Annotated in this window: 409 protein-coding genes, 8 tRNA genes, 1 other RNA gene, 3 pseudogenes and 1 riboswitch (2 of these 422 cut by a window edge); of the genes and pseudogenes, 149 read left to right on the top strand and 272 right to left on the bottom strand. The window is 54.6% G+C overall.

Translation table 11 applies throughout. The features are described from left to right. From fbaB to C0557_RS16420, 6 genes are all read right to left on the bottom strand, one after another. A protein-coding gene (fbaB, locus tag C0557_RS16395; protein WP_007371229.1) for a class I fructose-bisphosphate aldolase crosses the window boundary here: on the bottom strand, positions 1-71 show its beginning. 982 nt of this gene lie to the left of the window's left edge; only the first 71 of its 1,053 coding nucleotides appear in the window; the start codon lies at positions 69-71; its stop codon lies off the left edge, out of view. Positions 72-221: 150 nt separating this feature from the next. Then, on the bottom strand, positions 222-1,022 hold the full coding sequence (thiD, locus tag C0557_RS16400) for a bifunctional hydroxymethylpyrimidine kinase/phosphomethylpyrimidine kinase (protein WP_208659546.1): 801 nt from the start codon (positions 1,020-1,022) through the stop codon (positions 222-224). Next, positions 1,019-1,807, bottom strand: coding sequence for a hydroxyethylthiazole kinase (gene thiM / locus C0557_RS16405; RefSeq protein ID WP_208659548.1), 789 nt, complete (start codon positions 1,805-1,807; stop codon positions 1,019-1,021). Before thiM ends, thiD begins: the two co-directional genes overlap by 4 nt. A 37-nt stretch (positions 1,808-1,844) precedes the next feature. Beyond that, a riboswitch (TPP riboswitch) is annotated at positions 1,845-1,941 on the bottom strand. A gap of 632 nt (positions 1,942-2,573) precedes the next feature. Beyond that, the gene (locus C0557_RS16410) at positions 2,574-3,245 is read right to left on the bottom strand and encodes a hypothetical protein (RefSeq protein WP_208659550.1); all 672 of its coding nucleotides are present in this window, start codon (positions 3,243-3,245) and stop codon (positions 2,574-2,576) included. Positions 3,246-3,578: 333 nt separating this feature from the next. Next, positions 3,579-5,117 (bottom strand): methyl-accepting chemotaxis protein, encoded by a 1,539-nt coding sequence (locus tag C0557_RS16415; RefSeq protein WP_208659552.1) that lies wholly within the window; start codon positions 5,115-5,117, stop codon positions 3,579-3,581. A gap of 277 nt (positions 5,118-5,394) precedes the next feature. Further along, complete coding sequence (locus tag C0557_RS16420; protein ID WP_208659554.1) at positions 5,395-6,468, bottom strand: LacI family DNA-binding transcriptional regulator; 1,074 nt, start codon at positions 6,466-6,468, stop codon at positions 5,395-5,397. A gap of 268 nt (positions 6,469-6,736) precedes the next feature. Here C0557_RS16420 and C0557_RS16425 point away from each other — a divergent pair, with 268 nt between their 5' ends. Continuing rightward, complete coding sequence (locus C0557_RS16425) at positions 6,737-8,002, top strand: maltoporin (RefSeq protein ID WP_035888884.1); 1,266 nt, start codon at positions 6,737-6,739, stop codon at positions 8,000-8,002. Between the two features lie 234 nt (positions 8,003-8,236). On the opposite strand, the gene C0557_RS16430 is transcribed toward C0557_RS16425, so the two are convergent. The 6 genes from C0557_RS16430 to C0557_RS16455 all read right to left on the bottom strand — a co-directional run bounded on the left by C0557_RS16430 (position 8,237) and on the right by C0557_RS16455 (position 15,375). After that, positions 8,237-8,557: a glucose PTS transporter subunit EIIB gene (locus tag C0557_RS16430; RefSeq protein ID WP_208663000.1), complete on the bottom strand. Its 321-nt coding sequence runs from the start codon at positions 8,555-8,557 to the stop codon at positions 8,237-8,239. 66 nt (positions 8,558-8,623) lie between these two features. Further along, a complete protein-coding gene (locus C0557_RS16435) occupies positions 8,624-10,681 on the bottom strand; it encodes a beta-galactosidase (RefSeq protein WP_208659557.1) in 2,058 nt (685 codons plus the stop codon). Positions 10,682-10,712: 31 nt separating this feature from the next. Then, on the bottom strand, positions 10,713-11,912 hold the full coding sequence (locus C0557_RS16440) for an arabinogalactan endo-beta-1,4-galactanase (protein WP_208659559.1): 1,200 nt from the start codon (positions 11,910-11,912) through the stop codon (positions 10,713-10,715). A gap of 4 nt (positions 11,913-11,916) precedes the next feature. Continuing rightward, positions 11,917-12,768: a sugar ABC transporter permease gene (locus C0557_RS16445; protein WP_007371217.1), complete on the bottom strand. Its 852-nt coding sequence runs from the start codon at positions 12,766-12,768 to the stop codon at positions 11,917-11,919. Between the two features lie 10 nt (positions 12,769-12,778). After that, positions 12,779-14,083: a carbohydrate ABC transporter permease gene (locus tag C0557_RS16450; protein WP_007371216.1), complete on the bottom strand. Its 1,305-nt coding sequence runs from the start codon at positions 14,081-14,083 to the stop codon at positions 12,779-12,781. Between the two features lie 56 nt (positions 14,084-14,139). After that, positions 14,140-15,375, bottom strand: coding sequence for an extracellular solute-binding protein (locus tag C0557_RS16455; RefSeq protein WP_208659561.1), 1,236 nt, complete (start codon positions 15,373-15,375; stop codon positions 14,140-14,142). A gap of 353 nt (positions 15,376-15,728) precedes the next feature. On the opposite strand from C0557_RS16455, the gene C0557_RS16460 reads away from it, so the two are divergent. From C0557_RS16460 to C0557_RS16475, 4 genes are all read left to right on the top strand, one after another. Further along, positions 15,729-16,838 carry an ABC transporter ATP-binding protein gene (locus tag C0557_RS16460; protein ID WP_208659563.1) on the top strand — a complete coding sequence of 370 codons (1,110 nt, stop codon included), beginning with the start codon at positions 15,729-15,731 and terminating at the stop codon, positions 16,836-16,838. A 256-nt stretch (positions 16,839-17,094) separates the two neighbouring features. Further along, positions 17,095-18,108, top strand: a complete 1,014-nt coding sequence (locus C0557_RS16465; protein ID WP_208659565.1) for a zinc-binding alcohol dehydrogenase family protein — start codon at positions 17,095-17,097, stop codon at positions 18,106-18,108. A gap of 200 nt (positions 18,109-18,308) precedes the next feature. Further along, positions 18,309-18,644, top strand: coding sequence for an RcnB family protein (locus C0557_RS16470; RefSeq protein ID WP_074778309.1), 336 nt, complete (start codon positions 18,309-18,311; stop codon positions 18,642-18,644). A gap of 10 nt (positions 18,645-18,654) precedes the next feature. Then, positions 18,655-19,080, top strand: coding sequence for a GNAT family N-acetyltransferase (locus tag C0557_RS16475; RefSeq protein ID WP_074778311.1), 426 nt, complete (start codon positions 18,655-18,657; stop codon positions 19,078-19,080). A gap of 226 nt (positions 19,081-19,306) precedes the next feature. Here C0557_RS16475 and apbC read toward each other — a convergent pair whose 3' ends face one another. After that, a complete protein-coding gene (gene apbC, locus C0557_RS16480; protein WP_074778313.1) occupies positions 19,307-20,416 on the bottom strand; it encodes an iron-sulfur cluster carrier protein ApbC in 1,110 nt (369 codons plus the stop codon). Positions 20,417-20,691: 275 nt separating this feature from the next. Between apbC and metG the strand changes: the two genes are divergently transcribed. Then, complete coding sequence (gene metG / locus C0557_RS16485; protein ID WP_208663001.1) at positions 20,692-22,725, top strand: methionine--tRNA ligase; 2,034 nt, start codon at positions 20,692-20,694, stop codon at positions 22,723-22,725. Between the two features lie 69 nt (positions 22,726-22,794). Continuing rightward, entirely contained in the window at positions 22,795-23,250 is a 456-nt protein-coding gene (locus tag C0557_RS16490) for a YehR family lipoprotein (RefSeq protein ID WP_208659569.1), read from the top strand. Positions 23,251-23,534: 284 nt separating this feature from the next. Here C0557_RS16490 and C0557_RS16495 read toward each other — a convergent pair whose 3' ends face one another. The 3 genes from C0557_RS16495 to C0557_RS16505 are packed head-to-tail and all read right to left on the bottom strand — an operon-like array spanning position 23,535 to position 26,465. Further along, on the bottom strand, positions 23,535-24,011 hold the full coding sequence (locus tag C0557_RS16495) for a DUF1456 family protein (protein ID WP_074778320.1): 477 nt from the start codon (positions 24,009-24,011) through the stop codon (positions 23,535-23,537). Between the two features lie 52 nt (positions 24,012-24,063). Next, positions 24,064-24,783 (bottom strand): two-component system response regulator BtsR, encoded by a 720-nt coding sequence (gene btsR / locus C0557_RS16500; RefSeq protein ID WP_007371205.1) that lies wholly within the window; start codon positions 24,781-24,783, stop codon positions 24,064-24,066. Then, complete coding sequence (locus C0557_RS16505) at positions 24,777-26,465, bottom strand: sensor histidine kinase (protein WP_074778428.1); 1,689 nt, start codon at positions 26,463-26,465, stop codon at positions 24,777-24,779. Before C0557_RS16505 ends, btsR begins: the two co-directional genes overlap by 7 nt. A gap of 220 nt (positions 26,466-26,685) precedes the next feature. On the opposite strand from C0557_RS16505, the gene mlrA reads away from it, so the two are divergent. Together mlrA and C0557_RS16515 are read left to right on the top strand one after the other, a co-directional pair. Beyond that, positions 26,686-27,417, top strand: coding sequence for an HTH-type transcriptional regulator MlrA (gene mlrA / locus C0557_RS16510; RefSeq protein ID WP_208659571.1), 732 nt, complete (start codon positions 26,686-26,688; stop codon positions 27,415-27,417). Positions 27,418-27,475: 58 nt separating this feature from the next. Next, positions 27,476-27,589 carry a protein YohO gene (locus tag C0557_RS16515; RefSeq protein WP_007371202.1) on the top strand — a complete coding sequence of 38 codons (114 nt, stop codon included), beginning with the start codon at positions 27,476-27,478 and terminating at the stop codon, positions 27,587-27,589. Here C0557_RS16515 and C0557_RS16520 read toward each other — a convergent pair. The 5 genes from C0557_RS16520 to bglX form a co-directional block, all read right to left on the bottom strand. Beyond that, complete coding sequence (locus tag C0557_RS16520) at positions 27,564-28,301, bottom strand: ABC transporter permease (protein ID WP_208659573.1); 738 nt, start codon at positions 28,299-28,301, stop codon at positions 27,564-27,566. The two genes, C0557_RS16515 and C0557_RS16520, sit on opposite strands and share 26 nt — an antisense overlap. Then, a complete protein-coding gene (locus C0557_RS16525) occupies positions 28,285-29,232 on the bottom strand; it encodes an ABC transporter ATP-binding protein (protein ID WP_208659575.1) in 948 nt (315 codons plus the stop codon). Before C0557_RS16525 ends, C0557_RS16520 begins: the two co-directional genes overlap by 17 nt. Next, entirely contained in the window at positions 29,225-30,379 is a 1,155-nt protein-coding gene (locus C0557_RS16530) for an ABC transporter permease (protein ID WP_208659579.1), read from the bottom strand. The genes C0557_RS16525 and C0557_RS16530 overlap by 8 nt, the downstream gene beginning before the upstream one ends. A gap of 8 nt (positions 30,380-30,387) precedes the next feature. Further along, on the bottom strand, positions 30,388-31,305 hold the full coding sequence (locus C0557_RS16535; RefSeq protein WP_208659581.1) for an ABC transporter substrate-binding protein: 918 nt from the start codon (positions 31,303-31,305) through the stop codon (positions 30,388-30,390). Positions 31,306-31,454: 149 nt separating this feature from the next. After that, entirely contained in the window at positions 31,455-33,752 is a 2,298-nt protein-coding gene (bglX, locus tag C0557_RS16540) for a beta-glucosidase BglX (protein WP_208659583.1), read from the bottom strand. Positions 33,753-33,938: 186 nt separating this feature from the next. On the opposite strand from bglX, the gene dld reads away from it, so the two are divergent. Both dld and C0557_RS16550 read left to right on the top strand, forming a co-directional pair. Next, a complete protein-coding gene (gene dld / locus C0557_RS16545) occupies positions 33,939-35,687 on the top strand; it encodes a D-lactate dehydrogenase (RefSeq protein WP_208659585.1) in 1,749 nt (582 codons plus the stop codon). 98 nt (positions 35,688-35,785) lie between these two features. Further along, on the top strand, positions 35,786-36,340 hold the full coding sequence (locus C0557_RS16550) for a GNAT family N-acetyltransferase (RefSeq protein ID WP_064565003.1): 555 nt from the start codon (positions 35,786-35,788) through the stop codon (positions 36,338-36,340). Here C0557_RS16550 and pbpG read toward each other — a convergent pair whose 3' ends face one another. Together pbpG and C0557_RS16560 are read right to left on the bottom strand one after the other, a co-directional pair. Beyond that, a complete protein-coding gene (gene pbpG / locus C0557_RS16555) occupies positions 36,341-37,288 on the bottom strand; it encodes a D-alanyl-D-alanine endopeptidase (RefSeq protein ID WP_208659587.1) in 948 nt (315 codons plus the stop codon). A gap of 169 nt (positions 37,289-37,457) precedes the next feature. Beyond that, entirely contained in the window at positions 37,458-38,045 is a 588-nt protein-coding gene (locus C0557_RS16560) for a Yip1 family protein (protein ID WP_208659590.1), read from the bottom strand. 169 nt (positions 38,046-38,214) lie between these two features. On the opposite strand from C0557_RS16560, the gene C0557_RS16565 reads away from it, so the two are divergent. Next, the gene (locus C0557_RS16565; protein WP_208659592.1) at positions 38,215-38,799 is read left to right on the top strand and encodes a DedA family protein; all 585 of its coding nucleotides are present in this window, start codon (positions 38,215-38,217) and stop codon (positions 38,797-38,799) included. Here C0557_RS16565 and C0557_RS16570 read toward each other — a convergent pair. Next, on the bottom strand, positions 38,796-39,566 hold the full coding sequence (locus C0557_RS16570) for an SDR family oxidoreductase (protein WP_208659594.1): 771 nt from the start codon (positions 39,564-39,566) through the stop codon (positions 38,796-38,798). The genes C0557_RS16565 and C0557_RS16570 overlap by 4 nt on opposite strands. Before the next feature lie 251 nt (positions 39,567-39,817). After that, complete coding sequence (locus tag C0557_RS16575; protein WP_208659596.1) at positions 39,818-40,774, bottom strand: MBL fold metallo-hydrolase; 957 nt, start codon at positions 40,772-40,774, stop codon at positions 39,818-39,820. A 74-nt stretch (positions 40,775-40,848) separates the two neighbouring features. Between C0557_RS16575 and C0557_RS16580 the strand changes: the two genes are divergently transcribed. After that, positions 40,849-41,763 (top strand): LysR substrate-binding domain-containing protein, encoded by a 915-nt coding sequence (locus C0557_RS16580; protein ID WP_208659598.1) that lies wholly within the window; start codon positions 40,849-40,851, stop codon positions 41,761-41,763. 29 nt (positions 41,764-41,792) lie between these two features. On the opposite strand, the gene C0557_RS16585 is transcribed toward C0557_RS16580, so the two are convergent. From C0557_RS16585 to dusC, 6 genes are all read right to left on the bottom strand, one after another. Next, complete coding sequence (locus tag C0557_RS16585; protein ID WP_208659601.1) at positions 41,793-43,184, bottom strand: glycoside hydrolase family 1 protein; 1,392 nt, start codon at positions 43,182-43,184, stop codon at positions 41,793-41,795. Between the two features lie 15 nt (positions 43,185-43,199). Then, complete coding sequence (gene bglF / locus C0557_RS16590; protein WP_208659603.1) at positions 43,200-45,053, bottom strand: PTS beta-glucoside transporter subunit IIABC; 1,854 nt, start codon at positions 45,051-45,053, stop codon at positions 43,200-43,202. A gap of 127 nt (positions 45,054-45,180) precedes the next feature. Beyond that, entirely contained in the window at positions 45,181-46,014 is an 834-nt protein-coding gene (gene bglG / locus C0557_RS16595) for a transcriptional antiterminator BglG (protein WP_208659605.1), read from the bottom strand. Positions 46,015-46,172: 158 nt separating this feature from the next. Then, a complete protein-coding gene (gene surE / locus C0557_RS16600) occupies positions 46,173-47,045 on the bottom strand; it encodes a 5'/3'-nucleotidase SurE (RefSeq protein ID WP_208659607.1) in 873 nt (290 codons plus the stop codon). Positions 47,046-47,059: 14 nt separating this feature from the next. Next, positions 47,060-48,361: an OprD family outer membrane porin gene (locus tag C0557_RS16605; RefSeq protein WP_208659609.1), complete on the bottom strand. Its 1,302-nt coding sequence runs from the start codon at positions 48,359-48,361 to the stop codon at positions 47,060-47,062. 321 nt (positions 48,362-48,682) lie between these two features. After that, positions 48,683-49,630 (bottom strand): tRNA dihydrouridine(16) synthase DusC, encoded by a 948-nt coding sequence (gene dusC / locus C0557_RS16610; protein WP_208659611.1) that lies wholly within the window; start codon positions 49,628-49,630, stop codon positions 48,683-48,685. Positions 49,631-49,860: 230 nt separating this feature from the next. On the opposite strand from dusC, the gene C0557_RS16615 reads away from it, so the two are divergent. From C0557_RS16615 to sanA, 4 genes are all read left to right on the top strand, one after another. Then, on the top strand, positions 49,861-50,259 hold the full coding sequence (locus C0557_RS16615) for a CidA/LrgA family protein (RefSeq protein ID WP_043952974.1): 399 nt from the start codon (positions 49,861-49,863) through the stop codon (positions 50,257-50,259). Continuing rightward, entirely contained in the window at positions 50,256-50,951 is a 696-nt protein-coding gene (locus C0557_RS16620) for a CidB/LrgB family autolysis modulator (RefSeq protein ID WP_208659613.1), read from the top strand. Before C0557_RS16615 ends, C0557_RS16620 begins: the two co-directional genes overlap by 4 nt. A 130-nt stretch (positions 50,952-51,081) precedes the next feature. Beyond that, a complete protein-coding gene (gene cdd, locus C0557_RS16625) occupies positions 51,082-51,966 on the top strand; it encodes a cytidine deaminase (protein ID WP_208659615.1) in 885 nt (294 codons plus the stop codon). 125 nt (positions 51,967-52,091) lie between these two features. After that, positions 52,092-52,811 carry an outer membrane permeability protein SanA gene (gene sanA, locus C0557_RS16630; RefSeq protein ID WP_043952971.1) on the top strand — a complete coding sequence of 240 codons (720 nt, stop codon included), beginning with the start codon at positions 52,092-52,094 and terminating at the stop codon, positions 52,809-52,811. A gap of 6 nt (positions 52,812-52,817) precedes the next feature. Here the strand turns inward: sanA and C0557_RS16635 are convergent, their stop codons facing one another. The 9 genes from C0557_RS16635 to C0557_RS16675 all read right to left on the bottom strand — a co-directional run bounded on the left by C0557_RS16635 (position 52,818) and on the right by C0557_RS16675 (position 62,064). Then, positions 52,818-53,243, bottom strand: a complete 426-nt coding sequence (locus tag C0557_RS16635; protein WP_208659617.1) for a hypothetical protein — start codon at positions 53,241-53,243, stop codon at positions 52,818-52,820. Between the two features lie 199 nt (positions 53,244-53,442). Then, positions 53,443-53,670 (bottom strand): hypothetical protein, encoded by a 228-nt coding sequence (locus C0557_RS16640; RefSeq protein WP_074778365.1) that lies wholly within the window; start codon positions 53,668-53,670, stop codon positions 53,443-53,445. Positions 53,671-53,858: 188 nt separating this feature from the next. Continuing rightward, the gene (gene mglC, locus C0557_RS16645; RefSeq protein WP_074778367.1) at positions 53,859-54,869 is read right to left on the bottom strand and encodes a galactose/methyl galactoside ABC transporter permease MglC; all 1,011 of its coding nucleotides are present in this window, start codon (positions 54,867-54,869) and stop codon (positions 53,859-53,861) included. A 15-nt stretch (positions 54,870-54,884) separates the two neighbouring features. Then, positions 54,885-56,405 carry a galactose/methyl galactoside ABC transporter ATP-binding protein MglA gene (gene mglA / locus C0557_RS16650; protein WP_074778369.1) on the bottom strand — a complete coding sequence of 507 codons (1,521 nt, stop codon included), beginning with the start codon at positions 56,403-56,405 and terminating at the stop codon, positions 54,885-54,887. An 84-nt stretch (positions 56,406-56,489) separates the two neighbouring features. Next, the gene (mglB, locus tag C0557_RS16655; RefSeq protein WP_074778371.1) at positions 56,490-57,488 is read right to left on the bottom strand and encodes a galactose/glucose ABC transporter substrate-binding protein MglB; all 999 of its coding nucleotides are present in this window, start codon (positions 57,486-57,488) and stop codon (positions 56,490-56,492) included. A 295-nt stretch (positions 57,489-57,783) separates the two neighbouring features. Continuing rightward, positions 57,784-58,809 (bottom strand): HTH-type transcriptional regulator GalS, encoded by a 1,026-nt coding sequence (galS, locus tag C0557_RS16660; RefSeq protein ID WP_074778373.1) that lies wholly within the window; start codon positions 58,807-58,809, stop codon positions 57,784-57,786. Positions 58,810-58,964: 155 nt separating this feature from the next. Beyond that, a complete protein-coding gene (gene yeiB / locus C0557_RS16665; protein ID WP_208659619.1) occupies positions 58,965-60,125 on the bottom strand; it encodes a DUF418 domain-containing protein YeiB in 1,161 nt (386 codons plus the stop codon). A 17-nt stretch (positions 60,126-60,142) separates the two neighbouring features. Further along, the gene (gene folE, locus C0557_RS16670; protein WP_007371170.1) at positions 60,143-60,811 is read right to left on the bottom strand and encodes a GTP cyclohydrolase I FolE; all 669 of its coding nucleotides are present in this window, start codon (positions 60,809-60,811) and stop codon (positions 60,143-60,145) included. A 125-nt stretch (positions 60,812-60,936) separates the two neighbouring features. Then, positions 60,937-62,064: a YbfB/YjiJ family MFS transporter gene (locus C0557_RS16675; protein WP_208659622.1), complete on the bottom strand. Its 1,128-nt coding sequence runs from the start codon at positions 62,062-62,064 to the stop codon at positions 60,937-60,939. Between the two features lie 146 nt (positions 62,065-62,210). On the opposite strand from C0557_RS16675, the gene fghA reads away from it, so the two are divergent. Continuing rightward, entirely contained in the window at positions 62,211-63,047 is an 837-nt protein-coding gene (fghA, locus tag C0557_RS16680; RefSeq protein ID WP_208659624.1) for an S-formylglutathione hydrolase, read from the top strand. 85 nt (positions 63,048-63,132) lie between these two features. On the opposite strand, the gene C0557_RS16685 is transcribed toward fghA, so the two are convergent. Both C0557_RS16685 and yieE read right to left on the bottom strand, forming a co-directional pair. Further along, entirely contained in the window at positions 63,133-64,602 is a 1,470-nt protein-coding gene (locus tag C0557_RS16685) for an amino acid permease (RefSeq protein ID WP_007371167.1), read from the bottom strand. Between the two features lie 164 nt (positions 64,603-64,766). After that, complete coding sequence (gene yieE, locus C0557_RS16690) at positions 64,767-65,633, bottom strand: DNA-binding transcriptional regulator YeiE (protein ID WP_074778381.1); 867 nt, start codon at positions 65,631-65,633, stop codon at positions 64,767-64,769. Positions 65,634-65,734: 101 nt separating this feature from the next. Between yieE and C0557_RS16695 the strand changes: the two genes are divergently transcribed. Both C0557_RS16695 and nfo read left to right on the top strand, forming a co-directional pair. Beyond that, complete coding sequence (locus C0557_RS16695) at positions 65,735-66,784, top strand: YeiH family putative sulfate export transporter (protein ID WP_208659626.1); 1,050 nt, start codon at positions 65,735-65,737, stop codon at positions 66,782-66,784. Between the two features lie 72 nt (positions 66,785-66,856). Continuing rightward, positions 66,857-67,711 carry a deoxyribonuclease IV gene (nfo, locus tag C0557_RS16700; protein ID WP_208659628.1) on the top strand — a complete coding sequence of 285 codons (855 nt, stop codon included), beginning with the start codon at positions 66,857-66,859 and terminating at the stop codon, positions 67,709-67,711. 77 nt (positions 67,712-67,788) lie between these two features. Here the strand turns inward: nfo and fruA are convergent, their stop codons facing one another. From fruA to fruB, 3 genes are read right to left on the bottom strand one after another with little or no spacing between them, the layout of a single operon-like run. Then, the gene (gene fruA / locus C0557_RS16705; RefSeq protein WP_208659630.1) at positions 67,789-69,483 is read right to left on the bottom strand and encodes a PTS fructose transporter subunit IIBC; all 1,695 of its coding nucleotides are present in this window, start codon (positions 69,481-69,483) and stop codon (positions 67,789-67,791) included. A 16-nt stretch (positions 69,484-69,499) separates the two neighbouring features. Continuing rightward, positions 69,500-70,438, bottom strand: coding sequence for a 1-phosphofructokinase (gene fruK, locus C0557_RS16710; RefSeq protein ID WP_043952956.1), 939 nt, complete (start codon positions 70,436-70,438; stop codon positions 69,500-69,502). Beyond that, positions 70,439-71,569 carry a fused PTS fructose transporter subunit IIA/HPr protein gene (gene fruB, locus C0557_RS16715; RefSeq protein WP_208659631.1) on the bottom strand — a complete coding sequence of 377 codons (1,131 nt, stop codon included), beginning with the start codon at positions 71,567-71,569 and terminating at the stop codon, positions 70,439-70,441. A 368-nt stretch (positions 71,570-71,937) separates the two neighbouring features. On the opposite strand from fruB, the gene setB reads away from it, so the two are divergent. Then, positions 71,938-73,119, top strand: a complete 1,182-nt coding sequence (gene setB / locus C0557_RS16720; RefSeq protein ID WP_208659633.1) for a sugar efflux transporter SetB — start codon at positions 71,938-71,940, stop codon at positions 73,117-73,119. On the opposite strand, the gene C0557_RS16725 is transcribed toward setB, so the two are convergent. Continuing rightward, a complete protein-coding gene (locus C0557_RS16725; protein ID WP_043952953.1) occupies positions 73,116-73,370 on the bottom strand; it encodes a YkgJ family cysteine cluster protein in 255 nt (84 codons plus the stop codon). The two genes, setB and C0557_RS16725, sit on opposite strands and share 4 nt — an antisense overlap. 163 nt (positions 73,371-73,533) lie before the next feature. Between C0557_RS16725 and yeiP the strand changes: the two genes are divergently transcribed. Next, positions 73,534-74,106, top strand: coding sequence for an elongation factor P-like protein YeiP (gene yeiP / locus C0557_RS16730; RefSeq protein ID WP_007371156.1), 573 nt, complete (start codon positions 73,534-73,536; stop codon positions 74,104-74,106). A gap of 82 nt (positions 74,107-74,188) precedes the next feature. Here yeiP and uxuA read toward each other — a convergent pair whose 3' ends face one another. Next, positions 74,189-75,379: a mannonate dehydratase gene (gene uxuA, locus C0557_RS16735; protein WP_208659636.1), complete on the bottom strand. Its 1,191-nt coding sequence runs from the start codon at positions 75,377-75,379 to the stop codon at positions 74,189-74,191. Positions 75,380-75,583: 204 nt separating this feature from the next. On the opposite strand from uxuA, the gene C0557_RS16740 reads away from it, so the two are divergent. The 9 genes from C0557_RS16740 to yejF all read left to right on the top strand — a co-directional run bounded on the left by C0557_RS16740 (position 75,584) and on the right by yejF (position 87,225). Next, positions 75,584-77,050, top strand: a complete 1,467-nt coding sequence (locus C0557_RS16740) for a mannitol dehydrogenase family protein (protein WP_208659638.1) — start codon at positions 75,584-75,586, stop codon at positions 77,048-77,050. A gap of 117 nt (positions 77,051-77,167) precedes the next feature. Beyond that, positions 77,168-78,154, top strand: coding sequence for a GTP-binding protein (locus C0557_RS16745; RefSeq protein WP_208659640.1), 987 nt, complete (start codon positions 77,168-77,170; stop codon positions 78,152-78,154). A 34-nt stretch (positions 78,155-78,188) separates the two neighbouring features. Next, positions 78,189-78,890, top strand: a complete 702-nt coding sequence (locus C0557_RS16750) for a phosphatase PAP2 family protein (protein ID WP_208659642.1) — start codon at positions 78,189-78,191, stop codon at positions 78,888-78,890. A gap of 422 nt (positions 78,891-79,312) precedes the next feature. Further along, entirely contained in the window at positions 79,313-79,876 is a 564-nt protein-coding gene (gene mepS / locus C0557_RS16755; protein ID WP_007371151.1) for a bifunctional murein DD-endopeptidase/murein LD-carboxypeptidase, read from the top strand. A 161-nt stretch (positions 79,877-80,037) separates the two neighbouring features. Beyond that, entirely contained in the window at positions 80,038-81,594 is a 1,557-nt protein-coding gene (locus C0557_RS16760) for a cyclic di-GMP phosphodiesterase (protein WP_208659644.1), read from the top strand. A 95-nt stretch (positions 81,595-81,689) separates the two neighbouring features. Beyond that, a complete protein-coding gene (locus C0557_RS16765; protein WP_208659646.1) occupies positions 81,690-83,498 on the top strand; it encodes an extracellular solute-binding protein in 1,809 nt (602 codons plus the stop codon). Positions 83,499-83,507: 9 nt separating this feature from the next. Further along, positions 83,508-84,608 (top strand): microcin C ABC transporter permease YejB, encoded by a 1,101-nt coding sequence (locus C0557_RS16770; RefSeq protein ID WP_043952946.1) that lies wholly within the window; start codon positions 83,508-83,510, stop codon positions 84,606-84,608. Next, positions 84,608-85,633, top strand: a complete 1,026-nt coding sequence (locus C0557_RS16775; RefSeq protein WP_208659657.1) for a microcin C ABC transporter permease — start codon at positions 84,608-84,610, stop codon at positions 85,631-85,633. The genes C0557_RS16770 and C0557_RS16775 overlap by 1 nt, the downstream gene beginning before the upstream one ends. A gap of 2 nt (positions 85,634-85,635) precedes the next feature. Next, positions 85,636-87,225 (top strand): microcin C ABC transporter ATP-binding protein YejF, encoded by a 1,590-nt coding sequence (gene yejF / locus C0557_RS16780; RefSeq protein ID WP_208659659.1) that lies wholly within the window; start codon positions 85,636-85,638, stop codon positions 87,223-87,225. A gap of 3 nt (positions 87,226-87,228) precedes the next feature. On the opposite strand, the gene C0557_RS16785 is transcribed toward yejF, so the two are convergent. The 3 genes from C0557_RS16785 to rsuA all read right to left on the bottom strand — a co-directional run bounded on the left by C0557_RS16785 (position 87,229) and on the right by rsuA (position 89,828). Beyond that, positions 87,229-87,573 (bottom strand): YejG family protein, encoded by a 345-nt coding sequence (locus tag C0557_RS16785; protein WP_007371145.1) that lies wholly within the window; start codon positions 87,571-87,573, stop codon positions 87,229-87,231. Between the two features lie 338 nt (positions 87,574-87,911). After that, on the bottom strand, positions 87,912-89,105 hold the full coding sequence (locus C0557_RS16790) for a Bcr/CflA family multidrug efflux MFS transporter (RefSeq protein WP_074778412.1): 1,194 nt from the start codon (positions 89,103-89,105) through the stop codon (positions 87,912-87,914). A gap of 15 nt (positions 89,106-89,120) precedes the next feature. Then, positions 89,121-89,828 (bottom strand): 16S rRNA pseudouridine(516) synthase RsuA, encoded by a 708-nt coding sequence (gene rsuA, locus C0557_RS16795; protein ID WP_074778414.1) that lies wholly within the window; start codon positions 89,826-89,828, stop codon positions 89,121-89,123. A 148-nt stretch (positions 89,829-89,976) separates the two neighbouring features. On the opposite strand from rsuA, the gene C0557_RS16800 reads away from it, so the two are divergent. Both C0557_RS16800 and rplY read left to right on the top strand, forming a co-directional pair. Further along, positions 89,977-91,737 (top strand): DEAD/DEAH box helicase, encoded by a 1,761-nt coding sequence (locus tag C0557_RS16800; RefSeq protein WP_208659661.1) that lies wholly within the window; start codon positions 89,977-89,979, stop codon positions 91,735-91,737. 124 nt (positions 91,738-91,861) lie between these two features. Continuing rightward, a complete protein-coding gene (rplY, locus tag C0557_RS16805; protein ID WP_007371141.1) occupies positions 91,862-92,146 on the top strand; it encodes a 50S ribosomal protein L25 in 285 nt (94 codons plus the stop codon). Between the two features lie 131 nt (positions 92,147-92,277). On the opposite strand, the gene yejK is transcribed toward rplY, so the two are convergent. Continuing rightward, positions 92,278-93,285 (bottom strand): nucleoid-associated protein YejK, encoded by a 1,008-nt coding sequence (gene yejK / locus C0557_RS16810; RefSeq protein WP_208659664.1) that lies wholly within the window; start codon positions 93,283-93,285, stop codon positions 92,278-92,280. Positions 93,286-93,415: 130 nt separating this feature from the next. On the opposite strand from yejK, the gene C0557_RS16815 reads away from it, so the two are divergent. From C0557_RS16815 to C0557_RS16825, 3 genes are all read left to right on the top strand, one after another. After that, positions 93,416-93,643, top strand: coding sequence for a YejL family protein (locus tag C0557_RS16815; RefSeq protein ID WP_007371139.1), 228 nt, complete (start codon positions 93,416-93,418; stop codon positions 93,641-93,643). 18 nt (positions 93,644-93,661) lie between these two features. Then, on the top strand, positions 93,662-95,422 hold the full coding sequence (gene yejM, locus C0557_RS16820) for an LPS biosynthesis-modulating metalloenzyme YejM (RefSeq protein WP_208659666.1): 1,761 nt from the start codon (positions 93,662-93,664) through the stop codon (positions 95,420-95,422). Between the two features lie 76 nt (positions 95,423-95,498). After that, positions 95,499-95,575: transfer RNA gene (locus C0557_RS16825), tRNA-Pro, on the top strand. Between the two features lie 39 nt (positions 95,576-95,614). Here C0557_RS16825 and C0557_RS16830 read toward each other — a convergent pair. Together C0557_RS16830 and mqo are read right to left on the bottom strand one after the other, a co-directional pair. Further along, positions 95,615-95,815, bottom strand: a complete 201-nt coding sequence (locus tag C0557_RS16830; RefSeq protein WP_208659668.1) for a hypothetical protein — start codon at positions 95,813-95,815, stop codon at positions 95,615-95,617. Between the two features lie 373 nt (positions 95,816-96,188). Further along, positions 96,189-97,844: a malate dehydrogenase (quinone) gene (gene mqo / locus C0557_RS16835; RefSeq protein ID WP_208659670.1), complete on the bottom strand. Its 1,656-nt coding sequence runs from the start codon at positions 97,842-97,844 to the stop codon at positions 96,189-96,191. 282 nt (positions 97,845-98,126) lie between these two features. On the opposite strand from mqo, the pseudogene C0557_RS16840 reads away from it, so the two are divergent. Further along, positions 98,127-98,375 (top strand): annotated as a pseudogene (locus tag C0557_RS16840) (SulP family inorganic anion transporter); the annotation flags it as partial. An 82-nt stretch (positions 98,376-98,457) separates the two neighbouring features. Here the strand turns inward: C0557_RS16840 and mgtE are convergent. From mgtE to C0557_RS16870, 6 genes are all read right to left on the bottom strand, one after another. Further along, positions 98,458-99,894, bottom strand: coding sequence for a magnesium transporter (mgtE, locus tag C0557_RS16845; protein ID WP_208659672.1), 1,437 nt, complete (start codon positions 99,892-99,894; stop codon positions 98,458-98,460). A 146-nt stretch (positions 99,895-100,040) separates the two neighbouring features. Beyond that, the gene (locus tag C0557_RS16850; protein ID WP_208659674.1) at positions 100,041-101,684 is read right to left on the bottom strand and encodes a multidrug ABC transporter permease/ATP-binding protein; all 1,644 of its coding nucleotides are present in this window, start codon (positions 101,682-101,684) and stop codon (positions 100,041-100,043) included. 74 nt (positions 101,685-101,758) lie between these two features. Beyond that, the gene (gene alkB, locus C0557_RS16855) at positions 101,759-102,409 is read right to left on the bottom strand and encodes a DNA oxidative demethylase AlkB (protein ID WP_208659676.1); all 651 of its coding nucleotides are present in this window, start codon (positions 102,407-102,409) and stop codon (positions 101,759-101,761) included. Next, positions 102,409-103,470, bottom strand: coding sequence for a bifunctional DNA-binding transcriptional regulator/O6-methylguanine-DNA methyltransferase Ada (gene ada / locus C0557_RS16860; RefSeq protein ID WP_208659678.1), 1,062 nt, complete (start codon positions 103,468-103,470; stop codon positions 102,409-102,411). The genes alkB and ada overlap by 1 nt, the downstream gene beginning before the upstream one ends. Before the next feature lie 72 nt (positions 103,471-103,542). Further along, positions 103,543-104,580 (bottom strand): FAD:protein FMN transferase ApbE, encoded by a 1,038-nt coding sequence (gene apbE, locus C0557_RS16865; RefSeq protein ID WP_208659680.1) that lies wholly within the window; start codon positions 104,578-104,580, stop codon positions 103,543-103,545. Between the two features lie 93 nt (positions 104,581-104,673). After that, positions 104,674-105,798 carry a porin OmpC gene (locus C0557_RS16870; protein ID WP_208659682.1) on the bottom strand — a complete coding sequence of 375 codons (1,125 nt, stop codon included), beginning with the start codon at positions 105,796-105,798 and terminating at the stop codon, positions 104,674-104,676. A gap of 835 nt (positions 105,799-106,633) precedes the next feature. On the opposite strand from C0557_RS16870, the gene rcsD reads away from it, so the two are divergent. Together rcsD and rcsB are read left to right on the top strand one after the other, a co-directional pair. Continuing rightward, complete coding sequence (gene rcsD / locus C0557_RS16875) at positions 106,634-109,303, top strand: phosphotransferase RcsD (protein WP_208659684.1); 2,670 nt, start codon at positions 106,634-106,636, stop codon at positions 109,301-109,303. A 16-nt stretch (positions 109,304-109,319) separates the two neighbouring features. Beyond that, a complete protein-coding gene (gene rcsB, locus C0557_RS16880; protein ID WP_007371125.1) occupies positions 109,320-109,970 on the top strand; it encodes a response regulator transcription factor RcsB in 651 nt (216 codons plus the stop codon). Between the two features lie 34 nt (positions 109,971-110,004). Here rcsB and rcsC read toward each other — a convergent pair whose 3' ends face one another. Beyond that, positions 110,005-112,851 carry a two-component system sensor histidine kinase RcsC gene (gene rcsC / locus C0557_RS16885; RefSeq protein WP_208659686.1) on the bottom strand — a complete coding sequence of 949 codons (2,847 nt, stop codon included), beginning with the start codon at positions 112,849-112,851 and terminating at the stop codon, positions 110,005-110,007. A gap of 115 nt (positions 112,852-112,966) precedes the next feature. Further along, entirely contained in the window at positions 112,967-115,603 is a 2,637-nt protein-coding gene (gyrA, locus tag C0557_RS16890) for a DNA topoisomerase (ATP-hydrolyzing) subunit A (protein ID WP_208659688.1), read from the bottom strand. Positions 115,604-115,761: 158 nt separating this feature from the next. On the opposite strand from gyrA, the gene ubiG reads away from it, so the two are divergent. The 4 genes from ubiG (at position 115,762) to yfaE (ending at position 120,552) form a co-directional block, all read left to right on the top strand. Beyond that, entirely contained in the window at positions 115,762-116,490 is a 729-nt protein-coding gene (ubiG, locus tag C0557_RS16895; RefSeq protein WP_208659690.1) for a bifunctional 2-polyprenyl-6-hydroxyphenol methylase/3-demethylubiquinol 3-O-methyltransferase UbiG, read from the top strand. Positions 116,491-116,831: 341 nt separating this feature from the next. Next, complete coding sequence (nrdA, locus tag C0557_RS16900) at positions 116,832-119,117, top strand: class 1a ribonucleoside-diphosphate reductase subunit alpha (RefSeq protein ID WP_208659693.1); 2,286 nt, start codon at positions 116,832-116,834, stop codon at positions 119,115-119,117. Between the two features lie 50 nt (positions 119,118-119,167). After that, positions 119,168-120,298: a class Ia ribonucleoside-diphosphate reductase subunit beta gene (gene nrdB / locus C0557_RS16905; protein ID WP_043952922.1), complete on the top strand. Its 1,131-nt coding sequence runs from the start codon at positions 119,168-119,170 to the stop codon at positions 120,296-120,298. Then, positions 120,298-120,552: a class I ribonucleotide reductase maintenance protein YfaE gene (yfaE, locus tag C0557_RS16910; protein WP_208659695.1), complete on the top strand. Its 255-nt coding sequence runs from the start codon at positions 120,298-120,300 to the stop codon at positions 120,550-120,552. The genes nrdB and yfaE overlap by 1 nt, the downstream gene beginning before the upstream one ends. Before the next feature lie 112 nt (positions 120,553-120,664). Here the strand turns inward: yfaE and glpQ are convergent, their stop codons facing one another. Both glpQ and glpT read right to left on the bottom strand, forming a co-directional pair. Then, a complete protein-coding gene (gene glpQ, locus C0557_RS16915; RefSeq protein ID WP_208659697.1) occupies positions 120,665-121,729 on the bottom strand; it encodes a glycerophosphodiester phosphodiesterase in 1,065 nt (354 codons plus the stop codon). Between the two features lie 12 nt (positions 121,730-121,741). Then, on the bottom strand, positions 121,742-123,094 hold the full coding sequence (gene glpT, locus C0557_RS16920) for a glycerol-3-phosphate transporter (RefSeq protein ID WP_208659699.1): 1,353 nt from the start codon (positions 123,092-123,094) through the stop codon (positions 121,742-121,744). A gap of 273 nt (positions 123,095-123,367) precedes the next feature. Here glpT and glpA point away from each other — a divergent pair, with 273 nt between their 5' ends. The 3 genes from glpA to glpC are packed head-to-tail and all read left to right on the top strand — an operon-like array spanning position 123,368 to position 127,423. Further along, positions 123,368-124,990 carry an anaerobic glycerol-3-phosphate dehydrogenase subunit A gene (gene glpA / locus C0557_RS16925; RefSeq protein ID WP_208659701.1) on the top strand — a complete coding sequence of 541 codons (1,623 nt, stop codon included), beginning with the start codon at positions 123,368-123,370 and terminating at the stop codon, positions 124,988-124,990. Next, entirely contained in the window at positions 124,980-126,236 is a 1,257-nt protein-coding gene (glpB, locus tag C0557_RS16930; RefSeq protein WP_208659703.1) for a glycerol-3-phosphate dehydrogenase subunit GlpB, read from the top strand. Before glpA ends, glpB begins: the two co-directional genes overlap by 11 nt. Next, positions 126,233-127,423, top strand: coding sequence for an anaerobic glycerol-3-phosphate dehydrogenase subunit GlpC (gene glpC / locus C0557_RS16935; RefSeq protein ID WP_208659706.1), 1,191 nt, complete (start codon positions 126,233-126,235; stop codon positions 127,421-127,423). The genes glpB and glpC overlap by 4 nt, the downstream gene beginning before the upstream one ends. Before the next feature lie 28 nt (positions 127,424-127,451). Here glpC and C0557_RS16940 read toward each other — a convergent pair whose 3' ends face one another. Both C0557_RS16940 and C0557_RS16945 read right to left on the bottom strand, forming a co-directional pair. Continuing rightward, positions 127,452-128,648, bottom strand: a complete 1,197-nt coding sequence (locus C0557_RS16940) for a nicotinamide mononucleotide deamidase-related protein YfaY (protein WP_074780069.1) — start codon at positions 128,646-128,648, stop codon at positions 127,452-127,454. Positions 128,649-128,741: 93 nt separating this feature from the next. Next, complete coding sequence (locus tag C0557_RS16945; RefSeq protein WP_007371111.1) at positions 128,742-129,284, bottom strand: YfaZ family outer membrane protein; 543 nt, start codon at positions 129,282-129,284, stop codon at positions 128,742-128,744. A 171-nt stretch (positions 129,285-129,455) separates the two neighbouring features. Here C0557_RS16945 and nudI point away from each other — a divergent pair, with 171 nt between their 5' ends. Then, the gene (gene nudI / locus C0557_RS16950; protein WP_208659708.1) at positions 129,456-129,881 is read left to right on the top strand and encodes a nucleoside triphosphatase NudI; all 426 of its coding nucleotides are present in this window, start codon (positions 129,456-129,458) and stop codon (positions 129,879-129,881) included. Positions 129,882-129,884: 3 nt separating this feature from the next. On the opposite strand, the gene C0557_RS16955 is transcribed toward nudI, so the two are convergent. The 9 genes from C0557_RS16955 to C0557_RS16995 all read right to left on the bottom strand — a co-directional run bounded on the left by C0557_RS16955 (position 129,885) and on the right by C0557_RS16995 (position 138,824). Further along, entirely contained in the window at positions 129,885-130,805 is a 921-nt protein-coding gene (locus tag C0557_RS16955) for an Rpn family recombination-promoting nuclease/putative transposase (protein WP_208659710.1), read from the bottom strand. Between the two features lie 108 nt (positions 130,806-130,913). Then, the gene (gene menE, locus C0557_RS16960) at positions 130,914-132,287 is read right to left on the bottom strand and encodes an o-succinylbenzoate--CoA ligase (RefSeq protein ID WP_208659712.1); all 1,374 of its coding nucleotides are present in this window, start codon (positions 132,285-132,287) and stop codon (positions 130,914-130,916) included. Continuing rightward, complete coding sequence (menC, locus tag C0557_RS16965; protein WP_208659715.1) at positions 132,284-133,249, bottom strand: o-succinylbenzoate synthase; 966 nt, start codon at positions 133,247-133,249, stop codon at positions 132,284-132,286. The genes menE and menC overlap by 4 nt, the downstream gene beginning before the upstream one ends. Continuing rightward, on the bottom strand, positions 133,249-134,106 hold the full coding sequence (gene menB, locus C0557_RS16970; protein WP_208659717.1) for a 1,4-dihydroxy-2-naphthoyl-CoA synthase: 858 nt from the start codon (positions 134,104-134,106) through the stop codon (positions 133,249-133,251). The genes menC and menB overlap by 1 nt, the downstream gene beginning before the upstream one ends. Further along, on the bottom strand, positions 134,103-134,879 hold the full coding sequence (menH, locus tag C0557_RS16975; protein ID WP_208659719.1) for a 2-succinyl-6-hydroxy-2,4-cyclohexadiene-1-carboxylate synthase: 777 nt from the start codon (positions 134,877-134,879) through the stop codon (positions 134,103-134,105). The genes menB and menH overlap by 4 nt, the downstream gene beginning before the upstream one ends. After that, the gene (gene menD / locus C0557_RS16980) at positions 134,876-136,546 is read right to left on the bottom strand and encodes a 2-succinyl-5-enolpyruvyl-6-hydroxy-3-cyclohexene-1-carboxylic-acid synthase (RefSeq protein WP_208659721.1); all 1,671 of its coding nucleotides are present in this window, start codon (positions 136,544-136,546) and stop codon (positions 134,876-134,878) included. Before menD ends, menH begins: the two co-directional genes overlap by 4 nt. A 71-nt stretch (positions 136,547-136,617) precedes the next feature. Further along, positions 136,618-137,916 carry an isochorismate synthase MenF gene (menF, locus tag C0557_RS16985; protein WP_208659723.1) on the bottom strand — a complete coding sequence of 433 codons (1,299 nt, stop codon included), beginning with the start codon at positions 137,914-137,916 and terminating at the stop codon, positions 136,618-136,620. An 87-nt stretch (positions 137,917-138,003) separates the two neighbouring features. Beyond that, a complete protein-coding gene (gene elaB, locus C0557_RS16990; protein ID WP_208659726.1) occupies positions 138,004-138,309 on the bottom strand; it encodes a stress response protein ElaB in 306 nt (101 codons plus the stop codon). A 53-nt stretch (positions 138,310-138,362) separates the two neighbouring features. After that, positions 138,363-138,824, bottom strand: a complete 462-nt coding sequence (locus C0557_RS16995) for a GNAT family N-acetyltransferase (RefSeq protein WP_208659728.1) — start codon at positions 138,822-138,824, stop codon at positions 138,363-138,365. Positions 138,825-138,890: 66 nt separating this feature from the next. On the opposite strand from C0557_RS16995, the gene rbn reads away from it, so the two are divergent. After that, a complete protein-coding gene (rbn, locus tag C0557_RS17000; RefSeq protein WP_208659730.1) occupies positions 138,891-139,808 on the top strand; it encodes a ribonuclease BN in 918 nt (305 codons plus the stop codon). A 76-nt stretch (positions 139,809-139,884) separates the two neighbouring features. Further along, positions 139,885-140,910, top strand: a complete 1,026-nt coding sequence (locus tag C0557_RS17005; RefSeq protein WP_074780133.1) for a chemotaxis protein — start codon at positions 139,885-139,887, stop codon at positions 140,908-140,910. Positions 140,911-140,976: 66 nt separating this feature from the next. On the opposite strand, the gene nuoN is transcribed toward C0557_RS17005, so the two are convergent. From nuoN to lrhA, 14 genes are all read right to left on the bottom strand, one after another. Continuing rightward, complete coding sequence (gene nuoN, locus C0557_RS17010) at positions 140,977-142,434, bottom strand: NADH-quinone oxidoreductase subunit NuoN (protein WP_074780039.1); 1,458 nt, start codon at positions 142,432-142,434, stop codon at positions 140,977-140,979. 6 nt (positions 142,435-142,440) lie between these two features. Then, entirely contained in the window at positions 142,441-143,970 is a 1,530-nt protein-coding gene (gene nuoM, locus C0557_RS17015; RefSeq protein WP_007371098.1) for an NADH-quinone oxidoreductase subunit M, read from the bottom strand. Positions 143,971-144,259: 289 nt separating this feature from the next. After that, positions 144,260-146,101, bottom strand: coding sequence for an NADH-quinone oxidoreductase subunit L (gene nuoL, locus C0557_RS17020; protein ID WP_043952903.1), 1,842 nt, complete (start codon positions 146,099-146,101; stop codon positions 144,260-144,262). After that, on the bottom strand, positions 146,098-146,400 hold the full coding sequence (nuoK, locus tag C0557_RS17025) for an NADH-quinone oxidoreductase subunit NuoK (RefSeq protein WP_002463445.1): 303 nt from the start codon (positions 146,398-146,400) through the stop codon (positions 146,098-146,100). The genes nuoL and nuoK overlap by 4 nt, the downstream gene beginning before the upstream one ends. Further along, positions 146,397-146,951 carry an NADH-quinone oxidoreductase subunit J gene (nuoJ, locus tag C0557_RS17030; protein ID WP_208659732.1) on the bottom strand — a complete coding sequence of 185 codons (555 nt, stop codon included), beginning with the start codon at positions 146,949-146,951 and terminating at the stop codon, positions 146,397-146,399. The genes nuoK and nuoJ overlap by 4 nt, the downstream gene beginning before the upstream one ends. Positions 146,952-146,962: 11 nt before the next feature. After that, positions 146,963-147,505 carry an NADH-quinone oxidoreductase subunit NuoI gene (gene nuoI / locus C0557_RS17035; RefSeq protein ID WP_017458593.1) on the bottom strand — a complete coding sequence of 181 codons (543 nt, stop codon included), beginning with the start codon at positions 147,503-147,505 and terminating at the stop codon, positions 146,963-146,965. Between the two features lie 14 nt (positions 147,506-147,519). Next, positions 147,520-148,497 carry an NADH-quinone oxidoreductase subunit NuoH gene (nuoH, locus tag C0557_RS17040; protein ID WP_074780032.1) on the bottom strand — a complete coding sequence of 326 codons (978 nt, stop codon included), beginning with the start codon at positions 148,495-148,497 and terminating at the stop codon, positions 147,520-147,522. Then, positions 148,494-151,220 carry an NADH-quinone oxidoreductase subunit NuoG gene (gene nuoG / locus C0557_RS17045; protein ID WP_208659734.1) on the bottom strand — a complete coding sequence of 909 codons (2,727 nt, stop codon included), beginning with the start codon at positions 151,218-151,220 and terminating at the stop codon, positions 148,494-148,496. Before nuoG ends, nuoH begins: the two co-directional genes overlap by 4 nt. A 135-nt stretch (positions 151,221-151,355) precedes the next feature. Beyond that, entirely contained in the window at positions 151,356-152,693 is a 1,338-nt protein-coding gene (nuoF, locus tag C0557_RS17050) for an NADH-quinone oxidoreductase subunit NuoF (RefSeq protein ID WP_074780027.1), read from the bottom strand. Continuing rightward, entirely contained in the window at positions 152,690-153,190 is a 501-nt protein-coding gene (gene nuoE, locus C0557_RS17055; RefSeq protein ID WP_007371090.1) for an NADH-quinone oxidoreductase subunit NuoE, read from the bottom strand. Before nuoE ends, nuoF begins: the two co-directional genes overlap by 4 nt. 2 nt (positions 153,191-153,192) lie before the next feature. After that, entirely contained in the window at positions 153,193-154,995 is a 1,803-nt protein-coding gene (gene nuoC, locus C0557_RS17060) for an NADH-quinone oxidoreductase subunit C/D (RefSeq protein ID WP_090136381.1), read from the bottom strand. 90 nt (positions 154,996-155,085) lie between these two features. Continuing rightward, positions 155,086-155,760, bottom strand: a complete 675-nt coding sequence (nuoB, locus tag C0557_RS17065; protein ID WP_007371088.1) for an NADH-quinone oxidoreductase subunit NuoB — start codon at positions 155,758-155,760, stop codon at positions 155,086-155,088. Positions 155,761-155,775: 15 nt separating this feature from the next. Further along, positions 155,776-156,219: an NADH-quinone oxidoreductase subunit A gene (gene nuoA / locus C0557_RS17070; RefSeq protein ID WP_208659736.1), complete on the bottom strand. Its 444-nt coding sequence runs from the start codon at positions 156,217-156,219 to the stop codon at positions 155,776-155,778. Positions 156,220-156,842: 623 nt separating this feature from the next. Continuing rightward, positions 156,843-157,781, bottom strand: a complete 939-nt coding sequence (gene lrhA / locus C0557_RS17075) for a transcriptional regulator LrhA (RefSeq protein WP_208659738.1) — start codon at positions 157,779-157,781, stop codon at positions 156,843-156,845. Between the two features lie 953 nt (positions 157,782-158,734). Between lrhA and C0557_RS17080 the strand changes: the two genes are divergently transcribed. Together C0557_RS17080 and yfbR are read left to right on the top strand one after the other, a co-directional pair. Continuing rightward, positions 158,735-159,949 carry a pyridoxal phosphate-dependent aminotransferase gene (locus C0557_RS17080; RefSeq protein WP_074780015.1) on the top strand — a complete coding sequence of 405 codons (1,215 nt, stop codon included), beginning with the start codon at positions 158,735-158,737 and terminating at the stop codon, positions 159,947-159,949. Between the two features lie 80 nt (positions 159,950-160,029). Then, entirely contained in the window at positions 160,030-160,629 is a 600-nt protein-coding gene (yfbR, locus tag C0557_RS17085) for a 5'-deoxynucleotidase (protein WP_074780013.1), read from the top strand. A 37-nt stretch (positions 160,630-160,666) separates the two neighbouring features. On the opposite strand, the gene C0557_RS17090 is transcribed toward yfbR, so the two are convergent. The 4 genes from C0557_RS17090 to yfbV form a co-directional block, all read right to left on the bottom strand. Then, positions 160,667-162,499: an SLC13 family permease gene (locus C0557_RS17090; protein WP_208659740.1), complete on the bottom strand. Its 1,833-nt coding sequence runs from the start codon at positions 162,497-162,499 to the stop codon at positions 160,667-160,669. Positions 162,500-162,575: 76 nt separating this feature from the next. Next, the gene (locus tag C0557_RS17095; RefSeq protein ID WP_208659742.1) at positions 162,576-163,235 is read right to left on the bottom strand and encodes a sugar phosphatase; all 660 of its coding nucleotides are present in this window, start codon (positions 163,233-163,235) and stop codon (positions 162,576-162,578) included. Between the two features lie 10 nt (positions 163,236-163,245). Beyond that, positions 163,246-163,740: a YfbU family protein gene (locus C0557_RS17100; RefSeq protein WP_043952895.1), complete on the bottom strand. Its 495-nt coding sequence runs from the start codon at positions 163,738-163,740 to the stop codon at positions 163,246-163,248. Positions 163,741-163,910: 170 nt separating this feature from the next. Beyond that, positions 163,911-164,366, bottom strand: a complete 456-nt coding sequence (gene yfbV / locus C0557_RS17105) for a terminus macrodomain insulation protein YfbV (RefSeq protein WP_043952894.1) — start codon at positions 164,364-164,366, stop codon at positions 163,911-163,913. Between the two features lie 337 nt (positions 164,367-164,703). Here yfbV and ackA point away from each other — a divergent pair, with 337 nt between their 5' ends. Together ackA and pta are read left to right on the top strand one after the other, a co-directional pair. Beyond that, positions 164,704-165,906, top strand: a complete 1,203-nt coding sequence (ackA, locus tag C0557_RS17110; RefSeq protein WP_007371077.1) for an acetate kinase — start codon at positions 164,704-164,706, stop codon at positions 165,904-165,906. A 78-nt stretch (positions 165,907-165,984) separates the two neighbouring features. Then, positions 165,985-168,126 (top strand): phosphate acetyltransferase, encoded by a 2,142-nt coding sequence (gene pta / locus C0557_RS17115; protein WP_208659744.1) that lies wholly within the window; start codon positions 165,985-165,987, stop codon positions 168,124-168,126. A gap of 112 nt (positions 168,127-168,238) precedes the next feature. On the opposite strand, the gene C0557_RS17120 is transcribed toward pta, so the two are convergent. From C0557_RS17120 to C0557_RS17140, 5 genes are all read right to left on the bottom strand, one after another. Next, on the bottom strand, positions 168,239-169,192 hold the full coding sequence (locus tag C0557_RS17120; RefSeq protein WP_208659746.1) for a transketolase family protein: 954 nt from the start codon (positions 169,190-169,192) through the stop codon (positions 168,239-168,241). Then, positions 169,185-170,018, bottom strand: a complete 834-nt coding sequence (locus C0557_RS17125) for a transketolase (RefSeq protein ID WP_208659748.1) — start codon at positions 170,016-170,018, stop codon at positions 169,185-169,187. The genes C0557_RS17120 and C0557_RS17125 overlap by 8 nt, the downstream gene beginning before the upstream one ends. Further along, complete coding sequence (locus C0557_RS17130) at positions 170,015-171,406, bottom strand: PTS ascorbate transporter subunit IIC (RefSeq protein ID WP_074777076.1); 1,392 nt, start codon at positions 171,404-171,406, stop codon at positions 170,015-170,017. Before C0557_RS17130 ends, C0557_RS17125 begins: the two co-directional genes overlap by 4 nt. Positions 171,407-171,458: 52 nt before the next feature. Next, the gene (locus tag C0557_RS17135; protein WP_007371072.1) at positions 171,459-171,731 is read right to left on the bottom strand and encodes a PTS sugar transporter subunit IIB; all 273 of its coding nucleotides are present in this window, start codon (positions 171,729-171,731) and stop codon (positions 171,459-171,461) included. Positions 171,732-171,811: 80 nt separating this feature from the next. Beyond that, positions 171,812-172,255 (bottom strand): PTS sugar transporter subunit IIA, encoded by a 444-nt coding sequence (locus C0557_RS17140; protein ID WP_007371071.1) that lies wholly within the window; start codon positions 172,253-172,255, stop codon positions 171,812-171,814. A gap of 234 nt (positions 172,256-172,489) precedes the next feature. On the opposite strand from C0557_RS17140, the gene C0557_RS17145 reads away from it, so the two are divergent. Beyond that, positions 172,490-173,509, top strand: coding sequence for a LacI family DNA-binding transcriptional regulator (locus C0557_RS17145; protein ID WP_208659750.1), 1,020 nt, complete (start codon positions 172,490-172,492; stop codon positions 173,507-173,509). Here the strand turns inward: C0557_RS17145 and yfcD are convergent. From yfcD to yfcF, 3 genes are read right to left on the bottom strand one after another with little or no spacing between them, the layout of a single operon-like run. Continuing rightward, on the bottom strand, positions 173,506-174,051 hold the full coding sequence (gene yfcD, locus C0557_RS17150) for an NUDIX hydrolase YfcD (RefSeq protein ID WP_007371069.1): 546 nt from the start codon (positions 174,049-174,051) through the stop codon (positions 173,506-173,508). The genes C0557_RS17145 and yfcD overlap by 4 nt on opposite strands. Before the next feature lie 54 nt (positions 174,052-174,105). Continuing rightward, positions 174,106-174,657 (bottom strand): phosphodiesterase, encoded by a 552-nt coding sequence (yfcE, locus tag C0557_RS17155; RefSeq protein ID WP_208659752.1) that lies wholly within the window; start codon positions 174,655-174,657, stop codon positions 174,106-174,108. A 55-nt stretch (positions 174,658-174,712) separates the two neighbouring features. Next, a complete protein-coding gene (gene yfcF / locus C0557_RS17160) occupies positions 174,713-175,357 on the bottom strand; it encodes a glutathione transferase (RefSeq protein ID WP_074777082.1) in 645 nt (214 codons plus the stop codon). A gap of 135 nt (positions 175,358-175,492) precedes the next feature. Here yfcF and yfcG point away from each other — a divergent pair, with 135 nt between their 5' ends. From yfcG to C0557_RS17175, 3 genes are all read left to right on the top strand, one after another. Then, on the top strand, positions 175,493-176,122 hold the full coding sequence (yfcG, locus tag C0557_RS17165) for a GSH-dependent disulfide bond oxidoreductase (RefSeq protein WP_208659754.1): 630 nt from the start codon (positions 175,493-175,495) through the stop codon (positions 176,120-176,122). Positions 176,123-176,235: 113 nt separating this feature from the next. Beyond that, on the top strand, positions 176,236-177,132 hold the full coding sequence (locus C0557_RS17170; RefSeq protein ID WP_208659756.1) for a TIGR01777 family oxidoreductase: 897 nt from the start codon (positions 176,236-176,238) through the stop codon (positions 177,130-177,132). 68 nt (positions 177,133-177,200) lie between these two features. Further along, entirely contained in the window at positions 177,201-177,701 is a 501-nt protein-coding gene (locus tag C0557_RS17175; RefSeq protein WP_208659758.1) for a GNAT family N-acetyltransferase, read from the top strand. 24 nt (positions 177,702-177,725) lie between these two features. On the opposite strand, the gene hisP is transcribed toward C0557_RS17175, so the two are convergent. From hisP to pdxB, 15 genes are all read right to left on the bottom strand, one after another. Beyond that, positions 177,726-178,499, bottom strand: a complete 774-nt coding sequence (gene hisP / locus C0557_RS17180) for a histidine ABC transporter ATP-binding protein HisP (RefSeq protein WP_074777090.1) — start codon at positions 178,497-178,499, stop codon at positions 177,726-177,728. A gap of 7 nt (positions 178,500-178,506) precedes the next feature. Next, on the bottom strand, positions 178,507-179,223 hold the full coding sequence (locus C0557_RS17185; protein ID WP_043952881.1) for an ABC transporter permease: 717 nt from the start codon (positions 179,221-179,223) through the stop codon (positions 178,507-178,509). Next, positions 179,220-179,906, bottom strand: a complete 687-nt coding sequence (locus C0557_RS17190) for a histidine ABC transporter permease HisQ (RefSeq protein ID WP_074777091.1) — start codon at positions 179,904-179,906, stop codon at positions 179,220-179,222. The genes C0557_RS17185 and C0557_RS17190 overlap by 4 nt, the downstream gene beginning before the upstream one ends. 85 nt (positions 179,907-179,991) lie before the next feature. After that, a complete protein-coding gene (gene hisJ / locus C0557_RS17195) occupies positions 179,992-180,774 on the bottom strand; it encodes a histidine ABC transporter substrate-binding protein HisJ (RefSeq protein ID WP_208663003.1) in 783 nt (260 codons plus the stop codon). 264 nt (positions 180,775-181,038) lie between these two features. Next, positions 181,039-181,821 (bottom strand): lysine/arginine/ornithine ABC transporter substrate-binding protein ArgT, encoded by a 783-nt coding sequence (argT, locus tag C0557_RS17200; RefSeq protein ID WP_208659760.1) that lies wholly within the window; start codon positions 181,819-181,821, stop codon positions 181,039-181,041. A 272-nt stretch (positions 181,822-182,093) separates the two neighbouring features. Continuing rightward, positions 182,094-182,675: a UbiX family flavin prenyltransferase gene (locus tag C0557_RS17205; protein ID WP_208659761.1), complete on the bottom strand. Its 582-nt coding sequence runs from the start codon at positions 182,673-182,675 to the stop codon at positions 182,094-182,096. Positions 182,676-182,768: 93 nt separating this feature from the next. After that, positions 182,769-184,286 carry an amidophosphoribosyltransferase gene (purF, locus tag C0557_RS17210; protein WP_074777095.1) on the bottom strand — a complete coding sequence of 506 codons (1,518 nt, stop codon included), beginning with the start codon at positions 184,284-184,286 and terminating at the stop codon, positions 182,769-182,771. Positions 184,287-184,319: 33 nt separating this feature from the next. Continuing rightward, positions 184,320-184,808 carry a colicin V production protein gene (gene cvpA, locus C0557_RS17215; protein ID WP_007371056.1) on the bottom strand — a complete coding sequence of 163 codons (489 nt, stop codon included), beginning with the start codon at positions 184,806-184,808 and terminating at the stop codon, positions 184,320-184,322. 231 nt (positions 184,809-185,039) lie between these two features. Then, entirely contained in the window at positions 185,040-185,750 is a 711-nt protein-coding gene (gene dedD / locus C0557_RS17220) for a cell division protein DedD (RefSeq protein ID WP_208659763.1), read from the bottom strand. Next, positions 185,740-187,008: a bifunctional tetrahydrofolate synthase/dihydrofolate synthase gene (folC, locus tag C0557_RS17225; RefSeq protein WP_208659765.1), complete on the bottom strand. Its 1,269-nt coding sequence runs from the start codon at positions 187,006-187,008 to the stop codon at positions 185,740-185,742. Before folC ends, dedD begins: the two co-directional genes overlap by 11 nt. 70 nt (positions 187,009-187,078) lie before the next feature. Continuing rightward, a complete protein-coding gene (accD, locus tag C0557_RS17230) occupies positions 187,079-187,993 on the bottom strand; it encodes an acetyl-CoA carboxylase, carboxyltransferase subunit beta (RefSeq protein WP_074777098.1) in 915 nt (304 codons plus the stop codon). A gap of 103 nt (positions 187,994-188,096) precedes the next feature. Further along, the gene (locus C0557_RS17235) at positions 188,097-188,756 is read right to left on the bottom strand and encodes a DedA family protein (protein ID WP_208659767.1); all 660 of its coding nucleotides are present in this window, start codon (positions 188,754-188,756) and stop codon (positions 188,097-188,099) included. A 28-nt stretch (positions 188,757-188,784) separates the two neighbouring features. After that, positions 188,785-189,597, bottom strand: a complete 813-nt coding sequence (truA, locus tag C0557_RS17240) for a tRNA pseudouridine(38-40) synthase TruA (RefSeq protein WP_208659769.1) — start codon at positions 189,595-189,597, stop codon at positions 188,785-188,787. Further along, entirely contained in the window at positions 189,597-190,610 is a 1,014-nt protein-coding gene (locus tag C0557_RS17245) for an aspartate-semialdehyde dehydrogenase (RefSeq protein WP_208659771.1), read from the bottom strand. The genes truA and C0557_RS17245 overlap by 1 nt, the downstream gene beginning before the upstream one ends. 65 nt (positions 190,611-190,675) lie before the next feature. Beyond that, the gene (pdxB, locus tag C0557_RS17250) at positions 190,676-191,812 is read right to left on the bottom strand and encodes a 4-phosphoerythronate dehydrogenase PdxB (protein ID WP_208659773.1); all 1,137 of its coding nucleotides are present in this window, start codon (positions 191,810-191,812) and stop codon (positions 190,676-190,678) included. A 113-nt stretch (positions 191,813-191,925) separates the two neighbouring features. On the opposite strand from pdxB, the gene flk reads away from it, so the two are divergent. Continuing rightward, a complete protein-coding gene (flk, locus tag C0557_RS17255; RefSeq protein ID WP_208663005.1) occupies positions 191,926-192,933 on the top strand; it encodes a flagella biosynthesis regulator Flk in 1,008 nt (335 codons plus the stop codon). 33 nt (positions 192,934-192,966) lie between these two features. On the opposite strand, the gene C0557_RS17260 is transcribed toward flk, so the two are convergent. From C0557_RS17260 to fabB, 3 genes are all read right to left on the bottom strand, one after another. Further along, positions 192,967-194,397, bottom strand: coding sequence for a 6-phospho-beta-glucosidase (locus C0557_RS17260; protein WP_208659775.1), 1,431 nt, complete (start codon positions 194,395-194,397; stop codon positions 192,967-192,969). A 110-nt stretch (positions 194,398-194,507) separates the two neighbouring features. Beyond that, complete coding sequence (locus C0557_RS17265) at positions 194,508-195,689, bottom strand: MFS transporter (protein ID WP_208659777.1); 1,182 nt, start codon at positions 195,687-195,689, stop codon at positions 194,508-194,510. Positions 195,690-195,901: 212 nt separating this feature from the next. Beyond that, positions 195,902-197,116 carry a beta-ketoacyl-ACP synthase I gene (gene fabB / locus C0557_RS17270; protein ID WP_074777108.1) on the bottom strand — a complete coding sequence of 405 codons (1,215 nt, stop codon included), beginning with the start codon at positions 197,114-197,116 and terminating at the stop codon, positions 195,902-195,904. A 155-nt stretch (positions 197,117-197,271) separates the two neighbouring features. On the opposite strand from fabB, the gene mnmC reads away from it, so the two are divergent. After that, on the top strand, positions 197,272-199,272 hold the full coding sequence (gene mnmC, locus C0557_RS17275) for a bifunctional tRNA (5-methylaminomethyl-2-thiouridine)(34)-methyltransferase MnmD/FAD-dependent 5-carboxymethylaminomethyl-2-thiouridine(34) oxidoreductase MnmC (protein ID WP_208659779.1): 2,001 nt from the start codon (positions 197,272-197,274) through the stop codon (positions 199,270-199,272). A 105-nt stretch (positions 199,273-199,377) separates the two neighbouring features. Here mnmC and C0557_RS17280 read toward each other — a convergent pair whose 3' ends face one another. The 6 genes from C0557_RS17280 to prmB are packed head-to-tail and all read right to left on the bottom strand — an operon-like array spanning position 199,378 to position 203,915. Next, on the bottom strand, positions 199,378-199,656 hold the full coding sequence (locus tag C0557_RS17280) for a YfcL family protein (protein WP_208659781.1): 279 nt from the start codon (positions 199,654-199,656) through the stop codon (positions 199,378-199,380). Positions 199,657-199,683: 27 nt separating this feature from the next. Next, on the bottom strand, positions 199,684-200,223 hold the full coding sequence (locus tag C0557_RS17285; protein ID WP_074777112.1) for an elongation factor P hydroxylase: 540 nt from the start codon (positions 200,221-200,223) through the stop codon (positions 199,684-199,686). Beyond that, positions 200,220-201,032: a sulfite exporter TauE/SafE family protein gene (locus C0557_RS17290; protein WP_074777113.1), complete on the bottom strand. Its 813-nt coding sequence runs from the start codon at positions 201,030-201,032 to the stop codon at positions 200,220-200,222. Before C0557_RS17290 ends, C0557_RS17285 begins: the two co-directional genes overlap by 4 nt. Then, positions 201,032-201,856 carry a penicillin-insensitive murein endopeptidase gene (gene mepA, locus C0557_RS17295; protein WP_208659783.1) on the bottom strand — a complete coding sequence of 275 codons (825 nt, stop codon included), beginning with the start codon at positions 201,854-201,856 and terminating at the stop codon, positions 201,032-201,034. The genes C0557_RS17290 and mepA overlap by 1 nt, the downstream gene beginning before the upstream one ends. 3 nt (positions 201,857-201,859) lie before the next feature. Continuing rightward, positions 201,860-202,945, bottom strand: a complete 1,086-nt coding sequence (gene aroC / locus C0557_RS17300; protein WP_208659785.1) for a chorismate synthase — start codon at positions 202,943-202,945, stop codon at positions 201,860-201,862. A gap of 37 nt (positions 202,946-202,982) precedes the next feature. Beyond that, positions 202,983-203,915, bottom strand: a complete 933-nt coding sequence (gene prmB / locus C0557_RS17305; protein ID WP_007371038.1) for a 50S ribosomal protein L3 N(5)-glutamine methyltransferase — start codon at positions 203,913-203,915, stop codon at positions 202,983-202,985. 165 nt (positions 203,916-204,080) lie between these two features. Between prmB and smrB the strand changes: the two genes are divergently transcribed. Next, complete coding sequence (gene smrB / locus C0557_RS17310; protein WP_043952862.1) at positions 204,081-204,632, top strand: endonuclease SmrB; 552 nt, start codon at positions 204,081-204,083, stop codon at positions 204,630-204,632. A gap of 59 nt (positions 204,633-204,691) precedes the next feature. Here smrB and sixA read toward each other — a convergent pair whose 3' ends face one another. The 4 genes and pseudogenes from sixA to C0557_RS17330 form a co-directional block, all read right to left on the bottom strand. Continuing rightward, on the bottom strand, positions 204,692-205,177 hold the full coding sequence (gene sixA, locus C0557_RS17315; RefSeq protein ID WP_064564811.1) for a phosphohistidine phosphatase SixA: 486 nt from the start codon (positions 205,175-205,177) through the stop codon (positions 204,692-204,694). 210 nt (positions 205,178-205,387) lie between these two features. Beyond that, positions 205,388-207,535, bottom strand: a complete 2,148-nt coding sequence (gene fadJ / locus C0557_RS17320; RefSeq protein WP_208659788.1) for a fatty acid oxidation complex subunit alpha FadJ — start codon at positions 207,533-207,535, stop codon at positions 205,388-205,390. Then, positions 207,535-208,842, bottom strand: a pseudogene (gene fadI / locus C0557_RS17325) (acetyl-CoA C-acyltransferase FadI). The gene fadJ and the pseudogene fadI overlap by 1 nt, the downstream one beginning before the upstream one ends. Before the next feature lie 160 nt (positions 208,843-209,002). Further along, positions 209,003-209,287, bottom strand: coding sequence for a YfcZ/YiiS family protein (locus C0557_RS17330; protein ID WP_007371032.1), 285 nt, complete (start codon positions 209,285-209,287; stop codon positions 209,003-209,005). Between the two features lie 377 nt (positions 209,288-209,664). On the opposite strand from C0557_RS17330, the gene fadL reads away from it, so the two are divergent. Next, a complete protein-coding gene (gene fadL / locus C0557_RS17335) occupies positions 209,665-211,026 on the top strand; it encodes a long-chain fatty acid transporter FadL (protein ID WP_208659790.1) in 1,362 nt (453 codons plus the stop codon). Between the two features lie 61 nt (positions 211,027-211,087). Here fadL and mlaA read toward each other — a convergent pair whose 3' ends face one another. Further along, positions 211,088-211,840 carry a phospholipid-binding lipoprotein MlaA gene (mlaA, locus tag C0557_RS17340; RefSeq protein ID WP_208659792.1) on the bottom strand — a complete coding sequence of 251 codons (753 nt, stop codon included), beginning with the start codon at positions 211,838-211,840 and terminating at the stop codon, positions 211,088-211,090. Between the two features lie 305 nt (positions 211,841-212,145). Between mlaA and C0557_RS17345 the strand changes: the two genes are divergently transcribed. Both C0557_RS17345 and C0557_RS17350 read left to right on the top strand, forming a co-directional pair. After that, positions 212,146-213,072, top strand: a complete 927-nt coding sequence (locus C0557_RS17345; RefSeq protein ID WP_208659794.1) for a formate/nitrite transporter family protein — start codon at positions 212,146-212,148, stop codon at positions 213,070-213,072. Positions 213,073-213,147: 75 nt separating this feature from the next. After that, positions 213,148-213,222: transfer RNA gene (locus C0557_RS17350), tRNA-Arg, on the top strand. Between the two features lie 178 nt (positions 213,223-213,400). On the opposite strand, the gene codA is transcribed toward C0557_RS17350, so the two are convergent. The 36 genes and pseudogenes from codA to hutH form a co-directional block, all read right to left on the bottom strand. Next, positions 213,401-214,639, bottom strand: a complete 1,239-nt coding sequence (codA, locus tag C0557_RS17355; RefSeq protein WP_208659796.1) for a cytosine deaminase — start codon at positions 214,637-214,639, stop codon at positions 213,401-213,403. Beyond that, a complete protein-coding gene (locus C0557_RS17360; RefSeq protein WP_208659798.1) occupies positions 214,636-215,871 on the bottom strand; it encodes a PucR family transcriptional regulator ligand-binding domain-containing protein in 1,236 nt (411 codons plus the stop codon). Before C0557_RS17360 ends, codA begins: the two co-directional genes overlap by 4 nt. Positions 215,872-215,873: 2 nt before the next feature. After that, positions 215,874-217,142: a cytosine permease gene (gene codB / locus C0557_RS17365; protein WP_208659799.1), complete on the bottom strand. Its 1,269-nt coding sequence runs from the start codon at positions 217,140-217,142 to the stop codon at positions 215,874-215,876. A 501-nt stretch (positions 217,143-217,643) separates the two neighbouring features. Continuing rightward, a complete protein-coding gene (locus C0557_RS17370; RefSeq protein WP_208659801.1) occupies positions 217,644-218,135 on the bottom strand; it encodes a DUF1003 domain-containing protein in 492 nt (163 codons plus the stop codon). A gap of 35 nt (positions 218,136-218,170) precedes the next feature. After that, on the bottom strand, positions 218,171-218,473 hold the full coding sequence (locus tag C0557_RS17375) for a MarR family transcriptional regulator (protein ID WP_208663007.1): 303 nt from the start codon (positions 218,471-218,473) through the stop codon (positions 218,171-218,173). Positions 218,474-218,621: 148 nt separating this feature from the next. Continuing rightward, positions 218,622-219,053, bottom strand: a complete 432-nt coding sequence (locus C0557_RS17380) for a polyketide cyclase (protein WP_208659803.1) — start codon at positions 219,051-219,053, stop codon at positions 218,622-218,624. A gap of 82 nt (positions 219,054-219,135) precedes the next feature. Further along, positions 219,136-220,506 carry a VasL domain-containing protein gene (locus C0557_RS17385; protein WP_208659805.1) on the bottom strand — a complete coding sequence of 457 codons (1,371 nt, stop codon included), beginning with the start codon at positions 220,504-220,506 and terminating at the stop codon, positions 219,136-219,138. A 215-nt stretch (positions 220,507-220,721) separates the two neighbouring features. Then, a complete protein-coding gene (gene tssE / locus C0557_RS17390) occupies positions 220,722-221,171 on the bottom strand; it encodes a type VI secretion system baseplate subunit TssE (RefSeq protein ID WP_208659807.1) in 450 nt (149 codons plus the stop codon). Between the two features lie 119 nt (positions 221,172-221,290). Beyond that, positions 221,291-221,686, bottom strand: a complete 396-nt coding sequence (locus tag C0557_RS17395) for a hypothetical protein (RefSeq protein ID WP_208659809.1) — start codon at positions 221,684-221,686, stop codon at positions 221,291-221,293. Positions 221,687-221,819: 133 nt separating this feature from the next. Beyond that, positions 221,820-222,248: a DUF6201 family protein gene (locus tag C0557_RS17400; RefSeq protein ID WP_208659811.1), complete on the bottom strand. Its 429-nt coding sequence runs from the start codon at positions 222,246-222,248 to the stop codon at positions 221,820-221,822. Beyond that, positions 222,245-223,126 carry a DUF6402 family protein gene (locus C0557_RS17405; RefSeq protein WP_208659813.1) on the bottom strand — a complete coding sequence of 294 codons (882 nt, stop codon included), beginning with the start codon at positions 223,124-223,126 and terminating at the stop codon, positions 222,245-222,247. The genes C0557_RS17400 and C0557_RS17405 overlap by 4 nt, the downstream gene beginning before the upstream one ends. Next, a pseudogene (locus tag C0557_RS17410) lies at positions 223,126-225,595 on the bottom strand (type VI secretion system Vgr family protein). The gene C0557_RS17405 and the pseudogene C0557_RS17410 overlap by 1 nt, the downstream one beginning before the upstream one ends. Before the next feature lie 11 nt (positions 225,596-225,606). Then, a complete protein-coding gene (gene tssJ / locus C0557_RS17415) occupies positions 225,607-226,131 on the bottom strand; it encodes a type VI secretion system lipoprotein TssJ (protein ID WP_208659815.1) in 525 nt (174 codons plus the stop codon). Between the two features lie 29 nt (positions 226,132-226,160). Then, complete coding sequence (tssG, locus tag C0557_RS17420; RefSeq protein ID WP_208659817.1) at positions 226,161-227,240, bottom strand: type VI secretion system baseplate subunit TssG; 1,080 nt, start codon at positions 227,238-227,240, stop codon at positions 226,161-226,163. Then, positions 227,204-228,973: a type VI secretion system baseplate subunit TssF gene (tssF, locus tag C0557_RS17425; protein WP_208659819.1), complete on the bottom strand. Its 1,770-nt coding sequence runs from the start codon at positions 228,971-228,973 to the stop codon at positions 227,204-227,206. The genes tssG and tssF overlap by 37 nt, the downstream gene beginning before the upstream one ends. Before the next feature lie 56 nt (positions 228,974-229,029). After that, the gene (gene tssA / locus C0557_RS17430; protein WP_208659822.1) at positions 229,030-230,640 is read right to left on the bottom strand and encodes a type VI secretion system protein TssA; all 1,611 of its coding nucleotides are present in this window, start codon (positions 230,638-230,640) and stop codon (positions 229,030-229,032) included. Position 230,641: 1 nt separating this feature from the next. Further along, positions 230,642-234,022 (bottom strand): ImcF-related family protein, encoded by a 3,381-nt coding sequence (locus C0557_RS17435; protein WP_208659824.1) that lies wholly within the window; start codon positions 234,020-234,022, stop codon positions 230,642-230,644. Continuing rightward, the gene (locus tag C0557_RS17440; RefSeq protein WP_208659826.1) at positions 234,019-235,218 is read right to left on the bottom strand and encodes a hypothetical protein; all 1,200 of its coding nucleotides are present in this window, start codon (positions 235,216-235,218) and stop codon (positions 234,019-234,021) included. Before C0557_RS17440 ends, C0557_RS17435 begins: the two co-directional genes overlap by 4 nt. A gap of 2 nt (positions 235,219-235,220) precedes the next feature. Continuing rightward, positions 235,221-235,484 carry a PAAR domain-containing protein gene (locus tag C0557_RS17445; protein WP_074777151.1) on the bottom strand — a complete coding sequence of 88 codons (264 nt, stop codon included), beginning with the start codon at positions 235,482-235,484 and terminating at the stop codon, positions 235,221-235,223. 166 nt (positions 235,485-235,650) lie between these two features. Continuing rightward, positions 235,651-236,382, bottom strand: a complete 732-nt coding sequence (locus tag C0557_RS17450) for a hypothetical protein (protein ID WP_253073734.1) — start codon at positions 236,380-236,382, stop codon at positions 235,651-235,653. A gap of 249 nt (positions 236,383-236,631) precedes the next feature. Beyond that, positions 236,632-237,483 carry a hypothetical protein gene (locus C0557_RS17455; RefSeq protein ID WP_208659828.1) on the bottom strand — a complete coding sequence of 284 codons (852 nt, stop codon included), beginning with the start codon at positions 237,481-237,483 and terminating at the stop codon, positions 236,632-236,634. Positions 237,484-238,094: 611 nt separating this feature from the next. Continuing rightward, positions 238,095-238,499 (bottom strand): hypothetical protein, encoded by a 405-nt coding sequence (locus C0557_RS17460; protein ID WP_208659830.1) that lies wholly within the window; start codon positions 238,497-238,499, stop codon positions 238,095-238,097. Between the two features lie 61 nt (positions 238,500-238,560). Then, a complete protein-coding gene (locus C0557_RS17465) occupies positions 238,561-238,968 on the bottom strand; it encodes a hypothetical protein (protein WP_208659832.1) in 408 nt (135 codons plus the stop codon). Between the two features lie 149 nt (positions 238,969-239,117). Continuing rightward, complete coding sequence (locus C0557_RS17470; protein WP_208659834.1) at positions 239,118-239,795, bottom strand: hypothetical protein; 678 nt, start codon at positions 239,793-239,795, stop codon at positions 239,118-239,120. A 3-nt stretch (positions 239,796-239,798) separates the two neighbouring features. Then, positions 239,799-242,429, bottom strand: coding sequence for an N-acetylmuramidase domain-containing protein (locus C0557_RS17475; RefSeq protein ID WP_208659836.1), 2,631 nt, complete (start codon positions 242,427-242,429; stop codon positions 239,799-239,801). 14 nt (positions 242,430-242,443) lie between these two features. After that, positions 242,444-244,801 carry a type VI secretion system Vgr family protein gene (locus C0557_RS17480; protein ID WP_208659838.1) on the bottom strand — a complete coding sequence of 786 codons (2,358 nt, stop codon included), beginning with the start codon at positions 244,799-244,801 and terminating at the stop codon, positions 242,444-242,446. 53 nt (positions 244,802-244,854) lie between these two features. Continuing rightward, entirely contained in the window at positions 244,855-245,670 is an 816-nt protein-coding gene (locus C0557_RS17485) for a lysozyme inhibitor LprI family protein (protein WP_208659840.1), read from the bottom strand. Positions 245,671-245,722: 52 nt separating this feature from the next. Continuing rightward, complete coding sequence (gene tssH / locus C0557_RS17490; RefSeq protein ID WP_208659843.1) at positions 245,723-248,362, bottom strand: type VI secretion system ATPase TssH; 2,640 nt, start codon at positions 248,360-248,362, stop codon at positions 245,723-245,725. A 169-nt stretch (positions 248,363-248,531) separates the two neighbouring features. Further along, positions 248,532-249,023: a type VI secretion system effector Hcp gene (gene hcp, locus C0557_RS17495; RefSeq protein ID WP_043952827.1), complete on the bottom strand. Its 492-nt coding sequence runs from the start codon at positions 249,021-249,023 to the stop codon at positions 248,532-248,534. Positions 249,024-249,037: 14 nt separating this feature from the next. Beyond that, positions 249,038-250,714: an OmpA family protein gene (locus tag C0557_RS17500; protein WP_208659845.1), complete on the bottom strand. Its 1,677-nt coding sequence runs from the start codon at positions 250,712-250,714 to the stop codon at positions 249,038-249,040. Then, positions 250,714-251,439, bottom strand: coding sequence for a type VI secretion system protein TssL, short form (gene tssL, locus C0557_RS17505; RefSeq protein ID WP_208659847.1), 726 nt, complete (start codon positions 251,437-251,439; stop codon positions 250,714-250,716). The genes C0557_RS17500 and tssL overlap by 1 nt, the downstream gene beginning before the upstream one ends. Next, a complete protein-coding gene (tssK, locus tag C0557_RS17510; protein WP_208659849.1) occupies positions 251,436-252,785 on the bottom strand; it encodes a type VI secretion system baseplate subunit TssK in 1,350 nt (449 codons plus the stop codon). Before tssK ends, tssL begins: the two co-directional genes overlap by 4 nt. A gap of 18 nt (positions 252,786-252,803) precedes the next feature. Further along, a complete protein-coding gene (gene tssC, locus C0557_RS17515) occupies positions 252,804-254,351 on the bottom strand; it encodes a type VI secretion system contractile sheath large subunit (protein WP_208659851.1) in 1,548 nt (515 codons plus the stop codon). A 33-nt stretch (positions 254,352-254,384) separates the two neighbouring features. Beyond that, entirely contained in the window at positions 254,385-254,882 is a 498-nt protein-coding gene (gene tssB, locus C0557_RS17520; protein WP_074777446.1) for a type VI secretion system contractile sheath small subunit, read from the bottom strand. 578 nt (positions 254,883-255,460) lie between these two features. Then, positions 255,461-256,102, bottom strand: coding sequence for a DNA-binding protein (locus tag C0557_RS17525; protein ID WP_208659853.1), 642 nt, complete (start codon positions 256,100-256,102; stop codon positions 255,461-255,463). Between the two features lie 96 nt (positions 256,103-256,198). Next, complete coding sequence (gene hutH, locus C0557_RS17530) at positions 256,199-257,722, bottom strand: histidine ammonia-lyase (protein WP_208659855.1); 1,524 nt, start codon at positions 257,720-257,722, stop codon at positions 256,199-256,201. A 570-nt stretch (positions 257,723-258,292) separates the two neighbouring features. On the opposite strand from hutH, the gene ypdK reads away from it, so the two are divergent. Then, complete coding sequence (gene ypdK, locus C0557_RS17535; protein WP_099458783.1) at positions 258,293-258,364, top strand: membrane protein YpdK; 72 nt, start codon at positions 258,293-258,295, stop codon at positions 258,362-258,364. A 50-nt stretch (positions 258,365-258,414) separates the two neighbouring features. On the opposite strand, the gene alaC is transcribed toward ypdK, so the two are convergent. Further along, a complete protein-coding gene (gene alaC, locus C0557_RS17540; protein WP_043952819.1) occupies positions 258,415-259,656 on the bottom strand; it encodes an alanine transaminase in 1,242 nt (413 codons plus the stop codon). A 388-nt stretch (positions 259,657-260,044) separates the two neighbouring features. Here alaC and C0557_RS17545 point away from each other — a divergent pair, with 388 nt between their 5' ends. Both C0557_RS17545 and C0557_RS17550 read left to right on the top strand, forming a co-directional pair. Continuing rightward, positions 260,045-261,727 carry a sensor histidine kinase gene (locus C0557_RS17545; RefSeq protein WP_208659857.1) on the top strand — a complete coding sequence of 561 codons (1,683 nt, stop codon included), beginning with the start codon at positions 260,045-260,047 and terminating at the stop codon, positions 261,725-261,727. Positions 261,728-261,739: 12 nt separating this feature from the next. Continuing rightward, positions 261,740-262,468, top strand: coding sequence for a LytTR family DNA-binding domain-containing protein (locus tag C0557_RS17550; protein WP_074777289.1), 729 nt, complete (start codon positions 261,740-261,742; stop codon positions 262,466-262,468). Here C0557_RS17550 and glk read toward each other — a convergent pair. Then, the gene (gene glk, locus C0557_RS17555; RefSeq protein WP_208659859.1) at positions 262,465-263,430 is read right to left on the bottom strand and encodes a glucokinase; all 966 of its coding nucleotides are present in this window, start codon (positions 263,428-263,430) and stop codon (positions 262,465-262,467) included. The genes C0557_RS17550 and glk overlap by 4 nt on opposite strands. Before the next feature lie 178 nt (positions 263,431-263,608). Here glk and C0557_RS17560 point away from each other — a divergent pair, with 178 nt between their 5' ends. Beyond that, complete coding sequence (locus C0557_RS17560) at positions 263,609-264,844, top strand: ion channel protein (protein ID WP_208659861.1); 1,236 nt, start codon at positions 263,609-263,611, stop codon at positions 264,842-264,844. Positions 264,845-264,847: 3 nt separating this feature from the next. Here C0557_RS17560 and C0557_RS17565 read toward each other — a convergent pair whose 3' ends face one another. Then, a complete protein-coding gene (locus C0557_RS17565) occupies positions 264,848-266,500 on the bottom strand; it encodes an alpha-keto acid decarboxylase family protein (RefSeq protein WP_208659863.1) in 1,653 nt (550 codons plus the stop codon). Between the two features lie 181 nt (positions 266,501-266,681). On the opposite strand from C0557_RS17565, the gene mgrA reads away from it, so the two are divergent. Further along, positions 266,682-267,680 (top strand): L-glyceraldehyde 3-phosphate reductase, encoded by a 999-nt coding sequence (gene mgrA, locus C0557_RS17570; protein WP_208659866.1) that lies wholly within the window; start codon positions 266,682-266,684, stop codon positions 267,678-267,680. Positions 267,681-267,802: 122 nt separating this feature from the next. Next, positions 267,803-268,123 carry a DUF2502 domain-containing protein YpeC gene (gene ypeC / locus C0557_RS17575; protein WP_074777299.1) on the top strand — a complete coding sequence of 107 codons (321 nt, stop codon included), beginning with the start codon at positions 267,803-267,805 and terminating at the stop codon, positions 268,121-268,123. A gap of 77 nt (positions 268,124-268,200) precedes the next feature. Here the strand turns inward: ypeC and C0557_RS17580 are convergent, their stop codons facing one another. Then, complete coding sequence (locus C0557_RS17580; RefSeq protein ID WP_208659868.1) at positions 268,201-269,439, bottom strand: Nramp family divalent metal transporter; 1,239 nt, start codon at positions 269,437-269,439, stop codon at positions 268,201-268,203. A gap of 354 nt (positions 269,440-269,793) precedes the next feature. Here C0557_RS17580 and C0557_RS17585 point away from each other — a divergent pair, with 354 nt between their 5' ends. Continuing rightward, entirely contained in the window at positions 269,794-270,981 is a 1,188-nt protein-coding gene (locus C0557_RS17585) for a NupC/NupG family nucleoside CNT transporter (RefSeq protein ID WP_074777305.1), read from the top strand. Positions 270,982-271,024: 43 nt separating this feature from the next. Here C0557_RS17585 and C0557_RS17590 read toward each other — a convergent pair whose 3' ends face one another. The 3 genes from C0557_RS17590 to C0557_RS17600 all read right to left on the bottom strand — a co-directional run bounded on the left by C0557_RS17590 (position 271,025) and on the right by C0557_RS17600 (position 273,616). Continuing rightward, complete coding sequence (locus C0557_RS17590) at positions 271,025-273,214, bottom strand: EAL domain-containing protein (RefSeq protein ID WP_208663009.1); 2,190 nt, start codon at positions 273,212-273,214, stop codon at positions 271,025-271,027. A 209-nt stretch (positions 273,215-273,423) separates the two neighbouring features. Next, a tRNA-Ala gene (locus C0557_RS17595) sits at positions 273,424-273,499 on the bottom strand. Between the two features lie 41 nt (positions 273,500-273,540). Next, positions 273,541-273,616, bottom strand: a tRNA-Ala gene (locus C0557_RS17600). A 220-nt stretch (positions 273,617-273,836) separates the two neighbouring features. Here C0557_RS17600 and C0557_RS17605 point away from each other — a divergent pair. Next, positions 273,837-274,196: a YfeC-like transcriptional regulator gene (locus tag C0557_RS17605; protein WP_208659870.1), complete on the top strand. Its 360-nt coding sequence runs from the start codon at positions 273,837-273,839 to the stop codon at positions 274,194-274,196. A gap of 1 nt (position 274,197) precedes the next feature. After that, positions 274,198-274,590, top strand: coding sequence for a YfeC-like transcriptional regulator (locus C0557_RS17610; RefSeq protein WP_208659872.1), 393 nt, complete (start codon positions 274,198-274,200; stop codon positions 274,588-274,590). Positions 274,591-274,627: 37 nt separating this feature from the next. Here the strand turns inward: C0557_RS17610 and C0557_RS17615 are convergent, their stop codons facing one another. Together C0557_RS17615 and C0557_RS17620 are read right to left on the bottom strand one after the other, a co-directional pair. Beyond that, positions 274,628-274,969, bottom strand: a complete 342-nt coding sequence (locus tag C0557_RS17615) for a RamA family antibiotic efflux transcriptional regulator (protein WP_043952807.1) — start codon at positions 274,967-274,969, stop codon at positions 274,628-274,630. Positions 274,970-275,007: 38 nt separating this feature from the next. Beyond that, on the bottom strand, positions 275,008-276,108 hold the full coding sequence (locus C0557_RS17620; protein WP_208659874.1) for an MBL fold metallo-hydrolase: 1,101 nt from the start codon (positions 276,106-276,108) through the stop codon (positions 275,008-275,010). A gap of 192 nt (positions 276,109-276,300) precedes the next feature. Between C0557_RS17620 and C0557_RS17625 the strand changes: the two genes are divergently transcribed. Continuing rightward, positions 276,301-276,891: a TetR/AcrR family transcriptional regulator gene (locus C0557_RS17625; RefSeq protein ID WP_208659876.1), complete on the top strand. Its 591-nt coding sequence runs from the start codon at positions 276,301-276,303 to the stop codon at positions 276,889-276,891. After that, positions 276,881-277,267: an MmcQ/YjbR family DNA-binding protein gene (locus C0557_RS17630; protein ID WP_074777322.1), complete on the top strand. Its 387-nt coding sequence runs from the start codon at positions 276,881-276,883 to the stop codon at positions 277,265-277,267. Before C0557_RS17625 ends, C0557_RS17630 begins: the two co-directional genes overlap by 11 nt. On the opposite strand, the gene C0557_RS17635 is transcribed toward C0557_RS17630, so the two are convergent. Next, positions 277,242-278,114 carry a helix-turn-helix transcriptional regulator gene (locus C0557_RS17635; protein WP_208659878.1) on the bottom strand — a complete coding sequence of 291 codons (873 nt, stop codon included), beginning with the start codon at positions 278,112-278,114 and terminating at the stop codon, positions 277,242-277,244. The two genes, C0557_RS17630 and C0557_RS17635, sit on opposite strands and share 26 nt — an antisense overlap. A gap of 108 nt (positions 278,115-278,222) precedes the next feature. Between C0557_RS17635 and C0557_RS17640 the strand changes: the two genes are divergently transcribed. Together C0557_RS17640 and C0557_RS17645 are read left to right on the top strand one after the other, a co-directional pair. Next, complete coding sequence (locus C0557_RS17640) at positions 278,223-279,641, top strand: MFS transporter (RefSeq protein WP_208659881.1); 1,419 nt, start codon at positions 278,223-278,225, stop codon at positions 279,639-279,641. Positions 279,642-279,706: 65 nt separating this feature from the next. Continuing rightward, a complete protein-coding gene (locus C0557_RS17645) occupies positions 279,707-280,504 on the top strand; it encodes a PhzF family phenazine biosynthesis protein (RefSeq protein WP_208659883.1) in 798 nt (265 codons plus the stop codon). On the opposite strand, the gene C0557_RS17650 is transcribed toward C0557_RS17645, so the two are convergent. Beyond that, positions 280,493-281,362, bottom strand: coding sequence for a DMT family transporter (locus C0557_RS17650; protein ID WP_208659885.1), 870 nt, complete (start codon positions 281,360-281,362; stop codon positions 280,493-280,495). The two genes, C0557_RS17645 and C0557_RS17650, sit on opposite strands and share 12 nt — an antisense overlap. Positions 281,363-281,569: 207 nt before the next feature. Then, complete coding sequence (pheP, locus tag C0557_RS17655; protein WP_208659887.1) at positions 281,570-282,967, bottom strand: phenylalanine transporter; 1,398 nt, start codon at positions 282,965-282,967, stop codon at positions 281,570-281,572. A gap of 146 nt (positions 282,968-283,113) precedes the next feature. Between pheP and C0557_RS17660 the strand changes: the two genes are divergently transcribed. Then, complete coding sequence (locus C0557_RS17660; RefSeq protein WP_074777340.1) at positions 283,114-283,500, top strand: VOC family protein; 387 nt, start codon at positions 283,114-283,116, stop codon at positions 283,498-283,500. Positions 283,501-283,514: 14 nt separating this feature from the next. On the opposite strand, the gene C0557_RS17665 is transcribed toward C0557_RS17660, so the two are convergent. Together C0557_RS17665 and C0557_RS17670 are read right to left on the bottom strand one after the other, a co-directional pair. Next, a complete protein-coding gene (locus C0557_RS17665) occupies positions 283,515-285,455 on the bottom strand; it encodes a methyl-accepting chemotaxis protein (RefSeq protein ID WP_208659889.1) in 1,941 nt (646 codons plus the stop codon). A 289-nt stretch (positions 285,456-285,744) separates the two neighbouring features. Then, positions 285,745-286,005 carry a DUF2534 family protein gene (locus tag C0557_RS17670; RefSeq protein WP_208659891.1) on the bottom strand — a complete coding sequence of 87 codons (261 nt, stop codon included), beginning with the start codon at positions 286,003-286,005 and terminating at the stop codon, positions 285,745-285,747. 267 nt (positions 286,006-286,272) lie between these two features. On the opposite strand from C0557_RS17670, the gene C0557_RS17675 reads away from it, so the two are divergent. Then, on the top strand, positions 286,273-287,676 hold the full coding sequence (locus C0557_RS17675; protein WP_208659894.1) for a glutamine synthetase family protein: 1,404 nt from the start codon (positions 286,273-286,275) through the stop codon (positions 287,674-287,676). 15 nt (positions 287,677-287,691) lie between these two features. On the opposite strand, the gene C0557_RS17680 is transcribed toward C0557_RS17675, so the two are convergent. Further along, entirely contained in the window at positions 287,692-288,216 is a 525-nt protein-coding gene (locus C0557_RS17680; protein ID WP_208663011.1) for a GNAT family N-acetyltransferase, read from the bottom strand. 96 nt (positions 288,217-288,312) lie between these two features. Here C0557_RS17680 and C0557_RS17685 point away from each other — a divergent pair, with 96 nt between their 5' ends. Continuing rightward, positions 288,313-289,197 carry a LysR family transcriptional regulator gene (locus C0557_RS17685; RefSeq protein ID WP_208659896.1) on the top strand — a complete coding sequence of 295 codons (885 nt, stop codon included), beginning with the start codon at positions 288,313-288,315 and terminating at the stop codon, positions 289,195-289,197. 8 nt (positions 289,198-289,205) lie between these two features. On the opposite strand, the gene C0557_RS17690 is transcribed toward C0557_RS17685, so the two are convergent. The 4 genes from C0557_RS17690 to betC all read right to left on the bottom strand — a co-directional run bounded on the left by C0557_RS17690 (position 289,206) and on the right by betC (position 295,347). Next, positions 289,206-291,419 (bottom strand): TonB-dependent siderophore receptor, encoded by a 2,214-nt coding sequence (locus tag C0557_RS17690; protein WP_208659898.1) that lies wholly within the window; start codon positions 291,417-291,419, stop codon positions 289,206-289,208. Positions 291,420-291,470: 51 nt separating this feature from the next. After that, entirely contained in the window at positions 291,471-292,559 is a 1,089-nt protein-coding gene (locus tag C0557_RS17695; RefSeq protein ID WP_208659900.1) for a YncE family protein, read from the bottom strand. A 299-nt stretch (positions 292,560-292,858) separates the two neighbouring features. Then, positions 292,859-293,803 carry a choline ABC transporter substrate-binding protein gene (gene choX, locus C0557_RS17700; RefSeq protein ID WP_208659902.1) on the bottom strand — a complete coding sequence of 315 codons (945 nt, stop codon included), beginning with the start codon at positions 293,801-293,803 and terminating at the stop codon, positions 292,859-292,861. 2 nt (positions 293,804-293,805) lie between these two features. Next, positions 293,806-295,347 carry a choline-sulfatase gene (betC, locus tag C0557_RS17705; RefSeq protein ID WP_208659904.1) on the bottom strand — a complete coding sequence of 514 codons (1,542 nt, stop codon included), beginning with the start codon at positions 295,345-295,347 and terminating at the stop codon, positions 293,806-293,808. 105 nt (positions 295,348-295,452) lie between these two features. On the opposite strand from betC, the gene C0557_RS17710 reads away from it, so the two are divergent. From C0557_RS17710 to C0557_RS17720, 3 genes are all read left to right on the top strand, one after another. Then, positions 295,453-296,382, top strand: coding sequence for a LysR substrate-binding domain-containing protein (locus C0557_RS17710; protein ID WP_208659906.1), 930 nt, complete (start codon positions 295,453-295,455; stop codon positions 296,380-296,382). A gap of 104 nt (positions 296,383-296,486) precedes the next feature. Next, positions 296,487-297,323 carry an ATP-binding cassette domain-containing protein gene (locus C0557_RS17715; protein WP_253073735.1) on the top strand — a complete coding sequence of 279 codons (837 nt, stop codon included), beginning with the start codon at positions 296,487-296,489 and terminating at the stop codon, positions 297,321-297,323. Between the two features lie 8 nt (positions 297,324-297,331). Beyond that, positions 297,332-298,165, top strand: a complete 834-nt coding sequence (locus tag C0557_RS17720) for a proline/glycine betaine ABC transporter permease (protein WP_208659908.1) — start codon at positions 297,332-297,334, stop codon at positions 298,163-298,165. Here C0557_RS17720 and C0557_RS17725 read toward each other — a convergent pair. The 4 genes from C0557_RS17725 to C0557_RS17740 all read right to left on the bottom strand — a co-directional run bounded on the left by C0557_RS17725 (position 298,159) and on the right by C0557_RS17740 (position 301,395). Beyond that, positions 298,159-298,542: a hypothetical protein gene (locus C0557_RS17725; RefSeq protein ID WP_208659910.1), complete on the bottom strand. Its 384-nt coding sequence runs from the start codon at positions 298,540-298,542 to the stop codon at positions 298,159-298,161. The genes C0557_RS17720 and C0557_RS17725 overlap by 7 nt on opposite strands. Positions 298,543-298,687: 145 nt before the next feature. Further along, positions 298,688-299,554, bottom strand: a complete 867-nt coding sequence (locus C0557_RS17730; RefSeq protein ID WP_043952789.1) for an ABC transporter permease — start codon at positions 299,552-299,554, stop codon at positions 298,688-298,690. After that, positions 299,526-300,368 carry an ABC transporter ATP-binding protein gene (locus tag C0557_RS17735; RefSeq protein WP_208659912.1) on the bottom strand — a complete coding sequence of 281 codons (843 nt, stop codon included), beginning with the start codon at positions 300,366-300,368 and terminating at the stop codon, positions 299,526-299,528. The genes C0557_RS17730 and C0557_RS17735 overlap by 29 nt, the downstream gene beginning before the upstream one ends. A gap of 19 nt (positions 300,369-300,387) precedes the next feature. After that, a complete protein-coding gene (locus tag C0557_RS17740) occupies positions 300,388-301,395 on the bottom strand; it encodes an ABC transporter substrate-binding protein (protein ID WP_064564680.1) in 1,008 nt (335 codons plus the stop codon). Positions 301,396-301,624: 229 nt separating this feature from the next. Between C0557_RS17740 and C0557_RS17745 the strand changes: the two genes are divergently transcribed. Beyond that, positions 301,625-302,647, top strand: a complete 1,023-nt coding sequence (locus C0557_RS17745; RefSeq protein ID WP_208659914.1) for a malate/lactate/ureidoglycolate dehydrogenase — start codon at positions 301,625-301,627, stop codon at positions 302,645-302,647. A 175-nt stretch (positions 302,648-302,822) separates the two neighbouring features. On the opposite strand, the gene C0557_RS17750 is transcribed toward C0557_RS17745, so the two are convergent. Further along, the gene (locus C0557_RS17750; protein WP_208659917.1) at positions 302,823-303,110 is read right to left on the bottom strand and encodes a helix-turn-helix transcriptional regulator; all 288 of its coding nucleotides are present in this window, start codon (positions 303,108-303,110) and stop codon (positions 302,823-302,825) included. Then, on the bottom strand, positions 303,097-303,420 hold the full coding sequence (locus C0557_RS17755) for a type II toxin-antitoxin system RelE/ParE family toxin (protein ID WP_208659918.1): 324 nt from the start codon (positions 303,418-303,420) through the stop codon (positions 303,097-303,099). The genes C0557_RS17750 and C0557_RS17755 overlap by 14 nt, the downstream gene beginning before the upstream one ends. 298 nt (positions 303,421-303,718) lie before the next feature. Here C0557_RS17755 and C0557_RS17760 point away from each other — a divergent pair, with 298 nt between their 5' ends. From C0557_RS17760 to C0557_RS17775, 4 genes are read left to right on the top strand one after another with little or no spacing between them, the layout of a single operon-like run. Further along, on the top strand, positions 303,719-304,927 hold the full coding sequence (locus C0557_RS17760; RefSeq protein WP_208663016.1) for a SpoIIE family protein phosphatase: 1,209 nt from the start codon (positions 303,719-303,721) through the stop codon (positions 304,925-304,927). Between the two features lie 8 nt (positions 304,928-304,935). Then, entirely contained in the window at positions 304,936-305,517 is a 582-nt protein-coding gene (locus C0557_RS17765) for a SiaB family protein kinase (RefSeq protein WP_371813186.1), read from the top strand. Further along, positions 305,510-305,926 (top strand): DUF1987 domain-containing protein, encoded by a 417-nt coding sequence (locus C0557_RS17770; RefSeq protein ID WP_208659922.1) that lies wholly within the window; start codon positions 305,510-305,512, stop codon positions 305,924-305,926. The genes C0557_RS17765 and C0557_RS17770 overlap by 8 nt, the downstream gene beginning before the upstream one ends. Continuing rightward, positions 305,920-306,693, top strand: coding sequence for a GGDEF domain-containing protein (locus C0557_RS17775; protein ID WP_208659924.1), 774 nt, complete (start codon positions 305,920-305,922; stop codon positions 306,691-306,693). Before C0557_RS17770 ends, C0557_RS17775 begins: the two co-directional genes overlap by 7 nt. Positions 306,694-306,834: 141 nt before the next feature. Here the strand turns inward: C0557_RS17775 and C0557_RS17780 are convergent, their stop codons facing one another. The 6 genes from C0557_RS17780 to C0557_RS17805 all read right to left on the bottom strand — a co-directional run bounded on the left by C0557_RS17780 (position 306,835) and on the right by C0557_RS17805 (position 312,731). After that, positions 306,835-307,326 carry a DUF943 family protein gene (locus tag C0557_RS17780; RefSeq protein ID WP_208659927.1) on the bottom strand — a complete coding sequence of 164 codons (492 nt, stop codon included), beginning with the start codon at positions 307,324-307,326 and terminating at the stop codon, positions 306,835-306,837. 53 nt (positions 307,327-307,379) lie between these two features. Then, positions 307,380-309,362, bottom strand: coding sequence for a DUF3289 family protein (locus C0557_RS17785; RefSeq protein WP_208659929.1), 1,983 nt, complete (start codon positions 309,360-309,362; stop codon positions 307,380-307,382). A 399-nt stretch (positions 309,363-309,761) separates the two neighbouring features. Then, complete coding sequence (locus C0557_RS17790) at positions 309,762-310,523, bottom strand: amino acid ABC transporter ATP-binding protein (RefSeq protein WP_208659931.1); 762 nt, start codon at positions 310,521-310,523, stop codon at positions 309,762-309,764. Further along, positions 310,516-311,181 (bottom strand): amino acid ABC transporter permease, encoded by a 666-nt coding sequence (locus C0557_RS17795; RefSeq protein ID WP_074777394.1) that lies wholly within the window; start codon positions 311,179-311,181, stop codon positions 310,516-310,518. Before C0557_RS17795 ends, C0557_RS17790 begins: the two co-directional genes overlap by 8 nt. A gap of 14 nt (positions 311,182-311,195) precedes the next feature. Beyond that, positions 311,196-311,837, bottom strand: a complete 642-nt coding sequence (locus tag C0557_RS17800) for an amino acid ABC transporter permease (protein WP_043952778.1) — start codon at positions 311,835-311,837, stop codon at positions 311,196-311,198. Positions 311,838-311,882: 45 nt separating this feature from the next. Further along, positions 311,883-312,731, bottom strand: a complete 849-nt coding sequence (locus tag C0557_RS17805) for a transporter substrate-binding domain-containing protein (protein WP_007370939.1) — start codon at positions 312,729-312,731, stop codon at positions 311,883-311,885. 233 nt (positions 312,732-312,964) lie between these two features. Here C0557_RS17805 and C0557_RS17810 point away from each other — a divergent pair, with 233 nt between their 5' ends. Beyond that, entirely contained in the window at positions 312,965-314,437 is a 1,473-nt protein-coding gene (locus tag C0557_RS17810; RefSeq protein WP_208659933.1) for a PLP-dependent aminotransferase family protein, read from the top strand. 24 nt (positions 314,438-314,461) lie between these two features. Here C0557_RS17810 and C0557_RS17815 read toward each other — a convergent pair whose 3' ends face one another. The 7 genes from C0557_RS17815 to C0557_RS17845 are packed head-to-tail and all read right to left on the bottom strand — an operon-like array spanning position 314,462 to position 322,486. Next, entirely contained in the window at positions 314,462-315,730 is a 1,269-nt protein-coding gene (locus C0557_RS17815) for a Zn-dependent hydrolase (RefSeq protein ID WP_208659935.1), read from the bottom strand. Between the two features lies 1 nt (position 315,731). Then, positions 315,732-316,901 carry an amidase gene (locus tag C0557_RS17820; protein ID WP_208659937.1) on the bottom strand — a complete coding sequence of 390 codons (1,170 nt, stop codon included), beginning with the start codon at positions 316,899-316,901 and terminating at the stop codon, positions 315,732-315,734. A 15-nt stretch (positions 316,902-316,916) separates the two neighbouring features. Further along, positions 316,917-317,927 carry an ABC transporter ATP-binding protein gene (locus C0557_RS17825; RefSeq protein WP_208659940.1) on the bottom strand — a complete coding sequence of 337 codons (1,011 nt, stop codon included), beginning with the start codon at positions 317,925-317,927 and terminating at the stop codon, positions 316,917-316,919. Continuing rightward, a complete protein-coding gene (locus tag C0557_RS17830) occupies positions 317,917-318,960 on the bottom strand; it encodes an ABC transporter ATP-binding protein (RefSeq protein WP_208659942.1) in 1,044 nt (347 codons plus the stop codon). Before C0557_RS17830 ends, C0557_RS17825 begins: the two co-directional genes overlap by 11 nt. Before the next feature lie 4 nt (positions 318,961-318,964). Then, complete coding sequence (locus tag C0557_RS17835; RefSeq protein WP_208659944.1) at positions 318,965-319,858, bottom strand: ABC transporter permease; 894 nt, start codon at positions 319,856-319,858, stop codon at positions 318,965-318,967. Between the two features lie 2 nt (positions 319,859-319,860). Further along, positions 319,861-320,814 (bottom strand): ABC transporter permease, encoded by a 954-nt coding sequence (locus C0557_RS17840; protein WP_007370932.1) that lies wholly within the window; start codon positions 320,812-320,814, stop codon positions 319,861-319,863. Positions 320,815-320,827: 13 nt separating this feature from the next. Beyond that, positions 320,828-322,486 (bottom strand): ABC transporter substrate-binding protein, encoded by a 1,659-nt coding sequence (locus C0557_RS17845; RefSeq protein ID WP_208659946.1) that lies wholly within the window; start codon positions 322,484-322,486, stop codon positions 320,828-320,830. Between the two features lie 391 nt (positions 322,487-322,877). Between C0557_RS17845 and C0557_RS17850 the strand changes: the two genes are divergently transcribed. The 5 genes from C0557_RS17850 to C0557_RS17870 all read left to right on the top strand — a co-directional run bounded on the left by C0557_RS17850 (position 322,878) and on the right by C0557_RS17870 (position 327,567). Beyond that, the gene (locus C0557_RS17850; RefSeq protein WP_208659949.1) at positions 322,878-323,996 is read left to right on the top strand and encodes a YbdK family carboxylate-amine ligase; all 1,119 of its coding nucleotides are present in this window, start codon (positions 322,878-322,880) and stop codon (positions 323,994-323,996) included. Between the two features lie 209 nt (positions 323,997-324,205). After that, on the top strand, positions 324,206-326,113 hold the full coding sequence (locus C0557_RS17855; protein ID WP_208659951.1) for a methyl-accepting chemotaxis protein: 1,908 nt from the start codon (positions 324,206-324,208) through the stop codon (positions 326,111-326,113). Positions 326,114-326,187: 74 nt separating this feature from the next. Next, the gene (locus C0557_RS17860) at positions 326,188-326,430 is read left to right on the top strand and encodes a DUF1158 family protein (protein WP_072439994.1); all 243 of its coding nucleotides are present in this window, start codon (positions 326,188-326,190) and stop codon (positions 326,428-326,430) included. Positions 326,431-326,629: 199 nt separating this feature from the next. Next, positions 326,630-326,839, top strand: a complete 210-nt coding sequence (locus tag C0557_RS17865) for a YdgH/BhsA/McbA-like domain containing protein (protein WP_007370927.1) — start codon at positions 326,630-326,632, stop codon at positions 326,837-326,839. 128 nt (positions 326,840-326,967) lie between these two features. Next, a complete protein-coding gene (locus C0557_RS17870) occupies positions 326,968-327,567 on the top strand; it encodes a nitroreductase family protein (RefSeq protein ID WP_208659953.1) in 600 nt (199 codons plus the stop codon). Between the two features lie 80 nt (positions 327,568-327,647). Here the strand turns inward: C0557_RS17870 and C0557_RS17875 are convergent, their stop codons facing one another. From C0557_RS17875 to gltX, 6 genes are all read right to left on the bottom strand, one after another. Continuing rightward, positions 327,648-329,084, bottom strand: a complete 1,437-nt coding sequence (locus C0557_RS17875) for a hypothetical protein (RefSeq protein WP_208659955.1) — start codon at positions 329,082-329,084, stop codon at positions 327,648-327,650. A 109-nt stretch (positions 329,085-329,193) separates the two neighbouring features. Next, positions 329,194-330,519 (bottom strand): hypothetical protein, encoded by a 1,326-nt coding sequence (locus C0557_RS17880; protein ID WP_208659957.1) that lies wholly within the window; start codon positions 330,517-330,519, stop codon positions 329,194-329,196. Then, positions 330,516-332,927 (bottom strand): TcfC E-set like domain-containing protein, encoded by a 2,412-nt coding sequence (locus tag C0557_RS17885; RefSeq protein WP_253073736.1) that lies wholly within the window; start codon positions 332,925-332,927, stop codon positions 330,516-330,518. The genes C0557_RS17880 and C0557_RS17885 overlap by 4 nt, the downstream gene beginning before the upstream one ends. A gap of 173 nt (positions 332,928-333,100) precedes the next feature. Next, on the bottom strand, positions 333,101-333,601 hold the full coding sequence (locus tag C0557_RS17890) for a CS1 type fimbrial major subunit (RefSeq protein ID WP_208659959.1): 501 nt from the start codon (positions 333,599-333,601) through the stop codon (positions 333,101-333,103). 36 nt (positions 333,602-333,637) lie between these two features. Continuing rightward, the gene (locus tag C0557_RS17895) at positions 333,638-334,408 is read right to left on the bottom strand and encodes a hypothetical protein (protein ID WP_208659961.1); all 771 of its coding nucleotides are present in this window, start codon (positions 334,406-334,408) and stop codon (positions 333,638-333,640) included. A gap of 565 nt (positions 334,409-334,973) precedes the next feature. Further along, positions 334,974-336,389: a glutamate--tRNA ligase gene (gene gltX / locus C0557_RS17900; RefSeq protein WP_208659963.1), complete on the bottom strand. Its 1,416-nt coding sequence runs from the start codon at positions 336,387-336,389 to the stop codon at positions 334,974-334,976. Positions 336,390-336,646: 257 nt separating this feature from the next. On the opposite strand from gltX, the gene C0557_RS17905 reads away from it, so the two are divergent. From C0557_RS17905 to C0557_RS17930, 6 genes are all read left to right on the top strand, one after another. Continuing rightward, positions 336,647-336,722: transfer RNA gene (locus C0557_RS17905), tRNA-Val, on the top strand. 40 nt (positions 336,723-336,762) lie between these two features. Continuing rightward, positions 336,763-336,838, top strand: a tRNA-Val gene (locus C0557_RS17910). 40 nt (positions 336,839-336,878) lie between these two features. Then, positions 336,879-336,954 (top strand) — tRNA-Val (locus C0557_RS17915). Between the two features lie 4 nt (positions 336,955-336,958). Further along, positions 336,959-337,034 (top strand) — tRNA-Lys (locus C0557_RS17920). A gap of 31 nt (positions 337,035-337,065) precedes the next feature. Further along, positions 337,066-337,190, top strand: a non-coding RNA gene (locus C0557_RS17925) — RtT sRNA. A 409-nt stretch (positions 337,191-337,599) separates the two neighbouring features. After that, on the top strand, positions 337,600-337,953 hold the full coding sequence (locus C0557_RS17930; protein ID WP_208659965.1) for a FlxA-like family protein: 354 nt from the start codon (positions 337,600-337,602) through the stop codon (positions 337,951-337,953). Here the strand turns inward: C0557_RS17930 and C0557_RS17935 are convergent. Next, on the bottom strand, positions 337,944-338,873 hold the full coding sequence (locus C0557_RS17935) for a LysR family transcriptional regulator (RefSeq protein WP_208659967.1): 930 nt from the start codon (positions 338,871-338,873) through the stop codon (positions 337,944-337,946). The genes C0557_RS17930 and C0557_RS17935 overlap by 10 nt on opposite strands. Positions 338,874-338,962: 89 nt before the next feature. On the opposite strand from C0557_RS17935, the gene C0557_RS17940 reads away from it, so the two are divergent. Beyond that, positions 338,963-339,949 carry a bile acid:sodium symporter family protein gene (locus C0557_RS17940; RefSeq protein WP_208659970.1) on the top strand — a complete coding sequence of 329 codons (987 nt, stop codon included), beginning with the start codon at positions 338,963-338,965 and terminating at the stop codon, positions 339,947-339,949. Here C0557_RS17940 and C0557_RS17945 read toward each other — a convergent pair. From C0557_RS17945 to zipA, 3 genes are all read right to left on the bottom strand, one after another. Next, positions 339,946-340,161 carry a DUF3820 family protein gene (locus C0557_RS17945; RefSeq protein ID WP_007370913.1) on the bottom strand — a complete coding sequence of 72 codons (216 nt, stop codon included), beginning with the start codon at positions 340,159-340,161 and terminating at the stop codon, positions 339,946-339,948. The two genes, C0557_RS17940 and C0557_RS17945, sit on opposite strands and share 4 nt — an antisense overlap. After that, positions 340,162-342,180 (bottom strand): NAD-dependent DNA ligase LigA, encoded by a 2,019-nt coding sequence (gene ligA, locus C0557_RS17950; protein WP_208659972.1) that lies wholly within the window; start codon positions 342,178-342,180, stop codon positions 340,162-340,164. 70 nt (positions 342,181-342,250) lie between these two features. After that, a complete protein-coding gene (gene zipA / locus C0557_RS17955) occupies positions 342,251-343,255 on the bottom strand; it encodes a cell division protein ZipA (RefSeq protein ID WP_217273266.1) in 1,005 nt (334 codons plus the stop codon). Positions 343,256-343,482: 227 nt separating this feature from the next. On the opposite strand from zipA, the gene cysZ reads away from it, so the two are divergent. The 5 genes from cysZ to crr all read left to right on the top strand — a co-directional run bounded on the left by cysZ (position 343,483) and on the right by crr (position 348,328). Next, positions 343,483-344,244 (top strand): sulfate transporter CysZ, encoded by a 762-nt coding sequence (cysZ, locus tag C0557_RS17960; RefSeq protein WP_208659976.1) that lies wholly within the window; start codon positions 343,483-343,485, stop codon positions 344,242-344,244. Between the two features lie 145 nt (positions 344,245-344,389). After that, positions 344,390-345,361, top strand: a complete 972-nt coding sequence (gene cysK, locus C0557_RS17965) for a cysteine synthase A (protein WP_074777434.1) — start codon at positions 344,390-344,392, stop codon at positions 345,359-345,361. A gap of 381 nt (positions 345,362-345,742) precedes the next feature. After that, positions 345,743-346,000 (top strand): phosphocarrier protein Hpr, encoded by a 258-nt coding sequence (gene ptsH / locus C0557_RS17970; RefSeq protein ID WP_007370907.1) that lies wholly within the window; start codon positions 345,743-345,745, stop codon positions 345,998-346,000. Positions 346,001-346,050: 50 nt separating this feature from the next. Then, positions 346,051-347,778 carry a phosphoenolpyruvate-protein phosphotransferase PtsI gene (gene ptsI / locus C0557_RS17975; RefSeq protein WP_074777436.1) on the top strand — a complete coding sequence of 576 codons (1,728 nt, stop codon included), beginning with the start codon at positions 346,051-346,053 and terminating at the stop codon, positions 347,776-347,778. A gap of 40 nt (positions 347,779-347,818) precedes the next feature. Then, positions 347,819-348,328 (top strand): PTS glucose transporter subunit IIA, encoded by a 510-nt coding sequence (gene crr / locus C0557_RS17980; protein ID WP_000522253.1) that lies wholly within the window; start codon positions 347,819-347,821, stop codon positions 348,326-348,328. Positions 348,329-348,374: 46 nt separating this feature from the next. Here the strand turns inward: crr and pdxK are convergent, their stop codons facing one another. The 10 genes from pdxK to C0557_RS18030 all read right to left on the bottom strand — a co-directional run bounded on the left by pdxK (position 348,375) and on the right by C0557_RS18030 (position 356,729). Continuing rightward, on the bottom strand, positions 348,375-349,214 hold the full coding sequence (pdxK, locus tag C0557_RS17985) for a pyridoxine/pyridoxal/pyridoxamine kinase (protein WP_208659979.1): 840 nt from the start codon (positions 349,212-349,214) through the stop codon (positions 348,375-348,377). 18 nt (positions 349,215-349,232) lie between these two features. Then, entirely contained in the window at positions 349,233-350,144 is a 912-nt protein-coding gene (cysM, locus tag C0557_RS17990; protein ID WP_208659981.1) for a cysteine synthase CysM, read from the bottom strand. A gap of 125 nt (positions 350,145-350,269) precedes the next feature. Further along, positions 350,270-351,364 (bottom strand): sulfate/thiosulfate ABC transporter ATP-binding protein CysA, encoded by a 1,095-nt coding sequence (gene cysA / locus C0557_RS17995; RefSeq protein WP_208659983.1) that lies wholly within the window; start codon positions 351,362-351,364, stop codon positions 350,270-350,272. Beyond that, the gene (gene cysW / locus C0557_RS18000) at positions 351,354-352,229 is read right to left on the bottom strand and encodes a sulfate/thiosulfate ABC transporter permease CysW (RefSeq protein WP_208659985.1); all 876 of its coding nucleotides are present in this window, start codon (positions 352,227-352,229) and stop codon (positions 351,354-351,356) included. The genes cysA and cysW overlap by 11 nt, the downstream gene beginning before the upstream one ends. Then, entirely contained in the window at positions 352,229-353,062 is an 834-nt protein-coding gene (gene cysT / locus C0557_RS18005; protein ID WP_074778850.1) for a sulfate/thiosulfate ABC transporter permease CysT, read from the bottom strand. The genes cysW and cysT overlap by 1 nt, the downstream gene beginning before the upstream one ends. Continuing rightward, a complete protein-coding gene (locus tag C0557_RS18010) occupies positions 353,062-354,078 on the bottom strand; it encodes a sulfate ABC transporter substrate-binding protein (protein ID WP_208659988.1) in 1,017 nt (338 codons plus the stop codon). The genes cysT and C0557_RS18010 overlap by 1 nt, the downstream gene beginning before the upstream one ends. Positions 354,079-354,239: 161 nt before the next feature. Then, positions 354,240-355,139 (bottom strand): Dyp-type peroxidase, encoded by a 900-nt coding sequence (locus tag C0557_RS18015; RefSeq protein WP_208659990.1) that lies wholly within the window; start codon positions 355,137-355,139, stop codon positions 354,240-354,242. 92 nt (positions 355,140-355,231) lie between these two features. Further along, positions 355,232-355,807, bottom strand: a complete 576-nt coding sequence (locus C0557_RS18020) for an RpoE-regulated lipoprotein (protein WP_208659992.1) — start codon at positions 355,805-355,807, stop codon at positions 355,232-355,234. Positions 355,808-355,867: 60 nt separating this feature from the next. Next, on the bottom strand, positions 355,868-356,317 hold the full coding sequence (locus C0557_RS18025; RefSeq protein ID WP_208659994.1) for a DUF2919 domain-containing protein: 450 nt from the start codon (positions 356,315-356,317) through the stop codon (positions 355,868-355,870). Further along, complete coding sequence (locus tag C0557_RS18030; RefSeq protein WP_043952743.1) at positions 356,304-356,729, bottom strand: GNAT family acetyltransferase; 426 nt, start codon at positions 356,727-356,729, stop codon at positions 356,304-356,306. Before C0557_RS18030 ends, C0557_RS18025 begins: the two co-directional genes overlap by 14 nt. A gap of 212 nt (positions 356,730-356,941) precedes the next feature. Between C0557_RS18030 and amiA the strand changes: the two genes are divergently transcribed. After that, complete coding sequence (gene amiA / locus C0557_RS18035; protein ID WP_208659996.1) at positions 356,942-357,817, top strand: N-acetylmuramoyl-L-alanine amidase AmiA; 876 nt, start codon at positions 356,942-356,944, stop codon at positions 357,815-357,817. Beyond that, positions 357,817-358,716, top strand: coding sequence for an oxygen-dependent coproporphyrinogen oxidase (hemF, locus tag C0557_RS18040; protein WP_208663020.1), 900 nt, complete (start codon positions 357,817-357,819; stop codon positions 358,714-358,716). The genes amiA and hemF overlap by 1 nt, the downstream gene beginning before the upstream one ends. An 87-nt stretch (positions 358,717-358,803) precedes the next feature. On the opposite strand, the gene maeB is transcribed toward hemF, so the two are convergent. Continuing rightward, positions 358,804-361,083 carry an NADP-dependent oxaloacetate-decarboxylating malate dehydrogenase gene (maeB, locus tag C0557_RS18045; RefSeq protein ID WP_074778836.1) on the bottom strand — a complete coding sequence of 760 codons (2,280 nt, stop codon included), beginning with the start codon at positions 361,081-361,083 and terminating at the stop codon, positions 358,804-358,806. A gap of 281 nt (positions 361,084-361,364) precedes the next feature. Between maeB and tal the strand changes: the two genes are divergently transcribed. Both tal and tkt read left to right on the top strand, forming a co-directional pair. Beyond that, positions 361,365-362,315: a transaldolase gene (tal, locus tag C0557_RS18050; RefSeq protein ID WP_208659998.1), complete on the top strand. Its 951-nt coding sequence runs from the start codon at positions 361,365-361,367 to the stop codon at positions 362,313-362,315. Between the two features lie 20 nt (positions 362,316-362,335). After that, on the top strand, positions 362,336-364,330 hold the full coding sequence (gene tkt, locus C0557_RS18055) for a transketolase (protein WP_208660000.1): 1,995 nt from the start codon (positions 362,336-362,338) through the stop codon (positions 364,328-364,330). A gap of 65 nt (positions 364,331-364,395) precedes the next feature. Here the strand turns inward: tkt and C0557_RS18060 are convergent, their stop codons facing one another. The 3 genes from C0557_RS18060 to aegA form a co-directional block, all read right to left on the bottom strand. After that, positions 364,396-365,439, bottom strand: coding sequence for a DUF1176 domain-containing protein (locus C0557_RS18060; protein WP_208660002.1), 1,044 nt, complete (start codon positions 365,437-365,439; stop codon positions 364,396-364,398). A gap of 122 nt (positions 365,440-365,561) precedes the next feature. Beyond that, positions 365,562-366,137, bottom strand: coding sequence for a GDP-mannose pyrophosphatase NudK (gene nudK, locus C0557_RS18065; protein WP_208660004.1), 576 nt, complete (start codon positions 366,135-366,137; stop codon positions 365,562-365,564). Between the two features lie 67 nt (positions 366,138-366,204). Continuing rightward, entirely contained in the window at positions 366,205-368,184 is a 1,980-nt protein-coding gene (gene aegA / locus C0557_RS18070) for a formate-dependent uric acid utilization protein AegA (RefSeq protein WP_208660006.1), read from the bottom strand. A 448-nt stretch (positions 368,185-368,632) separates the two neighbouring features. Between aegA and acrD the strand changes: the two genes are divergently transcribed. Beyond that, the gene (gene acrD / locus C0557_RS18075) at positions 368,633-371,746 is read left to right on the top strand and encodes a multidrug efflux RND transporter permease AcrD (RefSeq protein WP_208660008.1); all 3,114 of its coding nucleotides are present in this window, start codon (positions 368,633-368,635) and stop codon (positions 371,744-371,746) included. 96 nt (positions 371,747-371,842) lie between these two features. Here acrD and ypfM read toward each other — a convergent pair whose 3' ends face one another. Further along, positions 371,843-371,902: a protein YpfM gene (ypfM, locus tag C0557_RS18080; protein ID WP_100181659.1), complete on the bottom strand. Its 60-nt coding sequence runs from the start codon at positions 371,900-371,902 to the stop codon at positions 371,843-371,845. A 186-nt stretch (positions 371,903-372,088) separates the two neighbouring features. On the opposite strand from ypfM, the gene C0557_RS18085 reads away from it, so the two are divergent. The 4 genes from C0557_RS18085 (at position 372,089) to C0557_RS18100 (ending at position 374,323) form a co-directional block, all read left to right on the top strand. Then, positions 372,089-372,526: a GNAT family N-acetyltransferase gene (locus tag C0557_RS18085; protein ID WP_208660010.1), complete on the top strand. Its 438-nt coding sequence runs from the start codon at positions 372,089-372,091 to the stop codon at positions 372,524-372,526. Positions 372,527-372,617: 91 nt separating this feature from the next. Next, positions 372,618-372,974, top strand: coding sequence for an ArsC family reductase (locus C0557_RS18090; protein WP_074778822.1), 357 nt, complete (start codon positions 372,618-372,620; stop codon positions 372,972-372,974). Positions 372,975-372,977: 3 nt separating this feature from the next. Next, the gene (dapE, locus tag C0557_RS18095) at positions 372,978-374,105 is read left to right on the top strand and encodes a succinyl-diaminopimelate desuccinylase (protein WP_208660012.1); all 1,128 of its coding nucleotides are present in this window, start codon (positions 372,978-372,980) and stop codon (positions 374,103-374,105) included. Between the two features lie 17 nt (positions 374,106-374,122). Further along, complete coding sequence (locus C0557_RS18100) at positions 374,123-374,323, top strand: YpfN family protein (protein WP_074778820.1); 201 nt, start codon at positions 374,123-374,125, stop codon at positions 374,321-374,323. Positions 374,324-374,368: 45 nt separating this feature from the next. On the opposite strand, the gene ypfH is transcribed toward C0557_RS18100, so the two are convergent. From ypfH to dapA, 6 genes are all read right to left on the bottom strand, one after another. Then, entirely contained in the window at positions 374,369-375,061 is a 693-nt protein-coding gene (gene ypfH, locus C0557_RS18105) for an esterase (protein ID WP_208660015.1), read from the bottom strand. Between the two features lie 76 nt (positions 375,062-375,137). Then, complete coding sequence (locus C0557_RS18110; protein WP_208660017.1) at positions 375,138-377,153, bottom strand: tRNA(Met) cytidine acetyltransferase TmcA; 2,016 nt, start codon at positions 377,151-377,153, stop codon at positions 375,138-375,140. A 9-nt stretch (positions 377,154-377,162) separates the two neighbouring features. After that, on the bottom strand, positions 377,163-378,029 hold the full coding sequence (locus tag C0557_RS18115; protein ID WP_208660019.1) for a neutral zinc metallopeptidase: 867 nt from the start codon (positions 378,027-378,029) through the stop codon (positions 377,163-377,165). A 132-nt stretch (positions 378,030-378,161) separates the two neighbouring features. Further along, positions 378,162-378,875 (bottom strand): phosphoribosylaminoimidazolesuccinocarboxamide synthase, encoded by a 714-nt coding sequence (gene purC / locus C0557_RS18120; RefSeq protein ID WP_007370878.1) that lies wholly within the window; start codon positions 378,873-378,875, stop codon positions 378,162-378,164. 109 nt (positions 378,876-378,984) lie between these two features. Further along, positions 378,985-380,019: an outer membrane protein assembly factor BamC gene (gene bamC, locus C0557_RS18125; RefSeq protein WP_074778813.1), complete on the bottom strand. Its 1,035-nt coding sequence runs from the start codon at positions 380,017-380,019 to the stop codon at positions 378,985-378,987. Positions 380,020-380,035: 16 nt separating this feature from the next. Continuing rightward, positions 380,036-380,914: a 4-hydroxy-tetrahydrodipicolinate synthase gene (dapA, locus tag C0557_RS18130; RefSeq protein WP_074778812.1), complete on the bottom strand. Its 879-nt coding sequence runs from the start codon at positions 380,912-380,914 to the stop codon at positions 380,036-380,038. A 145-nt stretch (positions 380,915-381,059) separates the two neighbouring features. On the opposite strand from dapA, the gene C0557_RS18135 reads away from it, so the two are divergent. From C0557_RS18135 to focA, 14 genes are all read left to right on the top strand, one after another. Beyond that, positions 381,060-381,632 carry a glycine cleavage system transcriptional repressor gene (locus tag C0557_RS18135; RefSeq protein WP_217273297.1) on the top strand — a complete coding sequence of 191 codons (573 nt, stop codon included), beginning with the start codon at positions 381,060-381,062 and terminating at the stop codon, positions 381,630-381,632. Continuing rightward, entirely contained in the window at positions 381,632-382,102 is a 471-nt protein-coding gene (gene bcp, locus C0557_RS18140; RefSeq protein WP_074778810.1) for a thioredoxin-dependent thiol peroxidase, read from the top strand. The genes C0557_RS18135 and bcp overlap by 1 nt, the downstream gene beginning before the upstream one ends. Before the next feature lie 267 nt (positions 382,103-382,369). Next, a complete protein-coding gene (locus C0557_RS18145; protein ID WP_074778808.1) occupies positions 382,370-382,990 on the top strand; it encodes a 4Fe-4S dicluster domain-containing protein in 621 nt (206 codons plus the stop codon). Beyond that, positions 382,990-385,011, top strand: coding sequence for a hydrogenase 4 subunit B (gene hyfB / locus C0557_RS18150; protein WP_208660022.1), 2,022 nt, complete (start codon positions 382,990-382,992; stop codon positions 385,009-385,011). The genes C0557_RS18145 and hyfB overlap by 1 nt, the downstream gene beginning before the upstream one ends. 13 nt (positions 385,012-385,024) lie before the next feature. Further along, positions 385,025-385,972 (top strand): respiratory chain complex I subunit 1 family protein, encoded by a 948-nt coding sequence (locus C0557_RS18155; RefSeq protein WP_152630288.1) that lies wholly within the window; start codon positions 385,025-385,027, stop codon positions 385,970-385,972. Positions 385,973-385,988: 16 nt separating this feature from the next. Next, entirely contained in the window at positions 385,989-387,428 is a 1,440-nt protein-coding gene (locus C0557_RS18160) for a hydrogenase 4 subunit D (protein WP_208660024.1), read from the top strand. An 11-nt stretch (positions 387,429-387,439) separates the two neighbouring features. Next, positions 387,440-388,090 carry a hydrogenase 4 membrane subunit gene (gene hyfE / locus C0557_RS18165; protein ID WP_043952721.1) on the top strand — a complete coding sequence of 217 codons (651 nt, stop codon included), beginning with the start codon at positions 387,440-387,442 and terminating at the stop codon, positions 388,088-388,090. 4 nt (positions 388,091-388,094) lie between these two features. Continuing rightward, positions 388,095-389,678, top strand: a complete 1,584-nt coding sequence (gene hyfF / locus C0557_RS18170; RefSeq protein ID WP_208660026.1) for a hydrogenase 4 subunit F — start codon at positions 388,095-388,097, stop codon at positions 389,676-389,678. 68 nt (positions 389,679-389,746) lie between these two features. Continuing rightward, entirely contained in the window at positions 389,747-391,408 is a 1,662-nt protein-coding gene (locus C0557_RS18175) for an NADH-quinone oxidoreductase subunit C (RefSeq protein WP_208663022.1), read from the top strand. Between the two features lie 11 nt (positions 391,409-391,419). Next, the gene (hyfH, locus tag C0557_RS18180; RefSeq protein WP_043952718.1) at positions 391,420-391,968 is read left to right on the top strand and encodes a hydrogenase 4 subunit H; all 549 of its coding nucleotides are present in this window, start codon (positions 391,420-391,422) and stop codon (positions 391,966-391,968) included. After that, entirely contained in the window at positions 391,965-392,741 is a 777-nt protein-coding gene (locus C0557_RS18185; protein WP_208660028.1) for an NADH-quinone oxidoreductase subunit B family protein, read from the top strand. Before hyfH ends, C0557_RS18185 begins: the two co-directional genes overlap by 4 nt. After that, positions 392,734-393,147, top strand: coding sequence for a formate hydrogenlyase maturation HycH family protein (locus tag C0557_RS18190; protein WP_208660030.1), 414 nt, complete (start codon positions 392,734-392,736; stop codon positions 393,145-393,147). The genes C0557_RS18185 and C0557_RS18190 overlap by 8 nt, the downstream gene beginning before the upstream one ends. A gap of 279 nt (positions 393,148-393,426) precedes the next feature. Further along, on the top strand, positions 393,427-395,376 hold the full coding sequence (locus tag C0557_RS18195; protein WP_208660032.1) for a sigma 54-interacting transcriptional regulator: 1,950 nt from the start codon (positions 393,427-393,429) through the stop codon (positions 395,374-395,376). A gap of 123 nt (positions 395,377-395,499) precedes the next feature. Continuing rightward, the gene (gene focA / locus C0557_RS18200) at positions 395,500-396,357 is read left to right on the top strand and encodes a formate transporter FocA (protein ID WP_208660034.1); all 858 of its coding nucleotides are present in this window, start codon (positions 395,500-395,502) and stop codon (positions 396,355-396,357) included. A 40-nt stretch (positions 396,358-396,397) separates the two neighbouring features. On the opposite strand, the gene C0557_RS18205 is transcribed toward focA, so the two are convergent. Then, positions 396,398-397,459 carry an AI-2E family transporter gene (locus C0557_RS18205; RefSeq protein ID WP_208660036.1) on the bottom strand — a complete coding sequence of 354 codons (1,062 nt, stop codon included), beginning with the start codon at positions 397,457-397,459 and terminating at the stop codon, positions 396,398-396,400. Between the two features lie 220 nt (positions 397,460-397,679). On the opposite strand from C0557_RS18205, the gene bepA reads away from it, so the two are divergent. Next, positions 397,680-399,143, top strand: a complete 1,464-nt coding sequence (gene bepA, locus C0557_RS18210; RefSeq protein WP_208660039.1) for a M48 family metallopeptidase — start codon at positions 397,680-397,682, stop codon at positions 399,141-399,143. 12 nt (positions 399,144-399,155) lie between these two features. Further along, entirely contained in the window at positions 399,156-399,515 is a 360-nt protein-coding gene (gene arsC / locus C0557_RS18215; RefSeq protein ID WP_208660042.1) for an arsenate reductase (glutaredoxin), read from the top strand. A gap of 75 nt (positions 399,516-399,590) precedes the next feature. Here the strand turns inward: arsC and C0557_RS18220 are convergent, their stop codons facing one another. From C0557_RS18220 to upp, 3 genes are all read right to left on the bottom strand, one after another. Then, positions 399,591-400,292 carry a DnaA inactivator Hda gene (locus C0557_RS18220; RefSeq protein WP_216637211.1) on the bottom strand — a complete coding sequence of 234 codons (702 nt, stop codon included), beginning with the start codon at positions 400,290-400,292 and terminating at the stop codon, positions 399,591-399,593. 96 nt (positions 400,293-400,388) lie between these two features. After that, on the bottom strand, positions 400,389-401,678 hold the full coding sequence (gene uraA / locus C0557_RS18225; RefSeq protein ID WP_074778786.1) for a uracil permease: 1,290 nt from the start codon (positions 401,676-401,678) through the stop codon (positions 400,389-400,391). Between the two features lie 109 nt (positions 401,679-401,787). Then, positions 401,788-402,414, bottom strand: coding sequence for a uracil phosphoribosyltransferase (upp, locus tag C0557_RS18230; protein WP_208660044.1), 627 nt, complete (start codon positions 402,412-402,414; stop codon positions 401,788-401,790). 235 nt (positions 402,415-402,649) lie between these two features. Between upp and purM the strand changes: the two genes are divergently transcribed. The 4 genes from purM to ppx all read left to right on the top strand — a co-directional run bounded on the left by purM (position 402,650) and on the right by ppx (position 408,266). Further along, positions 402,650-403,687, top strand: coding sequence for a phosphoribosylformylglycinamidine cyclo-ligase (purM, locus tag C0557_RS18235; protein WP_007370854.1), 1,038 nt, complete (start codon positions 402,650-402,652; stop codon positions 403,685-403,687). Continuing rightward, entirely contained in the window at positions 403,684-404,325 is a 642-nt protein-coding gene (purN, locus tag C0557_RS18240; protein WP_208660046.1) for a phosphoribosylglycinamide formyltransferase, read from the top strand. The genes purM and purN overlap by 4 nt, the downstream gene beginning before the upstream one ends. 335 nt (positions 404,326-404,660) lie before the next feature. Further along, entirely contained in the window at positions 404,661-406,721 is a 2,061-nt protein-coding gene (ppk1, locus tag C0557_RS18245) for a polyphosphate kinase 1 (RefSeq protein ID WP_208660048.1), read from the top strand. A 3-nt stretch (positions 406,722-406,724) separates the two neighbouring features. Further along, entirely contained in the window at positions 406,725-408,266 is a 1,542-nt protein-coding gene (gene ppx / locus C0557_RS18250) for an exopolyphosphatase (RefSeq protein ID WP_074778780.1), read from the top strand. A 12-nt stretch (positions 408,267-408,278) separates the two neighbouring features. On the opposite strand, the gene C0557_RS18255 is transcribed toward ppx, so the two are convergent. Continuing rightward, positions 408,279-410,495, bottom strand: coding sequence for an EAL domain-containing protein (locus tag C0557_RS18255; RefSeq protein WP_208660050.1), 2,217 nt, complete (start codon positions 410,493-410,495; stop codon positions 408,279-408,281). Positions 410,496-410,838: 343 nt separating this feature from the next. Here C0557_RS18255 and C0557_RS18260 point away from each other — a divergent pair, with 343 nt between their 5' ends. Beyond that, positions 410,839-411,030, top strand: coding sequence for a YfgG family protein (locus C0557_RS18260; RefSeq protein WP_071531982.1), 192 nt, complete (start codon positions 410,839-410,841; stop codon positions 411,028-411,030). A 130-nt stretch (positions 411,031-411,160) separates the two neighbouring features. Here the strand turns inward: C0557_RS18260 and C0557_RS18265 are convergent, their stop codons facing one another. From C0557_RS18265 to C0557_RS18285, 5 genes are all read right to left on the bottom strand, one after another. Beyond that, positions 411,161-412,438, bottom strand: coding sequence for a DUF4062 domain-containing protein (locus tag C0557_RS18265; protein WP_208660052.1), 1,278 nt, complete (start codon positions 412,436-412,438; stop codon positions 411,161-411,163). 46 nt (positions 412,439-412,484) lie between these two features. Further along, entirely contained in the window at positions 412,485-414,446 is a 1,962-nt protein-coding gene (locus tag C0557_RS18270) for a lipopolysaccharide assembly protein LapB (RefSeq protein WP_208660054.1), read from the bottom strand. 115 nt (positions 414,447-414,561) lie between these two features. After that, entirely contained in the window at positions 414,562-414,879 is a 318-nt protein-coding gene (locus C0557_RS18275) for a type II toxin-antitoxin system RelE/ParE family toxin (RefSeq protein WP_208660056.1), read from the bottom strand. Beyond that, entirely contained in the window at positions 414,880-415,140 is a 261-nt protein-coding gene (locus C0557_RS18280) for a type II toxin-antitoxin system Phd/YefM family antitoxin (RefSeq protein ID WP_208660058.1), read from the bottom strand. It abuts the gene before it with no gap. Positions 415,141-415,415: 275 nt separating this feature from the next. Then, the gene (locus tag C0557_RS18285; protein ID WP_208660060.1) at positions 415,416-415,664 is read right to left on the bottom strand and encodes a helix-turn-helix transcriptional regulator; all 249 of its coding nucleotides are present in this window, start codon (positions 415,662-415,664) and stop codon (positions 415,416-415,418) included. 107 nt (positions 415,665-415,771) lie between these two features. Between C0557_RS18285 and C0557_RS18290 the strand changes: the two genes are divergently transcribed. From C0557_RS18290 to C0557_RS18305, 4 genes are all read left to right on the top strand, one after another. Beyond that, a complete protein-coding gene (locus tag C0557_RS18290) occupies positions 415,772-416,002 on the top strand; it encodes a helix-turn-helix domain-containing protein (protein WP_208660062.1) in 231 nt (76 codons plus the stop codon). 77 nt (positions 416,003-416,079) lie between these two features. Then, the gene (locus C0557_RS18295; protein WP_253073737.1) at positions 416,080-416,310 is read left to right on the top strand and encodes a helix-turn-helix domain-containing protein; all 231 of its coding nucleotides are present in this window, start codon (positions 416,080-416,082) and stop codon (positions 416,308-416,310) included. A 302-nt stretch (positions 416,311-416,612) separates the two neighbouring features. After that, complete coding sequence (locus C0557_RS18300) at positions 416,613-417,836, top strand: DUF262 domain-containing protein (protein ID WP_208660064.1); 1,224 nt, start codon at positions 416,613-416,615, stop codon at positions 417,834-417,836. Between the two features lie 19 nt (positions 417,837-417,855). Then, complete coding sequence (locus tag C0557_RS18305; RefSeq protein WP_208660066.1) at positions 417,856-418,524, top strand: HEPN domain-containing protein; 669 nt, start codon at positions 417,856-417,858, stop codon at positions 418,522-418,524. A 123-nt stretch (positions 418,525-418,647) separates the two neighbouring features. Here C0557_RS18305 and guaA read toward each other — a convergent pair whose 3' ends face one another. Together guaA and guaB are read right to left on the bottom strand one after the other, a co-directional pair. Beyond that, positions 418,648-420,225: a glutamine-hydrolyzing GMP synthase gene (guaA, locus tag C0557_RS18310; protein WP_208660068.1), complete on the bottom strand. Its 1,578-nt coding sequence runs from the start codon at positions 420,223-420,225 to the stop codon at positions 418,648-418,650. 113 nt (positions 420,226-420,338) lie between these two features. Beyond that, on the bottom strand, positions 420,339-421,805 hold the full coding sequence (gene guaB / locus C0557_RS18315) for an IMP dehydrogenase (RefSeq protein WP_007370831.1): 1,467 nt from the start codon (positions 421,803-421,805) through the stop codon (positions 420,339-420,341). A gap of 158 nt (positions 421,806-421,963) precedes the next feature. Here guaB and xseA point away from each other — a divergent pair, with 158 nt between their 5' ends. From xseA to C0557_RS18330, 3 genes are all read left to right on the top strand, one after another. Next, a complete protein-coding gene (gene xseA / locus C0557_RS18320; protein WP_208660070.1) occupies positions 421,964-423,337 on the top strand; it encodes an exodeoxyribonuclease VII large subunit in 1,374 nt (457 codons plus the stop codon). Between the two features lie 64 nt (positions 423,338-423,401). Then, positions 423,402-424,427 carry a M4 family metallopeptidase gene (locus C0557_RS18325; protein ID WP_208660072.1) on the top strand — a complete coding sequence of 342 codons (1,026 nt, stop codon included), beginning with the start codon at positions 423,402-423,404 and terminating at the stop codon, positions 424,425-424,427. Continuing rightward, complete coding sequence (locus tag C0557_RS18330; RefSeq protein WP_208660074.1) at positions 424,427-424,768, top strand: protealysin inhibitor emfourin; 342 nt, start codon at positions 424,427-424,429, stop codon at positions 424,766-424,768. Before C0557_RS18325 ends, C0557_RS18330 begins: the two co-directional genes overlap by 1 nt. Here C0557_RS18330 and C0557_RS18335 read toward each other — a convergent pair. The 11 genes from C0557_RS18335 to C0557_RS18385 all read right to left on the bottom strand — a co-directional run bounded on the left by C0557_RS18335 (position 424,765) and on the right by C0557_RS18385 (position 441,530). After that, positions 424,765-424,980 (bottom strand): zinc ribbon domain-containing protein, encoded by a 216-nt coding sequence (locus C0557_RS18335; RefSeq protein WP_208660076.1) that lies wholly within the window; start codon positions 424,978-424,980, stop codon positions 424,765-424,767. The two genes, C0557_RS18330 and C0557_RS18335, sit on opposite strands and share 4 nt — an antisense overlap. Before the next feature lie 85 nt (positions 424,981-425,065). Next, positions 425,066-426,541, bottom strand: coding sequence for a ribosome biogenesis GTPase Der (der, locus tag C0557_RS18340; RefSeq protein ID WP_074778747.1), 1,476 nt, complete (start codon positions 426,539-426,541; stop codon positions 425,066-425,068). Between the two features lie 120 nt (positions 426,542-426,661). Further along, on the bottom strand, positions 426,662-427,840 hold the full coding sequence (gene bamB, locus C0557_RS18345; protein ID WP_208660078.1) for an outer membrane protein assembly factor BamB: 1,179 nt from the start codon (positions 427,838-427,840) through the stop codon (positions 426,662-426,664). Positions 427,841-427,850: 10 nt separating this feature from the next. Then, on the bottom strand, positions 427,851-428,471 hold the full coding sequence (locus C0557_RS18350; RefSeq protein ID WP_074778743.1) for a YfgM family protein: 621 nt from the start codon (positions 428,469-428,471) through the stop codon (positions 427,851-427,853). 36 nt (positions 428,472-428,507) lie between these two features. Further along, positions 428,508-429,782, bottom strand: coding sequence for a histidine--tRNA ligase (hisS, locus tag C0557_RS18355; protein WP_074778742.1), 1,275 nt, complete (start codon positions 429,780-429,782; stop codon positions 428,508-428,510). 108 nt (positions 429,783-429,890) lie between these two features. Beyond that, on the bottom strand, positions 429,891-431,009 hold the full coding sequence (gene ispG / locus C0557_RS18360) for a flavodoxin-dependent (E)-4-hydroxy-3-methylbut-2-enyl-diphosphate synthase (RefSeq protein WP_035888176.1): 1,119 nt from the start codon (positions 431,007-431,009) through the stop codon (positions 429,891-429,893). A 26-nt stretch (positions 431,010-431,035) separates the two neighbouring features. Continuing rightward, on the bottom strand, positions 431,036-432,046 hold the full coding sequence (gene rodZ, locus C0557_RS18365) for a cytoskeleton protein RodZ (RefSeq protein ID WP_208660080.1): 1,011 nt from the start codon (positions 432,044-432,046) through the stop codon (positions 431,036-431,038). A 292-nt stretch (positions 432,047-432,338) separates the two neighbouring features. Beyond that, positions 432,339-433,505 carry a bifunctional tRNA (adenosine(37)-C2)-methyltransferase TrmG/ribosomal RNA large subunit methyltransferase RlmN gene (locus C0557_RS18370; RefSeq protein WP_208660082.1) on the bottom strand — a complete coding sequence of 389 codons (1,167 nt, stop codon included), beginning with the start codon at positions 433,503-433,505 and terminating at the stop codon, positions 432,339-432,341. Positions 433,506-433,675: 170 nt separating this feature from the next. Continuing rightward, entirely contained in the window at positions 433,676-434,107 is a 432-nt protein-coding gene (gene ndk / locus C0557_RS18375; protein WP_004144312.1) for a nucleoside-diphosphate kinase, read from the bottom strand. A 150-nt stretch (positions 434,108-434,257) separates the two neighbouring features. Further along, positions 434,258-436,579, bottom strand: a complete 2,322-nt coding sequence (gene pbpC, locus C0557_RS18380) for a peptidoglycan glycosyltransferase PbpC (RefSeq protein WP_208660085.1) — start codon at positions 436,577-436,579, stop codon at positions 434,258-434,260. Between the two features lies 1 nt (position 436,580). Beyond that, positions 436,581-441,530: an alpha-2-macroglobulin gene (locus C0557_RS18385; RefSeq protein ID WP_208660087.1), complete on the bottom strand. Its 4,950-nt coding sequence runs from the start codon at positions 441,528-441,530 to the stop codon at positions 436,581-436,583. A gap of 281 nt (positions 441,531-441,811) precedes the next feature. Here C0557_RS18385 and C0557_RS18390 point away from each other — a divergent pair, with 281 nt between their 5' ends. The 4 genes from C0557_RS18390 (at position 441,812) to C0557_RS18405 (ending at position 446,445) form a co-directional block, all read left to right on the top strand. Next, entirely contained in the window at positions 441,812-443,356 is a 1,545-nt protein-coding gene (locus C0557_RS18390) for a PTS transporter subunit EIIC (protein WP_208660089.1), read from the top strand. A gap of 12 nt (positions 443,357-443,368) precedes the next feature. Then, positions 443,369-444,730 (top strand): 6-phospho-alpha-glucosidase, encoded by a 1,362-nt coding sequence (locus tag C0557_RS18395; RefSeq protein WP_208660091.1) that lies wholly within the window; start codon positions 443,369-443,371, stop codon positions 444,728-444,730. Between the two features lie 98 nt (positions 444,731-444,828). Further along, positions 444,829-445,671, top strand: coding sequence for a 3-mercaptopyruvate sulfurtransferase (gene sseA, locus C0557_RS18400; protein ID WP_208660093.1), 843 nt, complete (start codon positions 444,829-444,831; stop codon positions 445,669-445,671). Next, positions 445,672-446,445 carry a MurR/RpiR family transcriptional regulator gene (locus tag C0557_RS18405; protein ID WP_208660095.1) on the top strand — a complete coding sequence of 258 codons (774 nt, stop codon included), beginning with the start codon at positions 445,672-445,674 and terminating at the stop codon, positions 446,443-446,445. It abuts the gene before it with no gap. Positions 446,446-446,475: 30 nt separating this feature from the next. Here C0557_RS18405 and sseB read toward each other — a convergent pair whose 3' ends face one another. From sseB to trmJ, 11 genes are all read right to left on the bottom strand, one after another. After that, positions 446,476-447,252, bottom strand: a complete 777-nt coding sequence (gene sseB / locus C0557_RS18410) for an enhanced serine sensitivity protein SseB (RefSeq protein ID WP_074778721.1) — start codon at positions 447,250-447,252, stop codon at positions 446,476-446,478. A gap of 113 nt (positions 447,253-447,365) precedes the next feature. Further along, complete coding sequence (pepB, locus tag C0557_RS18415; protein ID WP_208660097.1) at positions 447,366-448,652, bottom strand: aminopeptidase PepB; 1,287 nt, start codon at positions 448,650-448,652, stop codon at positions 447,366-447,368. 98 nt (positions 448,653-448,750) lie between these two features. Beyond that, positions 448,751-448,951, bottom strand: coding sequence for a Fe-S cluster assembly protein IscX (gene iscX / locus C0557_RS18420; RefSeq protein WP_007370809.1), 201 nt, complete (start codon positions 448,949-448,951; stop codon positions 448,751-448,753). A gap of 1 nt (position 448,952) precedes the next feature. Further along, the gene (fdx, locus tag C0557_RS18425; protein WP_007370808.1) at positions 448,953-449,288 is read right to left on the bottom strand and encodes an ISC system 2Fe-2S type ferredoxin; all 336 of its coding nucleotides are present in this window, start codon (positions 449,286-449,288) and stop codon (positions 448,953-448,955) included. Between the two features lies 1 nt (position 449,289). Continuing rightward, entirely contained in the window at positions 449,290-451,140 is a 1,851-nt protein-coding gene (hscA, locus tag C0557_RS18430; protein ID WP_208660099.1) for a Fe-S protein assembly chaperone HscA, read from the bottom strand. 18 nt (positions 451,141-451,158) lie between these two features. Next, the gene (gene hscB, locus C0557_RS18435; protein WP_064564506.1) at positions 451,159-451,674 is read right to left on the bottom strand and encodes a co-chaperone HscB; all 516 of its coding nucleotides are present in this window, start codon (positions 451,672-451,674) and stop codon (positions 451,159-451,161) included. Between the two features lie 71 nt (positions 451,675-451,745). Further along, complete coding sequence (gene iscA / locus C0557_RS18440) at positions 451,746-452,069, bottom strand: iron-sulfur cluster assembly protein IscA (RefSeq protein WP_007370805.1); 324 nt, start codon at positions 452,067-452,069, stop codon at positions 451,746-451,748. Positions 452,070-452,086: 17 nt separating this feature from the next. Further along, positions 452,087-452,473, bottom strand: a complete 387-nt coding sequence (gene iscU / locus C0557_RS18445) for a Fe-S cluster assembly scaffold IscU (RefSeq protein WP_007370804.1) — start codon at positions 452,471-452,473, stop codon at positions 452,087-452,089. A 30-nt stretch (positions 452,474-452,503) separates the two neighbouring features. Then, positions 452,504-453,718 carry a cysteine desulfurase gene (iscS, locus tag C0557_RS18450; RefSeq protein ID WP_043952681.1) on the bottom strand — a complete coding sequence of 405 codons (1,215 nt, stop codon included), beginning with the start codon at positions 453,716-453,718 and terminating at the stop codon, positions 452,504-452,506. Positions 453,719-453,837: 119 nt separating this feature from the next. Next, positions 453,838-454,329, bottom strand: a complete 492-nt coding sequence (gene iscR, locus C0557_RS18455) for a Fe-S cluster assembly transcriptional regulator IscR (protein ID WP_007370802.1) — start codon at positions 454,327-454,329, stop codon at positions 453,838-453,840. A gap of 222 nt (positions 454,330-454,551) precedes the next feature. Then, positions 454,552-455,280 (bottom strand): tRNA (cytosine(32)/uridine(32)-2'-O)-methyltransferase TrmJ, encoded by a 729-nt coding sequence (gene trmJ, locus C0557_RS18460; protein WP_074778715.1) that lies wholly within the window; start codon positions 455,278-455,280, stop codon positions 454,552-454,554. Positions 455,281-455,397: 117 nt separating this feature from the next. On the opposite strand from trmJ, the gene suhB reads away from it, so the two are divergent. Beyond that, positions 455,398-456,201 (top strand): inositol-1-monophosphatase, encoded by an 804-nt coding sequence (gene suhB, locus C0557_RS18465; protein ID WP_208660101.1) that lies wholly within the window; start codon positions 455,398-455,400, stop codon positions 456,199-456,201. A 94-nt stretch (positions 456,202-456,295) separates the two neighbouring features. On the opposite strand, the gene C0557_RS18470 is transcribed toward suhB, so the two are convergent. Together C0557_RS18470 and C0557_RS18475 are read right to left on the bottom strand one after the other, a co-directional pair. Beyond that, positions 456,296-457,276 (bottom strand): nickel/cobalt transporter, encoded by a 981-nt coding sequence (locus tag C0557_RS18470; protein ID WP_208660103.1) that lies wholly within the window; start codon positions 457,274-457,276, stop codon positions 456,296-456,298. Then, the gene (locus C0557_RS18475; protein WP_208660105.1) at positions 457,267-457,905 is read right to left on the bottom strand and encodes a DUF1007 family protein; all 639 of its coding nucleotides are present in this window, start codon (positions 457,903-457,905) and stop codon (positions 457,267-457,269) included. Before C0557_RS18475 ends, C0557_RS18470 begins: the two co-directional genes overlap by 10 nt. Before the next feature lie 124 nt (positions 457,906-458,029). Between C0557_RS18475 and csiE the strand changes: the two genes are divergently transcribed. Further along, positions 458,030-459,307 carry a stationary phase inducible protein CsiE gene (gene csiE, locus C0557_RS18480; RefSeq protein WP_208660107.1) on the top strand — a complete coding sequence of 426 codons (1,278 nt, stop codon included), beginning with the start codon at positions 458,030-458,032 and terminating at the stop codon, positions 459,305-459,307. Here csiE and C0557_RS18485 read toward each other — a convergent pair. After that, complete coding sequence (locus C0557_RS18485) at positions 459,304-460,455, bottom strand: 3-phenylpropionate MFS transporter (protein WP_208660109.1); 1,152 nt, start codon at positions 460,453-460,455, stop codon at positions 459,304-459,306. The genes csiE and C0557_RS18485 overlap by 4 nt on opposite strands. 89 nt (positions 460,456-460,544) lie before the next feature. Beyond that, positions 460,545-460,817 (bottom strand): Ni(II)/Co(II)-binding transcriptional repressor RcnR, encoded by a 273-nt coding sequence (rcnR, locus tag C0557_RS18490; protein ID WP_007370795.1) that lies wholly within the window; start codon positions 460,815-460,817, stop codon positions 460,545-460,547. A gap of 142 nt (positions 460,818-460,959) precedes the next feature. Between rcnR and C0557_RS18495 the strand changes: the two genes are divergently transcribed. Beyond that, positions 460,960-461,373 carry the 5' end (the start) of a nickel/cobalt efflux protein RcnA gene (locus C0557_RS18495; protein ID WP_208660112.1) on the top strand. It continues 489 nt past the right edge of the window, so only the first 414 of its 903 coding nucleotides appear in the window; its start codon is at positions 460,960-460,962; the stop codon falls past the right edge of the window.

Consider the following 461,373-nt stretch of genomic DNA (forward strand, 5'->3'; position numbering starts at 1 on the left):
GGGATGGTCATACAGCGGTGTTGCAGAAGGCTGTCGGCGTCTTTGCCAAGTAACTGCACAATATCAGTCATAGCTATGCTCCCGTAAGCTTCGCGCAAAGCGAATTGGATTATCCCGACCTGCCTTACGGCAGGCAGAAATAAGCCTGGTACTCATACGCGAGATTTTCCACCGCTGCCTTTTTTTTCAGCATAATCTGCTGGCACGTTTCGGATCCCGGTTTACCACCACTGATGGAAATGGTGCACCGGCCCGTTTCCGCTGCCGACTTCCAGCGAATCCGCCTGCGCCAGCGCGGCCGTCAGCCACTGTTTGGCTTCCGCGACCGTCGACGCCCAGTCATTGTGGCGCGGGCGCAGCGCAGCCAGCGCGGCGGAAAGCGTGCAGCCTGTGCCGTGGGTATTTTTCGTCGCCACGCGCGGCGCAGTAAAGCGTAGCGCACCTTCACGGGTGAAGAGCCAGTCCGGGCTTTCGGCATCATCCAGATGACCGCCTTTCATCAGCACAGCCTCGCAGCCAAGCGCCAGCAGCGCTTCGCCCTGCGCATGCATCTCCTGCTCGTTGCGGGCATGCGGCGCGTCAAGCAGCGCCGCGGCCTCCGGCAGATTGGGCGTAATAAGTGAAACCTGCGGCAGTAAATGCTGACGCAGCGCCGACACGGCGGAGGGCGACAGCAGCGGGTCGCCGCTCTTGGCGAGCATTACCGTATCCAGCACCACATTACGCACCTGATAGCGGCGCAGGCGCTCCGCCACCGCTTCGACGATATCGGTTTCCGCCAGCATGCCGATTTTGGTGGTATCGATACGTACATCGCTGAGCACCGAGTCGAGCTGCGCGGCGACAAAATCTGGTTCGATACGGTACACCGACTGCACGCCGCGGGTGTTTTGCGCCACCAGCGCGGTGATCACCGAACAGCCGTAAGCGCCGAGCGCCGAGAAGGTTTTTAAATCGGCCTGAATTCCCGCGCCGCCGCTGGGATCGGTACCGGCGATGGTCAACGCATTGATTCGCTTCATAACGCGCCCTCCCCGCCGAGTGTGTAGAGCGCGTCGAGAAACGCGGGCGTAAAGCTGCCCGGCCCGTTGCTGTTCGCTACCGCCAGGCTGCCCGCCAGCCCGAACCAGGCGCAGGCAGCGGCCACATTCGCCAGGCGATCGCCTTGCAGTGCGCAACTGGCGGCGACTACGGCGGATAATGCGCAACCGGTGCCGACAACCCGCGTCATCAGCACATCACCACCCGCGACCATCAGTGTACGACGGCCATCAGTGACGTAGTCCACTTCGCCGGTAACGGCCACCACCGCACCGGTTTGCCGCGCCAGCGCCTGCGCCGCGGGCAACGCATTGCTGGCGGTATCAGTGGTATCGACACCGCGCCCGCCTGCGCTCGCTCCCGCGAGAGCCAGAATTTCAGAGGCATTGCCGCGGATCGCCGCCGGATGCAGGGCAAGCAGTTGCTGACAAAATTGCGTACGAAAAGTGAGTGCGCCAACGGCAACAGGATCGAGCGTCCAGGGTTTGCCCGCCGCATTTGCGCTTTCAGCGGCCGCCAGCATCGCGTCGGCCCGCTCGCGGGTTAAGGTACCCACGTTAATCAACAGCGCATCGGCAATCGCGCTGAATTGCTGCGCCTCGTCGCGATCAATCACCATGGCCGGTGACGCGCCAAGCGCCAACAGCACATTGGCGGTAAAGGTTTGTACAACATCATTGGTCATACAGTGAACAAGCGGGGAATGGCGGCGGAATTGCTGTAAGGCATGTGCGGTTTGCGCACGATCGAGCAGGTCAGGTTGCATGGTTTCGCTCCTGCCAGGCCGTGAAAGAAGTGATGGCCCGACAGGCATCTGACTTCCCTACGCTGGCATTATCCAGATCAGGTAATACGGGTATTTCTCAGCCTTCACAAAGAAGGGCACCCCGAGTCATTTACTAAAAAATCAAAAACTTGCGATTAATGCTCTCATTAATCCCTGTTCAGGATCATGCCAGCGGGAAGACAAAGACACAACCCTTATAAAAAAGCATATGCCTCGCATCGCAACCCATGCTGACACGCTCACGTCACAACGACAGCTTCACCGGCTAATCTGCTTTTCAATAAGCAGGTGCAAGCCATGAGAATTTAATGATTTCAGAGCGGTAAAATATACAACAGCGATACTGACGGGCAGTCTGACACGTTGACTTTCGTGGCTACTGAAATCACAGGTATGTTTCTCTACCCCGTAAAGAACGGTTTTTTACTGCCTGGCAGGAAAGGAATACGGTGATGTGGTCAGTGTCTATACAAAACCCGAAACGAATTTTTTATAATTATGTTGTGCTGCTCCCGGTTATCAATCGTATTGATTAAAGCTAAATCAGTTAACTTTTTTAATTACCCTGCTAAGGAAATGGGTGTCGTATAACACCCATCTGGCTGAGCCTGTTCCCATTTACCACTGTAAAAACCCGCAACTTCAGAGTGGACATCATTTGTTGGATACTTCACTCAGCGGGTTTATACATTATATATCCACGGGTATCACGTTGGGTAACGAGTAACCACGCTCTTTATACTCTTTAGCCGATCTGCGATTTCTTGAATATTTTCTTTTCATTATATTCAACAATGCTTCTTTTCGTTAAATGATAAAAAGCCGATAAAACAAACCCCAGCATTAACGATAACATTATGCATATCCCTGCCTTGTATTTCTTACTAACTTCACCCTTACTGAGAAAGATAAAATCCTTTTCCTTTGAATAATCAAGCTTTGTAATAAAGGCTATTTTTGTATAGAGTTCAGTGCCATTCATCTCATTGTTTTTATTATCATCAATTATTCTTTTATATGCTTGATAATCCTGGATATACCAGGCACTGATTTTTTGATATATCGCTTTAATGGCAGCATCAGCAACCGGTTTTTCTGAAACTGTACCTCTCCAGATGAGATTAATTACTTTTGTTCTTTCATCTGGCTGAATGGTAAATCTGTCACTATTGTCTTTGATAATGGATTCAATGAAATTCGACTTGCAATCAAAATCAGTATCACAATTAATAATCATACTGGGAGCATCACTGTTTATTTTTACCTCATAATTGATATCTACTTTATCTTTTTCAACCCACAAAAAAATAATTGCTAAAATCAGCGCTACCGCCATTGATAAAATGATGCTTTTACTTTTCTTTTTTATAAAGAAAAGCAACTCCAGTAAATCTATCTCTGTCGTTTCATTTTTCATGTTTACATCACCACATTAATCAACAAGTATATTAAACAAACAAAAGTAACTGCTAAAAAACCGAAGAACAGCTTGGCTGGAATCGTATATTTCATTTTGTTATGTAATAGGGAAAAGGATAGTCTACTGCTTATCAGATCGTAGGAAAACTCCTAATTTTCATTGTTTCGCACTTTTTTCATGCGGTGTGACTGTTGCTTCACCCAGCCCAGCCTTACCAGCCTCCCCGCTCCCTTTCAAACGCCTTGCGTTGCTGGAACCGGAACGCAAAATCACCTTTCTCGACCATAAAAAAAGAGGCAGGCCGAAGCCTGCCTGACACCGTTTCAGTCCTCAGTTAAGTTTGAAGACGGCAACGGCCTGTTTAAGGAGTTGCGACTGCTCTTTCAGCGAATGTGCCGCAGCAGAGGCTTCCTCAACAAGTGCGGCGTTCTGCTGGGTAACGGAATCCATTTGCGCGACAGCAATATTGATCTGCTCAATACCGCGGCTTTGCTCATTGGTTGAGAGATCAATCTCCGACATCAGTTCGGACACCTGTTTAACGGAAGCGATAATGCGCTTCATGCTTTCGCCTGCTCGCTCCACCCTTTCGCTGCCAAGCTGAACCTGGTTGCCGGACTGCTCAATCAACTCCTTAATCTCTTTCGCAGCAACCGACGAGCGTTGTGCCAGATTGCGGACTTCGCTGGCGACAACGGCAAAACCGCGCCCCTGCTCTCCGGCGCGGGCTGCCTCAACGGCCGCGTTAAGCGCCAGGATATTAGTCTGGAAAGCAATATCTTCAATCAGGCCGATAATTGTGTCGATTTTGCCGGAACTGCTTTCGATTTCCTTCATTGAAAGCACCGCTTCTTCAACGATTGTGTTGCCCTCTTGCGCGGAGTTGCGCATGTTGCTGGCAAGCTGGTTAGCCTGGTGCGTATTTTCTGAGGTGTGTTTCACCGTGGAGGTCAGTTGTTCCATGCTGGCGGCCGTTTCGCCAAGGGAAGCGGCCTGCGACTCTGTTCGTGCCGAGAGATCCGTATTTCCGGCGGCAATCTCTTCCGCAGCATGAGCCACACTTTCGCTTGAATGACGAACCTGCGCAATGATATCCACCAGCGAAAGACGCATCTGCTCCAGCGAGCTGAGCAACGTCCCGATTTCATCTTTCGAGCGAGATATCACCGGGCTATGCAGTTCTCCGGCAGCCATCTGCTGACAGTGAAGCCGCGCAGCGTCAAGAGGAGAAAGAACGCGTCGCCGTATCAGGATAAACATGGCGATGATAATCAGCGTAAACAGCAGAGCGAAAATAACGATAGTGACCACACTGTTGGTAAAGCGGCTCTGCGCGTCATTATTAAGGCGCTGTGCGTTTTTCTCGCGAAACGCCAGCAAATTATCCAGCGTGATTTCGAACTGACGATCGAGTACCGGGATCGTATCGCTGACCAGTTGATTAAAGCGCGCGCTGTCATTACGGTTCGCGGCATCCATCAACGGTTTCAGACCATCATTGACATAAACATGCCAGGCATTGTTATAGGGAGCGGAAAACTGTTCTTCACCCGCGATATGTGAAGCCGCCTGATAGGCGTCAAAAGCAGCAGAAGCTTTCTGCATCACTTCTTGCGCTTTCTCAAGTGATGCCCGGGTTTTCTCACTGTCGCCAAGGCTGGCGTTAATCATCGCTTCCATCAGCCTGACCCGCAATGTACGGCTGTGGTTGATCGGATCGATCACGGATAACACCACGCGAATTTCTTTGTTCACACTGTCCAGTGACTGGTTGCTGCGCGTAAGTGACCAAAGGTTAGAAGTAGAACTGATGAGGAAGATACAGAGTAAGAGACTGAAAATAAGAAAAGAAAACCGTCGTAATGACATATTTTTACCCTTGTATAAGATAACGACACAACCATCGGCCCCACAAAAAGCGGTGCGGCCTGCGACAATTATCGGCACAAGAGCGTGAATATTTAGGTTAAGGCTAAGAAGATAATTGCGAATAACGCTGACGCAAAACGATTGTCGTGCTTCCCGTATACATCATGCCAGCAACGCCGCCCTGGCATGATGCGTTTTCTGAAACTGACGCCAAAAGCGCAGTAATCGCTGTAAACCGAAGCGCTACCGGCACAATGCCGATGGCGCTTCGTATCGCTTACTTCCACAGCTGATGCGCAATAGCCTGCAATTGCCGGGAGATCTCCTGCAAATTGGTCCCCTGCTCCTGCAACGCGCCGGTTGAATGGCGCACGATAAGTTTTGCAGGCAGCACCGACGAACTGCGCGCCGCATCGTCGTGACCGCTGTCGAGCAGACGGCGTACCGCTTCTTTACCCTGCAAATCGAGATCCAGCGAAACGGTGGTCAGCGACGGATAGAAGAACGAACTTTCATAGGTGCCGTCGTAACCCACCACCGATTTCTCGCCGGGAATGGCAATCTGATGCTGATGGAAGGCGCTCAATACGCCCAGCGCCATCTGATCGTTCCCTACCAACACGGCGGTGAAATTCGGCGTTTCACGCAGCATCTGTAACGCGCCAGCGTAGCCGCTCTGCGCATCCCAGTTCCCATGAAATACCGTTACCGGTTTCAGCCCATAGCTGCTGAGCGTATCGATCCAACTTTTCAGCCGCAGATTCGCCGACACCGATGATTCCGGCCCGGCCAGCAGCGCGATCTCACGGTGGCCCAGTTCGTACAGATGCTTAACGCTGGCGCGGGTGCCATCCGCCGGATTAAACGAAACGTTAAACACGGAACTGTAAGGATCGACATCGAGAAACAAGCAGACAATGTCATCGTTGTCAGAGGCGATGCGCTGGGCCTCTTCGGTTTCCAGCGGCACGTTGATGATCACTTTATCGACCAGTTGCGATTTCAGTTCATTGATGGCGGACTGGATATCTTGATTGACGTTCTCATCGATCATCGAAATCAAGACCTGGTAGCCATCAAGGTTGGCGTAGCGTTTCACCGCCGCCGCCACCTGCGAAGGGGCATGCAGCGCCAGCGAAGTGGTCACCAGCCCAATGGTCTGGCTCTGTTTTCCCACTAACTGCTGCGCCAGCCGGTTTGGTACGTAACGCAATAACTCTATGGATTTCTCCACTTTTAAACGCGTGGTTTCGGATACATTGGCAGATTTGTTGAGTACCCTGGACACGGTCTGGTAGGAGACACCCGCATGGCGGGCTACGTCTTCCAGCGTTGCACTTTTAGACTTCATGGTCCGGTTCCTTATGTTGTTATGCGCCAAGTGTAACAGGGGCTTCCTGAAAAAACGCTCACCACACATTCTCCTGCTTCAATTTCGAAAAATAAGTATCACGCTCACAATAACCAACATTGTGAAGAAATTCGCTATTGGTAACAAAAAAGGCTGATTTATTTGCAGTTAATCACACATTCGCAATCGTTAGTTTGCCTGTTTTTACATTTAGGCATTTTATGACATCGTTTATGTGAACGTAATACAAAAAAATAAGAGGAATGATATGAACACTACGCTACGCACTCTCACTCTTGCGTTAGCCGCTGCGCTGACTTCACCTTCACTGCTGGCTGCGACATCTGTACCGATCGACTTTCACGGCTACCTGCGCGGCGGCGTAGGCGTGTCCGGCGATGGCGGGCAGGTTGAGTGGCAAAAGAACAAGCTGGGACGCCTGGGTAACGAATCCGATACCTACGGCGAACTGGAACTGGGCTCGGAAGTGTATAAAAAAGACGAGGTGAGTTTTTACCTCGACAGCATGGTGAGCATGGTTTCCGATGGCTCTAACGACAACGAAACCACCATTGGCGACGACGCGCAGTTCGGCTTGCGCCAGTTGAATCTGCAAATCAAAGGGCTTATTCCCAACGATCCCAACGCGGTAATCTGGGGCGGTAAACGTTACTACCAGCGCCACGATCTGCACATCATCGATACCAAATACTGGAACATCTCCGGTTCCGGCGCCGGGATTGAAAACTACACCTTCGGCCCTGGCGCAGTCTCGGTGGCCTGGATCCGTGGCGACGCTAACGATGTTGATTACCGCGTTGATAACGATAACGACGTCAACATCAACTACATCGACGTTCGCTATGCGGGCTGGAAGCCGTGGTCAGGCGCGTGGACAGAGTTCGGTATCGACTACGCAATGCCAAATCCGACCAAAAAACAGAAAGAGTACGGCGGATTATACGAAGCGGATGACGGCGTGATGGTGACCGGTGAAATCAGCCAGGATATGTTTGGCGGCTATAACAAACTGGTGCTGCAATACGCCAACAAAGGGCTGGCGCAGAATATGGTGTCGCAGGGCGGCGGTTGGTACGACATGTGGCACTATGTCAACGACGCCAGCGGTTATCGCGTGATTAACACCGGGCTGATTCCGCTTACCGAGAAGTTCTCGCTGAACCACGTGCTGACCTACGGTTCAGCCAACGACATCACGGAATATACCGACAAAACCCGTCTGGTTTCACTGGTTGGCCGCGCGCAGTATCAGCTCACCAATTATGTACGTCTGATCGGTGAAGTTGGCGGTTTCTACCAGAAAGATGACTATAAAAACGGCACCCATTACAAACAGAGCGGCGAAAAATACACCTTCGCGGTGGGTCTGGCGGATGGCCCGGAATTTATGTCACGTCCTGAATTACGCGTATTCGCTTCGTATTTAAATGATTCGGAAGATGGAAAATCATTTGAAGACGGCACCAAAAATAATACCTGGAACTTTGGCGTACAGGTGGAAGCCTGGTGGTAAATACACATCATCCTTCACGTTATATCTTTGTAGGTTGCATCTGTTTACTCCGCTCAATAATTTGAGCAGGAACAGGTTTATCGCCACGATATAACGCGAATGGTAGTGTATATTAATTTACTACCCTCGTTATTTATCTCCGAGAACTGCCAGGTTATTACCTGACAGAATTTATATTGCCATTGCTTTTCTGTTCGTTATTTCGGGATACCCTCACGGGTATCCCATTTTTATTTATGTGCGGGGAGAGAAATGTTCATCGAGTAATTTACGCAGTGCATCTGATTGTTTGCCAAATATAGCATGCACCTGCTGACCCAGAATAATCACCCCCAGCGCGCCTTCATTTTGCAGCGCCTGAGAATCCACAATGGCCAGATCTTTCACCGTCACACGCAAGCGGGTCAGACAGGCATCAACATTTTCAATATTCTCCGCACCGCCAAATGCCTGCGCCAGCCGCTGGATCAGTTGCAGCTCGGCCTCGCTCATGGGCGCTGCCGCAGTATTTTTCGGTTCAGAGAAGTAGTGCAGGAAGGATTTAAGGCTCACCATCATCGGCTCCTGATTATCATTAGATAAAAAAAAGCCTGCCCGAATGGGCAGGCACACAACATCGGCTTACGCCTGGCGGCTAACGACGCGACAATCCCACGGCGTCAACACCAGCGAGCCGCTGACGGTCGCGGCCGACAGACAATCCTGGTAGCCTGGCGGCAGCGTAATCGTCTGTTGCTGGGCGCTGAAGTTCTGGATAAAGACAAACGTGGTTTCACCGTCGGTACGCGCGGTAGCCACCACGCCCGGCGGGAAATCCTGCTCAACGGCGCGCGGCAGCGCCAGTTCATCAATCATGCTGGCGAAGAAATCGCGCTGGAAAGCCAGATCGTTGCGCGAAGCGACGTGCCACGCTTTACCTTTGCCGAACTGATTGACCGTTACCGCCGTGCGTCCGGCGTAGAAATCATCCCGGTAAGTGGCCAGCGGTTTGGCGCTCTCGGCATGGATCAGTTCACACAGATGACGCGCCTGGTACGGCCCCTGTAATCCGGCCTCGTTGCCCGCCAGCCCCTGCACCAGATTGCGTTCGTTGTCATCCAGGCAGTCGATCTCCTCCGCCCAGATACCCAGCAGTTTGCGCAGTGGGCCAGGAAAGCCGCCGAGATAGCAGAGATCGCTCTCGTTCACCACGCCGGTCCAGTAGGAGGTAACCAGATGCCCGCCCGCCGCGACAAACGCCTCGGCGCGTTCGGCAAAGCCCTCGCGCACCATATAGAGCATGGGCGCGATCACCAACTGATAACGGCTCAGATCCGCGTCGGCGTTAATGACATCCACCGCGATACCCTTTTCCCAGAACGGGCGGTAGTGTTCATTAACCGTTTTTTCGTACTCCATCCCCTTATTGCGCGGACCTTCGGCATCATCCAGTGCCCAGCGGTTTTGCTGGTCGAAAATGATCGCCACGCGTGCGTCAGTGCGACAGCCCATTACCGGCGTGAGTTTTGCCAGCATTTCGCCCAGCGCGCACACTTCGCGCCCGACGCGGGTATCCAGGTGGCCAACATGGTCGATTACTGCGCCGTGGAACTTCTCAACCGAGCCGCGACTTTTCCGCCACTGAAAGTACTGCACCGAATCCGCGCCGTGCGCCACCGCCTGCAATGACGACAGAATATGCATCCCCGGCTTTTTCACTTTGCTGGTCGGCTGCCAGTTGGTGACGCTCGGTGTGGATTCCATCAGCACAAACGGTTTACCGCCTTTCAGCGTGCGCATCATGTCGTGATACATCGCGGTGTAGCAGGCGAGCTGCGTTTCATCTTTGTCCCGGTGCCACATCGGATAGCTGTCCCAGGAGATAAAGTCGAGCGCTGGCGCGAGCTGCCAGTAGTCGTAATCGTAGAAATACTCCATAAAGTTGGTGGTCACCGGCAGCCGCGCATTCGCGGCTTTCAATGGCGCGATTTCATGGCGGCAGAAATCGGTGACCTGCGCGGTATTAAAACGCCGCCAGTCGAGATTCAGGCCGTGGATCGACACTTCGCCCTGCGGCGACGGCGACTGAATTTGCGACCAGTCGCTGTAAGTGTGGCTCCAGAAATCGCTCCACCAGGCATGGTTGAGGTTTTCCAGCGTCTGATAACGGGCTTGCAGCCAGTCGCGGAATTTTTGCTGACACAAGTCGCAGTGGCATTCGCCGCCGTACTCGTTGGAAATATGCCAGCCGAGTACCGCCGGATGCTGCGCATAGCGCTCAGCCAGTAGCGTATTGATTTTCAGTGTTTTTTCCCGGTAAACCGGCGATGTCATGCAGTGGTTGTGCCGTCCGCCGTGCAGCGCCGGCACGCGATCGCGCCCGACGCGCAGCACTTGCGGGTATTTTTGCGACATCCAGGCGGGCCGCGCACCGCTCGGCGTAGCGAGGAAAATATGAATTCCCGCCGCATATAATTTTTCAATCACTGTATCCAGCCAGGCGAAATTAAATTCACCTTCCCGCGGCTCCAGTTTCGACCAGCTAAATATCCCGACCGACATGACATTGCAATTTGCCTGTTTCATCATGGCAATATCGTTATCAATAATGCCGGGGTAATTCTCCCATTGTTCCGGGTTATAGTCCGCGCCATGCAATAGCGAGACAACCTTCGGGCTTAAAGGCGCAAATTTATTCATATTAAACGTCCTGAAATTTACAACACCAGAGTTAATTAAAGACTTTCACTGAAGGCAGCACTTTCCCCTGACAATCAAACAGCGCCTGATTTTCCCGCGCGTTGCCCTCTTTCCACTTGTCGTTGATATAATTCATTCCCGCCTGCGTCGCCCAGGTATTTCCCGGTACGGCAATCCAGGTGGGCTCCCAATAAAAAATACCTTTACCGCGATGGCCCTGAACATTCATCACGGACTGCATTAAATCGTGGATATAGTCATATTGCCCCTGCACAGTGCCAGGGTAGCCGCCCGCTTTCTCTTCTTTCTCCTGGAAGCTGTTTTCCGCGTTATCGCAGTTAGCCAGCGTATAGCCGTAAGCCGCTTCCACTACAATCACATCTTTGTTGTAGCGCTTGCTGATGTCGTCCATATTGGCCTGCAACGCGCTTATCGGCCCGTTCCAGTAGGTATACATCGACAGGCCAATCACATCGAACGGCACATTGCGTTTGGTGATTTCATCAAACCACCAGCGGAAGGTATCGTTTTTGGTGCCCTCCGCCAGGTGCAGCATGATCTTCACCTGTTCGCCGTTTTTCAGGTTCTCCTTCAGCCCGTCGATCGCTGAAGTGAGCAGCCCCGCCAGCCGGTCTAACTCGCCGCCGCCCTGCCCCCAGCTTTTGCCTTCCGGCCACAGTATGCCGGAGTTAATTTCGTTGCCGATTTGCACCATATCCGGCAGCACGCCCTCCTGCTTAAAGCGGGCGATGGTGTCGCGGGTATAGTCGTGGATCGCCGTTTTTAGCTGCGCATAATCCATTTTTTCCCAGGCTTTCGGTTTGAACTGTTTGCCGGGATCGGTCCAGAAATCGCTGTAGTGAAAATCAAGCAGCAGCTTCATGCCCTGCGCTTTTGCCCGTTTTGCCAGCGCCAGCGTGGTCGCCAGATCGTTATCGCCGCCGCCGTAAGCCTGGCCCTGCGCATCTTTCGGATCGACCCACAAGCGCAAGCGCACATAGTTAACGCCGTTGGCTTTCAGGATGGCGAGCGCATCCTGTTGCTGATTTTTATCGTTATAAAACTTCGCCCCGTGCTTTTCGGCATCCAACAGCGTGGAGATATCAGCCCCTTTAATAAAGTCGGCAGGCATACCGCTGAACGGGCGCGTCTTTAACGCGTCGGCGGCAAACGTGCTGGCGGACAAACTACAGAGACAAACAGCAAGCAGAGCGGGTGTAAATCTTTTCATGTGGTTATCCTTTGGTGCTGCCGGAGGTCAGGCCGGAGACGAAGTATTTTTGTAAGGCAAGGTAGAGAATGGCCACCGGCACGGCGATCAATACCGCGCCCGCCGCATAGGTGGTGTAACTGGCACCCATTTTTTGCGCCACCAGGTTGTAGAGGCCAATCGGCAGCGTGTATTTGTCCGGGGTGCGCAAAATGGTGCTGGAGAGGATGAAATCCCCCAGCGGCCCGGTGAAGGAGAACAGCGCCACGACCGCCACAATCGGCTTCGACAGCGGCATGATGATCTCGATAAAGATGCGGAAGTTGCTGGCGCCGTCCATGCGCGCAGATTCATCCAGGTCGCGCGGGATGGCATCGAGATAGCCCTTCATCAGATAAGTATTCATCGGGATCATCCCGGCCACGTAGATCAGCACCAGCGCCATATGGCTGTTGATCAACCCCAGCAGTTGCGACAGCACGAAGATGGCGATCAGCGCGGAAAACTGCGGGATCATCTGCAACAGCAAAAACAGCATCAGGCCATTCTGCCGCCCCTTAAAACGAAAGCGCGAAAAGGCGTAGGCGGTAAAGCTGACGCTGATTAAGGTCAGCACCATCGTCAGCAGGCTGATCTTCATTGAATTCCAGTACCAGGTCAGGTAGTTCACCTGGCCGTTAAACAGATCGGCATAGTGCTGGAATGAGAGGTTTTCCGGGATGATCGAGGTGCTGAGCAGGCTGTTACCGGCGTTCAGCGACGCGCCGACCGTCCACACCAGCGGGTAGATAATGATCAGCGATACCAGCGCGATAACCAGCCAGGAGAGCGACAGGCGGATCCACTTCTCGCGGCGGATACTTTGTGATTTAGCCATTTTTCTTCCCTTATGCCATGTCGTCGTTTTTAAAAGATTTGGTGGCGCGGAATTGCCACAACGCCAGGCCGACGACAAAAATCGACAGCAAAATGGTGATGGTCGCCGCAATCGCGTATTGCGAAGAGGACATCGTCAGTTTGTAGATCCACGACACCAGAATATCGGTGCCGCCTGCGTTTGCGCCCGCCACCGCCGGACCACCGTTGTTAAACAGGTAGATAATGTTGAAATTATTAAAATTGAAGGTGTACTGGGTGATGATGATCGGCGCGATGGAGTAGAGCACCAGCGGCAACGTAATGGTGCGCAGCCGGGTCCAGGTGCTGGCGCCGTCCATCTTCGCCGCTTCGTACAGATCGTCCGGAATCGCCTGCAACACCCCGGTGGTCATGGCAAAGACAAACGGGAAGCCGAGCCAGGTTTGCATCATGATCAGCGCGGTTTTCGTCCAGAACGGATCGGTCAGCCACGCTTTCGGCGCAATACCGAAGAAAGCCAGAATGGCATTGTTAATCACGCCAAAGGAGTCGTTAAACATTCCGGCGAAGACCAGAATGGTGACAAAGCCCGGCACCGCCCACGGCAGAATAAAAATGGTGCGCACCAGCGGCTTGAAGCGCAGATCTTTCTGGTTCACCAGGATCGCCAGCAGCACGCCAACGGTGCATTGCAAGGTGGTCGCCAGCAGCGTCCAGACCACCGTCCACTGCAACACATCGAGGAAGGTCGAACGCCAGATCGACAGGGTAAAGATATTGACGAAATTCTTTAATCCCACCCAGTCCACCAGTTTGGCGGGCGGCGTGTGATAGAGGTTGTAGTTGGTGAAAGCGATAGAGAAGCCGAACAGGATCGGGAAAATCACCACAAACACCAGCAGGATGAAGCCGGGCGTGATCATCAGATAGGGAAAACCGTCGCTGAGCAGCAGTTGATACTGCTTACGCACGCTGTTCAGCGGCTTACCTTCGTCGCGCTTTTTGCCGTTGATCCATGCATCGCGTAGCGACAGATACCAGACCATCAGACCAAAGGCGATGATCAGCAGGCTGATGATCCCTTCTGCCAGCAAAAAGATCGAGTTATCGCGTGGTACTTCTTCGCCGAGGGTGTATAGCCCCCAGATCCCCTCGCGCAAAAAATCATAAAAAATGCCGGTAAAACTGCTCAGCAGGACAAGGAAGATAAGGCCTTTTAGCCACTGGCGATGATAAAACTGACCAAAGCCCGGCACAATGGCCAGCAGCAGCCCGCACCACGCATGACGCCCGGCTTGCGTTTTGGCAAAATTCTCGCTGGGACTGATAATCACGTACGACTCCTTTTCGACAACGGGAGGTTGCCCTCCCGTTCTGCTACCACAAGCGGTTACTGGTTACTGGCCTGCATGGCTTCAACTTGCATATGGATCTGTTTGGTCGCGGCATCGAGCGCGGCCTGCGGTTCCTGCTTGCCGGTCAGGCTTAGTTCCAGTGCCGCATTTGCCGGTCCCCAGACTTCGCCCATTTCCGGAATGCCGGGCATCGCCGTCGCGCGCGCAGCTTGTACCGCCACTGCGCTGGCTTTTTCGTCATTTTTAATGACCGGATCGTCAATCATCGCTTTCTGCGCCGGGATCTCGCGGGTGGCGATATAGCGCGTTTTCACGTACTGCGGCTGGTTGATAAATTCGATAAATTGCTGCGCCAGTTGCTTGTCTTTACTCCAGGTGGAGACGACATAGCCTTTCACGCCGAGGAAGGAGCTCATCGGTTTGCCGTCCGGAAGGTTTGGCAGCGGCACCACGCCGTAGTTAATGCCAGCGGCTTCATAAGGCTGGAAAGCCCACGGGCCGTTAATCACTGCCGCGGCTTTTTTCTCGGTAAACAGCGAATCGATGGCGTTCAGCCCGTTATCGCCGAGGATCCCCGACGGAAACCCCCCTTCGCTGTAGAATTTTTTCAGGAAGGTGACGGCTTCTACCGCGCCCGGTTTATTCAGGCCGATATCCTGCGGGTTATAGCCGCCTTTGTCGTTTTTGCCGAACAGGTAGCCGCCCATTGGGCCGATGGCGCCCCAGCTGTAATAGATCTGGTCAAATTTCGCTAACAGACCGTATTTGTTCTGCTCGCGCTGTTTTTTCGAGTAGTCAAGCCACTCCGGCAGGCTTTGCAGCGGCTTGTCGAGCAGATCTTTGTTGTAAATCAGCACCAGCGTTTCTACCGCTTTCGGTACGCCATACAGAGTGTTATCCAGACGAAAGGCGTTGATGGACGCCGGGGTAAAGGCGTCAACCTTTTCTTTGTCCAGATTCAGGGGGGTCAGCAGCCCTTGCACAACCGCGCCGCCCAACTGATCATTGGGGATGACCAGCACATCCGGCCCGATACCGGCCGGGCCATCAAGGCGTAATTTTTCCAGCTGCTGCGCGTAGGGCATTTCCTGCACGTTCACTTTAACGTCGTACTTTTGCTCAAAATCTTTGACGGCATCCTGGATACCGACGGACTTTTTGATGTCTTCCCAGACGTTAAGCTGCTTTGTCGCCGCGTATGCCGACAGGCTAATAAGCTGGCCGGCAGCCAGTGCAGAGAGGATCAGTGCGGTAAGTGTTCTCTTTTTCATTATCACCCTCATGTCAAGGTATAACATTTTAGTGGTTTTTATGGTGCAACATCCGATGAGACAGCGTAAAAATCACCTGATATTACTGGGTTTAAAACGCATTCACGCGCTTTATCGAATTTGTTATACGCTACGCTTTAGCGTTTAATAAAACGAGAATTAACTGTCAGTTGTGTGACAGATGCAACAGAAATGGAAATTCGATATAGGGCGCGAAATCACTGGAAGTTATAGTCTGAGCATGAATTTTCGCGGTTGAGCAGCCCTGTCGCCTGATTGTTATACGTAAAACAAAAACATCCGACAACGCGCTTATCGCAGCACATAACGGCTACTAATTTCGGGGAACGTTGATGTCCAATATACGACTGAGGAATGTCACCAAGCGGTTTGGCGACACGGTGACGCTGAACAATGTGAATCTGTCGATTGAAGACGGTGAGTTTGCCGTGTTTGTCGGCCCCTCCGGCTGCGGGAAATCGACCATGCTGCGCATGATTGCAGGGCTGGAAGAGGTCAGCGAAGGGGAAGTATTGATTGGCGACGAGGTGATGAACGATGTCGCGCCCGCGCATCGCGGCGTCTCGATGGTGTTCCAGTCTTATGCGCTCTATCCGCATATGACCGTGGCGGAAAACATGGGCTACGGACTGAAAGTGAACAAAGTGCCGAAGGAGGAGATCCGCCGCCAGGTAGAGATGGTCGCCAAAACCTTACAGCTCGGCCATCTGCTGGACAGAAAACCGAAACAGCTTTCCGGCGGTCAGCGCCAGCGCGTGGCGATTGGTCGCGCGATTGTGCGTAACCCGCGCGTGTTTATGTTTGATGAACCGCTCTCCAACCTTGATGCCGAACTGCGCGTTGAGATGCGCCTGCATATTGCTCGTCTGCATCAGGAACTGAAAACGACCATGGTGTATGTCACGCATGACCAGGTGGAAGCGATGACGCTGGCCGATAAAATCGTGGTGATGAATTACGGCAACGTCGAGCAGATGGGCTCGCCAATGGAGCTCTATTACAACCCGAAAAACAAATTTGTCGCCGGGTTTATCGGCTCGCCGAAGATGAACTTCCTGCCAGCGACGGTGAAAGCGTGGCTGCCGGGCGAGCTTACCGTCACGCTTGCGCAGGGGCATCCGTTAACGCTGGCGATCACGACTTCGCGCCTTGAGCCGGGAGCGACGGTGACGCTGGGGATCCGCCCGGAGCACCTCTCCACCGATGTCACACGCGGTACGCAACTGGAGTTTCAGTGCGAAGTGGTAGAGCGGCTCGGCAACAATACTTATCTTTTTGGTCAGTGCTACGGCCACGACAACATTAAGATCCTGCTGCCCGGCGATGTGCATTTCCGCCCGTGGCAGAAAATCACCCTCGCCTTCGACAGCCCGCACTGCATGATTTTCGACGACCAGCATCTGCGCGTCAGCGCCGATATTCCGGTGCCGAACGTCGATTAAGGTATATTGCCGGATAACGGCTAACGCCTTATCCGGCCTACGGGATCGCGAGTCCATCTCATCACCTGCAACATCAATTCCCCCTCCTCCCCAACCCGTTTGCCGCCTGCGCAATGCTGCTGGGCGAAAACTCTCCGTTGGAGGATTTTCACTGCCAGAGGATAAGTGCTTCCCGATTCTGATGGTTTCTCATATCAATCAGCCTGACTACCATTAATCACACACCCACTCAAATCTCTTACTTAACGGAGCACACATGAAAGCAATCGCCATTACCCGCGCTGCGCAGGGTAGCAGTAATCTGGATTTCCTCAGTGATATTGAGCTGCCGCAACCGCAGGCCAGCGGCCACGATCTGCTGGTCGAAGTGAAAGCCGTATCCGTCAACCCGGTTGATACCAAAGTTCGTGCCGGGTTTAACGCCGATACCCCGCGCGTACTGGGCTGGGACGCCGTTGGCGTGGTCAAAGCCGTTGGTCAGGCGGTAACGCTGTTTCAGCCGGGTGATGAAGTGTGGTATGCGGGCGCGTTGACCCGTCCGGGCAGCAACAGCGAATATCAACTGGTCGATGAGCGCATTGTGGCGCACAAACCGAAAACGCTGGATAACGCCCAGGCAGCGGCGCTACCGCTGACCGCCATCACCGCATGGGAAATGCTGTTTGACCGGCTTGGCATCAACGAGAACGGCAACGAAGGCGACGTGTTGCTGATTGTTGGCGCGGCGGGCGGCGTCGGTTCCATCATGACGCAACTGGCGCGTAAACTGACCCGCCTGACGGTGATCGGCACCGCATCGCGCCCTGCCAGCCAGCAGTGGGTGAAAGAGCTGGGCGCGCATCATGTGATTGATCACAGTAAACCGCTGACCGAAGAACTGGCGCGGATTGGCATTGCGCAGGTGACGCACGTCGCCAGCCTGAATAATACCCAGGAGCACTATCAGCAGCTGATTAATGCGCTGCAACCGCAGGGCAAGCTGGCGTTGATTGACGATCCGGAAAGCCTGGATGCCCTGCCGCTGAAGGTGAAAAGCATCTCTCTGCACTGGGAATTTATGTTTACCCGTTCGATGTTCACCACCCGCGATATTATCGAGCAGCACAACCTGCTTACCCGCGTGGCACAGTTGATTGATCAGGGCGTGCTGAAAACCACGCTCGGCGAGCACTTCGGCACCATTAATGCCGCGAATTTACGTAAAGCGCATGCCTTGCTGGAAAGCCAGCGCGCCGTCGGCAAGATTGTGCTGGAAGGCTTTGCTGGCTGAGCAGTCAGCCAGGATTATTCCCAAACGTTACAAGCGGATAGCGAAAATCGCTCTCCGCCTGTACAGCTACGCCCTGGGTTTGCTTACACTTTTTACCAAAGGGTTATTTTTTCCCGGTTGCTCAGCACCGCATTAACGGCAATGATGGCGTGCTACATAAGCAACTGCGTGAAATGTAAAAAGAACAACCTGGAGAAACAATGCGTAAAACGAAAATGATGCTTCTGGGCGCGCTGTTGGTCACCGCTTCCTCGGCGTTTGCGGCTCCGCAGACGGCAACACCGGGGGCGACCGGCACGCAATCGTATGAAATTAAGGACTTTGTTGCCGACTTCACTAAATTCAATATCGGCGATACCGTGCCAGAGATGTACCGTAGCGAAGAGTACAACATCAAACAGTGGCAGTTACGTAACCTGCCCGCACCAGAAGCCGGTAGCCACTGGACTTACATGGGCGGCAACTACGTGCTGATCACCGACGCTGAAGGCAAAATTCTCAAAGCCTATAATGGCGACATTTTCTACCATCGTTAAGGGAGCGTCTGTGATTATTCGCCGCTGGCAGGAGAGTGACAGGCCGTTCCTGCGTACGCTGTTTTTACAAGCCCGGAGAGCTTGCTGGAGCTGGCTCGATGGGAGTGAGTGGCAACTGGAAGACTTTGATGCCGCCACCCTCGATGAAGTGATTTGGGTCGCTGAAGAAGAGGGTCATCGGCTCGGTTTCGCCTCGGTGTACGAAAACGACAACTTTCTGCATAACTTGTTTGTTGACCCGGCCTTTCAGGGCAAAGGGGTCGGCAGCGCACTTCTCAAACATGCGCAGACCACGTTTACCGGCACCGGTGCGCTGAAATGCCTGCTACACAATAAGGCCGCGCTGGCGTTTTATGAGCGCCACGGCTGGCACGCAGAAGCGCAGGGCTCGTCACCGGAAGGGGATTACGTGCTGATGCACTATGTGAAACAGTAATGGTTATGAACAGGTGACCGGGCAGCAAACCGGCTGAGACGTAGGCCGGATAAGGCAACGCCGCCATCCGGCAACATAGCCCGATGGTGCTTCGCTTATCGGGCCTACGAAGCTCTGTGAAGCAGTAAAATTGCAGGCCGGAATGCGGTATTACCCCATCCGGCCTGTTCTTTCTTCGAATCTGCGACGTCGCCATCTTCAGATCCGCATCGCAATCACGCGGGTTTTACACCGCGCGGAAAGCGATATCGCCAGGAATAACTTCACCCTGCCAGTAAAGCTGCGCGGCAACGCGATCCGCAAGGTTGCGGTAGATAGCCGTGAATTCACTGTCCGGGCGGCTGACAACCGTCGGCGTGCCCTTATCCAGATCTTCACGCAGCGTAATGTGCAGCGGCAACTGACCAAGCAGTTGGGTGTGATACTGTTCCGCCAGCTTCTCTGCACCGCCGGTACCGAAAATCGGCTCGTGGTGACCGCAGTTGCTGCAAATGTGCATGCTCATGTTCTCGACGATCCCCAGAACCGGCACTTCCACTTTCTCGAACATTACGATGCCTTTTTTGGCGTCGATCAGCGCAATGTCCTGCGGCGTGGTAACCACTACCGCGCCGGTAACCGGAATGTTCTGCGCCAGCGTTAACTGGATATCCCCGGTGCCTGGCGGCATATCCAGCACCAGATAATCAAGATTCGGCCACATCGATTCCTGTAACAGTTGCAGCAGCGCTTTGCTGGCCATCGGGCCGCGCCACACCATGGCGTTATCATCGGTGACCAGATAGCCGATAGAGTTCGTTGCCAGGCCATGCGCCATGATCGGCGCCATATGCGTTCCGTCCGGCGAGGTCGGGCGTTCATGTTCTGCGCCCAGCATCAGCGGAATAGACGGGCCGTAGATGTCCGCATCCAGAATACCGACTTTCGCCCCTTCCGCCGCCAGCGCCAGCGCCAGGTTTACCGCAGTAGAGGACTTCCCTACTCCACCTTTGCCGGAGCTGACCGCAATGATATTTTTCACGCCGTTGACGCCAGGCTGATTTTTCACGCGTTTCAGGGTGGCGATGTTGTGCGACAGCTTCCAGTCGATGGCGCGCGCTTCGGTAATGCGCAGCAGCTCCGCGCTGCACTGCGCTTTTAACTCTTCAAACGCGGTACGCCAGACAAACGGCATCACCAGTTCGATATGCAGGGTGCCATCCAGCCAGGCAACATGGTGCACGGCTTTTAACGCCGTGAGGTTATGCTTCAGGGTTGGGTGCTGAAAATTGGCCAATGTTCCCGAAACTATGGCACGCAAAGCTTCCGGGGATTTGGCCGGGGATTGCGAACTCATCCCGACTCCTTTGTAGTTGTTCTGAAGAAACGACATTGTAGCGGGCAAGTTTACCGCACAGGTAATAATTATCCATTTACGGATTCATGCCGTTTACACATAGCGTAATTATTGCGCATATTGGCGCATGTGCTTTAAGACGAGCCCATTCGCATCGCAAAAAATTATTCCCGGAACGAACCATATATGGTTTAAAACGCCCGATCGCGTAGCGCGATAATTCCCCTTTTGGTACTATCGATACCCCTTTTTCTGAAGAAGATGTAATGCCTACTATGACTCAAGTCGCGAAGAAAATTCTGGTAACGTGCGCACTGCCGTACGCCAACGGCTCTATCCACCTCGGCCATATGCTGGAGCACATCCAGGCTGATGTCTGGGTCCGTTACCAGCGAATGCGCGGCCATGAGGTGAACTTCATTTGCGCGGACGATGCCCACGGCACGCCGATCATGCTGAAAGCGCAGCAACTGGGGATCACCCCGGAGCAGATGATCACCGAAATGAGTCAGGAACATCAGACCGATTTTGCTGGCTTTAACATCAGCTACGACAACTACCACTCCACGCACAGCGACGAGAACCGCGAGCTGTCGGAACTGATCTACACGCGCCTGAAAGAGAACGGTTTTATTAAAAACCGCACTATCTCTCAGCTCTACGATCCGGAAAAAGGCATGTTCCTGCCGGACCGTTTTGTGAAAGGCACCTGCCCGAAATGTAAATCACCGGATCAGTACGGCGATAACTGCGAAGTGTGCGGCGCGACCTACAGCCCGACCGAGCTGATTGAGCCGAAATCGGTGGTATCCGGCGCGACGCCGGTGATGCGTGATTCCGAGCACTTCTTCTTCGATCTGCCCTCCTTCAGCGAAATGTTGCAGGCATGGACCCGCAGCGGCGCGCTGCAGGAGCAGGTGGCCAACAAAATGCAGGAGTGGTTCGAATCCGGGCTGCAACAGTGGGATATCTCCCGTGATGCGCCGTACTTCGGCTTCGAAATCCCGGGCGCGCCGGGCAAATATTTCTATGTCTGGCTGGATGCGCCGATCGGCTACATGGGTTCGTTCAAAAACCTGTGCGACAAACGCGGCGATACCACCAGCTTCGACGAATACTGGAAGAAAGATTCCGACGCCGAGCTGTATCACTTTATCGGTAAAGATATCGTCTACTTCCACAGCCTGTTCTGGCCGGCGATGCTGGAAGGCAGCAATTTCCGTAAGCCGACCAACCTGTTTGTTCATGGCTATGTGACGGTGAACGGCGCGAAGATGTCCAAATCGCGTGGCACCTTCATTAAAGCCAGCACCTGGCTGAACCATTTTGACGCCGACAGCCTGCGCTACTACTACGCGGCGAAGCTCTCTTCGCGCATTGATGATATCGACCTTAACCTGGAAGATTTTATCCAGCGCGTGAACGCCGACATCGTCAACAAAGTGGTGAACCTGGCCTCCCGTAACGCGGGCTTTATCGCCAAACGCTTTGACGGCGTGCTGGCGGCAGAGCTGGCGGATCCGGCGCTGTACCAGACCTTTATCGACGCGGCGGCCAGCATTGGCGAAGCGTGGGAAAGCCGCGAATTCAGCAAAGCGGTACGCGAAATCATGGCGCTGGCCGATGTGGCTAACCGCTATGTTGATGAGCAGGCGCCGTGGGTGGTGGCAAAACAGGAAGGCCGCGATGCCGATCTGCAGGCCATTTGCTCGATGGGTATCAACCTGTTCCGCGTTCTGCTGACCTACCTGAAGCCGGTTCTGCCATCGCTCTCTGAGCGCGCGGAAGCGTTCCTCAACACTACGCTGACGTGGGATGCCATCAACCAGCCGCTGCTCAGCCATAAAGTCAATACCTTCAAAGCGTTGTACAACCGCATTGAGATGAAACAGGTCGAAGCGCTGGTTGAAGCGTCGAAAGAAGAAGTGAAAGCGGCTGCCGCGCCGGTGACCGGAGAACTGGCCGACAATCCGATTCAGGAGACCATCAGCTTTGATGATTTCGCAAAAGTCGATCTGCGCGTGGCGCTGATTGAGAACGCGGAATTCGTTGAGGGCTCTGACAAGCTGCTGCGTCTGACGCTGGATCTGGACGGCGAGAAACGCAATGTCTTCTCCGGCATTCGTTCTGCCTACCCGGACCCGAGCGCGCTGATTGGCCGTCTGACGGTGATGGTGGCGAACCTTGCGCCGCGTAAAATGCGCTTCGGCATCTCGGAAGGAATGGTGATGGCTGCGGGTCCTGGCGGCAAGGACATCTTCCTGCTCAGCCCGGACAGCGGTGCGAAAGCCGGCCAACAGGTCAAATAACAACAAAGGCGCTGATATCAGCGCCTTTTTTCTATACTGATACCAGTTTATGGAAACAGGGGAATCACCGTGAATATCCGTCATCTTTTTGCCGCCCTTTTCGCCTTTGCCCTGATCTTCAGCCTGAGCGGCTGCGGGGAGAAAGAGCAGAGTAAAACCTTTAGCTGGTCGGCACCGGGAACCGAGCTGACGCTGACCTATTACTACAAAGACGACAAAGTGCTGCGCCAGACGGCGAAAAATAAGATCGACTACAGCGCCATTGGCGCGAGCAACAAAGAGGAAGCGATGAAAGTCCTCGGGCCGATCAGCCAGAAATACCAGAGCGTCAAAGGGATCAAAGAGAGTGTGGATTACCAGCAAACCTATGCGCAGGAGACGCTGGATGTGGATTACAGCGCGGTGAATTTCGCCGATCTGAATGCGTTGCAGGGCACGGCGTTTACCGGCACGGTGCAGGATGGCATCAGTATGCAGAAATCCGAGGAGTTACTGAAAGCAAAAGGCTTTAAAGAGGTTCAGTAATTCGGCATCTTGTCCACAACGCTCTGGCTACATAGTGCCTGATGGCGCTTCGCTTATCAGGCCTGGGCGGTTGGCTTTTGCATGTTGCGAGCTAAGCGGTGTAGGCCGGATAAGGCAACGCCGCCATCCGGCAGTTTTCCACCACGCTCTGGCAACATAGCGCCTGATGACACTTCGCTTATCAGGCCTGGGCGGTTGGCTTTTGCACGTTGCGGGCTAAGCGGTGTAGGCCGGATAAGGCAACGCCGCCATCCGGCAGTTTTCCACCACGCTCAGGCAGCTTATCAGGCCTGTGCTTTCGGCTTTTGCACCTTGCTGGCTAAGCCGCGCAGGAAATAACGCAGAAACTGGTCGCCGCACTCGCGAAAGTTTTTATGTTCCGGCGCGCGCATCATGGCGGTGATTTCCGGCATCGACACGCGGAACTGCTGCGCGGTCAGGATCGCCAGAATATCGTCGGTCTTTAATGAGAAGGCGATACGCAACTTTTTCAGCACAATGTTGTTATTCAGTTTGCGCTCAACCACCAGCGGCGGCGCGCTGTCATCTTTGCCGCGTTTTTCGTAAATCAGCCCATTGAGAAAAGCGGATAACACAATATCCGGACACGGCTTATACCCTGCCTCATCCTCTTTACGCAGCCACGGCGCAATCTGTTCGGCGGTGACCACCGTGTCCGCCAGCGCGAGAATACGCACCAGCGCGTTATTGTCCGCTTGCAGTGTGTAACGCAGGCTGCGCAGGATATCGTTATTAAGCATCTCTTTCCCCAAAATGATAAACCAGCGCGCAGTGTAGGCATCGCACAGGAATTTACAACCCCAGCGCCTCTTTTAAATTCTTCAGATAGCGGCGGCTAACCGGCACCGTCAGCCCGTCGCGCAGCAATAGCTCCGCCTGGCCGTTATCTTCAAGGCGAATCTCTTTCAGGTGCGCCATATTCACCAGATACTGGCGATGGCAGCGAACCAGCGGCGTGCGGCTCTCCAGCGTACGCAACGTCAGCTCGGTAAAGCCCTCTTTGCCCTCCTGGCTGGTGACATAAACGCCGCTCATCCGGCTGCTGACAAACGCCACCTCATCCATCTGCAACAGCCAGATACGGCTGTGCCCGGTACAGGGAATAAATTTCAGTGCTTCCTGATTCTCCGGCAGCACCGACACATCCTGCACGCCGCGCTCCTGGCGCAGGCGCGTCAACGTCTTCTCCAGACGACGGGCCTCAATGGGTTTAAGCAGATAGTCGAACGCATGTTCCTCAAATGCCTGCACCGCATACTCATCAAAGGCGGTAAGAAACACCACATAAGGGCGATTGCCGGGATCAAGCATGCCGACCATCTCCAGCCCGCTGATGCGCGGCATCTGAATATCCAGAAACAGCACGTCGGGGTGCAGTTTGTGCACCGCGCCAATCGCTTCCACAGCGTTGCCGCACTCGCCAACAATCTCGATGTCGCTCTCTTCCTGAAGCAGAATACGCAGGTTTTCCCGGGCCAGCGGTTCATCATCAACAATCAGCACTTTTAACATGCCTGTTCCTCCAGCGGGAGTTTCAAGGTAATGCGGGTAAACAGATCCGGTTCGCAGGCAATGCTGATACCGCAGTCGTTACCGAAGCGGGCGCGTAGCCGCTTATCCACCAGGCTCATCCCTAACCCGCTAGCATCGTTTTTCGGTTGATACAGACCCGCATTATCTTCCACCGCCAGCAGCAGATGCTCCCCGTCCTGGCTGGCGTTGATGGAAATCTCGCCGACGCCGAGCAGCTGCGATGTGCCATGCTTGATGGCATTCTCGACAATCGGTTGCAGCGTAAATGCCGGTAGCTGCAAATGCGACAGCGCCTCCGGCACGTGTAACTGCACCTGCAACCGCGACTGGAAGCGCGCTTTTTCGATTTGCAGGTAGGCATTCACATGTTCAATTTCATCCGCCAGCGTGACGATCTCTGACGGACGCTTTAAGTTTTTGCGAAAGAAGGTTGAGAGATATTGCACCAGCAATCCGGCCTGGTCGCTGTCGCGGCGGATCACCGCTTTTAACGTATTCAGGGCATTGAACAGGAAATGCGGGTTCACCTGCGCATGCAGTAGCTTAATTTCCGACTGAGTCAGCAGCGCCTTCTGCCGTTCGTACTGCCCGGCGAGAATCTGTGCCGACAGCAGTTGTGCGATCCCTTCGCCCAGCGTGCGGTTGATGGAGCTGAACAGACGGTTTTTCGCCTCGTATAACTTGATGGTGCCCACCACGCGCTGGTTTTCGCCGCGTAGCGGAATAACTAATGTCGAACCTAATTTGCACTGCGGATGCAACGAGCAGCGATACGGCACTTCATTGCCGTCGGCGTACACCACTTCGCCGGTTTCGATGGCGCGCTGCGTCCAGACCGAAGAAATCGGCCGTCCCGGTAAGTGGTGATCGTCGCCAATGCCGGTAAAAGCCAGCAGCTTGTCGCGATCGGTAATAGCCACCGCGCCAATCTCCAGCTCTTTATAGAGCACCTGCGCCACCTTCATGCTGTTCTCTTCGTTAAAACCCTGCCGCAAAATCCCTTCGGTGGAGGCGGCTACTTTCAGCGCGGTGGCGGAAAACGCTGAAGTGTACTTCTCGAACATGGCGCGTTTATCCAGCAGGATACGCATAAACAGCGCAGCACCGACGGTATTGGTGACCATCATCGGCGCGGCAATGCTCTGCACCAGATGCAGGGCGCTGTCGAATGGCCGGGCAATCAGCAGAATAATCAGCATCTGCGTCAGCTCCGCCACACAGGTGATTGCTCCGGCGGTGAACGGGCTAAAGACCCGATCGGTACGGCCGCGCTTAATCAATGCACTGTGTACCAGGCCGCCAAGCAGCCCTTCGACAATGGTGGAGATCATACAGCTCAGCGCCGTCATGCCGCCCATTGAGTAACGGTGCAGGCCGCCGGTCAACCCGACCAGGCCACCCACCAGCGGGCCGCCCAGCAAGCCGCCCATCACCGCGCCAATCGCCCGGGTATTGGCAATAGAGTCTTCGATATGCAGCCCGAAATAGGTGCCAAGAATGCAGAAAATAGAGAAGGTGACATAGCACAATAATTTGTGCGGCAGACGGACGGTAACCTGCATCAGCGGGATAAACAGGCGCGTCTTACTCATCAACCAGGCGATAACCAGAAACACGCACATCTGTTGTAGCAGCAACAGCACCAGATTGAATTCGTACATACCGGTAAATACCACATCAACTAAAGCGCGTAACATACATGGAGTCGCCGTGCGTTTCTTTGAAGCGCTGCAAAAAAATACTAAATCGTGCTCTGTATCACAAAGTCTTGCCAGATGATTCACCTTTCGCCTGCCGTCCGGGCAATTTTTAGCCAATTTCACTTCATGCGACCGCCAGAGGCTACAGTTAAAGTGGGAGCCAGTAAGCAAAGGTGAAACTATGGCGCTTTACACAATTGGTGAAGTGGCGTTGTTATGCGATGTCAATCCCGTCACGCTGCGAGCCTGGCAGCGACGTTACGGGTTATTGAAACCTCAACGCACGGATGGCGGCCACCGACTCTTTACCGAAGCGGATATCGACCGCATCCGGGAAATCAAAAGCTGGATCAGTAATGGCGTTCAGGTCAGCAAAGTGCAGACCCTGCTTTCCAGCGAACCTGACGAGGTTCGCGACGGCTGGCGGGAGCAGCAGGAGACCGCGCTGCGCTATCTGCAACAGGGCAATCAGCAGCAGTTGCACCAGTGGATCAAAGAGCACGAACGCGACTACCCGGCCAGCACGCTGACCAGCAATCTGATCATGCCTTTACGCCACCGCCTGCAGAGCCCGCAGCCCGCCCTGCAAGCGATGCTCAGCCTGCTCGATGGCATATTGATTACCCATATTTCCGCCTCTCTGGCGCTGGCGCGCAAAAAGAGCGGCCAGGACGCGCTGGTGATCGGCTGGAATATTCACGACACCCCCCGTTTATGGCTGGAAGGCTGGATTGCAAGCCAGCAAGGCTGGCGGGTGGATGTGCTGGCACATTCGCTAAACCATTTGCGCCCGGAGATGTTTGACGGCCAGACGCTGCTGGTGTGGTGCGGAGAAAGTCCGACAACAGCGCAACTGCATCAGTTGCTGACATGGCAGGAAAACGGCCACCGCGTTGCGCTTCTCGGTATTTAATGTTTTATCAACAACCCGGCTCCCTTTATACTATTTGCCTTAACAAAAGGAACCACATATGAAGGCTGGTAAAATTATCGTCATCGCGGTTTTTCTGTTGATGGCCATCGGCGGCATCAGCGGCGTGATGCTTGCAGGTTATTCGTTTATTGTGCGTGGCGGTGCTGGCTAAGCCAGCGCGTCAACCGCTCAAATGCCTGGTCGACAATAATCGCGGCCAGCGCCACCAGAATCGCCCCCTGAATAACATAAGCCGTATTAAAACCGCTCAGCCCGATGATAATCGGCGTACCGAGCGTGCTCGCGCCCACCGTTGAGGCAATCGCCGCCGTGCCGATATTGATGATTACCGAGGTGCGCACACCGGCAATGATCACTGGCGCCGCCAGCGGCAGTTCCACTTTCACCAGCCGCTGCCACGCGCTCATCCCCATGCCCTGTGCCACGCTTTGTACGCTCTCTGGCACGGCGGCGATCCCGGCCAGCGTGCCCTGTAAAATCGGCAAAATCCCGTACAATACCAGCGCAATCACCGCCGGCTCTTTACCAAACCCCATGACCGGCACGGCAATCGCCAGCACCGCCACCGGCGGAAAAGTTTGCCCGACGGCAGCAATGGTTTCTGCCAGCGGACGAAACTCGCGCCCGGCCGGGCGGGTCACCGCAATGCCGACGCCAATGCCCAGTACAATGGCAATCGCACTGGAAACGCCCACCAGCGCAAAATGCGCCGCGGCCAGCGACACAAAGCTCTCCTGCAGGTAGACCGGGCGCGGCAGTTGCGGAAACAGCGCGCTGAACAACGCGGCGCTGTGCGGCAACCACAGCAATAGCGCCACAAACAGCGCGATCAACCATAACAGGGGATCACGCAGAAGCCTCACCGCTGGCCTCCACGCGCAATAAATCACGGAAATGCAGACTGCCGCAGGGCTGGCCGCTATCATCATGTACCGGCAGGATCTCGCACTGTTGGGCGACGAACGCCGACAACGCTTCGCGCAGCGTCATCTCCGCCCGCAGCGGTTCCCCCTCATAAGCGGGTTCACGGCGCAGATAGCCTTTCACCTGGCGCAGCGACAGCAGGCGCACGCCCAGCTCGCTACGGCCGAAAAATTCACGGACAAAATCGTTGTGCGGCGCGGTCAGCAGCGCCAGCGGTGTCCCCTGCTGCACCACTTTGCCCTTATCCATCAACACCAGGTGATCCGCCAGTTGTAACGCCTCATCGATATCGTGCGTCACCAGTACAATGGTGCGCCCAAGCAGACGGTGAATGCGCACCATCTCCTGCTGCAATGCCGCGCGGGTGACCGGATCCAGCGCGCCGAAAGGTTCATCCATCAGCAGCACTTCCGGATCGGCCGCCAGCGCGCGAGCCACACCGACCCGCTGCTGTTGCCCGCCGGAAAGCTGATGCGGGAAACGGTCGCGCAGCGAAACATCCAGCCCCAGCAGCGCCATCAGTTCCTCCACCCGCGCATCGCGCTGGCCGCGCGACCACTTTTGCAGTTGCAGCACGGTGGCGATGTTCTGCGCCACCGTCCAGTGCGGGAACAGCCCAATCGACTGGATGGCATACCCCATGCGGCGGCGCAGCTCCAGTACCGGAAGCTGGCGAATATCCTCACCGGCAAAATAAATCGCGCCGTCATCATGCTCGATCAGCCGGTTGACCATCTTCAGCGTGGTCGATTTTCCGGAACCTGAGGTGCCAATCAGTACCGAAAAAGCGCCCGTTTTGACATGCAGATCGAGATGGCTGACGGCCTGCTGTCCGGCAAAGGTTTTGCTGACGTTTTTAAATTCAATCATGTTGTTTTACCTTCAGCAGCGCGAGGCTTAAGCCAAACAGCGCATCCACGACGACGGCCAGCGCAATAACCGGGATCACGCCAAGCAGCACCAAATCCAGCGCGCTGCTCAGTAGCCCCTGGAAAACCAGCGCGCCGAAGCCTCCGGCACCGATCAGCGCCGCAATCACCGCCATGCCGACCGTCTGCACCGCCACAACGCGCAAACTGCGTAGCAGCAGCGGCAGCGCCAGCGGAATGCGTACCTGCCAGAAACGCTGGCGCGCACTCATGCCCATCGCCTCGGCGCTCTCCAACACCTCCTGCGGCACCTGGTTAAGCCCGGCGACCACGCCGCGCACCAGCGGCAATAAGGCATACAAAATAAGCGCGATCAGCGCGGGCGTCATGCCGGTTCCGGCAATGCCGAAACGGCTCAGAACCGGGAAGTGCAGCACCAGCCCGGCCAGCGGCGCAATCAGCAGGCCGAACAGCCCGACAGAAGGAATGGTCTGGATGATATTGAGCACCGTGAAAACCGGCCCCTGGCGCGTCGGATGGCGGTAGCACCATAAACCGATGGCAAAACCCACCACCAGCGCGGGAATGAGCGTACCGAAGAGCAGCGTCAGATGCTGCGCCAGCGCATCATTGAACACCTCCTGGCGGTTGCTGTATTCATGCAGCAACGAGAGATCGTCCAGCTCGCCGCTGAGCAGTAAGAACAGCGGCAGACACCAGATTTGCGCATTGAGCAGCCAACGCCAGACCGGGTGGCTGACAAGGCGGCGAATAGCGTCGCTACAGGCCAACAGCGTCAACGCCAGCCACAACCACAGCCCGCTTCCCGGCGAGGTTCGCGCCAGCGCGCTGCCCGACTGCGCCAGCTCCGTCGCCGCCCTGCCCGCACTCCACACCAACAGGCAGAAAAGCGCTTCGGCCAGCAGCAGCGTACCGATTTGCGCCCCGCGTCCTGGCACAAAACTGAGGATCAGCAGCAGACAGGGCGCCAGCAGCCAGAACGCCGGAAACAGCTGCCACAACGCGCGGCTTTCGCCCGAGACCAGCCGGTTTGGCGCATAGTTAACAAACGGTAGCCAGGCTGCCAGCAGCCCGACGACCATCAACAGCAGCAGCACACGATTATGGCAATGTCGCGAATCCTCCATAACAGCGCTTATTTCACCAGCCCTTTTTCTTTCAGGTAGTCGGCTGCCACTTTTTTCGCATCCAGCCCTTCAACGGCAATGCTGGCGTTCAGTTTTTGCAGCGTTTTTTCATCCAGGCTGGCGAAGACCGGTTTCAGCCACGCATCCAGCTGCGGATACGCTTTTAATACCGCTTCACGCACTACCGGCGTAGGCGCATAGATCGGTTGCACGCCTTTCGGATCGCTCAGCGTTTGCAGCCCCAGCGCCGCAACCGGGCCATCTGTGCCGTAGGCCATCGCCGCATTCACGCCGGAGGTTTGCTGCGCGGCAGCTTTAATGGTCACCGCCGTATCACCGCCGGCCAGTGACAGCAGTTGATCCTGCTTCAGTGTAAAGCCGTACGCTTTCTCAAAGGCCGGTAACGCATCGGTGCGTTCGATAAACTCCGCCGATGCCGCCAGTTTGAATTCACCGCCCTCTTTCAGGTAACGGCTCAGATCGGCTAAGGAGATGAGCTTATTTTTCTGCGCCAGATCCTGACGCACGGCAATCGTCCACGTGTTATTCGCCGGAGCGGGCGTCAACCAGACCAGCTTATTCTGTTCGGCATCGAGTTTTTTCACTTTCTCGTAGCCCTGCTGCGCGTTTTTCCATGCAGGATCATTTTCATCTTTAAAGAAAAATGCGCCGTTGCCGGTGTATTCGGGGTAGATATCCAGCTCGCCGGAGGTAATCGCCCCGCGCACCACCGGCGTGGTGCCAAGCTGCACTTTATTGACTGTTTTTACACCATGGCTTTCCAGAACCTGCAAAATGATATTGCCCAGCAACGCCCCTTCGGTATCAATTTTGGAGCCTACCTTCACCGGTTCCGCTGCCTGCAATGGCAGGCTCGTGGCAGCCACCAGCAGCAGTGAGCACGCAATCTTATGGGTGATTGTCATTGTACTTCCCTCATTTTTTACCGCCTTTTTCAGCAGCTTGAGAAAAAAGCGTAGCCGAAAAATAGCGGCTTTGTCGCGTGAAAGCCCTAAACGATAAAGGAATAAGGTATAGCGGAAAAAATCAGGCCGGTTGCCCGGCCTGGGAGGGATTAGCGCAGTTCGAACTCGCCCTGATTGACGCGTGCGGAATCAACGCCGATAAAGACGTTGAATTTGCCAGGCTCCGCAGCATATTTCATCTGCTGGTTCCAGAACTTCAGCGCGTTCACATCGATCGGGAAGCTGACGGTTTTGGTTTCGCCCGGTTGCAGGTTCACCTTGTCAAAACCGCGCAGTTGTTTCACCGGACGGCTCATCGACGCGGTGACATCCTGCAAATACATCTGGATCACCGTTTCACCCGCACGCTTACCGGTGTTGGTCACCTCCACGCTGGCGGTCAGTTTGCCGGTACTCGTCATCGACGGTGCGGACATTTTCACCTCAGAGACTTTGAAAGTGGTGTAGCTAAGGCCGTAACCGAACGGATAGAGCGGCCCGTTCGCTTCATCAAAGTAACGGGAGGTGTATTTGTTCGGCTTGTCGGCATTGTACGGACGACCGGTGTTCAGATGGCTGTAGTAAACCGGAATCTGTCCCACCGAGCGCGGGAAGGACATCGGCAACTTGCCGGACGGGTTGTAATCGCCAAACAGAATATCGGCGATGGCGTTACCGCCTTCCGTCCCGGCGAACCAGGTTTCGAGGATCGCATCAGCCTGCTGATCCTCTTTCACCAGCGCCAGCGGGCGACCATTCATCAGCACCAGCACCAGCGGTTTGCCGGTCGCTTTCAGCGCGGCAATCAGATCGCGCTGGCTTTGCGGAATAGTAATGTTGGTACGGCTGGACGCTTCGTGCGCCATCCCCTGCGCTTCACCCACCACCGCAACTACCACGTCGGATTTCTTCGCCGCCGCCACCGCTTCATCAATCATCTCTTGCGGCGAACGCGGATCGACCACCACCGCCGGTTCATACAGATTGAGGAAGTTAACGATGTCTTTGTCGTTGGTGATGTTCGCCCCTTTGGCATACAGCACGTTGCCTTTACCGGCCAGCGCATTGCGGATGCCGGTCAGCACGGTAACGGACTGATCGGCCACACCCGCCGCAGACCAGCTTCCCATGGAGTCGCGCTTGCTGTCGGCCAGCGGCCCAACTACCGCCACGGTGTCGGTTTTTTTCAGCGGCAGGGTTTCAAGGCGGTTTTTCAGCAGCACCATACTTTCGCGCGCCACTTCACGCGCTTCTTTGCGATGCAGACGGCTTTCCGCATTAGTATCTTGCGGGTCGCTCTCTTTCGGGCCGAGATGGCTGTACGGATCGTTAAACAAGCCCATGTCGTACTTCACGTTCAGCACATGGCGCGTGGCATCGTCCAGCTCCTCCATCGTCACCTTGCCGGATTTCAGCAGCCCCGGCAGATACTTGCTGTAGTACTCGTCGCTCATGCTCATGTTGATGCCGGACTTCAGCGCCACGCGCACCGCATCTTCCGGATCGGCGGCCGTGCCATGTTTGATTAGCTCCTTGATCGCACCGTGATCGGAAATGGTGATGCCTTTGAAGTGCCACTGATCGCGCAGCAGATCTTTTAACAACCAGGAATCCGAAGAAGCGGGCGTACCGTTCAGCGAGTTAAGCGCCACCATCACGCCGCCGCTGCCGGCATCGAGCGCCGCTTTGTACGGCGGCATATAGTCGTTAAACAGACGCTGCGGGCTCATATCGACGGTGTTGTACTCTTTACCGCCTTCCACCGCGCCATAAGCGGCAAAGTGTTTAACGCTGGTCATCACCGAGTAGCGATCCGCCGGGCTTTTGCCCTGCATCGCTTCGACCATCGTGCGCCCCATTTCAGAGGTCAGGAAGGTGTCTTCACCAAACCCTTCCGACACGCGACCCCAGCGCGGATCGCGGGAAACGTCCACCATCGGCGCCCAGGTCATATTCAGGCCGTCATCGGCGGCTTCATAAGCAGAAACGCGCCCCACAGTGCGCACCGCGTCAAGGTTAAAACTGGAGGCCAGGCCAAGGCTAATCGGGAAGACGGTACGCTGGCCGTGAACCACATCGTAGGCGAAAAAGAGCGGAATTTTCAGGCGGCTAAGCTGCATCGCCTGATCCTGCATCGCGCGGATATCCGGGCGGGTGACGGTGTTAAAAATCGCCCCCACCTGGCTCTTTTTGATCATCTCGCGGATAGCTTCCTTCGGGTTATCCGGGCCAACGCTAATAAGACGTAACTGACCAATTTTTTCATCAACCGTCATCTTTTTGAGCAACTCAGTGACAAATGCATCCCTTGCTTCCGGCGTCAGTGGATGGTTACCAATTAACTCCTCAGCCAGCGCGGGTTGCAGCGCGAGGCTCACAGCGACACCTACAGAACATAGCCATTTCATGTCGTATTTACTCTCTTATTTCACCCATAACCGCGGAACGGACCGCGAAAAAAACGCAGTGTGCCATAATCCTGGCATGTCTTGCAGAGTTGAGCTCTGATTTTTCTGCGAATTCACTCCCCCGTCAGGTTTAGCAGGACTACTATTACAGGCACAAAAATGCTGACTCACCACAAGGAGTGGAATATGTCATTCGCAACTTCAAACGAGAACCGCACTTTTTTACACGAACTGAAACGGCTGGTCGGCGCCTCTCACCTGTTGACCGATCCGGCCAAAACCGCCCGCTACCGTAAAGGCTTTCGCTCCGGCCACGGCGATGCGCTGGCGGTTGTCTTTCCCGGAACGTTAGTGGAGCTGTGGCGCGTGCTGCATGCCTGTGTCAACGCCGACAAAATCATCCTGATGCAGGCGGCGAATACCGGCCTGACCGAAGGCTCAACGCCCAGCGGCAATGATTATGACCGCGATATTGTGATTATCAGCACCCTGCGGCTCGACAAGCTGCACCTGCTGGATAATGGCGAGCAGGTGCTGGCGTATCCTGGCACCACGCTCTACTCGCTGGAAAAGGCGCTTAAACCGCTGGGTCGCGAGCCGCACTCGGTGATTGGTTCCTCCTGCATTGGCGCCTCGGTGATTGGCGGGATCTGCAATAACTCCGGTGGTTCACTGGTGCAGCGCGGCCCGGCCTATACCGAAATGTCGCTGTTCGCCCGTATCGATGAGCAGGGAAAATTGCAGTTGGTTAACCATCTGGGCATTGATTTGGGCGAAACGCCGGAGCAGATCCTCAGCGCGCTGGATGACGAACGCATCAAAGCGGATCACGTGCGCCACGATCAGCGCCACGGCCACGATCATGATTACATCACCCGCGTGCGCGATGTCGAAGCCGCTACCCCGGCGCGCTACAACGCCGATCCGGATCGGCTGTTTGAATCTTCCGGCTGTGCGGGCAAACTCGCGGTTTTTGCTGTGCGTCTGGATACTTTCCCGGCGGAAAAACAGCAACAAGTGTTCTATATCGGCACCAACCAGACCGCCGTATTAACGGAGATCCGCCGCCACATTCTGGCGAACTTCGCCCACCTGCCGGTGGCGGGCGAATATATGCACCGCGATATTTACGACATCGCCGAACGCTACGGTAAAGACACCTTCCTGATGATCGACAAACTCGGCACCGACAAAATGCCGCTGTTCTTTACTCTGAAGGGACGCACCGAAGCGCTGCTGGATAAAGCGCCGCTGTTCAAGCCGCACTTTATTGATCGTTCACTGCAAAAAATCAGCGCCGTTTTCCCGTCGCACCTGCCGCCGCGGATGAAAACGTGGCGCGATAAGTATGAGCATCACCTGCTGTTGAAGATGTCCGGCGACGGCATTGCAGAAGCGCAAAACTGGCTGACGGACTATTTTGCCAGCGCCGAAGGCGGCTTTTTCGCCTGTACGCCGGAAGAAGGGAGCAAAGCCTTTTTACACCGCTTTGCCGCCGCCGGTGCGGCGATCCGCTATCAGGCGGTACATGCCGACGAAGTGGAAGATATTCTGGCGCTCGACATCGCTCTCAGGCGCAACGATAGCGAATGGTTTGAGCATCTGCCGCCGGAAATCGACAACCAACTGGTGCACAAACTCTACTACGGCCACTTTATGTGCCACGTTTTCCACCAGGATTACATCGTCAAAAAAGGCGTCGACGCCCATGCGCTGAAAGAGCAAATGCTTGAACTGCTGCGCCAGCGCGGCGCGCAATACCCTGCCGAACATAACGTGGGTCACCTGTATGAAGCCGCAGAAACGCTAAAACAGTTTTATCGGGAAAATGATCCGACAAACAGCATGAACCCCGGCATCGGAAAAACCACCAAGCGTAAATTCTGGCAAGAGGATTTAACGACAGATAATCACGCTAATGTGGCGATAAAATAGCCAGAATACAGGCTGTATTGTGTGCCCCTTTCGTAATAGAGTAGCGAAAAACGCCAGAGAAACGTTTCTCTGGCTCCCCGCTTTGAAGGAGCACACCATTGTCTGCTGTCGATATTCTCTCCGGCCCTGCTGTCGTGGTGCGCGACGCCACGCCTGACGATGTGCACGCCATTGCATCGCTGTACGCCTGGCACGTGCTGCACGGTCGCGCCTCCTTCGAAGAAGTTCCCCCGACGATTGATGAAATGCGTGCCCGCATGAGTAAAATCGCCAGCGATGGCCTGCCGTGGATGGTTGCGCTGTATCACGGCATTATCGTTGGCTACTGCTACGCCGGGTTCTATCGCCCGCGTCAGGCTTATCGCTATACGCTGGAAGAGTCGATTTACGTCGATGCCAGCATGACCGGTCGCGGGATCGGTTCAACGCTGATGAGTGCCCTGATTGCACGCTGTGAAGAGGGGCCGTGGCGGCAACTGATTGCGGTGGTTGGCGACGGCAATAATAATTCCGGCTCCCTGCGGCTGCATAAAAAGCACGGCTTTGAGATTGTCGGGCAACTGCGTAGCGTCGGCTACAAGAAAGGGGACTGGCGGGATACGTTGATTATGCAGCGTCCACTCAACGACGGTGACTGGACGCTGCCAGAGTAATTAATCGTTCTGCGCGGTTTGCTCGCCCGCTGCGCTGTTATTCTGCGTCATCTGCGCCGCTTTCTGGCGCTTATAACTCAGCGCCGCCGCCGGAACCGGCTGCGCTTTCCCGGTTTCAATCCAGGTACGTAAACGGCTGGCATCGGCAAAGTGCGTAAATTTACCGAATGCATCCATCACCACCAGCGCCACCGGTTTGTTGTTAATCACCGTGCGCATCACCAGGCAGTGCCCTGCCGCATTGGTAAAGCCGGTTTTGGTTAACTGAATATTCCAGTTATCGCGGTAGACCAGATGGTTGGTATTGCGAAACGGCAGCGTATAGGCCGGATTGCTGAAGGTTGCCATCTCTTCGCGCGTGGTGCTCAGTTGCCCAATCAGCGGATACTGTTTGGTGGCAATCAGCAGTTTGGTCAGATCGCGTGCGGTAGAAACGTTGTGAATCGACAGCCCGGTCGGTTCAACATAATGCGTATTGGTCATGCCCAGCGCTTTGGCTTTGGCATTCATCGCAGCGATAAACGCGTTATAACCGCCCGGATAGTGGTGCGCAAGGCTTGCGGCCGCGCGGTTTTCCGACGACATCAGCGCCAGCAGCAGCATGTTTTTACGGCTGATTTCGCTGTTCAGACGCACGCGGGAGTAGATCCCTTTCATTTCCGGCGTCTGGCTGATATCGACGTTGAGTTTCTCATCCAGCGGCAAATGGGCATCCAGTACCACCATCGCGGTCATCAACTTGGTGATGGAGGCGATAGGACGCACCAGATCCGGGTGACTGGAGTAGATCACCTGATTGGTTTGCAGATCGACAATCATCGCGCTACCTGAGGCGATTTCAGGTTGTGCGGCAGTGGTCGCGGCAGTGGTTTTCGCGACAGCAAACGGCGCCACAGGCGCAGCCAGCAATAAAGCCAGGCTTAATAAAGAGACTCGAAATTTCTGCATGGTGAGACTTCTGAAAATTATTCACGCACGTTGTTACGCACACCGCTTTCATTAATCAGGAAAATAATGAGGCTGGCCTGCGCATAATAGCCGCCATGCAGGGTTGTCGCCACAGAAGAATCATTGCGGAAGATTGCATTGCTGGCATTTACGCCAGCAATGCGTTTTATCAGAACAAACGGTAGCCGTAGCCCCAGAGGATCACCGTCAGCGCCAGCAGCACTTCCAGCACCAGCACACCAATCGCCAGCGTGGAACTGGAGAAGCTCAGCCCCTCTTCTTTATTGATATTCAGGAAGGTCGGAATACCGACATAGAGCAGATAACCGGTATAAAACAGTGCGACGGTACCCACCAGCGCGCACAGCCATACCAGCGGATAGAGCGCCACAATACCGCTCAGGAACAGCGGCGTCGCGACATAACCGGCAAACACCATACAGCGAGCAAGCCCGGGCCGCTGCGGGAAGCTTCGCGCCATCCACCAGATGACGCGGCCCATCACGGCCACCCCTGCCAGCATCAGCGCATAAAACAGTACCGCCATGTAGAAGCCGGTAAACAACGACAGCCTGACGACATTCTCCTCACCGAAGTTCCAGCCGATTTGCGTGGTACCGATAAACGCACAGATAACCGGTACCGCCGCCATAACCAGCACGTGGTGAGTGTAGTGATGCGAAACCGTCTCGTCTTCGCTTTTGATCACCTTCATTTCACGATCGGGATGGGAAAACAGTCCCCAGACATGGTTCATAACGCCCCCTTGCTGACAGCCCGAATAACGACACTGTAAGTATAATTCACTCTTGCGATTATTTTTTGCACAGTTGTAAAAATAGCGCTGCCGCACAACGTATCCTTCCGACAAGACCCCTCAGTCGGGTGTATGCTTATAAGCGTTTTACCTGGAGGGCTTATTTTTAATGGATATCAATTATCTGATTAGCCAGTATGGCTACGCCGCGCTGGTTATTGGCAGTATTGCTGAAGGTGAGACCATTACGCTGCTGGGCGGAGTTGCAGCGCATCAAGGGTTATTACGTTTCCCGCTGGTGGTTATCTCCGTGGCGCTGGGCGGCATGATTGGCGACCAGTTGCTCTATCTGCTCGGCCGCCGCTACGGCATGAAAATACTGCGTCGCTTCTCACACCATCGCGACAAAATCCATCAGGCGCAAACGCTGATCCGCCGCCATCCGTACCTGTTTGTGATTGGTTCGCGCTTTATGTACGGCTTTCGCATCGTGGGCCCGTTGCTGATCGGCACCAGCCGTCTGCGTCCGAAAATCTTTCTGCCGCTGAATATTCTTGGCGCGATCGTCTGGGCGTTACTGTTTACCACGCTGGGCTATGTTGGCGGGGAAGTGATTGGCCCGTGGCTGCATCAGTTCGATCAGCATGTAAAACGCTGGATTTGGCTGGTCATCGCTATCGCGCTGGTGGTTTGCCTGCGCTGGTGGTTCCGGCGCCGTCGTAAGAAGCGCCAGAACAGCACAAAGCATGATTAAGCTTTAGGTTTGAACTGCGGGTTAGCGAGCATAAACCCGCCGTCGATAATAAACGACTGCCCGGTGGTATAACTGGCGTGCTCTGAACAGAGCCAGGCCACCATGCTGGCTATCTCTTTGGTGGTACCGGGCCGGGCCAGCGGAATATTCGACATCGAACCGGGTTTAGCATCATCATCGCTCATGTTATTCATCGGCGTGGCTATCGCGCCGGGTGCAACCGCATTGACGAGAATGTTGTGCTCAACCAGTTCCAGCGCCATCGACTGGGTTAATCCGCCCAGCGCATGTTTCGCCGCGGTATAGGCACTCGCTTCCGGCAGCGGCGTATGTTCATGCACCGATGTGATGTTAATGATGCGTCCGCCCTGCCCCTGCGCCACCATTTGCCGCGCCGCAATTTGCGCGCAGAGAAACGCGCCGTCAACATCGACGGTAAAAATGCTGCGCCAGTCTTCGAACGTCACCTCCAGGAAAGGCGCTTTGCTCATCGCGCCGGCATTATTGACCAGCGCATCGATACGTCCGAAGCGGGAAATCAGCGTTTGTATCGCCTGCGCGCCTTCCGGCAACTGGCTAAGATCGAGCTGGATGGTTTCGGCCCTGCGCCCGAAAGCCTCCACCTGCCGCGCCGTCTCTTGCGCACCCCGCTCATCCGAATGCCAGGTAATACCAATATCAAAGCCCTGCTCTGCCAGCATCAGCGCACATTGCTTGCCGATACCGGAATCTGCGGCAGTGACCACAGCAACGTTGGTAACAGACATCGTTCGCCCTCCGGTGATTGCAAACCATTAAGTATAGAAAAAAGGCAAAAATGCAGCAGGTTGTCTAAGCTTTGCACTTCTGTATGCATGGAGGACGTTAAAAATGTTGAAGATTTTACTTTGGGTGATCCTGATTATCTTTCTGATTGGTCTGCTGGTGGTGACAGGTGTGTTCAAGATGATTTTTTAATGCCAGGCGGGTGGTGGCGGCTGCACTTCAGCCAACCTGAAGTGCAGCGCCCTCCGTCAGGTTAATTTCCCTGCGCGCTGTAGTTAATCGGCACCCAGCGGTAGCCTTTATCGGCTTTTATCACTTTGCCAATGCCAGGAAACGCAATATGCGCGGCGGCTATCCAGTCCCCCTCGCGAGCCACCTGGGCCAGCACTTTCTGGCGCGTGGCAATGGCCTGCTGCTGGTTAACATCAAAATGGATCGCCACGCCCGGGTCCGGTAGCTGCACCGGATGCGCATGGATAATGTCGCCCCACAGCATCAGCGTCTTACCGCCGTGGGTGACGCGATAGATCACGCTGCCCGGCGTATGTCCTGGCGCAGGCACCGCGTCAATACCGGGGATGACTTCCGTCGGTGCGCGGAACGTACTGAGTTTACCGGCATCGATCACCGGACGCAGCGAGCGTTCGGATTCAGCGAAGGTGTGACGCTGACTCTCTTCAACCTCTTGCAGATGCGCCGGGTTGAGCCAGAAATCCACATCGCGCTGATCGACACGCACCGTGGCATTGCGAAACACCGGCTTGCCGTCGCGCTGCACGCCGCCGGAGTGATCGGCATGAATGTGGGTCAGCAGCACCGTATCTATCGCATCCGGATCGATGCCCGCCGCCCGCAGGTTATCGGGAAGATGACCGCCCGCATCGCCAAACAGCGGCCCGGCGCCCGTATCGACCAGAATCAATTGCTTACCAGTGTTAATGACAAAAGCGTTGATCGATGTTTCGGCGTGAACCGCCAGGTTGGCTTTCGCCATCTCCGATTGCAGCGTCTCGAGGGAAATATGCGTGAGCAACTTGTCAAACGGCACGGCGACCGTACCGTCGGAAACGGCGGTGATTTGCCAGTCGCCCATCGCCATCCGGTAATATCCCGGCGCCTGCGCCTGATGCGTACTGGGCGGTTGCGCTGCGAAGGCGCTGAAGTTCAGCGTTGCGCCCACCAGCGCCATCAGCAGAGGATAATGTTTCATCACTTTTCTCCTGTTGTTTTCGTTGCAACAGTATCCCGCCAGCGATACTATCACTCCAATTGATTGGAGCGATAATGACTATCAAAGAGAATGATTTCCGAAAAATCGATCTGAACCTGCTGATCGCCTTTGCCGTGCTGTTCCGCGAACAGAGCGTCTCCGCTGCGGCGGATAAGTTGCATCTGGGCCAGCCCGCAGTGAGCGGCGTGCTGTCGCGTCTGCGCACGCTGTTTGACGATCCGCTGTTTATCCGCAGCGGCCATCGCATGCAGCCCACCGCCCGTGCGGAAGAGCTGCATAGCGAGCTGCTGCCGCTGCTGGAGCAGTTGCAGAGCGCGCTGTTTCAGCAGGCGGCGTTTGATGCGAAAACCGTGAACGTCACGCTGACGCTCGGTATGGCCGACTGGGTAGAAATGTGGCTGATGCCGCGTTTGATCCCGGCGCTTCAGCAGGCGGCTCCCGGTATGCGCCTGAACGTGGTGGCCAGCGATCCTTTCAGCGACGCCACGCGGCTCGAAGGCGGCGAGATGGATATGGCGATCAGCGTTGCCACCGCCGGGCCGCGCTGGCTTGAACGTGAAGTGCTGACCACCATGTCATATGTCACGCTCTGGCACCCGCAACAACTGACGCTCAGCGCGCCGCTGGATGTCGATACGTTTGCCGCTCAGCCCCATTTGATGGTCAGCTACCGCGAGGCGACCAGCAGCCATTTCGATACGCTGCTGGCAAAAACCGGCCGCCAACGCCGCGTGTATTACACCACGCCGCATTTTGCCGCCCTGCCAGGTCTGCTGGAAACGATGCCAGCGCTGGCGACCGTACCCGCCGGGCTGGCAACGGAGTGGCAAAGAACGCGCGGTTTGCTGGCAAGCCCACAGCCGCTGGATGCAGAACCGATTGAAGTGGCGCTACTGTGGCACCAGCGTCACAGCAGTGACCCGGCGGTGATGTGGCTGAAGGAGTTTATCCGCCATCTGATGGGGTAAAAACGTGCCCGCCAGCGGGCCCGTTCGCATTACTTCAGGCTTGCGCCGTTGCTGGCAATCACATCGCGATACCAGTAAAAACTCTTCTTGCGGCTGCGTGCCAGCGTGCCGTTGCCGTTGTCATCGCGATCCACATAGATAAAACCGTAGCGCTTGGAGATCTCGGCTTTCGAGGCGCTGACCAGGTCAATCGGCCCCCAGCTTGTGTAACCCATCACTTCGACGCCGTCATCAATTGCTTCGCGCACCTGTACCAGATGGTCATTCAGATAGGTAATGCGGTAGTCGTCGTTGATGCTGCCATCGGCTTCCACCTTGTCCTTCGCGCCCAAACCGTTCTCAACGATAAACAGCGGTTTTTGCCAGCGATCCCACAGCATATTCAGCAGCGTACGCAGGCCAACCGGATCGATCTGCCAGCCCCACTCTGAGCTGGCCAGATGCGGGTTTTGCACCATGCTGAGAATATTGCCGCGCGCCTGCTGATTCAGCGCGTCGTCGGTGGTCACGCAGCCGGTCATGTAGTAGCTGAACGAGATAAAATCGACGGTGGATTTCAGCGCTTCGCGATCGGTATCAGTGATCTCAACGTGGATACCGTTATCACGGAAATAACGCAGCATATAGCCAGGATATGCGCCACGGCACTGCACATCGCCAAAGAACTGCCAGCTCCGATTCTCTTGCAGCGCTTCGAACACATCGTCCGGTTTGCAGGTCAGCGGATACATCAACCCACCCAGCAGCATATTGCCGATCTTGCCGCCCGGGATAATCTCATGGCAGGCCTTCACGGCCAGCGCGCTGGCCACCAGTTGATGGTGAATCGCCTGATAAACCGCCTCTTTACTGCTGTTCTCCGGCAACCCGACACCGGTCATCGGCGCGTGCAATGACATGTTGATCTCATTGAAAGTCAGCCACAATTTCACCTTCTCTTTGTAGCGGCTGAACACGGTACGCGCATAGCGCTCGAAAAAGCCAATGGTCTGACGGCTGCCCCAGCCGCCATACTGTTTCACCAGCCCCCACGGCATCTCATAGTGGGATAAGGTGACCAGCGGCGTAATGCCGTATTTCGCCAGTTCATCAAACAGCTTGTCGTAGTAGGCAAGGCCCGCTTCATTCGGCGTAGTTTCATCACCGTTCGGGAAAATACGCGTCCAGGCAATCGACACGCGCAGGCAGCTAAACCCCATCTCCGCAAACAGCGCGATATCTTCCGGGTAGCGGTGGTAAAAATCGATGGCGACATCTTTCAGCGCACTGTCTCCCGCCACGCGTTCAACCACGTCGCCAAACACCCCTTTTGGCTGGACATCCGACGTTGAAAGGCCTTTTCCGCCTTCCAGATACGCACCTTCAACCTGGTTCGCAGCAATCGCGCCGCCCCACAAGAACGATTTCGGAAATTCTCTCATCACTTTCTCCTTTGATTAGCCGGCAATCGCAAGCAGCGGCATACCGGCCTGTACTGAGGTTGTAGCCACGGTACGCACACCACCGGTGCTGTCGCTGTTACTGATAATAATCGGCGTGGCGAGATCGTAGCCGGCCGCAAGGATCGCTGCGCGATCGAACTCCAGCAGCAGATCGCCCACATTTACTCTGTCACCCACCTGAACATGTGCGGTAAAGGGCCCGCTTCCCAGTTTGACGGTGTCGATACCGACATGGATCAATACTTCAACGCCGCTATCGCTGAGCAGCCCGATCGCATGTTTGGTGGCAAACAGCGATGCGACTTCTCCGGCAAACGGGGCCACCACGCGCCCATCCTGCGGAATGATCGCCACACCCTGCCCCAGCAAACCGCTGGCGAACGTGGCATCCGGCACCTGATCCAGCGCCAGAACCGTACCGCTCATTGGCGCCAGAACCGTGTTCTCCACAGGCATTGCCGTGCTGTTCGGCTCTGCGGCAACCGGCGCTTTTGGCAGCCCGGCAAAAAAAGTCAGCACGCCGGATAAGAGCAGCGCCACGACGCTACCGATAATGCCGCCCCACAGCGTTGCATCGACGCCGCCCGGCGGGATCATCTGCGCCAGCGTGAAGATGTTGGCGAAACCAAAGGAATAGGCATGGCTGCCGCTAAAGCCGACAATGCCCCCGCCGATGGCTCCCGCCACGCAACCAAAAATAAACGGACGGCGCAGCGGCAGCGTTAAACCGTACACGGCCGGTTCGGTGATGCCGAAAATCCCGGCGGCGATGGATGAACCCGCCAGCATCTTCTGGCGCGCATCGCGGGTACGCAGAAAGATGCCCAGCGTTGCGCCAACCTGACCGAACACCGCAGGCAGCAGGATCGGCAGCATGGTGTCCTGCCCGAAGACGGCAAAGTTGTTGATCATCAACGGTACCAACCCCCAGTGCAGACCAAAGATCACGCAGACCTGCCACAGCGCGCCCAGCGACGCCCCGGCCAGCCAGGGCGCCAGCGTGTAGACGGTCTGATAGCCATGCGCCAGCATCTGGCTAAGCCAGGTCGCGACCGGACCAATAATCAGGAACGTTAACGGGACGGTGATGGCGATGCAGATCAGCGGCGCAAAGAAGTTTTTTACCGCCGCATGCAGAAAGCGATTGCCCTGTTTTTCCAGCCAGCAACTGACCCAGGCGGCAAGAATAATCGGGATGACGGAACCACTGTAATTGAGGAACGTCACCGGAATACCGAGGAAAGATTCGCTGGCCGCACCGGCAGCCTGGCTGGCATTGAAGGCCGCGATCATCAGCGGGTGCGTCAGCGCGCCGCCAATCACCATGGTGACAAAAGGACTGCCGCCGAATTTTTTTCCGGCGGTGTAACCCAGCACCAGCGGTAAGAAGAAAAAGAGCGCGTCGCTGGCGGCAAACCAGATTTTATAGGTGCCGCTGTCGGTGGTGAGCCAGCCACAGACAATCGCCAGCGCCAGCAGTCCTTTGAGGATCCCGGATGCGGCAAGAATGCCGATAAACGGGGTAAAAATACCGGAAACGATATCAATTAATCGCCCCAGCAGATTGCCTTTATCTTCTGCCGCCACTGGCGTCTCGTCCGTTAATCCTGCCTCCTGGCACACGGCTTGCCACACCGCGTTCACATGGTTGCCAATCACAACCTGAAACTGGCCGCCGCTCTCCACCACCATAATCACGCCGGGGTTGGTTTTTAATCCTTCGGCGTCCGCTTTCTGGATGTCTTTGAGTTTGAAGCGCAACCGGGTAGCACAGTGTACCAGGCTGCTGATGTTCTCCTTCCCACCGACGTGGCTGAGGATCGCTTTCGCCAACGCTTGATATTCCATGTTGAATTCCCTTGCATCTGTCGCCCGAAGGCGGTGACTGAGTAAAAAAAAACCTGAGCCAGCGCCTCGCGGAGCCGGTCTCAGGTTTTGCCTGCGCAATGCAGTAACAATCCTTTTGCGTCTTGTTTTAACGCGTTTCTTTTCTCACCCGTTCAATATGAATGGCGAGGAACATAATTTCTTCGTTCGTTAGCTGACGCTGATAGCGGCTGACCAGATGGCGAGCGACTTTTTCCGCGCACTGCCATGCCAGCCGATAATTTTCTTTCACCGCCTGATGCAGGGAGAGATCGTCATCCGCCACCACCGTACGGTTCAGCAATCGCTGCGAGAAAAATTTCAGATGCGTCACAAAGCGATGATAGCTCAGCGACTCTTCATCGTATTCCAGCGTTAACTGGTACTTCACGATGTGCAAAATCTCCTGCATCACCTGGGTGATGTGCATCACTTCCGGCATTTCGCTGTTCAGCTGCGCCGTGACCAGATGCAGGGCGATAAACCCGGCCTCATCTTCCGGCAATTCAACGCCAAGGCGTTTAGCGAGTATCGCCCGCGCCTGCTGGCCCAGCGCAAACTCTTTCGGATAGAGATGCTTGATCTCCCACAACAATACGTTGCGCACCACTGCGCCCTTTTTTTGCCGCTCAAGCGCAAAATAACAGTGGTCGGTCAGCGTAATGTAGAGACTGTCCTGCAGCTTGCCGAGCTGGCTGCGGGCCAGTTCGATGATGCGATCGCAGGCGGTTATCACTTCCAGCGGGATCTGGCTGAGCAGTTCGCTGAGACGGCGCACCAGCTCATCGCTTTGCAGAGCAAACACCTTCTCAATGCAGCGCTCATCCAGTTCATCACCGGGGCGTTTCTGGAACGCCAGCCCCCGGCCCATGACAACCTGTTCGCGCTGCTGCTCATCCAGCACAACCACAACATTATTGTTTAATATTTTGGCGATTTTCATTCCGGCCCCGGAAACAAAAAAACCTGACCTCCGGCAGTTGCCGGACAATCAGGTTTCGCCTGCCTAAGCAGTAACAATCCAGGTGCCGACTCTACCAGTTTCCCGACGATAAAAAACACGCCGGGAGATTAAAATTGTGATCTTGCTCGCGCGATGCGTTAACGGAAAATCGCCTGATACGCTGATTCGTACTGCGGCGCGTTCCATTCAGCATCAAAAACCGTCAGCGTGATGTAGCCGCGATTTAACCAGCCGGTATCCGTATCCGCTTCGCTCGGCGTCAGCACTTTCTCACTCATCACCTGCTTTGCCCGCCCGTCCTCAAGTAATACATAGCGGTGTTGCGGCAGAGGAAAACGCTCATTGCCAATGTACTTTTCACCTTTCACGGCACTTTTCGCCAGCGGCGGGTAGTTAATGCTCACCCCGGTGCCAGCGGGCAACAGCGGCTTGCCAGGCTGCCATTCAGCGCGGAGTTTATCGACCCGCAACACCACATCATCAACGGCGTCCGGCCAGTATTTATGCGTACTCGGCCAGCCCGCTTTCATCTCTTCGGCAGTCAGTAAATAGCCAATGCTGGCGGCAATGGCCGGGTAGCCATAGCGTACTGCGCGCGCCGCTGCGCCGACGGTGCCGGAATTGAGCTGCGCAACGCCGGTATTCGGCCCGTCGTTGACGCCGGAAATCACCAGATCCGGCGGGTTATCCTTCAGCACGCCGAGCAGGCCAAAATCCACGGCATCCGCCGGTGTTCCAGGGAAACAGTAACGCTTCTCCTCCACCTTTTTAACATCGAAGATTTTGTTCGGTTTAAAGGTGATCGCCGAACCGATACCGCTCTGATTCGTCGCTGGCGCCACCATCCAGACGTCATACCCTTTCGCCGCCAACTTCTGCTGTAGCGAAAGCGTACCCACAGAATCACAACCATCATCATTGACCAGCAAAATACGCATGGCGCGTTCCGCCGCCTGGACGCCGGGCGCTGCCAGCGCCGTTACCAACAACGCCATCACTGTTTTTTTCATGGCTAAACTCCTTTTTAGTTAAGCAGACCAAATTTGTATTCCACGGAAACCGCACCGCCGATGCCTTTCGCGCGATGAAAAGTGCGTTTATCTTCGGTGAGCCACGGTTTTCCATTGTTCAGTTTCCAGCCGTAGCTGGGACCTATTCCGGCAAACAGCGAAAAGCCTTCGAGACGTTTCGGCGTCCAGGCGAAATATCCGCCGTACTCCCATTCCGTTAATGCGGTATTTTGATAATTGATGTTGTAACCGTAATTACCGTACAGGCCGACGGTAAATTCCGGCGAGAAGGCATATTTACCGTAGAGATAAAGCATTTGTTCGCCATCGTTGACATAATCATTTCCTTCACCGTCCGCCGGACTATTAAATGCGCCCCGGGTATTTTTCCCCAGATGCCAGTAAAAACTTCCCAGACCATTATTCAGAGGCGCGTTGGTTTTTGACCAACCGATACCCGATTCCATATTGTGATATTGATAACCCACCAGCGTAAAAAGATGCTGAGCGCTATGGCTAAAACCTCGAGCGCCTTCCCAATTATTAAGCCCGCGATTGTAATACCAGACGCCGCGTAATAAGAGATTTTGCCGTTCGGAAACCGGTATTGAAAATTGAGCTTCCAGGCCATGGCGTAAAAGGTAATTATCACTTTCGCCCGTCATCCAGTTTATTCGCGTATTTTTCGACGGGCTCCAGATGATTTCTCCTGTCGCAATATGATCGATCGGCTTATTGCTGGCGAGGGTGTAAAAACGGCGCTTTTCCGGCTCATCGCGTTCCGAAAAACGCGTCACCCAGGCGCCACGCGCCGAAATCGCGCCCCAGCCGCTTTCTATACTGATGCCCTGCCAGCTGCTCGGCGCCGCGCGGCTGCGCGTCACGTTCAGCGCGCCAAATTTATAAAGCTGCCGCCAGCCCGCGTACAGCCGGGCGTATGCTGCTTCATCGCCCCACTTAAGCTTTGCGTAGAGCTGCCCGATTTTATTGAAACCTTCCGCGTGGCCGCGATTGTCGCGCAGCAGGTCGCGCCCGGCGAATGAGGCATTGGCTGAGAGTTTCGCCACGCTGTACCAGGAGGCGTCAATGCCCAACAGATCGCGATACCAGCCGCTTTGATAATCCAGATGCGCCGCCTGCGCCCAGGCGCTCTGATCGCCCACGCCGAGCAACGCCATCTGATCGCCGGTGTTAAACATCCAGACGTTTTTTAGCGTGAGACCGAGTTGGCTATCGGCAATAAAAGGAGTCGCGTCAACGGGCGCGGCGCAGGCGGAAATAAAAACCAGAGGGAGTGATAATTTAAAAAGTGCCATAATATGCATTCCATTATTATATTACTGGCCACTGAATAGCTATCGAACCGGTGTCGATATCGGTGACAAATGAATAGATTAATTAAAAAGAGTAATTTAGTCGTTCCATTAATACGCCAGATAAAAACAAAAAAACCTAAATCCGGAATTCGCCATAACGAACCCTGTAAATTTAGGTTTTGCCTGTATAACAGTAACAATCCTGACGTTGTGCGAACAGAAATAGCACTCTGGTTTTAAATAATCCAGCGGCTATTTTATCAATAAATAAAAAACGTGATTCAGCTAACGCAGGAATCGAGTGCAGACGTAATTATTACATTATTCTGGATTCAGCTTAACACGCGAAATTGCCGCGGCTATCTCTTCCGATTTTTTATAGGTACGAATTTCAGCAAATAAATTACTGGCTTCGTTATATTCTTTACGCAAATAACCCAGCCACTGTTTAATACGCGCCACGTGATACAAACCAGTATCGCCCTGCTTTTCCAGCCGCGAATATTTCGCCAGCAGCGCCACCACATCAGGCCACGGCATGCGCGGTTCATTGTATTTCACCACCCGGCTCAGGTTTGGCACATTCAGCGCGCCGCGACCGATCATCACCGCAGCACAGCCGGTGGCTGCCATACACGCCTGGGCGCTTTGCCAGTCCCAGATCTCGCCGTTGGCAATCACCGGGATCGACAACCGCTGCCGGATCTCGCCAATGGCCTGCCAGTTGATGCACTCCGCTTTATAACCGTCTTCTTTGGTGCGCCCATGTACCGCCAGTTCCGTCGCGCCCGCCTGCTGTACCGCATCGGCAATCTCAAACTGTCGGGCGGAGCTGTCCCAGCCGAGACGCACTTTAACAGTAACGGGTAAATGCGACGGCACCGCCTCGCGCATCGCTTTCGCGCCGCGATAAATCAGCTCAGGATCTTTCAGTAACGTAGCGCCGCCGCCGCTGCCGTTGACCAGTTTGGATGGGCAGCCGCAATTCAGATCAACGCCCCACGAACCGAGCTCCACCGCCCGCGCGGCATTTTCCGCCAGCCATTGCGGATATTGCCCCAGCAGTTGAACACGTACCAGCGTGCCGGAAGGGGTGCGGCTTTGCCGCTGCAATTCCGGGCAGATTTTATGAAATGATTTTACCGGCAGCAGTTGATCGACCACGCGCAAAAACTCGGTAATGCACAGATCGTAATCGTTAACCTCGGTCAGCAGCTCGCGCACCAGCGAATCGAGCACACCTTCCATCGGCGCCAGTAATACACGCATAGACCACCCCGGGAAAAAATGAGGCGACATAGTAGCGCCTCCCTTGCAGTGAGGAAAGTGCCTTTATTACGCGGGAAAACTACACTGAGCGAGGTTCACGCAACAAATCTTGTAAGAATGCCTGACGTTCACAAATGGAATGTTTGGTATGCTCACAATTCATGATGTGATCAGTAGCACGTTTTAAGCTTTAATTGTATGATGAATGCGTTTCAGCAAGGGCTTTCACCATGAGTAAATCATTGAATATTATCTGGCAATATCTTCGTGCTTTCGTGCTTATCTATGCCTGTCTTTATGCAGGTATCTGGCTCTCTTCGCTGCTGCCAATCACCATTCCTGGCAGCATTATTGGCATGCTGATTATGTTTGTGCTGCTGGCGCTGCAAATCCTTCCGGCGAAGTGGGTCAATCCTGGCTGCTTCCTGCTAATCCGCTATATGGCGCTGCTGTTCGTCCCGATTGGCGTGGGGGTGATGCAGTATTACGACCTGCTGCGGGCGCAGTTCGGGCCGATTATTGTTTCCTGTGCTGTCAGCACGCTGATTGTCTTTTTGGTGGTGAGCTGGAGTACCCATCTGGTACACGGCGAACGCAAAGTAGCAGGACAAAAAGGTAGCAAAGAATGATGACGTATATCTGGTGGTCGTTGCCCCTGACGCTGGTGGTCTTTTTTGCCGCGCGTAAGCTGGCCGCACGTTTCAAAATGCCGTTGCTGAATCCATTATTGGTGGCAATGGTAGTGATTATCCCCATTCTCTTAATCACCGGCACTCCCTACGATCACTATTTTCAGGGCAGCAAAGTTCTCAACGATCTGCTGCAACCGGCAGTAGTCGCGCTGGCCTTTCCGCTCTATGAACAGCTACACCAGATCCGCGCACGCTGGAAATCGATCATCACCATCTGTTTTGTTGGCAGCGTTGTCGCGATGACCAGCGGCGCTGTTATCGCGTTACTCATGGGCGCAACGCCAGAAATCGCTGCATCGGTGTTGCCAAAATCGGTCACCACGCCTATCGCGATGGCCGTAGGCGGCAGCATTGGCGGTATTCCGGCCATCAGCGCCGTTTGCGTGATTTTTGTCGGCGTGCTGGGCGCGGTATTCGGCCATACCCTGCTGAATGCGATGCATATACATACCAAATCCGCCCGTGGGCTGGCGATGGGAACCGCGTCCCATGCGCTGGGCACCGCGCGCTGTGCAGAGCTGGATTACCAGGAAGGGGCATTCGGTTCGCTGGCGCTGGTGATTTGCGGGATCATTACCTCCCTGCTCGCGCCATTTTTGTTCCCAATCATCCTGGCTGTCGTCGGTTAAAATTTGCGATACTTCGCGCATTTATTGTTAGTGGTTACATAAGTTGCAATGGCAGTGTGATTTGAATCACACATAAGGGTGATTCTGCCCCGTAAACTACGATTCCAATACACTGCTATGAGGCACTGCTATGCATCCACGTTTTCACACTGCTTTTTCCGGGCTTACGGAGAACCTGCAAACCGCACTGGCACCGCTGCTGGCGGATGCGCACTTCCCCGCGATGTTGAGCGCAGAGCAGGTGGCAACATTGCAACGTGCCAGCGGTCTGGATGAAGACGCGCTGGCGTTTGCGCTGCTGCCGCTAGCCGCAGCTTGCGCCCGAACCGATCTTTCTCATTTCAATGTCGGCGCCATCGCGCGCGGTATTAGCGGTACGTGGTATTTCGGTGCGAATATGGAGTTTGCCGGCAGCACCCTGCAACAATCCGTGCACGCTGAGCAGAGCGCCATCAGCCATGCCTGGCTGCGCGGTGAAAAATCCCTCTCCGCCGTGACAGTGAACTACACGCCGTGTGGCCACTGTCGTCAGTTTATGAATGAACTCAACAGCGGGCTGGATCTGCATATTCATCTGCCGGGTCGCGCGCCGCATACGCTGGGACATTACCTGCCGGATGCGTTTGGTCCGAAAGATCTGGAGATCAAAACGCTGCTGATGGATAACGCCGATCACGGTTTCCTGCCGGAAGGCGATGAACTGGCGCAAGCGGCAATTAACGCCGCGAACCAGAGCCACGCGCCGTATACCCACTCCCCCGCCGGCGTGGCCATTTTGTGTCGTGGTGGGCAGATTTTCAGCGGTCGTTATGCCGAAAATGCCGCCTTCAACCCGTCACTGCCGCCGCTGCAGAGCGCGCTGAACCTGCTGAGCCTTAACGGTTATGATTATGCCGATATCGAACGGGCGGTGCTGGCAGAACGAGCCGACGCGCCGCTCACCCAGTGGGATGCCACCGCCGCCACGCTGCGCACCCTCGGCTGTCATCAGCCAGAACGCCTGCAACTCGCCTGATCGTCTCGCACTGCGGGCAAAACCCGCAGTGATGAAAAAGCCCGCAGTTGAGCGTCTGTTTCTTGCGCTTGCCAGACGGGTAAAGTAGCCTGAGTTAAATTTCACTCCTGTACTGAGTCTGCTGCATGCTAAAGCGTTTTTTCTACAGCCTGTTAGTCCTGATCGGCTTACTGCTGTTAACTGCGCTTGGCCTCGATCGCTGGATGAGCTGGAAAACCGCCCCCTATATTTATGACGATTTGCAGGATCTTCCCTGGCGTCAGGTTGGCGTGGTGCTCGGAACGGCAAAATATTACCGCACCGGCGTCATCAATCAGTATTACCGCTACCGGATTCAGGGCGCGCTGAACGCCTACAACAGCGGCAAGGTCAACTACCTGCTGCTGAGTGGCGATAACGCGCTGCAAAGCTACAACGAACCGGTCACCATGCGTAAAGATTTGATTGCCGCAGGTGTCGATCCGGCAGATATCGTGCTGGACTATGCCGGTTTCCGCACGCTGGATTCCATTGTCCGCACGCGTAAAGTCTTCGACACCAACGATTTCATCATTATTACGCAGCGCTTCCACTGCGAGCGCGCACTGTTTATCGCGCAGCATATGGGGATTCAGGCGCAGTGTTATGCCGTGCCTTCACCCAAAGATATGTGGAGCGTGCGGGTGCGCGAGTTTGGCGCCCGGCTGGGCACCATCGCCGATCTCTATCTCTTTAAACGCGAGCCGCGCTTCCTCGGCCCGCTGGTGCCGATTCCATCAATGCAGGAAGTTCCTGACGATGCGCAGGGCTATCCGGCAGTCACCGTCGGGCAGTTGATGGAATTGCAGAAGAAAGCGAAAAACTGAGCGCGTTTAATTCATTGATGTGTTGCGGGTCGTATTTTTTACCGGGCGAATCAGTGTAAAACGACGCGCGAGAAAATCGCGGTGGTCAATCGTGGTCCGCGCTGTGCGATCCAGCGTCCATAATCCGTTCAACGCATTGAACGGTAAAGTCACCTCTCCGTCCGGCGTATTCACCAGATATTCCCCGGTCTTCAGATAGCCCACACTGCATACGATGCGCGCCGGTGGACTATTTTTTAAACGGAATTCTATTTTGCGGAAACCCGTTGGCACAATACAAAAATAGAAGAACGGTAATCCGGTAATTTTAATATCACCAAGAGTGGCGATAATATCGCCATCGCGCAATAACTCCACGCCTTTTAAATAGAAACTGGCCTGGTGATTTTTTTCGTACGGTAAACTATCAACTTTAAAATACACAAAATTCATAAGCGCCCCTGAGCTGCGTATACAACTTTCACAGATTCATTCCTTTAAGCGTAAATAGCCATGCAGATGAAGGCATTCAGAATTGACTTAATTATTATCTGGAGGGGAAAAAGCGGTTGTGTAATTTGGGAAATAATGAGCTGCCATCCCGATGATATGTTTGATAATACCCGCAGATGGCAGTTGAATAACATAGCTGTCAGGCCACTTTGTCCTCGCACTGATGTAAACAACGTTCCAGGTCGTAAATCAGGCTTCTGACCTGGTCGGGGGATAAATCAAAGAACTGCGAATCGAACACCGATGCGCCCGGCCCGGCTGGCGATGTACTGTAGCCAAACTTCATCACCACGCCGTGCGCGTTATCTACTGCCCCAACCTGCCAGCCAGTGACGGGGAATGCGGGAAATACACCTGCGCTGTTCATCTCAATCTCCTTATAAACGCTGTGCCTTAATTTAGCGTAGCATTGAAATGAAAAATTTAACAAGTCAGTTGTCATGAAGTTTTCTTGTGGTCATCAGGCGCTATTTTCAGTAAGAAAAATCTATAACACGGTGAAAAAAAGCAAAAAAAAGCCCGCTACGGGAAGCGGGCTTGATAAGCATATCTGAATTATTTCTTACGTGCGTATTTTAATGAGTCCAGCGCCACGGCGAAAATGATGATTCCGCCCTTGATAATATACTGCCAGTACGGGTTGATACCGATATAGGTCAGGCCGTAGTTGATAACGGTGAAGATAATAACACCCGTTACCACACCGATAACCGTACCCACGCCGCCGCTAAAGGAGACGCCGCCCACCACGCACGCGGCGATAGCATCCAGCTCATACATGAAACCAAGGTTGTTGGTCGCGGAACCGATACGACCCGCTTCCAGCATCCCGCCGAACGCGTAGAACACACCGGAAAGGGCATAAATCATCAGCAGGTTCAGCGCAACGTTAACACCAGAGACTTTCGCCGCTTCCGGGTTACCGCCGATGGCGAAAATATTTTTGCCGAAGCGGGTTTTATTCCACAGAACCCAGACGAAGGCGACGGCAATCAACGCATAGAAGGTGATGTATGACAGACGGAAGCTGCCCAGCGCGATAAAGCCCTGCGTGAAGGTCGAGAAGCCGCTGTCGAAGCCGGAAATGGGTGACGCGCCAACGAAGTCGTAGTACAGGGAGTTGATACCGTAAACGATGATCATCGTACCGAGCGTGGTGATAAATGGCGTCACGTTGAGGTACGCAATCACGATACCGTTCACCAGACCAATCACCGCGCCGATGGCGCAAACAATCAGAATTACCACCGGAATCGGCATGGTCGCCATATCCGGGAAGACTTTGTTAACGTTTTCCATCGACTGCAACAAGGTTGCCGCCACTACCGCGGCAAGCCCGACCTGGCGCCCTGCTGAAAGGTCAGTACCCTGAGTAACGATTAAGCCCGCCACACCCAGCGCAATAATAATACGCACTGAAGATTGGGTCAGAATATTACTTAAGTTCAACAGACTTAAGAAAGTGGGATCCTGAAAAATGATAATGGCCAGTAACACTAAAAGAACAACGTAAATACCGCCGTCTTTCAGATAAGTGAGAAAAGTTTTCTTATTTAACGCACTCATGAGGAGCCCCTGATCTTAAAGGTGCAAAGACGCAAGACGGAGAATTTCGTTTTGCGTTGTCGTTTTAGTATCAACAATCCCGGAGACGAGGCCATTGCTCATTACCAGAATACGGTCAGTGATGCCTAACAACTCAGGCATTTCAGAGGAAATAATAATAATCCCCTTATTTTTCTTGGCCAGTTCGGCAATCAGTTGGTAGATTTCAAATTTCGCACCAACATCAATACCGCGGGTCGGCTCATCGAGCATTAAAATTTCCGGCTGAGTTAATAACCAGCGACCAATAATAACCTTCTGCTGGTTACCACCGGATAACGAACCAATTTGTGTGCGGTGTCCTGGCGTTTTCACACGCATTGAATCGATAACCCACTGGGTATCACTCTTCATGCGGCTATTATCCAGTAAGCCAACTTTGTTTTTATAGTTTTGAATGTTAGAAATCAACGAGTTAAAACCGATATCAAGGTAAGCATAAATACCGGTAGAACGGCGCTCTTCGGTCACCAGCGCGAAGCCATTATTAATCGCTTCATTGGCATTGTGATTATTAATCGGTTTGCCATGCAGCTTAATGGTCCCGGCAGATTTCTCGCGAATGCCGAATAAGGTTTCAACAATGTCGGTGCGTTTCGCCCCTACCAGCCCGGCAATGCCGAGAATTTCCCCTTTGCGCAGATCAAAGCTGATATCGCGAATAGAGGGCTGGCGCAACGAGGTCAGATTACGCACTTCAAGAATGGTTTCCCCTGGTGTGTTCTGTTTATCCGGGAAGCGCTGGTTCAGCGAACGTCCGACCATCATGGCGATGATCTTATCCATATCCAGCCCTTCCAGCGGCTGTGTGGCAATCCACTGGCCATCGCGCAGGACGGTTACTTCATCACACAACTGAAATATCTCTTCCATTTTATGGGAGATATAAACAATACCGCAGCCGCGTTCTTTCAGCTTGCGGATAATTTTAAACAGATGATTGACTTCTTTTTCAGTCAGAGACGAAGTTGGCTCATCCATAATAACGATTTTGGCGTTATAGGAGAACGCTTTCGCAATTTCAATCATCTGCATTTGTGAAACAGACAATGTTCCCACACGCGCCCGTGGATCAATATCAATATCCAGCTCATCAAAAATGGCTTTGGTATCGCGGTACATTTTTTCCTGATCGACAAACATACCTTTAGTCGGGTAGCGACCCAGCCACATGTTGTCCATCACGGAACGTTGCAGCACCAGGTTAAGTTCCTGGTGAACCATCGAAATACCATTTTCCAGCGCTTCTTTTGCGGAATGGAAATCGATCTCTTGTCCCTGAAAAAGAATGCTGCCGGAATCTTTTTGATAGATCCCAAAAAGGCATTTTAATAATGTTGATTTACCTGCACCGTTTTCTCCCATTAATGCATGAATGGAATGTGGACGGACTTTTAAATTGACATTATCGAGTGCCTTTACGCCTGGAAAAGACTTGTTGATATTGCTCATTTCCAACAAGAATTCACCTGACGACTGAGTATTATTGCTGACCATAATTATACCTTGTTGGCCTGGCATATCGTATTATTAAAGGGCGTATTGATTAATACGCCCAGTGAGAACATGCTTACTTAAATATTATTTACCGGCAATTTCAGCCAGGTTGTCTTTATCTACACCAACGTAAGGAATACGAACAATTTTATTTTCGATTTTCCAGTTGGTGCCATCAGCCGCGCCTTTACCTTCAGCGAGGTTTTTCGCCAGATCAAAGCTTGCTTTCGCCTGGTTGTTGGCATCGTTCAGCACCGTACCGGCCATCGCACCGGATTTCACCAGCGCCAGCGCTTCTGGCAGCGCATCGACGCCGAAGACCGGGATGGAAGACTTGTTGTGTGCTTTCAGTGCTTCAACTGCGCCCATTGCCATCGCATCGTTGTTAGCGATAACCACTTCAATTTTGTTTGCATTCGGGCCGGAGAGCCAGGCGTCCATTTTATCTTTCGCCTGAGCGGTATCCCACATTGCGGTATCCAGCGCCAGCTGCTGCGTTTTGATGCCTTTGTCGTTCAGCTCTTTGATAACGTACGTGGTACGCGCTTCAGCATCCGGATGGCCCGGTTCGCCTTTCAGCAGTACGAACTGGATCTGACCGTCTTTGTTCAGGTCCCACGCCGGGTTAGCGGCCCAGTGTTTAGCAATCAGGTCGCCCTGAATTACGCCGGATTCTTTAGAGTCAGTCCCTACATAGTAAGCTTTGTCGTAGCTATCCAGCGCTTTACGGGAAGGTTCTTTGTTGAAGAAAACAACCGGAACGTTCTGGCCGCGCGCTTTTTCAATTACCGTGCCCGCTGCCGCCGGGTCAACCAGGTTGATAGCCAGTGCCTTCACGCCTTTCGCCAGCAGAACGTCGATCTGATCATTCTGTTTCGACTGGTCGTTCTGGGAGTCGTTCATCAGCAACTGAACATCCGGCGCTGCTTTGGCATCTTTCTCAATTGCTTTGCGCACAACAGACATGAAGTTGTCGTCATACTTATAAATGGTCACACCAATGCGGGTATCGGCTGCGTGTGCGGCTGCGCCAAAAAGCATGCTTGCCATAACAGCAGAGAGGGTCAACACCTTCTTATTCATGGTATCTCCGGTTTTTTTATATGCAGGGTAGTTCTTATGAATAATGCTCGGCAGGCCGGAATGTTACTAAAACGTTACGGTCGACCGAAGTTCACTCTAAAAATTCCACTCGTCCGTGTTCGGTAACGCTCCAGAAGTTCGATTTCTTCGATGTTTCAAAGCGACTACTCGTAGTTAAAGTGAATAATCACCGTTACATCGTGTTTCAGCTTCTAAGACGCTGACATCATAGTCAGCGCGTTGTTAAGATACTGTGAATTTACTCACAGATTGAAAACGGTTACATCACCCGATGTTATAAGTTAGTGATCGGAGCCACAGTTTGCCTGGCGGCAACAGAGTGGCGACGCACCAGCGTGGGCATAAAGCAGTGTGACGCCTGTAAATCCAGCTTCCCTGCGGCTCCCAGCAGCGCCAGCTCAGTGGCAAGGCGCGCCATTGACGCCACCGGATAGCGCACGGTTGTCAGTTGCGGATCGGTGTAGCGGGCGATGGGAATATCATCGAAACCAATCAATGACAAATGCTGTGGCACCGCAATGCCGTTATCTTTCAGCGCCGTCAGCGCGCCTGCTGCCATGCTGTCGTTATAGGCGAAGACCGCGGTGAGTTGCAGATTGCGGCCAAGCAGCTCAACCATTGCCGCTTCCCCGCCCTGCATATCCGGCGAGCCGGTGCCAACCCAGCTATCCGGCGCCACAATCCCCTGCTCTTCCAGCGCGCGGAACCAGCCCTCGCGGCGCAGATCGTTGTCTTCAATATGGTGACTGGATGCCAGATAGCCGATGCGCTGATGGCCATTATTCAGCAACATGCGGGTTGCCATTACCGCCCCGCTGACGTTATCAAGGCAGACGCAGCGGTGCGCATACCCCGGTACTAACCGGTTGATCAGCACCATGCCCGGAACCTGCTCCATAAAGCCTGCAAGCTCCTCATCACTCAACGCTTTTGAGTGAACAATCAGGGCGTTACAGCGCTGACGAATAAGCACTTCGATAGAGTGGCGCTCTTTTTCAGCTTCATGGTAACTGTTGCCGATCAGCACATATTTATCGTGCTGCTGTGCGACGGTATCCACCGCTTTGACCAGCGCGCCGAAGAAGGCATCCGAGACATCCATCACCACCACGCCGATGGTATCGCTCACCTGCGTGGCCAGCGCCTGCGCGTTGGCATTTGGGCGATAACCAAGCTGGGCGACCGTTTTCATCACCGTCTCGCGCGTATCCTGGCTTACCAGCGCGCTATTATTCAGCACGCGGGAAACCGTCGCGACGGAGACGCCCGCATGACGGGCAACGTCACGAATGGTGATCATTTTCACCCACCTTTTCTGGATTGCGGCTGTTCACACTCACCCCCTGGGTTAAGTAAGGAGGCTATTCTGGCAGTCGGTGCAGGAATGCTACGTGAGTGACTTCACATGAATGGAAACGGTTACATCCATTTTGTTAATGATTGTGATCGGGATCGTTATCTGGATGTGCGTTCTAATGATGTCCCTGAAGCACGAGCGGTTAATTGCCGCCACAACCACTCCAGGGGCCCCTGGCGGAAATATTTAAGCCAGAATACGGAGAAGAGGATATTAACCGCCCACACCAGCGGCACAAATGCCAGCAGTTGCAGACGATTAAACTTCATAAACAGACCAAGATGATTAAACAGCGTGGTGCAGATTAAGGTTTGCAGTAGATAGTTACTCAGCGCCATTCTGCCAACGCAGGCAATCGCACTCACCAGTTTACTGCCGCAGATCTGCGGCCAGAAGCCCCACGCCAGCGCGGCATAGCCTATCGCCTGCAGCGGCCCGCCGAGTTCCCGCGGCGCCTGCAAAAAGAAAGCGCACCAGCGGTAAGACCAGCCAAGCTGCCACTGCGCAACAATGGACGGAATGTTGATCAACATACCAAGCCCAATCAGCAGCGCGCCAACGCGCCGGTAGTGACGAAGAGAGAACTGCCCCCTCAGCCAGCCGCTACGCATCAGCGCCGCACCCAGCAGCATCATGCCAGCCAGTTGCCAGCCATATTGCGCTCCCAGCGCCAGCAGCGTATTCGACAGCATATCCGCGCGGTTACTGAGCGCCTCCGTAAAGCCGCCGCTGGTTTTCCACCACATTTCATACTGCACATTGGCGGCGTCCGGCAGCCAGGAGCGGTTAGGCGTACTGCCCGAAATGGCCCCCAGCAACAGCAGTACGGCGATGCCAATCAGATACAGCACCACGCCGGTGTTGAACATCGTCTTCACGCTGTGCGCGTCGCGGATCATCCGCCAGGCAATCAGCCCTACCAGCCCATAAGCCAGCAGAATATCGCCATCCCAGAAAAAGAGGCCGTGTATAAACCCGAGAATAACCAGCAGCGTCAGGCGCGACTGGATCCAGCGTTTACCGCGCGGCAGCAGCATTTGCAGCCCTGCGCCGAACAGAATGGCGAACAGCGAGAGAAATTTCACCTGAGCGAACAGGTCGAGCAGCGCCCATGTCCAGGCATCGCGCTGCGTGATGTTGCCATACCAGGCGGGATTCAGGTAGGCCGCCTTCGGCAAACCGAAGGCGGTGATATTCAGCAACAGAATACCAAGAATGGCGATGCCACGAACGAAATCCAGCGTGACATTTCTCTCCATGTCTGGCTCCCGGCGAATCAGTTGCTGTGGCGTACGGCGCGCAGGAACTCCTGGCGGGTATTCTGACTGGACTTAAACAGCCCGCCGAGCGAGGTGGTGGTGGTGGCGCTGGTGGCGTCACGAATGCCGCGTGCTTTGACGCAATAATGCACGGCATCAATGGATACTGCGACATTGTTGGTACCCAGCAGCGTTTGCAGCGCCGTCAGGATCTGCTGCGTTAAACGCTCCTGCACCTGCGGGCGCTGGGCGAAAAACTGCACGATACGGTTGATTTTCGACAGACCAATGACCGACTCTTTCGGAATGTAGGCCACCGTCGCTTTGCCATCGATAGTCACAAAATGGTGCTCGCAGGTGCTGGTCAGCGTGATATCGCGCACCGTCACCATTTCATCCACCTTCATTTTGTTCTCAATGACGGTGATTTTCGGGAAATTGGCGTAATCGAGGCCGGAGAAGATTTCATCGACATACATTTTGGCAATGCGATGCGGCGTTTCCATCAGGCTGTCATCATTCAGATCGAGATTTAATAGCTGCATAATCTCGGTCATATGCCCGGAAATAAGGCGCTTACGGGTTTCGTTATCCATTTCGCGCACCGGGGGGCGCAGCGGTGTTTCCAGGCCGCGGGCGACCAGAGCCTCGTGAACGAGCGCCGCTTCTTTACTGAGTGATGACATATTATTTTTTCTCCTGCAGGTGTGGCATGCTTCGCCAGTTACGGCGAAGTGAGCGAACATTGTGCGTGAGGTCGCGCACATAATCCAGCCCTGGTCGTGATAATTATAGAAATCGTCATTGCCTTTCAGGCGCTGCGTTTCCATACCAGTAAGCCGCCGATCAGCAGCGCAATCGCCGCCACACCGAGCGCCGGTTCAAGTCGCTGCGTCAGCCAGGTGGAGAGCGCGGACGTCATCGGGCCAACCAGTTGCCCCACGGCATAGCCGGTGGTCAGCAGCCCGGCCATATAACGCGTGTGATCGGGTGCAAGCTCGCGCCCATACAACAACGAAAGCTGTACCGCGCAAAGAAACCCGCCGCCAACCAGCAAAGCACCGCATACCAGCCCGCTGATGCCAGGCAGCAACCAGGCGGCCAGCACGCCAGCCCCCTGCAACCACAGCACGATCGCCAGCCGTTGGTGGCTGTGTCCCACATGACGCAGCAGGATGCTGAGCGCAATCCCCACCACCGCTGCCGCACCGAACACCGGCCAGACAAACTGCGCGAACAGGCTGCCGGGAAAACGCAGCGCAGCCATTTGCGATAGAAACGTCGCGGGCAGAATATAACCGAATCCGGCCAGGCTGTAGCTCCACACCAGCCGCTTCAGATTTGCCGTCAGGTGCAGCGGCTGCGGTTGTGTTCCGGTGCGGTGCCACTCGCCAGGGCGCGGCAGATAGCGGGCGATCAAAGCCACCAGCAGCAATGCCAGCACGCCATACACCTGCCAGGCGGAAGCCGCACTTAAGCCTTTCGCCTGAATCGCCACCGCCAGCAGGCCGCTGATGGCAATTCCGGCACCGGGGCCGGCAAACACTGCCGCGCTCAGTCCCGGCTTACCCGCATGCGCCAGCCGCTCATTACTCCAGGCGGCGATCAACACCATCGCCCAACCGCTCATCGCGCCAATCACCAGCCGTAACGCGCCGTGAACCAGCGCGTTATCCGCCATCGCAGAGAGAAACGTCAGCGCAACCGCGCCGCTGATACCAAGCCACAGGCGCAGCTCGATATGCCGCTGCGCGCGCATCGCATCCCAGGCTCCAAACAGATAGCCAAGATAGTTAATGGCGGCAACCAGCCCGGCGCTGGTCAGCGTGAGCTGACCGTCGCGGATCATCAACGGCACCTGCGGAGTAAACGCAAAGCGGCCAATCCCCATCGCCACCACCAGCACAATAAAGCCGCAGAGCGCTACTCGCTGCGCCATGGCCCCTCCAAATGTTAATAATAAGTTGTATTTATGATGCAACAGGTTAAATGCAGGCGAAAGTGAAAGTTACTCAGCTAAGGGAATAATCTGTATGATACCAGGATGTTACTTATTTTTAACCGTGAACACCTGAGGAGCCCCGCATGGAAATGCTCGAAGAGCACCGCTGTTTCGAAGGCTGGCAACAGCGCTGGCGTCACGACTCCGCCGTACTCAACTGTTCAATGACCTTTAGCATCTTTTTACCGCCGCCGCGCAGTGTAACGCCGCCGCCGGTACTGTTCTGGCTCTCCGGCCTGACCTGTAATGATGAAAACTTCACCACCAAAGCGGGCGCACAGCGCGTAGCAGCAGAACTGGGAATTGTGCTGGTGATGCCGGATACCAGCCCGCGCGGCGACGCAGTGGCCGATGCCGAAGGCTACGATCTGGGCAAAGGCGCAGGCTTTTATCTCAATGCCACGCAACAACCGTGGGCGGCGCACTACCGGATGTATGATTATCTGCGTGACGAGTTACCGGCGCTGATTCAGGCGGAATTTAACGTCAGCCCACGTTGCGCCATTAGCGGCCATTCAATGGGCGGCCATGGCGCATTGATAATGGCGCTGAAAAACCCGGGGCGTTATACCAGCGTGTCGGCGTTTGCGCCGATTGTTAATCCGTCGCAGGTACCGTGGGGACAGAAAGCGTTCACGGCGTATCTGGGCGATGACGCCGCATTGTGGCGTGAGTGGGATAGCTGCGCGCTGATGCTGGAAAGCGCAGAGGCCGATGCGATCCCGACGCTTATCGATCAGGGCGATAACGATCAGTTCCTTGCCGACCAACTGCAACCGGCGCGGCTGGCGGAAGTGGCGCGGCAGAAAGGCTGGCCGCTGACGCTGCGTATCCAGTCCGGTTACGATCACAGCTACTTCTTTATCGCCTCCTTTATTGAAGATCATCTGCGCTTCCATGCGCAGCATTTGCTGAAATAACGGCAACCCCGGCGCTAAGCGCTGCCGGGCGAGAATGTTTGGCAGGCAAAAAAAAGCCCTCATAACGAGGGCTAAAAGAGTGAATTTATTTGCTAAGGCGTTCCGGGAACTCCATTTCGCTATAGCGGACGAAACGGGTGCCTTTGGTCCATTTGTAACCCAGCCAAATCACCAGGAACAGCGGGATACCAATATAAGTAGCCGCAACTGCGCCCCAGTCGATGGAGTCGGCGAGAAACGCCTGATAGTTCTGCCCAAGGGTGATGATCAAACAGAGCACGAAGGCAAAGATCGGCCCAAGCGGGAAGAAGCCGGAACGGTATGGCAGATCATTCAGCGAGTGCCCCTGCGCAACGTAACCGCGACGGAAGCGGTAATGGCTAATCGCGATACCGAGCCAGGCGATAAAGCCGGTCATCCCGGAGGTGTTCAGCAGCCACAGGTAAACGGTCTGATTGCCGAACATCGAGGTCAGGAAGCATAGCCCGGCGATCACGGTAGTGGCATACAGCGCGTTACGCGGCACGCCGCCCTTCGACAGTTTGGCGAAAATACGCGGCGCTTTGCCGTCGCAGGCCAGGGTATAAAGCATACGCGTGGAAGCGTACATACCGGAGTTACCCGCAGAAAGCACCGCCGTCAGGATCACCGCATTCATTACCGCCGCAGCAGAGAGCAGACCGGCATGTTCGAACACCAGCGTGAACGGGCTGACGCTGATGTCTTTTACATCATTACGCAGCAGGCTCGGATCGGTATACGGAATGATCAGGCTGATAATCAGGATGGCAAACACATAGAACAGCAGAATACGCCAGAACACCTGGCGAACCGCGCGCGGAATGTTTTTCTCAGGATTTTCAGATTCGCCCGCCGCAATACCAATCAATTCGGTGCCCTGGAAGGAGAAGCCGACAATCATCGCCACGCCAATCATCGCAGAAAAACCGCCGGCAAACGGCGCATCGCCAATCGTCCAGTTGCTCCAGCCCGCCGGTTTATCGCCCTGGAAGATACCAACGATCATCATCACGCCAACCACAATAAAGATAATGACCGTGGCGACTTTGATCAGCGAGAACCAGTACTCCGCTTCACCAAAGCCTTTTACTGAGATGTAGTTAAGCAGGAAGATCACCGCCAGGAACAGCGCACTCCAGATCCAGCCTGGCGTATCCGGGAACCACCACGTCATCACCAGTTGCGAGGCCACAAGGTCAACGGCAATGGTGACAGCCCAGTTGTACCAGTAGTTCCAGCCCAGCGCGAAGCCAAAGCCTTCTTCAACGTATTTTTGACCATAAGTGGAGAATGAACCCGAAACAGGCATATAAGCGGCGAGTTCGCCGAGGCTGGTCATCAGGAAATAGACCATCAGGCCAATCAGAATATAGGAGAACAGCGCCCCGCCCGGGCCCGCTGAAGAAATGGTCGCCCCTGATGCGACAAACAAACCTGTACCAATGGAACCGCCAATGGCGATCATCGTCAAATGACGCGCCTTAAGTTCACGCCGAAGCGTGGGCGCTTCTGTGGTTTTAATTTCGGAAACCATAAGAAAATGCTATCCATCCAAAAAATGAGGCGCGATTGTAGCAAACGAAACGCCCCCCTTCCGGTATAAAACACGTCATATTAGAGAGCTTCATGATAGGCGGCGGATTATAAGTAAAGCAGTGAATCGTTGATGTTGCGAGCCTGTCGGCAGGCTCGTTGTCATCAGAGAGAGCAATAGCTGATAAAGCGCTGTAATGCGCTGGAGAGGTGTTTCTGGCGATGGTGAATGCGCCACAGCGTGCGCACCAGGCGCGGCAGCGGAATGGGCACTTCCACCAGCGAACCGCTTTCCAGTTGTTCGGCAATCACACGGCGCGACAGGCAACTGATGCCCAGCCCGTGGCGCACCGCATGTTTGATGGCTTCCGAGTTGCCCAACTCCATACCGAGATGAAACTGCGGCAGGTGCGACAGCAGTAAATAATCCACAAGTTCCCGCGTACCCGAACCACGTTCGCGCAGGATCCATGGCGCGGCAGCCAGTTGCTCCAGCGTGACCGGCCCCTGCAATAACGGTGAGGAAGGCGGCGCGAAAACCACCAGTTCATCCTCCAGCCACGGTTCGGCAATAATCTCCGCGGTGTGGCACGGGCCTTCAATCAGGCCAATATCCACGCGGAAATCGGCTACCGCAGTGATCACATCCTGGCTATTGCCGACGCTCAGTTCCAGCGGCAAATCGGGGAAATCGCGACGGTAGCGGGCAATCACTTCCGGCAGAATGTAGTTACCGATGGTACTACTGGCAAAAACGCGGATGGCGCCGTTATCTTCGCGAAACAACTGCTCGATTTCCGTTGCCTGCTCCAGCGCTGCCAGCGCACGCGGATAGAGTAGCCGCCCGTGCTCGTTCACTACCAGCCGCTTACCGACGCGGTCAAACAGTTGCACGCCAAGCTGCCCTTCCAGATCGGTAAGCGCTGCGCTCACCGCCGACTGGGAGAGCGCCAGCATCTGTGAGGCCTGCGTGGTGGAGCCGCTTTTCAGCACTTCGGCGAAGACTTCCAACTGACGCAACGTTATATGCATAGAGGTCACTTACCACTTATAAAGATTGATTATAAATATATAATCAATTTTACCTTTAAGCCAGCGCGCCTTACCCTTTTATCCAGCAAAAGGAGAAGGTTATGACTGAAATCACACTACAGACTCATCGTCATCCGGCCTGGCGTTTTATCCCCGGTCTGTTACTCAGCGGTGTCATTACGGGGCTCGCCCTGTGGCTTGGTGCAATCCCGTCGGTGGCCGGTATGGGATTAAGCGCTCTGACGCTGGCGATCCTTATCGGCATGGTTATCGGCAACACGCTCTACCCTGCCCTGCATACGCAATGCGACAGCGGCGTACTGTTTGCCAAACAGCATCTGCTGCGGCTTGGCATTATTCTGTACGGTTTTCGCCTGACCTTTTCGCAAATTGCCGATGTCGGCGTAAGCGGGATTGCCATTGATACGCTGACGCTCTCCAGTACCTTTTTGCTGGCCTGCTTCCTCGGGCAAAAAGTCTTTGGGCTGGATAAAAAAACCAGTTGGTTGATTGGCGCTGGCAGCAGTATTTGCGGAGCGGCCGCCGTGCTGGCAACGGAACCGGTAGTCAAAGCAGAGGCCAGTAAAGTTACTGTCGCCGTCGCGACCGTGGTGATCTTCGGCACGCTGGCCATCTTTATTTACCCTGCACTTTATCCGCTGCTGGGTCAGTGGTTCAGCCCGGAAACCTATGGCATCTGGATTGGCTCTACCGTGCATGAAGTGGCACAAGTGGTTGCCGCCGGGCATGCCATCAGCCCCGATGCTGAAAACGCGGCGGTGATCGCCAAAATGCTGCGCGTCATGATGCTGGCTCCCTTCTTATTATTGCTGGCGGCACGCATCAAACAACTCAGCCCGCAGGCAGGCGCAGAAAAAAGTAAGCTGACGATCCCGTGGTTTGCGCTTGGTTTTATCGCCGTAGCGGTGTTTAACTCATTCCATCTGCTGCCCTCTTCCGCAGTGAATGCGCTGAACACGCTGGATACACTGCTGCTGGCGATGGCAATGGCGGCGCTGGGGCTGACCACGCACATCAGCGCGCTGAAGAATGCCGGTGCGAAACCGCTGGTGATGGGATTACTGCTGTTTGTCTGGCTGATTGTCGGCGGCGGTGCCATTAATCTGGCCGTTCATCACCTGATGGCATAAACCACTACATGCCAGCCCTGGAGACCCGCTATTATTGACGCTTTCCCCTGGCGGGTTTTAACAGGAGTTTTTATGAAATACATTGGTGCGCATGTGAGCGCCTCGGGCGGCGTAGCGAATGCCGCCGTCCGCGCCGCTGAAATCGAGGCAACGGCTTTTGCGCTGTTTACCAAGAACCAGCGCCAGTGGCGGGCCGCGCCGCTGAGCACGGAGACCATCGACGAGTTCAAAGCCGCCTGCGAAAAATATCACTACACACCCGCGCAGATCCTGCCCCATGACAGTTACCTGATTAACCTCGGACACCCGGTGGCCGATGCGCTGGAAAAATCCCGCGAAGCCTTTATTGACGAGCTGACGCGCTGTCAGCAACTGGGACTGACGCTGCTGAACTTCCATCCTGGCAGCCATCTGATGCAGATCCCGGAGGAGAAGTGCCTGGCGCGTATCGCCGAATCCATCAATATCGCGCTGGCGCAAACCGAAGGAGTAACGGCGGTGATTGAGAACACCGCGGGCCAGGGCAGTAACCTTGGGTTTAAGTTTGAACATCTGGCGGCGATTATTGATGGTGTGGAAGATAAATCCCGCGTCGGCGTCTGCATCGATACCTGCCACGCTTTTGCCGCAGGTTACGATCTGCGTACCGAGCAGGCAACGGCAGAAACGTTTGCTGAATTTGAGCGTGTGGTTGGCTTCAAATACCTGCGCGGTATGCATCTGAACGATGCGAAAAGCGCGTTTGGCAGCCGCGTTGACCGCCACCACAGCCTTGGCGAAGGTAATATCGGCCACGATGCGTTTCGCTGGATTATGCGCGATGAGCGTTTCGATGGCATTCCGCTGATCCTCGAAACCGTCAACCCGGATATCTGGGCGGAAGAGATTGCCTGGCTGAAAGCGCAGCAGGAAGTCAGCGTCGCATAACCGGACGCCGGATAAGACGTCAGCCGCCATCCGGCGAAAAAAAAGGCCGCTAAGCGGCCTTTTCATTTATTGGAACGTTATGCAACTTTCGCAACCACTTCCGTTTCCGGACGTTTCAGGAAGGCATACACCAGACCTGTCAGCAGCGTACCGGCAACGATGGAGAGCAGGTAACCGAGAACCGGCGTAATCGCACCCGGGATCAGCAGCACAAACAGACCACCGTGCGGTGCCATCAGTTTTGCACCAATCGCCATTGAGATAGCGCCTGTCAGCGCGCCACCGGCGATACAGCACGGGATCACACGCATCGGGTCACGGGCCGCAAACGGGATAGCCCCTTCAGAGATAAAGCACAGGCCGAGAACCAGCGCCGCTTTACCGCCTTCACGTTGACCTTTATCGAACTTGTTACGCGCAACCAGCGTTGCCAGTCCCATTGCCAGCGGCGGAACCATACCGGCCGCCATAATGGCTGCCATCGGCGCGTAAGTCTGGGTACTCAGCAAGCCAACCCCAAACGCATAAGCCGCTTTGTTCACCGGGCCGCCCATGTCGGTACACATCATCCCGCCGAGGATTGCGCCCAGCAGAACAGCGTTTGCCGTGCCCATGGTTTGCAGCCAGGAAGTCAGACCGGCCAGGATTTTCGCAACCGGCGTACCGATCAGGTAAATCATCGCCAGACCGACAATCAGGCTGGAGACCAGCGGAATGATCAGAATCGGTTTCAGCGCTTCCATACTCGGCGGCAGCTTCAGACCTTTACTGATGGCTTTCGCCAGATAACCGGCAAGGAAACCGGCGATAATACCACCGATAAAACCGGAGCCAGTGCTCACCGCCAGCATCCCGCCGATCAGACCCGGCGTCAGGCCCGGACGGTCAGCGATAGAAAAGGCGATGAAACCCGCCAGCACCGGCACCATCAGCGCGAAGGCTGAACCACCACCGATTTTCATCAGCGCAGCCGCCAGCGTGCCTTCTTCTTTAAAGGCGGTAATACCGAAAGCAAAGGAGAGCGCAATCAGCAAGCCGCCCGCCACCACCATCGGCAGCATATAAGAGACGCCGGTCAGCAGGTGACGATAAGCGCCCGCACTCTCTTTTTTCCCTTCAGAACTTTCAGACTGCCCCTGACCCGACGGCTGGTAAGGCTTCGCTTCCGCGGCGGCTTTATCCAGCTCCTGAGCCGTTTTCTTCAGCGCCAGGCCCGTTGTGGTGCGGTACATCGGTTTACCGGCAAATTTTGCCAGGTCAACTTCAATATCGGCAGCAACCATCACCAGATCGGCTTGCGCCACCTCTTCCGGCGTGATGGCATTGCCTGCCCCCACGGAACCACGCGTTTCTACTTTCACCCACCAGCCGCGTTTTTTCGCTTCGGTTTCAATGGCTTCTGCTGCCATAAAGGTGTGCGCCACGCCGGTCGGGCATGCGGTAACCGCAACGATACGTTTCGGGCCATTGCTGGCAACTGGCGCAGCCGCTACCGCTGTCGGCGCAGTGTAAAGTGCGGCATGGTTTTTCGCTTCGCTGAGGAACAGCTCCGGGTGTGCCACTGCACGATTGATATCGCCCAGCCACACTTTTTTCCCGCTGAGCGCGCTGTCGTTTGGCAGTTGACTACCCAGCACAATCGCCAGTTCCGCTTCTCCAGGGTTTTCGATGAATTGCAGATTTGCTTTCTGCGCCGCCGCACCCAGTAAGGTCTTCGCCATATAGGCGCGAGCCTGTCCGAGTTCGGAGTCAATAATCAGCAGCGTTTTCATTATGCCTCTCCTGCTGTTAGTTAAAGGGTTTTAAGTCAACTCGCGCCATCATCGCGGCTAACTGGGTACGGTCGGTAATACCTACGTTACTCTGACTAACCGCCAGTGCAGCAACAGCGGTAGCCAGGCGTAATGTATGTTCACTGGACTCACGCATCAGCAAGCCATAAATCAGGCCGCCAACCATCGAATCCCCTGCGCCAACGGTGCTTACCACTTCCATTGACGGCGGTTTGGCAATCCATTCCCCTGAAGCGTTAACCCACAGAGCCCCTTCTGCGCCCAGCGAGATCACCACGTGGGCGATCCCCTGTTCGCGAAGCGCGTGAGCGGCTTCAATAACATCCTTCAATTCAGGTAATTTGCGGCCAGCCCAGATTTCCAGCTCGCGGCGGTTCGGTTTCACCAACCACGGCGCGGCTTTCAGGCCAGCCACCAGCGCATCACGGCTGCTATCGAAAATAATGCACGGACACTGGCTGCGCAGGCGCGTCATCCAGTCGGTAAAGGCTTCCGGGCTAACGCCGGATGGCAGGCTGCCGCTGACGCAGACCATATCGAACTGACCCAGCCAGGTCAGCGAATCATTAACAAAACGCTCCCAGTCGGCCGGAGTCACTTCAAAGCCGGAGAAATTGAAATCGGTCACTTCACCGTCTTTTTCCGTCAGCTTCACGTTAATGCGGGTACGACCGGCAACCACCTGGAAACGGTTGGCGATACCCAATTCGCTGAACAGTTGCTGAAAGCCGTCCTGGTTGTCTTTACCGAGGAACCCGCCAACGGTCACGTCAATGCCAAGATCTTTCAGGACTTTCGCAACGTTGATCCCTTTACCCGCAGCATGCAGGCCAGTAGTGCGAACCAGGTTCACTTCGCCGCGCTCAACTTCCGGGGTGAACCCCACCAGGTCATAGGCCGGGTTCAGGGTAATAGTGGCAACACGTCTGCTCATTTACGCGCCCTCCCCAAGACCGGCAGCGATGGCTTCGCCAATCGCTTTCAGCGCCTGTTCAGCATCAGCGCCCTGCGCCGTGAAACGCAGGCGGTGCCCTTTTTTCACGCCCAGCGCGACAACTTTCATCAGGCTGCGGCCGTTCGCCGGTTTACCGGTGCCGTCGAGGTTGGTCACGGTGATTTCGCTGGTGAATTGCTTGATGGTGTTGACCAGCATGGTGCCCGGACGGGCGTGCAGGCCGTGCTCGTTACGCACCACAAATTCATCGCTCAGTACATCGCCTGCCATCGCATCATCGCTGGTCAGCAGCGCCAGCAGCGTGGCTGCATCAGCATTCAGCAGGCTGTCAGCTTTGTTCTCTAACAGCAGATCGCTCAGACGCTTCAGCACGGCAACAGGCTGCTCATCGGCCATTGCAACGCTGACCAGCAGCGCAGCTTGCTCACCTTCGACGTCGAACGGGGTTGCCGCGCGACTTACCGCCACGGCGCTCAGCAGATTGCCTTCTGCGCTGTCGTTCAGCCAGATACCCTGACCGAGGTTCAGCGGTTTCTCGTTAATCGCACGCGTAACGTAAGCCGCGTTAACCGCACCGGCTTCTTTCAGACGCGCCGCATTCAACGCCTGGAGTGTCAGCAGATCGCTTGCTGCAACATCAAGGGTTAAGGTGTCGTTATCCAGCTTCAGCGCCTCGCTCTGTTTTTCTCCCATCAGCAGAGCACGCAGCTCTTCAGCCGTGGTGGCGGATTGCAGTTGCACAGCGACATCATCATCGCTCAGCACATGCGTCAGCTGACGCAGCAGGCCGAGGTGCTCATCGGAACTTGCAGCAATCCCGATAGCAACATAGGCAATCTGGCCCTCGCTCCACAGAATGCCCTGCGGGAACTGGAACACTTTGACGCCGGTTTTCAGCACCTGGTCGCGCGTGTCGGTCGTGCCGTGCGGAATGGCAATACCATTACCAAGATAGGTTGAGGTTTGCAGCTCGCGCGCCAGCATGCCATCGACGTAGCCATCAGCTACATTGCCTGCTGCTGCCAGCGCTGCTGCGATCTGGCGGATAGCCTCTTCTTTATTACCGGCCTGCTGGCCCGGATGAATGTCCTGAACGGATAACTGGAACATGTAACCCCTCTCTCGCTGATATTGAATCGTTTCAGCTAACTTGAGAAATAAGGCGCCATCACTGTGGTTCAGATATTACGCGATGACGCTGAAACGTTTCATGGAATCTTCACCTTTTTACCCCAGCAATCAAGAAATCTCTGAATTTGCGTTGCAGAATTTAGAGCTACTGCACATTTCATCATCGCGTTAAGCAAATTTGCTGAAGCAGATTTGAATTTCAGCAACCGAGTTTCAGCTTCATTCAGCTTTGATGAGAATGATTTGAAATGGCGTTTTGATTTTTCGTGGCAAATGTTGCTTAGCAGGCTGTGCTTTTTTGGCGCAGCGGCGTAAACTCCGCGTCTCACTATTGGATCTCATGAAAAATGCAAAACTCTCCCGCCGCCGCCAGACCCGGCTCGTTTGATTTTACCTCGACGGCGTTCCTGATTGTCGCGTTCCTGACCGGCATTGCAGGTGCTCTGCAAACCCCTACGTTAAGCCTGTTTTTAACCAACGAAGTGCATGTTCGCCCGGCGATGGTTGGCTTCTTTTTTACCGGCAGCGCGGTAATTGGCATTCTGGTCAGCCAGTTTCTTGCCGGACGTTCCGATCGCAAAGGCGATCGTAAATCGCTGATTGTGTTCTGCTGCCTGTTGGGTATGTTGGCCTGCGTGCTTTTTGCCTGGAACCGCAACTACTTTATTCTGCTGTTTGTCGGCGTGTTCCTCAGCAGTTTTGGTTCCACCTCTAACCCGCAGCTTTTTGCTCTGGCGCGTGAACATGCGGATCATACTGGCCGCGAGGCCGTGATGTTCAGCTCCATCCTGCGTGCGCAGGTCTCGCTGGCGTGGGTGATTGGCCCGCCGCTCGCTTACGCACTGGCAATGGGCTTTGGTTTTACGGTGATGTATCTCTGCGCTGGCGCTGCGTTTATTGTCTGTGGCGCCATGGTGTGGCTGTTTCTGCCCATGATGCGCAAAGAGCCCAAACTGAAGTCGGCTGTGCTGGAAGCACCGCGCACGCATCGCCGCGACACACTTCTGTTGTTTGTGATTTGCACGCTGATGTGGGGCACTAATAGCCTGTACATCATTAATATGCCGCTGTTTATTATCGATGAATTACAACTGTCGGAGAAACTGGCAGGAGTGATGATGGGCACCGCCGCCGGGCTGGAAATCCCGACCATGCTGATTGCAGGTTACTACGCGAAGCGTTTTGGTAAACGTTTTTTAATGCGCGTCAGCGCGGTTGCCGGGATCTTTTTCTATGCCGGAATGCTGACGGTGCATACGCCAGCCTTTCTGTTAGCTTTACAGGTGCTGAACGCTATTTATATCGGCATTCTCGCCGGGATTGGCATGCTCTATTTCCAGGATCTGATGCCTGGTCAGGCGGGTTCAGCCACCACCCTTTATACTAATACCACGCGTGTCGGCTGGATTATTGCCGGCTCTCTGGCGGGCGTGGTGGCTGAAATCTGGAACTATCACACGGTGTTCTGGATTGCGCTGGCGATGACGCTGATAACCCAGCTCTGTCTGACGCGTATTAAAGATATTTAAGGCGCCGTCTGGCGCTCTAAATCGAGCAGGTAAACCATCGCGTCAGCGCGATTCGAGCCGCACATATCACGACTCGGCTGCAACCCGGCGCACACTTTTGGACGCAGCGGCGAAGCGAAGATTTTGCAACGCTGTTGTTCATCAAGCTGGACGCAGGGCGTGTTGGCCGGTTTACCGTTGGGCATGCCGGGGATTGGGCTGGTGATGGACGGTGCGGTACAACACGCTCCACAGTCCGGGCGGCATTGCATAATGACTCTCTTTTTTGATGGCGCGCCGGGCTGGCGCGTACAGGGCGCAAACTACCATTTTTTGCAGCCCGAAGGCAAAACTCAGATTCCGCTTGCCTGGAATCCGCCTCGCGAGTAGTTTGTCGCGATATTTTTGTTATTTTAATCTCACAGGACCCTTGCAATGCCAAGAGCGAACGAAATTAAAAAAGGTATGGTGCTGAATTACAACGGCAAACTGCTGATTGTGAAAGATATTGATATCCAGGCACCGAGCGCCCGTGGCGCAGCAACGCTGTACAAGATGCGTTTTTCCGATGTCCGTACCGGGCTGAAAGTGGAAGAGCGTTTTAAAGGCGATGATATCCTCGATACCGTTACCCTGAACCGCCGCTTTGTTGACTTCTCTTATATTGATGGCAACGAATACGTGTTCATGGATAAAGAAGATTACACGCCGTATACCTTCACGAAAGATCAGATTGAAGAAGAGCTGCAGTTTATTCCGGAAGGCGGCATGCCGGATATGCAGGTTCTGCTGTGGGATGGCCAGTTGCTGGCGCTCGAACTGCCGCAGACTGTCGATCTTGAAATCGTGGAAACTGCGCCGGGCATTAAAGGTGCTTCTGCCAGCTCCCGTACCAAACCCGCAACCCTGAATACTGGCCTGGTTGTGCAGGTGCCGGAATATCTGACCACCGGTGAGAAGATCCGCATCCATATCGAAGAGCGCCGCTATATGGGCCGCGCTGACTGATCTCGTGTTGCCATGAAAAAAGCCACTTCATTGAAGTGGCTTTTTTTTGCCTGATGGCGGATTGCTTTACATCAGAACGACATTACAGCAAATCGCGGAACAGGGTTTTCTTCAGTGCCAGCTCAACGCCGCGCACTTCCGCCATCCCTTTCAGACGACCAATTGCCGAGTAACCCGGATTGGTTTTCTTGCGCAGATCGTCCAGCATCTGGTGACCATGATCCGGGCGGAACGGGATCGGGCGCAGATCGCCTGCTTTCTTGCGACGCTGCTCTTCAGTCAGAATCGCTGCCACAACGGAGACCATATCCACATCGCCCTGCAAATGCGCCGCTTCGTGGAAGGTTTTCGGGTTATCTTCGCGGCACGTTGCACGCAGGTGCGTAAAGTGGATGCGATCGCCGAAGGTTTCAATCATCCGCACCAGATCGTTATCAGCACGCACGCCGTATGAACCGGTACACATGGTGAAACCGTTATTGATGCTGTCGACAGCGTCTTTCAGCCACTGCATATCTTCAATAGTCGAAACGATACGCGGCAGGCCGAGGATTGGACGCGGCGGATCGTCCGGGTGAACCGCCAGACGTACGCCCACTTCCTGAGCAACCGGCACAATAGCGCGCAGGAAATAAGCCATGTTTTCACGCAGTTGCGCTTTATCGATACCATCATATTCCGCCAGACGCGCACGGAACTGATCCAGCGTATAACCCTCTTCAGCGCCCGGCAGACCGGCGATGATATTGCGTGTCAGCTTTTCTACTTCCGCTTCGCTCATCGCGTTGAAGTAAGCCTGCGCCTGGCGCTGCTCTTCTTCGCTGTAGTCCGCTTCCGCGCCTGGGCGTTTCAGGATATGCAGTTCGAAAGCGGCGAAAGCGATCTGGTCGAAACGCAGCGCTTTGGAACCGTCCGGCAATTGATATTCGAGATCGGTACGCGTCCAGTCGAGGATCGGCATAAAGTTGTAGCAGACAGTATCGATACCGCAGGTAGCCAGGTTACGGATACTCTGCTGGTAATTGGCGATCCAGGTTTCATACTGGCCGGAATGAGTTTTGATATCTTCATGTACCGGGATGCTTTCCACTACCGACCAGGTCAGCCCTTTTTCTGCCAGCAGCGCCTGACGCGCCTTAATCTCCTCAACCGGCCACACCTGACCATTCGGGATATGGTGCAGCGCAGTGACCACGCCGGTTGCACCTGCCTGCCGCACATCGTCAAGAGATACCGGATCGTTCGGTCCATACCAACGCCAGGTTTGTTCCATCGCCTTACCCTCTAAAAGTTGTTATACCAATACACATCATTGCATGACGACTACCATACATGCTTAGCCGAAGGGGTCAAATATTCCCACAGCAATGATTGATCCAGCTCACATTCCCCGGATATTTAAGGCATACCAATTCTTTTTGCTGTCATATAACTTTACACTGTCGTTGTTAATTATTGGTTAATCAGGTGTATACAGATGAAGACTATTGCTTCCGCATCGCTTCCCGCCACGGTACAGCAACCTCAGTATGATCGCTCACAGCTGCGCTCGCGAATTGTGCACTTCGGTTTTGGCGCGTTTCATCGCGCGCATCAGGCGCTATTGACCGACCGGGTGCTGAATACGCAGGGCGGCGACTGGGGAATTTGTGAAATCAGCTTATTCAGCGGCGATGTACTGATGTCGCAACTGCGCGAGCAGGATCATCTGTATACCGTGCTGGAGAAAGGGGCAACCGGCAACCAGCCGATTATTGTCGGCGCAGTCAATGAGTGCCTGAATGCAAAGCTCGATTCCCTGCCAGCCATCATTGAGAAATTTTGTGAACCGCAGGTGGTGATTGTTTCGCTGACGATTACCGAAAAAGGCTACTGTATCGACCCGGCCAGCGGCCAGTTGGATCTGCGTCAGCCACGTATTGAACATGATCTTCAGCACCCGCACGAGCCGCACTCGGCACCGGGCATTCTGGTTGAAGCGTTGTATCGCCGCCGCGAGCGCGGGCTGCCGCCGTTTACCGTACTCTCCTGCGATAACATTCCCGACAACGGTCACATTGTGAAAAATGCGGTGTTGGGCATGGCAAAAACCCGCTCACCGGAACTGGCGCACTGGATCGCGGAAAATGTCAGTTTTCCGGCCACCATGGTCGATCGCATTGTCCCGGCAGCAACAGACGAGTCGCTGGCGGAAATCAGCGATGTTCTGGGCGTTTTCGACCCCTGCGCTATCAGTTGCGAGCCGTTTATCCAGTGGGTAATCGAAGATAATTTCGTCGCCGGGCGTCCGCAGTGGGAAGTCGCAGGCGTACAACTGGTGCAGGATGTGCAGCCGTGGGAACAGATGAAACTTCGTATGCTCAACGGCAGCCACTCTTTCCTTGCTTATCTGGGATATCTGGCCGGTTTTGCGCATATTAATAACTGCATGCAGGATGAAGCATTCCGCGAAGCCGCGCGCCGTCTGATGCTCGATGAGCAAGCGCCAACCCTGCGCATCACCGGTGTCGATCTGACTGCTTATGCTAACAGCCTGCTTGAACGCTTCGCTAACCCGGCGCTGAAACACCGCACCTGGCAAATCGCCATGGATGGCAGCCAAAAACTGCCGCAGCGCATGCTCGACAGCGTTCGCGTCCATTTACAGCGGGAAAGCCGCTGGCCGCTGTTGGCACTGGGCATTGCTGGCTGGATGCGTTATGTCAGCGGCGTGGATGATGCCGGGCAGCCCATTGATATTCGCGATCCGCTGGCGGATAAAATTCATGCTATTGTCGAAACCAGTAATGAGGTTGAGCGCGTGGCTGCGCTGCTGGCGCTGAAGGAGATATTCGGTAACGATCTGCCGCTTAGTCCGTTGTTTGTCGATGCCGTTGGCGATGCATGGCAAAACATTGCCGCCCATGGTGCGCACGGCGCGTTAAAACGCGTGCTCAGCGCTTAACAATTACTGCGGTTTACGCGGATGGTTGGTGCTTTACACCGTCCGCGCCCTTCTCTTTTCTCATTTTTTTCGCCAGGATCACAAATTACCTACGTTTTATTGACGACTGGAGCTTTTGTGACCAAGACCAATCTCATTACCGGCTTTCTCGGAAGCGGCAAAACCACCTCTATTTTGCACCTGCTGGCGAATAAAGATCCGCAGGAGAAATGGGCAGTGCTGGTGAATGAATTTGGCGAAGTCGGTATCGACGGCGCACTGCTTGCCGATAGCGGCGCACTGCTTAAAGAGATCCCCGGTGGTTGCATGTGCTGCGTGAATGGTTTGCCGATGCAAGTGGGGTTGAACACCTTGCTGCGCCAGGGCAAACCCGACCGTCTGTTGATTGAACCGACCGGGCTCGGCCACCCGAAACAGATCCTCAATATGTTGACAGACCCGGTCTACGAACCGTGGATTGATCTGCGCGCCACCCTTTGTTTGCTTGATCCCCGCCAGTTGCTGGATGAGAAAGCGCTCACTAATGATAACTTCCGCGATCAACTGGCGGCGGCCGACATCATTGTCGCTAATAAACAAGATCGCGCGACCGTAGAGAGCCAGCAAGCGCTGGAAGCGTGGTGGTCCCGCTTCGGCGGCGATCGCCAGCGGGTCAACGTCACCCAGGGGGCGATTGATGGCGCGTTGCTCGATCGCCCGCGCCGTAATCTGCGGGAACTCCCTTCCAGTACCGCGCATAACCACACGCACGGCGAGCGGAAAGGCCTTGCGGCGCTGAGCCTGCCAGCGCATCAACGCTGGCGTCGCAGTCTGAACAGCGGTCAGGGCCATCAGGCGTGCGGCTGGATTTTTGATGAAGATACGGTGTTTGACACCATTGGCCTGCTTGAATGGGTGCGTCATGCCCCAGTTGAGCGTGTCAAAGGCGTTATGCGCATACCGGAAGGCCTGCTGCGGGTGAATCGTCAGGGAGAGGATTTTCATCTCGAAACGCAGAATGTTGCGCCACCGGATAGTCGAATTGAGCTAATTACCGCCTCAGAAGCCGACTGGAACACGCTTCAGTCCGCTTTGTTGAAGCTTCGTTTAAGTCAGGAGCACTAACGTTCCCTCTGTGTTTATTAAGAATCCTTAAGTAATGAAAACTCGTTTACCCCTGATTATTTTGCTGAACGCCGTCGGGCTGGCGTTATTTATGTGCTGGTATCTGCCTGTAAATCATGGTTTTTGGTTTCCGCTGGACTCGGCCATTTTCCACTTCTTCAACCGTGGGCTGGTAGAAAATCGCGCCCTGCTTTGGCTGGTGGCGCTAACCAATAACCGCGCGTTCGATGCCTGTTCGCTGGTCGCCATGGGCTGCCTGATGCTGTCGTTCTGGCTGCCAGCCGATCGCACCGGTCGCCGCCTTGTGGTGATCATTGGCCTGACCATGTTATTGATTGCTGTCGTGGTAAACCAACTGGCGCAGCATCTGATGCCGGTGCAACGCGCGAGCCCGTCACTTTACTTTACCGATATTCACCGGGTCAGCGAGTTGCTCGATTTCCCGACCAAAGATGCCTCGAAGGATAGTTTCCCCGGCGATCATGGGATGATGTTGCTTATTTTCGCTGCGGTGATGTGGCGTTATTTCGGCAAAAAAGCATTTGGCATTGCCCTGATTATTTTTGTGGTTTTCGCTTTCCCGCGCGTCATGATCGGCGCTCACTGGTTTACGGATATTGCTGTAGGTTCGTTATCCGCCGTGCTGATTGGTCTGCCGTGGTGCCTGTTAACGCCACTAAGCGATAAAATTATCGCGTTGTTTGATCATTATTTGCCTGGAAATAACAAACTTTAAACAATCATCCAACATCAATTAATGTCATCCATTAGGGATCGTTTTCGATCCCTAATTCAAATCTGCCGCCTTTTCCCACTATTGTCATTTTCCTGTCATGGTAAACTGCATATGAATTAGCACATTGCGTGCTTTTTACACTGCACGGGTTAATTTTTGAGCATTTCAGGAAATTCACTTTCTGTATCATAATTTCTTATAAAAAAATGCAGAAAAGCGCTCGCCATGCCCAGGATGTTCAGGTAACCTCGGTTCGTCTTGTCGCAAAGAGTGCTTTTATTCTCATTGTGCGTATTTTTGTGCGTTCTTCCACAAATCTATGCCGGAGTAATTGTCTCGATGCCTTCAGATAATTAATCTCGCTGCGTTGGCATTTTTATAACGATATTTATCGTTAAGGACTTCAAGGGAAAATAAGTAACATGGTCAAATCTCAGCCGATTTTGAGATATATCTTGCGGGCGATCCCTGCAATTGCAGTAGCGGTACTGCTCTCTGCTTGTTCTACAAATACCGCAAAGAACATGCATTCTGAGACGCTTGCTGTGGGTGAAGACAGTTCTTCACTGCAAACCTCTCAGGATGAATTTGAAAATATGGTTCGTAATCTGGACGTAAAAAGCCGCATTATGGATCAATACGCTGACTGGAAAGGCGTTCGCTACCGTCTCGGCGGCGACACCAAAAAAGGCATCGACTGTTCTGGTTTCGTGCAGCGCACCTTCCGTGAACAGTTTGGTTTAGAACTGCCGCGTTCCACATGGGAACAGCAGGAAACCGGTAAGTCCATCTCGCGCACCAGTTTGCGTACGGGCGATCTGGTTCTGTTCAGGGCGGGTTCTACGGGCCGACACGTTGGCATCTATATTGGCAACAACCAGTTTGTTCATGCTTCCACCAGCAACGGTGTGATGATTTCCAGCATGGATGAGCCTTACTGGAAGAAGCGCTACAACGAAGCGCGACGCATCCTGACACGCAGCTAAATTGCTTAATGCCGGTTTACCCTTGAACTGGCAGTTAAGTCTAAAAACACTGCTCCGGCGGTGTTTTTTTATGCCTGTTGTATGCCATCCCTTTCTTTTCAAGTTATAGTCCAGCAACAATTGCTCCCGCATCTCTGAACGCCTGGAATGGACCTGACACTATGTTCAGCCGCTATTTTTCCCTGAACCGCAAAATTATATTGATAAGCCTGATCGCAGGCGTGTTCGCTGCATTTATTGTCGGTGGGCTGCAATTGGGGCTGGAGCAGCATAAACGCGAAGATCGCTATACCGCATTAGTGAACACTATTCAGCGCTGGCTCTCTGGCTATCTCAGTGAAATACGCACAACAGCAGAATCGCTGCAACCGCTCACGCTGGATGAGTGTCATGTCGTCGTCGGCGAGCTCACCTCCAGGGCCGCATTCACGATTAACGTGCGTGCGTTTCTGCTGGTAAAAGATCAGCGAGCCTTTTGCTCATCGGCTACCGGCGAGATGAGTATGGCAATGAAAGATCTGGTACCGGATATCGACCTGACGAAAAACACGGATATGGTGTTGCTGCCCGGCACACCGATGATGCCGAACAAACCCGCCATCGCCGTCTGGTTTCGTAGCCCGCTACTGGAAAACCGCGGGGTGTTTGCCACGCTGAATATCAATCTGACGCCTTATATGCTTTATACCTCGCAGCGCCCCGATTTGACCGGCGTGGCGCTGGGCATCGGCAATCGCGCCGTTTCCACCTTTTCACCCGGTTTAGTTGATCTGAGTACGATAACCTCACCGCCGATACGAGCCACACACATTGAAGGTTCGCCAATCACGTTTTATCTCTATGCAGAAAAGTGGCGAGCAGAGGATATTCAATTCGCCGTGCTGCTTGGCGCCACTTTCGGCATGCTTTTTAGCCTGCTGACCGCCTATATTCTGCAAAACAATCTCACCCCTGGCCGCGAGATCCTGACCGGTATCAAGCGCGATCAATTCTATGTTGTTTACCAGCCGGTAGTAGACGCGAAAAATTTGCAGGTGACTGGCGTCGAAGTTCTGATGCGCTGGAAGCATCCAACCGCAGGTGAAATCCCGCCGGATGCATTTATTCATTTTGCTGAAGCCCAACAACTGATTGTGCCGCTGACGCAGCATCTGTTCCGCTTAATCGCCCACGATGCGCCGCGATTAAAGACATTGCTGCCCGAAGGCGCAAAACTGGGCATTAATATTGCCCCTGGTCACCTGCAAAATGAAAATTTTATGCAGGATATTCGCCAGCTATCGCGTTCGCTCCCAGCCCACCATTTCAGTATCGTACTGGAGATCACCGAGCGGGATATGTTGCGTTTTAACGAAGTGACTGAGCGATTTGAGCAGCTTAGTGAAGAGGGCTACGAAACGGCTATTGATGATTTCGGCACCGGACATAGCGCGCTGATTTATCTGGAACGCTTCACGATGGATTATCTGAAAATCGACCGTGGCTTCGTCAATGCTATTGGCACAGAAACCGTGACGTCGCCCGTGCTTGATGCCGTGCTGACGTTGGCAAAAAAGCTGAATATGCTGACGGTCGCCGAAGGCGTTGAAACGCCAGAGCAAGCCCGATGGCTGCGCGAACATGGCGTTCATTATATGCAGGGCTACTATTTTAGCCGTCCGATGACGCTGCAACAGTTTACCGAATGGCAGTCGCCGCCGTTTTCTGCCCTGCTATAGGCGCGAATTATTTCACAACCTGCCGGGCCTCCCTTATTATTCAATGATTAGAGGTTAAGGCGCCTGCTGCGGCGCCGTTCACAGGAACACAGCGAATGAAGTTTTTGCGTATTTCAGCTTTCGTGCTGGCATTTGCCGCCCTGGCTTGTCAGGCCCAGACCATTAAAGAGAGCGACTCATTTGCCGTGATCGGCGAACCTAAATACGCCATCAACTTTACCCATTTTGACTACGTCAATCCTGCCGCACCGAAAGGCGGTAATGCGACGCTGTCGGTGATTGGCACCTTCGATAACTTCAACCGCTTTGCCATGCGGGGAAACGCCGCAGTCCGCACTGAATCGCTATACGATGCCCTGTTTACCACCTCCGATGATGAACCCGGCAGTTACTACCCGCTGGTCGCAGAAATGGCCCGCTATGCGGACGACTTCTCCTGGATGGAGGTTTCGCTGAACCCCCGCGCGACATTTCACGACGGTTCGCCCATCCGCGCCAGCGATGTGGCTTTTACCTTTCAAAAATTTATGACCGAAGGCGTGCCGCAATTTCGCCTGGTCTACAAGGGAACGGCGGTGAAAGCGATTTCGCCGTTAACCGTACGCATTGTGCTGGCGAAACCCAGTAAAGAGAGCATGCTTAGCCTGCTAACGCTGCCAGTGATGCCGGAAAAATTCTGGAAAGATCACCGGCTGGATGAACCCCTCTCGCGCCCGCCGCTGGGCAGCGGTCCTTATCGCATCAGCGCCTGGCGCATGGGGCAGTACATTACTTATAGCCGGGTCAAGGATTACTGGGGCGCGAATCTGCCGGTTAACCGCGGGCGCTGGAATTTCGATGCGATCCGTTACGATTACTACCTTGACGATAATGTCGCGTTCGAAGCCTTTAAGGCGGGCGCATTCGATATGCGCAGCGAAAGTGATGCCAAAAACTGGGCCACGCGCTATACCGGCAGCAACTTCAGCCATGGTTATATTGTTAAAGATGAACAACCGAACGCATCAGCGCAGGATACGCGCTGGCTGGCGTTTAATATTCAGCGGCCGATCTTCAGCGATCGCCGCGTCCGCGAAGCCATCTCGCTGGCCTTTGATTTTGAATGGATGAACAAAGCACTGTTTTACGGTGCCTACAGCCGCGCTAACAGCTATTTCCAGAATACTGAATATGCCGCGCGCGGTTATCCCGATGCGGATGAATTAGTCCTGCTGGCGCCGCTGAAAGCACAAGTACCGCCAGAAGTTTTCACTTCCGTTTACACGCCGGCAAAATCAGACGGCAGCGGTTATGACCGGGCAAATCTGCTCAAAGCCGACAAACTGCTGACGGAAGCGGGCTGGGTGCTGAAAAACCAGCGGCGAGTGAATGCGCAAACCGGCCAGCCTTTCACCTTTGAGCTGCTGCTGCCTTCCGGCGGCGATACCTTGTGGGTGCTCCCGTTCCAGCACAGCCTCGCACGTCTTGGTATCGATATGGAGGTGCGCCAGGTCGATAACTCGCAGGCCACCAGCCGTCTGCGCAGCCGCGATTACGATATGATGCCGCGCCTGTGGCGGGCGCAATTGTGGCCGAGTGAGGATCTACAAATTGCCTGGAGCTCGCAATATATTGACTCGTCGTATAACGCGCCCGGCGTCAAAAACCCGGCGGTGGATAATCTGATCGCCCAGATCGCACACTGGCAGGGCAATAAGGAGAAATTGCTGCCGCTTGGTCGCGCGCTGGATCGCGTACTGACCTGGAATTACTACATGCTGCCAATGTGGTATATGTCGGCCGATCGCACCGCCTGGTGGGATAAATTCTCGATGCCGGGCCTTCGCCCCCTCTACTCACTGGGTTTTGATACCTGGTGGTATGACGTAAATAAAGCGGCAAAATTGCCCGCAGCCAGACGTTAAGGAGATCGGATGGGCGCCTATATCATTCGCCGCTTATTGCTGATAATTCCCACTCTCTGGGCCATTATCACCATTAACTTTTTCATCGTGCAGATTGCCCCCGGCGGCCCGGTCGATCAGGCTATTGCCGCGATTGAGTTTGGCGATCGTAACGCATTGCCCGGTAGCGGCGCAGGCGGCATGGGCGCAACCCATGCACGAACCGGCGTGGGCGATGTCCTCAGCAATGACAGCCACTATCGCGGCGGGCGCGGCCTCGATCCGCAAGTCATCGAAGAGATCAAAAAGCGCTATGGTTTTGATAAGCCGCTGTACCAGCGCTACTTCAAAATGCTGTGGGATTATATACGCTTCGACTTCGGTGACAGCCTGTTTCGCAGCGCCTCGGTGCTGCAATTAATCAAAGACAGCCTGCCGGTTTCTATCTCTGTCAGCCTGTGGGCAATGCTTATCGTCTATCTGGTGTCGATACCGCTCGGCATTCGCAAAGCGGTCTACAACGGCAGCCGTTTCGACATCTGGAGCAGCGCGGTCATCATCGTTGGCTATTCAATCCCCTCTTTCCTGTTCGCGATCCTGCTGATTATCTTTTTTTCCGGCGGCAGTTATTACGACATTTTCCCGCTTCGCGGACTGGTCTCGACAAATTTCGACACGCTGCCCTGGTATCAAAAAATTACCGACTACCTGTGGCATATCACTCTGCCGGTACTGGCCTCGGTGATTGGCGGATTAGCCGCGCTGACGATGCTGACCAAGAACTCCTTCCTGGATGAGATCCGCAAACAGTATGTGGTTACCGCTCGCGCCAAAGGCGTTAGCGAGCGCAATATCATGCGCAAGCATGTGTTTCGCAACGCCATGCTGCTGGTGATTGCCGGTTTTCCGGCCACCTTTATCAGCATGTTTTTTACCGGTTCGCTATTGATTGAAGTGATTTTTTCGCTTAACGGTCTTGGCCTGCTGGGCTATGAAGCCACGCTCTCACGGGATTACCCGGTCATGTTTGGCACACTCTATATTTTCTCTCTGATCGGCCTGCTGCTGAATATCCTCAGTGATATCACCTATACGCTGGTGGATCCGCGAATCGATTTCGAGGGACGCTGATGTTGCAACTTAGCTATGTCAACCAGATGCGCTGGGAACGCTTTCGCCATAACCGGCGCGGCTACTGGTCGCTGTGGATCTTTTTAACCATTTTTGTTCTCAGCCTGTTTGCCGATCTGGTAGCGAATGACCGGCCACTGCTGGTGCGTTATGAAGGGCACTGGTATGTCCCGCTGGTTAAAAATTACAGTGAAAGCGATTTTGGCGGCCCGCTGGCCACCGCAGCGGATTATCAGGATCCGTGGCTGAAAAAGCAGCTTGAAGAGCACGGCTGGGCGTTGTGGGCGCCGGTGCGATTCGGCGCGCGCAGTATTAACTATGACACCACCACGCCCTTTCCCTCACCGCCTTCAGCACAGAACTGGCTTGGCACCGATGCAAATGGCGGCGACGTTCTGGCACGGATCCTCTACGGTACGCGGATTTCGCTGCTGTTCGGCCTGATGTTGACCTTTTTTACCAGCGTGATTGGCATCATAGCCGGCGCATTACAGGGCTATTACGGCGGTAAAATCGACCTGTTTGGACAGCGTTTTATTGAAGTCTGGTCCGGTCTGCCAACGCTGTTTTTAATTATTTTGCTCTCCAGCGTGATCCAGCCAGGCTTCTGGTGGCTGTTGGGCATAACTGTGCTGTTCGGCTGGATGACGCTGGTCAGCGTGGTCCGCGCGGAATTCCTGCGCACGCGTAATTTTGACTATATCCGTGCCGCCCAGGCGCTGGGGGTTAGCGATCGGGCGATTATGCTGCGCCATATGTTGCCTAATGCGATGGTCGCCACCCTGACGCTGCTGCCGTTCGTACTTTGCGGCTCGGTGGGAACACTGACTTCGCTGGATTTCCTCGGCTTTGGTTTGCCGCTTGGCTCGCCGTCGCTGGGCGAGCTGCTGTTGCAGGGGAAAAATAACTTACAGGCGCCGTGGCTGGGGATCGCCGCGTTTGTCTCCACCGCCCTGCTGCTTTCGCTGCTGATTTTTATCGGCGAAGCGGTGCGCGACGCATTTGATCCGAATAAGGCGGTGTAACCATGGCCACTCCCCTGCTCTCCATCGATTCCCTCGCTATTGCTTTTCGTCAACAGCAGACGTTACGCACCGTCGTCAGCGATCTCTCCTTGCGTATCGAAGCCGGTGAAACGCTGGCGCTGGTGGGCGAATCCGGCTCCGGTAAAAGCGTCAGCGCACTGTCGATCCTGCGTCTGCTGCCCTCGCCGCCGGTGGTTTATCCCGCTGGCGATATTTTGTTCCATGGCGAATCGCTGCTGCATGCCAGTGAACGCACGCTACGCGGCGTGCGCGGCAATACCATCGCCATGATTTTCCAGGAACCGATGGTGTCGCTTAATCCGCTACACACGCTGGAAAAACAGCTTTATGAGGTGCTGTCGCTGCACCGGGGAATGCGTCGTGAAGCCGCGCGCGCAGAGATCCTCGATTGTCTGGATCGGGTCGGAATACGAAATGCACGCCAGCGTTTAGGGGATTTCCCGCATCAATTTTCCGGCGGCGAACGCCAGCGCGTGATGATCGCCATGGCGCTGTTGACGCGCCCGGAGTTGCTGATTGCTGACGAACCCACTACCGCGCTGGATGTTACCGTGCAGGCACAAATCCTGAAGCTGCTGCGCGAACTGCGCGACGAGTTGAATATGGGGCTGCTGTTTATCACCCATGATTTGGGCATCGTGCGCAAGCTGGCAGACAACGTTGCCGTGATGCAAAACGGTCGCTGCGTCGAGCAAAACAGCGCCCAGGCGTTGTTCAGCGCGCCAGCGCATCCCTACACCCAACGGTTGCTCAACAGCGAGCCATCAGGCGATCCTGTTCCGCTCCCTGACAATGCGCCGCCGTTACTGGAAGTACAAAATCTCGGCGTCAGTTTCCCGGTGCATAAAGGGATTTTTAAGCGTGTGATCGCGCATAATCAGGTGGTGCGGAATATTAGCTTTTCCCTGCGGGCGGGTGAAACATTGGGGCTGGTAGGCGAATCAGGATCCGGTAAAAGCACAACCGGGCTTGCGCTGCTGCGTCTGGTGGCTTCGCAGGGCACGATTTTTTTTGCTGGTAAACCGCTGCATCTCTGGAATCGTCAGCAGATGCTGCCGGTGCGTCATCGCATCCAGGTGGTGTTTCAGGATCCCAATTCCGCGCTCAATCCTCGCCTCAGCGCGCAGCAAATTATCGAAGAGGGTTTACGGGTGCATCACCCCACCTTAACGCGCGATGCCCGCGAGCAGCGGGTGATTGAGGTGATGCAGGAAGTGGGACTGGATCCGGAAACGCGGCGGCGTTTTCCCGGCGAGTTTTCCGGCGGCCAGCGCCAGCGCATTGCAATTGCCCGCGCGCTGATCCTGAAACCGGAACTGATCATTCTGGATGAACCCACCTCATCGCTGGATCGCACCGTGCAGGCGCAGATTCTTACGTTGCTCAAGTCCTTACAGCAAACGCACCGGCTGGCGTATATCTTCATCAGCCACGATTTGCAGGTGATCCGCGCGTTATGTCATCAGGTCATTGTGCTGAAGCAGGGCGAAGTCGTTGAGCAGGGTGAATGTCAGCGTATTTTTAGCGCGCCAGAACAGGCGTATACACGTCAGCTGTTGTCATTAAGCTGACGTTCAGAACGGGTTTTGGCGGGAAAAGGGTTCGGCGATGGCAACGCCAAAGTTTTTCAAGCGGCAGGTCGCGGCAAACTCATCCTGGCAGTTGACGAACAGGCACGGCTCCCCTTCGCACTCCAGAACGGAACAATCCACTTCAATATCACTCAACGCCTGGCTGAGCTTGTGCATCACCGGCCAGGCATTATCACCGTCCGGACTGAGCAGTTTTAAGGCAACAAGGCTGTCTTCCGCAGACTGACCGTTTTGCGGAATCGGTTCAACTTTTGCGCCTGCAAAACCATCCAGCCAGCGATAAGACTGGGGCAGACGATGGATGATGGAGAGCTGTAATGTATTCACTTTCTTTCCCCAGAAGCACTTTCACTTCACAAATATTTCACATTTATATTAACACAATATTGACAATTCATCTTGTCAACTACGCAGAAAAGGTCACATCCCGCGCAGCGTATGGGCTGGCTGCTCATTTATCTGGGTTTTATTGGGTAAGCAACGAACCGTGTTTCGCGCTATATGTACCCGTTTCTGAGATCTAACTCAACCTTTTTCACTACAATGGTGTGACTTTTTACACTATTTGATTTTACATAAAATAAACAATTTCGGGCGGATGTATGTCGTTTCTGGTTGACATGCATCAAAAAAGGGAACGCTTTCACGCTCCCTTTGGCGAGTATTCAGGCAGGTTTCTTTGAGCGGCTGGCGTAGAGGTAAAAGAGGATTGAGCTGGTCGCACAAAAGGTGATTGACCAAATCATTGGCCAGGCGGTGTTAAAGGTCGCCATCGATAACAACGCGCCGACAATCGCGCCGATGCCGAAACGGAACGTGCCCGCCAGCGACGAGGCCGTTCCTGCCATATGCGGGAATTCATCAAGAATAACAGCCATCGCATTCGATGCCACCAGCGATACGCAGCCGACAAATACCGCCACGCCGAGCACCAGCGCCCAGAAACCCACGCCCAGTAAGGCTGTCATCACCATCCAGATAGCCATCGCGAACTGGATCCACAACCCGCTGCGGAACATGTTCAGCGCGCCGACACGACGCACAAAACGGCCGTTGATAATCGTCATGATAAACAGGAACACAATATTCAGCGCAAAGTAGTAACCAAAGTTCTGCGGTAAAACGTGGTTGATTTGGATATAGACGAACGGCCCGGCGCTGAGAAAGGAGAACATTCCGGCAAAGCTGAAACCGCTCGCCAGCATATAGCTCAGCACGCGCTTGTGGCGAAACAGTGAAGCAAAGTTGCCGATGGTGGTGCGCAGGTGAAACTTATGCCGTTTTTCGACGGGCAGCGTTTCGCGGATAAACAGCATAATCATCACCGACGCCAGCAGCGCGGCAATCGCCAGGATCCAGAAAATAACATGCCAGCTAAACCAGACCAGCACCGCGCCACCAACCATCGGCGCCAGCAATGGCGCAATGGTGGTGACCAGCATGACAAACGACATCATGCGCGAGAACTCCTCGCGCGGGTAGATATCGCGCATCAGGGCGTTGATCACCACGCTCGATGCGGCTGCCGCCAGACCGTGGAAAAAGCGCATGGTGATCAGTTGATCGATGCTCTGCGCCAGCGCGCAAGCCACAGCCGCGGCGGCAAAGATCAGCGTACCGCCGAGGATAACCGGCTTACGCCCGATGCTGTCGGCCATCGGCCCGTACAGCAACTGCCCCACCGCAAACCCCAGAATATAGGTGCTGAGGGTCATCTGCGCGCTGCCCGCCGGGACACCAAACTGCTCGGCGATCACCGGCAGTGCCGGCAAATACATATCGATGGATAACGGCATCAGCATGGCCAACAGGCCAAGAATAAACACAATACTCAGTGAAGAGTGTGGCCTGCTGGTCACGAAGATCTCCTGAAATTAACGAAAAGGCATGCCAACGCTGGCGATTTCATCTTCTGTCAGCGGCCGATACTCGCCGGGAGCCAAATCCTCATCCAGCGCAATCGCGCCGATCCGCTCGCGGTGCAGCGCGACGACATGGTTACCGACAGCCGCAAACATGCGTTTCACCTGATGATAGCGACCTTCGCTGATGGTCAGGCGCACCTGTGTCGGGGTGATCACTTCCAGCGTTGCGGGTTTAGTGAGATCTTTCTCGTTATGCAACTGGATGCCATGAGCAAACTGCGCGGCGGTCTCTTCGCTGACCGGGGATTCGAGCGTCACCAGATAGGTTTTTTCGCAGTGATGGCGTGGCGAAGTAATGCGGTGCGACCACTGACCATCATCGGTCATCAGCACCAGCCCGGTTGTGTCGATATCCAGACGCCCCGCGGCATGCAGCTTGTGGGCAACCGGTTCATCAAGAAAATAGAGCACGGTGGGATGATCCGGATCGTCGGTAGAACAGACGTAACCTTCCGGTTTATGCAGCATAAAATAGCGCGGGCCGGTCTGCTGAACCAGGGTGTTGCCCTCGTATTCAACCTCGTGCTCGGGTTGCAGTTTAAAGGCTGTATCTCTGACGATGTCGCCATCGACGGTAACACGGCTGGCGCGGATTTCACGCCCGGCAATCGCCCGGCTGACGCTAAGCTGCTGAGCGATAAACTTATCAAGTCGCATGAATTTTTCTGGCCTGTATGGAGCTGGGTGCGGGCAAAACGCCCACAAGAAGAAATGAGTACCCTGACAGTATAACGAGCATCACAAACCGCTCAAAGGAAAGATTCGTGGCATACTGTGCAGCGTTACCCTGCAATTCATCGAGACCATGACTTTTACGCTACGCCCCTATCAACGCGAAGCGGTGGATGCCACCCTCGCCCATTTTCGCAAACATGCTGAACCTGCCGTGATTGTGCTGCCTACCGGCGCGGGAAAAAGCCTGGTGATCGCTGAACTGGCACGGCTCGCGCGTGGCCGCGTACTGGTGCTGGCACACGTCAAAGAACTGGTAGCGCAGAATCATGCGAAATATGTTGCGCTGGGGCTGGAAGCCGATATTTTCGCCGCTGGACTGAAGCGTAAGCAGAGCCACGGAAAAGTGGTGTTCGGCAGCGTACAGTCGATGGCGCGCAACCTGGAGCAGTTTCAGAGCGAGTTTTCCCTGCTGGTGATCGACGAGTGCCATCGTATCAGCGACGATGACGACAGCCAGTACCAGCAAATCCTCAGCCACTTGCGCGAAGTAAACCCTCACGTGCGTTTGCTTGGCCTTACAGCCACCCCTTTCCGGCTGGGAAAAGGCTGGATTTACCGCTTTCATTATCACGGTATGGTACGCGGCGACGAAAAAGCGCTGTTCCGCGACTGTATTTATGAGCTGCCGCTGCGTTATATGATCAAACACGGCTATTTAACGCCGCCGGAACGGCTGGATATGCCGGTCGTGCAGTACGATTTCAGCCGCTTACAGGCGCAAAGTCATGGGCTGTTCAGCGAGGCCGATCTTAACCGCGAACTGAAAAAGCAGCAGCGCATTACTCCGCATATCATCAGCCAGATTATTGAATTCGCGCAAACGCGCAAAGGCGTGATGATTTTTGCGGCGACCGTCGAGCATGCGCGGGAGATCACCGGGCTGTTGCCCGCAAACGATGCGGCACTCATCACCGGTGAAACGCCTGGCCCGCAACGCGATGCGTTGATTGAGGCATTCAAAAATCAGCAGTTCCGTTACCTGGTTAACGTGGCGGTGCTGACCACCGGTTTCGATGCGCCGCATGTTGATTTGATTGCTATTTTACGGCCAACGGAATCCGTCAGCCTGTATCAGCAAATTGTCGGGCGCGGCCTGCGGCTTGCGCCCGGTAAAACCGACTGTCTGATCCTTGATTATGCCGGGAACCCTCACGATCTCTATGCGCCGGAAATTGGTGCGCCGAAAGGCAAAAGCGATAATGTCCCGGTGCAGGTTTTCTGCCCTGACTGCGGCTTTGCCAATACCTTCTGGGGAAAAACCACCGCCGACGGCACGCTGATTGAACACTTTGGTCGCCGCTGCCAGGGCTGGCTGGAAGATGATGAAGGCAACCGCGAGCAGTGCGATTACCGTTTTCGCTTTAAAAACTGCCCGCAGTGCAATGCGGAAAACGATATCGCGGCCCGCCGCTGCCGCGCCTGCGATACTGTGCTTGTCGATCCGGACGATATGCTGAAAGCGGCGCTGAAGTTAAAAGATGCGCTGGTGCTGCGCTGTAGCGGTATGACGTTACAACACGGTGCCGATGAGAAAGGCGAATGGCTAAAAATCACCTATTACGATGAAGATGGCGCCGATGTCAGCGAGCGCTTCCGTTTGCAGACACCTGCCCAGCGAACCGCTTTCGAACAGCTGTTTACCCGCCCGCATACGCGCACGCCCGGCGTGCCGCTGCGCTGGATTGTCGCCGCCGATATTGTGGCGCAGCAGGCGCTGTTGCGTCATCCCGATTTTGTAGTCGCCCGAATGAAAGGGCAGTACTGGCAGGTGCGGGAAAAGGTGTTTGATTATGAGGGTCGCTTCCGGCGGGCGCATGAATTGCGCGAGTAAACGTACTTTTGATTGATGTATCGAACGTTCGAGGATAGAATACCGCCCGCTTTTGCATCCGCAAAGCCGATCATCTGCCTGTTGCTGGGTCGCCTGTAACAGGATTTATTTAAGAGAGATTTAAATGTTTACTATTAACGCAGAAGTACGTAAAGAGCAGGGTAAGGGTGCGAGCCGCCGCCTGCGCGCAGCGAACAAGTTCCCGGCAATCATCTACGGTGGAACTGAAGCGCCGATCGCTATCGAACTGGATCACGACAAACTGTGGAACATGCAGGCGAAAGCTGAATTCTACAGCGACGTTCTGACCATTGCAGTTGATGGCAAAGAAGTAAAAGTAAAAGTTCAGGCTGTACAGCGTCACGCGTTCAAAGTACGCCTGACTCACATCGACTTCGTTCGCGCTTAATCGCCGACAAGTTGAAGAAAACCCCGCTCCGGCGGGGTTTTTTTATGGCTTATTAACGACGGGTTGCAGAGTCATACGGCGGCTCCCGTCGCGCGTAAAAAAACCTGCCCGAATGAGCAGGTTTCAGAGGATTACTTCCCACCGGTGAATCGGCGTTGCAGTTGATCGCGCAGATTCGGCGGCGTGCCTTTGATGGTCAGCGTATCCGTAGCCGGATCCCAGAAAATACGTTCGCCCAGCAGCAAAGCATCGAAGTTGATCGTCAGACCGCCGCCGCTGCCGGCAAATTTGGTCAGTTGTCGCAGGGTACTGCGATCCGCCGGGAAACTCTCTTCCAGCTCGTAGCCCTGGCCTGCGGTAAACTCTTCGAAGCTCACTTCGCTGACGCCCGCCAGCTCTTTCGAGAGCGATGCCAGCTCAATCTCTTCGCCCGCCTGCAACTGCTCATTGCAGTAGGTATAAACCTGCTGACGCACGGTCTGGCGTTCTGACTTATCCAGTTCGGCCTGCGCGGTAAAGTCGTCTACCGCCTGCAACAGACCGCGGTTTTGCGCTTTCGCGTTCAGCCCTTCGCTGGCACCGAGGAAATCCATAAAGAAGTCCGCGACCTTGCGCCCTACCCGCCCTTTCAGGAAGGTCAGATAGCGGGTTGATTCCGGATTGGTTTCCCACTCGGTTAAATCAATACGCGCCACGATATCCGCATGATTAATATCGAGATAATGCGTCGAACTGATGTCGAGGTTTTCATTGACGCGCATGCTGCTTAAGTTGTTCAGCACCGCCACCAGCAGGTATTCCACCGCCAGGTAACGGTAGTGGCAAAACAGCACAATACCGCCATCGGCAAAGGGATATTTCGCCAGTTCATCACGTAAGCGCCCGGTTGCCGCGCGGCTGAAGGCAAGGAACTCTTCCTCGCCCTGACGCTGAAGACGTAGCGCCTGCGCCAGTTCGCTCTCTTCGTTAAACAGACCGTAGGCTTTATTTTTGGCGCTGTATACCCGATGCAGCTCCGCCATCATATCTTCGACAGGCGCGGTCGGTTCCAGCAAAGAATCGCGCAGCACCAGTTCAAGGGTTTGCTCATCGCGTTTGATAAGCTGGTGCAGGGCAATCTGGTTGATGTCCAGACTCATGATAAACTCTCCTTTTAGACGGCGGTATTCAACCACCACCAACGCGACTGTGCAACTGCTGATAAAAAAGCAGAAAAAAAGCGATTGCTACGGTAATATGTTGCCCTTTCATGAGTAAACAGATTCCGATATGCCACAAATCTCCCGCTACAGTGATGAACACGTTGAACAGCTGCTCAGTGAGCTGGCAAACGTACTGGAAAAACACAAAGCCCCGACCGATCTCTCCCTGATGGTGCTGGGCAATATGGTGACGAACCTGATCAACACCAGCGTCGCGCCTGCACAACGTCAGGCGATCGCGAAGTCGTTCGCTCAGGCATTACAATCGTCGATTGGCGACGACAAAGCGCATTAAGGGAAATATCGACAGTCTATGGTGACCAATCGTCAGCGCTACCGTGAAAAAGTCTCCCAGATGGTAAGCTGGGGGCACTGGTTTGCGTTGTTCAACATTTTGTTGTCCATCGTTCTCGGTAGCCGTTATCTGTTTGTCGCCGACTGGCCGACTACCCTCTCCGGGCGTATCTATTCTTATCTCAGCGTGGTTGGGCATTTCAGCTTTCTGGTGTTCGCCACCTACTTGCTTGTGCTCTTCCCGCTGACGTTTATTGTGATGTCGCAGCGCCTGATGCGCGTGCTGTCTGCGATCCTTGCGACGGCGGGCATGACGCTGCTGCTGATCGACAGCGAAGTATTTACCCGTTTCCACCTGCATCTTAATCCCGTTGTCTGGGAGCTGGTGATTAACCCGGACCAGAACGAGATGGCACGGGACTGGCAGCTCATGTTTATCAGCGTGCCAGTTGTCCTGCTGATCGAGATGTTATTCGCCACCTGGAGCTGGCAGAAGCTGCGCAGCCTGACGCGCCGCCGCCACTATGCCAAGCCGCTGGCCGCCTTTTTCTTCGTCGCCTTTATTGCCACGCACGTGATGTATATTTGGGCCGACGCCAATTTCTATCGCCCGATCACCATGCAGCGCGCTAATCTGCCGCTCTCTTATCCTATGACCGCGCGCCGTTTTCTGGAAAAACACGGTTTGCTGGATGCGCAGGATTATCAGCGCCGGCTGGTGGAACAAGGCAATCCTGAGGCCGTCTCCGTACAGTATCCCTTAAGCGATCTGCGCTACGCTGATATGGGTTCCGGCCAGAACGTGCTGCTGATTACCGTTGATGGCCTCAACTATTCGCGTTATGAAAAACAGATGCCGCAACTGGCCAGCTTTGCGCAGCAGAACGTCAACTTTACGCAGCATATGAGTTCCGGCAACACTGCCGACAATGGCTATTTCGGCCTGTTTTACGGCATCTCGCCGGGTTACATGGACGGCGTACTGTCGGCGCGTATTCCGGCGGCGCTGATCACGGCCTTTAACCAGCAGGGCTACCAGCTTGGTTTATTCTCTTCGGACGGTTTCAGCAGCCCGCTCTACCGCCAGGCGCTGCTCTCCGATTTCTCATTACCGGCCGCGCAAACACAGAGTGATGAGAAAACCGCCTCGCAGTGGATCAACTGGCTTGAGCATTACGCGCAGGACGATAACCGCTGGTTCTCGTGGATTTCGCTGAACGGCACGGCGTCTCTGGACAGTTCGCAGCCAAACTTCGCCCGTAAGTACAGCCGCGCGGTGGCGGATGTTGATGCGCAAATCGGGCGCGTGCTGGATGCGCTGCGCGCGACCGGCAAGCTGGACGATACGGTGGTGATCATCACCGCTGGCCACGGCGTTCCTGAAGGCAAAGCGGACGATAGTTTCGAATGGTCGCGCAGCAGGCTGCATGTTCCGCTGGTCATCCACTGGCCGGGCACACCGGCGCAGCGCATCAATACGCTGACGGATCATAAAGATGTGATGGCCACGCTGATGCAGCGGCTGCTGCATGTCAGCACGCCACCCAATGCCTGGTCACAGGGGCAGGATCTGTTTAACGCACCGCGCCGCCACAATTGGGTCACCGCTGCGGGCGGCGACACGCTGGCGATAACCACGCCGGAGATGACTCTGGTACTGAGTCCCAACGGCAATTACCATACCTGGAATGCGCAGGGCGAGAAGATCCGCGATCAGAAACCGCAGCTCAGTTTGTTGCTGCAAGTGTTAACGGATGAAAAACGTTTTATCGCTAACTGATTGATTAATTATGAATCACTCAGGTGCCCCTCTGCTTGCAATCAGCAACGAAAAGGGTACTATTAGCGCCACGTATCGGCACGTAGCGCAGCCTGGTAGCGCACTGTCATGGGGTGTCAGGGGTCGGAGGTTCAAATCCTCTCGTGCCGACCAAAAAATCCCAAAAAAACCAACCCACTGCGGTTGGTTTTTTTATGCCTGTGATTTACTGAAGGTAATACGTGGCGTCAGACAAACACGCTTACCCACGGTGCAATTGATCACGCTACCGCTCTGATAAGTCAGTTTAAACCGCTGTCCGTTAGCCGGAATGGCTTTATCAGACAAAGAGAGTGAATAGCCATCAGCCAGCATTTTTGTCGATTCATCCACTTCATATGTGTTGGTATTCACCGTCCATGTAGGGCTAAATCGGCCGGGTTACCTCTGGCGGCTGCTAAGGCACCTTCCAGATGTAAAGCCCTGCGCCGTTCATCATCAAATGAACGTTGCAGCGCCGCATATTCCGATCTGAGCGCCTCCAGTTCTGCACCGTGCTGTGCCTCCTCCTTGCGGACCAGAAACGGAGATTAAGCCCTTCTTTTTGCATCGCAGCAGCGGCCGTTCTCAGCGCCTGCGCGGCCTCATAGGCACTGGAATTACTCAGCGCGTTACCGTAACCCATTGGTTCTAAAAGTGCAGGCTTGCCAAATATCGGGTATCCATCAACCGACAGGTAAAAAAAAACCGCAACGCATCCGTTACGGTTTTTTTTCGGGAAAGGCAATCACAGCGCGATATCCGCAACCGTTTCGCCGTCGTTGTGCGGCTGGGTCGTTGGCTTCTGCACCGGTGGTGTGGCATCTGCCACCAGAGACTCGTCGCATTTCAGCCCAAGGATCTCGCTGGTATAGCGCAACTCTGCATCGGCAGCTTCAATATTGCCGTTAAGTTGCGTACCAAAAGAGGGGATGATCTCTTTCAGCTTCGCCTGCCAGGCGACGGAAGCAAAGCGTTCAGTAAACACTTTTTCCATCAGCTCAAGCATAATCGGCGCCGCGGTAGATGCGCCCGGCGAGGCCCCCAGAAGCGCAGCAATAGTTCCTTCTTTATCGCTCACCACTTCGGTGCCGAGGCGCAGTACACCGCCCTTCCCGGCTTCACGTTTGATGATCTGTACGCGCTGGCCCGCCTGCCACAGACGCCAGTCCTCTTTCATCGCCAGCGGATAGTATTCCCGCAGCGCATCGAAGCGGTCATCTTCGTTTTGCAGTACCTGGCTGACAAGATATTTTACCAGGCTGAAGTTGGTCATTCCCACCGTCAGCATCGGCAGAATATTGGACGAGTTGGTCGAACGCAGCAGATCCCACAGCGAACCGTTCTTCAGAAAACGTGTCGAGAAGGTCGCGAACGGCCCGAACAACAGCACACGTTTACCATCAATAATGCGGGTATCAATATGCGGAACCGACATCGGCGGTGCGCCAACGGTCGCCTGACCATAGACTTTTGCCAGATGGTGGTTGACCACATCCGGGTTCTCCGCCACCAGGAACTGGCCGCCAACCGGGAAACCGGCATAGTCTGCCGCTTCCGGAATACCAGATGCCTGCAACAATTTCAGCGCCGCGCCGCCCGCGCCAATAAAGATAAATTTCGCTTTTACCACGCGCTCGCCGCCGCCTTTCAGGTTGCTGAGCGTCACGCTCCAACTGTTATCGGCATTGCGTTTGAGGCTGCGAACTTCCGTGCTCAGTTGCAAAGAGAAGTTCTCTTTTTTCTGCAATGAGCCAATCATCTGGCGCGTCAGTTCACCGAAGTTAACATCAGTACCAATCTCGGTGCGGGTCGCAGCGATTTTTTGCTTCGCATCGCGCCCTTCCATCACCAGCGGTGCCCACTGTTTGATCTGCCCGGGGTCTTCGGAATAGCGCATACCGCGGAACAGAGAACACTGCTGCAACGCTTTGTAACGGGCACGCAGGAAGTTCACATTGTCATCGCCCCAGACGAGGCTCATATGCGGTACGGTATTGATAAATGAGCGTGGTTCGCGCAGCACACCGGTTTTGACCTGATGCGCCCAGAACTGGCGAGAAATACGGAACGCTTCGTTGATTTCAATCGCTTTTTTAATGCTGACGGTGCCGTCAGCCGCGCGCGGGGTGTAGTTCAGCTCCATTAAAGCAGCATGGCCCGTACCGGCGTTATTCCAGCCGTTCGAGCTCTCCTCTGCCAGGGCATCCAGCCGTTCCACCATCGTAATCGACCAGTCGGGTTCGAGATCCTGAAGCCAGGTACCCAATGTGGCACTCATGATCCCACCACCGATTAAAAGCACATCTGTTTCCTGCTCTTTCGATGCGGACGCTTTCGCTGCCTTTGAGACAGCATTTAGCCCGACAGCCATCGAAAACAGCCTGGCAGTCATTTTTTTCATGGTATTAATGCCTTACTTTTAGTGCTGCTTTATTCGCATTTATTGAGGGTAAAGTAGTTAACCCTTCTACCGTAGCACTTAAGAAGTGAGATTTAAATAATGTTTAAACATTAAATATTCATTGTATAAATGTTACTAATAAGTTGATTTTCCAGATTAGATTTAACACTTATTGTTGACCCGCTGCGGTTAAAATCTGCTATTATTTTGCGCTTTGCCAAACGCAGCGATGCCGTTTCCCCCCCTGCTGCTGAACGCCACACCGATCTGCGACCTTTATGACTGATGTTGTGCCTGAGTATGTCGTTTTTGGGTGGACGCCCGGCGATGGTGACGGTGGCAGCGGGGTCAGTCGCTATGGTTATAGATCCTGTGGTTAACCAACACGGTGTGGAATACATTCTTCCGGCGGTTTTACTGGCGGGGATGATTCAAATTCTCTTCAGCCTGAGCGGTATGGCGCGACTGATGCGCTTTATTCTTCATGCGGTGATGACCGGTTTCGTCAACGCGCCTGGCATTTTGATCTTCTTAGTAGGCGATGAAGGCTCCGTGCCGGGCGGGCTGGTCACGCTGGCGCTCACACCACCGAAGTGGCGTAAGACAGCAAAAGTTACAGCAAAAACAGCGTCGCCAGCCCAAGAAAAATAAAGAAGCCGCCGGTATCCGTGATCGCGGTGATCATCACGCTGGAGCCGACCGCCGGGTCGCGCCCCAGCCGGGTCATGATCATCGGGATCAACACGCCCATCAACGCCGCCATCAACAAGTTCAGCACCATCGCCAGCGTCATGACGCCGCCCAGCGCCGCATCGTCGTACAGCCACCATGTGATGCAGCCCATAATGCCGCCCCACACCAGGCCGTTAATCAACGCGACGCCAAGTTCACGCATAATCAGGAAAGCAAAGTTACCCGGCTGAATGTTTTGTAGCGCCAGCGCGCGCACAATCATGGTAATGGTTTGGTTGCCAGTGTTGCCGCCAATCCCGGCGACAATCGGCATCAGCGACGCCAGCGCCACCAGTTGCGAAATGGTGTGTTCAAACCCGTCGATCACGCGCGAGGCGATAAATGCCGTGCACAAGTTGATCGCCAGCCACGCCCAGCGGGTTTTCACCGCTTTGCTTACCGGTGCAAACACGTCTTCTTCGGCGCTCAGGCCGCCCATCTGGCGCAAATCGTTGTCAGTCTCTTCATAGACCACATTGACGATCTCATCGATGGTCAGACGGCCCATCAGCATTCCGTTATCATCGACTACTGCCGCACTAAGCAGGTTGTCACGCTCGAAAGTACGCGCCACTTTTTCCGCGTCCTCTTCCGGAGAAAAGGCCACCGGATCCGCATCCATCACTTCGCTGACCCGCTTCCCGGCGGCATTGAGCAAAATAGTTTGCAACCCCAGTTCGCCCATCAGCCGGTTATCGCGGCCGATAACAAACAGTTTGTCGGTGTTGTCCGGCATTTTGCCGAGCCGTCGCAGATAGCGCTGAACCGCCGCCAGTGTCACTTCGGAGCGTACGGTGATCACCTCGAACTCCATGATCGCGCCGACACAGTTTTTGCCGTAGCGCATCACTTCCCGCATGCGGTTACGCTCTGCACGCGGTAACGTCGCCATTAAGCGGCCGGTCAGGTTACGCGGCAGATGCTGCACCAGCCAGATTTGGTCGTCGATATCCAGCGTTTGCAGCGCATCGAGCAGCGCGCGGTCACTCATCTCATCAATCAGGTCATCCCAGACATTCTCCGACGCTTCAAGCAGCACTTTGCCGCGTTTATCATCGCTCACCAGCCGCCATAATGCGTGGCGTTCATCTACCGGCAAGGCTTCCAGCGTATCGGCGAGATCCGGCGGCGGCAAATGGGAGACCAGCGCGTTAACCTCCGCCAGATCCCGCTCCAGCCCGGCGCTATCAACCTGCCCGGCGAGGGTGAGTTGTCCGAGCAGCGAGGCGGTAAGCGGTTTATGGGTGATCAGCAACCAAATCAGGCGCGCCCGCTCCTCGTCGCGCAGTTTAACGCTGTTTTTTTTGCTTAATGACATTAGCCGTTCCCTGAATGCAAAGCGCCCTGAAGCCGGGGCCGAATAGCCTTAAGCATAGCGGCAGCTTTTGTAAAAAATAATAAACAGCGGGGGCGTTTGGCGAAAAATGGAACGAATGCCCCCTTCGATCGAAGGGAGCGCATTGCTCAGGCAGTGCGGGAGACGGCGTCGCGGGAAGCTTGCGCACGCTCTTCACCCACCAGCTCAGTCAACTGGCCATTGCGCATCTCCAGCAGGCGGTCGGCGTGGGTAAAGTAGTGATCGTCGTGGCTGATGGCAAAAATGGTTTTCCCCATCTGTTGCATCAGCGGCAGCAACACCTGGTAGAAGTCGCGGCGGAAATGGGGATCCTGATCGGCCGCCCATTCGTCAAGCAGCAGAATATCGCGCTCTTCCGCCAGCGCCAGCAACAGCGCCACGCGCTTTTTCTGCCCTTTCGAGAGCTTCAGATTGAGGATCTTGCCGTTGTTCAGTTCCAGTTTGTGCGCCATCTTCAACTGATCCAGCCACTTATCGACCAGCGCCGGATCCGCCGGTTTACCTTCCGGCCCGAGCAGATCGTCAAACAACCAGACATCGGTAAACACCGCCGAGAACAGTTTGCGATAATCTTCCGGGCGATCCTGCGCCATCGGTTTACCATCCAGCAGGATCTCGCCGGAAACCGGCTGATACAGCCCGGTCAGCAACATCGCCAGCGTTGATTTACCGCTGCCGTTGCCACCAATCAGAAACACCAGTTCTCCCCGGTTCAGCGTCATGTTGATCGGGCCGACAGAGAAATCATTCTCCTGATATTTAAAGGTCACGTTGCGCAGCTCCAGCGTTTTCCAGCCGGGGAAAGCCCGTGGACGCGGAAACGCGGGCTGATACGGCGCCAGAGCAAAATGCTTCAGTTTGTTGAAAGCAACCTGTGCGCTCAACAGTGTCGGCAATGCGCCGACCGCCGAAAGCAACGGCGTACGTAAAAACAGCAGCGTCAGCGAATAGGTTGCCGCCACGTTGGTATCCGCCCAGCCCAGACTGTTTGCCATCCAGAACACTAGGCCAATCGCGCCAAGCATCATAATATTCGACCAGTTGACAGCGCTGAGATGGAAAGTGTCGGCACGAATAATATGGTGGCGGTACTCGCGCGCATCCGGCAGGTACATCTGTTCGAAAATATGTTCGGCACGCTCGCGATTCAGATTCAGCTCTTTGCGCCCTTCCAGCACCGTCTGGAAATCGTTATAGAGCTTGTCTTCCGTCTCGCGCAGCGTCGCCATATGTTTATACACCCGGGAAACCAGAATAAAGCCGCCCCAGATGGTCAGCACCATCCACAGTGCAGTGATCGCCAGCATTTTGCCGGACAGCATGGCCAGATAAATACACGAACCTATCGTCAGAATAATGCCCTGCACCAGTTCCGGCAGGCGCACAAAAGCGATGGTGATGTTGCGCACATCGCTGGTCAACCCGGCCAGCAGCGACGCGCTGCCCAGTTGTTCAATGCGCTCCACCGGCGTATCAAGGATCCGTTTGATAAATTCACTACGCAGGCGGTAAACGAAATGGTGGCCGAGCGTGGTCAGCGCCAGTTGCGAGCCGAGCGTCACCGCCATTAACAGCAGCAGCAAGCCGAGAAATTCCGGCAGCACGGTCAATGATATATCGACGGTTTCGATCAAACGCTGGTTAATAAAAGCGATTAACCCGATTCCCAATGCGGCGCTGGCAAGGGTGAGCGCCAGTACCGCCACGAATGGCCAGCGATACTGCCGCCAGACAAGAAGAAGGAGTTCCATAACAACGGCCCGGTCAACAAAAACAGCCAGCAGTTTAAACGGCTACTGCTTTACATCAAGAATAATTCTTATTTTTATTCGCTATTGCCTGCCTGGCGGAACGTCAGGTTGTAACGACATTCGCCGGTCACCGGGTGATAACCCGCTTTCAGCGGCGCGATGCCATGATAAAAGAGCCGCGATTCACCGCCCCACACCACAATATCGCCATGTTCCAGCATCAATCGTTGCAGCGGATCGTTACGCTTCAGCCCACCAAACTGGAAAATAGCCGGTAAGCCCAGCGAGACAGAGACAATCGGCGCGCGCAAATCAGGTTCGTCCTTATCCTGATGCAGCGATAACTTCGCCCCTGGTGCGTAACGGTTGATCAGGCAGGCATCCGGGCGAAACTCAGGATAACCCGCCGCGATGCTGGCTTTATGGCATAACGCCGTGAATGCAGTAGGCATTTCCGGCCACGGCTGCGCCGTTTGCGGATCGACAGGCGCATAGAGATAACCGTGCTGATTAGTCGTCCAGCCAAGCCTGCCGCAATTGGTCATCGCCACGGACATGGTATACCCGCCCGGCGTGACCATATGGCGCAGCGGTGACTGATTAACCACCTGCGCAATGCCGCGCATCAGCGCTTCCACATGCGGCAGCGCAAAACGGCGCAGCACCACCGCGCCAGGCGCCAGCGGCTCCTGCCAGGGTTCTTCATCGGCAAACAGATCGAGCATTAACTCTCCTCTTTTTTCGCTTCCCGTTGCAGCAGTTGTGCTTTGCGCGCGATTCCCCAGCGATAACCGGAGAGCGCACCATCGCCGCGCACCACGCGATGGCAAGGGATAACAATCGCCAGCTTATTCGCGGCACAGGCGCTGGCCACCGCCCTCACCGCAGCGGGTTTGCCTATTTGCTGCGCAAGACGCTGATAGCTGATCGTTGCGCCGGCGGGGAGCTCGCGCAACGCCTGCCATACCTGAAGCTGGAAAGCCGTGCCGCGCAAATCCAGCGGCAATGTAAATGGCGCATCCGCACGATCAAGACGGCGGATCACCTGCGCGACGCGTTCAAGCATCGCCGCATCGCCCTGCACGTTTCGGGCATGAGGAAAAATCGTATGCAGTTCTGCCAACAACTGTTCATCGTTGTCGGCCAGTAAAATGGCGCAGATGCCCCGTTCACTCTCGGCCACCAGGCAGCGCCCCAGCGAACAGTCACTCAGGGCGTAACGAATATCGGCATCGTCACCACCGCGGCGAAACTGACGCGCCGTCATTCCCAGCGCGGCATCTGCCTGGCGATAGAAGCTGCTACTGTCGGGGAACCCCGCCGCCAGCACGGCATCGGTCACCGTGTCGCTCTCTGCCAGCGTGTTGCGCAGACGCCGGGCGCGGAAGGCTTGCTGCCAGGCTTTCGGTGTCATCCCGGTAACGGATTTAAACAGACGATGAAAATGGTACGGGCTGATGCCCACCTCTGTTGCCAGTTGATCGAGGGTGACAGGCGTATCCTGCTCGAGCAATCGACAAGCGATGGCCACTTTATCCAGCCGCTGCTGTTGCGGATGCGCTTTATCGGGCTGGCAACGTTTGCATGGGCGAAAACCTGCGGCAACAGCGCTATCGGCATCCGGGAAGAAACGCACATTCTGGCGCAGGGCGTGGCGCGCGCGACAGGACGGGCGACAGAAGATGCCGGTGGTCAGCACGGCAAAAACAAACTGACCATCCGCCTGCGGGTTGCGCGCCAGCACCGCCTGCCAGCGCTGTTCATCAAGTAAAGTCGTCTCGTTCATGTCAGGCTCCTTATTTAAGCTTAGCCCCACTGTGCACACTCGCGAAGAACCCGACACCCGCAATCTTGCGTTTTAATTTTTTTCGCTGACCAGGAAGGAGGAAAATTGCGGCGACATCCAGGTGGTAAAACCGTCACCCTCTTTCATGATCATAAATACCGCCAATCCTTCGCGCATCACCACTTTTTTGGCTTTATCGGTACCCAGCACCATTAAGCCGGTGTCCCAGGCATCCGCTTCCAGCGCCGTTGGCGCAATCACTGTGACCGAAACCAGGCGGTGATCGATGGGACGCCCGGTGCGCGGATCGATAATATGCGAAATGCGTTTGCCATCCAGCTCGTAATAGTTGCGATAACTTCCGGAGGTGCTGATCCCATGACCGTTAATATCGACCACGGCTTGTGCGACATTTTCACGATCGGTCGGTTTCTGGATCGCCACCCGCCACGGCTGGCCCTGCGTATTCATACCCCGGCTGGCAAGCGCGCCGCCGACGGAAACCAGATAGCGGGCAATCCCTTCCTGCTCCATAAGCCGCGCCAGATGATCCGCCGCATAGCCTTCACCCACTGTCGATAAATCGACAAACAGATCCGGCAGATCTTTTTGCAGGAATTGTTCCCCGGAGCGGTTAATCACCGTCAGATGCTGCAAGCCGGTACGGGCTTTTGCCGCATCAATTTGCGCCTGCGTTGGGCTGACGACCGGTTGTTTATCCGGGCCAAATCCCCACAGATTCACCAGCGGCCCCACGGTAATATCCATTGCGCCGTCGGTTTTTTCCCCGACCCGCAAGGCGATGGTCACAATATCCGCCATTGCAGCGCTGACCGGCCAGGGCGCGGTACTGGCAGCGTGATTAAAGCGCATCAGCGCAGAATCACTCTTCCACGTTGACATTAAACGATCGTCGGCATCCAGTTGCGCCTGAATTTTTTGCTGTAGCGCCTGCGCGCGCTGCGCATCAATATCCACCAGACTAACGCGCCAGAAAGTGCCCATCGTTTTGCCTTCCAGCACGGTGGGTTGTGCCTGTTCGCTGCGATCGCAACCCGCCAATAGCAACAGCGCGGCGGCCACAAAGCTGCGGAAAATAGTCATTGTCATTGCCTGTTATCTCCTTGCTGGCGGCAAGCGTACATCAAAAACCGGACAATAAAAAAGGCGCCTTGCGGCGCCTTAGCAATCGTTGTTACGAACTTAGAACTGGTAAACCAGGCCCAGTGCAACGATGTTGTCGGTAGAGATACCGGCAGAACGGGTAAAGTCGTTGTCGTCCAGCAGGTTGATTTTGTAATCAACATAGGTGGACATGTTTTTGTTGAAGTAGTAAGTCGCGCCAACATCGATGTATTTCAGGATATCCTGGTCACCGTAGTTAACGGTACCAGTGTTGTTGGAGATATCCTTACCTTTAGATTGCAGGTAAGCGATGGACGGACGCAGACCGAAGTCGAACTGGTACTGCGCAACCACTTCAAAGTTCTGCGCTTTGTTAGCAAAACCGTACACAGCATCGTCAGAAGAACCGAAGCGAGTTGCGTTATAGGTCTGAGAGTACTGTGCCGCCAGGTAAATGTTGTTGGCATCGTATTTCAGGCCGCCGCTGTATACTTCAGCATGATCGCCTTCACCGTACAGGCCAGCGCTGATTGCATTCTGATCAGCGGTACGTTTAGAAGAGGACATCGCCGTACCGACGCTGAAACCTGCGCCCAGATCGTAGGTCAAGGATGCGCCGTAACCGTCGCCATTCTCTTTCACCAAGCTGCGGCCATTGCTGTTGTTCTCACCGCTGCTGTTTTTACCCTGATACTGCAGAGCAAAGTTCAGGCCATCAACCAGACCGAAGAAGTCGGTGTTACGGTAGGTGGCAAGACCGTTAGCACGTTGCTGCAGGAAGTTGTCTGCACCGTAGGTGTCGCCACCGAATTCCGGCAGAACGTCGGTCCAGGACGTTACGTCGTAAATTACGCCGTAGTTACGACCGTAGTCGAAAGAGCCTGCGTCAACCACGCGGATACCGGCGAATGCCACACGGGTCCAGGCCTGATCGCTTGAAGATTCAGTGTTGTTAGCCTGAACGTTATATTCCCACTGACCGTAGCCGGTAACCTGATCGTTTACCTGAGTTTCGCCTTTGAAGCCGAAACGCACGTAAGTTTGATCGCCATCGGCGCTTTTGTCGTCAGAGAAATAGTGCAAACCGTCTACTTTGCCGTACAGATCTAATTTGTTGCCATCTTTGTTGTAAACTTCAGCCGCATTCGCTGCGCCTGCTACCAGCAGAGCTGGCACCAGGAGGGACAGTACTTTAACTTTCATTTTATTAACCCTCTGTTATATGCATTTTTATTTGCCACTGCTTGCTGACCAACCCTCTAATCAGCTGGCAAATTCATTGTGCTTAAAATAGGAAAATAATCCATCGAGAATATGATACGAAAATTTTGAAGATGTTTCATATTTAATGATAGATGTTTCATTTTGTAAAATCGAGGGAACTTTTTATAGCACGAATAGCTAATATATATCGCACAAATAATCAAATAAAATTAAAAACTCAATAAAAAACAATAACATAAATAAAAATAAATGACAGCACTGAATGCAAAAACGAAATCCCTAATCGCCACTAGAATACAACACGCTATCATCATTAACTTTATTTATTACCGTCATTCGAATCTGAATGTCTGTTTACCCCTCTTATGACCGAATGCCCTGCATTCGGTTTTTTTTTACTTTTCTTTACTTAACTTGAATAATAATCTACATATAATAACTATTTGTAACGATTATTAATTAATCAACAAGCGTGCCAGATTTATCTTATTGACTTAGCACCTTAATTAATTTCTTGTTATTTATTGTGTTCTTTTTATTCAGGGGTGAGAAATATTTGTACAACCTCCGTATTTTGTACATTTTTGCCGCTTCGTTTGGATGAAGGACAAAAACCCGCATCATGTGAGTAATGGCTGAAAAGAGAGTCTGGAAATTCACTCATTAACCGATATACTGCCTGCTGTACACTGCTCTGCAACACATCTATTTGTAGTCCGCGCACGACAGGCGGAAGTTACGGCATGGCAGCAACATTGTTTCAGCGGATGCTGAGCGTCACCTGCAGTGTTGTCATAACGGGTTACACACAAGAATGAGTCAATCTGACACAATGATCCCTGGCAAATTTTCCCTGATACCGGGCAACATTACCCGTTTCTTTCTCTTATTGATTATTGTCCTGCTGGTAACGATGGGGGTGATGATCCAGAGCGCGGTCAACGCCTGGCTGAAAGATAAGAGCTATCAAATCGTCGATGTTACGCATGCCATCCATAAGCGTATCGACACCTGGCGGTATGCCACCTGGCAGATCTACGACAATATCGCTGCAGCTCCGGCAACCACACCGAGCGAAGGTTTACAGGAAACGCGTCTGAAACAGGATGTCTATTACCTCGAAAAACCGCGTCGCAAAACAGAAGCGCTGATTTTCGGTTCGCATGACAGTTCCACGCTGGAGATGACGCAGCGCATCTCAACGTATCTCGATACATTGTGGGGCGCAGAAACCGTTCCGTGGTCGATGTACTATCTGAATGGCCAGGATAACAGCATGATCCTGGTTTCGACGTTGCCTCTAAAAGATCTGACCTCGGGTTTTAAAGATTCCACCATCAGCAATATCGTCGATTCCCGGCGCGCAGAGATGTTGCAGCAGGCTAACGCCCTTGATGAGCGCGAAAGTTTTTCCTCCTTGCGCCGCCTGGCCTGGCAGAATGGCCACTACTTTACGCTGCGCACCACCTTTAACCAGCCGGGTCACCTGGCGACGGTGGTGGCGTTTGACTTGCCGATTAACGATCTGATCCCGCCGGGCATGTCACTGGACAGTTTCCGTCTCGACCCTGATAGCACGCAAAATACCACGCGCGGGCAGGATAAAGAGACCACAGATAATGTGACCGTCAACTTTAATAGCTCGCGTATTGAGATCGCTTCTGCGTTGAACGGCACCGGGCTGCGCCTGGTGTGGCAGGTTCCTTTTGGTACGCTGCTGCTCGACACCCTGCAAAACATTCTTTTACCGCTGTTGCTGAATATTGGGCTGCTGGCGCTGGCGCTATTTGGCTACACCACCTTCCGTCAGCAACCGGGCCGTAAGACGGATAGCCTGGCGGCGCCAGGAGCAAGCAACGAGCTGCGCGTGCTGCGCGCTTTCAACGAAGAGATTGTCTCATTACTGCCGCTTGGCTTGCTGGTACACGATCAGGAAGCTAACCGCACGGTGCTGAGCAACAAAATAGCCGACCATCTGCTGCCGCACCTGAATCTGCAAAATATCACCGCCATGGCGGATCAGCACCAGGGCGTCATCCAGGCCACCATAAATAATGAGCTGTATGAAATCCGTCAGTTCCGCAGCCAGGTGGCTTCACGTACGCAGATCTTTATTATTCGCGACCAGGACCGCGAAGTGCTGGTCAATAAGAAGCTGAAGCAAGCGCAGCGGCTGTATGAGAAGAACCAGCAGGGTCGCGCCACCTTTATGAATAACCTGGCTGACTCGCTGAAACAGCCAGTAAAGGCCCTCGCTGCTGAAGCTGCCGCCCTTGAAAACAAAGAGGGCAATCTTGTCGCCGATCACGCCGACAGGCTGGTACAACTGGTGGATGAAATTCAACTGGCCAACATGCTGGAAAGCGATAGCTGGAAAGGTTCGCCTACCGTGTTCTCCATTCAGGATTTGATTGATGAAGTGGTGCCGGAAGTTCTGCCGGTGATCAAGCGTAAAGGCCTGCAATTGTTGATCAACAACCCGCTTCCGGCTAACGAGGAGCGCCACGGCGATCGCGATGCGTTACGTCGAATCTTACTGCTTTTGATCCAGTACGCGGTGACGACCACGCAAATGGGTAAAATCACCCTTGAAGTGAATATGGATGAATCCGCAGAAGATCGCCTGACCTTCCGTATTCTTGATACTGGTACAGGCGTAAATACCAGCGAAATTGACAATCTGCACTTCCCGTTCCTTAACGATACACAGAGCGATCGGTACGGAAAAGCAAACGCCCTCACCTTCTGGCTGTGCGATCAGTTAGCCAGAAAACTCGGTGGGCATTTGAATATTAAGGCAAGGGAAGATCTGGGCACCCGCTACTCTTTGCATGTTAGAATGGCGGCCCGCTCACCGCAGGTTGAAAGCGAAGAGAAATTGCTTGATGATGTTGTCGCGATGATTGACATCACCTCGAATGAAATCCGCAATATCGTAGTTCGCCAGTTGGAAAATTGGGGTGCAAGCTGTATTTCCCCGGATGAACGTCTTTCAAGTCAAGAATATGATCTCTTTTTGACAGATAATCCGTCTAATCTTACAGCCTCAGGCTTGCTTTTAAGCGATGATGAGGCCGGTGTGCGGAAAATTGGCCCTGGCCAATTGCGCGTTAACTTTAATATGAGCAATGCAATGCAGGGAGCAATATTGCAGCTTATAGAAGAGCAACTGGCGCAGGAAGATGTTCCGGAATCGCCATTGGGAGGCGATGAAAACGCGGAACTCCATGCCAGCGGCTATTATGCACTGTTTGTTGACACAGTACCCGATGATGTTAAGAGGTTGTATACTGAATCAGCGTTACGCGATTTAGCTGCGCTGGCGCAGACAGCACACCGCCTGAAAGGTGTGTTTGCTATGCTAAATCTGGTACCTGGTAAGCAGTTGTGCGAAACGCTGGAGCAATTAATTCGTGAAAGCGATGCTCCAGGCATAGAAAATTACATCAGCGACATTGACGCTTACGTCAAGAGCTTGCTGTAGCAAGGTAGCCTAATACATGAACAATATGAACGTAATTATTGCCGATGACCATCCGATTGTACTGTTCGGTATTCGCAAGTCACTGGAACAAATCGAGTGGGTTAACGTAGTCGGTGAATTTGAAGACTCTACAGCGCTCATTAATAACCTGCCGAAACTCGAGGCAAATGTTCTGATCACCGACCTGTCAATGCCGGGCGATAAATACGGCGATGGTATTACGCTGATCAAATACATTAAACGCCATTTTCCTGCGCTGTCGATTATTGTTCTTACCATGAACAATAACCCGGCAATTCTGAGTGCGGTGCTGGATCTGGATATCGAAGGTATCGTACTGAAACAAGGCGCGCCAACCGACCTGCCTAAGGCTCTGGCCGCGCTGCAGAAAGGTAAGAAATTCACCCCTGAAAGCGTTTCTCGCCTGCTGGAAAAAATCAGCGCTGGCGGCTACGGCGACAAACGCCTGTCACCGAAAGAGAGCGAAGTACTGCGTCTGTTTGCAGAAGGTTTCCTGGTAACGGAAATCGCTAAAAAGCTGAACCGCAGTATCAAGACCATCAGTAGCCAGAAGAAATCTGCGATGATGAAACTGGGTGTCGATAACGATATCGCCCTGCTGAACTACCTCTCCTCGGTCACACTGACCCAGACAGAAAAAGAGTAATCCCCACAACCCCGGCTTTCGCCGGGGTTCTTTTTTATCCCCTGCTGTTTCTGACCCGCGCGACATAAGCTGCCAGCGTTTGCTTCAGCACATCCAGCGTCACCGGTTTCGACAGGCAGCTATCCATACCGGATTCAAGGCAGCGCTGTTTCTCTTCCGCCAGTGCGTTAGCCGTTACGCCAATCACCGGCAACGTCAGGCCCAGTTGGCGAATCCGCTGCGTCAGACGATAACCGTCCATATTCGGCATGTTGACGTCGCTGAGCACAATATCAATGTGGTTCTTGCTTAACACGTTCAATGCATCCACCCCATCGTTGGCTGTTTTGCATTGATAGCCCAGCGATCCCAACTGATCGGCAAGTAATCGCCGGTTAATCGGGTGATCGTCAACCACCAGGATCATCATATCGTCGTTGCGCAATACCTCATTGTCTTCTATGGCCTGCGTCGCAGTTGCCTGCGGTTCCACCACCTGCACGCGGTATATGCGTCCCAGCAACGCCAGCAAATCGTGCGGCGCGGCGACGCTGTGTAACCATTCGCCCGGCGCACGTTCAACGGGAATACCGATATGGCGGCGGCAGAAAACAATCACCGCCCGCGCGCCTGAAGGATGTTCCAGATCTTCGTCGGTAATCAACGTATCCTGATGGCCGAGCACGCGCCCGTCGTACTGCTTCACACGGATACCATTCCAGTTCAGCAAGCTTTGCAAATAGGCCGACAATGAGGCGTTACGCACCGCCAGCCAGCAGCAGGTCTCCGCCAGCCCATCGACATCAGCACGCACCGGCGCGACCGCACTGTAAAGCGGAATACGAATGGTGAACTGGCTGCCCATACCCGGTTCGGTATCCACCGCGATATCGCCGTCCATCATGCTAATCAGCTTCTCGCAAATCGCCAGCCCCAGGCCTGTGCCCTGGAAATTACGCTGCACCCCGGTTCCGACCTGGAAGAAGGGATCAAACAGCCGCACCACTTCTTTACCGGGGATCCCCACACCGGTATCGCGCACGCGTATGCTGAGATAATCCGCATCACGCTGTACATGCAGCACGATACAGCCGATGTCGGTGAACTTAATCGCATTGCTCAGCAGGTTTGAGATCACCTGTTGCAAACGCATCGGATCGCCGTTGAGAACCACTGGCACATCCGGCTCGATAAAGCAGTACAGCCCCAGCTGTTTACGCACCACCAGCGGCAGATAGTTGGCGGTAATATGGCTCATCACCTCGCGCGGGGAAAACTCACGCGGCTCGATTTTTAACTGCTCAGACTCAATTTTCGAGAAGTCGAGAATATCGCTGATAATTTTCAGCAGCAGGCTGGAAGAGTTATTCATCGCCGTCACCAGGCGATCGACGCCCTTCGGCAACTCTTTGGTTTGCAGCAGATCGAGGTTACCGATAATACCGTACAGCGGCGTGCGTAACTCATGACTGACGGTCGCCAGGAACATGGATTTCGACTGGCTGGCCTGTTCTGCCGCCTGCGCCATTTCCTGTAACGACTCTTCCATTTTGACGCGCGCGGAGACATCCACCAGCACACAAATCGCCACGTTTTCATTGCGATAGCGCGAATGAACAAAGCTGATTTGCAGATTAGTGTTGTTGCTGGTCAGTACATCAACAAAATTGACCTGCTGGCCGCAAATGATCTGCGTCAGCCGCTGCCGATCTTCATGCGTGAGCATGTTCAGGTAATTATGCGCCAGTTCATTACTGAGAATATTCGTCCCGTCCTGGGTGCGCAGAATACAGATCCCCACCGGCGCAGAAGCGACGATTTTACGGTTGAACTGCTCATGCTCTTCCAGCCGTTGCGCATCATTTTCCGCCGGAATAAAGATGCGTCGCTCATACATGCGCGCCAGGGTAAACAGCGCCACGCCAACCAGCACGTTCAGGAGCACGGCATTGAGGATCAGCATGCGGATGCGTTCCAGTACCATATCGACAGGAACGGAATAAACCACGCTCAATGAGGATGGCGGTAAGCTCTTTTTCAGGATCAGCTCGCGGAAACCGGAGGTGTAACCGAACCACGAACGTTCCTGCATCCAGCGCGGATCGGCAACAATGCCGCTATCCTGGCCGGTCAGCGAAATCAGCGAGTGCCCGCTTTCATCCAGAATGGTGACGCCCATCGGCAGGCTGCCCGGCGTAAAGAAATTCTCCATGCGGATTGACTGCTCGGTGCCCAGCAACGCCTGAAGACGATTGCCGAGATAAACCGGCGTCAGCGCGTAAAAGTAACCGATTCCCGGGCGCGGCCCCTGGCTCATCCAGTAGAGGTTGTTGCTGCGCTCATCCTGCGGCGCATTACGGTATTTCACAATCCGCTCATGCAAGCTTTTTAAGGTATCGTCACGCTCGACCGGCAGGTCGCGCAGGCCGAAATCCGCCATACACAGATTGTCGCTGCCAATCAGAAATACGCGGTTGAGATCGTAGGCGGCTGAGAAATTGTCGCGCCAGTAGCGCATAAACCACGCCAGCGACTCCAGCGAACCGCGCCATGAGCTACTCATCGCAGAGCAGTCAGAATCGGGGAACAGCGGTAAAAACGCCGGCACATCGGTTTTATCATCGCGACTGCGCGAGGTAAGGATGCCGTTTTCCGCCGTCAGACGGTTTTCGGCAATGTACTTCAGCTCTTTCATCACATCCGATGTGCGCTGAATGTAACGCTGCGCCTGATCGGAGCTGAGGTTGAATTCCTGACGAATTTCTGACTCTTTGTCGTGCAACGCATTGACGATGTAAAACACTGAAAAAAAGGCAATTAACAGCCACAGCAATAGCGCCAGCGCTCTGAATAAATAGCGGGAAACTTTCAGGGTGCTGCGAAAAGAGACGAGGTATTTCAACCTGGGGAAACTCCGCCACAAGGAAGTTAAAAAAGAGTGTCGTTAAGGTAGCGATAAATCGCGAATGCCGCAATGGCAATGAAAAAGGGCCGGAAAACCGGCCCTCTGTGACGCATTACTCGTCGGCGTCATCCGCCGTATCGTCGTCAGTGTCAACTTCCGGCGCGATGTCGTCATCGCCTTCCGCCACACTGCCGTCAATGGAGTCCAGCTCTTCGTCATCCACCGGTTCGGCGACGCGTTGCAGACCCACAACGTTTTCATCTTCCGCGGTACGGATGAGGATCACGCCCTGGGTATTACGGCCCACCACGCTGATTTCCGACACGCGGGTACGCACCAGCGTACCGGCATCGGTGATCATCATGATCTGATCGCAATCGTCTACTTGCACCGCACCGACCACGGAACCATTACGTTCGGTGACCTTGATGGAGATAACGCCCTGCGTACCACGAGATTTGGTCGGGTACTCGGTTTCAGCAGTACGTTTACCGTAACCGTTCTGCGTGACCGTCAGGATGGCGCCTTCGCCGCGCGGAACAATCAGCGATACCACGCTGTCTTTTTCCGCCAGCTTGATGCCGCGTACGCCGGTCGCCGTACGACCCATCGCGCGCACCGCACCCTCTTTAAAGCGCACCACTTTACCGGCGGCAGAGAACAGCATCACTTCGTCGTTCCCGGAGGTCAGATCGACGCCAATCAGTTCGTCGCCGTCATTCAGGTTAACGGCAATAATACCGGCAGAGCGCGGACGGCTGAACTCGGTAAGCGCGGTTTTCTTCACGGTACCGCTGGCGGTCGCCATAAAGACGTTAACGCCCTCTTCGTATTCGCGTACCGGCAGAATGGCCGTAATACGCTCGTTCGGCTCCAACGGCAGCAGGTTGACGATCGGGCGACCACGCGCGCCACGGCTCGCTTCCGGCAGCTGGTAAACCTTCATCCAGTAGAGACGGCCACGGCTGGAGAAGCAGAGGATCGTATCGTGGGTGTTGGCCACCAGCAGGCGGTCGATAAAGTCTTCTTCTTTAATACGCGCAGCCGATTTACCTTTACCGCCACGGCGCTGGGCTTCGTAGTCGGTCAGCGGCTGATACTTCACATAGCCCTGATGCGACAGCGTAACCACAACGTCTTCCTGAGTGATCAGGTCTTCGATATTGATATCGGCGGTGTTCGCGGTAATTTCGGTACGACGCTCATCACCGAACTGCTCGCGAATCAGTTCAAGCTCTTCACGAATCACTTCCATCAGGCGCTCAGCGCTGCCGAGGATGTGCAGCAGTTCAGCGATCTGCTCCAGCAGTTCTTTGTATTCGTCGAGCAGTTTTTCATGCTCAAGGCCAGTCAGTTTCTGCAAACGCAGATCCAGAATTGCCTGTGCCTGTTGCTCGGTCAGGTAGTATTTACCGTCGCGGATACCGAACTCCGGCTCCAGCCACTCCGGACGTGCAGCGTCATCGCCCGCACGTTCCAGCATCGAGGAGACACTGCCCAGATCCCACGGCTGCGCGATCAGGCCCACTTTCGCTTCGGCCGGGGTCGGCGCGCGACGGATCAGTTCGATGATCGGATCGATGTTCGCCAGCGCCACGGCCAACGCTTCAAGGATATGCGCACGGTCACGGGCTTTACGCAGTTCGAAAATGGTACGACGGGTCACCACTTCACGGCGGTGACGCACGAACGCGGCCAGAATCTCTTTCAGCGTCATGATCTTCGGCTGACCATGGTGCAACGCCACCATGTTGATACCAAAGGAGACCTGCAATTGCGTCTGGGAGTAGAGGTTGTTCAGCACCACTTCGCCCACGGCATCGCGTTTCACTTCGATTACGATGCGCATACCGTCTTTATCAGACTCGTCGCGCAGCGCGCTGATGCCTTCAACGCGTTTGTCTTTCACCAGTTCGGCAATCTTCTCGATCAGGCGCGCTTTGTTCACCTGATACGGAATTTCATGCACGATAATGGTTTCACGGCCGCTTTTCGCATCGGTTTCGACCTCTGCGCGGGCGCGAATGTAGATCTTGCCACGACCGGTGCGGTAGGCTTCTTCAATCCCACGGCGACCGTTAATGATGGCGGCAGTCGGGAAATCTGGCCCCGGAATGTGTTCCATCAGCCCTTCAACGCTGATGTCTTCATTGTCGATATAGGCCAGGCAACCGTTGATCACTTCCGTCAGGTTGTGTGGCGGAATGTTGGTAGCCATACCGACCGCGATACCGGAAGAACCGTTGACCAACAGGTTCGGGATCCTGGTCGGCATCACATCAGGAATTTTTTCGGTACCGTCGTAGTTATCGACGTAGTCAACCGTCTCTTTTTCCAGATCGGCCATCAATTCATGGGCGATCTTCGCCAGGCGAATTTCCGTATAACGCATCGCCGCCGCGGAGTCGCCATCGATGGAGCCGAAGTTGCCCTGACCATCAACCAGCATGTAACGCAGCGAGAATGGCTGCGCCATACGGACAATGGTGTCATACACCGCGGAATCACCATGGGGATGGTACTTACCGATTACGTCACCAACGACACGGGCAGATTTTTTGTAGGCTTTATTCCAGTCATTGCCCAATACGTTCATGGCGTAAAGTACGCGACGGTGAACCGGTTTCAGGCCATCTCGGACATCCGGCAGCGCACGGCCAACAATGACCGACATCGCATAGTCCAGATAGGAGCTTTTCAGCTCTTCCTCGATGTTAACCGGTGTAATTTCTCTCGCAAGGTCGCTCATCTAACCGCTATCCCTCTACTGTATCCCGGATTCAAAGGTCGCAAATTATAACACAACCGCTGTGATACAGGTAAATCTATAACTCCCGCGCAAAGGTTTATTCATCCCGTCGGCCTGATATACTCACACGTCTTATTGAGAGAGGAGTAAATGCGCCCATGAATGCCGAAAAAACACCGGCCGCTCAGAACGTTGACCATGCTGAAATTGCCAAATTTGAAGCTGTCGCTTCACGCTGGTGGGATAAAGAGGGTGAATTTAAACCCCTGCACCGTATTAACCCGCTGCGTCTGGGCTACATTGGCGAACATGCCGACGGTCTGTTCGGTAAAAAGGTGCTTGATGTCGGCTGCGGCGGCGGCATCCTGGCGGAAAGCATGGCGCAGGAAGGCGCAACGGTGACCGGTCTGGATATGGGCTTTGAACCGTTGCAGGTCGCGCGTCTGCATGCGCTGGAATCTGGCGTGCAGGTCGATTATGTTCAGGAAACCGTCGAAGAACATGCCGCGAAACACGCACAGCAGTACGACGTGGTGACCTGCATGGAGATGCTGGAGCACGTCCCCGATCCACAATCGGTGGTAAAAGCCTGCGCGCAGCTGGTTAAACCGGGCGGCCACGTCTTCTTTTCGACCATTAACCGCAATGGCAAATCCTGGCTGATGGCCGTCGTCGGTGCAGAATACGTACTGCGCATGGTGCCGAAAGGCACGCACGACGTGAAGAAATTCATTAAACCTGCTGAATTAATAAACTGGATCGATGAGACGGTACTTCAGGAACGTCATATCACCGGGCTGCATTATAATCCGCTGCTGAATAAATTTAGCTTAGGACCGGGCGTTGATGTTAATTATATGTTACACGCAACGGCAAAAAACGACTAAGCCATCAGTTAAAGTTATAAATATTGCGCAGTATCAAGCTGCGCATTTGCCTTTCCCGATGAAGAAATCAGCACTCGATCAAAATTTCATTTTTTTTTGTAAAACGTTGACATCCCCGCCAGGCCTTACAGCATGAGGTCTTAGCGTTTATTACGCTTTCGCAACCTCAATTTAACCTCAAAATCAACTCTTGTACTGAAAAGAATCCTTACTAGAATAATCACCATATAGCGTTTTCCTTATCGCAAACCCCCTACATATAGTATTTATCCACAGAGTTAGTCACAGCGACGAACTGTGGATAATTGGGGGATACTTTTATTTCACGGACAGGTAATCACATGAATCAGAGTCTGCTGGTGACAAAACGTGATGGTGGCACTGAGCGCATCAATCTCGACAAAATCCATCGTGTGCTGGATTGGGCGGCAGAGGGGCTGAGTAACGTCTCTATCTCCCAGGTTGAACTGCGTTCACACATTCAGTTTTACGACGGGATCAAAACCTCCGATATCCATGAGACCATCATTAAGGCCGCAGCGGATTTAATCTCCCGCGATGCGCCGGACTACCAGTACCTGGCCGCGCGCCTGGCGATTTTCCACCTGCGTAAAAAAGCTTACGGTCAGTTTGAACCGCCAGCGCTGTACGACCACGTGAAAAAGATGATCGAACTGGGCAAATACGATCATCATCTGCTGGAAGACTATACGGAAGAAGAGTTCAAGCAGATGGACGGTTTTATCGATCACTGGCGTGATATGAACTTCTCCTACGCCGCCGTCAAGCAGCTGGAAGGGAAATATCTGGTACAGAACCGCGTGACCGGCGAAATCTACGAGAGCGCGCAGTTCCTCTATATTCTGGTGGCTGCCTGCCTGTTCTCGAACTACCCGCGTGAAACGCGTCTGGACTACGTTAAGCGTTTCTATGATGCGGTATCCACGTTCAAAATTTCGCTGCCGACGCCGATCATGTCCGGCGTGCGCACCCCGACGCGTCAGTTCAGCTCCTGCGTACTGATTGAGTGCGGCGATAGCCTGGATTCCATCAACGCCACCTCCAGCGCGATTGTGAAATACGTTTCCCAGCGTGCCGGTATCGGCATCAATGCCGGTCGCATCCGCGCGCTGGGCAGCCCAATCCGTGGCGGTGAAGCGTTCCACACCGGCTGTATTCCGTTCTACAAACATTTCCAGACGGCGGTGAAATCCTGCTCGCAGGGCGGCGTGCGCGGTGGCGCAGCCACCCTGTTCTACCCGATGTGGCACCTGGAAGTAGAAAGCCTGCTGGTACTGAAAAACAACCGTGGCGTGGAAGGCAACCGCGTGCGTCACATGGACTACGGCGTACAGATCAACAAGCTGATGTACACCCGTCTGCTGAAAGGTGAAGAGATCACCCTGTTCAGCCCGTCCGACGTCCCGGGTTTGTACGACGCGTTCTTCGCCGATCAGGACGAGTTCGAACGTCTGTACACCCAATATGAGAAAGACGACAGCATCCGTAAGCAGCGCATCAAAGCGGTTGAGCTGTTCTCACTGATGATGCAGGAACGTGCCTCAACAGGCCGTATCTACATCCAGAACGTTGACCACTGCAACACGCACAGCCCGTTCGACCCGCAGGTCGCGCCGGTACGTCAATCCAACCTGTGCCTGGAAATCGCGCTGCCGACCAAGCCGCTTGATGACGTTAACGACGACAGCGGTGAAATCGCACTCTGTACGCTGTCTGCTTTCAACCTCGGCGCCATCAGAAACCTCGACGAGCTGGAAGAACTGGCAACGCTTGCGGTACGTGCTCTCGACGCGCTGCTGGATTACCAGGATTACCCAATCCCGGCCGCAAAACGTGGCGCCATGGGCCGCCGTACGCTGGGTATCGGCGTGATCAACTTTGCTTACTGGCTGGCGAAGAACGGCAAGCGTTACTCCGACGGCAGCGCCAATAACCTGACGCATCAGACTTTCGAAGCCATTCAGTACTGGCTGCTGAAAGCGTCTAACGAGCTGGCGAAAGAGCAAGGCGCATGCCCGTGGTTCAACGAAACCACCTATTCGCAGGGTATTTTGCCGATCGACACCTACAAGAAAGATCTCGACGGTATTACCAACGAGCCGCTGCATTACGACTGGGAAGCACTGCGCGAATCCATCAAAACGCACGGCCTGCGTAACTCCACGCTCTCCGCGCTGATGCCGTCTGAAACGTCATCGCAGATCTCCAACGCCACCAACGGTATCGAACCGCCGCGCGGCCACGTGAGCATCAAAGCGTCGAAAGATGGTATTCTGCGCCAGGTGGTGCCGGACTACGAACAACTGAGCACCGCTTACGAGCTGCTGTGGGAAATGCCGAACAATGACGGCTATCTGCAACTGGTCGGCATTATGCAGAAGTTTATCGATCAGTCGATTTCGGCGAACACCAACTACGATCCGAGCCGTTTCCCGTCGGGCAAAGTGCCGATGCAGCAATTGTTGAAAGACTTGCTCACCGCGTACAAATTTGGTGTGAAAACGCTGTACTATCAGAACACCCGCGATGGAGCGGAAGATGCCCAGGATGACCTGGTGCCTTCCATCCAGGACGATGGCTGCGAAAGCGGCGCATGTAAGATCTAACGAAGGGGCGGGGAAACCCGCCCTTTTCTTTCGCAAGACAGGACACTTTCATGGCTTACACCACTTTTTCACAGACGAAAAACAATCAGCTACTGGAGCCGATGTTCTTTGGCCAGCCGGTTAACGTGGCGCGCTACGATCAGCAAAAATATGACATCTTTGAAAAGCTGATTGAAAAACAACTCTCCTTCTTCTGGCGTCCGGAAGAAGTTGATGTTTCCCGCGACCGTATCGATTTCCAGGCGCTGCCGGAACACGAAAAACATATTTTTATCAGCAACCTGAAATACCAGACGCTGCTGGATTCTATTCAGGGCCGCAGCCCGAACGTCGCGCTGCTGCCGCTGATCTCCATTCCGGAGCTGGAAACCTGGGTCGAGACGTGGGCGTTTTCCGAAACCATCCACTCGCGCTCTTACACCCACATCATCCGCAACATCGTTAACGATCCGGCGGTGGTGTTTGACGATATCGTCACTAACGAGCAGATCCTCAAGCGTGCGGAAGGCATCTCGCATTTCTATGATGAACTGATTGAGATGACCAGCTACTGGCACCTGCTGGGCGAAGGCACACACACCGTGAACGGCAAAACCGTTACCGTGAACCTGCGCGAGCTGAAAAAGAAACTCTACCTGTGCCTGATGAGCGTGAATGCGCTGGAAGCGATTCGCTTCTATGTCAGCTTCGCTTGCTCCTTTGCCTTTGCCGAGCGCGAGCTGATGGAAGGCAACGCCAAAATCATCCGCCTGATTGCCCGCGATGAAGCGCTGCACCTGACCGGCACTCAGCATATGCTGAACCTGCTGCGCTCTGGCGCTGACGATCCGGAAATGGCGGAGATTGCCGAAGAGTGCAAACAGGCATGTTACGACCTGTTCGTGCAGGCGGCCTTGCAGGAGAAAGAGTGGGCGGAATATCTGTTCCAGGGCGGTTCGATGATCGGCCTGAACAAAGACATTCTCTGCCAGTACGTCGAGTACATTACCAACATCCGCATGCAGGCGGTTGGCCTCGATCTGCCGTTCCAGACGCGTTCAAACCCGATTCCGTGGATCAACACCTGGCTGGTTTCCGATAACGTGCAGGTGGCGCCGCAGGAAGTGGAAGTCAGCTCCTACCTGGTCGGTCAGATCGATTCTGAAGTCGATACCGACGATCTGAGCAGCTTCCAGCTCTGATGAGCCGCGTAACGCTGCGCCTTTCCGGCACCGAGGTGCTGTGCCGGGATGAGCACCCTTCCCTGCTGGTGGCGCTGGAGTCACAGCAGGTGGAGGTGGAGTACCAGTGCCGCGCAGGCTACTGCGGTTCCTGCCGCTGCCGTCTGATAGCAGGCCAGGTTGACTGGATTGCCGAGCCGCTGGCCTTCGTTAACGAAGGGGAAATTTTGCCCTGCTGCTGCCGGGCGAAAGGCGATATCGAGATCGAGATGTAAAAAATGCCGGGTGGCACTGCGTTTACCCGGCCTACCGTTACTGTACGCTCATCCCTTCGTAGGCCTGATAAGCGAAGCGCCATCAGGCAACTTCGCTTACCGGGTCCCACTCTTATTTCCGCTTTAAAAACTGCACCGCTTTATCCGGGAAGTCAGTAAATAAGCCATCGACATCCGCCTGCCGGTATAGCACTTCATAAAGCTGATTCACATCGGCGGCATACGGCGGGAGTTGATCGGCCCGCACGGTAAACGGGTGTACCTGCAAATGGCTGGCATGCGCCTCTTTCACCATCTGCGTTAGCTTCACGTTACCCGGTGTGGAACCGTCTGCCACCAGCATATGGTAATCCGGGCCAATTCCGTCGGCATACTGCGCAATCTGCCGCATCGCGCCAGGTTGCAGCATCCAGTCATAGTTGTAATTCACCCATTTACCATCCGGCTGTTTTTGCTGGGTTTCATGCCATTTAGTGTAAGCAATCAGTTGCACCAGATTGAGATCCATCCCCATCTTCGGTTCCAGCTCATGTTTAATGCGCTTCAGCTCGTCGGCATCAAAACATTGCAGGTAGACTTTGTCTTTTTTGCTGGTGTAACCGTACTTTTTCAGCACTTCCAGCGTCTTCGCGGCAATGTCCTTGCCTTCCTGATGGTGAAACCACGGCGCTTTGATTTCCGGGTAGATACCGATATTTTTGCCGGTGGAGTGATTTAACCCCTGCACAAACTCAATCTCTTCGGCAAAGGTATGGATACGGAATTCCGATTTGCCCATCGGGAAGCGTCCCGGAAAGAGCTGCACTTTTTTGCCGTTTTCCACATCAAAGCCTTCGGTAAACTTCAAAGAGCGGATTTCGTCGAGCGTAAAGTCGATGGCATAAAAGCGGCCATCTTTACGGGCGCGCTGCGGAAAACGCTCCGCCACATCGGTCACGCGATCCAGATAGTGATCGTGCAGGACAACCAGCTGGTCGTCTTTGGTCATCACCAGATCCTGCTCAAGATAATCGGCGCCCTGCGCATAGGCCATCGCTTTCGCCGGTAATGTGTGCTCCGGCAGATAGCCGCTTGCGCCGCGATGGGCAATCACGATTTTCTCCGCCGCCAGCGCATGGCTGGCAAATAAACCGGCCAGCAGCAGGCCGGTTGTGATACGGGTAAAAGTGGTTTTCATCTGATCTCCCTTTTACTGACGGCGCGCCAGCATCTCAGCATGGTGACGTTTTTCGCCCAGCATCACGACAATCAGCAACAAAACGGCGAGAATACTGCCGCCGATCATCACCATAAAACCGCCATCCCAGCCGAAGAAATCAACGGTATAACCAACAATGGCGCTGGCCGCGACAGAACCGCCGAGGTAGCCAAACAACCCGGTAAACCCGGCTGCCGTACCCGCTGCTTTTTTCGGCGCCAGCTCCAGCGCATGCAAGCCAATCAGCATCACCGGGCCATAAATCAGGAAGCCAATGACGATCATGCAGATCATATCTACCGTCGGATTGCCCGCCGGGTTCAGCCAGTAAACAATAGTCGCGATCGTCACCAGCGTCATAAAGAACACGCCAGTCGCGCCGCGATTGCCACGGAACACTTTGTCCGACATCCAGCCGCAGAGCAGCGTGCCGGGAATACCCGCGTACTCATACAAAAAATAGGCCCACGAGGATTTATCCAGCGCGAAGTGCTTCACTTCTTTCAGGTAAGTTGGCGACCAGTCGAGAATGCCGTAGCGCAACAGGTATACGAACACGTTAGCCACGGCGATGTACCACAACAGCTTGTTCGGCAGGATGTACTGCATAAAAATCTGCTTCGCCGACAGCTCTTCTTCGTGCTTGTCGCTGTAATCATCCGGGTAGTCGTTTTTGTACTCTTCGATCGGCGGCAAACCGCAGGATTGCGGCGTATCACGCATCAGAGCAAAGGCGATAATCGCCACCAGAATCGCGCCAAAGGCCGGCATATACAGCGCCGCATGCCAGTCGTTAAACCAGGCCATTCCCAACAAAAACAGCAGTGGCGGAATGCCGCCGCCGACGTTATGCGCGCAGTTCCACACAGAAACAACGCCACCGCGTTCCTTCTGCGACCACCAGTGCACCATCGTACGTCCGCACGGCGGCCAGCCCATCCCCTGGAACCAGCCGCATAAAAAGAGCAGCACAAACATGATCATAATGCTGGAGGTGGCCCATGGCACAAAGCCCATAAACAGCATCACGGCAGCCGCCAGGATCAGACCGGCAGGCAGAAACACGCGCGGATTCGAACGATCCGATACCGAACCCATGATGAATTTCGAAAAGCCGTAGGCAATGGAGATGCCTGACAGCGCAAACCCCAGATCGCCACGGGAGAACCCTTGTTCAACGAGGTACGGCATAGCCAGGGCAAAGTTTTTACGCACCAGATAATAGGCAGCGTAACCAAAAAAAATACCGAGGAAAATTTGCCAGCGCAGCCGCCGATAAAGCGGGTCGATTTGCGCGTCCGGCAGACGCGAAAGATGGGGGGCGGGTTTAAAAATACTCAACATAGCGGCCTCCGTGGCGCGGTAAGACTCATTTCGGTCAGAAATGAGTGAAAACGAACATAACGAAAGTTATTCGCGGCGGATTGTAGAGAAAGTTTTACGTAGAGAGAACGGGTTGTCGCAATATATGTTACAGAAATATGACAAGAGTCTAATTTCACGCATGAAAGCGCGTTTCACTTTCGTTATTTGCTCGAATATGCGCGATATCAAACAAACCACACCCATAGTGTGGCTAAATGGTTGCATCTGAAAGTCGGCCACAGGGACGCGAAGATGCATAACTCTCCTGATTACGATGTGATCATTATTGGCGGCGGAGCCACCGGTGCCGGGATAGCCCGTGACTGCGCCCTGCGCGGACTGCGCGCGGTGCTGATCGAACGTCACGATATCGCCACCGGCGCAACCGGCCGCAACCACGGCCTGCTGCACAGCGGGGCGCGCTATGCAGTCACCGATAATGAATCTGCGCGCGAATGCATTGCAGAGAACCAAATTCTCAAACGCATTGCCCGCCACTGCGTTGAACCCACCGATGGTCTGTTCATTACGCTGCCGGAAGATGATTTGGTCTATCAAAGCCAGTTTATCGATTGCTGCCAGCAGGCAGGCATTCCGGCGCAGGCGATTTCGCCACAGGACGCGCTGCGGTTAGAACCGAGCGTTAACCCAACGCTGCTCGGCGCTGTACGCGTGCCGGATGGGACGGTTGATCCTTTCCGCCTGACCGCCAGCAATATGCTGGATGCGCGTGAGCACGGAGCAAAAATCCTTACCGGCCACGAAGTGTGCGGGTTGATTCGCCATGGCGATCGCGTGAGCGGCGTGAATCTCTGGCATCCTGCCAGCGGCGAAAACCTGCAACTTTACGCGCCGGTGGTGGTGAACGCCGCCGGGATCTGGGGCCAGCGCATCGCGGAATATGCCGATCTGCGCATTCGCATGTTCCCGGCCAAAGGCGCGCTGTTAATTCTCGATCACCGCATCAATCAGCGGGTCATTAACCGCTGCCGTAAACCTGCCGATGCCGATATTCTGGTGCCTGGCGACACCATTTCGCTGATCGGCACCACCTCCACGCACATTGATTACGCCGATATCGATAACGTCCGCGTGACGCCGGAAGAGGTGGATATTCTGCTGCGCGAAGGGGAAAAACTGGCGCCGGTCATGGCGCAAACGCGCATTCTGCGCGCCTATGCGGGTGTGCGTCCGTTGGTAGCCAGCGACGACGATCCGAGCGGCCGCAATGTCAGCCGGGGCATTGTGCTGCTGGATCACGCACAGCGCGACGGGCTGGAAGGGTTTATCACCATTACCGGCGGCAAACTGATGACTTACCGCCTGATGGCCGAATGGGCAACGGACGCGGTCTGCCAAAAACTGAACCACAGCTCGGCCTGCACCACCGCTTCCACGCCGCTGCCTGGCTCCCGGGAATCAACCGAGCAGACACTGAAAAAAATCATCTCACTGCCAACGCCGCTGCGCGGTTCTGCGGTTTATCGTCACGGCGATCGCACACCCAACTGGCTCGGCAGCGATCGCCACAACCGCAGCCTGGTCTGCGAATGTGAAGCCGTGACGGCGGGCGAAGTGCAGTACGCGGTGGAAAACCTGAATGTCCATTCGCTGCTCGATTTACGCCGCCGCACGCGCGTCGGCATGGGCACCTGCCAGGGTGAATTATGCGCCTGTCGCGCTGCCGGGCTGTTAAACCGTCTGCATGTTACCAGCGAAACCGAGTCGCTCAGCCAGTTGCGTGATTTCCTTAATGAGCGCTGGAAAGGCGTGAAGCCGGTGGCCTGGGGCAATGCCCTGCGCGAAAGCGAGTTCACGCGTTGGGTTTACCAGGGATTATGTGGTCTGGAAAAGGAGGCAGAAGATGAGATTTGATACGGTCATCATCGGCGGCGGTCTGGCAGGGCTGCTATGCGGTATTCGCCTGAGTGAAAGCGGGCAGCGCTGCGCGATTATCAGCCGGGGCCAGAGCGCGCTGAGTTTCTCCTCCGGCTCGCTGGATCTGCTCTCTTTTCTGCCGGATGGACAACCGGTTACCGACATCGACAGCGCGATTGCCCTGCTGGAACAACACTACGGCGCGCATCCTTACGCGCTGCTGGGTGCGAAAGCGGTGCGACACTACGCGCAGCAGGCGCAAACCCTGCTCGCCGACTGTAATCTGGCGTTGCAGGGAGAGATTGATACACAGCATCACCGCGTGACGCCGCTGGGCACGTTTCGCCGCGCCTGGCTTAGCCCGCAGGAAGTACCGCGCAAAACAGAGGCGCAACAGCGAACTGCGGTGGTCGGCATTAGCGGGTTTCTTGATTTTCAGCCGCAACTGGCCGCAGGCGCGCTGCGTAAACGCGGCATCGATGCCTATGCCGAAGAGATTGAACTGCCAGCGCTGGACAGGCTGCGCGATAACCCCAGCGAGTTCCGCGCGGTGAATATTGCCCGCCTGCTGGATGCGTCGGAGCACTATAGCGAACTGTATAACGCGCTGCTTCCGCTCAGCCAGCAATACGGGATGCTCTGGCTGCCCGCCTGCTTCGGCCTGACGGACAACCACGTATTTACCCAACTGAATAAACAATTAGCCTGCCCGCTGCGCCTGCTGCCAACGCTGCCGCCCTCCGTACCGGGAATGCGCATGCAGTTATTGTTGCAGCAGCGTTTTATTCAACAAGGCGGGAGCTGGATGCCGGGCGATGACGTGTTGCGTGCTGACATCAGCAACAACCATGTCACACAGCTCTGGACCCGTAAGCATGAAGACATTCCGCTGCGCGCGCGCCACGTAGTGCTGGCCAGCGGTAGCTTCTTCAGCAATGGCCTGATCGCCGGGCGCGATCGCGTGCGGGAGGCGGTCTTTGATCTGGATGTCATGCAGAGCGACAAGCGCAGCGACTGGTATCGCGACGATGTGTTTGACAGCCAGCCGTGGCAGCAATTTGGCGTCCGGACCGACGCGCAACTGCGCGGCCTGCGCCAGGGCGCTGTCGTGGAGAATCTTTATGTTATTGGTTCGGTGCTGGGCGGGTTCGATGCGGTCGCTCAGGGATGCGGCGGCGGGGTTTGCGCCGTAACGGCGCTGCATGCCGCGCAGCAGATCATTGCACAAGGAGGCGAACAATGAACAGCACGCAGTTCGAAAGCTGTATTAAATGCACCGCATGCACCACCGCATGCCCGGTCAGCCGGGTCAACCCCAATTACCCCGGCCCGAAACAGGCCGGTCCCGATGGCGAACGGCTGCGTCTGAAAGATGCCGCGCTGTATGACGATGCGCTGAAGTATTGCACCAACTGTAAACGCTGTGAAACCGCCTGCCCTTCCGGGGTGAAGATTGGCGACATTATTCAGCGCGCCCGCGTCCAGTACGCGGCAAAACCGTTCTCGCTGCGTAATGCTATCCTCAGCCATACGGATTTGATGGGCTCGCTGTCAACGCCCGTTGCTCCGCTCGTCAACACCGCTACGGCGTTAAAGCCGGTACGCCAGTTACTTGATAAGACGCTGAAAATCGATCACCACCGCACGCTGCCGAAATACTCTCACGGCACGTTTCGCCGCTGGTATCGTAGCATTGCCGCGCAACAGCGGGCATTTCCGCAACAGGTGGCGTTTTTTCACGGCTGCTATGTCAATTACAACCATCCGCAATTGGGCAAAGATCTGATTCGTCTGCTGAACGACATGGGCATTGGCGTGCAGTTATTACAGCGGGAGAAGTGTTGCGGCGTGCCGCTGATTGCCAATGGCTTCTTCGCAAAAGCGAAAAAACAGGCGCAATTCAATGTGCAGTCGCTGACGCAAGCCGTTGGCGAGCAAGGCTTACCGGTGATCGCCACCTCTTCCACCTGCGCTTTCACCCTGCGCGATGAGTATCCGCATCTGCTGGATGTGGATAACAGCCAGGTGCGCTCACACATCGATCTGGCGACGCGCTGGATCTGGCGCATGCTGGATGAAGGGAAAAAGCTGACGCTGCGCGAGACACCGCTGAAGGTGGTCTATCACACCCCGTGTCATATGGAAAAAATGGGCTGGACGCACTATACGCTGGAGCTGCTGCGGCGCATTCCGGGGCTGGAACTGACGGTGCTGGACTCCCGCTGCTGCGGTATCGCTGGCACGTACGGTTTTAAAAGCGAGAACTACACGACTTCGCAGGCCATCGGCGCGCCGCTGTTTGCCCAGATTGAGGCCAGCGGCGCCGACCTGGTGGTGACGGATTGCGAAACCTGTAAATGGCAGATTGAGATGTCCACCAGCAAGCGCTGCGAACATCCCATCACCCTGCTGGCGCAAGCATTAGGGTAACGGCAAGCCGTTACCCTTTCTTTCGGAATTACACCGACAAGGTTTCGACGACATTGATCCAGCCGTGATCGCTGGCCAGATCTTTACCTTCCAGCCAGCGGCGCAGGATATTGAGCGCCATCATCGCACACACTTCCTGACGCACGACCAGATCGTGACGATTGGTGTTGAATTTCACCCGCAGCGCCTGCGTCCCTTCCGGCGTGGCAAGCGCAAAGTTGAGGTGATCCTCTTCCAGACCAGTCACGGTCAGCGCCAGCCCGGCGAGATGCCGGTTGCGCAGTTCGGTCGTCCAGCGCGCGCTTTGCGCCAGTTCTTCCGCCTGCGACGGCAACACTTCGCTGGCCAGCAGCGGCGCACCGGCCCGGGAAAGTTGCAGCGCGACCAGCCCTCCGGTGAACTGCTCGCTCAGGGTCAGGCTAAGCTGGCGCTCGCGCAACCGCGCGGCAAGCAGCGCCGGTAAGCCGACAGTGCCTTCAAAAATCAGGCTCTCACCGGCGACACGCTTCACTTGCGGCCATACGGCTTCCATCGCCGCGCGATGCTCCGCCGGACCGGTCAGTTTCAATTCAATAATCGGCATTGATGAGCGGTAACCCATCACCACGCCTTCAGGTAATTCGAGGTGTGCCAGGCTTTGCGCCAGATCGCTTTCCGAGCGGCCAAAGGTGGTCAGACGCAGACAAATCGGCGGTTCTGGCAGCGTAAAACGCGCACGCAGACGCGGCAGGATTTCGTGCTCAACCATCACCCTGAATTCAGACGGCACGCCGGGGGTAAAGAACATCAGACAGCGGTTAAGTTGAACAGCAAAACCGCACGCGGTGCCGACCGGGTTATCGACCAGTTCCGCGCTGGCCGGGATTTCCGCCTGTTTGCGGTTGCTGGGCGCCATCACGCGGCCGCGTTCACTGAAAAAACGCTCCATTTGCGCCAGCCAGGCTTCGTGGAGCACCAGCTCTTCACCTTTGGCCGTCGCCGCCGCCAGCGCGCTCAGATCGTCGCTGGTTGGCCCAAGACCGCCGTTTACAATCAGCACATCCGCGTGTTCGCTGCGCTCGCGCAGAATGGCAACCAGATCATTGAGATTATCGCCGACGGTGTTGCGGCGCGTTAACGGCAGTCCCTGATTAAAGAAAAAGTCCGCCAGCCATGCCGCGTTGGTATCCACAATCTGACCATGCAGCACTTCATCGCCGGTGGACAGCATCTCCACGTTTAACATTGTTATCTCCAGCAATCGAGGTTGAAACACTATAACGCATGTGCGGGGTAAAAAAGGCAATAAACTGGCGCGGACGAACGCCGCGCCGGGGGATCAGAAGCTGGCGCTTACGCCGACATACGGGCCATCGGCCACGGCGTTATCGCGATGACCTTCTTTACCGGTCATATCGATATAGCGATAACCGGCTTCAACGGTCAGCGGGCGCATAATGGTGTAACGCGCACCGGCGTTCGCTTCCTGGTACTCTTTCACACCGCTGGAGAGCGAATCCGGCGAGTAGTAATATTCGCCGAACAGGCTGAAGCTGCTGGCGATTTTCCATTGCAGGCCACCGCCGACCGCGATGGCATAACCGTCGCTGCCGGAATCCGGGCTGATGTAAAGGCCTTTACCGCCGACAGTTGCCAGGAACGGCCCCAGCGGAAGGTTATAGCCCAGACCCAGACCAGCGACTTCACCATCATCTTCGCTGTGCGCCCAGTTGCCGGTTACGGCAATACCGCTGGTTTCAGTACCAAACCCGAAACCTAAGTTGCTGTAATCCTTACCAAGCTGACCATTCAAACTCACAGCCTGCGCGCCGGCAGATGCCAGCAGCAGACTGGCTAACCCTAATAAAGCCACTTTTTTCATTTTTGATATCCGCACATTTCAAGCCAATTTCCCAAAGCTACTGATTATATGCTTATTTTTCTTTTCGCATAATGAATAAAAAAGGAATGATGCGCTAAGCCGCGCACTTTTTCTGCGCCGCAGTGTGCTATAACGTTGCGCAGACTTTTCCTCATTATCAAGGAGAGACCAATGCGACAACGGACAATTGTCTGCCCGCTGATTCAAAATGATGGCGCGTACCTGTTATGCAAAATGGCCGATGACCGTGGCGTCTTTCCCGGCCAGTGGGCTTTGTCAGGTGGCGGAGTGGAGCCGGGCGAGCGGATTGAAGAAGCGCTGCGCAGAGAGATCCGCGAAGAGCTGGGCGATGACCTGGTGTTAAGCCAGATAACGCCGTGGACCTTTCGCGATGATACGCGAATGAAAACCTACCCCGACGGCACGAAAGAGCAGATCTACATGATTTACCTGATCTTCGACTGCATCAGCGCCAACCGTGAAGTCAGCATCAATGACGAGTTTCAGGATTTTGCGTGGGTGATGCCTGCGGACCTGCACCGTTACGATCTCAACGACGCCACCCGCAGGACATTAACCCTGAAAGGATTGCTGTAAACCTCAGTGGCTGGCCTGCTCAACCACGTCAGCCGGAAGCCCGGTCAGTGTTACCACATCGTCGGGCCTGATCCCCTTTTCCAGCATCGCTCTGGCAATACGTAACGCTTCCTGCCGTATGCCTTCGTCTCTGCCTTGCGTAAAGCCCTGTGCCATGCCTTCGTCTCTGAGAAACTGCGCAATGTTCATTAACGCCTCCTTATGCTGATGATCCCTTGTTCCGCTGGCTATTGCGTCTAAAAACGATGCCGGATCCCGGGTATGCCCGGCCTGCAACAGGTAATTCAGCAACGTTTTCAACTGAGCGCTGCCAGTGTATCCCAGAGACAATAACGCCACCAGTTGCTCCTGAAGTTCCACCGTGTCCCGCAGCCGCACATGCTTCTGCAATAATTCGAGCATAGCTATCCGGCGATGCCGGGCAATCTCGTCATCAGGAATACAGGTGACGTCCACCAGCGGAAACGCGCTAGTATAAAGCGACTGAGCCTGCGCAGGCAGCTGAAAAGCGTCCAGCCAACGCAGCGACCAGGGATAGGGCGTTACCCGTCCATGATAAAAAAGTAGCGGGATCACCAGCGGCAGCTCGCTATACCCTTTATCCAGGTGACGCTGCATCGCTGCAATGGCATAACGCATCAGGCGAAAGGCCATATTTTTATCCGGTGAGCTTTGATGTTCGATCAGTGCGTAAAGATAACCTTCACCCGACGCTGTTTTCAGCGAATAGAGGATATCGGCATAACAGTTGCGCAGATCCTCCTCGACAAAACTTCCCGATTCCAGGCGTAACGTATTTAAATCACAGAGTACTTTTAAACGTTCCGGTAAGTGGATATCGAAAAAATCGCGCGCCGTTTCCGTGTGGGCCAACAATTTACGAAACACCGCATCATGCGGAGCGGAGGAAGAAGCGTTGTGCATAGCAATCCCTGCGTCAGTATTCCTTCGCGCAACGTAACACAACCTTCACGTTCTGTTTTTTTGGCCGCGCATTTTCCCGAGGCGGCTCGCAATACGTGGAAAAGACTACTACACCGTGCCATTAACGGCGGCATTCGCCCACTGAAGCACCGCGCGCCGCGAGATTTTGATCCCGCCATTTTTAAGCTCAGCAGGCATCGCCAGCCAGCGCAGCGGCTGCTGAAAACGAGCCAGTTTATCGCTCACCCACGCTGACAGCGCAGCCGCATCAACGCCGCCTTCACACTCCACCACCGCCACCGGGCGCTGGCCGAACTCGGCATCATCAACCGGCACAACCATAACCTGCTGAACCTGTGGATGACGCGCGATCACGCGTTCCACCTCTTCCGGCTGAATCCCTTCCCCGCCGCTGAAGAAAAGGTTATCCAGCCGGCCACGGATAGTGAGGCAACCGCCGTGGAGCACTCCGCGATCGCGGGTGGCAAACCAGCCTTCACTGTTCACCAGCGGCAGAAGATCGCCGTCGCGCCAGTAGCCTGACGCCATGCTCTCCGCCCGCAGCCAGACCTCTTCATCAACAATTTTCACTTCGCGTCCTGGCAGGGCGTAACCAACATCCGGCGCGCCGTCAGCTTCTTTGGCGCAGACCGTCGAGGCAAACTCTGTCAGACCATAGCCGCAAAAACAGCGAATACCACGCTCATGCGCCTGCTGCGTCAGCGCCACCGGGATCGCCGCGCCGCCCAGCAGGACCGCTTTCAACGATACCGATGCGTTGTCGTTGAGTAAGCGCCACAGTTGCGTCGGCACCAGCGAAGCATGCGTGCAACCGACCAGCGCCTGTGCCAAAGATCGTGCAGGCTGCACGGCGATCCGCGCCCCGGCCAGCAGCCAGCGCCACAAAATCCCCTGCCCGGAGACGTGAAACAGCGGCAGCGACAGCAGCCAGTCATCATTATCAGCATAGGGAATCAACGCCAGCACGCCCTGGGCGCTGGCGAGATGAGCATGAAACGTGTGAGCAGCCGCTTTCGGCAGGCCGGTGGAGCCGGAAGTCAGCGTCATCGACGCCAGACGCTGCGGCTGCCACGCCACGGCATGCTCGCCAGCGAGTTCATCAAGCACCAGCGCGTCCAGCCCGTGCCAGTCGCCGCCAGCATCCAAATCCAGCACAAAGCGCAACGTCAGTTGCGGTAAGAGTGCATCCAGCAACACGGCGGGCAGTTGCGGGTTCACCGGCAAGACGCGTGCGCCGCATTGCAACAGCGCCAGCCATGCCAGTAGCGTATCCGGATGATTACGCGCCCGCAGCATCACGCCATCACCGGCGTTCACCCCCTGGCGCGCAAAACCGCTGGCCAGTGCATCAATACGCGCGCACAGTTCGCGCCAGTTCAGGGTCTGCTGTTCAAGGCGCGCCGCAATCTGATCGCCGCGAACCTGCCGCCAGTGCCGCCAGGGCCAGTCCGTAAAGGTCATAGTAGTGGTTCCAGTACCTCTGTCTGTAAACAGGGTAAATCGCTCTCTGGCCAGCGGCGCAGGAGCTGGCACTGCATCAGTTGTAAGGTATCCAGCCCGGGAATGGTGCCAGGCGTCAGCCAGGCGGCAATGCGCGCGAGCTGCGTCAGGCCAAGGCTGGATTCAATAGACGAACTGATCACCACCGTCAGCCCGAGCGCTTTTGCGGCGGCAACCTGCTGCTGCACCCGCTGCAAACTGCCGGTCAGCGTGGGTTTGATCACTACCGCGCCCAATCCTTGCTGCGGCGTAAGCTGAAAACCATCATCGCGCAGGCTCTCATCCCAGGCGATAGTGATTCCGCTTTCGCGGGCAAAGGCCAGCGACTCTGCGGGGGTTTTGCACGGCTCTTCGAGAAAGGCAATGCGTGAGCGGTATTCCGGGTTTACATATTTGGCAAACTGCTGCGCCTTCAGCGGTGTCCAGGCGCGGTTGGCGTCCAGACGCAGGCGTAGATCGGGGATCGACTCCAGCAACAGGTTAACCACCATGCCATCGCGCACCGCTTCGTATAACCCGACCTTCACTTTCGCCACTTTTTCACCCGGCAAAGCAGCCAGCGCAGCAAACAGCTCGTCCGGATCGCCAGTGCACAGCATGGCGGCGCGATAGTCCGCCTGTTGCGGTAATTCGCCGTGCAGTTCCGCCAGCGCACAGCTCAGACCAAATGCCACTGACGGCTGTTCGGGCAGCGATAATGTTTTATCTTCACGCCAGCCACGCAGCCAGTTGATGGCCGCCTGTTGCGCCTCGTCCAGCGTTTCATGGCTAAAGCCCGGCAGCGGGGAGATCTCTCCCCATCCTTCGCGCCCGTCAACCTGCAAATGGACAAATAAGCCGTCGCGGGTTTTCAGGCGCCGCTCACGCAGCACGACGCCCGCATCGAGCGGGATTTGCCAGCGATAAAGTTGCGCCTGTCGCATTATGGATTCCGTTTGAATTTGCTGAAATCGGGCTGACGTTTCTGGTTAAAGGCGTTGCGCCCTTCCTGGCCCTCTTCGGTCATATAGAACAACATGGTGGCATTACCCGCCAGCTCTTGCAGACCCGCCTGGCCGTCGCAGTCAGCATTCAGCGCCGCTTTCAGGCAACGCAGCGCCATCGGGCTGTTTTGCAGCATTTCACGGCACCAGCGCACGGTCTCTTTCTCCAGATCCGCCACCGGCACCACCGTGTTCACCAGCCCCATATCCAGAGCCTGTTGCGCGTCGTACTGACGGCAGAGGAACCAGATTTCGCGGGCTTTTTTCTGCCCGACGATGCGCGCCATGTAAGACGCGCCCCAGCCGCCATCAAAGGAGCCGACTTTCGGGCCGGTCTGACCGAAAATGGCGTTCTCTGCCGCAATGGTCAGATCGCACATCATATGCAGCACATGACCGCCGCCAATGGAATAGCCAGCCACCATCGCCACTACCGGTTTCGGGCAGGTGCGGATCTGGCGCTGGAAATCGAGCACGTTAAGATGATGTACGCCGGAGTCATCCTGGTAGCCGCCGTAATCGCCGCGCACTTTCTGATCGCCGCCCGAGCAAAATGCTTTGTCGCCTTCGCCGGTCAGAATAATAACGCCAACGCTGTCGTCATACCGCGCATCGGCCAGCGCCTGGATCATCTCTTTCACCGTCAGCGGACGGAACGCATTGCGCACCTGCGGGCGGTTAATGGTGATTTTGGCAATCCCGTCGGCAGACTTCTGGTAACGAATGTCGGTGTAACCTTCGGAACAGTCACGCCACTCAACCGGCGCGTAAAGCATGCTTTCATCTGGATAGATCATAGTGTGTCCTTTATCTCAAGACGCAGAATTCGCGCCAGGATGTCAGCAACGGCTGCGGGATTTTCCCGGTGCGCATTGTGCCCGGCGGCAGGAATGGCGTGACAGTGGGCGGTGACTTGCGTCGCCAGCGCCTGAAACTTACTGTCATATTCACCGTATAAATAATGAACAGGAATGGAAAGCGCCTGTAATGCGCTGCGAAGATCGGGCTGCTGCGCCAGCGATGTGGCCTCCAGCATAGCGGCAAGCGTTGCACCATTGTTCTGACTGCGCAATGCGACCAGCGCCGCGCGCTGCGGCTCGCTGAGCGAGGCAAAAACCGGCTGCCGGTACCAGGCATCAAAGACGGTCTCCAGCGGCTGCTGACGAAAACGCGCCGCCCATTGTCGGTCTGATGCCAGACGTTCGCGGCGGCTGGTTTCATCAGACAAACCCGGGTGCCCTCCTTCCACCACGACACCGCACAAACCGGCAGGATGCTGGCAGGCGTGATACAGCGAAATTCGCCCGCCCAGCGAATAGCCCATCAACCAGTAGTTTTGTATGTTGTAACGAACAAGCGTTGCCCGCAGAAGTGCGTCCATCTCATCGAACGAGGTCACAGAAAGATCGGCGGAACCGCCATGCCCAGGCAGATCGAGCAAAAGCCGGGGGAACGCAGCCAGCGTTTCACTGACCGCTTGCCACTCGCGGTTATCGCCGGAAAAACCGTGCAAAAAGACCAGCCACGGTTGCGGCCTGTCGGCGGAGATAGCGCGCCCGTGCAGCGTCACAACTGGCTCACCTGCGCCAGCAGCGTTTGCAATGTCTGCGCACCATCCGTGTCGTTGACCACCAGTTCAATCAGCGTAGCACCCGGTTTATGCCAGGCGCCGGATAACGCCAGCTCCAGCGCTTCCCAGCTTTCCGGACGATGGTAATCAAGACCGAACATTGCTGCTGCGTGGTCAAAATGCACGTTCTGCGGCATCAGATAGAACTGCTCGCGCTCGGCGGGCGGCGTCGGCAGCAGAGAAAAGATTTGCCCGCCGTTGTTGTTCACCACCAGCAGGACAAAAGGCGCAGACACCTGGCGCAACAACGCCAGCGCATTCAGATCGTAGAGGGCAGAAAGATCGCCGACGATTGCCAGCGTCGGACGAGCGCTGGCGCGCTGCACACCTGCTGAAGTCGATAACAAACCATCGATGCCGCTGGCGCCGCGGTTGCTGAATACCGGATAGCCCGCCGGGATCTGCCCGAGCGCATCCACCAGCCGTACCACCAGGCTGTTGCCGAGAAAAAGCTGCCCCTGTTGCGGTAAATAATCGGCAATGCGGTGCGCAAGCTGTGCTTCGCCAAAGGTTTCACGCTGCGCCGCAACCCTGTCCCACGCCTGCGCGGAGAGCTGAGGCAGTTCCACGCTCCAGGGCGCGCGCGGCTCCGCCGGATGTAACGCCAGCCAACCGGCGACATCCGAAACCAGCCGACGCCCGCGATGGTGCGCCGGATCCAGCCGCCCCTGTAGATTATCAATCAGCCAGTATTCTTGCGGTTCGCAGGTCGCCTGCCACTGAAGTAGCCGTTTACCGGTCAGGCTGCTGCCAAACTGCAACACAATTTGCGCCTGAGCCAGCTCTTCTGTCGCACGGCTGTTGCCGAGCCACAGATCGGCGCACGGCAACGGCTGGCCGGTCTGGGATAAAACATCGCCCATTAATGGCCAGCCGAGCGTTTTCGCCCATTCGGCCAGCAGCTTGCCTTCGCTCGCACTCATACGACCAGCCACAATGACGCCGCGTTTTTGCCGCCAGAAAAACCAGTCACGCTGCTTTTCGCTACTGACGTTGTTCGGTGTTTGCAGCCACGGTTTATCATCCTGCCACCAGTCGCCCAGCGCCAGTTGCCAGGCAAGGCCGCTTTCATCCATTTCGCCATACAGAGGTTCAGCGAACGGACAGTTAATGTGTACCGCCCCGCTATGCAGCGAGCCGAGCACGTTATCAATAGCCGACACCAGCCAGCGGGCCGGGATATCCTGCGACGGACGTGGCAACGCGAGCGATTCAGCGGGATGCGAAGCAAACATTCCCGGCTGGCGGATAGCCTGGTTTGCCCCGCAATCAATCAGCTCCGGCGGACGATCGGCGGTGAGCAGCACCAGCTTTTCGCCGGTCAGACCGGCTTCGATCAGTGCGGGATAGAGATTTGCCACCGCCGTACCGGACGTCACGATAACCGCGACGGGCTCTTTGCTCGCTTTCGCCAGCCCCAGCGCAAGGTGGCCTAAACCCCGCTCATCAAAATGCGTATGGTGAATAAAAGCGCTATTTTCCGCTGCCGCCAGCGTTAAGGGGGTGGAACGCGATCCGGGGGCAATACAAACATGCCTGACGCCATGACGGGTAAGGGCCTCAAGGATCACCGTCGCCCAGCGTCGGTTAAATGAACTGATTGACATGAGTTTGTCCGGTATCAATATTGCTGTTCAGTATAAATAATCAGAAAAAATCGAATCTTGATATGAATCGGTTATGCGTGCGTAAGTTCTAATAAAGATCGCAGGCCCGCCGCTTTATTATCAATTTCCTGCCACTCTTGCCCGGCGTCCGAGCCAGGCACAATGCCGGCTCCGGCGTACAGCCGAACGGTACTGCCGCTCACTTTTGCTGAGCGTAGCGCGACGCAGAATTCACTCTGCTGACGGGATAAATATCCCGCCGAACCGGCATACCATTCACGGGCGAACGGTTCGTGGCGCTGAATAAAGTCCCACGCGGCGCGGCGCGGTAACCCGGCGACGGCGGCCGTCGGCTGCAATAGTTGCAGGCATAATGCGTCGTCGGGCGTTTGTAAATCGCTCCAGATACAACGCCGGAGGTGCTGAACATTACGCAGCCTGACGATTTGCGGCGGCAGCACATCAAGCGCCGCCGTCTGCTGCTGCAAACGCTGGCAGATATCTTCCACCACCAGCATATTTTCCCGCTGATTTTTATCGTCGCTCATCAGCCAGTCGGCCAGGCGCTGCGCCTGCCGATCGTCGTCATGACCGGCCACCGTGCCGGCCAGCGCTTCGGTACGCAATGCATTGCCGCGTCGCCGCCACAGGCGCTCCGGCGAAGATCCTAAAAAGGCATTCTGCGCATCAAAGGCCATCATAAAGTGGAAACAGTGGTAATTAACGCGGCGGCTGGCAGCTATCAGCGAAGCGGCATCCACGGCATTTGCATAGGAATAATCGGTCGCTCTGGCGAGTACCACTTTATCCAGCGCGGCGCTTTCCAGCGTATCCAGCGCCTGCGCGATCAGGCTGTTCCAGGCATCACGCTCCGGGTAGTGGCGCTGCGCAAGACATGGCTGCTGTTTCAGGTTGGCAAGCGGGGTGAAAGGCGAAAGCGCCTGCAAAAACTCCGCTGCCTGTTTGGCGTCGTCATACAGTGAGGTCTCGCTGTAGAGGTAAAGCCGTAACATCGCGCTTCCGCCTTCACGACGCCACTCAAGGCGCGGCAAAAACAGCGATCCCTGCGAAGGATCAAAGGCATTCAGCCCCCAGACACGAACATCTTCTGGCAAGGCGTGTAAAAATTGCTGGGCGAGAGGTAACGATGAGAAGCGGCAGAGCGCGCCAAGCGCGGCCGTCTCTTCGTCGCCGCTACGCTGCTGCCAGTAAAATTGCGGCCAGACAGGCTGACTGGCGAGCCATGCCAGCGGATCGAAAGCGTCGTTTAACGGGAAAGGCGCATCAAAAAAGTGAAAACCAGGCGACCGCGGAAAACCTTCGGTCAGGTGGCGATACAGGTCGCCAAGCGCAGAGGAAATGGAAAGCACGCGAGCCCCTCCCTGTTAAAAACCACATAGTATACGGGGTACTAAACGTAATAACAGTACCCCCTTCCAGGGAGGGGAAGTGAAGCGTTAGCGGCGGGCCAGTAGCAGGCCGAGCACCAGACCGACAGCAGCACCGGCACCGATGCCCTGCCACGGTTTTTCATGAACATAATCGTCGGCGCGATACACCGCTTTTTTCGCCCGATAGTAGTAGGTATCCGACGCGCTGCTGATGCGGTTTTTCACGTCATGCAGCGCCTGCTCGGCGCGGGCTTTGAGTTCGATGTACTTCTGGTCTGCAGGGTCGCCCGAGGAGCGGAGGACTTCTTCCAGCGTTTCGCTCAGCAGGGTCAGGTCGTCATCAATGTTTGAATCATAAGAGTGATATGACATCGTTTGTCTCCATGTTATGCACCTGTCCGCTAACTATAGACAAACACGGCGGGTTACGCCTGGCGGATCTCCCGCGCCATTCCGATGTGCGCAATGCCGTCTTCATCATAGACATCCGTCACCGGCTGAAAGCCAAAGTGCGCATAAAAAGATTGCAGATGTGCCTGCGCCCCCAGGTACAGCGCGTGCTGCGGCCAATGTTGCTCACAGGCGTTCACGGCGCGTTCCATCAACTGGTAGCCCAGTTTTTCCCCTCTGACCTGAGCGCTGACAATCACCCGGCCAATCACCACGGGCGACAGATCATCATCACTTTTCAGAATCCTCGCATACGCCACCAGTTGATCCTCTTTCCAGCCGAGGATATGCCGGTTTTCTCCTGTCAGGTCATCGCCATCTACGTCCAGATAGGGGCAGGTTTGCTCGACAACAAACACTTCGCAGCGCAGCTTCAGCGCGGCGTAAAGTTCAGCAACGGTGAGTTCAGAATGGTGCAGATCTTGCCAGCGGATCATCTCTTGCTCCTTATTTGTTATCATCCCGTTATACTCAATTTTTTGTGATTTGGGCAGAGCAAAACTGTGGAACTGATTTTCCTGGGCACCTCCGCCGGTGTCCCGACGCGCACGCGTAACGTAACGGCGATGCTGTTGAATTTACAGCACCCAACCCGCGCTGGGCTTTGGTTGTTTGATTGCGGCGAAGGCACGCAGCACCAGATGCTGCGCACGGCGTTCCATCCTGGCAAGCTGGACAAAATTTTTATCACTCATCTGCATGGCGATCACCTGTTTGGTTTGCCGGGGTTACTGTGCAGCCGCTCGATGGCCGGGAATGTTCAGCCGCTGGATATTTATGGTCCGCAAGGCATTCGCGAGTTTGTGGAAACAACCTTACGGCTGAGCGGTTCATGGACCGGCTATCCGTTGACAATCCATGAAGTAACAGCCGGGCTGGTGGTGGATGACGGTCTGCGCAAAGTCACGGCTTACCCGCTGGCGCACCCGGTGGAGTGCTACGGTTATCGTATTGAGGAGCATGATAAGCCCGGCGCACTGGATGCGGCTGCGCTGATCGCCGCAGGCGTAACGCCAGGGCCGCTGTTTCAGAAATTAAAAGCGGGTGAAACGGTGACGCTGGAAGATGGCCGCACGCTGTGCGGTGCTGATTATCTTGCTCCGGCAGAGCCGGGTAAAAAGCTGGCGATTTTTGGCGATACCTCTCCTTGCCCTGCATCGCTTGAACTGGCGCGCGGTGTGGATCTGCTGGTGCATGAAGCCACGCTGGAAAGCGCAATGGAGGAGAAAGCGAATAGCCGCGGTCACAGTTCAACGCAGCAGGCCGCGCAACTGGCGCTGAACGCGGGCGCAGGCCGGCTGGTGATTACTCACCTCAGTTCACGCTATGACGAGAAAGGTAGCCAGGCATTGCTGGCCGAATGCCAGGCGCTCTTTGCGCAAACAACTCTGGCTGAGGATTTTGCGTTGGTTCACATTTGATTTTAATTTAGGCACTCTATTTTTTTCCCCGCATGCCGATAATAGATATACGCAGGCATTTTCTATTGAGGGCATGATGGATAATTTCCAGAAAGACATCGATGACAGGGCGAATCTTACTCTGTCGAACCGGTTTGAGCTGTTGCTGTTTCGTCTCGGCACATCGTTAGATTCCACGAAATCAGAGCTGTTTGGTATCAACGTGTTTAAATTGCGCGAAATTGTGCCGATGCCCACCTTCACTCGCCCTGCCGGAATGAAACCGCCCTTACTGGGGATGGTCAATATCCGCGACCAGGTGATCCCGGTGATTGACCTGGCAGCGGTTGCGGGCTGCAAGCCCACGACCGGCCTCAATATTTTGTTAATCACAGAATATGCCCGTAGCGTACAGGCCTTTGCGGTGGAGTCAGTAGATAACATCACTCGCCTGGACTGGAAACAAGTGCATACGGCTGAGAAAGCGATCAATGGTCGTTATATCACCAGCATTGCCTGCCTGGATGACGATAAGGACACCAACAATCTGGCGATGGTGCTGGATGTTGAGCAGATCCTGTATGACATTGTGCCTGCGGATCACGACGTACATGGCGATCATGTACCGGACAAGAAATTCAATCTGAAAGCGGGCTCGGTGGCGATTGTGGCGGAAGATTCCAAAGTGGCGCGCGCCATGCTGGAAAAAGGCCTCAACTCGATGCAAATTCCGACCGACATGCATATCACCGGCAAAGATGCGTGGGAGAAAATCCAGCTTCTGGCGCAGCAGGCCGACAGTGAAGGTATACCGGTTAGCGATAAGATCGCCATGGTACTGACTGATCTTGAAATGCCGGAAATGGACGGTTTTACTTTAACGCGTCTGATCAAAACCGATCCGCGCCTGAAAAACATTCCGGTGGTGATCCACTCGTCACTCTCCGGTAGCGCGAACGAAGATCACGTACGTAAAGTGCAGGCCGATGGCTATGTTGCGAAGTTCGAAATCAACGAGCTTTCGTCAGTGATTCAGGAAGTGCTCGACCGCGCGGCCAATAACGTACGCGGCCCGCTGATTAGCCACCATCAGGTTGCTTCACAGCCGTTACTGGCGAAGTAATTTCTGCGCCATAAAAAAACCGCCGGGTTTGCAGCCCGGCGGTTTTTCTTTATGCGCTGTACGCCATTACATCATCGGCAGCGCTAACTGTACGATACTGATCAGCGGCTGCGGGTAAATACCCAACAGCAGTACCAGCAAGGCAGAGATCAGCACCACAATCCCGCCAGCACTGTAGGCCCAGTCGGACGGCGCATCGCGGTTCAGCTGCTGCGGCGCACTCAGATAGAGGCTCACCGCCACGCGCAGGTAGTAATACAAACCAATCGCCGAACCGACCACCACAGCGCCCGTCAACCACCACAGGTGCGCCTCGACGCCAACGGCGAGGATGTAGAACTTACCGATAAAGCCTAAGGTCATCGGAATACCTGCCAGCGACAGCATCATCACCGTCAGAACCGCCGAGAGAATAGGACGGTGCCAGAACAGACCACGGTAGGAGTAAAGTGATTCTGCGTCCGGGCCACGATACGGGCTGGACATCAGGCTCACCACGCCAAACGCGCCGAGGCTGCTGAACAGGTAACCTGCCAGATAAACACCAACGGTTTCCATCGACATCTGGCCGCTCTGCAGCGCAATCAACGCTACCAGCAAATAGCCGAGGTGCGAGATGGAAGAGAAACCGAGCAGACGTTTGATGTTGGTCTGGCTCAGCGCCATCAGGTTACCGAAGATGATGGAAACAAAGGCGATAAGACCCAGTACCACACGCACGGCTTCACTTTCGCCGACCGGCGCATAGAGGAACAAACGCATCAGCACACCAAAGATGGCGATTTTGCTGGCGGTCGCCAGGAAGGTGGAGACCGGTGCAGGCGCGCCTTGATAAACGTCCGGCGTCCACAGGTGGAACGGCACCAGCGAGAGTTTGAAACCGAGACCGACAATCATCAGACCCAGACCCGCCAGCAGCAGCGGCTCGTGCAGCATGCCTTCACCGAGGCTCTTACCGATAGCAACAAATGCCAGATTCCCGGTCTGCGCGTACACCAGCGCAATACCGAACAGCAGGAAAGAAGAGGCTGCGGCAGACAGAATGGTGTACTTGATACTGGCTTCCAGAGAACGTTTCTGGCGGAAGGCATAACCCACCAGCCCGAACAGCGGCAGGGAGATCAGTTCAATACCAAGGAACAACGCCGCCATATGGTTGGCGTTAGCCAACAGAATGCCGCCCATTGCGGCAATCAGTACCAGCAGATAAAACTCTTCTTTGTTGTCGCTATACCCTTCCAGCCACGGATAGGCGAAGGTGCAGGTGGCAAGGCTCGCCAGTAGCACCAGCCCGGTGTAGAGCATGGCGTAACCATCGACGCGCATCAGCGGCGTCACATCCATTGCTCCTGCCTGTCCGACAAACCACAGGGAGAGCAACGCGACGTTCAGGCCGATGACCGACAACGTGGCATTGAGGAAATGGTTGCGTCGCCACGCAATGGAGAGCATCACAACCACCACCGTCAATCCGACGATCAGCAGCGGCAGCAGCGCAATCAGGTGTTGTGGAGTAATTGTCATGGCGATTTACGGCCTTGTAGTAGTAATAGAGTTAACAAACCACTGCTGGATATTACCCATCGCGGCATGCGAGGTATCCAGAATCGGCTGCGGATAGAAGCCAAGCAGTACAAGAAGTACAACCAGGATCAGGATCATAAACAGCTCGCGCAGTGACAGCCCCGGCAGTTCCTTGCTGGCCAGTTCGCTTTTCGCTTTACCGAAATAGGCGCGATGCAGCATTGCCAGTGAGTAAACCGATGCGAAAACCAGACCGAAGGTGGAAATCACCGTGATCATCGGCACAACCTGGTAGCTGCCGAAGAGGATCATGAATTCACCGACGAAGTTACCGGTACCCGGCATACCCAACGTGGCGACAGCGAAGAACATCGACAGCGCCGGCAACCATTTAATCTTGCTCCACAGCCCGCCCATCATACGCATGTCGCGGGTATGCAGGCGTTCGTACAGCTGACCGCACAGGATAAACAGACCCGCCGCAGAAAGACCGTGCGCAATCATCTGGATAACCGCGCCCTGATAGGCCAACTGGCTGCCGGTGTAGATAGCAATCAGCACGAAGCCCATGTGGGACACCGAGGTGTACGCAATCAGGCGTTTGATATCCGTCTGGGTGAACGCCATCCACGCACCGTAGAAAATACCGATGACGCCCAGCCACATGGCGATGGGGGCAAACTCTGCGGAAGCGTTCGGGAACAGCGGCAGCGAGAAGCGCAGCAAACCGTAGGCCGCGGTTTTCAGCAGGATCCCCGCCAGGTCCACGGAACCCGCGGTCGGCGCCTGCGAGTGCGCATCCGGTAACCAACCGTGCAGCGGCACCACCGGCATTTTCACCGCGAAGGCGATGAAGAAGCCCAGCATCAGCAGATATTCGACGTGGTCGGACATCGGCGTTTTCAGCAGGTCTTCATAGTCGAATGTCCAGACGCCGGTCGCGTTATAGTGCACCACGACCAGCGCCAGGATGGCAATCAACATCACCAGACCACTGGCCTGGGTATAGATGAAGAACTTGGTCGCAGCGGTAATACGCGTCTTCCCGTCGGAGGCTTTGTGGCCCCACAGAGCAATCAGGAAGTACATCGGCACCAGCATCATTTCCCAGAAGAAGAAGAACAGGAACATGTCGATGGCAAGGAACACGCCGATAACACCGCCCAGAATCCACATCAGGTTGAGATGGAAGAAACCCTGATATTTCTCGATTTCACGCCAGGAGCAGAGTACCGCCAGCACGCCGAGGAAACCGGTCAGCACCACCATCAGCAACGACAAACCGTCCATCGCCAGATGAATATTGATGCCGAAGCGTGGGATCCACGCCAGTTTAAACTCTTCCTGCCAGGCAGGCAGACCGGTGGATTGCGTCAGAGAGTAGCCGCCCTGCATCCAGAGTTGCAGGGAAAGCGCCAGCGTCAGTCCCATGGTGATCAGGGCGATCCAGCGCGGCACCTTCACGCCGAAGCGTTCGGTCTGCCAGCAGAGAAAGCCGCCGATAAAGGGGATTAGTATTAACCAGGGTAATAACATAGCTAAGTATGTCCCTTATATTTACTCCTGCTCAGGCTATCTCACTCGCCAGCCCAAATCCCGGCAGTGCTCGCAATCCTCACGTACTTCAGTACGCTCCGGTTGCTCTGCGCTGGCGGTCTTCGGTCTGACTTCGCCGATGACGCCTGTACTTCAGGAACAGATTTTCAACGAATTCTAAAAAATTATTTTTGGGTTTGTTATGTCGGATGGCACTTCGCTTCTCCGACCTGAGCTCTCGTAGGCCCGGTAAGCGCAGCGCCACCGGGCACAATCCCAAGCCACAAACTCAGCGCAATACCATCAGCAACGCCAGCACCACGACAGCGCCAATGCTCATCGACGCGACATACCAGCGCAGATACCCGTTCTCGCTAAACAGCAGCCCTTTGCCTGCAAAGCGCGACAGGATCGCCGGAATGTTCATTAGCGCATTCAGCGGATCGCTCTTCAGCAGCCAGGCAATGCCAAGATACGGCTTCACGAAGATGCGGTCGTACAGCGCATCGAAGCCCCAGGCATTGAACCACCAGGTCCCGAAGAAACGACCTGTCGCGCTGTTGGCAATCGAGTGCACCAGCGTACGTTTACCCAGCCACAGCCAGGCCGCCAGCAAAATACCGATGACGGCAACCGCACCGGACGCCACTTCCAGCATGACCACGCTGCTGTGCGCCAGCTCGGTGGTTTCTGGCAGCACGCCTCTCAGCGGCGGCACAATCATCGCGCCAATAAAGGTGGAGAGCACCAGCAGCACAATCAGCGGCAGATGATGGGTGATCCCCTTCCCTGCGTGAGCGTGAATCTGTTCTTTCCCGTGGAAGACAATGAAAATCAGGCGGAAGGTGTACAGCGATGTCATAAACGCGCCCACCAGACCGGCAATCATCAGATTGACATGGCCGTTTGCTACCGCACCGGCAAGGATTTCGTCCTTACTGAAGAAGCCTGCGGTCAGCAATGGCAGCGCCGACAGCGCCGCGCCGCCGACCAGGAAGCAGGCGTAGACCAGCGGAATCGACTTACGCAGGCCACCCATTTTGAAGATGTTCTGCTCGTGATGGCAGGCGAGGATCACCGAACCGGACGACAGGAACAGCAGCGCTTTAAAGAACGCATGCGTCATCAGGTGGAAAATCGCCGCGTCCCAGGCCTGCACGCCCAGCGCCAGGAACATATAACCAATCTGGCTCATGGTGGAGTAGGCAAGTACGCGTTTGATATCCGTCTGTACCAGCGCGGCAAAACCGGCCATCAGCAGCGTTACCGCACCGACGATACCGACCAGATGCAGCACTTCCGGCGTCATCAGGAACAGCCCATGCGTACGGGCAATCAGGTAAACACCGGCGGTCACCATGGTGGCAGCGTGGATCAGCGCGGAAACCGGCGTCGGGCCAGCCATTGCGTCTGCCAGCCATGTCTGCAACGGCAGTTGCGCAGACTTACCGACCGCACCGCCCAGCAGCATCAGCGTCGCCCACATCAGCATGTTATTGCCGTTGGCGAAGTGCTGCGGTGCCAGCTCAACCATTTCGCGGAAGTTCAGCGTGCCCAGCTCGTTGTAAAGGATGAACAGCGCGAAAGCGAGGAAGACGTCACCCACACGGGTAACGACGAACGCTTTCATCGCCGCTGCGCCATTCTTCGGATCGGTGTAGTAGAAACCGATCAGCAGATAGGAACACAAGCCCACGCCTTCCCAGCCGAGATACATCAGCAGCAGGTTATCCGCCAGCACCAGTACCACCATGCTGGCGATAAACAGGTTGGTGTAGGCGAAGAAACGGGAGTAGCCCTCTTCTCCGCGCATATACCAGGAGGCGAACATATGGATCAGGAAACCCACGCCGGTGACGACCGAAAGCATGGTCAGCGACAGGCCGTCCAGCACCAGGTTGAAACCGATGTTGAAATCACCGACCGCCATCCACGTCCACAGCGGTTGCGAAAACGCCTGCTGACCGTTGTTGAAGAAATCAACGCCAACAAGGACGGTCACCAGCGCCGCGAGGCCAATCGAGCCAACGCCAACGGTCGCAGAAAGATTCTCTGACCAGCGCCCGCGGGAAAAGGCCAGTAAGACAAAGCCAATAAAAGGCAGAATAATGGTTAAGGCGAGCATGTTCATCCACGCATCTCACTTACTGAATCGATATTCAGATTCTGGCGGCGACGATGGAGTTGCAGCAGCAACGCCAGGCCAATACTCGCTTCCGCAGCCGCGAGGCTAATGGCGAGGATATACATCACCTGCCCGTCGGTCTGTCCCCAGTAGCTGCCGGCAACCACAAAGGCCAGCGCAGCAGCGTTAATCATGATTTCCAGCCCAATCAGCATAAACAGCAGATTGCGGCGGATAACCAGACCGGTCAGACCCAAAACAAACAAAATCGCCGCGAGGATCAGTCCATGTTGTAAGGGGATCATGCTTGCTCCTCCGTTTTTCTTTTCGCGCGGTCATCGGTGCGATTGCTCAGCACTTCACCGGCCCTGTCTTCGCGCCCCAAATGGAAGGCCACAACCAGACCCGCCAACAGCAGCATGGAGGCCAGCTCCACGGCCAGAACGTAAGGGCCAAACAGCGTAATACCAACCGCTTTCGCGCTAATCGCCGCCCCGTCGATACCCTGATCGTTAACGCCCAGAATGGCGTAAACCATCACCACCAGCAGCACCGCAGAGAGCAGCGCCGGGCCGATCCAGATTTGCGGCGACAGCCAATTGCGCTCCTGCTCGACCACGGTATTGCCAAGGTTCAGCATCATCACCACAAACACGAACAGCACCATGATGGCCCCGGCGTAAACGATGATCTCCAGCGCACCGGCGAAGTAAGCGCCGAGTGAAAAGAAGACCCCGGCAATAGCCAGCAGCGACACAATCAGATACAGCAAGGCGTGCACCGGGTTGGTATGCGTTATTACGCGTACCGTCGTCAGGATGGCGACCAGGCCACAGATATAAAAAGCGAACTCCATTGCCCCTCTCCTTACGGTAACAGGCCCTTGACGTCGATAGGTTTGGCTTCGTTTTCCGCTTCACCTTTATCTTTGCCGTCGATTGCCATACCTGCCATCCGGTAGAAGTTATATTCCGGGTATTTGCCCGGACCGGAGATCAGCAGATCCTCTTTTTCGTACACCAGGTCCTGACGTTTGTATTCACCCATTTCGAAATCCGGGGTGAGCTGAATCGCCGTTGTCGGGCACGCCTCTTCGCACAGACCGCAGAAAATGCAGCGGGAGAAGTTGATACGGAAAAATTCCGGATACCAGCGACCGTCCTGCATCTCCGCTTTTTGCAGCGAGATACAACCTACCGGGCACGCTACCGCACAAAGGTTACAGGCAACGCAACGCTCAGAACCATCCGGGTCGCGCGTCAGCACAATACGGCCACGGTAACGCGGCGGCAGATAAACCGGCTCTTCCGGGTACATACGGGTTTCGCGTTTCGCGAAAGCATGCAGGCCAATCATCCAGATACTACGGACCTGGGTGCCGAAGCCCACGAGTAATTCTTTTAAAGTCATGGTCTTTTCACCCCTTATTGCGCCTGCCAGAGAATGACAGCCGCCGTTCCCAGCAAGTTGAGTAGCGTCAGCGGCAGACAGATTTTCCAGCCGAACGACATCACCTGATCATAACGAGGACGCGGCAGTGCGGCGCGAATCAAAATGAACATCATCATAAAGAACGCGGTTTTCAGCGCGAACCAGATGAAAGGCGGTAACAACGGCCCCTGCCAGCCACCGAAGAACAGCGTGACCATCAGCGCGGAAATGGTGACGATACCGATATATTCGCCGACGAAGAACAGACCGAATTTCATCCCGGAATATTCAATGTGGTAACCATCCGCCAGTTCCTGCTCGGCTTCCGGCTGGTCAAACGGGTGACGGTGACACACCGCCACGCCCGCGATAGCGAAAGTGATAAAGCCGAAGAACTGCGGAATGACGTTCCACAAACCCGCCTGGTTGTTGACGATGTCGGTCATGTTGAATGAACCGGCCTGCGCCACCACGCCCATCAGGGAAAGCCCAAGGAACACTTCATAGCTCAGGGTTTGCGCAGAAGCACGCATTGCCCCGAGCAGCGAGTATTTGTTGTTGCTCGACCAGCCAGCAAACAGCACCGCGTAAACCGCCAGCCCTGCCATCATTAAGAAGAACAGGATACCGATGTTCAGATCCGCCACGACCCAGCTCGGACTGACCGGCACAATGGCGAACGCTAACAGCAGCGAGGTGAAGGCGATCATCGGCGCGAGGGTGAAGATCACGCGATCGGAAAAGCGCGGGATCCAGTCCTCTTTAAAGAACATTTTGATCATGTCCGCGACCAGCTGGAGTGAACCACCCCAGCCAACGCGGTTCGGTCCGTAACGGTTCTGGAACAGACCGAGCAGGCGACGTTCGCCAAAGCTCATGAACGCACCGCAGGTGACCACCACCAGCAGAATGACCACTGCTTTCAGGATGCTCAGCAGAATGTCGATAACATCCGGTGTTAACCAGCTCATGCTTGCGCCTCCCGCAGATTTTCAAGACGTGCTCCGGCCAGCACCGGCGCGATGCCCGGCATCCCCATCGGCAGACCAACCTGCCCTGCCGCCAGACCTTCGGAAACCTGCAATGGCAGGCTGATGGTCTGACCTTCCCAGGTGAAGGAGATATGCGCACCCGCGTTAACGCCAAGCTTCGCGGCGTCGGCCGGGTTCAGCTTGATGTACGGTTGCGGCATACGGCTCTGGAATACCGGAGAACGCTGCGACATTTCATCGCTGCCGAACAAGTGGTAGTACGGCGCGATACGCCATTTACCTTCCTGCGCTTCGAAGGTTCCCGGAACAGAAGTGAAGTATTCCAGCCCACTTTCGCTGGCCTCAATCAGCCGAACGCCCGGATCGCCGTAACGCAGGTGACCACCCACTTCAGCCTGGAATTTGTTCCATGCCTGCGGGGAGTTCCAGCCCGGCGCCCACGCAAACGGAATTTGCGAACGGGGAGCGGACGGTTGGTTGTTCCCTTCCATTGAGAAGGCGAACATGGTGTCTTTATCCTGCGGCTGACGCGGTTCGTGCACGCTGATATTGGCGCGCATGGCGGTACGTCCACTGTAGCGATGCGGTTCACGGGCCAGTTTCTGACCGCGGATGCGGAAGCTGGCATCCGGCGCCGCCTCTTTAATCCCCGCCAGTTGCGGCAACGCTTCGACGGCAGCGTCAATCACATGGTCGAGCTGCGTCCAGTCCACTTCGCGGTTTTCAACGGTGCTGTGCAGCGAATGCAGCCAGCGCCAGCTCTCCAGCATAATGGTTTTGCTGTCGTAGTAGGCCGGATCGTAAACCTGGAAGAAACGCTGCGCGCGGCCTTCGTTGTTGATTACCGTGCCATCGCTTTCTGCAAAGCTGGCAGCGGAAAGCACCAGATGAGCCTGCTCCATGATTGCCGTACGCTGATGATCAATCACCAGCACCAGCGGCGCTTTCGCCAGCGCGGCATCAACGCGTGCAGCAGAAGCATGGCGGTGCAGATCATTTTCCAGCACCACGACGGCATCAGCGTGGCCCGCTTCCAGCTCCGCCAGCGCGTCATCAAGGCTGCCGCCGCCAATCAGGCCGAGGCCCATGCTGTTCACCGAACGAGCAATCATGGTGATGCCAACATCGGCACCGCGCCCTTTCAGTGCTTTTGCCACGTTGGCCGCCGCCTGAATCACTTCTGCGCTACCGGCGTTTGTGCCGGAGATAATCAGCGGTTTCTTCGCTCCGGCCAGCGCCTGGACAATCACATCGATTTTGTTTTTCAGATCGCTGCTCAGACCGTCAACCGCTGGCGCTGTCTCATCCAGCGCGTGGGCGATGGCGAAACCTAAACGCGCCTGATCTTCAACTGGCGCGCAATAGGTCCACGCGGCGATATCGTCCAGACGGGTACTGTCGACGTTGGTAACAAACAGCGGATGTTTGGCGCGCTGACCAATGTTCATGATCGCCGCAATCTGCCAGTCGGCGACTTTCTGCGCCGCTGCCATTTCACGAGCTTTGCCTTTCACGGCCTGACGCACCGCCAGCGCAACGCGCGCGCCGGTCTGCGTAATATCTTCGCCGAGGATCAGCACCGCATCGTAAGATTCGATTTCGCGCAGCGCCGGGGTACGGATACCGCCTTCGCGCAGCACTTTCAGCGCCAGCTCCAGACGTTCCTGTTCGCCTTTGGCGATGCCGGTGTAGAAGTTATCCGCACCGACCAGCGCGCGCAGGGCAAAGTTGCTTTCCACGCTGGCGCGCGGAGAACCGATGCCAATCACTTTCTTCGACTGACGCAGAATGTCCGCCGCGCCCTGCATCGCTTGCTCGGCGTTCAGGGTGATCAGATCGTCGCCACGGCGCTGTACCGGCTGACGCGGTCTGTCTTTCAGGTTGACATAGCCATAACCGAAACGGCCACGATCGCAGAGGAAGTAGTGGTTAACGGTACCGTTGTAACGGTTTTCGATGCGGCGCAGCTCGCCATAACGTTCACCCGGACTGGTGTTGCAACCCAGCGAGCACTGCTGACAGATGCTCGGCGCAAACTGCATGTCCCACTTACGGTTGTAACGCTCGGAGTGCGTTTTGTCGGTGAAGACGCCGGTCGGGCAGATTTCCACCAGGTTGCCGGAGAACTCGCTTTCCAGCGTGCCATCTTCCGGGCGGCCGAAGTAGACGTTATCGTGCGCGCCATACACGCCAAGATCCGTGCCGTCTGCGTAGTCTTTGTAATAACGCACGCAGCGGTAGCAGGCGATACAGCGGTTCATTTCGTGGGAGATGAACGGGCCAAGATCCTGATTACGGTGAGTACGTTTGGTAAAGCGATAGCGACGGAAGCTGTGACCGGTCATGACGGTCATATCCTGCAGGTGGCAGTTGCCGCCCTCTTCGCAGACCGGGCAATCGTGCGGGTGGTTGGTCATTAACCACTCCACTACGCTCTCACGGAACTGCTTCGCTTCATCGTCATCAATAGAAATGAAAGTACCGTCGGATGCCGGTGTCATACAGGACATCACCAGGCGGCCACGCGTGTCTTCCGCGTTTTGATATTGCTTCACCGCACACTGGCGGCACGCACCCACGCTCCCCAGCGCCGGATGCCAGCAAAAATAAGGAATATCAAGGCCTAAGGAGAGACAAGCCTCAAGAAGGTTGTCTGCTCCGTTTACCTCGTATTCTTTGCCGTCTACATGAATAGTAGCCATTAGCATGCTTCCAGTTGGCCTGAATAACCTTTGTCCTTCGCGCCGTAGCAGTGTTGTTACATCACGAAGATTGCGGGTCTTTCTCAGGTATTAATCAAAATTTGTTTCCGGCCTCGCCTGAGCGAGTAACCCCAATTACCAGCGCGCTTTCAGCAAGTTTGGCTGGATACCGCCAATCGCATGGGTATTGCTGAATTGCTGTTTAATGCCCGCTTCGAATTCTTCGCGGAAATATTTAATCGCGCTTTGTAAGGGTTCAACCGCACCCGGCGCATGCGCGCAGAAGGTTTTACCCGGCCCAAGTTGTCGACACAGTTGCTCAAGTGTCTCGATATCCCCAGGCTGGCCTTCGCCACGCTCCAGCGCACGCAGAATTTTTACGCTCCACGGCAGACCATCACGGCACGGCGTACACCAGCCGCAGGATTCGCGGGCGAAAAACTCTTCCAGGTTGCGCACCAGCGACACCATGCCAATCTCATGATCGACAGCCATGGCCAGCGCCGTTCCCAGACGGCTACCCGCTTTACCGATGCTTTCGAATTCCATTGGCAGATCAAGGTGCGCTTCGGTCAGGAAGTCTGTACCTGCGCCGCCTGGCTGCCAGGCTTTGAATTTCAGGCCATCGCGCATGCCACCGGCATAATCTTCGAGAATTTCACGCGCGGTCGTACCGAACGGCAGTTCCCACAGGCCCGGGTTTTTCACGCGGCCGGAGAAGCCCATCAGCTTGGTGCCCGCATCTTTGCTGGTCGAAATGTTCTGATACCACTCAACGCCGTTAGCCAGAATGGCTGGCACGTTGCACAGGGTTTCGACGTTGTTGACGCAAGTCGGTTTACCCCATGCGCCGGAACTTGCCGGGAATGGCGGCTTGGAGCGCGGGTTCGCGCGGCGACCTTCCAGCGAGTTAATCAGTGCGGTCTCTTCACCGCAGATATAACGCCCTGCACCGGTGTGAACAAAGAGTTCGAAATCGAAGCCGCTGCCGAGGATATTTTTACCCAGCAAACCCGCTTCGGTCGCTTCGGCAATGGCGCGACGCAGATGTACCGCTGCTTCGATATATTCGCCACGCAGGAAGATGTAGCCACGGTAAGCTTTCAGTGCAAAGGCGGAAATCAGCATGCCTTCCACCAGCAGGTGCGGCAACTGCTCCATCAACAAGCGGTCTTTATAGGTGCCCGGCTCCATTTCATCGGCGTTACACAGCAGGTAACGGATGTTCATGGATTCGTCTTTCGGCATCAGGCTCCACTTCAGACCGGTGGAGAAGCCAGCGCCGCCACGACCTTTCAGGCCGGAATCTTTTACCGCGTTGACGATTTCGTCCGGCGCCATCCCGGAGAGCGCTTTACGCGCACCGGCATAACCATTTTTGCTCTGGTATTCATCCAGCCAGACCGGCTGCTTGTCGTCACGCAGCCGCCAGGTCAGCGGATGAGTTTCGGGAGTACGGATAACTGTTTTCATTTATACCGCTCCAGCAGTTCGGGAATGCCTTCCGGAGTCAGATGCGCGTGAGTGTCCTCATCGATCATCATGTTCGGCCCTTTATCGCAGTTGCCCAGGCAGCAGGTCGGCAGCAGCGTAAAGCGGCCGTCGAAAGTGGTCTGGCCCGGTTTGATCTTCAGGTGGCTTTCAATCGCCGACTGAATGCCCTGATAACCGGTGATATGGCAAACCACGCTGTCGCAATAGCGGATCACGTGGCGGCCGACTGGCTGACGGAAGATCTGGCTGTAGAATGTTGCCACGCCTTCGACATCGCTCGCCGGGATCCCCAGAACATCAGCAATGGCGTAAATTGCGCCGTCCGGCACCCAGCCACGCTGCTTCTGAACAATCTTCAGCGCTTCAATGGACGCCGCACGCGGGTCTTCGTAGTGGTGCTTTTCGTGCTCAATTGCCTCACGCTCTGCCGCACTCAGCTCAAAAGCCTCGGTTTGTGGTTGTTGATTCTCGTGCATAATTAGCGGTCCACATCTGACATAACAAAATCGATACTACCCAGATAGACGATAAGGTCGGATACCAGGCTGCCGCGGATCGCCGACGGGATTTGCTGCAAATGCGCAAAGCTCGGCGTGCGAACGCGCGTGCGGTAGCTCATGGTGCTGCCGTCGCTGGTCAGGTAGTAACTGTTAATACCCTTGGTTGCCTCAATCATCTGGAAGGATTCGTTGGCTGGCATTACCGGGCCCCATGAAACCTGCAGGAAGTGAGTAATCAGGGTTTCGATATGTTGCAGCGTGCGCTCTTTCGGCGGCGGCGTCGTCAGCGGATGATCCGCTTTGAACGGACCTTCCGGCATATTGTTAAGACACTGCTCAAGAATACGCAGGCTCTGGCGCAGCTCTTCCACTTTCAGCATCACGCGGGTATAGCAGTCGCTGACGCCACCGCCCACCGGGATTTCAAAGTCGAAGTTTTCATAGCCGGAGTATGGACGCGCTTTACGCACGTCAAAGTTGATGCCGGTAGCACGCAGACCCGCGCCAGTAGTCCCCCACTCCAGCGCTTCTTTCGCGCCGTAAGCGGCAACACCCTGCGAGCGGCCTTTCAGAATGGTGTTACGCAGCGCCGCCTTCTCATAAGAGGCCAGACGTTTCGGCATCCAGTCGAGGAATTCACGCAGCAAACGATCCCAGCCACGCGGCAGATCGTGCGCTACGCCGCCAATACGGAACCACGCCGGGTGCATACGGAAACCGGTAATCGCTTCCACCAGATCGTAGATTTTCTGCCGATCGGTAAAGGCGAAGAACACCGGGGTCATTGCGCCCACGTCCTGAATAAAGGTGGAGATATAAAGCAGGTGGCTGTTGATGCGGAACAGTTCAGAGAGCATCACGCGGATCACGTTGACGCGATCCGGTACGGTGATCCCCGCCAGTTTCTCTACCGCCAGCACATACGGCATTTCGTTAACGCAGCCGCCGAGGTACTCAATACGGTCGGTATAAGGAATGTAGCTGTGCCAGGATTGACGCTCGCCCATTTTTTCCGCGCCGCGGTGGTGGTAACCAATATCCGGTACGCAGTCGACAATCTCTTCGCCGTCGAGTTGCAGGATAATGCGGAAAGCACCGTGCGCAGACGGGTGGTTCGGACCGAGGTTGAGGAACATAAAATCCTCATTGTCGGTGCCGCGCTTCATGCCCCAGTCTTCCGGCTTGAAGGTCAGCGCTTCCATTTCTAAATCCTGCTTGGCTTTGGTCAGCTCAAACGGATCGAATTCGGTGGCGCGGGCCGGGTAATCTTTACGCAGCGGATGTCCCGTCCAGGTCTGCGGCATCATGATGCGCGTCAGGTGCGGGTGACCGTTAAAGGTCACGCCAAACATTTCCCAGGTTTCACGCTCGTACCAGTTGGCGTTGGGGAAGAGTTTGGTAAACGTCGGCACGTTCAGATCGTTTTCAGAAAGCGCTACCTTGAGCATGATGTCGCGGTTGCGATCGATCGAAATCAGGTGATAGAAAACGGAAAAATCCGCGGCGGGTAAACCGGCGCGGTGTGTACGTAGACGCTCATCCATGCCGTGCAGATCGAACAGCATGACGTAAGGTTTCGGCAGCTTCTTCAGGAAATCGCCAACTTCCAGCAATTGCTCACGCTTCACCCAAACTACGGGTACCCCGGTGCGGGTCGCCTGAACAGTAAAGGCATCCGGCCCAAAACGGTTGCGCAATTCGCCAATGACCGGATCATCCAGATGATCCCGAGTCTGCCATGCGGCTTCTTGCGCGGTTAAATCGGTCATATTGTTCACCATTGCAAAGGGTCCGTGGTGACTGTCGGGTATGGCTTCGCGTTATTGGATTATTGAAATGCGAAGTTTTTTTCCATTACCCACAGGCGCACATTAAATCTCGTCCGGCGTACGCAGATTGGTAACGGCAATGCGTTCGCCACGCTTACGGTCACGTTCCGACTGCATATTGGCGCGGTAAACGCCCTGATCGCCAACCACCCAGGAGAGAGGACGACGTTCTTTACCAATCGATTCCTGTAACAACATCAGCGCCTGCATATACGCTTCAGGACGCGGCGGACAGCCAGGGATGTAAACATCCACCGGGATAAATTTATCGACGCCCTGCACGACGGAGTAGATATCGTACATACCACCAGAGTTCGCGCAGGCTCCCATCGAGATAACCCACTTTGGTTCCAGCATCTGGTCATAAAGACGCTGAATGACAGGCGCCATTTTGGTAAAGCAGGTACCGGCAACAACCATCAGGTCCGCCTGACGAGGAGAAGCACGCAGTACTTCCGCACCAAAACGCGCGACGTCGTGAACGGCCGTAAAGGAAGTCACCATCTCTACATAGCAGCACGACAGACCAAAGTTATATGGCCAAATTGAGTTTTTACGGCCCCAGTTCACCATATCGTGCAGGGCATTTTCGAGTTTGCCCATGTAGACACTACGGTTGATTTCTTGTTCCAGGGGGTCGGTTACGATCTCCTGTTTTTGCAGGGGGTAACGGTCGTTCTCACCGTTAGGATCTATGCGGGTGAGCGTATAATCCATCTTATTGCCTCGCGGTTAGCGTTGACGATCAGTGTGGTTGCCAGTCTCTGGGTTGATATGCTCACGGCGCGAACGCACGGGCGTCCAATCCAGCGCGCCAATACGCACCAGATAAACCAGACCAGCCAACAGCACTAAAATAAAAATTGCAGCTTCGACAAAACCGACCCAACCACTCTCGCGAATGGAGGTTGACCATGCATAGAGGTAAAGCGCTTCTACATCGAAGATGACGAAGAACATGGCCACCAGGTAGAACTTGGCGGAGAGACGTAAGCGCGCGGAACCGACAGAATCGATACCGGATTCGAAAGGAACGTTTTTGTGCCTTGCGCGTGCGCGGCCGCCTAAAAAACGACCGCCGACCAGCATCAGGCAACAAAGCCCTATGGCGACAATAAGAAAGATAGCGAATGCCCAGTGATGAGCGATGATTTCAGTGGATGTTGACATACGCATTGCTTAACTCAAAAGGTAGCGTTAATACCTCTGCTCTTGCTGGCAGATGACGCCACATCGATTCACGGGGAGGAATAAAACCACACATTAACTGTGAAAAAAGGCGAAAACAGCTAAACGATGTGGGTTTTACTCCTTTCTATAACCTTTTGTCAACTTTAACAAAAGTTTCCTCACATTAGTTTACATCGGCAGCAATTCATTAACATTTAGTGCCGTTTTCTTGATCGGCCTCAAACATACCCGCGAAAAACTCAGGTGTTGAATCGTGTCCGTTGTGAGCTTTTCCTGATATTACCCGCTTATTTTGACAGGATTTTGTCCGGATTCCTCCCCCTCATTGGGAGTATTTTCTTGATCTGAGACACGCTTTTGTTAATTCATCGCAAAAAACGGCAACAATCCAGCTTGATTTTTAACATGAGCTTAAGGCATGAAAGACTATAGTTGATAAAGGGATATTTTGCTGTGAGGAGCATTAACTTCTTGAAAGGAAATATGATTTAGAGGGTCAATAATTCAGCAGGGAAATGTTCCGATATAAAACGAACCAGTGGCAGCGATTTCACTGCCAGCGGTTCATTTTTGCACTTACATTTTGTTACCAGTTTTGGCGCAAAATGTTAGCCAAAATCCCCTTCAACGATGAGCGGATCCCCACCTTCTTCAGACCCTGGATTCCCGTAATGCCACGGGTTCTGGTAATGTTCCATCGCCTGAAAAATAACCTGCGCCAGTTCATTGTGACTATTGGGATTATAGCCCAGCAGATATTCCGTATCAGGTAACAGCGGCAGGCCATCAGCGCGACCTAATACCCGCAAATCCGGACTCATCATTTCAACAGGGCGGGCGGTGACACCAAGCCCGGCTTTCACTGCCGCTTTCACAGCCGAGAGCGTTGAAGCCACATAAGCCATGCGCCATGGAATATCGGCACTATTGAGCGCATTAATCACCATGTCGCGAAACGCACTGGGTTCATCCAGCAACACAAGTGGAATGGCCTCACCTTTCTGCAGAACATATTCCGCCGAACAGTACCAGTGCGTTGGGGATGTACGTAACGTCAGGCAATCAAACTGCCCGTCGCGATGCGTTGTTACCACCAGATCGAGGTCATGATCCTGAAGACGATCGTCGGATAAGGGGTTGCGCTTCACGCGCACATCCAGCGCCAGTTTCGGATATACCGAGCTAATACGATTAAGCAAGAAAGGCAAAATGGTATCGGCCGATTCGTCAGAAGCGCCAATAGTTAATACGCCCTGCAAATTGCTAAACATCAGCGAAGTACACGCTTCATCATTGAAACGTAAGATCTTTCGCGCATAACCCAGTAATTGAATGCCGTGTTCGGTTAAAAGTTTATTACGCCCATGACGGGCAAAAAGTTCTTTTCCCACTAACTGTTCCAGCCGCTGCATTTGCTGGCTTACGGCAGACTGGGTGCGACATACCGCAGCAGCAGCCGCAGCAAAGGTGTTCAGATCAGCGACCGCAACGAAAGTTCTCAGCAGATCGAGGTCGAGATTCAGTATCGGACGATTTGCATTTATCATATTTTTTCACTTACGGGTTGCTCGCGCAGAGTACCCCGGGTTTATGCTGTGCTCGTAAGATTAAGTAATTCCATTTAAAAAGTGCATCCAGCAACGTCATGACTCATCAAAGTCTGACAGTAAGTTCTCGTGTTTATAGTTCGCTGTCTAATGCAAGCTGAACCCATTGGCTTTATTTCGCATGCTCCATTCCTTCTGGATATATAAACCGTGATAAACCTTGCGAATGCTTTTAAGAAAAGAACCTGTTTATGCACATCACTGGCTATACATAGCACATGTATCATATACCATAAGGCTATATAAGCGGACTGGAGTAAAACTGAATAATAACAACCAACTAAAATTAAGAAATAGCCCTTAACTAAAGCATGGCTTTTTCACTTCAGCACCATTTCTTGCCCTCCGAGTTTAACCTAAAACCTTTATATTTATAAGCATTATTGCGAATAATCTTAAACCGCAATTGTCATCATGTCCGACCTCTCCTTATAATATTATGAGACGAACATAGTTCCCATTCTCAATATTAATTAGCTATTAATTGACAACCGTTCTAACTATTAATAATGCTTAACATTGCGTTTACAGCGCAAACATTCCCCTATGACAAAATGTATGATCTCATCTCGCCATCATCCAGATTTTGCGAAGAATTCGCTGTCTGTTTCCGTCCTTCTTTTTTAAACCTGCACTAAGCAAACGGTTTTTATTAGCGATAAATTACAATTTCTTATGTATTTTTGATATTAAAAACTGAAAATTAACGTAAATGCAGTTTAATAACAAATAAAAAATAAAAGAAAACAGTTAAAAAAACGTTAATCAATGAGAAAGTTACCGCGAAATCTTCTTCTGCTAACCCTTCAAAACTGACGGGCGTGGGAGTACATTGTTCCGTGCTCACTTCCACGGCAGGCAGTGGCTCCCATAGCTAAAAGGTCAAAAGGTTCATGTCCTCCATCGAAAAATCCAGCAAATTAGATAATGTCTGTTACGACATCCGTGGCCCGGTTCTGAAAGAAGCAAAGCGTCTGGAAGAAGAAGGTAATAAAGTTCTTAAACTTAACATCGGCAACCCTGCTCCATTCGGCTTCGAGGCGCCGGATGAAATTCTGGTCGATGTGATTCGTAACCTGCCAGGCGCGCAAGGCTATTGCGATTCCAAAGGGCTTTATTCAGCCCGCAAAGCGATCATGCAGCACTATCAGGCGCGCGGTATGCGCGAAGTGACCGTTGAAGATATCTATATTGGTAACGGTGTTTCTGAACTGATCGTTCAGTCGATGCAGGCGCTGCTTAACAGCGGTGACGAAATGCTGGTTCCCGCCCCGGATTACCCGCTGTGGACAGCGGCCGTGTCGCTTTCCGGTGGTAAAGCCGTGCATTATCTGTGTGATGAATCTGCTGGCTGGTTCCCGGATCTTGACGATATTCGCGCCAAAATCACACCACGCACCCGTGGCATTGTAATTATCAACCCGAACAACCCTACCGGCGCGGTTTATTCAAAAGAACTGTTGATGGAGGTGGTTGAGATTGCGCGTCAGCACAACCTGATCATCTTCGCCGATGAGATCTACGACAAAATTCTTTACGATGCGGCCGAGCACCACTCTATCGCCGCACTGGCGCCGGATCTGTTCACTATTACCTTTAATGGTCTGTCAAAAACCTACCGCGTGGCAGGCTTCCGTCAGGGCTGGATGGTGCTGAGTGGGCCGAAAAAACACGCGAAAGGCTATATCGAAGGGCTGGAAATGCTGGCCTCAATGCGCCTTTGCGCCAACGTTCCGGCACAGCACGCGATTCAGACTGCGCTCGGCGGTTACCAAAGTATCAGTGAATTTATCATGCCGGGCGGTCGTCTGTATGAACAGCGCAACCGCGCATGGGAACTGATCAATGAAATTCCCGGGGTTTCCTGCGTGAAGCCAAGCGGCGCACTCTATATGTTCCCGAAAATTGACGCGAAACGCTTTAATATTCACGACGATCAAAAGATGGTGCTCGACTTCCTGCTACAGGAAAAAGTGCTGTTGGTGCAGGGTTCCGCGTTCAACTGGCCGTGGCCGGATCACGTACGTATCGTGACGCTGCCGCGCGAAGACGATCTGGAGATGGCGATCAGCCGTTTTGGCCGTTTCCTCTCTGGTTATCATCAGTGATCTCCATCGGGGGAGGATTTGCATCTTCCCCCACACTCTGCGCACAATGACTCAGGTCGCAGTCACAGACAAGGTTAACTATGAGTCAGAGTCATTTCTTCGCCCATCTTTCCCGCCTTAAACTGATCAATCGCTGGCCGCTGATGCGCAACGTACGCACCGAAAATGTGTCCGAGCACAGCCTGCAAGTGGCGATGGTCGCCCATGCGCTGGCGGCGATAAAAAACCGTAAATTCAATGGCCAACTGAATGCTGAGCGTATTGCATTGCTGGCTATGTACCACGATGCATCGGAAGTTCTGACCGGCGATCTGCCCACCCCGGTAAAGTATTTCAATTCGCAAATTGCGCAGGAATATAAAGCGATCGAAAAGATTGCCCAGCAAAAACTGGTCGAAATGGTGCCGGAAGAGTTACAGGATATTTTTGCACCGCTGATTGATGAACAGCACTACAGTGCGGAAGAAAAAACGATCGTGAAGCAGGCAGATGCACTATGCGCCTATCTGAAATGTCTGGAAGAGCTATCCGCCGGCAACAATGAATTTGGGCTGGCAAAATCTCGTCTCGAAAAAACCCTTGATGCCCGGCGCAGCCCGGAAATGGACTACTTTATGCAAGTCTTTGTGCCCAGTTTCCATTTATCGCTGGACGAAATCAGCCAGGATTCGCCGCTGTAAGTTTTCTTTGCCGGGTGAACGCCACCCGGCAAATGCGTCAAAACGGAAACAGCATCGGGATCAGCACCGCGCAAACCACCATCACCAGCAGCGTAAATGGCACGCCGATCTTAACAAAATCACTGAACTGGTAATTGCCAGGCCCGAGCACCAGCGTGTTAACCGGTGATGAAACTGGCGTCATAAATGCGGCCGATGCCGCCATTGCTACCATCATGACAAACGGATACGGCGAAACGCCCATCGATTTTGCCGCCGCCAGCGCAATCGGCGCCATTAGCACCGCAGTGGCGGTGTTCGAGATAAACAGCCCGATGACCGCGCACATGATAAACAGGCAGATCAACATAACGTGCGGCCCGTAACCGCCGCCGATATCCATCAACCCCTTAACCACCAGATCCACGCCGCCGGTTTTTTGCAGCGCCAGCGCAAAAGGCATCATCCCGACGATCAGAATAATGCTCGGCCAGTGAATGGCCTTGTAGGCGCTTTCAGCATCAATACAGCGGAATTTCCCCATTAGCATGCAGGCGATAATCGCAGCGATCGGATTGGGAATTTCATCGGTAAGCATCAGGGCGACCATCAGCACCAGGCAAAAAATCGCGTGCGGTGCCTGGCTGTGAGCAGGCGAAGCAGCGCTCTCTTCAACCGGTAAATTGAGCACAACAAAGTCGCGTCCGTGAGAGCCCAACTGACGGATCAGTTTCCAGTTACCGACGACGAGGAAAATATCGCCCAGTTCCAGCGTGATATCCGTAATCACGCCGTCAACCGCTTCGCCGTTGCGCTTCAGGCCAACCACGTTTAAGCCGTAGCGGGTACGAAAACCAATTTCGCGAACCGTCTTACCTATCAGTTCAGAATCCGGAATTAACGACACTTCCGCCATTCCGACATCCAGCGCCTGATCGGAAAAATATTCACCGCGCAGCACCATGGGTTCCAGCAACTGCTCGGCGCAGAATTCACGCAAATCCACCTCAGCAGCAGACATATCAATCAGCAGAACGTCGCGGGCACGGAACTCGGAGACACCGTTGACGTTGACAATTACCCGCCGAAAACGCCTCCAGCGTTCAACGCCGATAACATTCGCGCCATAGCGTTCGCGAAGCCGCAAATCATCAAGGCGCTGGCCGATCAAAGGAGAGCCGGGACGAATAGCAAGGCGGCGCGCCCGCCCGGTAAGGCGGTACTCTTTAATCAGCTCACGAAACGAACGGCGCTTCCAGCCGTCACGCTGCGCTTGCTCATCATCCCCTTTCAGCATAAAACGCATCAGCAGCATATAGATGATCCCCAGCAGCAGGATCACCAGGCCCAGCGGCGTCACGCTAAAAAAGCCGAACCCTTCCATGCCTTCTCGTAACAATTCGCTGTTCACCACCAGGTTAGGCGGCGTTGCCACTAGCGTCATCATGCCGCTGATAAGCCCGGCGAAACTGAGCGGCATCATCAGACGCGAAGGCGAAATCTGCATGCGTAGCGAAACGCTCATGACTACCGGTATAAAAATCGCCACCACACCGGTAGAACTCATAAAAGCGCCCAGCCCGGCAACGGTAAACATGAGCAGCACCAGCATTTTCACTTCGCTACTGCCAGCCATATCAACCAGCCAGGCGCCCATATTCGTCGCCACACCGGTGCGCACCAGGCCATCGCCGATAATAAACAGTGCGGCAATCAGGATCACATTGGGATCGCTAAAACCTGAAAAGGCCTCGGGCAGAGTGAGTGTGCCGCTTAAGACAAAGGCGACAATCACAAACAGCGCCACCGCATCCATGCGTACTTTCCCCGTTGCGAAAAGCACAACGGTAATCGCCAGCAGACACAGCACCCAAATCAGTTCACCGTTCACAACATATCCTTGTCAGTTGATGGAAGGAAAATAGTGCCATAAAAAAACCCCACAAATGTGGGGTTAAATCATGGGTTCAGGCATTTAGCGTGACAATCGCCGTTCCGTCTGACTGCTTCGCAACACTCAGCGCTTCGAGGCTGGTAAGCACGAAATCGGCTTCATCAAGCCGGGGAGAATCGGCCGGAACATTTACCGCAATGACGTGGCATCCTGCCGCCAGCCCGGACAAAACGCCCGCAGCGGCATCTTCAACCACCACGCAATCCTGTGGCGCCAGCCCCAGCCGCTCTGCGCCAAGCAGATAAGCATCCGGAGCAGGTTTACCCTGCTTAACCTGCTCGGCAGTGATAAACACTTCCGGCGCAGGCAGACCAGCTGCGCGGTGACGGGCGTGAGCAACCGGCACGGAACCGGAGGTAACAATCGCCCATGGAATGCCTGCCGAATCGAGGTGCTCCAGTAATGCGATAGCGCCCGGCAACGGGGCGATCCCGTCGGTATCCGCCGCTTCAATGGCTTCCAGCCGGGTAAACTCAGCGGCAATCTCCTCCTCCGATTTCCCCGGCATAAAGTGACGCAGCGAGGTAATCGCCTGTTTGCCATGGATGAAATTCAGCACTTCATCATGCGCGATGCCAAACCTGTCGGCCCAGCTACACCATGCCCGCTCAACAACGGGCAGAGAATTAACCAACGTACCATCCAGATCAAACAGAAATCCTTTGCACTGCACACTCACCTCCTCAGGCGTTGATAATCTGATTAATTTCGTTGCTGCTCAGATGATACTGGCGCGGGCAGGAGTGCCATACGCTCAGCATGCGCTGATATTTTTCCCACATCGGCGTTTGCGCATTAAAGCCGTGCGTACCGGCATCGAAATGGGTGTAGCGGCCTTCAATATTCACCATAAAACGCACATAGCCGAGGTAACGCGCTTCCGTTGCCGCGTCAAAGCCAAGGAAAGTCACACGGCGTTCATCAATGGTATTGGCGTCTTTCAGGTTGGTCCAGGAGACATGGAGCGCGTGATACATCTCCATGATATCGATAACAATACGGCAGGTTTCTTCTTTCAGCTCGCCGAACTCGCGATCCAGCTCGCGCATTTGCAGCCCATAGCCACGCTCAATAATGGTCTGTAAACGGCGGTAGCGTTCTGCATTCGCCGGATCCATCATGGTCATCATTTTATACTGATTGGATAAGATCAGACGTTGGGCATTAGTCATTTCCATCTTTCGACTCCTGTGGCTCATCGGCGCTTTAAATAAGATGTTTCGAGTTTACATGCTGAAAACGATGGCTTTCTTGATTTGCCGGGGGTGTTGCGTAGATCCAAATGAAAATAAAAAAGAAGCCACCGCAAGGATGCCTTCTTTTATATAGACTGCGATTCCTGATGGCGTCACAGATCATCAAGAAATGTTTTATCCAACTGTTTGAAAGCACGTTTAAGAGTGTCTGCCAGCGCCTGATAATCAGGTTTGCCTTCGACCGGTGCCAGCGCCTGTCCCGCTTCCTGGAGTTTACCGCGCACTTCGTAAAACCAGTGCAGGATCGAAGGCGGTAGCGGCGTGACGGAGCGTTTACCCAGCCACCATAGCCCCTGCATTGGCAGGCTCAGGGCAAACAGCGCGGTTGCCACTGCCGGGCCAAGCTGACCGCCAAGCGCGATTTGCCAGCACAGAGTGAAGACCGCCAGCGGCGGCATAAAGCGGATAGCGTGACGCGTTGCGCGGATCACGCGATTCTCAACAAACATCGGAGCGAGGCGTTTTTCCATGGGCCAGGTCTTCGCATAGCGCTGACCCCGACGAAACAAACTGAAGAAACTAACGGGTCGATTCTCAGAAGTGGACATGGTCTTACCTCAACTTCACATATAAAAATTAAAAAATTTGTGCAAAACAACAACTACGGATGACAACGTTAAAATTTTTTGTCAATCCCACCTGGTATCAGGTATCCTGTGGCAGCCTGACCAGGGCCTATAGACGACTATTGTTAAATCGTCAAATTTAAAGCTTATTATGCCACTGCCTGAAATTTGCGCAAAATAGCTTAAAATCTTATGTATTCTTCCATCATGCCAAAAAACATATTCAGCATGATGTTAATCATAAATGTCAGCGTCAACCTGCGCTACGCTGTGCGACTCACTGACCTTTTTTAGCCACGTATCATAAATAGGTACTTCCATGTCGAGTAAGTTAGTACTGGTTCTGAACTGCGGTAGTTCCTCGCTGAAATTTGCCATCATCGATGCATCTAACGGTGACGAATACCTTTCTGGTTTAGCCGAATGTTTCCATCTCCCTGAAGCACGCATCAAGTGGAAAATCGATGGCGGTAAACAAGAAGCGGCTTTAGGTGCAGGTGCCGCTCACAGTGAAGCGCTGAACTTTATCGTTAACACTATTCTGGCACAAAAACCAGAACTGTCTGCACAGTTGACTGCTATCGGTCACCGCATCGTGCACGGTGGCGAAAAATACACCAGCTCTGTTGTGATCGACGAATCTGTTATTCAGGGCATCAAAGATGCAGCCTCTTTCGCACCGCTGCATAACCCGGCTCACCTGATTGGTATCGCTGAAGCGCTGAAATCCTTCCCGAAACTGAAGGACAAAAACGTCGCTGTCTTCGACACCGCGTTCCACACCACGATGCCGGAAGAGTCCTACCTGTACGCTCTGCCGTACAAACTGTATAAAGAGCACGGCGTACGTCGCTACGGCGCGCATGGCACCAGCCACTTCTATGTTACTCAGGAAGCGGCCAAAGTGCTGAACAAACCGGTTGAAGAGCTGAACATCATCACTTGCCACCTCGGCAACGGTGGTTCTGTTTCCGCAATTCGCAACGGTAAATGTGTTGATACTTCCATGGGTCTGACCCCGCTGGAAGGTCTGGTAATGGGTACACGTTCCGGTGATATCGATCCGGCTATCGTGTTCCATCTGCATGACACTCTGGGCATGAGCGTTGAAGCGATCAACAAAATGCTGACCAAAGAGTCCGGCCTGCTGGGTCTGACTGAAGTCACCAGCGACTGCCGTTATGTAGAAGACAACTACAAAGAGAAAGAAGACGCCAAACGTGCGATGGATGTTTACTGCCACCGCCTGGCAAAATACATCGGTTCTTACACTGCGCTGATGGATGGCCGTCTGGATGCCGTTGTCTTCACCGGTGGTATCGGTGAAAACGCTGCAATGGTACGTGAACTCTCCCTGGGCCGTCTGGGCGTACTGGGCTTTGAAGTTGACCACGAACGTAACCTGGCTGCCCGTTTCGGCAAGTCTGGCTTTATCAACAAAGAAGGCACCCGTCCTGCCGTTGTTATCCCGACCAACGAAGAACTGGTTATCGCGCAAGACGCGAGCCGCCTGACTGCCTGATTACCCACACCGCCAGCCAACGCTGGCGGTGCTGTTTTGTAACCCGTCTGCAACGACGGTAACGAAAGAGGATTAACCGTGTCCCGTATTATTATGCTGATCCCTACCGGAACCAGCGTCGGCCTGACCAGCGTCAGCCTTGGCGTTATCCGCGCTATGGAACGCAAAGGCGTTCGTCTGAGCGTCTTTAAACCGATCGCCCAGCCGCGCGCCGGCGGCGATGCTCCGGACCAGACCACCACCATCGTGCGTGCGACTTCTGGCCTGCCAGCGGCTGAACCGCTGAAAATGAGCCATGTTGAGTCGCTGCTCTCCAGCAACCAAAAAGACGTGCTGATGGAAGAGATCATCGCGCGCTACCACGAAAGCAGCAAAGACGCTGAAGTCGTGCTGGTTGAAGGTCTGGTGCCGACCCGCAAACACCAGTTTGCCGATTCGCTGAACTTTGAAATCGCGAAAACGCTGAACGCTGAAATCGTGTTTGTTATGTCTCAGGGCACTGACACGCAGGATCAGTTGAAAGAGCGTATCGAACTGACCCGCAACAGCTTCGGCGGCGCAAAAAATACCAATATCACCGGCGTTATCGTTAACAAACTGAACGCGCCGGTTGACGATCAGGGTCGTACTCGCCCGGATCTGTCAGAAATTTTTGATGACTCTTCCAAAGCAAAAGTTGTGCACGTCGATGCAGCAAAACTGCAGGAAAACAGCACGCTGCCGGTACTTGGCGCGATCCCGTGGAGTTTCGAACTGATTGCCACGCGTGCAATCGATATGGCGCGTCACCTGAATGCGACCATCGTCAACGAAGGCGACATCAAAACCCGCCGCGTGAAATCCGTGACTTTCTGTGCGCGCAGCATTCCGCACATGCTGGAACACTTCCGCCCGGGTTCTCTGCTGGTTACTTCCGCAGACCGTCCGGACGTGCTGGTTGCTGCCTGCCTGGCCGCAATGAACGGCGTGGAAATCGGTGCTCTGCTGCTGACTGGCGGCTACGAAATGGATGCCAGCGTTCGCAAGCTGTGTGAACGTGCATTCGCTACCGGTCTGCCGGTATTTATGGTGAACACCAACACCTGGCAGACCTCCCTGAGCCTGCAAAGCTTCAACCTGGAAGTTCCGGCTGATGATAGCGAACGCGTTGAAAACGTTCAGGAATACGTTGCCAGCTACATTAACGCACAGTGGATTGACTCCCTGACCGCCACTTCCGAGCGCAGCCGCCGTCTCTCTCCGCCGGCCTTCCGTTACCAGCTCACCGAGCTGGCGCGCAAAGCAGGCAAACGCGTTGTTCTGCCGGAAGGCGACGAGCCGCGTACCGTTAAAGCCGCTGCGATTTGTGCCGAACGCGGCATCGCGACCTGTGTCCTGCTGGGTAACCCGGACGAGATCAACCGCGTTGCGGCGGCTCAGGGCGTTGAACTGGGCACGGGTATCGAAATCGTTGACCCTGAAGTGGTTCGCGAAAGCTACGTTGCCCGTCTGGTTGAGCTGCGTAAGAGCAAGGGTATGACCGAAGCCGTTGCCCGCGAACAGCTGGAAGATAATGTAGTTCTCGGCACGCTGATGCTGGAACAGGATGAAGTTGATGGTCTGGTTTCCGGTGCTGTTCACACCACCGCAAACACCATTCGTCCGCCGCTGCAGCTGATCAAAACCGCACCGGGCAGTTCTCTGGTTTCTTCCGTGTTCTTCATGCTGCTGCCGGAACAGGTTTACGTTTACGGCGACTGTGCGATCAACCCGGATCCGACCGCTGAACAACTGGCTGAAATCGCGATTCAGTCTGCTGATTCCGCTACCGCTTTCGGTATTGAGCCGCGCGTGGCGATGCTCTCCTACTCCACCGGTAACTCCGGCGCGGGCAGCGATGTAGAAAAAGTGCGTGAAGCGACCCGTCTGGCGCAGGAAAAACGTCCTGACCTGGTGATCGATGGTCCGTTGCAGTACGACGCCGCAGTAATGGCTGACGTTGCGAAATCCAAAGCGCCGAACTCTCCGGTTGCCGGTCGCGCTACTGTGTTCATCTTCCCGGATCTGAACACCGGTAACACCACCTACAAAGCGGTACAGCGTTCTGCCGACCTGATCTCCATCGGGCCAATGCTGCAGGGCATGCGCAAACCGGTTAACGACCTGTCCCGTGGCGCGCTGGTTGACGATATCGTCTACACCATCGCTTTGACCGCCATTCAGGCGTCTCAGCAGCAGTAATTGTGTCGGATGGCGTTAGCGTCTTATCCGACCTACCGGTTCTGTAGGCCGAATAAACGTTAGTGCCATCCGGCAAAAAATCAAAAGGCGACCTCCTGATCGCCTTTTTTATTTACAGCAGTTCCCGCGCGGCGGAGACAATGTCATGCGCCGTCAGCCCATACTCTTTTTGCAGAAAATCCTGCGTTCCCACCTGACCATAGCGCTCCTTCACGCCCACGCGCCGCATCGGCACCGGGCAGCTTTCCACTAACACTTCCGCCACGGCCGAACCCAGCCCGTTATGAATGCTATGATTCTCACAGGTGACAATCCGCCCGGTCTTCTCGGCGTAGTTCTTCACCAGCATGCGGTCGATAGGTTTCAAGGTAAACATATCGATTACCGCCGCACTAACGCCTTCCTGCGCCAGTTGTTGTGCCGCAGCCAGCGCTTCGGCCACCATAATGCCGTTGGCAATCAGCGTAATATCCGTACCGTCACGCAGAACATTGCCTTTGCCGATGGTGAAATGTGAACCCGGTTGATAAATGGTCGGTGCCTGTTTACGAATGGTGCGCACCCAGTAGAACCCTTCCAGGTGAGCCAGTTGGTTCAGGATATCGGCGAACATCACCGCATCCGTCACCTCCAGCACTACCGAATGAGCCAGACCGCGCACAATGCCCATATCCTCAAACGACATGTGTGTCCCGCCGTTGTGGCAGGCGGTCACACCGGCATCGGAGGCGATAACTTTGACATTGTTGCGCTGGTAATCGAGCGACATAAACAATTGGTCGAAGCAGCGTCGGCTGGCAAACGCCGTAAAGGTATGCACAAAGGGTTTGCGTCCGGTCAACGATAGCCCCGCAGCCGTACCAATGACGTTAGCCTCCATGATGCCGCAGTTGATCACCTGCCGCGGATACTTTTTCTGCACGCCATCCATTGCCATCGAACTCATCAGATCGGCTTCCAGCGCAATAATGTCGCTGCCCGCCGCAATCTGATCGCTGATAAAACCGGCATAAACTTTGCGCATCTCGATGCTGTCTTTACCGCCGACTTCAGCCACCTTAATCATGCGCCGCCTCCAGTTGTTCGATGGTTTCGTTAAGCGCCTGCTTCATCTCTTCGGTCAGGCGTAAATGGTGCGAGTTGCTCAGCTTTTCGAGATACGGCACCCCCTGCCCTTTAATGCTGTCGAGGATCACCAGCCGTGGCCGGGCATCGGCAGCCGGAACCGGCTTCACCACTTCCAGAAGTGCGGCAATATCATCACCCTTCACCGTACAGACATCGAAACCGAAGGCGCGGAATTTCCCCTCCAGATCGAAAGCGCAAATAATCTCGTCCAGCTCGCCGTCCAGTTGTTGCTTATTCCAGTCCACAAACACCGTCAGGTTGTTGAGCTTGTGATGCGCAATAAACTGGAACGCTTCCCAGCACTGCCCTTCATTCAATTCGCCATCACCGACGATGCAAAACACACGGTTGGGCCTGCCCGCCAGTTTATGTCCCAGCGCCATTCCTCCGGCGATAGAAATACCCTGGCCAAGCGATCCGGTGGTCGCATCAACGCCGCGGGTTTTTAATCGATCCGGATGACTCGGCAAGCGGGTGCCGTTCTCATTGAGCGTTTGTAGCATCTCCTGCGGGAAATAACCTTTCAGCGCCAGCGTGCTGTAGAGCGCCGGGCCTGCGTGGCCTTTCGACAGCACGAAGTAATCGCGCTCCGGCCAGTCCGGATCGGCAGGGTCAATTCGCATGACGTCGCCATACAGTACGGCAAGCGTTTCCACCACCGACATGCTGCCGCCATAGTGTCCAAAGCCCAGGTGTGTCAATGCTTTCAGGGTTGCTACGCGAATATCCCGCGCAAACTGTTTCACTTCTGCAATTGAACTCATGACTTCGCTCCACTCTTTTCTTCCGTGCCACTGGCAGATGGTTTGCCCTTCGACATCAGATTCCAGATGACCAACGCGACGAACAGCGCCACCACCAGCCCGGTAATTGCCAGCGGCGACAGGTAACGTGCCAGATTGCCCAATACAATGCCGATAAAGCCAAAGTCCGCGTCCGAGAAGGTAGTATTGGCAAAGCCCAGCGCGCCGAGCACCGGCAACAGCAAGACAGGCAGGAAAGTGATAAGTAATCCGTTGGCGAACGCGCCGATCATCGCACCGCGTCGTCCGCCGGTAGCGTTACCAAACACACCCGCTGTCGCACCGGTGAAGAAGTGCGGCACTACGCCAGGCAGGATCAGCACCAGTTTCATCTGGCCGAGCAGGAATAACCCCACCAGCCCGCCGAGGAAACTGAACAGGAAGCCGACCAGCACCGCATTTGGCGCATAGGGATAAACCACCGGGCAATCCAGCGCCGGACGCGCATTCGGCACCAGTTTTTCGGAAAAGCCGGTAAAGGCAGGAACAATTTCCGCCAGAATCAGGCGTACGCCTTGCAGGATAATGAATACCCCTGCGGCAAAGGTGATGGCCTGAATAATCGCGTAGACGAGGAAGTTCTGTCCGGCACTGAGCTGGCTCTCAACATACTCACGCCCGGCGCAAACAGCTAAGATCATGTAAATAATGATCATCGTCAGCGAGATGGAGATCGAGCTGTCACGCAGAAAGCTCAGGTTTTTCGGCAGGTTCATCTCTTCCGTTGAGCGTGAGCCCTTACCGCATTTACTGCCGATCCAGCCTGACAACACGTAGCCAAGCGTACCAAAATGGCCGAACGCGATGTCATCGTTGCCGGTGATCCGTTTCATATAACGCTGCGCAATCGCCGGGAAGAACGCCATCACCAGGCCAAGGATCAGCGAACCGGTAAACACCAGTCCGACACCTTCAAAACCAGCAACGGTGAGGATCACCCCAATCATGCAGGCCATATAAAAGGTGTGATGCCCGGTCAGGAAAATGTATTTCAGACGCGTAAAACGCGCGACAATAATATTCGCCACCATGCCAAATGCCATGATCAGCGCCGTTGACGCACCGTATTTCTCCAGTGCAATTGAAACAATCGCTTCGTTATTTGGAATGATCCCCTGAATATTAAAAGCATGTTCAAACATGCCCCCCAGAGGATTTAACGAGCCGACCAATACTGTCGCACCGCCGCCCAATACGATAAAACCGAGAATCGTTTTGACCGTCCCTTTCACAACATCGGAAAAGGATTTTTTCTGCGCCACCAGGCCAATCAGCGCAATTAACCCCACCAGTACAGAAGGGACTTTCAATATATCAACAACAAAGTTTAGCGTTTCAAGGATAAACATATCCACCTCGCTTTATGCATGCCGCACCGTTGTGCAGCGCATCCGGTTGATGTTAACGGTTGGCGAAGAAAGCGCTGATTTTCGCTTCCAGTTCATTGATATCAATGATGTTGCTGAGGACAACTAACTGGTTTTCCGGCACGCTGGCGCTGGCGGCAATATCTTTTGCCATGACAAACACATCGGCGGCACCTGGCGTGGCAGAAGAGAGATCGGAATGCTCAACCTCAGCTTCGATATTCAGTTTTTTGAGGACTTTCTTAATATTCATTTCGACCATAAAACTACTGCCCAGGCCGGATCCGCAAATTGCCATTATTTTCATTGTATTTACCTTTTTTGAGTAGAGTACGACCGCATCGCCCATAGCAGGCAATGTGTAATCACCGGTGACAAAATAAAAAATCAGAAACGCTGAATAATGTTTTTAATTTCCTCCAGACTGTTTGCACGATGTAATTGCGCCATATCTTCATCACTGGAAAATAGTTCCGCCAGCGCGGCAATCATTTCGATATGGCTGTGTTTATCCGGTGCGGCCAACATAATAATGGTGTCAACCGGATCCGCATCCTCTGCGCCAAAATCAACGCCGCGAGACAATTTTAATAACGATAATCCTAACCCTTTTGCCCCCTCTTCCGGCCTGGCATGCGGCATTGCCAGCCCCGGTGCCAGCACATAGTACGGTCCCAGTTTCTGGTGCTGGGCGACAATGGCAGTCACATAATCCGGCGCGATCGTGCCGGATGCGAGCAACGGTCTGGCACAAATTTCCAGCGCCTGCGGCCAATTCTCCACGCCATCAAGCACCTGAATCGTCTTGTCGTTAAGCCATTGGTCTAACACTTCACACTCCTTATCAGGGATAAGATGGGCAAACTTTATGCAAGTCAGCGGCGCTTATCCGTGATGATAGTCGCAAAGATAGCGCTACCAACAGGAATGATCGAAAAATGTGATAGCGCTATCAGATATGAAAACGCAGGGGAATTCGCAGAAAAAGCAGGGCTTTCCGGCGTATACTGCCTTGAGATGACTCATAACTCAGCGCCTGAGATATCAGGGCTGTCAGGAAACGGAATGGCAATTACCCGAAAACGTCGGAGCACAGGAAAAGTCACCCTCGCCGATGTCGCGCAGCTCGCTGGCGTTGGCACTATGACCGTCTCGCGGGCGTTACGCACCCCGGAACAGGTTTCAGATAAATTGCGTGAGAAGATAGATGCTGCCGTGCAGGAGCTGGGGTATATGCCCAATCTGGCAGCCAGCGCGCTGGCTTCGGCGTCATCCTGGACTATCGCGATGGTGGTGCCGAGCCTTGCCGAATCCGGCTGCTCGGAGATGTTCGCCGGTTTGCAGCAGGTGTTGCAGCCTGCCGGCTATCAGATCATGCTCGCCGAGTCGCAACACCGGCTGGAGCAGGAAGAAAAATTGCTGGAAACGCTGCTTGCGTCCAATCTGGCCGCCGCCATTCTGCTCAGCGTCGAGCACAGCGATATGGTGCGCCACTGGCTGAAAAACGCCTCCATTCCGGTGATGGAAATTGGCGCGGTGCGCGCCGATCCGATTGATATGAATATCGGCATCGATAACGTTGCAGCGATGTTCGAGCTGACACAGATGCTGGTGCAGCGCGGCTACCAGAATATCGGCCTGCTGTGCGCCAACCAGGAGCAGTGGATTTTCCAGCAGCATTTGCAGGGCTGGTACAAAGCGATGCTGCGCCACCATATGTCGCCGAACCGGGTGATCAACGCCGCTGCGCCGCCGGTTTTTTCCACGGGTGCGGCGCAGCTGCCGGAGTTTTTGCTGGCGTGGCCGGAACTGGATGCGCTGGTGTGTGTCTCGGATGAGCTGGCCTGCGGCGCGCTGTACGAATGCCAGCGGCGGCGTATTAAGGTACCGGATGATTTAGCGATAGTCGGCTTTGGCGACAGCGACGTCAGCCGGGTATGCCAGCCGCCGTTGACCACCATTTCCGTGCCGCATCGCAAGATTGGTATTGAAGCAGGACGCGCGCTGCTGGCGCGCCTGAATGATGAAACCTGGGAGAACAAAACGCCGATAGCACCGACGTTTTGCCTGCGGGATAGCTGCTAGTCAGCTTCGGGGGCTTTTTCCGCATCGTTGCTGGCATTGCGGCTCATCCACAACGCAAGCGCTTTCAGGGAATCAGGGGTGAATTCATCGCAGCGGGCGGTAATCTCTTCCGGCGTCATCCAGAAAACCTCGCTCACCTCTTCTTCCTGCAAAGCGAAAGGCCCGTGGGAAACACAGCTGAACAATCCGCCCCAGACGCGGCAATGTTCATCTTCAAAGTAGAACTGGCCATGTTCAGCGAAGGGAACGCCGGCGATCCCCAGCTCTTCTTCGGCTTCACGGCGTGCGGAATCCAGCAAAATTTCACCGGCCTGTACCACGCCACCGGCGGTGGCATCCAGCATACCGGGCATAAAATCTTTGATTTCGGTACGGCGCTGCACCAGAATTTTGCCCATCCCATCATGCACCACAATGTAGGTAGCGCGATGACGCAAACACTGCGCCCGCATCTGTTGCCGGCTTGATTGTGCGATCACCTCATTGTCTTCGTTGACAATATCCACCCACTCCATGCCTGCAAAATGACTCTGTTCCACCATCGGGAAATCTTCTCTTTGTGGCGCTCTTTTGGCGCGTTTCGGTTGAAAGGTAAATTACGGATTAATCGCGACCTGCGCAATAACCCGCTGATCATTAAGTGCGACAACGCGCAACACGCCCTCTTCCAGCATGCCGTAACTGGCGGCAAACCCACCTTTGGGAATACTCACCGAGCCGGGGTTGAAGTGAAAAATGTCGCCCCGCTGCTCCGCTACCGGAATGTGCGTGTGGCCATAAACCAGCACATCGCCTGCCGCCAGCGGCGGTACATCATCCGGGCCAAACAGATGTCCATGCGTCAGAAACAGACGGCGTTCTGCCAGCAGCACTTGCTGCCAGGGCGCGGTGATCGGGAAATGCAGCAGCATTTGATCCACTTCGCTGTCACAGTTGCCGCGCACGGCGATGATGCGGCTGGCCTGCTCGTTCAACCGCTCAGCCACTTGCACTGGCGCATAGCCCTGCGGCAGCGCGTTGCGCGGCCCGTGATTTAGCACATCGCCGAGGATCACCAGCCAGCGCGCGTCGCTTTGGGCAAACAGTTCCAGTACGCGTTCCGTCGCGGGCAACGACCCATGAATGTCCGATGCAAACATCAGTTTCATCACTGCACCTCATGCGGAAGAAAACAGCCCATGATAACGGAAGTCGGCGGGCTTATCAGCCTGCACGCTTAGCGGAAAGTGCAACATAGCGCTGAACGGAGGAGCGCTGCCACTGAAACGTGGCGTACTCCGCCAGCCGCTCCGGCACTGTGTCGCCATTCATCACCAGCCGATTGAGCATTAAGGCCAGATCGATATCCGCAATACACCACTCGCCAAACAGATTCGGCTTACCATGCGCCAGCAGATCGCCGGCGATAGCAAACAGTTTTTCCGCACTCGCCTGCCCGGCAGCACTGAGCGGCGCTTTTTTCTCGCCTGCAAAAACGACCTCTGTCGGGCGCTCCTCGCGGATGGGCATTAAATCGCTGCGCAACCAGGCCTGGATTTGCCGGGCGCGGGCGCGTTTTTGTAGATCGTGTGGGTAGATGCGCTCCCATTCCGGCGGCGCGAAACGCTCTTCGAGATATTCCGCAATCGCCGTCGATTCGCTGAGTTCGAAACCCTCAATCGCCAGAACCGGCACGCGATGCGTCAGATGGTAACCCGGCCAGCCAGGCGTATGTTGCGCGCCGCTGGCTAAATCGACGGTTTTAAGCGAGAAAGGCAGAGCTTTTTCATGCAGCGCGACATAGGCCGACAGCACATACGGGGAGAAATAATTGGCATCGGACCACAACGTGATAGCCGGTTCGTTCATAACATCCTCGTTTAATGGTGAGTTTTTCCTTCAAAATATAACGTCCTGACCAGGCTGTCACTTAATGAAAACTCAGCAGCCAGAGGGAACACCTATACTCTGAGAGTGACGATTATTCTTATACCGGGAGTATTGATGATAGACCTCTATTTTGCGCCCACGCCAAACGGCCATAAAGTAACGCTATTTCTCGAAGAGAGCGGGCTGGAATACCGCCTGATACACGTCGATATCAGCAAAGGCGACCAGTTTCGTCCGGATTTTCTGATTATCTCTCCGAACAATAAAATCCCGGCCATTGTCGATCACCTGCCCGCCGATGGCGGCGCGCCGCTGAGCCTGTTTGAATCTGGCGCGATTCTGCTCTATCTGGCGGAAAAAACGGGGAAATTGCTCAGCGGCGAATTGCGTGAACGCCATGTCACGTTGCAGTGGCTTTTCTGGCAGGTCGCCGGTTTGGGGCCGATGCTCGGGCAAAACCATCACTTTAACCACTTTGCGCCGCAGCCGGTGCCCTATGCTATTGAGCGCTATCAGGTCGAAACCCAGCGTCTGTATCAGGTATTGAATAAACGGCTGGAGCGGGTGCCGTGGCTGGCAGGTGAGCATTACAGCATCGCGGATATCGCTGCCTGGCCGTGGATCCACGCCCACCAGCGTCAGCGCGTGAATCTTGAGGATTATCCCGCGGTGTTTAACTGGTATGAGCGCATCCGTACCCGTCCGGCCACCGAGCGGGCGCTGCAAAAAGCGCAGCAGCTATGAAAGCCAGGTAACCTGTTCTGATAATTAAAAAATCCGTGAAATGTGTTCGGTATCGCACGCGGATTTGAGCCGCTCACTTATGCTGAAATGGAACATCACCAAAGGAGGGAAGCATGAAGATACTGATTACCGGCGGGACTGGCCTGATTGGTCGTCATCTCATCCCTCGGCTGCTGGAGCTTGGGCATGCCGTTACCGTTGTGACGCGTAGCCCGGCCAAAGCGCAACAGCTACTTGATGCCCGCGTGACGCTGTGGAAAGGGCTAAACGATCGCACTCATCTCAATGAGTTTGATGCGGTGATCAACCTGGCAGGCGAGCCAATCGCCGATAAACGCTGGAGCGAAGAGCAGAAGCAGCGTCTGTGCAACAGCCGCTGGCAGATAACGCAACAGTTGGTGGATTTGATCAAGGCCAGCGACACGCCGCCGCAGGTGCTGATTTCCGGATCTGCAGCGGGCTACTACGGCGATCTCGGTGAAGTGGTGGTCACTGAAGAGGAGCCGCCGCATAACGAGTTCACCCATAAACTTTGCGCCCGCTGGGAGCAAATTGCCTGCGAAGCGCAAAGCGATCGCACCCGCGTTTGCCTGCTGCGTACCGGCGTGGTGTTCGCGCCGCAGGGTGGGATCCTCGGCAAGCTGCTGCCGCTGTTCCGTCTTGGACTCGGCGGCCCGATTGGCAATGGCCGTCAGTATCTGGCGTGGATCCATATCGACGATATGCTGAACGGCATTCTCTGGCTGCTGGATAACGATCTGCGCGGGCCGTTCAATATGGTTTCGCCCTACCCGGTGCGCAACGAGCAGTTTGCTCACACGCTCGGCCACGTGCTGCATCGCCCGGCCATTATGCGTGCGCCCGCTTTTGCCGTGCGCCTGATGATGGGCGAATCCTCTGTTCTGGTGCTGGGCGGCCAGCGCGCGCTGCCGAAACGCCTCGAAGCCGCCGGTTTCGCCTTCCGCTGGTACGATCTGGAAGAGGCGCTGGGGGATGTTGTGACCTCTTAATTTTCGTGGCTCCGCCAGCGCACTTGCAGTGGTAAGCTAAGACGCTTTATCACCGTAAAGGCGCTGGCATGACGTTGTACACTTCCCGCTTGACTCTCTCCCCGTTTGAGCCTTCCGACTGGCCATTTTTCCTGCATCTGCGCAGGAATGGCAGCGTGATGCGCTATATGGGCGAGATCGCCTCTGAAGATCAGATCCGCACCCTGTTTGACGATCGTCTTGCCGATCGTCACGCCTTTATTATTCGCAACACCCGGCATGCTTCGGTGGGTGATATCGGCCTGCGTATCAGCCAGCACAACCCGCAGGAAGCCGATGTCGGCTACTCGATTGCGCCCGCCGCGCAGGGGCAAGGCATTGCATCAGAAGCGCTACAGGCGCTGTGCGATTACGCGTTTGATGGCGAAGTACAGGCACTGAATGCCTGGGTGCTGGCAGAGAATCAGGGCTCGGTGAGGGTGCTGGAAAAAAGTGGTTTTCAGCGCGTACAGGTGCTGGAAAAAGCCTACCTGCTGCGCGGCGAATATCATGACGACTGGATTTACCGGCGGGAAAAAAGCCTGGATTGAGGCCGCCTGTACGGCGGCCTCATATCACTTCAGCGAACCTTTGAGGAACTGCTGCAAACGCGTACTTTTCGGGTTGCCGAACAGCTCATCCGGCGCGCCCTCTTCTTCAATCTTGCCCTGGTGCAGGAAAATAACGTGGGTGGAAACATGGCGGGCAAAGCCCATTTCATGCGTCACCACCACCATGGTTTTCCCCTCTTCCGCCAGTTTCTGCATGATGCGCAGCACTTCGCCCACCAGTTCAGGATCGAGCGCCGAAGTCGGTTCATCAAACAGCAATACTTCCGGTTCCATCGCCAGCGCGCGGGCAATGGAAACACGCTGCTGCTGACCGCCGGACAAATGCACCGGGTACTTTTGCTGCTGCATCTCATCAATACCGACTTTCGCCAGATATTTCACCGCGCGCTCGCGGGCTTCCTGCTTGCTCAAGCCCAGCACCTGAATCGGCGCTTCCATGACGTTCTCCAGCACCGTCATATGGCTCCACAAGTTGAAATGCTGGAACACCATCGTCAGACGCGTACGCAGCAGACGCAACTGGTGTTTATCCGCAACGCGCAACTGACCATCTTTATCGCGTACCAGATTGATATTCTGGCCGTTGACCACGATGGTGCCTTCGCTCGGTTTTTCGAGGAAGTTAATACAGCGCAAAAAGGTACTTTTACCGGAGCCGGAGGAACCGATAATACTAATCACATCGCCCGCGTTGGCCTGCAACGAGACGCCCTTCAGCACTTCATGTTCGCCGTAGCGTTTGTGCAGATCGATAACGTTTAATTTATTCTCAGACATCGTGTTCTCAGTGCGTCGAAGAAGGTTTCATATGCTGCAACCAGCGCTTTTCCGCCTTGCGGAATAAGCTAATCAGCACATAAGAGATAATCAGATACAGCACCGCAGCGATACCAAACGCGGTAAACGGCTGGTAAGTTGCGGAGTTGATATCACGGGCAATTTTCAGCAGATCCGGCACCGTAGCGGTAAAGGCCAGCGCCGTTGAGTGCAGCATCAAAATCACTTCGTTGCTGTACGCGGGCAGCGCAATGCGCAGCGCCGACGGCAGAATAATGCTGCGGTACATTTTGAACGACGAGAAACCATAGGCACGCGCCGCCTCAATTTCGCCGTGCGGCACCGAACGGATCGCGCCGGCGAAAATCTCAGTGGTATAGGCACAGGTATTGAGCGTCAACGCCAGAATCGTACAGTTCAGGCCGCTTCGGAAGAAGGCATTCAGCAGCTCGGTACCCTTGACGATCTCCAGCGTGTACATGCCGGAGTAGAACACCAGCAGCTGAACATAGAGCGGCGTACCGCGAAACACGTAGGTAAATAGCCAGATCGGGAAGCGGATAAATTTATTGCTGGAAACACGTCCGATAGCCAGAAACACCGCCAGCACGCCGCCCATCGCCACCGATGAAATCAACAGCCACAGGGTAATTGCCACGCCCGTCAGGCGATAACCGTCGCTCCACAGCAGCGATTGCCAGTACTCCTGAATGATCTCGATCACAGGTCAGCCCTCTTCACACCCACGGAGTAGCGACGTTCGAGAAGAAGCAGCACGCCATTGGAAACCGTTGTAAAAACGAGGTAAATCACCCCGCAGACGATAGCAAAATAGAAGGGCTCCCAGGTGCTTTTCCCGGCGAGCTGAGTCGCTTTGACCACATCTTCCAGCCCCAGCAGCGAAACCAGCGCAGTCGCTTTCAGGATCACCTGCCAGTTGTTACCAATACCCGGCAGCGCGTAACGCATCATCGCCGGGAACAGGATGCGGCGGAAGATTTGCCGGCCGGTAAAACCAAATGCCGTTGCCGCTTCAATATGCCCTTTCGGCACCGCCATAAAGGCGCCGCGGAAGGTTTCGGTAAAATAGGCACCGTAAATAAAACCGAGGGTAATAATACCGGCGACCATCGGATCGATATCCAGTTGGTCCATACCCAGCGCATCCGTGACGCTGTTAAGGGCGATTTGCAGGCCGTAAAAAATCAGCAGCATCAACACCAGATCCGGAACACCGCGAATAAGCGTGGTATAGCCTTCAAAGATCAGCGCCAGCGCCCGGTTTTTCGACAGTTTCGCCCCTGCGCCTACCAGACCAATAATTACCGCCAGCACCACCGAACTGATGGCCAGCTCCAGGGTGACTAACGCACCGTGTAATATAACTTGAGAAAACCCGTACAGCATGCAGCCTGTCCTGTCGTATGTGGTGTTTTGCCGTGTCTTTTCCCCTCCCAGTGTGAGAGGGGCTGCACGTTAAGCACGGGTGGCATTAGCCACCATAAACATCGAAATCAAAGTATTTCTTCGCCAGCTTTTCGTAGGTGCCGTCCGCGCGCATTTCAGCAAACGCTTTGTTCAGCGCATCGCGTAGCTCGGTATCACCTTTGCGTACGCCCATGCCGGTTCCGACGCCAAACAATTTCTCATCTTTGATGGACGGGCCACCAAATTTGTAATCTTTACCGACCGGCGTTTTCAGGAAACCTTCGCTCGCCGCCACTTCGTCCTGGAACGCGGCATCAATGCGGCCGGCAGTCAGGTCAGAATAGATGTTGTCCTGGCCCTGATAGGAGACGATTTCCACCCCTTTTGGCGCCCAGTTTACGTTGCCGTAAGTTTCCTGCGTGGTGCCCTGCAACACACCAATGCGCTTGTCTTTCAGCTTGTCCAGATCCGGCTGAACGTCAGAATTTTTCGCTACCACCAGGCGGGAATCCGCCGCGTAAAGCTTGTCGGTGAAATCAATTTCCTGCTGACGTTTTTCGGTAATAGAGAGCGATGACATGATGGCGTCGATTTTTTTCGCTTTCAGCGAGGGGATCAGCGCATCCAGCGGGTTCTCAACAAACACACACTGAGTTTTGATGCGTTTGCACAGCTCTTTCGCCAGATCGATGTCAAAACCGATCAATTCCCCCTGCGCATTCTTTGATTCGAAAGGCGCATAAGTGGGATCGGTACCGATACGTAATTTTTGCGGAATGGCTGCGAACACAGTAGAAACGCTGGAAAACGCAAGCACCAGCGAAAGGGAGAGCACCAGTTTTTTCATCATTATCCTCAACAGACTGTCTTTCCTAAGGGAATTCTCGTAACAATACGGTGCCGTTATCGTGCCATCATATGCCCGGGCAAGGCAAAAAATTATGCCCGCGCGCTGGCTTTTTTTGCAGTATGAATGCTTAACTATGCATCCATGCACCACTATGGTGCGTAACGCGCACCACAACGAGACATTTACCGTATAAATGCACCACGCCATTTATTTAACGTGGTGCATATTTCCCTCATCCCGGATAAGCCGGGTTATGCAGCCTTAATCGCCGTAGACGTTAAAGTCGAAGTACTTTTTGGCGAGTTTGTCGTAGGTACCATCTTTACGCATTTCGGCAAACGCTTTGTCGAACGCGGCTTTCAGCTCAGTATCATCTTTGCGCAGACCGATACCGGTGCCGTCGCCGAAGTATTTCTTATCTTTCACTGACGGACCAGCAAAAGCGAAGTCTTTCCCGGCCGGTTGTTTCAGGAAGCCTTCGCTGGCAGCGACTTCATCCTGGAATGCCGCGTCCAGGCGACCCGCAGCGAGGTCAGAGTAGATCAGATCCTGGTTCTGGTAGGCCACCACATCGATGCCCTTGGTACGCCAGTTGTCGTTGGCATAACCTTCCTGAATAGAACCCTGCAGCACGCCAACGTGCTTGCCTTTCAGCGAATCCAGCGTCGGTTGAATCGGTGAACCTTTGGCGGCGATCAGGCGAGAATCGGCGGCGTAGAGCTTGTCAGAGAATGCAATTTCCTGCTGACGTTTTTCCGTAATCGACAGAGAAGAGATGATGGCGTCGATTTTTTTCGCTTTCAGCGACGGGATCAGCGAATCAAAATCGCTGCCGACCCAGGTGCATTTCACATGAACGCGTTTGCACATTTCGTTGCCGAGATCGATATCAAAACCCACGAAGTCCCCTTTCGCATCTTTCGATGAGAACGGCGCATAGGTTGCATCAGTACCGATGCGCACCGTGTGGGGAAGCGCTGCATAAACGCTGGCTGTCGCTGACAGGCCCAACAGTAAAGACAGAGCGAGAACCGTCTTCTTCATACATTACCCTCAAGTGTTCTGTTTTTATTCTGTATTACGTTGTGTTGTGTGTTGCTGGCAGTTACCTTGCACGTCTTATGCCAGTTTCCCGCAGCCGGAAAAAGACCGCGTTAAATTTGTTAATAAAACGTTGCAAACTTACTTAATGATGAAAGATAGCAGGTCTGCTGAACGAACCGGAGTGTTAGCACGGGGAAAAGAGGATTAAATGTTGAGGATATGATCGCGCTTGCAGAATTGCCCCAAAAAAGCGCATACCGGATAGCAGCGCACTATTTTGCGGCATCGCTCCCTTGCCAGCGGGTAAACAGATCTTCCGGCAACTCAATATCAAACTGATCAAGAACGCGGTTAACGGTCTGATCAATTACCGCATCCAGGCTTTGCGGGCGGTGATAAAACGCCGGTACCGGCGGCATAATTACCGCGCCCAGTTCCGCCGCCTGAGTCATCAAGCGCAAATGCCCAAGGTGCAGCGGCGTTTCACGCACGCACAGTACCAGCGGCCTGCGCTCTTTCAACACCACATCTGCCGCCCGCGTCAGCAGGCTGTCGGTGTAGCTGTGCACAATGCCGGAGAGGGTTTTGATCGAGCAAGGAAGAATCACCATGCCTGCGGTTTTAAACGAACCGGACGAGATGCTGGCGGCGATATCGCGCGTATCGTGCACCACATTCGCCAGCGCCTGTACATCGCGCAGAGAAAAATCAGTTTCCAGCGCCAGCGTCTGGCGGGCCGCCTGACTCATCACCAGATGGGTTTCAACCTCTGCCACGTCGCGCAGCACCTGCAACAGGCGAATGCCGTAGATTGCGCCACTGGCGCCAGAGATCCCCACAATGAGTCGTTTCATGATTGTTGCCCCTTTTTTATCGGACGAACTTTGCCTGATTATAGAGGGCGTTGCAACAGATTGCGCCCCTCACGATGGAGGGGCGCGGCAGGATTAACCTTCGTTATGCATCTCTAAGCTTTCCACTTCGTTCTGACGCTGCACCGCTTTGGCATCGTCATTACGCAGGGAGTCGAGATAATCAAGGTACTGCTGATCAACATCTTTGGTGACATACACGCCGTTGAACACCGAGCATTCAAACTGCTGGATATCCGGGTTTTCAGAGCGTACCGCCTCGATAAGATCGTTGAGATCCTGGAAAATCAGGCCGTCAGCGCCGATGATCTGGCGGATTTCATCCACTTCGCGCCCGTGAGCAATCAGCTCATTGGCCGTCGGCATATCGATACCGTAAACGTTCGGGAAGCGAATCTCCGGCGCAGCGGAAACGAGGTACACTTTTTTCGCCCCGGCTTCGCGAGCCATCTCGATAATCTGCTCGGAAGTGGTGCCGCGCACGATGGAGTCATCCACCAGCAGCACGTTTTTATCGCGGAACTCGGCACGGTTTGCGTTCAGCTTACGGCGTACGGATTTGCGGCGCAGTTGCTGGCCCGGCATGATAAAGGTACGACCGACATAGCGGTTTTTCACAAAGCCCTGACGGTACGGTTTACCAAGGATACGCGCAATTTCCAGCGCGATATCACAGGAGGTTTCCGGGATAGGAATAACCACGTCGATATCCAGATCTTCCCACTCGCGCGCGATTTTCTCGCCCAGCTTAGTGCCCATATTGACGCGGGCGCTGTAGACGGAAATTTTGTCGATGAAGGAGTCCGGACGCGCGAAATAAACGTATTCGAACAGGCACGGGTTGCTGACCGGGTTATCCGCACACTGACGGCTGAACAGCTGGCCTTTTTCGGTGATATACACCGCTTCGCCCGGCGCGACATCACGCAGGAATTCGAAGCCCAGCGTATCCAGCGCTACGCTTTCAGAGGCCACCATATATTCAGTGCGGCCATCGCCGATTTCACGTTTGCCCAGCACCAGCGGGCGAATGCCATTCGGATCGCGGAAAGCCACCATACCGTGACCGATAATCATCGCCACGCAGGCATAAGCACCGCGGATCTGGCGGTTAGTGCCGGCAATGGCGGCAAAAACGTTGTCAGCTTCCAGCGGGTAGTGGCGGAAGTTATCCAGCTCGCTGGCAAACACATTGAGCAGGATTTCAGAATCAGAAGTGGTGTTAATGTGGCGGCGCTTCTCTTCGAACAGCTTTTTACGCAGCTCATGCGCATTGGTCAGATTGCCGTTGTGCGCCAGCGTGATGCCGTAAGGGGAGTTAACGTAAAACGGCTGCGCTTCAGAGGCGCTGGAACTGCCCGCGGTAGGATAACGTACGTGGCCAATCCCCATATTGCCTTGCAGGCGCTGCATATGGCGGGCCTCGAATACATCATTCACCAGACCATTCGCCTTACGCAGACGGAAACAGTTGTTTTCGTCGATGGTGATGATGCCTGCGGCATCCTGCCCACGGTGCTGAAGCACCGACAACGCGTCATAAATCGACTGGTTTACCGGCATAAAACCGGCGATACCGACAATACCGCACATACGTCTTTTCCTCGTTAAGCCACATCTCAGGGCCTATGCCCTGGGCAAGAAACTCGACGAACTTTGCAGATAGTCAAAGAACCATCTGATGATGAAGCTGAATTGTGGGATAAGCTGCGACTTCTGCCAGTCTTCACTTTTCGACAGCCCGGTAAAGGTATCGAGAAAGAACAGAATGGCGGCGACGATCAGTACGCCGCGTAGCGCGCCAAAACAGATCCCCAGTACTCTGTCTGTACCCGACAGGCCAGTCTTCTCGACCAGCGCACCGATCACATAGTTAACGATAGCACCGACAATCAGCGTCGCGATGAACAGTACCGCGATGGCTATCCCATTGCGCACCAGTTCGTCTTCAAAGCCCGTGAACCAGACAGACAGGTAAGTATAGTAATGACTGGCGACAAAGAAAGCACAGCCCCATGTCACCAGCGATAACGCTTCACGAACAAAGCCGCGGATCAGGCTTACCAGACAAGAAAAACCAATCACCGCAATGATGGCGTAATCAATCCAGACCATATGTGTCCCACGATTTTACGCCCAGTCGTCCAGTTCGGGGCGCATTCTAACAGAAAAAGAAAACGTTTGCGTAGGGATTTCCTTCCCGCGCGGAAATAAAAATGGCGCTGAAAAAATATTCAACGCCACGGTTCCGGTTGCCTCTCGTCAGGGCTTTATTTCCCCTCATCCCTGCCCACTTTGCCGTGCAGAGAGGGATGAGAAGTGGCGCTGTTTTTTTCTCTTCGGCCTTTAGTTCGGCGTATAGCCCATCACCACACCGCTCAGCCCGGAGAGCTGTTTCAACTCCTCCAGCGAGCCTTTCAGCTTATCCCGTGACGCATCCGGCCCCACCAGAATACGGGTGATTTTACCCTGAACCGGCGTCGTCGGCGACGTGTAAACGCGATAACCTGCGCCACGTAATTTACCAACGATTTCATTCACTTTATCCGCATTCTTCAGCGCGCCAAGCTGCACCACATACGCTTTACCGGTTGGCACCGTTTTGTCGTCCTGCGCTTTCGCTGGCGGCGTCGATGTTTCGTTTGCCACAGCGAGTTGCTCGCTGGCTTTATCACGCGTTGCAGGCGGCGCGGTTTGTTGCTGCGCCTGCGGTTTTGGCTGTGGTTTAGGTTTCGCTTGTTCAACCGGCGTGCTGGTGACTTCCGGTTGCGGAGTGCCGTTCGCCGCCAGCCTTGACGCATCCAGCGACGGTGCTTCTGCATCGCCAGCGCGCACCTCTTCCGCCGCGCCTTCCGGCGGCTGCGCCGGAAGTGCCTGCGTCGCAGCCGGCATCATGTCCGGCTCATCGCGATCGCCAGGTTTCGGCACCAGCGGGATCGCGGCAAACTCATCCTGATAATGTTTTTTCTGCCCGTCGAGAAGCCCGGGAAGAATAATCACCCCGAGCGCAACCAGCACAATGGTACCCATCAAACGGTTCTGAAACTTACTTGCCACCGGTTCTCCCCGCATCCATCGCTTCCATGACATGTGCCACCGTGTGGAACGATCCACACACCAGAACAGTATCGTTGGCGTCGGCATCGGCCATCGCCGCCTGCCAGGCCTGCGCAACATCCGGCCACGCGCGGCCAGAATTCAGATGCTCCAGCAGTTGTTCTGCCATTGCGCCGCGCGGCCCTTCCAGTGGGGCACAATACCAGCTATCGACCACCGGCTCCAGACAGGCAAGCGTCCCGGCGATGTCTTTGTCATGCAACATGCCAATCACCGCCAGTACGCGGCCCTTCTTCGGTAACGTGGCAAGACGGCTGGCAAGGTAACCGGCAGCGTGAGGATTGTGGGCAACATCGAGGATCAAACGCGGCGACTCGCTGACAATCTGGAAACGTCCCGGCAAAATAGCACCGGCGATGCCGTCGCGGATCGCCTGCTCGCTGACCGCCAGCTTACTGGCGCGTAGCGCAGCCAGCGCGGTTGCCGCATTTGGCTGCGGTACCTGCGGCAGCGGCAGATCGGTAAGCTCGCCCTGGGCATCACGAAAACGCCAGCCCTGCGCGTTAACGTCATAATTCCAGTCAACGCCCCGGCGCAGCAGCAGCGCGCCCTTCTCCTGCGCCACCTCGGCGATGGTCTGCGGCATATCCGGTTCGCCGACCACTGCCGGTTTACCTCCGCGGAAAACGCCCGCTTTTTCGCGGCCAATGCTTTCACGATCCGGGCCGAGCCAGTCGGTGTGATCCAGCGCAATGCTGGTGACCACAGCGACATCCGCATCCACTATATTAGTGGCATCCAGACGACCGCCCAGTCCCACTTCAAGGATCACCACGTCGAGCTGAGCCTGCTTAAACAACCACAGCGCCGACAAAGTGCCATATTCAAAATAGCTCAGTGAAATCTCGCCACGAACGGCTTCAATCTCCGCAAAAGAGCGGGTATGTTCGCTTTCAGCCAGCTCTCCGCCCTGGATGCGCACGCGTTCGGTATAGCGCACCAGGTGCGGTGAACTGTAGACGCCAACCCGATAGCCCGCCGCCAGCAGAATCGACTCCAGCGTACGGCAAGTGGTACCTTTGCCATTGGTTCCGGCTACGGTAAAGACAAACGGTGCGGGGCGGAGCACATCAAGGCGTGCCGCCACCTGGCTTACGCGCTCAAGCCCCAGATCGATGGTTTTACTGTGCAGGTTTTCCAGATAAGAAAGCCACGCGGCCAGGGGCGACGTGGCTTGCGGAATGCGTTTAATATCCATGATGCCCGTTGATAATGTACGGTTTGAAAAACAAAAGGGCAGCGCCTGGTGGCTCTGCCCTTCGGTATTATCAGGCTTCGCCTTCCTGACCGGCCGGTGACGGAGCCACCGTGCCAACATGCGATTCATCCGGATCCGGCGCAGGCAGATTCATCAGCTTCGCCAGAATACGCGCCAGCTTCAGACGCAGTTCCGGACGGCGGATAATCATGTCAATCGCGCCTTTTTCAATCAGGAACTCACTGCGCTGGAAGCCCGGCGGCAGTTTCTCACGCACGGTCTGCTCGATAACGCGCGGACCGGCAAAACCGATCAGCGCTTTCGGTTCGGCGATGTTCAGATCGCCCAGCATCGCAAAGCTCGCGGAAACGCCGCCCATGGTCGGGTCGGTCAGCACGGAGATATACGGCAGACCACGCTCCTGCATTTTCGCCAGCGCCGCAGAGGTTTTCGCCATCTGCATCAGCGACATCAGCGCTTCCTGCATACGTGCGCCACCGGAAGCGGAGAAGCAGATCAGCGGGCAGTTGTCTTCCAGCGCCTGCTCAACGGCACGCACAAAGCGAGCGCCAACGACGGAGCCCATAGAACCGCCCATAAAGGAGAACTCAAATGCCGCAGCCACAATCGGCATACCGTGCAGCGTGCCTTTCATTACCACCAGCGCGTCTTTCTCGCCGGTCTCTTTCTGGGCTGTCGCCAGACGGTCTTTGTATTTTTTTGAATCGCGGAACTTGAGCACATCTTTTGGCTCAAGTTCGCTACCCAGTTCTACCAGCGAACCTTCATCCAGCAGGCTATGCAGGCGATTACGCGCTGACATCCGCATGTGGTGATCGCATTTCGGGCAGACCTCAAGGTTACGCTCCAGCTCGGCGCGGTACAGCACCTGGCCGCAGCTATCGCATTTTGTCCACACCCCTTCAGGGATACTTGCCTTGCGGGTGGGGGTGATGTTGCTCTTAATTCTTTCAATCCAGCTCATTGATAACCTTTATACATGAACCTGGTAGCCCATAAATGGTGCACATTAAAACATAACAGTTCGCAACTTGGGATAAAAAAGTGGTCGAACCGCCATTGCGCCCTTATTTTATCTGCTTTGCCGCAGCGCGTCGGTGACGAATAATCTCAATCACACCCGGAAGTATAGACACCACGATGATTGCCACAATCAACAACTTAAGATTTTCCTGAACCATCGGCAGGGTGCCAAAGAAATATCCGGCGTAGGTAAACAGCAGTACCCATAACAGCGCGCCCGCTACGTTGAAAAGAGCGAAGTGGCGATAAGACATATGCCCCATACCGGCGACAAACGGTGCGAATGTCCGCACAATCGGTACAAAACGCGCCAGAATAATCGTTTTTCCGCCATGCCGTTCATAAAACTGATGGGTTTTATCAAGATAGCTGCGACGGAAAATCTTCGAATCCGGATTACTGAATAATCGATCGCCAAAGAGTCGCCCGATGGTGTAGTTCACCGCGTCACCGGCAATCGCGGCAATAAGCATCAGTACAACCATCAGATGCACATTCAGATCGTTCGTGCCAAGAGAGGCCAGCGCACCGGCAACAAACAGCAGCGAATCCCCCGGCAGGAAAGGCGTGACCACCAGCCCGGTTTCGCAAAAGAGGATCACAAACAGGATCGCATAAACCCAGATGCCATACTGTGCCACCAGCTCCGCCAGATGCACATCAATATGCAGGATGAAATCAATAAGGAAGTGTATTAGGTCCATATTTACTTATGCCTTTTATGAATTGCGACTAGTCCGCCAGGAACAGCGGGCCCATTGGCGCAGCCGGAAGGTCGAAACGCGCTGGATAATCCACCGCCACCAGATATAACCCTTCCGCTTTCGCCGTTGCTGCCGCCAGCGTGCGATCCTTGACCGCCAGCAACTCTGCTATCCAACTCTCCGGCTGGTTGTGGGCGCCTACTTCCATCAGGCTGCCGACAATATTCCTGACCATATGATGTACAAAGGCATTGGCTTTGATATCAACCACAATGTAATTTCCGTAGCGACTGACGTTGATATGCATCAGATTGCGCCACGGCGTGCGCGACTGGCACTGCACCGCGCGAAACGAGGTAAAATCATTTTCGCCAAGCAGGCACTGCGCGGCGCGATGCATCCGCCCGGCATCCAGCGGCTGGTGATAGTGCGTAACACCGTGGCCTAACACCGCCGGACGTAAACGATGGTTGTAAATAATGTAGCGGTAACGGCGAGCCGTAGCGCTGAAACGAGCATGAAAATCATCGGCAACAGTTTTTACCCAGCGCACCGCGATATCACCAGGCAAATTCGCATTTACCCCTAACGTCCAGGCGGCATCTTTGCGCAGCGCAGTCGTTTCGAAATGCACTACCTGCCCTGTCGCATGCACACCGGCGTCAGTTCTCCCGGCGCAGAACACATTAATCGGCTCATTGGCGACCTGCGAAAGGGCTTTTTCCAGCTTCTCCTGCACACTGCGCACTTCTTGCTGACGCTGCCAGCCGTAATACTTGCTGCCGTCATACTCAATACCAAGCGCAATTTTGTAGACCGGCGCTTTGACTTCGTCCTGCATCAGTACAGATACTCCTGCACCAGTTTCTCGGCGGTTTTGACCGCCATCAGTGCGCCACCAAAGCGAACGTTATCGGCCACCGACCAGAACTGGATCTGCTCCGGCATGCCGTAATCATTACGGATGCAGCCCACAGAAAGATGAGTCTGACCGGAAGCATCGCCCACCTGGGTAGGAAATTCGTTCTCTTCAGACAGCACAATTTCGTCAAAACGGGCAAAGGCATCGCGCGCTTCTTCAGCAGCCAGCGGACGCAGCGCTTCAAAACTGACCATCTGCGCATGGCCGTAAAATACCGGCGACTGTACGCAGTTCGCGGAGATCATCAGACCGTCATCCTGCAAAATTTTGCGCATCTGATCGATAATCACCCGCTCTTCACGCACGCTCCCTTCGCTATCCGGCAGCAGCGGCAGCATGTTGAATGCAAGCTGGCGGCCAAAATAGTCATCCTCATCAATCGGGATGCCGTTCAGCAGCTTGGCGCTCTGCCCTGCCAACGCATCGACCGCCTGCTTGCCGCTGCGTGAAACAGACAGCATGCTGGTGACAGCGACGCGTGAAAAACCGCCCTCGTCGATCAGCGGTTTAATACTGGCCAGCAGCTGGCTGGTCAGGCTGTCTGGCACGGCAATAATATTGCGGTTGCGGTAATCCGCGAGCACAAACGGGTTAACGTCCGGCATGACCAGCGGCACATCCGGCTCCAGCGCAAACAGACCGCTGGTATCGATCACCAGGCAACCGGCGTTAGTGGCCTCTTCAATCCAGGTCGCAGATGCCTGCGCACCGGCGACGAAAAACGCCAGTTGCGCCTGCGTCCAGTCAAAACTGGCAACGTCTTCAACGCGCACGGTTTTACCCGCGAAACGCAGGTTTTCGCCCGCGCTCTCTTCTCTGGCCAGCGCATAAAGTTCGCCTACCGGGAACTGACGTTCCGCCAGCGTTTCGAGCAAGGCTTCTCCGACAGCGCCAGTTGCGCCAAGAACGGCAATATTCCAGCCTTCAGACATGGTGATTTACTCCAGGAAATAAAGCGTCCCTGCGGCATTTTTCCGCAGGGAGCATTAAGAAGACATTAACGGGCCGGGGTGTGCGTGGCGTTAAAACCCAGTTGCTGCAACAGTGCGGCGGCACTGGCATCATCGCACTGCACATACAGTGATGACCATTCGCGACGCTCAAGATAGTTTTTACGTAACTTATCAAATTCACCCGGCGTGCCTGCCACTTTTCGCAGCAACGCATCGTCACGGCGCACATCATACACCAAATGAACCAACCTTTTTAGCGTTGACTGATCGAGAGGACCGTGCAGCGTTATGCGGCCAAATTCCGCTGCAGGCAGCAGCGTATCGAGCGCTATTTGTGTACGCTTACCGATAAATTCACTATAAGCTTCAAACACTTGCGTTGTTCCGCGCGCTTTACCTTCAAGGGTGTACCCGGCGATATGCGCGGTGCCAATGTCAACGCGTTGCAACAGCTCCACGTTGAGATCAGGTTCCGGCTCCCAGACGTCCAGCACCACATGCAGCGCCTGTCCCGCCTGCAAACGCTGCAGCAGCGCCGCATTATCCACCACCGGGCCACGGCAGGCATTAATCAGAATAGTGCCAGGCTTCAGACGCGCCAGCAGAGCATCATCCGCCAGATGCAGCGTTTTATACGGGCCATCTTTAAACAGCGGCGTATGGAAGGTCAGCACATCCGCTTCACGTACCAGCTCATCAAGCGAGCGGAAATCACCGTCATCGCCACGATCGGCGCGCGGCGGATCGCATAGCAGCGTGCGGATCCCCAGCGCTTCGAGGCGCGCCTGTAAGCGTCCGCCCACATTGCCCACACCGACAATCCCGACCGTACGATCTTTGAGAGCAAAGCCTTCGCGCTCCGCCAGCATCAACAGTGAAGAGAAAACATACTCTACAACCGCAATGGCGTTGCAGCCTGGCGCTGCGGAAAAGCCAATCCCCGCTTGCTGCAAATACCCTTCATCAACATGGTCAGTTCCCGCGGTTGCCGTACCGACAAATTTGATCCCCGTTCCCTGTAATAATGCCTCGTTGACTTTCGTCACGGAGCGCACCATTAACGCATCAGCATCGGCCAGTTCCGCAAGCGGGATTGGACGACCGGGAACCGCTTTCACTTCACCCAGACGGCTAAAAAGATCGCGGGCATAAGGCATATTTTCATCAACAAGGATTTTCACGCTACAGTACCTGTTTGAGAACGGGAGTTGAGCGCGCAAGTGTGCCATAATCTCGCCGCCAGGCATACCTGCAATGCCGACCACCGCCATGCGAGAGTAAGAGGAAATCCATGATGCAACCCATTCAGGGGACGCCCGCGCGCCCTCCCGGGCAAGAGCCGACACAAGCCGCGAATAATGCTGGCGAACAGCCCTTATCCACCCTGCAACGTACCGTGCTGGAGCGACTGGTTATTCGCTTGATCGCGTTAACGCAGCAACAAAGCGCGGAAGTATGGGCTGGCATGAAACACGATTTAGGGCTGAAGAATGACGCCCCGCTGCTCTCGCGTCACTTTCCGGCTGCTGAGCAGAACCTCAACCAGCGCGTGGAAACTGCAACGCAGAACCACACTAACCGCCAGGTGGTTTCACAACTGACGGAACTGTTAAGCCAGGGAAATAATCGCCAGGCGGTGAGCGATTTTATTCGTCAGCAGTTTGGTCAGACGGCGCTCAGCCAGTTGACGCCTCAGCAGTTAAAAACCGTGCTGACCATGTTGCAGAATAACCAGATTACCATTCCGCAGCCGCAGCAACGCCCGGCCACCGAGCGTCCGCTACTGCCTGCCGAGCACAATTCGCTGAACCAGGCGGTCACGAAACTGGCGGCAGCAACAGGCGAATCCGGTAAATTGATCTGGCAGTCGATGATGGAGCTTTCCGGCGTCAAAACCGGTGAACTGATCCCGGCGAAACATTTCGCGCCGCTGATGACATGGCTGCAGGCGCGCCAGACGTTAAGCACGCACAGCGCGCCCACGCTGCACACTATCCAGACCGCCCTGAAACAGCCGCTGGATGATATGGAAATGCGCACGATTACCGAGTACGCCCAGCAGACATGGCAGGCCACGCCGCAGACGATCCTGACGACGGCGCAGGTTCAGGACATTCTTAATCATGTCTTTTTACGCCGCACAGAACGTGCGACGGGCACCTTTGAGGTTCGCGATATTCAGCCCATTTACAGCCCGTTTGTCGCACCCATTGTCGAAACAATAAAATCGATTTCCACGCGACCGGGATTCTTTTTTATCGCCCTGCTTATCGCATTAGCGCTTTTCTGGCTGGTGAGTTAAAAAATTCCCCTCCGGGCGGAGGGGAATTTATCGTCAAATATTCTCGCCGTTGTGTTTGATAACGTCCTGATACCACCAGAACGATTTTTTACGGCTGCGCGCCAGCGTGCCGTTACCCTCGTTATCTTTATCAACGTAGATTAAGCCATAGCGTTTTTTCATTTCGCCAGTGCCCGCAGAGACCAGATCAATACAGCCCCACGGGGTATAACCCATTAAATCGACGCCATCTTCCACCACCGCTTTTTTCATTTCGCGGATATGGTTGTGCATATATTCAATGCGGTACTGATCGTTCACTACGCCGTCGCTTTCAGGCTGATCAATAGCACCAAAACCGTTTTCCACAACAAACAGCGGCAACTGGTAGAGATCGTAGAAATAGTTCAGAGAGTAACGCAGGCCAACCGGATCAATTTGCCAGCCCCAGTCGGAAGCTTTCACGTACGGGTTTTTCACCAGGCTTTTCGTCTCGTCGTAATCGAGGTGCGGGTTGTTTTCCTGAGTTTTGGTGACAAACGACATGTAATAACTGAAGCCAATATAGTCAACGCGTCCGCGCGTCAGAATCTGCAAATCCTCTTCGGTGATATCGAGTTTGAACTGGCGGCGAGCAAAATAATTGAGCAGGTGCTGCGGGTAATAACCGCGTACGTGAACATCGGTAAACCAGTAGCGCCGGTGCATCGCAGCAACCGACATCATCATATCGTCCGGCGCGCAGGTGAGCGGATAAATCGGGCACATGGCGATCATACAGCCGATTTTAAAATCCGGGTTAATTTTATGCCCGGCTTCCACCGCCAGCGCGCTGGCCACTAATTCATAGTGGGCGGCCTGATACATGATCACTTCGCGATCTTCACCCGCTTTATATTTCACGCCAGAGTTGGTGAAGGGCGCAAAATCTTCGTGATAGTTAGCCTGGTTGTTAATTTCGTTGAAGGTCATCCAGTATTTCACCTTGCTGCGATAGCGGGTGAAAACGGCATTGGCAAAACGGACAAAAAAGTCGATCAGTTTGCGATTACGCCAGCCGCCATATTCGGTGACCAGGTGATAAGGCATTTCGAAATGGGAAAGGGTAATAACGGGCTCAATATTGTATTTCAGGCATTCATCAAAAAGATCATCGTAGAATTGTAACCCGGCTTCATTCGGCTCCAGTTCATCACCCTGAGGAAAAATACGTGTCCAGGCAATGGAGGTGCGAAAACATTTAAACCCCATTTCGGCAAACAGCTTAATATCGTCTTTATAGCGGTGATAAAAATCGATGGCTTCATGGTTAGGATAATTTTTACCAGGCAGTACGCCGTCGGTAATTTCACGCGGTACACCATGCGCCCCTGCGGTCATGACATCAGCAACGCTGATCCCCTTGCCTCCTTCCTGCCAGCCGCCTTCCAGTTGATGCGCCGCCACCGCGCCGCCCCATAAGAAATCCGCTTTAAACCCAGCCATTGTTTTCTCCTTTCGCGTAATGATGGCAAAAGAATAAACAAGCCCGCAGTGAGATGACATCACCACGGGCTCATTCTGTGAAACCGGTTGCAAAGAGTTTTACCGGGCGATCATTTCCGCGCGCGGAAGGCCACCAGGGTGATCACAATACCGGTAATGGCGGCAATTGCTCCCGCGAGGAAAACCGATGGGTATCCCGCAGTCGTTGCCAACAGCCCGGTTAACGGGCCGCTAAACGCGTAGGAGATATCCTGAAATGCCGCATAGCCGCCAAGCGCCGTGCCACGCACCTGCGGCGGCGCGCGCTTGACGACTTCAACGCCCAGCGCCGGGAAAATAAGCGAGCAGCCGCTGCCGGTCAGAGCCGCGCCCAGCAATGCCATCCACGCGTCATGCGCCTGCCATAACAGCAGCAGGCCAATGGTTTCGATCACCAGCGAAGCAATCGCCACCCGCACACCGCCAAAACGGTCCGGCATCCAGCCGAACAAAATGCGCATCAGCACAAATGCGCCGCCGAAAGCCGTCAGGGTAAAACCTGCCATTGACCAGCCCTGGCTGGCAAAGTAGAGCGAAACAAAGGTGCCGATCACCGCAAAGCCAACGCCCTGAAGCGCCAGCCCCAGCCCCGGTTGCCAGATAAGCCCGACCACGCTCCACAGTGCAGGACGATCGCCCGGATGCGCTGGCGTTTTGCGCACGCCGCCGTTAAATGCGAAGGCCAGCAGCGGCAATACCATGGTGATCGCTGCCAGGGCAGCAAAACCAAAGTGGCTGTGAACCAGCAACCCAAGCGGCGCGCCAGCAGCCAGCGCACCGTAAATCGCCATTCCGTTCCATGACATCACTTTGCCGGAACGCGCGGGACCAACCAGCCCCATTCCCCAGGTGAGCGTGCCGGTAAGAAGCTGGCTTTCACCGAAACCGAGGATCAGACGCCCCAGAATCAACAGCGCAAATTTGGCAGCGGGCGCAGCCGACAACAGCGCCGCCAGCAGCCACGCTGCTCCGGCCAGAGCACAGGCGATCATGCCCTGTATCACCGAACGTTTCGCGCCATATTGATCGGCAAGACGACCAGCATAGCCGCGTGTTAAGACGGTGGCCAGAAACTGAATACCAACGGCAATTCCCACCATGGTATTACCGTAGCCCAACTCATTGTGTACAAACAGCGGGATCACCGGTAGCGGCAGGCCAACGGTCAGGTAGGTCAGAAACACCGCAAAGGCGATACGAAACAGCGACATATTCGCTGACGAGGTTTTAACAGATTGAACGTCTACAGACATGCATTACTCCATAACGCAGAGTAAGGCGGGATTTGGAAGTGCCACGCCCCCTCTACCTGAGTGCCAGGATTAAGGTGCGTTGGTTAACGTTGAACGCTTACGCATTATCGTGTTGATAATGTTGCGCCGGGGAGTTTGCCTGCCGCAACGGCAGCTTGTCAATGCATAAAAAAAGAGAGCCAGTGGCTCTCTTTTTCTGCTTGCAGACAAACTTATTTCAGTTTGCGCATCACCAGCGTGGCGTTAGTCCCGCCAAAACCGAAGCTGTTGGACATGACCGTCGTCAGCGCGGCTTCCATCGGTTTTGTCACGATGTTCAGACCAGCAGCCTGCTCGTCCAGCTCTTCCACGTTGATGCTCGGCGCGATAAAGCCGTGTTCCAGCATCAGCAGCGAGTAGATCGCTTCCTGTACGCCTGCAGCGCCCAGAGAGTGACCGGTCATCGCTTTGGTTGCGGAGATAGCCGGGCTGTTGTTTCCGAACACTTCGCGGATGGCACCCAGCTCTTTCACGTCGCCAACCGGCGTGGAAGTACCGTGGGAGTTCAGGTAGTCGATCGGTGTATCAATGTCTTGCATTGCCATCTTCATGCAACGCACTGCGCCTTCGCCTGACGGCGCTACCATGTCCGCACCATCAGAAGTCGCGCCGTAGCCAACGATCTCTGCGTAGATGTGCGCGCCACGCGCCAGTGCATGTTCCAGCTCTTCAACAACAACCATGCCGCCGCCGCCCGCGATAACGAAACCGTCACGGTGTTTGTCATAGGTACGGGAAGCTTTTTCTGGCGTTTCGTTGTATTTGGTGGACAGCGCGCCCATCGCGTCAAATTCGCAGGCCATTTCCCAGCACAGCTCTTCGCCGCCGCCAGCAAAAACGATGTCCTGTTTACCCAGTTGAATCTGTTCTACCGCGTTACCGATGCAGTGCGCGGAAGTGGCGCAAGCAGAACTGATAGAGTAGTTAACACCGTGGATTTTAAATGGTGTTGCGAGGCAAGCGGACACCGCAGACGCCATCGCTTTGGTCACCACATAAGGACCCACAGCTTTCAGACCACGCGGGCTACGCATCGCATCAGCACCGAAAACCTGAGATTTAGAAGAGCCGCCAGAACCTGCAATCAGGCCCACGCGCGGGTTGTTCTGATAAACCTCGTCTTTCAGGCCAGCATCTTCGATCGCCTGCTGCATGGAAAGATAGGAATAGATAGAGGCATCGTTCATGAAACGAACCACTTTACGGTCGATCAAACCAGTGGTGTCCAGTTTAACGTTACCCCACACGTGGCTGCGCATGCCGGAATCTTTAAATTCCTGAGAGAATGTGATCCCTGAGCGTCCTTCACGCAGAGATGCCAGGACTTCCTGCTGGTTATTACCAATGCTGGAAACGATGCCCAGGCCAGTAATCACTGCACGTTTCATTCAATACCCCTAAGTCGCACTAATTAAGTTTCGTGTCGCAAGATAGCGTACACTTGTACGCCGAACAAGTCCGATCAGACATTTTCGGCGGAAATTTGCGCCTTTCTTTGTCCCTCGTTAAGATCGAGGCACTGCCTGATGGACGAGTAACTTACGTGAAACAAACCGCTATACAATCCGCCAACCTCGAATTCAACGCTGAGGGTACACCTGTTTCCCGAGATTTCGACGACGTCTACTTCTCTAATGATAACGGACTGGAAGAGACGCGTTATGTTTTTCTCGGCGGCAACCAACTGGAACAGCGTTTCCCTGACCACCCGCGCCCGCTGTTTGTGGTCGCGGAGAGCGGGTTTGGCACCGGTCTGAATTTCCTCACGCTGTGGCAGGCATTCGCGGCTTTTCGCGCAGCCAATCCTGACGCTACCCTGGAAAGGTTACATTTCATCAGTTTTGAAAAATTTCCTCTCACCCAGGACGATCTGCGCAAAGCCCACGCGCACTGGCCGGAACTGACGCCATGGGCGGAACAGTTACAGGCGCAGTGGCCGCTGCCCTTTGGCGGCTGCCACCGACTGCTGCTCGATGAAGGTCGTGTGACGCTGGATTTATGGTTTGGCGATATCAATCAACTCACCGATACGCTCGATGATTCCTTAAACCAGCGCGTCGACGCCTGGTTCCTGGACGGCTTTGCCCCGGCGAAAAACCCGGATATGTGGACGCCAAACCTGTTTGCCGCGATGGCTCGCCTGGCAAGACCGGGCGGCACGCTGGCGACCTTCACCTCGGCAGGTTTTGTCCGCCGGGGTTTGCAGGAAGCGGGCTTTACCATGCGCAAAAGCAAAGGTTTTGGCCGTAAACGCGAAATGCTGACCGGCGTAATGGAGAACACCGTTGCGCCTGCGCCGCGTACGCCGTGGTTTGCCCGCGGCGGCACAGAGGTACGCGATGTGGCGCTGATTGGCGGCGGTGTCGCCAGCGCGCTGTTATCGCTGGCCTTGCTGCGACGCGGCTGGCAGGTGACGCTTTACTGTGGCGACGACGCGCCCGCCGAAGGCGCATCCGGCAACCGCCAGGGGGCGCTTTATCCGCTGCTCAGCGCTCACGATCCGGCGCTGGCCCGCTTCTTCCCCGCGGCGTTTACCTTTGCCCGCCGTCTGTATGATGCGTTGCCCGTGACGTTTGACCATCAGTGGTGCGGCGTCACACAGCTTGGCTGGGATGAAAAAAGCCAACAAAAAATCGCGCAAATGTTAACGCTGGATCTGCCGCCGGAGATTGCCTGTACGGTTGATGCCCAGGCAGTGAAAGCCGAAACCGGCGTGGAAACGGAATGCGGCGGCGTGCATTACCCGCTCGGCGGCTGGCTCTGCCCGGCGCAGTTAACGGCCGCCGCGATTAAGATGGCCTGCGAGCAAGGCCTGCAAGTGCATTATGGACATGATGTTGAACGCATGAGCCGTGAAGATCAGCGCTGGCAACTTCATTTCCGCCGTGGCGGCCAGCGAGCGCATGCAGCAATAGTGCTGGCCAACGGGCATCGCATTCATCATTTCCCGCAAACGGAGAAACTGCCCGTCTATCCTGTTGCCGGTCAGGTCAGCCATATTCCGACCAGCAATCTGCTCTCTGCGCTTCGCCAGGTGCTGTGCTACGACGGTTATCTGACGCCGCAGAACCCGCATAACCAGCAGCACTGTATCGGCGCCAGCTATCATCGTGGGCAGCAGGAGGCAAATTACAGCGAGGCGGATCAGCAGCAGAATCGCCAGCGGCTTATCGACTGTTTCCCGCATGCGGCCTGGGCAAAAGAGGTGGATGTCAGCGCTGGAGATGCGCGCTGCGGCGTACGCTGCGCAACGCGGGATCACCTGCCGATGGTCGGAAATGTCGCCGACTTTGACGCCACGCTGGCAGCTTACGCCCAACTGGCAGAACGGCCGGAAGAAGCGGTCAGCGCACCGGTCTACGAAGGTTTATTTATGCTTGGCGCACTCGGTTCGCGCGGTTTGTGCAGCGCTCCGCTGGCGGCTGAGATTCTGGCTTCGCAGATGAGTGACGAGCCGATTCCGCTGGATGGCGAAACGCTGGCAGCCCTCAATCCGAATCGTTTGTGGGTCAGGAAGTTATTGAAAGGCAGAGCGGTGAAGTGAAGATGGGTACATTTGCCGGATGGCGGCGTTGTTTTATCCGGCCTACAAACCCGTAGGCCCGGATATTGGCCGGATAAGCGTCAGCATTACCCGGCAAAACGCCCCTTAATGCGACTTCGCCTGCTGATAGAGGTTTTCCCACATGCCCATCACCAGCGCCTGATCGCGCGGCGACAGTTCTCCGGCCTGAATGGCGGTTTCCACACTACCGGTGACTTTCTGGTACAGATTTTCCGGCGAATGGTTATCTTCGCCTTCCAGTTCAGCCACCGCCAGCGTCAGGTGGCCGCGCAGATAACCGCCCGCAAACAACTCATCATCACTGGCGTGATCCACCATATTATCGATTAACGCCAGAATGCGTGATTCAAACTCCGCGATCATCTCTCTTCCTCTTTTGACAACATGGCTTCAAAGATCTTCCGGCCATGGGAACTGTTCTGCCGCTAAAGGCGGCGTTTGATAATAATCCTGTAATGCCTTGATAAAACGCGCCGGGCGCGGGGGAATACCCTGCTCCAGATACGCCATGACCTGCGCATGAACGCGGCGCTGGAACACGATACGATCCGGCTCGACATCGCCTTCCAGGTTGTCGCAACTGACATTAAACGGGAAACCCGCCGCCACGCAAAACAACCAGTCAAACGCCTGCGGTTTTACCTCAACATCCTCGAACTGCCCCTGCGTCGCCGCATCGCGGCCGTCAGGGCAATACCAGTAGCCAAAATCCACCTGCTTACGACGCTCGGCACCGGCGATACACCAGTGCGAAATTTCATGTAACGCGCTGGCATAAAAACCGTGAGCAAAAACAATGCGGTTATACGGCGCGTCTGCATCAGCAGGAAGATAGATCGGTTCGTCGTCGCCTTTAATCAGACGGGTATTAAAATCGTCGGCAAAGCAGCCATCAAAAATATCAATCAATTGTTGGTAGTGATGTGTCATACGTTCACCCCCAGAAAATGGAGGATCTCCTGGCCGTGACTGTCATAAAGAAGTTTTGCACTCATCACCGCCGAGACAATCACAATCATCGGACGAATGAGTTTTTGCCCTTTGCTGAGCACCAGACGTGAGCCCATCCGCGCGCCGAGAAACTGCCCGGCCAGCATGACGAAACCCGTGCCCCACATAACTTTGCCGCCAATAATAAACAGCAGCAGACCGCCGATATTTGAGGTGGCATTCAGCACTTTGGCGTGCGCGGTGGATTTCGCCAGGTTGAACCCTGCGAGCGTCACAAAAGCCAGCGCGTAAAATGAACCGGCGCCGGGGCCGAAGAAACCGTCGTAAAAACCGACACAGCCGCCGGACACCAACGCAAACGGCAGCCCGTACAAACGACGCTGACGATCGTCCTCACCCAGCTTCGGCATCAACAGAAAGTAGAGACCGATACAGATCACCAGAATCGGCAGGATTTGGCGCAGCACATCTGATTGCACATGCTGCACCAGCAGCGCGCCGGTGGTTGAGCCGATAAAGGTCATCAGAATATTGAGTTTCTGATCGGCAAGGTTCACCACTTTGCGGCGAACAAAGTACAGCGACGCAGAAATCGAACCGCCACAGGACTGCAACTTATTCGTTGCCAGCGCCTCGGCTGGCGTCATGCCTGCCGCCAGTAACGCAGGCACCGTTAACAGGCCGCCACCGCCCGCCAGAGAGTCAATAAAACCGGCCAGCAGCGCGACAAAAAAAAGCACCACCAGCAGTAACGGCGATACCATAAACAGTTGTTGAAAGAGTTCCATCAGAGTGCGTGTTCATCCAGTAAAGCCTGACAAGACGGCGGCAATGGCGGCGGCGTCTTTTTCTCAGGGATTGTGCTGCCAGGTTTCGCCGGTTCAAACCAGCTTTGCAGTTCTGCGCCGCAACCGTCGCCAGGCGGCGGCAGAGGTTGATCCTGGCACTCCAGGCTATCGGCCGGGCAGCGCAAACGCACGTGCATATGCGCGCGATGCTGGAACCACGGACGCACTTTACGCAGCCAGTCGCGATCGGTTCCGGCATCGAGGCAAAGTTGCTGTTTGATCGCCGGGTTAACGAAAATGCGCGTCACGTCGTTATCTTGTGCCGCCAGCTTGATCATGCTACTGATTTCCGGCTTCCACAGCGCGGGCACGACCTGCTTACCATCGCTGGAGACGAGATCCAGCGCCTGTGGTTTCAGCAACTGCGCGGCGCTCCAGCGCGTTTTCGGCAGTTGCAGGAAGATATCAACATCCAGCCCGGATTGATGGCTGGCGTGGCCGCCGTTGAAACGCCCACCTGCCGGCATCCCCATGTCGCCCACCAGCACCGTACCCAGCCCCAGATTGTGCACCTGATTGCTCAGACGCTGAATAAACAGTACCAGATCGGGATGGCCAAAGTAGCGCCGCTGGTCAGTGCGCATCACCTGATAGTTGTCCGATTGCAGCGGCAGCGCATATGCGCCAACGATACAGCCATTGGCGAACGCACCAATGGATTGCGGACTACCGGCGACCGGATGCGTCAGTTTTTGCCACGGTGTCGCCGCCGTCGCGGCGGCGCACACCAGCAGAGTAAACAGCGCAATTGCCGTTTTTTTCATCGTTTACCAGCGTGGAATATCAGTGGTGACATCAGCGTTTTGCGCACGCTGACGCAGGAAGTGATCCATCAGCACGATCGCCAGCATCGCTTCGGCGATCGGCACGGCGCGAATACCCACGCACGGATCGTGACGGCCTTTGGTTACCATCTCCACTTCTTCGCCAAAACGATTAATCGTGCGCCCCGGCACGGTAATGCTTGAGGTGGGTTTCAGCGCGATATTGGCAATAATTTGCTGCCCGCTGCTGATGCCGCCAAGAATGCCGCCCGCGTGGTTGCTCTTGAAACCCTGCTGCGTGATTTCGTCGCGGTTTTCACTGCCGCGCAGCTTCACGACTTCAAAGCCGTCGCCAATTTCCACGCCTTTCACCGCGTTGATGCTCATCAGCGCGTGCGCGATATCAGCATCCAGACGATCAAACACTGGCTCGCCAAAACCGGCCGGAACGCCATCGGCCACCACGGTCACTTTCGCGCCGATGGAGTCGCCCTCTTTTTTCAGGCCGCGCATCAGTTCGTCCAGCGCCTCGATTTTGTCCGGATCCGGGCAGAAAAATGGGTTCTGTTCGACCTGCGTCCAGTCTTTGATCTCCAGCGGGATCTCGCCCATCTGCGTCAGGCAGCCGCGAATAACAATGCCGAATTTCTGCGCCAGATATTTTTTGGCAATCGCGCCAGCGGCCACGCGCATTGCGGTTTCGCGCGCAGAGGAACGACCGCCGCCGCGATAGTCACGCAGACCGTATTTTTGTTCGTAGGTGTAATCCGCATGGCCCGGACGGAACAGATCTTTAATCGCGCCATAATCCTGCGAGCGCTGATCGGTGTTTTCGATCAGCAGACCAATGCTGGTACCGGTGGTAACGCCTTCAAAGACGCCGGACAGAATCTTCACCTGATCCGCTTCGCGACGCTGGGTGGTATAGCGCGATGTTCCCGGACGTCGTCTGTCGAGATCGTGTTGTAAATCGGCTTCGGTCAGCGGAATACCCGGAGGTACGCCGTCAACGATGCAACCCAGCGCCAGGCCGTGCGATTCGCCAAACGTGGTTACGCGGAAAAGTTGTCCAATTGTGTTACCTGCCATCACGGCTCCGTTGTCGTTGTTGGTGTTGAGCGTCGTTTTAATCTTTATAGATGCTGAAGTGTTCGCGAGCGGCAATCAGCTGCGCTTTGGTCAGCATAAAGACGCCGTCCCCGCCGTTATCAAACTCCAGCCAGGTGAACGGGACGTCCGGATATTGTTCCATCAGATGTACCATGCTGTTGCCGACTTCACAAATCAGGATGCCGTGATCAGCAAGGTAATCCGGGGCGCAGGCCAGAATGCGGCGCGTCAGTTTCAGGCCGTCGCTGCCTGATGCCAGGCCCAGTTCCGGCTCGTGACGGTATTCCGACGGCAGATCGGACATATCTTCTTCATCAACGTACGGCGGGTTGGTGACAATCAGGTCGTACTGCACTTTCGGCAGATCGCGGAACAGGTCGGAACGGATCGGCGTAACGTGGTGAATCAGGCCGTGCTCTTCAATATTGTGTTCGGTTACCGCCAGCGCATCCGCGGAGATATCGACCGCATCCACTTCGGCTTCCGGGAAGGCGTACGCCGTCGCAATAGCGATACAGCCGCTGCCGGTACACATATCCAGAATATGCTGCGGCTGTTGATCAATCAGCCCGGCAAAGCGGTTGTTGATCAGCTCACCAATAGGAGAACGCGGCACCAGCACGCGCTCATCGACATAAAATTCGTGGCCGCAGAACCACGCTTTGTTGGTCAGGTAAGCGACCGGAATACGCTCGTTAACGCGACGGATCACGCGCTCAACAATGCGGTGACGCTCGCTGGAAGTCAGGCGCGCGGTGCGCATATCTTCCGGGATGTCGAGCGGCAGATAGAGCGTCGGCAGCACCAGCTGTACCGCTTCGTCCCACGGGTTATCCGTGCCGTGACCGTACCAGATATTCGCGGCGCTGAAGCGGCTGACCGCCCAACGCAGCATGTCCTGAATGGTGTGCAGCTCATTCACTGCTTCATCGACAAAAATTTTATCCATAGTATCCCCCAGGCACATGCTCGCATTAAATTCGGCGGCTAGTTTGCCATGAAGACGGCGATAAATCAGCACCTCACGCGCCAGCCAGAGGGAAAAATGCATTTTGCTTCACCGGAGCCGCAGTGAGTCGGGTAAACTGAGGAAAAGAAAAGATGAGACGCACAGATGAAAAAGAAACCATCGCTTAGCGAGGAGGAACAGGCGTTGTTCCGGCAACTGATGACCGGTACGCGCCAGCTTAAGCAGGATACCGTGGTACATCGCCCGGCGCGGAAAAAAATCAGCGAAGTGCCGGTGAAACGATTGTTACAGGAGCAAGCCGATAACAGTCACTACTTTTCCGACGAGTTTCAGCCGCTGCTCAATACCGAAGGTCCGGTCAAATATGTGCGTGAAGATGTCAGCCATTTTGAGCTGAAAAAGATCCGCCGGGGCGATTACTCGCCAGAGTTGTTTCTCGATCTGCACGGTTTAACACAGCAGCAGGCGAAGCAAGAACTGGGCGCGCTGATCGCCGCCTGTCGCCGTGAACATGTGTTTTGCGCCTGCGTGATGCACGGCCACGGTAAACACATTCTGAAGCAACAGACGCCGCTGTGGCTGGCGCAACACCCGCATGTGATGGCGTTTCACCAGGCGCCGAAAGAGTATGGCGGTGACGCCGCAATTCTGGTGCTGATTGAAGTGGAAGAGTGGCAGCCGCCGGAGCTGCCCTGATGCCAGAAACGCCAAGAGCCGCATAAAGCGGCTCTTCGTTTTTTCAGGGTCCGGCGAATTCAGATGGCTTTACGCATCTTCAGGTTGCAGGGACTCATTTGCCAGTCAAAAACCCCTTTACCGTCTTCACCCAGCGTAACGCAGGCGATGGCGGAAGTGGTAAACATCGGCGGTGCTTCACCCGGGCAGAGCTCGGACACCAGGTAACCGACCAACGGCAGGTGAGAGATCACCAGCACAGAGGAGGTACCTTCATTCGCCAGCGCCTGCAAATAGGCACTGACAAGGCCGATATCGCCGCAAGGCGTCAGTTCCGGCAGGACCTCCACGTTGTCAGGCAGGTTCATACACTCCCCTACCTTTTCCAGCGTCTGTTCAGCACGTAAAAAAGGGCTGATCAGAACGCGTTCAATATCCACTTTTTGGCCTTTCAACCATGTTGCCATTTGACGGGATTCGTCACAGCCACAAGGGGTTAAGGGACGAACCGAGTCACTGGCTGCATCGAGGGCAGCGTCGCCGTGACGCATGATAAAAACTTGCATATTGCACCGCTTTTGTTAACCAGAATCATCAACACTTTCACTGCGAAATCATTTCGCGACGACGGAAAAGTATCGATGGCCGGGCATTGTGCCTGATCCATTCCATGAATGAAACGCTGTTTTTTACCTCAATGGTGTAAGTATAGTCAATCACTGTTTACAAAATAACCGCGAACGCCATGAGGAATAACAGAATTAAATTTTTAGACCTTAATTCACATCTTCAGTTTCTTTTTCCGACCAAAAAGTTACACCCTGCTCCGCCATACGTAACAGCGGTTCACAAGGCGCAAAGCGCGCGCCGTATTGCGCTTCCAGCCGCTGCAACCTCGCCACGACGTCGCCCGCTCCTGATGACGCTATATAGTGGAACGGCCCGCCTAAAAACGGCGGAAAACCGATACCGAATACGGCGCCAATATCGCCGTCTCGCGCGCTGCGAATAACTTGCTCATCAAAGCAACGCACCGCCTCGTTCAGCATCAGCAGCACACAGCGTTCCGCCATCTGCTCTGCCGATAATCGCCCGCCGCCGGAAACACCAATCAGGGGATAAATCGCCGGATCGGGCTGTTTTTTGCTTTTACGCCCTTTCACAGGGTAAAGATAGAAACCACGACCATTTTTTCGCCCTTTGCGATCGTCGTTCAGAATTGCGCTGACAATACTTGCAGGGGCGCTAAACCGTTCACCATAAGCGCTTTCCAGCACCGGGATAATTTTTGTACCGGTATCGATGCCCACTTCATCCAGTAACTGGATCGGCCCGACCGGGAAGCCAAATTTCACCAGCGCGCGATCAATATCGTCGATGCGCTCGCCTTCACTCAGCAGCCGGATGGCTTCATTAATATAGGGAGCAAGAATGCGGTTCACGTAAAATCCGGCTTTATCCGCCACCACAATCGGCGTTTTGCCCTGCTTTTTCGCCAGTTTTACCGTGGTAGCGATGGTCTGCTCATCCGTTCCGGCGTGAGGGATCACCTCCACCAGCGGCATTTTTTCCACCGGGCTGAAAAAATGTAATCCGATAACCTTTTCTGGTCGCGCGGCCTGGGCTGCAATATCGCCGATCGGTAAAGAAGAGGTATTGGAAGCAAAAATCGTATGAGCAGAACAATGGGCTTCCACTTCGGCCACCATTTTCTGTTTCAAAGCCAGATCTTCAAACACCGCCTCAATGACCAGGTCACGCTGAGCAAAGCCGCTAAAATCCAGCGTGCCGGATATTTTCGCCAACTGCTTATCGCGCTCGCCCGCTTTCAGGTAGCGACGACGCACTTTTTTATCCAGCTCTTCCCAACTGTATTTCAGCGCGTGGTTGATCCCTTTCGCATTAATATCTTTTATGCGAACTGGCAATCCTGCTTTGCTTGCCGTGACGAAAGCGATCCCGCCGCCCATTAATCCGCCGCCCAGCACACCGACCGTGTTCAACGGGCCAGGCTGCACCTCGCTGCCCGGATCTTTTTTAACGCGGGTACTGGCGAAGAACAGGTGGCGTAACGCCTGCGATTGCGGCGTCATCGCCAGTTGGCCAAATGCGCGCGCTTCCGCGTCGTAACCGCTGCTGCGCCCCTGCGCCAGCCCGGTTTCAATGACCGATAAAATGCGCGTAGCCGCAGGATAATTCCCCTGGGTTTTTTGCTCGGTTTTCTTACTCACCATACGGAACAGCAACGCGCGGCCAAGCGGCCCAGCGAGAACCCGTTCACGAACCGGCAAATGACGGCTGGTCGGCCGCCCCTGTTTGGCCAGATCAACGGCGGCCTCGAGTAGAATTGAATGCGGTACGACCTCATCCACCAGCCCGACTTTTAATGCCTGGCGCGGACGACGCTGTTTTCCGGTGAGGATCATTTCCAGCGCCGTACTGACGCCAACCAGGCGCGGCAATCGCTGTGTCCCGCCGGAACCGGGCAGCAGCCCTAATTGAACTTCCGGCAATCCCAGCATCGTTTTCCCGTCGTCGGTACAAATCCGGCGATGGCACGCCAGCGCCAGTTCCAGCCCGCCGCCCAGGCAAGCCCCATGAATTGCGGCAACCACCGGAATCGACAGCGCATGGATCTCCGCCATCACTTGCTGTCCCTGACGGGCCAGATCCTCGGCCTCTTTTGCCGTCTGGCAACGGGCGATCATATTGATATCCGCGCCAGCGATGAAATTGTCTGCCTTGGCCGAGATAAACACCACGCCACGCAGCGCCTTGTTGTCGCGGATCTGTTTCAGCATGGCGCGCACTTCACCGGCAAACTCCGCTTTCAGGGTGTTCATTTTTTCATTCGGTACATCAATGGTAACGACCGCGATATTGTCAGGACGCACATTAAGCGTAAATGCGGACATCATTGTCATTATTCAGCCTCCAGAACCATTGCCGCGCCCAGACCGCCCGCAGCACAGGCCGTGACCAGACCAAAGCCTCCGCCCCGGCGGTGCAGTTCGTGTAACGTTTGGGTGATCATGCGCGCGCCGGTGGCGGCAAACGGATGACCGTAAGCGATGGACCCACCCAGCACGTTAAACTTGCTGTCATCCACCTCGCCGGTGGCCTGCGAGCGCCCAAGAACCTCACGGGCAAAACGCTCGCTGGCCATCAATTTCAGGTTGGTTAAGGTCTGCGCGGCAAAGGCTTCGTGCATATCGAGAAGCGTCAAATCAGCCATCGTCAGCCCGGCCCTTTCCAGCGCCAGCGGCGTTGCCCAGGCCGGTCCAAGCAGCATGTCCTGTTGCACATCAATGGCGGTGAAAGCTTAGCTGCGCAAATATCCCAGCGGCGATAATCCCAGTTCCCGGGCGCGGGATTCGGTCATTAAAATGACAACCGCAGCCCCGTCAGTGAGCGGTGTACTGTTCGCCGCCGTCACCGTGCCATGCTGGCGATCGAAGGCGGGACGCAGCTTCGCGTAATCGGCCAGGCTGGAGTTATGACGAACGTTATTATCCTGTTCAACCGGATCGCGAAACGGCGGCGCATACGCAGTCATCACTTCATCACGCAGTTTGCCTTCAGCCCAGGCCTGCGCGGCTAGCTGGTGTGAGCGATGGGCCAGCGCATCCTGCTGTTCACGGCTGATGCCGTATGTTTTCGCCATCTGTTCAGCCGTATCGCCCATTCTCAGCCCGGTGGAATACTCCGCGACGGCGGGAGGAACCGGCAACAGGTCGCGCAAGCGCAAGCGGGAGAAAAGCTTCAGTTTTTGCCCCACAGTGCGGGCTTTGTTGGCATCTACCAGCGCACGCGCCAGCCTTTTACTGACGCCAATCGGTAAAACAGAGGAGGAATCCGCCCCGCCAGCAATACCGGCGCGGATAGTGCCCGCCAGCAAACTTTCGGCGACGTTGGCCACGGCCTGGAAACTGGTTGCGCAGGCGCGACTGACGCTGTAGGCATCAGTATGAACGCTCATGCCGGTGCCGAGCACGATTTCGCGCGCGATATTTGGCGCTTCCGGCATCTGCACAACCTGGCCAAACACCAGTTGTTCAATCACGTCTGGGGGAATTTCGCTGCGCGCCAGCATCTCTCCCACCACCATTTTGCCGAGATCGATCGCCGGAATGCCGTGAAAAGCGGTGGCCTGGCGGGCAAACGGGGTACGTAACCCACTGACAATGGCAATGCGGTCGCCCTGGCGGGTGACAAGCGGTAATGCCTTCATAACACTCCCCTGTTAACAGCGTATGCTTAAAGTGGTCTGACCTGATAACAGTCTTAACCAATTTTTTACATATAGCCAATGGGAGCGAGAGAAAAATGCGAGCTAAGGCACAGAGATGTTTAGCAAAACGCCTCCGTGAAAGGAGGCGTTGGCGGGAAGATTAACGCAGACCAAGCTGGAAAATCAGGGTTTCCGCTTCACAGGCGAAAACAAAATCGATATCGAGACGCACGCCGTCCGCCACTTCGGTGAAGGTGGAGGTGATTTGGCAAGGTTCGGATTCCACGCTGCGGGCTCTTGCGCTCAGCGCAGCCAGCGTTTCGTCGGCTTCAGCACGGTTAGTGAATACGCGGCTGTAAGAGGCGGTGCAGTCGGAGTTGTCCATAATGGTGCCAACATCCATACAGCAGCAAACCGGGGTTTCATCAGCACTGCATTTGCTCATTGTTGATTCCTCTGAATTAGCACCCTGGGTGCCAGATAAACGATGGACATATTTTACGCCGCCGTTCATATCGTCTCCAGTTGATAATCTTCCGAAAGTGGATAAGTGACCGAAATCACACTTAAAAATGATCTAAAACAAAAATCGCCCAATTGACTGATTACTACCCCCGGCGATTTTGCCACGCAGATCTCGTTTCGAAGATCACAATTGAAAAAACTTATATACAAACTTGCAACATTCCCTCTGGTCGGACCTATACTTCCGCCACTGGTCTGATTTCTCTGCTGTAACACAGACCCTACACTTCGCGCTCCTGTTACAACACGTAACATAGTTTGAATAAAAATAAATCGATTTCGAATGAGGTTATGGTCATGAGCCAGAAAACCCGTTTTACCAAGTCTGCTCTGGCAGTCGCAGTGGCAATTGTCTCTACCCAGGCCTGGTCCGCAGGCTTTCAACTCAATGAATTTTCGGCTTCTGGTCTTGGCCGCGCTTATTCCGGTGAAGGTGCCATTGCGGATGATGCGGGTAACGTCAGCCGCAACCCTGCATTGATTACCATGTTTGACCGCCCGACGTTCTCCGGCGGCGCGGTGTTTGTTGATCCGGATGTTGATGTCACCGGCCGTTCCGCGATTGGTAATGATGCAAGCCAGAAAAACATTGCGCCGACAGCGTGGATACCAAACCTGCACTTTGTCGCGCCGATTAACGATCAGTTCGGCTGGGGGGCTTCTCTGACCTCCAACTACGGGCTGGCAACAGAGTTTAATAATGACTACGCAGCCGGGTCGATGGGCGGGAAAACCGATCTCGAAACACTGAACCTGAACCTTAGCGGCGCGTATCGTCTGGACAGCCACTGGAGCTTCGGTCTTGGTTTTGACGCCGTTTATGCTCGTGCGAAGGTTGAGCGTTACGCTGGCGATCTGCCGCAGATCATCGGCGCCAGCCTGCCAGGCATGGTGCAATCCGGCCAGCTTAGCGCCCAGCAAGCTGCCGCTATTGGCGCACAGGCGGGCGGTATCAGCCGTGATACGCAAATCGCGCATCTGAAAGGCGACGAATGGGGCTTTGGCTGGAACGCCGGTATCCTTTACGAGCTGGATAAAAACAACCGTTACTCATTAACTTACCGCTCAGAAGTGAAGGTCGACTTCGACGGCGATTATAAGAGCAACCTGCCGACAACGCTTAACCCGATTAACACAGCACTGGGTCTTGGCTTGCCGTATGGTACTGGCGGTTCGACCACCAATGGTTCGCTGTCGCTCCATCTGCCAGAGATGTGGGAAGTTTCGGGTTATAACCGCGTCGCTCCGCAGTGGGCCATTCACTATAGTCTGACCTATACCAGCTGGAGCCAGTTCCAGGAACTGAAAGCGACCGGTGACAGTGGTCAAACGCTGTTCTATAAAGATGAAGGCTTTAAAGATGCCTATCGCATCGCGCTGGGTACCACTTATTATATGGATGATAACTGGACCTTCCGCGCCGGTATCGCCTTTGATGACAGCCCGGTTCCGGCTGACAAACGCACGATCTCCATTCCTGACCAGGATCGTCTGTGGCTGAGCACGGGTGCGACCTATGCCTTTAATAAGGACGCTTCCGTCGATGTTGGCTTCTCTTATATGCATGGTCAGAAAGTGAAGTTCACCGAAGGCCCGTATACGTTCCAGTCTGAAGGCCGCGCGTTCCTCTACGGCGCTAACTTCAACTACGCCTTCTGATAACGCATCAATAATAAAAAAGGTGAGCCAGGCTCACCTTTTTTATTTGCTGCGACCGGTTTTATTCCGAATCGATATCTTTTAAATCGCCCTGAATCGCCTGCGCGTTCGGATTTTCCTGCGGCTTCAGCTTGCCACCGTTGGCGATAAAATCGTGACGCTGGAAATAGGCTTCCCGCACGAGGATATAAGGATCGGAAGACTGGCGCAGTAAGCCGTCGGAATCGAGCAGTTGCGCACGGGATTCGACACCTTCAAGGGTCCATTTACCGACAGAAAGCGGCCATGTCAGCCACGAGAGCACCGGATAGAGCGTATCCGCCATATCGCCACCATCTTCACGCAGGGTGAAACTACCGTAGAACGGCAACTGCATATACGGGCCGTAACCAATGCCGTAGTGCCCCAGCGTACTGCCGAAACGGTGCGGATCTTCACGCTGCAATTTGCTGTTCGACATACCGGCGACGTCCATAAAGCCGCCCATCCCCAGCAGGGTATTCAGGAAGAAACGCGTAAAATGCACCATGCCCTGATAGGGATCGCCCTGCAGGAAGTAGTTCACCATCTGCGCAGGCTCTTCAAGGTTGCTGGTGAAGTTGCTCAGACCATTGCGCGCCGGTTGTGGCACATAATCACGCCATGCTACCGCCACAGGGCGAACAACGTACGGATCCAGCACGTTGAAGTTGAAGTTGTACATAGTCCGGTTGAACCCTTCCAGCGGGTCCGAACGTCCCTGCGTCTGCTGAGAACTGGCGCAGCCGACCAGTACAGTGGTTGCCAACGCAAGCGCCGACAGGCGGTATTTCATAGGTGTCTCCCTGAAGAAAATGACCAGTGCTGAAGGCCATCCATAATAGTGCGAACGCGACGCCGGGTTTGCGTCGGAGTTATGCAACGCATTGTATCAGCGCATATTATGATGTCCACGCAGTGAACGAGACTCAAACCAGCATAGCCGACATTATCTATACGGCTTATTAACAATTCTATACAAAGTTTGCTTGCGCCGTATCGCCATTGTTGCTTTTCCCGGCACTTTAAGACGATGCCGCCATGGAAAGCAGTGTAAAACCGCTACGCTTTAGACATCAGTGCAGCAGAAGCGAGGTCAGTATGGAAAAAATTGATAAGCACAGCGATGAAATCGAGGTCAAGAGCGACGAAAAAAAGCGCGGCGAAAAAATCGAACTTGATGAGGATCGCCTCCCCTCCCGGGCCATGGCTATTCATGAACATATTCGCCAGGATGGTGAAAAAGAGCTGGAACGAGACGCAATGGCGCTGTTCTGGTCGGCCATCGCCGCCGGGCTGTCGATGGGGTCATCATTGCTGGCAAAAGGGATTTTTCATGTGCAACTGGAGGGCGTTCCGGGCGGTTTTCTGCTGGAGAATCTGGGTTACACCTTCGGTTTCATTATTGTCATCATGGCCCGCCAGCAACTCTTTACCGAAAACACCGTAACGGCCGTGCTGCCGGTAATGCAGAACCCGGGCTGGGGAAATTTTGCCCTGATGGCGCGGTTATGGGGCGTGGTGCTGCTGGGAAATCTGCTTGGTACTGCGGTTGCCGCCTGGGCGTTTGAATATATGCCGGTCTTTGACGAAGAGACCCGCGATGCCTTTGTCAAAATCGGCATGGATGTGATGAAGAATACGCCGCTGGAGATGTTTTCTAATGCCATTCTTTCCGGCTGGATCATCGCGACAATGGTGTGGATGTTTCCGTCTGCGGGCTCCGCGAAAATTGTGGTGATCGTGTTGATGACGTGGCTGATTGCACTGGCAGATACCACGCATATTGTGGTCGGCGCGGTAGAGATTTTTTATCTGGTATTTAACGGCACCGTGCACTGGAGCGAATTTATTTGGCCGTTTGCCCTGCCAACACTCGCCGGGAATATCTGCGGCGGTACCTTTATTTTCGCCCTGCTCAGCCATGCGCAAATCCGTAACGACATGATCAACAAACGCAAGGCTGAAGCAAAAGCCCGGGCGGAAGCACAGACAAGCTCCGACGCAGGCGCAGAAAAAAACGCGTAAACGGCGACGGTTTAACCACTTGGCGGCAAACACGCTTAACGCAGCAGATAAATGACGTTATACTCCTGCCGCCTTGTCCCCTTAGTTAAATGGATATAACGAGCCCCTCCTAAGGGCTAATTGCAGGTTCGATTCCTGCAGGGGACGCCATATATCCCTCTCCTGACGTCTACAATAAACGCCCTTATATTCAGCAATAAACCTGTAACTTTGGCTATGCGATATCAGCCAATGTCTACCCGCTTCGTCGTGAATCAATTCGTGTTTGGGGCGTATAAGATGCGCTTTTTTAGCCCGGCAGGTTAACCGGCCGGGCATGTTTAACGCGTCAGGCTGGATAGCCAATCTGTTCCGGCTGGCGCTGCATGATGATTTCGCCATGACGAATTGACATCAGCACTTTGGCCTGGCGACATACCGCATCATAGTCATTTTCCGCGTCAAGGATCAGCAGGTTAGCCGGGCGTCCTTCGACAATGCCGTAATTATCACCCAGGCACAGCGCCCGGGCGCTGTTATCGGTAATAAGATCGAGGCAGCGCTGCAAATCTTTATATCCCAGCATATGGCAGATATGCAGGCCGGCGTCGAGGATACGCATAATATTGCCGTTACCCAGCGGATACCACGGATCCTGGATGGAATCCTGAGCAAAACAGACATTGATCCCGGCGCGGTCCAGCTCCGCCACCCGCGTCACGCCGCGGCGTTTCGGCCAGGTGTCGAAGCGTCCCTGCAAATGAATACTCTCGGTCGGACAGGAGATAAAGTTAATGCCCGACACTTTTAGCAACCGGAACAGCTTCGAACAGTAAGCGTTATCGTAGGATCCCATGGCGCAGGTATGGCTGGCGGTAACCTGCGCGCCCATGCCACGGACCCGGGCCTCTTCCGCCAGCACTTCCAGGAAGCGCGACTGCGGATCGTCGATTTCATCGCAGTGCACATCGACCAGGCAGCCGTGGCGCTGGGCCAGATCCATGAGAAAAACCAGTGAACTGACGCCCTTGTCACGGGTGTTTTCGTAGTGCGGAATGCCGCCCACCACGTCGGCCCCCATCTCAATGGCGCGGGTCATCAACTCTCGTCCGCCGGGGAAGGATTCGATGCCCTCCTGTGGGAAGGCAACGATTTGCAGGTCGATAAGATGGGCCGCCTCTTTTTTCACCATCAGCATGGCTTCAAGCGCCGTCAGGGAGGGATCGGTAACATCAATATGGGTGCGTACGTGCTGCACGCCATTATCACGCAGCATACCAATGGTTTTCAGCGCGCGTTGGCGCGTATCTTCAATCGTTACGCTCTCTTTTCGCTGGCTCCAGCGGGAGATCCCCTCAAACAGGGTACCGCTCATATTCCACTCCGGCTCGCCCGCCGTCAGGGTGGCATCGAGATGGATATGTGGCTCGACAAACGGTGGGATAACCAGCTTTTGTTGCGCGTCAATATCGCAGCCCTCAGCCACCTGCGCGGAGGTCTGCAAAGTGATGCGTTTAATCACAGCGTCCTGTAATTCAAGGGTATAGAGCGCTTCTTTATGGCGCAGGCGCGCGTTGATAATTTTCATGGATGTTCCCGTAAATGGTTTTGCGACATACGCCAGATCGTTAAAGCGACCGAGGCGTTGAGATGGAATTGTGGATGGCTGATCGGATAGCAGGTCAGCTTTTCAATTCGTTGGATGCGTTGATGTAACGTGTTGCGGTGAATGCCAAGCCGCTCGGCGGCTCTGACCACGTTACCGTTCTCCTGGAGCAGCGTTTCCAGCGTCTCCATTAACAGCCACGGGCTTTTGCGATCGCGTTCTATCAGACAGCCGAGGGTGTCATGCATAAAATCGCTCAGCAGCGCAGGGTCGCCGATGGCAGAGAGGAGTTTGATAAAGCCCAGTTGCTGATAGTCGCTAATGCGCTGGGCCGGGCGCAGATTATCGCTGAGGTCCAGCGCCTGACGCGCCTGCGACAGCGCACGCTGATAGTCCTGTAATTGCTGCACCCTTGCGGAAAGGCCACACAGTAGCGACAGCCCGTCGTCGCCTTCCGCCAGCGCAAGCAGCCACTGCTGTAACCACTTTTTCTGCTGAAAAAACTCACCTTCCTCATCCGGAAGCAGGAAGATAAACATATTGCTGCGTTCTACCAGCGGAAAGGGGTTGCCCTGCTGATTGAGCTGCTGCTGCAACCGCTGGCGTACGACACGGCGAGCCTGCTGTAACCATGCTTCGGCCTGCTCGGGTGGAAACTGACGAAACAGGTTCTGTATCCCCTCAAGGCGCAGCGCCGCCACCCGCAGCGGGCGGGTAAAATCCAGCCGCTGATGGATCGCGCGTTGCTGCAGGATTTGCAGATCGGGATAATCCCCGGTTAATAGCTGCATCAGAATATCGCGCTGCGACTGCAGGGCGTTTTCACTGCGTACCAGCGCGGTGCCAATGCGTTCGGTAACCATCACCATCTTCAGCAGATAGGGCTGTTCGATCAGGGGAATACCCAGTTCATCGGCGAGGGCGATCAAGCGCGGCGGGATTGACTGGATATAGTCGCCACCGGTCAGGATCACCATTCCGGCGATCCCGCGCTGCTTGCCTTCCATCAGCAACTGGATCAGGTTGTCTTCATCGCGGGGATGGTTGATCCCGGTGATAAACACCAGTTCCCCGCCCATGATCCATTCAGCGATATTTTCATTTTCTGCGACGTAGTACCAGCGAACCGCCAGCTGCAGTCCCTGCTTGCCCGCGCGCAGGCGCATAGCGGAGAGTTCCTCAAGGGCGAGGATTTCTCTGACCGTCAGGCCCATGGTTACTGCTCCGCGACCGAATCAGCGGCAGGCTGACGTTTACTCAGGCGAGTCAGGGCGATGTAGATCAGCGCAGAAACGGTAATGCCCACCAGTGGCGCAATCCATGGCGACAGATAAGCCACCACGGCTCCCACGGCGTAGGCGCAAAGCCCCGACCAGTTAAAGCGCGGCAAACAGGCAGTTTGCAACAGCGGATAGCGGCCGCCGCGATAAAACCAGTAGTCGGCGAGGATAACGCCGCCGATGGGCGGAATGATGCTGCCCAGCAACACCAGGAAAGGGATCAGCATTTCATACATACCGCCAATGGCCAGCAGAATACCAACGCCAGCGGCGACGATAGTCAGGGTGCGACGGCGCTCACTGCGCAGCAGATGGCAGGCGGCAGCCGAGACGTTATAAATCGTCGGTCCCTGAATCGTCAGCAGATTGAGGCACAGCATCACTACCGCGGCGACAGACAAACCCTGCAAAATCAACACTTCCACGATATCGGCCTGCTGGTAGACGATAGCGCACCAGGCTCCGGCAATAACCATCAGCCCGTTACCGATGAGGAAGCTGCCCATGCTGGCGATGATGGCGGTGCGGCTGGAGTTAGCCAGACGCGTCCAGTTTGTCGCCTGGGTCGCCCCGCTGGCGAAGGTTCCGAACACCATGGTGATGGCCGCTGACCAGGCCATGGTTTCGCTTCCGCCCGGCTCGATTTTGGTCATCGCCTGCCAGCCGCCAGCGTGATGGGCAGCAAGATACATAGAAATCACCAGCAGAATGAACATCAGCGGCACCGACACGCGCGACAACGCATCCAGCCCCTTGTAGCCCACCAGCGCGGTCACGCAGAACAGGATACCGAACAGGATCATCAGCGGAATGGTCATGGCTTCGGGTATGGCGAGGATTTTGACCAGCGAAATGGCGACGGTCGCCGTACCCCAGGCGTACCATCCCAGTTCAGCGAAACCGAGAATAAAATCGGCGAGCTTGCTGCCTATTTCACCGAAGCAGAAACGCCCCATCAGCACGGTATTCAGCCCGCTGCGGGCAGCAATCCAGCCGAGCGACGCGGCATAGAGGGCCAGCAGAAAGTTACCGATAACGGCAATCCACAGCAGGTTAACGATGGAAAAAGAGACGCCGAGCTTACCGCCCGCGAACATCGTGCCGGTAAAGAAAGTAAAGCTGAACAAAACCATGGAAATCGAAAATATACCCTTGCGCCCCGATGCAGGCGCTTCGACGAGCGGAAAATCATTGCTGTTTGACATAGTTGAACCTCTGAGTGGCTATCTGAATGGCTATGCAATAAAGAGCAAGAGATATGCCAAAAATATCTGGGCAGAGGCCACACAACGAAGTGGGCACATTGCACATGATCATTCGTAAATCAGCAGGTAATTGTCAGGATATTGTGCATGGTGCAAACTTTCGCACCATGACGGGGCAGCGGTGGATACACATCGATATATGTACATTCACAATGGAAGGGGTATATGCGGCCCGCCTGGAAAACGAATAATCTCCCCTGCCGGGGCTACTTTTCAGGCGGTTAGCTTGGGGTCAGAAGCGGATATTGCTAAATTCATGAATCCTGAAACTTTACGGTGACGTCCGCAGACAGACAGTAGCGATGGTCCGAACGATCCTGATACCAAAAGGCAATCCGGAGTCTGTTCCCTGATTTCGGTTTTTTATATCTGAAATAACTGCCAACTGTCTGGCAGCAGGCCAGGTTGTGGAAACCCGCCGCCAGAAATTGACTGTTGCTGTCAGCGCAACTCACGCTGCGCAAGCTGCGTTGCGAGCGTTTCGATACGCTCGGCCATTTGCCGGGTCAGCTCAGTCAGATGCGTATTTTGTTTCAGCAATTCCAACAGTTGTGCCGACTGCTCCTCGGCCAGCATCTGGCGTTTCGCCATTGCGTCGTCCAGGTCTTCGCGGTGCTGCGCATCCGCCAGCGCATGCGCCTGATCGCGCTCCGCCTGTCGGGTTTGCGCCAACAGGATCAGCGGAGCTGCATAAGCAGCCTGAATGCTGAACGCCAGGTTGAGCAAAATAAAGGGATAAGGGTCAAACTTCACAACGCCTGCAGCGTTCAGAGTAATCCACACGATCACCGCGATAGTCTGCCCAATAAGGAATGTCGGCGTACCGAAAAAACGTGCGAAGGCCTCTGCTTTCAACGCAAACCACTCTTCGCCGAAAGTATGCGTAATCCCCTTCAAGGGGCGATATAAACGAAACTCTTTATCTTTATGCATCTCAAAAACTTCCTGCTGCGGAGCGTTTGTCGGGGCTATCGGAGAAGTTTTCGGAACAAGGTAATCAGGGATTTTCCATTATCCTCAAGCGGCATAAAAAATTTTTTATCGGTTGCTTCTACAACCTGCACGGCTTGTTCAGCCAGCTCCCGACCCGCTGTTGTTACCCTAATCACTTTGGAGCGCGTGTCTTTTTGATGCGGAATACGCTCCAGATAGCCTGCTTTTTCAAGGACACGAACGACCTGGGATATCGTCATCGTATCGCTACCGGTTAGCTGTGATAACCGTATTTGCGTCAGCTCCTCCTTTTCCTCAAACCAACTGGCTACAGCCAGAACGACAAACTGTGTGTGTCAGGCCTAAGTGTTGCAGGGCATTTCGTTGTTCGCGTTGCCAGCTGTTTGACACTCTCCACAGTAAATAGCCGGGGCTATCGTACGGCCCTTCGAAAGCGCTGGGAAGAGGCTTATTTTCTGATGTCATTTACATTGAACCTGTTTCGGCAAGGTATTTTGCCAGCCCCGCCATCACCTCTGGGAAGTCCGAGCTTATTCCCTCTCCGAAAGCCTGAGCCTGCGGACCTTGCGTGCTGATAGCATAAATCAACATGCAGTGACCAGTCGCTGATGCTTCAATACGGTGTTCAACTTTGACCAGCGTTTCATCTACCCTGCTCTCATCAATGAAATACTTTTCTTCAGAAACATCGATAAGCCGACTACGAACAATATCACCTTCAGGTAACTCCATCGTGAACCATGTTCCCGTATGAAATGGCCCCTCGATAGTGATTGACTTTACGCCAGGGTTCCATCGCTTCCAGTTATCTGTGTCGATAAATGCCTGCCATATTGCTTTCGGCTTGCTGTTTACAGCGAGCGTGTAGGACTTACTCCAGACGTTATCTTTGTTCATAAAATTCCCCCATCAGAGGTAGTAAGTAAACATATAGTATGTGTACTTATAAATGATGTTCAGTCTCTTAACGGGCTGCCATTTATTCCGATGCACTCTGTTTTATTTCTGCATAACGGGTAATCAGTTGCTTCAGACGCATCTCCAGTTGGGTCTTATCAGCCAGAGATAAAGTCTGGCCAGCCGGGGTCAGCGACAGTGCCCGCAATTGTTCTTCGGCCGGTATGGTTTGATTAAAGGATTGCATGGCGGAAAATACGACTGACTTCAGTTCGCTGACCGTCATGTATCTTCCCTTCTGCTCGTCCAGCTTGTTCAGTCGCTCGCTCAGCTGTTTTAGCTTTGTCATCCCCTGATGCCAGCCGTCCAGGTTTTCTTTTGACAACGCGCTGGCATTACGCTGTTGCTGCCCTTGTAAAACCAGGGATTTAGCCTGCTCCGGCCACAGCGCCTGAGCCTGCTCAATTAACTGCCGACTGTAGGCAATGTTCCAGTCAGGGGGAAGTTTATCCAGGCGGGCAAGTTGCTGCTGTGTCTGCGTAATGAAGGCTTGCTCCAGAGGAGCCTGCTGTCTCAGCGATTCCCGCTGCTCAGGGGTGAGAATTGCAGGCAACGGTGCCAGAGATGCTGCAAGCTGAGCCTGTAGCGGATCAGGTCGATGCAAAACGTGCCAGCCCCATAGCGTTGCAGCGCCGATCGCCAGCATGGTACCCATCCCCGCAGTGAAAAATTTCCATTTTTTTACCGGCGCCGGTATCACTGACAGAACGTCCACATTCGGCTGACGTTCCGGTTGGGGAATATATACCCACCTCGTCGTATTTTTCTGTGGAAGAGGCAGCGCAGAAGGCATTTTTAGCGTTATTTTCGCCCCATCCATTATCTCCGGGGGCAACAGGATGCCGGGCTGAACAACACCCGATGCGCCGTCGCTGTTTTCCAGCCTGACAGCATTATTGTGCATCAGCGTCCGCAAGGTATCGAACTGGCTCAGGTGCTTAAGCTCCAGGCGCTCAAGTATCGTCCCAAGGCTGGTAAATTGCTGTTCTGCTGTGTAAAGCTGGCTGAGGTCACTGTAGTGAAGTGGAAGAGTACGCATCACTTGCTGTAGACGCAGGCTCAGGTTACTGAGGATCTCCATCCGCGCATGGACCGGCTGTGGCCAGAGCGCTCCCCACTGGTGGCTTATAAGGGCCTCCAGTATTGCCAGACCTTCATTAAGGCCGGACACTCCTGCCAGTTGGGTTCGTGCAAGCGTATACCAGGCCGCAGTTTGCAGTTCCACGCCATTTTGCCCGAACAGTGAGAGGCAGAGTTTTTCTACATGCTGCCAGCTGACATCCGGACGAGCCGGATGAGTCAATTTGCCCAGTTCATCGCGCAGAGCCGCATAATCCGCCAGCGTACGTGGGTCACCGCCAGTTTTAATTTTACGGTAGGGAATGTCATTCATGACCAGTTGTCCATTTAATTAATATGCAGCACAGGAGGGTTATTATTTATGCGGCTTAGCTTTCTACATTGCCGATGCACATCCAGGATTTTTTGTTCCAGTTTAAGGCGCTGTATTTCCAGATTTTCCCTGTGTGCACCTTCAGCGGTAAGCAGGGCCTCTTCCAGTAATCGCTGATATTCAGCAAGATTTTACTGAGATGGTGTTATCTGGCTTTACATCCGGGTTGTCGTGTCGAGATACTGCTGTTGCTTAAGATGTCGCAACAGAACCCGTCCTTCGGGCATAAACTCCGTGCCATAGCGCACCAGGCCAATACCTTTAAGTTCAGCATCAATGGCATAGCGCAGCTCACCGGGAATTTCCTGTTCCAGCAGGACAACGGCGATTTTGTTCAGGCGTGGCTCGTATCTGAGCAGTACGGTCGATAATGTGCCCATCAGTTCATGGGCAGTCCCCGGCATGCCCTGGAGGATTTTGGTCATATCCGGCAGACCATAATCCGGCAGGTGTGCCAGCGTACCTGCGCGACAGTTGAGGATCCGTTGCATGTTGTCGAGTACGGACAAGATCACCTGGTTTTGCTCGCTGACATGATGAAGATCCAGACCACCAGCGAAGTTGCCATAAAGAATTTCACAGAGAGAGGGAGTATTATGTAGCATCTTCTTCTATTGTTTGATAATTGTGATTAATAAATACAATTACAAAAAATTAGCTCCACCATAAAGTCAAATTTTATGGGCTATTTTAGTTTTGTCCGAATCGATAGTGCTTTAAATTACTATAACGAACAGCCTAGCGTGTTTTCTAATTCTGTTGAATCTACCCCCTCATTTGTCGGAAAGAATAATTTACTCCGATTATGCTTAGAAAAATAAAATCCACCATAAACTACAGATTGGCTGGCACCGAACCATAAAGAAGGTTTAAATACAACATTCGCGCATTTATCATAAACCACAAAGAAATAGTCTTCATTATTCATGTATTTGTATAATGCGTAAATATTGTACACCCCTGTTTTATACACTGCCACCCTAAATGAATTATCGGGACTTGTATTTTCAAACAACTTATTATGCTCACCATAAAAAACAGTCGTAGGGAAAATCGAGTAAATAACGACGAACACCAGCACAATCATTCTGGTTTGAAGTTTATTTTTCATTAATTTCATAAATAAATTACCCTATCTGACTCCAGGGGTTTCATCCAATGCACGTCAGACAGAATAATATAATCCCCACCGGGAGCAGCGTCTGTTCATAGGGGGATCTACAATAAAGAGTGGTTATTGCTGTTGAATACCTTTAATAAAACAATGAATAAAATATGCTCCACCATTTTTTGTGCTCGACCGGTATTGTATATCCTTCAGTAAAATCGTTGACTCCATTAATAGAAAATGACTTTTCGTTACCATCAGCGTCATCAGGAAAAAAGATAGCGTTTCCAAAAATATCAAATTGATCCGAAAACCCAAAAGGCGAACTTTGTCCTAAATAGTTATTATGCTTATCATAGAGAACTAAGAAAACATCACCATTAAATACCCATTGAAAAAACGATACAGGCGTGGTCGGCAAAACATAATAGGCTACAATTCTATACATCCCATCCTCGCTTGTTTGCTCGTGCGCCTGGTTAAAATTCCCAAAAAAAGCTGTAGGTGATAGAATCACCCACAGAATAAAAATTAAAATGCATAGCAAAAAATTTAGCTTTTTATTTTTTCTCATAGAATCACCAGACAATCCTTTTCTAAAGGGGGGATCCACATTAAATCTGAAAACACTATATAGTCACCACCAGCATTGTGCTTTTTTTGCCACTTCCTGAAATCAGAGTTAAAAACAGGAACAAAGCCAGAGAACATTTGGACTAAATGACCAAACGCACCCACACCATATGATGACATATACGAAATTGTTTCTGCTTTATTTAATATTCTTTTCTCCCCCCAAACCCCTAGAAACTCAGGCAGATCTAGTCCGAATTTTTCATCATCCAGAAAATCATATGTATCTTTAATATAAAACCCTAAAAATTTAACCGTTAGGTAATATTTACCCTCGAGCAACTTCACACTCCCGCGAATACATACCTTTAGGTTACACGTACCTATTGCACCATACCAGTCGTTAATAGTGTCAAATTTACCACCGATTCTTAGGTAATTGGCCTGAGCTACTGCATCAAGCTCTTTTACATCGTCAGAAAAGCCAATTGCAACACTTTCCCCCTCCAAAAGTTTCATGCTGACAATATGTTTTCTTAATTCTTTCCTTCCATTATATGTATTCCATGTAGCCTTTAACTTCTCGATACCATCCCTAACTAGTGGATACTGATTTGCCCATTTCATCTTTACGATATTGTCATTGACCTTTGAAGGAGGAATGTCTCTTGCGTCGTATTTAAGTAATGTTGTTTTTGATTCTTTATCAAATGAATAAGCTGAGGGAATACTAAACCAATGTTCCATTAATTTAGGAGCCGTTTCCCATCCCATTTTCCTCATCGCATCAGGGATCATATCTATATGGAAAAATTCCACACTGACTTTCTTTTCTTGCTGTTCCTGTTCTTTAGTTGTAGTCGTTGATGAAACTGCCATTACCTTGTCCCTGCTCTTAGCTGATATACATAATCCAGTGAAACGTTTTCTTCTGTATCTGAATTCACCGTATGTGTCAGGGCGGTGTCAGTTCTTCCCTGAACCGCACCTGTTGGAGTTTGCATTTGGTAGGCGAACTCCATATCTTCGGCACCTGTCAGTGCATCAGAAACCCTGAAGCACGCAGCATTTGGACCACAAGATAATGCAGGCAAGACAGCTGGCATTTCTGGTAGATTTGCTTCCTGAGCGGCACTTCCTGTTGTGGTCGTCCGCTTGATCTTACGCGTGTACGTCATATCTGTGCCGTATTCGATCTTTCCGCCTTCGATTTTCAGATAGCTGCCGCCACCGATTAGCGTCACTTTCTTCTTGCCCGCAAACAACATGTCGCTTGCGGATATCAGGCTCAGTTTTTGTTCTGCGGATAAGTGCATCGCGCCGTTCTGCGCCTGGATTTGCACCGGACCTTCGCTGGCGTTCAGGGTCAGAGAACCCGTGCGTGCGAACAGGCCTATCTCTTCACCGGCAAGAATTGCCGTGTTCCTGATGCCCCACTGCTAAAATCCCCACCCACATTCATCGCCACGTTCTTGCTGGCGGTCATTTGCATATGTTCGCCGCTGGCGAAGGCCACTCCTTGCGGGCCATGGAAGTGAATCATTTCGTTCAGGGGTTTCAGCCGCTGCTCGAACATCGCTTTCTGACTTTCGATATCGGCTTCCAGCGCCTTCGCCTGTTCTGCGGCGGCGGAAAGGGCTTTGATTTGCTGCTGGCAGACTGCAATTTCATTCAGCGCCGTTTCATATCTAACACGTCACCTGCGGCTTTCTGCTGACCATCGGCGGTAATGAACAACCCTTTAGCCACGCGGATGACGCCATATTCATCGGTGCGCAATTCGAAGCCTGAGCCCCGCGGCTTATTTTGCTCATCAACGATATGGCCCTGATTCAACTGCGTGCCGCCGAATAGCGTGGCGAGCGCAATATGTTCCTGCCCGCGCTGGTCTTCCATTCGCAGTTCGTTGTTTGCCGCCGTGCGCAGAATGTTCTGGCTACGGTTATCGCGAGTGACGATATCCTGATGTTCTGAATCATGGAATGCGTGGGCGATATACGGGCGGTCAATATCCCCATCATCATAAGCAATGCCCACTTCCGTACCGTCAATCAGCGGCATATGCCAACCGTATATGTCACCGGAATACGGCTTCGCCTGGCGAATCCACAGAGAGTTGTAGCCCGGCTCTGCATCTTCGCGGCTGAAGTCCATCTCCACACGATAACGGCCCTGATTGTCCAGCCAGGCATAGATATCACCCTTCTCCCGACTTTCAATACGAGCCGGGAGCGTGCCATTTATCTTCGGACGCGGCTCTTCCTTTGGGCGGAAGGAGAATTGTTCGCTGTACGGTATGCCCCACACTGACACATGCAGGCGGCTGTCGCGCGCGGCCCGGTATGTGGTGAGTGTAATCAGCATGCCCTCTTTCAGATCATTAAGGTTGTTGCCATCCGCTTCCAGCACCATGCCCGGCGTCAGATATGCGGCGTTGCTGAACAGGTGCAGCCTGGTCGCTTTATTCAGTTCTCGCTCGTGGTGAATACGGGCATAAAACGCCCCGCTTTCGGTTTCCGGCTCAGACGTACCGTCATCACCGGCGACCAGAAAAGGAGCGGCGTAGTGGTAGTGTTCTCCCGTGGTGGTGGCATTGTTTTTGACGGTGACAGCAGAATCCATCGGCGTGGTCGCAGTGCGATAGTTGTAGTCCCGAGTGCGGACCAGCCCGGTCACCGTGTTGTGCCAGGCTCGCAGACCCCAAACAGATTCGGCTGCACCGTCATACAACGCAGACGGATCTTCGTATGGCAGATACTCACCAAACTGGTAGAACAGCTGACTGTCGGCAAAGGTCACTGCATCCAGCCCGGTGACATCATTCACCCCGGTACGGAACCAGATGCCGACTTCTGAAAGAATTCGCCGGATAAACTGCAGGTCACTTTCACGCCACTGGGTGATGAGCTCGCGCTGCGGGTAGCTCTTCTCCAGACGAAACTCAAAATCCGCACCTTCCAGACCATGCCTGCGCAGCACCTGTTCCACCAACTCCGGCACAGAAAGGTTCTGGTACACAGCACAGCGTCGGGTATGCGAGAGCAGCGCCAGTCTGGATGAGAGCGTCACGCTGTAGTGCGTCTGGTCACTGGTTGAGCCCTGCCATTCAAACGCCATAATCACGCCGTGGACTTCCCGGCCACTGAGCATGCGCAGCGTGGCATATTTCAGCAGGACATCTTCTGCCGCCACATCGCTGTGCCGCGTGGTGAACTCAATGCGCCACTTCGAGGGCTGACTCAACGCCTCGCGCCCATGAAAGTTCAGCACATCCGGTTTTACCCGGCTGTCGTTTATTTCAAGTATGTAGCGAGTCTGGCCGTCAAACAGGGCCAGCCGGTTATCCATCGCCATTGTTGTCACTCCTTAACAGGAAGCAGCATCAGGAAACCATTACCCAGTTCGATGGTACGCGGCTTGCCCGGGTCGAGTTCATCGCGGCTCAACAGCAGCCGCCAAGTGTTGTTTTTCATATCCGGACGGTTGAATAACCCGATAACCGCGACATATTGCGCCTCTTCATCCATCAGCATATTGAGCATCATGCTGCCTTTAGGCATCACCAGCAGGGATTTGCTCGCCACAATATCCTCTTTCAGTACCGTATCGGCTTCACGCAGCAGTGTCTGGTAGTCTGCGGCATCCACCTTCTGGCGGTCCTTCAGTTGATAGACGCGGACCATGGTCGCCAGCGGCGTCTGCGCTTCATCGGCATTGGCCGCCGAGCGCGGTTCAAAATCGAGGCGTAGTACTTTTATTTTTTTGTAGAAAATCGATTTGGTCATGCTGACTGCACCATCGGAGACGGACTGGCTCAGGCCGCAACCGGCGAGCAGCCCACAGAGGGCGAACAGAACAATCTGTCGCAGGGAAACGGATGTCATTCAGAGATTCCTTTCAATAAATAGCAGAATTAGTCAAAGCGGTAACCGCCATCCTGGGCCGGATGCAGAGGTTTGCAATCCAGCCCTTCATAGCAGCCCAGGCTGACTGTCAGATAGCGGCGCTTACCAGGTTTGCCGTTTTTCACCCCCAGAATGCCGGTACGGCCAAGCTGGATGCGGTGCTTTTGCCCAAGACGCGGCTCAGGCAGCAAACTCACCGGTACGGTCAGGCGCAGGCGAACATCTGAGCGATAGCCCAGATACACGCGCAGCAGCACCATCAGGTCAGTGTGTAGCTGACCACCAGGAAGCCAGCCTTTGGCCTCGATCGGGCTGTTGGTCGCCAGCATCAGCAGAATACGGCTGCAGGCCTCTTTGCCGCTTTTACCAAGCGTGGCGCGCTGCGACAGGTAAACACGATTTTCTTTCCCCAGCCCACTGCGCTGAGCCACCTGCACGTTGACCGGATCCGGGCTAATAATCGTTGCGGTGGTACCCGGTGCCAGCAGGCCAACCAGTTGGCGAATACCTTCGGCATTTCGGGTCGGCAGGCGCATAGCACCCAGTAGTGCCAGAAAACGGGAAACCGGGGTTGCCACGTTTTCAGCAGTACCGGGAATACCCAGGCCTACCAGCCCCAGCAGACATTGCGAAGTCTCATCGGTACCGCCCGCTGCAAACGTCGCCGGGTACGCGTATTTACGCCAGATACGGTAGTACTGCGTAATGATGCGGTGGCTAAAGATATCGAGAAAAGCCGTTGTAGCCTCATATCCTTCCCGCCGCTGAGCGATATCGTCCAGATAAGCGGTCGGTAGCGGCGAATCCACGCCGTACATCCCGAGGAACGTGGTGCGAACCGTGGGCGGCAGCTCCGGATGCTCTTCATCCGTTTCAACGGTGCGTAATTCACTGGCCGGAAACCCCATCCCCGGCCAGGGGCGAAAGCGCACCGGATCGGCAGCTGGTTTCTCAGCGGTACCCAGCAATGGCGCGTCGGGATTCTCCTGCTCAAGCAACTGGCAAAACCGGTAAAAGTTAACCCGCCAGATTTCTTTGCCAAGGTGTTCTGTCAGCCCGGCACGTGCTGGCTGTGACTCTCTTTCCATCGCAGTCGTTTCCCTGTTGGTTGCAGTACCAATGTGAGCTGATTGAAGAGGTGAACATCGGCGTACAGCGCAAAGAAGCGGTGCAGCATTTCGCCAAAGAGATTCACATCCCCCTCCCCGGCAAAGTTGTCAGCATTGAGCGTAACTTCAATCTCAACCCCGCGCAGCATGTAGCCACGTTCAAAGCGGCGCACCAGGGTGTGCTTCACCGCCACAATAGCTTCCAGACGGCGGCGACTCATCTCATCGTCGGTCCAGTCATACAGCGCCAGCGTGCCACGCAGCACTTCCGGGTTATCCATCATGCTTAAGAAGCTGGAGCCCAGATGACTCATGACGCGCCAGTGAAAACGATCGTTTGCTGGCGGATAGAGCGGCAGGGTCGGCGCACTGAGATTCAGGACCTTCACCGCCACCTTACCGGCCTTCATCACCCGGTCGAGCAGCGTGCTTTCGAGCGCCTTGCGGGGTATTTGCCCGTTGGTGCAGGTGATACGCATGGACAGCGATTCTGGCTTTTCAGAAAGCTGCTCCAGCTCAAACGAACGGCCACCGAGGATAAGCCATGTGTCATACAGACCGGACGGGCCACGCTTCACGCGGGTGTGAAAATAACGCTCCGGTGCGTCAAAGCGCATCATGCCGCCGCGATGACGGAAGCTGGTGAACGGTACGTAAGGGTGCTTACCGTTTTTCACCGCGCCGTGGATGTTATCGACGCTGTAGATTTCCGTGTGACCGTCCTGAACGCGCAGCGGACGCAGCAAGTATTCATTTTCCAGAGGGTCGATGGTCAGCGGGTCCGCTTCCAGGGTGAAGAGGTTAATGACCGGCGAGCAGTGCAGGCGGAAGTTTTCGGTGGCAAACGGTATATCGGACGGCCAGCCGCCATCGAGCACAATGTCGGTTTCAAACCAGGTGGTATCCGGGGTGAATCCCACCAGTTCGAGCCCACGCAGCTCAACGAACATAAACTTCTGGCGGAAGCTGAAATACTCCAGCAGCAACTGATAGCCGCTGAACGCAGAATCGCCTTTCGGCCACAGACGTTCGTTATCTTCAAAGCCCATCGGCTTGCACCAGCCGTTAAAGCGGATGCGCCCGGTGTGGGTCGCTGCGTGCCGGGCATACATCGCATGCACCCGACGGGTCAGCGCCAGATGCAGAGCAGACGCCACCGGGCTTTCGGCATCCAGGTAGAGAGCGACTTTATCAATGCCGCTTTTGGCCCAGTCCACCTTGCTGCCGCACTCAAAGCGCAGGCGAATGGCGGCGCGCCCGTCAGGCTCAGTCTGCAAACGGGCATCTGCCAGATAAAGTGGCTGCAGGGTGATATCGCGGGTCGTGCGGTATTGGCAGACGGTCTTGTCCGGACCAACCGGACGCGACAGCACCGAGAAGCCTTCTGGCAGAATTTCAGCCTGCTTCAGTTGCTGCCATTCCGGATCAAACGCCACCACGGAAAGTGACGGAATGGTGCGCATATAGTGTGGCCAGAGCAGGCTTACCAGCCCTTCGGTCAGCTCCGGCAGGTCATCGTCGAGCTTTTCACGCAGGCGCCCCATCAGAAAGGCAAACCCTTCAAACAGGCGCTCGACGTACGGATCGCGGGCCCCGGTTTTATCCAGATTGAGCATGGCTGCGCGATCGGGGTGGGCGCGGGCAAATTCTTTACCCGCTTCGCGCAGGTAGCGCATCTCGGCTTCGTAATAGCGCAGGGTTAAATCATCCATGCACGGTTTTCCTGAATGTCGTGGTAGTCAAAAAAGAGAAAATCAGGTGCGGCCTATCAGCCGCATAGCACCATCGCCCGGGCGGGATCGATGGCAATCAGGCCAGCCAGCAGCTCGTCCATTTCAGGGACGAGGCGGGTTTTATCGCTTTCGCTGCGACCTGCTTTAAGGCGCAACAGCTTCAGGCGGCGGGCCTGCACTTCAAAAAGCAGCGCAGGTTCCCAGTCGTTGAGGGTGAGTTGTGGTGCGCTACTTGTGAGTTCACCGAGCAGGTGAAGCGCCATTTCATTGCGGCCGAACTGCTCGGCAACGCGGGCCATCAGCAGACGCAGCAACCAGCGCCTGCGGGGAGAATCCATACCCGGACGACTCTGAAGCCAACCAAGCGCCGCTTCCGGGCCGTCGCTATCGCCCTTTTCCATTGCCTCGGCTTCCAGCGCGAGAATGTCATCCGTTTGTCCTCCGCCAGTAACCGCGGCAGATTCATTGCCAAACCCCGACATATCGTCGTTCACCTTTTCAGCAATCCACGTCAGCGTCACTTCATCAGCAAACGGCGTGCCATCGCTCCAGCATAGCTGTTCGAGACCATGCAGACGGGCCAGCAGCAGTTTAAGATCGCTGAGAATGTAGTCCGCCCAGCCATCCCAGGGGTGTCCGGCTCGGGCCAGCCCTTGCCAGAGATACCACTGCAGATCGAGCCAGAAGCGGTTGCCCCCTTCGCAGAACATGGTGCTGGCCTGCTCCACCAGCTCCGTCCAGTTCTGCTGCAGATACAAGCGCTTAAGCTGAGCACGATAATCCGGTTTGGGCGATGAAAGACGGGTGCGGCCGCTGGCATCCAGCGCCGGGATTTGCCCCACAGTATCCCAGCGAATCACTTTCATCAGCCGGTGCGATGCCAGCCAGCCATCCTGCCGATCGGCCAGCCAACGAGAAAGCACTTTCGACTGACTTAAAAGCTCACCCTCGGACTTAACAACGATATCCGGGGAGGACTGCCTGACCGTTGAAACAGGGGAACTTTCGGCTGTACTGGTGTTTTGCGGTGTTAAACCATCCAGCCCACCGGAGCCTGCCAGACGGATTTCCAGCGCGCGGGATAAACCGTCGAGAGAGGGACATTCACGTTCCGGCCAGCTTTCCAGTTGGCTATCCAGCAAACTCAGCACGGATGCCGTCCGTGAGGTCTGCTCACGGTTTGCATCCGGCCACAGTGAAAGCGTGTCCTGCATCTTTGTACTGTTCAGCCACTCAAGCGCGGACTTGCGTGCATTCGGGCGGCGCGGATGACATTGCTCACCGTATCGGGTCAACATGGCCACCAGCAGTTGCAGCCCCTCACACAGCCCGGCTTCGCCTTCCCGTTGCAGACGAGCGAAGATATACCAGGTAACCACCCTTACGTCCCGGGCAGTGCGACAAAGAATTTTTTCCGCCAGCTGGCAAAGCTTTTCTGCATCGGTGCCGGAAAGTTTGTTGATTTCCTCGCGCATCAACTGGAAATCATCGTCATAGACCGGGTCTTCCCCCGCCCCGTCACCGTCCGCTAATGGTTTGAGCCAGTTATCCCATTGCGACAGGCTGCCCTGCTGACGAGCGAGCAGCGCTGACTGTTGCGCTTCATCGGGCACACACAGTGCCAGCAATGCTTTTGCAGTCGCCATATTATTTCTCCGCCGTGGATGCGAAGGTGTTATTCACGGTATCTGTGCTAACTGAGAAGATAGATTCCGGTAAGCGAAAGCCCTGCAGTTTCAGCAGCGCCAGCGGGCCATCACCCAGTTCGCTACGCATAATAAATTTCAGCGAGTTGCCATCCGGGGTAATCCACATCAATTGAGTGCGGCTGCTGTTAAGCGGGGTGATCCGCGCTTTGTCCAGCAGGCGAATCAAGCCCCAGTTGCCCTGATTGTGTTCATAGAGGCGCATTTCTGCCGTATTGCTGCGCCAGCTCAGATCCACGCCGGGATAATAGGTGTTCCCGGGCCAGATAAAGCTCTGCCAGCTTTCCATCTGGTTGAAGTAATCCAGATTTTGACCGTCCAGCGTCAGCTGCATCCGCGCAACCTCACGTGAAGGGCGGGCCATTAGTTCAAAATGAACACCCGCATCACCCTGCGCGAAAATAATGTCGGAGATATCTGCCAGTTGGTTGATAGCCGCCAGAAACGCCGGGTTAACGGTCATGCCCTGGCTTGCAGAAGGATCGACCACCCAGTGGCTGCCTTCCTGATGCAGAATGCTGCCCAGGTTGGTTTTGAGGAATGCCGCAATACGACCGGAATCACTACGCAGGAACTGCGCCAGAAGAGCAAGTGAGGCATCACTTCCCGTGGCTTTAAATGGATAGCGCCCGGCAAACGCCGTGTTCCACTGAGATACAATTGAGCTCTGCCAACGAGCGTTCAGGCTGCCCGTCGCCGGAGCCAGCACCTGACGCCAGGCCAGATCCAGCGGCTGAACAAACAGTGCCTGAGCAAAGCCGTTCCACTCCTGTCCGAGACTTGCAGCGACCAGCCTGCCATAGTCGCGGGTATCGGTCAGATCGATAGCTTTGCCCTGGAAAACCGTCTGGGCCAGCCTCTGTGCCATTGCCTGCGGATCCGGGGCACTGGTAACCTGTTGAAGTTTGAGGCGCACCTGCGTCACACGCGCCAGCCACGACTGGAAACTCAGGTTGCCATTGCTGCCCGTGCCGTCTTTCCCGGCCATCAGGCCATTCAGCGGACCAAATACGCTATCCAGTGGGCCTTCCGGCCCCTGTGCCTGCTTGATGAACTGCTGGGCGTTCTTGTTGCGACCCACCAGCTTTTTCGCGGAGTCCACCAGCGAATCGGCAAGCGCCTCACCTTTGATCCCGGTCTGCCCCTGCCAGGCCAGCGTATTCATCAGCGCCACCAGCGGCGACTGACGCACATCCGCCAGCAGGTTGAGCTGGGCAATCGCTTCGGGCAGAGATTCTGCTTCGTGCCACTGAATGCTGTTGGCCATGTTCAGCCAGGCATTGCCAAAGTCGGTGAAATAACGCCCGGTCAGGCGCAGCCTCAGCGCTTGCGGTGAAATGTCACTGCCTGCCTGATGGGAGTTATCGGTCAGTACCCAGTCGATTTCATCGCGGCGGGTTTTCACTACCTCATCAATAGCGTTCTCGACCTGCTCTTCCCACGCCTGACGAGTAAACATTCCCGGCACCACTTCTTCGGTGCTGAAAATGATCGACGCGTCGGTATCACCGGTCATATCTGCAAGGGTTAAGTCTGGCCAGTTGCGGGCGATGCGCAGCAGCATCTCCTGATACAGGCCTGACTCAGCATTACGCTGTCCAATCTGCTTGAGCAAAATCTGACGCACGGCGCCAACCAGGTCTGTATCTGGCTTAATTTTCCATTCCGGGTGCACAGGCAGGTTCTGGGCATAGAATCCGAGCAGTTTCGGGGCCAGGGTCTGCCATGCGCTGTCGGCAACGCCAGCGCGGGACGGCCAGACTTTCAACATATTTCCGGCAAGCCAGATCGCATCCGCTTTATCCGGGTGCGCCAACATCAGGTAGCCCTTGAGCAGGTTATAGGCCTTTTGCGAGCCCGCAGTACGTGCATCACTGGCTGGAGGGAGTTCCACAAATACGTTCAGCTGACGGTGAAGCTCATCAGCCAGCGCATCGCGCATTAGCATCTGGTTATTACGGGCATACAGAGGCCAGAGTGCATTCAGGGTCCCACGGTCCTGATTCAGGCCAAAGCGTGTATACCACGGCGCGCCGTGCGCTTCCCTGTCCTGTAGACGGGCAATAGCCTGCTGCAGAACAAGCTGATTACGCAGGCGCTCCGTCAACGGTTGCTTTGTATCGGCGACAACGCGGGCGGTTTGCTGAGCCTGATAAATCTGAGCACGGTTAACCACCAGAGAAAGCAGTGTTCCCGCGCCCCACAGCACAATCAGCGCCAGCAGCATCAGGCGCAGAGCGCGCTGCCAGTGGAAACCGATTTTGCGGGCGTGAACATGCAGACAATCATCTTCCAAAGCCTGCCAGGCCGGGTGGCTCAGACGCGCGTGCGGTAGCGTGGAGGTTGCTGGCAGCACAGGGCTGAACATCAAGCCGCGCAGGCGGTACGGTACCGGCCCGGTCATCAGGCTGGCCAGCAATGGGGCTAACTGTTGTTTAAGGCGGCCACGCAGTTGATCGGATAACTGCAGCAGCCAGCTGTGGCGAGTATCGCTCAGCAACACCGGCATAGCCGCGCAACGCAGACGTAAGGAAAGCGTCGACAGTGACTCAACCGCAGCTTCCGGTGAGGCACCCGGGCCGAACAATGTGCCTGTCGCCGGAATACCTTCGCCTTGCTGGCTCCAGGCTTCCTCACGGATAAACCACAGCCAGACCGGCGCCTGCCAGCCAAACAGCGAATCACTTTTCTGACGGCTGCGAACCAGCGTATCCAGCGCGGCAGCATCCGGGAGTTGTTTGCAGTCCATCACCTGCACAATACCGTCCACCGGGCGCTGAGCGCGCACCTCATTCAGCACGTCAACAAATTCTGGATCCGGCGTGTTTTTTGCTGACCCGGCATGGATCAGGACAATGCCACCGTTTTCCTGCCAGTGGTCACGCTTGAGCCCTGGAACCACTTTTTCGATATGGTCATCGATCCCCTGAACCAGCAGCACGCGGACTTTCGATTTCCAGCGGTGGCCGTAGCGCAGGCGGAGGTGGTCGATGAGCGCTGTACTATTGAAAAAGCCGTTCTCACTTTGATCCTTCAGAATCAAGGAAGTCTGATTTCCGGTAGACTTTCTCTTATTTTCCTCGAAGGCCGCCCTGACACCCGTCTTTCCCGCACGCTCAAATAATCTTTCGACCACCCAGCCAATAAGGCCAATAATAAGGATTAAAACCAGACTCCATATCAGCAACCGGGTATTGTCGAGCGGGCCGATACCCGTCCAGTTCTCCATTTTTTCTGGCCAGGCCATAAACAGGTATACAAAAATAGAGATAAAAAAAATAAGTGTGAGTACGATGCTCCCGATAAGTGTTTTTATTTTCACAATGTGTCCTGTCGTGTCACTGTGTTATCTCCGGGCGTAACACCGGCAATCCAGATTTCATTTGTATCCGTTTCTACGGCTATTATTTGCGCCGCCCCTGAGCGAGCAACGATCGAGGATATGGCCACCGCAAGCCAGGGAGCAGAGACGCCTCCATAACCGATGAAACCATCTATGTTTTTATGTTCTTCAGCCATATTGAGAGATAATTTATTTTCTTCACACGCAACATGCCATTCCCCGCTCAGTGAGAAATTCAATCCAGTAATCCAACTTCCCTTAACTTCTTCAGGTAGTAGTTGACTCCAGATCAGTGCCCGTGAAAGTGTTTTCGTCAGAGAATCATTCTTGTATTTTTCAGGTCTGCGTAATTGCACAGCCTCATGAATGCCGGGATGTTTTCTATTCAGCATTAATGCTAATGTTATTGCTTCACCTTCGCCTTCTCTGGCTACTTGACGTATCTCTGCACTGAGAGATAAAACCAGGGATGGTTTATGCCATGCATTATCAAGCCAGCAGTCGAGCGCTTCAAACCCATTGCCTTCGAATAAAACAAAAGAACGCCCGGTCTCTGACTGAATGAGCTCTGATGCGATTTGCAATGCATCAGGGATCCCTGGCGTATCAAAGTCGGCTATCAGACAACAAGCAATATCTGATGGGATCTTTTCGAGAACAGGCTCAATTTGCGTAATAAGCGTTTTAATGGCTTCGCTGAATTCCGCTGATTGCTGCTCTTCAAATCCAGGTAATTTTGAATGTCGAACCAGGGACCCTTCTCTTGTTTTTTGTACTTGTATGACCGGAGAAGAGGATTGTATTGCAGAAAGTATTTTATCTGTTCGGCTTCCAGATTGCGTTATAACACCTGAAGCGATAAGCCATGCATAACGTTGCCCACGTAGAATCTCTTCATTCCACAGCGTATTGCGACTAGCATTCCAGGATTCAGCCCAGACCTGGTCTGTCTTGTATGCAATACGACGAAGGCCAAAAAATATCCCCCAAAAACACAAGGGAACGCCAAGCGCGGTAAACCAGAAAATAACCCCCTCTTTCGTACCAGTCCAAAATAAAAATGACAGCAGGCTGCCAACAATCAGAAAGAATACCAATAACCCTGACCATTTATGTGTATCCGGGCGATGGACTTTGGGGACTTTTGCAGGGACCTCATCCAGAAACACCGGCATATTTATGCTACCTTACCCGCCGAAAATGAACTAATCAGCATACAACCACATCCGCATTTATGGCCATGGAACGCAACTGGAACCCCCTGATCCAGATAGTCTGGATTTCCCTCAATGATTGTCGTAGGTCCATGCCCCTCTTTTGGACATGAAACCTTATCCCCTTTACGGGCAACACCAATACCGCCAAACTTCATCGTTCCGGAACCTGTTAATACAACACCACCGTGTGTGGTTTTATCACCAATACGAACAATCGCTAACATAGCTATATATCCTTAAGTTATACCGAAGAATTAACTTGAAAAATAAGCCCACTAACTCATTGTTTAATCCAGGAAATTAAAGGCTCGCCTTTTGCGTTGATATAACCAATATTTGCCCATTTCTTGTCTGGTGTAACCTGAATTATTTTGACTTTATCACCCGGTATCAGATATCCCTTTTTTTATCATTATCGCTCGGTGATGTATAAAGCGGTGTTTTGCTATCTAAAGTAAGACTTATTTTCAGCAAGTTCAGATAGTTCACAATTTCTACAGAAACATTTCTTTTAGAAATTGTGTTTTCCTTCATGAGTTTTTGATATTCGTTAATATTTTTATTATTAGGTGCGTCACATCGCAATAAATTATTAACATCATAAAGATTATAGGATGATAATGGGTCTATTGACTCATTCATTTTGGGTCTAAATGAAAGAAAATAAAATTTATCACCATGTCCATCAGGAGACTCAGAAAGTACGTCTTTACCCTTTTCCCAATCATAACCACAAACTTCACCATCCCAGTCGCTTACCACACAACCACTTTTCATATCTATCACACTACAGTAGGCTCTATCGGTGTACTTTTTAGTACCGTCATCCATAGCAACATAATCTCCTGCTATGCTAGTTATTTTTAAATACTCCCCGGAAGGAGATACTTTTGAAGAACCATCTTCTGTGTAATATCTATCATCACGGCTAAGATCTAATCGCTGAGTTCCATGAATAAAATAAATTTTGCCCCACGCATTTGAATCAATATTATCACCTTGCTTCTTGTGAGAGAAAACGACCTCACTTCCATTAGGTGAAGTTATTTTTACATCCGCAAAACTTCCTATTGAAACCGCAGTACCTAAAACAAGAAAAATACTTTTCTTGGATTTATTCATAATTTAGCCTTCAAGGCATTAAACCTTGCAACTGAGTTAGTCATTATTCGAGTAACCTTATGTCCTTCTAACAGTCGACTTTCATAATTCGTATGAGAAGTTCCCCATGTGTGTGGATCTAAACTTACAGATGGATTATGGGCGTGAAAATTGTCAAGGACTTCCTTAAATTCACGCCCTACATTAGCTGGCCGGGATCTCAAAAAATGCATGGAACTAAAACAGGTCTATTTACAATACGCGTCGCTATTAATACTGCGTATTGATTATCACATCTAACTTTGTTCCTGTATCGCTCTTATCAAACGAGTAATTAGTTTTTTCTGCATCCATTACAACTGATATACTTAGTTTATTTTTATCAATCCATTTATAGACGACAGAACCACCATTAATTTTATAACTGCTATTATTGTCAGGTAGATTATTTCTTAAATCACCAGAGACATTTTCATCGAGTGTAATAAACTTCTGATAAGCCATTCTTAAATCAAAATTGTTAAATTCACAAGAATACTTAGATGCCCCATCAAATTGACGGTCAGGATTTTCCTTATGACAATATTTCCCCCAATCGCCCCTTGAATTCAAATTACTTTCCTGAGGCACGAATTCATCTATCCGCTTATAAAATACAACATAATTCCGATCGGTAACGAACAAATTATCACCAGCCTTTACAATTACATCATAAGGCTCAGGACATTCTTTACCAGGAAATAATGATGTGAATTCATAAATATTTTCTGGAAGTTGGAAACCTTCATGTTTAAACAGCATACGATACATATTTACCGTATTGATCGACATAAAGTATGAAATAGTACTTTTCTTCAGCTTAACATAGCCCGTTGAGCATACATCTCTATTTTCCAGAAAATCATTGGTTATAATGAGCTTCTTATCTCCAATATCCAAAATGGACTTATTGTAGATCATGTTAAAACGATCGATGACGTCGGTATTATGCTTACCCCAAAGATCATTTCCTGACACTTTATCAAACACCCAGCGAGTCCCTTTTGTATCATCATCTGAGTGTGCAATACCTGATAGTAACGATAAAAATAATAAGAAAATAAAATAAATTCGAATGCGCATATTTATATCCATAAAATTAATGTGATGAATCATAAATATTGTTCAAAAAAAATTTTTGCTCTGATAGTAGGATTCCCATCCTTTGATAAAGGATTCCCCCTCACTTGACAATGTTAAATTTTCAATTGCAGTTCTTTCACCTGCATCTATGTGAACATTTATCAAATGTGTTCTGATATCCTTCCATTAATATATCAATAGGGTCGTGTAAGTCGTTACGACGAAGGAATGGTGAGTTTGGTGCATTTTACGTGGTGGTACATCTCCACTTCCCGGATAATATTAAAAATGAAGCATATAAACTATTTGACCAGGAATAATATTTGGATGCTGGTCTGTAGATGGATTAATCATTAACCCTGTTTTAGCGATGGTCATGCCTTGTATTACATGCTGACTAATATGTGCAAAGATACCATATAGATCGACTTCACCATATCTAATGTAAAAATACCTACCATTCTCAGAAAAATATTTAACGGTAATTTCCCAAATTCCATAATAGTAATTCACTAATTAGCGACATCTCATCGAACTAAGTCAACAATGCCCCAAAAAATTCAATGCCATTACCTACAAAAAAATGTTTTGATTTTAAAAAACCGCATCTACTAAGGAAATTTGAATGCATTATCCCTTACAGAACTATCCAAAACATTTTCAATGCTTTTCATTTCAATACCTTTTTCACCAAATGAATTTGAATCGCATTGTTTAGTACTAATTAATTTCCAATTTTTCTTAACATCGAGTTGAGCTACTATACCTGGTCTTTCTTCAGGAATACTCAAAATATATGAGTAGTGTCCTTGATTAAATCCCAGATATGTTGTGTAAGTCCCCAAATCCACCCATCTTTTTAGTTTTTCTTTTGCATTAAAATTGACTATCAATTCTGATGCCCCCCTTTTGCTAAAGGTATATTTAATTGTGTCACTTTTCTTATTTGCACAAAAGGTTGCTTTACGGCTTACTTTTCCAGAAAGATCGCATGATGCAATCAATATTTCATCCATATCACAATCGCTTGCATAAGCATATGGTACAAAAACCATAGTTAGAATAAATATTGTTTTTTCATAAAAAGACCCGTTCACATAATTTATAAGCAGCCTGCCGTTCTGCAAGTCCCATATTTCCACCATTGACTGCACCCAAAAACGCTACCGGATGCATATGCCACGGCTCAGCCACCATCCCGGAGACCTGCTTCAGAAGGCGACTGTAATTATACTGGTTCATCGCCTGGCTACTGTCCGTTTCATTTTGGGCAGCCAGATAAAGTTGTTCAAGGATCCCTTTTACAACGTTGTCAGGGTGATGAATACCATCTATAAGATCGAAGCTTTTTGGTGCCTTATCCAGGGTGACAAACCCCAGAGAAGCCAGGTCAAACTGCGCCACTTTTTTCACATCACTGGCAGCCATCCAGCCGCCTTCTGGCCTTATCTGAAAATACGCAGCACCGGTATTATCTGTCAGCACCTTCCCGCCGGCATNCGATATATACAGAACAGCTCCTTATGCTTATTTAAGGTAAGCCGTATTGTCTTTACTCACTTTATCCAGATTGGTCAGAAGTGATAATTACTCTAACTTAGCATTTCAGATCTGCCAAGCCAATGAATGGATAACTACAAAATATCCACAAAATTAACCCATGCAATAATAGCCTTTGTTTTTGATTTATATTTAATCTTTAACATTGAATTTTCATAATCAATTATTTCAACAACATCTCCCTTTATCAGATAGGGCTTATTTTGTTTTTGCTTTTTATTCTCGCCAAATAAAAACACCTTATCATTTCCTATTATCGCTTTAATATTCTCATCAAGAGTTAAATTATCAGCCGAAAATAATTTATCTATATCCGTGCTAGATAAAGTCATATTTTCTGTTACGCTCTGTTTGGAACAAAGAGTTAGTAACGCTACAGCTTGTTGTTGTTCAGCGGAAGGCAACGTTATCCTTTTACAAGCAGACAGTAATCGCGGAGTGTCTCCAGATGAAAATCTTAATATATAAGTATCTTTAGGGTAATCCATTACCAGAGACACTGCACCGAGAGATGCTGCATCTAGAAATAAATTACTCCCTTCAATGTCGGATGTAACTATTGTATTGTTACCGTACTCTTTGCCTTGCGCATTAATATACTTTACATTGTAACTATCAACGTTTTGCTCTACTACCCACACACTACCATCATTATTCTTAACTTCATCCGCAATCACGACACTTTTCGCATGCACTGTAATCGAGAAAATTATTGACAGTGCAACAACAAAATATTTTCTATATATATTCATTTATCACCACTCATTCTTCAAAGAATTATATGCATTTTCAATTTTTTGATCATATCCAATCTGGCCCGTTCCGTTATATTTCCGGGCTATTGCCAACCAATCTTTATCTATCATTGACTGAAGCATCCTTTTTTCTTTAACTAAGAACACTTTGAAATATTGCAAATGTTGCATTGCGCAATAATTTTGTGCATCAACCAATTCTTTTGTTGAACCATATAAGTGGTGATAATACTCACCCATAACCTGGAACTTACCCCATGAGCACGACATGTTTGCCGCATCATAATTAATCTCTCTAGCCCTTACCAAGCGCTCATATTGTTCGCTATCCGAGCCATAACGATAGTTACTATCATAAGAATGAATAATTTTGGGCTCAATGGACTCTATATCCCTTATTATTTCAGGACTTACACCTTGAGCGGCAGCTAATCTCCTCATAAAATGTCTTTCATAGAGAATTGTCGCATGCCTCTCGCCTTTTACATAATACTTAAACGGTACTTTATCACCCGTTTCCGCTACAGCTATTGCTCTTAGTACTTCTCGTTCAACACTCAATTGACTAGCAAGTACTTCAAAATCAGCTTTTGTAACGTCTTGCGTACCCGACTGGCATGGCCGATCGACAATGCCTTGTTTGTAGCAATAACATTGCTTATTTTCAGTGCGAAAAGCACCCAAAAACGCTATCGGATGCATATGCCACGGTTCAGCCACCATCCCGGAGACCTGCTTCATCCACGCCATCTTTTCGATAAAGCTTTCTGTATAGGTTTTCCATACTGCTAATGCAGGATCCGAACTTAGCGTATCCAGATACGTTTTCCAGGAGGTGTCATCTTTCCCGTAGTACCATTCGCTGGGGTGCCTGACGATAATGCGGTAGAGATGATCGCGATAAGACGGGTTATGTACTGCCTGCAAATACTCTTCCTCAGAATATTGCCCGTCCTTATTGGTGTCGATCTGCTTCAGAAGGCGACTGTAATTATACTGATTCATCGCCCGGCTACTGTCCGTTTCATTTTGGGCAGCCAGATAAAGTTGTTCAAGGATCCCTTTTACAATGTTGTCAGGGTGATGAATACCATCTATAAGATCGAAGCTTTCTGGCGCCTTATCCAGGGTGACAAACCCCAGAGAAGCCAGGTCAAACTGCGCCACTTTTTTCACATCACTGGCGGCCATCCAGCCGCCTTCTGGCCTTACCTGAAAATACGCAGCACCGGTATTATCTGTCAGCACCTTCCCACCGGCATCGACACCAGACACTTTTGAGCGGGTCAGCACACCGGGGGTACGGCTTTTTCGCTCAGTACTCACCATTTTACCCGTAGCATCCGGCATATACAGACCGGCTCCTTCTGCATACTTCAGGTAAGCCGGATTGTCCTGGCCAGCTTTATCCGGATTAGTCAGAAACGTCGGCAGATTGCTGTCGGCGCTCAGACATTCAATATGCACCTGGTAACGTGAGCGTTTGCCGTTTTCTTCTGGCAACTCATAAAAGCCCAGGTGACCGATGCTGTCACCGGCATTGATTGCCACCGGCGTTCCCGGAATAACTACTTCGCCGTATTTTACCAGCCCTTCTGAAGCTGCACTCACGGCAATCAGATTGTCATTGTCCGAAACGACCCATACCCGATCGCCTTTTTTCAGGTCACTACTATTACGTCCGACATCCCTGTCCAGTGTCACAAGGCTGAAAATACGGTTATCAGTTGATCGGGTAAATGAGGCGGTGCTCGGATCAACCGTGACAGGAAAATCTTTCGGTATCTTGCAGCGAGATACCCCGGCACGCACGTCCTCTGTACTGAAATATGCTTTCAGTACGGTGCTGGTTTTATACCCCTGCTCACTGCCTGTTCTTGTGTGACAGACTGGCGAACATCTTTTCCACCAGGAAGGTAGTTCAGCCTGACCAGAAAGTGGTTTCAGCCAGCCCCTGTCTGACACCGTCCAGACTTTATCTCCAGCCGACAGCGAGCCGGTATCATTCATGACCGTCACCTCACAGAACTGACGATGATGATGAGATGACGTCATTACCTTGTCACTCAGCTTCACCTGAGTGCCCGCAGGTAACGAGCCCGTTGCCTTACCCGTATTCACCTGCTCCGGGGAGGTGTAATAAGACTGACCTTTTATTGTCTCCCGGAGATTTATATCCTTCGGGCCGTAAGCTGAGACGGGAGCCAGATTCATATAAAGCGTATGGAACGTCAGTCCGCTGGACGCATGTTCTCCTGGCTGGATGTAATGCTTAACCAGTACAAATGCGGTTGAGAAATACAGTTTTTCCCCACGCCATGGAATGAAGTCGTAATCCTCACAGACGCGATATGCCACAATTTCACCGTCAGCCATACACCCGACAGCCTGTTCCCCGGCATATGGTTTGTTGACATAGCTCAATTCCGAAGGATTGTTTCCGGTTAACGCACACCATGGAACGGTAGCATCAGTAATATGAATGCCGCCATGCCACATGCCTTGACTGCCGACCAGATACAGACCTGTGCTCTCACGGTCCAGGAGACTCAACAGCTCTTCCGAATTTCCGAATGCCTTACCTTTTCCATTGGCAGGTATCGGGAAGCTGATTTTGGGTATTGAAGCCATCGTTTTCCTCCCTGTTATTCACTGGCCCATTTGGCTGAATTTTTTCCAGTAACACTGATATCGGTTTTTTTGAAGTCAGGTGTTGCAACGGGAAGAGTATTCCCTACCCCAGGTACAAGATAATTTGAAGCTTTGGTAATAAAGTCCCCGTTCGTCCCGTGCTCAATCCCGCTTTCACTCAGCTTCAGGTAGGAACCACCGCCGTTCAGGGTCAGGGTTTTCGGAGTGCTGATGGTGATTTCATCTTTACTGCTGGTGATGGTGAACTGCTGGTCGGCACTCATCTCAAGCGTGCTGTGCTGGGCGCGGACTTCTATGCTTCCCAGATTGGCGATGACCTTCGCCCCGGCTTTATGGGCAAACAGCCCCAGGGATTGTTCTGCACTCACCGTAACATTTTTCATTGCCCCGATATCAACATGCTGGCCTGCGGTTACCATGGTGTTTTTCGTGCTGGTCAGTTGCAGATGTTCCCCGGAGGTAAGGGCAATCCCCTGAGGGGCAGAAGCCAGCACCACGGCGGACTGCAGATCTTTCAGGCGGTTCTGGATCAGGTTGTTCTGTGTCTGTATATCGCAGGTCAGGGCTTTCGCCTGTTCGGCAGCACCGTTCAGCGCCTGCATCTCACTGTTGGCCTGAGTTATCAGACTGACCGCTGGATTCATCTCCAGCACTTGCCCCTGGCCTTTAGCCTGAGCATCTGCTGTCAGGTAAACCCCACGGGCAGCACGCACGGCGCCAAACTCATCGGTGCGCAGTTCAAACCCCGTGCCGCGCTTTTCGCGCCGGGAATCAACCAGATGGCCGATATTGAGCTGAGTCTTGCCGAATTCCGTCGCAAGTTTGATGTGCTCTTCCTGGCGCTTATCTTCCATACGGAGTTTATTGTTCGCCGGGGTTCGCAGGACATTGCGCGTGTGATTATCGTCGGTGACGTGATCCGGATGTTCAGAATCGTGCTGAGCATGAGCGATATACGGACGGTCAGGGTCCCCCGCATCAAACATCACCGAGACTTCGGTTCCATCGAGCAGCGGAGCATGGAAGCCGTAATTATCTCCGGCATACGGCTTCGCCAGACGCAGCCACAGGTAGGCATAACCCTGCTCGCTGTCGCTGCGGTCGAAATCCAGCTTGGTACGGTAGCGGCCCTGATTGTCCAGCCAGGCATAGGTATCGCCTTTCTCGGTGCTTTCCACCCGTGCAGGTAATGTGCCGGCAATCAGCGGGCGATGATGTAACGGTGGGCGATAGCACACGGCTTCGCTGTAAGGGATCCCGGTAAAAGTCATCTTAAAGCTTTGCTTACGCGAACCACTGCTTTGCACACCTGTAATGACGATGCCGTCTTGCAGGTTGGCAGGGAGCGAACCCTGCGGTTCAAGCACTTCGCCCGGAGCCAGCACCGGGCTGGTTGTCTTACCAATGACCGCCTGCTGCACATTCAGAATACGTTCATGGCGCAAGCGGGCATAATACGCCCCACTCTCCGGGGTTTCGGTATCGCCTTCGCTCAGGAACGGTTCTGCGTAGTGGTACACCTCGCCCGTGGTGACGCCATCATTGGTGCTGACAGACGCAGAACTGTCCTGTGGCGTCAGTGCCTCACGGTAGTTGTAATCGCGGTTGGCTACGCTTTGTGACACTACCTGATGGCAGGTTTTAATATCCCAGACGCTGAGCTGCCCGTTATCGCTGGTGCGTGACGGCTGAATCAGCGGCAACGTCACGCCAAACTGATAGTGCTCCTGGCTGTCCTGGAAAATCACCACATCCTTTTCGAGGCGACCATCCATTTCAAAGCGCCAGAAGATGCCGACTTCGGCAAGAAGGCGCTGCGCGAATTCCAGATCGGTTTCGCGCCACTGGGTGATCAGTTCGCGTGCCGGATAACTCTGCGACAGACGGAATTCAAAATCAGCGCCTTCCAGCCCATGAGAGCGCAGGATCTTCTCCACCACTTCAACAATGGACTGATTGAGGTAAATCTCGCTACGCTTTGTATGTTGCAAAAGCGCGATGCGCGGCACAATCTTCAGCGAGTACCAGGTTTCATCAACTGAAGTCGAGAGGCGCTGAAATGTCTGAACCACGCCATAAACGGTACGTACTGGTGTGGCGGGCATACCGTTATATAACGGAACCTGGAGCGTGAACGACGCCGGTTTAAGCAGCATGCTGTCACTGGCAATATCACCTTCGATACAGGTCACTTTGACGGTGTAATGCCACGGTTCGCTGAGTTTTTCTTCCGCCCTGAAATTGAAGACATCCAGAAAGTGCGGGCACTCGTGAACGTCCAGCCTGTAGCGGGACATTCCCCGAAGTTCGTCGATTTTGTTCTTCGCAAATATACTTACGGAATCACTCATCCTTGTAATCCTCTCTCCCGCACTTTCTCAGTAATCAACCTCTATTTAGATAGTCAGGCATTATTGCCAGTTAAATAGGAAATTCTTTCGTGGGTCATTTTTGTCTGGCACTGGTAAATATTAATTCGCTGCTGCATATTAATCGTCTCTGATTTACCATCTGGAAGTTTTCCGCATTTCGCCACTTTGTTATTAACCCATGCAATCTGTTCTTTCTTCATTGAATTCCGTGCTGAGTCGGGTAATTCTTTCCATACGGCATTCAGCTCACGATCTGCGCTTGCATAGGCAGACTGTGCTGAATTCAACGAGATCTGCGAAAGAGTACTAATAATCTGGTCTTTATTTACAGCCAGTACGCTCATGCTGTACAAAGCAGCAGAAGCATCCATTCTGCTGAAGTTGCTAAATAAAACATCCTTGTTATTATCAGCAAGTTTGGCGTTATAGGTAACACCGTTCCAGGTTACGCCGCTGTTGTTTACCTTTCCATACCCGCCAGTAACATAGCGAAAATAATCAGGAACCTTACTTATCACATCCAGCGTATCTTGCGGGATTTTAATTGAAACAGTAGCACTACAATCCAGACCATAGCTTCCTTCACTGGACGTTGATACATTCGCAACGATGACTTCCATGCTATTCAGCATATTTTCATAAACTGAAACTGGTTTATCGTAATTAAACTTAGCCTTTACAAGGAAGTCACTTTGCAACATACCCGACGCATCATTCTTTATATAATCAGCAAGCGCTTTTACTGCATCATCTCTGCCACACTTAAAATCATTTGAATCAAATAACCCGGCATTTGCCACACCAGAAAAAGCTACGATCACGCTTAATAAAACCATTTTTTTGAACATTTTTTCATTTCCCTTTTTTAGATATTAATTTAATTTGTAGTTTGTTTATCGCTTACGCAGTCCCAAACCCTAACTCAACCCCTTCTTCGTCACTCCACCCCAACGTCAGCGAGGTCGGCTTCTGCTTTGCAGCCATATAAGCCAATAACTGCTGACTCAGTACCGGCAGAATTTGCTGGTTGAGCAGGCTGTCGATGTTGCGCGCGCCAGTATCCGGCAGCAGGCAGGCGGCAGTCAGGGCGTCAAATAGAATCTCATCGATATGCGTGACCAGGCCGTAGTGACGATGTAAGCGCTTGCTGACCTGTGACAGCTTCATTTCTACAATAGTGCGTATCGCCGCTTGCGACAGCGGACGGTAAATCACCGTCTGGAAGCGGGCGAGTAGCGCAGGCTGGAAATGATCACGCAGAATCGGACGTAGCAGTTCGTGCAAATCGCCTTCAGTGGACTCCGGTTTTTCATCCAGTTGTTGCATCAGATGGTCACTGCCAAGGTTGGAGGTCATCATAATGACGGTGTTGCGGAAATCGATTTCGCGTCCTTCGCCGTCGCGCATAAACCCGCGGTCGAAAACCTGATAGAACAGGTTCATCACGTCACGGTGGGCTTTTTCTACCTCATCAAGCAGTACCACGCTGTACGGACGCTTGCGCACCGCTTCGGTCAGGATACCGCCCTGACCGTAACCGACGTAGCCCGGCGGCGAGCCTTTCAGTTGGGAAACGGTGTGCGGCTCCTGGTACTCCGACAGGTTGATGGTAATCAGCGCCTTATCACCGCCGAACATCACATCAGCCAGCGCCAGCGCGGTTTCGGTTTTCCCCACGCCGCTTGGGCCAACCAGCAGGAACACGCCCTGCGGACCGTTCCCGGAAGTGAGGCCGGTTTTCGCCGCACGCAGGCGTCGGGCGATGGCTTCAAGCGCCACATGCTGCCCGACCACACGTTTACCGATTTCATTTTCCAGGCTCAGCAGTTCGGCCTGCTCGTCTTTCATCAGTGACGAAAGTGGCACGCCGGTCCAGTCGGCAATCACGTTGGCGACGGTGCGTACGTCCACATCCACAGAGAGCAGCGGGTTGCTGTGCTGCATGCCGTTCAGTTCCTGTTGCAGCTTGTGGGTCTCACTCTGTCGGGAAATATCATGGCGGCTCTCAAGCAGTTGTTCGGTAAGCATGAGCTCCTGACCGTACCGGGCCTCCAGTTCGTCGAGTTCCACAGTCAGGCGCACTTCGTCCTGCTCAATCGCCGTCAGGCGTTCATTGTGGGTCTGATTACCGACGGCGATGTCTTCCAGCAGCGCCTGCTTCTCCAGTGCAAGGGAGGTAATTTGCGAGCGGATGCGGGTCAGCGGTTCCGGTACGGTATCGAGACTCATGCGTACGCGGGCGGCGGCAGTGTCGAGCAAATCGACAGCTTTGTCCGGCAGTTGGCGCCCCGTCAGATAACGGCGGGAAAGCGTGACGGCAGCGCGAACCGCATCATCGGTGATATGCACGTTATGGTGTTCGGCGTAGCGGGATTTCAGGCCGCGCAGCATCAGACAGGCGGTGTCATCGTCCGGCTCGTCCACTTTTACCATCTGGAAGCGGCGCTCCAGCGCGGCGTCGCGCTCGAAGTATTGTTTGTATTCAGACCAGGTGGTAGCGGCAATGGTCCGTAGCTCGCCACGCGCCAGCGCAGGTTTCAGCAGGTTGGCTGCGTCTGCACCACCCGCCTGGTTGCCCGCGCCAATGATGGTGTGCGCTTCATCGATAAACAGCAGAATCGGCACCGGCGACTGCTGTACGGCGTCGATAACGTTTTTTAGACGCTGTTCAAATTCGCCCTTCACGCCAGCTCCAGCCTGCAACAGGCCGAGGTCGAGAGTGCGCAGAACAACAGGTTTGAGCGATTGCGGGACGTTGCCTTCGGCAATGCGCAGCGCGAGGCCTTCGACCAGCGCAGTTTTCCCCACGCCCGGCTCGCCCACCAGGATAGGGTTGTTTTTGCGACGACGGGAGAGAATGTCCACCATCTGGCGGATTTCCGTATCGCGGCCAAACACCGGGTCAATTTCGCCCTCTTTCGCTTTGGCGGTGACGTCGAGGGTGAATTTATCCAGCGCATTTTGCAGCACCGGGCTCAGTTCGCCCTCTTTCACGTCGGCATCTACCGGGCGGCCGACTATTTCAACGTCGCCACCGTAGCGCTGGGCCAGTCCGGCTTGCTGTTGTACTTCCGGACGTTCGTCAGACTGCACATCCAGCAACGGGCGCAGCCGCTTAAGCTGGCTCTGGCTCAGCGTCAGCAGCGGCCACAGGCCATCACACTTAATCAGTTTCGGGCTTTCGACCAGCGCGGTCAGCAGGTGCAGACTGCGAATCTGTTCTTCGCCTTGCAATGACGCGACCATCCATGCCTGCTTCAGCAGAGTGTTGAGAGAATCTGCCAGCTGTGGGCGGCCGCGCACCGAGCGCGGAAGCGCATCCAGCCAGCCCAGTAGCGCTTGCCACATACCGTCCATATCCCACTCGTAACGCCGGGCCAGCACCGTGAGGTCGCCTTCGCCCTGCTCCAGCAGTTTCAGCAGCCAGTGCTCCGGCAGAATTTCTGCATGGGCACGGGTCTGACACAGGGATGCAGCCCCTTCCAGCGCACGGGCGCAGTAAGGATTAAGGCGACGTAACAGGACGGCTGAGTTTTCCATTTTTCTCTCTCTTAGGTTTTCCCGGGCACGCTACCGCCCATCGCTTTCCCTTTTGACAGGGAACCCAAAGCGCATCAGGTCAGGCAGATTGTGTGATTCTTTGCTAAACGCCTGTAAGGACAGACGCTCAGCAAAAAACTGCGGACAGGTTGCGCTGTCCGCATCAGGCTTACGCAGTGGCGCGTTCGTTCCAGGAATCGGAATGAATGATGTTGCCGTCTTTATAGGTCCAGGTGATTTTTTCGTAGCGCAGCTCGATCTGCTCAAGGTGGTTATGCTTCTCGAAAGAAGGATCCTTGATGTCGTGCATCACCGGATTCACTTTCACCACTTTCACGTTTTCCAGTTTGGTGTTGAAGTACTCCACCTCCTGGCCCGCATCGTTGATTTTGTACCACCGGAATTCCGCAGACTTCAGCGTCTGACCGGTGGTTACCGCCTTGTACAGGTACGGGCTGGACGAGTCGATTTCCTTGGTGAACAGGAACGGGGTGTGGATACGGGTACCGGTCAGCTTGCCGGTATTGTTGTCGGTCGGGATGTACAGGTTATGCTCCTGAGCCACCACTTCGATGCTGCCTTCACGATCCTGTACGTCAACAGAACCTTTAATGTCCGCGCCGCCGTCATCTTTCAGCCAAAGGTAAACAGGAATTGCCATCGGATTTACTCCATTTAGTGTTGAGAAACGTCATCATCCTGCGATGACGCCGGGGTTTTGCCCGGTATCAGACAGGCACTGGCCTGCGGTACCAGACTGATTTCGACACGGCGGTTGAGCGCACGGCCTTCCGTAGTGTCATTGGTTGCAATGGGACGACTTTGACCGTAGCCCTGCACCGCAAAACAACTTTCCGGCACATCACCGGTGTCACGCATCCAGTCGCGTACCGCGCTGGCGCGTTGCAGGGATAACGACTGATTGAGCTTCGGCTCCCCGGTGCTGTCGGTATGGCCCGCCACGACAATCAGCCAGCCCGGCTTCGCCTTAATACTTACCAGGGAGTTGATCAGCATTTTGGTGGACCCGGCTTTGAGCGCCGATTTGCCAGAATCGAACAGCGACATGCTGTCGAGGCGGACAATTTTCGGTACCGCTTTGGGCTTCGGCTGCGGTTCAGGCGAGGGTGGTGGAACCCAGGTATCTATGGCCTGCTGAACGCTCAGCCACAAACGCTCGCCCGGATAAAACCCCAGACCGTGACGCTGCGGCTCCCCCTGGCGCTGCCAGCGCTCCAGCAGCAAGGCATCCTGTTGCAGGGCATGTAGTGACTGCGCTTTCGGTGCGTAGTGCGTCATCGGAATGGCGTACCAGCGCTGCAGGTCGGAAGCGATCCGCCCGATAAGGGACTGGTTGTGGAGTATGGACAAGCCAAGCGCGCTGGCGATGCAAAGCAACAGAAACATCACCACACAACGCCCGGTTTTCCCGCCCTGAAGAGGCATGGCATAAGGCGCAAGCAACGGCAGAACTGGATCGGCAAAATGCCACAGCGCCGGATACGTTGAGCTGGCTGCCGTAGGTAACAGTTTCGAATGGCGGAACAACCACTGCGGCCAGATAGCCTCTGTCCGAGTACGGACAGCCCCGCTTCGAACAACTACCGCAAACGGCGTGACAGCCGGACATAGCCTGTCCGTTTTCGTCAGTTCATCTATCACCACCTGTTGCAGCAGACCCATCGAATGAGACAGATACGGCAAACGGATCACGTTTTCAGGCAGAGCGCGCCACTCATCCAGGGTCAGCACAGGCTCATCCGTTGGGCAGACCAGCGGCGTTTTACCCCGAATCACAATCCAGGGCGTTTCCGGGCCGGAAAACTCGCCAGCCAGCACGACAGGAGGCAGATAACCGGAAAGATTCTTCAGTTGGTTCACCTGCTGGCGCAGAACTTTCAGGGAAGCACGCAGTAGCCCTTCATCTTCGTGCAAATCCGGCAGGCAGCGGAACATCACCACAAGTTGCCCGGCCATACGTGGTTCACGCGCCAGTAAACGATCAGAAAATTTGCTTAACTGATCCGTTGAACCCACTTTCAGATAACAACCCTGCGCCGTGGTACGACACCCGCCTTCCGCAAACAGATGGTCGTTAAGATCGCCACACAGCAGCAAAACCGGCCCGGTAAAACCTGACGGTGGGTAAACCCCCTCATCAGCATGCTGCCCGGCAGGTTGCTGGCAACGATAGCGGTGACATATCAGCAACAGCGCCACAATTATCCCTGCCAGCGTCAGCAGGCTTTTGGTCAGCACGAAGAAATTCAGGAATCCCCAGATCAGCCAGAGCGCGGCGACCAGACAAATCAGCACCGGAAATGCAGCCCGTAACAGTGCAGATTTTCGCATCAGCGCAGCTCCGGCAATTGCTGACGCAGAAGGTCCTGCAACCACAGGTAACCACCGGCCCAGACCAGTGAAGTGAGCACCACAGCCAGAATGATCCAGAACCATACTGAGCGCAGAATGTTGTACCGGCGCTTACCGCTCTTCTGTACGACCAGATCAACATCAGCCTCAAGCGGCTGAACTCGCTCATTCAGGGCAGCAATGACTTCTTCACGCTGTTTTTGTCCGACGCCGAACAGGCTGAACTGCCCCTGGAACCCCAGCGCAAGAACACGCTGGTAGCAGGTCAGCACTGCCGGAACCGGTGACGGCTGACGCAGCACTTGCGCAATACGCTCATACAAAGCCCCACCCGCACGCAACGAACCGAAGTAACGGGCCTGTAACGGAGCTGCGCGCCAGGCTTTGATGCCTTCGTCCACATCGGCCTTCTGCGGAGTCTCAGTTTCAGATTCAGAGTCCGGCGAGCTCGTCTCTGCATCAGCAGACATGGGCTTACGGTTCATCACCGCTTCATCCAGCAGGGCACACTGCGCATAAGAAATATGCGTGATGCTCTCGCTGTCGTAACCGGCGTGCTCCAGCGCGTCGCGTACACTTTCCACCTGGGCACAACAGTTTTTATAGAGCGCATTGCCATCCGGGGCTCTGGCACCGTGACGCAACTGCGCCACGGTGAGCCAGGTGTCCGCCATCAGGCTGTCGATATCGATATCCTTTCTCATGAACGCAGCACCGCAAACAGTTCAAGTTCAAGCTCACCCAGCAATGACGGTACGTAGAACAGGCACACGCCCTGTTCCAGCATGTCATGTGCCGCACGGCTCTCCATATCCAGCACGAAGTACTGATTTTCCAGGCGCACCGGCAGTGCTGCAGGAACACGGCTGAGAGGGATAAGACCAATACCTTCCATTGCCACGCCGGAAATCTGGCCAACATCATCCGGGGTACCGGCCATGGCCATTTCGGCAAATTTCTCAGCCACCTGCCAGGCAGGAAGATTTGAACGGACAGACAGGTAGAAATCAGCTTCTTCGCGCAGACGAATATCGTGCAACACCGCTTTCCAGGTCTGCTCGTCCTGGCGGATCATGTTCACGGCAACAACGCGCGACGGTAGGCTGGCTTCCAGCAGCTCACTGATAAGTTCAAATAATGGCGGGAAGGTGTTTTCCGGTACCTGATGGTCATAGCCCGGAATGGCATCCAGATCGCGGTCCAGTGAAAACGTCATCATACTGCCTGCAAGTCGCGCCAGCTCTGCCCATACCTGTTCAGGATGACGGGCCGGGAAGAGTTCGAACTCAGTCAGCACACGGGCGTGAGTATTCAGCGCATTCAGCAACCAGAACAGCGACACATCGGCAACCGCAAAGTCCGCCATACGGTCATTGCTTTCGCGACGCATCTCCATCAGACGCTGGCGACGGGAACGCAACTGGCGGTTCAGCAGCACCAGACGTTCGGACAACAGGCTACTTGCCGAGAACATTGCCATCGGCGGCACAAAATTCGGATCCTGACACCAGCCTCCCTGGCCGTCACGCACCAGACGAGCTACGGCACAGGTCTGCCAGGCATCGTTACTTTCGTGGTCAAAGCGGAAAGCAAGATTAAAACGAGCCACAGCCATTGGCTCTTCTTCCTGACCAAACGCATCCTGAACTGTCACCCACTCTTCGCGATAGCGCAGCGGGCGTTCGGCAGGCACATTTTCAGTCTGGACATTGACGATGCCAGCTTGCATCACCGGTAGTGCAACCAGCACGGTCACACTGTCCGTCTGGCCGGAATCCGGCAACACCACTTCCCTCGGCTCAGGCGGCAAATCGCTATTTTGTGTGTCAATCAGCGTGCCATCCGGTAGCCACAAACGCAGGGTCTGCACCTGCACCCGACCGGACGCGAGAAGTGCGTCATTGAGCTCCACGCGCTCAACACCCCATGGAAAGGGGCTGGAAAGCCGGGACAATCCGGCACGGGAAAAAGATTCCCACTCGGACTGCTGCTGAAACTGTTGAGGGGCCAGCAGGGCCCCTTCATTCCATAACGGACGATAAATCTTCATCCCTGGTATTCTCTCGCCTTATGATTTGGCTTTCGGCATCTGGGAAACCAGTGACAGATTGACGTCCATGCCTTCCACCTGGAAGTGCGGGATGGCGTACAGCTTCACGCGGAAGAAACCGGGGTTATCCTCGATATCTTCCACCACCACCTTAGCGTCACGCAGGGGATGCGAGGCCTGCAGTTCGTCGCCCGGATCGGTCATTTCCGTTACCAGACCACGAATCCAGGTATTCAGCTCCAGCTCCAGCAGCCGGCGATCTTTAGTGGTGCCGATATTTTCGCGTTGAATAAGCTTCAGATAGTGCGCAATACGCGACAGCAGAAAGATGTACGGCAGGCGCGAATTAATGCGGCTGTTAGCGGTCGCATCCGCTGTGTCGTACAGTGCCGGTTTCTGAGTTGAGTTTGCTGAGAAGAAGCATGCGTAATCGCGGTTTTTGTAGTACGACAGTGGGATAAAGCCGAGGTTGGCAAACTCAAATTCGCGCGTTTCCGGGATCATCACCTCGGAGGGGATTTTCACCTGATTACCGGTACCCAGATCGTACAGATGAATCGGCAGATCCTGCACAGCGCCACCCGCCTGTGGACCACGAATCTGAACACACCAGCCGTTATTGATAAAGCTGCGTACCATGTTCGCTGCAAAAGCAAACGAAGCGTTGGTCCACAGATATTTGTCGTGATCCGGTCCTTTCACCTCTTCCACATAGTTGAAGCTGCGAACGGGTACGGTATCCGGGCCATAAGGCAGTCGGCCAAGTACCCGTGGCATCACCAGCCCCAGATAGCGGGAATCATCTGTTTCACGGAAGGATTTCCATTTGATGTATTCGGCACGGTCAAAGTAGTTACCGATATCTTTAATTGCCGCGACGTCTTCCATCGCCTCCTTGAGGAAGAATTTCGGGCCTGCCGAACCTATAAACGGCATATGCGCAGCGGCTGAGACTTTAGCGATATTACGCATCAGAGCCACATCCTGCGCCGAAGCATCAAATTCATAGGCAGAAATCAGGGCTGCAATCGGCTCTCCGCCAGGGGTGTCGTACTCATCGATGTAGGTGTGTTTGTACAATCCGCTCTGGATGATTTCCGGGCTGTCCTCGAAATCCTGTCGCAGGTCTTCTTTGGACATGTCCAGCAGTTCAATTTTCACGTTCTGGCGAAAATCCGTTTTATCCACCAGTGACTTCACACCACGCCAGAGGCTCTCTACAGCCTGAAACGCCTCATGGTGCATCACCGCATCCAACTGGCGGCTAATCTGATAGTCGAGTTCTGCAATATGGTGGTCTATCAGGTTCTTATCGAGCTTTTCAATTTTAGAACCAGCTTTTGTCAGACACTCCAGAAAGACCTGCATTCCGGCGGTCAGACGCTCATCTGCGGTGGCATCAGACATTGCCTGCGCATCCTGCCAGATATCCAGAGCACTGAGTTCAGAAACCGGATTCAGGTTAATTTTTTCAAACAGAGAGGCATAAACTCCACCTGCCGCAGGACGATCCAGAACCACGCTTTCGCCACCAGCAATATTTTCATTTTGTACAGACATGAGCATTCCTTGATTAATCCGTTAAAAATAGTGAGGCGGTTAGGGTTGTTCAGGTGACAGCGCGGATAGCTCGCTGCGCAACTCAGCGCTAAGCGCCGGGTCGAGGAGGATTTTTTCCAGCTCTTTTCGGAAATCCTGGTTATCGACCAGGTTAGCCTTAAGATCGCGAAGGAGATTGCGCATAGCGAGCATGGCCTTAAGCTGGGGAATTTGGCGGGCCACCTGTTCCGGTGAGAAATCCTTCATGCTTTGAAATGTCAGGCTAATATTGTCTTCACTGCCATCATCGGCGAGCGTATTTTTAACGGTAAGATTAACTTTTGGTGAATATTCAGAAAGAACACTATCGAAATTATTTTTGGAAATATTGACTTTACTACGCTCTGATAATGGTGCTGTTTCCTGCCCATTACTAAAATCACCTGCAACCAATAACTTCAGTGGTAATTCCGTTTTTTTGCTCGCCCCACCCGTATGCAGATCAAGCTTTAAATTAATACGTGCCTTAGGCACTTCGCTCTGGAAGCTGTCAGCCATTTCACTGTCCCTCTGTTTATCGCTGTGCAATTTTATGCACGACATTTCCTGGTTCGCGATAATAGAACAATGATCGGAGAAATATCAAATATACAGCTCCTTAAACCATTAAAATTAACTTATTAAGAACTTTCATCCACCAATTAAGAATTGAACAACCCTGATAAATCAGAAAAAAAAACTATCATCACTGCTAAAAATGAATTTTTATAGCGAAAAAAACAAAAAAGATAGAGCATTGTTAAAAATGTGATTTCGAAATGACATGAATCAATATTAAGAAAATCAAAATACCCATTGGCGATAATGGGTGTAATTACAGAGCGAAATAACGGGAAAAGTAATAAAAAAGGAGGGGAATGGATAAGGTAAACACGTCGAAAATGTGATTATATGGCAATAATTATTTTAAGGCCGACCTGAAATGCTAAATAAACCCACCATCAGGTGTTTCCGTCAACCGCCAAATTTAATGCACGGCAAAAAGGAGCAATACTGAGGGCTTAATCTCCTACCGAACAGAATGCAGTCAATAATTAACCGCCAAGAAAGAGCACATATTCCGGCCAGAAATGTCCTCATGCACTTTCATTTTCCACGCGCCGATAAACAGGCACGCGCCGTGTTGTTCCGGTCAAATTATCAAAAACGTCCGTTTCTGCGGTGACTATCTTCAGGCCAGTTTTTCTCAGCCGCTGCACATCGGCGGCGATTCGCTGAATACCAAACCAGAAAAGCCCGTCCAGCGCGGTTACCTGTAATCCTTCCGTCAGCGCAACTTTGAGACGCTCACGCGGCGCTTTAGTCTCTTTCGCAATCTGTTGATAAGGCGCGGCTGTATTGCCTTCAGCATCAATCCGGCGGATGCGCGTTGACAGCCGGTACTGAAATTCATCAGGAATACCGCTCAAATCGTTTCTCAGCGTGTAGACGCAACCAAAACGCTTACCGTTGAACAGCACATTTTTCTGGCTGATTTGCAGTTCCTCACGCAGGCTGGCGATCAGTTGCGGAGCGCGAATAAGCAGCAACCGGAAAGGTAATTCAAAGCTGGTGGCATAATCGACATTCAGCAGCGCGATCCGCAGGCGTTCTTCGGCTCCGGCCTGCGTCTGGCGGCACTCTTCTGCCACATCGGCCCATTGCTGCGTCAGGCGCGGCGTTTCACCCACTTCCGTAAAACTGTACTTTTCTATCTGGTAGTCGATTCTTCCGGTCACGCTGAATTCCCTGCTGGTCACGTTACAGTATGCTTCACTTTACCAACCCAGGCGTTTAACCGGAAGTGGGTTAACGAACCGCAATCCGGTGATGCTTTATGCCAAAATATCCGGTAGCAGCAGTGCCAGATGGCGCTCCGCCAGCATCTGCAAGGCCTGCTCGATATCCGGCGCGAAGTAGCGATCTTTATCGTAATGGGACACTCGTTCACGCAGCAGATGGCGCGCCTGCTCAAGTAACGGGCTGGAGGTTAATCCTTCCCGCATATCCAGCCCCTGACAGGCAGCCAGCCATTCCACGGCAATCACGCCGCGGGTATTAGCCGCCATCTCCCAAAGCCGACGACCAGCAGCAGGCGCCATCGAAACGTGATCTTCCTGGTTAGCAGAAGTCGGCAAACTATCGACACTGTGCGGATGCGACAACGCTTTGTTCTCGCTCGCCAGCGCTGCGGCTGTGACCTGGGCAATCATAAAACCGGAGTTAACACCGCCGTTTTTTACCAGGAAAGGCGGAAGCTGCGACATATGGCTGTCCATCAACAAAGCGATACGCCGCTCCGCCAGCGAGCCGATTTCAGCAATGGCCAGCGCGATATTATCAGCGGCCATCGCAACTGGTTCCGCGTGGAAGTTACCACCGGAGATCACCTCATTTTCAGCAGCGAAAACCAGCGGGTTATCAGAAACCGCATTCGCCTCGGTCAGCAACACTTCGGCGGCAAAACGCAACTGCGTCAGACACGCTCCCATAACCTGCGGCTGGCAGCGCAATGAGTAAGGATCCTGCACTTTATTGCAGTTGTGATGAGACTGTGAAACCGCGCTGTCATCAGTCAGCACATGGCGATAGAGAGCCGCCGCGTCGATCTGCCCGCGCTGGCCGCGTACTTCGTGAATGCGTGCATCGAATGGACGACGTGAACCGAGCGCCGCCTCGGTAGTCAGCGCACCACAAACCACTGCAGAAGCGAGCAGATCTTCGGCCTCAAACAGGCCGCGCAATGCAAACGCTGTCGAGGTTTGCGTCCCGTTGAGCAGCGCCAGCCCCTCTTTCGCCGCCAGCGTCAGCGGAGCAAGCCCGGCTCTATTCAGTGCTTCAGTTGCAGGCAGCCATTCGCCTTGCCAGCGCGCTTTACCTTCGCCAAGCAGCGTAAGCGACATATGTGCCAACGGCGCTAAATCGCCGGACGCACCGACAGATCCTTTCGCCGGGATCCAGGGATAAACCCCCGCATTTACCATCGCCACCAACATCTGGATCACCTGCAAACGAATGCCGGAAAAGCCACGTGCCAGGCTGTTGATCTTCAGCACCATAATCAGGCGCACCATCTCATCATCCAGCGGTTCGCCAACGCCTGCAGCGTGAGAAAGCACCAATGAGCGCTGTAAATTTTCCAGATCGTCGGTAGCGATACGCGTCTGAGCAAGCAATCCAAAACCGGTATTAATACCGTATGCCGTTCGCCCTTCCACCATGATGGCATTGACGCAAGCGACGCTGTCGTTGATGGCGGTAAAGGCGCGCTCATCCAGCGTTAACTGGTGCGGTTGGCTATAGATATCACGCAGTTGGGTCAGTGTCAGTTGGCCGGGGATGAGGGTTACATTTTTCATTGTCAGCAAAGTCTCTGCAGTGAGGATATAAATACATATACTTGTCTATACATATCCACGCAAGCCAGCTTTTAACAAGAAAGATACAGTTTTGTTATATTGCGCCTGCAATCACGGTTTTACGCAATACATAGTGAGATGCCGCTCGCACAGCCATACGATTTAAGACCCTATTCTTAATCCTGACATAAGTATGCATTATGCCGTCAGTGTGTAAAACGTGACCACCATCAAAAAATAAGTCTTAGAATTCAAGTGGAAATGAACCGTTTCAGCTTAACGTTTTTTGCGTCGCTCAAAGGCTATTTATTTAGCAACGAAAGTATTGTGTCGCCAAAGCCCGACACATTGTAAGTCACTAAAATTTCATAAAAAAAAGCCTCTTGTAAGGCCAAAAAATTAAGCGTACATTAGCCCCCGTCGGTGAGGAATTCACCCGAAATTCTGAGATGGAGCTGTGGCCGGAATGGAGATAATTCTCAATTTGGTTTTGGCGTAGTTTCACCTCTCTATACTCAGTCCTTGTTAAGGTCATTAAGTGCATACTCAAACGTATGCGGAGCGATGAACGTGAAATATTTCTTTATGGGCATTTCTGTGATGGTCATTGTGTGGGCCGGCACCTTCGCCCTGATGATCTGACCTGAGCTATTGATGCGGAAAAAAAACAGGAGCCTCGCGGCTCCTTTTTGTTAGGGTTCAATATCTTCTGTTGCGCTTTTTTGCGCCACTGGCAGTAGCCCGTCGTTGCGGAACATCGTCTTAATGCCGCGTACAGCCTGACGGATACGATCGCGGTTTTCTATCAAGGCAAAACGGACATGGGTATCGCCGTAGTCACCAAAGCCAATGCCCGGAGAGACGCACACTTTGGCGTCTTGCAGCAATTTTTTGGCAAACTCCAGCGAGCCCATCGCCGCATACGGTTCCGGAATTTTCGCCCATACGTACATTGACGCTTTCGGCATTTCGACCATCCAGCCCGCTTCATGCAGCCCTTTCACCAGCACGTCGCGGCGGCGCTTATACTGCGCGGCAATATCGCGCACGCACTGCTGATCCCCTTCCAGCGCAGCAATTGCGGCGACCTGCAATGGCGTAAACGTGCCGTAGTCATGGTAACTTTTAATGCGCGCCAGCGCGTTCACCAGCACCGGGTTACCGACCATAAATCCAATGCGCCAGCCGGCCATATTGTAGCTTTTCGAGAGGGTGAAAAATTCCACCGCAACGTCGCGCGCGCCCGGCACCTGCATAATCGACGGTGCTTTCCAGCCATCATAAACGATATCGGCATACGCCAGATCGTGAACCACCAGCACGTCGTAACGTTTAGCCAGCGCGACCACTTTCTCAAAGAATTCCAGCTCCACGCATTGTGCCGTTGGGTTAGACGGGAAACCCAGAATCATCATCTTTGGTTTCGGGTAACTTTCACGGATCGCGCGTTCGAGCTCGTTGAAAAAATCCACGCCTTCAACCAACGGCACAGAACGAACCTGCGCACCGGCAATCACCGCGCCATAAATGTGGATCGGATAGCTTGGGTTCGGCACCAGGACGGTATCACCGTGATCCAGTGTCGCCAGCATCAGATGCGCCAGTCCCTCTTTCGAACCGATGGTCACAATGGCCTCAGTTTCCGGATCGATCTCGACCTGATAGCGATCCTGATACCAGCGGGAAATTGCCCGACGCAGCCGAGGAATGCCGCGCGAAGTTGAATAACCGTGCGTATCCGGACGCTGGGCAACCGTGCAAAGTTTCTCAACAATATGCGGGGGTGTTGCGCCGTCCGGGTTGCCCATACTGAAATCGATAATATCTTCACCGCGACGACGCGCAGCCATTTTCAGTTCAGCGGTGATATTAAAAACATAAGGGGGGAGACGATCGATACGCGTAAAACGACGTTCAGGACTGAAGTCAGCCATAGATTCCTCGGAGTAACGTTAGCGCCCGGACCGTCCGAGCGACGTCGCTGTCAACACAGCGTGCTTAAAACATATCCTGAAAAATTTCCTGCTGTCGAGAGAAAAAACGAAAAATAACAGGCAGGTCTAAAAGGGGAACATTGATTTAGGTTAGAGAAATCAATCCTATCCTCTTATCGCTAAATTGAGCGTTAAATTTAACAATATGATATCAATATAATTACTTTTATTTTTCAGTACCTTTCGTCTTTCGCCACTCTCCTTTGAGCATCTTTTAATCCCCTTTTGGAAATATGGTTTTTCCTCATTGATCTAATGAATGTGGTGACTGGTCATCTGCGACCGGGTTCCTTATCATAGCTTTTTGACGTCATTCACCGAGTCCCCCGTGCACGAAATATTCGATATGTTATTGGCGGTTTTCGATCGCGCGGCGTTGATGCTGATCTGCCTGTTCTTTTTGATCCGCATGCGCCTGTTTCGCGAACTGCTGCATAAAACCGCCCACACGCCAAAAGAATTGCTTGCGGTTACCGCGATCTTCTCCATGTTCGCCCTGTTCAGTACCTGGTCCGGCGTGCCGGTTGAAGGTTCGCTGGTTAACGTGCGTATTATTGCCGTTATGGCCGGTGGGATTTTGTTTGGCCCGTGGGTCGGCATCATTACCGGCGTCATCGCCGGGGTGCACCGCTATCTGATCGACATTGGTGGCGTTACCGCAGTTCCATGCTTTATCACCAGTATTATCGCCGGGATTTTTTCGGGAATGATTAACCGAAAAGTTCCCAAAGCGCAGCACTGGCGCGTGGGGATCATTGGCGGGATGATTTGCGAAAGCCTGACCATGATTTTGGTAGTCGTCTGGGCGCCAACCACCGCGCTGGGGCTGGATATTGTCTCTAAAATCGGTGTGCCGATGATCCTCGGCAGCGTTTGTATCGGCTTTATCGTGCTGCTGGTGCAAAGTGTCGAAGGGGAAAAAGAGGCTATCGCAGGTCGCCAGGCAAAACTGGCGTTGGATATTGCGAATAAAACATTGCCGTTATTCCGTAACGTCAATAGCGACTCGCTGCGCCAGATATGCGATATCATTCGTCGCGATATCAACGCCGATGCCGTGGCAATCACCAATACCGATCATGTGCTGGCGTACGTTGGTGTCGGCGAAAACAACTATCGCGACAGCGACGATATTCTCAGCCCGACCACGCATCAGTCGATCAGCACAGGCGAAATTATCATTAAAAACAATGATGAAGCCCACCGCACGCCTGAAATTCACTCCATGCTGGTGATCCCGCTACGGGAGCAGAGTGTGGTCACCGGCACGTTGAAGATCTACTACTGCCATGCGCACCAGATCACCTCATCTTTACAGGAGATGGCGGTCGGGTTATCGCAAATTATCTCGACCCAACTGGAAGTTTCCCGCGCTGAGCAACTGCGTGAAATGGCAAACAGGGCCGAACTGCGCGCGCTGCAAAGCAAAATCAATCCGCACTTCCTGTTTAATGCCCTGAACGCCATTTCTTCCTCTATTCGTCTCAACCCGGATACCGCCCGGCAATTGATTTTCAATTTATCGCGTTATCTACGCTATAACATTGAATTAAAAGACGATGAGCAGATCGACATCAAAAAAGAGCTGTATCAAATTAAAGATTACATTGCGATTGAACAGGCGCGTTTTGGCGACAAATTGACCGTCATTTATGACATTGATGAAGAGGTCAGTTGTGTGATCCCCAGTCTGCTGATCCAACCGCTGGTAGAAAATGCCATTGTGCACGGCATTCAGCCCTGTAAAGGCAAAGGCGTGGTAACGATAAGTGTGGAAGAGTGCGGCAACCGCGTACGTATCGCGGTACGTGACACTGGCAACGGCATCGCACCGGAGATGATTGCCCGCGTTCAGGCTGATGAAATGCCGGGCAATAAGATTGGCCTGCTTAACGTTCACCAGCGCGTAAAATTGCTCTATGGCGAAGGATTACATATTCGCCGCCTGACGCCGGGAACCGAGATCGCCTTTTATGTTCCGCGCTCGCCGTCCGCCACATTGTTGCCCTAACAGGAGAAGCCGATGAAGATCATCATTGTTGAAGATGAATTCCTGGCGCAACAGGAGTTGAGCTGGCTAATAAAAGAGCACAGCCAGATGGAGATCGTCGGTACCTTTGACGATGGTCTCGATGTGCTGAAATATTTACAGCACAACAAGGTTGATGCCATTTTTCTGGATATCAACATTCCGTCGCTGGATGGCGTATTGCTGGCGCAAAACATCAGCCAGTTCGCACATAAGCCCTTTATTGTGTTTATTACTGCCTGGAAAGAGCATGCGGTCGAGGCCTTCGAACTGGAAGCATTTGACTATATTCTGAAGCCGTACCAGGAGTCGCGAATTATCAGCATGTTGCGGAAGCTGGAAGCGGCCTGGCAGCAACAATCGGGTACCACCAGTAGCCCGCAATCACGGGAAAACGCCACCATTAATCTGGTGAAAGACGAACGCATTATCGTTACCAGCATTAACGATATTTATTATGCGGAAGCGCATGAGAAGATGACCTTCGTCTATACGAAGCGGGAATCATACGTGATGCCGATGAATATCACCGAGTTTTGCAGCAAGCTGCCAATGGCGCATTTCTTTCGCTGCCACCGCTCGTACTGCGTGAATCTGGATAAAATTCGCGAGATCGAACCGTGGTTCAACAACACTTATATCTTGCGGCTGCGGGACCTGGATTTTCAGGTGCCCGTCAGCCGCAGCAAAGTTAAAGAATTCAGGCAGCTAATGAATCTTTAAAGGAAATGCCCCAGCGTCTGGCGCAGATGTGCGCCAGAGCCGAGCAGCCCGGGGTTATCATGCACAATCAGATAGACCGGAATGTCCTGCACATAGGATTTGAAGCGCCCTTTATCTTCAAAGCCGCCACGGAAACCGGAGGCGGTAAAGAAATCGAGGAAGCGCGGCACGATCCCGCCCGCGATATACACCCCGCCGAACGTACCGAGATTCAGCGCCAGGTTACCGCCAAAACGTCCCATAATGACGCAGAACAGCGACAGTGCGCGGCGACAGTCAATGCAACTGTCCGCCAGCGCCCGTTCGGTAACATCTTTCGGTTGCAGATTCTCCGGTAAACGACTGTCAGATTTCACAATCGCCCGGTAGAGATTGACCAGCCCGGGACCAGAGAGCACACGTTCAGCGGAGACATGGCCGATTTCCGCGCGCAGTTCTTCGAGGATAATCCCCTCTTCTTCACTGTTCGGTGCGAAATCGACGTGACCGCCTTCGCCCGGCAAGCTCACCCAGCGTTTATCAACATGCACCAGATGCGCGACGCCAAGACCCGTGCCAGCGCCGTAAACAGCGATCGGCTTGCCTTCTACCGCCTCACCGCCGCCAAACTGGATCAGGTGATCTTTTTTCAGCATCGGGATCGCCATTGATACGGCGGTAAAATCATTGATAATTTCCAGATGCGCAAAGCCGAGGTTTTTCTTCATTTCCGCAATCGAGAAAGCCCAGGTGTGATTCGTCATCGCCACCCAGTCGCCGGTAATCGGACAGGCAATCGCGATGCAGCCGTCTTCCACGCTAACGTCATGTTCATCAAGATAAACGCGCACTACGGCTTCCAGGCTGGGATAATCGAGGCCGGAATAGGTTTTGGCCCGGGAGATATCACCACTGTCGACATCGCACAACGCTAAGCGCGCGTTGGTACCGCCCACGTCTCCCACTAAAGCATACTTTGTCATTCTTTTACGGCTCCGCTAAAGTCAGAATAAATCTTTGGCACACTGTAAATTCAAGGCGCTTTAACAACAACGACCATAACACGAGTGCCCCAGGATAATCGATCTACGTCACAGATTAACCCCCGGGCTGCCGCCAGATTGTTCAGCGTCGCCCCGACGTTTTTACAAGGACCTATGTATGCTTCATCCGCGAGCCAGAACACTGTTACTGCTGGCCCTGCCTGCGTTAACTATCGGCGTGGCCTCCAGCCTTGTACTGCTACTGGTAATGAAGATCGCTTCGCTGCTGCAAGCCATTTTGTGGAGCGGTATTCCATGGCAACTGGGCATTGCGCCCGATTCGCCCGGCTGGATCTTATTGATACTAACGCTGACCGGGATCGCCGTTGGTCTGGTGATCCGTTTCAGTCGCGAACACGGCGGTCCGGATCCGGTGACCGTCCCGCTGATCAATGCGCCGGTGTCCGTCAAAGCATTGCCCGGACTGGTACTGGCGCTGATCCTCGGGCTGGCGGGCGGCGTTAGCCTTGGGCCGGAACATCCGGTAATGGTGCTGAATATTGCGCTCGCGGTGGCGCTGGGCGCACGCGTCTTCCCGCGCGTAGCGCCGCTGGACTGGACCATCCTTGCCTCGGCGGGCACCCTTGGCGCGCTGTTCGGTACGCCGGTAGCGGCAGCGCTGGTGTTTTCGCAAACCCTGACCGCCAGCAATGACGTGCCGCTTTGGGACCGTTTATTCGCGCCGCTGATGGCCGCCGCGGCTGGCGCGCTGACCACCAGTTTGTTCGCCCTGCCCCATTTTGCCCTGCCAATCCCCCATTATCCCCAGTTGCATATTGTCGATATCATCAGCGGCGCAGTGGTCACTGTTTTTGCCATCGCGCTGGGTATGGTTGCCGTCTGGTGCCTGCCGCGCCTGCACCGGTTGATGCACCGGCTGCACAACCCGGTACTGGTTCTTGGCGTTGGTGGCTTCCTGCTTGGCCTGTTGGGGATCATTGGCGGACCGGTCACACTGTTTAAGGGGCTGGACGAGATGCAACAACTGGCCTTCGCCCAGACGCTAACGGTGACGGATTACCTGCTGTTTGCGGTGGTAAAACTGGCTGCACTGGTGGTTGCTGCTGCCTGCGGTTTTCGCGGTGGGCGTATTTTTCCGGCGGTGTTTGTCGGTGTGGCACTCGGGTTGATGCTGCATGAGCATGTCGATGCCGTACCCGCCGCCGTGACGGTTTCTTGCGCGGTGCTCGGTATGGTGCTGGTGGTAACGCGGGATGGTTGGCTGAGCCTGTTTCTTGCCGCCGTGGTGGTACCGGATACCACGCTGCTACCACTGTTATGCATCGTGATCCTTCCCGCCTGGCTGCTGCTAGCCGGGAAACCGATGATGATTGTTCCCCGGCGCGATGAATAACGCTTAGCTGTTACGCGCTTCGAGTGCGTGGGTGACTTCCCGTAACAGATCCGGCAGATCGGTTTTTGGCAGCATCACTTCTATCAACGCAAGGCGATGGTGATGCGCCGCCGCTTTCAGCGCTTCCGCCAATTGCACGGTTTCACTCACACGCCAGCATTCGGCCTGGCAGTCCACGCTTAAAGCATGGGGAAGATGAGTCCAGTTCCAGCGGGCAATGTCGTTATAGCGCTGTTTTGCGCCGTGAATAGCGCGTTCGACCGTATAGCCATCATTGTTGAGCAGTAAAATGATCGGCCGTTGCCCGTCACGCAGCATCGATCCCAGTTCCTGAATCGTCAGTTGCGCCGCGCCATCACCGCTGATCAACACTACCCGGCGTTCCGGGCAGGCGGTTTGCGCGCCAAACGCGGCGGGCAGGCAGAAACCAATCGATCCCCACAGCGGCTGAACCAGCAGCTCCGCTCCGGCAGGCAGACGCAGAGAAGCCGCGCCAAACGCCGCTGTCCCCTGATCCGCCAGCAAAATGTCATCAGGACGAATAAATTGCTGTACGGTTTGCCAGAGCGTCTCCTGATTGAGTGTTCCCTGATGAACCGGGGCACGAGCAGCCTGTGGCGGGCGATGATTCGCCGCGGCATGCGCCCTGGCACGCACGAGGGGAATCAATGCATTTATCGCCTCCCGCATCGGAATGCCGCTAAACCACACGTCGCCGACGCGGGCGGCAAACGGCTGGATTTCAATGGTGCGCTCCCGGGCAAATTGCTGGGTAAACCCGGCGGTCAGCGTATCTGTAAAACGCGTGCCAATGCAGATCACCGTATCCGCGCCCTCTATCGCCTCGCGCACCGGCGCCGGGCTGGCCGCGCCGCTGTAGGTACCAACAAAACCGGGTTGCGTCTCATCAAATACCCCTTTCCCCATCAACAGTGTGGCGTGCGGCAGCGGTGAATCTTTCATCCAGCATTGCAACATCTTATGAACGCCAAAACGGCGGGCGAGAAAATCGGCCAGCACCGCCACGCTGGAACCGACTGATAACATCGCCTGCGCATGCTGACGAAAGGCATTCAGGCACGCTTCGTTTACCGGGAACGGGGGAATTGTGAGAGCGTTTACAGGCGGAGTGGCAGGCTTTTTCGCCACATCGGCTGGCAGCATCAGATAGCCAGGACGAGACTGCATCAGCATCACTTCGAGCACACGATCGATCTCATAGCAGGCATTTTGCGCCGTTAAAATGGCGCGAGCGGCGGTGACCGGCTCGCTCATCCGGTAAAAATGGTGGAAATCGCCGTCGCCAAGGGTGTGGTGCAGCAATTCACCCCGTTGCTGTACGCCGCTACAGGGCGCACCAACGATATGCAATAGCGGAACATATTCGGCATAGCTGCCGGCAACGCCGTTGATTGCGCTCAGTTCGCCCACGCCGAAAGTGGTTAATAATGCGCCCGCGCCCCGGCAACGCCCGTAACCATCGGCGGCGTAAGCGGCGTTAAGCTCATTCGCACAACCCACCCACTGCACGGCCGGGTGTTGAATCACATGATCGAGAAATTGCAGGTTATAGTCGCCCGGTACACCAAAAAGGTGGTGGATACCGCAGCCTGCGAGCCTGTCGAGTAAGTAGTCGGCAATTGAATAATCATGCATGACGTTGTTCCCAGAGCGTTGACGTTGATCTGAGTATTAAAGAAGTGTGATGGGAGTCCAGGATGGACGCTATATTCCAGGTGGAAAGTAAGCTTTACGACACAACCCGGTGTACTCTCGTGGAGGCCAATTTTGTGTAAACGTATACACTCACATAACAAAGGCATAAGAGGAGCACGGCATGGCTTATCAGGCAGATCCTGCGCGTTATCAAAACATGGCTTACCGTCGCTGCGGCGACAGCGGATTAAAGCTTCCGGCCATTTCACTTGGGCTGTGGCACAACTTTGGTGATGCCACGCTGCTGGGAAATAGCCGTCAGTTATTGCAGCACGCTTTCAATCTCGGCATTACACACTTCGACCTTGCCAATAACTATGGGCCGCCGCCGGGATCGGCAGAATGCAATTTTGGCCGCATCCTGCATGAGGATTTTCACTCCCTGCGGGACGAACTGATTATCTCCACCAAAGCCGGTTACACCATGTGGGATGGCCCCTATGGCGACTGGGGTTCCCGCAAGTATTTGATTGCCAGCCTCGATCAAAGCCTGCGTCGGATGGGGCTTGAGTATGTGGATATTTTCTACCATCACCGCCCGGACCCGGAAACACCGCTGAAAGAGACGATGCGCGCGCTGGATCATATTGTGCGCCAGGGCAAGGCGCTGTACGTCGGCCTGTCTAACTACCCGGCAGCACAGGCACGAGAAGCAATTGATATTCTTAATGATCTGGGAACGCCTTGCCTGATCCATCAGCCCAAATATTCGATGTTTGAGCGCTGGGTTGAAGAGGGATTGCTGGATGTGCTGCAGGAAAAAGGGGTGGGTAGTATTGCCTTCTCTCCGCTGGCTGGCGGGCAGCTAACCGACCGCTATTTGCAGGGGATCCCGGCGGATTCGCGCGCTGCCAGCGACAGCCGTTTTCTCAACCCGGAGCAGCTCACCACGCAAAAACTGGACATCGTGCGCGCGTTGAATGCGTTGGCGCAACGGCGTGGTCAGAAGCTGTCGCAGATGGCGCTGGCTTGGGTGCTGCGGGATGATAAGGTGACGTCAGTGCTGATAGGCGCCAGCAAAATAAGCCAGCTCGACGATGCGGTTGGTATGCTGGAAAACCGTCACTTCACTGCGGATGAACGTGCCGAGATCGAGGCAATTCTGAGCAGTACAAAATAAATACCGTTTTAGCATAAAGTGCTGTCATTCACGATTTAAGAGTTCCGCCAATAATATGGGGTTTTGCCGCCCCGTAAAATTGTTGTAACAGGCCGTTTCGGCCCGATCGTGAGGAGAAGAGTATGTTCAGGTCACTGATTCTGGCAGCAGTGTTAATGGCTTCAGCGCCGCTGGTCGCTAATGCTGGCGAAATCACCCTGTTGCCGTCGATTAAATTGCAAATTGGCGATCGCGATAATTATGGTAACTACTGGGACGGCGGACGCTGGCGTGACCGGGACTACTGGGGTCGTCACTATGAATGGCGCGGTGACCGCTGGTACAGGCACGATCGCGGTTGGCATCGCGGCTGGGATAAGCACAACGCTTACGAGCGCGGCTATCGTGAAGGCTGGCGCGACCGTGATGATCATCGCGGCCCGGGGCGCGGCCATCACCACTAATTTTCGTGCCGGATAGCGCCCCGCTAATCGGCATTCAACATTCTGCCCGCAGCGCTAAACGCCTGCGGGCATTTTCATTATAAATCCGCAAGTGTTCCGACCAGCAGCCAGACATTTAAGCTCACCACCAGCACCACAATTAACCAGCCTGTACGTTTCACCAGCGCGCTATTTACCAGCCCGCCCATCAATTTACGGTCGCTGGTAAAGACCAGTAACGGCACCAGCGCCAGTGCAATGCCAAAGCTCAACAGCACCTGGCTCATCACCAGGATGCGGGTCGGATCCAGCCCCAGCCAGATCACGATAAACGACGGCATCATCGTAATGCTGCGGCGCACCCACAGCGGAATGTGGAAGCGGACAAATCCCTGCATCACCACCTGTCCCGCCAGCGTCCCCACTACGGTGGAGGAGAGACCGGCCGCCACCAGACTCAACCCAAAAATGGTTGCCGCAGCATGGCTTAAAAGCGGTTCCAGCGTCAGATAAGCCTGATCGAGATCGGCCACGCCGGTATGTCCGTTAAAATGAAACGCCGCCGCTGCCGTCGCCATCATCGCCAGGTTAACAAAACCGGCAATGGTCATGGCAATGCCTACATCCCACTTTGTCGCAGAGTAGCGCTCGTGCTGCGTGCCCTGGTGCAGGTGCTGCGTCAGCGACGAGTGCAGGTAAATCACGTGTGGCATGATGGTTGCGCCCAGCACACCAGCGGCAAGGAACACGGCGTCAGTTCCCGGCAAGCTGGGGATGATAATGCCCTGCGCCAGTTGCGCCAGCTTCGGCTGCGAAAAGGCCAGCTCAACAATGTATGCCGCCGCCACAAACAACAACAGCCCGCCAATGACTTTCTCGAGCGGTTTTTGCCCGCGGCGTTGCAGCATCAAAATAAGGAACGTCGCAATACCGGTGAGGACTGCGCCTTGCAGCAGTGAAACGCCAAGGATCAATTTGAAGCCGATCGCGGCGCCAATAAATTCAGCCAGATCGGTTGCCATGGCGATGATTTCCGCCTGAACCCAGTAAAACCACACCAGCGGACGCGGATAGTGATCGCGGATCTGCTCAGCGAGATTTTTTCCGGTAGCGATACCGAGTTTGGCAGACAGTAGCTGGATCAACATCGCCATGATATTGGCCCACACGACAACCCACAGCAACTGGTAGCCAAAGCTGGCGCCTGCCTGGATGTTGGTGGCGAAATTCCCCGGATCGATGTAGCCAATCGCGGCAATAAACGCAGGCCCCATTAACGCCAGCTTTAACTTGCGCGCTGCACGCCCACTGCTATTCTCAACGCGACTATTGTTCATTTATTGCCCCTAAATATAGCCTTTGCTATGTTTCATGTTAGCAAAATGAGAATGATTATCAAGTTCATTTAAAATGGATTTACCTGATTTCTCTGATAGCCAGAAACGATAGAAGGGCCGGATCTCAAGGATGGTGACGGCGATAGCAGGAACCATCGTCGAATTATGTTAAGAGTGTAGCATTTGAACGCAACTTTTCACTCCTTTACTTAACATAACAGAAATGTATGTTTGATCACTATTTTTGAGTCTGGTCACAGGACATCAATATAGTGTGTGTTTGATCTCGTTTTCTTTCCGCTTGTTACATAGAATGTGCACGAAATTTCTACCCGTCTCATATTTGGAGCAAATATGTCCCGCGTTCTGCACTTTGTCCTGGCGCTTGCTGTTGTGGCGCTGCTTGCCCTGCTCTTCAGCAGCGATCGCAAGAAGATCCGCATTCGTTTTGTTATTCAACTGCTGGTGATTGAAGTTTTACTGGCCTGGTTCTTCCTGAACTCTGATATTGGCCTTGGCTTCGTGAAAGGCTTCTCCGAAATGTTTGAAAAACTGCTCGGTTTTGCCAACGAAGGCACTAACTTCGTCTTCGGTAAAATGAATGACGAAGGCCTGGCGTTCTTCTTCCTGAAAGTGCTGTGCCCGATCGTCTTTATTTCTGCATTGATCGGTATTCTGCAACACATTCGTGTGCTGCCAATTATTATTCGCGCCATCGGGACGGTGCTTTCCAAAGTTAACGGCATGGGCAAACTGGAGTCCTTTAACGCCGTCAGCTCCCTGATTCTGGGTCAGTCCGAAAACTTTATCGCCTATAAAGACATCCTCGGCAAAATGTCACGCAACCGCATGTACACCATGGCCGCGACAGCAATGTCAACGGTTTCCATGTCCATCGTCGGCGCGTACATGACCATGCTCCAGCCGAAATATGTGGTGGCGGCGCTGGTACTGAACATGTTCAGCACCTTTATTGTTCTGTCGCTGATCAACCCGTACCGTGTTGAAGAGAGCGAAGAAAACCTGCAGATGGCAAAACTGCACGAAGGTCAGAGCTTCTTCGAAATGCTGGGTGAATACATTCTGGCGGGCTTTAAAGTGGCGATTATCGTGGCGGCAATGTTGATCGGCTTTATCGCGCTGATCTCCGGCCTGAACGCGCTGTTTGCTGCTATTTTCGGCATCTCCTTCCAGGGCATTCTCGGTTATATCTTCTATCCGATCGCCTGGGTTCTGGGTGTGCCGGCGCACGAAGCATTGCAGGTCGCCAGCATCATGGCAACCAAACTGGTGTCTAACGAATTCGTGGCAATGATGGATCTGCAAAAAATCGCAGCGAACCTCTCCCCGCGCTCTGAAGGCATCCTGTCGGTGTTCCTCGTTTCCTTCGCCAACTTCTCCTCTATCGGCATTATCGCAGGCGCGATCAAAGGCCTGAATGAAGAGCAAGGCAACGTCGTTTCCCGCTTTGGTCTGAAGCTGGTGTACGGCTCGACGCTGGTCAGCGTGCTTTCTGCCGCCATCGCCGCGCTGGTTATCTGATAGCGACGCAAGAGACAAAAAAACCGGGGAATTCCCCGGTTTTTTATTCGCCAGCAGTCAACGGCTGCGGCTTGCCAAATAAATACCCTTGCAGATAATCCACTCCCGCCTCCAGCAGCAGTTCGCGTTGCTCGTCGTTTTCCACATACTCCGCCACAACGGTAAGAGACTTTGCTTTCGCCAGTTCGCAAATCGCTTTCACAATCATCACATCCTGCTGATCCTGGAGAATATCCCGCACAAAGCAGCCATCGATCTTGATGATATCCGCTTGCAGCCGTTTCAGGCGCTCAAAGTTGGCATAACCGGTACCGAAATCGTCGATGGCAATTTTGAACCCTGCCTGGCGCAATTGCAGGATGTTAAGAATGCTGACTTCGGAATTGGAAAAGGCCTGCTCTTCGGTGATTTCGATGATCACCGTCTGCGGCGCTATCGCATAGTGCTCAAACAACGCCAGAAACTTCGGCGCAAAAGCTTTTTGCATCAGCGTCATCGGCATCAGATTCACTGAAAAACGCGCATACTGGCTAGTTTGTGGGTGCTGCTGCATCCATTGCAACAGGCGTTCAACCACCAGCATGTCAAAACGTGTTCCGAGGTTAAACTGCGCGATAACGGGGATAAATTGATCCGGCGTAATGAGTTCGCCATCGCTGATAAGCCGGGTGAGAATTTCCTGGTATCCCTTCCCTTGCGCATCAACAATCGGCTGGCCATAAAGCTGAATGCCATTTTCATCCAGCGCGCGTTTAACCTTGTTAAGCTGCAAGACGCGGTCCGTCGTCTGATCAGCTACCGTCTGTAAACTGTTGGTGAGCGCCAGTACCTGATGCCCGACGCTGGCCTCCTCTGCCAGCCAGCTTAATTGCCCCAGCGTCTGATGTAGCGCTTCGCCGCATGCGTGCAACTCTCCCCAGGAAGCGCCAAATTCGATATCAAGGCCGACGTTGTTCCAGAAGATGCGGCGACTGTTCAGATAATCGGTCATATGCTGTAAACGCGCCGCCGTTTCCGGCCCGTTTAACAGCAGCAACAGTTCACTGCCGGGCAACTGGAAAAAACGCTCGCCACTCTGCAACAGGGGTTGTAGCTGCCGGGCAACGCTGCGCTTCACATGCACGCGCATCATCATGCCGAAATGCTTGCTGAGAAACTCCATATTTTTCATGTGCAGACAACACACCACGCCGTTGGGCTGTTGTTCCATCTGTTTTTCCAGCGCGCGAAGATTCGGCAGACCGGTCAGCGGATCGCTCATTGCCTGTAACTGCCAGCGTCTTTTCAGCCACTCACTGCGGTGAAAAACCTGCGTCATATACAACATGCAAATGGTAAAGCTGATCAACACTGACATGACAAATGCCAGCGAGTAGTCGGAATTCACACCCTGCAGGAAGTTATTGTTATAAGCCAACAACATAAACGCCGAAACAGACCAGCTAAGTGTAATAAATGAATAACTTAACCTGCTTATCCCCAGTGTGAAAAGGATGAAAATAATCGGCACTAAATATCCGGCAATATAGTCGGTTTTAAAAGGTGAGCACAATATAATAACGGTTGCAACTAATGCCCCCAGCCAACCCAGCATAAATAAGCGTTTTTTAGCCGATAAAAAAGGCTGGCGATTGCGATAGCAGAATGTCCGGGCAAAACGCGGATTGATTATCATCCGTAACGGATAATAGATAATCATAGTAAAAATGAGCGCTGCGCAAATCAGGCTTTGTACATCAATGATTGAGAAAATACTTGTTCCGGAGCCGAAAAAATTCGAGATATTAATCGGATAGTTAAACCAGACTCCGGCAATATACATTGACGCCTTAATACCGACAGGCGCAACAAATCCCAGCCACACCACGCGCACCGCCATGTCTCTGTTTGGCATGCCGTGACGCCAGCGCACGCCAAGCCGCCAGCGCACAATAGCGCAGACGGCAAGTACCGGGAATAACTGGCAGAATAACAATACCACCGCTTCCGTATGCGGGAGATGAAATGTGCTCTCATTCACCACGGCAAAGCTAATGATTATTGGAATAATCCCATGACGGCCGAATAAAAAAATAATCGCCAGCATTACGCTTAATGGTAGCCATGCCAGAAATAGCGTAGAGGCATCGACAACTGCGCGCGGTGAAATAAAACGAGAAACAGGAAGTGCTACCAGGCATAAAATTAACGCGAGCAGGAATTTTCTTATACAACTGTATTTGTCATATGTCATCAAAGTTAATTAAATGATCCTGGCAGAAGAATAGAATAACCAGAATAATAGGTTTATTCATTACATGAATCAAGTTATCAGACCGTCGAACACCTTTCATTACTGCGGCTTTACCGGACTACTATTTTTCCAGTTTTTGCTGTAATAAATTGACAAATCGGAAGCTAAAAAAGCAAAAACCCCCGCGTAAACGCGAGGGTTTGAAATTTTGGTGGAGCTAAGCGGGATCGAACCGCTGACCTCTTGCATGCCATGCAAGCGCTCTCCCAGCTGAGCTATAGCCCCACAATTTGTCTTTACGCGCCAACTCCGTTGGGTTCGGAATTTGGTGGAGCTAAGCGGGATCGAACCGCTGACCTCTTGCATGCCATGCAAGCGCTCTCCCAGCTGAGCTATAGCCCCATTGCGTAAAGCGTGTCGTGTTGACGGGCGGCATAATATGAATTCCCTTGCCAGGTGTCAACGTCAAAATCGTACCGTGTCAATCAATCGCTGAAAAAGCATGCAAATTAAGGACATTGCGTAGCTCCTCGCAGTCAGTAGTTAAACGTGTCACATTTTCCCGTAAAATGGTGCTATAACATAAGCCACTAATTACCCTTACAACCATTCGGGAAATTACATGCTCAAGGAACGAATGACGCCAGAAGAGTTAGCCAGTCTTACCGGATACAGTCGGCAAACCATCAATAAATGGGTGCGCAGAGAAGGCTGGATCACCTCGCCAAAACCCGGAGTGCAAGGAGGAAAAGCCCGGCTGGTGCATGTAAATGAGCAAGTCCGCGCCTTTATTCGCAGCGCACAGCGTAGCGAAGAGCCAGCCCCTGCGATGCGTACTATCAGCAACAACTCACTTGAAGCTTTGCTTATTTCGTTGGCGAAAGAGATGACCGACGCCGAGCAAAAGCAGCTCACCTCTCTACTCTTACGTGACGGCATAACCGGGTTATTGCAACGTCTTGGCATCCGCAATCAGAAATAAGATGATGAAACTCGCTAACAAAATGACGACTGAAGAGCTAGCCGATTTTCTCGGTGTTGCCAGACAAACCGTTAATCGTTGGATCCGTGAACAAGGTTGGCAAACGGAAGCGCTACCCGGAATCAAAGGTGGTCGCGCAAGGCTAATTCACATCACCAAAGAAGTGCGGAATTTCGTGATGAAAACGCCCTCCATGCGCCAGCGTAATTCTCCTTACTCTATCGCGGAGCCGGCACCATCTTATGCGAGTGAAAACAGCTCGCTGCGGGAGATTGTCAAAGTCTTACAGAACATGACGCCCGAAGAACAGAAGTTGTTGGCGGTGTTACTGGCCCGTGAAGGGATCTGCGGGTTTTTACAGCGCCTCGGCATAACGCAGACGATCGATGAGTAAAAAACCGGCCTTAATGGCCGGTTTTTAGTTTACGCGTTTAATGCGTATGCGGGTGGTTTTCCCGACGATACGCACCCGGCGGCTGGTTAAACGTGCGGGTAAAGGTACGTGTGAAGGTTTGTTGCGAATCAAAGCCGTACTTCAGGCAGATATCGTAAACCTTCTGATTGGTATTGAGTAAATCCTGCGCGGCAAGCGACAGTTTGCGCTCGCGAATATAACGTCCAAGACTCTCCCCTTTGTACTGCAAGAAGAGGCGTTGCAGGTGCCATTTGGAATAGCCCGCGTGCGCTGCAATATCATCAATACGTAACGGTTGATGGAGATTGTCGTCGATCCACTCGACGATAGTGTCGATAACCTGAGCGGAAATAGTCATACTGCGCTCCCCCTCTGCTCTTCGATTAATAAACGGGTTTATTCCCACCAGGCACGGAATTCCTGCGCATCGTTAGCCGCAAGAACCGGTTCGCCCAGCATCGGTGTTAGTAAACGAAAATTTTTGCCCCGACTTGCTGCCGCCAGCCGTTTGTACGGATCGTCCCATGTGTGTTTTGCCAACACAAAACGCCCCGCGTGGCCCGGCAGAACCGCGCGTGCATTAATTTCTTCCGCCGCCTGCGCGGCCTGTTCTGGCATCATGTGGATGTACTTCCAGTCTTCGTCATACTGGCCGTTTTCCATGATGGCGATGTCCACCGGACCAAACTGCTCGCCGATGGCTTTAAAATGCGGGCCATAGCCGGTATCGCCGCTGTAATAGACCTTGCGCTGGTCGGTGACAAACATAAAACTGGCCCACAACGTCTGGTTACGTTTCAGGCCGCGCCCGGAAAAATGGCGCGCCGGCAGAACATGTACCGTCAGTTCATCGTCGATCGCCACCTTCTGCTGCCAATCCGCTTCACGAATAATCTGCGGATTCATGCCCCAATAACGCAGGTGCGAACCGACGCCCAGCGGCGTCACGACCTGTTTGATTTTCGGCATCAGCGCCTTGATGGTGGCGTAATCCAGGTGGTCATAATGATCGTGAGAAATGATCAGCAGATCGATCTCCGGCAGGCTCTGCGCTGTCCATGCCGCATTCCCGGCAAACGCTTTATTGAGAAATGAAAACGGCGCGGCGTAGTCGCTCAGCACCGGATCGATCAGGATGCGTTTGCCCGCCAGTTGCAGGTACCACGAAGAGTGCCCCATCCATACCAGCGTGTCCTGTTCCACAGGCAGGCTGGCGAGATCCGTTTGCACAATTGGCAGCGGCTGCTGCGGACGGACATTTTCCCGTTTGGTGACCAGAAAATCCCACCACGCGGCCAGCATATTTTTCTTGCCGGTGAAGCCTGGCGTCGGCAGCGTATTTTGAAATTTGCCGTCACGGTAATGGGGTGATTTTTCGACTTCCGTAAGCTGTGCGCCTTGCGGCGCTTTGCCAAATCCTGCATTCAAAACAAAGGGTAAACTGGCGGCGGACGCAACGAGCATAACCATGACCACGCTGAAAATGAGAGGCTTCATATCCTGACCCGAAGAAATCGCTCCAGTCCGTAGAGACGATATGCACTAAACTTGATTATGAGTGAGTAAGCACTCATTATAGAAAGCGACAGCAAACCGTCAAGATCATTTTCTTTCTTTGACATTCGACGTTGCAGCCTCCTGGTGGGCATGTTTCAATCGTGGTTTTTATAACGTGTGAGGAAAAATGTAGTGGCTCGTCCAAAGAGTGAAGACAAAAAGCAAGCGTTACTGGAAGCAGCAACCGAAGCCATCGCACAGTCCGGGATCGCCGCTTCCACCGCCTTAATAGCCCGCAATGCGGGAGTTGCGGAAGGGACGCTGTTTCGCTACTTCGCCACCAAAGACGACCTGCTGAACGCACTTTACCTGCATCTGAAAACTGACCTGTGCGGCACCATGCTGGAGAATCTCGATCGCACCATCAACGATCCGAAAGTGCATACGCATTCGGTGTGGGACAGCTATATAGACTGGGGAATTCGTCACCCCAACGGCCACTGCGCAGTGCGGCAAATTTCCGTCAGCGAAAAACTACGCCCGGAAACCCGCCAGCAGGTTACCGATATCTTTCCGGAGCTGCACGAGCTCTGCCACCGCTCGGTATTGCCGATTTTTCTCGACGGCGAATTTGCACCGTTTGGCGATGCCATTTTCCTCACGCTTGCGGATACCACCATCACCTTTGCCAGCCGCGATCCTTCCCGCGCCAAAGAGATCAAACGCCTCGGTTTTGAAGCGATGTGGCGCGCACTGACCGCTGAGGGGATAGATGGACAGTAAAACATTGCAGGCCTGCGCGCACCGTATTGCGCTTGAGATGCCGTTTACCGAGCACTGCTGGCCGTTTGGCCCGGAATATGATGTGTTCAAAGTGTGCGGCAAAATTTTTATGCTGACCGCCACCGCCCACGGCAGGCCAATGGTGAACCTGAAAGCAGAGCCGCAAATTTCCCTGCTCAACCAGCAAATCTACCCCAGTATTGAACCGGGGTATCACATGAACAAAAAACACTGGATTTCCGTCTATGCCGGGGAAGAGATCGACGAAGCGCTGCTTGCCTCGCTGATTCAGGCGTCGTGGGATCGGGTGGTGGATGGCCTTTCGCGTAAACAGCAACAGCGCCTGCGCCCTACGCGTTCTCAGCCAGCCAGCTAAGCGCCCGCTCGCCCGGCGCATCCACCGGCAGATAAACCAGCAGCCGCGAACCGTTACGCGGCGCTGAATACCAGTACATTTGCTGTAAGGTAAACTCTCCCAGTTGCGGATGAGTAAACAGTTTCAGCTTGTTTTCCACGCCGCGCACATCCAGATATTTCCTCCACAGCGTGGCAAATTCGCTGGATGCCGCGCAAAAGCGCGCCAGCTTCGCTTCCCATAACGGATCGCCACGGTGCTCCGCCATCGCCGCACGAAAATAGGCCACAAATGTCTGCAATATGCTGTCATCGCTGCCAAGACGGCTACGCCACTGCGGATGCGTCAAATAAAGGTAGATACAATTGCGCTCATCTTCGGGGATTTCACCGAACTTAACCCCCATCAGGCGCTCAAAAGCGACATTCCACGCCACAATATCAAAATTGGGTTTCTGAATGCTGGCCGGTTGCGGCAGCAGGCTATCCAACAGGCGGCGCGTGCCTGCGCTAATTCCTTCGCATTGCGGCACATTCAGCGTTTCGGCAGGCGTTAATCCGGCGAGTAAAAACAGGTGCCGCGTTTCAGTAGGAGAACACTGCAACGCGCTGGCAATGGCCTGTAAAACCGCTGACGAAGGGTTCACATCCCGTCCCTGCTCCAGCCAGGTATACCAGGTAACGCCAACATCGGCCAGCAGCGCCACTTCTTCACGTCGCAGCCCCGGCGTGCGCCGCCTGCCGCTGCGCGGCAGCCCCAGACGCTGCGGATCGAGGCTCTCCCGGCGGGCGCGTAAAAATGCGCCGAGCTGTTTGCGGTTTTCATCCTGGATGGTCACATCAACCATCCGATCGCTTATCAGCGTCATCACACCCTCCAGCATGGTAGTGCCAATACCAGTATACGTAAGAACTGGTACCCGTTTTTCTAATCGGTGATGCTACGTCCATCTGATGAATGACGCAATGGAGTCACCATGAAAACGTCTGCTGTTTCACCAGGCCGGGCAGGCCTGATCCTTCTGCTGACCGGGCAGATGTTGCCCCAGATAGATACTTCAATCACCAACGTCGCGCTCGATTCGATCACCCAGTCGTTGCACACCAGCGCTACGCAACTGGCGTTGATCGTTGCCCTGTACGGCGTGGCGTTTGCCGTCTGTCTGGCGATGGGCAGCAAGCTGGGCGATAACTTTGGCCGCAAACGCCTGTTTTTAGTGGGCGTAGCGTTGTTTGGCCTTGCCTCGCTGCTGTGCGGCCTGGCGAATTCTGTCTCCGCACTGTTGGCCGCCCGCACGTTGCAGGGCATCGGCGCGGCGCTGATCGTGCCGCAAATTCTCGCCACGTTGCATGTCACGTTAAAAGGCACCGCGCATGCCCGCGCCATTAGTTTGTATGGCGGTATTGGCGGCGTGTCATTCATTATTGGCCAGATGTGTGGCGGCTGGCTGGTATCAGCGGATATCGCCGGGCTGGGCTGGCGCAACGCCTTCTTTATCAACGTACCGATTTGTCTGTTAATACTGGCGCTGAACCGCTACCTGCCGGAGACGCGCAGCGACACCCGTACACGTATTGACTGGCAGGGCACTTTCGCGCTGGCGTTAATCCTTTGCTGCCTGCTGTTCCCGCTGGCACTCGGCCCGGATCTGCACTGGCCGTGGCCAACGCAGGCCGCGCTGCTGGCGCTGTTCCCGCTGGCTCTGTGGATGCGTACCAGCGCCTTACAACAACAGCGCGCCGGTCTGGTTCCGCTGGTGCCGCCGCATCTGCTTAAGCTGCACAGCGTTCGTTTTGGTCTGCTGATTGCGTTGCTGTTTTTCACCGCGTGGTCCGGCTTTATGTTCTGCATGGCGCTGACGTTGCAGGCGGGCATGGGAATGACGCCGTACCAGTCCGGCAACAGCTTTGTGGCGCTCGGTATCGCCTATTTTGTCTCCGCCTGGTATGCGCCGAAACTGATTGCCCGTTACAGCATGCGTACGATTTTACTGACCGGGCTGGTCATTCAGGTGAGCGGCCTGCTGGCGCTGATTGCCACGTTACAACTCTCCGGGCGAATGGTCGGCGTGCTGGCGCTGGCGCCTTCCACCGCGCTCATTGGCTACGGCCAGGCGCTGATTGTGAACAGCTTTTACCGCATCGGAATGCGGGATATCACCACGCAGGATGCGGGCGCTGGCAGCGCGTTGCTCAGTACACTGCAACAGGCGACATTGGGTCTCGGCCCGGCCGCGCTTGGCAGCGTATTTCTCTATCTGGTGGGTCAGTCACAAGGCAATTACAGTATCGCGCTGAGCGGCTTTCTGGTGACAGAAGTGGTCATGATGCTGGTACTGGCGGCAGCGGCAGTCAGCGCACGCCAGCAACTGGCTCACCGTTGTCCGGCCAACTAAAGAACGCTATCCGTTGTCGTGAAACAGGGGTAGTGTTATCACCTTGTAAAGAAAGGAGTGAAGCGATGGAACTCGATATTTATCAGGTGGATGCATTCAGCGCGCATCCTTTTTCCGGCAACCCGGCGGGTGTATGCATCACGCCGCACGGGCTGGAGAGCGGGTTAATGCAGCAGATTGCCGATGAGATGGCGGTGTCGGAAACCGCGTTTCTCAATCTTGCTGATAACAACCTGCGCTGGTTCACACCGCAGGCTGAAGTGGATTTGTGCGGCCACGGTACGCTGGCGACGGCGCATATCCTGCGCCAGACCGGGTTACTGCAAGCGGGTGAAACGATCACGTTTCAGACGCTCTCCGGCCCGCTATCCGCCACGCCCGGCGCAGAGAGTATCCAGCTCGATTTCCCATTACTCACCCCGCAACTGCACAGAGAGGCACCGCCTGCCTTACTCGCTGCGCTGGGGCTGGAGCGCGCGCAAGTGCGTGATTACGGCCTGTTTGGCCCTAAACAGCTGGTCGTGGTTGATGATGCGCAGATCGTGCGGGCATTGCAGCCAGACTTCCAGGCACTGCGCGCACTGCCGGGGCGCGGCGTGGCCGTTACCGCGCCAGGCGATGGGGAATATGACATGCTGTCGCGATATTTTGCGCCGTGGGTTGGCGTCAATGAAGATCCGGTCACCGGCTCGGCGCACTGCGCGCTGGCAGCCTACTGGTCAGAGTGCCTGGGTAAGTGCTCGCTTACCGCTTACCAGGCATCACGGCGCGGCGGCGTGCTGGCACTTCACTGCACCGACGATGGCCGCGTGCTGATGAGCGGCGCGGCACATACGGTGCTGGCAGGAACGTTACGCCTTTGAAGGCAGGCGCGACACCATCCGCCAGCGGAACCAGATCTGCGCGAGCAGGATCAGCACTCCGCCGATAATTTTTTGCAGCGGCAGTCGCTCGCCGTACCAGAGGGAGGCGGCAATCACTGTCAACAGCGGCTCCAGCACCATAATAATGGCGGCGCTGGCAACGGCGGCATATTTCTGCCCCTGCAATTGCAGGCCAAAACGCAAACTGGTGGCGATCAGGATGCTGGCCACCAGCCAGCCTGCGGTAGTGGCGGTAAACGGCTGCGTCCATGACTCAAACAGCGCCGAAATCGCTAATCCGGCGATACCGGTAATCGCCAGTTGCACCGCCGTCAGCGGCAGCAGCGGCACTTCCCGCGCACAGCGGCTGGTATAGCAAAAGTAGATCGATTGCACGAACGCCGTCAGCAGGAACCAGCCCTGGCTGGCGTGAAAGGTAATTGGCGTATGCAGGCTTAACAGCCCGAGGCCAATAATCGCCACCGGCAGACACTCCCAGTACGCGCGCGCCGGGCGGGTATGCATCATTCCCCAGGCAACCAGCGGCACAAACAGCATCGACAGGCTCATGATAAATGCCCCCTCGCCCAGCGATGCCGTGGTCGATACCGACCAGATCCACAGACAGAGGTTGAGCGCCATCCACAGGCCGCTAATCACCACCTGGCGCATTTTCTCCCACGGAATCCGCTGCCCACGGCAAAACGGCAGCAGCACCAGCGCGGCGCCGAAAAAACGCAGCCCGAGAAAGGCAAAGACCGGCATGCCAGAAATCGCCTCGCGGGAGAAAATCCAGCCGCAGGCGGCAATCATCGTGGTCAGAACGAGGAAGAGGTCGGCTTGTCGTTGCCGGGTCATGTCAGCTCCAGAGCAATAAAAAAGCCAGCGCGGACGGCTGGCGAAATTTTTCATTATCATGCCTGAAATATCAGGCGCTGGCGCGGGAAATATAACGCCAGCCCATCGTTACGCTTTCTGATATTACGTCAAAGTATGCAATGGAATTCAGCAAGCTCGCGGGCAGTCGTAGAAATTCCCGCCGGATCCGGCGGGAAGAGAGCGGGATTACGCGCGCTGCGGTGCGCGACGCAGCAGCTTGAAAGCCACGAACAGGAATGCGATCCACGCCGGCAGCAGCACGGCTGACAGGCGCATATCGTCCATGGTGTACATCAACACGAGGATCATCAGCATAAAACCGATGCACAGATAGTTGCCCGCCGGGAAGAGCAGCGCCCTGAACTGCGGATCGCGCCCTTTACGGCGCATCGCGGCGCGGAACTTCAGGTGCGCCAGCGAAATCATGATCCAGTTCAGCAGCAGGGTCGCCACCACCAGCGCCATCAGCATACCGAACGCTTTTTGCGGCAGCAGATAGTTCACCAGCACCACCAGCGACGTAATGGCCGCCGAGAGAAACAGCGAGTTGATCGGCACGCCGCGACGGCTGACGCGGGTCAGAAACGCGGGCGCGTTACCCTGCACAGAGAGGCCAAACAGCATACGGCTGTTAGAATAAACTCCGCTGTTATAGACCGACAGAGAAGCCACCAGAATCACGAAGTTCAGCGCAGAAGCCACCAGATTACTGTCCAGATCGTGGAAAATCATCACGAACGGGCTGCTGTTCGCTTTGACATCAATCCACGGATAAAGCGCCAGCAGCACCACCAGCGAACCGATATAGAACAGCAAAATGCGGTACACCACCTGATTCACCGCTTTCGGAATGGTGGTGTGCGGCTCGCTGGCTTCGGCGGCGGTGATACCAATCAGCTCCAGACCGCCGAAAGAGAACATAATCACCGCCAGCGCGAGAACCAGCCCATGCCAGCCGGTGGCGAAAAAGCCGTTATAACGCCAGAGGTTATCGAAGCTGGCGCGTTCGCCGCCGTGGCCGGTAAACAGCATCCACAGGCCAAAAACGATCATGCCGATGATGGCGATCACTTTGATCAGCGCAAACCAGAACTCGGTTTCGCCGTACAGGCGCACATTCACCAGGTTGACGGCGTTGATAATGACAAAGAACGCGGCGGCCCAAATCCAGGTCGGCACCTGCGGGAACCAGTACTGCATATAGATCCCGGCGGCGGTCAGCTCGGCCATGCCCACCAGCACAAACATTGCCCAGTAGTTCCAGCCAGAGAGGAAACCGGCAAATGGCCCCCAGTATTTATAGGCAAAGTGCGAAAACGAACCGGAAACCGGCTCTTCTACCACCATTTCGCCAAGCTGGCGCATGATCAGGAAAGCGATAACCCCGGCGATGCCGTAACCCAGCAGCACGGCTGGTCCGGCCATTTGAATCGCCGGGCCGATACCAAGGAACAACCCGGTACCAATCGCGCCACCCAGCGCAATTAACTGAATATGACGGTTTTTTAATCCCCGTTGTAGTGTCGGCCCTGTTTCCGGCCCGGCATCGGTTACCTTACCCGCTGCCTGTGACGCGTTTTTCACGTCCTTCCCCTTTCTGGTTTTATCGAAGGGGCACCTTTTAACATCTCAGGTCAGGGCTGGCAAGAAATGGAAAAGAGAGGAAGGATAAACAACCAGAATCGTCATATTATCGACGCTTACCCTTACAGCCGCTCAAGGAGATAACAATGAAAATTGCCCACGTCGCGCTCTGGACGCGTCACCTCGACGCGCAGCGAACGTTCTGGCGCGACTTTTTTTCCGCCACCAGTAATGAAAAATATGTCAGTAAAAATCGCGCAGGATTCGCCTCGTACTTTATCTCGCTAAAGGATGGCCCGACGATTGAGCTGATGACGCTGCCGGAACTGGCCGATGCGCCAGCAAACCCGGAATTTGTCGGCTGGGCGCATATCGCCATTACCGTTGGCGGCGTCGAAACCGTGGATGCAATGGCAGAAAAAGCGCGCCAGCAGGATAAACTCGCCAGCCCGGCAAGATGGACTGGCGATGGTTTTTATGAAGCGGTGATCCTCGATCCGGACGGCAACCGCATCGAACTGGTCGCCGAATAGCGCGACCCACGGCGTTACGCTTCCAGCCGGAACTGCTGCACGCTTTGCGCAAGCTGCTGCGCCTGATCCTCAAGCGAAGTGGCGGCAGCGGCCATCTGCTGCACCAGTGAGGCGTTCTGTTGCGTTACGCCGTCCATCTCGTTCACCGCGATGGTCACCTGGCCGATACCTTTGGCCTGCTCATCCGATGCACTGACGATCTCGGTAATGATCGACTGCACCGAGTTCACCGCCTGTGTCATCTCCTGCATGGTTTTCCCGGCGTCATTCACCAGTTGAACGCCGGTTTCCACCCGCTTGCCGGACTCTTCAATCAGTGCGCCAATCTCTTTCACCGCGTTGGCGCTGCGCTGCGCCAGGTTGCGCACTTCCGAGGCCACTACCGCAAAACCGCGCCCCTGCTCGCCCGCCCGCGCCGCTTCTACCGCGGCGTTCAGCGCCAGAATATTGGTCTGGAAAGCAATGCTGTTAATGATGGCGGTGATATCGCCGATCTTGCGCGCGCTGTCATCAATCTGCGCCATGGTCGACACCACCTGGCTGACCAGCTTCTCGCCACGGCTGGCGATCTGCGTGGCATTCGCCGTCAGCACCGTCGCCTGGTGCGCGTTTTCCGCGTTATGTTTCACCGTCGCGCTGAACTGTTCCATGCTGGCAGCCGTTTGCTCCAGCGCCGACGCTTGCTGCTCGGTGCGCGACGAAAGGTTGATATTACCGCTGACAATCTCCCCGGCACCCAGGCGCACGGAATCGCTGGCCTCTTTTATCTGGCCGACAATCTGCCGCAACTGCGCCTGCATGGTGTGCAGCGCATAGAACAGGCTGCTGCGATCGCCCTGTTTAACGTGGATAGCGTTATCCAGCTTGCCATCCGCCACGGAGAGCGCAATGGTCGCGCCTTCCAGCGGCTCGCCGCCAATCGGCTTCAGCACTTTGCGGCTGAAGAGAAGCCCCAGCAGCGCACTGACCAGCAATATGCTGATCACACCCAGAATAATGGCGCTGAGTAGTTGGCGATTCGCCGCCGCCATCACCTGGCTCACCGGTGCGACAACACCGAGATACCAGCTATCGCTGCTGTTGCCAATGGTGATCGGCTGCCAGGTAACCAGGCCTTTCTCACCGAGGATCGGATCGTCCTGCTCCACCACGCTGCGGCTGAAATTATCTGTTTTACCGGGATAAGGTTTGCTGGTCAGATTTTTATCCGGGTAAGAAATCACTTTCCCGGCGGTCGAAAGCAGTACCGCGTAGCCGCCGCCCGCCCACGGTTTGATCTGATTCACTTTCTGCTGCAACGACGCCAGCGAAATGTCGGATGTCACCACGCCGTGCAATTTGCCGTCGCTGACAATCGGCGCCGCCACCGAGGTCAGTAGCGTCGGCACCCCGTTATAGGCATAGCTGTAGGGTTCAATCAGCGTATCTTTCTGGCTTTTCTGCGGCAGCAGATAGTAGTCGCCCTGGCCCGGCGTCAGATAGGAGAGCAGCGGATGCATTTTATAGTTGCCTGACTGATCGCGATCGACAAAAAAGGCATAACGCCCTTTTGGCGCCTGATCGGGTTTGTCGGTGAATTCCGCATCGCGCCCGTCATAGGCATTTTCTTCAAAAATGACCGAAATGGAGAGGTAATCCGGGTTATCGCGCAGGGTGGATTCCATGAGCTTATCCACCACTTTACGATCGGTGACGCCGCCCTGCGGCAGGGCAATCAGGCTATGTCCGAGGTTATGCGCCACATCGCGGGCGTAACTGAGTTGCTGCTGGATTTTCAGCGCTTCGCTTTGCGCGATCTGCTGGAGATAGTGTTCGGCGAGACTTTTTTGCGCATGGCTGGATTGCCAGCTCAGCACCCCAATCGTTACCACAAAGCCAAGGGTGATGGTGATGGCACCCGTCAGCAGCATTTGCGCGCGGGTACTCATTTTTTTACTCACGGGTGATCTGGCCATTACAGCTCTCCTGGTATAAACCTGCTACATCACTATTCCTTTCATCACATGCTCCCTGATACCTGCTCTATCGGCGTACATTTTTTGATCTTTAATTGTTAACAGCGAGGTTACGCAGGTGTAAAAACGCGCGCGCAAAATCATAATCAGCGGTATGAAGGGGCGGGATGTGGTAGCGACGGGTAACCCACGGAGCTTGCCGCTTAATGCAGCAGTTTATGCTGTGATCTTAGTAGAGGAATTTTTGCAACAGGAGAGCGCCCCAGCACGCGCGCCAGGGCGGGAAGCGTTAGCCTTTGTCGTCTTTCGGGCCGAGGAAGTAAAAGCCAAAGGGTAGCGAACCAATAATGGTAAACATCAGGCTGTAAATCGCCACCCACGCGCCCTGGATGATAAACATCGAGGCGGTCCACGTTTCCATCGGCAGATTGTACTGCTCTTCCACGCCTTCGAAGGCGGCTTTCGAGATCACGGTGACGGCAATCAGAAACACGATCACCACCGCCACGATAAATTTTTTCCCCTCGCGGGTACGCAGTTTTTCCAGCATAGAAACCTCCTGTCATGTGGCTTTTCTGTGCTGCGAGTGTAACCGATCTGCTGTCGAATTGTTGTGAAGAGTGAAGAAAAACGGCTAACAGTGACGGCATTTGGCTTTTCCATCGCCACTGAGCATCATGTCAGCCGCGCTTTAACGACGCTGTTTTTATATTATTTTTACTGCCGCGTATTTTCTTTTTACGCGACGTTTATATCAAAATAAAAAGGGCTCTTTTATGCTGAGTTCATCGCCGCAAGGCCTGACAGAAAGAACACCATGAACTCGTTGATGACTATTCCACTGCTGAAAAATATCCGCACGCTGTTTACTTCCATGCCTATTCCGGCGCTGTCGATTGCATCTAATGAAACGGAAAGATATAGTGAAATCAGGCGATTGCAGGAAACGCTTACTGACGAAATAAAAGACTACCTGAACCGTTACCCTGAAACAAAGCATGTGGATATTTATCTGAACGATACGCATGGCATATTCAGGGGGAAAAGAGTCTCCGTGGAAAATTTATTTTCCCTGAGCAAAGGATGTTATTTTCCGCAATCTGTTTACGCCATGGATCGCGAAGGGAAAATAATCTCATCCGATACGCTGATTAACGAAGAACCGGATAATTTATGTCTGCCCGTTCCCGGAACACTGCGACCCGGCGCCCACGATCCGCAGCATAATGCGCAGTTGCTGTTGACCATGCTCGATGAAAACAACCGGCCTTATGCGCTGGAACCGGCGGCAATCCTGCAAAATGTGCTGCGCCAGTTTCATTACCACGGCCTCTATCCGGTCGTCGCCCCCGAAATTGAGTTTTACCTTGTTGATCCCGCCGCACCGAAAACCCGCCCGCAGGGCTGTTTTCATATGGCGGTGCCCTCCACCTACTCGGCGTTTATCGAGGAACTGGAAAGTCTGGCGGCAGCGCAGCGGCTGCCGCTCTCCGGCGTGGTGAGTGAAGCCGAGGCCGGACAGTTTGAACTGAATATGCCCCACTCGCATCACGTCGTGGAAGCCTGCGAACAGATCCTGGCGCTGCGTCGTCTCACCGGCACGGTGGCCGGGAAATTTGGTTTTCAGGCCAACTTTATGGCGAAGCCCTTCTCCGGGCTGGCGGGTAGCGGCCTGCATTTCCATATCAGCCTTAATGACATTCACGGTGAAAATGTTTTCGCCTGTCCCGCCGAGGAACTCAACGACATGGTGCGCCTCTCGCTGGCCGGGATGCTGGAACTGATGCCCGCGTCGGTGGCAATTATGGCGCCAGGGGTTAACGGATTTCGCCGTTTACGCAAGAACCTCAGCGAACCGCTCTTTCATTCCTGGGGCTACAACAAACGCAACGCCGCCTTGCGTATTCCCTGTTCCGACGCCCGCAACCGGCGCATCGAATATCGCCTCGCAGGCGCAGATGCCAACCCCTATCTGGTGATGGCTACCATCCTCAGCGGCATCCTGTACGGTCTGGAGCGAGTCGATGACGATACGCTGGCGAATTTCACCCACACCGCGCCGACATTACCGCTGTTTCAGCAACCGGCGCTGGAGGTGTTTCGCCAGAATAGCTATCTGGCAGAACATCTCGGCAGCGCGTTCTGCGAGCAGTGGTATAACGGCAAAATGGCAGAACTGAACTGGTTTGAAAGTCTCGTCACGCAGCAGGAGCTGGTATAACCCGCTGCGCCGCACTTAGCTGGCCTGTGGCAATGTGAAATCCCCTTCCCCCAACGGGCGCTGCATCAGCACGGTATCCAGCCAGCGCCCGTGTTTCATCCCCACGCTTTTAAGCGTACCGATCACCACAAATCCGGCGCGGCTGTGCAGCCGTAACGAACCTTCGTTTTCGCTGTTGCCGACGTTGGCAATCAATTGCCGGTAGCCCTGCGTTTCAGCCCATGCCACCGCGCGGGCGAGCAGCGCTTTACCTGCGCCCTGGCGACGAAACGTCTCATCAACGTAGATGGAATCCTCCAGCGTGTACTGGTAAGCGCGGCGCTCGCGGTAGCGGGAGAGATAGCAATATCCCCGAACCGCGCCGTCCTGCACGGCCACAAACCACGGCAGCCCGGCAAGGCGGATTTTCTTAAGCCTTGCGCGCATCTCGTCGATATCCGGCGCGTCGGTCTCAAAAGTGGCGTTCCCCTGCGTCACGTGGTAAGCATATATCTGCGTAATCGCGCGCAGATGTTGTTCTTCTGCCTCAATAATTTCCATCATCCGTCCTCTGTTCTCGCTTTCGCACAGGTTATCTGCCGCGCGGCAAAACAGGCACCGGGCGGCGCTTATAACCGCGATAAGGAAAACTTTGCCATGGCGCAATTTAGCCTCGACCAGTTGGCGACCTACAAACTGGTGATCGCCCGGGGAAGTTTTACCGCTGCGGCAGAAGTGCTGGGTATTTCGCAACCGGCGGTCAGCCTGCAAATCCGCCAGCTTGAGCAGGCGCTCCAGACGCGACTGATTGAGCGCACCGGGCGCAGCCTGCGACCGACCGCCGCCGGAAAAACCTTTCTCGCCCACTGTGCGGAAATCGAAAACGCGGTCAGCGCCGCCGTGCAGTCTGTCGCACAGCACCAGCAGGAGATTAGCGGCAGCGTCACGCTCGGCACCGGCGCAACCACCTGCATTCATCTGTTGCCGCCCGTGCTGCAACAACTGCGCGAAGATTTTCCGTTACTTACCGTTGGCGTGCGCACCGGCAATACCACAGATATCGTGCGCGCAGTGGAAGAGAATCGTATCGATATTGGCCTGGTGACGCTGCCCGCCAGCGGGCGCAACCTCGCCATTTCACCGCTGTTTAACGAAGATTTTGTCGCCATCAGCGCCAGCCGTTCGCCTGCGCTGCCCGATGCCACGCCTGCGCTATTGCAGGCCTTACCGCTGATTGTTTTTGAGTCCGGCAGCAGTACCCGCCAGTTGATTGACGGCTGGTTAACCGCCGCCGTCACGCCGGTGATGGAGCTTGGCAGCATTGAAGCGATCAAACGCATGGTGCGCGCCGGTCTCGGTTACAGCCTTGTGCCTGAAGTCGCCGTACAGGCTGATGAGGATAAATGCGGGTTGCGCGTACAGGCGTTACAGCCGCCGTTGCAGCGCACGCTGGCGCTGGTGATGCGTCAGGATAAGGTGATCAATCGCGGGATGAAAACGGTGCTGAACAGCCTGAAACAGGCGGGCAAAACGCCCGCCTAAAGGCACGCTTAGAAGTCGTAGCTCATCGAGACTTTCAACTTCCGCGCTTCACCCTGGTAGATATAGGTGCCGTTGTCTTCGACGCTGGCCCAGTATTTCTCATTGGTGACGTTATCCACGCCGACACGCCAGACCATCTCGTTTTTATCCTGATTGAGGTGCATACGGTAGCGCACCCCCAGATCCAGCGTGGTATAGCTGTCGAGTTTTTTGCTATTGGCGTTATCCGCATACTGCGAACCAGTATGGTTGATTCTTGCCGTCGCGGTCAGGCCGTCAACCGGTTTGATGTCGTATTCCGCGCCCAGCACACTGTAGAAGCGCGCCACGCCGATAGGCCGGTTCCCCTGGTTAATGCCATCTTCGGTTTTGGTCAACTCAGCATCGATCCAGGTGGCGCTGCCGTTCAGACGCAGGCCAAGCATCGGTTCACCAAACAGATTCAGCTCAACGCCGCGGTTACGCTGCTCGCCGTTCAGCGCATAGATATTGGTATCGCTGTTCTGAATGGCGGTCGGTTTCTTAATTTCAAACAGCGACAGCGTACCGCCCACGCGGCCAAAATCCGTTTTCACGCCGACTTCATTCTGTTTCGAGTGCGCAATGCCGGTGGTCTGATACTGGTTAGCGGCGCCTTCCGGCGCGGTGCTGCCCGGTTGCAGCGCTTCGGTATGGTTAGCATAGAAAGAGACCACTTCCCACGGCTTATAAACGATGCCGTAAGTCGGCATCCAGCGATCCTGGATAAAGCGCGCGGTGTCATCTTCTGCACCCGTCGCATTGCTGTAACTGTGCACCCACACTTTCTGGTAACGCGCGCCCGCCGTGAACAGCACGGTGTCGTTCAGAACGCCCAGCGTGTCGCTCAGCAGCCAGCCCTGTGTGCGGGTACGGCCGGTGGTCAGCGGATCGCTGTAGTTGCCGCCGACGTAGCTGTAATCAGGCATCGCAACCGACGCGTTATCGTAGATGTTCACTGCCGGGTTATCCGCCGCAGCCGACATGCGCCACGCCACCTTGTCCCGCTTGATATTGGCCGAATAGCCCACGTTCACTTTGTGCGATACAAAGCCGGTATCGAAGTTACCGCGCAGCCCGGCCATACCGCTCCAGGAGTCGCTGATACGGTTGGTGTCGAGGCGGCCAATCGTCGCATCGCCCTGCTCATCGTTCACTTTCGGCGCGCCGTAAATCCCCTCTTCATGCGAGTGCTGGCCGCCGAACGCGGCATACGCCGTCCAGACATCGGTCAGATCATATTCCGCGCGCGCCAGGCCAAATTCGTTTTCGATATTGCTGTACGCCCACTGCTGGCTGTAGTTTTTGGTGTTGCTCGGGACCTTCGGTACAAAATCCACTGCGCTGATGTTCACGCCCATCGAGCCGCCGTGGAAGGTCTTTTTCTGATAGCCGAGATCCAGCGAACTGCGGAAGCGATCGCTGCGATAATCGAGGCCAATCGACGCCGCCGTCGTGCGACGGTTGTCATCCTCAACGCTGGCTTCGCCTTCGCGGTGCAACAGATTGACGCGCACGCCGAACTGATTGTTATCGCCATAGCGACGGCCAACGTCCAGCGAACCGCCAAGCTGTGAACGCGAGGAGTAATCAACGCCGACGCGCGTTAACGGCGTATCATCGGCATGTTTCGGTTCAAGGTTGATCATTCCGCCGACGCCGGAAGACGCCGCGCCATTCATCAGGGCATTGGCGCCTTTAAACACTTCCACGCGTTCAAGCATCTGGGTATCCACCACCTGGCGCGGCACAATACCGGCCAGGCCGCCCATCAGCATATCGTCGCCATCCAGCTCGAAGCCGCGAATACGGTAGGTTTCCGCCATGTTGCCGTAACCCTGGCCGACCTGCACGCCAGCATCATTGCTGACCACATCGGCAATGGTTTTCGCCTGTTGATCCTGCACTAACTTTGAGGTGTAGCCGATCACGTTAAACGGCACATCCATCGCCTTCTGTTCGCCCATCATCCCAAGGCGACCGCCGTACGCGACCTGACCATCCAGATACGCCGGAACCAGCGCATCACCGCCCGGTTTGAAGTCGCTGCTGGTAGTCGACTGCACCACAATGGTGTCGTCTTTCGTCTGGCTGGTGTTGGCATTTGCCGTCGCGGCGTGCGCTGAGTGCGCCGCTGCGCCAATGGCCAGCGCAAGTAATGTCTTGCGCAAAGAAGGAGGGATCGTTTTGCTGTTATTCATCATCGACTCATATCGAAGTGTGTGGAAAAACGGCCCGTTTCCGGGCCAGGTTGATTACTGGTTAAGGGCGATGCGAACGACGCTGTCCGGCCCGTTGGTAGAGTGATCTTTGTTGAATGCCTGTTTGACGGTGACAAACAGCGTCTGTCCGTCGGCAGAGAGCAGCAGGCTGTTCGGATTCGGCGGCAGATCCCAGCGCTGTTTCACCGCAAGGCTGGTGGCATCGAGGCTCAGCACTTTTCCTGCTTCACGCTGGGTAAGGTAGATTTCATGGCGTTTCGGGTTGAATTTCACCGCCAGCGAACCGCCCAGATCGAGCTGTTTCAGCACCTTGCCGCTGTGGATATCCAGCACCAGCGTGGTTTTGGCTTTTGAGTTATCAGTAACGAACAGACGGCCGGTCTCGCTGTCTTCGGCAATGTTCAGCAGCAGCGCCGGTTTATCACCGAGCGGTTTCCAGCGTTGTTCAATGCGATTGTTGCGCGGGTTGACGACCAGTATTTCGCCACCGCCGTTCGCCACATACAGGCGCTGCGTTTGCTCAGACCAGTGCAGGCCGGTGACCCATTTCCCGGCATTTTTAATCCGTGCTTTCACTTTCAGGGTTTTGGCGTCCACCACCCACACCAGCGCCGGATCGGCCACCGCGCCAACGTACAGCACGCCGTCATGCAGCAGGATTTCACGCGCGCCGTACGGCAGGCCTTTCTCATTGCGTTCCGGGAACAGCGTGCGGGCAAGCACTTTGCCATTGCTGGTGTCGATAGCGCTGATGCCGCCATCAAGGGAGTTGGTAACGTAAACGGTTTTGCCGTCCGGGGAGATCGCCATCCCGAAGTTTTTCAGATCGGTATGGGTGGAACCGAGGGTTTTCAGCGTCGCAGGATCCAGTTTGTAAACCACCCCGCCCTGCACATCTTTAAAGCCTTCCGCACTGGAAACGTACAGCGCATCGCCCTGCGGGCTGAGTGCCATTTCATACAGGCCGCTCGCCAGATCGCGTTTTTGTACATTCGCCGGTAATTGCGCGGCAGCGGTTTTTGACGTTTCGGCAGCAGGTTGTGCCGATGTGGTGTGTTGAGCGCTGCAACTGGCCAGTACCAGGGTTGCCAGCAGCGCCAGCGCGGGGGTTTTCATCGTCATCGGAAATCCTTACCGTTAATGTCATCAACAGGCGAGCCAGCGCGTTACGCTCAGGTGCGTAATTTTTTGATGAAGGCAATTTTGCCCGGCGCAGCTCGCCACTTCTCCGTGTCCCTGTAAGCGTTTACGCCTACTGTTTTTGCGGGAAAACTCCGTGCTGCGCCCACAAACACTAAAGAGAATGAGAACTATACTCATTATCTTCATTCAGGCAAGAACTATTGTCACATTGCGTTGTCATGGGGAAAAAATGCGCCGGGCAGTAACAACCGGCGCGGATTGAGGGTATTGGGGAGAAATTACAGGCCGAGCGCTTTTTCCACCGCCGGTTGTGCCGGTTGGCCGTCGCGCGTGGTGACGCCAGCAAGCCACGCTTTCAGCAGTTCCGGGCGTTTTGCCAGCTCAGCTTTGGCCGCCGCCTGCACATCTTCTTGCTTATCCAGCACGCGGGTGATCACCGCGTTTTCCAGCGCGACATCAAATTTCAACTGGCTGAAAAAACGGTTGGCGTTCGGGCACGCGGTGGCGAAATCTTTGCGGGTCACCGTATTCACAGTAGCGCTGCCGTAGTTGGGACCGAAATACGCATCGCCGCCGCTCAGGTAAGCCAGCTTGAAACGTGTATTCATCGCATGCGGCTCCCAGCCAAGGAAGACGATCCACTGCTTACGCTCCACCGCACGCATCACCTGCGCCAGCATGCCGCTTTCACTCGATTCCACCAGTTGCCAGTTTTGCAGGCCGAAATCGTGTTTATCGAGCATCTTTTTCAGGTTCTGGTTAGCAGGTGCGCCCGGCGCAATGCCGTAAATTTTGTTGTCGAATTTTGCCGCGTTCTTTTGCAGATCGGCAAAATCTTTCACCCCGGCCGCCGCGACATAATCCGGCACGGCCAGCGTAAAGCGCGCCGCAGGCAGGTTCGCGCCCAGCACCTTAATCGAACCATCGGCGGTAAATTTGCTGATTACCGGCTCCTGCGCAGGCATCCAGTTGCCGAGGAAGACATCGACCTGCCCGGTTTTCAGCCCCTGAAACGCCAGCGCGACAGAGAGGTTTTGCACCTTTTGCTGGTAACCCAGTGCATTAAGCACCACGCCGGAGAGCGCGTTTGTCGAGGCGATATCCGTCCAGCCCGGATCGGACTGGGTAATCGTCGCGCAACGGGCTTCGTCGGCGGCGTAACTGCTCAGTGAAACCCCGCCAGCCAGCGCCAGCAGTAAAAGTTTGCTCACACGTTTTTTCATTGTTATTTCCCTGCCGGTTGTTTTAAAGGTCGCGGATAACGGGCAAAAGCTTCCTGTTCATCCAGCGTTTGATGGTTACGAATGTAGCGTTGCGACGCCTCCTGATGCGGCTGAAAATCCCACTTCGGAATGGCATCGCTGCCTGCAATGCGGGTTAAAAACAGCCGCCGTTTCTGGCTCGCCAGCACCTGCTCGCGCAGCGCAGGCAGATCCCAGCGGCGGGCGACTTCGGCGGCAAACTCCGCGCTAACCTGCTGATAATCGCTATTTGCGGCCAGGTTTTGCCGCTCATCAGGATCGTTTTGCAGATGGAAAAGTTGCGGCGCTTCGCTGAAGGAGTGAATGTATTTCCACGGGCCGCGACGGATCATCAGCATCGGCCCCAGCGCGCCTTCGGCAAGGTATTCGCTGCAGGCACCATCCGGCCCCGCTTCGCCGCGCAGATGCGGCACCAGGCTGTTGCCATCCAGCGGCGCAATCGCTTGCGCTTTACGGTCTTCGCCGCTTGCCAGCTCAACCAGCGTCGGCAGCAGATCGACCAGCGAAACGCTGTGAGCAATGCGTCGCGGCGCAAAGCGCGCCGGGTTATGCACGATAAACGGAATGCGCACCGCATTTTCGAAGAAGGTCATTTTGTACCAGAGATCGCGCTCGCCAAGCATTTCGCCATGATCCGCCACCACCAGCACCACGGTATCTTCCGCCAGCCCGGTTTCTTCCAGGGTGGTGATGATTTCGCCAAAGCAGTCATCAACATAAGCCAGCGCACCGTAATAAGCATGGCGCGCACGACGGATCTGCTCATCGCTGAGCAAGCCCTCTTCCAGTTGATACATCGCCCGCAGACGCGCGGAGTGCGCATCCTCCTCGACATCCTGCTTGCGGGTTTTCGGCATATCGATCGCTTCTTCGCTAAAACGGTCAAGATAACGGCGCGGAATAGCAAACGGATCGTGTGGATGGGTGAGCGACAGCAGCAACATAAAAGGGTGTTCCGCCGGGCGACGCGCGGCGTCATACAGCCGCTGGCGCGCCAGAAACAGCGCTTCATCGTCGAAATCAAGCTGGTTAGTGCGCACGCATTCGCCCGCTTCCAGCACCGAGCTCATATTGTGATACCAGTCGAGGCGGCGCTCCGGTCGCTCCCAGTCCGGTGTCCAGCCAAAATCAGCCGGGTAGATATCGGTGGTCAGGCGCTCATCAAAACCGTGCAACTGATCCGGGCCGCAAAAATGCATCTTGCCGGAGAGCCAGGTGCGGTAGCCCTGCTCGTGCAGATAGTGGCAAAAAGTGGGCGAATCGGCATGAAACTCGGCGGCGTTATCATAGACGGCGTTGCGCGAGATAAATTGCCCGGTCATCAGCGACGCCCGCGACGGCGCGCACAGCGGGCTGTTGCAGTAGGCGGATTCAAACACAACCCCTTCATCGGCTAATTTATCGATATTCGGCGTCAGGCTAACGTTATTACCATAGGTTTTTAATACGCTGGCGGTTAATTGATCGGCCATCAGAATAACGATATTCGGTTTCTTTATAAGCATACGGCGTCCAACAATAAAATATTCAATTAAAACGTGATAGGTTTATCTCACGCTTATTAAACTCCGTGAAGGGGTTATTTCTTTATCATGAAATAAGGTGGATTTATGGCAGACAAATTACAGCTTCCGCCTTTACAGGCATTAGTGGTATTTGAAGCGGCGGCGCGATTAGGTAATTTTACCGCCGCAGGCAATGAGTTAGGGCTTTCGCAACCGGCGGTCAGCCAGCGTATTCAGACGCTGGAAAGTCGGCTCAATGCACTGTTATTTGAACGGCGGCATCGCGGCGTGCAATTAACCGAATCCGGCCACAGCCTGTACCTGATTGTTCGCAGCAGCCTGAACGACATCAGCGAGCAGCTGGAGCGCACGCGCCGCCAGCGCAGCGTGCTGCGTATCGACACCGATATGGGCTTCGCCAGCTACTGGTTGCTGCCGCGCATGGAGCGGCTGCAGGCGTTGATCCCCGGCGTGGAAGTGCAGGTGACCACCTCGCCAAATGACTACAATTTTCGCGACAGTAATGCCGATTTAGCGATCTATTTCGGCCTCGGCAACTGGCCGGGCGCGCAAACCCAGCGTCTGTTCCCGGAGATCGTCTTTCCTGTTTGTAATCAGGAGATTAAACAGAAAATTGGCGCTGAAAATAACGCCGAACAGTTGCTGCGCTACCCGCTGTTAAAGCTGCCGGAAACCCGCCCGCAGCGCTGGATAACCTGGGAAGACTGGTTCCGCCACCACCAGGTTTACGGCCAGAGCCACAGCGCCTCGCGCACCTTTAACGCTTACTCGCTGGTGATCCAGGCTGCGCTGGAAGGCCAGGGCATTGCGCTCGGCTGGCAGCCATTGATCGCGCCGTTTATCGCCAGCCGCCAATTGGTGCAGTGCGGTCCGCAGGTACGTACCGAACGCGGTTATTATCTTATTTCCGCCAGCCATAAACCGCTCAGTACGCAGCAGGAAAAAATAAAAGCCTGGTTATTAGATGAAGCCTGGGGATTTCATGAAAATAGCGCATTGATTGCCGGAATATAAATAAGCTAATGCGGAAAAAGCATATCCGCAAAGTTAAAATCAATTCTCCCTCCATTTCTTTTACGCTAGGGTGTAAATATCTTCCCGATAATAAAGCATGAACTATGTCACAACCGTTATTCGAGTTAAGCGCAGTCAATAAATCTTATTATTCCACGTGCAAAAAACGTCTGTTTTCCCGGCGCGATAACCGCACCGCAGTGCAAGCGTTGCAGGATATTAATCTGCAAATCTTTGCCGGTGAAATATTTGTCATCGTCGGTTTATCCGGTTCGGGCAAATCGACGCTGCTGCGCACGCTCAATCATCTTATTCCGGCCAGCTCCGGCGAGGTGCGCTTTCAGGGCCAGCCGCTTGCCGCGTTATCCGACCGCGAACTTATCGCGCTGCGTCGTGAACAGATGGGCATGGTGTTTCAGTCGTTTGCTCTGTTTGACGAGCGCAACGTGCTGGAAAACGTGGCGTTCGGGCTGGAAGTCGCGGGCGTTCCGCGGGAAGCGCGGGAAGCACGGGCGCTGACGATGCTGGAGAAAGTCGGGTTGAGCCATGTAGCAAAACAGTATCCGCACCAGCTTTCCGGCGGAATGCAGCAGCGCGTCGGGCTGGCGCGGGCGCTGGTGGTGAACCCGTCGGTACTGTTAATGGATGAAGCCTTTTCCGCGCTCGATCCGATTATCCGCCGTGAAATGCAGTCGCTGTTGCTGGTGCTTCAGGCCGAGGCGCAGCGGACAATTGTCTTCGTCACGCACGATATGGAAGAGGCGCTACGGCTCGGTTCGCGCATCGCCATTATGGAAAAGGGCAAACTGGTGCAGGTAGGGAAACCGGAAGCGCTGATCAATGCGCCTGCCACGCCTTATGTGCGTCACTTTTTCTCCGGCGTTGATGTTTCCCGCTGGCAAATGGCGGAAAACTACGCCGATATCTGGACGACACGCTAAGGAATACCATGGCTTATCCATTAGATTTTAGTCGGCAGATTGACGATGCCGTCCACGCGCTGCTGGCCCATGCTGGCGGATTATTTGACGGGATCGCCCGGGTCATCGATCTGTTTGCCGGTGGCCTGGAGCAGCTAATTAGCGCGCTGTCGCCGTGGGGGCTGGTGACGCTGGCGGTAGTGACTGGCGCATGGCGGATCGGCAAAGGGTTTGCACTGTTTGCCCTGCTCGCCACGCTGTACATCATTTACAGCGGTTACAGCGATCATGCGGCGATCACGCTGGCGCTGACCTTATCGTCCACCTTTTTCAGCCTGCTGCTCGGCATTCCGCTTGGCATCTGGAGCGCCCGCCGTGCGACCGTCGGCAGCGTAGTGCGCACCCTGCTCGATTTTATGCAGACCATGCCCGCGTTTGTTTATCTGATCCCGGCGACCATTTTGTTCGGCCTCGGCAGGCCGCCGGGCATTTTCGCCACCATTCTGTTTTCCATGCCGCCGGTGGTGCGGCTGACGGATTTAGGCATTCGCCAGGTGAGCAGCGCCCGGCTGGAAGCGGGCGTCGCCTTTGGTTGTACGCCGTGGCAGTTATTGTGGAAAGTGCAATTACCCGCCGCGCAGCCGTCGATCATGGCCGGAGTGAATCAAACGATAATGATGGCGATGTCGATGGTGATCATCGCCTCGATGGTCGGAGCCGGTGGACTGGGGAATGATATTCTCAGCAGCATTCAGCAACTGGAGATTGGCCTCGGTTTACAGAGCGGTATCGTGGTGGTGCTGATGGCCATTTTGCTGGATCGCCTCTCCGCCAGTTTTGCCCGCCGTCCGGCGGATCAATAACCGCGGAATTGCGCGCGTTGCCAGGCGCCGTCGACCAGCTCGGCGGCCGCCTGCGCCTGATCGCGGAAGTTCGCGCCGTAGAGCTCCATCAGCGCAGCGTGGCGGGTCAGGTAGCGCATCCCCTCTTCATCTTCGGCAATGCTTTCCAGAAACCACGCCGGCACGCCTTTTTCCAGCGTCTGCTGAGTTAGCGAAGCGTTGAATTGCGTGCGCAGAGAAGCGTCGGTAATCCACGACGGTTGCTGACGAACCATATTGCCCTTAATCGCCCGCAGCGCCGGCTGTGAACGGCGGTAATGTTCGTTAAGCCTCGCGGAATTCCACGCTTTCACAAATAACAGTAGCAGTACCGGGATCACACACCAGAATAGGCTCATCGCGCTCTCGTTATCTCTGTTTGCCATTTCCGGATAGTACTGACAAAACATTACAAAAGCCTTTGCAAAGATCAATATTTGGTTTTAAGAACGATACCCGGCAATCAACCTGCTGCCGGGCACAAAGAGGATAAAAGGCGGGAGATTAACGCTGCATACCCCAGCGTTTGACGGTAACTTTCTCAAGGCTGGCGAACACCACGCCTTCGACCAATAAACCAATGGCGATCACCGTAACCAGCCCGGCAAAGACGCGGTCGGTGAATAACTCGTTGCGGTTCTGGAAGATATACCAGCCCAGACCGCCCTGCCCGCTGGAAGCGCCAAACACCAGCTCGGCGGCAATCAGCGTGCGCCAGGCGAAGGCCCAGCCGATTTTCAGCCCGGAGAGAATGGCCGGTAAGGATGCCGGGATCAGGATCGTCACCACATAACGCGGGCCGCTAAGACCATAATTGCGCCCGGCCATGCGCAGAGTCTCCGGCACGCCGCTAAAGCCCGACCAGGTGTTCAGCGCAATCGGCCACATCACCGAATGCACCAGCACAAAGATCAGGCTGGCATTGCCAAGACCAAACCACAGCAGCGCCAGCGGCAACAGCGCAATCGCCGGTAACGGGTTGAGCATCGCCGTGAGCGTGCTGAGCAAGTCGCGGCCAAACTGAGTGGTCACCGCCAGCGCACTGGCCACCAACGCCAGCACGCTGCCAATCAGATACCCTTTCAGCAAAATGCTCAGTGAGTTAATAATCTTCTGCGGCAACTCGCCGTTGCGCATATCTTCGCTGAAGGCGTGCCAGGTTTGCAGCACGCCGGGCAGCATCAAATCATTGTGTTGCACGCGCGCGGCGATTTCCCATAACGCCAGCACCAGCAGCACAATAAAGGTTTTACGTAGCCACGCCATATTCCACAGCCGCTGGCTGAGCGGCAACGGCGCTTCAACGGCCACATCGCGCAGCGGCGGCAGTTCACGTTCAAATTCAGGACGAATGTAGGGTGGCTGCGACATACGCGGGCTCCTCACCGGAAACAGGAGATGTGCGGTTTCCGCCAGAGGGGAACAGCAGATCGTGAATATGCTGCGCGGCATGCTGGAATGCCTCGCTACCAAAATCGTTGAGCGTGAACTGATGGCAGTTCAACTCGGCGCGAACCCGCCCCGGGTGCGGCGACAGCACCAGAATACGGCTGCCGACCACCAGCGCCTCTTCAATGGAGTGCGTGACAAACAGTAGGGTAAAGCGCTCCTCTTCCCACAGCGCGAGCAATTCCTCCTGCATGGTGCGGCGCGTCAGCGCATCCAGCGCGGCAAACGGCTCATCCATCAACAAAATACGCGGCTTCATCGCCAGCGCGCGGGCGATTGCCACGCGCTGTTTCATGCCGCCGGAAAGGGTATGCGGCATCGCATCGGCAAACCCGGCTAGCCCAACTTTATTAAGGAAGTGCAGCGCCGTCTCTCTGGCTTCGGCGCGGCTGGCTTTGCGGCTGGCCAGTAGCGGGAACATGATGTTTTCCAGCACCGTTTTCCACGGCGGCAACTGATCAAACTCCTGGAACACCATCATCCGCTCCGGGCCAGGTGCTACGATCGTCTTGCCCTGCAACGTGATCTCACCGCCGCGCGGCGTCAGAAAACCGCCCGTCGCTTTCAGCAGGCTCGATTTCCCGCAGCCGGAAGGGCCAAGCAGAATAAAGCGGTCGCCAGGCCAGACATCAAAACTGACATCGTGGGTTGCCCGCACCAGCCGTTCGCGGGTGCGGTATTCAATATCAACATGGCTGACCTGCAACAGCGGCCCGTCGTTGTGGTGAGTTGCCATCGCGGCCTCCTGGGGTGGTTTAACTGCCTGGGTTTTCCCACGCTTCGTCGAAGAAGTAGTCTTTCCACGAGGCGGCTTTGTTTTTCAGCACCCCAAGTTCATGGAGTTTTTCGGCGTACACACCGGTGCGTTCCGGCGAAATGGTGAAGCTAATTTCCGGGTCGTTGACAATTTTCTGCACCAGCGGTAATGGCAGCCGTGATTTTTCCACGCGAATATAGGTTTCCGCCGCTGCATTTTTATCGGCATTGATGATTTTGGCGGCGTCGCTCAGGGCGCGATAAAACGCCTTATAGGTTTTCGGGTTCTCGTCGTGGAATTTCTGTGTGGTGTAAAGCACGTTAAAGGTAGCCTGTCCGCCCAATACATCATACGAGCTGAGAATTTTATGCACGTTGCTGTGTTCCAGCGCCTGATACTGGAACGGCGGGCTGGAGAAGTGGGTGGTAATTTCCGAACCGCCGGCAATTAACGCTGCGCTGGCATCCGGATGCGGCAGGCTGACGCTAATATTGTCGAAGCGTTTAAAATCGGCATCTCCATATAATTTGGCAGTTTCAATTTGTAATGTCCGCGACTGGAAACCGACGCCCGCAGCCGGGACGGCAATTCTGTCTTTATCGCTCAAATCTTTAATGCTTTTTACCGCCGGGTTATTACTGAGCAAATAGTTGGGCATGGAACCGAGCGAAGCAATGGCTTTGACATTCTGCCGATCTTTGGTGCGATCCCACAGCGTTAATAGCGGCGGCACGCCTGCGGAGGCCACATCCAGCGCGCCGGAGAGCAGCGCTTCATTCATACCGGTCGCGCCGGAAATGGTGCGCCACTCAACCTGAATATCCAGCCCTTCTTTTTTACCCTCTTTTTCAATTAGCTGCTGGTCGCGCACGACGTCCAGAATTAAATAACCAATGCCAAACTGCTGTGCAATGCTAATTTTCCCTTCCGCCAGCGCGGACGGGCTGATACCGCCAAGCGTGGCAAGCGCCAAAACGCCTGCGAGCGTCTGGTGTAATCTCTTCATCTCTGTTCCCCGTTTTTTTAATTTTTCAAAAGAAAATGATTGGCTGGCGGGGTCAGAAAAAGGAAATGATTTAATCTGCAATGCTTAGTTAAAAATTAACAATAGCCAGATAAGGCGCAGGCGTTATTCAGTGGGCGGGAAAGGATAGTTATTTTTAATGGTTAGGTGACAAATATATCCTCGTTATAGTCGAAAGCTCCTCTTTATTTCCTTAATGAGTTCAGGGTTTATGCCGTTATTTTCACATCAACAATTGCGCACGCTGCTGCAACAGCATTTGCTGCGGGTGAATACGCCTGCCGATATTGCGCAAAAAGTCGCAGATAATCTGGTTGAAGCCTCATTAAAAGGCCACGACTCCCACGGCGTCACGCTGCTGCCGCGCTATATCCGCGCCATTCTCGCAGGCGATCTGCAACCGGATGCTCGCCTGCGCACTGTACGTGATGCAGGTGCGGTGCTCTCCTTCGATGGCGGACACGGTTTCGGCCAGTTGCTGGGCGAACAGGCGATGCAGGCCGGGATCGATCGCGTGCAGCAATATGGCGTGGCGCTGGTCGGCTTATCCAATTCACACCATCTCGGGCGCATTGGCGCGTGGGCGGAACAGGTTGCCGCTGCCGGGCTGGTATCGATCCATTTTGCCAATGTGGCGGCCCCTTCGGCGGTACTGCCGTTTGACGGGCTGCGGGCCCGGCTCGGCACCAACCCGTTCTGCGTGGGTATCCCGCTGGCGGATCGCCCACCGGTGGTGCTGGATTTTGCCACCAGCGCTATCGCCGGGAACAAAGCCCGCGTGGCATGGAACGAAGGTCGCCCAATCCCACCGGGCTGTGCGGTGGATGCTAACGGTGAACCGACCACCGATCCCGGCGTGCTGATGAGCGAGCCACGCGGTGCGCTGCTGCCGTTTGGTGGGCACAAAGGTGCCGGGCTGTCGCTGATTTGCAGCCTGCTGGGCGCTGCGCTGACCGGCGGAGAAACCGAAAGCCATGACATTGTGCCGCGCGCAGGCATTATCAACAACATGCTGTCGATTCTGTTCGATCCCAAAAAGTTAGGCGCTGGCGAAAGTTATCAGCAGGAAGTGCTGGCGCAGGTGGACTGGGTACGCCACGACCAGCAGGGGCGCGATGTGCAGATCCCCGGCGAGCCGGAGCAGCGGGCCTGGGCGCGCCGGAGTGAAGAAGGGATCGCCATCGATGAGGTGAGCTGGCAGGAGTTTATCGCGCTGGAATCCTTAACAGCATGAAGTCGCACAAAATTTGGGGTTGATCGGAAAGATGATAAAGATTATCTTTCTCATTACCGAATAGTTGAGTCAAACACTCAGGTATTCGGTACGACATTGCTCACATTGCTTCCAGTATTTTTTGCCCGCACGTCAAGAGCGGGCTTTTTTTTGTCTGCGTTCCCGCAGGCAGAGTTTATAGCGTGATCTGGGGATGTTTTATGCCGCATGCTTTGGCATAGCGAGCCAATGTGTCCAGGCTGGTTTTGATAACATTCGCCTCCATGCGGGATACCGTTGGTGGCGTCACTCCCATACGTTCCGCAACCTGGGCACGAGTAAGCCCCGCGTGACGTCGCCATTCCGCCAGCATTGCCTGCAATCGCGCCTTACGCTCTTCAGCTTCATATGCAGCCTGAGTTTCCGGATCGGACATCAACCCGGCCCTCACAACTTCCCATTCCACACCTTTAGTCTTCTTCATTTAGCATCTCCTGTAGCCTTTCCAGGGCGAGGGTCATCTCTCCGGGAGGGGTTTTCTGTGTCTTTTTGATAAAAACTCTCAGCAGATAAATCGTCTTCCCTTTTTGATACACATACAGCCCCCTCGCGATATCCGTTCCCATTGTCCGAATCTCAAACAACCCATTACGAAGTGGTTTGCTATCAGGTTCCCTCAAGGAGGTCGGATTCATCTTTAGCTTTTCGATTAACCGGATAATTTTAGCTCTAAGAACCGGCGACAAGCGGGCAATCTCGTCAGGCACATCCTCATGCAAAATCACGTTAAACACGTGAATTCCTCCGTGATTCAATAGTAACACTCTGAGAGAAAATTGCATCAAAAGGCAATTTTCTCACAACAGAAACGACCAATGTGTCGAGCCGTATCAGCAAACACAATCCGAAAAGGTATTTACCGTTTCGTTACGCGATCAACTACGCGTTTCACCCCCTCGCCGAACTTCTTGCCGGGGTTTCACTTAAGTAGCAATAATCTTCCGTTATTCATCGAGTTACTTAATTGAAATCAAACCGTCACAAACGCCCCATAACCTAGGATTATTCTTAATACGGGGTTTTGCGTGGATGATGGACATACCGATCTCTTCCCGGCAGCTTAACGCGGGCATTTTGCGCCTTGCCGTCCCGCACGTGACGCCGGATGCCAATAACCAGCAGGTGATGTCGCTGTTTAACGAACACAAATCGTTGATCGGTCTGCCGGTGCTGGAAAAAAACCGGCCTATTGGCATGATTAACCGACATATTTTCCTCTCGCAGATGAGCCGCCCTTTTTTCCACGAGCTGTACGATCAGAAGAGCTGCATCGCGTTTATGGATAAAAACCCGCTGATTGTCGATGCGGATGCGGGCCTTGAATATCTCTCCGGGCGGGTTATTGAAACCGGCGACAAAGCGGTGACCGAAGGTTTTATCCTCACTGAAGAGGGGCAATATGTCGGCATTGGCCTCGGCATCGATCTGATTCGTACCGTTTCCGATTTGCAGGCCAAACAGCACCTGCAAATTATGCAAAGCATTGAATATGCGCGAATTATTCAGGAATCCATGCTCAGCCGTTCACGCACTGCGATTGATAAAACCCTGGAAGAGTGGTGCCTGCACTGGCATCCGCGCGACTGCGTCGGCGGCGATATTTATGCTTTTCAGCGCGCGGAAAATGGCTGGTTGATGGTGCTGGCCGATTGCACCGGGCACGGCGTGCCGGGCGCGTTTATGACGTTTATCTTCTCCTCGGCGCTGGAAAAAGCGCTGACGCTGGCGCCGATTGACGCGCCGGAGCAACTGCTGAGCCATATCAATCACCATATAAAACAAACGCTCAGCCAGATGCATCCGTCGGCGGACAGCGGCCAGTCAAATGATGGTTGCGACGCCATAGCCCTGTTTGTCGATACGAAAAACGAACAGATGTGCTGGGCCAGCGCCCGTATGCACGCGTTTTTGCTGGGCGCAGAAGCCCAGCAGAGCGAGGTGCTGGAGAGTTGCCGCAAAGGCGTGGGCTATACCGATACGCCGGTGGATTACCAGTGGCAGCGTTATCAGGCGCCGCTGCGCCGTGGTGACACGCTGTTGCTGGTTTCCGATGGCGTCACCGATCAGCCCGGCGGCCCACGCAAGGTGATGTTTGGTAAGAAACGTATTCAGTCATTGTTGGCGCAGCACCGCGCGCTACCGCTACCTGCGCTTTCCGACGCCCTTTTGACGGCGCTGACAGCGTGGCAGGGGCAGCAAACGTCACGCGATGACATGACATGGTTTGGTTTTCGTTGGTAGATAAAAGCATGCAAATAAACGACCTGCAGGTCAAAGACGCCGTTCTGTTACCCCTTTTTACGCTGCAACGGCAAAACGCCGTTGAGCTTTTTTATACCGGCTATTTTTCCCAGCAACATATTATTTCGCTGGGCGAAGTGATCCGTGCCTGGCTGGATAAACATGAATCCTCCGCCGTGACGCGCCGCAAACTCTTCTCGGCATTTATCGAGATGGGGCAAAACATTGTGCGCTACTCCGCCGACGATCGGTTTTTATCGGCCGTTGAACACGAGCTGCGCTTTGGTTCGGTCTGTTTTCATGTGGATCAGACCCATTACTACCTGGAAACGACAAACCTGGTGGGACCGGAAGCCTCCACGTTGTTACAAACGAACCTTGAAGTGTTGCGCGGCATGTCGCAGGCAGAAATCCGCGACGCCTGGAAGCAGGGGCTGAAAAGCGAAGCGCCGGCAACCAGCAAAGGGGCCAATATCGGTTTGTTGACCATGGCGCGCGATACCAGCGTTCCGCTGGAGTATCGCATTCATCCACTGGCGGCAAGCTCCCTTTCCGCCTTTCACTTAAAGGCAACGTTTTGCCATGACTGATATGACATTGACGCCGGCTATTGTATTGTCCGCCACCGCCGCCACACCGGAGGTGAAATTTGATTTTGCCGCGCAAAAGCTGCTGTTGAAAGGCGAAGCCTACCCGGAGAATGCCGCTGCGTTCTTCCGCCCGCTGCTGGATGCGCTGGAGAGCTGGCTGCAAAGCGGGCAACAGACCAGCGCGCCGCTGCAATTGCACGTCGCACTCAGCTATTTCAACAGTTCAAGCACCAAGCTGTTGTTTACGCTGTTTGAGATCCTGAATAACCACGCGAGAAGCGGCGCGCCGTGCGAGCTGCACTGGTACTACGACCCGGAAGATGACATCTCCGAAGAGTTTGGTCAGGAGCTGCGTATCGACTTCCCGTCACTGGCTGTGTTTCTTAACCCGGACATCACCGCATGCTAGATATTAATGAGCTCTTCAGGGAGGAGTATTCCGTACTCGAAGATGCCCGGCTGGCGGCTGCCGATGCGCAGCTTCCGGCGGAGGTCTGCCGCGAAAAGCTGTGGGCCGTTTCCAGACATTACCAGCGTCTGATCCGCGAATCCTATCGCCTGATCTCCCGCAGCGATCGCGCCGAGCGCGAACTGACGCGAATGAACGAGCAGCTCCAGCAACTTGCCGCGCGCCTGGAGTATGAAGCGACGCACGATCCGCTGACCGATGTGTTTAACCGCAGCGCAATCATCAACCAGATCAACAGCGGCCTGCTGAAAGGCGATGTGGCGCTGATCCTGCTGGATATCGATCATTTCAAACGTATTAACGACGAATATGGTCACCCGACCGGCGATCGGGTGATTTGCGCACTGGTGTCGCGCGTACGCCGTGCCGTGCCGGAGAGCGCCGCTATCGGTCGTGTCGGCGGCGAGGAATTTACCATTGTGCTGCCGAACGCCCGGGTGGAAGAAGCGATGATTACCGCCAGCTATATCCACGCCTCGCTGAATGCTTCGCCGCTGGACGTGTTGCCGCAGCAACTGGTCACCGCCAGTTTCGGCGTCAGTCTCGGCGTGAAAGAGAGCAGCTTCGAAACGCTGTACAGCGAAGCAGACGACGCACTGTATAACGCGAAAAAACGTGGGCGAAACCAGGTGGCGCTGCATGAGACTTTTTTTCATCTGCCGCCAGAACAGGGCTGCGCCGTGAGACCGGGCGGGATATTTAATTGAGATCGGGCTACATGCCGGACAAGCATAGCGCTATCCGGCAAAATGCTTATTGCTGCCAGTACGAAATTGTTCCATTCATTAAAACTCCGGAATTGTTCATTCCATGTCTCATCAAAAATGCATCAGCCAGAAAAACAGGAGTTATCCACCATAATTAATGTAATGAATATAAATGGGATTTCTGTTTACCATGCCTACCTTTTTATCAGCTAAAGTAGACTGCCTCATTTGAATAACAAAGAGTTGCTCTTCTTTTGAGATGCATTTTTTATTTTTCAACGCACCGTTTAAACAAATATAAGAGTCGCCTATCCAGTAAGTTAACTCACTCTTGTAGTAGGGTGATGATGTTTTATTATTTACAAACAGAATATCATCACAATCACTCTTAAATGGCTCCCATTTTTTAATGATCTCTTTACTGTTGCGCCACCACATTCTTTTTAACGAGAATTCAGACAGCGGCGCATCGTCAACTAACACCACCGTTGACCTACACTCTGTCCTCCATGCTTTATTATACTCTTTGTACTGATAAATTGTGCTCACATGCCCCTGTCGTAAAAAAAAAGCATATAGTGCGTAAAGCAGCCCCAAACACAAGGCGACAACAATGATTTTGAAATATTTCATACGGTAATCCCTCTACCTTCCACTTATATTGCTATTCTCAACCCTGAATAAAATCACCCTTCAATCTGTGCGGTAAAGCTAGCTTCACTGATAAAAGGTTTGAAATCATATAACTTATAACGCTGAAGCATAAACCATGAACAAAACCATGGCGTATTTTCAAAAAGCAGACAATTCAGATCAGAAAGATCCAATCCAAAATGATCCTGGATATGAAATCTCAAAGTGGCTTTATAATTTGTGCTAAAAATATCGCCAACACCTGTTATATCAAAGTCCTCAAGATAAATTTTGGTAGCATAAGTATCATGAACAGCAATGCCCAAACCATTAAACCAGTCAACATCATTAAATTTAGGAAGAACCACATTTTTACCAATGTTTTTATTTATATCATTTAAATCTAATGAGGACAGATAATTAAAATCATTTATACGCAACCGTTCATGAATGAAAGATTTTATATTAGCCACGCATACTCTGGTGGTTTCATGCTCCAGAAATGCCTGATTTAATAACTCATGACGAAAAACACCTCCTTCGTTTTTTCTGAATTTATCCAGCATAACCCTGATAAGCGGGGCATATTTCCCCCACGCAGTCCAGAAAGCCATACTCTCCATGCTGGCAAAGTGTTCTTCCACCGTTTTATTAAAGTTAAACAGGTTGAATTTAAATTTCTCCCCCAGTCCCAGTCTTCCCTGAGCAAGTATTTGCTCTTTGGTTAAATCACCATGCCGCATGTCGTCGGCGGTGAAGTCATTCATCTTATTGTTCGTGTAATAAATCACTCTGCGTTCTGCTTTTTGTAACTGAATCATCAGTTCGCGAGGATCGAAATGCCAGACGAGGCCGGTTAACTCCATCTGATTTTCCACGGGAAGTTTGTCGAAGAAACACAGCGCCTGAGCATGTTCCTTTAAGCTCGCGTAATCCTCATCACTCATCGGCTCAGGCAATTCGTCATTCGGCGCTTTCAGCCATGAAAAACGCACATCAAATGAAGCGAAATTCCATTCGAGTGGAAACTTACAGATAAACCGGGTTAAATCGCTATCCTGCTTCGCCAGCGCTTTTTTAACCATCGCGGAATTGCACTGACTGTCTGGCGTGGAATCATCATCAACAAGCGTCCAGCCCGCCCAGTCAGGAAAATCGGCATCCGTCCAGGTGTTTATCGTTGGGGATGACACATCAACCCACCCTTCACCTCCGGGGTATGCCACCCGTATCCATTCGCTGTACGTTTTATATCCGCTGACCGCTGGCGGAGGTTCACAAATATAATCAACAGCAACCGCGGCTTCTCCCACGCTTTCGTAAATACCATCGGCTTTACGTAAAGTGCGGGTCTTACTCCCTTCATGGGCGATATAGAGCGCTTCTGAGATGAGGCAGCAAGGAGATGCCGACAACGCATAAGGCGTACCTCCCGCATAAATAGCGGTCCCTTCAGGAAGAAAAAAATAGCGATGACCATAAGCCGTTCTCTCTTCTCCGGGGGCACTGACATCCAGATTGCCCTGCTCACGGCCACACAGCATCTTCAGCATTTCGGAAGGACAGCACATCTGGAAATGGTACGCATTGACCCCACTGACCATGCCAGATGTGCCAATCACCTGACCTCGCCTTACACGCATGCCCGCTTTCCCCTGAATTTCAGGTCGAACCTGTTTCATGTGCATGGTTAGCGAGTAAAGCACGCACGATACCGGGTCTTCGCCAATCAGCATTTCATGTCGAATAAGGACACATCCATTGTCTGTTTTGCCATCGTAGTTGAGGGGTTTTCGATCCCGCTTCTCCGCCGGTGCAGGATCGTTCGCATAGACAATCACGCCATCGGCAACCGCACGCAGCGGATTGGCTAACGCGCCGGTATCGGTATGGGGAATATGAATGCCGCCATGCCACGAATTGACACCGTTTACCGGGTAAGCGCGGTGCGAAATAACCGGCATGGTGCGCATGACCCATGCGGCATAATCTTCATTGTCCTGGCGGGGAAACAGAATAGGCGGTGAAATTTGCATCAAAGCATTCCTTACTGATGAGTCAGCGCCAGGGAAGCGCTTCGCTGGCGGCTTGCCTGCGCCCGAACTGTTCCATGTCAGGCGGCTTAATCTGTTGTATGCAAACAATACATACAATAAATGCGGGTTATCGTGCGTTAACTGAATAGCTCAGGCAATCGGTTTGAGATTAATAATAAAAAATCAGAATATTTTTGCAGAGCCTCGCCATTTGTATTTTCCGTGAAATCCTGACGTTGTCCCCAATAGTGAACGCCGCGGTACAAATGCCGCTGTTGCAACCTGTTTACTGATAAAAACCCAACGCGGATAGAAAGAAAACGCCCGGTGGCGCTAACGCTTACCGGGCCTGCAAAATACGCGGATGAAATGCTTTCTGCATTTGAATAATCAGTGCCTTCACCGGCTCGATTGCAAAAACTTCCTCACCCTGTCCGAATCCGGATTGGTGAAAAACTTCTCCGGCGGCGCTTTCTCGATCAGCAGCCCTTTCTCCAGAAACACCACTTCATCCGACACCTGGCGGGCGAAATCCATCTCGTGGGTCACCACCACCATCGTATAACCTTCTGCCGCGAGATCTTTCATCACTCCCAGCACCTCATTCACCAGTTCCGGATCGAGCGCCGAAGTCGGTTCATCGAAGAGGATCACTTCCGGCGACATCGCCAGCGAACGGGCGATCGCCACGCGCTGTTTTTGCCCGCCGGAAAGGGTAATCGGGTAGACATCGGCCTTGTGACCCATGCCCACTTTTTCCAGCTGACGGCGGGCAATCTCGTTTGCCGCGTCGCGCTTCATGCCTTTCACATGCACCAGCGCTTCGGTGACGTTTTGCTGCACCGTTAAATGCGGCCACAGGTTAAAACTCTGAAACACCATCCCGACCCGCTCGCGGATATGGGAGAGATCTTTGTGCGACATCGCTTTACCCGTCTTCTCATCCACCCCAATGCGCTGGCCGCTGATGCGCACTTCACCGCGATCCGGCTGCTCCAGCCAGTTCATGCAGCGCAGCAGCGTCGATTTACCGGAACCGGACGAACCCAGAATGCTCACCACCGTGCCCTTCTCCACCGTCAGGTTGATATCCCGCAATACTTCAACGTTATCAAACTGTTTGGACAGGTTTTTGATGCTAACCGCGCTTGCTTCAGGCATGGCTCATTCCTCTTTTAGCTCCATAATGACTTAACCGCTTAATCAACAACTCCAGCAAAATGCTGATCCCCCAGTAGAGCGCAATGGCGACAATAAAGGCGTTAAACGGAATAAAGTAAGTTGACTGCACGCTATTCGCAGCGGCGGTAATCTCCTGCACGGTAATAATGCACAGAAACGCGGTATCTTTCAGGCAAATAATAAGCTGATTGCCCATTAACGGCAGCGACGACGAAAAGATATTCGGCAGAATAATACGGCGAAAAGTTTTATAGCGTGAAAAACCCTGCGACTGCGCGGCCTCAATATACCCGGCGGAAAATATCCGCCGCTGGCTGCGTAATATTTCGAAGAAATAAGCACCGTGATAAATCACCAGTGCCAGCAGACCGGCGGTCCAGGCATCCATACTGATACCCACTTGCGGCAATCCGTAATACAGCAGATACGCCAGAATTAAAAATGGCACGGCGCGCATCAGGCTGACAAAAGCGATAATCAGACGATTAATAACGCGATGCTGATACTCCATGACATAGCACAGCGTAATACCAATAAACAACCCGACAACGGCGGCGATAATAAACAGTTCCAGCGTTGCCAGCAGCCCGTTAAAAAAACTCTCACGCGCCGCCCAAATAATTCCCCACTGATTCATATCTCCTCCGCCTCTTATCGCGCCAGGCGCTTGGCTTTACGTTCGGCCGCGCCCTGCAACTTCAGCAGCAGGCCGATGATAATAACGTACAACAACCCGGCGGCCAGGATCGGCGACAGCGGTTCATAGGTCACCGAGGAAATACGGTTGGTGACGCGGGTTAAATCCACCACACCGATGATGGCAATGGCCGGGCTGCCTTTAATCAGGAACGACATCTCATTGACCAGCGCAGGCAGGCTTTCAATCCACATCTGCGGCAGCATGATTTGCCGGAAATAGGTCCAGCGCCGCATACCGACGGATTCCGCCGCTTCCCGCTGCTCACGCGGAAAATTACGAAATGCGTTGCGCCAGATTTCGGCGTTAAATGCCGAGGTATTTAACGTCAGCGCCAGAATAGCGGCGGGCGTTTTATCGAGATTAATGCCGAGCGTCGGCAGCGATAAAAACAGAAACAGCACCAGCGTTACCAGCGGCGTCGCGCGAGCCAGGCTGATGTAAACCACCAGCAACTGATCAATAACCGGGATCTTCAACATGCGGATAAAGGCGATCACCAGGCCAATCACCACGCCGAAAGCAATCGCCACGCAAGAGATCCAGAGGGTCGTCCATGCGCCTTCAATCAATAACTGCCACGAGATTAAGTCCATGTTCCCTCCTGTTAAAACGTGCGGCGGTGCCCCGCCGCGTTACACTTACAGACCGGCTAACTTGTGGAACTGATCGGCGCTGGTGATCGGCTCTTTCGGCAATTCGTAGGTCTCACCGAACCATTTTTTCTGCAACTCAGTCAGCTTGCCGGTTTCGGTCATGTGGTTCATAAACCCGGTCATGAACTTCAGCAATTCCGGCGAGTTTTTCGGGATTGGCCAGGCCATATAGCCAGGGCCAGAAACCGCCAGCCCTTTGGCGAATACTTTCGGCTTCGCTTTCACCAGGTCGTTCACCGAAATCACCACGTTAATGACGTAATCGACGCGTTTGTTCGCCAGGTCAGCATAGGCTTCCGGGTAGGATTGATACTCAACCACCGGACCAAGTTTGCCGCCCACTTTTTCCAGCATCGCTTTCAGTTCCGGCAAACGCGCCAGCAGTGCGCTGCCCGCCTGAACACCCACTTTTTTACCGCTGAGATCGGCAATGGTATTTAACGTTTTGTCATCGGCGCGTTTCACGAAATAGTGCTGTGCGGATGCCCACGGCGGGGTGAAATTAAATACGTTGAGGCGTTCGTCGGTAATTACCGCGCCAGTGAGGGCCATATCATATTGCCCGGTAGAGACCGCAGCGAGTAAGCCGGTCCACGGCAAAATACTTTGGTTGATATTGAATTTTGCGTATTTACGCAGCTCTTCAAGCATGTCCTTGTTAAAACCATCCGTCTGGCCGTTATTCATAAAGTTAAACGGCGCATAATCATCTTCGGTCGCGACTTTCATCGTGCCGGATTTTTCAATTTCAGGTAAATCCGCTGCCACTGCGTGTAATGAAAATGCCAAAGAGATCATGGCTGCAAGACAATATTTGCCGAATACTTTTTTCATCTCTCCACCCTTATTTAATTTGCCAGACCGGTACATTCCAGGGGTGCCGGAAGCTTTGCAAGATATATGCCGAATCAGAAACTCGCCCGGCGTTTTGTGACTGCGTTTTTACAATAGGGAGGCAAAGTCGCTTCTGAATAGAGCCAGTTTTTGCAAATGGATGTGTCAGTTTGCCGGAATCTGGTATGAAACTTGCTCAACTCCTGTAGAAGATATATCGAGAGGAGTGCAGCATGATTCGCCATCTACTGAACGTAAATTTTGACGCCCGGCGTGGACTGCAGGAGCAAGTTCGCGAATCGCTGGTTAATGCCATTCTGAGTGGTATTTTCCCGGCTGATACCCCTCTCCCTTCGTGCCGCCAGCTCGCCAGCCAGCTTGGCGTCTCGCGCAATACCACGGCGCTGGTGTTTGAAAGCCTGGTCAACGAAGGTTATCTGGTTAGTCGCCCGCGCAGTGGTTACTACCTGCATCCGGATTATTATTCCGCTGGCCCAGCGAGTGGGCAGAGTATCGCGGCTGCACCCGAATGCGAGGGCGATGCACCACGATGGGGCAATCGCCTGAAAATTACCCCCAGCCAGCAGGAGTCGATTCTCAAACCCGCCGGCTGGATGCACTACCGCTACCCGTTTATCTACGGCCAGCCCGACACCCAGCAGTTTCCCCTCGCCACCTGGCGCGCGGCGGCAAACTGGCTGCACGGCGGCGTGCGCGATCCGGCCTGGGTGATTGACCATATCGACCAGGATGTGCCGATGCTGGTTGAGCAGATCCGTACACGCGTGCTGCCCAAACGCGGCATTGTCGCCGCGCCGGATGAAATTCTGATTACCCTTGGCTCGCAAAACGCGCTCTACCTGCTGACGCGCCTGCTGATGTCTGAAGAAACCCGCGTGGCGGTGGAGAACCCCAGCTTTCGCGAAGCCATCAACACCTTTTTATTAAGCGATACGCAGATTGTGCCGCACCCGGTAGACAGCGAAGGGCTGGTGCTCAATGACACGCCCTGCGACTACTACTACGTGACACCAGGCCACCAGGTTCCGACCGGGGTGACGATGAGCAAAGCGCGGCGCACGCAGTTGCTGGACTACGCCACCCGCCACGATGCGGTGGTGATTGAAGATGATTACGACTCGGAAAGTAACTTTATGCAGAACCCGCTGCCCGCGCTGAAAGCCAGCGATCGCAGCGGACGGGTGATCTACGTCAGCAGCCTGTCGAAAGCGCTCTCGCCGGGGCTGCGCCTTGGATTTATGGTCGCCGCGCCGGAGATTATTGATGAGGCGCGCGCGCTGCGCCGCCTGGTGTACCGCCATCCGCCGACCAACATTCAGTACCAAATGGCGCATTTCCTCGCCCAGGGGCACTACGAAACCCATTTGCGCCGCTACCACGAGGATTCCGCCCGCCGCTGGGACAGCCTGCACAATGCGCTGCGCACCTTTTTACCGGAGTGTCAGATGATGGACGGCAGCGAGCATGCCAACGCGTTCTGGCTGCGCACGCCGGAGCATATCAGCACGCAGCAACTGACCTGGCGGGCCGCGCATGCGGGGGTACTGATTGAACCTGGCGCGCGCCATTTTCTCAATGCCGCGCCGCCGGATAACTTTTTCCGCATGGGCTTTCACGCCATTAACCCGCAGGCAATTGCCCCCGGTGTGGAAGTCCTGCGCGGGCAGCTTGAGCAGTTCTGCTAAACCGCCCCGATGAGGGCGGTTTTCTCACTGTGCTTTCGCGTACTCCATCATCACCTGCAACAGCACATTTGCCCCGGCAGTGACATGTTCCGGCGCGGCATACTCAATTTCGTTATGGCTGATGCCGTCTTTGCAGGGAATAAAGATCATTCCGGTCGGCGCAAGGTAGCTCATATAAACCGCATCGTGACCAGCGCCAGAGACAATCGGGCGCGACGAATAACCAAGCTGCTGCGCCGCGCGGCCAATCGTCTGCTGGCACTGCGCGTCAAACGGCGCGGCCGGATAGTGGCTGACCTGCTCCAGCGTGACGCCCAGCCCCGTTTCCTGAGCCACTTTGGCGGTAAAAGCACGCAGTTGCGCGTCCATCTCATCGACGGCAGCATCGCTGATGTTGCGCATATCCACGGAGAATTTCACTTCGCCCGGCACCACGTTGCGGCTGTTCGGATGCACCTGCACCATACCCACCGTGCCGCGCCCCTGCTCGCTGCGCCCGGCAATCGCCACCACTTCCTGCATAATGTGCGTCGCCACCTGCAACGCATCCTGGCGCAGATGCATCGGCGTTGGCCCGGCGTGGGATTCCATCCCCGTAACGGTGCAGTCATACCAGCGGATGCCCAGTACGCCCTGCACCACGCCGATCACTTTTTCCTCTTCTTCCAGAATCGGCCCCTGTTCGATATGCGCTTCAAAGTAGGCCGCCAGCGGATGATCGCCCGGTGTTTGCTCGCCAATGTAACCAATCTTCTCCAGCTCTTGCCGCACGGTTTTGTCTTCGGCATCGGTGGCGGCGTAGATTTTCTCCAGCGGGAAAACGCCAGCAAAGACGCCGGAACCCATCATCACCGGCACAAAGCGCGAGCCTTCTTCATTGGTCCAGAACACCACTTCCAGCGGATGCTCGGTTGCAATCTGCAAATCGTTGAGCGTACGCACCACTTCCAGCGCGGCCAGCACGCCAAAGTTACCGTCGAATTTGCCGCCGGTCGGTTGCGTGTCGATATGGCTGCCCGCCACAATCGGCGGCAGGTTCGGGTTGCGCCCTTCGCGGCGCATAAACACGTTGCCGATTTTATCAATGGTGATACTCAACCCGGCCGCTTTGCCCCAGCCAATCACCAAATCGCGCCCCTGACGGTCGAGATCGGTTAACGTCAGACGACAGCAACCGCCTTTTGGCGTCGCGCCGATTTTCGCCAGCTCCATCAGGGAATCCCATAACCGCTCGCCGTTAACCCGGCAGTCGCTCAGCGCCAGCGCGCGGCTGTGCAAAACTTCGCTTGTCATCTTATTTCTCCTGCATAAAGGTGGTAGCCATCGACACCAGTAGCGCATCGCTGCCGCACGGGCCGATCAGTGAAATCCCCAGCGGCGCGCCGTCAATCGTGGTCACTGGAATATTGACCTGCGGGCGACGAGTCAGCACCGCTATCAGCAACAAGTCGTGAGAGATGCGCCGCGTGGCTTCGATCTCTTCTGGTGCGGCCGTTAATAACGGCGCCGCATCCGGCACGGTCGGCAGTAGCAGAATGCGATCGCCCAGTTGCGTCTGCCACCAGGCGGTAAAGGCTTCGCGAAGCTGGCACGCCGCAGCGAACTCCGCCTCCGTGACCGCTTTGCCGTATGCAAAGCGCTCCGCCACATCCGGCCCCAGTTGCATGCCCAGCCTTTCAATGTTATGGCCCTGCGACTGCCAGGCTTCATAGCCCTGAATCTGGCGAAACGCGGTGTAAACGGCTTCGCGCTCCGGCAGCGGCGCATCCAGCGAGGCGATCTCACCAAAGTGTTGCGCGAGCTTTTCCCGTACCGGCAGCAGCGCCTGCTGGCTGTGCGGCGGGAGCGCGGCAAACAGCGCTTCATGGCAGGCCAGTTCAGTCTGCGCGGGTGTGAAGGTGTCGTCACCGAGCAGGCAACGGGCTGCTGCGCTAAACGCCTGTGGCGTGCGGGCGAAGAAACCGCAGGTGTCCATGGTGGCGCACAGCGGCTGGCAGCCTGCCAGCGAAATGCGCCCGTGGGTTGGGCGCAGACCAAACAGGCCGCAATAGCTGGCAGGCGTGCGCACCGAACCGCCGGTGTCGGTACCGAGCGCGATATCACACAGACCATGGGATACCGCCGAGGCCGAACCGGACGACGAGCCGCCAGGAATGCGCAGCGGCGCTGCGCCATTGCGCGGCGTACCGTAATGGATGTTATGGCCGCTCATCGAATAGGCCAGTTCGCTGGTATGGGTTTTACCGACAAACCGCGCACCACCGTCCAGCAGCATTTGCACGGCGGGCGCAGTGGTGGTTTTGATGCCCGAGGCAGCAAGCACGTGCGGGTTGCCGCCGCCCGTGGGATAGCCTGCGACATCAAACAGATCTTTTGCCGCAAACGTCAGGCCGCTCAGCGGGCCGCTTTCCGCCTGCGGCACAGCGACGAAGGGATAAGGCATAAAAGCCCGTGGATCCTGCATGTTACCTCCCCGGTTTCAGGCGAATGCCTGCTGTGGTGTGATGTCGGTTGTCAGTTCGCGCCAGCGGTGGCAACTGACCACATGGCGTTCGGCGACCTGTTCCGTAACGGGTTGTTGCTGGTGGCAGACAGCCTGCGCGTGAGGACAACGGGCGGCAAACGCACAGCCCGGCGGCAGAGCGGCCAGATCCGGCGGCGAGCCGGGAATGCAGTGCAGCGCATCGCCCTTTTTCAGCCCCTCTTTCGGGCGGCTGCCGAGCAGTACGCGGGTGTAGGGATGGCGCGGCTGCGCGAGAATGTCGGCAATCGGTGCCTCTTCCACGATGCGCCCGGCGTACATCACCGCCACCCGATCGGCGATCTCCACCGCCGCACCAATATCGTGGGTGACGAAGATAATCGACAGATCGCGCAGTTTTTGCTGCTCACGCAGCAGGATCAGGATCTGGATTTGCACGGTGGCATCCAGCGCGGTGGTCGGTTCATCGGCCAGCAGCAGTTCCGGGTTGCAGGAGAGCGCCAGCGCAATCATCGCCCGCTGGCGCATGCCGCCGGACATCTCATGCGGATAGGCCTCAAGACGGCGCTCCGGGCTGGGAATACGCACCTGGCGCAACACCTCCAGCGCCCGCGCTTTCGCATCATTGCGCGACAGCCCTTCGTGACGCCGCAAGCCTTCCACAATTTGTTGGCCGATGGTGTAAACCGGGTCAAACGCCAGCAGCGGCTCCTGGAAAATCATCGCGCAGATTTTCCCGCGGTAGTGGCGCAACTGGCGGCTGTTCATTGCCAGCACCGCTGCACCGCCAACATTCATCGTGCCGCTAAGCTGGCTGCTCTGCGGCGGATGCAGGCGCATCAAGGCCCGCAGGGTGACGCTTTTACCGGAGCCGGATTCGCCAATCAGCGCCATCACTTCGCCTTTGCGGACATCAAACGAAACGCCGTTGACCGCATTGACGGTCTGCCCGTCACGGCGAAATTCGACGCGAAGATCGCGAATATGGACGAACGCTTCATGCGACATCACTCACCTCCTGTAGCGGAATATCCCGGTGCCAGGGCGAATCCGGCTGCGCCATCAGGCAGGCGCTTTGATGCGCCTCGCCAACCAGCGCCAGTTGCGGTTTCACCTGCGAACAGACCGCTTTTGCGTGCGGGCAGCGGGTATGAAAACGGCAGCCCGCAGGCGGTGAAATAGGGCTTGGCGGATCGCCGGAGAGCGGCGAAACCTCGGTGCGGTTATGCGGGTCCATCGACGGCATCGAGCTAAGTAACGCGCGGGTATAAGGGTGCGCGGAAGCGGTAAACAGCGCTTCCGCTGGGCCAATTTCCACCACTTCGCCGAGGTACATCACCAGAATGCGATCCGACAGCCAGCGCACCACATGCAGATCGTGGCTGATAAACACATAGGTGAGATCGAGGGTGCGTTTTAACTCCTGCAACAGTTGCAGCACCTGCGCTTCCACGGATTTATCCAGCGCGGAAACCGCTTCGTCGAGGATCACCAGCCGGGGTTTCATCGCCAGCGCGCGGGCAATATTGACGCGCTGGCGCTGACCGCCGGATAAGGCGTGCGGATAGCGGTGCGCAAACCGCGCAGGCTCCAGCCCAACGTGCGCCAGCAAATAACGGGCATACTCACTGGCCTCTTTGCAGCTGATGCCGTGTACCTGCTGGCCAAAGGCGATGCTCTCTTCCATGGTCATGCGCGGGTTCAGCGAGGCGTAGCTGTCCTGAAACACCATCTGCACCTGGCGGCGGTAGGCTTTCAGCGGCAAGCGCGATGAACCGACAGCCTCGCCATCAAACACCAGTTCGCCGCTGTCCTGCGTCAGCAGTTGCATCAGTAACCGGGCGGTGGTTGATTTTCCGCAGCCGGACTCCCCCACCACGCCGAGGGTTTCCCCCTTGTGCACTTCAAAGCTGACGTTATCCACCGCCTGCACCACGTCATGGCCTTTACGCACGCCGAGGTGAAAATGCTTCAGCAGATTGTTCACCCGCAGCAGCGGCTGCGCCGGGCCGCCAATATCGACATTGATAAAAGGTTGCATGCTGTTACTCCTTGATCGCCATGGCGGCGCGCAGACGATCCGCCAGAACGTTAAACGAGATCGAGGTGATGAAAATCATCATCCCCGGCAGCGCCGCCACCCACGGCTGGGTATAAATGGCGGTGCGCAGCGTGTTGAGCATCAATCCCCATTCTGGCTCCGGCGGACGCACGCCAAGGCCGAGAAACGACAAGCCGGAAGCGAGGATCATGCAGACGGAAATCAGGCCGGTAGAGAAGACGAAGATCGGCCCCAGCACATTACCCAGCACCTGCACACGAATAATGGTGAACGCACTGGCGCCGGTGGCGCGGGCGGCATCGATATAATCCATATGCCGCACCTGCGCGGTGACGCTTTCGGCAATGCGCGCCACTTGCGGCACAAACACCAGCGTCAGCGAAAGCAGCGCATTGCCAATGCCTGCGCCCATCGCGCCGGAGAGCGCAATCGCCAGCAACACCGACGGAAAGGCGTAGAAAATATCTATGGTGCGCATGATCAGGGTGTTGGTTTTCCCGCCGGTATAACCGGCGATAATCCCGATGGTGCCGCCGATAAAAAAGGCGAACACCACCGGCACAATCCCCATAAACAACGACAGGCGCGTGCCGAGGATCAGGCGTGAGAGCATATCGCGCCCCAGCTCATCGGAACCGAGCGGGAATCCTTCGGTGCCGATCGGTTTCAGGCGCAAAAACATTGAGGTCTGGTAAGGATCTTTGAGCATCAGCCACGGCCCGAACAGTGCCATCAGCAGCAACAGCAGAATAATGCTTCCGACCACCATGCCCGTGGGATCGCGCAGTAACCGCGCGCCCACGCCGCGCCAGTAGCCCTGCGTCGCCGCAATCGGCGCGGCGGCAACGTTGATTTTTGGCGTTACGCTATCCACCATCGTTAGCTCCTCTTAATGCGCGGATCGAGAGAGGTTTGCAGCACATCCACCAGCAGATTGAGCAGCACGAAGAACAGCGCCAGCACCCAGATCGTCCCCTGTAAGAGTGGCAAGTCGCGCTGGAAGATGGCGGTATTGAGCAGCAGCCCGGTGCCGGGCCATGAAAAGACCGTTTCTACCAGAATCGAGCCGCCCATCAGATAGCCAACCTGCAAGCCCATCACCGCCAGCGCGGTCGGCGCAGCGTTTTTCACCACATGCAGAAAGATGCGCGATTCATTGAGGCCGCGGGCGCGCAGCCCGACGATAAACTCCTGGCTCAGAATATCCGCCACCTGCGAACGCACGGTGCGGGCGATAATGCCGGTGGGGATCACCGACAGCGTGACGGCGGGCAGCAGCATAAATTGCAGATGCGCCCAGTCCCACTGCCAGCCGGTTTCGCCAATCGGCCCGCCGCCGGTAGCGGGCAGTAGCGCGAACTTGACGCAGAACACAATCACCAGCAGCATGCCGAGCCAGTAGTGCGGCACGCTGACACCGAAGACCGAGAGCAGCGAGGCCACGCGATCGATAATGCTGTTGCGAAAGTAGCCCGCGACAAAACCAAACAGGCTGCCGAGCACAAAGCCAATCAGCGTTGCCAGCAGCGCAAGGCGCAATGAGTAGGTGACGGCGGTCATCACCTCGCTCATCACCGGACGCCCGGTGGCGATCGACATACCCAGATCGCCATGCAGCGCCCGCCACAGCCAGTGCACAAACTGCACCGGCAGCGGCTTGTCAAAACCGTAGGCCTGCATCAGCGTCTGGCGCATCGCTTCGGACGCATCCGGCGGCATCACCGACACCAGCGGATCGCCCGGCGCGATTTGCACCAGCAGAAAACAGATTACCGCTACCCCTAACATGGTCGGAATAGCCAGCAAAACGCGGTAGAAAAGTGTGCTGATCATGGCCCCTCCTCGGTTACTCTTTCTTGCTCACCAGACTTAAATCAATAAACCAGCTCTGCGGTTGCACCACGCCGGTCACGGCCGGGGAGATGGCGCGCGGGCCAACGTCGTGCGCCACAAACAGGAACGGCACCTGATCCACCAGCGCGGCATGCAGCTCACCGGCGGCTTTATCCATCTCGGCCGGGGTGAAAGCGTGTTTGACGGCGGCCGCCAGTTTTTCGGTTTCCGGCGAGGTGAAGTAACCCCAGTTGGTGGCGGTAGGCGGGAAGGCTTTTGCAGTAGAGAAGCGGATCATGCCGAAGTACGGGTCGGTCACCGCCGCGCTGACGTTGATGGCATTAACCCCCTGCGCGGACGGATCTTTCGCTCCTAAACGCCAGTTGGTGAACAGCGTGTTCCACTCGTTGACCTTGATATCAACGTTGAAATAGCAGCTTTTCAGGCTCTGCTGGATATATTCATTCATCGGCAACGGCTGCATCTGGCCGGAACCCGAGGCGGAGGTCGCCACGGTAACGTGCAGCGGTTTGCTTTCGCTATAGCCCGCTTCAGTCATTAACTTACGTGCAGTATCGGGATCGTATTTGATCTGGAATGTCGGCTTGCCACGCCACGGGTTGCCCTCTTCATAAACGCCAGTGGCTTCGGACATATAACCGCCGAGATAGCTTTTCAGCTCGGAACGGTTGAGGCAGAGGTTGGCGGCTTTGCGCACGCGAATGTCGCGCCACGGCGAACCTTCCAGGAAGGAGAACTGCCACGGCCAGAGGTGCGGCTGGGTGTTGGCGTAGATTTTAAAACCCTGCGCTTTGATCTGATCGACCGCATCCGGCGCTGGCGCTTCAATCCAGTCCACCTGTTTCGACAGCAGCGCGGCGGTGCGGGCGTTGGCTTCCGGTAGCGGGATCAGCACCACTTTATCGACGCGCGGGATGCGGTCTTTGTTCCAGTAATCCGGGTTTTTATCGAGGATCAACTGCTGGCGCGGCACCAGTTTTTCCAGCTTGAATGGCCCGCTGCCGATGGCCTGCGAGGCAAAGGTGGTCCATGCTTGTTTGCTGCGTGCGGCGGTATCGCCTGTTGAAGCCGGAACCGCGTCATAGATTTTCTGCCACGCTGTCGGCGAGACAATAAACAGATTGGTGATGTTGTACGGCAGCAGTGCATCCGGCTCTGAGGTGGTGAGCGCGACCGTGTGATCGTCAATTTTTTCAGCGCCGGTCAGCGTCGGCATACGCGATAACGTGTTGCCGATTTGCCCCGGCGCATATTGCGGCGCGGCTTTATCCAGCACTTTACCCACGTTCCAGACAATGGCGTCGGCATTCACTTCCGTGCCGTCGTGAAACTTCACACCAGGGCGCAGCGTGAAGATCCAGCGGCTCTGGTTTTGCGGATCAACATGCCATTCGGTTGCCAGCCCCGGCACCAACCCGCTCGGTTTTTCGCCTTGCGACAGATCCCACTCCACCAGCGCGTCATATAGCGGAATACCGGTAAAGCGATTGCCTTCAAAGCCCTGGTCGGGCTGGCCCAGCGTTAACGGGATATCCGCTGCGGTCATGGCGATACGCAATGTTGAGGCCTGCGCCTGCAATCCCCCTGCCAGCGCCAGTGCGCCAATCGCGGCCGCAATACGGTGTTTACGCCAAAAAGATTGATTAAGCATCACAGTGTCCCTGTTAAATAAATGAGACATTTAACAGGCAAGATACATACCAGCCGAATAAACAAGAATTTATCGCATTCAGACGCGGAAAATATCAGAAAGGGTTATTGCTCAGGGTATTACGCGGTGTTACGGATAACAGCTTTATATAGTTCACGGCAGTAGGCGCACCCATTTCGGGAAAAATGTTGCAAAAATGCACCATTAAATCGGGAGAATAGTGGTTTCCTGGCGATATTATTTTTCTGTGCGACTATTTATTAAATCTTTTCATGATCATGCATAAATCATAAGCAATCACTTCAATACGGGTAACGCATGCGGCGGCAAAAGAGGAAGGATCAGTCATTCACTTCCATAATAATGGAAACTCATTTCATAAGGGACGACTATGCCGCTAGCCGATTTTCATGTTTCGGATCCGCTGACCCTCGGTATTGAAGTGGAATTACAGGTGGTTAACCCGCCGGGCTACGATTTAAGCCAGGACTCATCCCGGTTGATAGAGGCGATGAAAAGCCAGGTGACAGGTGGCGAAGTGAAGCACGATATCACCGAAAGTATGCTGGAGATCGCCACCGGCGTTTGCCGCGACATCCATCAGGCGGCGCACCAGTTTTCTGCCATGCAACAGATAATTTTGCAAACCGCGTCGGCGCATCACGTACAGATTTGCGGCGGCGGCACGCATCCATTCCAGAAATGGCAGCGCCAGTTGGTGTGCGAGGATGAGCGCTATGCCCGCACGGTGGAAATGTTCGGTTATCTGATGCAGCAGGCGACCGTGTTTGGCCAGCATGTACACGTCGGCTGCGCGAATGGCGACGACGCCATCTATTTGCTGCATGGCCTTTCCCGCTTTGTCCCGCACTTTATTGCGCTTAGCGCCGCTTCGCCCTACAGCCAGGGCACCGACACCCGCTACGCCTCGTCGCGCCTCAATCTTTTCTCCGCCTTTCCGGATAATGGCCCGATGCCGTGGGTGGCGAACTGGCAAGAATTTACCGGTCTGTTTCGCCGCTTAAGCTACACCTCGATGATTGAGAGCATTAAAGATCTGCACTGGGATATTCGCCCCAGCCCCAATTTTGGCACGGTTGAGGTGCGGGTGATGGACACGCCGCTGACGCTTTCCCACGCCATTAATATTGCCGGGCTTATTCAGGCGGTGTCGCACTGGCTGCTGGCCGAGCGCCCCTTTAAGCACCAGCCGCAGGATTACCTGCTGTACAAGTTCAACCGCTTCCAGGCGTGCCGTTACGGCCTGGACGGGATTATTACCGACGTTCACAGCGGCGAGCAGTACACCATTGGCGAAGATCTCACGCGTCTGCTGGAAAAAATCGCGCCGTGGGCCGACAAGCTCCATGCCGGTAGCGCACTGGATGAACTGGCAGCGCGAGTCAAACGCGGCAAGAATGAAGCGCAACTGATGCGCGACTTTGTGGCGGATGGCGGCTCATTAATTGGCCTGGTGCAGAAACATGCCGAAATTTGGGCAGCAGGCTAATCAGAATTTACTCAATTGATAATTTTAGCGCAGCTTAATGCTTTGCTGCGCTAAAATATATTTTCAGCGTTACTTACAAAGTAATAATCATAAAGTGGTAGAAGCCCCTGCCGGAATTGATAAATATCAACAAGCCTCGTGTTATAAATAAAGAATGCCTCTTTCTCCCCGATAAGCCATATAAGTTAAAGCCAACCTGAGGCATCTGTATGAGATGGATTTATCGTTTATCAATGAAATTGAAATTATTGCTGGCACTTTTTCCTTTATTGTTTGCACTCATAGGGTTAGCGTCTAACGGCATCCTGAGTCGTCTTGAAACAGGCCAGCAAATGCGTACCATTATGAACTTAACATTGCTGGCAAAATATGCCGGAAGCGTTATTCATGAATTACAAAAAGAACGGGGATTGAGTGCCGGATATTTAGGCAGTAAAGGCCAACAATTCTCCGCTGAATTAAACGGTCAATATCCACACTCTTCCAAAGCCATTACGCAATTAACTGAAGCACTTAAACAATTTCCCCTCCAGCAAGCGAATGGCGATATTCGTCACGCGCTGGAACAATTTCAGCAACATCGGCAGGGAATCGACGCGTTTCGTCAGCAAATTCGCGGGCAGAGCGTAACCGGCACCGAATCACTGGTGTGGTACAGCGCCATGATTAACGACCTGCTTAATGTCGTCGGCGGGATCAGCCAGTTGACCGATAACGGGGCGATCGTCAACCAACTGGCGGCCTATTACAGCATCCTGAATGCCAAAGAGCAGACCGGCGTCGAGCGCGCGCTGATGTCGAACGTCTTCTCCGCCGATCGCTTTACCGACGGCCAGTTTCGCCAGTTGAATGAAACGGTGGGCAAGCAACTGTCGTGGTTCGCGGCGGCGCAGGCCTTCAACACGCCAGCAGTAAATGAAAAACTGGCCGCACAGTTGCAGACGCCGCAAGCGACGCACGCCCTTGCACTGCGCCAGCAGGCGATTGACCATGCGGCAAACGGCAATTTTGGCGTGGCGCCCGCAGACTGGTTCAGTGCTCAGACGGCGCGGATTAATGCGCTCAAAACGGTGGAGGATTCAGCCTCCGATACGCTGCTCGCCACGGCGCAGTCGCTGGCGGACAGCGCCTGGCGCGGGGTGATTATCTTTGCGCTGGTTAGCGTCGCGGCACTGGTGGTGGCGCTGTTCTTCGCCCTGCTGGTCGCCAGTAGCATTCACCGTCAGTTGCACCACTCGCTGGCAACCATCGAAGGGATGGATGGCGATCTGACCCAGCGCCTCGACGTGCCCGGTAGCGATGAGCTGTCGCTGCTTAATCGCGCTTATAACCAGGCCATTGAGAACATTCAGCATATTGTCAGCGAAATAAAACAGGGCGCCGCCGTGCTGCGCAGCGCCAGCGCGGACATTGCCGATGGCAATCAGGATCTGGCTTCGCGTACCGATGAACAGGCCGCATCGCTGGTCGAAACGGCCGCCAGTATGGAGCAGATAGCCACGGCGGTGAATCTGACGGCGGATAACGCCATTGAAGCGAAAAGGCTGACCGAAGAGATGGAGCAGCAGGTGCAGGAAGCGAGCCGCGTGGCGGCAGAAGCCAGCAGCAGTATGCTCGCCATTCGCGGCTCCAGCGAGCAGATCTCCAGCATTGTCAGTTCCATCGACGATATCTCTTTCCAGACCAACCTGCTGGCGCTGAATGCGGCGGTAGAAGCGGCCCGCGCCGGGGATCTGGGCAAGGGCTTTGCGGTGGTAGCCTCCGAGGTGCGTAATCTGTCGCAGCGCTGCGCCAGCGATGCCCGGCAGATCCGCGAATTAATAAGCAGGAATATGGAGCAGATCGAGCAGGGCGTAACGCTGGTGCAGGCTTCCGACCGGGCTTTACAGTCGGCGAAAGCCAATACCGGGCAGATGCTGGCGTTTGTCAGCGATATCGCCCATGCGGCAGGCGAGCAGTCGCTCGGCGTCTCGCAGGTGCATGAAGCGCTGAACCAACTGGAGCAGGTGACCCAGCAAAACGCCGGGCTGGTGGCCAGCGCCGCCAGCGCCAGCCAGATGCTGGATCAACAATCACAAACCATGACGACGCTGGTCGATCGCTTCGTGGTGGCATGATCCACCGTTCGGGGAACGTTGCGCTGCGGCGTGCTTTCCCCGACAATGCGTTTTTTCACCAATGATTAACGCTTATGAAACACCCGCTCGAATCGCTGGTTACGCTGGCAGGCATTCTGTTGATGGCCTTTATCTCTGTCCTGCTGCTCCCCGCGCCCTCACTGGGCCTGCAACTGGCGCAAAGCCTGATGCAGCGCTTCCATCTGCTGGATTTGAACCAGCTTTATACCCTGCTCTACTGCCTGTGGTTTTTACTGCTTGGCTGCATTGAGTTTTTCGTATTGCGTTTTATCTGGCGACGCTGGATCGCCGTCTGAGAACGTTTGTTCCCTCTCCCTGCCCTCTCTGCGGCAGGGCATCGCGACGCTTTTAGCGCAGAATTCATTCCATAGTTGTTCTAATTATTTGAACGTTATCCGCAAATAGTTCAGCTTTTTCTTCGTATTCATCAGGCATATGATTTATCACATCAGGGCAACACAGCCCTCCCAAACAAAACAATGCAGGAATACGACCATGAAATTCATCAAAACTTTCGTTGCAGTTGCCGCACTGTCCGCACTCTCTTTCGGTTCTTTTGCCCAGAGCATCAGCGCCAGCGCATCGACGCTCTCCGCCGCTGAAGCCAAAATCGCTGCGCAGGCGGAAAAAGCCAACGCGTCTTACAAAATCACCAGCGCACGTGCTGACAACGGCGTGTATATGACTGCTGAACTGACGAAATAAATTACCCAGCCGGAATAACAAACAGGATAAGGCGAGCCATGAACCCGTTGCAGAAACTTTTTAGCGCTTTGTTCCCGCAGGCCGCAAATAGCGACACCACGGAATTACCATTAACTTCAGGAGCCGTTATGTCAGACAATTTTCTTGCTTTAGCGAAACAGCGCAGAACCATTTATGCTCTTGGTAAAAATCTGCCGGTTGCAGAAGAGGTTGTTATCGAAACCATTAAAGAAGCCATTCGCCAGGCGCCTTCTGCGTTTAACTCGCAGAGTTCCCGTGCGTTGATTCTGTTAGGTAAAGAGCATACGAAGTTCTGGGAGCTGACCCGCGAGCAGTTGAGAAAAATTGTTCCGGAAGAGAGTTTCAAAGCGACATCCGACAAACTGGATGGTTTTGCCGCCGCCGCGGGTTCGGTGCTGTTCTTTGAAGATCAGGACGTGGTGAAAGGGTTGCAGGAGCAGTTCGCTGCCTACGCCGATAACTTCCCCGTCTGGTCAGAACACAGTACCGGTATTGCCCAGTACGCCGTCTGGCTGGCGCTGGCCGAAAAAGGCATTGGCGCGAACCTGCAACACTACAACCCGCTCGTTGATGCTGACGTGCAGCGTAGCTGGAATATTCCGGCGAACTGGAAACTGCGCGGCCATATGAACTTCGGTTCCATTGTGGCTCCGGCGGGTGAAAAAGCCTTTATGGACGATGACAAACGTTTTGTCGTTGCCCGCTAAGTATTCCTGAAACCACCCCGGTAAAGGCGAAATCCCCCGCTCGTTGGCGACAATGCGCGGGGATTTCTTTTTGGGTCGCTTTACTGTGTTTGCGTATCAAATATCAGCGTTACCCCGCCTTTCCATGTTGAACCTGGCGCTTTCACCATGGTTTCCACCGCAGGCCTGAGCACGCGGAAATCAACATGCGAGCGCCGGTCAACAATAAATGCATCCGGAGAGTCGATCGCCAGCCCATTTGCTACGCTCGTCATGCGCATGTTTTTTACGTCCACGCCGTTACTTTTGAAACCCGGCATTGTCATCATGACTTCTACCGGCACCGTATCACTGTTCTGAGTGTTCTTCAGGCCACAGTTCTGGTTGCCGCCATCATGCTCGCACTGCATTGCCACGGTAAACTTCGTCGATGAAAAGAGTGAAAAAGGCACCTCTTTACTTAATGACTTCGGTATCTGGCCACCGTTAATCCACTGCTCCCAGCCGCCCTGTGCGCCGAGTATGACATTTTCACTGCTGCCGCCTGTCGGGAATTTAAGATTGAACTCGTGCTTCACCGTGGCTTTTAACAGAATGCGGATTTCATCGTCCGATGTGCTTTGCGCATTGAAATCAATATCGCCGTTTGCACCGACGTGATAGACCAGTTCACCTTCATAATTCCCGCCATAGACGTCTAAAGGATTGGGCGTGATCAGGGTATAACCCAGGCTGAAATTATTAATACGAACATCGCCCTGAAATGACCCATTTTGCGACTGGAGTTTTCTGTAACAGGTCACCTTTCTTTCTGGGATCCCCCAGCCAAACGAATAACTCGAACCGGTGGCCGTCCCCACGCCGGTACGACCAGAACAGCCGCCGGACGGATAAAGGCCGGTTGAGGTCATGACAAGATACAAGCTACCGCTATTCGCATTAACCCGATTAAAGACCATACCAAAAAAGGCAATACGGAATACAACGGTGATGGTATTCCCCGTCGCAGGATCGGTCAGAGTTAGCGTGCGCGGAGTACCGTCAACGGTAATAGAGGTATGATTTTGTTCGAGATCGGTAGAGGATGTATCAAGATATTTATTTGCCTCCAGGCCCGGGATAACAATACTGAATTCATTACTGGCACAATAATTTGAATAGGAAACACAAAATCCAGAAACTGGCGTGGTATTGGTAAATTGATTTTTATGCGGCTGACTGATATTTGCAGCGAAATCCGTGGTGATATCGATCGCGGCAGCCTGCAACAAGAAAGAGAGTGGTAATAATAAGAGGATAATAGCCCATTGCAAAAACTTTATAGTTTCGCAGTTTCGCAGTTTCGCAGTTTCGCAGTTTCGCAGTTTCGCAGTTTCGCAGTTTCGCAGTTTCGCAGTTTCGCAGTTTCGCAGTTTCGCAGTTTCGCAGTTTCGCAGTTTCGCAGTTTCGCAGTTTCGCAGTTTCGTGATATATTTTATAGGGTCAATTTTAATATAACTATCGGAACACAATTCTTTATTATTAACGAATTCACTCATGCATTTCCCTTGCCGTAATGTTGTTATTACGTCCTTATATTTCGGCGTGGTGAAATACCACGCCTGCTAAAATTAGATTACGTACCGATGCATTGACGCCGGGAAATGTTCACTGCGTCTGGGTATCAAATATCAGCGTTACCAAACCATTCCATGTTGAGCCTGGCGATTTGACCATTGTTTCTACTTCTGGCCGGAGAACGCGAAAATTAACGTACGAGTGTTGGTCGATAAGAAAAGTACCTGGTGGATCAATCGCCACCCCGTTTGCCGCTGTAGTCAGCCGCAAATTATTCACCCCCGCGCCGTTGCTGGTAAAACCCGGCAGTGACAGCGACACTTCCAACGGCACCTTCTCGTTGCCATTCGCTAAGCCACAATTCTGATTGCCGCCGTCAATCCCGCACGACATTTTCACCACGAAAGGCGTTGATGACGTCAGAAGAAACGGTACATCTTTAGCGAGTGAATCCGGAGCGCGCCCGCCATTAACCCACTGATTCCAACTCCCCTGGGCATCAAGCTTGACATTGAGGTTATTACTTCCCCCAGGAAAGAAAATATTAAACGCATGTTTTACCGTCGCGGTTATATGAAACCGAATCTCACTGTCTGAATTATTTCTCCCGTGGAAATCAACATCTCCGCCATCACCAATGGAATAGATAACTTCTCCCTCATAGTTTCCGCCATATACATTCAGAGGATCCGGAAGATCAAGCATATAACCAATACTGACATCACTTATTGCCACCGATCCGGTAAATTCGTAAATACTATCCAGTTGGGCGTAACAATTCATTTTGTGATCGCCATTAATACTCCAGGCGAGTTTACCTATACGATCACTAATATCAGCAGTTTCATATCCACAGTACGCCCAAACAGGGGGACCTGAATTCGCTATCGCCCGTCCCAAATCTTCATTACCAGTCAGGCGCGTAAAAGTCATACCCACAACGACAAGGCGGAAATTCGCACTTATACGGCGCCCCGTCGCAGGATCGATCAATTCAACGGCCCTTGGCGTAGCATCAAGTGTTAATGAGGGGTGATGCGTCATAAACGTTGGATAGGCTGAGTCAGTTATCAGATCTCTTTCAGCCGTTAAACCGGGCACAATGACACTAAATACGGCATTAAAATCCCCGTTTGAGGCACACTGAGCTGGATATTCAGCACAAAACCCGCTCACCGGTGTGGTATTAACAAATTGATTATGTTGAGGCTTGCTGATGTCTGCCGCAAATTCTGCGGTGATATCTATCGATGCAGCGTGAACCACGAATGTAAATAATAAACAGCAAAGCGCAATACTCTTCATCCCAATTAATCGGCATAAAAAGATGCTCATGCGATAAAGCAGGTTTTTTTTTATATCGCTTTGCAGGCGGCCATCATTTTCACCCTTTTGATTAAGTGCATTCCGTTTCATGTTTTTATTTTTCCTGTCTCATCGCTGGATTTCATTTCTGTCTGTGCCGCTTGCGTCAGACCATCGCACACCAGATTGCCAACAAACCACACATCGTCCTGAGTGCTATGCGGTACATTCGGATCGAGCTTAATTTCGCAGGACGCGCCGGAACGCTGTTCGATATTCAGCACCGGAATATTTTTTTGCATTTCCAGGGTGAATAAACCGTCGGACTCACTCATCGTTCTGCTGGCATGGTTGACGACATTTGCGCCGCCAAGTGCTTCACCTTTGCTGTTGACGAGACGGCCCATGACCGTGACCGTTTTCATCACCCGGACGTTATAAGCATTCACGCCGCCGCGGATATGCTGGTAAGAGAGGTATTCCGGCTCAATCTTCAGCGCTGGCGCATCCGTACCGGCAAAATCGAGCTGAATGGTGCCCGGCTTCCAGGCATCAACCGGAATAAAGTTGCGCCCGGCCGACAGCGTTTTTTGCCCGCCGGGATAGAACGCCAGCAACTGCGCGTTTTGATCGTCCGAATCCACATTAACAATCACTCCACCGCCCTGGTTGTAAGAAGGCAGTTTGGACATCGCCAGCTCGCCCTTACCGAAGGCAATCAGGCTGCCGGTATTAATACCGCCGGAAAGGCGGCTATCCTGCGTGGAGCTTTGTCCCCAGAAGCTGCCCTGCGCCAGCGCCGTATCAAACTGGTTGGAGGCACTGACGCCTACGCCATGACGATCGCCCGTCAGCGTGGCCACCGTCGAGCGAATCGGACTGTTTTCTCCCCACTGCTGATTGACCGACGCCAAGGTATAGAAATCGCGTTCTCCTTGCGAATCAGTACGGCTGCCGAGGCTGATATTGCCGCTGCGGCTCTCGCTGCCCAGCGAGAAGCTGGCGCTCAGGCTAACACCCCGGTTACGCAGGCTACTGCCATCACCATAGGGTCTGTCGAACCCGGCAACGCGCCAGTTAACCGCCGTTTTACCGATCATCGTTTGGGTGTTAAAGCCAATATCGACGCCAACGCCACTGTTGCGGCTGCTGTGGCTGAGACGCCCGGTGATGCTATTAATGCCGCTAAAACGCCACGTGCTGGAAAACGAAGTGGTGTTTTGTTGTGAAGGACGGCTGTCATATTGATACAGCTCATCGTCCTGGCGATACCAGCTACGGCTGTGGCTTAACGCAACATTACCCTGTTTGTGGGTCCAGATGGCCTGCGTGTCAAAACCATATCCGGTTACGTTGCTGCGCCACAAGTTGCCATAAAGTTGCAGTGCATCGGCCAGTTGCCAGTCAATGGAACCGCCAGCCTGGCGTTCATCGCCGGTTTTCTGTACTGCCATTCCCAGCGTCAGGCGCGGGTAAAGCAGATAGCTGAGGCTGGCACCCGCCGCCGGATCGCCATTTTGTGAATCCGGATCGCTGTTCCACAACGTTCGCTGCTGGCCGAAAAAGAGGTTATAGCGCAGGCGCTGGTCGGGGTTGCGCCATGAATAGGGTTTATTGATGGTCTCTGTGGTACGGCTGGTTTCTTTACCGTCTTCCAGCACCCGGATTTCAACTTCATAGATGCCCATCGGTAATGAAGTGGTATCCAGCACCTGCAAGCCTGGTACCACCGGTTGGGAGTTGATCAGAGAACCGTTGCGATAAATCTCCGCCACGCCTTCCCGGTTTGCCGTGACATAGACCGGATAGAGCGAAGGCGTGCCGCCCTCTTTCATTCGCGTATCGCTACTACCGACCATCACTCCCGCAAGGGTGCTGATCCCGCCCCCGGGCAGATAAGGCTGGCGTAATAGCCCCTGGCTGTCGGGCATAAACAGACCCGCGCGAAGAAAGTTTTGCTCATATTCACGCTGGGCATACAACGAGGTAATGGCGTGGCGCGACAGCATATCCTGCCCTTGCGCGCGGCTTTGATCCTGCTGAAACTGGCTGCTCAGCGACCAGTTGCCTATCGCAGCATCCAGCCCGCCGTTCCAGCTCAGTGTCGACTGCTCTTCACTGCCGCTGGCATTAAACTGGTTATTCAAAATGATGCCGGAGTCGCCACCTTCTGGCAGGCTGTACCAGAGATCATTGCCAGCCATTGCTGCAGGTGTCAGTAAGGCAAGACTTGCATCACTTAAACTGTATTCCACCGCCATCAGCCCATCCGGGCAGTTGCGGGTACACTCCCCCAGCGGAACCAGCGTTGAAAACGCCTGTAACCATCGCTGGCGATCTTCTTCTGTATATTCGCTGTCGCTGACATCGGTAAACTGAACAATGCGGGTCTGATTATCTTCCGTCAGCACTATCATCGCATCACCCAGTTTTTTACCATTTAGCGTCACTTTGGCGGACAACGGGGAATTGAAGAAATGCGCTTTGAAATCTTCAGGCATAAGTGCAGTCTGGCTCATTAAAGACTCTGTACGAGCATTGGCTGCACCGCTCCCGACACAGAGCAACAGCGAACCCATAATAAGGCGAAAGTGAGACATAGTTTTTTCACAATAAGAAGCAGCGATACAGCAGAAGAAAGGAGGAGAGTAAGACTCTCCTCAATGCAATGACTTTACGTCGATAGCGAAAATTAAGGGTTCGGTGTTCCGTCGGTATCGAAGATCATCGTGACGGCGCCAATATAGTTCCCGCCAGCCGGACGGGAACCCGACGTGCCCTGCTGACTCACTTCGACAGTTGCCGTTTTTTCCGTTGCCGCTTCAGAATCGTTGTAAAGCTCAACGGCAGTGGTGGAATTCGTGGTTAATGTTTTACCGGCAATTCTGACATCCAGATTAATGGCATCTGTGCCATTCGCTGTCGTCAGTACCGGCGTGCTGCTTAAATAAGCTTTAATATTGCCGCCGGTATTTTTCATTTGCAGTTGCTGTGAGAAAGGATTAAGTGACTGACCACCTTCATTCCAGCTCATTTTCTGCGTTTGTGTATCCCAGCCATTTACCGGCGTGATATAGAAATCATTGTCCGGAATCGTAGCTTCAACGTTAAAATCAATTGTCGGTGAAGCGGCGCTGGCGCCAAATGTTGCCGCCAGCAGAGCGGCGAGTGCTAGTTTATTTGTCGATTTCATCTTTATCTCCATTAAATAATGTCATTAGCGACGTAGTTACGAGGAGCTCCCCGTTGAAAGATTTTTTTTCTGACTCCCTTCAGTCAGACTGTAGAGCCAGACTTTATTTTCCTCAGCCGTCCGTTCAAGTTTGCTGCCCGGACGTAGCTGGACATTAACAGGTGAACCGCAGTTTTTTAGACTCCTGTCACAGCTCTTAATACCGCTGATGACAACCGAGGCATTGCCATTATTAGAAACAGAAAGTTTGTTATTACTGCTCGCCACCAGAGTATTAAATTTTGTCGTTTCCGGTTGAACAGTAACTATCGTGCCAAAGCCCGTTAAGACGGTGACACCGGCATTGATTTGGTCCTGATAGGCTTGCATATCTTTATTATCGAGACCAAATCCTTCCGTTTTGCTTGGCACCACCGGAATATAACGTACCCGGTAATACCTTTCTTTATCGCGCGAGCCGGTAAACACCAGCCGATTTGTTTGCATACCGTTGGCCGGAATAATCAAACGCGGCGGTGATGAAATGATACCGGTGCCTTTCCCGCTGATCAGTGCATTTTCATCAAGAGGATGTTCAGTGGCTGTGCCGCTGTTTTTATCATAAATAATTTCGCTGACACTGACCCGGACAAATGCGGTCGCATCGCCAGTATTATATATCCGTTTTGCCAGCGTATTTTTCTGCGCAGAAATATATTCATTTAACGCACCAACATTAATAGCTGGCCCCGCCAGGCTGGTATTCACTAGTCCAACGTAAAGCATGGCAAATAAAGCCACACTACCGCTCATGGAAGAAATTCGCATTGGTGTCATCCCGGGAATAATCAATTACACAAAATAGAGGGTGCTTATTACTTATTAAAGTTTAATTTACCGATATCCGATAGTCACATAAAAAAGACTTAAAAAAACTTAATTAAGAGCTTAAGCATTTATTTTCAGGAAGATAAAAAACCATTGGTATAAATATGCCGAGAATGGAAAATAAGACTAAAACAAAATCCACCAACCCCTAAAGTAAATAATCTTAAATCATTTTCAGCGGCGCCTGTCGGGGATTAATTGAAATATGATAATTCTTAACACAAGAGTCCTTTAAATATAATCACCAGAGCATGATAAATTTCTACGTTATTAACGCAAACCGTTACTTGAGAATTTCAGAAGGGAACCAGGATAATTCATATTTTTATTCTGTCGGCGCGGTTGCGGATTAAGAGCGCGCTATTTCAGCGTGCGTGATAGCCACAACTGATTACCGCGTAAAGCGGATACCTGTTTTTGCTGGTGCTATAAACGAAAAACCCCGACGGCTGGAGAACAGCGTCGGGGTTCATTTCACAGCGGCTGGCATTAAGCCAGAACGGAATTACTGCTGGCTTTCGCGTTCAGCAATAAAACCCAGCGCTTTGTTGATTCGCGCAATGCTGCGGGCCTGGCCAATCGCATGAACGGTAACGTCCAGTGCCGGAGACTGACCCGCACCGGTAACGGCAACGCGCAACGGCATACCCACTTTGCCCATCCCGACTTCCAGCTCATCAGCCGTTGCCTGAATAGCATGGTGCACATTTTCCGCGCTCCAGTCGGTAATTGCTGCGAGTTTATCGCGCACCACTTCCAGCGGCTGGCGAGCCACCGGACGCAGGTGTTTTTTCGCCGCGTCAGCGTCAAACTCGTCAAACTCTTCATAGAAATAACGGCAGCTTGTGGCCATCTCTTTCAGCGTTTTACAACGTTCGCCAAGCAGTTTCACCAGCTCGAATAACTGCGGCCCGGTACGCGTGTCGATTTTTTCCTGCTCGATATGCCATTGCAGGTGCGTCGCCACATACTGCGGATCCAGCGTATTAATGTAGTGGTGGTTCAGCCACAGCAGTTTATCGGTATTGAAAGCGCTTGCTGATTTGCTCACCGCGCCAAGCGAGAAGAGTTTGATCATCTCTTCACGGGTGAAGATCTCCTGATCGCCACTCGACCACCCCAGACGCACCAGATAGTTCAGCAGCGCTTCCGGCAGATAACCGTCATCACGGTATTGCATCACACTGACCGCGCCGTGGCGTTTAGAGAGTTTTTTGCCGTCGTCGCCGTTGATCATGGAAACGTGCGCGTAGACCGGAACCGGCGCATTCAGCGCTTTCAGAATGTTGATCTGGCGCGGCGTGTTGTTGATATGATCTTCACCACGAATGACGTGCGTGATTTCCATATCCCAGTCATCAACCACAACGCAGAAGTTGTAGGTCGGAGAACCATCAGTACGGCGAATGATCAGATCGTCGAGCTCAAGGTTGCTGAACTCGATCGGGCCACGGATCTGATCGTCAAACACCACAGAGCCATCCTGCGGGTTGGCGAAGCGCACAACGCAAGGTTCGTCAGCGGCATGATGCGCATGATCGTGGCGGCAGCGGCCGTCATAGCGCGGTTTTTCACCGTTCGCCATCTGCGTTTCGCGCAGTTGCTCCAGACGCTCTTTCGAGCAATAGCATTTATATGCCGTGCCCGCTTCGAGCATTTCATCGATCACCGCGTTGTAGCGATCAAAGCGTTTGGTCTGGAAATACGGGCCTTCATCCCATTCAAGGTTCAGCCAGTTCATACCATCCATGATGGCTTCGATTGCTTCCGGCGTGGAGCGCTCAAGATCGGTGTCTTCAATACGCAGCACAAACTCACCGCCGTGGTTACGGGCAAACAGCCAGGAGTAGAGAGCAGTACGCGCGCCGCCAACGTGCAGATAGCCAGTGGGGCTTGGCGCGAAGCGAGTTTTGATTTTCATGAATTGGCCTTACGTTTATTAAAGATGCCGACCGTCGGCAATAGCTTAAAAAAGAGTGGGCGATATTCTATCACTGTGGGCTGATTCCTCAATGTTGTTGCCTCATTGAGCGGTGTATCGCGCTCTTTTGTTTAGAAATCATGCTCTCGCGACGTATTACGCAGCGGTTTGTTTAATTTTACGACGAACGAACAATTTATTTAGAAAATGCGTTGACTCATTTTCAACTCTCCCTATAATGCGACTCCACACAGCGGGGGTGATTAGCTCAGCTGGGAGAGCACCTCCCTTACAAGGAGGGGGTCGGCGGTTCGATCCCGTCATCACCCACCACAATTTTGTGGTTCCCGCAGTGTAGATAAGAATGAGAAGTGGGTGATTAGCTCAGCTGGGAGAGCACCTCCCTTACAAGGAGGGGGTCGGCGGTTCGATCCCGTCATCACCCACCACTTTCTCGCCAGCGAATTCTTATCAGTGAAGTACCGAAGTGGGTGATTAGCTCAGCTGGGAGAGCACCTCCCTTACAAGGAGGGGGTCGGCGGTTCGATCCCGTCATCACCCACCACTTCGGGTCGTTAGCTCAGTTGGTAGAGCAGTTGACTTTTAATCAATTGGTCGCAGGTTCGAATCCTGCACGACCCACCAATGTAAAAAAGCGCCCTAAAGGCGCTTTTTTGCTTTCTGCGATTAGAGAAGATTCGGACCTGCGGCAGGTTCGGGTCGAACGCAGTGAGACAACGGAGCCGCTTGCGGCGACGGCCCGAAGGGCGAGCGAAGCGAGTCATCCTGCACGACCCACCAATGTAAAAATGGCGCTGGCGGCGCTTTTTTGCTTTCTGCGATCCGCGGCCAGCTAAGCACAGCGCCAGCAGGCAGTTCTTTCGGAACCCTATCCGGCTCGACAATATTGCCGACGGCAGCTTCCTTCCTCACCCGCGCGAAAAAAAGCAAATTTTTTCCCGGGGTATAATTGCCTTTTGTACCAGATATATCTCTTCACATTTCACTTAAATCAACGTTAAAAACCGACCTATTTGAAACAGCAAAAACAATAAAACCATTTATTTTTCAATGCGTAAACATGGAAACTTTTATCCATAATTTATCCTTAATATCTGGATATGATGCCCTCGTTGCGGTCATGCCTTGAGCGCAATTGCAGAAAATTTGATTACGCCAGTAATGATGTTTAATGGCAAAGGGGGGAAATATGACAACAATCTCAGTAACAACGTCATCAATACAGACCAGCAGTAGCAGTAGCGGCAGCTCATCGTCGTCCAGCAACAGCGTCTCCGCACAGATCAGCCGCATTACGCAGCAGATCAGCAGCCTGACGCAGCAGCTGAAAGAAGTGGCTAACGGCGACGGCACGACAGAAGAGAAACAAAAACAGCAAGAGCAGTTGCAGGCGCAAATCCAGTTACTGCAAGCGCAGTTACAGCAATTACAGCGCAAGCAGGCTGAAGAAGCGGAACAGAAGCAAACTCAGCAGCAGCCGCAAGCAAAAGTAGAAGGTGTGAATAACCCTTCTGACGAGCATTCGATCGATATTTACGTCTGAGTAAATAGCGGATCGTCCTCACGGGTCCGGTTTAAACACCGGGCCTGTTCTTTTACCACTTCCCACAAAGCCTGCGCTGCCCCCGACAACGAACGGTTCTTCCGCCGCACCAGCATAATTTTTCGCTGCATCCCCGGCACCAGCCTTTTCACCGCAAGCTGGCTTCCCTGCGGCAATGGCAATGCCAGCGCTGGTAAAATGCTGATACCAATCCCCGCTTCCACCATCGGAAACAGCGTCGCCGGATGACCAATCTCCTGAACAATCGCGGTTTGTAGGGAAAAATGCTGTAACGCCGCGTCAATTAACGGTCGGCTACCTGAAGCATAATCCTGTACCACCAGACGTGCGCCATCAAGCGCGGACCAGGGAACAGCCGCAAGCTGTGCCCATGGATGATCGTTGCGGCAGAGCAGAAAGAAGGGTTCTTCCAGGATCTCTTCACTCTGAAAATCGCTCACCGGACCGGGATCGATCACAATGCCAAAATCCACTTCCCCTTGACGAATGCTCTCCAGCACCCACTGTTGCGGCCTGTCATGCAGCACAAAATCGATCTCCGGGTAGCGCTGATTACTGCTGGCGATGCATTGCGGGATCAGGTGCGCGGAAATGGTCTGGCTGGCGGCCACGCGTACGGTACCGGTCAATTGCTGGCCGACACGCCCGGCTTCGCGCAGCGTGCTGCTAAGCTCATCTAATAAGCGTTCCAGTCGCAAAGCCAGTTGCTGGCCCGCTTCAGTCAGCACCACTTCACGGGTGGTGCGATCGAGAAGACGCACGCCGGTTTGCAACTCCAGCGCTTTCACACTGTGGCTGACGGCAGACTGGCTCAGGCCAATGATGTCCCCTGCCCGGCTAAAACTTTTGGCCTGCGCGACGGTGACAAAAACGCGTAGCTGACGTAACGAGTAATTCATCTGTTTAATTCATGAATGGATGCAATAAATCAATTTTATTTCTCAAAGGAGAAAAAGCACAATAGCGGCATCGACTTTCAGGAGTGCACATGAAACTTTTTCGAATCCTTGACCCTTTTACCCTCACGCTGGTGTGTACCGTTCTGCTGGCCTCTTTTTTTCCCGCGCGCGGCGGTTTTGTCCCTTTCTTTGAAGGGCTAACCACCGCCGCCATTGCGCTGCTGTTTTTTATGCATGGCGCGAAACTTTCACGCGAAGCGATCATTGCGGGCGGCGGCCACTGGCGTTTGCATCTGTGGGTGATGTGCAGCACCTTTGTGCTTTTCCCGGCGCTTGGCGTACTGTTTGTCTGGTGGTCGCCAGTGAATGTCAGCCAGGAACTGTATACCGGCTTCCTCTATCTGTGCATTTTGCCTGCTACAGTGCAGTCGGCGATTGCCTTTACCTCACTGGCGGGCGGTAATGTTGCTGCTGCCGTGTGTTCTGCATCGGCCTCCAGCCTGCTGGGGATCTTCCTCTCGCCGTTGCTGGTCGGCTTGCTGATGAATCTGCACGGCGCCGGAGGCAGCCTCGAACAAGTGGGCAAGATCATGCTGCAATTGCTGCTGCCGTTTGTGCTTGGTCACCTGTCGCGTCCGTGGACCGGCGCATTTGTGGCGAAACATAAAAAATGGATTTCAAAAACCGACCAGACGTCGATTCTGCTGGTGGTTTACTCCGCGTTCAGCGAAGCAGTGGTGAACGGGATCTGGCATAAAGTGGGCGTCGGTTCTCTGCTGTTTATCGTGGCCGCAAGTCTCGTACTGCTGGCGATTGTCATCACGGTGAACATCGTAGTGGCGCGGAAGTGCGGCTTTAACAAAGCGGATGAAATTACCATTGTGTTCTGCGGTTCGAAGAAGAGCCTCGCCAATGGTATCCCGATGGCGAACATTCTCTTCCCGACTTCAGTGATTGGCATGATGGTGCTGCCACTGATGATCTTCCACCAGATCCAACTGATGGTTTGCGCCGTGCTGGCCCGCCGCTACAAACGTCAGGCGGAGCAGCAGGCGCAGGAAGCGGCAAAAGTCTAGCCGCGCTTCAGGGGCTGCACCAGATGGCTCAGCCCCTCGGTTTTGATAAGCAGGGTAATCTGCATCAACTCCCCCAGCCGCCCGGCAGGAAACTCATCTTTCCGGGCGAACCACAGCAAATACTCTTCCGGCAAATCAATCAGCCGTCGCCCCTGGTATTTACCAAAGGGCATCACGGTGTTGGCGATATCGACGAGCTGTTCTTTTTCCATTTATTCCCCCAGCAGCCGGATCATCTCCGCTTCATCAATCACAGCGATCCCCAGTTCCTGCGCTTTTGCCAGTTTTGAACCTGCCGCTTCCCCGGCGATCACCAGATCGGTTTTTTTCGACACGCTACCAGCCACTTTGGCACCCAGCGCCGTCAGACGTGCTTTGGCATCATCGCGCGAAAGCTGGCTAAGGCTACCGGTCAGCACCACCGTTTTACCGGCAAACGGGCTGTCGATCTCTTCAGCATTGACCACTAATGGCGCAGGCCAGTGAATACCCACTTCGCCCACCAATTGCGCGATCACCTCACGGTTACTCTCTTCATTGAAGAAGTTGTTCACGTGCTTCGCGACCACAACGCCGACATCGGGTACTTTTTGTAGCTCATCCACCGATGCCGTCATCAGCGCATCCAGCGTACCAAAATACGCCGCCAGCCCTGCTGCCGTGGCCTCGCCTACTTCGCGGATCCCCAGCGCATAAAGGAACCGGGCAAACGTCGTCTCTTTGGCGTTTTCCAGCGCAGTAATGATGTTTTGCGCCGATTTTGGCCCCATGCGATCCAGACCGGTCAGCTTGCCCGCCGTCAGACGGAACAGATCCGCAGGTGTCTGGACATACTCTTTCTCTACCAGCTGGTCGATGATTTTATCGCCCATGCCGTCCACGTCCATCGCGCGGCGGGAGACAAAATGTTTAAGCGCTTCTTTGCGCTGCGCGCCGCAAATTAAGCCGCCGGTACAGCGGGCGACGGCTTCGCCTTCAACACGCTCCACATCAGAGCCACATACCGGGCAATGTTGCGGGAAAATCACTTCGCGCGTCTCCTCCGGGCGCTCGGCGAGCACCACGTTGACCACCTGCGGGATCACGTCACCGGCGCGGCGAATCACCACTTTATCGCCAATACGCAACCCCAACCGATCGATTTCATCAGCATTGTGCAGCGTGGCATTACTCACCAGCACGCCAGCAACGTGTACTGGCTCCAGCCGGGCAACTGGCGTGATGGCCCCGGTGCGGCCAACCTGAAATTCGACGTCGCGAACGAAGGTCATCTGCTCCTGCGCCGGGAATTTGAACGCTACCGCCCAGCGCGGTGCGCGCGCGACAAAACCCAGTTGCTCCTGCAACTCCAGCGAATCAACTTTAATCACCACGCCGTCAATGTCGAAGCCCAGCGTCGGACGATCGTTTTCCACCTGATGGTAGAACGCCAGCACCGCTTCCGGCGAATCACAAAGACGTATGCGCTCACTTACCGGCAACCCCCAGGCTTTGAACTGCTGCAAGCGCCCCATATGGCTACGCGGTAGCTCGCCGCCTTCAAGGATGCCGACACCATAACAGAAGAAAGTGAGCGGGCGTTTCGCCGTAATACGCGGATCGAGCTGGCGTAACGACCCCGCCGCTGCGTTGCGCGGGTTGGCGAACACTTTCGCACCGGTACGACGCGCCTCTTCGTTGATCTTTTCAAAACCCGACTGCGGCAAAAAGACTTCGCCGCGCACTTCAAGGCGGGCGGGAATATTGTCGCCATGCAGTTTCAGTGGGATCGCGCGGATAGTGCGCACGTTGCTGGTAATGTCTTCACCGGTTGTCCCGTCGCCACGCGTTGCCGCGCGGATCAGCACGCCATTCTCATAGAGAATACTCACCGCCAGACCATCGAGTTTTAACTCGCAGCAGTAGGTCAACGCATCGGTGCTTTTCAGCCGATCCTGTACGCGTTTGTTAAAGGCGAGGAAGCTCTCCTCGTCGAAGACGTTATCCAGTGACAGCATTGGCACTTCGTGTCGAACCTGGCTGAAGGCGGTCAGCGGCGCCGCGCCTACGCGCTGAGTGGGCGAATCGGGCGTAATCAGCTCCGGGTGTTGCGCTTCAAGCTCGCGCAGTTCACGCATCAGGCGATCGTACTCGGCGTCCGGAACTTCCGGCGCGTCCATAACGTGGTACAGATATTCATGATGGCGAAGCGTCGTTCGCAGCTCTGTTAGTTGTTGTTCAATCGATTCCATGTCGCACCATCAATGATAAAAAACCCCCGACAGGCGGGGGTTCTGGAGTGGGATATTCGTGGTCAATCCATTACGCGTTGGCGTCTTTAACCTCGCGAATACGATCCTGGTATTCACGCAATTTCTGCGGCGTCATCATCCGGCGTTGATCGTCAAGCACCACACCGCCCACTTCGTCGGCAATATGTTGCGCGGACTGCAGCATCAGTTTGAAGTTTTGCAATTCGTCACCGTAGGATGGCACCTGCATAAAGATCGTGACGCCAGGTGTGGTCATCTCGCCCATCGTTTCAACATCAAACGTTCCCGGGTTAACCATGTTGGCCAGGCTGAAGAGCGCCGGGCCGCTGCCGTCCGGGCTGAGATGACGATGGAAAATACTCATATCGCCAAATTTAAACCCGGCCTGCAAAATACTGTTCAGCAGCACTTCGCCGTTGAGCGTGCTGCCATGGTGTGCCGCGACGTTCATGATAATGACGGTTTCTTTGCGCTGCGGTTTTTCCTGCGGCGTTTCGATAACCGGTTCCGGCTCTGGCTGCGGCGCAGGTTCATGAACCTGCGGCTGTGGCTGATGATGAGGTTGCTGCGGCGCTTGATACTGCGGTGCGTGCTGCTGCGGTGCTACTGGCTGCGCGGTTGGGCGAACAGGCTGTTGCTCAAACGCCGGTACCTGCGCTTGCGGACGCTCTGGCTGATGCTGCTGCGGCTGATTCCTGGATTGCGGTGCCTGGTGCGGTGGCTCTTCGGGTTGAACCGGTGCAGACGGGCGCGGCTGCGCCGACGCATAAGGCGGCTGATATTGATGTTGCGGAGACTGACGCGGCGCATCCTGCTCGTTACCCGATCTCGGCGCGTGATTCACTTTGTGAACGCGAACTTCACCCACGCCTTCGTCGTCATCGACATCCTCGTCATCCAACTCGTCGTCACGTCGCGACTTCATGCGTTTTAATGGGCGATCGCGGAACATTGATGAACGTTCTTTACGGCTGGTCCAGAAACCGTGAACCAGTAAAGCGATTATGGCGATCGCGCCAACAATGATTAATATCAGACGCAAATCCTGCATCATTATATTCTCTGTTGTTCTAACACCTTGCCACCACGGCAAACATTTACTCACTAAGAGTATTTGCCGATTACGTCAAGTGCAAGTGTGCTCGTGGGTTTCACCGCATAAAGATGAACTAAATTGTGCTTTTTGCTGTTTTTTCGAACATTTCTGAACTGGTTTCGCCGCCCGGATGAATATTATAAGCTGCCGTTCGCGGATCATCAGAAAAGGAGTATAGCCAGATTATGGTTTCATCGTCCCGAGGCACTGCACGCAGCGGCCTCTTTTATTTTACCCAGGGCTGGAAACTGGTCACGTTGCCAGGCGTTCGTCGCTTTGTCATTCTGCCATTGCTGGTCAATATCGTATTGATGGGCGGCGCTTTCTGGTGGCTGTTTTCCCGTCTCGACGCCTGGATCCCTTCATTAATGAGTCACGTGCCCGACTGGCTTCAGTGGTTGAGCTATCTGTTATGGCCGATCGTGGTGATCTCCATTTTGCTGGTGTTTGGTTACTTTTTCTCTACGCTTGCCAACTGGATTGCGGCGCCGTTTAACGGCCTGCTCGCCGAACAGTTGGAAGCGCGTTTAACGGGTGCGACGCCGCCGGATATCGGCGTTTTTGGTGTGCTGAAAGATGTACCGCGGATTATGAAGCGCGAATGGCAAAAGCTGGCCTGGTATCTGCCGCGCGCACTTCTTTTGCTGATCCTCTACTTTATCCCCGGCATCGGGCAAACCGTTGCGCCGGTATTATGGTTCCTCTTCAGCGCATGGATGCTGGCGATTCAGTACTGCGATTACCCATTCGATAACCATAAAGTCTCGTTCAAAGCGATGCGCGTAGCCCTACGTGAACGCAAAATCATCAATATGCAATTTGGCGCGTTGACCAGCTTATTCACGATGATCCCTGTACTTAACCTGGTAGTAATGCCCGTAGCCGTGTGTGGCGCAACAGCAATGTGGGTCGATTGCTATCGTGAAAAACACGCCGCCTGGCGCTGAGGAATTATTCCGTTTCTTATTCCATACTGGTAACCATTATTTCACCTCAGCATATAGATATGCGATTTCTTTACTTCCCCATCACGGGTAAGTGCGTATGCTGAGGTGGTTCCCAAATTTCATACAGTTAAGGACAGGACAGGCTATGAGTAAGATTTTTGAAGACAACTCGTTGACGATTGGTCATACGCCGCTGGTTCGACTGAACCGCATCGGTAACGGACGTATCCTGGCTAAGGTCGAATCCCGCAACCCGAGCTTCAGCGTAAAATGCCGTATCGGTGCCAATATGATTTGGGATGCCGAAAAACGCGGCGTACTGAAGCCGGGCATCGAACTGGTTGAGCCCACCAGCGGTAACACCGGTATCGCTCTGGCGTACGTTGCCGCCGCTCGCGGCTACAAACTGACGCTGACCATGCCGGAAACCATGAGTATCGAACGCCGTAAACTGCTGAAAGCGCTGGGCGCGAACCTGGTTCTGACCGAAGGCGCGAAAGGCATGAAAGGCGCGATTCAGAAAGCAGAAGAAATTGTCGCCAGCGATCCGGCGAAATATCTGCTGCTTCAGCAGTTCAGCAATCCGGCAAACCCGGAAATTCACGAAAAAACCACCGGCCCGGAAATCTGGGAAGATACCGATGGTCAGGTAGATGTTTTCATCTCCGGCGTGGGTACCGGCGGTACGCTGACAGGCGTGACGCGCTTTATTAAAAACACCAAAGGGAAAACCGATTTGATTACGGTTGCAGTTGAACCAACCGATTCTCCGGTTATCTCTCAGGCGCTGGCAGGCGAAGAGCTGAAGCCTGGTCCGCATAAAATTCAGGGTATCGGTGCCGGTTTTATCCCTGGCAACCTGGATCTGAAACTGATCGATAAAGTGGTTAAAATCACCAACGAAGAGGCGATCAGCACTGCGCGTCGTCTGATGGAAGAAGAAGGTATTCTGGCAGGCATCTCTTCCGGCGCAGCCGTTGCCGCAGCGCTGAAGCTGCAGGAAGATGAATCCTTTACCAATAAAAATATTGTGGTTATCCTTCCATCTTCGGGCGAGCGTTATCTGAGCACGGCTTTGTTTGCCGATCTTTTCACCGAAAAAGAACTGCAACAGTGATGCCAGATTGTAAATAAAGAGCAAAAAAGCACCCATTGAGGTGCTTTTTTGTGGCGTATATCAAATTTTCACCCCTCCTGGCATTGCTTGAAAACTCCTGGTCTGGTATTTAACCATCACATTTATTTTGAAGCGCGAAATTAATCGAAGTAAGTTTTCAGACTGCTGAATCGATTTTATGATTTGGTTCAATTCTGGCTTTCGCGGCATAATGTTTAATGACGAGCGAAACGTCAACGGCCAGAAGCGCCCACGCCGGATAGCACAGGTGAACTTCTGTACCTTTTCCCGTTGCGTCGGCGCTAACAATACAGGCTAAAGTCAAGCCTCCAGGCTAGACTTTAGTTCCACAACACTAAACCTATAAGTTGGGGAAATACAATGTTCCAGCAAGAAGTAACTATTACCGCTCCGAACGGTCTGCACACCCGCCCTGCTGCTCAGTTTGTTAAAGAAGCGAAAGGCTTCTCTTCTGAAATCACTGTGACTTCCAACGGCAAAAGCGCCAGCGCGAAAAGCCTGTTCAAACTGCAAACTCTGGGCCTGACTCAAGGTACTGTTGTGACGTTGACCGCTGAAGGCGAAGACGAGCAAAAAGCGGTAGAACATCTGGTTAAGCTGATGGCAGAGCTCGAGTAAGTTTTACTTACCAGTTCTATTCAAGATCAGTCACAAGTAAAGGTAGGGTTATGATTTCAGGCATTTTAGCATCCCCGGGTATCGCTTTCGGTAAAGCACTGCTGCTGAAAGAAGACGAAGTAGTCATCGACCGGAAGAAAGTTTCTGCCGACAAGGTTGACCAGGAAGTTGAGCGTTTTCTGAGCGGTCGTGCCAAGGCATCGGCACAGCTTGAAGCGATCAAAACGAAAGCGGGTGAAACTTTCGGTGAAGAAAAAGAAGCCATCTTCGAAGGGCACATCATGCTGCTGGAAGATGAGGAGCTGGAGCAGGAAATCATAGCCCTGATTAAAGATAAGAGCATGACTGCCGACGCTGCGGCGCATGAAGTTATCGAAGGTCAGGCTACCGCCCTGGAAGAGCTGGATGACGAATATCTGAAAGAGCGTGCGGCTGACGTGCGCGATATCGGTAAGCGTCTGCTGCGCAATATTCTGGGCATGCCGATCATTGACCTGAGCGCGATTCAGGAAGAAGTCATTCTGGTTGCTGCGGATCTGACCCCATCAGAAACGGCCCAGTTGAACCTGAAAAAAGTGCTCGGTTTTATCACCGATATCGGTGGCCGCACTTCCCACACCTCCATCATGGCGCGCTCTCTTGAGCTGCCTGCCATTGTGGGCACCGGTAGCGTCACCACGCAGGTGAAAAACGGCGACTATCTGATCCTCGATGCGGTTAACAACAAAGTGTACGTTAACCCGAGCGACGAAGAGATCGAAACCCTGCGTGCTGCGCAGGCTCAGGTTGCTGAAGAGAAAGCCGAGCTGGCGAAACTGAAAGACCTGCCGGCAATCACCCTTGATGGCCATCAGGTTGAAGTCTGTGCCAACATCGGTACTGTTCGCGATGTCGCGGGCGCAGAGCGCAATGGCGCTGAAGGTGTTGGCCTGTACCGTACCGAATTCCTGTTCATGGACCGCGACGCACTGCCGACCGAAGAAGAGCAGTTCGACGCCTACAAAGCGGTAGCTGAAGCCTGTGGCTCTCAGGCCGTAATTGTACGTACCATGGACATTGGCGGCGATAAAGAGCTGCCGTACATGAATTTCCCGAAAGAAGAGAACCCGTTCCTCGGCTGGCGTGCCGTGCGTATCGCAATGGATCGCAAAGAGATCCTGCGCGATCAGGTTCGCGCTATTCTGCGCGCTTCTGCTTTCGGCAAACTGCGCATTATGTTCCCGATGATCATCTCTGTTGAAGAAGTGCGTGCACTGAAAAAAGAGATCGAAATCTACAAACAGGAACTCCGTCAGGAAGGTAAAGCATTTGACGAAAGCATTGAGATTGGCGTGATGGTGGAAACCCCAGCCGCTGCGACTATTGCTCGTCATCTGGCCAAAGAAGTTGATTTCTTTAGTATCGGTACCAATGATTTAACGCAGTACACCCTGGCAGTTGACCGTGGTAATGATATGATCTCGCATCTTTACCAGCCGATGTCACCGTCAGTACTCACCCTGATCAAGCAAGTTATTGATGCTTCTCATGCCGAAGGCAAATGGACTGGCATGTGCGGTGAGCTTGCTGGCGATGAACGTGCTACACTTCTGTTGCTGGGGATGGGTCTGGATGAATTCAGTATGAGTGCCATTTCTATCCCGCGCATTAAGAAGATTATCCGTAACACGAACTTCGAAGATGCGAAGGTGTTAGCAGAGCAGGCTCTTGCTCAACCGACAACGGACGAGTTAATGATGCTGGTTAACAAGTTCATTGAAGAAAAAACAATCTGCTAATCCACGAGATGCGGCCCAAATTACTGCTTAGGAGAAGATCATGGGTTTGTTCGATAAACTGAAATCTCTGGTTTCTGATGATAAAAAAGACACCGGAACCATTGAGATTGTTGCCCCACTTTCTGGCGAAATCGTCAATATTGAAGATGTGCCGGATGTGGTGTTCGCTGAAAAAATCGTTGGTGATGGCATCGCTATCAAACCGACCGGCAATAAAATGGTTGCTCCGGTTGATGGTACTATCGGCAAAATCTTTGAAACCAACCATGCCTTCTCTATCGAATCCGATAGCGGCATTGAACTGTTCGTTCACTTCGGTATCGACACCGTTGAACTGAAAGGCGAAGGCTTCAAACGCATCGCGGAAGAAGGCCAGCGTGTGAAAGTTGGCGACCCGGTAATCGAATTTGATCTGCCATTGCTGGAAGAAAAAGCCAAGTCAACTCTGACTCCGGTTGTTATCTCCAACATGGACGAAATCAAAGAGCTGATTAAACTTTCTGGTAGCGTCACCGTGGGCGAAACCCCGGTTATCCGCATCAAAAAATAAGCTCAATGCATAAAAAAATGGCGCCTGCAGGCGCCATTTTTATTGGTTAGCACGGCGGTAAAATGAGCTCGTCGTAACCTTTCTCCAGTGTATAGCCCATCACCTGTACCACTCTGTTCCCTGCTGCGCGAACGGCTTCATCCAGCTTATTTCCCTGAATAACGTTGCTGACCAGTTCGGAGCAAAACAGATCGCCAGTGCCTTTCAAATCCGTTTCGACACGCGGATAGCCACTGACGGTAACCTCATCCGCCGTCACCAGCACCACATGTATCTGACCGTCATCCTCATCCACCGGCGCGCTGGTGATCGCCACCCAGTGCAGGGTCGCAGACAGTAGCCCTTTTGCCGCTGCAATAGCGCTTTGCAGATCCCGGCACGGCTTGCCGCTGAGAATTTCCAGTTCAAACACATTCGGCGTGATCCCCTGCGCCAGCGGCAACAAATGTTCGCGGTAGGCTTGAGGAATTTCCGCTTTTACATAGATGCCGCTGTCAGTATCACCAATAACCGGATCGACCAGAATCAATAGCTGCGGGTGCTTCTCCCGTAGCGCTTTAAGCCACGTTGCCAGCAGCGCAATCTGGCTGGCACTTCCCATATAGCCTGTGGTTACCGCTTTCAGCGTACGCAAAACGTCACGCTCTTCCAGCGCTTGCAGGTAACCGCTAAACCACTCATCCGGGATCACACCGCCGTAAAAGGTATCGTAATGCGGCGTATTGCTGAACAGCACAGTCGGCACGGCCAGCACATTGAGATTGTGCTGGCGAATATTTGGCACCGCAATGCTGTTGCCGACGCTGCCGTACACAACCTGAGACTGCACCGCAACGATATCAGCCTGCTGCGCCCGGGTTTTATCCCGAAACAGGATCATCTCCATCCTCTCTTCCTTAACGGGTTAAATCCCCGCGCCCTGCGAATAACTCTCTTCACCAAACACGCCGGTGGAGAGGTAACGATCGCCGCGATCGCAGATGATAGCGACGATCACCGCGCCAGGCGTACTTTTCGCCACGCGCAACGCGCCCGCTACCGCGCCGCCAGAACTGACCCCGCAGAAGATGCCCTCCTGAACCGCTAGCGCACGCATGGTATTTTCCGCCTCGCGTTGATGGATATCCAGAACCTCATCCACCAGCGCGGCGTTAAAAATGCCCGGCATATATTCGGCAGGCCAGCGGCGAATGCCGGGAATGCTGCTCCCCTCTTCCGGTTGCAGCCCGACAATAGTGACGGGTTTATCCTGTTCACGCAGAAAACGCGACACGCCGGTAATGGTGCCGGTTGTACCCATGCTGGAGACAAAATGGGTGATCCGCCCGGCGGTCTGCTGCCAGATTTCCGGGCCGGTGGTGGTGTAGTGGGCGTAGGGATTATCCGGGTTGTTGAATTGATCGAGCAGCTTGCCCTCGCCGCGAGCGGCCATGTCCAGCGCCAGATCGCGCGCGCCTTCCATCCCCTGCTCTTTGGTGACCAGAATCAGCTCTGCGCCATAGGCACGCATCGCCGCACGACGCTCCTGACTCATGTTGTCCGGCATCAGCAATTTCATGCGATAGCCTTTCAGCGCCGCAATCATCGCCAGCGCGATCCCGGTATTGCCGCTGGTGGCTTCAATCAACACATCCCCGGGCTTAATCTCTCCACGCTTTTCCGCCTGCACAATCATCGACAGTGCGGCGCGATCTTTGACCGATCCTGCGGGATTATTACCTTCCAGTTTGACCCAGATTTCGCTGCCGTTATCCGGCGTAAGACGTTGCAATTTGACCAGCGGTGTATTGCCGATGGTGTCTTCTAATGTATTCACGGTTCCTGCTCAATAAAAAAGCCGGGTAGCGCTACGCTTACCCGGCCTACAAAGCAGTGCTGATGCAGATATTGTAGGCCCGGTAATCAAGGAGCTACCGGGCGATAGACATGCTGCTTAACCTATCAGGCAGTTTCCGCCAGAGCAAGCTCTGTACCGGCTTCAATACGTTCATTGCCGTTATATAACCGCGCATGCTGCAAACCGACAAACAGGCGCTCGCCGCGCTGCGGTGGCTGTTCATCGCGCATCACAACGGTGAGAGGTTCAGGGTTCCAGCCGAGCGGCTGCACCACCAACTGGGTATAATGCCCTTTCGGACTGGCTTCCAGCACCTGCACCGGCAGTGGAGAATCCAGGCTGGTGCGGCGGCTGATATCCACTTCCCAGGGGCGCAAAAACAGATCCACTTCGCCCTGCCAGGAGGGCGTATAACCCAGCGGCCAGCGATGAGCGCCCACCTGGAACTGTCCGCCCGTCACAGTGCCTTTCAGGCGATTGACCTCGCCCATAAACTCCAGCACGAAGCGGGTCGCCGGTTCGCGCCACACCTGATCCGGCGCATCAGCCTGTTCAATGTTCCCCTGGCTCATCACCACCACGCGGTCGGCCACTTCTGTCGCCTCTTCCTGGTCGTGAGTGACGAACACGCTGGTAAATTTTAGCTCTTCATGCAACTGACGCAGCCAGCGACGCAGCTCTTTACGCACCTGCGCATCCAGCGCGCCAAACGGTTCATCCAGCAGCAGGATCTGCGGCTCTACCGCCAGCGCACGCGCCAGCGCCACACGCTGTTTCTGTCCGCCGGAAAGCTGTGCCGGGTAGCGATCTGCCAGATGGGCAAGCTGCACCATCTCCAGCAATTGCGTCACTTTGGCTTTGATTGCTGCGGCGTTCGGCCGTTCGCGACGCGGCAGCACCGTCAGCCCAAAAGCGATGTTGTCGAACACCGTCATATGGCGGAACAGCGCATAGTGCTGAAACACAAAACCAACGCGGCGATCGCGCGCATGCAGGCGGCTTACGTCCGTACCGTGAAAACGAATACGACCGCTGCTCTGATGTTCCAGCCCGGCGATAATGCGCAGCAACGTGGTCTTCCCGGAACCGGACGGCCCCAGCAGCGCCACCATTTGCCCGGAAGGGATATCCAGCGAGATATCATTCAGCACCTGGGTGCGACCAAAAGACTTCTTAATATTGGCAATCTCAATGCTCATGATTTCCCTCCTGTTGCTGGCGTTTTTCATGGTTGTTCAAACGCCACTGCAACGCACTCTTCAAAAACAGTGTCAAAATAGCCATCAGGGTCAGCAGGGCTGCGGCGGTAAATGCGCCCACCGTGTTGTAGTCCTGCTCCAGCAACTCAATTTGTAGCGGCAGCGACAGCGTCTCACCGCGAATCGAACCGGAGACCACCGAGACCGCGCCAAACTCGCCAATCGCGCGCGCGTTGGTCAGCACCACGCCATACAGCAGCGCCCAGCGGATATTCGGCAGCGTTACGCGGCGAAACATCTGCCAGCCGCTGGCACCCAGCAGGATCGCGGCTTCATCTTCCTGGCTCCCCTGGCTCAGCATCACCGGGACCAGCTCACGCACGACAAACGGGCAGGTAACGAAAATGGTGACCAGCGCCATGCCCGGCCAGGCAAACATAATTTGCAGGTTATGCGCATCCAGCCAGCCGCCAAGCGGGCCATTCGAACCGTAAAACAGCAGATAAATCAGACCCGCAACCACCGGCGAAACCGCAAACGGAATATCCAGTAACGTCAGCAAAAGCTGGCGACCGGGAAAGTTAAAGCGGGTCACCAGCCACGCCAGCAGCGTGCCAAACACCAGGTTAACCGGCACGGTGATCAGCGCAATCAACACCGTCAGCCAGATGGCATGCAGCATGTCGGCATTCGCCAGGTTTTCCAGCACCGGTACCAGCCCGTTGCTGAAAGCCTTCACGAAGATGTATATCATCGGCACGACAAGGATAAACGCAGAGAGCAAAATCCCCGCGACAATCAGAAAAATTTTCCCCCAGTTCACCTGAGGTTTGTCATAGCGTTTCAATTCGGTTATTTCCGCCATTAGTGACCTACCACACGCTGGCCAAAGCGGCTTTGCAGGGTGTTGATGGAAAACAGCAGCAGCAGCGACGCTGCGAGGATCACCGAAGCAATCGCGCTCGCCGCCGGGTAATCAAACTCCTGCAAGCGAACAAAAATCATCAGCGAGGTGACTTCGGTCTTCCAGGCAATGTTACCGGCGATAAAGATTACCGCGCCAAATTCGCCGAGGCTGCGGGTGAACGACAGCGCCACACCCGCCATCAGCGCCGGAGAAAGTTCCGGCAGCACGACGCGACGAAAGCTCTGCCAGCGTGTTGCGCCGAGGGTTTCCGCCGCTTCTTCGTATTCCGGCCCCAACTCCTCCAGCACCGGCTGGATGGTGCGCACCACAAACGGAATGCTGGTAAAGGCCATGGCGACTGCGATGCCAAGCCAGGTGTAAGTCACTTTGATATCGAACTTCGCCAGCCACTCGCCATAAAATCCGTTCACGGAAAACAGCGATGCCAGCGTCAAACCGGCCACCGCCGTCGGCAGTGCAAACGGCAGGTCAATCAGCGCATCCAGCAGCGTGCGGCCCGGAAAACGGTAACGGGTGAGGATCCAGGCCATCAGCAGGCCAAAAACGCCGTTAAAAGCGGACGCCACAAACGCCGACAGCAAAGTGACTTTATAGGCCGCCACCACCTGCGGGTTAGTGACGACCTCCCAGTATTGCGACCAGCTCATTTGCGCCAGTTGCATTGCCAGCGCACTCAGCGGCAGCAGCAATACCAGACAAACAAAAAACAGGCTGCTGCCGAGGCTTAAACCAAACCCCGGCAACACACGTTTTGCGGTTCCTGCAAACATCACTTATGCCCCGCCGCCAGTAACTTATCCAGCTCGCCGCCGCTGGCGAAATGGGTTTTCATCACATCAGGCCAGGAGCCGAATTTATCTTCCACGCGGAATAGCGCCGTTTGCGGGAATTTATCCGCCAGCTTCGCCATCACCTCCGGGTTATTCACGCGGTAGTAGTAATCGGTGATGATGGTTTGCGCCTGCGGGCTGTAGAGCCAGTTGAGGTACGCTTTCGCGGCCTTTTCCGTCCCGTTGGCTTTAACATTTTTATCGACCCAGGCCACCGGGAATTCCGCCAGGATGTTGACCTTCGGCACCACCACTTCAAAACCCTGCGCTTCGTACTGCTTGCGGATGTTATTGACTTCGGATTCAAAGGAAATCAGCACATCGCCGAGACCGCGCTCAACGAACGTGGTGGTTGCGCCGCGACCGCCGGTATCGAACACTTCGACGTTTTTCAAAAACTGCGTCATAAACTGTTCAGTTTTCGCTTTGTCGCCGCCGTCCGCCTGATCCGCTGCGCCCCACGCCGCCAGATAGGTATAACGGGCGTTACCGGAGGTTTTCGGGTTCGGGAAAACCAGTTTTACGTCGGAACGCACCAGGTCGCTCCACTCGTGGATATTCTTCGGGTTGCCCTTACGAACGAGAAACGCCATCGTCGAATAGAACGGCGAACTGTTGTTCGGTAAACGGCTTTGCCAGTCCGCCGGGATCAGGTTGCCTTTGTCGTGCAGGATCTGCACATCCGTTACCTGGTTATAGGTAACGACATCCGCTTTCAGCCCCTGCAAAATCGCCAGCGCCTGTTTTGACGAACCGGCATGAGATTGTTTGATCGTCAGCTTATCGCCAGCGTTATCCTTCGCCCATTGCTGTTCAAACGGTGTATTCAACGCCGCAAAGAGCTCGCGTGACACATCATAAGAGCTGTTTAGCAGTTCCGTCGCCTGTGCCTGCGCCGCCCACAGCGTCATTGCAGCCAGCGTCAGATATCCTTTTTTCAGTAAGTTAACGGCCATTGCGCACCCTTATAAGCTGATGACTTCACAACCCTCAGTTTATTTATAACGGGTGTGAAACCAGTAACGGTTTTATATACCATTTGGTGATTTGGAATCATAAAAGAGTATAAGCAGAAAGGAGTATGGCCGGGTCTTCCCGGCCAGGAAGGAGGCGGATATTACAGCGACAGCAGCTTATCGAGCGACGGCGCAAAATAGTAACCGCCTGTTACCGGACGGGTGAAACGCAGCATGGCATCGCGTTTGCCATCGGTATCGCCAAACATGCTCAGCAGTTGCTGCTCAATGTTGTAGAGACGCGCACAGTAAGTACAGAAGTAAAGGCCGTGCGTGCCGCTGGCGGTGCCGTACGGCAGGCTCTGGCGCACAATTTTCAGCCCTTTGCCGTCCTCTTTCAGATCGACACGGGTCAGGTGCGAGGTAACCGGACGGGCATCGCCGTCGATCTCTTCATTGGCCTCTTTAGTGCGGCCAATCATCATCTCCTGATCGGCAACGCTCATGCGGTTGAGCTGCTTCAGGTTGTGCTCCCAGCGCTGCACCATCACATACGTGCCGCCAGCGTCAACGCCATCCTGAATAATCGCCACTTCACGACGCTTCTCATCGCCCGCCGGGTTTTCCGTGCCGTCGACAAAACCGCTCAGATCGCGCTCTTCCACCCAGCGGAAGCCGTGCGTCTCTTCTTTCACGTCGATAGCATCGCCAAACGCCGCCAGCGCGGCCTGGGCGACGGAGAAATTCACATCGTGGCGCAGGGAGAGAATATGGATCAGTACATCATGTTGCGTGGCGGGTGCCAGGCCGTTGCCGTAAGAAGGGAAATCTTTCAGCTCTTCTGCGCCTTGCGGCCCGTTCAGCGCGCGCCATGCGTTGTTGCCGAAGGCTACCGTCGCCCCCAGCGCCGCATCGGGGAATTTTTGCTGAAAGGTTGCCAGCTTATCGACAAAAGCTTTACTGCCCGCGCGCAGGGCATCTGTGTCCCCTTTGACGCTGGCTTCAATCCAAATCGCTGCACGGCAGTGTTCCGGCAAAATGCCGCTTTGCACCTGAGACATCACTCCTCCTGGAAAAAACAAGCCACACATGCGTGGCGATAAACGCGCTATTGTACCGTCTTTTCGCCCCGTCGCGGCCCGTTGCGATCAAATTATCGGCGCCACACCAGCTTGCTTAATTTCCAGTTTTTCAGCGTGTCATCAGAAGGCATCAACCCTTCAGGGCCGCTCCATTCGCCGGAAAACACATAGCTAATGTGCTGGCTGCCCGGCGCTTTACACTCAACGCCCGTACTGTCATCGCCCGCCCCTTTCACACAGTTGCCAAACGCCTTATCAAACACAGCGCTGAACGGTGTGCCGATTTTCACGCCTTTGTCGGTGGCGATATCGCTGTCCAGTACATCAATGCGGCTCACCGCGCCATTTTCGCCGTTAACGACCAGCGCCAGTTGGGTATTTTTCAGCGCCTCGAAATAGCGGACAATGCTGCCATTTTCCGTTTTCATGCCGCTACGCAGATGGTAGTCGCCGCTTAACGCATCATTAATGGCCTGCTCATCGAGCGGCGTGCTGGCAGTGATTTTGCCGACGCCGTTTTCGCTCACTTCGATCGAGGAGCCAAACCAGTTCCACGGATACGCCGCCGACCAGTTTACAGACGCGAGCGTTGAGCAGCCGGTTAATGCCAGCGGCAGCACACAGATAAAAGTACGCAGGGATTTCATGCACCATTCCTTTTTTTCATTTAACGCCAGTTGGAGTCGCTGGCGGGCAAAAAGTGCCGTTCATTCATCTGAGGAATAAAAACAGGCGCGCAGACGGCGGGACGTCGCCAGCCACCAAAGAATAAAGAGGTCGATAACCAGCAGTGAAAGCCCAATACCGGAGAGCGCTTCGCCGCTGAACCAGCGCGAAGGCTGCCACAGCACCAGCGCCAACTGTACCAACAGCAGTAGTGGGTAGATCGCGCGCCAGAGACGAGGGTGATGCTCACGGCGCGCACTGAGAAAAAAAGCCAGCGCCGCAGGCAAGCCGGGCAATAACCCCAGCCAGAACCGATTATGATCGGGATAAAACAGCGTCAGCAGCGCATCGCCCTGCCCGCGCGACGCGCCTGCCATCACGAATAAAATCCAGGTTCGCGCCTGCAACACCAGCGCGCACCAGAACAGAAAGGGAAGCCGTAGGCGTCCATGCCTGTCGTAGTCGGAAGGTGAAATATCAATACTCTTCATCTTCTATCAAACGTTTTCCTAAGTTAACCGAGTCACTATGCTCGTAGCCCAGCCGCTCGTACATGCCGATCACCATTTCGTTATCTTCACGTACCATCAGATTGATTTTCGGGCAGCCACGGGCAATCAATTTTTTCTCCAGCCGATTGAGCAAAGCATTGGCAATGCCGCGGCCGCGAAATTCCGGGTGTACGCCGAGATAGTATGCCGAGCCACGATGGCCGTCATAACCGCCCATTACCGTGCCCACCACTTCACCACTCACTTCCGCCACCAGAAACAGACTGACATCGTGATTCACTTTTCGTTCGATATCCATTTCCGGATCGTTCCATGGTCGCAGCAGATCACAGCGCTCCCACAAGGTGATCACTTCTTCGAAGTCGTCCTGGCGAAAAACGCGTATCTCCATGGTATTCCCCGTCTTTTCAACTGTGTAAAGGGTGATTATGGCCCGAAGCGGCGCCTTAGCCAATATCCAGACTCTTTACCGTGGAAATTTGGCATAATGGCACTCTGTCACGTATTGAAATGAAAAGTAAAACAATCGCTCTTGTGGATTGTCGTCACGGCCAGGACGATACGATATAACACCAGGGACCACGGATAAAAACATTCAGACGTATGAGCACCTTTAAACCATTAAAAACACTCACCTCGCGTCGCCAGATACTGAAAGCGGGTCTGGCCGCCCTGACATTGTCGGGTATGTCTCGTGCTATCGCTAAGGACGAGACGCCACTGAAAACCACCACCGGCCACAGCACGCCAAAGGCGAAAAAGGCCGGAGCACGGCGCATCGTTATGCTCGATCCCGGTCACGGCGGCATTGATACCGGCGCTATTGGCCATAACGGCTCGAAAGAGAAACATGTGGTGCTGGCGATTGCCAAAAATGTCCGCGCCCAGCTGCGGGCACAGGGTATTGACGCGCGCCTGACGCGTACCGGCGACACCTTTATCCCGCTCTACGATCGGGTCGAGATCGCCCACCAGCACGGCGCGGATCTGTTTATGTCGATTCATGCCGATGGCTTTACCAACCCGAGCGCTGCCGGCGCGTCGGTGTTTGCGCTTTCCAATCGGGGTGCCAGTAGTGCGATGGCGAAATACCTGTCAGATAAAGAGAACGCCGCGGATGAAGTCGCCGGAAAAAAAACCACCGATAAAGATCATCTGCTACAGCAGGTGCTGTTCGATCTGGTGCAAACGGACACCATCAAAAACAGCCTGACGCTCGGTTCGCATATTCTCAAGCAGATCAAACCGGTACACCGTCTGCACAGCCGCAATACCGAGCAGGCCGCGTTTGTGGTGCTAAAATCCCCGTCGATCCCGTCGGTACTGGTGGAAACCTCTTTTATCACCAACCCGGCGGAGGAGAAGCTGCTCGGCACCACGGCATTTCGCCAGAAGATTGCCACCGCCATTGCCGACGGTATTCTGAGCTACTTTAGCTGGTTCGATAACCACAAAGCCCATGTGAAGAGACGCGGATGATGACCCCAGAGATAGCGCCAGTAAAAAACGCCCTGCTTGCCCTGCAGGATAAGATCTGCCGCCAGCTTAGCGACATCGACGGCGCGGCGTTTGTTGAAGACGCCTGGCAGCGCGCGGAAGGCGGCGGCGGGCGCAGCCGCGTGCTGCGCGACGGCGGCGTATTTGAACAGGCCGGGGTCAATTTTTCCCACGTCCACGGCGATGCGATGCCCGCCTCCGCCACGGCGCACCGTCCTGAACTGGCGGGGCGCAGCTTCGAAGCGATGGGCGTTTCGCTGGTCGTACACCCGCATAATCCCTATGTTCCGACCAGCCATGCCAATGTGCGTTTTTTTATTGCGCAGAAACCTGGCGCCGATCCGGTGTGGTGGTTCGGCGGCGGTTTCGATTTAACGCCCTACTACGGTTTTGAAGAAGATGCGATCCACTGGCACCGCACCGCCCGCGATATCTGTCTGCCGTTTGGTGAGGCGGTTTATCCGCGCTACAAAAAATGGTGCGATGACTATTTCTACCTCAAGCACCGCAATGAGCAGCGCGGCATCGGCGGGCTCTTTTTTGACGATCTGAACACGCCGGATTTTGACCACTGTTTTGCGTTTATGCAGGCCGTCGGCAACGGTTATCTCGACGCGTATTTGCCCATCGTCGCGCGCCGCAAAGCGCTGTCTTACGGCGAGCGCGAGCGCGATTTCCAGCTCTATCGCCGCGGCCGCTACGTGGAGTTCAACCTGGTGTGGGATCGCGGAACGCTGTTCGGTTTGCAAACCGGCGGGCGTACCGAGTCGATTTTAATGTCGATGCCGCCGCTCGTGCGCTGGGAATACAACTATCAACCCGCCGAAGGCAGCCCGGAAGCGGCCCTCAGCGAGTTTATTCAGGTTAAAGATTGGGTGTGATTTCGGGTTTTGCAGGCCGGATAAGCGCTTACGCGCCATCCGGCCAATCATGCCTGAAGGCTCTGCTTTATCAGGCCTACAACACATTTACAGCGGCTGCGTCTGCGCTTCCACCACCGCCAGCGCCACCATGTTGACGATACGCCGTACTGAGGCGATTGGCGTCAGCACATGCACCGGTTTGGCAACGCCCATCAACACCGGCCCAACAGTCACCCCTTCTGAACTGGAGACGCGCAGCAGGTTGTAGCTGATTCGCGCGGCTTCAACGTTCGGCATAATCAGGATATTCGCCGCCCCTTTCAGCGGGCTGTCCGGCATCCGCTCATGGCGGATACTCTCATCGAGCGCCGCATCGCCATGCATTTCGCCGTCGATCATCAGATCCGGCGCGCGTTGACGTACCCGTGTCAGCGTCTCGCGCATTTTCACCGCAGCGGGCGCACTGGAGGAGCCAAACTGCGAGTGCGACAGCAGCGCCACACGCGGTTCGATACCAAAGCGCCGCACGGTTTCCGCTGCCAGCAAGGTGATCTCCGCCAGTTGTTCGGCGCTCGGATCTTCATTGACATAGGTATCAGCAATAAACGTGTTACCGCTGGGCAGCAGCAGCGCATTCATCGCCCCGGCCGCATGCACATTATCGCGATAGCCGAAGATCTCCTGCACCACGCTGAAGTGCTCATGGTAATCGCCGATGGTACCGCAAATCATCGCGTCAGCTTCGCCACGATGTACCATTATCGCGCCGATCACCGTGGTGTTGGCGATCACGGCGCGCTGCGCCTGCTCTTGCGTAATTCCCCGGCGCTTCATAATGCTGAAGTATTCCGTCCAGTACTCTTTAAAGCGCGGATCCGACTCGTTGTTAACGATCTCAAAATCGACGCCCGGACGAATTTGCAGGCCGAGCTTCTGAATGCGCATCTCAATCACGCCCGGTCGCCCGACGAGGATCGGTTTCGCCAGCCCCAGCGTGACCAGCTCCTGCGTTGCATGCAGCACGCGCGGCTCTTCGCCTTCGGTCAGCACCACGCGTTTCGGCGCATTGCGGGCCTGGGAGAAAACCGGCTTCATAAACAGGTTGGTTTTGTAGACGAACTCGGTGAGTTTATCGACGTAGGCATCGAAATCAGCAATCGGCCGTGTCGCCACGCCGGAAGTCATCGCCGCTTTCGCCACCGCGGGCGCGATTTTAACAATCAGGCGCGGGTCGAAAGGTTTCGGTATCAGATAATCCGGGCCAAAGCTCAAATCCTGATCGCCATATGCCGAGGCCACCACTTCGCTCTGCTCCGCATGCGCCAGCTCAGCGATAGCGTTGACCGCCGCCAGCTTCATCTCTTCGTTGATCGCCGTGGCGCCCACATCCAGCGCGCCACGGAAGATAAACGGGAAACAGAGCACGTTGTTTACCTGATTCGGGTAATCGGAGCGGCCGGTACAGATAATCGCGTCCGGGCGCACCGCTTTCGCCAGATCCGGCAGGATCTCCGGCTCCGGGTTCGCCAACGCAAGGATCAGCGGCTGTCGCGCCATGCCTTTTACCATCTCCGGCGTCAGCACTTTTGGCCCGGAGCAGCCGAGGAAGATATCCGCGTCCGCGACCACATCCGCCAGCGTCCGTTTACCGTCATCGTCAACGGCGTAGGCCGCTTTGGTCTCGGCCATATTCGGCTCGCGGCCTTTATAGATAACGCCTTTTGAATCGCAGACCACAATGTTGTGTTTCTGCATTCCCAGCGCCACCAGCAGGTTCATACAGGCGATAGCCGCTGCACCCGCGCCCGACACCACCATGCGCACGTCGGAGAGGTTCTTCTCCACGACGCGCAGGCCGTTAAGAATGGCGGCAGTACTGATAATCGCCGTACCGTGCTGATCGTCATGAAAAACCGGAATGTTCATGCGCTCGCGCAGTTTGGCTTCAATATAGAAGCACTCCGGCGCTTTGATATCTTCGAGGTTGATACCGCCGAACGTCGGTTCCAGCGCGGCAACCACGTCGATCAATTTGTCCGGATTTTGCTCATCCACTTCAATATCGAATACGTCGATACCGGCGAATTTCTTGAACAACACGCCTTTGCCTTCCATCACCGGCTTACCGGCCAGCGCGCCGATATTGCCAAGCCCCAGCACCGCAGTGCCGTTAGAGACCACCGCCACGAGATTGCCGCGCGCGGTGTATTTGTAGGCCGCCAGCGGATCTTTTTCGATTTCAAGGCAGGGCGCAGCCACGCCCGGCGAGTATGCCAGCGCCAGATCGCGCTGCGTAGCCAGCGGTTTTGTCGGGGAGACCTGAATCTTTCCCGGTCGCGGGAATTCATGGAAGTCGAGGGCACTTTGTTTTAGTTGGTCGTCCATTTGAGGTTCCTTTCGCGTTTTGCTTTCAGAGTGATACCGCGTGATGTCTATCCCAATACGGCGCTTAGTATGGCCGCTGTTGCGATGGCAAACTTTGAACATCGCCAAACTCTCACCATACATAAGCAAAATTGTTATCAATTTATCGCATCTTTGTTACATCCCACAAAAAGCAGGCCGGGACGCTTCTGCTATGCTTTTTTGTTATGCATCTCTCATTCTTATCAAAGTGCGAACGGAAGCACTCCAATAACACATTGCTTTTAAAGGAGTTATTTTTCATGAATCACTTAGACGGCCTGAAACAATTCACCACCGTAGTGGCAGACAGCGGCGATATCGAATCGATCCGCCATTATCAGCCAGAAGATGCGACGACTAACCCCTCGTTACTGCTGAAAGCAGCCGGGCTGGAGCATTTCTCCCATCTGATTGAGGACGCGATTGCCTATGGCAAAACGCGCGGCAAAACGCAGGAGCAGCAAGTCGCGGAAGCCAGCGACAAACTGGCGGTCAATTTTGGTGCGGAAATTCTGAAAAGCATTCCTGGGCGCGTTTCAACCGAGGTGGATGCGCGCCTCTCTTACGATAAAGCGAAAAGCATCGCCAAAGCGCACCGCCTGGTTGAACTGTATGAGGAACAGGGCATTCCGAAATCCCGCATTCTGATCAAACTGGCCTCCACCTGGGAAGGCATTCGCGCGGCAGAGGAGCTGGAAAAAGAGGGCATCAACTGTAACCTGACGCTGTTGTTCTCCTTCGCCCAGGCGCGCGCCTGCGCCGAAGCCGGGGTGTTTCTCATCTCGCCATTCGTTGGCCGTATTTACGACTGGTACAACGACCGCAAACCGCTCGATCCCTACGTGGTGGATGAAGATCCTGGCGTGAAATCGGTGCGCAATATTTACGATTACTTCAAACAACATCGCTACGAAACCATCGTCATGGGCGCCAGCTTCCGCCGCACGGAACAGATCCTGGCGCTGGCCGGTTGCGATCGCCTGACTATCTCTCCGGCGTTGCTGAAAGAGTTGCAGGGACAAGAAGGGATTGTGGAACGCAAGCTGGTTCCTTCCCGCCAAACCTTCCACCGCCCGGAACCGCTTACGGAAGCGGAGTTCCGCTGGGAACATAACCAGGATCCGATGGCCGTCGACAAACTGGCCGACGGTATCCGCCAGTTCGCCGTTGATCAGCGCAAACTGGAAGATCTGCTGGCCGCCAAACTTTAACTTTTGCCAAGGAGTGAACGATGTCCCGTAGAGAGCTTGCTAACGCCATTCGCGCCCTGAGTATGGACGCGGTGCAAAAAGCCAATTCCGGCCACCCTGGCGCGCCGATGGGGATGGCGGATATCGCCGAAGTGCTGTGGAATGATTTTCTTAAACATAACCCGGCCGATCCCACCTGGTATGACCGCGACCGTTTTATCCTTTCCAACGGTCACGCGTCGATGCTGCTGTACAGCCTGCTGCACTTAAGCGGGTATGATTTGCCGCTCGAAGAGCTGAAAAATTTCCGCCAGTTACACTCGAAAACGCCGGGTCACCCGGAAATTGGTTACACGCCGGGCGTGGAAACCACCACCGGTCCGCTGGGCCAGGGGCTGGCGAACGCCGTCGGGCTGGCGATTGCCGAACGTACGCTGGCCGCGCAGTTTAACCGCCCCGGCCACGATATCGTCGATCATTACACCTATGTCTTTATGGGCGACGGCTGCCTGATGGAAGGCATCTCCCATGAAGTCTGTTCGCTGGCGGGGACGCTGGGGCTGGGCAAGCTGATTGGTTTCTACGACCACAACGGTATCTCCATTGATGGCGAAACCGAAGGCTGGTTTACCGACGACACCGCCAAACGCTTCGAGGCGTATCACTGGCATGTGATTGGCGATATTGACGGCCACTCTCCGGAAGCGGTGAAAAAGGCCATCGAGGAAGCGCAAAACGTGAAGGATAAGCCGTCGCTGATTATCTGCCGCACGGTAATTGGCTTTGGCTCGCCGAATAAAGCCGGTAAAGAGGAGTCGCACGGCGCAGCGCTGGGTGAAGAAGAAGTGGCGCTGACCCGGCAAAAACTGGGCTGGAAATACCCGGCGTTCGAAATTCCCAAAGAGATTTATCAGGCGTGGGATGCCCGCGAACGCGGGGCGAAGCAGCAGCAATCATGGAATGAGAAACTGGCGGCCTGGGAGAAAGCGTACCCGGAACTGGCTGCCGAGTTTAAACGCCGCATGAGTGGTGGTCTGCCGGAATCGTGGGAGAAAACCACCCGCGAATGGATTAATAACTTGCAGGCAAATCCGGCAAAAATCGCCACCCGTAAAGCCTCGCAGAACACGCTGAATACCTTTGGTCCGGTACTGCCGGAACTGCTTGGCGGCTCGGCCGATCTGGCGCCCAGCAACCTCACCATCTGGTCGGGTTCTAAATCGCTGAAAGAAGATCTTGCCGGTAACTACATTCACTATGGCGTGCGTGAATTCGGTATGACCGCCATCGCGAACGGCATTGCTCACCACGGCGGCTTTGTGCCTTACACCGCCACCTTCCTGATGTTTGTCGAATATGCGCGTAACGCGGCGCGCATGGCCGCGCTGATGAAGGCCCGGCAGATTATGGTCTACACCCATGACTCCATCGGTCTCGGGGAAGATGGCCCGACGCACCAGGCCGTTGAACAGCTTGCCAGCCTGCGTTTAACGCCGAACTTCAGCACCTGGCGACCGTGCGATCAGGTAGAAGCGGCGGTCGGCTGGAAGCTGGCCATCGAGCGCCATAACGGCCCGACAGCGCTGATTCTGTCGCGGCAAAATCTGACGCAAATGGAGAGAACGCCAGAGCAGGTGCAGGCCATCAGCCGCGGCGGCTACATTCTGAAGGAGAGCAGCGGGAAACCGGATCTGATCCTGATTGCCACCGGTTCGGAGATGGAAATCACCGTCAAAGCCGCCGAGCAACTGAGCGCCGAAGGCGTGAATGTGCGCGTGGTTTCCCTGCCTTCAACGGATATCTTTGATGCCCAGGATGAAGCGTGGCGCGAAGCGGTGCTGCCGTCGGATGTCAGCGCGCGCGTCGCGGTGGAAGCTGGGATCGCCGACTACTGGTACAAATATGTCGGCCTGAAAGGAGCGATTGTCGGGATGACCAGCTACGGTGAATCCGCGCCAGCGGAAAAACTGTTCCCGTACTTTGGCTTTACCGTCGAAAACGTGGTGGCGAAAGCCAAAGCGGTACTGAAAAAATAAACCTGCGGTGCGCCAGCTTGTCGCGGCTGGCGCGCCCTTTATTTCCCTTCGCGTCGCGGCTCGCTCTAGCGCGTCACCCACAGCGTGGGCCAGGCATCAGGGCCATGCCAGCCATCGCAGGCCGGTTCCTGAGCGTAACGTACCAGGCGAAAATTCTGGCCATCAAAACGCCAGCGGCTCGACACGCCGCAATCCTGCAAACCACGGCCTTTCGACAAGGTGTTCAGCTCGCCGCTTTTCTCGTCAAACACCGCATTCATCAGCTCCATCTCATCGTTACCATTATCCGGCGTAAACGGCAGATGCAGGCGAACGGGCCGTGAGGCGAACGGTTTCTGCCGCGACACCAGCCACGCCAGATCGACAATGTTATACGCACCCGCTTCACAGTCGATCATCAACAATGCTTTGTCATCGGTGAGCGCCGAGACGCGAACCTGGCGGCGCATCGGATCCAGCGAACACGGGCTGTTGTTCATGCGCCAGTTGCCATAATCCAGCAAATCATTCAGTTCCGCGTGGGTCAGCGGCGTCGGGGTCACGCTCGCCTGAGCCACCTCTTTCAATGCGGGCGCAGGCGGGACGCTAAGCGGCGGGCCATCGCCCTTTTTGATCCACGCCGTTTCGCTGCCGACGCGTTTTTGCAGCGAATCAATAAACAGCAGCGCGGCTTTCAGCCCCACCAGCGAAATCGTCCCTTTGCTGCCCTGCAGGGTAATGGTCTGCCCTTCCTGGATGGTTTGCAGAAAACGGGCGATGGTTTCGCTGTCACTGGTTATCAGATGCCAGGGGGTGATTTGCCAGCGCGCTCCGGCCAGCGTTAACGGTTGTTCGTCAAGCAGCAGGCGGCCAGCAATGGGCGGCTCTTTGGCCGCAGGCGCATCCAGCCCGCCCAGATCGATACGCAGCGTCGCATCGGTTCGCGCACCGGCGCTACGCTCTAACGTCATCACCAGGCCATTGTGTTCGCCGGTGTTACGCGCAACGCAGAAATTCTGGTTATTGCAGGTCACCTGCCAGTCGGAAAAAGATTGTTGTGCAGGCGCAGCCCACAGCAACGGCGCAGAGAAAAGCCCGAACAGCAGAGTGAAAACGCCGCGATAACGCATGAATGGTACAACCCCGGAAGAAGAGACGCAGAACCTGCGTATCTTCTATCTCCGGCTTCGCTTGCTCAATCGGATTTATCGGATAGCTTCATCTGAAACCGCCGCTATTAACCCTTTAAAATTCAGTCCATTAACCCGGATAATTTCAGGTACTGCAATAAAATCACTGTCTTGCCGTCGCGAATCTCGCCGCTGGCAACCATTTCCAGCGCCTGGCTGAATGGAAACTCCAGCACTTCAATATCTTCATCTTCCACGCCGCCGCCGTTATTGACCCGCTGCGCATCGCCATATTCAGCAATAAAAAAGTGCACCAGCTCAGTCACGCCGCCCGGCGACATATAGAGTTCGAAGACTTTACGCACCTCGCCGATCTGATAGCCGGTCTCTTCAATCGTTTCCTTACGGATACAAACTTCCGGCTCATCGTCATCCAGTAAACCGGCGCAAGTTTCAATTTGAATCCCATGCGCGTCGCAGTTAATCCAGGCCGCCACCCGGAATTGACGAATTAACACAACACTCTGTTTTTCACGGTTATATAACAAGATTGTCGCGCCGTTGCCCCGGTCATAGACTTCGCGTTTATGACGGATGATCTCTCCGTTCCTTCGCGTCAGGTCATAGGTAATATTACGTAGAATAAAATAGTTTTCAGAAAGGATTTTATCTTTGATGACGTTAATTTTCAGTGACATACAGGCTCCATGGCGCTAACACTTAGCGTTATAATATGCCTTAGAGCCTGTTTTGTCGCGCCGGGTGTTAATGCTTATCCGGCGTTTTTACCCCTAACCAGTCCAGCATGCCTTGCGCGGCATGACGCCCTTCCGCCATCGCCGTCACCACCAAATCGGCACCGCGTACCGCATCGCCACCGGCGAAAATTTTCGGGTTGCTGGTCTGGTAACGGTACGGGCTGTTAACGCTGGCGGCAATGCGTCCCCACTCATCCATGCGCACACCCTGACGCTCCAGCCATGGCATGGAATGAGGGTTAAAGCCAAACGCCATGATCACCGCATCGGCAGGCATGACAAACTCGCTGCCCGCAATCGGCACCGGGCGACGACGCCCTTTCGCATCCGGTTCGCCCAGTTGCGTTCGCAGCAGACGAATGCCGCAAACCTTGCCGCTTTCATCCAGCTCCACGTTCACGGGTTGGACATTAAATTCGAATTCCGCCCCCTCATCGCGGGCGTTTTTCACCTCTTTCTTCGAACCCGGCATATTGGCTTCGTCGCGACGATACGCGCAGGTCACTTTGCTTGCCCCGTGACGCAGCGCCGTGCGCACGCAGTCCATCGCCGTATCGCCGCCGCCCAGCACCACCACATTCAGGCCTTCAGTATTGATAAATGGCTCTTGCGGAATTTCCGGCAGCCCCATCAGTTGTTTCGTATTGGCGATCAAAAACGGCAGCGCGTCATACACGCCAGGCGCATCGTCGTTCGGCAAATTGGCCTGCATCGAACGGTACGTTCCCACGCCGATAAATACCGCGTCGTAATCACTCAGCAGCGTATCCAGCGCGATATCCTTGCCGATTTCGCAGTTCAACTCAAAACGGATACCCATTGCGCTGAAGATTTCCCGGCGGCGCGCCAGCAGCGATTTATCCAGCTTGAAGGAGGGAATACCAAACGTCAGCAGACCGCCAATTTCAGGGTGACGATCAAAGACGGTCGCGCTGACGCCATGACGCGCCAGCACATCCGCGCAGGCCAGCCCGGCAGGACCAGCGCCGATAATAGCGATGCGTTTATCTACTGCCTGCACCTGGCCTAAATCCGGCCGCCAGCCCTGCGCCAGCGCCCGATCGGAAATATAGCGCTCGATATTGCCGATGGTCACCGCGCCATACTCATCGCGCACCGTGCAGGCGCCTTCACATAAACGATCCTGCGGGCAGACGCGACCGGTTATCTCCGGCAGGCAGTTGGTTTGATGGGAAAGCTCAACGGCGGAGGCAATATCGCCCTCTTTCACCCGCGCAACCCACTGCGGAATATGGTTATGCAGCGGACAGCTCCATTCGCAGATGCTGTGTTCACCGCAGCTCAGACAGCGTTGCGCTTCACGCTGCGCCTGGTCAGCGCGAAACGGCAGGTAGATTTCATCAAAGCCGCACTTGCGTGCCGCCAGCGGCAGTTTATCCGGCTCTCCGCGCGCGGGCGTTTTACGCATCTGCCGCACCTTGCGATCGTCAAGCGCAGGCGTCAGCGCCGCAACGCTGTGCCACGGCTGAGCTTCATGGCTTGCGGTACGCAGACGGCGGGTTTTTGCCAGATTCGCCAGCACGTCGCTATTAATCAGTTGCAGCGCGTCTGCCGGACAATTTTGCGCGCAGGCCGGACCTTCCGCGCGCCCCGCGCAGAGATCGCATTTGTGCGCCGTTGCTTTTACCTGACCTTCGCCAACGGGCGTGACCAGCACTTGCATAGTGCCAAACGGACAGGCGACAACGCAGGATTTGCAGCCAATACATTTCTGCTGGTCAACCTGCACGGAATCATCGACGCGGCTAATGGCGCCGTTCGGGCAACTGCGGGCACAGGGCGCAGCTTCACAGTGATGACAGGTCACCGCGCTGCGCTGCTGCTGATGTTTAATAACCGTAATTCGCGGATGAAATTGTTCGGGGCTTAATACATGTTGCTCATCGTTATGCGCCATCACGCAGGCAACTTCACAGGCACGACATCCTATACATTGTTGGCTGTTCGCCATAATAAAACGATTCATGGCAACCTTCTTTTTATTTAATTTGTTTAACCCTGGTCTTAATCAGGCATTGTATTTACCGGGAGTCTCAGAGACAGGCAATGTTCAATTGCCCAGGAAGGTTATCTATTTGTCACGAACTTGTAGCAGATCAATTTCCTGACGCATTTTGGAACAAATGCGTCTATTTGACAGGGCTAAAAAGGACTCCGTGCGGCGCGACCATTAGGCGGATGTTTTTTGCCGCCCATAGCGCAAATAGTCAATAACTGTAAAAAAACGTCTTTAAACTGACGAAACGGCGGGAGAAAATTTGGGTTAAAATAGGTTCTGCATAGATACGCCTTAAACAGGCATGATAATTTACATTTTCTCCTTTTTTTCTCCACGATTGGTTTCTGCATTGCCGCTACATTGATGCAAGCAATGTGACTATAACGATACGCAGCGATATGAGGTTTTCTTTCTGATGGCGAATTTTTTTATTGATCGCCCCATTTTTGCGTGGGTGCTGGCGATCCTGATCTGTCTTACGGGGACACTTGCCATTATCTCTTTACCCGTCGAGCAATATCCTGATTTAGCACCACCGAACGTTCGTATTACTGCTAACTACCCCGGCGCTTCGGCGCAAACGCTGGAAAATACCGTCACTCAGGTTATCGAGCAGAATATGACTGGCCTCGATAATCTGATGTATATGTCATCGCAAAGTAGCGCAACCGGCCAGGCGACGGTGACGCTGAACTTTAGCGCCGGAACCGACCCGGATGAAGCCGTGCAACAGGTGCAAAACCAGTTGCAGTCCGCGCTGCGTAAGCTGCCGCAGGCGGTACAGAATCAGGGCGTAACGGTGCGTAAAACCGGTGATACCAACATCCTGACCATCGCCTTCGTCTCCACCGACGGATCGATGGATAAACAGGATATCGCCGATTATGTCGCCAGTAATATTCAGGACCCAATCAGCCGCGTCAACGGCGTCGGCGATATCGATGCGTACGGTTCGCAATATTCGATGCGCATCTGGCTCGACCCGGCAAAGCTCAACAGCTTCCAGCTCACCGCATCCGATGTGACCAGCGCAATCTCGTCGCAGAACGCGCAGATCGCTGTCGGCCAGCTTGGCGGTACGCCTTCCGTTGACCGCCAGGCGCTTAACGCCACCATCAATTCGCAGTCGCTGTTACAAACGCCGGAACAGTTTCGCAACATCACGCTGCGCGTCAACCAGGATGGTTCCGAAGTACGGCTGGGCGATGTGGCAACGGTGGAACTGGGCGCAGAAAAATATGATTACTTAAGCCGCTTTAATGGGAAAGCCGCCTCCGGTCTGGGGGTGAAACTGGCCTCCGGCGCCAACGAAATGGAGACCGCCGAACTGGTGATCAGCCGGCTTAACGAGCTGGAGCCCTTTTTCCCGCATGGCCTGGAATATAAAGTCGCTTATGAAACCACGTCGTTTGTAAAAGCCTCCATTATCGACGTGGTGAAAACCCTGCTGGAAGCGATCTTGCTGGTGTTCCTGGTGATGTATCTGTTCCTGCAAAACTTCCGCGCCACCCTGATCCCCACCATTGCCGTACCGGTCGTGCTGCTCGGTACGTTCGCGGTGCTTTACGCCTTCGGCTACAGCATCAACACCCTGACCATGTTCGCCATGGTGCTGGCCATCGGTCTGTTGGTGGACGATGCGATTGTGGTGGTCGAGAACGTCGAACGCATCATGAGCGAAGAGGGGCTTTCGCCCAGGGAAGCGACGCGCAAATCGATGGGCCAGATCCAGGGAGCGCTGGTCGGGATTGCAATGGTGCTGTCGGCGGTGTTTGTGCCGATGGCTTTCTTTGGCGGCACTACGGGCGCTATCTACCGTCAGTTCTCCATCACCATTGTGTCGGCGATGGTGCTGTCGGTGCTGGTGGCGATGATCCTCACCCCGGCGCTGTGCTCAACGCTGCTGAGGCCGCTGCACAAGGGTGAGTTGCACGGGCAGAAAGGGTTCTTCGGCGCATTTAACCGTATTTTCGACCGCAATGCGCATCGCTATGAGACCGCGGTGGGGAAAATCCTCCACCGCAGCCTGCGCTGGATTCTTCTCTACGTGCTGCTGATAGGCGGCATGGTGTTCCTCTTTCTGCGCCTGCCCACTTCGTTTCTGCCGCTGGAAGACCGCGGGATGTTTACCACTTCCGTACAATTGCCGAGCGGCGCAACGCAGCAACAGACGCTGAAAGTGGTGCAAAAAGTCGAAGATTACTTTTTCACCCATGAAAAAGAGAATGTCGAATCGGTCTTCTCTACCGTTGGTTCCGGTCCCGGGGGGAACGGGCAAAACGTTGCGCGTCTGTTTGTCCGCCTGAAAGACTGGGATGCGCGTAACCCGACAACCGGCAGCGCCGCCGCCATTATTGAACGCGCCACCAAAGCCTTTAACCGTATTAATGAAGCCCGCGTCTTTGCCAGCAGCCCGCCAGCCATCAGCGGAATGGGCAGTTCCGCCGGTTTTGATATGGAGTTGCAGGATCACGCCGGAGCGGGCCACGATGCGCTGATGGCGGCACGTGACCAGTTGCTGGAGATGGCGGCGAAAGATCCGGCGCTGACCCGCGTTCGCCATAACGGCCTCGACGACAGCGCACAGTTGCAAATTGATATCGATCAGCGCAAAGCGCAGGCGCTGGGCGTGTCGATTGATGATATCAACGACACTCTGCAAACGGCCTGGGGTTCGAGCTACGTTAATGACTTTATGGATCGCGGCCGCGTGAAGAAAGTCTACGTACAGGCCGCCGCGAAGTTCCGCATGTTACCGGACGATATCAATCTCTGGTACGTGCGCAACAGCAGCGGAACGATGGTCCCCTTCTCAGCCTTTGCCACCTCGCGCTGGGAAACCGGTTCGCCGCGCCTCGAACGTTACAACGGTTATGCCGCGCTGGAGATTATCGGCGAGTCCGCTCCCGGCGTCAGTACCGGTACAGCAATGGATGTGATGGAGAAGCTGGTCAAACAGTTGCCGACCGGTTTTGGGCTGGAGTGGACGGCGATGTCCTATCAGGAACGGCTCTCCGGTGCGCAGGCGCCTGCGCTGTATGCCGTGTCGCTGCTGGTGGTGTTCCTGTGTCTGGCGGCACTGTATGAGAGCTGGTCGGTGCCGTTCTCGGTGATGCTGGTCGTGCCGCTCGGCGTGATCGGTGCACTGCTGGCAACCTGGCTGCGCGGGCTGGAAAACGATGTCTATTTCCAGGTCGGTCTGCTAACGGTTATCGGTCTGTCAGCGAAGAACGCTATTCTGATTGTTGAATTTGCCAACGACATGAATGCGAAAGGTGAAGATCTGCTGGTTTCAACGCTGCATGCCTGTCGCCAGCGTCTGCGCCCTATTTTGATGACCTCGCTGGCCTTTGTCTTCGGCGTATTGCCAATGGCGACCAGCACCGGGGCAGGTTCCGGCAGCCAGCACGCGGTTGGTACCGGCGTTATCGGCGGGATGCTCTCCGCCACCATCCTGGCCATCTTCTTCGTACCGTTGTTCTTTGTGCTGGTGCGTCGCCGCTTCCCGCTGAAAGAGCGCGCGCAATAAGGCCAACAAAAAGGCGACTCCGTGGAGTCGCCTTTTTTTATGTGATTGGTCACATTTTATTTTTAAGCCGTCACTGCTTTACGATTCGACAGGAAATTATTTACGAAGCATGCCTTCGATAAAATCTTTCCAGTTCCCCAGTTCATGTTCAATCATAACAACCTCTCTTATTATCGCCGCCATTCTACTAAACGCCTCAATGACTGTGAAGGTATTTTAACTGATTGCTTCACTCATCATTAGCAGGGTATTTTTAATGGAGCAGTAGTAACTATGCGCCGGCAATTCGGTTTTTACTGTGAGTGATAGCAATATTCCACAGGATCTATAAGGATAAATAAAATGGCGATCACATTGTACGATAAATCCGCAATTGAACATGTTGACTGGCAGGAAGTGACAGCGCTGCTCGCCGCCGGTGGGCTCAACCAGCGCGACCCGGCGTTAGTCGAACAGGCGTGGCATAACAGTACCTTCTGCTGGTTCGGTTACCACGAGGGGAAACTGGTCGCCACGGCCCGCGCCATCAGCGATCTGACATGGGCCAGCTATGCGGCGGATATTGTTGTTGCGCCTGAAATGCAGGGCCGCGGTTATGGTAAGCAGTTGATGATCAATATTGTTAAAACATTATTACCCTTCGGCAAAACATTTATATATTCAGTTCCGGAAAAGACAGGATTTTATCAACAATATGGTTTCCGTTTTTTAACCACTGGAATGGTATGCGCAACATCTGAAAGTTTATTCAAACTGGAACAAAGCGGTTACATTCGTTAAAACCGTATTAGCAGAAGAATGCTATTTCAATTACATTCCGTTATTCTAATTTCTTGTGCAAATATCCAAAAATGAGACAAAAGGATTAACCATGTTCACAATGTACGGCATTAAAAATTGCGACACCATCAAAAAAGCGCGCCGCTGGCTGGAAGCAAATCAGGTGGAGTATCGCTTTCATGATTACCGCGCTGACGGCCTTGATGCCCAATTATTGCGTACATTTATTGATGAACTTGGCTGGGAAGCGTTGCTGAATACCCGTGGTACCACCTGGCGTAAGCTGGATGAAAGCCTGCGTGCCACCATTACTAACGCTGATGCCGCCGCCGCGCTGATGCTCGAAATGCCGTCAATCATCAAACGACCATTGCTCTGCGCGCCCGGTAAGCCTATGCTGCTGGGTTTCAATGAATCCAGTTATGAGAAGTTTATCAACGAGGTGTAGTTTATGTCGTGCCCGGTTATTGAGCTGACACAGCAGCTTATTCGTCGCCCTTCTCTGAGTCCAAATGATGAAGGTTGCCAGGCGTTAATGATTGAACGTCTGCGTGCCATCGGTTTTACCATCGAGCCGATGAATTTTGGCGACACGCTCAACTTCTGGGCATGGCGCGGCCAGGGAGAGACGCTGGCGTTCGCCGGGCATACCGACGTGGTGCCTGCTGGCGATGCCGATCGCTGGATCAACCCGCCGTTTGAACCGACCATCCGCGACGGCATGCTATTTGGCCGCGGCGCGGCAGACATGAAAGGTTCGCTGGCCGCGATGGTAGTAGCCGCCGAACGTTTTGTCGCGCAGCACCCGCAGCATAAAGGACGCCTTGCCTTTCTGATCACTTCTGATGAAGAAGCCAGCGCCGCCAACGGTACGGTAAAAGTGGTTGAGGCGCTGATGGCGCGCAACGAACGTCTCGATTATTGCCTGGTCGGCGAACCCTCCAGTTCGGAAGTGGTTGGCGACGTGGTGAAAAACGGTCGTCGCGGCTCCCTGACCTGCAACCTGACAATTCACGGCGTGCAGGGCCATGTCGCTTACCCGCATCTGGCCGATAACCCGGTACACCGCGCTGCGCCAATGCTCAACGAGCTGGTGGCAATTGAGTGGGATCGCGGCAACGAATACTTCCCGCCGACCAGTATGCAGATTGCCAATATCAAAGCCGGCACCGGCAGCAATAACGTCATTCCGGGCGATCTGTTTGTGCAGTTTAACTTCCGCTTCAGTACCGAACTGACCGACGAGATGATTAAAGCGCAGGTGCAGGCGCTGCTGGAAAAACATCAACTGCGCTACACCGTGGACTGGTGGCTTTCCGGGCAACCCTTCCTGACCGGGCGCGGCAAGCTGGTCGATGCGGTGGTTAACGCTATCGAGCACTATAATGAGATCAGACCGCAACTGTTAACCACAGGCGGCACGTCCGATGGGCGTTTTATCGCGCGTATGGGCGCGCAGGTCATTGAACTGGGGCCGGTGAACGCGACCATTCATAAAATCAACGAGTGTGTGAATGCGGCGGATTTACAGCTGCTTGCCCGCATGTATCAACGCATTATGGAACAACTCATTGCCTGACGGGTCTGGAGGATTGCATGGACTGGCTTGCTAAATATTGGTGGATTCTGGTGCTGGTGTTTTTACTCGGCGTACTGCTGAACGTGATCAAAGATCTTAGCCGCGTCGATCACAAGAAATTCCTCGCCAACAAACCCGATCTGCCGCCACATCGTGATTTCAACGACAAGTGGGATGACGATGATGACTGGCCGAACAAAGACCAGCCGAAAAAGTAACCCCCCAACAATGCATTCACCCCCTTCCGGGGGTGAATGTCGCTTTTACAGAAACTCGATAATATCGTCATCGTTCGGCTTACCGCCGCTCAGCGCTTCATCAAAGTAGTGTTTCGGCACGGTGTAACGCAGATGATTTAACGCCAGTTCGATACTACGATCGTCAATTGCATGGCCTAAATCATCGACGATATCCAGCGTCACATCACCACCCAACTGCAACAGTGCTTCCTGGGCGCTTACCGCCCATGCCAGATCGATCACCCGATCTTCGCCGCCGTGAATAAGATGGATAGTCTGGGCGCTGACCGCATTTTCCGGCAGGCTGGCGTAACGACCGTTAAAAGCAATCACCCGTGATGCCAGATCCGGCTGCGCCTTCATCCCTTCCAGTGCCATAATTGCGCCCTGCGAGAAACCGATAAGCGCCGTCGCCAAAGGGCTAACACCGCTCTGCTGCTGCCAGTAACGCACAATGTCGATAAACTGCGGCATCACCGCATCCACACGCTGCTGGCGGTTCTCTTCCGTCACGCCATCAACGGAGAACCATTGCCGACCCGCGCCTGTGGCTTCAATGCCGCCAATGCTGACAATCAGCGCATCGGGGAAGTGCGGAACAAACCAGCTACCAATTTCGCCCATGGAGACCGGATTATCGCCAACACCATGGAACAACAGCAGGAGCTGTTTAGCCGGGGCGAGTGGGCTTTGCACAACAAAATGGTCATGTTTCATGGTGGTCTCCTTAATCGTTGAGTGCAGTTTACGCCCGCCAGCCATAATGACCATGCCATTTAACTGAATGAGATAGTTAAAAAAACTGCATTTTCTGCACCCGTTCTTTCAGGGTAAGCGTGCGCCACGCATTGAGCTGTTGCAGCGCCTGCGCAGCTTCACTCCGCTGCTGCGCCAGCAATGCTTTGCGCCCGTGAAGCGAAAGGCGCTGGCACACGGCCTGCTCGCTCTCACCGTCTGAAAGCTGCCCGCGCAACGCGGCCAACGGTAACGCGCTGTGTTGCAGCAGGCGGGATAACGCGCCGATGGCCGCAGAGAGCGGACGATGAGCAAAAGCAAACCCGGCCAGCTCCTGCCAGTCCTCTTCATTAAGGGTAGACGCCTGCACGACGGGCAAGGACAACTTTTCCTCGCGCCAGGGCGCAAGCCAGGGAAGATCGCGCGCCAGGCGCTGCTGTTCACGTTCCGCCAGCGCCTGGCCTGACGTCGTCAGAGGCAATATGGCCATCGCCGTATAACAACCGCTGCTGGCTTCCCGGTGGCTGCCCAGACGTACCAGCACAAACCCGCAACGCTGCCAGAAACGCCACAGCGCGGGCGTGAAGCCAAAACTGACCGACAAATAATCGCAGCCGTCAGCCTGCACCTGCGCACGGGTAATCAGCGCCCGGCCAATGCCTTCACGCTGGCAACCGGGATGCACGGCGATACGGCTGACGCGCAGCCCACGCAGCATGGCGGCAAGCGGGTTTCCGCCATGCGCCGCCAGCGATTGCGCCACCAGGTTGCCGCGTGGGCGACGAAAACCAGCCCACACCGCCTGGCTCAGCGCCGGGCTTAATCCGCCCTCTTCAACCAGCCAGAGCGCAGCCACCACGCTCTGCGCCTTTTGCGCCAGCCAGAAATGCTGCCCTGGCGCATCCATCATGCGGCGCAGATCGAGCGGCGAAGTGCGGTAGTGGGCGCTCGCCAGCAGACGGTATAACGCCGCAGGTCGCGAAGGCGTTTTCTGCCAGGCATCTTGCGCCAGCGGTAGAATTGTCACCTCGCCTGCGGGCGCCTCGCCAATCTGCGCATCATCAAACAGCAGCAGATTTTCAATCACCTGCTCCAGCGGGCAACCTGCTGCCCAGCGCAGCGGCGTGTTCAGTGCCTCAAATTGCAGATGGGGAAACCCGGCGCAGAACTTCAGCAGAAACCCCTGCCCGGTGCCTTCATAGCCCTGAACCGTTGTAGTGAGCAGAACATGCCGAAAGGCGGAGACAAGCGTATGCAGCAAAGGGCCAGGGATCGCCGCCGCCTCATCCACCACCAGCCAGCCTGGCTGGTTGCCGCTGTGCGCAATCCGCTGCGCCAGCGCATCCGGCGCTATAAAGGAAAAATGTTCTCCGGCGTAAGCCGCCAGCACATCCGTAGCGGCGCGTGCAGGCGCGGTTACCGTGGCAGGAGCCGACAACCGCGCAATGTGCATACCCGCCAGCGCCGATTTCCCCCTTCCGCGCGGCGCAGTAACAACCATTACGCCGGGCGGCATCGCCTGTAATCGTGCGAGGATCCGCGCCTGTTCCTGCGCTGGCGCCCCGGTTGCGGGATGCCAGTCGGCACGCGGAATTTCAGCGGGGAAAGTGAGTGGTTGCCCTTCACGCCAGATCAGCACCTGGCTGTCAGCCTGTACGGTTCGACAAAAATGCCCGACAAAAACCGGCACCGGAATGGGATCAAGGGTATCGCTCCAGCGCGCGCTGTCAGCATCAGGCTGTTGCGGCCATACGCTGAAGGGCGGCGTAAGCAACACCAGCCAGCTACCAGCGGTTAATGTCCCAGCGAGCGCGGCAAAAGCGGCGACATCAAAACCCGTGCGGGCGTCAAACACCGCATGTTGAAACTCGCGCCCCAGCAACGTCGTCAGCGCACGCGGCGCGCAGTGCAGCGGCCAGGATGCGGCTTCGCCCACCCACAGCCAGTCTCCGGGAAGATTCTCGCGCAATGTGCAGGCCTGTGCTTCACACCAGCCGGGCGAGCCGCTGACCACCAACAAGCGGCGGATGCCCTGCCGCGCCATCTGTGCGCTCAGTTCAGAAAACGGTGACATAGCAGAAGGTCAGAGACGCCCGCTGAAGGTGTCGCACTGCGCCGGATCGCCGCTGTCCATACCGCGTTTAAACCAGCTGTAACGCTGTGCGGAAGTGCCATGGGTGAAGGTCTCCGGGAATACTGCGCCCTGGCTGCGCTGCTGCAACCGATCGTCGCCTATCGCCTGCGCGGCATTCAGCGCCTCTTCCAGATCGCCCGCCTCCAGCACGCCTTGCTGCTGCATGCTGTGCCCCCAGACGCCCGCATAGCAATCGGCCTGAAGCTCCATGCGTACTGAGAGTTCATTGGCCTCTTTTTGCGTCGCATTCTGTTGCAGGCGACGCACTTTGGCTTCTGTTCCCAGCACCTTCTGTACGTGATGCCCCACTTCATGGGCAATAACGTAACCCTGGGCAAAATCGCCGCCAGCGCCGAGTTTACTTTTCATCTCGTCATAAAAGGAGAGATCAATGTAGACCTTGCTGTCCGCCGGACAGTAGAACGGCCCCATGATCGATTGCCCTGTGCCGCAGCCAGTGTTGGTATGGTTGCGATACATAACCAGTTTAGGTTGCGGATAGGTTCGCCCCATCTTTTGGAAAATTTCGCCCCAGGTATCTTCCGTCGAAGCGAAAATCACGCTGGTGAAGCGCGCGGATTCATCTTCCTGCGGGCTGATACTCCGTTGCTGCTGCGGAGCGGTATTGATCGGCTGCCCGGTGAGCAAACCTGTCAGATCAACGCCGTAATAGCTGGCCACCATCACCACAAACAGCAGGATCAACCCGCCTTTGCCGCCCGGCAGGCGAAACCCCGGTCCGCGCATTGACGGCCCGCCCGACTCATTGCGCCGGTCCTCTACGTTGCTACTTTCTCGACGCCCTTGCCAGCGCATAACTTACTCCCTATCCCAATGATGGACACTGTATATATGATCGTAGGCGCTCAGGGAAGGATTAGCACGGGAAAAAAGAGGCGGAAATCCAGAGGATGCAGGCATCCTCTGGCGGTAATGCGGGGTGGATAATTAGTCTAATTTCACGCCCAGACGATGGGCAACGGCTTCATAAGCCTCGATCAGGCCGCCGAGGCTCTGACGGAAACGGTCTTTGTCCATTTTGTCCAGCGTCTCTTTGTCCCACAGGCGGCTACCGTCCGGTGAAAACTCATCGCCGAGCACCACTTCACCTTTGAACAGGCCGAACTCCAGTTTGAAGTCGACAAGGATCAGGCCAGCATCATCGAACAGTTTTTTCAGCACGTCGTTCGCTTTGTAGGTCAGCTCTTTCATACGCGCGAGGTTTTCTTTGTTCACCCAACCGAAGGTTTCGCAGTAGGATTCGTTGACCATCGGATCGTGCATTGCGTCGTTTTTCAGGAACATATCGAACAGCGGCGGGTTCAGCTCGATGCCTTCTTCAATGCCCAGACGCTTAACCAGCGAGCCAGCCGCGCGGTTACGGATCACGCACTCAACCGGCACCATATCCAGCTTTTTCACCAGGCATTCGGTATCGGAGAGCAGTGCTTCCATCTGGGTCGGGATGCCCGCTTCCTGCAATTTGCTCATAATGAAATGGTTGAACTTGTTGTTCACCATGCCTTTACGATCGAACTGCTCAATGCGCGCGCCATCCCCTGCTGACGTATCGTTACGGAATTCGAGCACCAACAGATCCGGGTTTTCGGTACTGTATACGGTCTTCGCTTTGCCGCGATACAACTCAGCTTGCTTTTGCATCTTTCTTACTCCAGGTGTGATGATTTAGAGACGATTTCGCTATTTTACGCCGACGCACACGTTTGCGTCACCAAAATTAAAAAAGGCCGGAGTTTTCCGGCCTTAGGGATTAATGGTTGAACGCTGACTGGAATGCCGCGACCAACGCATCGTTTTGCGACTGCGTCAGAGTATGACCTTTCGGATCGATAAACTGCAGGCTGCTGCGGTTGTCCAGATCGCCGACCTGCAACTTGTAGTCACCGGCGGAGAGGCCCGGATCGCGCGCGCCCAGATCCCGCCAGCCGCTGTCAGACAGTGGCTTGTAGGTCACGGAAATGCTGCCGGTAGAACGGGTGCTGTCGGTCACTTTCATGCCCACTTTTTCCAGCACTGTCGGCAGACGCTGCCATACGATGTTGAACGGACCACGCACCACCAGCATTGGCAGACCGGTATCATCCGCGCTGCTCTGGACATCCAGCGAGGTTACGCTGCGTTTTTCAGCGGCGTTCTGCGCGTCGGTCGCGGATTTATCCAGACCGCCGGAGATGACGTTCAGCATTTCGGTGCTGTAGCGCTGCAACGATGCCGCGTCAGCCACCGGTTTGCCCGCCTGCTCCAGGTTCAGCAGCTTAACCACCACTGCCTGCTGATAGCCCTGCGGTTTCACCGAGATTTGATAACGGCCGCGATACTGCTGATCTTCATCCAGACGGTTCCAGTCAACCCAGCCGGTGGTCAGGCTCTGCGACGCATCGTCACGTTTGTCGATGCTGTAGTTTTGCGCCTGAATGATGCTGACGACCTGCGGCCACAGCGTGCTGTTGCGACCGTTTTCTACCATCAGCGTTGCGGTATCACCCGTAAACTGGGTGCGCGCGCCGCTCACCAACGCCAGCGGCTGTGCTGGCGGGCGGATATCCAGCGCTTTACCGACTGCGCCGCTGCCGTTCGTGACAGGGATGTTGTAATCACCGTTTTGCAGCGGAAGGATCATTCCTGCCGGCGCATGAAGTTCAGCAAGCGGTGTGGCATCCAGATAGGATTCGTCACCGCTAACCTGACGCTTGTAACGTGAATCGGAACTACAGGCGGCGAGCAACATCACAAGTGAAACACCCGCTACCTTCGCCAGGCGCGACTTCTGTACTGAGTAAGCCATCAAATCTCCCTAAACTTTACAGCAGACCGGCATGCTTAAGCGCTGCACGGACAACCTCACGACCACTATCGGTGATCGGCGTCATCGGCAAACGTAGCGTATCGGTTGCTACAAGCCCCAACTCCTTACATGCCCATTTGACCGGGATCGGATTGGGTTCGACAAATAGTTTGTTGTGTAACGGCATCAGACGCTGGTTAATCACGCGCGCTTCGGCGAAATGCCCCTGGATCGCCAGTTTGCACATTTCGGCCATGTCTCGCGCCGCGACGTTAGCAGTCACGGAAATAACGCCGTTGCCGCCGAGCTGCATAAAGTCCAGCGCGCTGGCATCGTCACCGCTCACCAGAATAAAGTCATCTGAAACCAGCTCTTTGATCTGATGAACACGCGTTAAGTTCCCGGTTGCTTCTTTAATACCGACAATATTTTTAATTTCCGCCAGGCGACCCACGGTTTCCGGCAGCATATCGCAGCCGGTACGCGACGGCACATTATACAGAATTTGCGGCAGGTCAGTATGTTCGGCGATGGCTTTAAAATGCTGGAACAGACCTTCCTGAGTAGGACGGTTGTAATACGGCGTGACGGTCAGACAGCCGACAATGCCGCTATTATTAAAGCGTTTCGTCAGGCTGATGGCTTCTGCGGTGGCGTTTGCGCCCGTCCCGGCAATAACAGGGATGCGCCCTTCGGCCAGTTCCACGGTCATCATCACCACATCGGCATGTTCTTCGTGGCTTAGCGTGGCGGATTCACCGGTAGTCCCTACCGATACGATCGCCGAGGTTCCATTGGCGACATGATAATCAATCAGTTTCTTCAGGCTTGAGCGGCAGACTTTACCTTCCGAATCCATCGGCGTGACAAGCGCGACAATACTTCCCGTGAACATGGGCCATCCTCTGTGCTAACAAGATTCTCAATGGTACGTGCGGTGCTGTAAGAAAAGCAAGAGACCTGAGGCTCAGTGGCGGTTGTATGCCGGTTTTTTTTATGCTTTCCTTATGATTACCTCACGTTTGACAGGAAGCACAGGTTTGACGACCTCATCACAACATTTTTTGGTTATCACTGCGCTGGGGGCCGACCGGCCTGGCATTGTGAACACGATCACACGCCACGTCAGTAGCTGCGGTTGTAATATTGAAGACAGTCGCCTGGCGATGCTGGGGGAAGAGTTCACTTTTATAATGCTGCTTTCCGGGTCGTGGAATGCCATTACGTTGATTGAATCCACCCTGCCGCTGAAAGGCGCAGAGCTTGATTTACTCATCGTCATGAAGCGTACCGACGCCCGCCCACGCCCTGATATGCCCGCCACCGTTTGGGTGCAGGTTGACGTTCCTGATTCACCGCATTTGATCGAGCGATTTACGGCGCTGTTTGACGCACACAAGATGAATATTGCCGAGCTGGTTTCGCGCACGCAGCCAGGAAATAAAGATGATGTCCCGCAGTTATTTATCCAGATCACCGCTCACAGCCCGGCCTCAGAAGACGCATCAAATATTGAGCAGGCGTTCAAAGCCCTATGTACAGAACTGCACGCGCAAGGCAGTATAAACATCGTTAACTATTCTCAGCATGATGAACAGGATGGAGTTAAGTAATGAATCCACTGAAAGCCGGTGATATTGCACCGAAATTTAGCTTGCCCGATCAAGACGGAGAACAAGTAAATTTGACCGACTTCCAGGGACAGCGTGTTCTGGTCTACTTCTACCCGAAGGCGATGACACCAGGATGTACTGTCCAGGCCTGCGGCCTGCGCGATAACATGGACGAGTTGAAGAAAGCGGGCGTAGAAGTGCTGGGTATCAGCACGGATAAGCCCGAAAAACTGTCCCGTTTTGCCGAAAAAGAGTTGCTCAATTTTACGTTGCTGTCTGATGAAGACCATCAGGTATGCGAGCAGTTTGGCGTCTGGGGTGAAAAATCCTTTATGGGTAAAACCTACGACGGCATCCACCGTATTAGTTTCCTCGTGGATGCAGACGGCAAAATCGAACATGTGTTTGATGATTTCAAAACCAGCAACCACCACGACATCGTGCTGAACTGGCTGAAAGAAAGCGCCTGATTACGCCTCCTTTTTCCGAGGGCGAATCACTCGATTCGCCCTTCTCGTTTCTCTCTTCGCGTCTTATTTGAAGTTGATCACATTTTATTCCCACGTCTCGACACTAGTGCCGACAGGTTATTTTTCGCTCAGCGCTGACCATCACTTTTGTCCGCCCCCGGCCACTCAAAAACAGACAACCAACTGAAATATAAAGATTTAAAATTCTGGCACACCTTGTGCTAAGGCAGGTTCAACGAATTTTGCCTTCATTAACAAGGAGCCGTCATGAACCGCTTTGTGATTGCCGATCCCGAGTGGTGTATAGGATGCAACACCTGCCTTGCCGCGTGTTCGGATGCCCATAAACTTCAGGGATTACAACAGCATCCGAGGCTCACGCTGGTGCGAACGCAGACAAAAACCGCACCCGTGCTCTGCCGCCACTGCGACGACGCGCCCTGTAAACAGGTGTGCCCGGTCAACGCCATCTCCTTCCAGGATGAGGCGGTTTATCTCAATGAAACACTGTGTATCGGCTGCAAGCTGTGCGGTCTGGTCTGCCCCTTCGGCGCGATCACGCCATCCGGCAGCCGTCCACTGAATATTCCCGCGCGTTACGAACATCATCTGCCGGAAGAGCAACTGCGCGATGTGCCCGCCAGCCCGAACACCGATCACCCTTTTTTGCGCTGGAATGCAGGCGTACAGACCATCGCAGTGAAATGCGATCTCTGCCACTTCCTGCCGGAAGGGCCATCCTGCGTGCGGGCCTGCCCGACCAACGCCCTGCATCTGGTGACGGATTCTGCCATGCATAAACAGTTAAAAACCCGCAGAGAGCTGGCCGCCCTGAGTTCGACGGAAATCACTTTCGCGGCCGTCTCCCCTTCGTCGGAGCAACGCTAATGGATGCCCTGCAATTATTGATGTGGTCAATCGTGCTGTACGTGGCTGGCGGCGTGGCCTCGCTGTTGCTCTCCCGTCAGCAAATTCTGGCCATCAACGTCGCCGGCATCTCGGCAATGCTCGGCGGATTATTAGGCATTGCCAGCGCACTGGTCGCACTGGGCGGCGGCGAAACACTCACCTGGCAGGCCGCCGGGCCGTTTGATTTCGCCCATTTTATGGTGCGCCTCGACAATCTCAGTGCCTTTATGCTGCTGGTGATTTCCCTGCTGGTCACGCTGTGCGGGCTTTATTCGCTGGCCTATGTCCGCGAATACCTCGGCAAAGGGCCGGGTGCGATGGGGTTCTTTATGAACCTGTTTATCGCCTCGATGGTCGGTCTGGTGGTGATGGACAACGCCTTCTGGTTCATCGTGCTGTTCGAGATGATGTCGCTGGCCTCGTGGTTTTTGGTTATCACCGACCAGGATGACGAATCGATCCGCGCCGGGATGCTCTACTTCTTTATTGCCCACGCCGGTTCCGTGCTGATCATGATCGCCTTCTTCCTGATGTGGCGGCAAAGCGGCAGCCTGGATTTCGCCAGCTTCCGCACCCTGTCGCTGTCGCCGGGTACCGCTTCGGCGGTGTTCCTGCTCGCCTTCTTCGGGTTTGGTGCCAAAGCCGGGATGTTGCCGCTGCACAGTTGGCTGCCGCGCGCTCACCCGGCAGCACCGTCCCACGCCTCGGCGTTGATGTCCGGCGTGATGGTGAAAATCGGGATCTTCGGCATTATCAAAGTCGGCATCGACCTGCTCGGTCATAGCGGCATTCCGCTGTGGTGGGGCGTGGTGGTGCTGGCTTTTGGCGCCGTCTCTTCGGTGCTCGGCGTGCTGTATGCGCTGGCCGAGCACGACATCAAACGCCTGCTGGCGTGGCACACGGTGGAAAACATCGGCATCATTTTGATGGGTGTCGGCGTCGGCATGGCGGGGATTGCGCTGCACCAGCCGGTGATTGCCGCTGTCGGCCTGCTGGGCGCGCTGTTCCACTTGCTCAATCATGCGTTGTTTAAAGGGCTGCTGTTTCTCGGCGCCGGGGCGATTATCTACCGTCTGCACAGCCGCGATATGGAAAAAATGGGCGCGCTGGCGAAACGGATGCCGTGGACAGCGGGCGCATTCCTGGTGGGCTGCCTCGCCATTTCCGCCATGCCGCCGCTCAACGGTTTTATCAGCGAGTGGTACACCTACCAGTCGCTCTTCTCCCTGACGCGCATCGACGCCATTATTCCGCGCCTCGCCGGTCCTGTCGCGATAGTGATGTTGGCGATCACCGGCGCGCTGGCCGCGATGTGCTTCGTCAAAGTCTACGGCATTAGTTTCTGCGGTAACCCGCGCAGTGAAAAAGCCGATCAGGCGCGGGAAGTGCCATGGCCAATGATTGCCGCCATGCTGGCGCTGGCGCTGCTCTGCATTGTGTGCGGCGTCGGTGCCAGCGTCGTCGCGCCGCACCTGTTGCAGGTTGCGCTTTCACTGACTGCCACCACGTCTCTTGCCGTCACTCAGGGCGCAACGCTGGTTCCCGGCGATGCACAACAGGCCATGCTGACACCCTCCACCCTGTTCCTGCTATTAATTGCTCTGCCGCTGCTGCCCGGCCTGTTCTGGTACATCAACCGCCAGACGCGCGGCAACTGGCGGCGCAGCGGCGATGCCTGGGCCTGCGGTTACGCATGGGAGAAAGGCATGGCGCCTTCAGCAGGCAGCTTTACACAGCCGCTACGGGTGATGTTCGGCCCGCTGTATCGCCTGCGTAAACAGCTCGATCCCACCACGCCTCTGCAACAAAGCCTTGGGGGCATTACGCAGATAGCCAGCCGTACCGAACCCTTCTGGGACGACAAAATTATCCGTCCGCTGGTCAGCACGACTCAGCGTATTGCCCGTCTGGTGCAGTATCTGCAAAGCGGGGATTTCCGTCTCTATTGCCTGTATGTGATTGCCGCGCTGGTGATCCTGCTGCTGACGATTGCGCTGTGAGGAGGGAATGACGATGTTAGAACAGACTTCTGCGTGGTCACTGGGGTTGTTTGCGCTTTGCCAGGCTGCTCTGTTGCTGGCGCTGACGCCGCTGTTTACCGGTATTTCGCGCCAGATCCGCGCCCGCATGCACTCAAGGCGCGGTCCGGGGATCTGGCAGGATTACCGCGACCTGCAAAAACTTTTGAAACGCCAGGCGGTGGCGCCCGCCTCTTCCGGGCTGATGTTCCGCGTGATGCCGTGGGTGCTGCTCAGCAGTATGTTGCTGGTGGCGATGACATTACCGCTGTTTATCCGCACCTCGCCCTTCGCTGGCGCAGGCGATCTGATCACCCTGATTTATCTCTTTGCGCTGTTCCGCTTTTTCTTTGCCCTTTCCGGCCTTGATACCGGCAGCCCCTTCTCCGGCCTGGGCGCCAGCCGCGAACTGACGCTGGGGATTCTGGTGGAGCCGATGTTGATCCTTTCACTGTTGGTGCTGGCGCTGCTGGCCGGTTCCACCAATATCAGCGCCATCAGCAACACGCTGGCATCAGGCTGGATCTCACCGGTCGCCACGCTGCTGGCATTACTCGCCTGCGGGTTCGCCTGCTTTATTGAGATGGGCAAAATCCCCTTCGACGTCGCAGAAGCCGAACAGGAGTTGCAGGAAGGACCGCTGACCGAATACTCCGGCGCGGGTCTGGCGCTGGTGAAATGGGGCATCGGGCTGAAACAGGTGGTGATGGCCGCGCTGTTTCTGGCGCTGTTTTTCCCCTTCGGCAATGCCGCCAGTCTGAGCATCGGCGCGATGGCGCTGTCGCTGGTTATCACGCTTATCAAATTGCTGGTGGTGTTCGTTCTGGCGTCGCTGGTGGAGAACTCGCTGGCGCGCGGACGCTTTTTGCTGACGCATCACCTTACCTGGCTCGGCTTCAGTCTGGCTGCGCTGTCGTATGTTCTCTGGTTAACCGGTCTGTAAGGAGCACAGGAAAACGATGGAAACTCTTGCTTTGACGACGCTGCTGCTGCCCTTTATCGGCGCGCTGATCGTCTCACTGGCTCCCCGGCGAACCGCCCCGCAGCTCGCCACGCTGTTTGCCCTGCTGGCGACGGCGGCGACGCTGTCGCTGGCGCTCAGTTTCTACAGTGCCGGACGCGAAGCGGTGGATATCCCGCTGCTGGCGGCGGGCCAGATAGCGCTGTTTGGCCTCACGGTCGATCGCATCAGCACGCTGATCCTGTTTGTGGTGGTGTTCCTCGGCCTGCTGGTGGCGCTCTATTCGACCGGCTATCTGACGCGCGGCAACCGCGAACATCCGCACGATGGCAGCAACCGCTACTACGCATTTTTGCTGATTTTTATCGGCGCGATGTCCGGGCTGGTGCTCTCTTCAACGTTGCTGGGACAACTGCTGTTTTTCGAAATTACCGGCGGCTGTTCCTGGGCGTTGATCAGCTATTACCAGAGCGAAAAATCACAGCGTGCGGCCATGAAAGCGCTGCTGATAACTCATGTTGGTTCGCTGGGATTATATCTGGCCGCCGCCACGCTGTTCCTCAACACCGGCACCTTTGCCCTGAGCGCCATCAGCCAGTTGCAGGGCACGCCAACTTTGCTGGTGTATGGCGGCATTCTGTTTGCCGCCTGGGGGAAATCGGCCCAGTTGCCGTTACAGGCCTGGCTGCCGGATGCAATGGAAGCACCAACCCCGGTGAGCGCTTACTTACACGCCGCGTCAATGGTGAAAGTCGGCGTCTATATTTTCGCCCGCGCCATCGCCGAAGGTGGACAGATACCGCATGTCATCGGCTGGGTCGGCGTGACAATGGCGACGATAACGATGGTCTACGGCTTTTTGATGTACCTGCCGCAAAAAGATATGAAGCGGCTGCTGGCATGGTCGACCATTTCGCAACTGGCGTGGATCTTCCTCGCGCTGTCGCTCTCCACCTTTGGTTCGCCGCTGGCCTTCAAAGCGGGGATTGTTTACATCTTCAACCACGCTTTCGCCAAGAGCCTGTTCTTCCTCGTCGCCGGTGCGCTGAGCTATAGCTGCGGCACGCGCCTGCTGCCGCGTTTGCGCGGGGTGATGCGTACGCTACCGCTGGCGGGCATCGGCTTTTGCGTTGCCGCGCTGGCCATCACTGGCGTTCCGCCGTTTAACGGCTTCTTCAGCAAGTTTCCCCTCTTCGCCGCCGGGTTCGCGCTGTCGAATAGCTACCCAATTTTGCTGCCGGTGATGGTGCTGGCGCTGGTGGAATCGGTCGCCAGCTTCGGCTGGTTTATCTACTGGTTTGGCCGCGTCGTTCCGGGCGAAGCGAGTGAAGAGGTAGCGCAGGCCGCACCGTTGCCGTGGGCGATGAAACTGGTGCTGGTCATTCTGATTGTGATGTCGCTGTGCTCAAGCGTGATTGCTGCGGCGTGGCTTGGATAAGGGAGTCGATGATGACGGGAACTTTGCTTGTTAACAATCTGGCGGGGCTGATGATGTTCACCTCGCTGCTGGTCACCTGCGCCAGACGCTACTCCGTCTCCTGCTGGTTGTATGCCCTGCAATCACTGGTGCTGGTCTCTATCTTTTTCACGCTGTCGCAGTTGCTGGATGCGGAACAACTGCTGATGTGGTCGTTCAGCGCCTTCTTCACCAAGGTACTGCTGGTGCCGCTGATCATGGGCTATGCGTTTCGCAAGATGGCACCGGATGGCGCAGGGGAGCGGCTGTTCGGCCCGGCGACGCTGGTGCTGATGGCCGCCGCCATTGTGCTGCTGTGCTGGTTTGTCGTCCGTCCGGTGCAACTGCCGATGGTCGCCCAGCTTAAACCGGCGCTCGCCGTCGCCCTCGGCCACTTCCTGCTGGGTCTGCTGTGCATCATCAGCCAGCGCAACATTTTGCGCCAGGTGTTCGGTTACTGCCTGATGGAAAACGGCTCGCATCTGGTGCTGGCGCTGCTCGCCTGGCGCGCGCCGGAACTGGTTGAGATCGGTATCGCGACGGATGCCATTTTCGCGGTGATTGTGATGGCGCTGCTGGCAAGGAAAATCTGGCGCACCCACGGCACGCTGGATGTTAACAACCTTACGGCGCTGAAGGGGTAATACCATGAGTCATGCATTGATGTTCACGCTGTTGCTGTTGACGCCGCTGGTCGTCTCTGCGCTCTGCTTTGCCTGCCGGTTGAGCGGGAATGCGGCGCGGACGCTGGTCACGGTGGTGCACTCACTGGGCATTACGCTGTTACTGATTGTCGCCTTGTGGACGGTGGCGGAAGCGGTGCAGGAAGGGGAAATTTTCGGCGCGCACCGCTGGCTGCACATCGATAGCCTCAGCGGTCTATTTTTGTCGCTGCTGGGGATTATCGGTTTTCTCACCGGGCTGTATTCGATTGGCTATATGCGCCATGAAGTCGATCACGGGGAGATCAGCGTATCCACGCTCTGTTACTACTACGGTTTCTTTCATCTGTTCCTGTTCACCATGTTACTGGTGGTGACCAGCAACAACCTGATTGTGATGTGGGCGGCAATTGAAGCCACCACCCTCAGCTCGGCATTTCTGGTGGGGATTTACGGCCAGCGCTCCTCGCTGGAAGCGGCGTGGAAATACATCATCATCTGTACCGTTGGCGTGGCGTTTGGTCTGTTCGGCACCGTGCTGGTGTACGCCAATGCCGCCAGCTTTATGGCCGAGCCGGATCACGCCATTTTCTGGACGGAAGTGCTGAAAGAGAGCAGCAAACTCGACCCGACATTAATGGTGCTGGCTTTTGTCTTTGTGCTGATTGGCTTTGGGACGAAAACCGGTCTCTTTCCGATGCACGCCTGGCTGCCGGATGCGCACAGTGAAGCACCCAGCCCGGTGAGCGCCCTGCTCTCGGCGGTGCTGCTCAACTGCGCGCTGCTGGTGCTGATTCGTTACTACATCATTATTTGTCACGCCATTGGCGACAGCTTCCCGAATACGCTACTGCTGGTGTTCGGCATGCTGTCGGTTGGCGTTGCCGCCTTCTTCATCCTGGTTCAGCAGGATATGAAACGCCTGCTGGCCTACTCCAGCGTGGAAAATATGGGGCTGGTGGCGGTGGCGCTCGGCATCGGCGGGCCGCTCGGCATCTTCGCCGCGCTGCTGCATACCCTGAATCACAGCCTCGCCAAAACGCTGCTGTTCTGCGGCTCCGGCAATGTGCTGCTGAAGTACGGCACCCGCAATCTGGATGTGGTGTGCGGCATGTTGAAAGTGATGCCGCTGACCGCCGTGCTGCTTGGCGGCGGTGCGCTGGCGCTCGGCGGTATGCCGCCATTCAACATCTTCCTCAGTGAATTTATGACCGTCACCGCCGGGCTGGCGGCTGAGCATCTGGTGGTAACGCTGGTGCTGCTGTTGCTGCTGACGCTGGTGCTTGGCGGGCTGGTGCGCATGGTCGCCAAAGTGCTGTTCGCCACGCCGCCGCAGCAGGTTGCCAGCGGTGAACTGGGCTGGCTGACCACCGTTCCGATGGTGCTGTTACTGGTGATGATGCTGGTGATGGGCACCCATATTCCGCAGCCGGTCAGCCGTTTGCTGGCCGGTGCATCGAGCATCGTACTGTCCGGCGACGATGAGCACCCCACCCGGCTGAGCTGGCTGTGGGCCACGTTTGAGACGACCGCCACATCGGCAACACCATCGCACGTCCAGGGAGAGTGAAAGTGAGTTATTTAGCAAGCGTGAACCACCAGCAGCCGCGCGGCAATGCCTGCCTTGCGGCGTTGAAAATGCAATTTCCCGGCGCGGTGCTGGAAGAAGAACGCCAGACCTTCGAACAAGTCACCATTACGGTGAAAATCAACCTGCTGCCGGAGATTGTTCACTATCTCTATTACCAGCATGACGGCTGGTTGCCGGTACTGTTTGGCAACGACGAGCGCAGTCTGAACGGCCATTACGCGGTCTATTACGCGCTGTCGATGGAAGGGGCGGAAAAGTGCTGGATCGTGGTGAAAGCGCTGGTGGATGCCAATACGCGGGAATTCCCGTCGGTGACGCCGCGCGTGCCCGCCGCCGTGTGGGGCGAACGGGAGATCCGCGATATGTACGGGCTGATCCCGGTCGGCCTGCCGGATCAACGTCGGCTGGTATTACCGGACGACTGGCCGGACGATCTGCATCCACTGCGCAAAGACACCATGGATTATCGCCTGCGCCCGGAACCGACCAGCGACACGGAGAATTACACCTTTATCAATGATGGCGGCAATTCTGCGCGCATCGTGCCGATTGGCCCGCTGCATATCACTTCTGACGAACCAGGCCACTTCCGTCTGTTTGTCGATGGTGAGCGGATTGTCGATGCCGATTACCGTCTGTTCTATGTGCATCGCGGTATGGAGAAGCTGGCGGAAACCCGTATGGGCTATAACGAAGTCACCTTCCTCTCCGACCGGGTTTGCGGCATTTGCGGCTTTGCCCACAGCGTCGCCTACACCACCTCGGTGGAGAACGCGCTGGGCATTGTGGTGCCGCAGCGGGCGCATACTATCCGCTCGGTGTTACTGGAAGTGGAGCGGCTGCACAGCCACCTGCTTAACATTGGCCTTTCCAGCCACTTTGTCGGTTTCGACACCGGGTTTATGCAGTTTTTCCGCATCCGCGAGAAGTCGATGACCATGGCGGAGCTGCTGACCGGCTCGCGAAAAACCTACGGTCTGAACCTGATTGGCGGTATCCGCCGCGACATCCTGAAAGAGCAACGCGTGAAGACCATCCAACTGGTGAAAGAGATGCGCGCCGAAGTGGCGCAACTGGTGGATATGCTGCTCTCGACGCCGAACATGGCGCAGCGCACCCAGGGCGTCGGCATTCTTGACCGCCAGGTCGCGCGGGATTTCAGCCCGGTGGGGCCGCTGATTCGCGGCAGCGGTTTCGCCCGCGATCTGCGCTTCGATCACCCTTACGCCGACTACGGCAACCTGCCGAAAACCCTGTTTACCTGGCCGGATGGCGACGTCTTCTCGCGCGTGATGGTGCGGGTAAAAGAGGTGTTTGATTCGCTGGCGATGATTGAATTTGGCCTCGATAACCTGCCGGATACGCCGCTGCTGACTGAAGGCTTCAGCTACCAGCCGCATAAATTCGCCCTCGGTTATGTTGAAGCACCGCGCGGGGAAGATGTGCACTGGAGCATGCTCGGCGACAATCAGAAGCTCTACCGCTGGCGCTGCCGTGCGGCCACCTACGCCAACTGGCCGGTGCTGCGCTATATGCTGCGCGGCAACACCGTTTCCGACGCGCCGCTGATTATCGGCAGCCTCGATCCCTGCTACTCGTGTACGGACCGCGTCACGCTGGTTGACGTGCGTAAACGTAAATCGACGACCGTGCCCTATAAAGAGATCGAACGTTACGGCATTGAACGTCGCCATTCGCCGCTGAAGTAAGGAAAGAAACGATGCTGAAATTGTTGAAGACCATTCTCAGGGCGGGCGAACCGACGGTGAAATACCCGTTTGCGCCGCTGGAGGTGTGCCCCGGTTTTCGCGGTAAACCTGAACTGGATCCGTTGCAATGCATTGCCTGCGGTGCCTGCACCACCGCCTGCCCGGCAAATGCGCTGACCATGGAAACCACGCCAGAAGAAAATCGCCGCGTCTGGCAGTTGTTTATTGGCCGTTGCATTTACTGCGGCCGTTGCGAAGAGGTGTGCCCGACGCGGGCGATCCACTTGTCGGAAGAGTTTGAACTGGCGGTCACCCGCAAAGCCGATTTGTATGTGCGCGCGACATTTCGTTTGCAGCACTGCACCGAATGCGGCGTGCCTTTCGCGCCGGAAAAATCGGTCGCGCTGGCGGTTGAACTGCTGACACTCAGCCAGAACAACCCACAACTGGCCGATTCCCTGCGCGCGCAGGCGTGCATCTGCCCGGCCTGTCGGCGCCGCGCCGCACTGGAACACCACAACAGCACCAACGTTCATTACTATCTTGAGGAGCAAGCATGAGTTCCGACCTGAAGATACTGTCGCAGCACGTCAGCCAGCCGGTGCAGCTTGATGAGTCAGCGCAAAAAATCAAACAGCTTTTGCTGCGCGATATCCAGCGTTCCGCCTATGTTTACCGCGTGGATTGCGGCGGCTGCAACGGCTGTGAAATCGAGATTTTCGCTGCCATTACGCCGCTGTTCGACGCCGAGCGCTTTGGCATCAAAGTGGTGGCTTCGCCGCGCCACGCCGACATTTTGCTGTTTACCGGCGCGGTGACCCGCGCGATGCGCATGCCCGCCTTACGCGCCTGGGATGCCGCGCCCGATCATAAAATTGCTATCTCCTACGGCGCATGCGGCGTCGGCGGCGGGATTTTCCACGATCTCTACTGCGTGTGGGGCGGCAGCGACACCATCGTGCCGATTGATGTCTGGATCCCCGGCTGCCCACCGACACCTGCGGCCACCATTCATGGTTTCGCAGTAGCGCTGGGCCTGCTGGAGCAGAAACTGCACGCGGTTGACCATCTCCAGACGCCTGACGAAACGGCCAGCGTCAACTGGCCTGCTCTGCCGCTGGCGCTGCGCGTGACCCTTGAGCGCCAGGCGCGACAGCTGGCGGGGTATCGCCAGGGGCGCGAAATCGTCGATCATCTTTTTGCGTTGCTGAGCGAAGGCGAGATCGGCCAGCGCGCAGCACGGGTGAATGCCTGGCTGCAACAGGCAGCGGATCCGAGGCTGACGGTGATCGTGCAGCAATTAATGACTGAGCTGGAGCGCCACCATGTCTGAGCAAACCGCGCAGGTGATGTTCTGGGCGCTGCGGCAAAAGTTTGTCGATGACAGCGTTGAACTGGAGGAGAAAAGCCGCCAGGTGATGTACTACTCGCTGGCTATTGGTCATCACGTTGGGGTGATCGATTGCCTCAACGTCGCGCTGGCCTGCCCGCTGGACGCCTACAAACAGTGGTTGCCGCTGATCGAAGACGCCGACGCGCGGCGCAAAATGCAGGGTCTGCTTACCTTCGGCGAAATCGTTATCGACGCCAGCCATGTCAATCTGCTGGCGCCCGATTTCGCCCGGCTGGCCAAAACGGCGGCGGAGCCCTGGCGCGGCTGGAGCCGCCAGCTATTACAACACTTACAGGATATGGCCCACGAACCGGCACTCTATTTAATGGTGCGCCGGGTGGATTAATTTCATTCACCTTGTTTATACGTGAAGCCTGTAACATTACAAATTGGAGGGGTATTGTACTCTTGTGCTGGTTTTTACGTCCGAGGACATAACAACAGTGAAAACCGGTTAACTGGTGAGAAAACTGCGTTTATTTGCATGCTTTTTAGCAGGTCATTCAGGTTGCAGTCAGGGAAAACGCAGCGAATCTGGCATCAGCCAGTCACTGAGATATGCAAGGAAAGGCAACGCACCTGCGGCATAAATGACGCTCGCTAAATCTGGAAGGGCGACGTATCCATGATCTTACAGCAGTTGCTGGAACAGAATGATAAGGCTTCACTTCTTCAGGCGTTTATCCCCCTGCCGCCCCCCTTCAGCCCCGTGCAGTTTATTGAATTACGTCTCAATAACGCCCCTTTCTGGCGCTGTTTTGATGACGGCAGCGCGGCGTTTTGCACGGCCGAATACGGCGGCACAATCAGCGACAGTTCGCTGCATGTGGTGCTGCTGGAAGGCAGCGACGTGGCGGAACTGCGCTTTGTGCGCACCGACGGCGGCACTTTCAGCCCGCAAGAGAATGCGCTGTTTGCCTGGCTGACGCGGCTGGCGACGCAGGCGCTGGAGGAGATGCTGGCGAGCGAAAAACTCCGCCAGTCAGTCACGGCGTTGCGCGAAGAGCGCGATCACCACCGGGTGCTGGTGGACATCACTAACTCGGTGCTGTCGCACCTCGATCTTGACGATCTGGTGGCAGATGTTTCGCAGGAGATCCACCGCTTTTTCGGCATCGATAATATTCGCATGGTGCTGCGCGATACGCTGCATTCACACCAGCTTAACTGCCACGTCACCCATTTTCCCAGTTGCCCGCCAGAGACGGAGCGATTCCCGCTACGCAGTGAAAGCCCGGTGTTGCTGGCCGCGCTAAACGAGCATCGCGGCGCGTTGCTCCAGCAGGATCAGGATGCGGCGCTGTGGCACAGCGATGCGGTGCTCAGCCAACTGGCGCTGCAGGGGCTGAACACGGTGTTTATTTTGCCGCTGGCCTACAGCCACCAGTCAACAGGCGTGCTGCTGCTGGCGCACCGCGAGTCCTCCGTTTTCAGCGAACAAAATTGTCGATTGTTACAGCAGATCGCCGACAGAATTGGTATCGCCGTCGATAATGCCGACGCGTACCGCAAAGTTATCCACCTGAAAGAGAATCTGAACAGCGAAAACCGCCAGCTCAACGAGCAGATCGCCTCCAGCCAGAGTTTCGGCGACATTATTTACCAGAGCGATGCGATGCGCGATGTGCTCCAGCAGGTCAATATTGTCGCCCTGAGCGACAGCACGGTACTGATCCTCGGCGAAACCGGCACCGGGAAAGAGATCATCGCCCGCGCGCTGCATCAGATGAGCCCGCGCAAAGATAAACCGCTGGTGAAAATCAACTGTGCCGCGATCCCCTCCAGCCTGCTGGAAAGCGAACTGTTTGGTCACGATAAAGGCGCTTTTACCGGCGCGATCAACACGCATCGCGGACGCTTTGAAATGGCCGATGAGGGCACGCTGTTCCTCGATGAGATCGGCGATATGCCGCTTGAACTGCAACCCAAGCTGCTGCGCGTATTGCAGGAGCGCGAGATTGAACGCATCGGCGGCAACCGGACCATTCCGGTGAATGTGCGGGTGATCGCCGCCACCAACCGCGATCTGCGCCAGATGGTGATCGACCGCGAGTTTCGCAACGATCTCTTTTATCGCCTGAATGTCTTCCCGCTGGTGCTGCCGCCGCTGCGCGAGCGCCCGGATGATATACCGCTGCTGGCGCGCTATTTCACGCAGAAACTGGCGCGTCGCCTGAACCGCACCATTGATACCATCCCGGCCGAGACTCTCCGCCAGTTAATGCGCTACGAATGGCCCGGCAACGTACGTGAGCTGGAGAACGTGATTGAACGCGCAGTGCTGCTCTCACGCGATAACACGCTGAATCTGCACCTTAATGCGCAGCCAGTCAGTATGGTGCAGCCGGTGGTTCACGATCCTTTCCCCTTCCCGCTGCCGAAAGTGGCGGAGATGATGCATCCCGAGCCGCCGGAAAATGACGAAGAGGAGCGGGCGCGCATTATTCAGATTCTGCGCGAAACCAACGGCATCGTTGCTGGCCCTCGCGGCGCGGCGGCGCGGCTTGGTATGAAGCGCACTACGCTGTTATCGCGCATGCAGCGCCTCGGTATTGCGGTACGCGAAGTGCTGTGATCATTTTTGTGAACGGGTTGACACTTTCCCGCTGATTCTCCTGCCCCAGCTGGTACGGGCTATGCATATGACGGCGAGTGGCCTGAAGCCACGCCTTCATTGACATTGCATCAGGAGAATCAAATGGATACCGGCAACGCGTTTGACCTGCGACTTCCTGCGGAAATGGCAAAAGTCGCCGAACAGTCAGGTTTGTATAAAGTCAGCAAGAAGAAAGAGTTGTCATTCTTTCTCGCGGTAACGGCGGGCGTATTTATCTCGATTGCTTTTGTCTTTTATATCACCGTCACCAGCGGGCCTGCACCTGCCACCGCACTGGCAAAACTGGCGGGCGGCGTCTGTTTCTCACTGGGACTTATTCTGGTGGTGGTGTGCGGCGCGGATCTCTTTACCTCAACCGTGCTGACGGTGATGGCGAAAGCCAGCGGCCTGATAAGCTGGCGGCAACTGATCGGCAACTGGATCATTGTTTATCTCGGCAATCTGGTCGGCGCGCTGTTTTTTGTCGCGCTGATTTGGTTTGCCGGGCAGACGATGAGCAGCAACGGCCTGTGGGGGCTGAACGTACTGCAAACCGCCGATCATAAAATGCATCACACCTTTATTGAGGCGGTGTGTCTCGGGACGCTGTGTAATCTGATGGTCTGCCTGGCGGTGTGGATCAGTTATTCCGGCCATACGCTGACGGACAAGATTATGGCGATGCTGCTGCCGATCGGCATGTTTGTCGCCAGCGGTTTTGAACACAGTATTGCCAATATGTTTCTGCTGCCGCTGGCGGTCATTATCCGCGATTTCGCCCCGGCAAGTTTCTGGGCGGCGGTGCACAGTTCACCGGATAACTTCCCGGCGTTAACTTTCAGCAAGGTGATTACCGATAACCTGATTCCGGTCACGATTGGCAATATCATTGGCGGCGGGGTGTTAGTCGGCGTGACGTACTGGATTATCTATCTGCGTAATGACCGTGCCGGACATTAAGCCAGATGCCGGGCGGCAGCGCGTGCGCCGCCCGGTGGCGCTACTCTTCGATGGCAGGCGAATCCGGCCAGGCGTGGATCACTGCCTGAATCAGCGTGGCGAGCGGGATGGCAAAGAAAACGCCCCAAAAACCCCAGAGCCCGCCGAAAATGATCACCGACAAAATGATCACCAGCGGGTGCAGGTTTACCGCCTCGGAGAACAGCACCGGCACCAGCAAGTTGCCGTCCAGCGCCTGAATAATCAGATACACCGCAAAGCAGCTCCAGAACTCAGTGCCGAGGCCAAACTGGAACAGCGCCACACCGATCACCGGAATGGTGACCACAAAAGCGCCGATGTAAGGGATCAGCACCGAAAAACCGACCAGTACCGCCAGCAGCAGCGAATAGTTAAGACCAAACAGAATGAAACCAATCCAGGTGGCGATGCCGACGACAATCATCTCCAGCACTTTGCCGCGGATATAGTTGGTGATCTGCTGGTTCATCTCCTTCCACACCTGCCCCGCCAGCCCGCGATTACGCGGCAAGACGCGACGCACGGCGTTCAGCATCTGCTCTTTGTCTTTGACGAGGAAAAAAACCATCAGCGGCACCAGCACCAGATAGACCGCCAGCGTCAACAGCCCGACCAGTGAAGCGAGGGAATATTTCACCACCGAGTCGCCCATTGTCAGCATGCGCGAGCGCATATTTTCCGCCATCGCATCAATGATGCCTGCATCCATTAGCGCCGGATAACGGCGCGGCAGCGTGGCGGCGAAATCAGAGAGTTTGCTTAACATGCCGGGCATGTCGCGGATCAGGTAAATCCCCTGTTGCCAGGCCACCGGCATCACCACAAAGGCCATCACCAGCAGAATGCCGACAAACAGCACCAGCACAATCGACGCAGCCCAATTGCGCGAACAGCCGATTCTTTCCAGACGAACGGTTGGCCACTCCAGCAGGTAAGCGATAACCAGCGCTACCAGCAGCGGCGCAAGCAGGCCGCTAAAGAAGAAGAGGATACAGAATCCGGCAAGCAGAATGACCAGCAGCGCAATCGCCTCCGGGTCGCTGAAGCGACGGCGATACCACTGCATCAACATTTCAAGCATAACGTTCCTTCATGAGCCTTGTGGGCTGAGGGGTAAGAAGTGGAATTGTATCGAAATGTCACAAAAAAGACTTCGCTTTTCGTACGCTTTACGGGAAACATAACATGCGATCGTTCGGGATGTTTTTCGCGGCGAAGACCGCTAAACTTGCCAGGCGTTTACCGGAACGAAGCAAGAAAAATCCGGTCATACAGGTGTTTCCAAATATACAGGTGAGGTTATGTTCAGGCAGTTGAAACGAACGCTGGTCGCAACCCTTATCGCTACACTGGCGGCAGGTTCGGTTATTCCGGCATGGGCCGATTCGGCAGACAGCCTGCCAGACATGGGCACGTCCGCCGGCAGTACGCTCTCCATTGGCCAGGAGATGCAGATGGGCGACTACTATGTGCGCCAGCTGCGCGGCAGTGCGCCGCTGATTAACGATCCGCTGCTGGTGCAGTACATTAATGCGCTGGGCATGCGGCTGGTGGCGCATGCTGACTCGGTAAAAACCCCCTTTCACTTCTTCCTCGTCAATAACGACGAAATCAACGCCTTCGCCTTTTTCGGCGGCAATGTCGTGTTGCACTCTGCGCTTTTCCGTTACACGGATAACGAGAGCCAGCTCGCCTCGGTGATGGCGCATGAAATTTCCCACGTCACGCAGCGCCACCTGGCGCGCGCGATGGAAGATCAAAAACGCAGCGCCCCGCTCACCTGGGCCGGCGCGCTGGGGTCAATCCTGTTAGCGATGGCCAGCCCGCAGGCGGGGATGGCGGCGCTTACCGGAACGCTGGCGGGTACGCAGCAGGGCCTGATCAGCTTTACCCAGCAGAACGAACAGGAAGCGGATCGTATCGGCATCCAGGTGCTGCAGCGTTCCGGTTTCGACCCGCAGGCGATGCCTACGTTCCTCGAAAAACTGCTCGATCAGTCGCGCTATTCAACCCGTCCGCCGGAAATTCTGTTAACGCACCCATTACCGGAAAGCCGCCTTGCCGATGCGCGTAACCGCGCCAACCAGATGCGTCCGGTGGTGGTTCAGTCCTCGGAAGCGTTCTACATGGCCAAAGTCAGAGCGCTCGGCATGTATAACTCCGGTCGTAACCAACTGACCGACGATCTGCTGGATGGCTGGTCGAAAGGCAATGTGCGCGAGCAGCGCGCCGCGCAATATGGCCGCGCTTTGCAGGCAATGGAAGCGAAAAAATTCCCTGAGGCGGCGAAAGCGTTGCAACCATTGCTGAGCGCCGATCCGAATAACGCCTGGTATCTCGATCTGGCGACCGATATCGATTTGGGGCAGAACAAAAGCGCCGATGCAATTAAGCGCCTGAATGCCGCCAGCGAACTGAAAACCAACCCGGTGCTGCAACTCAACCTGGCGAACGCCTACCTGGAAGGCGGTCAACCGGCGGAAACGGCGCGGATCCTCAACCGCTACACCTTTACCTATAAAGATGATGTGAATGGCTGGGATCTGCTGGCGCAGGCGGAAGCCGCGCTTGGCAATCGCGACCAGGAGCTGGCCGCCCGCGCGGAAAGCCTGGCGCTGGTGGGCAAACTGGATCAAGCCATCACGCTACTGAGCAGCGCCAGCTCGCAGGTGAAACTCGGCAGCCTGCAACAGGCGCGTTATGATGCGCGTATTGATCAGTTGCGCCAGTTGCAGCAGCGCTTCAAACCGTATCAGAAGATGTAACAAGGAGAAGAGATGTCAGACGCGGTGCAAATCTACCATAACCCTCGCTGCTCAAAGAGCCGTGAAACCCTGAACCTGCTGAAAGAGAACGGCATCGAGCCGCAGGTGGTGCTCTATCTGGAGACGCCGCCGGATGCGGCGACCATCAAACAACTGCTGCAGATGCTCGGCATGTCCAGCGCGCGGGAACTGATGCGCACGAAAGAGGATCTGTATAAATCCCTGAACCTCGGTGATAACACATTATCCGAACAGGAATTGATGCAGGCGCTGGTGGATAACCCGAAGTTGATTGAGCGCCCGATTGTGGTGGCTAACGGCCAGGCGCGTATCGGCCGCCCGCCGGAGCAGGTTTTAGACATTACCGGTTAAATGTGATTGCCCGGTGGCGCTACGCTTACCGGGCCTGTAAACCGCGCAGGCCGGATAAGATGTACCGGCCATGATTTATAACTTGAGAATATCTTTCACAAACGGGATGGTCAGCTTGCGCTGGGCGGTAATAGAAGCGCGATCCAGTACGTCGAGCGTATCGAACAGCGTACGCATTTCTCTGTCCAGCCGTTTGAGCAGAAAACGGCCCACATCTTCCGGCAACTCAAAACCACGAATGCGCGCGCGCAGTTGCAACGCCTGCAACTTGTCTTCATCGGAGAGCGGTTGCAGCTTGTAGATCTGCCCCCAGTCCAGCCGCGACGCCAGATCCGGCAGCCCAAGATTCAACTGGCGCGGCGGACGATCGCCGGTGATCAGCAGCCGGGTTTTGCCCTGTTCAAGAATGCGGTTATAGAGGTTGAAGATCGCCATTTCCCACGGCTCGTCACCGGCAATGCATTCGATATTATCGATACACACCAGCGAGAGTTGATCCATCCCCTCCAGCACTTCCGGCACGAACCAGGTGCGCTTATCCAGCGGCACATAGCCAACGGCATCGCCGCGCCTGGAGAGCTCCGCGCAGGCGGCGTGCAGCAAATGACTGCGCCCGGCGCCTTCCCGCGACCAGAAATAGATGTATCCGCTGTGTGCCTGGCGCAGAACGTTTTGCAACGCCGCCAGTAAAGAGGGGTTATCACCCGGCCAGAAACTCGCGAAGGTTTCATCATCGGGTAAATATAATGGCAAAGAGAGCTGTGCCGGTGTGTTCAGAGGGACCTCAACAGGGCTTACAAAAAACGCAGCGAGTTTACCATAAAACATGGCAAGGTTTGAACCGGGCGCGAAACCCGGTTCAAACGACAGGCATTAACCCTTCGCGGCGTCGTTGTCCTGCGCGTCCAGCACCACTTCTTCCGGGCGCAGTACGCTAATCAGTTTGAAGATCAGGCTCAGGCAGACACCAACAATGGTCGCCAGCGCCATGCCTTTCAGTTCCGCCGCGCCGATGTGCACTTTCGCACCGCTGACGCCGATGATCAGGATGACGGACGTGAGTATCAGGTTCTGCGCTTTGCTGTAATCGACTTTCGATTCAATCAATACGCGAATACCGGATGCGCCAATCACGCCGTACAGCAGCAACGATACGCCGCCCATGACCGGAACCGGGATGATCTGGATCGCCGCAGCCAGTTTGCCAACGCAGGAGAGCAGGATGGCGATGATAGCCGCGCCGCCGATAACCCAGGTGCTGTAAACGCGGGTGATGGCCATTACACCGATGTTCTCACCGTAAGTGGTGTTCGGCGTGGAACCAAAGAAGCCAGAAATAATCGTCGAGAAACCGTTAGCAAACATCGAACGATGCAGGCCCGGATCGCGGATCAGATCTTTTTTGATGATATTCGCCGTCACCACCAGGTGACCCACATGCTCGGCAATCACCACCAGCGCCGCAGGCAGAATGGTGAAAATAGCAAACCACTCGAAACGCGGAGTATAGAACGTCGGCAGCGCAAACCAGTGCGCCTGCGCGATCGGCGTGGTATCGACAACGCCCATGACGAAGGAGAGCGCATAGCCCGCCAGCACGCCGATAAGGATCGGGATAATCGCCATAAAGCCACGGAACAGCACGGAACCAAACACCGTGACGCCCAGCGTGACCATCGAAATGATCACCGTTTTGCTATCCGCGCTCTGACCGTCAGCCGGTAGCAGACCCGCCATATTCGCCGCCACACCGGCCAGTTCCAGGCCGATAACCGCAACGATAGCGCCCATTGCCGCAGGCGGGAACATCACATCCAGCCAGCCGGTACCGGCTTTCTTAACAATAAAGGAGACGATGCAGAACAACACGCCGCACATAATGAAGCCGCCCAGCGCCACTTCATAACCGAGCGGCAGCAGCAGCAGCACCGGCGAGATAAACGCAAAGCTGGAGCCGAGGTAAGCCGGAATTTTCCCCTTACAGATGAAGAGATAAAGCAGCGTCCCGATACCATTGAACAGCAGCACGGTAGCCGGGTTAATGTGGAACAGAATTGGCACCAGCACGGTCGCGCCAAACATGGCGAACAGGTGCTGCAAACTAAGCGGAATCGTTTGCAAAAGCGGCGGTCTTTCACTCACCCCGATAGCACGGCGCGTCATAATGTTTTTCCTCTGAGTGTTGTTGTTTATCTCCCCGTCCTTTGCGGCGGGCAGTTTATGAATCCAAAAAAAAGCCGACTATCAAAGTCGGCTTTCGATTTGTCATGCGTTACTTCGTACCAAAGATTTTGTCACCGGCATCGCCGAGGCCCGGAATAATGTAGCCGTGCTCGTTGAGGCCCTTGTCGATCGACGCGGTATACAGCTCGACGTCCGGGTGCGCTTTCTCCAGCGCCGCCAGACCTTCCGGCGCGGCAACCAGCACCAGTACCTTAATGCTGTGACAGCCTGCGTTTTTCAGCAGGTCGATGGTGGCAATCATTGAACCGCCGGTCGCCAGCATCGGGTCAACCACCAGCGCCATACGCTCGTCGATGTTGGACACCAGTTTCTGGAAGTACGGTACCGGCTTCAGCGTTTCTTCATTACGGTAGATACCGACCACGCTGATGCGCGCGCTCGGCACGTGCTCCAGCACGCCTTCCATCATGCCCAGACCGGCGCGCAGAATCGGCACCACGGTAATTTTTTTACCTTTGATCTGCTCAACCTCCACCGGGCCGTTCCAGCCTTCGATGGTCACTTTTTCGGTTTCGAGGTCAGCCGTCGCTTCATACGTCAGCAGGCTGCCCACTTCTGAGGCGAGTTCACGAAAGCGTTTGGTGCTGATATCGTTTTCACGCATCAACCCAAGCTTGTGTTTGACGAGTGGGTGTTTAACTTCCACGACCTTCATACTCTTCTCCTTTCCCCTGACAGGTGGCAGCCACAAAAAAAATCGCCGGATTATACCGCTTTTTTTCCGTTGTGCTACAGGTAGCCGCTTGATCGCGATCAATCAGGCTGGAAAATAGTATATCGGAACTTATAAGGTACGCCCGGCAATAATAGGCTCGCAAACGTTTGCCTGGGCTGCTAGAATTGCGCCGAATTTTATTTCTACCGCAAGAAAACGCGTGGGGACTGAAGCAGTGACCGATAAAACCTCTCTCAGCTATAAAGATGCCGGTGTTGATATTGATGCAGGCAATGCTCTGGTTGACCGAATCAAAGGCGTGGTGAAGAAGACCCGCCGTCCGGAAGTAATGGGCGGTCTGGGCGGCTTCGGCGCGCTGTGCGCTCTGCCGCAAAAATATCGTGAACCGGTACTGGTTTCCGGCACTGATGGCGTTGGCACCAAGCTGCGTCTGGCAATGGATCTGAAACGTCATGACACCATCGGTATCGACCTGGTCGCCATGTGTGTAAACGACCTGGTGGTACAGGGCGCTGAGCCGCTGTTCTTCCTCGACTATTACGCCACCGGCAAGCTGGACGTGGACACCGCCGCCAGCGTGATCAACGGCATCGCCGAAGGCTGCCTGCAATCCGGTTGTGCGCTGGTTGGCGGCGAAACCGCAGAGATGCCGGGCATGTATCACGGTGAAGATTACGACGTGGCCGGTTTCTGCGTGGGCGTGGTAGAGAAAGCAGAAATTATTGACGGCTCCAAAGTAGCCGATGGCGACGTGCTGGTGGCGCTGGCTTCCAGCGGTCCGCACTCCAACGGTTACTCGCTGGTGCGTAAAGTGATCGAAGTGAGCGGCTGCGATCCGCTGACCACTCAACTTGAAGGCAAACCGCTGGCCGATCACCTGCTGGAACCGACGCGTATTTACGTGAAATCGGTGCTGGAGCTGATTGAAAACGTTGATGTACACGCTATCGCTCACCTGACGGGCGGCGGTTTCTGGGAAAATATCCCGCGCGTTCTGCCGGATAACACCCAGGCGGTTATCGACGAATCCTCCTGGCAGTGGCCGGCGGTCTTCAACTGGCTGCAAAGCGCCGGTAACGTCAGCCGTCATGAAATGTACCGCACCTTCAACTGTGGCGTCGGTATGGTCATCGCGCTGCCTGCCGCAGAAGCGGATAAAGCCATTGCCCTGCTCAATGCCAAAGGTGAAAACGCGTGGAAAATCGGTATTATCAAAGCATCCGATTCCAGTGAGCGTGTGGTCATTGAATGAAAAACATTGTGGTGCTGATTTCCGGTAACGGAAGCAATTTGCAGGCGATTATCGATGCCTGCAAACAGAAGAAAATCAACGGCACCCTGCGGGCAGTATTCAGTAACAAGGCCGACGCGTTCGGCCTTGAACGTGCGCGGGAAGCCGCAATTCCTGCGCATGCCCTTCTTGCCTCGCAGTTTGCCAGCCGCGATGCCTTCGATCGTGAACTGATGCATGAAATTGACGCCTACGCGCCGGATGTGGTGGTGCTGGCAGGTTACATGCGCATCCTCAGCCCGGCATTTGTTACCCATTACGCCGGACGTCTGCTGAATATTCATCCTTCCCTGCTGCCGAAATACCCAGGTCTGAACACGCACCGCCAGGTGCTGGAAAATGGCGATGAAGTGCACGGCACCAGCGTGCATTTTGTGACGGAAGAGCTGGATGGCGGCCCGGTCATTTTGCAGGCCAAAGTCCCGGTGTTTGACGGCGACACGGAAGAAGAGATCACCGACCGCGTACAAGCGCAGGAACACGCGATTTATCCGCTGGTGGTGAGCTGGTTCGTCGATGGTCGCCTGAAGATGGAGAATAACAGCGCGTGGCTTGATGGCGTCTGTCTGCCTCCAGAAGGCTATGCAGCCGACGAATAATCGTCCCCACTTGTTGTTCTGCTGCCGGATGGCGCGATGCTTATCCGGTCTTCACCGTTTTCCCGGGCCGTTTTCAGGCCAGATAAGGCGAAGCTGCCCTCCGGCGTCAAACGCGCCCAATGCCTTCTTATCCCCGCAGTATTTTCATCACCTTAAGTCAGAAAAAAGATTACTGTCATACTTTTTTGGCACAGTTGGACATCTTAGGGCAAAGCTCGCCATAATAAGTTGTGCCATACGAAGGAACGCCAGCAACGTTCACCTGTCAGTCGCGGACACCGTAAGAACGAAAAGGCATTGCTGTGTCCCGAGTAAGAACCGGAGTGTAAACAGGAATGGGTCAGGAAAAGTTATATCTCGAAAAAGAACTAAGCTGGTTGTGCTTCAACGAACGTGTTCTCCAGGAAGCGGCAGACAAAAGTAACCCGCTAATCGAGCGCATGCGTTTTTTGGGAATCTATTCCAATAACCTCGATGAATTTTATAAGGTGCGTTTTGCCGAGCTGAAACGCCGGTTGATCATCAGCGAAGAGCAAGGCACCACCACCAACTCACGTCATCTGCTGGGCAAAATTCAGTCCCGTGTGCTGAAGGCCGACCAGGAATTCGACAGCCTGTACAACGACCTGCTGCTGGAGATGGCACGCAACCAAATCTTCCTGATCAACGAACGGCAACTGTCGCAAAACCAGCAAAGCTGGCTGCGCAACTACTTCAAGCAGTATCTGCGCCAGCACATTACGCCGACACTGATAAACCGCGAAACCAACCTGGTGCGGTTCTTAAAAGATGATTACACCTATCTGGCGGTCGAGATCATTCGCGGCAACGATATCCGCTACGCCCTGCTGGAGATCCCGTCGGACAAAGTACCGCGTTTCGTGAATCTGCCGCCGGAAACGCCACGTCGCCGCAAACCGATGATCCTGCTGGACAACATTCTGCGCTACTGCCTTGATGACATTTTTAAAGGCTTCTTCGATTACGATTCGCTGAATGCCTACTCGATGAAGATGACCCGTGATGCCGAATATGATTTGGTTCACGAGATGGAATCGAGCCTGATGGAGCTGATGTCGTCGAGCCTGAAACAGCGTCTAACCGCCGAACCGGTGCGTTTTGTTTACCAGCGCGATATGCCCGATGCGATGGTGGAAATGCTGCGCGAGAAGCTGACCATTTCCCGTTATGACTCCATTATCCCCGGCGGGCGTTACCACAACTTTAAAGACTTTATTGGCTTCCCGAATGTCGGCAAAGCCAACCTCGTCAACAAACCGCTGCCGCGTCTGCGTCATACCGGGTTTGATAAATTCCGCAACGGTTTTGATGCCGTTCGCGAACGCGACGTGCTGCTCTATTACCCCTATCACACCTTCGAGCACGTTCTGGAGCTGCTGCGCCAGGCGTCGTTCGACCCGAGCGTGCTGGCGATTAAAATCAATATTTACCGCGTGGCGAAAGACTCACGCATTATTGATTCGATGATCCACGCGGCGCACAACGGCAAAAAAGTGACCGTGGTGGTGGAGTTACAGGCGCGTTTCGATGAAGAAGCCAACATCCACTGGGCGAAACGGCTGACGGAAGCGGGCGCGCAGGTGATCTTCTCAGCGCCGGGTTTAAAAATTCACGCCAAGCTGTTCCTCATCTCCCGCATGGAAGGTGAAGAAGTGGTGCGCTACGCGCATATCGGTACCGGGAACTTTAACGAGAAAACCGCGCGGCTGTATACCGACTACTCGCTGATTACGGCCGATGCGCGCATTACCAATGAAGTGCGCCGGGTGTTTAACTTTATCGAGAACCCGTATCGCCCGGTGAATTTCGATTACCTGCTGGTGTCGCCGCAAAACTCGCGCCGCCTGCTGTATGACATGATCGATGCCGAGATCGCCAACGCGCAGAATGGACAGCCTTCCGGCATTACGCTGAAGCTGAACAACCTGGTGGACAAAGGGCTGGTGGATCGCCTCTATACCGCCTCCAGTTCAGGCGTGCCGGTGAATCTGCTGGTACGCGGTATGTGTTCGCTGATCCCGGAGCTTGAAGGCATCAGCGAAAATATTCGCGTGATTAGCATCGTTGACCGTTATCTTGAGCACGATCGCATCTATATTTTTGAGAACGGCGGCGATAAGCGAGTCTGGCTCTCTTCCGCTGACTGGATGACCCGTAATATCGATTACCGTATCGAAGTAGCGGCACCGCTGCTCGATCCCCGGCTTAAACAGCGCGTTCTGGATATCATTGACATTCTGTTCAGTGATACGGTAAAAGCCCGGTACATTGATAAAGAACTGAGCAATCGCTACGTGCCACGCGGCAATCGTCGTAAAGTACGCGCGCAGTTGGCGATTTACGACTACATCAAATCACTCGAGCAGCCTGATTAATCTATGCCGATACAAGAAAAGATGCCCCGACCGGAGGAGTTCGCTGCGGTCGACCTGGGTTCCAACAGTTTCCATATGGTGATTGCACGTGTGGTGGACGGGGCGATGCAAATCATCGGCCGCCTGAAGCAGCGCGTGCATCTGGCGGATGGTCTGGACAGCAATAACATGCTGAGTGAAGAGGCAATGGAGCGCGGGCTGGCTTGCCTGTCGCTGTTTGCCGAGCGCCTGCAAGGGTTCGATCCCTCCAGCGTCTGCATCGTAGGCACGCACACGTTACGCCAGGCGATGAATGCCACGGAGTTTCTCAAACGTGCCGAAAAAGTGATCCCCTACCCGATTGAAATCATTCCGGGCAACGAAGAAGCGCGACTGATTTTTATGGGCGTGGAACATACGCAGCCGGAGAAAGGCCGCAAGCTGGTGATCGATATCGGCGGCGGTTCGACGGAGCTGGTTATCGGTGAAGATTTCGAACCAAAGCTGGTCGAAAGCCGTCGCATGGGCTGCGTCAGCTTTGCGCAGATGTACTTCCCCGGCGGCACCATCAATGGTGAAAACTTCCGCCGCGCGCGCATTTCCGCCACGCAAAAGCTGGAGTCGCTGGCCTGGCAGTTCCGCATCCAGGGCTGGAATGTGGCGCTGGGCGCGTCCGGCAGTATCAAAGCGGCAAATGAAGTGCTGATCGCCTCAGGCGAGAAGGACGGGTTTATTACTCCGGAGCGTCTGGAAAAACTGGTCGATGAAGTGCTGAAGTATAAAAACTTCAGCGAACTGAGCCTGCCAGGGCTTTCTGAGGAACGTAAAGCGGTGTTCGTGCCGGGCCTCGCCATTCTGTGCGGCGTATTCGATGCGTTGGCGATCCGCGAACTGCGTCTCTCCGACGGTGCGCTGCGTGAGGGCGTGCTGTATGAGATGGAAGGCCGCTTCCGTCATCAGGACATTCGCAGCCGTACAGCGCAGAGCCTCGCCAGCCAGTACAATATTGACCGTGAACAGGCTCGCCGCGTGCTGGAAACTACCACGCAGATGTACGATCAATGGCAGGCGCAAAATCCCAAGCTCAACAACCCGCAACTGGCGGCGCTGCTGAAGTGGGCGGCGATGTTGCATGAAGTGGGGCTGAACATCAACCACAGCGGCATGCACCGCCATTCGGCCTACATTCTGCAAAACAGCAACCTGCCGGGTTTCAACCAGGAGCAGCAACTGATGATGGCGACCCTGGTGCGCTGTCATCGTAAAGCGATCAAACTCGACGAGCTGCCGCGCTTTACGCTCTACAAGAAGAAGCAATTTTTGCCGCTGGTTCAGTTACTGCGTCTTGGCGTACTGCTGAATAATCAGCGTCAGGCGACCACTACGCCGCCGACGTTGTTTCTGAAAACCGATGAGAATCACTGGACGCTGCGCTTCCCGCATGACTGGTTCAGCCAGAATGCGCTGGTACTGCTGGATCTGGAAAAAGAGCAGGAATACTGGGAAGCGGTCACCGGCTGGCGGTTAAAAATCGAAGAAGAACAGGCACCGGAAGTGGCGGCCTGAGCCGCCTTCCGCTTACTCTTCGACCAGCGTCGCCAGCGGAGCGGGCTTACCAATCAGATAACCCTGTAGATAATCGATACCCAGCGCGACAGCCGCGCTGCGTATCTCTTCGCTTTCAACATACTCCGCGACGACCTGCATTTTCTTCATCCGCGCCAGATGGCAGATAGAGGCCACAATCTGATAGTCCAGGCTGTTTGCAACGATATTGCGGATAAAACTGCCGTCTATTTTCAGCATATCGGCGTTCACATCTTTCAACTGGGCGTAGCTGGCATAACCGGTACCAAAGTCATCAATGGCAACCCGGCACCCCATTTGTTGTAGCTGGGCGAGCGTTTGTCCGGCCTGCTGTATATTCGGCATCATGCTGCTTTCGCTGATTTCAAAAATCAGCTGCCACGCTTCGATAGCGTAATCCCGCAGCAGGGTTTTTACCTCCTGCGCGAACTGCGCACGGCAGACAGAGGCTGGCGAGAGGTTGACTGAAAAACGCTGCGCGGGCAACGTTTTGCGGTTATGCGCCATAAAGCGCAGCACATTTTCAATCACCCACAAATCAATCCGCGACGACAGACCGAACTCCTGCGCCACCGGTAAAAACTCACTCGGTCGGATGCAATGTTGCGGATCCTCGCCCAGGCGCAGCAGAATTTCATAGTAGCTATCGCCGCGCACGCCGGAAACCAACTGCGCCATCAGCAGAAAATGATCGCCTTCCAGCGCCTTTTGCAGGCGATTCATCATCTCGACTTTGCTTTTCAGGCTGCGTTGCAGGTTTGCCACGCCCCGGTTTTGCAGGTTTTCCGGCCGGTTGGTGACCAGCGAAATATCGGCCGTGGTGATCATCTCGCCAAGTAGCAGATAGAGATGCTGAACGGGCGAACGCACATAGCAATAGCTGATACCAACGGGTAACTGCACCTGCATCTCATCCCAGATGAAACGAAACTGTTTGATGCGCGCATCCAGTTCATCAATACGCGTCTGCCAGGCGTGGGTATTCAGGCGAATCACCAGATCGTGGCCCGAAAGCTGGTGAACGGCTTCCCCTTTCTGTAACAACGGCTTTAACCAGTTGGCCAGGTGCTGTTTAAACTGGATGCGAAACATCACGCCATAGCTGCGGCCTAAAAGTTCAAGCGCCGGTATGCGCAGGAAATAAAGCACCGACCACGGGGTATTCGCCAGCTCGCGGCTTAGCGCACGCAGATTCGGCAAATGAGTCATTGGATCGACAGACGCCAGCCGACGGGTTCGGTTAAGCACCGATCGCCGCCGGCTGGCGATTCCTGCCAGCGCGAGGATCATGAATGTAAATGTCAGGTAACGGGAAGAGATGATAGCGATCTGCACATCTCTGGAAGTAAAACAGGACAAACTGCGATAAAAATAGTGGATCGTCAGAATCAGCAGTGGCGACCAGACAAACGACATAAACCGGAAGCCGTAGCGCATTGATCCCCACAGCATCACCGGCAGCAGCAGCGAAAGCGTATAGTTGGTGTTAAAGATAATGCTGCAACTGGTGGAAGGCATTAACAGTTGGTACTGCAACCCCAGCACCAGACAGAACCAGACACACAGTTCCAGCCAGGTCACTTTAGGATCAAATTCCATGCGCAGTTGGGAAAACCATGAGCGCGCATAGCGTGGGTGGCGAATGATGCGGATCAGTAAATAACCTAATGTGACGCCCGTTACCGCGCCGGCCAGTAGCCCCTGATACGTGATCAACAGCGACATATCCAGCACCATTTTCGCCGGCTCGCTCAACTGCTTGCCGAAGAGATTCAGCCAGTTCCCCAGTTCCAGAAGCAGCAGATATAACGTTGCAGGGCATAATACTTGCCAGAAAATGCGCTGATAAATCAGTGACGATGTACCATATGTGACCAGATGTCGGCGAGTGACAAATACTCGATACCCGACCCAGCTAAACAGGACAGGAATCAGTTCTTGCGCACTTTTCAGGAGCATTCCCAATGGCCCCCAATGCCAGTTATGCCAGATTAACGCAACAATCATACCTGGCAGCACGGCCCAGCCATAAAACATCATCAGACTGATCAAGAGCGACATTGGCAGGTAATAAAGAATAACGTTCTGCCCGTAAATCGAAGTAAATACATTAGCCAGACTAAATAATGGATAAAAGATAACGGGAAGAACGAGCGGCAATGCCCACCATTTATCCTTTAGGTAATTATACTTATTAATTAATGACATAGACGCTCAAAGAAGGTAGCCTGATCCGGGCTGAAATTTCAGACAGGCATCCAGCCTGGCTTAACAAGGCACGAGGGGAACGCGCCCGTTTAGTAACAGGGAGAAATTTTAGTTCTGCGCGGTAAGTGAAAGTTGATATAAATCAAAAGAAACGTATCAGCGGATTTTATTTCCATGTGATTAATCTGTATTTTTGTTTTTATATTCGCAGCGTAAATATTTAATTTTTCTTATATAACCCCAAGATATGTTTTAACGGGCTGCACGCTTAATTGACCTTCCCCGGATACTGTGCCTTAATAACCCTGTCGCCCGTTAATCGGGTATTCCTAAAGGAAACACAGTGAGTCAGGCAACCAGTATGCGAAAACGACATCGATTTGACAGTCGCATGACCCGTATCGTACTTCTCATCAGCTTTGTCTTTTTCTTCGGCCGTTTCGTCTATTCCACCATTGGCGCCTGGTATCATCATCAGGATAAAGTCCAGTCGCAACAAATCAGCCAGACTATCGATCCCACCGCACAACGTTAATATTTACCCTCTTTTTTGTACACGCTCAGACGCGTGGGTTTTTGCACGCCTTTTAAAAGCTGCAAAAAAAATCGCCAGCAAATCGGTTGATATTGCTGACGATAAAGGGACGCATTGCACGCGATGGCGTTTACATCACGCCGCCGGGATCGAAACTGGCAAGAAACGCATCGGCTTTCTGCGGTTTCGCTTGCAGGTTAACGCGGTGCAGGATGATATCCGCCGCAGGCCCAGGATTAGGGCTCACGTAGACGCCCGGCCCGGAGACACCGGATTCGGTCAACGCCTTTAACACATGGGCATCGCGCAAAGCGTGTCCGACAACCGCGACTTTTCGGCCCGCAAGGCTCTGTTTGATCACCCTAAAGAACGCCTCATTGGCCATCACTTCCTGGAGATCTTTCGCCGTCAGCCGCAGGCTTTCCAGTTCGGAGAGTGTTCCGCTGAGCTTAATGATCGAGACCTTGCCCTTTTCCGGCAACTTCGGATCGGACGGCGTGATGACCACATACGGAATGCCGCTCGTCATGCAGGCGATCTCGAAGAGTGCATCATAGTTGGTGGTGAGGATGGTTTTGAACTTCTTCACTGCCTCAAAATGGGCCCCGGTCGGCCAGACCTTCTGCGGCGTGTCCAGTAACGCTTTAACATCCTGCAGCAACGCCTCGCGCCCGCGCTGGCTTTCGTAATACCCCGCAACTTCATCAAACGAGTAGCGGGTGTAGATATCGCTGGCTGCAACATCCGGCCAGAGCTGTGCGGCCAGGCTACTGATAATCAGATTCGCCGTCGGATAGCCAGCAGATATCGACAGCCCTGCGCCGCCGAGAAGCACCCATTTATCATCGTCATGCACCGGCAGCGATTCGGCCAATTGCACAGCGGCATGCGGAGGCGTTAACTGGGCATCGCGCAGACGCAGCAGCTCTTTCAGTGCCGTCTGGGTACAAAAATCCACCAGCGCCTTTGCCACCTTATCTGCAAGATCCTTCGCTAACTCAAATTCTGCGCGAAAATGCCCCGTATCCCACGCGGCCACCGCCGTGCGAAACGCATCCCGCAGCTTGTCCTCTTTACTTCCGTAATCCAGCTTTTTCATAAAGGGCAACACCGGAATGTTCAGCGCGCGAGCAGCGTCATATTCAAGGTGCGTGACAGATTTACCTTCGCCACCGCCATAACCGCTGTCAGGTTCCCAGCCGTAGCTGTCGCCAAGAAGCAGGACAAACAGGTGACAATCGCGGATTTTCGGCTCAATCACTTCCCAGCTGGTCTGCCCGTTTGGGCTAAACTCTTCGGCATTCACCGGCTCAAAACCGAAAAAATTTAACCGATCGACCACTTCCTGCCGCTCGTTGCGCAGATCCTTCATCGTACTGCTAATGAACACGCGTAGTTTATTGGCCATTTATTGCCCCTTAGATTTATAAACGCTTTCCCGCAGCACCCAATAACTACTTATCCGCGACACGCGCCAGCCAGTCGCGATACGCGCTGCCCGCATCTGCCGGCAGATTTTGCCGGTGCGCGGCAAATTCCTCGTCCATACCGAAGATTTTCCACACCAGCGGCGCAAGACGCGCAGCCGGGCTACCATTGCGTTCGGCTTCGCGCAGCAACTCCAGCGTACGGCTTTGGTGCTCGGCCAGCGCCTCCGAGTGATAATCAAAGGCTTTTCCCAGCCCGGAGAGATACATCAATTTCGGCACCTCAACCTGCGGCCACTGGAGCGCCATATGCAGCGGCCAGTCGAGCATCGCCCGCTCGCCCCACATCGCCTCGCGCGGCGTGGTTTTATTTACCACCAGCGTCAGCGTGAATGCCTGCGCCAGTTCGCCCAGATAAATATCCATCGCCTCCGCAGACGGGCGCAGATAAAACCCATCCAGCGGTTGCTGGCGCGTGAGACCGATTACAGCGAGCAGACGCTGTTCAAGATCGAGTACCAGCGCACCCAGCTCAGCCTGTTTGCTGCGGCCCGCTTCGCTGGCTTTTTTCGTGCGCGTTGCGCAGTCCCACAGGCTCAACGTGATGTGCCACTCGCGCTGTTCCCCTTCCCCGCGGCAACCCACGGTGCCGGTAACAAAGTAGTTCATGGTTGGCGGGACGATATCGGACAGCGCATTGCCGTCCATTTCACCGCCAATCAGCACCGGCCCGCCGCCCTCCACCACCTGCACATAAAAACGGCTGGCGTAGTCGCTCCAGTAGTGCGCCGCTTCGGCAAAATAGAGCGGGATCGCCCGCGTCAGACGGCCAATATCATCCTCGCGCTGTGATTCGCTGCGTTCAGGGCCGTCGTAGAGTTTCGACAGCGCAAAGAAACCGACAGTCGGCGCTTCTTCAGGCTTCTGCGCGAACAACCAATTGGCATTGCACAGGCCGTAATGCCAGATCGGTTGAGTGAGCGACAGTGTGCTGAACTTCAGTTCGCAAGCATCAGCAGGCGTGGAGATGGCAGCGTGCTTCTGCATCTCCTGAAAGGCTTTGGCGAATTCATCAAGGTGCTGTTTCAGCGGCATATATCCCAGCGCGTACATCCGCGCCAGCAGCTTTTCGCCCTCCTCCACATTGCCCAGCGCCTGCCAGGCACGCAGCAGATTAAGACCAGCCATCGGCTCGTGACGCTGTTCGTCATACACCGGAGCCACCAACTCAGCGATCAGCGGGATCTGCCCGTTATTGCCGAGATCGCCGGAAATCATCATCAGCGCGCTGCCGTCATACAGACCGGCGGACAGCACTTCCTTATAGAGCGCGCGGGCAGCGGCAATATCCTGATGTTCCAGATAATGACGTGCCAGCCATAACTGCGCGCGCCAGCTACCGGGCAATGCAGACACGGTTTTCAGCGCGGCTACATAGGCATTTTCCCCGCCGCGCTCCTGTTGAATGCTCACCCACCATAACAGGCCGTTGTCCTGATTCGGATCGGCCTGAATCGCCTGCCACAGAGTCTCTTCCGCGCGCGGCTCTTCACCGCGCTCGGCAAACACTTTGGCTAAATTGGTCAGCAATGTGCCGGTTTCGCCCACTTTGGCGATACCCGCTCGCAGCGTATTTTCCGCCGCCGCCAGCTCGCCATTTTTCATCAGCACGATGCCCTGAATGGTGTGGCTGCGCTCGGGAATATAATCAATCTCCACCAGACGTTCGGCGGCGGGGATCAAATCCGCAGCAAAACCATCGTTCAGCCCGCTAATGATCGCCTGATAGAGTTCGGCAGCGTCGTTGCGTTTCTCTTCCAGCGACGGCAAAAAAACCTTCTCGCGCCACTCGCTGCGCGGGATCTGCATCTCCCGCCCGTAGGCGTCGTACGCCACAATCAGCTCGTCGTTTTGCGGTGGTTCAGGAGAGTGAGTTTCGGTTTCCGGCTTTTTTTTGCCGCTAATGGCAGAAAGGAGGCGTTTAAACATGGCGCTTGCCTTGTTGGTTGGTGGGTTTTTGGCTGTAACAGCGTAGACCTTAACCGTCGCCGCGTCCAAAGAAAAGCCAATAAATACGAGGGGTTAGTGAGGAAAATGGATGGATTCAGAGAGATTTCGAGAGTCTTTCAGCCAAATGATGAACGGGAACCCGGCTTTGATGTAATACAGCAAGTACAACGATGCCCTGGCGAGCGGCAATGTAATAAATCATATGGCTGTCACAGGGAAAACTGTAGACACCAGCACCAAGTTCTTCTTCCCTTTTTTGACCCATCGTTGGTATTCCCGCTATTTTTTCCAGCATCTGGCGCATATTTGCCAGGTAATCCCGGGACTGTTGTTTGCCAAAGTTCCTGATCGTGTAATCGCGGATCTCTCGCAGATCACGCTGAGCCTCTTCCGTGAGCTTGAATGCTGCCATTTAGTCTTTATCCGCATCCAGCAATTCAGCGAAAAATGCGTCACCATCAACAGTATTGCCAATAGTAATGTCACTGCGAGCGCGTTGAATTTTCGCCTGCAACAATTGCAATTTCATCGCTTCAATTTCCTGGTAGTCTTCTGCTGAGACAACCACCGCCACCGGCTTACCGTTGCGACTGATCTGCACGGGTTCTCGCTGCACTTTTAACAGCATGTCGCCAAACTGAGTTTTTGCTTCGTTCGCGGTCAATGAGTACATCACCATCACCCTTTTCGTCTGAATCGTTCGATTCGTTCATTATAGATATCGAACAATAAAACGTCACCCATTAAAGCATCATCTGTCGTGGGTTCTATGTCGCGAGTTTATTGACCTCGACCTGTTCAACTGGCATAGACGAACTTCAGGCAGATGAATACGGCGGGAAAGACGGCATCAGCGACAGCTTGGGCGACGATGTTGTAGAGAAATGGATGTATTGAGTAAAACGGTAATGACCTGAAACGAGTCACTACCGTTTAACGTTTCACCGTTTATACGCCCTGCTCTTCGCGCACACACTGCCCGAATTTACGCTCCTGGTAACGCGACGGCCAGATTACTTCTGGCTGGGTATTCAGAGCTTCGGCAATTAGCCGCTCCCCTTTCGGCCAGTGCCGGGTTAAGGCATTGGCGAGCGTGGATGAAGCCAGCCCCGACTCACGAGAAAGCGCCGCCAACGATGTTCCTTTCTTCTTTAAGCCCGCAATGATATCGGCTTTATGCCAGTCCTGATGTTCCATGGTTCTTCTCCTTTCATGTTGACTATGAGTCACATACTAGCACAACAATTTAAAACTGTGACTAATAGTCCGTGGACTTATAGTCATCAAAACACAATGCTGTACGCATGAAAAATTCTGAAAATATCAAAGTCCTGTTGGGACGACGTGTCAGAACTTTGCGCATGCAGGCAGGGCTTTCTCAGGAAGGTTTTGCGGAGAAATGCGGACTTGATCGCACCTATATCAGTGGAATCGAACGCGGCACTCGTAACCCAACACTGGAAGTGCTTTATATCCTCGCAACCGCACTTAACACCGAACTCACTACTCTGTTCGTTTTTAACGAACCCGGCTGATCGATTTTGCTAATGAGATCAACCAAGCAGCCAGTGATGTGACTCATCGTCCGTGGTCTGATAAGCAACGAAGTACGATGCTGTCGGGCATGGAAAATACAAAAGACATCACAGTGCGTTTCGGACAACGCGTAAAAACCCTCCGCTTACAGCTCGGACTTTCACAGGAAGCGTTCGCCGATAAATGCGGGTTGGATCGCACTTATATTAGTGGGATTGAGCGAGGAGTCAGGAACCCAACGCTGGAGGTTATTGCTGTTATTGCGGACGGGCTGGGAATGGGGTTGGATGGTTTGTTTAAGTTTTGATGGAAATACAACGAGCGCAACGTTTGTTAGATTTTTTATTAAGCAACCACGTATTTTACCGATAGGAACTGATTTTTTGATTCCATCCGCATAAAGTGTGACTAAAAAAACTGGTCCCCAGACAAATACGATGAGTAAGGCTAGAGTATATTGAAGCAAGGTGATTACTTAGTCATATATTCTTTAAATATTATATGCAATTGAATTCATAGTAAGGTAATATCATACATATAGGCTATATCTATAGCCCTTGATACACAAGGTACAATATATCATCAGACAATTAACACATTGGTGAGACGATGGAAACTAATAACATTATTGATGAAAATGCACTTTCAGTATCTGAAAGTGATGATCATGAAATCATTGAATTTAATGAAGAGATTGTTAGCGACGATCCAGTGACAAGAGATGACTTAGAAGGACTTGTTATTTACTCAAGAGACTGGACAATTGAGACAATAATTAGCCAAATAGAAGCCAATAACATTGATCTAAACCCATCATTCCAACGCAGGAATGTTTGGGAAAATGACAAACGCTCAAAGTTAATAGAGTCACTAATTGTAGGGTACCCAGTTCCTGAAGTTGTTTTAGCAGAAATACCCAGCAAAAAGAAACAATATGTTGTCATTGATGGAAAACAACGGTTATTAGCAATTCACGGTTTCTTTAAACCAGAAAATGAATACTGGAAAGGCAAAGCTGAATTAAAAGGCCTAACGATCAGAAAAGATTTAGATGGTTCCTCTATTGATTCGTTTGATGCCGATGATTTACGCCTTTTGAAAAATGCTGATTTGAGATGTACGATTCTTTCGGGTTATAAAACTACGTCTGTTTTATATGATGTATTTTATCGTCTCAACACAGGTTCCGTTCCATTATCAATGCAAGAACTTAGAAACTCTCTACACAAAGGTGAATTCTCCAAGTTTATAACTAATAAGACGAACGCAGTTATACCTCTTCATCACATTATGTCTTTGTCCGGTCCTGATAAGCGTTTCAAAGATATTGAAATAATACTGAAATTTTTATCCATTAATTTTAGCAACAAAAAATACAACAGTAACCTTAAAGATTTCTTAGACACTTTTACGGAATATGCCAATGAGTCCTGGAATGACAAACATAATGATTTTGAACAATCGTGTACTGTTTTTGATTCTGCATGCTCACTATTAATTGAAATTTTTGGTGGCCCCAAAAAAGTTGGTAGGAAATGGTTACCGGCCAAAGAAACTTGGGAATCAAGATTTAACCGTTCTCTTTTTGAAGTCTTAGCACAGTATGCATATTTTTTAATAACGGATGGTCATGATGTCATTTTTGATGATAGTGCTAAAAAAGATGATTTTTGTGCCTGTGTCAAAAAAGCCTTCGAACAACCAGAGTTCTCATCTGCTGTATCCTCAACAACAAAGACCTTAGATCAGCATAGAACTAGATTTTCAGTTTTATTTAGCATCCTAAACGAAAAATTCAAACTTGATTATTCCATTCCTCAAAGCATAGATTAAAACGGAAGAGGAAATAATTATGACAGATTATTCCTTACGCATCGCCGAGGCATTTTCGAATCTCGAAAATGTAAACTCACAATTATTGCATCGATATATAACCCCTCATAGAGGAAATGTTGATTCAACAAGCGAGGATTTTTATCTTGATGTCAAATCTTATCTTATTTTACTTCATGCGGCTATTGAAGATTATATTGAAGGGATAAGCGTATTTTCAAGTGAGATAGCTTGCGAAAAATTTAAAAATGAAGGAGTTGTTACACTACCATTGATTTTTTTGTTTGCAAAAAGCAAGAGTTATAAAGAAAGAATAGCAGACAAAAAAATAAATGAAGAGATTACAATCTCACCCAAGGATTTCCTCATTTCCTCTTTGGGTGAGATTAATTCGATAGCAGTTTCAAATGCAATTGATAACAATGGTATAAATGTTCGTTACTTAAACTCATTACTGCAACATTGTGGTATTAACTTTGATGTTTCCGATAATGAATTTATAAGCTGGAAAAATTTGGCTGACTATCGTGGTGATTTTGCGCATGCAGTTTTTTTCAATCATGGGAAAAAACCTACAGCAAAAAAATTACTATCACCAGAAGACGCTTTGAATCTCGGTAAAGATTGTATATCATTTTCTGAAAAAATAAAAAAAGAAGCATTAATCAGTTTAGGTATAACTCCATGATTATTTAAGAGCTTTTATATCCTCGACTCTCATTTAATGCATATGATTGATTACTGTAATTCCCACAAAAAAGCCCGCTATCAAGCGAGCTTTTTTTCATAAACTAATTAACCAAACGCAAGTTTATTCCCACTCAATAGTAGCTGGCGGTTTGCCGCTGATGTCATACACTACGCGGGAAATGCCGTTGACTTCATTGATGATACGGTTGGAAACGCGGCCGAGGAAATCGTATGGCAGGTGCGCCCAATGTGCAGTCATAAAGTCGATGGTTTCTACGGCACGCAGAGAGACAACCCAGTCGTATTTACGACCGTCGCCCATCACGCCGACGGAGCGGACCGGCAGGAACACGGTGAAGGCCTGGCTCACTTTGTTGTAGAGGTCGGCTTTATGCAGCTCTTCGATAAAGATCGCATCGGCGCGACGCAGCAGGTCGCAGTACTCTTTCTTCACTTCGCCCAGTACGCGAACGCCGAGGCCCGGGCCCGGGAACGGGTGACGGTACAGCATGTCGTACGGCAGGCCGAGCTCCAGACCAATTTTGCGCACTTCGTCTTTGAACAGCTCTTTCAGCGGCTCAACCAGGCCCATCTTCATCTCTTTCGGCAGGCCGCCCACGTTGTGGTGAGATTTGATGACGTGCGCTTTACCGGTCGCGGAGGCGGCAGATTCGATCACATCCGGGTAGATAGTGCCCTGCGCCAGCCATTTCACGTCTTCCAGCTTCAGCGCTTCTTCGTCGAACACTTCCACGAACACGCGGCCGATAATTTTGCGTTTAGCTTCCGGATCGTTCTCGCCAGCCAGTGCTGAAAGGAAGCGATCTTCTGCCGGAACGTGAACGATGTTCAGACCGAAATGGTCACCGAACATGTCCATCACCTGAGCGGCTTCGTTCAGGCGCAGCAGGCCGTTATCGACGAATACGCAGGTCAGGTTTTTGCCGATTGCGCGGTGCAGCAGCATCGCGGTAACAGAGGAATCCACACCGCCGGAAAGGCCGAGGATCACTTTATCGTCGCCAACCTGCTGACGAATGCGTTCAACGGCGTCGTCGATGATTTTTGCCGGGGTCCACAGCGCTTCACATTCGCAGATATCGCGCACAAAGCGCTCCAGCAAACGCAGGCCCTGGCGGGTGTGGGTCACTTCCGGGTGGAACTGCACACCGTAAAAACGTTTTTCTTCATTCGCCATGATGGCAAACGGGCAGCTTTCGGTGCTGGCAACGGTTACGAAATCGGACGGAATGGCCGTCACTTTGTCGCCGTGGCTCATCCACACGTCCAGCAGCACTTTGCCTTCAGCGGTCAGGGAGTCTTCAATGCCGCGAACCAGCGCGCTGTCGGTCTGCACTTCAACCTGCGCGTAACCGAATTCACGCTCGTTAGAACCTTCAACGTGGCCGCCAAGCTGCATCGCCATGGTCTGCATGCCGTAGCACACGCCGAGCACCGGAACACCAGCTTCGAATACATACTGCGGTGCGCGCGGGCTGTTATCTTCGGTGGTGCTTTCCGGGCCGCCGGAAAGGATGATGCCGCTTGGGTTGAAGTCGCGGATCTGCGCTTCGGTGACATCCCACGCCCACAGTTCGCAGTAAACGCCCAGTTCACGCACGCGGCGCGCAACCAGTTGGGTGTACTGAGAACCGAAGTCGAGGATGAGAATACGATGTTTATGAATATTGTCCGTCATTGACGTTACTTCCGAGGCAAGTGGCAATGAATATACTCGTCGTCTTGCAGGCTGAAACCTGAACAGAGAGTATGAAAGTCAGCGCCCGGTGAAAGCACCGGGCGCGGAAATCATTAAGAACCCATGCGGTAGTTCGGGGATTCCTTGGTGATGGTCACGTCGTGAACGTGGCTTTCCTGGATACCGGCACCGCTGATGCGTACAAATTCCGCTTTGGTACGCAGGTCGTCGATAGTACCACAGCCGGTCAGACCCATACAGGAGCGCAGGCCGCCCATCTGCTGGTGAATGATCTCTTTCAGGCGGCCTTTATAGGCAACGCGACCTTCGATACCTTCCGGTACCAGTTTGTCGGCAGCGTTATCGCTCTGGAAGTAACGGTCGGAAGAGCCTTTGGACATCGCACCCAGAGAACCCATACCGCGGTAAGATTTGTAAGAACGGCCCTGGTAGAGTTCGATTTCGCCCGGCGATTCTTCAGTACCGGCCAGCATGGAGCCAACCATCACGGCGGCAGCGCCTGCGGCGATAGCTTTGGCGATGTCGCCAGAGAAACGGATACCGCCGTCGGCGATAACCGGAATGCCAGTGCCTTCCAGCGCTTCAACCGCGTCGGAAACCGCAGTGATCTGCGGAACGCCCACACCAGTCACAATACGGGTAGTACAGATGGAGCCAGGGCCGATACCGACTTTCACCGCGCTCACGCCCGCTTCCGCCAGGGCACGAGCACCTGCGCCAGTCGCGACGTTACCACCGATGATTTGCAGATCCGGGTATTTAGCACGGGTTTCGCGAATGCGTTGCAACACGCCTTCGGAGTGGCCGTGAGAGGAGTCAATCAGCAGTACGTCAACGCCCGCGGCAACCAGCGCATCAACGCGCTCTTCGTTACCGGCACCAGCGCCGACTGCCGCACCAACGCGCAGCTGGCCCTGCTCATCTTTACAGGCGTTCGGTTTACGTTCTGCTTTCTGGAAGTCTTTCACGGTGATCATGCCGCGCAGGTGGAAGCTTTCGTCAACGACCAGCGCTTTTTCAACGCGTTTTTCGTGCATTTTGGCGAACACCACTTCACGGGATTCCCCTTCGCGAACGGTCACCAGGCGCTCTTTCGGCGTCATATACACGCTGACCGGCTGGCTCAGATCGGTAACGAAACGCACGTCACGACCGGTGATGATACCAACCAGTTCGTTATCGCCGTTAACGACCGGATAACCGGCAAAGCCGTTACGTTCGGTCAGTTCTTTTACTTCGCGCAGGGTGGTGGTCGGCAGAACGGTTTGTGGATCTTTAACCACGCCGGATTCATGTTTCTTCACGCGACGAACTTCTTCCGCCTGGCGCTCGATAGACATGTTTTTGTGAATAAAGCCAATGCCGCCTTCCTGTGCCAGCGCAATCGCCAGACGCGCTTCAGTCACGGTATCCATCGCCGCAGAGAGCATAGGAATGTTCAGGCGAATGGTTTTAGTGAGCTGCGTGCTCAAGTCGGCAGTATTCGGCAGAACGGTGGAATGAGCGGGAACGAGGAGGACGTCGTCAAACGTCAGTGCTTCTTTAGCAATACGTAGCATGGGCAATATCTCTGACCTGGGGGGTTAAATATTGCCGTGGCATTATACAGAGCGTAACCGATTGCATCCACACTTTTTTGAGAAAAAACTTGCCATCCCCTCGTATCGGGTTACTATCGACTGAATAACCTGCTGATTTAGAATTTGATCTGGCTCACATGTCGTCGTTCCAATCCCCCTCAATTTATACCGTCAGCCGCCTGAACCAGTCGGTGCGCTTACTGCTGGAACGCGAACTCGGTCAGGTGTGGATCAGCGGGGAAATCTCCAATTTTACCCAACCCGCTTCCGGCCACTGGTACTTCACCTTAAAAGACGATACCGCTCAGGTGCGCTGCGCGATGTTCCGCAACAGCAACCGCCGCGTTACGTTTCGCCCGCAGCACGGCCAGCAGGTGCTGGTTCGCGCCAACATCACGCTGTATGAACCGCGCGGGGAATACCAGATTATCGTCGAAAGCATGCAACCGGCCGGTGAAGGCTTGTTGCAGCAGAAGTATGAGCAGCTAAAAGCCAAACTTGCTGCCGAAGGGTTGTTCGATCAGCAATTTAAACAGCCGCTGCCCTCGCCTGCGCACTGCGTTGGCGTGATCACCTCGAAAACTGGCGCGGCGCTGCACGATATTCTGCATGTGCTGAAACGCCGCGATCCGTCTCTGCCGGTGGTCATCTACCCAACTGCGGTGCAGGGCGAAGATGCGCCGGGGCAAATCGTGCGTGCTATTGAGCTGGCGAATGCGCGCCAGGAGTGCGACGTGCTGATTGTCGGTCGCGGTGGCGGTTCGCTGGAAGATCTCTGGAGCTTTAACGACGAACGCGTGGCGCGTGCGATTTTCGCAAGCCGCATTCCGGTAGTCAGCGCCGTCGGCCATGAAACCGATGTCACGATTGCCGATTTTGTTGCCGATCTGCGCGCACCAACGCCTTCGGCCGCAGCGGAAATTGTCAGCCGCAACCAGCTTGAACTGCTGCGCCAGGTACAGGCGATGCAGCAGCGCTTAGAGATGTCGATGGATTATTACCTGGCTGGCCGCAACCGCCGCTTCGCCCTGGTGAACCATCGCCTGCAACAGCAGCACCCGCAGTTACGGCTGGCGCGCCAGCAAACGGTGCTGGAGCGTCTGCAGCAGCGCATGCAAAACGCACTGGATACGCAGTTAAAACGCGCTTCTGCCCGTCAACAGCGCGTTATGCAGCGTCTGAATCAGCAAAACCCGCAGCCGCGGATTCATCGCGCGCAAAGCCGCGTGCAACAGCTGGAATATCGCCTGAGCCAGAACATTCGCGACCGTTTAAGCGCCACGCGCGAACGCTTTGGTACTGCGATCACCCATCTGGAAGCCGTCAGCCCACTGGCAACGTTGGCACGCGGTTACAGCGTGACCACCTCCCCGGCTGGCGAAGTTCTGAAAAAAACTCGCCAGGTGAAAGTCGGCGATAAGCTTACCACCCGCCTGAATGACGGCTGGGTGGAGAGTGAAGTCAGCAACGTGACACCCGTAAAGAAACCGCGCCAGCGTAAATCATCTTAATGTGTACGATTAATCTATAAGCTGCCCCTATACTTTTGTTGTTCTTTTCATCAAGGAGAGCGACATGAAAACACGCCCGTTTAGCAGCGTTATCCCACCCTATATTCTTCGCCGCATTATCGACCATGGATCAGAAGTACAGCAGCGCTGCGCACAACAAACGTTAACCCATGTACAGACGTTGATGGCCCACAGCCACGGCAAACCCAGCGTGCCGCTGGTCACCTCGCCCGGCGAGCTGGTACGCGATATTTATGATGCGCAGCAGAAAGAGAGCCTGCCCGGTAAGCAGGTGCGCTACGAAGGCCAGCCGTCGAATGGTGATGTTGCCGTGGATGAAGCTTACGACTATCTCGGCGTTACCCACGACTTTTTCTGGCAGGTTTTACAGCGTAACTCCCTCGATAATAAAGGAATGGTGCTGAGCGGCACCGTGCATTATGGCCAGCAATATCAGAACGCTTTCTGGAATGGTCAGCAGATGGTGTTTGGCGACGGCGACGGTGAAATCTTCAATCGCTTTACCATCGCTATCGATGTGGTGGCGCATGAACTCAGCCACGGCGTCACAGAAACGGAAGCTGCGCTGATCTATTTTGAACAATCTGGCGCGCTTAATGAGTCGTTATCGGATGTTTTTGGCTCGCTGGTGAAGCAGTACCACAAACAGCAAACCGCGGATCAGGCCGACTGGATCATCGGCGAAGGGTTGCTGGCAAAAGGAATTAATGGCAAAGGCCTGCGTTCGATGTCTCACCCCGGCACCGCCTATGATGACCCGTTGCTGGGTAAAGATCCGCAGCCTGCGCACATGAAAGATTTTGTGAAAACCCGTGAAGATAACGGCGGCGTGCATCTGAATTCCGGTATCCCCAACCGCGCGTTTTACCTTGCTGCAACGGCGATTGGCGGCTATGCCTGGGAAAAAGCCGGTTACGCCTGGTACGATACCGTCTGCGATAAGGCGCTGGCGCAAAATGCCGATTTCGCCGCCTTTGCGAAACTGACCATTCAGCACGGCGAAAAACGTTCGGGCCAACAGGTTGCAGACGCAATCGAGAAGGCCTGGAAAGAGGTTGGAGTGTTGTAATGAACGAACCCAAATTGACCGATGATGCGGTGGTTGAAGTCGCCCGTGAAGGCGGGCTGGCTTATATCCCGAAGCTGAGCGGCACGCGAAAAATCGTGATTGCTCAGCTTAACGCGGAACAGCGCCAGCGCCTGGTCAGTATCCTGCATCAGACCCTGCCGCTCGGGCAACCGCCCGGGCAGCCGGATTCGCCGGGACGCGGCGATCAGCGCTTTTATCGTTTGCAGATAACCTGGACCACGCAGCAGACCGATATGCTGTTGCTGATCCCGGAAAATAAAGCGCCACCGTCGCTGGTGGAACTGTGGCGCGATGGGGAAGCCTGCATCTGCAAGCCTTAAAGCGGGATAAACTCGACGCGTTTTTTAGAGATCAACCCGTGGCCGTGCTGGCAGAAAAAGTCCACCGCGCCGCAGGCTTTTAACACTTCCAGAGGCTGATGGCACTCCGGGCAGTTTGCCTGTACTTCAATATCGTTGTCGCAGCCGTCGCAATGCGCATGCGCTCCCACCAGTTCCAGCGGGTTGTGGCAGGTCGGGCATTTGAGATCCATAACGCTCTCCTCGTTTATTTTTCACTGCCCTTATCATACACCTTAAGTGACAAAAAACCCGCCGGGTGGCGGGTTTCAGGAGTAATTACTTACTCTTCTTAATGTGTTTAATCAGGCGCTTACGCTTACGCAGCTGGTTCGGCGTCAGGGTGTTGCGCTTATCCGCAAACGGGTTTTCCCCTTCCTTGAACTGAATACGGATTGGCGTACCCATTACATCCAGCGATTTGCGGAAGTAGTTCATCAGATAGCGTTTGTAGGAATCCGGCAGATCTTTCACCTGGTTGCCATGGATCACCACAATCGGCGGGTTATAACCACCGGCGTGGGCATATTTCAGCTTCACGCGGCGACCGCGCACCAGCGGCGGCTGATGATCTTCCGCCGCCATGTTCATAATACGGGTCAACAGCGCGGTGCTGACACGGCGGGTGGAGCTGTCATAGGCTTCGCGTACGGATTCGAACAAGTTGCCGACGCCGCTGCCGTGCAGCGCAGAGATAAAGTGCACGCGGGCAAAATCGATAAAGCCGAGACGGTAATCCAGCGTCTCTTTCACCTGCTCTTTCACTTCCTGGCTCAGGCCGTCCCACTTGTTGACGACAATCACCAGCGAGCGACCGCTGTTGAGGATAAAGCCCAGCAGCGACAGATCCTGGTCGGAAATACCTTCGCGGGCATCAATCACCAGCAGTACGACGTTGGCGTCTTCAATCGCTTGCAGGGTTTTGATAACGGAGAATTTCTCCACCACATCAGTGATTTTGCCGCGCTTACGCACACCGGCAGTGTCGATAAGTACGTACTCACGTTCATCGCGCTGCATCGGAATGTAGATACTGTCGCGCGTGGTGCCCGGCATGTCGTACACCACCACGCGATCTTCGCCGAGAATGCGGTTAGTGAGTGTGGACTTACCGACGTTCGGACGACCGACAATCGCCAGCTTGATCGGCAGATCCTGCGGGTTGAACTCCTCTTCCGGCTCTTCTTCTTCGCCATTTTCACGGGCTTCGAACTGCGCCCAGTATTCGGCCTCTTCATCCACCTCTTCCGGCGGATTCAGTTCGTCCATCCACGGCATCAGCACGTGTTCCAGCAGGCTGGTGACTCCGCGCCCGTGAGAAGCGGCGATAGCATAAATTTCACCAAGACCCAGCGCGTAGAAATCCGCGGTTGCCTGATCCGGATCCAGACCGTCCGTTTTGTTAGCGACGAGGAAAGTCGGTTTTTCGCGTGAACGCAGATGCTTAGCAATAGCCGTATCCGCTGGCATCAGACCCGCGCGGGCATCAACCATAAACAGCACGACATCGGCTTCTTCAATCGCCAGCAGCGATTGTTCCGCCATGCGCGTCTCCACGCCGTCTTCAGTGCCGTCGATACCGCCGGTATCGATACAGATAAATTCGCGGCCTTCTACTTCAGCACGACCGTACTTACGGTCACGAGTCAGACCCGGGAAATCGGCCACCAGCGCATCACGGGTGCGTGTTAAGCGGTTAAATAGCGTGGATTTTCCAACATTAGGGCGCCCGACAAGCGCGACCACAGGTACCATGTTTAAAGCCTCATTACAGGAAATTCATTAGCAAAACGGCGCAATTTGCGCGGCGTTTTAAAAACAGGAAAACGGCTCCTGCAACAGGAGCCGTCTTCGGAAACGACAACCTCAGCGCAGTTAGCGCGAGAGTGCGTACAGCGTGCCGTCTTTCGCCTGGATCAGCAGCTTGCCGCCAGCAACAACCGGCTCAGTCAGGAAACCAGAGCTGTCGACTTTCTGCTGCGCGACGAAGCGCCCGTCTTCAACGTTGATCCAGTGAACATAACCTTCGCTATCGCCTGTCACAATGTAACCATTATACAACGCCGGAGCGGTAAGGTTACGGTGCAGCAGATCGCTTTGCGTCCATAAGGTCACGCCACCGTCGGTGGTCAGCGCCAGAACGCGGTCATTCTGATCGATAATATAGATGCGATTACCATCAACAACGAAGTCGCTCACCGAGCCCAGCTCACGTTTCCACATGATCTGGCCGCTGCGCAGATCCAGCGCCGTCAGGTTGCCGTTGTAAGCCAGGGCGAAAACCACGTTACCTTGGACAATCGGGGTGGTATCCACATCGCTCAGGCGATCGATTTCGGTCGGGCCGTTCGCCTGGGAGATGCGCTGCTGCCAAATCATCTGGCCCTGCTGCATCAGTACCGCGCTCACGCGACCGTTATCGCCGCCGACAATGGCAGCGCCAAAGGCGGTGGTCGGCGCAGATTCGCCGCGCAGAGAGAGCGCAGGCATATCCAGGTTGACCGTCCATTTCACCGCGCCGTCGCTTTCATTCAGCGCCTGCAACTGACCGTTACTGGTATGAATCAGCACCAGGCCGTCACTCACTACCGGGCGGGAAAGCGCTTCACCAGCAACTTTTGCCTGCCAGGCCTGCGAACCATCGCTGGTATTGAGAGCATAAACCTGCGCTTTCTCAGTACCGACGTACACATGGCCGCCAGAAACGGTTACGCCGCCGGAAAGCAGCGCAGCGCGCGTAGAGAACCAGCCGTCTTTCTCTGCCAGATTGACCGACCAGATTTCATGGCCGTCTTCGATATTGACCGCTTTCACCACGCCGTGGCGATCGGCGGCATACACTACGCCGTCAGCAAATGCCGGGTGCAGGTTAGAATAGAAATCGCCGATACCGTTGCCGACGGAAGTACTCCACGCGGTTGTCGGGGTGAACTGATTTTCAACCACCGGCAGCGGGGACATTTTGACAACATCTTCTTCGCTATTGAACAGGGAACAGCCGCTCAATAACGTCACGGAAAGCAGCCCTGGCAGAAGTAATTTACGCAATTGCATCGGGTCCCTCTTAGATGGACAAATTATTAATTTTCATCTGCATCATTTCGCTGAGCGCAGGAGAAGCATTGTTTTTAATGCCGTTTTCCCATGCGGTGCGCGCACCTTGTTTGTCGCCTTTGCTCAGCAACGCTTCACCGCGCAGATCGGCAACAATTGCCGCCCAGCTTTCGCCTTTAACGGCATCCAGCGTTTTGAGCGCAGCGTCTTGCTGCTTCTGCTGCACCTGAACACGCGCCAGACGGACGTTGATCATCGATTGCAGATTTTCATCACTGGTCGCGGCAAGCCCCTGTTGCAATTGCGCGGCTGCTTTATCCAGTTCATTTTTTTCTACGTATTGCTGTGCCAGTTCCAGTGAAGCCAGCGCGCCATAAGTGTTTTTGTTGTCAGCGGCAAATTTCTCTGCAGCTGTGAACGACTCTGGCTTATCAGCCTGAAGCGCGGAAATCGCGTTTTCATAGGCCTGCGATGAAGCTCTCGCCGTATCTGCCTGATGGCCGTTCCAGTAACGCCAGCCCATCAGCGCACCAATACCCAAAACAACCCCAACAGCCAGCGCTTTGCCATTTTCGACAAAGAAGCGCTTGATAGCGTCAACCTGGTCGTTTTCGTTCTCGTAAATTTCCACGCAATCCTTCTCCTTAACGATAATTCACCGGCGAGATTAGCCCAGTAGTGTGCGCAAATGCGCTGCAACGCTATCCTGCGTTACCGTACTCTGTTCACCAGAGCGTAAATCCTTCACCACAACATTACCGTCGGCGATTTCAGACTCGCCAAGCACCAGTGCGACGCGAGCACCCCACTTATCTGCACGGGCGAATTGCTTTTTGAAATTGCCGCCGCCGTGGTTCATCATCAACCTCACGCCAGGCAACGCATCGCGTACCTGTTCGCCCAACTGCATTGCAGCGGACTGCGTATTGGCGCCAGACGCCACCAGGTATATATCGACAACGGATTTTGCTTTAAATTCCGGATTAACTGCCTGAACCAACAAAACAAGTCGTTCAAGGCCCATTGCAAAGCCAACCGCCGGAGTCGCGCGACCGCCAAGTTGCTCAACCAGGCCGTCATAACGACCGCCTGCACAGACGGTTCCCTGCGCGCCAAGGCTGGTTGTCACCCATTCGAAAACGGTGCGGTTGTAGTAGTCAAGACCGCGCACCAGACGCTGGTTAACGGTATACGCGATACCGGCGTCATCAAGGAAAGCGCACAGCCCGGCGAAATGTTCGCGGGATTCGTCGTCGAGGTAATCACCCAGTTTCGGCGCGTCGTTCAGCAGCGTCTGAATGTCCTGATTTTTCGTATCCAGCACGCGCAGCGGGTTGGTATACATGCGGCGCAGACAATCTTCGTCCAGCTTATCTTTATGCTGTTCAAGGAATGCGACCAGCGCATCGCGGTAAGTTGCGCGCGCTTCCAGCGAACCAATAGAGTTGAGTTCAAGGGCCACGTGAGACGCGATGCCCAGCTCACGCCACCAGCGGGCGGTAAGCATAATCAGCTCCGCATCGATATCCGGCCCTTGCAGACCAAACACTTCGACACCCAACTGATGGAACTGACGATAGCGCCCTTTCTGCGGACGCTCGTAGCGGAACATCGGCCCGACGTACCACAAGCGCTGTTCCTGATTGTACAGAAGACCATGCTCGATGCCGGCGCGTACACAGCCCGCCGTACCTTCAGGACGCAGCGTCAGGCTATCGCCGTTGCGATCGTCGAAGGTATACATCTCTTTTTCAACCACGTCGGTCACTTCGCCGATCGCGCGTTTGAATAACGGGGTCTGCTCTACAATCGGCAAACGGATTTCACTGTAACCGTAGCTGCCGAGCACGTTTTTCAGGGTGCTTTCAATGCGCTGCCAGATGGCGGTTTCGCCAGGCAGATAATCGTTCATGCCGCGAATGGCTTGAATATTCTTTGCCACGTTTATTCTCTTTATGAATACAAAAAATGAACCCTCAGGGCAGCGACGAGTCAGGGTCGCGCCGGGCGGGTTCATCATACACGGGAAGCCAGCCGCTTCCCAGCTACGTTATTTTTCTACCTGTTGCACGTCGATACGGCGCGCTTCATCCAGGATCGACGCTTTTGCGCGAATACGGGCCTCAAGCTGAGCGATCATATCTGCGTTATCAAGACGATCTTTGCGCACGCCGTCTTCATACAGGCCGCTTTTCTTATTGCCGCCCGTCACGCCGAGCGTGGAGACCAGCGCTTCGCCAGGGCCGTTCACCACGCAACCGATAATGGAGACATCCATCGGCGTAATGATATCTTCCAGCCGCTGCTCCAGCGCGTTAACCGTACCGATCACGTCGAACTCCTGGCGGGAGCAGGTCGGGCAGGCGATAAAGTTGATCCCGCGGGAACGAATACGCAGTGATTTCAGAATATCAAAACCGACTTTGATCTCTTCCACCGGATCGGCGGCCAGCGAAATACGCAGCGTATCGCCGATACCTTCAGACAGCAGTAAGCCAAGGCCGATAGCAGATTTCACCGCACCAGCTCGGGCGCCGCCAGCTTCGGTGATCCCGAGATGCAACGGCTGATCGATCTGCTTCGCCAGCAGACGATAGGATTCAACGGCGAGGAATACGTCAGAGGCTTTCACGCTGACTTTGAATTGATCGAAGTTAAGACGATCGAGGTGATCCACATGGCGCATTGCCGATTCAAGCAGCGCCTGCGGCGTCGGTTCACCGTACTTTTCCTGCAGATCTTTTTCCAGCGAACCGGCGTTAACGCCGATGCGAATGGGAATATTTTTATCGCGGGCGCAGTCAACTACCGTGCGAATACGTTCTTCGTTACCGATGTTGCCGGGGTTGATGCGCAAACAGTCAACGCCATATTCGGCCACTTTCAGCGCAATGCGGTAGTCAAAATGGATGTCCGCCACCAGCGGAACACTCACCTGCTGTTTGATGAGTTTGAAGGCTTCTGCCGCGTCCATCGTGGGGACGGAAACACGGACAATATCTGCACCGACGCGCTCCAGCGCCTTGATTTGATTGACCGTCGCTTCCACATCCGTGGTGCGCGTGTTGGTCATTGATTGCACCGCGATGGGAGCCCCATCGCCGATCGGCACATTCCCAACGTAAATCCGTTTCGATTTCCGACGTTGAATCGGGGCCTGGTTATGCATGAAAAATCTCCCGCGTTGCCCGTCTGTTACTGTGTTGCTGATTGTTCGGCATTGAGGGTCAGACGCGCAACCTGGTTAGTTCTGATAAAACGACTCAGATCGACAGGTTTTCCCTGATACTGGATCTGTACTGCTGCCGGTGCGCCAATTTTTAATTTATACGGCGCCTGACCGGTCAGATTCAGCGTGGCATCTTTACGTTGCAGGCCACTAAACAGTTTTTTACCGGTCGCATCGCTCACTTCGAGCCAGCAGTCAGCGTTGAAGCTCATCACCAGCGCATTGGTATCGGCAACAGCGCCAGCAACACCCGCCTGATCGGTAGGCAACTGCCCATTGTTCGCGGTTGCTGCAGGCTGCTGAGTTGATTCAACATTCGCCTGAGACGGAGAAACCACCTGGTTCTGGTTGGCAGTATTCACCGGCGCTTGCTGCGCGGTCGTCGGCACCTGCGCGGTGGTTGACGGAGCCGGAGCTTCAATCGGCGTTGAGGAGTTATCATCCGTCGCGGCGGCAGTGGCAGGATCGTTGTTCAACGGTACGCTTTGCGCGTTATTGCTACTGTTGCTGGCATTAAGTTCCGCAGAGGATTGATCGGCCATCGTGCTGATCTCTTCCTGCTGAGCTTTATGATTCTGCCACCACCAGGCACCCGTCAACCCTATCACCACAAACAGCACCAGCCAGGTAAAACTCATCAACCAGCCATCGCGTTTTTTGCGCGGTTTGCCTAAAGCAAAGGTCTGCATCGGAGCAACTTTCGCCGCTCTGACCGGCGCTTGCTTCTCGATCATCGGCAGTAATTCTTCTTCTGGGATGTGCACCAGGCGGGCATATGAGCGGATATAACCGCGCACAAACGTCGATGCCAGATCGGCAGGCGATCGATCCTCTTCGATATCGCGTACCGTGGAGACCTTCAGACACAAGCGTTCTGCAACCGCCTGTTGGCTGAGTCCAAGTTGTTCACGGGCGCTGCGCAGACGAACGCCAGTGGTTTGTACTTCGTTTTGGTCTTGAGTGGCTTCAGTATTCATTCGCTACAACTACTGGTACGTGAAAAGTAAACATTCAGGCGCGTGTGGCCGCAATGCCCACACGCGCCGCGAAATAACCGGGTCAGTTAAACGTAGACCCACAGTATAAGACTGTCAGGCTCGTCATAACAGAACAGCTTTAGGCACTTTTTGCTAAGCCGTTGTTCCATCACTACATACTGCCTTAAAGTCAGGAGAAACGCACCGTAATTATTAATAGCCTGCATACGTACAGGCCAAATATTCGACATTTTTATAAAATGCAGCACATTCTTCGCGCTGCATCACAGCCTTACAGCGCCTTCACTGCGATCGTTTCACCCTGCATACGCTTACGCATTGTACGCTTGGTGCGGTCGATCACATCGCCGGCCAACTGACCACAAGCGGCGTCGATATCATCACCGCGCGTTTTACGCACGATGGTGGTAAAGCCATAGCTCATCAGCACCTTGCAGAAACGATCGATACGGCTATTGGAGCTACGACCGTACGGCGCACCCGGGAACGGGTTCCACGGAATCAGGTTAATTTTGCACGGCGTATCTTTCAGCAGCTCGGCCAGTTCATGCGCATGCTCCGTACCATCGTTTACATGGTCCAGCATCACGTACTCAATGGTCACACGGCCCTGGTTGGCGTTGGATTTTTCAATGTAGCGACGAACGGCGCCAAGGAAGGTTTCGATATTGTACTTTTTATTGATCGGTACAATTTCATCGCGGATTTCATCGTTTGGCGCGTGCAGAGAGATGGCCAGCGCAACGTCAATCATATCGCCCAGCTTATCCAGCGCCGGAACCACGCCTGAAGTCGAGAGCGTGACGCGACGTTTAGAAAGACCAAAACCGAAATCATCCAGCATGATCTCCATTGCCGGTACCACGTTCGTCAGGTTGAGCAGCGGCTCGCCCATGCCCATCATCACCACGTTGGTGATCGGGCGGCTGCCGGTGACTTTCGCTGCGCCGATAATTTTCGCCGCGCGCCACACCTGGCCAATGATTTCGGAAACGCGCAGGTTGCGGTTAAACCCCTGTTGCGCGGTAGAGCAGAATTTACACTCCAGCGCACATCCCACCTGTGAAGAGACGCAGAGCGTCGCACGGTCTTCTTCCGGGATATAAACGGTTTCAACGCGCTGATCGCCAACGGCAATCGCCCATTTGATAGTGCCATCGGAAGAGCGTTGTTCTTCCACAACTTCCGGGGCGCGAATTTCAGCCACTTCTTTTAATTTGTTGCGCAGGACTTTGTTGATGTCGGTCATCTCATCAAAGTCGTCGCTGCAATAGTGATACATCCACTTCATCACCTGGTCGGCGCGGAAGGGTTTTTCACCTAAGTTTTTGAAAAATTCACGCATCTGCTGACGGTTTAAATCCAGCAGGTTAATTTTTGCGTCTTTGTTTGGAACCGTGAGGGCGTCGTTCTCAGGCATAGCAATTTGTTCAGACATATTTTATTCCGGCCTCGTTATTACACGTTATGGCCCGTGGAGGGTTGAAAAGAAGCGCCCCAGGCAAGCGTCTGCTCATCCTGGGGCGCAGTATTGTACAAATTCTGACGCACAGATACCACGTTTGCACGCGGCATTTGCCAAAGAAAAGTGTAAAACTCGTTACACGATTAGCGCGTACGCGGGCAAACTTCGCCTTCAGCAAAGAAGAAAGCGATTTCGCGGGCCGCAGATTCTACGGAATCGGAACCGTGGGTACCGTTTTCGGTGAAGCTGTCTGCGTAATCAGCGCGCAGAGTACCGGCCAGCGCGTTCGCCGGGTTGGTTGCGCCCAGCAGATCGCGGTGACGCTGCACGGCGTTTTCACCTTCCAGTACAGAAACCACGATCGGGCCAGACGTCATGAACTCAACCAGACCGTCAAAGAACGGACGACCTTCATGCTCGGCGTAGAAACCACGAGCCTGCTCAACGGTCAGGTGCAGCATTTTGGTACCAACGATTTTGAAACCCGCCGCTTCGAAGCGAGAGAAGATGCTGCCAATAACGTTTTTTGCCACCGCGTTCGGTTTAATGATGGAAAAAGTACGTTCAATAGCCATGTTTACCTCTGTAAGTTGTTCTGTTGCCCTGAATAGGTGTGGCGCGGATTATAAAGAGCAACGCGGGCGTTGCCTATGGATGAGGGTAACATTTTTTTTAAATGAGACGAGTTTTAGCAACACTGTTCACCAAACTCACCATTTGCGCGGTTATTGCACAGTAAACTGCACTGTTGCAACCTGTCCCGCATCATCCATAACCAATAACTGATATTCACCGGCTTTATCAAGCCGCAGATTTAATAAACTCGTATGCATCGTTAACGGTTCGCCATTTAAAAACCACCAGCGCTCCCCTTCTCCGCCACTGCTTTGCAACGGCAGCAGCGCAAATGCCTGCCCCGGAACACGCTTGATCACGGCGCCTTCTCGCACGCCGCTTAGTAATAGCGGTGGCGGTGCGTTGTCATCCCGCGGCGGACAATGGGGATCGGCGGCAGGCAAGCGCGCAGCGCGACGTTCACTGGCGGGCAGCCAGGGTTCCAGCGGTCGCGGCCAGACAATCCAGGTTTTCTGCTGCGCATCCGGGCAATCCGCCGCCACTCTGCGCCCTGCGCTGTTTAACCACAGCGGAAAGCGAATGCCGAGCCCCCCTTCCTGCTCCGGCATCAGCAGCGTTGGCGGCTGGCTGCCATCCAGTAACCACGTCGCCAGACGGCGGCGACAATTGCTGTCTCCCTCAGGCAGGCTCTGCCCCCCAGGCCAGCAAATGATGCCGCTGCTTACGGAAGCGGGACGCGGATCGCGCGGCAGGCGGGATTGTTCTATTGCTGATCGCGGTTGCAGCAGGTTGTTAACCTGATTTAACAGCGGTACTGCGCTGGCGAAACCAAACTGACCGGCAACGGGTGTACCGTCCGGCCGCCCGGTCCAGATGCCGATCACATAGCGGGCATTAATACCAATCGCCCACGCATCGCGGTAGCCATAGCTGGTACCGGTTTTCCATGCCAGCGGCACTACCTGCGGCAACGCTTCATCCGGTACCGGCTGCGCTTCGCCAGCCAGAATACGGCGGATGATCCACGCAGCCCCCGGCGACATCAACCGGCGTTCTTCCAGCGGAGCATCCGGCGTCATACGTAATCTTCCCGCATTGCCGTGGCGGGCAAAGGCGCTGTAGGCCGCCGCGATGTCCTCCAGCCGCGCCCCTGCGCCACCGAGGATCAACGCCAGATTGGGTTCCGCACCGGCAGGCAGAATCAACGGCAGACCGGCATTGCGCAGGTTAGCAGCGAAGGTTTTCGGGCCATAGACTTCCAGCACCTGTACCGCTGGCAGGTTCAGCGATCTTACCAGCGCTTCGCTCATACTCACCGGGCCATGAAAACCGCTGTCGAAGTTACCGGGGCGATAATCTCCCACCCGGCGCGGAACGTCCTGCAATAGCGAGGCCGGATGAATCAGACCGTCATCAAGCGCCAGACCATAAATAAAGGGTTTTAATACCGAACCCGGCGAACGGATAGCGCTGACCATATCGACATGGCTAAAGCGGCTGTCATCATTAATATCCACCGATCCGACCCAGCCACGCACCTTCATGTTGGTGTGATCGACAACGATCATTGCCAGCGAACTGCGCGGCGGTAAACGCGACTTTACCCCCAGCGCCATCTCTTCCAGCTGCCGTTGCAGGCTGGCATCAAGCGTCGTAGTTACCTTCAGCGCTTTACTGGATGCCAGCATGCGCCGGGCAAATAACGGCGCCAGTTGCGGCATCTGTCGCGGAGCCAGCCACACCGGCTCTTCGCGCGACTCTTTCACCTGCGAAGCGGGCCACACTTTTTGCGCCACCATGCGATCCAGCACTTTGTCACGCGCCGCCTGCGCGCGTTGCGGCCAGCGATCCGGCCGCAATCGGCTGGGAGCCTGTGGCAAAACAGCCAACAGCGCCGCTTCGGAATAGCTGAGCTTCGCCGGTGATTTACCCAGATAAGCCCAGCTCGCGGCGCCAACCCCCTGCAACGTGCCGCCAAACGGCGCACGATTAAGGTACAGAGTGAGGATCTCGCGTTTGGAAAGATGCCACTCCAGTTGCATTGCGCGCCATAGCTGGCGGATTTTGCCGCCAAAGGTACGCGGGTGCGGATCCAGCAACCTGGCAACCTGCATGGTCAGCGTGCTGCCGCCAGAGACCACACGCCCGGCACGCAAATCCTGCCAGGCGGCCCGTAAAACGGAAAACGGATTAACGCCGGGGTGCGCCCAGAACCAGCGATCTTCATACTGAATGAGCGCCTGTAAATAGTGCGGCGAAACCTCTTCGATGGTCACCGGATAGCGCCAGATGCCCTCCGCGTCGGCAAAACGCCATAACGGCGTTCCCTCTTGCGCAACCACCACCCGTGCCGGAGCAACTTCATTCAGCGGCAACGGCCAGATTCTGTCCGCAGCAATAACGCCGAGAATCAGCAGCAACAGCCCTCCCGCCAGCCAGCGCCAGCGGGTATGTAATAGAAGCTTTTTCACGTTACGGGACAATAATCATCGGGCTGCGGGTCGCGCCGGTCGCCCGCCACTGCGGAACATACATTGATTCCACTTGTGGCGCTGGCACCTGATACGTCCCCGGCGTTACCGCGCGCGCCAGGTAAACCAGCGTCACCGGCTGGCCTTCGCTCACTGGCACAGCAGCCACAAAGCGATCGTCGCGGAACTCCATATGCTGAATGTCAGCCTGCTGCATCCGGTTAAGCAGTTCCTGTACTTCGCTACCGCTCTCCTGGAGACTGGCGCTGCTGCTCGCGAGGTTCTGGTTTTCCAGCTCCAGACCGGCAGGCAGTAAATCCACCACCAGCGCATCCGGGACATTCTGGCTGGCGCTCACTTCCAGTGAGACCAGCACCAGCTCGCCGCTTTTCAGCGATGAGAGCGATTTGCTCCGTCCGTCGGTGCCCAGCACTGTGCGTTCAATGTGCAGCACGTTGTCAGAAGGCGCAGGCGCCTGCATCGGATATCCGCTACTATCCAGGCGCAGCCATAACGGTGAGCTACCGCTGTTGGTCACCTGCAACGCCGCCAGTTGATCGGCATCGAGGTTGCGGGTTTGCGATTTATCGCCACTGAGCGCCGCCGTCTCCAGCGAGGTTTGCGCCTGCCACACCCCGGAGGCATTTTGCAGATTACGTCCGGCCATGAATAAGGCATTGCTTTCCTGCGTTGATAACCAGCGCTGCCCGTAAGCCTGTTCCGAGAGCGTCGTCAGCAGGCGCGTCTGCTCCTGTTCCAGCAGCGTATTATCTTCCAGCAGCGCCAGCATCAGCGCGTTATCGCGCAGCTCGCTGCCATAATCCGCCAGCCAACGATTATCCTTCGCCCGCGGAGTTTTCAATGCCAGTGCCAGCGCCTGTTCGCTACGTTGCGCGTCGCCCATCAGTTTTAACGCCACGCCCAACTGCATCAGCGGTAGCCCTGCTTTGGCCTGGTCGTGACGCTGCCAGATTTCGCGCAGCGCACCCAGTGGCGCTTTCTGCTGACGCGCCAGTACCAGTCCGGCATAGCTTTGCACGGCAAATTTCGTTGCCGGGAGATCGTCGCTATAGCGCACCGCCATCGTGGCCGGGTCCTGCAAATATCGCAGCAAGCGGTTGTTCGCGTTGTTCAGCGCCTCCGCCGGAACGCTGTATCCTTGCGCCGAGGCGCTAACCAGAAAATCGGTAACATACGCCGTCAGCCAGTACTCTTCCGGCCCACTCTTATCCCACAGCGAGAATCCACCGTCGTCGCGCTGCATCTGCAGCAGTCTGGAGATACCGATATCCACCGCAGCGCGACGCTGCTCGTCGCTGTCGCCCTTAATACCGAGCGCTTTAAGCTGCGCGGCATTGGTATAAAGCGACGGGAATAGCCCGCTGGCGGTTTGCTCAAGGCAGCCATACGGATAGGCTTTTAGCTCCTGAATATAGCGTGCGATATTGAGTGGCGGTTTGCCGCTCAACAGCAGACGCCCCTGAAGCGTGGCCGGTGAAATGCCTGCCAGATGTTGTTCCGGCGCATGCCAGCTCTCGCCAGGTTTGAGCATTGCCCCGCTGTTGACCGTTTGTGCAGCAAACGGCGGGCGTACACCGATTTTCCACTGCTTCTGTAACGGGGCGAAGGTTTCTCCCGGCAGCGTCAGCCCGCTGATTTGCGCGTTAATTTCGCCGTCGCCAAAGCCGTCCAGCGCCCGCACCGGAATGAACAGCGTGGTGCGATCACCCGCTGGCAATGTGAGCGGCTCCGGCGATTGACTTTCCAGCGCCAGTAAACCTCCGGCAGTCAGAGCCACATTGAGTGTTTGCGGCCGATCGGTCAGGTTGGTGAGATCCAGCGTCAGGCGCGAGGTGTCGCCGCTGCCGAGGAAACGCGGCGTGTTCAGTTCGGCTATCACCGGCGCGGCCACCACCACTTTGCTTTCGCTGCTACCAAAATCCTCTGCTGTCCACGCCTGCGCCATTACCCGCAACTCACCATTGAAATCGCCAATCGGTAACGTCACCGTGCCTTCGCCGTTTTCGTCCAGTTGTACCGGCTGCGCCTGCTGGGCAATGATGGTGACGTGATTGACCGGCGGTTTTCCGCCGCGATTCATTTCGTCGCCATCACCGCCGAAGCGCAGCGCGGCAAGACGACCCTGGCCTTCAATCACCTGACCGTAAATATCATAGATATCCGCACCGTAGCGTTTCTGCCCGAAAAAGGCCTGCCACGGATCCGGCGTCACGTAGTCGGTAATATTCAGCACGCCGCTATCGACGGCGGAAAGCAGCACATTCACTTGTTTCGGGGTTTCGCCGTTTTTCACCGTCGCCTTAACTTTAACGGTCAGCGGTTGGTTGGGGCGCATTTTGGGTGGCGCATCCAGCGCAATGTCGAGTCGGCGATTTTCATCGCCCATCGGCAAGTGCAGCAAACCGACCGCACGTTTTGGCGTGGCGGATTTCGATTTATCGCCGGGACGGATCACCAGCGTGCTGAGATAGAGATCGTGACGCTGCCATTTTTGATCGAGTGGAATACTCAGATCGAGGCCGTCGGCTGGCACATCAATCTCTTTCCACCACAGCGGCCCCTCGCTGGATTCGATCATCGCGTAACCTTTACCTGCGGCTGGAGCGGTGATGTGCAATTTGACGGTGTCGCCCGGTTTATAACCCGGTTTGTCCAGCTTCATAGTGACGCGGTCAGGCCGCGCGGCGCCCGCACCATCGCTGTTGTCCTGCCAGCTATAACCGGCCCAGAAACGCACGCTGCTGACGGTGTCATCAGGCCCTTTCACTTCCAGGCGGTAAGAACCCCAGTCCACCGGGAAACTCACCTTGCCGGTTTCATCCGCCGTAAGACTGAGGCTCTGCTCACCTTCCACCAGATCTTTCTGGTTGAACTGCGATTGCCAACCTTCGCTTTCCGACCAGTTCCAGAAATAGTCGCGCCGTTCGCGGATCAGGCGCACCTGCAAATCATTAACCGCCTTTTTCGTCCCGGCAGCATCGGCATAGACAATATCGAACGCCGCGTTGCTGCCTTCATCAACAATCGGCTGATTGACCGTGGTGTCGGTGCGATAGTCGTAAACGGCCTTAGCGGCAAATTGCGGACGGATCCCCGGCAGCGACTGCGCAGGCCAGATAGCCTGTTCCGCGCGGCGCGTAACCGGACGTCCGCCCGACTCCAGCAGGCTGGCCTGCAAAATCACCTGTAACGGCGAGTGCGTCTCCTGCCACTGGCTCGGCGTACTGACCGCACCCTGACCTTCGTTATCCAGCGTCAGATGCACTTCATCCAGGCTGCGGCTCAGGTTCTCTTCCGCAATATCGCCGAACTGGAAGCCAGGCAGAGCGGCTACCGCGTCGCGCAGAGGGCGCAGGAACAGTTGCCCCTGCAACGTATTGCCGCTGGCGGGCGCGCCATAGAGGTAGTGACCATTCACGTTGAATACCACATCTGCGGCCGGATCCACCGGCGTCGGCTGCGGCGTAATGTTCAGCGCCATGCGCTCCGGCATAAAGTCTTCAACGTGGAAACCCCATTCGCGCGGCAGGTTATCGCCAGTGTTGGCGCGGATACGCCACATTCCCGTTTGCGCGCTGGCATCCAGCGAATAGGTAAAGTGATACAGGCCATTTTGCGGCTGGCTGACCACTGTGCGGACCACCTGGCCGTCCGGTTTGACCACTTCGAGTTTGACCGGCTGCTCCGCCAGCGGTTTACCGTCGCTGTCGCGTAGCAGGCCATTAAGGATCACCGTTTCACCAGGGCGATAAAGATCGCGCGGGCCAAACATAAAGAACTGTTTGCTGTAGCCTGGCTCGCCCGCAATGGCGAACTCGGCCAGATCCAGCGCCGGTAATTTCAGATCCAGTAGCGTGGTTTCACCCTCTTTGCGCGCCAGCACCAGCGCGGCTTCTTTATCGGTGTTCAGGGTAGCGTGCCCATCCGCATCGCTGGTCGCCTGCGCCAGGGTTTGCCCCTTCTCATTCAGAAGCGACACCTCAATGCCGGAGAGCGCTGCGCCGTTTTCCAGCCCCTGGGTGAAAATATCCAGCCGGTTATAGTAACGGTGCGCCGAGAGGCCGATATTGCTGAGGGTGAACAGCGTGGCGGCATTGCTGTAGTTGTAGTGCCCGGCCTGATTCATCACCGCGATATAAACGCCGGTCTGCTGCAACGGCTGGATACCGCTTAACGGCAGCAACAGTTTTTCCCGGGTGTTGCGCGCCGGGTTGAGGTCAAAGCGGCCGGTGTAGACCAGATCGGCCATTTTTAATAGGGTGTCCGACTCCCAGTTCGAAAGCGAGCTGCGATATTCCCACTGGCTGATAAACGCCGCCAGCGACTCCGGCTTCACGCGATAAAAGTTAACATCAACATTATTGACGTTCAGCGCCATGACGGGCAGCCCTTCCACGACTTTACCCGGCAGCAGCGAACCCCGGCTGGCAAAACCGACGCTTGGCTGGACGTCGCGTGTGGCGATGGTTTTCTCATAATCGATGCCGAAGGTGGCTTTATTCAGCGCCACCAGCCCCCGATCGACCGATACTAGCAGTTCGCGATTCGGCTCCAGGTGCCGCAGACGCAGCTCTTTCAGATTGGGCGCCAGCTCCCATGCGCCATCCACCTTGCCGCTCTTTTTATCCACCAGATGCACGGTAGAGGCAAAATTCTGCGCGGGATCGAGCGGGACCGAGAAAGTCAGCACCAGCGTGGCGGCGCCGTCCAGTTGCACTTCAGAAGCATCCAGCAACGTCAGCGGCTTGCCTTCACTGCGGGCAGCAAGCTGGGCCAGCTTCTCTTTGTCCGGTGCGGCAGGGGATGCTTTTTGCTCAGCACTGGCGGCAGGCGCGCTGGCGGCTTTCGGTTTATCGTTGTTATCGCAGCCAGCAAGCGTAAGGGTGGTCAGCAGCGCAACAGTCAGCGCCGCAATACGTAGCGGTTTCATTCGTTATCCCTGGTTTATTAACCTGTTGAAAGAGGCCCACTTAGTATTATGCGCAGCCGCATGAATTACAAAATGTCTGATGAATTCTGGAAAGCGCCTCGCAAAGGCAGCGTTCTCATCACGCTGGCACTGTTACAGGGATCACAGGTCGTGACGTAACATGTTACGTTGTGAGTCATTTGTTTTTAAAACAATAAGATAGCTGGATAAGTATCGCTTCAGACTGCTAACGTTACGCTGTCTGTGCACCGTTGTGCGCGGTTCTAATAAGAGAGATCACTATGTCCAGAGCCGTGAATGCCCTACAAAATTTTGGTAAGTCCCTCTTTGGTCCGGTACTCATTTTGCCCATCGTCGGCCTGTTTATTGCCTTCGGGAATATTTTTGGCAATGGCAACCTGGCCGAATATTTGCCATTCCTCGGTCACCCGTTTATTCAGCACATCGGCCAATTAATCGCGAAATCCGCTGTTTCCGTGCTCGCCAACCTGGCGCTGGTATTTGCCGTTGGTATCCCGGTTGGGCTGGCCTCGCGGGATAAAGGCTACGCCGCGCTGATTGGTCTGGTGACGTTTATTGTGTTCATCAATGCCATGAACGTGACGTTGCAGATGCAGGGCGCGCTGGCTCCCGCCGATCAGATGAAAGCGGCTGGCCAGAGCATGGTGCTGGGGGTACAGGTGCTGGAAATGGGCGTGTTTGCCGGGATCCTGACCGGCGCGCTCAGCGGTTATCTGTACAACAAATATTCCGGCGTACAGTTTTCCGGCGCGATGGCGATTTACTCCGGCCACTGCTTTGTGGCGATGATTATGCTGCCGGTGTCGATGGTGCTCGGCGTGGTGATGAGCGAGCTGTGGCCCTTCGCCCAGCATGGTATCAGCACGCTGGCGCTGGCGATTAAAGGTGCCGGGCCATTTGGCGTGGCGGTGTACGGCTTTCTTGAGCGCATTCTGGTGCCGACCGGGCTGCATCATCTGGTCTATACGCCGTTTCTCTATACCGAACTGGGTGGTACGGCGGATGTTTGCGGCAGCACTTATCAGGGCGCGCGGAACATTTACTTCGCGGAAATCGCCTGCCCTGGCGTGAAGCAACTCAGCAATACGGTCGTCTGGGATGCTCGCGGTATCAGTAAAATGTTCGGCCTGCCTGCCGCCGCGCTGGCGATGTACGTGACGGCAAAACCGGAACGCAAAGCGGCCGCCAAAGCGATTTTGATCCCCGCCGCGCTCACTTCGCTGCTGGTCGGCGTGACGGAACCGATTGAATTCTCTTTCCTCTTTGTTGCGCCGCTGCTGTTTGTGGTGCATGCGGTGCTGACCGGGATCGGCATGATGCTGTTCTCGTTGTTCGGCGTTCATGCCATCGGCGCGAACGGCATCATCGATTTTATTCTCTACAACCTGCCGCTCGGTATCCAGAAGTCGAACTGGCCGATGTATATCCTCGTCGGCGTCATCATGTTCGCCCTCTACTTTGTGATCTTCCGCTTTTTGATTTTGCACTTCGATATGAAAACGCCAGGCCGCGAGGAAGAGAACGAAGAAACGCGCCTTTACAGCAAGCAGGATTACCAGGCGAAAGGCAACAACGACGCGATGGGCGAAGCGATTATCGCCGGGCTGGGCGGACGCGCCAATATTGAGGTAGTGGACAACTGTTACACCCGCCTGCGCGTCACGGTGAAAGATGCGGCGGTGATTAACGAACCGCAACTGAAAGCGACCGGCGCAAAGGGCGTGATCAGACAAGGTAATAACGTTCAGGTGGTCTACGGGCTGCATGTCAAAAAAATGCGAGAAGCCGTTGAGATGTTTCTCTGAAGGAGTACAGAAATGGTTAAACCCCCGTTTATTTTATCCATCGCCGGTGGCGGCAGCACCTATACACCGGGCATCGTGAAAAGCCTGATGGTTCAGCTGGAAGCGTTCCCGCTGGCGGAAATTCGTCTCTACGACATTGATGCAGCGCGGCAAAACACCATCGCGCCGGTGGTGGAAAAAGTGATCCGCGACCACAGCCAGCGCATTAAATTTACCGTAACGAATGATGCGGAAACGGCATTCAGCGGCGCGCATTTCGTCTTTGCCCAGATGCGCGTTGGTCAGTACAAGATGCGCGAACAGGATGAAAAGATCCCGCTGCGCCATGGTGTGGTCGGGCAGGAAACCTGCGGCCCCGGCGGGCTGGCCTATGGTCTGCGCACTATTCTGCCGATGGTCGAGCTTATCGATCAGGTTACGCGATACGCGGATGAGAAAGCGTGGATCGTCAATTACTCTAACCCTGCGGCGATTGTCGCTGAAGGGGTGCGTCGGCTGCGCCCGCAGGCGCGGGTGCTGAATATTTGCGATATGCCGGTCGCAGCGATGCGCAATATGGGGGCGATCCTCGGCGTCGACCGCCACAAGCTGGAGGTCGATTATTTTGGCCTGAATCACTTCGGCTGGTTTACGCAGGTGCGCGTGGAGGGTGAAGATCGCCTGCCGGAATTGCGCGAACACGTTGCCCGCTTTGGCCTACTGACCGAAGACGCCGCGCAAACGGATCCGCAGCACGCCGATCCGTCATGGGTGAAAACCTGGCGCAATATCAAGCCGATTATGGATCACTTCCCGGAGTATCTGCCGAACCCGTATTTGCAGTATTACCTGATGCCAAACGAGATCGTCGCGCACCAGGATCCTGACTACACGCGCGCCAATGAAGTGATGAACGGGCGCGAAAAGAAACTGTTTGCCGCTGCGCAAGAGTATCAACGCAGCGGAGTCCTGCCCGATGCGTTTCATGTTGGCGTCCACGGCGCGTTTATCGTTGATGTGGCCTGCTCGCTGGCGTTTGATCTTCGCCAGCGCCACCTGGTGATTGTGGAAAATAAAGGGGCGATCGCCAACCTGCCGTACGACGCGATGGTGGAAGTTCCGGCTTACATCACCTCCTCCGGGCCGGAACCGGTGCGCATGGGGACGGTGCCGCTATTCCACCAGACGCTGCTAATGCAGCAACTGGCCTCGGAGCAACTGCTGGTTGAAGCCACCATTGAAGGCAGCTACGAAAAAGCGCTCCAGGCGTTTACCCTGAACCGCACGGTGCCAACTATGCAGCATGCCAAAGCGATTCTCGATGAGATGATTGAGGCGAACCGCGACTACTGGCCTGCACTGCAAAAGGCGTGGGAAAACGGCAAAGCGGTATAAAAATACCGAGTTGGCTCGCGGGTTTAGCGAAGGTGGCTTGTAGGGTGATGAAAAAACGTTAACAATTCAGAGTAATTATTGACGACACGGAGATCCCCATGTCCACCTCATTTTTTGTCGCGGCCGACTGGCTGATAGAGCATAGCGATGATCCTGAAATCCAGTTGATTGACGCCCGCATGGCGCCAGTGGGCCAGGAGCATCGCGATATGCGTGCGGAGTACCGTGACGGGCATCTTCCCGGCGCGGTGTTTTTTGATATCGAAGCCCTTTCCGACCACAGCACATCCTTACCGCACATGCTGACGCGGCCGGAAGCGTTCGCCGTGGCGATGCGCGAACTGGGCATCAACCAGGATAAACACCTGGTGGTGTACGACGAAGGCACACTGTTCTCCGCGCCGCGCACATGGTGGATGCTGCGCAATTACGGCGTGGAGAATGTCTCGATTCTCGCGGGCGGTCTGGCCGGCTGGCAGCGCGACGCCCTGCCGTTGCAGAAAGGCGAAGTGCCGCTGCCGGAATCCGACTTTAACGCCAACTTCGATCCGTCGGTGGTGAAAAAGCTGACCGATGTGCTGCTGGCAAGCCACGAAGGCACCGCACAGATTGTCGATGCGCGCCCTGCCCCGCGTTTTTCTGGCGAAGTCGATGAGCCGCGTCCGGGCCTGAAGCGCGGGCATATTCCCGGCGCACTGAACGTGCCGTGGGTTGATCTGGTGGTCGATGGCGAACTGAGAACCACCGACGAATTGACCGCCATTTTCCGCCGCCAGGGCGTTGACCTGAACCGGCCGATTATTGCCAGCTGCGGCTCCGGCGTCACGGCGTCCGTAGTGATCCTCGCGCTTGCGACGCTGGGCGCGCCTAACGTGACGCTGTATGACGGCTCCTGGAGTGAATGGGGCGCGCGCGACGATTTGCCCGTCGAACCCGCCTGAATGGACAACCGGCTTGCGCCCTTGCTGACGCGCGGGGCATCACTGACCCGCGCGGAATATCGTGTGCTTGCCCACCTGACGGAACATCCGCTGCTGGTGGGTAATATCACCGTGCGCCAGCTGGCACAGGCGACTTACGTTTCCACCGCCACCATTATCCGGCTCTGTCAGAAACTGGGCTTTAGCGGCTACAGCGAATTTATCTGGCACTGCAAACAGCTTTTGTCCGACACGCCGCATATTGCTCAGCAACATCATGAAGGGCATGACGAGCTACCGGCGCTGTTCCCGCAGTTTATGGCCAATTACCAGCGCACCTTTCAATGGGTGACGGAAGAGAAGCGTCACCGCTTCGCCGAACTGCTGCGCGATCGGGAGAGTTTTTTTCTCTATGGCGCGGGGTTCTCTTATCTCTTCGCCGAGTATTTAACCAAGAAGTTGCAGGTGCTGGGCAAGACGGCGTTTATCTCCGGGCCTGGCGACAGCCGCAATATCTTCCTCAGCAATGCCGCGCGTTATCAGGTGTTTATTGCCGTGTCACGCAGCGGTGAAACCGAACAGGTGCTGGATAAAGCGCGGATTGCGCGCACGGTTGGCATGACGGTCGTCGCCTTTACCCGCGCATCAGCAAACACGCTGGCGGAACTGGCGGATGTGCATTTTGCGCTGTATGACGAAGCGGTGCACTTTGCTGCCGAAGCGGCGGGCATTACGTCGTTTGAGTCGAATCTGGTACTGTTGATGGATCTGTTGCTGCTGGAAGCGACGCAATAAACGGGCGGTACATTTCGCACCGCCGGTTCATCAGATAATGCGGTTGTTTTTGAAATCGCGCAGGAAGCTGCCCCAGCGACGTTCATAGAACGGCGTGATATGCGCCAGCATAAAGTGGCTGATGCCTTTCTCGCCTTCCACCACCTGGCAAATATCGATCGGTTCATCCCCTGGAAGCGTATCTGTCGCGACGCTGCCCGCTGCATGGATGATCTCTTCGATGTCTCCTTCTGCTTCAATGCCAATCAGCAGGTTGGGTTGCTCATCGGCCTTCTCTTTAATCGAGCAGAGAAAGGCACGTTTGACGGTTTTGATGCTTTTAAACAGCGTGGTCAGTGAATCGACCATTTGCGCAGGCGGTTCAGCCACTTCGGAAAGCAGCAGCGCCGTGCCGCCTTCCAGCACTTCCTGCTGGCTGAGCGGACTGCTTTCTGCGCCCACCAAATGGCTTAACTCGCGCGGCGTGAACTCTTTGCCGGTGGCTAATTTAGCGTTGAGAAATAGCGTCTCTCCCAGCGTCATTTCAAACAGTGTACGCGCAGGCATGACCACAAATGCCTGTTCTTCACTAACGGCCTGCTGTAAGGCTTCCAGCGAGGTAAAGAACGGAATAACCGAGTTACCGTCATCTTTTTCCCAGTGCTGCAAATCCAGCGCGCTGTCTTCGACAATCGCTTCACCTTCCGCCGCCGTGCCCGGCACCCAAACGGTGGATTCCAGCAGCGTACGGAAAAAAGCCGGGCGGTAAGCGGGCTCGGTCGCCGCCTGCTCCAGCAGGGTTTCTAATTCGTTTTTGCTTTCGGACATAGGTTCTCTGATTCGCTTTATTGCCGGATGGCGCTTCGCTTATCCGGCCTACAAAATGCACGGACTACGTAGGCCGGATAAGGCGTAGCCGCCATCCGGCACAACAATGACGCTTACCCGGCGGTCAATAAATTCGCGATGGTTCGTACACCAAGCCCGGTCGCACCGGCCGCCCATTGCTCCACTGCCGCTTTGCGGTAGGTGGCGGAGCAATCAATATGCAGCCAGCCCTGCTGGTAGTTTTCAACAAAGTGCGACAGGAACCCGGCCGCCGTACTTGCCCCGGCAGGGAAAGAGCCGCTGGCGGTGTTGTTCAGTTCGGCAAAATTGGACGGCAGCTGATTGCGGTGGAACTCCGCCAGCGGCAGACGCCAGAACGGTTCATTCTCCGCCGTCGCACTGTTGAGCAGACGGCCAGCCAGCGCATCGTCAAAGCTGAAGAGCGCGTGGTAATCGTTACCCAGCGCAGTTTTCGCCGCGCCAGTCAGCGTTGCGGCATCAATGATAAACTGCGGTTTTTGCGCAGACGCATCAATCAGACCATCCGCCAGCACCAGACGCCCTTCCGCATCGGTGTTCATGATTTCTACGGTTTTGCCGTTGCGATAATGAATAATGTCGCCCAGTTTAAAGGCGTTACCGCTGATCAGGTTGTCGGCGCAGCAGAGGTACAGTTTGACGCGTTTATCCAGCCCGCGCGTGATGGCAAACGCCAGCGCACCGGTTACCAGCGCCGCGCCGCCCATATCGGATTTCATTGAATCCATTGATGAGGTTGGTTTGATGCTGTAACCGCCGGAGTCAAAGGTGATGCCTTTGCCCACCAGCGCAGCGTACACCGGCGCATCCGGATTGCCCGTCGGGTTGTAGTCCAGCGCCAGCAATACCGGCGGTCGCTCAGAACCGCGGCCAACGGTGTGCAGACCAAGGTAATTCTGCTCGCGCAGATCTTCGCCTTTGGTGATGCGGTAAGAGACGTTTTCACCGCCCACGCTGTGCAGCAGATCGACTGCGCGCTGCGCCAGTTGTTCCGGCCCTAACTCTTCTGCCGGCGCGTTGATGATGTCGCGTACCCAGTCGATGGTTTGCAGGCGGCTATCCAGCTCTTTTTGCCCGGCGTCACCCAGTTGCGCCCACTCCACTTTGCGCGTGCCTTTCGGCCCTTTGTAACCGGCCCAGAACGCCCAGCTACGATCTGCGTCCCAGCCTTCGCCGCTCAGCGCAACGTGTTTAATGCCCAGACCGTCGATTTTGCGCGCGGCGCGCTGAATCAGACCTAAATCGTCTTTTCCATTCAGATGCAGAGCGATGCCGTCGTTATTGATACTCCAGGAGGCTTTTTCACCCCAACGCGCATCCGCGCTTTGCGTGGTGAGTGTCACTTTCATAGCTTCTGTCATTATATTTATCCTTATCGGCAGACACCGGATGGCAACGTTGCCTTTTCCGGCCTACGTATGCATGAAAACGGGCCGCCCGAAGGCAGCCCGTGAGATGATTATGATGCTTCGTCTAACCAGACTAGCAGAATCGCTTCGAGAATTTTTTCATTCGATGCGTTCGGATCGTCGTCGAACTCTTCCAGCTCGCAGATCCACTGATGCATATCGGTGAAACGTACAGTTTTCGGATCCACATCCGGGCGGCTGTCATACAGCGCCTCGCCGATTTCGCGGCTGTCGGTCCATTTTAGTCCCATATCAGTGCTCCCGCGCGTGGTTGATGGTGTAACGCGGGATCTCAACCACCAGATCTTCATCGGTGACGCGCGCCTGGCAGCTTAAACGGCTGTCCGGCTCCAGACCCCAGGCTTTATCCAGCATGTCATCTTCGTCTTCGCTGCTTTCCGGCAAAGAGTCAAACCCTTCACGCACGAGGCAGTGGCAGGTGGTGCAGGCACATGATTTTTCGCAGGCGTGCTCAATCTCGATACCGCCGCGCAGGGCAACATCAAGAATGGTTTCACCGCTCTTCGCTTCCAGAACTGCGCCATCCGGACAGAGATCCTGATGAGGCAGAAAAACAATTTTAGGCATATTAAACCTCGTCGACGGAATGGCCTTTCAGCGCGGTACGCACGGACTGATCCATACGGCGTGCGGCGAATTCCTGGGTTTGTTTATCTACGTTTTTAATGGCTTGTTCTATCGCGTCGGTATCATCGCCGTCGGCAACGCTGCGCAACTGCGCAACTGCCTCGTCGATAACCTCGCGCTCTGCGGCGCTTAACAGCGCGGCATCAGCGGCGAGCGCGCCGGTCAGACTTTCCAGCACGCGCGCGGCTTCCACTTTCTGCTCCGCCAGCATGCGCGCTTTCACGTCCTGCTCGGCGAAACTCATGGAGTCTTTAATCATATTGGCGATTTCGCCGTCGGTCAGACCGTAGGACGGTTTCACCTGAATGGAGGCTTCCACGCCGGTGGATTTCTCCATCGCGGTGACGCTCAGCAGGCCGTCAGCATCCACCTGGAAGGTGACGCGAATATGCGCCCCGCCCGCCGGTAGCGCCGGAATGCCGCGCAGAGCAAAACGCGCCAGCGAACGGCAATCCGCCACCAGTTCCCGCTCGCCCTGCATCACATGGATAGACATTGCGGTCTGGCCATCTTTAAAGGTCGTGAACTCCTGGGCGCGGGCCACCGGAATTGTGGTGTTGCGCGGAATAACTTTTTCCACCAGTCCGCCCATGGTTTCCAGCCCCAGCGACAGCGGGATAACGTCCAGCAGCAGCATTTCGCTGTCCGGCTTGTTGCCGACCAGAATGTCCGCCTGGATTGCCGCGCCAATCGCCACCACTTTATCCGGGTCGATGGAGGTCAGCGGCGTGCGGCCGAAAAATTCACCCACGCGTTCACGCACCAGCGGTACGCGGGTGGAACCGCCCACCATCACCACTTCCAGCACATCCTGCGCTTCCACGTCCGCATCTTTCAACGCGCGACGACAGGAGAGCAGCGTGCGTTTGACAAGCGTTGAGATCATCTCTTCAAACTGCGCGCGAGTCACCACGCCCTGCCAGCCAGCGACATCAACTGTCGTGCTGTCGGCATCGCTCAGTGCAATTTTGGCAGCAATCGCCGCATCCAGAAGTTCACGTTGCTGACGCGCATCGCTGCGATCGGTAATGCCAGCCTGCTCGCGGATGTAATCGGCCAGCAGGTGGTCGAAATCGTCACCGCCAAGCGCGGAATCGCCGCCGGTCGCCAGCACTTCGAACACACCGCGGCTCAGACGCAGAATAGAGATATCAAAAGTGCCGCCACCGAGATCGTAAACGGCGATAACGCCTTCTTTGCCGGAATCCAGACCGTAAGCAACCGCCGCTGCGGTCGGCTCATTGAGCAGACGCAATACATGCAGCCCGGCTAAACGCGCAGCATCTTTGGTGCCCTGACGCTGTGCGTCGTCGAAATAGGCCGGAACGGTAATCACCACGCCATCCAGTTCACCGGAGAGCGTATCCTGCGCGCGGGCAGCCAGCGCTTTCAGGATATCGGCAGAAACGCGGATCGGGTTGACCACGCCGCCGCGCGTCACAATCATCGGCAGACCGTTTTCACTGGCCTGGAATTGCCACGGCAGATGCGGGTAACGCGCCTGAATATCCGCCAGACTGCGGCCCATCAGGCGTTTTACGGAGCTGATGGTATTGACCGAATCCAGCGCCGCATTGGTGCGCGCATCGTAGCCGACAACGTGGCTGTCAGCCTGGTAGTTCACCACTGAAGGGAGTAAATGGCGCCCGGCGCTGTCGGCCAGCGTTTCCGCCTGACCGCTACGCACGGTAGCAACCAGCGAATTGGTGGTGCCGAGATCGATGCCCGCCGCCAGACGACGCTGATGCGGCGCGGCGCTCAGACCCGGCTCACTGATTTGTAATAAGGCCATTATGTGCTTCCAAAAAAATTAAAAACCGAGCAGTTTTTCTTCGAGTTGTTCTGTTGCGCTGCGCAGTTTATCGAGAAAACGCAGTTTACGCACGGTATCCGCCGCGACGTCCCACGCCTGATTGTCGAGTTGTTCCACCATCTGCTGGTGGCGGGCGTCGTACATCCCTTTTACCCGCTTCTGGAATGTCTCCAGCCGGGCGCTATCTTCCGCACGCTCTATTTCATCCAGCTCTTCGCGCAGCTCAAGCTGCTCCATCAAAAAGGCCGTGTCGCGAACGGTGTGCTGCTCAGAGGCTAAATCGAAGCCATGCAGCGACAGCAGATATTCCGCGCGGGAGAGTGGATTGCGCAGGGTTTGCCACGCCTGATTAATGGTAGCGGATTGCTGTACCGCAGCCAGTTGCTCCGCCTGCGGGCGGCTGGCAAAGCGATCGGGGTGGAACTGCCGTTGCAGATCCTGGAAACGTGTCGCCAGCGCCTGAACGTCAAGCGGATATTGGGCCGGCAACCCAAAGAGGGTGAAGTAATCCATAACAATTCCGGGTGTGCAATCGAAGCAAACCCCACGCGCAGCATGCTGCGGTGGGGTCAATGGGTAGGCGATCAGACGTTGAAGCTTTCGCCGCAACCGCACTCGTCTTTGACGTTAGGGTTGGTGAATTTAAACCCTTCGTTCAGGCCTTCTTTGACAAAGTCCAGTTGAGTGCCGTCGAGGAATTGCAGGCTTTTGCCGTCAACCACAACCTTCACGCCTTTGTCTTCGAACACCGTATCTTCTTCAGTCGGCGCGTCAACAAACTCCAGCACGTAGGCCATACCAGAACAACCGGAGGTTCTGACCCCCAGACGCAGACCAAACCCTTTGCCACGGTTGGCCAGGAAGGTATTTACTCGCGCGGCAGCACTGTCGCTCAGGCTAATGGACATGACAACAACCTCCTGCCTTATTTTGCTTCTTGTTTGCTTTTGTAGTCCGCAATCGCGGCTTTGATCGCATCTTCCGCCAGGATAGAGCAGTGGATTTTCACCGGCGGCAACTCCAGCTCTTCAGCGATATCGGTGTTTTTGATCGCCTGCGCTTCGTCCAGAGACTTGCCTTTCACCCACTCGGTGACCAGCGAGCTGGAAGCAATCGCCGAGCCGCAACCGTAGGTTTTGAAACGCGCGTCTTCGATGATGCCTTTATCGTTAACTTTGATTTGCAGCTTCATGACGTCGCCGCACGCTGGCGCGCCAACCATGCCGCTACCGACGCTGTCGTCGCCGTTGTCGAACGAGCCAACGTTGCGCGGATTTTCGTAGTGATCGATTACTTTTTCGCTATAAGCCATGATTAAATTCTCCTGTTTCCGCAACCGTTATTAGTGATGAGCCCATTCGATGGAGTTGATATCCACGCCCTGTTTGAACATTTCCCACAGCGGAGAGAGTTCGCGCAGACGGCCGATGGATTTACGCACCAGTTCGATGGTGTAGTCGATCTCTTCAACGGTGGTAAAACGACCTAAAGAGAAACGGATGGAGCTGTGCGCCAGCTCATCGCTCATACCCAGTGCGCGCAGCACGTAGGACGGTTCCAGGCTTGCGGAAGTACAGGCAGAACCGGAAGAAACAGCCAGATCTTTCAGCGCCATGATCAGCGACTCGCCTTCAACGTAGTTAAAGCTGACGTTGAGGATATTTGGTGCGCCGTGCTCAAGATCGCCGTTCAGGTACACTTCTTCGATATCGTTGATGCCGTTCCACAGACGGCTACGCAGACCACGCAGACGCTCCATTTCGCTCGCCATCTCTTCTTTGGCGATACGGTAAGCTTCGCCCATGCCGACGATCTGGTGAACAGGCAACGTACCGGAACGCATTCCGCGCTCGTGACCGCCGCCGTGCATCTGCGCTTCAATACGGATACGCGGTTTACGACGTACATACAGGGCGCCAATGCCTTTCGGCCCATAGATTTTATGGCCGGAGAAGGACATCAGATCCACTTTCAGTTGGCTTAAGTCGATCGGCAGTTTGCCGACGCTCTGAGTGGCATCAACGTGATAAACAATACCGCGAGCACGGCACATTTCGCCGATGGTGGCGATATCCTGCACCACGCCGATTTCGTTGTTCACGTGCATGATGGAGACGAGGATGGTGTCGTCACGCATCGCCGCTTCCAGCTCTTTCAGATCGATAATGCCGTTGCGCTGCGGGGCGAGGTAAGTCACTTCAAACCCTTCGCGCTCAAGCTGGCGACAGGTGTCCAGCACGGCTTTGTGTTCGGTTTTGCTGGTGATGATGTGCTTGCCTTTTTTCTGATAAAAGTTGGCTGCACCTTTGATCGCCAGGTTGTCGGATTCGGTCGCGCCGGAGGTGAAGACGATTTCGCGCGGGTCGGCACCCACCAGTTCAGCGATCTGGTTACGGGCGATATCTACCGCTTCTTCAGCTTGCCAGCCAAAACGGTGTGAACGGGAGGCTGGGTTACCAAAGGTCCCGTCCAGAGTGAGAAACTGCATCATTTTCTCGGCAACACGCGGATCCACCGGCGTAGTTGCGGAGTAATCGAGATAGATCGGTAATTTCATTGCTCTTTAAACTCCGTACATCGCTCTAATGCAAGGAATCAGGCAACCGGCTGGATGTACGACCGTGTTAACGGGGCACATGTGATGTGCCCCGGCCCAATTCTGAATACTGTTTTTTATTATGCGCGCAGTTTAACGTCGATAGCGTCTTGTGCGCGGGTGGTGCGATGGGATTCAGTGCTGTGCTGACGATCGGACACATCGAGAATTTCCTGGTTATTGACCAGTTCACCCAGTGTGATGTTGTTGAGGAAACCGGTCAGACGGTCGCTCAGATCGCGCCACAGCGCATGAGTCAGACACTTATCGCCACCCTGGCAGCCGCTTTTACCCTGGCAACGGGTTGCGTCTACCGATTCGTCAACGGCGCTGATTACTTCGCCCACGGCGATGCTGCTCGCATCTTTGCCCAGCAAATAACCACCGCCAGGACCACGCACGCTGGCCACCAGGCCATTTTTACGCAGTCGGGAGAACAGCTGCTCCAGATAGGACAGGGAAATTCCCTGACGCTCAGAAATATCAGCCAACGGAACCGGGCCCGCTTCGGAGTTGAGTGCAACGTCCAGCATTGCGGTCACGGCATAACGCCCTTTCGATGTCAGTCTCATGTCTTACAAGCCTCAAACTCGCCCCTGCCCGGGGTATATTATTTAATATGTTAATGTTGCATAGCGGTTGCAAGTCTGACATTCCCGACTAAATTGGTCAACTATTTAGTTGACTAAATTAGTCAGGTATTTGGCTTTTCGTGCTCAACATAAATACCGGCTGGCGCGTTGCCCTTTCCAGCCTACGGGCACGGGGCTTGTAGGCTGATGAGCGCAGGCAAATCACACTTTGTGCTGCTGCTCAATGGAGGCCAGAATACCGCGCAGGATATTCAGCTCCTGGCTTTCCGGACGCGCACGCGTGAACAGACGACGCAGCTTGTTCATCACCTGGCCGGGATGGTTTTCGCGGATAAAGCCGGTCGCCAGCAGCGTCTTTTCCAGATGCTCATAAAAGCGCTCAAGATCGTCGACCAGCGGGTACGGCGTCTCTTCATGTTCTGCAGAAGATTCGCTCTCCTGCGTTGCCAGCCAGGCCATACGCACTTCATACGCGATAACCTGCACCGCCATCGCCAGGTTCAGCGAGCTGTATTCCGGGTTAGCGGCAATCGCCACGTGATAATGGCACTTTTGCAGTTCTTCATTTGTCAGGCCGACACGCTCGCGGCCGAACACCAGCGCCACCGGCGCGTGTTCTGCTTCAGCAACGCTTTTTAATCCACATTCGCGCGGATCGAGCATCGGCCACGGCAGCGTACGTGAGCGGGCGCTGGTGCCAACGACCAGGCTACAGCCAGCTAATGCTTCATCCAGCGTATCGACAATGTGCGCACTGCCGATGACATCGCTGGCACCTGCCGCTAGCGCGATGGCCTGTGAATCCGGTTTAACCAGCGGGTTAACCAACCACAGATTCGTCAACCCCATTGTTTTCATTGCACGGGCAACAGAGCCCATGTTGCCGGTGTGGGAAGTTTCCACCAGTACGATTCGAATATTTTGCAGCATAGATTTTCAACGGCTAAAGAATATTCGTGCATATTATCATAAACCGAAGACATATTCCGAATTGGCTGCTATCATGTGCGCCGTTTTCCGTTCTTTAACATCCAGTGAGAGAGACCGATGCATCCGATGCTGAACATCGCCGTGCGTGCTGCGCGCAAGGCGGGTAATTTAATTGCCAAAAACTACGAAACTCCCGACGCCGTAGAAACCAGCCAGAAAGGCAGCAATGATTTCGTGACCAACGTTGATAAAGCTGCTGAAGCAGTGATTATTGACACCATCCGCAAATCTTACCCGCAACACACCATCATCACCGAAGAGAGTGGCGAGCACGAAGGCACTGACCAGGATGTGCAATGGGTTATCGATCCACTGGATGGCACCACCAACTTTATCAAACGCCTGCCGCACTTCGCGGTATCAATCGCCGTTCGTATTAAAGGCCGCACCGAAGTTGCGGTGGTTTACGATCCGATGCGTAACGAACTCTTCACTGCAACCCGTGGCCAGGGTGCCCAGCTTAACGGCTACCGTCTGCGCGGCAGCAATGCACGCGATCTGGATGGCACCATTCTGGCGACCGGTTTCCCGTTCAAAGCAAAACAGCACGCGACGACCTACATTAACGTGGTTGGCAAACTGTTTACCGAATGCGCGGACTTCCGCCGCACTGGTTCCGCTGCGCTGGATCTGGCTTATGTTGCCGCAGGCCGCGTTGATGGTTTCTTTGAAATCGCGCTGAAGCCGTGGGATTTCGCCGCAGGCGAACTGCTGGTGCGTGAAGCGGGCGGTCTGGTCTGTGATTTCACCGGCGGCCACAACTATATGATGACCGGCAACATCGTTGCAGGTAACCCGCGTGTCGTAAAAGCCATGCTGGCCAACATGCGCGAAGAACTGAGCGACGCGCTGAAACGCTAAGCTAAGATGTTTAATGCCCGATGGCGCTTTGCTTATCGGGCATACAGCGTGCATGGTTCGTGCCGGATAAGGCGTAAGCCGCCATCCGGCACTATCAAAACGGCCGCAAACCACCGCCCGGCGGTAACGCGCTGACCCACATCACCAGCGCCGCACTTATCAACAACACACCTCCCGCCAGAGCCAGCGTTGTCCAACCTACCTGTCGCCATAATACCGGCGTCTGATGGCCGCTGAGTTTTACCGCTAACTGACGAAAACCATGTACCAGTAGCGCCAGCGCACTGATAGTCAGTGATGTGCCCGCCGCCATCACCAACGCTGACGCCACGCCCCAGGCAAAAACGCCAATCACTTTGCTGAACAGCAACACCATGATCGCACCGGAACACGGGCGCATCCCCATGGATAACACAATCATCAACCTGGCTCGCCAGTCTTCACTGCTTTGCAGTTGCGAAGAAGTCGGCAGATGCTGATGCCCGCAGCCACAGCCGTCATGATGCACATGATGCGGCGTAAATGCGCGAAACACCGGTTTTTGCCGCAGCGCAAACAACTTTTTCAGCGCTCGCCAGCACAGCATCAGCCCCAGCACGCCGACCAGCAGGTAGCTGCCCTTCTCCAGCCAGTAACCGCTTAAATGCAGTTGCCGTGCGGGTAACGCCAGAATGTTCAGCACCACCACCACTAACGTAACTGCCACCAGCCCCTGCAACAACGAAGAAGCCAGCGTCAGCCTGATGCCGGAACGCAATTTAGAGGGATGCGTGGCAAGCCAGGTGGCGATCACCACTTTGCCGTGTCCTGGCCCCAGCGCATGCAATACGCCATAGACAAAGCTGAACAACAGCAGTGAACCGCCCGCTTTGGTCGGGTTTTCCGCCACCGCTTTCAGCAATGCGCTCATTTGCATATTCACATTGCGCTGCCAGATCGCGCTTTTGATCATTACCTGCGGCCATGCCTGCCACAGCCAGAAACCGGCAATAAGCGCGCAAAGCATAAACAGCAGCAGCGGCCACCATGCCAGCAGACGGCGGGAACGGGGACGAACGCCGGATATCACTGACATGAGAGGGTCACCGTCTGCGCAAATTGTTTGCCTAATTCCATGTCTTCCTCCGGCGCATCGGCTTTGTCCAGCGACTGCGCATAATTCAGCACCTCTTCGCCAGGTTTAGGGGTATGAACGGCCAGCTTGCAGGATTTCTGCAACTCCGCAGGCAGCGTCGCATCGCTCGCTTTGTCGTAACTCATATCGACAAAATAGGTGGGATCAAAGATAGAAAAAGTATATTGCTGGCCGCTAAGCGGCTGCGGCTCGGCGAGCGGCAGGATAAACGTCAGCACCGCCTGATGCCCTTCGCGCTCCATACCGTATTCTGTCGGTCGGTTGAGGAATTTGACTTTCTGCCCGTTGTGCCAGACCTCGGTAAAATAGTGCTGGCCAAGCACATTCGCCATCACTTCCGCCGCCAGCTTTTTCCACACCTCATCGCCTGGCTGCGCATTGCCCGCATCATAAAGCAGATCCGCCGAGGTGATCTCATCCATCGTCCAGCGCATTTTCAGGCCGGAGAAGTGACCATTCTCCGCTAATACTTGTGTTTTCAGCCGGATAAAACTGTGCGGGTGCGCGCTTACCGTAAACGATAAAAGCACGAGAAACACGCCCGTGACGCATTGTTTAACTGCTTGCATCTGTTCCTCACGTGAAAAATTCTGTGATGCTCTCCGGCAATCCTGAATGAAAGCACGGCGGCTTCGCTATCGCTGAGCATACCTTTAACTACGCTTATCAAACACCCTAACTGGAATCTGACAGATGACTATTGTAATGACACCGCCATCTGCGCTCTCCAGTCCGCAGCGCCGCTGCCAGGTGCTGTTGATGCTCGCCCTGCCGGGGCAAAGCGTCAGCCTGGAACATATCAGCGCCGTGAATGGCGTTGATGATGCCGCAGCCCGGCAGGATATTGACGAGACCAACAGTGAAATCCAGCGCTACCACCGGATTTCCATCGTGCGCCAGCACAACGGCAGCTATCGGATTGAAGGCGCTCCCCTCGACCAGCGCTTATGCCTGCTGCACTGGCTGCGTCGCGCGCTGCGGCTGTGCCCGCAATTTATCACGCAACAGTTTACCCCGCTGTTAAAAACGGCGCTTAAACAACAGGGCATTGCCCGAACCCTGTATGACGACACCAATCTGCGCGCCTTAATTAATCTCTGCGCCCGTCGTTTACAACGTTCGATTGAGTGCCGGGATATGGAGTTTCTCTGCCTCTACTTGCAGTATTGTCTGCTGCAAAACCATCACGGGCAGACGCCGGAATTTACCCCTGTGCAGCAAACCTGGGCACAAATGCGCGCCGAATACCTGGTCGCGCACGATATTGTGCGCCACTGGCAGCGCCGGGTAGCGGCGGTACCGCAGGAAAATGAGCACCTGTTTCTGTCGCTGCTCTTTATGCTGGTGCGCACGCCCGATCCACTTCGCGACCAGCATCAGCAGGATCGCCGTCTGCAACAGGCGATTGCCCGCATGATTGCCCGCTTTCACCAGCTTGCCGGGTTACATTTTAGCGATGAGCAAGGCTTAACCGCGCAGCTTTATATTCATCTGGCGCAGGCGCTGGATCGCTGTCTGTTTGGCATCGGCATTGATAACAGCCTGCCGGAAGAGATCCATCGCCTCTATCCACGGCTGATGCGCACCACGCGTGAGGCATTACAGGAGCTCGAAGATGAATACGCGCTGCGCTTTAGCGATGAAGAGGCGGGACTGGTCGCGGTGATTTTCGGCGCCTGGCTGATGCAGGCGACCGATTTGCATGAGAAGCAGGTGGTGTTGCTTACCGGCGATGACACGGCGCGCGAACAGCAGATTGAGCAGCAGCTACGCGAGCTAACGCTGCTGCCGCTGACCATCAACTACCTGCCGCTGGCGGAATTTCGCAAGATGGGCGCACCAAAGGATGTATCGTTAGTCATCACCCCTTACACCACTCCGCTGCCGCTCTTTTCCCCGCCGCTCATCCATGCTGTCGAGGCGCTGAGTTCGCAGCAACAACAGCATATTCGCACCATGCTGGAAGGTTAACCGGCAGCCGGTTGCCGGGCGGCCACTTGCGGTCGCAGGAACAGCGCCGGGATTGCCAGCAACGCCATCACGAAAAACAATCCCTGATGCAGATATTCGAACAGGAAGCCTGCAAACATGGTCATCACGGCAATACTGCCGCCCATCGCCACGGCAGAATAAATTGCCTGCAAACGGATCACTTCGCTGCCCTTACGGGCGGAGATATAACGCATCCCGGCAAGATGGCAAACGGTAAAGGTTCCGCAGTGCAGGATTTGTGCGGCAATCAGCCACGGTAACTCGGTGGTCCAGCCCATCAAACTCCAGCGCACCAGTCCGCAGACGGCGGAAAGCAGCAACAGATCGCGGGCGCTGAAGCGACGGAAAAGCCGGTTGCTGAGGGCGAAGATCACCACTTCGGCCACCACGCCTAATGACCAAAGATACCCCACCGTCGAGGCGGAATAACCGGCCGATTGCCAGTAAATCGCGCTGAAACCGTAGTAGGCGGCATGCGCGCCCTGCAACAACGACACGCATGCCAGAAAACGCCAGTTTTGCACAAACAGCGCACGCCAGGCTGACCAGCCGGCACCGTCCTGATGGCGGTTTTCGCCCTGCGGCAGAATGGACGGGCGCAGCAGCATCCCCAACAGCATTGAGGCGGCGCCCAGCGTCAGCATCGCCAGAATCGCCCGATAATCATAGAGGCTCACCAGCTTACCGGTCAGCGCCGAGCCAATCACAAAGGCGATCGATCCCCATAACCGGACCCGGCCATAATCCATCGGGAACTGTTTTTGCCAGGTGCCCGCCAGCGCGTCGGTGAGCGGCACTAACGGTGAGAAGAAGAGGTTGAAACCGACAATGATCACCGCCAGCCACGCAACATGGCTGCCAGCATAAAACGCCAGCGCAAACAGCAGTGTCGCCAGCGCGAGCACACGCAGCGCGGTGATTAAACGGGAAGGATCGCTCACGCGTGGAGCAATCAGCAGGCTCCCCAGGAAACGCGCGATCAGCCCTGCGCCAAGCAGCATGCCAATGATTTCCGGCGTCAGGCCAACGCCTTTGAGCCAGACGCTCCAGAAGGGTAAGAAAATGCCGTAGCTAAAAAAGTAGGTGAAGTAAGCGAGCGCCAGCCAGCGCGTGGACTGCAAAACCATGATTTCCTCCTGAATGGTGGCGATAGTCTGGAGGCAAATGGCAAGGCTTGCAAGTAACAATCAGGTAACACGCGCGCTCGCGCCACTTATTAACGGATATAGGAATCAAGTACGCTGAGCACTACGTCGAGATCGGCCTCGCGCTTGATTTCATCGTTTTCGTGAACAATGTGATCCGTCAAATGGCCTTTGATCACTTCGCGCATCAAGCCGTTCACTGCGCCACGAATGGCGGCGATTTGCTGTAAGACCTGCGAGCATTCATGGGGCTCGTCGAGCATTTTTTTCAGCGCCGCTACCTGCCCTTCAATTTTGCTGGCCCGCGCTTTCAGCTTTCGTTTATCCCGGATGGTATGCGACATACAGCCCTCTACTCATTCATGCGTAACGGGTATCAGCATACCATGCATTAACTGGGGGGGAGTTTATTTCTACTGGGGGATAGTATTTTTTACTGGGGGGGAGTAGATTAAAGCGCACAAAATGTTATCGAGAATTATTCTCATGAACGACTTCACCACGCTTTTTCAGCAAGGGAATGCCTGGTTTTTTATCCCCAGCGCGATACTGCTTGGCGCGTTGCATGGCCTGGAACCGGGCCACTCAAAGACGATGATGGCGGCCTTTATCATCGCTATCAAAGGCACCGTCAAACAGGCGGTGATGCTGGGGTTGGCAGCCACGCTGTCGCACACTGTTGTCGTCTGGCTGATTGCGCTGGGCGGCATGTATCTCAGCGGCAAATTCACGGCACAATCCGTGGAACCCTGGCTGCAAATGGTCTCTGCGGTGATCATCATCGGTACCGCGGCATGGATGTTTTTACGTACCTGGCAGGGTGAGCACGCCAGGGAAAAGGGTCATCACCACGGCCACGATCATCATCACTCTCACGATCACCACCATGATCATGAGCAT

This window comes from Kosakonia sp. MUSA4 (assembly GCF_013085925.1).
GTDB lineage: Bacteria > Pseudomonadota > Gammaproteobacteria > Enterobacterales > Enterobacteriaceae > Kosakonia > Kosakonia sacchari_B.

Coding starts and splice junctions, on each gene's coding strand:
- pdxK (WP_208659979.1), bottom strand. CDS start 349,214: ATGGAGATGATCCTGTTTCGGGATAAAACCCGGGCGCAGCAGGCTGAT.
- thiM (WP_208659548.1), bottom strand. CDS start 1,807: ATGCAACCTGACCTGCTCGATCGTGCGCAAACCGCACATGCCTTACAG.
- cysA (WP_208659983.1), bottom strand. CDS start 351,364: ATGAGCATTGAGATTGCCAATATTAAGAAGTCTTTTGGTCGCACCCAG.
- C0557_RS16410 (WP_208659550.1), bottom strand. CDS start 3,245: ATGAAAAATGAAACGACAGAGATAGATTTACTGGAGTTGCTTTTCTTT.
- C0557_RS16940 (WP_074780069.1), bottom strand. CDS start 128,648: ATGTTAAACGTGGAGATGCTGTCCACCGGCGATGAAGTGCTGCATGGT.
- C0557_RS18195 (WP_208660032.1), top strand. CDS start 393,427: ATGATCTTACAGCAGTTGCTGGAACAGAATGATAAGGCTTCACTTCTT.
- ptsH (WP_007370907.1), top strand. CDS start 345,743: ATGTTCCAGCAAGAAGTAACTATTACCGCTCCGAACGGTCTGCACACC.
- tssK (WP_208659849.1), bottom strand. CDS start 252,785: ATGAAGATTTATCGTCCGTTATGGAATGAAGGGGCCCTGCTGGCCCCT.
- choX (WP_208659902.1), bottom strand. CDS start 293,803: ATGAAAAAACGTGTGAGCAAACTTTTACTGCTGGCGCTGGCTGGCGGG.
- fruB (WP_208659631.1), bottom strand. CDS start 71,569: ATGTTCCAGTTATCCGTTCAGGACATTCATCCGGGCCAGCAGGCCGGT.
- menE (WP_208659712.1), bottom strand. CDS start 132,287: ATGACCTTTACGGACTGGCCCTGGCGGCACTGGCGGCAGGTTCGCGGC.
- C0557_RS16580 (WP_208659598.1), top strand. CDS start 40,849: ATGACTATCAAAGAGAATGATTTCCGAAAAATCGATCTGAACCTGCTG.
- C0557_RS17130 (WP_074777076.1), bottom strand. CDS start 171,406: ATGTTTATCCTTGAAACGCTAAACTTTGTTGTTGATATATTGAAAGTC.
- hisP (WP_074777090.1), bottom strand. CDS start 178,499: ATGTCTGAGAATAAATTAAACGTTATCGATCTGCACAAACGCTACGGC.
- tssE (WP_208659807.1), bottom strand. CDS start 221,171: ATGCTACATAATACTCCCTCTCTCTGTGAAATTCTTTATGGCAACTTC.
- C0557_RS18090 (WP_074778822.1), top strand. CDS start 372,618: ATGTTCACAATGTACGGCATTAAAAATTGCGACACCATCAAAAAAGCG.
- C0557_RS18185 (WP_208660028.1), top strand. CDS start 391,965: ATGAGTTCCGACCTGAAGATACTGTCGCAGCACGTCAGCCAGCCGGTG.
- bcp (WP_074778810.1), top strand. CDS start 381,632: ATGAATCCACTGAAAGCCGGTGATATTGCACCGAAATTTAGCTTGCCC.
- folC (WP_208659765.1), bottom strand. CDS start 187,008: ATGGATATTAAACGCATTCCGCAAGCCACGTCGCCCCTGGCCGCGTGG.
- uraA (WP_074778786.1), bottom strand. CDS start 401,678: ATGACGCGCCGTGCTATCGGGGTGAGTGAAAGACCGCCGCTTTTGCAA.
- C0557_RS16620 (WP_208659613.1), top strand. CDS start 50,256: ATGATGACGTATATCTGGTGGTCGTTGCCCCTGACGCTGGTGGTCTTT.
- folE (WP_007371170.1), bottom strand. CDS start 60,811: ATGTCATCACTCAGTAAAGAAGCGGCGCTCGTTCACGAGGCTCTGGTC.
- C0557_RS17675 (WP_208659894.1), top strand. CDS start 286,273: ATGAACTCGTTGATGACTATTCCACTGCTGAAAAATATCCGCACGCTG.
- C0557_RS17845 (WP_208659946.1), bottom strand. CDS start 322,486: ATGCTTAATCAATCTTTTTGGCGTAAACACCGTATTGCGGCCGCGATT.
- metG (WP_208663001.1), top strand. CDS start 20,692: ATGACTCAAGTCGCGAAGAAAATTCTGGTAACGTGCGCACTGCCGTAC.
- dapA (WP_074778812.1), bottom strand. CDS start 380,914: ATGTTCACGGGAAGTATTGTCGCGCTTGTCACGCCGATGGATTCGGAA.
- hcp (WP_043952827.1), bottom strand. CDS start 249,023: ATGGCAATTCCTGTTTACCTTTGGCTGAAAGATGACGGCGGCGCGGAC.
- C0557_RS18385 (WP_208660087.1), bottom strand. CDS start 441,530: ATGAAACCGCTACGTATTGCGGCGCTGACTGTTGCGCTGCTGACCACC.
- C0557_RS17405 (WP_208659813.1), bottom strand. CDS start 223,126: ATGGCAGTTTCATCAACGACTACAACTAAAGAACAGGAACAGCAAGAA.
- alkB (WP_208659676.1), bottom strand. CDS start 102,409: ATGCTCGATCTGTTTGCCGATGAAGAACCCTGGCAGGAGCCGCTGGCG.
- fabB (WP_074777108.1), bottom strand. CDS start 197,116: ATGAAACGTGCAGTGATTACTGGCCTGGGCATCGTTTCCAGCATTGGT.
- iscA (WP_007370805.1), bottom strand. CDS start 452,069: ATGTCCATTAGCCTGAGCGACAGTGCTGCCGCGCGAGTAAATACCTTC.
- C0557_RS17720 (WP_208659908.1), top strand. CDS start 297,332: ATGGCTTATCCATTAGATTTTAGTCGGCAGATTGACGATGCCGTCCAC.
- C0557_RS17550 (WP_074777289.1), top strand. CDS start 261,740: ATGAAGATCATCATTGTTGAAGATGAATTCCTGGCGCAACAGGAGTTG.
- rplY (WP_007371141.1), top strand. CDS start 91,862: ATGTTTACTATTAACGCAGAAGTACGTAAAGAGCAGGGTAAGGGTGCG.
- C0557_RS17800 (WP_043952778.1), bottom strand. CDS start 311,837: ATGGACTTAATCTCGTGGCAGTTATTGATTGAAGGCGCATGGACGACC.
- C0557_RS17725 (WP_208659910.1), bottom strand. CDS start 298,542: ATGAGCCTATTCTGGTGTGTGATCCCGGTACTGCTACTGTTATTTGTG.
- C0557_RS17450 (WP_253073734.1), bottom strand. CDS start 236,382: ATGAATAAATCCAAGAAAAGTATTTTTCTTGTTTTAGGTACTGCGGTT.
- C0557_RS16995 (WP_208659728.1), bottom strand. CDS start 138,824: ATGATCCGCTGGCAAGATCTGCACCATTCTGAACTCACCGTTGCTGAA.
- C0557_RS17440 (WP_208659826.1), bottom strand. CDS start 235,218: ATGCCGGTGTTTCTGGATGAGGTCCCTGCAAAAGTCCCCAAAGTCCAT.
- C0557_RS18255 (WP_208660050.1), bottom strand. CDS start 410,495: ATGTCATTAATTAATAAGTATAATTACCTAAAGGATAAATGGTGGGCA.
- fadJ (WP_208659788.1), bottom strand. CDS start 207,535: ATGACAATGATGTCCGCATTTACGCTTAATGTGCGTCCTGACAATATC.
- sixA (WP_064564811.1), bottom strand. CDS start 205,177: ATGCAAGTTTTTATCATGCGTCACGGCGACGCTGCCCTCGATGCAGCC.
- C0557_RS17670 (WP_208659891.1), bottom strand. CDS start 286,005: ATGCTGGAAAAACTGCGTACCCGCGAGGGGAAAAAATTTATCGTGGCG.
- C0557_RS17400 (WP_208659811.1), bottom strand. CDS start 222,248: ATGAGAAAAAATAAAAAGCTAAATTTTTTGCTATGCATTTTAATTTTT.
- gyrA (WP_208659688.1), bottom strand. CDS start 115,603: ATGAGCGACCTTGCGAGAGAAATTACACCGGTTAACATCGAGGAAGAG.
- C0557_RS16505 (WP_074778428.1), bottom strand. CDS start 26,465: ATGTACGAATTCAATCTGGTGCTGTTGCTGCTACAACAGATGTGCGTG.
- yeiP (WP_007371156.1), top strand. CDS start 73,534: ATGCCAAGAGCGAACGAAATTAAAAAAGGTATGGTGCTGAATTACAAC.
- ndk (WP_004144312.1), bottom strand. CDS start 434,107: ATGGCTATTGAACGTACTTTTTCCATCATTAAACCGAACGCGGTGGCA.
- C0557_RS16575 (WP_208659596.1), bottom strand. CDS start 40,774: ATGAAACATTATCCTCTGCTGATGGCGCTGGTGGGCGCAACGCTGAAC.
- dld (WP_208659585.1), top strand. CDS start 33,939: ATGTCATTCGCAACTTCAAACGAGAACCGCACTTTTTTACACGAACTG.
- C0557_RS16560 (WP_208659590.1), bottom strand. CDS start 38,045: ATGAACCATGTCTGGGGACTGTTTTCCCATCCCGATCGTGAAATGAAG.
- C0557_RS16815 (WP_007371139.1), top strand. CDS start 93,416: ATGCCACAAATCTCCCGCTACAGTGATGAACACGTTGAACAGCTGCTC.
- C0557_RS18270 (WP_208660054.1), bottom strand. CDS start 414,446: ATGTTTAAACGCCTCCTTTCTGCCATTAGCGGCAAAAAAAAGCCGGAA.
- C0557_RS17820 (WP_208659937.1), bottom strand. CDS start 316,901: ATGCAGGATCCACGGGCTTTTATGCCTTATCCCTTCGTCGCTGTGCCG.
- sanA (WP_043952971.1), top strand. CDS start 52,092: ATGCTAAAGCGTTTTTTCTACAGCCTGTTAGTCCTGATCGGCTTACTG.
- C0557_RS18370 (WP_208660082.1), bottom strand. CDS start 433,505: ATGTCTGAACAAATTGCTATGCCTGAGAACGACGCCCTCACGGTTCCA.
- arsC (WP_208660042.1), top strand. CDS start 399,156: ATGTCAGACGCGGTGCAAATCTACCATAACCCTCGCTGCTCAAAGAGC.
- tssB (WP_074777446.1), bottom strand. CDS start 254,882: ATGGCTGACAGCTTCCAGAGCGAAGTGCCTAAGGCACGTATTAATTTA.
- dusC (WP_208659611.1), bottom strand. CDS start 49,630: ATGCGTGTATTACTGGCGCCGATGGAAGGTGTGCTCGATTCGCTGGTG.
- menC (WP_208659715.1), bottom strand. CDS start 133,249: ATGCGACAGGCGCAACTTTATCGCTGGCAAATCCCGCTCGATGCGGGC.
- C0557_RS17770 (WP_208659922.1), top strand. CDS start 305,510: ATGACTGATATGACATTGACGCCGGCTATTGTATTGTCCGCCACCGCC.
- fadL (WP_208659790.1), top strand. CDS start 209,665: ATGAGCCAGAAAACCCGTTTTACCAAGTCTGCTCTGGCAGTCGCAGTG.
- C0557_RS17665 (WP_208659889.1), bottom strand. CDS start 285,455: ATGGCCAGATCACCCGTGAGTAAAAAAATGAGTACCCGCGCGCAAATG.
- C0557_RS18025 (WP_208659994.1), bottom strand. CDS start 356,317: ATGAAGAGTATTGATATTTCACCTTCCGACTACGACAGGCATGGACGC.
- crr (WP_000522253.1), top strand. CDS start 347,819: ATGGGTTTGTTCGATAAACTGAAATCTCTGGTTTCTGATGATAAAAAA.
- nuoM (WP_007371098.1), bottom strand. CDS start 143,970: ATGTTATTACCCTGGTTAATACTAATCCCCTTTATCGGCGGCTTTCTC.
- C0557_RS16570 (WP_208659594.1), bottom strand. CDS start 39,566: ATGTCTGTTACCAACGTTGCTGTGGTCACTGCCGCAGATTCCGGTATC.
- C0557_RS16565 (WP_208659592.1), top strand. CDS start 38,215: ATGGATATCAATTATCTGATTAGCCAGTATGGCTACGCCGCGCTGGTT.
- C0557_RS16445 (WP_007371217.1), bottom strand. CDS start 12,768: ATGGCTAAATCACAAAGTATCCGCCGCGAGAAGTGGATCCGCCTGTCG.
- ppk1 (WP_208660048.1), top strand. CDS start 404,661: ATGGGTCAGGAAAAGTTATATCTCGAAAAAGAACTAAGCTGGTTGTGC.
- C0557_RS17125 (WP_208659748.1), bottom strand. CDS start 170,018: ATGAGTTCAATTGCAGAAGTGAAACAGTTTGCGCGGGATATTCGCGTA.
- C0557_RS17685 (WP_208659896.1), top strand. CDS start 288,313: ATGGCGCAATTTAGCCTCGACCAGTTGGCGACCTACAAACTGGTGATC.
- C0557_RS16460 (WP_208659563.1), top strand. CDS start 15,729: ATGTCCAATATACGACTGAGGAATGTCACCAAGCGGTTTGGCGACACG.
- C0557_RS18475 (WP_208660105.1), bottom strand. CDS start 457,905: ATGCAAGCAGTTAAACAATGCGTCACGGGCGTGTTTCTCGTGCTTTTA.
- C0557_RS18205 (WP_208660036.1), bottom strand. CDS start 397,459: ATGCTTGAAATGTTGATGCAGTGGTATCGCCGTCGCTTCAGCGACCCG.
- fruK (WP_043952956.1), bottom strand. CDS start 70,438: ATGAGCAGACGTGTTGCCACTATTACCCTGAACCCGGCCTATGACCTG.
- cdd (WP_208659615.1), top strand. CDS start 51,082: ATGCATCCACGTTTTCACACTGCTTTTTCCGGGCTTACGGAGAACCTG.
- ptsI (WP_074777436.1), top strand. CDS start 346,051: ATGATTTCAGGCATTTTAGCATCCCCGGGTATCGCTTTCGGTAAAGCA.
- C0557_RS16515 (WP_007371202.1), top strand. CDS start 27,476: ATGAAGGCTGGTAAAATTATCGTCATCGCGGTTTTTCTGTTGATGGCC.
- C0557_RS16955 (WP_208659710.1), bottom strand. CDS start 130,805: ATGCACAACGCTTCTTCCTCCGCTCCGCATGATGCGGTGTTTCGTAAA.
- mlaA (WP_208659792.1), bottom strand. CDS start 211,840: ATGAAATACCGCCTGTCGGCGCTTGCGTTGGCAACCACTGTACTGGTC.
- iscS (WP_043952681.1), bottom strand. CDS start 453,718: ATGAAATTACCGATCTATCTCGATTACTCCGCAACTACGCCGGTGGAT.
- prmB (WP_007371038.1), bottom strand. CDS start 203,915: ATGGATAAAATTTTTGTCGATGAAGCAGTGAATGAGCTGCACACCATT.
- C0557_RS17470 (WP_208659834.1), bottom strand. CDS start 239,795: ATGAATATATATAGAAAATATTTTGTTGTTGCACTGTCAATAATTTTC.
- alaC (WP_043952819.1), bottom strand. CDS start 259,656: ATGGCTGACTTCAGTCCTGAACGTCGTTTTACGCGTATCGATCGTCTC.
- codA (WP_208659796.1), bottom strand. CDS start 214,639: ATGAAAATTATCAACGCGCGCCTGCGCCATAAAGAAGCGCTCTATACC.
- C0557_RS17175 (WP_208659758.1), top strand. CDS start 177,201: ATGACGTTGTACACTTCCCGCTTGACTCTCTCCCCGTTTGAGCCTTCC.
- smrB (WP_043952862.1), top strand. CDS start 204,081: ATGAAAAAGAAACCATCGCTTAGCGAGGAGGAACAGGCGTTGTTCCGG.
- C0557_RS16525 (WP_208659575.1), bottom strand. CDS start 29,232: ATGATTGAATTTAAAAACGTCAGCAAAACCTTTGCCGGACAGCAGGCC.
- C0557_RS18325 (WP_208660072.1), top strand. CDS start 423,402: ATGAAAACACGCCCGTTTAGCAGCGTTATCCCACCCTATATTCTTCGC.
- C0557_RS18160 (WP_208660024.1), top strand. CDS start 385,989: ATGGAAACTCTTGCTTTGACGACGCTGCTGCTGCCCTTTATCGGCGCG.
- C0557_RS16800 (WP_208659661.1), top strand. CDS start 89,977: ATGACTTTTACGCTACGCCCCTATCAACGCGAAGCGGTGGATGCCACC.
- C0557_RS16870 (WP_208659682.1), bottom strand. CDS start 105,798: ATGAAAGTTAAAGTACTGTCCCTCCTGGTGCCAGCTCTGCTGGTAGCA.
- C0557_RS17480 (WP_208659838.1), bottom strand. CDS start 244,801: ATGAGTGATTCCGTAAGTATATTTGCGAAGAACAAAATCGACGAACTT.
- glpC (WP_208659706.1), top strand. CDS start 126,233: ATGAACAGCACGCAGTTCGAAAGCTGTATTAAATGCACCGCATGCACC.
- C0557_RS17645 (WP_208659883.1), top strand. CDS start 279,707: ATGGAACTCGATATTTATCAGGTGGATGCATTCAGCGCGCATCCTTTT.
- tssG (WP_208659817.1), bottom strand. CDS start 227,240: ATGGAAAGAGAGTCACAGCCAGCACGTGCCGGGCTGACAGAACACCTT.
- C0557_RS17760 (WP_208663016.1), top strand. CDS start 303,719: ATGGACATACCGATCTCTTCCCGGCAGCTTAACGCGGGCATTTTGCGC.
- C0557_RS18015 (WP_208659990.1), bottom strand. CDS start 355,139: ATGTCTCAGGTGCAAAGCGGCATTTTGCCGGAACACTGCCGTGCAGCG.
- C0557_RS16775 (WP_208659657.1), top strand. CDS start 84,608: ATGTTGCAACTTAGCTATGTCAACCAGATGCGCTGGGAACGCTTTCGC.
- bglX (WP_208659583.1), bottom strand. CDS start 33,752: ATGAAATGGCTATGTTCTGTAGGTGTCGCTGTGAGCCTCGCGCTGCAA.
- C0557_RS17565 (WP_208659863.1), bottom strand. CDS start 266,500: ATGCATGATTATTCAATTGCCGACTACTTACTCGACAGGCTCGCAGGC.
- amiA (WP_208659996.1), top strand. CDS start 356,942: ATGAGCACCTTTAAACCATTAAAAACACTCACCTCGCGTCGCCAGATA.
- C0557_RS17945 (WP_007370913.1), bottom strand. CDS start 340,161: ATGGAAAAAGAACAGCTCGTCGATATCGCCAACACCGTGATGCCCTTT.
- C0557_RS18390 (WP_208660089.1), top strand. CDS start 441,812: ATGTCCAGAGCCGTGAATGCCCTACAAAATTTTGGTAAGTCCCTCTTT.
- C0557_RS16765 (WP_208659646.1), top strand. CDS start 81,690: ATGAAGTTTTTGCGTATTTCAGCTTTCGTGCTGGCATTTGCCGCCCTG.
- acrD (WP_208660008.1), top strand. CDS start 368,633: ATGGCGAATTTTTTTATTGATCGCCCCATTTTTGCGTGGGTGCTGGCG.
- C0557_RS17885 (WP_253073736.1), bottom strand. CDS start 332,927: ATGAGCCAGACTGCACTTATGCCTGAAGATTTCAAAGCGCATTTCTTC.
- hscA (WP_208660099.1), bottom strand. CDS start 451,140: ATGGCCTTATTACAAATCAGTGAGCCGGGTCTGAGCGCCGCGCCGCAT.
- C0557_RS17620 (WP_208659874.1), bottom strand. CDS start 276,108: ATGAAGCCTCTCATTTTCAGCGTGGTCATGGTTATGCTCGTTGCGTCC.
- C0557_RS18330 (WP_208660074.1), top strand. CDS start 424,427: ATGAACGAACCCAAATTGACCGATGATGCGGTGGTTGAAGTCGCCCGT.
- C0557_RS18085 (WP_208660010.1), top strand. CDS start 372,089: ATGGCGATCACATTGTACGATAAATCCGCAATTGAACATGTTGACTGG.
- C0557_RS17475 (WP_208659836.1), bottom strand. CDS start 242,429: ATGGCTTCAATACCCAAAATCAGCTTCCCGATACCTGCCAATGGAAAA.
- argT (WP_208659760.1), bottom strand. CDS start 181,821: ATGAAGAAGACGGTTCTCGCTCTGTCTTTACTGTTGGGCCTGTCAGCG.
- hemF (WP_208663020.1), top strand. CDS start 357,817: ATGACCCCAGAGATAGCGCCAGTAAAAAACGCCCTGCTTGCCCTGCAG.
- C0557_RS16945 (WP_007371111.1), bottom strand. CDS start 129,284: ATGAAAAAAGTGGCTTTATTAGGGTTAGCCAGTCTGCTGCTGGCATCT.
- ispG (WP_035888176.1), bottom strand. CDS start 431,009: ATGCATAACCAGGCCCCGATTCAACGTCGGAAATCGAAACGGATTTAC.
- C0557_RS16535 (WP_208659581.1), bottom strand. CDS start 31,305: ATGACAATCACCCATAAGATTGCGTGCTCACTGCTGCTGGTGGCTGCC.
- C0557_RS16760 (WP_208659644.1), top strand. CDS start 80,038: ATGTTCAGCCGCTATTTTTCCCTGAACCGCAAAATTATATTGATAAGC.
- C0557_RS18295 (WP_253073737.1), top strand. CDS start 416,080: ATGCTGTCGGGCATGGAAAATACAAAAGACATCACAGTGCGTTTCGGA.
- C0557_RS17815 (WP_208659935.1), bottom strand. CDS start 315,730: ATGACAAGCGAAGTTTTGCACAGCCGCGCGCTGGCGCTGAGCGACTGC.
- C0557_RS17205 (WP_208659761.1), bottom strand. CDS start 182,675: ATGAAACGACTCATTGTGGGGATCTCTGGCGCCAGTGGCGCAATCTAC.
- C0557_RS17580 (WP_208659868.1), bottom strand. CDS start 269,439: ATGAACAATAGTCGCGTTGAGAATAGCAGTGGGCGTGCAGCGCGCAAG.
- yfcE (WP_208659752.1), bottom strand. CDS start 174,657: ATGAAACTGATGTTTGCATCGGACATTCATGGGTCGTTGCCCGCGACG.
- C0557_RS17940 (WP_208659970.1), top strand. CDS start 338,963: ATGAAACTTTTTCGAATCCTTGACCCTTTTACCCTCACGCTGGTGTGT.
- C0557_RS16495 (WP_074778320.1), bottom strand. CDS start 24,011: ATGCTTAATAACGATATCCTGCGCAGCCTGCGTTACACACTGCAAGCG.
- hscB (WP_064564506.1), bottom strand. CDS start 451,674: ATGGATTACTTCACCCTCTTTGGGTTGCCGGCCCAATATCCGCTTGAC.
- der (WP_074778747.1), bottom strand. CDS start 426,541: ATGGTACCTGTGGTCGCGCTTGTCGGGCGCCCTAATGTTGGAAAATCC.
- C0557_RS17630 (WP_074777322.1), top strand. CDS start 276,881: ATGGACAGTAAAACATTGCAGGCCTGCGCGCACCGTATTGCGCTTGAG.
- nuoL (WP_043952903.1), bottom strand. CDS start 146,101: ATGAACATGCTCGCCTTAACCATTATTCTGCCTTTTATTGGCTTTGTC.
- C0557_RS17610 (WP_208659872.1), top strand. CDS start 274,198: ATGATGAAACTCGCTAACAAAATGACGACTGAAGAGCTAGCCGATTTT.
- C0557_RS16455 (WP_208659561.1), bottom strand. CDS start 15,375: ATGAAAAAGAGAACACTTACCGCACTGATCCTCTCTGCACTGGCTGCC.
- glpQ (WP_208659697.1), bottom strand. CDS start 121,729: ATGAAAACCACTTTTACCCGTATCACAACCGGCCTGCTGCTGGCCGGT.
- mglA (WP_074778369.1), bottom strand. CDS start 56,405: ATGGTCAGCAATAATACTCAGTCGTCAGGTGAATTCTTGTTGGAAATG.
- tssA (WP_208659822.1), bottom strand. CDS start 230,640: ATGGCGACTGCAAAAGCATTGCTGGCACTGTGTGTGCCCGATGAAGCG.
- cysT (WP_074778850.1), bottom strand. CDS start 353,062: ATGTTTGCAGGAACCGCAAAACGTGTGTTGCCGGGGTTTGGTTTAAGC.
- C0557_RS17680 (WP_208663011.1), bottom strand. CDS start 288,216: ATGGAAATTATTGAGGCAGAAGAACAACATCTGCGCGCGATTACGCAG.
- yfaE (WP_208659695.1), top strand. CDS start 120,298: ATGAGCCGCGTAACGCTGCGCCTTTCCGGCACCGAGGTGCTGTGCCGG.
- mepA (WP_208659783.1), bottom strand. CDS start 201,856: ATGAAAAAAACGGCAATTGCGCTGTTTACTCTGCTGGTGTGCGCCGCC.
- upp (WP_208660044.1), bottom strand. CDS start 402,414: ATGAAGGTCGTGGAAGTTAAACACCCACTCGTCAAACACAAGCTTGGG.
- mqo (WP_208659670.1), bottom strand. CDS start 97,844: ATGAAAAAAATGACTGCCAGGCTGTTTTCGATGGCTGTCGGGCTAAAT.
- hyfE (WP_043952721.1), top strand. CDS start 387,440: ATGACGGGAACTTTGCTTGTTAACAATCTGGCGGGGCTGATGATGTTC.
- mgtE (WP_208659672.1), bottom strand. CDS start 99,894: ATGTCATTAAGCAAAAAAAACAGCGTTAAACTGCGCGACGAGGAGCGG.
- C0557_RS18100 (WP_074778820.1), top strand. CDS start 374,123: ATGGACTGGCTTGCTAAATATTGGTGGATTCTGGTGCTGGTGTTTTTA.
- rodZ (WP_208660080.1), bottom strand. CDS start 432,046: ATGAATACTGAAGCCACTCAAGACCAAAACGAAGTACAAACCACTGGC.
- C0557_RS17850 (WP_208659949.1), top strand. CDS start 322,878: ATGCCGCTAGCCGATTTTCATGTTTCGGATCCGCTGACCCTCGGTATT.
- sseB (WP_074778721.1), bottom strand. CDS start 447,252: ATGTCCGAAAGCAAAAACGAATTAGAAACCCTGCTGGAGCAGGCGGCG.
- menB (WP_208659717.1), bottom strand. CDS start 134,106: ATGATCTATCCAGATGAAAGCATGCTTTACGCGCCGGTTGAGTGGCGT.
- C0557_RS18190 (WP_208660030.1), top strand. CDS start 392,734: ATGTCTGAGCAAACCGCGCAGGTGATGTTCTGGGCGCTGCGGCAAAAG.
- C0557_RS16850 (WP_208659674.1), bottom strand. CDS start 101,684: ATGGAACTCCTTCTTCTTGTCTGGCGGCAGTATCGCTGGCCATTCGTG.
- rcnR (WP_007370795.1), bottom strand. CDS start 460,817: ATGTCGCATACCATCCGGGATAAACGAAAGCTGAAAGCGCGGGCCAGC.
- hyfB (WP_208660022.1), top strand. CDS start 382,990: ATGGATGCCCTGCAATTATTGATGTGGTCAATCGTGCTGTACGTGGCT.
- C0557_RS17710 (WP_208659906.1), top strand. CDS start 295,453: ATGGCAGACAAATTACAGCTTCCGCCTTTACAGGCATTAGTGGTATTT.
- cysW (WP_208659985.1), bottom strand. CDS start 352,229: ATGGCGGAAATAACCGAATTGAAACGCTATGACAAACCTCAGGTGAAC.
- lrhA (WP_208659738.1), bottom strand. CDS start 157,781: ATGATAAATGCAAATCGTCCGATACTGAATCTCGACCTCGATCTGCTG.
- ligA (WP_208659972.1), bottom strand. CDS start 342,180: ATGGAATCGATTGAACAACAACTAACAGAGCTGCGAACGACGCTTCGC.
- ypfH (WP_208660015.1), bottom strand. CDS start 375,061: ATGAAACATGACCATTTTGTTGTGCAAAGCCCACTCGCCCCGGCTAAA.
- C0557_RS18305 (WP_208660066.1), top strand. CDS start 417,856: ATGACAGATTATTCCTTACGCATCGCCGAGGCATTTTCGAATCTCGAA.
- C0557_RS17605 (WP_208659870.1), top strand. CDS start 273,837: ATGCTCAAGGAACGAATGACGCCAGAAGAGTTAGCCAGTCTTACCGGA.
- flk (WP_208663005.1), top strand. CDS start 191,926: ATGCAACCCATTCAGGGGACGCCCGCGCGCCCTCCCGGGCAAGAGCCG.
- guaB (WP_007370831.1), bottom strand. CDS start 421,805: ATGCTACGTATTGCTAAAGAAGCACTGACGTTTGACGACGTCCTCCTC.
- C0557_RS17785 (WP_208659929.1), bottom strand. CDS start 309,362: ATGCAAATTTCACCGCCTATTCTGTTTCCCCGCCAGGACAATGAAGAT.
- C0557_RS17455 (WP_208659828.1), bottom strand. CDS start 237,483: ATGCGCATTCGAATTTATTTTATTTTCTTATTATTTTTATCGTTACTA.
- accD (WP_074777098.1), bottom strand. CDS start 187,993: ATGAGCTGGATTGAAAGAATTAAGAGCAACATCACCCCCACCCGCAAG.
- C0557_RS18145 (WP_074778808.1), top strand. CDS start 382,370: ATGAACCGCTTTGTGATTGCCGATCCCGAGTGGTGTATAGGATGCAAC.
- C0557_RS18110 (WP_208660017.1), bottom strand. CDS start 377,153: ATGTCACCGTTTTCTGAACTGAGCGCACAGATGGCGCGGCAGGGCATC.
- C0557_RS17500 (WP_208659845.1), bottom strand. CDS start 250,714: ATGCGAAAATCTGCACTGTTACGGGCTGCATTTCCGGTGCTGATTTGT.
- C0557_RS17445 (WP_074777151.1), bottom strand. CDS start 235,484: ATGTTAGCGATTGTTCGTATTGGTGATAAAACCACACACGGTGGTGTT.
- C0557_RS17840 (WP_007370932.1), bottom strand. CDS start 320,814: ATGATCAGCACACTTTTCTACCGCGTTTTGCTGGCTATTCCGACCATG.
- C0557_RS17750 (WP_208659917.1), bottom strand. CDS start 303,110: ATGAAGAAGACTAAAGGTGTGGAATGGGAAGTTGTGAGGGCCGGGTTG.
- C0557_RS17345 (WP_208659794.1), top strand. CDS start 212,146: ATGGAAAAAATTGATAAGCACAGCGATGAAATCGAGGTCAAGAGCGAC.
- C0557_RS18175 (WP_208663022.1), top strand. CDS start 389,747: ATGCAATTTCCCGGCGCGGTGCTGGAAGAAGAACGCCAGACCTTCGAA.
- C0557_RS18470 (WP_208660103.1), bottom strand. CDS start 457,276: ATGTCAGTGATATCCGGCGTTCGTCCCCGTTCCCGCCGTCTGCTGGCA.
- C0557_RS17730 (WP_043952789.1), bottom strand. CDS start 299,554: ATGTCGCAGCCACCCTACATTCGTCCTGAATTTGAACGTGAACTGCCG.
- C0557_RS16685 (WP_007371167.1), bottom strand. CDS start 64,602: ATGGTTTCCGAAATTAAAACCACAGAAGCGCCCACGCTTCGGCGTGAA.
- C0557_RS16585 (WP_208659601.1), bottom strand. CDS start 43,184: ATGAGAGAATTTCCGAAATCGTTCTTGTGGGGCGGCGCGATTGCTGCG.
- C0557_RS16470 (WP_074778309.1), top strand. CDS start 18,309: ATGCGTAAAACGAAAATGATGCTTCTGGGCGCGCTGTTGGTCACCGCT.
- nfo (WP_208659628.1), top strand. CDS start 66,857: ATGAAATACATTGGTGCGCATGTGAGCGCCTCGGGCGGCGTAGCGAAT.
- focA (WP_208660034.1), top strand. CDS start 395,500: ATGGATACCGGCAACGCGTTTGACCTGCGACTTCCTGCGGAAATGGCA.
- C0557_RS17715 (WP_253073735.1), top strand. CDS start 296,487: ATGTCACAACCGTTATTCGAGTTAAGCGCAGTCAATAAATCTTATTAT.
- csiE (WP_208660107.1), top strand. CDS start 458,030: ATGACTATTGTAATGACACCGCCATCTGCGCTCTCCAGTCCGCAGCGC.
- maeB (WP_074778836.1), bottom strand. CDS start 361,083: ATGGACGACCAACTAAAACAAAGTGCCCTCGACTTCCATGAATTCCCG.
- C0557_RS17080 (WP_074780015.1), top strand. CDS start 158,735: ATGTCCTCCATCGAAAAATCCAGCAAATTAGATAATGTCTGTTACGAC.
- nuoN (WP_074780039.1), bottom strand. CDS start 142,434: ATGACAATTACTCCACAACACCTGATTGCGCTGCTGCCGCTGCTGATC.
- glpA (WP_208659701.1), top strand. CDS start 123,368: ATGCATAACTCTCCTGATTACGATGTGATCATTATTGGCGGCGGAGCC.
- tssC (WP_208659851.1), bottom strand. CDS start 254,351: ATGCTCATGTCTGTACAAAATGAAAATATTGCTGGTGGCGAAAGCGTG.
- ypeC (WP_074777299.1), top strand. CDS start 267,803: ATGTTCAGGTCACTGATTCTGGCAGCAGTGTTAATGGCTTCAGCGCCG.
- hisJ (WP_208663003.1), bottom strand. CDS start 180,774: ATGAAAAAACTGGTGCTCTCCCTTTCGCTGGTGCTTGCGTTTTCCAGC.
- C0557_RS16750 (WP_208659642.1), top strand. CDS start 78,189: ATGAAAACTCGTTTACCCCTGATTATTTTGCTGAACGCCGTCGGGCTG.
- mglB (WP_074778371.1), bottom strand. CDS start 57,488: ATGAATAAGAAGGTGTTGACCCTCTCTGCTGTTATGGCAAGCATGCTT.
- mglC (WP_074778367.1), bottom strand. CDS start 54,869: ATGAGTGCGTTAAATAAGAAAACTTTTCTCACTTATCTGAAAGACGGC.
- C0557_RS17245 (WP_208659771.1), bottom strand. CDS start 190,610: ATGTCTGAAGGCTGGAATATTGCCGTTCTTGGCGCAACTGGCGCTGTC.
- cvpA (WP_007371056.1), bottom strand. CDS start 184,808: ATGGTCTGGATTGATTACGCCATCATTGCGGTGATTGGTTTTTCTTGT.
- yfbV (WP_043952894.1), bottom strand. CDS start 164,366: ATGTCCACTTCTGAGAATCGACCCGTTAGTTTCTTCAGTTTGTTTCGT.
- C0557_RS18405 (WP_208660095.1), top strand. CDS start 445,672: ATGGACAACCGGCTTGCGCCCTTGCTGACGCGCGGGGCATCACTGACC.
- C0557_RS17005 (WP_074780133.1), top strand. CDS start 139,885: ATGGATAATTTCCAGAAAGACATCGATGACAGGGCGAATCTTACTCTG.
- yfcG (WP_208659754.1), top strand. CDS start 175,493: ATGATAGACCTCTATTTTGCGCCCACGCCAAACGGCCATAAAGTAACG.
- C0557_RS16770 (WP_043952946.1), top strand. CDS start 83,508: ATGGGCGCCTATATCATTCGCCGCTTATTGCTGATAATTCCCACTCTC.
- nuoC (WP_090136381.1), bottom strand. CDS start 154,995: ATGGTGAACAATATGACCGATTTAACCGCGCAAGAAGCCGCATGGCAG.
- glpB (WP_208659703.1), top strand. CDS start 124,980: ATGAGATTTGATACGGTCATCATCGGCGGCGGTCTGGCAGGGCTGCTA.
- C0557_RS18275 (WP_208660056.1), bottom strand. CDS start 414,879: ATGGCAGCATTCAAGCTCACGGAAGAGGCTCAGCGTGATCTGCGAGAG.
- surE (WP_208659607.1), bottom strand. CDS start 47,045: ATGAAAAAAACAGTGATGGCGTTGTTGGTAACGGCGCTGGCAGCGCCC.
- C0557_RS18020 (WP_208659992.1), bottom strand. CDS start 355,807: ATGAAATCCCTGCGTACTTTTATCTGTGTGCTGCCGCTGGCATTAACC.
- C0557_RS18155 (WP_152630288.1), top strand. CDS start 385,025: ATGTTAGAACAGACTTCTGCGTGGTCACTGGGGTTGTTTGCGCTTTGC.
- aegA (WP_208660006.1), bottom strand. CDS start 368,184: ATGAATCGTTTTATTATGGCGAACAGCCAACAATGTATAGGATGTCGT.
- C0557_RS17775 (WP_208659924.1), top strand. CDS start 305,920: ATGCTAGATATTAATGAGCTCTTCAGGGAGGAGTATTCCGTACTCGAA.
- C0557_RS17695 (WP_208659900.1), bottom strand. CDS start 292,559: ATGACGATGAAAACCCCCGCGCTGGCGCTGCTGGCAACCCTGGTACTG.
- setB (WP_208659633.1), top strand. CDS start 71,938: ATGCAAAACTCTCCCGCCGCCGCCAGACCCGGCTCGTTTGATTTTACC.
- C0557_RS17870 (WP_208659953.1), top strand. CDS start 326,968: ATGTCAGACAATTTTCTTGCTTTAGCGAAACAGCGCAGAACCATTTAT.
- C0557_RS18300 (WP_208660064.1), top strand. CDS start 416,613: ATGGAAACTAATAACATTATTGATGAAAATGCACTTTCAGTATCTGAA.
- C0557_RS17830 (WP_208659942.1), bottom strand. CDS start 318,960: ATGCAACCTTTTATCAATGTCGATATTGGCGGCCCGGCGCAGCCGCTG.
- apbC (WP_074778313.1), bottom strand. CDS start 20,416: ATGAGTTCGCAATCCCCGGCCAAATCCCCGGAAGCTTTGCGTGCCATA.
- C0557_RS17880 (WP_208659957.1), bottom strand. CDS start 330,519: ATGAAACGGAATGCACTTAATCAAAAGGGTGAAAATGATGGCCGCCTG.
- C0557_RS18335 (WP_208660076.1), bottom strand. CDS start 424,980: ATGGATCTCAAATGCCCGACCTGCCACAACCCGCTGGAACTGGTGGGA.
- C0557_RS16430 (WP_208663000.1), bottom strand. CDS start 8,557: ATGGTGAGCCTTAAATCCTTCCTGCACTACTTCTCTGAACCGAAAAAT.
- C0557_RS17330 (WP_007371032.1), bottom strand. CDS start 209,287: ATGAGCAAATGCAGTGCTGATGAAACCCCGGTTTGCTGCTGTATGGAT.
- C0557_RS17285 (WP_074777112.1), bottom strand. CDS start 200,223: ATGACACATCACTACCAACAATTGATTGATATTTTTGATGGCTGCTTT.
- C0557_RS17395 (WP_208659809.1), bottom strand. CDS start 221,686: ATGAAATTAATGAAAAATAAACTTCAAACCAGAATGATTGTGCTGGTG.
- fghA (WP_208659624.1), top strand. CDS start 62,211: ATGGAAATGCTCGAAGAGCACCGCTGTTTCGAAGGCTGGCAACAGCGC.
- C0557_RS18290 (WP_208660062.1), top strand. CDS start 415,772: ATGAAAAATTCTGAAAATATCAAAGTCCTGTTGGGACGACGTGTCAGA.
- C0557_RS17795 (WP_074777394.1), bottom strand. CDS start 311,181: ATGAATCAGTGGGGAATTATTTGGGCGGCGCGTGAGAGTTTTTTTAAC.
- xseA (WP_208660070.1), top strand. CDS start 421,964: ATGTCGTCGTTCCAATCCCCCTCAATTTATACCGTCAGCCGCCTGAAC.
- tssF (WP_208659819.1), bottom strand. CDS start 228,973: ATGGATGATTTAACCCTGCGCTATTACGAAGCCGAGATGCGCTACCTG.
- C0557_RS16615 (WP_043952974.1), top strand. CDS start 49,861: ATGAGTAAATCATTGAATATTATCTGGCAATATCTTCGTGCTTTCGTG.
- C0557_RS18265 (WP_208660052.1), bottom strand. CDS start 412,438: ATGGCCAATAAACTACGCGTGTTCATTAGCAGTACGATGAAGGATCTG.
- guaA (WP_208660068.1), bottom strand. CDS start 420,225: ATGACGGACAATATTCATAAACATCGTATTCTCATCCTCGACTTCGGT.
- C0557_RS17135 (WP_007371072.1), bottom strand. CDS start 171,731: ATGAAAATAATGGCAATTTGCGGATCCGGCCTGGGCAGTAGTTTTATG.
- yeiB (WP_208659619.1), bottom strand. CDS start 60,125: ATGGAGAGAAATGTCACGCTGGATTTCGTTCGTGGCATCGCCATTCTT.
- tssH (WP_208659843.1), bottom strand. CDS start 248,362: ATGGAAAACTCAGCCGTCCTGTTACGTCGCCTTAATCCTTACTGCGCC.
- hyfF (WP_208660026.1), top strand. CDS start 388,095: ATGAGTCATGCATTGATGTTCACGCTGTTGCTGTTGACGCCGCTGGTC.
- C0557_RS17890 (WP_208659959.1), bottom strand. CDS start 333,601: ATGAAATCGACAAATAAACTAGCACTCGCCGCTCTGCTGGCGGCAACA.
- pbpG (WP_208659587.1), bottom strand. CDS start 37,288: ATGCAGAAATTTCGAGTCTCTTTATTAAGCCTGGCTTTATTGCTGGCT.
- C0557_RS18010 (WP_208659988.1), bottom strand. CDS start 354,078: ATGGCCGTTAACTTACTGAAAAAAGGATATCTGACGCTGGCTGCAATG.
- purN (WP_208660046.1), top strand. CDS start 403,684: ATGAAAAACATTGTGGTGCTGATTTCCGGTAACGGAAGCAATTTGCAG.
- C0557_RS17190 (WP_074777091.1), bottom strand. CDS start 179,906: ATGCTGTACGGGTTTTCTCAAGTTATATTACACGGTGCGTTAGTCACC.
- C0557_RS16440 (WP_208659559.1), bottom strand. CDS start 11,912: ATGAAAAGATTTACACCCGCTCTGCTTGCTGTTTGTCTCTGTAGTTTG.
- fruA (WP_208659630.1), bottom strand. CDS start 69,483: ATGAAAACGCTGCTGATTATTGACTCCGAACTCGGACAGGCTCGCGCC.
- C0557_RS17835 (WP_208659944.1), bottom strand. CDS start 319,858: ATGGTGGATAGCGTAACGCCAAAAATCAACGTTGCCGCCGCGCCGATT.
- aroC (WP_208659785.1), bottom strand. CDS start 202,945: ATGGCAGGTAACACAATTGGACAACTTTTCCGCGTAACCACGTTTGGC.
- C0557_RS16425 (WP_035888884.1), top strand. CDS start 6,737: ATGAACACTACGCTACGCACTCTCACTCTTGCGTTAGCCGCTGCGCTG.
- iscX (WP_007370809.1), bottom strand. CDS start 448,951: ATGGGACTAAAATGGACCGACAGCCGCGAAATCGGCGAGGCGCTGTAT.
- C0557_RS17660 (WP_074777340.1), top strand. CDS start 283,114: ATGAAAATTGCCCACGTCGCGCTCTGGACGCGTCACCTCGACGCGCAG.
- C0557_RS18115 (WP_208660019.1), bottom strand. CDS start 378,029: ATGCGCTGGCAAGGGCGTCGAGAAAGTAGCAACGTAGAGGACCGGCGC.
- pepB (WP_208660097.1), bottom strand. CDS start 448,652: ATGACAGAAGCTATGAAAGTGACACTCACCACGCAAAGCGCGGATGCG.
- C0557_RS17120 (WP_208659746.1), bottom strand. CDS start 169,192: ATGATTAAGGTGGCTGAAGTCGGCGGTAAAGACAGCATCGAGATGCGC.
- C0557_RS17930 (WP_208659965.1), top strand. CDS start 337,600: ATGACAACAATCTCAGTAACAACGTCATCAATACAGACCAGCAGTAGC.
- nuoG (WP_208659734.1), bottom strand. CDS start 151,220: ATGGCTACTATTCATGTAGACGGCAAAGAATACGAGGTAAACGGAGCA.
- nrdA (WP_208659693.1), top strand. CDS start 116,832: ATGAATCAGAGTCTGCTGGTGACAAAACGTGATGGTGGCACTGAGCGC.
- glk (WP_208659859.1), bottom strand. CDS start 263,430: ATGACAAAGTATGCTTTAGTGGGAGACGTGGGCGGTACCAACGCGCGC.
- C0557_RS16725 (WP_043952953.1), bottom strand. CDS start 73,370: ATGCAATGCCGCCCGGACTGTGGAGCGTGTTGTACCGCACCGTCCATC.
- nuoF (WP_074780027.1), bottom strand. CDS start 152,693: ATGAAAACAGTTATCCGTACTCCCGAAACTCATCCGCTGACCTGGCGG.
- C0557_RS16635 (WP_208659617.1), bottom strand. CDS start 53,243: ATGAATTTTGTGTATTTTAAAGTTGATAGTTTACCGTACGAAAAAAAT.
- bglG (WP_208659605.1), bottom strand. CDS start 46,014: ATGAAAATCGCCAAAATATTAAACAATAATGTTGTGGTTGTGCTGGAT.
- mepS (WP_007371151.1), top strand. CDS start 79,313: ATGGTCAAATCTCAGCCGATTTTGAGATATATCTTGCGGGCGATCCCT.
- cysK (WP_074777434.1), top strand. CDS start 344,390: ATGAGTAAGATTTTTGAAGACAACTCGTTGACGATTGGTCATACGCCG.
- C0557_RS17370 (WP_208659801.1), bottom strand. CDS start 218,135: ATGCATAAAGATAAAGAGTTTCGTTTATATCGCCCCTTGAAGGGGATT.
- C0557_RS16465 (WP_208659565.1), top strand. CDS start 17,095: ATGAAAGCAATCGCCATTACCCGCGCTGCGCAGGGTAGCAGTAATCTG.
- C0557_RS18060 (WP_208660002.1), bottom strand. CDS start 365,439: ATGCGTTATCGCGGCGTTTTCACTCTGCTGTTCGGGCTTTTCTCTGCG.
- C0557_RS16420 (WP_208659554.1), bottom strand. CDS start 6,468: ATGAAGTCTAAAAGTGCAACGCTGGAAGACGTAGCCCGCCATGCGGGT.
- C0557_RS17460 (WP_208659830.1), bottom strand. CDS start 238,499: ATGGATGAAATATTGATTGCATCATGCGATCTTTCTGGAAAAGTAAGC.
- C0557_RS17640 (WP_208659881.1), top strand. CDS start 278,223: ATGAAAACGTCTGCTGTTTCACCAGGCCGGGCAGGCCTGATCCTTCTG.
- yfcF (WP_074777082.1), bottom strand. CDS start 175,357: ATGAACGAACCGGCTATCACGTTGTGGTCCGATGCCAATTATTTCTCC.
- C0557_RS18030 (WP_043952743.1), bottom strand. CDS start 356,729: ATGGAGATACGCGTTTTTCGCCAGGACGACTTCGAAGAAGTGATCACC.
- suhB (WP_208660101.1), top strand. CDS start 455,398: ATGCATCCGATGCTGAACATCGCCGTGCGTGCTGCGCGCAAGGCGGGT.
- yejF (WP_208659659.1), top strand. CDS start 85,636: ATGGCCACTCCCCTGCTCTCCATCGATTCCCTCGCTATTGCTTTTCGT.
- yfbR (WP_074780013.1), top strand. CDS start 160,030: ATGAGTCAGAGTCATTTCTTCGCCCATCTTTCCCGCCTTAAACTGATC.
- dapE (WP_208660012.1), top strand. CDS start 372,978: ATGTCGTGCCCGGTTATTGAGCTGACACAGCAGCTTATTCGTCGCCCT.
- hutH (WP_208659855.1), bottom strand. CDS start 257,722: ATGAAAAATGTAACCCTCATCCCCGGCCAACTGACACTGACCCAACTG.
- menD (WP_208659721.1), bottom strand. CDS start 136,546: ATGTCAATCAGTTCATTTAACCGACGCTGGGCGACGGTGATCCTTGAG.
- C0557_RS17855 (WP_208659951.1), top strand. CDS start 324,206: ATGAGATGGATTTATCGTTTATCAATGAAATTGAAATTATTGCTGGCA.
- C0557_RS17590 (WP_208663009.1), bottom strand. CDS start 273,214: ATGACATATGACAAATACAGTTGTATAAGAAAATTCCTGCTCGCGTTA.
- C0557_RS18285 (WP_208660060.1), bottom strand. CDS start 415,664: ATGGAACATCAGGACTGGCATAAAGCCGATATCATTGCGGGCTTAAAG.
- C0557_RS18485 (WP_208660109.1), bottom strand. CDS start 460,455: ATGGTTTTGCAGTCCACGCGCTGGCTGGCGCTCGCTTACTTCACCTAC.
- C0557_RS17895 (WP_208659961.1), bottom strand. CDS start 334,408: ATGCGAATTTCTTCCATGAGCGGTAGTGTGGCTTTATTTGCCATGCTT.
- nuoK (WP_002463445.1), bottom strand. CDS start 146,400: ATGATCCCCTTACAACATGGACTGATCCTCGCGGCGATTTTGTTTGTT.
- C0557_RS16695 (WP_208659626.1), top strand. CDS start 65,735: ATGACTGAAATCACACTACAGACTCATCGTCATCCGGCCTGGCGTTTT.
- C0557_RS17485 (WP_208659840.1), bottom strand. CDS start 245,670: ATGTTCAAAAAAATGGTTTTATTAAGCGTGATCGTAGCTTTTTCTGGT.
- C0557_RS17740 (WP_064564680.1), bottom strand. CDS start 301,395: ATGAAGAGATTACACCAGACGCTCGCAGGCGTTTTGGCGCTTGCCACG.
- apbE (WP_208659680.1), bottom strand. CDS start 104,580: ATGACAATGACTATTTTCCGCAGCTTTGTGGCCGCCGCGCTGTTGCTA.
- C0557_RS17860 (WP_072439994.1), top strand. CDS start 326,188: ATGAAACACCCGCTCGAATCGCTGGTTACGCTGGCAGGCATTCTGTTG.
- bamC (WP_074778813.1), bottom strand. CDS start 380,019: ATGGCTTACTCAGTACAGAAGTCGCGCCTGGCGAAGGTAGCGGGTGTT.
- purF (WP_074777095.1), bottom strand. CDS start 184,286: ATGTGCGGTATTGTCGGTATCGCCGGTTTTATGCCGGTAAACCAGTCG.
- yieE (WP_074778381.1), bottom strand. CDS start 65,633: ATGCATATAACGTTGCGTCAGTTGGAAGTCTTCGCCGAAGTGCTGAAA.
- iscU (WP_007370804.1), bottom strand. CDS start 452,473: ATGGCTTATAGCGAAAAAGTAATCGATCACTACGAAAATCCGCGCAAC.
- sseA (WP_208660093.1), top strand. CDS start 444,829: ATGTCCACCTCATTTTTTGTCGCGGCCGACTGGCTGATAGAGCATAGC.
- C0557_RS17170 (WP_208659756.1), top strand. CDS start 176,236: ATGAAGATACTGATTACCGGCGGGACTGGCCTGATTGGTCGTCATCTC.
- purC (WP_007370878.1), bottom strand. CDS start 378,875: ATGCAAAAGCAAGCTGAGTTGTATCGCGGCAAAGCGAAGACCGTATAC.
- C0557_RS17615 (WP_043952807.1), bottom strand. CDS start 274,969: ATGACTATTTCCGCTCAGGTTATCGACACTATCGTCGAGTGGATCGAC.
- cysZ (WP_208659976.1), top strand. CDS start 343,483: ATGGTTTCATCGTCCCGAGGCACTGCACGCAGCGGCCTCTTTTATTTT.
- mgrA (WP_208659866.1), top strand. CDS start 266,682: ATGGCTTATCAGGCAGATCCTGCGCGTTATCAAAACATGGCTTACCGT.
- yejK (WP_208659664.1), bottom strand. CDS start 93,285: ATGAGTCTGGACATCAACCAGATTGCCCTGCACCAGCTTATCAAACGC.
- C0557_RS17650 (WP_208659885.1), bottom strand. CDS start 281,362: ATGACCCGGCAACGACAAGCCGACCTCTTCCTCGTTCTGACCACGATG.
- nuoH (WP_074780032.1), bottom strand. CDS start 148,497: ATGAGCTGGTTAACACCGGATGTTATCGACATTCTGCTGAGCATCCTG.
- C0557_RS16640 (WP_074778365.1), bottom strand. CDS start 53,670: ATGAACAGCGCAGGTGTATTTCCCGCATTCCCCGTCACTGGCTGGCAG.
- C0557_RS17280 (WP_208659781.1), bottom strand. CDS start 199,656: ATGATCGCGGAGTTTGAATCACGCATTCTGGCGTTAATCGATAATATG.
- nuoE (WP_007371090.1), bottom strand. CDS start 153,190: ATGCACGAGAATCAACAACCACAAACCGAGGCTTTTGAGCTGAGTGCG.
- C0557_RS17360 (WP_208659798.1), bottom strand. CDS start 215,871: ATGGGCCTGACGGTCAGAGAAATCCTCGCCCTTGAGGAACTCTCCGCT.
- C0557_RS17260 (WP_208659775.1), bottom strand. CDS start 194,397: ATGGCTGGGTTTAAAGCGGATTTCTTATGGGGCGGCGCGGTGGCGGCG.
- tssL (WP_208659847.1), bottom strand. CDS start 251,439: ATGAGAAAGGATATCGATATCGACAGCCTGATGGCGGACACCTGGCTC.
- bepA (WP_208660039.1), top strand. CDS start 397,680: ATGTTCAGGCAGTTGAAACGAACGCTGGTCGCAACCCTTATCGCTACA.
- glpT (WP_208659699.1), bottom strand. CDS start 123,094: ATGTTGAGTATTTTTAAACCCGCCCCCCATCTTTCGCGTCTGCCGGAC.
- C0557_RS17805 (WP_007370939.1), bottom strand. CDS start 312,731: ATGAAAAAAGTATTCGGCAAATATTGTCTTGCAGCCATGATCTCTTTG.
- C0557_RS17745 (WP_208659914.1), top strand. CDS start 301,625: ATGCCGTTATTTTCACATCAACAATTGCGCACGCTGCTGCAACAGCAT.
- C0557_RS17735 (WP_208659912.1), bottom strand. CDS start 300,368: ATGGCAACTCACCACAACGACGGGCCGCTGTTGCAGGTCAGCCATGTT.
- C0557_RS17780 (WP_208659927.1), bottom strand. CDS start 307,326: ATGAAATATTTCAAAATCATTGTTGTCGCCTTGTGTTTGGGGCTGCTT.
- fdx (WP_007370808.1), bottom strand. CDS start 449,288: ATGCCTAAAATTGTTTTTCTGCCTCATCAGGATCTCTGTCCGGATGGC.
- hyfH (WP_043952718.1), top strand. CDS start 391,420: ATGCTGAAATTGTTGAAGACCATTCTCAGGGCGGGCGAACCGACGGTG.
- yejM (WP_208659666.1), top strand. CDS start 93,662: ATGGTGACCAATCGTCAGCGCTACCGTGAAAAAGTCTCCCAGATGGTA.
- C0557_RS17235 (WP_208659767.1), bottom strand. CDS start 188,756: ATGGACCTAATACACTTCCTTATTGATTTCATCCTGCATATTGATGTG.
- C0557_RS17765 (WP_371813186.1), top strand. CDS start 304,936: ATGCAAATAAACGACCTGCAGGTCAAAGACGCCGTTCTGTTACCCCTT.
- btsR (WP_007371205.1), bottom strand. CDS start 24,783: ATGTTAAAAGTGCTGATTGTTGATGATGAACCGCTGGCCCGGGAAAAC.
- C0557_RS16530 (WP_208659579.1), bottom strand. CDS start 30,379: ATGGAGGATTCGCGACATTGCCATAATCGTGTGCTGCTGCTGTTGATG.
- nuoJ (WP_208659732.1), bottom strand. CDS start 146,951: ATGGAGTTCGCTTTTTATATCTGTGGCCTGGTCGCCATCCTGACGACG.
- ackA (WP_007371077.1), top strand. CDS start 164,704: ATGTCGAGTAAGTTAGTACTGGTTCTGAACTGCGGTAGTTCCTCGCTG.
- C0557_RS17810 (WP_208659933.1), top strand. CDS start 312,965: ATGATTCGCCATCTACTGAACGTAAATTTTGACGCCCGGCGTGGACTG.
- C0557_RS16415 (WP_208659552.1), bottom strand. CDS start 5,117: ATGTCATTACGACGGTTTTCTTTTCTTATTTTCAGTCTCTTACTCTGT.
- C0557_RS16675 (WP_208659622.1), bottom strand. CDS start 62,064: ATGGCGCAGCGAGTAGCGCTCTGCGGCTTTATTGTGCTGGTGGTGGCG.
- tal (WP_208659998.1), top strand. CDS start 361,365: ATGAATCACTTAGACGGCCTGAAACAATTCACCACCGTAGTGGCAGAC.
- bglF (WP_208659603.1), bottom strand. CDS start 45,053: ATGGAATATCAAGCGTTGGCGAAAGCGATCCTCAGCCACGTCGGTGGG.
- nrdB (WP_043952922.1), top strand. CDS start 119,168: ATGGCTTACACCACTTTTTCACAGACGAAAAACAATCAGCTACTGGAG.
- yfcD (WP_007371069.1), bottom strand. CDS start 174,051: ATGGTGGAACAGAGTCATTTTGCAGGCATGGAGTGGGTGGATATTGTC.
- ppx (WP_074778780.1), top strand. CDS start 406,725: ATGCCGATACAAGAAAAGATGCCCCGACCGGAGGAGTTCGCTGCGGTC.
- iscR (WP_007370802.1), bottom strand. CDS start 454,329: ATGAGACTGACATCGAAAGGGCGTTATGCCGTGACCGCAATGCTGGAC.
- truA (WP_208659769.1), bottom strand. CDS start 189,597: ATGCAGGACGAAGTCAAAGCGCCGGTCTACAAAATTGCGCTTGGTATT.
- nudK (WP_208660004.1), bottom strand. CDS start 366,137: ATGTCACTGAAAATTAACGTCATCAAAGATAAAATCCTTTCTGAAAAC.
- nuoA (WP_208659736.1), bottom strand. CDS start 156,219: ATGCGTATGTCAACATCCACTGAAATCATCGCTCATCACTGGGCATTC.
- C0557_RS17935 (WP_208659967.1), bottom strand. CDS start 338,873: ATGAATTACTCGTTACGTCAGCTACGCGTTTTTGTCACCGTCGCGCAG.
- C0557_RS17265 (WP_208659777.1), bottom strand. CDS start 195,689: ATGTCTGTAGACGTTCAATCTGTTAAAACCTCGTCAGCGAATATGTCG.
- C0557_RS16740 (WP_208659638.1), top strand. CDS start 75,584: ATGAAGACTATTGCTTCCGCATCGCTTCCCGCCACGGTACAGCAACCT.
- rsuA (WP_074778414.1), bottom strand. CDS start 89,828: ATGCGACTTGATAAGTTTATCGCTCAGCAGCTTAGCGTCAGCCGGGCG.
- C0557_RS18280 (WP_208660058.1), bottom strand. CDS start 415,140: ATGTACTCATTGACCGCGAACGAAGCAAAAACTCAGTTTGGCGACATG.
- C0557_RS17875 (WP_208659955.1), bottom strand. CDS start 329,084: ATGAGTGAATTCGTTAATAATAAAGAATTGTGTTCCGATAGTTATATT.
- rcsD (WP_208659684.1), top strand. CDS start 106,634: ATGAGTCAATCTGACACAATGATCCCTGGCAAATTTTCCCTGATACCG.
- galS (WP_074778373.1), bottom strand. CDS start 58,809: ATGATCACCATTCGTGACGTTGCCCGTCATGCGGGCGTCTCCGTCGCG.
- C0557_RS17560 (WP_208659861.1), top strand. CDS start 263,609: ATGCTTCATCCGCGAGCCAGAACACTGTTACTGCTGGCCCTGCCTGCG.
- C0557_RS17635 (WP_208659878.1), bottom strand. CDS start 278,114: ATGACGCTGATAAGCGATCGGATGGTTGATGTGACCATCCAGGATGAA.
- tkt (WP_208660000.1), top strand. CDS start 362,336: ATGTCCCGTAGAGAGCTTGCTAACGCCATTCGCGCCCTGAGTATGGAC.
- nudI (WP_208659708.1), top strand. CDS start 129,456: ATGCGACAACGGACAATTGTCTGCCCGCTGATTCAAAATGATGGCGCG.
- C0557_RS17385 (WP_208659805.1), bottom strand. CDS start 220,506: ATGAATGACATTCCCTACCGTAAAATTAAAACTGGCGGTGACCCACGT.
- uxuA (WP_208659636.1), bottom strand. CDS start 75,379: ATGGAACAAACCTGGCGTTGGTATGGACCGAACGATCCGGTATCTCTT.
- ada (WP_208659678.1), bottom strand. CDS start 103,470: ATGAACGAGACGACTTTACTTGATGAACAGCGCTGGCAGGCGGTGCTG.
- thiD (WP_208659546.1), bottom strand. CDS start 1,022: ATGAAGCGAATCAATGCGTTGACCATCGCCGGTACCGATCCCAGCGGC.
- C0557_RS17790 (WP_208659931.1), bottom strand. CDS start 310,523: ATGCCTGAAGCAAGCGCGGTTAGCATCAAAAACCTGTCCAAACAGTTT.
- zipA (WP_217273266.1), bottom strand. CDS start 343,255: ATGATGCAGGATTTGCGTCTGATATTAATCATTGTTGGCGCGATCGCC.
- trmJ (WP_074778715.1), bottom strand. CDS start 455,280: ATGCTGCAAAATATTCGAATCGTACTGGTGGAAACTTCCCACACCGGC.
- C0557_RS17825 (WP_208659940.1), bottom strand. CDS start 317,927: ATGTCGCATGAAGCGTTCGTCCATATTCGCGATCTTCGCGTCGAATTT.
- C0557_RS17100 (WP_043952895.1), bottom strand. CDS start 163,740: ATGGAAATGACTAATGCCCAACGTCTGATCTTATCCAATCAGTATAAA.
- C0557_RS17585 (WP_074777305.1), top strand. CDS start 269,794: ATGTCCCGCGTTCTGCACTTTGTCCTGGCGCTTGCTGTTGTGGCGCTG.
- C0557_RS17290 (WP_074777113.1), bottom strand. CDS start 201,032: ATGGAACTCTTTCAACAACTGTTTATGGTATCGCCGTTACTGCTGGTG.
- bamB (WP_208660078.1), bottom strand. CDS start 427,840: ATGCAATTGCGTAAATTACTTCTGCCAGGGCTGCTTTCCGTGACGTTA.
- nuoB (WP_007371088.1), bottom strand. CDS start 155,760: ATGGATTATACGCTCACCCGCATAGATCCTAACGGTGAGAACGACCGT.
- tssJ (WP_208659815.1), bottom strand. CDS start 226,131: ATGACATCCGTTTCCCTGCGACAGATTGTTCTGTTCGCCCTCTGTGGG.
- betC (WP_208659904.1), bottom strand. CDS start 295,347: ATGCTTATAAAGAAACCGAATATCGTTATTCTGATGGCCGATCAATTA.
- ubiG (WP_208659690.1), top strand. CDS start 115,762: ATGAATGCCGAAAAAACACCGGCCGCTCAGAACGTTGACCATGCTGAA.
- C0557_RS17690 (WP_208659898.1), bottom strand. CDS start 291,419: ATGATGAATAACAGCAAAACGATCCCTCCTTCTTTGCGCAAGACATTA.
- C0557_RS18395 (WP_208660091.1), top strand. CDS start 443,369: ATGGTTAAACCCCCGTTTATTTTATCCATCGCCGGTGGCGGCAGCACC.
- C0557_RS17865 (WP_007370927.1), top strand. CDS start 326,630: ATGAAATTCATCAAAACTTTCGTTGCAGTTGCCGCACTGTCCGCACTC.
- codB (WP_208659799.1), bottom strand. CDS start 217,142: ATGTCAAACAGCAATGATTTTCCGCTCGTCGAAGCGCCTGCATCGGGG.
- gltX (WP_208659963.1), bottom strand. CDS start 336,389: ATGAAAATCAAAACTCGCTTCGCGCCAAGCCCCACTGGCTATCTGCAC.
- nuoI (WP_017458593.1), bottom strand. CDS start 147,505: ATGACTTTAAAAGAATTACTCGTGGGCTTCGGCACCCAGGTCCGTAGT.
- C0557_RS17380 (WP_208659803.1), bottom strand. CDS start 219,053: ATGAACAAAGATAACGTCTGGAGTAAGTCCTACACGCTCGCTGTAAAC.
- C0557_RS16605 (WP_208659609.1), bottom strand. CDS start 48,361: ATGGCACTTTTTAAATTATCACTCCCTCTGGTTTTTATTTCCGCCTGC.
- mlrA (WP_208659571.1), top strand. CDS start 26,686: ATGGCGCTTTACACAATTGGTGAAGTGGCGTTGTTATGCGATGTCAAT.
- C0557_RS16435 (WP_208659557.1), bottom strand. CDS start 10,681: ATGAATAAATTTGCGCCTTTAAGCCCGAAGGTTGTCTCGCTATTGCAT.
- C0557_RS17145 (WP_208659750.1), top strand. CDS start 172,490: ATGGCAATTACCCGAAAACGTCGGAGCACAGGAAAAGTCACCCTCGCC.
- elaB (WP_208659726.1), bottom strand. CDS start 138,309: ATGTCATATCACTCTTATGATTCAAACATTGATGACGACCTGACCCTG.
- rcsB (WP_007371125.1), top strand. CDS start 109,320: ATGAACAATATGAACGTAATTATTGCCGATGACCATCCGATTGTACTG.